This is a genomic window from Nitrospirillum karajorum, from assembly GCF_036348415.1.
GTDB classification, from domain to species: domain Bacteria; phylum Pseudomonadota; class Alphaproteobacteria; order Azospirillales; family Azospirillaceae; genus Nitrospirillum; species Nitrospirillum amazonense_B.
Genome location: NZ_JAZBQB010000001.1, coordinates 908,193 through 1,369,565, shown reverse-complemented (window position 1 = coordinate 1,369,565; position 461,373 = coordinate 908,193). Strand labels below are relative to the sequence as shown.

The 461,373-nt window shown below is 68.5% G+C and carries 360 protein-coding genes, 3 tRNA genes, 5 pseudogenes and 1 riboswitch (2 of these 369 running past the window's edge); of the genes and pseudogenes, 199 read left to right on the top strand and 169 right to left on the bottom strand.

Annotation, left to right across the window (positions count from 1 at the left end):
- The 14 genes from UCD39_RS05990 to UCD39_RS05925 form a co-directional block, all read left to right on the top strand.
- Positions 1-763: the 3' portion of an HlyD family secretion protein gene (locus tag UCD39_RS05990; RefSeq protein WP_330495142.1), read on the top strand. The gene continues 365 nt to the left of window position 1, outside the view; the window shows 763 of its 1,128 coding nt (coding positions 366-1,128); its start codon lies off the left edge, out of view; the stop codon is at positions 761-763.
- Entirely contained in the window at positions 760-2,340 is a 1,581-nt protein-coding gene (locus UCD39_RS05985) for an MFS transporter (RefSeq protein WP_330495141.1), read from the top strand. The genes UCD39_RS05990 and UCD39_RS05985 overlap by 4 nt, the downstream gene beginning before the upstream one ends.
- Before the next feature lie 66 nt (positions 2,341-2,406).
- Positions 2,407-4,908: an ATP-binding protein gene (locus UCD39_RS05980; protein WP_330495140.1), complete on the top strand. Its 2,502-nt coding sequence runs from the start codon at positions 2,407-2,409 to the stop codon at positions 4,906-4,908.
- A gap of 142 nt (positions 4,909-5,050) precedes the next feature.
- Entirely contained in the window at positions 5,051-5,620 is a 570-nt protein-coding gene (locus tag UCD39_RS05975; RefSeq protein WP_330495139.1) for a helix-turn-helix transcriptional regulator, read from the top strand.
- Positions 5,621-5,639: 19 nt separating this feature from the next.
- Complete coding sequence (locus UCD39_RS05970) at positions 5,640-6,620, top strand: alpha/beta hydrolase (protein WP_330495138.1); 981 nt, start codon at positions 5,640-5,642, stop codon at positions 6,618-6,620.
- A gap of 37 nt (positions 6,621-6,657) precedes the next feature.
- Positions 6,658-6,834 carry a hypothetical protein gene (locus UCD39_RS05965; protein WP_330495137.1) on the top strand — a complete coding sequence of 59 codons (177 nt, stop codon included), beginning with the start codon at positions 6,658-6,660 and terminating at the stop codon, positions 6,832-6,834.
- A 101-nt stretch (positions 6,835-6,935) separates the two neighbouring features.
- The gene (locus tag UCD39_RS05960) at positions 6,936-7,757 is read left to right on the top strand and encodes an alpha/beta fold hydrolase (RefSeq protein WP_330495136.1); all 822 of its coding nucleotides are present in this window, start codon (positions 6,936-6,938) and stop codon (positions 7,755-7,757) included.
- A gap of 174 nt (positions 7,758-7,931) precedes the next feature.
- Positions 7,932-8,792 (top strand): alpha/beta fold hydrolase, encoded by an 861-nt coding sequence (locus UCD39_RS05955; RefSeq protein WP_330495135.1) that lies wholly within the window; start codon positions 7,932-7,934, stop codon positions 8,790-8,792.
- 94 nt (positions 8,793-8,886) lie between these two features.
- Positions 8,887-10,623: a ubiquinone-dependent pyruvate dehydrogenase gene (gene poxB, locus UCD39_RS05950; RefSeq protein ID WP_330495134.1), complete on the top strand. Its 1,737-nt coding sequence runs from the start codon at positions 8,887-8,889 to the stop codon at positions 10,621-10,623.
- A gap of 104 nt (positions 10,624-10,727) precedes the next feature.
- Positions 10,728-13,292, top strand: a complete 2,565-nt coding sequence (locus UCD39_RS05945) for an excinuclease ABC subunit UvrA (RefSeq protein ID WP_330495133.1) — start codon at positions 10,728-10,730, stop codon at positions 13,290-13,292.
- 37 nt (positions 13,293-13,329) lie between these two features.
- Positions 13,330-14,178 carry a CPBP family intramembrane glutamic endopeptidase gene (locus UCD39_RS05940; protein WP_330495132.1) on the top strand — a complete coding sequence of 283 codons (849 nt, stop codon included), beginning with the start codon at positions 13,330-13,332 and terminating at the stop codon, positions 14,176-14,178.
- A gap of 80 nt (positions 14,179-14,258) precedes the next feature.
- Entirely contained in the window at positions 14,259-15,161 is a 903-nt protein-coding gene (locus UCD39_RS05935; protein WP_330495131.1) for an alpha/beta fold hydrolase, read from the top strand.
- Positions 15,162-15,634: 473 nt separating this feature from the next.
- Positions 15,635-18,052 carry a TonB-dependent receptor gene (locus UCD39_RS05930; protein ID WP_330495130.1) on the top strand — a complete coding sequence of 806 codons (2,418 nt, stop codon included), beginning with the start codon at positions 15,635-15,637 and terminating at the stop codon, positions 18,050-18,052.
- A gap of 192 nt (positions 18,053-18,244) precedes the next feature.
- Entirely contained in the window at positions 18,245-19,321 is a 1,077-nt protein-coding gene (locus UCD39_RS05925; protein WP_330495129.1) for an alpha/beta hydrolase, read from the top strand.
- Between the two features lie 61 nt (positions 19,322-19,382).
- On the opposite strand, the gene UCD39_RS05920 is transcribed toward UCD39_RS05925, so the two are convergent.
- The 10 genes from UCD39_RS05920 to UCD39_RS05875 form a co-directional block, all read right to left on the bottom strand.
- Positions 19,383-20,012, bottom strand: coding sequence for an isochorismatase family protein (locus tag UCD39_RS05920; RefSeq protein WP_330495128.1), 630 nt, complete (start codon positions 20,010-20,012; stop codon positions 19,383-19,385).
- Entirely contained in the window at positions 20,009-20,635 is a 627-nt protein-coding gene (gene leuD / locus UCD39_RS05915) for a 3-isopropylmalate dehydratase small subunit (RefSeq protein WP_330495127.1), read from the bottom strand. The genes UCD39_RS05920 and leuD (UCD39_RS05915) overlap by 4 nt, the downstream gene beginning before the upstream one ends.
- Positions 20,632-22,068 (bottom strand): 3-isopropylmalate dehydratase large subunit, encoded by a 1,437-nt coding sequence (gene leuC / locus UCD39_RS05910; RefSeq protein ID WP_330495126.1) that lies wholly within the window; start codon positions 22,066-22,068, stop codon positions 20,632-20,634. The genes leuD (UCD39_RS05915) and leuC overlap by 4 nt, the downstream gene beginning before the upstream one ends.
- A gap of 44 nt (positions 22,069-22,112) precedes the next feature.
- Positions 22,113-22,406, bottom strand: a complete 294-nt coding sequence (locus UCD39_RS05905) for a DUF1330 domain-containing protein (RefSeq protein ID WP_145729181.1) — start codon at positions 22,404-22,406, stop codon at positions 22,113-22,115.
- Between the two features lie 31 nt (positions 22,407-22,437).
- A complete protein-coding gene (locus UCD39_RS05900) occupies positions 22,438-24,729 on the bottom strand; it encodes a glycoside hydrolase family 3 C-terminal domain-containing protein (RefSeq protein WP_330495125.1) in 2,292 nt (763 codons plus the stop codon).
- A 38-nt stretch (positions 24,730-24,767) separates the two neighbouring features.
- Entirely contained in the window at positions 24,768-26,225 is a 1,458-nt protein-coding gene (locus tag UCD39_RS05895) for an NAD-dependent succinate-semialdehyde dehydrogenase (protein WP_330495124.1), read from the bottom strand.
- A gap of 174 nt (positions 26,226-26,399) precedes the next feature.
- Positions 26,400-27,509 carry an alcohol dehydrogenase catalytic domain-containing protein gene (locus tag UCD39_RS05890; protein ID WP_330495123.1) on the bottom strand — a complete coding sequence of 370 codons (1,110 nt, stop codon included), beginning with the start codon at positions 27,507-27,509 and terminating at the stop codon, positions 26,400-26,402.
- 38 nt (positions 27,510-27,547) lie between these two features.
- Positions 27,548-28,411 carry an isocitrate lyase/PEP mutase family protein gene (locus UCD39_RS05885; protein WP_330495122.1) on the bottom strand — a complete coding sequence of 288 codons (864 nt, stop codon included), beginning with the start codon at positions 28,409-28,411 and terminating at the stop codon, positions 27,548-27,550.
- A 65-nt stretch (positions 28,412-28,476) separates the two neighbouring features.
- Positions 28,477-30,354: a hydantoinase B/oxoprolinase family protein gene (locus tag UCD39_RS05880; RefSeq protein ID WP_330495121.1), complete on the bottom strand. Its 1,878-nt coding sequence runs from the start codon at positions 30,352-30,354 to the stop codon at positions 28,477-28,479.
- A 16-nt stretch (positions 30,355-30,370) separates the two neighbouring features.
- Positions 30,371-32,407 (bottom strand): hydantoinase/oxoprolinase family protein, encoded by a 2,037-nt coding sequence (locus UCD39_RS05875; RefSeq protein WP_330495120.1) that lies wholly within the window; start codon positions 32,405-32,407, stop codon positions 30,371-30,373.
- A gap of 364 nt (positions 32,408-32,771) precedes the next feature.
- Here UCD39_RS05875 and UCD39_RS05870 point away from each other — a divergent pair, with 364 nt between their 5' ends.
- Genes UCD39_RS05870 through UCD39_RS05855 form a run of 4 tightly spaced genes read left to right on the top strand, consistent with a single transcriptional unit; the run spans position 32,772 to position 37,029 of the window.
- Positions 32,772-34,199, top strand: coding sequence for a 3-isopropylmalate dehydratase large subunit (locus UCD39_RS05870; RefSeq protein ID WP_330495119.1), 1,428 nt, complete (start codon positions 32,772-32,774; stop codon positions 34,197-34,199).
- Positions 34,200-34,203: 4 nt separating this feature from the next.
- The gene (gene leuD, locus UCD39_RS05865; RefSeq protein ID WP_330495118.1) at positions 34,204-34,806 is read left to right on the top strand and encodes a 3-isopropylmalate dehydratase small subunit; all 603 of its coding nucleotides are present in this window, start codon (positions 34,204-34,206) and stop codon (positions 34,804-34,806) included.
- Between the two features lie 18 nt (positions 34,807-34,824).
- Entirely contained in the window at positions 34,825-36,054 is a 1,230-nt protein-coding gene (locus tag UCD39_RS05860; RefSeq protein WP_330495117.1) for a CaiB/BaiF CoA transferase family protein, read from the top strand.
- A 30-nt stretch (positions 36,055-36,084) separates the two neighbouring features.
- Positions 36,085-37,029: a hydroxymethylglutaryl-CoA lyase gene (locus UCD39_RS05855; protein WP_330495116.1), complete on the top strand. Its 945-nt coding sequence runs from the start codon at positions 36,085-36,087 to the stop codon at positions 37,027-37,029.
- A 117-nt stretch (positions 37,030-37,146) separates the two neighbouring features.
- On the opposite strand, the gene UCD39_RS05850 is transcribed toward UCD39_RS05855, so the two are convergent.
- Positions 37,147-37,500 carry a hypothetical protein gene (locus UCD39_RS05850; protein WP_145729162.1) on the bottom strand — a complete coding sequence of 118 codons (354 nt, stop codon included), beginning with the start codon at positions 37,498-37,500 and terminating at the stop codon, positions 37,147-37,149.
- Positions 37,500-38,753 (bottom strand): class I SAM-dependent methyltransferase, encoded by a 1,254-nt coding sequence (locus UCD39_RS05845; protein WP_330495115.1) that lies wholly within the window; start codon positions 38,751-38,753, stop codon positions 37,500-37,502. The genes UCD39_RS05850 and UCD39_RS05845 overlap by 1 nt, the downstream gene beginning before the upstream one ends.
- Before the next feature lie 390 nt (positions 38,754-39,143).
- Here UCD39_RS05845 and UCD39_RS05840 point away from each other — a divergent pair, with 390 nt between their 5' ends.
- The 8 genes and pseudogenes from UCD39_RS05840 (at position 39,144) to UCD39_RS05800 (ending at position 45,112) form a co-directional block, all read left to right on the top strand.
- Positions 39,144-39,815, top strand: a complete 672-nt coding sequence (locus UCD39_RS05840) for a hypothetical protein (RefSeq protein ID WP_211101870.1) — start codon at positions 39,144-39,146, stop codon at positions 39,813-39,815.
- A gap of 11 nt (positions 39,816-39,826) precedes the next feature.
- Positions 39,827-40,725: pseudogene (locus UCD39_RS05835) on the top strand (LysR family transcriptional regulator).
- Positions 40,726-40,735: 10 nt separating this feature from the next.
- Positions 40,736-41,494 carry a GntR family transcriptional regulator gene (locus tag UCD39_RS05825; RefSeq protein ID WP_330495113.1) on the top strand — a complete coding sequence of 253 codons (759 nt, stop codon included), beginning with the start codon at positions 40,736-40,738 and terminating at the stop codon, positions 41,492-41,494.
- A 115-nt stretch (positions 41,495-41,609) separates the two neighbouring features.
- Complete coding sequence (locus UCD39_RS05820) at positions 41,610-42,299, top strand: isochorismatase family protein (RefSeq protein ID WP_330495112.1); 690 nt, start codon at positions 41,610-41,612, stop codon at positions 42,297-42,299.
- Between the two features lie 36 nt (positions 42,300-42,335).
- The gene (locus tag UCD39_RS05815) at positions 42,336-42,809 is read left to right on the top strand and encodes a polysaccharide deacetylase family protein (RefSeq protein ID WP_330495111.1); all 474 of its coding nucleotides are present in this window, start codon (positions 42,336-42,338) and stop codon (positions 42,807-42,809) included.
- Positions 42,810-42,901: 92 nt separating this feature from the next.
- Positions 42,902-43,309, top strand: a complete 408-nt coding sequence (locus tag UCD39_RS05810) for a polysaccharide deacetylase family protein (protein ID WP_330495110.1) — start codon at positions 42,902-42,904, stop codon at positions 43,307-43,309.
- 196 nt (positions 43,310-43,505) lie between these two features.
- Positions 43,506-44,219: a polysaccharide deacetylase family protein gene (locus tag UCD39_RS05805; RefSeq protein WP_330495109.1), complete on the top strand. Its 714-nt coding sequence runs from the start codon at positions 43,506-43,508 to the stop codon at positions 44,217-44,219.
- Positions 44,220-44,317: 98 nt separating this feature from the next.
- Positions 44,318-45,112 (top strand): GntR family transcriptional regulator, encoded by a 795-nt coding sequence (locus tag UCD39_RS05800; RefSeq protein WP_330495108.1) that lies wholly within the window; start codon positions 44,318-44,320, stop codon positions 45,110-45,112.
- Between the two features lie 45 nt (positions 45,113-45,157).
- Here the strand turns inward: UCD39_RS05800 and UCD39_RS05795 are convergent, their stop codons facing one another.
- Together UCD39_RS05795 and UCD39_RS05790 are read right to left on the bottom strand one after the other, a co-directional pair.
- A complete protein-coding gene (locus tag UCD39_RS05795) occupies positions 45,158-46,009 on the bottom strand; it encodes an SDR family NAD(P)-dependent oxidoreductase (RefSeq protein WP_330495107.1) in 852 nt (283 codons plus the stop codon).
- 24 nt (positions 46,010-46,033) lie between these two features.
- Positions 46,034-47,431 (bottom strand): FAD-dependent oxidoreductase, encoded by a 1,398-nt coding sequence (locus UCD39_RS05790; protein WP_330495106.1) that lies wholly within the window; start codon positions 47,429-47,431, stop codon positions 46,034-46,036.
- Between the two features lie 113 nt (positions 47,432-47,544).
- Here UCD39_RS05790 and UCD39_RS05785 point away from each other — a divergent pair, with 113 nt between their 5' ends.
- Complete coding sequence (locus UCD39_RS05785) at positions 47,545-48,921, top strand: MmgE/PrpD family protein (RefSeq protein WP_330495105.1); 1,377 nt, start codon at positions 47,545-47,547, stop codon at positions 48,919-48,921.
- Position 48,922: 1 nt separating this feature from the next.
- On the opposite strand, the gene UCD39_RS05780 is transcribed toward UCD39_RS05785, so the two are convergent.
- The 3 genes from UCD39_RS05780 to UCD39_RS05770 are packed head-to-tail and all read right to left on the bottom strand — an operon-like array spanning position 48,923 to position 51,227.
- Complete coding sequence (locus UCD39_RS05780; RefSeq protein WP_330495104.1) at positions 48,923-49,231, bottom strand: RedY/HapK family protein; 309 nt, start codon at positions 49,229-49,231, stop codon at positions 48,923-48,925.
- Positions 49,232-49,252: 21 nt separating this feature from the next.
- On the bottom strand, positions 49,253-50,491 hold the full coding sequence (locus tag UCD39_RS05775) for an MFS transporter (protein WP_330495103.1): 1,239 nt from the start codon (positions 50,489-50,491) through the stop codon (positions 49,253-49,255).
- Positions 50,484-51,227, bottom strand: a complete 744-nt coding sequence (locus tag UCD39_RS05770; RefSeq protein ID WP_330495102.1) for a VOC family protein — start codon at positions 51,225-51,227, stop codon at positions 50,484-50,486. Before UCD39_RS05770 ends, UCD39_RS05775 begins: the two co-directional genes overlap by 8 nt.
- 428 nt (positions 51,228-51,655) lie before the next feature.
- Between UCD39_RS05770 and UCD39_RS05765 the strand changes: the two genes are divergently transcribed.
- Complete coding sequence (locus UCD39_RS05765) at positions 51,656-53,257, top strand: FAD-binding oxidoreductase (RefSeq protein ID WP_330495101.1); 1,602 nt, start codon at positions 51,656-51,658, stop codon at positions 53,255-53,257.
- 115 nt (positions 53,258-53,372) lie between these two features.
- On the opposite strand, the gene UCD39_RS05760 is transcribed toward UCD39_RS05765, so the two are convergent.
- From UCD39_RS05760 to UCD39_RS05740, 5 genes are all read right to left on the bottom strand, one after another.
- Complete coding sequence (locus tag UCD39_RS05760; RefSeq protein ID WP_145729144.1) at positions 53,373-54,095, bottom strand: DUF3108 domain-containing protein; 723 nt, start codon at positions 54,093-54,095, stop codon at positions 53,373-53,375.
- Between the two features lie 18 nt (positions 54,096-54,113).
- Positions 54,114-54,947 carry an alpha/beta fold hydrolase gene (locus UCD39_RS05755; RefSeq protein WP_330495100.1) on the bottom strand — a complete coding sequence of 278 codons (834 nt, stop codon included), beginning with the start codon at positions 54,945-54,947 and terminating at the stop codon, positions 54,114-54,116.
- Positions 54,948-54,990: 43 nt separating this feature from the next.
- On the bottom strand, positions 54,991-57,261 hold the full coding sequence (locus UCD39_RS05750) for a TonB-dependent receptor (protein WP_330495099.1): 2,271 nt from the start codon (positions 57,259-57,261) through the stop codon (positions 54,991-54,993).
- A 269-nt stretch (positions 57,262-57,530) separates the two neighbouring features.
- Complete coding sequence (locus tag UCD39_RS05745; RefSeq protein WP_330495098.1) at positions 57,531-58,427, bottom strand: zinc-binding dehydrogenase; 897 nt, start codon at positions 58,425-58,427, stop codon at positions 57,531-57,533.
- Complete coding sequence (locus tag UCD39_RS05740) at positions 58,411-60,126, bottom strand: alpha/beta fold hydrolase (RefSeq protein ID WP_330495097.1); 1,716 nt, start codon at positions 60,124-60,126, stop codon at positions 58,411-58,413. The genes UCD39_RS05745 and UCD39_RS05740 overlap by 17 nt, the downstream gene beginning before the upstream one ends.
- A 198-nt stretch (positions 60,127-60,324) precedes the next feature.
- Here UCD39_RS05740 and UCD39_RS05735 point away from each other — a divergent pair, with 198 nt between their 5' ends.
- Positions 60,325-62,466, top strand: coding sequence for a TonB-dependent receptor (locus UCD39_RS05735; RefSeq protein ID WP_330495096.1), 2,142 nt, complete (start codon positions 60,325-60,327; stop codon positions 62,464-62,466).
- Between the two features lie 76 nt (positions 62,467-62,542).
- Here the strand turns inward: UCD39_RS05735 and UCD39_RS05730 are convergent, their stop codons facing one another.
- From UCD39_RS05730 to UCD39_RS05680, 11 genes are all read right to left on the bottom strand, one after another.
- Entirely contained in the window at positions 62,543-64,054 is a 1,512-nt protein-coding gene (locus UCD39_RS05730) for an aldehyde dehydrogenase family protein (protein ID WP_330495095.1), read from the bottom strand.
- A 78-nt stretch (positions 64,055-64,132) separates the two neighbouring features.
- The gene (locus UCD39_RS05725; protein ID WP_330495094.1) at positions 64,133-65,041 is read right to left on the bottom strand and encodes a polysaccharide deacetylase family protein; all 909 of its coding nucleotides are present in this window, start codon (positions 65,039-65,041) and stop codon (positions 64,133-64,135) included.
- A gap of 3 nt (positions 65,042-65,044) precedes the next feature.
- Positions 65,045-65,803, bottom strand: a complete 759-nt coding sequence (locus tag UCD39_RS05720; RefSeq protein ID WP_330495093.1) for a maleate cis-trans isomerase family protein — start codon at positions 65,801-65,803, stop codon at positions 65,045-65,047.
- Between the two features lie 40 nt (positions 65,804-65,843).
- A complete protein-coding gene (locus UCD39_RS05715) occupies positions 65,844-67,037 on the bottom strand; it encodes an FAD-dependent oxidoreductase (protein WP_330495092.1) in 1,194 nt (397 codons plus the stop codon).
- Positions 67,038-67,104: 67 nt separating this feature from the next.
- Positions 67,105-67,548 (bottom strand): c-type cytochrome, encoded by a 444-nt coding sequence (locus UCD39_RS05710; RefSeq protein WP_330495091.1) that lies wholly within the window; start codon positions 67,546-67,548, stop codon positions 67,105-67,107.
- A gap of 179 nt (positions 67,549-67,727) precedes the next feature.
- On the bottom strand, positions 67,728-68,519 hold the full coding sequence (locus UCD39_RS05705) for an IclR family transcriptional regulator domain-containing protein (RefSeq protein WP_330495090.1): 792 nt from the start codon (positions 68,517-68,519) through the stop codon (positions 67,728-67,730).
- 91 nt (positions 68,520-68,610) lie between these two features.
- Positions 68,611-70,224, bottom strand: coding sequence for an FAD-binding oxidoreductase (locus UCD39_RS05700; protein ID WP_330495089.1), 1,614 nt, complete (start codon positions 70,222-70,224; stop codon positions 68,611-68,613).
- Between the two features lie 90 nt (positions 70,225-70,314).
- Positions 70,315-71,565: an MFS transporter gene (locus tag UCD39_RS05695; RefSeq protein ID WP_330495088.1), complete on the bottom strand. Its 1,251-nt coding sequence runs from the start codon at positions 71,563-71,565 to the stop codon at positions 70,315-70,317.
- A 51-nt stretch (positions 71,566-71,616) separates the two neighbouring features.
- Positions 71,617-72,183 carry an MFS transporter gene (locus tag UCD39_RS05690; RefSeq protein WP_330495087.1) on the bottom strand — a complete coding sequence of 189 codons (567 nt, stop codon included), beginning with the start codon at positions 72,181-72,183 and terminating at the stop codon, positions 71,617-71,619.
- Positions 72,153-72,965 (bottom strand): MFS transporter, encoded by an 813-nt coding sequence (locus UCD39_RS05685; RefSeq protein ID WP_330495086.1) that lies wholly within the window; start codon positions 72,963-72,965, stop codon positions 72,153-72,155. The genes UCD39_RS05690 and UCD39_RS05685 overlap by 31 nt, the downstream gene beginning before the upstream one ends.
- A gap of 139 nt (positions 72,966-73,104) precedes the next feature.
- Positions 73,105-74,115, bottom strand: a complete 1,011-nt coding sequence (locus UCD39_RS05680) for a DUF1838 family protein (RefSeq protein WP_330495085.1) — start codon at positions 74,113-74,115, stop codon at positions 73,105-73,107.
- Positions 74,116-74,326: 211 nt separating this feature from the next.
- On the opposite strand from UCD39_RS05680, the gene UCD39_RS05675 reads away from it, so the two are divergent.
- On the top strand, positions 74,327-75,568 hold the full coding sequence (locus UCD39_RS05675) for a class I SAM-dependent methyltransferase (protein ID WP_330495084.1): 1,242 nt from the start codon (positions 74,327-74,329) through the stop codon (positions 75,566-75,568).
- Complete coding sequence (locus UCD39_RS05670; protein WP_145729131.1) at positions 75,568-75,924, top strand: hypothetical protein; 357 nt, start codon at positions 75,568-75,570, stop codon at positions 75,922-75,924. Before UCD39_RS05675 ends, UCD39_RS05670 begins: the two co-directional genes overlap by 1 nt.
- A gap of 59 nt (positions 75,925-75,983) precedes the next feature.
- Here the strand turns inward: UCD39_RS05670 and UCD39_RS05665 are convergent, their stop codons facing one another.
- From UCD39_RS05665 to UCD39_RS05655, 3 genes are all read right to left on the bottom strand, one after another.
- Positions 75,984-77,582 (bottom strand): methyl-accepting chemotaxis protein, encoded by a 1,599-nt coding sequence (locus UCD39_RS05665; RefSeq protein ID WP_330495083.1) that lies wholly within the window; start codon positions 77,580-77,582, stop codon positions 75,984-75,986.
- A 388-nt stretch (positions 77,583-77,970) separates the two neighbouring features.
- Positions 77,971-78,921 (bottom strand): alpha/beta hydrolase family protein, encoded by a 951-nt coding sequence (locus UCD39_RS05660; RefSeq protein ID WP_330495082.1) that lies wholly within the window; start codon positions 78,919-78,921, stop codon positions 77,971-77,973.
- Positions 78,921-80,387 (bottom strand): flavin monoamine oxidase family protein, encoded by a 1,467-nt coding sequence (locus UCD39_RS05655; RefSeq protein WP_330495081.1) that lies wholly within the window; start codon positions 80,385-80,387, stop codon positions 78,921-78,923. Before UCD39_RS05655 ends, UCD39_RS05660 begins: the two co-directional genes overlap by 1 nt.
- Positions 80,388-80,656: 269 nt before the next feature.
- Between UCD39_RS05655 and UCD39_RS05650 the strand changes: the two genes are divergently transcribed.
- Genes UCD39_RS05650 through UCD39_RS05640 form a run of 3 tightly spaced genes read left to right on the top strand, consistent with a single transcriptional unit; the run spans position 80,657 to position 84,353 of the window.
- Positions 80,657-81,760 carry a DUF3089 domain-containing protein gene (locus UCD39_RS05650; RefSeq protein WP_330495080.1) on the top strand — a complete coding sequence of 368 codons (1,104 nt, stop codon included), beginning with the start codon at positions 80,657-80,659 and terminating at the stop codon, positions 81,758-81,760.
- 59 nt (positions 81,761-81,819) lie between these two features.
- Positions 81,820-83,049 (top strand): c-type cytochrome, encoded by a 1,230-nt coding sequence (locus UCD39_RS05645; protein WP_330495079.1) that lies wholly within the window; start codon positions 81,820-81,822, stop codon positions 83,047-83,049.
- A gap of 41 nt (positions 83,050-83,090) precedes the next feature.
- The gene (locus UCD39_RS05640; protein WP_330495078.1) at positions 83,091-84,353 is read left to right on the top strand and encodes a serine hydrolase domain-containing protein; all 1,263 of its coding nucleotides are present in this window, start codon (positions 83,091-83,093) and stop codon (positions 84,351-84,353) included.
- Positions 84,354-84,363: 10 nt separating this feature from the next.
- On the opposite strand, the gene UCD39_RS05635 is transcribed toward UCD39_RS05640, so the two are convergent.
- The 4 genes from UCD39_RS05635 to UCD39_RS05620 all read right to left on the bottom strand — a co-directional run bounded on the left by UCD39_RS05635 (position 84,364) and on the right by UCD39_RS05620 (position 89,573).
- Complete coding sequence (locus UCD39_RS05635) at positions 84,364-85,362, bottom strand: alpha/beta hydrolase (RefSeq protein ID WP_330495077.1); 999 nt, start codon at positions 85,360-85,362, stop codon at positions 84,364-84,366.
- A 36-nt stretch (positions 85,363-85,398) separates the two neighbouring features.
- Complete coding sequence (locus UCD39_RS05630) at positions 85,399-86,922, bottom strand: aldehyde dehydrogenase family protein (protein ID WP_330495076.1); 1,524 nt, start codon at positions 86,920-86,922, stop codon at positions 85,399-85,401.
- 35 nt (positions 86,923-86,957) lie between these two features.
- Positions 86,958-88,103 carry an FAD-dependent monooxygenase gene (locus UCD39_RS05625; RefSeq protein ID WP_330495075.1) on the bottom strand — a complete coding sequence of 382 codons (1,146 nt, stop codon included), beginning with the start codon at positions 88,101-88,103 and terminating at the stop codon, positions 86,958-86,960.
- 153 nt (positions 88,104-88,256) lie between these two features.
- The gene (locus UCD39_RS05620) at positions 88,257-89,573 is read right to left on the bottom strand and encodes an acetyl-CoA hydrolase/transferase family protein (protein WP_330495074.1); all 1,317 of its coding nucleotides are present in this window, start codon (positions 89,571-89,573) and stop codon (positions 88,257-88,259) included.
- A 231-nt stretch (positions 89,574-89,804) separates the two neighbouring features.
- On the opposite strand from UCD39_RS05620, the gene UCD39_RS05615 reads away from it, so the two are divergent.
- On the top strand, positions 89,805-90,650 hold the full coding sequence (locus UCD39_RS05615) for an IclR family transcriptional regulator domain-containing protein (protein WP_330495073.1): 846 nt from the start codon (positions 89,805-89,807) through the stop codon (positions 90,648-90,650).
- Between the two features lie 66 nt (positions 90,651-90,716).
- Here UCD39_RS05615 and UCD39_RS05610 read toward each other — a convergent pair whose 3' ends face one another.
- Entirely contained in the window at positions 90,717-91,589 is an 873-nt protein-coding gene (locus UCD39_RS05610; RefSeq protein ID WP_330495072.1) for an SDR family oxidoreductase, read from the bottom strand.
- Between the two features lie 105 nt (positions 91,590-91,694).
- On the opposite strand from UCD39_RS05610, the gene UCD39_RS05605 reads away from it, so the two are divergent.
- Complete coding sequence (locus UCD39_RS05605) at positions 91,695-92,603, top strand: LysR family transcriptional regulator (protein WP_330495071.1); 909 nt, start codon at positions 91,695-91,697, stop codon at positions 92,601-92,603.
- 119 nt (positions 92,604-92,722) lie between these two features.
- On the opposite strand, the gene UCD39_RS05600 is transcribed toward UCD39_RS05605, so the two are convergent.
- From UCD39_RS05600 to UCD39_RS05565, 8 genes are all read right to left on the bottom strand, one after another.
- Positions 92,723-92,798: transfer RNA gene (locus tag UCD39_RS05600), tRNA-Glu, on the bottom strand.
- A gap of 48 nt (positions 92,799-92,846) precedes the next feature.
- Positions 92,847-92,922: transfer RNA gene (locus UCD39_RS05595), tRNA-Glu, on the bottom strand.
- 131 nt (positions 92,923-93,053) lie between these two features.
- Positions 93,054-94,457, bottom strand: coding sequence for a hypothetical protein (locus UCD39_RS05590; protein ID WP_330495070.1), 1,404 nt, complete (start codon positions 94,455-94,457; stop codon positions 93,054-93,056).
- Between the two features lie 695 nt (positions 94,458-95,152).
- Positions 95,153-97,003, bottom strand: a complete 1,851-nt coding sequence (gene recJ / locus UCD39_RS05585) for a single-stranded-DNA-specific exonuclease RecJ (RefSeq protein WP_330495069.1) — start codon at positions 97,001-97,003, stop codon at positions 95,153-95,155.
- Positions 96,993-97,964 carry a class II fructose-bisphosphatase gene (gene glpX / locus UCD39_RS05580; RefSeq protein WP_145729459.1) on the bottom strand — a complete coding sequence of 324 codons (972 nt, stop codon included), beginning with the start codon at positions 97,962-97,964 and terminating at the stop codon, positions 96,993-96,995. Before glpX ends, recJ begins: the two co-directional genes overlap by 11 nt.
- 125 nt (positions 97,965-98,089) lie before the next feature.
- Positions 98,090-99,385 carry a homoserine dehydrogenase gene (locus UCD39_RS05575; RefSeq protein WP_330495068.1) on the bottom strand — a complete coding sequence of 432 codons (1,296 nt, stop codon included), beginning with the start codon at positions 99,383-99,385 and terminating at the stop codon, positions 98,090-98,092.
- A 32-nt stretch (positions 99,386-99,417) separates the two neighbouring features.
- The gene (locus tag UCD39_RS05570) at positions 99,418-100,635 is read right to left on the bottom strand and encodes an LL-diaminopimelate aminotransferase (RefSeq protein ID WP_330495067.1); all 1,218 of its coding nucleotides are present in this window, start codon (positions 100,633-100,635) and stop codon (positions 99,418-99,420) included.
- A gap of 177 nt (positions 100,636-100,812) precedes the next feature.
- Positions 100,813-101,505: a hypothetical protein gene (locus UCD39_RS05565; protein WP_330495066.1), complete on the bottom strand. Its 693-nt coding sequence runs from the start codon at positions 101,503-101,505 to the stop codon at positions 100,813-100,815.
- A gap of 831 nt (positions 101,506-102,336) precedes the next feature.
- On the opposite strand from UCD39_RS05565, the gene UCD39_RS05560 reads away from it, so the two are divergent.
- Together UCD39_RS05560 and UCD39_RS05555 are read left to right on the top strand one after the other, a co-directional pair.
- Positions 102,337-104,166: a PHA/PHB synthase family protein gene (locus tag UCD39_RS05560; protein ID WP_330495495.1), complete on the top strand. Its 1,830-nt coding sequence runs from the start codon at positions 102,337-102,339 to the stop codon at positions 104,164-104,166.
- A 312-nt stretch (positions 104,167-104,478) separates the two neighbouring features.
- Entirely contained in the window at positions 104,479-105,051 is a 573-nt protein-coding gene (locus UCD39_RS05555) for a hypothetical protein (RefSeq protein WP_330495065.1), read from the top strand.
- A gap of 3 nt (positions 105,052-105,054) precedes the next feature.
- Here the strand turns inward: UCD39_RS05555 and UCD39_RS05550 are convergent, their stop codons facing one another.
- Positions 105,055-105,657, bottom strand: a complete 603-nt coding sequence (locus tag UCD39_RS05550) for a CGNR zinc finger domain-containing protein (protein WP_330495064.1) — start codon at positions 105,655-105,657, stop codon at positions 105,055-105,057.
- Positions 105,658-105,742: 85 nt separating this feature from the next.
- On the opposite strand from UCD39_RS05550, the gene UCD39_RS05545 reads away from it, so the two are divergent.
- The 7 genes from UCD39_RS05545 (at position 105,743) to UCD39_RS05515 (ending at position 114,988) form a co-directional block, all read left to right on the top strand.
- Positions 105,743-106,246, top strand: coding sequence for a lipocalin-like domain-containing protein (locus UCD39_RS05545; protein WP_330495063.1), 504 nt, complete (start codon positions 105,743-105,745; stop codon positions 106,244-106,246).
- 62 nt (positions 106,247-106,308) lie between these two features.
- Positions 106,309-107,337: an MraY family glycosyltransferase gene (locus tag UCD39_RS05540; protein WP_330495062.1), complete on the top strand. Its 1,029-nt coding sequence runs from the start codon at positions 106,309-106,311 to the stop codon at positions 107,335-107,337.
- A 533-nt stretch (positions 107,338-107,870) separates the two neighbouring features.
- Entirely contained in the window at positions 107,871-109,226 is a 1,356-nt protein-coding gene (locus tag UCD39_RS05535) for a type III PLP-dependent enzyme (RefSeq protein WP_330495060.1), read from the top strand.
- Positions 109,227-109,342: 116 nt separating this feature from the next.
- Positions 109,343-110,764, top strand: coding sequence for a homospermidine synthase (locus tag UCD39_RS05530; RefSeq protein ID WP_330495059.1), 1,422 nt, complete (start codon positions 109,343-109,345; stop codon positions 110,762-110,764).
- Between the two features lie 257 nt (positions 110,765-111,021).
- Positions 111,022-112,173, top strand: coding sequence for an ATP phosphoribosyltransferase regulatory subunit (locus UCD39_RS05525; protein WP_330495058.1), 1,152 nt, complete (start codon positions 111,022-111,024; stop codon positions 112,171-112,173).
- A gap of 84 nt (positions 112,174-112,257) precedes the next feature.
- Positions 112,258-113,550, top strand: coding sequence for an adenylosuccinate synthase (locus tag UCD39_RS05520; RefSeq protein WP_330495057.1), 1,293 nt, complete (start codon positions 112,258-112,260; stop codon positions 113,548-113,550).
- A 166-nt stretch (positions 113,551-113,716) separates the two neighbouring features.
- A complete protein-coding gene (locus UCD39_RS05515) occupies positions 113,717-114,988 on the top strand; it encodes a 3-phosphoshikimate 1-carboxyvinyltransferase (protein WP_330495056.1) in 1,272 nt (423 codons plus the stop codon).
- Position 114,989: 1 nt separating this feature from the next.
- On the opposite strand, the gene UCD39_RS05510 is transcribed toward UCD39_RS05515, so the two are convergent.
- Positions 114,990-115,502 (bottom strand): phosphatase domain-containing putative toxin, encoded by a 513-nt coding sequence (locus tag UCD39_RS05510; protein ID WP_442943571.1) that lies wholly within the window; start codon positions 115,500-115,502, stop codon positions 114,990-114,992.
- A 56-nt stretch (positions 115,503-115,558) separates the two neighbouring features.
- On the opposite strand from UCD39_RS05510, the gene UCD39_RS05505 reads away from it, so the two are divergent.
- The 5 genes from UCD39_RS05505 to UCD39_RS05485 all read left to right on the top strand — a co-directional run bounded on the left by UCD39_RS05505 (position 115,559) and on the right by UCD39_RS05485 (position 119,425).
- A complete protein-coding gene (locus UCD39_RS05505; RefSeq protein ID WP_330495054.1) occupies positions 115,559-115,849 on the top strand; it encodes a hypothetical protein in 291 nt (96 codons plus the stop codon).
- 107 nt (positions 115,850-115,956) lie between these two features.
- On the top strand, positions 115,957-116,286 hold the full coding sequence (locus UCD39_RS05500) for a PadR family transcriptional regulator (protein ID WP_330495053.1): 330 nt from the start codon (positions 115,957-115,959) through the stop codon (positions 116,284-116,286).
- A 3-nt stretch (positions 116,287-116,289) separates the two neighbouring features.
- Positions 116,290-117,090 (top strand): hypothetical protein, encoded by an 801-nt coding sequence (locus UCD39_RS05495; RefSeq protein ID WP_330495052.1) that lies wholly within the window; start codon positions 116,290-116,292, stop codon positions 117,088-117,090.
- 84 nt (positions 117,091-117,174) lie between these two features.
- Positions 117,175-117,867: a hypothetical protein gene (locus UCD39_RS05490; protein ID WP_330495051.1), complete on the top strand. Its 693-nt coding sequence runs from the start codon at positions 117,175-117,177 to the stop codon at positions 117,865-117,867.
- A gap of 16 nt (positions 117,868-117,883) precedes the next feature.
- The gene (locus UCD39_RS05485; protein ID WP_330495050.1) at positions 117,884-119,425 is read left to right on the top strand and encodes an alpha/beta hydrolase family protein; all 1,542 of its coding nucleotides are present in this window, start codon (positions 117,884-117,886) and stop codon (positions 119,423-119,425) included.
- A gap of 2 nt (positions 119,426-119,427) precedes the next feature.
- Here UCD39_RS05485 and UCD39_RS05480 read toward each other — a convergent pair whose 3' ends face one another.
- The 6 genes from UCD39_RS05480 to UCD39_RS05455 all read right to left on the bottom strand — a co-directional run bounded on the left by UCD39_RS05480 (position 119,428) and on the right by UCD39_RS05455 (position 132,751).
- Positions 119,428-120,546, bottom strand: a complete 1,119-nt coding sequence (locus UCD39_RS05480; protein WP_330495049.1) for a JmjC domain-containing protein — start codon at positions 120,544-120,546, stop codon at positions 119,428-119,430.
- Between the two features lie 98 nt (positions 120,547-120,644).
- A complete protein-coding gene (locus UCD39_RS05475; protein ID WP_330495048.1) occupies positions 120,645-121,385 on the bottom strand; it encodes a SapC family protein in 741 nt (246 codons plus the stop codon).
- On the bottom strand, positions 121,382-122,983 hold the full coding sequence (locus UCD39_RS05470; RefSeq protein WP_330495047.1) for a tryptophan halogenase family protein: 1,602 nt from the start codon (positions 122,981-122,983) through the stop codon (positions 121,382-121,384). The genes UCD39_RS05475 and UCD39_RS05470 overlap by 4 nt, the downstream gene beginning before the upstream one ends.
- A 65-nt stretch (positions 122,984-123,048) precedes the next feature.
- The gene (locus tag UCD39_RS05465; RefSeq protein ID WP_330495046.1) at positions 123,049-125,919 is read right to left on the bottom strand and encodes a beta-galactosidase; all 2,871 of its coding nucleotides are present in this window, start codon (positions 125,917-125,919) and stop codon (positions 123,049-123,051) included.
- A gap of 109 nt (positions 125,920-126,028) precedes the next feature.
- Positions 126,029-128,761, bottom strand: coding sequence for a TonB-dependent receptor (locus UCD39_RS05460; RefSeq protein ID WP_330495045.1), 2,733 nt, complete (start codon positions 128,759-128,761; stop codon positions 126,029-126,031).
- Between the two features lie 630 nt (positions 128,762-129,391).
- Positions 129,392-132,751 carry a YhdP family protein gene (locus tag UCD39_RS05455; RefSeq protein ID WP_330495044.1) on the bottom strand — a complete coding sequence of 1,120 codons (3,360 nt, stop codon included), beginning with the start codon at positions 132,749-132,751 and terminating at the stop codon, positions 129,392-129,394.
- Positions 132,752-133,028: 277 nt separating this feature from the next.
- On the opposite strand from UCD39_RS05455, the gene UCD39_RS05450 reads away from it, so the two are divergent.
- Both UCD39_RS05450 and bcp read left to right on the top strand, forming a co-directional pair.
- On the top strand, positions 133,029-136,004 hold the full coding sequence (locus tag UCD39_RS05450) for a bifunctional [glutamine synthetase] adenylyltransferase/[glutamine synthetase]-adenylyl-L-tyrosine phosphorylase (protein WP_330495043.1): 2,976 nt from the start codon (positions 133,029-133,031) through the stop codon (positions 136,002-136,004).
- Between the two features lie 83 nt (positions 136,005-136,087).
- Positions 136,088-136,552: a thioredoxin-dependent thiol peroxidase gene (bcp, locus tag UCD39_RS05445; RefSeq protein ID WP_330495042.1), complete on the top strand. Its 465-nt coding sequence runs from the start codon at positions 136,088-136,090 to the stop codon at positions 136,550-136,552.
- A 54-nt stretch (positions 136,553-136,606) separates the two neighbouring features.
- Here the strand turns inward: bcp and UCD39_RS05440 are convergent, their stop codons facing one another.
- The 5 genes from UCD39_RS05440 to parA form a co-directional block, all read right to left on the bottom strand.
- Entirely contained in the window at positions 136,607-137,032 is a 426-nt protein-coding gene (locus UCD39_RS05440) for a VOC family protein (RefSeq protein ID WP_330495041.1), read from the bottom strand.
- Positions 137,033-137,109: 77 nt separating this feature from the next.
- Complete coding sequence (locus UCD39_RS05435; protein WP_330495040.1) at positions 137,110-138,024, bottom strand: helix-turn-helix domain-containing protein; 915 nt, start codon at positions 138,022-138,024, stop codon at positions 137,110-137,112.
- Positions 138,025-138,096: 72 nt separating this feature from the next.
- A complete protein-coding gene (locus tag UCD39_RS05430) occupies positions 138,097-139,389 on the bottom strand; it encodes a phytanoyl-CoA dioxygenase family protein (RefSeq protein ID WP_330495039.1) in 1,293 nt (430 codons plus the stop codon).
- 30 nt (positions 139,390-139,419) lie between these two features.
- Entirely contained in the window at positions 139,420-140,682 is a 1,263-nt protein-coding gene (locus UCD39_RS05425; protein WP_330495038.1) for a phytanoyl-CoA dioxygenase family protein, read from the bottom strand.
- Positions 140,683-140,832: 150 nt separating this feature from the next.
- Positions 140,833-141,501, bottom strand: a complete 669-nt coding sequence (gene parA, locus UCD39_RS05420) for a ParA family partition ATPase (protein ID WP_330495037.1) — start codon at positions 141,499-141,501, stop codon at positions 140,833-140,835.
- A 210-nt stretch (positions 141,502-141,711) separates the two neighbouring features.
- Between parA and UCD39_RS05415 the strand changes: the two genes are divergently transcribed.
- The 4 genes from UCD39_RS05415 to UCD39_RS05400 all read left to right on the top strand — a co-directional run bounded on the left by UCD39_RS05415 (position 141,712) and on the right by UCD39_RS05400 (position 144,753).
- A complete protein-coding gene (locus UCD39_RS05415) occupies positions 141,712-142,674 on the top strand; it encodes an L-threonylcarbamoyladenylate synthase (protein WP_330495494.1) in 963 nt (320 codons plus the stop codon).
- A gap of 107 nt (positions 142,675-142,781) precedes the next feature.
- Entirely contained in the window at positions 142,782-143,321 is a 540-nt protein-coding gene (locus UCD39_RS05410; protein ID WP_330495036.1) for a DinB family protein, read from the top strand.
- Positions 143,318-143,602 carry a hypothetical protein gene (locus tag UCD39_RS05405; protein WP_330495035.1) on the top strand — a complete coding sequence of 95 codons (285 nt, stop codon included), beginning with the start codon at positions 143,318-143,320 and terminating at the stop codon, positions 143,600-143,602. Before UCD39_RS05410 ends, UCD39_RS05405 begins: the two co-directional genes overlap by 4 nt.
- Positions 143,563-144,753, top strand: coding sequence for an FAD-binding oxidoreductase (locus UCD39_RS05400; protein ID WP_330495034.1), 1,191 nt, complete (start codon positions 143,563-143,565; stop codon positions 144,751-144,753). The genes UCD39_RS05405 and UCD39_RS05400 overlap by 40 nt, the downstream gene beginning before the upstream one ends.
- 519 nt (positions 144,754-145,272) lie before the next feature.
- On the opposite strand, the gene UCD39_RS05395 is transcribed toward UCD39_RS05400, so the two are convergent.
- On the bottom strand, positions 145,273-146,370 hold the full coding sequence (locus tag UCD39_RS05395; protein WP_330495033.1) for an IS5 family transposase: 1,098 nt from the start codon (positions 146,368-146,370) through the stop codon (positions 145,273-145,275).
- A gap of 133 nt (positions 146,371-146,503) precedes the next feature.
- Between UCD39_RS05395 and UCD39_RS05390 the strand changes: the two genes are divergently transcribed.
- Positions 146,504-147,640, top strand: coding sequence for a sensor histidine kinase (locus tag UCD39_RS05390; protein ID WP_330495032.1), 1,137 nt, complete (start codon positions 146,504-146,506; stop codon positions 147,638-147,640).
- On the opposite strand, the gene UCD39_RS05385 is transcribed toward UCD39_RS05390, so the two are convergent.
- Positions 147,637-148,554 (bottom strand): transglycosylase SLT domain-containing protein, encoded by a 918-nt coding sequence (locus tag UCD39_RS05385; RefSeq protein WP_330495031.1) that lies wholly within the window; start codon positions 148,552-148,554, stop codon positions 147,637-147,639. The two genes, UCD39_RS05390 and UCD39_RS05385, sit on opposite strands and share 4 nt — an antisense overlap.
- A gap of 303 nt (positions 148,555-148,857) precedes the next feature.
- Between UCD39_RS05385 and UCD39_RS05380 the strand changes: the two genes are divergently transcribed.
- On the top strand, positions 148,858-150,645 hold the full coding sequence (locus tag UCD39_RS05380) for an acyl-CoA dehydrogenase (RefSeq protein ID WP_330495030.1): 1,788 nt from the start codon (positions 148,858-148,860) through the stop codon (positions 150,643-150,645).
- Positions 150,646-150,700: 55 nt separating this feature from the next.
- Here UCD39_RS05380 and UCD39_RS05375 read toward each other — a convergent pair whose 3' ends face one another.
- Genes UCD39_RS05375 through UCD39_RS05365 form a run of 3 tightly spaced genes read right to left on the bottom strand, consistent with a single transcriptional unit; the run spans position 150,701 to position 153,369 of the window.
- Positions 150,701-151,486: an ABC transporter ATP-binding protein gene (locus tag UCD39_RS05375; RefSeq protein WP_442943566.1), complete on the bottom strand. Its 786-nt coding sequence runs from the start codon at positions 151,484-151,486 to the stop codon at positions 150,701-150,703.
- 1 nt (position 151,487) lies between these two features.
- Entirely contained in the window at positions 151,488-152,327 is an 840-nt protein-coding gene (locus UCD39_RS05370; protein ID WP_442943565.1) for an ABC transporter permease, read from the bottom strand.
- A 10-nt stretch (positions 152,328-152,337) separates the two neighbouring features.
- Positions 152,338-153,369 (bottom strand): ABC transporter substrate-binding protein, encoded by a 1,032-nt coding sequence (locus UCD39_RS05365; RefSeq protein WP_330495029.1) that lies wholly within the window; start codon positions 153,367-153,369, stop codon positions 152,338-152,340.
- A gap of 815 nt (positions 153,370-154,184) precedes the next feature.
- Here UCD39_RS05365 and UCD39_RS05360 point away from each other — a divergent pair.
- On the top strand, positions 154,185-154,490 hold the full coding sequence (locus UCD39_RS05360; RefSeq protein ID WP_322484825.1) for a hypothetical protein: 306 nt from the start codon (positions 154,185-154,187) through the stop codon (positions 154,488-154,490).
- Here UCD39_RS05360 and UCD39_RS05355 read toward each other — a convergent pair.
- On the bottom strand, positions 154,472-154,684 hold the full coding sequence (locus tag UCD39_RS05355) for a hypothetical protein (protein ID WP_145728940.1): 213 nt from the start codon (positions 154,682-154,684) through the stop codon (positions 154,472-154,474). The genes UCD39_RS05360 and UCD39_RS05355 overlap by 19 nt on opposite strands.
- Before the next feature lie 107 nt (positions 154,685-154,791).
- Here UCD39_RS05355 and UCD39_RS05350 point away from each other — a divergent pair, with 107 nt between their 5' ends.
- Positions 154,792-155,424, top strand: a complete 633-nt coding sequence (locus UCD39_RS05350; RefSeq protein ID WP_330495028.1) for a peroxiredoxin — start codon at positions 154,792-154,794, stop codon at positions 155,422-155,424.
- A gap of 45 nt (positions 155,425-155,469) precedes the next feature.
- Here UCD39_RS05350 and UCD39_RS05345 read toward each other — a convergent pair whose 3' ends face one another.
- The 11 genes from UCD39_RS05345 to UCD39_RS05295 all read right to left on the bottom strand — a co-directional run bounded on the left by UCD39_RS05345 (position 155,470) and on the right by UCD39_RS05295 (position 172,697).
- Positions 155,470-156,447: a threonine ammonia-lyase gene (locus UCD39_RS05345; RefSeq protein ID WP_330495027.1), complete on the bottom strand. Its 978-nt coding sequence runs from the start codon at positions 156,445-156,447 to the stop codon at positions 155,470-155,472.
- 88 nt (positions 156,448-156,535) lie between these two features.
- A complete protein-coding gene (locus UCD39_RS05340) occupies positions 156,536-157,588 on the bottom strand; it encodes a glycoside hydrolase family 28 protein (protein ID WP_330495026.1) in 1,053 nt (350 codons plus the stop codon).
- Complete coding sequence (locus UCD39_RS05335) at positions 157,585-157,854, bottom strand: hypothetical protein (RefSeq protein ID WP_330495025.1); 270 nt, start codon at positions 157,852-157,854, stop codon at positions 157,585-157,587. The genes UCD39_RS05340 and UCD39_RS05335 overlap by 4 nt, the downstream gene beginning before the upstream one ends.
- 99 nt (positions 157,855-157,953) lie before the next feature.
- Positions 157,954-160,404, bottom strand: a complete 2,451-nt coding sequence (locus UCD39_RS05330) for an ABC transporter permease (protein WP_330495024.1) — start codon at positions 160,402-160,404, stop codon at positions 157,954-157,956.
- A 30-nt stretch (positions 160,405-160,434) separates the two neighbouring features.
- Positions 160,435-162,882: an ABC transporter permease gene (locus UCD39_RS05325; RefSeq protein ID WP_330495023.1), complete on the bottom strand. Its 2,448-nt coding sequence runs from the start codon at positions 162,880-162,882 to the stop codon at positions 160,435-160,437.
- A 29-nt stretch (positions 162,883-162,911) separates the two neighbouring features.
- On the bottom strand, positions 162,912-165,386 hold the full coding sequence (locus UCD39_RS05320) for an ABC transporter permease (protein ID WP_330495022.1): 2,475 nt from the start codon (positions 165,384-165,386) through the stop codon (positions 162,912-162,914).
- A 12-nt stretch (positions 165,387-165,398) separates the two neighbouring features.
- Positions 165,399-167,873, bottom strand: coding sequence for an ABC transporter permease (locus UCD39_RS05315; protein WP_330495021.1), 2,475 nt, complete (start codon positions 167,871-167,873; stop codon positions 165,399-165,401).
- Between the two features lie 12 nt (positions 167,874-167,885).
- On the bottom strand, positions 167,886-170,363 hold the full coding sequence (locus UCD39_RS05310) for an ABC transporter permease (protein WP_330495020.1): 2,478 nt from the start codon (positions 170,361-170,363) through the stop codon (positions 167,886-167,888).
- A 69-nt stretch (positions 170,364-170,432) separates the two neighbouring features.
- A complete protein-coding gene (locus tag UCD39_RS05305; RefSeq protein WP_322484810.1) occupies positions 170,433-171,113 on the bottom strand; it encodes an ABC transporter ATP-binding protein in 681 nt (226 codons plus the stop codon).
- Between the two features lie 52 nt (positions 171,114-171,165).
- Entirely contained in the window at positions 171,166-172,539 is a 1,374-nt protein-coding gene (locus UCD39_RS05300) for an efflux RND transporter periplasmic adaptor subunit (RefSeq protein WP_330495019.1), read from the bottom strand.
- Positions 172,539-172,697, bottom strand: coding sequence for a hypothetical protein (locus UCD39_RS05295; RefSeq protein ID WP_330495018.1), 159 nt, complete (start codon positions 172,695-172,697; stop codon positions 172,539-172,541). The genes UCD39_RS05300 and UCD39_RS05295 overlap by 1 nt, the downstream gene beginning before the upstream one ends.
- Before the next feature lie 337 nt (positions 172,698-173,034).
- On the opposite strand from UCD39_RS05295, the gene UCD39_RS05290 reads away from it, so the two are divergent.
- The 5 genes from UCD39_RS05290 (at position 173,035) to UCD39_RS05270 (ending at position 177,373) form a co-directional block, all read left to right on the top strand.
- Positions 173,035-173,769 carry a 2OG-Fe(II) oxygenase gene (locus UCD39_RS05290; RefSeq protein ID WP_330495017.1) on the top strand — a complete coding sequence of 245 codons (735 nt, stop codon included), beginning with the start codon at positions 173,035-173,037 and terminating at the stop codon, positions 173,767-173,769.
- Positions 173,769-174,494, top strand: coding sequence for a 2OG-Fe(II) oxygenase (locus tag UCD39_RS05285; RefSeq protein WP_246130076.1), 726 nt, complete (start codon positions 173,769-173,771; stop codon positions 174,492-174,494). The genes UCD39_RS05290 and UCD39_RS05285 overlap by 1 nt, the downstream gene beginning before the upstream one ends.
- 463 nt (positions 174,495-174,957) lie before the next feature.
- Positions 174,958-175,869 carry a PDC sensor domain-containing protein gene (locus UCD39_RS05280; RefSeq protein ID WP_330495016.1) on the top strand — a complete coding sequence of 304 codons (912 nt, stop codon included), beginning with the start codon at positions 174,958-174,960 and terminating at the stop codon, positions 175,867-175,869.
- 65 nt (positions 175,870-175,934) lie between these two features.
- Positions 175,935-176,903 carry an ATP-binding protein gene (locus UCD39_RS05275; protein WP_330495015.1) on the top strand — a complete coding sequence of 323 codons (969 nt, stop codon included), beginning with the start codon at positions 175,935-175,937 and terminating at the stop codon, positions 176,901-176,903.
- A gap of 113 nt (positions 176,904-177,016) precedes the next feature.
- Positions 177,017-177,373 carry a hypothetical protein gene (locus UCD39_RS05270; protein WP_145728915.1) on the top strand — a complete coding sequence of 119 codons (357 nt, stop codon included), beginning with the start codon at positions 177,017-177,019 and terminating at the stop codon, positions 177,371-177,373.
- Between the two features lie 97 nt (positions 177,374-177,470).
- Here the strand turns inward: UCD39_RS05270 and UCD39_RS05265 are convergent, their stop codons facing one another.
- On the bottom strand, positions 177,471-178,031 hold the full coding sequence (locus UCD39_RS05265) for a DUF6491 family protein (protein ID WP_330495014.1): 561 nt from the start codon (positions 178,029-178,031) through the stop codon (positions 177,471-177,473).
- 322 nt (positions 178,032-178,353) lie between these two features.
- Between UCD39_RS05265 and fliG the strand changes: the two genes are divergently transcribed.
- Both fliG and UCD39_RS05255 read left to right on the top strand, forming a co-directional pair.
- A complete protein-coding gene (gene fliG / locus UCD39_RS05260; RefSeq protein ID WP_044563751.1) occupies positions 178,354-179,376 on the top strand; it encodes a flagellar motor switch protein FliG in 1,023 nt (340 codons plus the stop codon).
- Between the two features lie 114 nt (positions 179,377-179,490).
- Positions 179,491-180,156, top strand: coding sequence for a DsbA family oxidoreductase (locus tag UCD39_RS05255; protein ID WP_330495013.1), 666 nt, complete (start codon positions 179,491-179,493; stop codon positions 180,154-180,156).
- Positions 180,157-180,219: 63 nt separating this feature from the next.
- On the opposite strand, the gene UCD39_RS05250 is transcribed toward UCD39_RS05255, so the two are convergent.
- The gene (locus UCD39_RS05250; RefSeq protein ID WP_330495012.1) at positions 180,220-180,648 is read right to left on the bottom strand and encodes a hypothetical protein; all 429 of its coding nucleotides are present in this window, start codon (positions 180,646-180,648) and stop codon (positions 180,220-180,222) included.
- Positions 180,649-180,912: 264 nt separating this feature from the next.
- Here UCD39_RS05250 and UCD39_RS05245 point away from each other — a divergent pair, with 264 nt between their 5' ends.
- The 13 genes from UCD39_RS05245 (at position 180,913) to UCD39_RS05185 (ending at position 195,142) form a co-directional block, all read left to right on the top strand.
- Entirely contained in the window at positions 180,913-181,662 is a 750-nt protein-coding gene (locus UCD39_RS05245; protein ID WP_330495011.1) for a fimbrial biogenesis chaperone, read from the top strand.
- A gap of 51 nt (positions 181,663-181,713) precedes the next feature.
- Positions 181,714-184,434: a fimbria/pilus outer membrane usher protein gene (locus UCD39_RS05240; protein ID WP_330495010.1), complete on the top strand. Its 2,721-nt coding sequence runs from the start codon at positions 181,714-181,716 to the stop codon at positions 184,432-184,434.
- Positions 184,431-185,567 (top strand): spore coat protein U domain-containing protein, encoded by a 1,137-nt coding sequence (locus UCD39_RS05235; RefSeq protein ID WP_330495009.1) that lies wholly within the window; start codon positions 184,431-184,433, stop codon positions 185,565-185,567. The genes UCD39_RS05240 and UCD39_RS05235 overlap by 4 nt, the downstream gene beginning before the upstream one ends.
- 121 nt (positions 185,568-185,688) lie before the next feature.
- On the top strand, positions 185,689-186,210 hold the full coding sequence (locus UCD39_RS05230) for a spore coat protein U domain-containing protein (protein WP_330495008.1): 522 nt from the start codon (positions 185,689-185,691) through the stop codon (positions 186,208-186,210).
- Positions 186,211-186,341: 131 nt separating this feature from the next.
- Complete coding sequence (locus UCD39_RS05225; RefSeq protein WP_330495007.1) at positions 186,342-187,295, top strand: peptidylprolyl isomerase; 954 nt, start codon at positions 186,342-186,344, stop codon at positions 187,293-187,295.
- A 181-nt stretch (positions 187,296-187,476) separates the two neighbouring features.
- Complete coding sequence (locus tag UCD39_RS05220; RefSeq protein WP_330495006.1) at positions 187,477-189,105, top strand: sigma 54-interacting transcriptional regulator; 1,629 nt, start codon at positions 187,477-187,479, stop codon at positions 189,103-189,105.
- A gap of 17 nt (positions 189,106-189,122) precedes the next feature.
- Complete coding sequence (locus UCD39_RS05215; protein WP_145728896.1) at positions 189,123-189,446, top strand: hypothetical protein; 324 nt, start codon at positions 189,123-189,125, stop codon at positions 189,444-189,446.
- Positions 189,447-189,556: 110 nt separating this feature from the next.
- Positions 189,557-189,748 (top strand): hypothetical protein, encoded by a 192-nt coding sequence (locus UCD39_RS05210; RefSeq protein WP_330495005.1) that lies wholly within the window; start codon positions 189,557-189,559, stop codon positions 189,746-189,748.
- 86 nt (positions 189,749-189,834) lie between these two features.
- Positions 189,835-191,355: a tetratricopeptide repeat protein gene (locus tag UCD39_RS05205; protein ID WP_330495004.1), complete on the top strand. Its 1,521-nt coding sequence runs from the start codon at positions 189,835-189,837 to the stop codon at positions 191,353-191,355.
- Between the two features lie 25 nt (positions 191,356-191,380).
- Positions 191,381-192,340, top strand: coding sequence for a hypothetical protein (locus UCD39_RS05200; RefSeq protein ID WP_330495003.1), 960 nt, complete (start codon positions 191,381-191,383; stop codon positions 192,338-192,340).
- 129 nt (positions 192,341-192,469) lie between these two features.
- Positions 192,470-193,459 (top strand): tetratricopeptide repeat protein, encoded by a 990-nt coding sequence (locus UCD39_RS05195; RefSeq protein WP_330495002.1) that lies wholly within the window; start codon positions 192,470-192,472, stop codon positions 193,457-193,459.
- On the top strand, positions 193,432-194,025 hold the full coding sequence (locus UCD39_RS05190) for a class I SAM-dependent DNA methyltransferase (RefSeq protein ID WP_330495001.1): 594 nt from the start codon (positions 193,432-193,434) through the stop codon (positions 194,023-194,025). Before UCD39_RS05195 ends, UCD39_RS05190 begins: the two co-directional genes overlap by 28 nt.
- A gap of 13 nt (positions 194,026-194,038) precedes the next feature.
- On the top strand, positions 194,039-195,142 hold the full coding sequence (locus UCD39_RS05185; RefSeq protein ID WP_330495000.1) for a glycosyltransferase: 1,104 nt from the start codon (positions 194,039-194,041) through the stop codon (positions 195,140-195,142).
- A 5-nt stretch (positions 195,143-195,147) separates the two neighbouring features.
- Here the strand turns inward: UCD39_RS05185 and rfbC are convergent, their stop codons facing one another.
- The 3 genes from rfbC to UCD39_RS05170 are packed head-to-tail and all read right to left on the bottom strand — an operon-like array spanning position 195,148 to position 196,773.
- Positions 195,148-195,702 (bottom strand): dTDP-4-dehydrorhamnose 3,5-epimerase, encoded by a 555-nt coding sequence (rfbC, locus tag UCD39_RS05180; protein WP_330494999.1) that lies wholly within the window; start codon positions 195,700-195,702, stop codon positions 195,148-195,150.
- Positions 195,703-195,757: 55 nt separating this feature from the next.
- Positions 195,758-196,555: a tRNA1(Val) (adenine(37)-N6)-methyltransferase gene (locus tag UCD39_RS05175; RefSeq protein ID WP_330494998.1), complete on the bottom strand. Its 798-nt coding sequence runs from the start codon at positions 196,553-196,555 to the stop codon at positions 195,758-195,760.
- The gene (locus tag UCD39_RS05170; protein WP_145728879.1) at positions 196,552-196,773 is read right to left on the bottom strand and encodes a putative signal transducing protein; all 222 of its coding nucleotides are present in this window, start codon (positions 196,771-196,773) and stop codon (positions 196,552-196,554) included. The genes UCD39_RS05175 and UCD39_RS05170 overlap by 4 nt, the downstream gene beginning before the upstream one ends.
- Before the next feature lie 196 nt (positions 196,774-196,969).
- Between UCD39_RS05170 and UCD39_RS05165 the strand changes: the two genes are divergently transcribed.
- Positions 196,970-197,992 carry a polyprenyl synthetase family protein gene (locus tag UCD39_RS05165; protein ID WP_145728876.1) on the top strand — a complete coding sequence of 341 codons (1,023 nt, stop codon included), beginning with the start codon at positions 196,970-196,972 and terminating at the stop codon, positions 197,990-197,992.
- A 144-nt stretch (positions 197,993-198,136) separates the two neighbouring features.
- On the opposite strand, the gene UCD39_RS05160 is transcribed toward UCD39_RS05165, so the two are convergent.
- Positions 198,137-198,213, bottom strand: a tRNA-Pro gene (locus UCD39_RS05160).
- 279 nt (positions 198,214-198,492) lie between these two features.
- Between UCD39_RS05160 and UCD39_RS05155 the strand changes: the two genes are divergently transcribed.
- On the top strand, positions 198,493-198,663 hold the full coding sequence (locus tag UCD39_RS05155; protein WP_330494997.1) for a hypothetical protein: 171 nt from the start codon (positions 198,493-198,495) through the stop codon (positions 198,661-198,663).
- Between the two features lie 282 nt (positions 198,664-198,945).
- Here UCD39_RS05155 and UCD39_RS05150 read toward each other — a convergent pair whose 3' ends face one another.
- Positions 198,946-200,160, bottom strand: coding sequence for a pyridoxal phosphate-dependent aminotransferase (locus tag UCD39_RS05150; RefSeq protein ID WP_330494996.1), 1,215 nt, complete (start codon positions 200,158-200,160; stop codon positions 198,946-198,948).
- Between the two features lie 52 nt (positions 200,161-200,212).
- Here UCD39_RS05150 and UCD39_RS05145 point away from each other — a divergent pair, with 52 nt between their 5' ends.
- Positions 200,213-201,826: a M48 family metalloprotease gene (locus UCD39_RS05145; protein ID WP_246130071.1), complete on the top strand. Its 1,614-nt coding sequence runs from the start codon at positions 200,213-200,215 to the stop codon at positions 201,824-201,826.
- A gap of 48 nt (positions 201,827-201,874) precedes the next feature.
- Here the strand turns inward: UCD39_RS05145 and UCD39_RS05140 are convergent, their stop codons facing one another.
- Together UCD39_RS05140 and UCD39_RS05135 are read right to left on the bottom strand one after the other, a co-directional pair.
- Positions 201,875-203,557 (bottom strand): methyl-accepting chemotaxis protein, encoded by a 1,683-nt coding sequence (locus tag UCD39_RS05140; protein ID WP_330494995.1) that lies wholly within the window; start codon positions 203,555-203,557, stop codon positions 201,875-201,877.
- A 122-nt stretch (positions 203,558-203,679) separates the two neighbouring features.
- Positions 203,680-204,684: a DUF3369 domain-containing protein gene (locus tag UCD39_RS05135; protein ID WP_330494994.1), complete on the bottom strand. Its 1,005-nt coding sequence runs from the start codon at positions 204,682-204,684 to the stop codon at positions 203,680-203,682.
- Positions 204,685-205,006: 322 nt separating this feature from the next.
- On the opposite strand from UCD39_RS05135, the gene UCD39_RS05130 reads away from it, so the two are divergent.
- The 6 genes from UCD39_RS05130 to aat all read left to right on the top strand — a co-directional run bounded on the left by UCD39_RS05130 (position 205,007) and on the right by aat (position 211,866).
- Positions 205,007-205,774, top strand: a complete 768-nt coding sequence (locus tag UCD39_RS05130; RefSeq protein WP_330494993.1) for a DsbA family protein — start codon at positions 205,007-205,009, stop codon at positions 205,772-205,774.
- Positions 205,775-205,971: 197 nt separating this feature from the next.
- A complete protein-coding gene (aroQ, locus tag UCD39_RS05125; RefSeq protein WP_330494992.1) occupies positions 205,972-206,430 on the top strand; it encodes a type II 3-dehydroquinate dehydratase in 459 nt (152 codons plus the stop codon).
- A gap of 103 nt (positions 206,431-206,533) precedes the next feature.
- Positions 206,534-206,989 carry an acetyl-CoA carboxylase biotin carboxyl carrier protein gene (accB, locus tag UCD39_RS05120; protein ID WP_330494991.1) on the top strand — a complete coding sequence of 152 codons (456 nt, stop codon included), beginning with the start codon at positions 206,534-206,536 and terminating at the stop codon, positions 206,987-206,989.
- 10 nt (positions 206,990-206,999) lie between these two features.
- Positions 207,000-208,358, top strand: coding sequence for an acetyl-CoA carboxylase biotin carboxylase subunit (gene accC / locus UCD39_RS05115; protein ID WP_145728858.1), 1,359 nt, complete (start codon positions 207,000-207,002; stop codon positions 208,356-208,358).
- Positions 208,359-208,522: 164 nt separating this feature from the next.
- Positions 208,523-211,201, top strand: a complete 2,679-nt coding sequence (locus tag UCD39_RS05110) for a DUF2339 domain-containing protein (protein ID WP_330494990.1) — start codon at positions 208,523-208,525, stop codon at positions 211,199-211,201.
- Positions 211,198-211,866: a leucyl/phenylalanyl-tRNA--protein transferase gene (aat, locus tag UCD39_RS05105; RefSeq protein WP_442943595.1), complete on the top strand. Its 669-nt coding sequence runs from the start codon at positions 211,198-211,200 to the stop codon at positions 211,864-211,866. Before UCD39_RS05110 ends, aat begins: the two co-directional genes overlap by 4 nt.
- On the opposite strand, the gene UCD39_RS05100 is transcribed toward aat, so the two are convergent.
- The 4 genes from UCD39_RS05100 to UCD39_RS05085 all read right to left on the bottom strand — a co-directional run bounded on the left by UCD39_RS05100 (position 211,785) and on the right by UCD39_RS05085 (position 213,655).
- Positions 211,785-212,498 (bottom strand): DUF2155 domain-containing protein, encoded by a 714-nt coding sequence (locus tag UCD39_RS05100; protein ID WP_330494988.1) that lies wholly within the window; start codon positions 212,496-212,498, stop codon positions 211,785-211,787. The genes aat and UCD39_RS05100 overlap by 82 nt on opposite strands.
- Positions 212,495-213,055: an outer membrane lipid asymmetry maintenance protein MlaD gene (mlaD, locus tag UCD39_RS05095; RefSeq protein WP_330494987.1), complete on the bottom strand. Its 561-nt coding sequence runs from the start codon at positions 213,053-213,055 to the stop codon at positions 212,495-212,497. The genes UCD39_RS05100 and mlaD overlap by 4 nt, the downstream gene beginning before the upstream one ends.
- A gap of 211 nt (positions 213,056-213,266) precedes the next feature.
- Positions 213,267-213,581 (bottom strand): NADH:ubiquinone oxidoreductase subunit NDUFA12, encoded by a 315-nt coding sequence (locus tag UCD39_RS05090; protein WP_330495491.1) that lies wholly within the window; start codon positions 213,579-213,581, stop codon positions 213,267-213,269.
- Positions 213,518-213,655 (bottom strand): hypothetical protein, encoded by a 138-nt coding sequence (locus tag UCD39_RS05085; protein ID WP_330494986.1) that lies wholly within the window; start codon positions 213,653-213,655, stop codon positions 213,518-213,520. The genes UCD39_RS05090 and UCD39_RS05085 overlap by 64 nt, the downstream gene beginning before the upstream one ends.
- 340 nt (positions 213,656-213,995) lie before the next feature.
- Between UCD39_RS05085 and UCD39_RS05080 the strand changes: the two genes are divergently transcribed.
- Positions 213,996-216,203 (top strand): putative bifunctional diguanylate cyclase/phosphodiesterase, encoded by a 2,208-nt coding sequence (locus UCD39_RS05080; protein WP_330494985.1) that lies wholly within the window; start codon positions 213,996-213,998, stop codon positions 216,201-216,203.
- 32 nt (positions 216,204-216,235) lie between these two features.
- On the opposite strand, the gene UCD39_RS05075 is transcribed toward UCD39_RS05080, so the two are convergent.
- Positions 216,236-217,255: a lysylphosphatidylglycerol synthase domain-containing protein gene (locus tag UCD39_RS05075; protein WP_330494984.1), complete on the bottom strand. Its 1,020-nt coding sequence runs from the start codon at positions 217,253-217,255 to the stop codon at positions 216,236-216,238.
- Positions 217,256-217,890: 635 nt separating this feature from the next.
- On the opposite strand from UCD39_RS05075, the gene UCD39_RS05070 reads away from it, so the two are divergent.
- Positions 217,891-221,643, top strand: a complete 3,753-nt coding sequence (locus UCD39_RS05070; RefSeq protein WP_330494983.1) for a vitamin B12-dependent ribonucleotide reductase — start codon at positions 217,891-217,893, stop codon at positions 221,641-221,643.
- 189 nt (positions 221,644-221,832) lie between these two features.
- A complete protein-coding gene (locus UCD39_RS05065; RefSeq protein WP_330494982.1) occupies positions 221,833-222,768 on the top strand; it encodes a toll/interleukin-1 receptor domain-containing protein in 936 nt (311 codons plus the stop codon).
- A gap of 353 nt (positions 222,769-223,121) precedes the next feature.
- Here the strand turns inward: UCD39_RS05065 and UCD39_RS05060 are convergent, their stop codons facing one another.
- From UCD39_RS05060 to UCD39_RS05045, 4 genes are all read right to left on the bottom strand, one after another.
- Entirely contained in the window at positions 223,122-223,349 is a 228-nt protein-coding gene (locus UCD39_RS05060; RefSeq protein ID WP_330494981.1) for a hypothetical protein, read from the bottom strand.
- A gap of 98 nt (positions 223,350-223,447) precedes the next feature.
- Positions 223,448-223,921 carry a hypothetical protein gene (locus UCD39_RS05055; protein ID WP_330494980.1) on the bottom strand — a complete coding sequence of 158 codons (474 nt, stop codon included), beginning with the start codon at positions 223,919-223,921 and terminating at the stop codon, positions 223,448-223,450.
- Between the two features lie 88 nt (positions 223,922-224,009).
- Positions 224,010-224,474: a hypothetical protein gene (locus UCD39_RS05050; protein ID WP_330494979.1), complete on the bottom strand. Its 465-nt coding sequence runs from the start codon at positions 224,472-224,474 to the stop codon at positions 224,010-224,012.
- 154 nt (positions 224,475-224,628) lie between these two features.
- Entirely contained in the window at positions 224,629-225,549 is a 921-nt protein-coding gene (locus UCD39_RS05045) for a LysR family transcriptional regulator (RefSeq protein ID WP_145728832.1), read from the bottom strand.
- A 166-nt stretch (positions 225,550-225,715) separates the two neighbouring features.
- Between UCD39_RS05045 and UCD39_RS05040 the strand changes: the two genes are divergently transcribed.
- The 12 genes from UCD39_RS05040 to UCD39_RS04990 all read left to right on the top strand — a co-directional run bounded on the left by UCD39_RS05040 (position 225,716) and on the right by UCD39_RS04990 (position 237,289).
- Positions 225,716-226,834, top strand: coding sequence for a class 1 fructose-bisphosphatase (locus UCD39_RS05040; RefSeq protein WP_330494978.1), 1,119 nt, complete (start codon positions 225,716-225,718; stop codon positions 226,832-226,834).
- A gap of 42 nt (positions 226,835-226,876) precedes the next feature.
- Positions 226,877-227,752 (top strand): phosphoribulokinase, encoded by an 876-nt coding sequence (locus UCD39_RS05035; RefSeq protein WP_330494977.1) that lies wholly within the window; start codon positions 226,877-226,879, stop codon positions 227,750-227,752.
- 99 nt (positions 227,753-227,851) lie between these two features.
- Complete coding sequence (tkt, locus tag UCD39_RS05030; protein WP_330495490.1) at positions 227,852-229,804, top strand: transketolase; 1,953 nt, start codon at positions 227,852-227,854, stop codon at positions 229,802-229,804.
- 13 nt (positions 229,805-229,817) lie between these two features.
- The gene (fba, locus tag UCD39_RS05025; RefSeq protein WP_330494976.1) at positions 229,818-230,903 is read left to right on the top strand and encodes a class II fructose-bisphosphate aldolase; all 1,086 of its coding nucleotides are present in this window, start codon (positions 229,818-229,820) and stop codon (positions 230,901-230,903) included.
- Between the two features lie 139 nt (positions 230,904-231,042).
- Positions 231,043-232,500, top strand: coding sequence for a form I ribulose bisphosphate carboxylase large subunit (locus tag UCD39_RS05020; protein WP_145729444.1), 1,458 nt, complete (start codon positions 231,043-231,045; stop codon positions 232,498-232,500).
- Positions 232,501-232,570: 70 nt separating this feature from the next.
- Positions 232,571-232,990, top strand: a complete 420-nt coding sequence (locus UCD39_RS05015; protein ID WP_145728823.1) for a ribulose bisphosphate carboxylase small subunit — start codon at positions 232,571-232,573, stop codon at positions 232,988-232,990.
- Between the two features lie 16 nt (positions 232,991-233,006).
- Positions 233,007-233,954 carry a CbbX protein gene (gene cbbX, locus UCD39_RS05010; protein ID WP_330494975.1) on the top strand — a complete coding sequence of 316 codons (948 nt, stop codon included), beginning with the start codon at positions 233,007-233,009 and terminating at the stop codon, positions 233,952-233,954.
- Positions 233,951-234,601, top strand: coding sequence for a ribulose-phosphate 3-epimerase (rpe, locus tag UCD39_RS05005; protein WP_330494974.1), 651 nt, complete (start codon positions 233,951-233,953; stop codon positions 234,599-234,601). Before cbbX ends, rpe begins: the two co-directional genes overlap by 4 nt.
- 285 nt (positions 234,602-234,886) lie before the next feature.
- Positions 234,887-235,417, top strand: coding sequence for a tlde1 domain-containing protein (locus tag UCD39_RS28445; RefSeq protein WP_442943564.1), 531 nt, complete (start codon positions 234,887-234,889; stop codon positions 235,415-235,417).
- 1 nt (position 235,418) lies between these two features.
- Positions 235,419-235,646 carry a hypothetical protein gene (locus UCD39_RS05000; RefSeq protein ID WP_330494973.1) on the top strand — a complete coding sequence of 76 codons (228 nt, stop codon included), beginning with the start codon at positions 235,419-235,421 and terminating at the stop codon, positions 235,644-235,646.
- Between the two features lie 151 nt (positions 235,647-235,797).
- Complete coding sequence (locus tag UCD39_RS04995; RefSeq protein WP_330494972.1) at positions 235,798-236,820, top strand: SPFH domain-containing protein; 1,023 nt, start codon at positions 235,798-235,800, stop codon at positions 236,818-236,820.
- A 10-nt stretch (positions 236,821-236,830) separates the two neighbouring features.
- Positions 236,831-237,289, top strand: coding sequence for an NfeD family protein (locus tag UCD39_RS04990; RefSeq protein WP_330494971.1), 459 nt, complete (start codon positions 236,831-236,833; stop codon positions 237,287-237,289).
- Between the two features lie 26 nt (positions 237,290-237,315).
- Here UCD39_RS04990 and UCD39_RS04985 read toward each other — a convergent pair whose 3' ends face one another.
- Positions 237,316-238,917 (bottom strand): alkaline phosphatase D family protein, encoded by a 1,602-nt coding sequence (locus UCD39_RS04985; protein ID WP_330494970.1) that lies wholly within the window; start codon positions 238,915-238,917, stop codon positions 237,316-237,318.
- Positions 238,918-239,291: 374 nt separating this feature from the next.
- Between UCD39_RS04985 and UCD39_RS04980 the strand changes: the two genes are divergently transcribed.
- The 7 genes from UCD39_RS04980 (at position 239,292) to UCD39_RS04950 (ending at position 246,808) form a co-directional block, all read left to right on the top strand.
- Entirely contained in the window at positions 239,292-240,299 is a 1,008-nt protein-coding gene (locus UCD39_RS04980) for a BMP family lipoprotein (RefSeq protein ID WP_330494969.1), read from the top strand.
- Positions 240,300-240,418: 119 nt separating this feature from the next.
- Entirely contained in the window at positions 240,419-241,975 is a 1,557-nt protein-coding gene (locus tag UCD39_RS04975) for an ABC transporter ATP-binding protein (RefSeq protein ID WP_330494968.1), read from the top strand.
- Positions 241,972-243,096: an ABC transporter permease gene (locus UCD39_RS04970; RefSeq protein ID WP_330494967.1), complete on the top strand. Its 1,125-nt coding sequence runs from the start codon at positions 241,972-241,974 to the stop codon at positions 243,094-243,096. The genes UCD39_RS04975 and UCD39_RS04970 overlap by 4 nt, the downstream gene beginning before the upstream one ends.
- 18 nt (positions 243,097-243,114) lie before the next feature.
- Positions 243,115-243,525 carry an ABC transporter permease subunit gene (locus tag UCD39_RS04965; protein WP_330494966.1) on the top strand — a complete coding sequence of 137 codons (411 nt, stop codon included), beginning with the start codon at positions 243,115-243,117 and terminating at the stop codon, positions 243,523-243,525.
- A 17-nt stretch (positions 243,526-243,542) separates the two neighbouring features.
- Complete coding sequence (locus UCD39_RS04960) at positions 243,543-244,088, top strand: ABC transporter permease (protein WP_330494965.1); 546 nt, start codon at positions 243,543-243,545, stop codon at positions 244,086-244,088.
- A 117-nt stretch (positions 244,089-244,205) separates the two neighbouring features.
- Entirely contained in the window at positions 244,206-246,203 is a 1,998-nt protein-coding gene (locus UCD39_RS04955) for a bifunctional 2',3'-cyclic-nucleotide 2'-phosphodiesterase/3'-nucleotidase (RefSeq protein ID WP_330494964.1), read from the top strand.
- A 26-nt stretch (positions 246,204-246,229) separates the two neighbouring features.
- Positions 246,230-246,808 (top strand): nucleoside 2-deoxyribosyltransferase, encoded by a 579-nt coding sequence (locus tag UCD39_RS04950; RefSeq protein WP_330494963.1) that lies wholly within the window; start codon positions 246,230-246,232, stop codon positions 246,806-246,808.
- A gap of 74 nt (positions 246,809-246,882) precedes the next feature.
- Here the strand turns inward: UCD39_RS04950 and UCD39_RS04945 are convergent, their stop codons facing one another.
- Positions 246,883-247,116, bottom strand: a complete 234-nt coding sequence (locus tag UCD39_RS04945) for a hypothetical protein (RefSeq protein ID WP_145728797.1) — start codon at positions 247,114-247,116, stop codon at positions 246,883-246,885.
- A 312-nt stretch (positions 247,117-247,428) separates the two neighbouring features.
- Positions 247,429-247,695, bottom strand: a complete 267-nt coding sequence (locus UCD39_RS04940) for a hypothetical protein (protein WP_330494962.1) — start codon at positions 247,693-247,695, stop codon at positions 247,429-247,431.
- Positions 247,696-248,102: 407 nt separating this feature from the next.
- On the opposite strand from UCD39_RS04940, the gene UCD39_RS04935 reads away from it, so the two are divergent.
- From UCD39_RS04935 to UCD39_RS04910, 6 genes are all read left to right on the top strand, one after another.
- Entirely contained in the window at positions 248,103-248,561 is a 459-nt protein-coding gene (locus tag UCD39_RS04935; RefSeq protein ID WP_330494961.1) for a Csu type fimbrial protein, read from the top strand.
- A 314-nt stretch (positions 248,562-248,875) separates the two neighbouring features.
- Positions 248,876-249,337 carry a spore coat protein U domain-containing protein gene (locus UCD39_RS04930; protein WP_330494960.1) on the top strand — a complete coding sequence of 154 codons (462 nt, stop codon included), beginning with the start codon at positions 248,876-248,878 and terminating at the stop codon, positions 249,335-249,337.
- A 431-nt stretch (positions 249,338-249,768) separates the two neighbouring features.
- Positions 249,769-251,850 carry a carbon starvation CstA family protein gene (locus UCD39_RS04925; protein ID WP_330494959.1) on the top strand — a complete coding sequence of 694 codons (2,082 nt, stop codon included), beginning with the start codon at positions 249,769-249,771 and terminating at the stop codon, positions 251,848-251,850.
- On the top strand, positions 251,850-252,050 hold the full coding sequence (locus UCD39_RS04920) for a YbdD/YjiX family protein (RefSeq protein ID WP_330494958.1): 201 nt from the start codon (positions 251,850-251,852) through the stop codon (positions 252,048-252,050). The genes UCD39_RS04925 and UCD39_RS04920 overlap by 1 nt, the downstream gene beginning before the upstream one ends.
- 78 nt (positions 252,051-252,128) lie before the next feature.
- The gene (locus tag UCD39_RS04915; RefSeq protein WP_330494957.1) at positions 252,129-252,914 is read left to right on the top strand and encodes an exodeoxyribonuclease III; all 786 of its coding nucleotides are present in this window, start codon (positions 252,129-252,131) and stop codon (positions 252,912-252,914) included.
- 129 nt (positions 252,915-253,043) lie between these two features.
- Complete coding sequence (locus tag UCD39_RS04910) at positions 253,044-253,832, top strand: MerR family transcriptional regulator (RefSeq protein ID WP_330494956.1); 789 nt, start codon at positions 253,044-253,046, stop codon at positions 253,830-253,832.
- Positions 253,833-253,899: 67 nt separating this feature from the next.
- Here UCD39_RS04910 and UCD39_RS04905 read toward each other — a convergent pair whose 3' ends face one another.
- The 4 genes from UCD39_RS04905 to UCD39_RS04890 form a co-directional block, all read right to left on the bottom strand.
- The gene (locus tag UCD39_RS04905; protein ID WP_330494955.1) at positions 253,900-255,450 is read right to left on the bottom strand and encodes an efflux transporter outer membrane subunit; all 1,551 of its coding nucleotides are present in this window, start codon (positions 255,448-255,450) and stop codon (positions 253,900-253,902) included.
- A 246-nt stretch (positions 255,451-255,696) separates the two neighbouring features.
- Positions 255,697-256,962, bottom strand: coding sequence for a Bcr/CflA family multidrug efflux MFS transporter (locus UCD39_RS04900; protein ID WP_330494954.1), 1,266 nt, complete (start codon positions 256,960-256,962; stop codon positions 255,697-255,699).
- Between the two features lie 250 nt (positions 256,963-257,212).
- Positions 257,213-257,338, bottom strand: a complete 126-nt coding sequence (locus UCD39_RS04895; protein WP_276509109.1) for a hypothetical protein — start codon at positions 257,336-257,338, stop codon at positions 257,213-257,215.
- Between the two features lie 229 nt (positions 257,339-257,567).
- Positions 257,568-257,846 (bottom strand): hypothetical protein, encoded by a 279-nt coding sequence (locus UCD39_RS04890; RefSeq protein WP_330494953.1) that lies wholly within the window; start codon positions 257,844-257,846, stop codon positions 257,568-257,570.
- Between the two features lie 410 nt (positions 257,847-258,256).
- Here UCD39_RS04890 and UCD39_RS04885 point away from each other — a divergent pair, with 410 nt between their 5' ends.
- Positions 258,257-258,736, top strand: coding sequence for a YchJ family protein (locus UCD39_RS04885; protein WP_330494952.1), 480 nt, complete (start codon positions 258,257-258,259; stop codon positions 258,734-258,736).
- 75 nt (positions 258,737-258,811) lie between these two features.
- Here UCD39_RS04885 and UCD39_RS04880 read toward each other — a convergent pair whose 3' ends face one another.
- The 3 genes from UCD39_RS04880 to UCD39_RS04870 all read right to left on the bottom strand — a co-directional run bounded on the left by UCD39_RS04880 (position 258,812) and on the right by UCD39_RS04870 (position 262,204).
- A complete protein-coding gene (locus UCD39_RS04880) occupies positions 258,812-259,831 on the bottom strand; it encodes a DUF6624 domain-containing protein (RefSeq protein ID WP_330494951.1) in 1,020 nt (339 codons plus the stop codon).
- 88 nt (positions 259,832-259,919) lie between these two features.
- Complete coding sequence (locus UCD39_RS04875; protein WP_330494950.1) at positions 259,920-260,864, bottom strand: phytanoyl-CoA dioxygenase family protein; 945 nt, start codon at positions 260,862-260,864, stop codon at positions 259,920-259,922.
- Positions 260,865-260,887: 23 nt separating this feature from the next.
- A complete protein-coding gene (locus UCD39_RS04870) occupies positions 260,888-262,204 on the bottom strand; it encodes a metal-dependent hydrolase family protein (RefSeq protein WP_330494949.1) in 1,317 nt (438 codons plus the stop codon).
- 321 nt (positions 262,205-262,525) lie between these two features.
- Between UCD39_RS04870 and UCD39_RS04865 the strand changes: the two genes are divergently transcribed.
- The gene (locus tag UCD39_RS04865) at positions 262,526-263,161 is read left to right on the top strand and encodes a hypothetical protein (RefSeq protein ID WP_330494948.1); all 636 of its coding nucleotides are present in this window, start codon (positions 262,526-262,528) and stop codon (positions 263,159-263,161) included.
- Positions 263,162-263,183: 22 nt separating this feature from the next.
- On the opposite strand, the gene UCD39_RS04860 is transcribed toward UCD39_RS04865, so the two are convergent.
- Positions 263,184-263,717, bottom strand: coding sequence for a hypothetical protein (locus UCD39_RS04860; RefSeq protein WP_330494947.1), 534 nt, complete (start codon positions 263,715-263,717; stop codon positions 263,184-263,186).
- A gap of 102 nt (positions 263,718-263,819) precedes the next feature.
- Positions 263,820-265,277 carry a helix-turn-helix domain-containing protein gene (locus UCD39_RS04855; protein WP_145734742.1) on the bottom strand — a complete coding sequence of 486 codons (1,458 nt, stop codon included), beginning with the start codon at positions 265,275-265,277 and terminating at the stop codon, positions 263,820-263,822.
- Positions 265,278-265,616: 339 nt separating this feature from the next.
- On the opposite strand from UCD39_RS04855, the gene aceA reads away from it, so the two are divergent.
- Together aceA and aceB are read left to right on the top strand one after the other, a co-directional pair.
- Entirely contained in the window at positions 265,617-266,906 is a 1,290-nt protein-coding gene (gene aceA / locus UCD39_RS04850) for an isocitrate lyase (RefSeq protein WP_330494946.1), read from the top strand.
- A gap of 327 nt (positions 266,907-267,233) precedes the next feature.
- Positions 267,234-268,880, top strand: coding sequence for a malate synthase A (gene aceB, locus UCD39_RS04845; RefSeq protein WP_330494945.1), 1,647 nt, complete (start codon positions 267,234-267,236; stop codon positions 268,878-268,880).
- A 105-nt stretch (positions 268,881-268,985) separates the two neighbouring features.
- Here the strand turns inward: aceB and UCD39_RS04840 are convergent, their stop codons facing one another.
- On the bottom strand, positions 268,986-270,281 hold the full coding sequence (locus UCD39_RS04840; RefSeq protein ID WP_330494944.1) for a hypothetical protein: 1,296 nt from the start codon (positions 270,279-270,281) through the stop codon (positions 268,986-268,988).
- 221 nt (positions 270,282-270,502) lie between these two features.
- Between UCD39_RS04840 and UCD39_RS04835 the strand changes: the two genes are divergently transcribed.
- Positions 270,503-271,606: a hypothetical protein gene (locus tag UCD39_RS04835; protein WP_330494943.1), complete on the top strand. Its 1,104-nt coding sequence runs from the start codon at positions 270,503-270,505 to the stop codon at positions 271,604-271,606.
- Between the two features lie 27 nt (positions 271,607-271,633).
- Here UCD39_RS04835 and UCD39_RS04830 read toward each other — a convergent pair whose 3' ends face one another.
- Together UCD39_RS04830 and UCD39_RS04825 are read right to left on the bottom strand one after the other, a co-directional pair.
- Positions 271,634-272,557: a tetratricopeptide repeat protein gene (locus tag UCD39_RS04830; protein ID WP_330494942.1), complete on the bottom strand. Its 924-nt coding sequence runs from the start codon at positions 272,555-272,557 to the stop codon at positions 271,634-271,636.
- 131 nt (positions 272,558-272,688) lie between these two features.
- The gene (locus UCD39_RS04825) at positions 272,689-273,339 is read right to left on the bottom strand and encodes a LysE family translocator (protein ID WP_330494941.1); all 651 of its coding nucleotides are present in this window, start codon (positions 273,337-273,339) and stop codon (positions 272,689-272,691) included.
- 243 nt (positions 273,340-273,582) lie between these two features.
- On the opposite strand from UCD39_RS04825, the gene mbfA reads away from it, so the two are divergent.
- Complete coding sequence (gene mbfA, locus UCD39_RS04820; RefSeq protein WP_330494940.1) at positions 273,583-274,539, top strand: iron exporter MbfA; 957 nt, start codon at positions 273,583-273,585, stop codon at positions 274,537-274,539.
- 26 nt (positions 274,540-274,565) lie between these two features.
- Here the strand turns inward: mbfA and UCD39_RS04815 are convergent, their stop codons facing one another.
- Positions 274,566-278,129, bottom strand: a complete 3,564-nt coding sequence (locus UCD39_RS04815) for an ATP-binding protein (protein ID WP_330494939.1) — start codon at positions 278,127-278,129, stop codon at positions 274,566-274,568.
- Between the two features lie 563 nt (positions 278,130-278,692).
- Between UCD39_RS04815 and UCD39_RS04810 the strand changes: the two genes are divergently transcribed.
- The 4 genes from UCD39_RS04810 (at position 278,693) to UCD39_RS04795 (ending at position 288,071) form a co-directional block, all read left to right on the top strand.
- On the top strand, positions 278,693-281,206 hold the full coding sequence (locus UCD39_RS04810) for a TonB-dependent receptor (RefSeq protein ID WP_330494938.1): 2,514 nt from the start codon (positions 278,693-278,695) through the stop codon (positions 281,204-281,206).
- A 585-nt stretch (positions 281,207-281,791) separates the two neighbouring features.
- Positions 281,792-284,749, top strand: a complete 2,958-nt coding sequence (locus tag UCD39_RS04805; RefSeq protein WP_330494937.1) for a TonB-dependent receptor domain-containing protein — start codon at positions 281,792-281,794, stop codon at positions 284,747-284,749.
- A gap of 197 nt (positions 284,750-284,946) precedes the next feature.
- Entirely contained in the window at positions 284,947-285,489 is a 543-nt protein-coding gene (locus UCD39_RS04800) for a hypothetical protein (RefSeq protein ID WP_330494936.1), read from the top strand.
- Positions 285,490-285,872: 383 nt separating this feature from the next.
- Complete coding sequence (locus UCD39_RS04795) at positions 285,873-288,071, top strand: TonB-dependent receptor (RefSeq protein WP_330494935.1); 2,199 nt, start codon at positions 285,873-285,875, stop codon at positions 288,069-288,071.
- 60 nt (positions 288,072-288,131) lie between these two features.
- On the opposite strand, the gene UCD39_RS04790 is transcribed toward UCD39_RS04795, so the two are convergent.
- The 3 genes from UCD39_RS04790 to UCD39_RS04780 are packed head-to-tail and all read right to left on the bottom strand — an operon-like array spanning position 288,132 to position 292,445.
- Positions 288,132-289,643, bottom strand: coding sequence for a DHA2 family efflux MFS transporter permease subunit (locus tag UCD39_RS04790; RefSeq protein WP_330494934.1), 1,512 nt, complete (start codon positions 289,641-289,643; stop codon positions 288,132-288,134).
- 12 nt (positions 289,644-289,655) lie between these two features.
- On the bottom strand, positions 289,656-290,861 hold the full coding sequence (locus tag UCD39_RS04785) for an HlyD family secretion protein (RefSeq protein WP_330494933.1): 1,206 nt from the start codon (positions 290,859-290,861) through the stop codon (positions 289,656-289,658).
- 30 nt (positions 290,862-290,891) lie between these two features.
- Positions 290,892-292,445: an efflux transporter outer membrane subunit gene (locus UCD39_RS04780; protein WP_330494932.1), complete on the bottom strand. Its 1,554-nt coding sequence runs from the start codon at positions 292,443-292,445 to the stop codon at positions 290,892-290,894.
- A 198-nt stretch (positions 292,446-292,643) separates the two neighbouring features.
- Between UCD39_RS04780 and UCD39_RS04775 the strand changes: the two genes are divergently transcribed.
- A complete protein-coding gene (locus tag UCD39_RS04775) occupies positions 292,644-293,258 on the top strand; it encodes a TetR/AcrR family transcriptional regulator (protein WP_330494931.1) in 615 nt (204 codons plus the stop codon).
- Between the two features lie 11 nt (positions 293,259-293,269).
- Here the strand turns inward: UCD39_RS04775 and UCD39_RS04770 are convergent, their stop codons facing one another.
- Positions 293,270-294,520, bottom strand: coding sequence for an aspartyl/asparaginyl beta-hydroxylase domain-containing protein (locus tag UCD39_RS04770; protein WP_330494930.1), 1,251 nt, complete (start codon positions 294,518-294,520; stop codon positions 293,270-293,272).
- 473 nt (positions 294,521-294,993) lie between these two features.
- Between UCD39_RS04770 and UCD39_RS04765 the strand changes: the two genes are divergently transcribed.
- Both UCD39_RS04765 and UCD39_RS04760 read left to right on the top strand, forming a co-directional pair.
- A complete protein-coding gene (locus tag UCD39_RS04765) occupies positions 294,994-297,906 on the top strand; it encodes a TonB-dependent receptor domain-containing protein (RefSeq protein ID WP_330494929.1) in 2,913 nt (970 codons plus the stop codon).
- 199 nt (positions 297,907-298,105) lie between these two features.
- Positions 298,106-299,119, top strand: a complete 1,014-nt coding sequence (locus tag UCD39_RS04760) for an NADP-dependent oxidoreductase (protein WP_330494928.1) — start codon at positions 298,106-298,108, stop codon at positions 299,117-299,119.
- Between the two features lie 118 nt (positions 299,120-299,237).
- Here UCD39_RS04760 and UCD39_RS04755 read toward each other — a convergent pair whose 3' ends face one another.
- The 3 genes from UCD39_RS04755 to UCD39_RS04745 all read right to left on the bottom strand — a co-directional run bounded on the left by UCD39_RS04755 (position 299,238) and on the right by UCD39_RS04745 (position 301,586).
- Positions 299,238-299,669, bottom strand: a complete 432-nt coding sequence (locus UCD39_RS04755; protein ID WP_330494927.1) for a winged helix DNA-binding protein — start codon at positions 299,667-299,669, stop codon at positions 299,238-299,240.
- Positions 299,659-299,880 (bottom strand): hypothetical protein, encoded by a 222-nt coding sequence (locus tag UCD39_RS04750; protein ID WP_145734723.1) that lies wholly within the window; start codon positions 299,878-299,880, stop codon positions 299,659-299,661. The genes UCD39_RS04755 and UCD39_RS04750 overlap by 11 nt, the downstream gene beginning before the upstream one ends.
- A 758-nt stretch (positions 299,881-300,638) precedes the next feature.
- Positions 300,639-301,586: an HD-GYP domain-containing protein gene (locus UCD39_RS04745; RefSeq protein ID WP_330494926.1), complete on the bottom strand. Its 948-nt coding sequence runs from the start codon at positions 301,584-301,586 to the stop codon at positions 300,639-300,641.
- A 406-nt stretch (positions 301,587-301,992) separates the two neighbouring features.
- On the opposite strand from UCD39_RS04745, the gene UCD39_RS04740 reads away from it, so the two are divergent.
- The 8 genes and pseudogenes from UCD39_RS04740 to UCD39_RS04705 all read left to right on the top strand — a co-directional run bounded on the left by UCD39_RS04740 (position 301,993) and on the right by UCD39_RS04705 (position 310,657).
- Entirely contained in the window at positions 301,993-302,745 is a 753-nt protein-coding gene (locus UCD39_RS04740; protein ID WP_330494925.1) for an MBL fold metallo-hydrolase, read from the top strand.
- A 61-nt stretch (positions 302,746-302,806) separates the two neighbouring features.
- Positions 302,807-304,858: a tetratricopeptide repeat protein gene (locus tag UCD39_RS04735; protein ID WP_330494924.1), complete on the top strand. Its 2,052-nt coding sequence runs from the start codon at positions 302,807-302,809 to the stop codon at positions 304,856-304,858.
- A gap of 346 nt (positions 304,859-305,204) precedes the next feature.
- Positions 305,205-305,810 (top strand): hypothetical protein, encoded by a 606-nt coding sequence (locus tag UCD39_RS04730; RefSeq protein WP_330494923.1) that lies wholly within the window; start codon positions 305,205-305,207, stop codon positions 305,808-305,810.
- A gap of 99 nt (positions 305,811-305,909) precedes the next feature.
- A pseudogene (locus tag UCD39_RS28440) lies at positions 305,910-306,701 on the top strand (tetratricopeptide repeat protein); the annotation flags it as partial.
- 413 nt (positions 306,702-307,114) lie between these two features.
- Positions 307,115-307,570 (top strand): hypothetical protein, encoded by a 456-nt coding sequence (locus tag UCD39_RS04720; RefSeq protein ID WP_330494921.1) that lies wholly within the window; start codon positions 307,115-307,117, stop codon positions 307,568-307,570.
- The gene (locus tag UCD39_RS04715; protein ID WP_330494920.1) at positions 307,516-307,902 is read left to right on the top strand and encodes a glycosyltransferase family 9 protein; all 387 of its coding nucleotides are present in this window, start codon (positions 307,516-307,518) and stop codon (positions 307,900-307,902) included. Before UCD39_RS04720 ends, UCD39_RS04715 begins: the two co-directional genes overlap by 55 nt.
- A gap of 189 nt (positions 307,903-308,091) precedes the next feature.
- Positions 308,092-309,957: a flagellin N-terminal helical domain-containing protein gene (locus UCD39_RS04710; protein WP_330494919.1), complete on the top strand. Its 1,866-nt coding sequence runs from the start codon at positions 308,092-308,094 to the stop codon at positions 309,955-309,957.
- A 247-nt stretch (positions 309,958-310,204) separates the two neighbouring features.
- Positions 310,205-310,657, top strand: coding sequence for a flagellar biosynthesis repressor FlbT (locus UCD39_RS04705; protein ID WP_145734717.1), 453 nt, complete (start codon positions 310,205-310,207; stop codon positions 310,655-310,657).
- A gap of 184 nt (positions 310,658-310,841) precedes the next feature.
- Here UCD39_RS04705 and UCD39_RS04700 read toward each other — a convergent pair whose 3' ends face one another.
- From UCD39_RS04700 to UCD39_RS04665, 8 genes and pseudogenes are all read right to left on the bottom strand, one after another.
- Positions 310,842-311,876 carry a ketoacyl-ACP synthase III gene (locus UCD39_RS04700; RefSeq protein ID WP_330494918.1) on the bottom strand — a complete coding sequence of 345 codons (1,035 nt, stop codon included), beginning with the start codon at positions 311,874-311,876 and terminating at the stop codon, positions 310,842-310,844.
- A 13-nt stretch (positions 311,877-311,889) separates the two neighbouring features.
- Entirely contained in the window at positions 311,890-312,633 is a 744-nt protein-coding gene (locus UCD39_RS04695; RefSeq protein WP_330494917.1) for an SDR family NAD(P)-dependent oxidoreductase, read from the bottom strand.
- Complete coding sequence (locus UCD39_RS04690; protein ID WP_330494916.1) at positions 312,630-313,235, bottom strand: AMP-binding enzyme; 606 nt, start codon at positions 313,233-313,235, stop codon at positions 312,630-312,632. Before UCD39_RS04690 ends, UCD39_RS04695 begins: the two co-directional genes overlap by 4 nt.
- A gap of 29 nt (positions 313,236-313,264) precedes the next feature.
- Positions 313,265-313,621, bottom strand: a pseudogene (locus tag UCD39_RS04685) (AMP-binding protein); the annotation flags it as partial.
- Positions 313,622-314,025: 404 nt separating this feature from the next.
- Positions 314,026-316,227, bottom strand: a complete 2,202-nt coding sequence (locus UCD39_RS04680; RefSeq protein WP_330494915.1) for a prolyl oligopeptidase family serine peptidase — start codon at positions 316,225-316,227, stop codon at positions 314,026-314,028.
- 128 nt (positions 316,228-316,355) lie between these two features.
- Positions 316,356-317,756 carry an ABC transporter ATP-binding protein gene (locus UCD39_RS04675; RefSeq protein WP_330494914.1) on the bottom strand — a complete coding sequence of 467 codons (1,401 nt, stop codon included), beginning with the start codon at positions 317,754-317,756 and terminating at the stop codon, positions 316,356-316,358.
- A gap of 24 nt (positions 317,757-317,780) precedes the next feature.
- Positions 317,781-319,541, bottom strand: a complete 1,761-nt coding sequence (locus UCD39_RS04670; RefSeq protein ID WP_330494913.1) for an ABC transporter permease — start codon at positions 319,539-319,541, stop codon at positions 317,781-317,783.
- Positions 319,542-319,598: 57 nt separating this feature from the next.
- Positions 319,599-319,844 (bottom strand): hypothetical protein, encoded by a 246-nt coding sequence (locus UCD39_RS04665; RefSeq protein ID WP_145734714.1) that lies wholly within the window; start codon positions 319,842-319,844, stop codon positions 319,599-319,601.
- A 713-nt stretch (positions 319,845-320,557) separates the two neighbouring features.
- On the opposite strand from UCD39_RS04665, the gene UCD39_RS04660 reads away from it, so the two are divergent.
- The 3 genes from UCD39_RS04660 to UCD39_RS04650 are packed head-to-tail and all read left to right on the top strand — an operon-like array spanning position 320,558 to position 328,315.
- Positions 320,558-321,979, top strand: a complete 1,422-nt coding sequence (locus tag UCD39_RS04660; protein WP_330494912.1) for an efflux RND transporter periplasmic adaptor subunit — start codon at positions 320,558-320,560, stop codon at positions 321,977-321,979.
- On the top strand, positions 321,976-325,191 hold the full coding sequence (locus tag UCD39_RS04655) for an efflux RND transporter permease subunit (RefSeq protein ID WP_330494911.1): 3,216 nt from the start codon (positions 321,976-321,978) through the stop codon (positions 325,189-325,191). The genes UCD39_RS04660 and UCD39_RS04655 overlap by 4 nt, the downstream gene beginning before the upstream one ends.
- 13 nt (positions 325,192-325,204) lie before the next feature.
- A complete protein-coding gene (locus UCD39_RS04650) occupies positions 325,205-328,315 on the top strand; it encodes an efflux RND transporter permease subunit (RefSeq protein WP_330494910.1) in 3,111 nt (1,036 codons plus the stop codon).
- 86 nt (positions 328,316-328,401) lie between these two features.
- On the opposite strand, the gene UCD39_RS04645 is transcribed toward UCD39_RS04650, so the two are convergent.
- On the bottom strand, positions 328,402-329,415 hold the full coding sequence (locus UCD39_RS04645) for an FkbM family methyltransferase (RefSeq protein ID WP_330494909.1): 1,014 nt from the start codon (positions 329,413-329,415) through the stop codon (positions 328,402-328,404).
- 201 nt (positions 329,416-329,616) lie between these two features.
- Here UCD39_RS04645 and UCD39_RS04640 point away from each other — a divergent pair, with 201 nt between their 5' ends.
- The 4 genes from UCD39_RS04640 (at position 329,617) to UCD39_RS04625 (ending at position 332,825) form a co-directional block, all read left to right on the top strand.
- On the top strand, positions 329,617-330,288 hold the full coding sequence (locus UCD39_RS04640; protein ID WP_145734709.1) for a response regulator transcription factor: 672 nt from the start codon (positions 329,617-329,619) through the stop codon (positions 330,286-330,288).
- A gap of 49 nt (positions 330,289-330,337) precedes the next feature.
- Positions 330,338-331,705, top strand: a complete 1,368-nt coding sequence (locus UCD39_RS04635; protein ID WP_330494908.1) for a sensor histidine kinase — start codon at positions 330,338-330,340, stop codon at positions 331,703-331,705.
- Between the two features lie 81 nt (positions 331,706-331,786).
- Entirely contained in the window at positions 331,787-332,233 is a 447-nt protein-coding gene (locus UCD39_RS04630) for a helix-turn-helix domain-containing protein (RefSeq protein WP_330494907.1), read from the top strand.
- Between the two features lies 1 nt (position 332,234).
- The gene (locus UCD39_RS04625) at positions 332,235-332,825 is read left to right on the top strand and encodes a VapC50 family PIN domain-containing toxin (protein ID WP_330494906.1); all 591 of its coding nucleotides are present in this window, start codon (positions 332,235-332,237) and stop codon (positions 332,823-332,825) included.
- 25 nt (positions 332,826-332,850) lie between these two features.
- On the opposite strand, the gene UCD39_RS04620 is transcribed toward UCD39_RS04625, so the two are convergent.
- From UCD39_RS04620 to UCD39_RS04575, 10 genes are all read right to left on the bottom strand, one after another.
- Positions 332,851-334,065: an acyltransferase family protein gene (locus UCD39_RS04620; RefSeq protein WP_330494905.1), complete on the bottom strand. Its 1,215-nt coding sequence runs from the start codon at positions 334,063-334,065 to the stop codon at positions 332,851-332,853.
- A complete protein-coding gene (locus UCD39_RS04615; protein ID WP_330494904.1) occupies positions 334,058-335,500 on the bottom strand; it encodes an efflux transporter outer membrane subunit in 1,443 nt (480 codons plus the stop codon). The genes UCD39_RS04620 and UCD39_RS04615 overlap by 8 nt, the downstream gene beginning before the upstream one ends.
- A gap of 327 nt (positions 335,501-335,827) precedes the next feature.
- Entirely contained in the window at positions 335,828-336,469 is a 642-nt protein-coding gene (locus UCD39_RS04610) for a TetR/AcrR family transcriptional regulator (protein ID WP_330494903.1), read from the bottom strand.
- Positions 336,470-336,501: 32 nt separating this feature from the next.
- A complete protein-coding gene (locus UCD39_RS04605) occupies positions 336,502-338,043 on the bottom strand; it encodes an efflux transporter outer membrane subunit (RefSeq protein WP_330494902.1) in 1,542 nt (513 codons plus the stop codon).
- 5 nt (positions 338,044-338,048) lie between these two features.
- Entirely contained in the window at positions 338,049-339,656 is a 1,608-nt protein-coding gene (locus tag UCD39_RS04600) for a DHA2 family efflux MFS transporter permease subunit (RefSeq protein WP_442943562.1), read from the bottom strand.
- An 11-nt stretch (positions 339,657-339,667) separates the two neighbouring features.
- Positions 339,668-340,732: an HlyD family secretion protein gene (locus tag UCD39_RS04595; protein WP_330494901.1), complete on the bottom strand. Its 1,065-nt coding sequence runs from the start codon at positions 340,730-340,732 to the stop codon at positions 339,668-339,670.
- Between the two features lie 303 nt (positions 340,733-341,035).
- On the bottom strand, positions 341,036-343,111 hold the full coding sequence (locus tag UCD39_RS04590) for a S46 family peptidase (RefSeq protein ID WP_330494900.1): 2,076 nt from the start codon (positions 343,109-343,111) through the stop codon (positions 341,036-341,038).
- Positions 343,112-343,332: 221 nt separating this feature from the next.
- Positions 343,333-343,806 (bottom strand): RT0821/Lpp0805 family surface protein, encoded by a 474-nt coding sequence (locus UCD39_RS04585; protein WP_330494899.1) that lies wholly within the window; start codon positions 343,804-343,806, stop codon positions 343,333-343,335.
- A gap of 235 nt (positions 343,807-344,041) precedes the next feature.
- Entirely contained in the window at positions 344,042-346,141 is a 2,100-nt protein-coding gene (locus UCD39_RS04580; protein ID WP_330494898.1) for a S46 family peptidase, read from the bottom strand.
- A gap of 130 nt (positions 346,142-346,271) precedes the next feature.
- On the bottom strand, positions 346,272-347,219 hold the full coding sequence (locus UCD39_RS04575; RefSeq protein ID WP_145734700.1) for a replication initiator protein A: 948 nt from the start codon (positions 347,217-347,219) through the stop codon (positions 346,272-346,274).
- A gap of 1,165 nt (positions 347,220-348,384) precedes the next feature.
- On the opposite strand from UCD39_RS04575, the gene repA reads away from it, so the two are divergent.
- Both repA and UCD39_RS04565 read left to right on the top strand, forming a co-directional pair.
- Positions 348,385-349,641 carry a plasmid partitioning protein RepA gene (repA, locus tag UCD39_RS04570; RefSeq protein ID WP_330494897.1) on the top strand — a complete coding sequence of 419 codons (1,257 nt, stop codon included), beginning with the start codon at positions 348,385-348,387 and terminating at the stop codon, positions 349,639-349,641.
- Between the two features lie 166 nt (positions 349,642-349,807).
- A complete protein-coding gene (locus UCD39_RS04565; protein ID WP_330494896.1) occupies positions 349,808-350,635 on the top strand; it encodes a ParB/RepB/Spo0J family partition protein in 828 nt (275 codons plus the stop codon).
- A 161-nt stretch (positions 350,636-350,796) separates the two neighbouring features.
- Here the strand turns inward: UCD39_RS04565 and UCD39_RS04560 are convergent, their stop codons facing one another.
- Both UCD39_RS04560 and UCD39_RS04555 read right to left on the bottom strand, forming a co-directional pair.
- Entirely contained in the window at positions 350,797-351,963 is a 1,167-nt protein-coding gene (locus UCD39_RS04560; protein ID WP_330494895.1) for a hypothetical protein, read from the bottom strand.
- A gap of 153 nt (positions 351,964-352,116) precedes the next feature.
- The gene (locus tag UCD39_RS04555) at positions 352,117-352,383 is read right to left on the bottom strand and encodes a metal-sensing transcriptional repressor (protein WP_145734696.1); all 267 of its coding nucleotides are present in this window, start codon (positions 352,381-352,383) and stop codon (positions 352,117-352,119) included.
- A 61-nt stretch (positions 352,384-352,444) separates the two neighbouring features.
- On the opposite strand from UCD39_RS04555, the gene UCD39_RS04550 reads away from it, so the two are divergent.
- From UCD39_RS04550 to UCD39_RS28435, 3 genes and pseudogenes are all read left to right on the top strand, one after another.
- Positions 352,445-352,621 carry a hypothetical protein gene (locus UCD39_RS04550; protein WP_186455939.1) on the top strand — a complete coding sequence of 59 codons (177 nt, stop codon included), beginning with the start codon at positions 352,445-352,447 and terminating at the stop codon, positions 352,619-352,621.
- A 107-nt stretch (positions 352,622-352,728) separates the two neighbouring features.
- A complete protein-coding gene (gene ada / locus UCD39_RS04545) occupies positions 352,729-353,832 on the top strand; it encodes a bifunctional DNA-binding transcriptional regulator/O6-methylguanine-DNA methyltransferase Ada (protein ID WP_442943561.1) in 1,104 nt (367 codons plus the stop codon).
- Positions 353,829-354,565 (top strand): annotated as a pseudogene (locus UCD39_RS28435) (2OG-Fe(II) oxygenase). Before ada ends, UCD39_RS28435 begins: the two are co-directional and overlap by 4 nt.
- 20 nt (positions 354,566-354,585) lie before the next feature.
- On the opposite strand, the gene UCD39_RS04530 reads toward UCD39_RS28435, so the two are convergent.
- The 3 genes from UCD39_RS04530 to UCD39_RS04520 form a co-directional block, all read right to left on the bottom strand.
- Positions 354,586-355,566, bottom strand: a complete 981-nt coding sequence (locus tag UCD39_RS04530) for a BMP family ABC transporter substrate-binding protein (RefSeq protein WP_330494893.1) — start codon at positions 355,564-355,566, stop codon at positions 354,586-354,588.
- A gap of 25 nt (positions 355,567-355,591) precedes the next feature.
- Positions 355,592-357,721: a methyl-accepting chemotaxis protein gene (locus tag UCD39_RS04525; RefSeq protein WP_330494892.1), complete on the bottom strand. Its 2,130-nt coding sequence runs from the start codon at positions 357,719-357,721 to the stop codon at positions 355,592-355,594.
- Positions 357,722-358,125: 404 nt separating this feature from the next.
- Positions 358,126-358,338: a hypothetical protein gene (locus UCD39_RS04520; RefSeq protein WP_145734691.1), complete on the bottom strand. Its 213-nt coding sequence runs from the start codon at positions 358,336-358,338 to the stop codon at positions 358,126-358,128.
- Positions 358,339-358,633: 295 nt separating this feature from the next.
- On the opposite strand from UCD39_RS04520, the gene UCD39_RS04515 reads away from it, so the two are divergent.
- The 3 genes from UCD39_RS04515 to UCD39_RS04505 all read left to right on the top strand — a co-directional run bounded on the left by UCD39_RS04515 (position 358,634) and on the right by UCD39_RS04505 (position 362,532).
- A complete protein-coding gene (locus UCD39_RS04515) occupies positions 358,634-359,311 on the top strand; it encodes an RT0821/Lpp0805 family surface protein (RefSeq protein ID WP_330494891.1) in 678 nt (225 codons plus the stop codon).
- Positions 359,312-359,468: 157 nt separating this feature from the next.
- Positions 359,469-360,707, top strand: a complete 1,239-nt coding sequence (locus UCD39_RS04510) for a glycosyltransferase (protein WP_330494890.1) — start codon at positions 359,469-359,471, stop codon at positions 360,705-360,707.
- Positions 360,708-360,801: 94 nt separating this feature from the next.
- Positions 360,802-362,532: a DUF885 domain-containing protein gene (locus tag UCD39_RS04505; protein ID WP_330494889.1), complete on the top strand. Its 1,731-nt coding sequence runs from the start codon at positions 360,802-360,804 to the stop codon at positions 362,530-362,532.
- A gap of 33 nt (positions 362,533-362,565) precedes the next feature.
- On the opposite strand, the gene UCD39_RS04500 is transcribed toward UCD39_RS04505, so the two are convergent.
- Positions 362,566-363,684 (bottom strand): aromatic ring-hydroxylating oxygenase subunit alpha, encoded by a 1,119-nt coding sequence (locus UCD39_RS04500; protein ID WP_330494888.1) that lies wholly within the window; start codon positions 363,682-363,684, stop codon positions 362,566-362,568.
- A 102-nt stretch (positions 363,685-363,786) separates the two neighbouring features.
- On the opposite strand from UCD39_RS04500, the gene UCD39_RS04495 reads away from it, so the two are divergent.
- The 12 genes from UCD39_RS04495 (at position 363,787) to UCD39_RS04440 (ending at position 375,153) form a co-directional block, all read left to right on the top strand.
- The gene (locus tag UCD39_RS04495) at positions 363,787-365,253 is read left to right on the top strand and encodes a tetratricopeptide repeat protein (RefSeq protein WP_330494887.1); all 1,467 of its coding nucleotides are present in this window, start codon (positions 363,787-363,789) and stop codon (positions 365,251-365,253) included.
- Between the two features lie 29 nt (positions 365,254-365,282).
- On the top strand, positions 365,283-367,370 hold the full coding sequence (locus tag UCD39_RS04490) for an O-linked N-acetylglucosamine transferase, SPINDLY family protein (protein WP_330494886.1): 2,088 nt from the start codon (positions 365,283-365,285) through the stop codon (positions 367,368-367,370).
- A gap of 151 nt (positions 367,371-367,521) precedes the next feature.
- Positions 367,522-368,517: a KpsF/GutQ family sugar-phosphate isomerase gene (locus UCD39_RS04485; protein WP_330494885.1), complete on the top strand. Its 996-nt coding sequence runs from the start codon at positions 367,522-367,524 to the stop codon at positions 368,515-368,517.
- Between the two features lie 84 nt (positions 368,518-368,601).
- Positions 368,602-369,654: a pseudaminic acid synthase gene (gene pseI, locus UCD39_RS04480; RefSeq protein ID WP_330494884.1), complete on the top strand. Its 1,053-nt coding sequence runs from the start codon at positions 368,602-368,604 to the stop codon at positions 369,652-369,654.
- Positions 369,651-370,415: a cytidylyltransferase domain-containing protein gene (locus tag UCD39_RS04475; protein WP_330494883.1), complete on the top strand. Its 765-nt coding sequence runs from the start codon at positions 369,651-369,653 to the stop codon at positions 370,413-370,415. The genes pseI and UCD39_RS04475 overlap by 4 nt, the downstream gene beginning before the upstream one ends.
- A 41-nt stretch (positions 370,416-370,456) precedes the next feature.
- A complete protein-coding gene (locus UCD39_RS04470) occupies positions 370,457-370,690 on the top strand; it encodes a phosphopantetheine-binding protein (protein WP_330494882.1) in 234 nt (77 codons plus the stop codon).
- A 2-nt stretch (positions 370,691-370,692) separates the two neighbouring features.
- The gene (locus UCD39_RS04465; RefSeq protein WP_330494881.1) at positions 370,693-371,289 is read left to right on the top strand and encodes an alpha/beta fold hydrolase; all 597 of its coding nucleotides are present in this window, start codon (positions 370,693-370,695) and stop codon (positions 371,287-371,289) included.
- Positions 371,290-371,309: 20 nt separating this feature from the next.
- Positions 371,310-371,528 carry a hypothetical protein gene (locus UCD39_RS04460; protein WP_330494880.1) on the top strand — a complete coding sequence of 73 codons (219 nt, stop codon included), beginning with the start codon at positions 371,310-371,312 and terminating at the stop codon, positions 371,526-371,528.
- Positions 371,525-371,815, top strand: a complete 291-nt coding sequence (locus tag UCD39_RS04455; RefSeq protein WP_330494879.1) for an acyl carrier protein — start codon at positions 371,525-371,527, stop codon at positions 371,813-371,815. The genes UCD39_RS04460 and UCD39_RS04455 overlap by 4 nt, the downstream gene beginning before the upstream one ends.
- A gap of 200 nt (positions 371,816-372,015) precedes the next feature.
- On the top strand, positions 372,016-373,545 hold the full coding sequence (locus UCD39_RS04450) for an amidohydrolase (RefSeq protein WP_330494878.1): 1,530 nt from the start codon (positions 372,016-372,018) through the stop codon (positions 373,543-373,545).
- Entirely contained in the window at positions 373,542-374,846 is a 1,305-nt protein-coding gene (locus UCD39_RS04445) for an amidohydrolase family protein (RefSeq protein ID WP_145734679.1), read from the top strand. Before UCD39_RS04450 ends, UCD39_RS04445 begins: the two co-directional genes overlap by 4 nt.
- 73 nt (positions 374,847-374,919) lie before the next feature.
- Entirely contained in the window at positions 374,920-375,153 is a 234-nt protein-coding gene (locus tag UCD39_RS04440) for a hypothetical protein (protein ID WP_330494877.1), read from the top strand.
- A gap of 6 nt (positions 375,154-375,159) precedes the next feature.
- Here the strand turns inward: UCD39_RS04440 and UCD39_RS04435 are convergent, their stop codons facing one another.
- From UCD39_RS04435 to UCD39_RS04425, 3 genes are all read right to left on the bottom strand, one after another.
- The gene (locus tag UCD39_RS04435; protein ID WP_442943594.1) at positions 375,160-375,309 is read right to left on the bottom strand and encodes a type II toxin-antitoxin system RelE/ParE family toxin; all 150 of its coding nucleotides are present in this window, start codon (positions 375,307-375,309) and stop codon (positions 375,160-375,162) included.
- 108 nt (positions 375,310-375,417) lie between these two features.
- On the bottom strand, positions 375,418-375,600 hold the full coding sequence (locus tag UCD39_RS04430) for a hypothetical protein (protein WP_330494875.1): 183 nt from the start codon (positions 375,598-375,600) through the stop codon (positions 375,418-375,420).
- Between the two features lie 27 nt (positions 375,601-375,627).
- Positions 375,628-379,743, bottom strand: coding sequence for an SNF2-related protein (locus tag UCD39_RS04425; RefSeq protein WP_330494874.1), 4,116 nt, complete (start codon positions 379,741-379,743; stop codon positions 375,628-375,630).
- Between the two features lie 370 nt (positions 379,744-380,113).
- On the opposite strand from UCD39_RS04425, the gene UCD39_RS04420 reads away from it, so the two are divergent.
- From UCD39_RS04420 to UCD39_RS04405, 4 genes are all read left to right on the top strand, one after another.
- Positions 380,114-382,783, top strand: a complete 2,670-nt coding sequence (locus UCD39_RS04420; protein WP_330494873.1) for a TonB-dependent receptor — start codon at positions 380,114-380,116, stop codon at positions 382,781-382,783.
- A gap of 40 nt (positions 382,784-382,823) precedes the next feature.
- Positions 382,824-383,336, top strand: coding sequence for an RNA polymerase sigma factor (locus UCD39_RS04415; RefSeq protein ID WP_330494872.1), 513 nt, complete (start codon positions 382,824-382,826; stop codon positions 383,334-383,336).
- A 28-nt stretch (positions 383,337-383,364) separates the two neighbouring features.
- Complete coding sequence (locus UCD39_RS04410; RefSeq protein WP_330494871.1) at positions 383,365-384,291, top strand: FecR family protein; 927 nt, start codon at positions 383,365-383,367, stop codon at positions 384,289-384,291.
- Between the two features lie 107 nt (positions 384,292-384,398).
- A complete protein-coding gene (locus UCD39_RS04405; protein WP_330494870.1) occupies positions 384,399-387,182 on the top strand; it encodes a TonB-dependent receptor in 2,784 nt (927 codons plus the stop codon).
- Here UCD39_RS04405 and pseG read toward each other — a convergent pair.
- Positions 387,165-388,271 carry a UDP-2,4-diacetamido-2,4,6-trideoxy-beta-L-altropyranose hydrolase gene (pseG, locus tag UCD39_RS04400; protein ID WP_330494869.1) on the bottom strand — a complete coding sequence of 369 codons (1,107 nt, stop codon included), beginning with the start codon at positions 388,269-388,271 and terminating at the stop codon, positions 387,165-387,167. The genes UCD39_RS04405 and pseG overlap by 18 nt on opposite strands.
- 75 nt (positions 388,272-388,346) lie before the next feature.
- Here pseG and UCD39_RS04395 point away from each other — a divergent pair, with 75 nt between their 5' ends.
- From UCD39_RS04395 to UCD39_RS04370, 6 genes are all read left to right on the top strand, one after another.
- Positions 388,347-389,429, top strand: coding sequence for a 3-oxoacyl-ACP synthase III family protein (locus tag UCD39_RS04395; protein WP_330494868.1), 1,083 nt, complete (start codon positions 388,347-388,349; stop codon positions 389,427-389,429).
- 3 nt (positions 389,430-389,432) lie between these two features.
- The gene (locus UCD39_RS04390; protein WP_330494867.1) at positions 389,433-390,353 is read left to right on the top strand and encodes a heme-dependent oxidative N-demethylase family protein; all 921 of its coding nucleotides are present in this window, start codon (positions 389,433-389,435) and stop codon (positions 390,351-390,353) included.
- 94 nt (positions 390,354-390,447) lie between these two features.
- Positions 390,448-390,604: riboswitch (FMN riboswitch) on the top strand.
- 180 nt (positions 390,605-390,784) lie between these two features.
- Positions 390,785-391,444 (top strand): 3,4-dihydroxy-2-butanone-4-phosphate synthase, encoded by a 660-nt coding sequence (gene ribB / locus UCD39_RS04385; RefSeq protein WP_442943593.1) that lies wholly within the window; start codon positions 390,785-390,787, stop codon positions 391,442-391,444.
- Between the two features lie 135 nt (positions 391,445-391,579).
- The gene (locus tag UCD39_RS04380; protein WP_330494866.1) at positions 391,580-392,044 is read left to right on the top strand and encodes a nuclear transport factor 2 family protein; all 465 of its coding nucleotides are present in this window, start codon (positions 391,580-391,582) and stop codon (positions 392,042-392,044) included.
- Positions 392,045-392,048: 4 nt separating this feature from the next.
- Complete coding sequence (locus tag UCD39_RS04375) at positions 392,049-392,636, top strand: TetR/AcrR family transcriptional regulator (protein ID WP_330494865.1); 588 nt, start codon at positions 392,049-392,051, stop codon at positions 392,634-392,636.
- 158 nt (positions 392,637-392,794) lie between these two features.
- Positions 392,795-394,477, top strand: coding sequence for a methyl-accepting chemotaxis protein (locus UCD39_RS04370; protein ID WP_330494864.1), 1,683 nt, complete (start codon positions 392,795-392,797; stop codon positions 394,475-394,477).
- 14 nt (positions 394,478-394,491) lie between these two features.
- Here the strand turns inward: UCD39_RS04370 and UCD39_RS04365 are convergent, their stop codons facing one another.
- From UCD39_RS04365 to UCD39_RS04345, 5 genes are all read right to left on the bottom strand, one after another.
- The gene (locus tag UCD39_RS04365) at positions 394,492-395,454 is read right to left on the bottom strand and encodes a rhamnan synthesis F family protein (protein ID WP_330494863.1); all 963 of its coding nucleotides are present in this window, start codon (positions 395,452-395,454) and stop codon (positions 394,492-394,494) included.
- A gap of 91 nt (positions 395,455-395,545) precedes the next feature.
- The gene (locus UCD39_RS04360) at positions 395,546-396,106 is read right to left on the bottom strand and encodes a GNAT family N-acetyltransferase (RefSeq protein ID WP_330494862.1); all 561 of its coding nucleotides are present in this window, start codon (positions 396,104-396,106) and stop codon (positions 395,546-395,548) included.
- Positions 396,103-397,059, bottom strand: a complete 957-nt coding sequence (locus UCD39_RS04355; RefSeq protein ID WP_330494861.1) for an RHO alpha subunit C-terminal catalytic domain-containing protein — start codon at positions 397,057-397,059, stop codon at positions 396,103-396,105. The genes UCD39_RS04360 and UCD39_RS04355 overlap by 4 nt, the downstream gene beginning before the upstream one ends.
- Entirely contained in the window at positions 397,059-397,469 is a 411-nt protein-coding gene (locus tag UCD39_RS04350; RefSeq protein WP_330494860.1) for a Rieske 2Fe-2S domain-containing protein, read from the bottom strand. The genes UCD39_RS04355 and UCD39_RS04350 overlap by 1 nt, the downstream gene beginning before the upstream one ends.
- Positions 397,466-398,254, bottom strand: coding sequence for an SDR family NAD(P)-dependent oxidoreductase (locus UCD39_RS04345; RefSeq protein WP_330494859.1), 789 nt, complete (start codon positions 398,252-398,254; stop codon positions 397,466-397,468). Before UCD39_RS04345 ends, UCD39_RS04350 begins: the two co-directional genes overlap by 4 nt.
- Before the next feature lie 164 nt (positions 398,255-398,418).
- Between UCD39_RS04345 and UCD39_RS04340 the strand changes: the two genes are divergently transcribed.
- From UCD39_RS04340 to UCD39_RS04330, 3 genes are all read left to right on the top strand, one after another.
- Positions 398,419-399,054 carry a PadR family transcriptional regulator gene (locus tag UCD39_RS04340; RefSeq protein WP_330494858.1) on the top strand — a complete coding sequence of 212 codons (636 nt, stop codon included), beginning with the start codon at positions 398,419-398,421 and terminating at the stop codon, positions 399,052-399,054.
- A 19-nt stretch (positions 399,055-399,073) separates the two neighbouring features.
- Positions 399,074-399,280 (top strand): hypothetical protein, encoded by a 207-nt coding sequence (locus UCD39_RS04335; protein WP_330494857.1) that lies wholly within the window; start codon positions 399,074-399,076, stop codon positions 399,278-399,280.
- A 111-nt stretch (positions 399,281-399,391) separates the two neighbouring features.
- Positions 399,392-400,672 (top strand): diguanylate cyclase, encoded by a 1,281-nt coding sequence (locus tag UCD39_RS04330; RefSeq protein WP_330494856.1) that lies wholly within the window; start codon positions 399,392-399,394, stop codon positions 400,670-400,672.
- Here UCD39_RS04330 and UCD39_RS04325 read toward each other — a convergent pair.
- The 3 genes from UCD39_RS04325 to UCD39_RS04315 all read right to left on the bottom strand — a co-directional run bounded on the left by UCD39_RS04325 (position 400,660) and on the right by UCD39_RS04315 (position 403,926).
- Positions 400,660-401,187: a hypothetical protein gene (locus UCD39_RS04325; RefSeq protein ID WP_330494855.1), complete on the bottom strand. Its 528-nt coding sequence runs from the start codon at positions 401,185-401,187 to the stop codon at positions 400,660-400,662. The two genes, UCD39_RS04330 and UCD39_RS04325, sit on opposite strands and share 13 nt — an antisense overlap.
- A 131-nt stretch (positions 401,188-401,318) precedes the next feature.
- Positions 401,319-401,777 carry an ASCH domain-containing protein gene (locus UCD39_RS04320; protein ID WP_330494854.1) on the bottom strand — a complete coding sequence of 153 codons (459 nt, stop codon included), beginning with the start codon at positions 401,775-401,777 and terminating at the stop codon, positions 401,319-401,321.
- Positions 401,770-403,926 carry a GNAT family N-acetyltransferase gene (locus UCD39_RS04315; protein ID WP_330494853.1) on the bottom strand — a complete coding sequence of 719 codons (2,157 nt, stop codon included), beginning with the start codon at positions 403,924-403,926 and terminating at the stop codon, positions 401,770-401,772. Before UCD39_RS04315 ends, UCD39_RS04320 begins: the two co-directional genes overlap by 8 nt.
- Positions 403,927-404,274: 348 nt before the next feature.
- On the opposite strand from UCD39_RS04315, the gene UCD39_RS04310 reads away from it, so the two are divergent.
- On the top strand, positions 404,275-405,228 hold the full coding sequence (locus tag UCD39_RS04310; protein WP_330494852.1) for an IS481 family transposase: 954 nt from the start codon (positions 404,275-404,277) through the stop codon (positions 405,226-405,228).
- 413 nt (positions 405,229-405,641) lie between these two features.
- Here UCD39_RS04310 and UCD39_RS04305 read toward each other — a convergent pair whose 3' ends face one another.
- Positions 405,642-408,302: an ATP-binding protein gene (locus UCD39_RS04305; RefSeq protein WP_330494851.1), complete on the bottom strand. Its 2,661-nt coding sequence runs from the start codon at positions 408,300-408,302 to the stop codon at positions 405,642-405,644.
- A 121-nt stretch (positions 408,303-408,423) separates the two neighbouring features.
- On the opposite strand from UCD39_RS04305, the gene UCD39_RS04300 reads away from it, so the two are divergent.
- The 8 genes from UCD39_RS04300 to UCD39_RS04265 all read left to right on the top strand — a co-directional run bounded on the left by UCD39_RS04300 (position 408,424) and on the right by UCD39_RS04265 (position 422,841).
- Positions 408,424-409,092, top strand: coding sequence for a response regulator transcription factor (locus tag UCD39_RS04300; RefSeq protein ID WP_330494850.1), 669 nt, complete (start codon positions 408,424-408,426; stop codon positions 409,090-409,092).
- Between the two features lie 253 nt (positions 409,093-409,345).
- Positions 409,346-411,856: a methyl-accepting chemotaxis protein gene (locus UCD39_RS04295; protein ID WP_330494849.1), complete on the top strand. Its 2,511-nt coding sequence runs from the start codon at positions 409,346-409,348 to the stop codon at positions 411,854-411,856.
- Positions 411,857-412,072: 216 nt separating this feature from the next.
- The gene (locus UCD39_RS04290) at positions 412,073-412,687 is read left to right on the top strand and encodes a helix-turn-helix domain-containing protein (protein WP_330494848.1); all 615 of its coding nucleotides are present in this window, start codon (positions 412,073-412,075) and stop codon (positions 412,685-412,687) included.
- Between the two features lie 156 nt (positions 412,688-412,843).
- Positions 412,844-414,448 (top strand): prolyl oligopeptidase family protein, encoded by a 1,605-nt coding sequence (locus UCD39_RS04285; RefSeq protein WP_330494847.1) that lies wholly within the window; start codon positions 412,844-412,846, stop codon positions 414,446-414,448.
- On the top strand, positions 414,364-414,978 hold the full coding sequence (locus UCD39_RS04280; RefSeq protein WP_330494846.1) for a prolyl oligopeptidase family serine peptidase: 615 nt from the start codon (positions 414,364-414,366) through the stop codon (positions 414,976-414,978). The genes UCD39_RS04285 and UCD39_RS04280 overlap by 85 nt, the downstream gene beginning before the upstream one ends.
- A gap of 118 nt (positions 414,979-415,096) precedes the next feature.
- Positions 415,097-417,277: a prolyl oligopeptidase family serine peptidase gene (locus UCD39_RS04275; RefSeq protein ID WP_330494845.1), complete on the top strand. Its 2,181-nt coding sequence runs from the start codon at positions 415,097-415,099 to the stop codon at positions 417,275-417,277.
- A 291-nt stretch (positions 417,278-417,568) separates the two neighbouring features.
- A complete protein-coding gene (locus UCD39_RS04270) occupies positions 417,569-421,525 on the top strand; it encodes a PAS domain S-box protein (RefSeq protein ID WP_330494844.1) in 3,957 nt (1,318 codons plus the stop codon).
- Positions 421,526-421,602: 77 nt separating this feature from the next.
- Positions 421,603-422,841: a tetratricopeptide repeat protein gene (locus UCD39_RS04265; protein WP_330494843.1), complete on the top strand. Its 1,239-nt coding sequence runs from the start codon at positions 421,603-421,605 to the stop codon at positions 422,839-422,841.
- Here the strand turns inward: UCD39_RS04265 and UCD39_RS04260 are convergent, their stop codons facing one another.
- The 3 genes and pseudogenes from UCD39_RS04260 to pseB form a co-directional block, all read right to left on the bottom strand.
- The gene (locus tag UCD39_RS04260; protein ID WP_330494842.1) at positions 422,842-423,492 is read right to left on the bottom strand and encodes a DegT/DnrJ/EryC1/StrS family aminotransferase; all 651 of its coding nucleotides are present in this window, start codon (positions 423,490-423,492) and stop codon (positions 422,842-422,844) included.
- A 101-nt stretch (positions 423,493-423,593) separates the two neighbouring features.
- A pseudogene (locus UCD39_RS04255) lies at positions 423,594-424,058 on the bottom strand (aminotransferase class I/II-fold pyridoxal phosphate-dependent enzyme); the annotation flags it as partial.
- Entirely contained in the window at positions 424,058-425,080 is a 1,023-nt protein-coding gene (gene pseB, locus UCD39_RS04250; protein WP_330494841.1) for a UDP-N-acetylglucosamine 4,6-dehydratase (inverting), read from the bottom strand. The gene pseB and the pseudogene UCD39_RS04255, both read right to left, overlap by 1 nt.
- Before the next feature lie 246 nt (positions 425,081-425,326).
- Here pseB and UCD39_RS04245 point away from each other — a divergent pair, with 246 nt between their 5' ends.
- Together UCD39_RS04245 and UCD39_RS04240 are read left to right on the top strand one after the other, a co-directional pair.
- A complete protein-coding gene (locus UCD39_RS04245; RefSeq protein WP_330494840.1) occupies positions 425,327-428,053 on the top strand; it encodes a tetratricopeptide repeat protein in 2,727 nt (908 codons plus the stop codon).
- A gap of 215 nt (positions 428,054-428,268) precedes the next feature.
- Positions 428,269-433,815 (top strand): tetratricopeptide repeat protein, encoded by a 5,547-nt coding sequence (locus tag UCD39_RS04240; protein ID WP_330495485.1) that lies wholly within the window; start codon positions 428,269-428,271, stop codon positions 433,813-433,815.
- 2 nt (positions 433,816-433,817) lie between these two features.
- Here UCD39_RS04240 and UCD39_RS04235 read toward each other — a convergent pair whose 3' ends face one another.
- The 3 genes from UCD39_RS04235 to UCD39_RS04225 form a co-directional block, all read right to left on the bottom strand.
- Complete coding sequence (locus UCD39_RS04235) at positions 433,818-434,963, bottom strand: metallophosphoesterase family protein (RefSeq protein ID WP_330494839.1); 1,146 nt, start codon at positions 434,961-434,963, stop codon at positions 433,818-433,820.
- A gap of 66 nt (positions 434,964-435,029) precedes the next feature.
- A complete protein-coding gene (locus UCD39_RS04230) occupies positions 435,030-437,354 on the bottom strand; it encodes a TonB-dependent receptor (protein WP_330494838.1) in 2,325 nt (774 codons plus the stop codon).
- Between the two features lie 393 nt (positions 437,355-437,747).
- On the bottom strand, positions 437,748-438,944 hold the full coding sequence (locus UCD39_RS04225; protein ID WP_330494837.1) for a glycosyltransferase family protein: 1,197 nt from the start codon (positions 438,942-438,944) through the stop codon (positions 437,748-437,750).
- A gap of 175 nt (positions 438,945-439,119) precedes the next feature.
- Here UCD39_RS04225 and UCD39_RS04220 point away from each other — a divergent pair, with 175 nt between their 5' ends.
- The 5 genes from UCD39_RS04220 (at position 439,120) to UCD39_RS04200 (ending at position 449,425) form a co-directional block, all read left to right on the top strand.
- Positions 439,120-440,937, top strand: coding sequence for an alkaline phosphatase D family protein (locus UCD39_RS04220; protein WP_330494836.1), 1,818 nt, complete (start codon positions 439,120-439,122; stop codon positions 440,935-440,937).
- A 183-nt stretch (positions 440,938-441,120) separates the two neighbouring features.
- Positions 441,121-443,379, top strand: coding sequence for a TonB-dependent receptor family protein (locus UCD39_RS04215; protein ID WP_330494835.1), 2,259 nt, complete (start codon positions 441,121-441,123; stop codon positions 443,377-443,379).
- Positions 443,380-443,528: 149 nt separating this feature from the next.
- On the top strand, positions 443,529-444,113 hold the full coding sequence (locus UCD39_RS04210) for a nucleotidyltransferase family protein (protein ID WP_330494834.1): 585 nt from the start codon (positions 443,529-443,531) through the stop codon (positions 444,111-444,113).
- 125 nt (positions 444,114-444,238) lie between these two features.
- Complete coding sequence (locus tag UCD39_RS04205; RefSeq protein WP_330494833.1) at positions 444,239-445,504, top strand: MFS transporter; 1,266 nt, start codon at positions 444,239-444,241, stop codon at positions 445,502-445,504.
- A 249-nt stretch (positions 445,505-445,753) separates the two neighbouring features.
- Positions 445,754-449,425: a diguanylate cyclase gene (locus UCD39_RS04200; protein WP_330494832.1), complete on the top strand. Its 3,672-nt coding sequence runs from the start codon at positions 445,754-445,756 to the stop codon at positions 449,423-449,425.
- A 39-nt stretch (positions 449,426-449,464) separates the two neighbouring features.
- Here UCD39_RS04200 and UCD39_RS04195 read toward each other — a convergent pair whose 3' ends face one another.
- Positions 449,465-451,417 carry a glycosyltransferase family 2 protein gene (locus UCD39_RS04195; RefSeq protein WP_330494831.1) on the bottom strand — a complete coding sequence of 651 codons (1,953 nt, stop codon included), beginning with the start codon at positions 451,415-451,417 and terminating at the stop codon, positions 449,465-449,467.
- A gap of 283 nt (positions 451,418-451,700) precedes the next feature.
- Between UCD39_RS04195 and UCD39_RS04190 the strand changes: the two genes are divergently transcribed.
- The 3 genes from UCD39_RS04190 (at position 451,701) to UCD39_RS04180 (ending at position 454,602) form a co-directional block, all read left to right on the top strand.
- Entirely contained in the window at positions 451,701-452,684 is a 984-nt protein-coding gene (locus UCD39_RS04190) for a glycosyltransferase family protein (protein WP_330494830.1), read from the top strand.
- A gap of 72 nt (positions 452,685-452,756) precedes the next feature.
- On the top strand, positions 452,757-454,223 hold the full coding sequence (locus UCD39_RS04185; protein ID WP_330494829.1) for a methyltransferase regulatory domain-containing protein: 1,467 nt from the start codon (positions 452,757-452,759) through the stop codon (positions 454,221-454,223).
- A gap of 133 nt (positions 454,224-454,356) precedes the next feature.
- Complete coding sequence (locus UCD39_RS04180) at positions 454,357-454,602, top strand: hypothetical protein (RefSeq protein WP_330494828.1); 246 nt, start codon at positions 454,357-454,359, stop codon at positions 454,600-454,602.
- A gap of 31 nt (positions 454,603-454,633) precedes the next feature.
- Here the strand turns inward: UCD39_RS04180 and adhP are convergent, their stop codons facing one another.
- The 4 genes from adhP to UCD39_RS04160 all read right to left on the bottom strand — a co-directional run bounded on the left by adhP (position 454,634) and on the right by UCD39_RS04160 (position 458,857).
- On the bottom strand, positions 454,634-455,662 hold the full coding sequence (gene adhP, locus UCD39_RS04175; protein WP_442943559.1) for an alcohol dehydrogenase AdhP: 1,029 nt from the start codon (positions 455,660-455,662) through the stop codon (positions 454,634-454,636).
- A 114-nt stretch (positions 455,663-455,776) separates the two neighbouring features.
- Positions 455,777-456,151, bottom strand: a complete 375-nt coding sequence (locus tag UCD39_RS04170; protein ID WP_330494827.1) for a chaperone modulator CbpM — start codon at positions 456,149-456,151, stop codon at positions 455,777-455,779.
- Between the two features lie 4 nt (positions 456,152-456,155).
- Entirely contained in the window at positions 456,156-457,145 is a 990-nt protein-coding gene (locus UCD39_RS04165) for a DnaJ C-terminal domain-containing protein (protein WP_330494826.1), read from the bottom strand.
- 5 nt (positions 457,146-457,150) lie between these two features.
- Entirely contained in the window at positions 457,151-458,857 is a 1,707-nt protein-coding gene (locus UCD39_RS04160; protein ID WP_330494825.1) for a bifunctional aminoglycoside phosphotransferase/ATP-binding protein, read from the bottom strand.
- A 365-nt stretch (positions 458,858-459,222) separates the two neighbouring features.
- On the opposite strand from UCD39_RS04160, the gene UCD39_RS04155 reads away from it, so the two are divergent.
- Positions 459,223-460,137 carry a glycine--tRNA ligase subunit alpha gene (locus tag UCD39_RS04155; RefSeq protein ID WP_330494824.1) on the top strand — a complete coding sequence of 305 codons (915 nt, stop codon included), beginning with the start codon at positions 459,223-459,225 and terminating at the stop codon, positions 460,135-460,137.
- A 3-nt stretch (positions 460,138-460,140) separates the two neighbouring features.
- On the top strand, positions 460,141-461,373 hold the 5' portion of the coding sequence (gene glyS, locus UCD39_RS04150) for a glycine--tRNA ligase subunit beta (RefSeq protein ID WP_330494823.1). Its footprint extends 897 nt past the window's final position; only the first 1,233 of its 2,130 coding nucleotides appear in the window; the start codon lies at positions 460,141-460,143; the stop codon falls past the right edge of the window.

Here is a 461,373-nt window from a genome sequence, read left to right as displayed (position 1 = left end):
GGCCGCTGCCCAGGCGGCGCTAGCCAACCTGGCCAACCAGCGGGACGTGCAGCGCGCTCTGATCCAGCAGGCACAGGCCAGCATCGCCGCCGCCGACGCCGATGTCACCCGCACCCGGCTGGAGGCGGCACGACAGCGCGACCTGCTGCGCACCGGCATCGCCGGAACGGGGCAGAAGGTGGAGCAGGCGGACGCCGATGCGGCCAAAGCCCTGGCCCAATCGCAGTTGGCCACCGCCCAGCTGGCGCAGCAGAAGGCCCAGCTGGCCAGCCTGGACGTGCAGGAACGGCAACTGACGGCCCAGGTGCGGGAAGGGCAGGCGCAGCTGGATCTGGCCCGCAACAACCTGGCCTACACCCGCATCGTGGCCCCCGCCGACGGCATGGTGGGCCAGCGCCAGGTGCGCCCGGGACAGTTCGTCAACGTCGGCACCCAGATCATCGGCGTCATGGCCCTGCCCCGGGTATGGGTGGTGGCCAACTACAAGGAAACCCAGATGACCCATGTGCGGGTGGGTGATCCCGCCACGGTGACGGTGGACGCCTTCCCCGACCTGGTGCTGCACGGCCATGTGGAAAGCTGGTCGCCGGGCACCGGCAGCGTCTTCACCCTGTTGCCGCCTGACAATGCCACGGGCAATTTCACCAAGGTGGTGCAGCGCGTGCCGGTGAAGATCGTGCTGTACCCCGCGCCGGCCCTGGGGACGCTGGTGCGCCCCGGCATGTCGGTCGTGTCCACCATCGACGTGGACGACAGCAAATGACCGCCGCGGCCGTCCCGCCGGTGCCGCAGCCCCGCCCGATGCTGGTCCCATGGCCGAGGCTGGACGGCATGCGGGCCTATATCGGCATCCTGGGCGTGCTGTTGGGGGCGTTGGTGTCCACCCTGGGCGCCCGCGCCACCACCTTCGGCCTGGCCGACCTGCGGGGCGGCCTGCATGCCGGCTTCGACGAGGGGGCGTGGATCACCACCGCCTATGGCGTGGGCCAGATGGTGGTGGGCGTGGCCTGCCCCTATCTGGGCATCGTCTTCGGGGCCCGCCGGGTGCTGTTCGCCGGTATCGGCCTGTTCTTCGTGTCCAGCCTGCTGGCGCCGTTGTCGCCCAACCTGACCGCCTATCTGGCCATGCAATTCCTGTCGGGCGTGGGGGGCGGCACCTTCATCCCGCTGACCATCCGCTTCATCGTCCTGAACCTGCCGGCACGCCTGACCCTTTATGGCCTGGCCGCCTATGCCATGAATTCCGAATTCTCGCAGAACATCGGTGCGGCGCTGGAAGGGTGGTACGCCGAGAACTGGTCCATCGCCTGGCTGAATTGGCAATACTGCCTGGTCCTGCCCGTCATGTTCCTATGCGTCTGGATCGGCGTCCCGCGGGAGCCGGTGAACACCGACCTGCTGAAACAGCACGATTGGCCCGGGGTGGCCTATGCCGCCGTGGGCTTCGGCCTGCTGTATGCCGGCCTGGACCAGGGCAACCGCCTGGACTGGACGCGCAACGGCCTGGTGGTGGGCCTGCTGGTGGCGGGCGGCCTCGTCACCGCCCTGTTCGCGGTGCGGGAGCTGGTGGTCAGCCGGCGCCCCTTCCTGAACCTGCGCCTGATGCTGCGTGGCAACCTGCTGTTGCTCATGCTGCTGCTGGCCGGTTTCCGCTTCATCATCCTGTCCACCGCCTACATCATCCCCCTGTACCTGCAGGTGGTGCAGAACTTCCGTGAGCTGCAGGTGGGCCCCGTGCTGCTGTTCATAGCATTACCCCAGTTCGCCCTGATCCTGCCGCTGGCCTGGATGCTGGCCCGGGTGGACGGTCGCTGGGTGCTGTCCGCCGGCGCCCTGCTGATCGCCATCGCCTGCTGGCAGGCCACGGCGCTGACCAGCCAGTGGGCCACCTGGGACTTCCTGCCCTCGCAAGCCTTGCAAGCGGTGGGGCAGTGCCTGGCGCTGACGGCCCTGGTGGTGCTGGTGGTGCGCAACATCACCCCGGCCGACGCCATTTCCATCGGCGCGCTGATGCAGACCGCCCGCCTGTTCGGCGGGGAGATCGGCGTCGCCTTCATGCAGACCTTCGTGCGCACGCGCGAACAGCTGCATTCCAACCTTCTGGGCCTGCATGTCGACCCGCTGTCCGGGGTCACCGCCGACCGGCTGGCCCGCTATCAGGCGGCCCTGGCCCCGCATATGGACGACCCTGTCGGCGGCGCCGCCCGGCTGCTGGCCGGCCGGGTGGGGCAGCAGGCCTCCGTCCTCGCCTATATCGACGGCTTCGCGGCGGCGGCGGTGGGCGCGCTGGTCTGCATCCTGCTGGCCGCCTGGCTGTGTCCGCCACCGGCCAAGGCTTGAAGCGATGGCGGGTGTGACCATAGAACTCGGGGAATCAGGGGATGATCAAGGCATGCGGGTCGAACGATGAGTGACCAGGGCGTCCGTTACACCTTCGGCAGCTTCACCTTCGACGTGCCGCAGATGACACTGGCCAAGGCGGGGCAGCCGGTGAAGCTGGGCGGCCGCGCCGCCAATCTGCTGGCCGTGCTGGCCGCCGCCGGGGGCGAGCTGGTGACCCGCGACCGACTGCTGGCCGAGGTCTGGCCCGGCCAGGCCATCGACGAAAGCGCCGTGCGCGTCCACCTGTCCGGCCTGCGCAAGGCCCTGGGCGATGACGGCCTGGTGGTGAACGAGGCGGGGCGCGGCTATCGCCTGACCCTGCCCGTGGCCCGTAGCGCGCCGGCGCAGGCGGCCAGCCAGGCCACCGCGGCGGCCCAACCCGCGCGGCCGGCGCTGGAACCGGCGGCCCCCCGCCCGCTGGTGCGCCTGCTGGGCCGGACGGAGATCGTGGCCAGCCTGGCGGCGGAACTGCCGGAGCGCCGCTTCCTGACCCTGGCGGGCCCCGGGGGCATCGGCAAGACATCCGTGGCGCTGGCCACGGCGGCGGCGCTGGCGCAAGACGTCACCGTGCGCTTCGTCGACCTGGCGCCTGTGTCCGACGCGGCGTGGGTGGAGGGCACGCTGGCCACCGCGCTGGGCCTGCCCGCCTCCGGCGTCGACAGCTTCGCCGCCGTGGCCGCCACCCTGGGCGCCAGCCCCAGCCTGCTGCTGCTGGATAATTGCGAGCATCTGGTGGACGCGGTGGCGGAACTGGCGGAGCGATTGCTGCTTGCCGTGCCCGGCCTGCTGATCCTGGCCACCAGCCGGGAACCCCTGCGCGCCGCCGGCGAATGGGTGCACCGCCTGCCGGCCCTGCCCATCCCCGACGACCAGGCCCAGGGCGCGGCGTCCGTCCTGGCCTATCCCGCCGCCGCCCTGTTCTTCGAACGGGCGCGGGCCGTGCGGTCGGACTTCAGCGTCGACGACGGCAACGCCCAGGACCTGGCCGAGATTTGCCGCCGCCTGGACGGCATTCCCCTGGCCATCGAGCTGGCCGCCGCCCGCGTCGACCTGATGGACCTGCCGGAGCTGGCCAGCCGCCTGCACGACCGGCTGAACCTGCTGACACGCGGCCGGCGCACCGCCCTGCCCCGCCACCGCACCCTGCGCGCGGCGCTGGACTGGAGCTATGAGCTGCTGGCGCCGGAGGAAAAGGAGCTGCTGATCAGCCTGTCGGTCTTCCGCGCCGGGTTCGACGCCGCGGACGCGTGTGGCCTGACCGGCGGGCGCGAGATGGCCGTTCTGGATGGCCTGGCCGACCTGGTGGCCAAGTCCCTGGTGGTCAGCAGTCGGGAGGGCGGCGCCACCCGCTACCGCCTGCTGGACACCACCCGCTACTATGGCCATGGACGCCTGGCCGACACGGGGGCGGAGGGCCGCATCCGCGCCGCCCACGCCCGCCACATGATCTCCCTCTTCACCGACGCGCAGGCCGCGTGGGAGGGCAAGGCCCCGCGCGACTGGCTGGCCATCCACAGCCGGCGTATCGACGACATCCGCGGCGCCCTGGACTGGGCGACAGGGGAGGATGGCGACATCGGCCTGGGCTTGGGCCTGATCGTCGCCAGCGCGTCGCTCTGGTTCCACCTGTCGCTGGCCCATGAATTTCTGGGGCGGGCGGAACGCATCCTGGCGGTGCTGGACCAGGAGGCCCCGGCCGGTGCGGTCGACCAGGCCCAGCGGGTGGAATTGCTGGCCGCCTACGGGCATGCCCTGTGGCACACGCGGGGACCGGTGCCGGAGATGGGCCGGGCGTTCCAACAGGCGTTGAGCATCGCCGAGGACATGGGGGACGAGGGGCTGGCCCGCCGCGCGCTGTGGGGCGTGTGGGCCCACCGCATCCTGGAGGGTGGCTACGCCGAAAGCCTGGCGCTGGCGGAGGCGTTCACCGACCGTATCGGCCCCGATGCCGGCCTGGCCGACCGCCAGACCGCCATGCACATGCGCGCTCTGTCCCACCACTTCATGGGCGACCATCCGCCGGCCCTGGAGCTGTTGCAGGCGGTCATCGCCGCCGACGCCGACCCCGTGCGGGTGAACCACGCCAACCACGCCCAGGTGGACGGCAAGGTGGCGGCGCTGAGCCTGCTGATGCGCCTGCAATGGCTGATGGGCGACATCAACGGCGCCATGGATCTGGCCCGCCTGTGCGCCGAGGATGCGGTGGGCACGGACCACGCCCTGTCCATCTGCTATGGCCTGGCCATCGGCTGCATCCCTGTGGCCATCGCGGCGGGCGAGGGCACGGTGGCCGGTGCCTGGATCGACCTGCTGGCCCAGCGCACCACCCGCCATGCCCTGGACCATTGGCATGTCTTCGTCCAGGGCTATGGCGCCGCCCTCGGCCGGCCTGGCACCATCGCTGCGGGCGCCAGCGCCATGCAGCTGGAGATGTTCGCCGTGGCCGGCGCGGCCGAGGCCCGCAGCCGGGTGATGGTCCGCCCCGCCCCCCTGGCCGGGTGGCATGGCGCCGTGCTGACCGTTTAGCGCTTAACGGTTCGGGGCGTTAAACAACGCTTCACATCGCTTAACTCCCGGTGTGGCGGTCATCTGGCCGACACTTCCTTCATCGACGGTTCCCCACCACGGCGCGACGCCCCCGGGGGAACCTCACCGGATGGAGGATGAGATGACCGCCACTGCCACCCTGGACGCCTTCAACACCCTGGCCGGCCTGCCCCGCGCGGGTGCCGTGCCCGCCGGCCACCTGGCCGCCGCCGCCCGCCTGCTGGAGGAGGCCATGCATGCCGTGGAGCATGACGTGGCCCAGGCCCGCGACCGCATCATCCAGGTGCGGGACCTGCTGCTGCACCGGTCCCCGGAAAAGGCGGCGCCGGAAGCGGTGCGCGGCGGCCTGGCGCCCTGGCAAGCCCGCCGCGTGACGGCCCTGATCGAGCGCCGGCTGGACGGCACCTTGTGCAATGAGGACCTGGCGGTCGAGGTCAAGCTCAGCACCAGCCATTTCTGCACCGCCTTCCGTCAGACCTTCGGCATGTCGCCCCACGCTTTCATCATCAGCCGCCGGGTGGAACGCGCCAAGGCGCTGATGCTGGACACCGACGACGCGCTGGCGGAGATCGCCGACGCCTGCGGCTTCGCCGACCAGGCGCATTTCAGCCGCCTGTTCCGCCAGATCACGGGCAGCAGCCCCGCCAGCTGGCGCCGCGCCAACGCCATCGACGTCTCCCTGATCGCCTGACCCCATCGGAACCGTTGCCATGATCCCCGAAGCATCTTTCCCCTCCCCCACAACCCCGGACCACGGGCCGCGGCTGGACCTGGCCGCGTATTGCCTGACCCTGGACCCGGGCGTGCAGAGCTTCCTGGACCGGGTGGTGGAGGCAGGACTGCTGCCCTACCGTCCGGGCATGGAACCGGTGGCGCGACAGGAGATCGCGGCGCGGCTGCAGGAAAGCGCCGCCCCGGTGGCCGACGCCGTGATCCGGGTGCCGGTGACGGACGGGGACGTGGCGCTTCGCATCGCCTGGCCGTCGGGCGCCGATGGCAAACGGGTGCCGGTTGTCTTCTACCTACATGGCGGGCTCTGGACCCTGGGCGGTTGGACGACGCACGGCGGGGCCGCCGTAGCGCTGGCCCAGGCCTGCGACGCCGCCCTGGTGTTCGTGGAGCCCGGTCTGGTGCCGGCCGCCCTGGCCCTGAAACACGCCCGCGCCGCCCTGGACTGGGTGCGCGCCAACGGGCGGGACCTGGGGCTGGACGTCGCCCGCGTCGCGGTGGCGGGCGATGGCAGCGGCGGCGCCATGGCGCTGCTGTTGGCCGCCGGCCTGCCCCCCAGCGACGGCTTCCGCGCCCAGGTGCTGTTCCACCCCCTGGTGGGTCCCGCCGCGCCGGACGCCCCCGCCACCCCTTGGCTGGACCATGGCGACCTGGCGGCGCTGACCCCCCAAGCCTTTCCCGGCCAGCCGGCCTGGGCGGGCCTGTCCCCCCTGGATCTGCCGCCGGATCGCCTGCGCCGCCTGCCCCCCACCCTGATCCTGACCGCGGAGGCCGACCTGGCCCGCGACGGTGGCGAAGCCCTGGCCCGCCGCATGATGGCGGCGGATGTGGAAACCAGCGCCGCGCGCCTGATGGGCTGCATCCACGATTTCTTCTGGCTGGACGGGCTGGCGGACACCGCCCCGTCCCGCGCCGCCTTCGCCATGGCCCGCGCCGCCCTGGCCGACGCCTTCCACCGCTGACCCCCTTTGGCCCAGCCCATATAGAGAGTGCCTCGCCATGCCCTCGACCACCCCCGCCCTGCGCGTTCTGCTGGCCTTGGCCGGCACCTGCTGCACCGGTCCCGGCGGCGGCGCCCTGGTGCTGGCCCAGGTCGATTGGCTGACGCCCCGTCTGCGGGCCTGGGCCGGGAAAAAATGGGGGCCGAAAAGCGGGGCCTGGTGGGGAAGCTGTTGATCAAGACCGCAAAATTCAGCCAGCCGCCGACCTTTCCTTCAATCCCCACCGGTTGAGGCTGGCTAGTGTCCCAGAACCATCCCAGACGATGAGGAAATACCATGACCACGCTGACCCTGCGCGACGGCACGGAACTCTATTACAAGGACTGGGGCCAGGGGCAGCCGGTCCTGTTCAGCCACGGCTGGCCGCTGAGCGCCGACATGTGGGAATACCAGATGCTGCACTTGGCCCGGAACGGGTACCGCGCCGTGGCCTTTGACCGCCGCGGTTTCGGCCGGTCCAGCCAGCCCTGGGACGGCTATGATTACGACACCCTGGCCGACGACATCGCCCAGTTGATTGAGCATCTGGACCTGCGGGACCTGGTGCTGGTGGGCTTTTCCATGGGCGGCGGCGACGTCGTGCGCTATCTCACCCGCCACGGCGCGGATCGGGTGGCCAAGCTGGCGCTGGTCAGCGCTGTGACGCCCTTCTTCCTGAAGACCGACGACAATCCCCAGGGCATGCCGGCCGAGGGCTTCGCCGGCGTGCGCGACGCCATCGCCAACGACCGCCCGCAGTTCGTGGCCGATTTCAGCACCCTGTATTTCGGTACCAACCGGCCGGGGTCCGCCGTGTCGCAAGGCATCCTGGACCAGACGCTGCAAATCGCGGCGCAAGCATCCATCAAGGCCACCATCGACTGCGTCACCGCCTTTTCCGAAACCGACTTCCGGCGCGAAATGGCGGACATCCGCCTGCCCACGCTGATCATCCACGGCGACGACGACCAGACGGCGCCCATCGGCATCACCGCGGAGGCCAGCGCACGCCTGATCCCCGGGGCCCAATTGAAGGTCTATCCCGGCGCGCCGCATGCCACCTGCACCACCCACCGGCACCAGGTCAGCGCCGACCTGGTGGCCTTTATTCGCGGCTAAGGCCGCCGTTCCGTTTCGCGGGCGCCATCGCAGCGTCCAGGGCAACGGCGCCCCCTTGCCCCCCAAATCTTCAAAGCGGCGGCGCCACCAACAAGACCGGACGCCGTCGGACAGGAAAGATCGGGGGGCCACACGAAACGGCCCACACGAAACGGTGAGGAGCATGCGCTGGCCATGACCCAGAAACGCTACACCATCCAGGCGAACGGCATCCGCCAATATGTGGTGGAGGCGGGCGAGGGCCTGCCCGTCATCCTGCTGCACGGCTTTCCCGAGACCAACTACGCCTGGCGCTTCCAGATTCCCGCCCTGGCCGACCGGTACCGCGTCATCGCCCCCGACCTGCGGGGCTACGGCGAGACAGACAAGCCGGCGGCGGGCTATGACAAGCGCACCATGGCCCGCGACATCGTGGAACTGATGCGGGCGCTGGACATCCCCAAGGTCGCCCTGGTGGGCCATGACCGGGGCGCACGCGTCGCCACCCGCTTCGCCAAGGATCACCCGCACCTGGTGGACCGGCTGGTGGTGATGGACAACGTGCCCACCCGCATCGTGGCGCGCGACCTGAACGCCGCCATCGCCAAGTCCTACTGGTTCTTCCTGTTCCATCTGGTGCCGGATTTGCCGGAAGCGTTGATCGCGGGGCGGGAGCACATCTGGCTGCGCCACTTCTTCTCCGACTGGACCTTCGACCCCGGCACCATCACAGGCGAGGCGTTCGACACCTATGTCCGGGCCTACCAGGCGCCCGGCGCCGTGCGCGGCGCCATGGCCGACTATCGCGCCAACGCGGAGGATTTGGCCCAGGACCGGGCCGACGCCGACACCAAGATCGTCTGCCCCGTCCTATCCCTGTGGGGCAATGACTTCCATGCCGTGGGCAAGCTGTTCGACATGGCCAAGGTGTGGGCCGAGATGGCCGACGACCTGGTCACCGTCCCCATCCCCGATTGCGGCCACCTGCCCCAGGAGGAACGGCCGGAAATAGTGAACACGCTGCTGCTGGATTTCCTGGCCCCCTGGAAGGGCTGACGCCCCCCCTCCCCACCACACCTTCCCGTACCCCCGGAGGAACCCGCGCCCCGGGAGCCCGTTGATCCCTGCCCTCATGAGGAGACCGCCGTCCATGTCCATGACCGTAGCCGATCAATTCGCCGCCACGCTGGCCGCCGCCGGCGTCAAACGCATCTATGGGGTCGTGGGCGACAGCCTGAACGGCCTGACGGACGCGCTGCGCCGGCGCGGCGATATCGAGTGGATCGCCGTCCGGCATGAGGAGGTGGCAGCCTTCGCCGCCAGCGCCGACGCGCACCTGACGGGCACCATCGCCGTCTGCGCCGGCAGCTGCGGCCCCGGCAACCTGCACCTGATCAACGGGCTGTTCGACTGCCACCGCTCGCGCGTGCCGGTGCTGGCCATCGCCGCCCACATCCCCTCGCCCGAGATCGGGTCCGGCTATTTCCAGGAAACCCATCCCCAGGATCTGTTCCGCGAATGCAGCCATTACTGCGAGTTGGTGTCCGACCCGTCGCAGATGCCGCGCAGTCTGGAGATCGCGCTACGGACCGCCATCGGGGAGCACGGCGTGTCCGTCATTGTCATCCCCGGCGACGTCGCCTTGAAAGAGGCCGCGACCGACGCGCCGCTGAAGCCCACCGGCCTGGTGCCGAAACCACCCGTGGTGGTGCCGGGGGACGAGCAGTTGGCCGCGCTGGCCGACCTGCTGAACGCCAGCCCCCGCGTCACCCTGCTGTGCGGCTCCGGCTGCGCCGGGGCGCACGAAGCGGTGGTGGCCCTGGCGGAAACGCTGAAGGCGCCCATCGTCCATGCCCTGAAGGGCAAGGAGCATGTGGAGTACGACAACCCCTATGACGTGGGCATGACCGGCCTGATCGGCTTTTCCTCCGGCTATTACGCCATGCTGGATACCGACATGCTGCTGATGCTGGGCACGGATTTCCCCTACCGCCAGTTCTACCCCAAGGGGGCGGACGTGACGGTGGCCCAGGTTGACATCCGGCCGGGCCAACTGGGCCGCCGGGCGCCGCTGGACCTGGGCGTGGTGGGCGATGTCGGCGCCACCCTGCGCGCCCTGCTGCCCCGCCTGACGCCCCGGACGGACGGCGCGCACCTGGACAAGGCGCTGCGCCATTACCGCCGCACGCGCGCCGAGCTGGACGGCCTGGCCGCCCCCGACCGCAGCCAAGACGTGATCCATCCGCAGCAGGTGGCCAAGGCCGTCAGCGACCTGGCGGCGGAGGACGCCATCTTCACCTTCGACGTGGGCCTGCCCACGGTGTGGGCGGCGCGCTATCTGGCCATGAACGGCCGGCGGCGGCTGATCGGCTCGCTGTGGCATGGGTCCATGGCCAACGCCATGCCCATGGCGCTGGGCGCGCAGGCGGCCTTTCCCGGGCGGCAGGTGGTGTCGCTGTCGGGCGACGGCGGCTTCACCATGCTGATGGGCGATTTGCTGACCTTCAAGCAGCGGGGCTTGCCGGCCAAGATCATCGTCTTCAACAACGGCGCCCTGGGCTTCATCGAGGTGGAGCAGAAGTCCACCGGCTTCCTGCCCTTCGGCACCGGCCTGGACAATCCCAACTTCGCCGCCCTGGCGGAGGCCGTGGGCATCAAGGGCATCCGCCTGGAACGGCCCTATGAGGTGGAGCCGGGGCTGCGCGAGGCCTTCGCCCATGACGGCCCCGTGCTGGTGGACGCGGTGGTCGCCCGCACGGAGCTGCCCATCCCGCCCGCCATCAACGCCCAGATGGCCAAGGGCTTCACCCTCTACATGCTGAAGGCGGTGATGAGCGGCCGGGGCGATGAGCTGGTGGACCTGGCCAAGACCAACCTCTGGCATTGAGGCCCGTCGGGCACCCTGGCGACCATCGTAGCATGCCCCCGGGCGCCCGCCTGTGGCACCTTGCCTCCTGACCGGGTCCCCCACCCCGGCGCGAGGAGGCAAGGATGCACGACCGTCATGATCCCGAAGACGCCGCCGACACGGACACGGCCAAAGCCGGCTTCGTCCGCGTACGCGGCGCGCGGGAGCACAATCTGAAGACTGTCGACGTGGACATCCCGCGCGACGCTTTGGTGGTTTTCACCGGCGTCTCCGGCTCCGGCAAATCCTCCCTGGCGTTCAGCACCCTGTATGCCGAGGCGCAGCGCCGTTACCTGGAATCGGTGTCTCCCTACGCCCGGCGGCTGTTCCACCAGATGAGCGTGCCGGACGTTGACGCCATCGAGGGGCTGCCGCCGGCCGTGGCCCTGCAGCAGCAGCGCGGATCGCCCACCGCCCGCTCCTCCGTCGGCAGCGTCACCACCCTGTCCAACCTCCTGCGCATGCTGTACTCCCGCGCCGGCGACTATCCGCCGGGCCAAGCGCTGCTGGAGGCTGAGGCCTTCTCCACCAACACGCCGGAGGGGGCCTGCCCCACCTGCCATGGCCTGGGCCGGGTGCATGAGGTGACGGAGGCGTCCATGGTGCCCGACCCGTCGCTGACCATCCGGGAAAGGGCGGTGGCGGCCTGGCCCACCGCCTGGGGCGGGCAGAACCTGCGCGACATCCTGATCACCCTGGGCATCGACGTCGACACGCCCTGGCGCGACCTGCCGCAGAAGACGCGCGACTGGATCCTGTTCACCGAGGAACAGCCGGAGGTGCCGGTCTATCCCGGCTTCACAGCCGCCGAGGTGCGGGAGGCGATCCGCCGCAAGCTGCCGCCCAACTACATGGGCACCTTCTCCAGCGCCCGCCGCCACGTCCTGCACAGCTTCGCCACCACGCACAGCGCGATGATGAAAAAGCGGGCCGCCAGCTTCATGGTCAGCAGCCCCTGCCCCACCTGCGCCGGCAAGCGGCTGCGCCCGGAATCGCTGTCGGTGACCTTCCAGGGGATGGATATCGCGGCCATGGGCCAACTGCCGCTGAAGCGCATCACGTCCCTGTTCGCCGCCTATGCCGACGACGGGTCGGAGCGGCTGCGGGAATTGCGCCGGACGCGGCCGGAAACGGCCATCGTCATCGCCCGCATCGCCACCGACCTGTGCCGGCGCCTGGCCGTGCTGCTGGATTTGGGCCTGGGCTACCTGACGCTGGAGCGCAGCACGCCCACCCTGTCGCCGGGGGAGTTGCAGCGCCTGCGCCTGGCGACGCAGGTCGTCTCCAACCTGTTCGGCGTGGTCTATGTGATGGATGAGCCGTCGGCGGGCCTGCACCCGGCCGACACCCAGGCGCTGTTGCGCGCGCTGGACGGGCTGAAGGCGGTGGGCAACTCCCTGTTCGTGGTCGAGCATGACCTGGACGTGGTGCGTCATGCCGACTGGATCGTCGATGTCGGCCCCGCCGCGGGTGAGGGCGGCGGCCAAATCCTCTACAGCGGCCCGCCGGAGGGCTTGCGTGCCGTCGCGGCCTCACAGACCGCCCGCCATCTGTTCGCGGCGGACCACCGCCCCCGGCCGGCGCGGCGCGAACCGGCGGGTTGGCTGCGCCTGGCGGGCGTGACGCGCAACAACCTGAAGGCCCTGGACTGCGCTTTTCCCCTGGGCTGCCTGACCACCGTCACCGGCATTTCCGGGTCCGGCAAGTCCAGCCTGGTCAGCCAGGCGCTGGTGGAACTGGTGACCAAGGCCTTGGGCGCGCCTGTGGCGGTGGAGGAGGAGCCCGCCGACGCCGAAACCCTGCTGGAGCAGGAGCCGGCGGCGGAGACCGAGGGCCGGATCGAGGGGGGGCTTTCCGGGATCAAGCGCCTGATCCGCGTGGACCAGAAGCCTATCGGCCGCACGCCCCGGTCCAACCTGGCGACCTATACCGGCCTGCTGGACCATGTGCGGGCACTGTTCGCCGACACGCCGGAGGCCAAGCGGCGGCGCTATGACGCCGGCCGCTTCTCCTTCAATGTGGCCAAGGGGCGCTGCCCCCGCTGCGAGGGCGAGGGCTTCGTCATGGTGGAACTGCTGTTCCTGCCCAGCGTCTACGCCCCTTGCCCCGTCTGCCACGGCAGCCGCTACAACGCCCAGACGCTGGAGATCACCTATCGCGGCAAGACCATCGCCGATGTCCTCGGCCTGACGGTGGCGGCGGCCAGCGACTTCTTCCAGGACGTGCCCGCCGCGCGCCGGTCCCTGACCGTGCTGCAGGAGGTGGGGCTGGACTACCTGCGCCTGGGTCAGCCGGCCACCGAGTTTTCCGGCGGGGAGGCGCAGCGCATCAAGCTGGCGACGGAGTTGCAGCGGGCCCAGCGGGGCGGGGCACTGTATGTGCTGGATGAGCCGACCACCGGCCTGCACCCCAGCGATGTGGATCGGCTGCTGACCCAGTTGGACGCCCTGGTGACCGCCGGCAACACGGTGGTGGTGGTCGATCACGACATGGGGGTGGCGGCGGCCAGCGACTGGGTCATCGACATCGGCCCCGGTGCCGGGGACGAGGGCGGGCGCGTCGTGGCGGCCGGGCCACCGGAAACGGTGGCCGCTTGCCCCGACAGCCGCACGGCGCCCCACTTGCGGGCCTTCCTGCCGCTGGGTTAGGGAAAGCGGCCCCATCCCCTACGCGGACTGGATGCCGATGCCCGCCCTGCCTTGGATTTTTCTGGCGCTGGCCACCGCCGCCGCCTGGACGGACCGCTTCCGCCCCTGGCTGCCCCTGCTGCTGGGTGGGACCATCGCGGCGGCGGTCGCGGACGGCCTGTTGGGCTGGCCAGCGGGCTTGGCCCTGGCTCTGCTGGCTATTCTGGCCTGGGCGGTGCGCGAGAACCGGCCCGCCGCCGTCCGTTGGGTGGGCCACGGGCTGTTCCTGGTCCTGGCCGTGGCCCTGTCCGCCCATCTGTGGCCCGGCTTTCACAACCCGCGCGTCATGGGGCCGGCCCCCCTGACCCCGGACGCCATGCCCTTCACCCTGTACCTGAACCTGGACAAGCCCTTGGTGGGGCTCTGGCTGCTGGCCTTCGTGCCGGCGGTGCGGGCCTTGCGCCCGCCTGGCCGGACACTGGCCGTAACGGCGATCGCCTGGTTGGCCACGTCAGCCGCCTGCCTGGCCGCCGCCCTGATCCTGGGCATCGTCGCCTGGGCGCCGAAATGGCCGGCCGGCGCCAGGCTTTGGCTGCTGGACAACTTGGCGTTCGTGGCGGTGGCGGAGGAAGCACTTTTCCGGGGGTACATCCAAGCGGGCCTGACGCGGTGTCTGCGCCACCGGCGCTGGGGCGAACCCCTGGCCCTGGTGACGGCGTCCGCCCTGTTCGGCCTGGCCCATGTGGGCGGGGGGCTGCCCTGGGTCATCCTGGGGGGCATCGCCGGGATCGGCTATGGCCTGGCCTATCGCCACGGCGGGTTGCCGGCGGCCATCCTGGCCCATGTCGGCCTGAACGCGACGCACTTTTTCCTGTTCACCTATCCCATGCTGCGCCCCGCCGCATAAGCCTTGAGGCAGGGTGCTGGACAATGATGGAATTGATATATAGATATATTTTTTAAATTGCGAGAAATCGGAGACGGGCGATGGCTTTGGTACAGCGCGCATATGTGGATGGCCCCTGCGGGCAAATGCATCTGCGGCAGGCCAAGCCCCAGGATGGCCAGGGCAAACACGTACCGCTGCTGTGCATCCATATGAGCCCCATGTCCAGCCGAACCTTCCAGTCCCTGCTGGCCGACCTGGGGGACGACCGGCACGCCATCGCCTTCGACACGCCCGGCTTCGGCCAATCGGACCCGCCGGACGCGCCCCCCAGCATCGCCGACTATGCCCGTTTCCTGGACGCCGGCCTGACGGCCCTGGGCGTCACCACGCCTGTGGATGTCTTCGGCTATCACACCGGCGCCATGATCGGGGTGGAGATGGCGCTGCTGTCGCCCACGCGGGTGCGGCGCCTGGTGACGGTGTCGGCGCCGGTTTTCACCGATGAGGACAGGCGGCAGTTCGAGGCTTATTACCACGGGCTGAGCGTCACGGCGGACGGCAGCCACGTGCTGGCCCGGTGGAAGAGCTTCCTTTACCACCACCTGCGGCCGGGCGTGACGCTGGAGCATGTGGCGGAAGCATTCCCCGAGGCGCTGATCGCCGGACGCAAGGGGGAATGGGGGCACAGTGCCGCCTTCGCCTATGACTTGGGCGGCCGCATGCCCCTGGTGCGGCAGCCCTTCCTGATCCTGAACACGGGCGACGACCTGGATATCTACACCCGCCGGGCGGAGGGTCTGGCCCCCCACGGCCACATCCTGGAGGTGCCAGGCTGGGGACACGGGTTCCTGGATCAGCACACGGCCGACGCCGCCGGACTGTTGCGCGCCTTTCTCAACACCGGCGACGGCATGCCGGTCCCCCATGATAGCGTAAAGCCCCCGGCATCCGCGCTGGGCCCGCGCTATCCCGAGAGGCCGGGGGCCTTCGCCCCACGGTGATGGTTCGTGGAAAATTTACGAACCGGAATCCCTTCACGGCCACAGACATGAATAACCGGCAAAAATCTTCTGTCGAAGGCCATAAACTCACTTTAATAAAAATAAAACCCAGAAATACAAAGTAAATCTGTGGAGCGGAAGGCTTTTAGCCTTCCCCAGAATCAGCTTCCGCCATCGCGATCGGACCCAGGTCTGCCCACCTAATGGACAGCCGCAGAGCTTCGCTTGAGACGTTCCGCGCCAAACCCAATCATCCAAAAAACCAAAATCAATCAGCCCTTCGATGTGGCCCCGTGATCTTGGACGGGACTGGAGGGCTGCCCGCACCTTCTTGCAAGGGGTGGCAATCACACTGGGGAAGCCGGCACTCGCAATGACGAGGCCAAATCTGGGAGAAGAAGATGTCTGTCTTGAAGATTGAAGGTATTTGGGGGGCTTCTCGGATTCCGCTGCTGGGCGCGATGGGCATGGTCATGGTGGCCACGTCGGTCGTCGCCGCCGAAGCGCCAAGCGACAAGAAGAATAAAGAAGACTCGATGGAGTTGGAGGAAATCGTCGTCACCGCGCGGAAGCGCGAGGAAGACATCCTGAAGACCCCCGTCTCGGTGGCCGCCGTCACCGGCGCCGAAATCGACCAGAAGGGCATCGTCTCCCTGAACAACCTGGCGGACCAGACGCCTGGCCTGAACATCAACAACAACTTCTCCGGCCGGTCCGACCGGTCGTTCCAGCAGATCATCCTGCGCGGCTTCACCCCGGCCACCACCGACACCACGCCGGTCGCCACCTTCATCGATGGCGTGCCGGTGTCGTCGGCCACCGCGGTGATGAGCGTGTCGAACCCCGAGCGCGTCGAACTGCTGCGGGGTCCGCAGTCCGCCTATTTCGGCCGCAATGCCTTCGCCGGCGCCCTGAACGTTGTGAACAAGCTGCCCGGCAACGACTATGGCGGCAGCGTCACCGCCATGGTGGGCACGCACAACAACCGCCGCCTTCAGGCGGAAGTGGACGGCCCCATCGTCGATGACAAGGTGGGGTTCCGCATCGGCGCCGACCATTACTCCAAGGACGGTTCCTACAAGAACGCCGCCAACCCCAGCCAGACCCTGGGCGACCAGTCATCCACCAGCGGCAATGCGCTGCTGACCGTGAAGCCGACGGAAAACCTGTCGATCAAGGCCTTCGGTCTGATCTCACACGACGATGACGGTCCCGCCGCCTTGGGCCTGCTGAGCGCGCGCCAAGTGAAGGATTCCAGCGGTAACGTGGTGGTGCCCAGCCTCAGCAACTGCACGGTCAACGGTAACCCCTTCATCTGCGGCACCACCCCGTCGCTGCCCTCCGGCACGCCCGCCGGCAACACCATCACCGACGCCTATGTGCGCAAGGCCCTGGCGGTGTCCACCAACCGCATCATCAACCCCAGTGAAGGGGCGCAGAAATATGGCCTGGTCCGCGATTACAAGCACGGCCATTTGACGGTCGATTACGAAATCCCCGACACCGGCTTCACCGTCAGTTCGCTGACCGGCTACAACCGCGAGCAATGGAGCTCGGTGTCCGACATCGTCAATTATGACAGCTCCGGCATCGCCAACCCCACCTACACCGCCACCAACGGCCAGCGCAGCACCTACAGTTCCGCCTATCTGGTGGAAAGCGTGACCAAGGACTGGTCGCAGGAACTGCGCCTCAGCTATGACAACGGCGGTGCGTTCCGTGGCGTCGCCGGCTTCAGCTACCTGGACAGCACGTCCCTGCGCACCACCGATTCCCTGGACACCATCATCGCCAACAAGAGCGTCACCCCCTCTGGCAAGTCCGAGACGGAGACGTTGAGCGGCTTCTTCGGCCTGACCTACGACATCACCAGCAAGCTGACGGCCAGCGCCGAAGGCCGCTATCAGGTGGATAAGCTGTATTCCTACATCGCCACCACCGGCGATCTGGCTGTCACCGACAGCACCTTCATCCCGGCTGGGACCTACAAGGCCGGCTCACTGCTGGGTAGCCGTGACTTCAACAACTTCCTGCCGCGCTTCATCATCCAATACCAATGGACCGACGACCTGATGACCTATGCCTCGGTGGCCAAGGGCGTCAATACCGCGGCGCTGAACACGGGCGTGGCCTACTATTCCGGCCAAACGGCGACCGTCGCCAAGGGCCTGGGTATCGATCTGTTCGTGAAGCCGGAAAAGGTCACGACCTACGAACTGGGCATCAAGGGCAAGGCGTTGGAAGGCGCCATGAACTTCACAGCCGCCGGCTATTATTCCCAGTGGCGCGACCAGTTGAACCAAGTCATCCAGACCTTCATTCTCAACGGCGGCGGCTTCGGCAGCGTGTTCGGCACTATCAATGCCGGCAGCACCGACATGAAGGGCTTGGAGTTGCAGGCCAATTATCGCCTGAACCACATGATCACCTTCAACGCCGGCGGCGCCTACACCGACACGGACGTGCAGGAATACAAGGCCCCCCTGGTCACCACCTACAGCGGCATCACCAACTTCAAGGGCAAGGCACTGCCCCTGACCTCAAAATATTCCGCCACGGCGGGCGTCATGGTCAACGGCAGCCTGAAAAGCTGGGGCGACGCCACCTGGTTCAGCCGCGTGGACTACATCTACAAGTCCGGTTTCTGGACCGACGTCGCCAACATCCTGAAGACCGAGGACGCTCACGTTTTCAACGTCCGCACCGGCATCACCAAGGGCCCCGTGTCGGTCGACTTCTTCGTGAACAACCTGTTTGACAACACCAGTTACGTGTCAGCCAACGATGGCATCCTGTTCCAGCCCAACTCGACAAACTACAACTACTCCACTGTCACGGTCGGCCTGCGTGAGCGCCGGACCCTGGGCCTGCAGATGAAATACAAGTTCTGATCTGGACGTAAGGGGCGCACGCGGACCATCCGCGTGCGCCTTTTCTCTTGGCAATTTCTTCACCTATGGTCTTTGTCGGATGATGGAGCGATGATGCGTCGAGTTATTCCGTTTATCACTTCCTCCCTCTTGCTTTCCATTTCCGCTGGCGCAACCGCAGCCGCGCTGCCAGCGTGCGAGGAACGGTCCTTCATGCAGCCGCCGCTGTTCTACCCGTCGGTGGAACCGCAGGCCGACGGGCGTGTCACCTTCCGCCTGTGCGCCAAGGGCGTGCGCGAGGCGCGCGTCTTCGCCGGCGAGGTGAACGGCGTGCCCACCGGCCTGGACGGCACGCCGCCCGGTCTGACCATGGCCCAGGATGAGCAAGGCTACTGGTCGGCGACGACGTCGGCGCCGGTGGCGCCGGGCGTCTACACCTACGCGTTCAAGGTCGATGGCCTGCGGGTCGCCGATCCGCAAGGCGTGCGCTTCGCCGAAGGCTTCGGCGGTCCGCAATCCGTCTTCGAGATCGCGGGCCCCGACGTGGCCAACCAGCTGTACAAGGCCGATGTGGCCCACGGCCTGGTGTCGGTCCTGGATTATCAGTCGTCCAGCCTGGGCCTGCGCCGCCGCGCCCATGTCTACACCCCGCCGGGCTATGAGGCGGGTGGCAAGGAACGTTACCCGGTCCTGTACCTGGTCCACGGCTACAGCGACAGCGACGACGCCTGGACGGCCAAGGGCAACGCCAACCTGATCCTGGATAACCTGATCGCGGCCGGCAAGGTGAAGCCGATGATCGTGGTGATGCCGCAGGGCCATACGCCCATGCGGGAAGGCGTCCAGGGAATGGAGAACACCGACTTCGGCGCGGACCTGCTCAAGGATCTGGTGCCCTATGTCGATGCCCACTTCCGCACGCTGGCTAAGCCAGAGGCGCGCGCCATGGCCGGCCTGTCCATGGGCGGCGCCCACACCATCCAGTTCGGGCTGCCCCATCCGGAGATCTTCGGGTCCATCGGCGTGTTCAGCATCGGCCTGTTCGGGGACGATCAGGTGGCGCGCTACCTGGCGGCCAACGACGCCAAGCTGAAGGCGCGGGCCAAGACCCCCGGCCTGGTCTACTACGCCGTGGGCAAGAGCGACCCCGTCTTCGGCGGCGTCGCGCCCACGCGCAAGGTGTTGGATCAGTACGGGATCAAGTACGTCTACAATGAAAGCGCCGGTGGCCACACCTGGATCAACTGGCGGGCCTACTTGGAAGATTTCATCCCGCGCCTGTTCCGCTGAGACGGGCTGGGGTAACCGCGCCAACGCCGCCTGGGGAGCGCCCCCAGGCGGCGTTTTTTCGTCAGCGCTTCAGCGTGGCAAGGAAAGCGAGGGCGTCGCCCTCCCCCACCACATCGGCGTACTTGGCGTTCATGTCGAACAGATTGGCGTCGTGCGGGGCCTGGTGGCGGTCGCCGCAGGCCTCGGCGATCACCGCCGTGCGGAAGCCGTGGGACATGGCATCGACGCAGGTGGCGCGCACGCAGCCGCTGGTGGTCAACCCGGTCAGCAGGACGCTGTCCACGCCCAAAGCCGTCAGGGTCGAGGCCAGGGAGGTGCCGAAGAAGGCGCTGGGATACTGCTTGCTCACCACCAGCTCGTCTTCCTCCGGCACCAGCCCGGCCGGCCAGCCCCCCATGGGATTGCCCTTCAGGAAGTAGCGCAGCGGGGCCGCCTTCTCATAGAAGCGGCCGCCGTCGATGGCGGTCGGGTGATAGACGACGTTGGTCAGGATGACCGGCACCCCCGCCGCCCGCGCCGCCGCCCGCACCCGCAGGGCGGAGGCCAGGGCATCCTCCACACCCGCGTAAAGATCGCAGGCGGGATCGAAATAGCCCTGGCAGAAGTCGATCATGATCAGCGCGGGGCGTGCCCCGAACCCAACCCGCGTGCCGTAGGCGCGGGCGTAATTTGCGGCCAAATCGTCAGTCATGCGTCGGTCTCCGCGTCAAACAGCCAGGGCTGCAGCCGCCGGTGGCGGCCCTCGAATGTCTCAATGTCGGCGCCGTGGGCGTTCAGCAGGGTCGCCGTCTCATCCCAGCCGTTCAGCAGGGCGCGCTGGCGTTCCGGGTCGATGGTGAACGGCAACGGGGCCTTCCCCGCGACCGTCACCGTCTGCGCCTCCAGATCCACCTCGAACGCCCTGGCCTCAACGGCGTCGGCGCTCAAGGCCGCGACCTGGTCGGGCGGCAGGGTGATGGGCAGGACGCCGTTGCGGTAGCAGTTCGCCTGGAAAATCTCCCCGAAGCTGGGGGCGATGACGCAGCGGATGCCGCGCCCCAGCAGGGCCCACACCGCCTGTTCGCGGCTGGACCCGGACCCGAAATTCGCGCCCGCCACCAGGATGGGCGCCTCCCGCCAGGGCGGCTGGTTGAAGACGAAGTCCGCCACCTCGCCGCCATCGGCATGGAAGCGCCGATCATGGAAGGCATAGGGGCCCAGGCCCAGGCGGGCTGTGATCAGCAGGAAGCGCGCGGGGTAGATGATGTCGGTGTCGACATTCTCTTCAGGTAGTGCTGCGGCCGGCCCGGCCACACGGACAAACGGCTGGATCATCGCGTTTCCTCCACCGGGCCCGTCGCCGGCATCGCCATCATCGCGCGCACGTCCGTCAGCTTGCCGGTCACGGCGGCGGCGGCGGCCATGGCCGGGCTCATCAGGTGGGTACGGCCACCGGGGCCCTGCCGCCCCTCGAAATTGCGGTTGGACGTGCTGGCGCAACGCTCGCCGGCGGCCAGGCGATCATCGTTCATGGCGACGCACATGGAACACCCCGCGTGGCGCCATTCGAAACCCGCCGCCCGGAACACGGCGTCCAGGCCTTCCGCCTCTGCCTGGTGCTTGGTGGCGGTGGAGCCGGGCACGACGATGGCGCGCACGCCGGCCGCCACCCGGCGTCCGCGCGCCACGGCGGCAGCGGCGCGCAAATCCTCGATACGGCCATTGGTGCAGGAGCCGATGAACACCCGCTGGATGGGAATGTCGGTCAAGGGCGTGCCCGGCCGCAGGTCCATATAGGCCAGCGCCTTTTCCGCGTGGCGGCGGGCGCTGTCGTCGCCCAGCGTGGCCGGGTCGGGAATGGACGCGGTGATGGGGGCGGCCTCATCCGGGCTGGTGCCCCAGCTGACGTGCGGCGCCAGGTGGGACACATCCACCGTCACCACCCGGTCGAACACCGCGTCCGGGTCGGAGCGCAGGCCCCGCCAGTAGGCGACGGCCTGGTCCCAGCGGACGCCCTTGGGCGCCAGGGGACGCCCTTTCAGATAGGCGAAGGTCACCTCGTCCGGCGCCACCAGGCCGACGCGGCCACCGGCCTCGATGGTCATGTTGCACAGGGTCATGCGGGCGGCCATGGACATGGCCTCGACCGCCGGGCCGGCATATTCCACCGCATGGCCGCTGGCGCCCAGGGCGCCGATGCGGGCGATGACGGCCAGGGCGATGTCCTTGGCCGTGACCAGCGGATGCGCCTGGCCGACCAGGTCCACCCGCAGGGTTCGCGCCCGCCGCTGCTTCAGGCATTGCGCCGCCATCACCGTGCCGCACTCGCTGGCGCCGATGCCGAAGGCCAGGGCGCCGAAGGCGCCGTGGGTGGTGGTGTGGCTGTCGCCGCACACCAGCGTCATGCCCGGCAAGGTATAGCCTTGCTCCGGCCCGATGACATGGACGATGCCCTGCAGGTCCCCGTCCAGCGGCCGATAGGGCACGTCGAAGCGGTGGGCGTTGTCCTCCAGCTCCGCGACCTGGGCCCGCGCCAGCGGGTCCTCGATCTCCCCGCCCCGCGCGCGGGTGGGCACGGCGTGGTCGGCCACGGCCAGGTGGGTGCCCGGCCGGCGCAGGCGGCGGCCGGCATCCCGCAGCGACGCGAACGCCTGCGGGCTGCTGACCTCATGAACCAGGTGCCGGTCGATATACAGCAGCGTTTCCCCGCCGGGCAGTTCGGCCACGGCGTGGCTGGTCCACAGTTTCTCATACAGCGTCTGGGGCATCGAACCTTTGGTCCTGCTAAAGAGGGGCCTGCTATCGAGGCTTGTCAGGCCGGATCGGCCAAAAGGCGCGTCTCCACCGTTCCCGCCCCCTGCCGCAGCGCCGCTGCCGCGCGATAGGTGTCGGAGTGGACGTAGGCGCGCGCGGCCTCGACCGTGGGGAACCGGATGACCACCACCCGCTCCTCCGGGTCCACGGCGCCCTCCACCACCTCATCCACCTTGGCCCGCACCAGGTATTCGCCGCCATGAGCCTCCGCCAGGCCGGCAATGCCCTTCAGGTACGGCGCGAAGCGGGCGGGATCGGTGATGCGGATGGTGGCGACGATGTGCGCGGGCATGGGGCGGAACCGGTGTCAGGGTTTCAGGGGGTCAGGGCTTCAGGGACAGGGCGGGCAGCGACAGCATGGCGGTCGGCCCGTTGGCGGTGGCGTGCGACGCCAGCACCACGGCGACCGGGCCAGCCTTGACCGTCCAGGCAGCGGCACCGGGATCGAACCGGGCGATAAGCCGGGGGTCGATGGGCAAGGTCACGGTGGCGCTGTGGCCCGGCGCCAGTTCCAGACGCTTGAAGGCCACCAGCCGGCGCACCGGCTTGCCATCGGCGCCCGGAACCAGCGCATAGACCTGGGGCACGTCCACCCCCGGCCGCGAGCCGGTATTGGTGACGGTGAAGCGCACCGAGGGCGCGGCACCGCCCTGGGCGGTGAAGCCGCCATGGCGGAAGCGGCTGTAGGACAGGCCATAGCCGAAGGGGAACAGGGGTTTCTGCGCCGTCCGGGCGTACCAGCGGTAACCGGCGTCGGCGCCCTCGACATAAGCGACGTCGAAGGCCTGGACGCCGCCGGTGATGTCCACGGTGGTGGCGCCCGGGGTGCGCGGCTTGGACGCCTGCGCGGCCGCGGCGGCCTTCACATTCTCCAGCCCGGGAATGCGCGGGCGGGGCGCCTGGGCCTCGGCCGCGGGGAAGGTGAGCGGCAGGCGGCCGCCGGCATCGACCTCGCCGAACAGCACGCGGGCGATGGCCTCGCCCCCCTGGTCGCCGGGATACCAGGCCTCCAGCACGGCACCCACCTTGCCCAGCCAGGGCATCAGCACGGCGCCCCCCGTTTCCAGCACCACGGCGGTGCGCGGGTTGGCCGCCGCCACGGCGGCGATCAGGGCGTCCTGGCCATCCGGCAGGGCCAGGGTTTCCAGGTCGATGGCCTCGGTCCGCCACTGCTCGGCGAAGACCAGCACCGCGTCGGCGCCCTTGGCGGCGGCGGCGGCGCGCGCCGGATCGGCCCCGTCCAGATAGGTCACCTCCGCGCCCGGCAGCCGGGCCTTGAGGGCGGCCAGGGGGGAGGACCCGTGGTAGGTGATCTTGATGAAGCCCAGGTTGGCCGGCCCGTTGGGGATGGGCAGGCGCAGCGGCGTGCCGCTGACGGCCTGGACCTGCGAGGACCCGCCGCCGGACAGCACGCCGATATCGGCGTGGCCGCCGATCACCACCACCCGCTTCAGCGCGGTCGACAGCGGCAGCAGGCCCCCTTCATTGCGCAGCAGGACAGCACCCGCCTCCGCCGCGCGCCGTGCCACCAGGCCATGGGCGGCATAGTCGATGGCCTGCGGCGTGTCGGGCGCCGGCCGGTCGACCAGCCCCCGGTCGAACAGGCGCCCCAGAATGCGGCGGACCATGTCGTCCAGCCGCGCCACCGGGACGGCGCCCTGGTCCACCGCCGCCCGCAGCGGGTCGCCATAATACACCTCGCGATCCAGCTCCTGCCCGGATTCCTGGTCCAGCCCGGCCAAGGCCGCCTTGACGGTGGAATGCACCCCGCCCCAGTCGGACATGACCCAGCCGGGAAAGCCCCAGTCGCGCTTCAGCACCTGGTTCAGCAGCCAGTCGTTCTCGCACGACCAGTCACCGTTCACCTTGTTGTAGGCGCACATGACGGAATCCGGCCGCCCCCGCTCCATGGCGACCTGGAAGGCCAGCAGGTCGCTTTCCCGCAGGGCCGCCTGATCGATGCGGGCGTCCAGGACATAGCGCCCGCTCTCCTGCGCGTTCAGGGCAACATGCTTGAGGGTGGAGATGATGCCGTTGTCCTGCACCCCCCGGATGGCGGCCCCGGCCATCACGCCGGTCAGCCACGGGTCTTCGCCCAGATACTCGAAATTGCGACCGTTCCAGGGGTCGCGGGTCAGGTTGGCGCCGCCGGCCAGCAGGACGTTGAACCCCTTGGCCCGCGCCTCGGCCCCGATCATGGCGCCGCCGTCGTAGGCGATGCCGGGGTCGAAGGTGGCGGCGGTGGCCAGGCTGGATGGCAGGGCCGTGGCCACGTCCCCCGGCCGCATGGTGCCACCATTGGCCACGCCCAGGCTGGCGTCACTTTCATAAAGGTCGGGGATGCCCAGACGGGGCACACCCGGCACATGGCCGGCGCCGATGCGCTTGTCGTCGGGACGGGTCTTCTTGAGGATGGAGCCGAAGTTGCCATGGACCATGGCGATCTTCTCATCCAGCGTCATCTGGCCCAACGCCAGGTCGACGCGCCGGGGCGTGGGCAGGGTCGGGTCCAGCCAGGGCCGCGCCTCCTGGGCCTGGGCGGCCCCCGCCGCCAGCAACGCCCCCAGGCCGGCACCGGCCCGCACCAGCCACGACCACCGGCCGCTCGCCCGCATATCCGTCCCCCGCGTCCGCATCGCCGTTCCGTCCCCGCTCACAGGCCCAGGCAGAGGTATTTGACCTCCAGGTAGTCATCCAGGCCGTGGCGTGAGCCTTCGCGCCCCAGGCCGGACTGCTTGACGCCGCCGAACGGGGCCACCTCGGTCGAGATCAGGCCGGTGTTGACGCCGACCATGCCGGCCTCCAGCGCCTCCGCCACCCGCCACACCCGGCCGATGTCGCGGGTGTAGACATAGCTGGCCAAGCCATAGGCGCTGTCATTGGCCTGGGCCACGGCGTCGGCCTCGTCCTGGAAGCGGACGATGCCGGCCAGGGGGCCGAAGGTTTCCTCCTCCGTCAGGCGCATCCCGGCGGTAACGCCGCACAGGACGGTGGGGGTGAAGTAGGTGCCGCCCAGGGCATGGCGGTCGCCGCCCACCACCAGGCGGGCCCCCTTGGCCACGGCGTCGCCGACATGCTCCGCCACCTTGTCCACGGCGGCGGCGTCGATCAGGGGGCCGACCTCCACGCCCGGTTCCAGGCCGTTGCCCACGCGCAGCTCGGCCACCCGGCGGGCCAGCTTGTCCACGAAGCGGTCATGGATGCCGGCCTGGACGTAAAAGCGGTTGGTGCAGACGCAGGTCTGGCCGCCGTTGCGGAACTTGGACGCGATGGCCCCGTCCACCGCCGCGTCGACATCGGCGTCGTCGAACACCAGGAAGGGCGCGTTGCCGCCCAGTTCCAGGGACAGGCGCTTGATGGTGTCGGCCGACTGGCGCATCAGGGTGCGCCCAACCTCGGTCGAGCCGGTAAAGCTGATCTTGCGCACCACCGGGTCGGCGGTCAGGGCGCCGCCAATGGCGCGGGCGCCGCCGGTGACGACGTTGAACACCCCCGGCGGCACGCCGGCCTCTTCCGCCAGCGCGGCCAGGGCGAGCGCGGAGAACGGCGTCTGCGACGCGGGCTTCAGCACCATGGCGCAACCGGCGGCCAGGGCCGGGCCCAGCTTGCGCGTGATCATGGCCGCCGGGAAGTTCCACGGCGTGATGGCCCCCACCACCCCGATCGGCTGCTTCAGGCAGACGACGCGGCGGTTGGCGGCGTGGGGCGGGATGACCTCGCCGTAGGCGCGCTTCCCCTCCTCCGCGAACCATTCGATGAAGGCGGCGGCGTAGGCGATCTCCCCCCTGGCCTCGGCCAGCGGCTTGCCCTGTTCCCGCGTCAGCAGTTCCGCCAGGGCGTCCTGGTGGGCCAGCATCAGGTCATACAGGCGGCGCAGCACGCGGGCACGATCACCGGCGGTGCGCGCGGCCCAGGCATGGCGCGCGGCGTCCGCCGCCGCCACCGCCCGCGCCGTCTCCGCCGCTCCCATATCCGGCACGGTGCCCAGCACCTGACCGGTGGCGGGATCGGTCACGGACAGGGTGCGCCCGCTGTCAGCATCGCACCATTGGCCCGCAATATAGGCCTGCTGGCGGAGGAAATGGGTGTAGGGGAAGGAAGACGTGGTCATGGCAATGCGGCGTCCGGTGTCGGGGGCGTGCAAGGATCGGGGGCGTGCAGGCGGCAAGTCTTCCCCGGCGTCCGGCGTCGGGTCGACGCCGGAAGGGGCCCCTGGCCGCCACGCGGTCAAGGGCACGGGGGCCAGGGGAAGCCGTGACGACGGCGCGCGCCCGCTGGGGTTGGGTTAGAACGGCGTGATGATCTGGCGGACGGCCTTGCCTTCGACCAGGACGTCCATCAGCTCATTCACCTGGGCCAGGGGGCTGACCGAGGTCAGCAGCCGGTCAACCGGCAGCCGCCCCGCCCGCCACAGGGCGATGTAGCGCGGGATATCGCGGGACGGGATGGACGAGCCCATGTAGCTGCCCATCAGCGTCTTGCCGTCCGCCACCAGCGACACCGCCGGAATGGTCAGCATCTCCGACGGGTTGGGCAGGCCCACGGTGACGACGCGCCCGCCCCGCCGCGCCGTGGCGTAGGCCTGGGCCAGCACAGCCGCCTTGCCCACCGTCTCGATCACCACGTCGGCGGCGGGCAGCGTCCCCGCCGCCTCCGGCGGCACCGCCTGGGCGGCCCCCAGTTCCAGGGCCAGGGCGCGCTTTTCCGGCGAGGGGTCGATGGCCGTCACCGGCTGCGCCCCGGCCGCCAGCGCGCCCAGCAGGGCGGCCAAGCCGACGCCGCCCAGGCCATAGACGCACAGGCTTTCGCCCGGCCGCACGGCGGCGGTGTTCATGACGGCGCCCACGCCGGTCAGGACAGCGCAGCCGAACAGGGCCGCCACCTCCACCGGCACGTCGGCGTCGATCTTCACCGCCGACCGCCGGTCGACCACCGCGTGGGTGGCGAAGGCGGAGACACCCAGGTGGTGGTTGATGGGCTGGCCCAGGAAGGACAGGCGCCGGCCCCCGCGCATCAGCCGCCCCTCACCATTGGCGGCGGCGCCGTGGGGGCACAGATAGCCCTGGCCGGCGGCGCAGGCGGGGCATTGGCCGCAGGACGGCAGGAAAACCAGGACCACCCGGTCACCGGCGGCGAAGCCGGTATCCTCCGGATCGCCGACGGCGACGACCGTGCCGGCCGCCTCATGCCCCAAGGCCATGGGCATGGGGCGGGGCCGGTCACCGTTGATGACCGACAGGTCGGAATGGCAAATCCCGGCCGCGTCGATCCTGACCAGCAGTTCCCCCGGCCGGGGATCGTCCAGCTGCACCGTCCTCAGCGACAGCGGCGCCTGGGCGCCGTAGGGGCGCTGGTTGTCGCCGCAGCGGGTCAATATCGCCGCCGTGATGTCCATGGCTTTCCCTCCCTTCCGCGTCTTGTCGGGGTGGCCGGTCAGACCGGCGGGGCCCACTTGGCCTCGAAGGCCCAGACGTCCTCGAACCCGATCATGGAGCAGAACTCCTTGAAGTTGGCGATGCCTTGGGGATCGCCCTCGCCCTGTTCCTTCAGATCCACCAGCGCCTTTTCCATGGCGGCGACGGCGACCAGGCTGGTCAGGGACGGGTAGATGGCGAAGGCGTAGCCCAGTTCCGCCAGCACCCTGGCGTTGGGCACCGGGGTCAGGCCACCGTTGGCCATGTTGGCCATCACCGGCTTGTCGAAGGTGGCGCAGGCGGTGCGCATCTCCTCCTCACTGGTCAGGGCCTCGGGGAACAGCACGTCGGCGCCGGCCTTGGCATAGGCTTCCAGCCGGCGCAGGGTGCCGTCCAGCCCCTCGCTCTGCCGGGCGTCGGTGCGGGCGATGATCAAGGTGTTCTGCTTGTCCGCGCGGGCATCGCAGGCCACCTTGATCTTCTGCACCATGTCCTCCAGCGGGATCAGGCGCTTATAGGGGGTGTGGCCGCACTTCTTGGGGAATTCCTGGTCTTCCAGCTGGATGGCGGTGACGCCCGCCTGCTCATAGCCGCGCACCGTGTGATGCACGTTCAGCAATCCGCCGTAGCCGGTATCGGCGTCGGCGATCAGCGCCGCCTTGCTGGTCCGGGCGACGGTCGCCATGCGGTCCACCATCTGGGTGTAGCTGGCGATGCCGGCGTCGGGCAGGCCGTAGGCCGACGCGGTCAGCCAATAGCCGGTGCCATAGATGACGTCGAAGCCGACCTTGTCGGCGACGACGGTGGCGATCATGTCCTGGACGCCGGGAACCACGAAGAACTTCCCGGAGGCCAGCTTCTCACGAAGGATGGGATTGGACATTTTTCTCTGCAGTCAAAGGGGTGCAAGGCCCCCGCCGCGCAGGCGTGCGCGGCGGGGTTGAATGATCATTCCGCGGCAACGCTGGCCGGATGCCAGACCGGCTGGCGCGGCGCCGGCAGGCCGGTTTCAGCCAGGCAGTTGGCGCGCAGGGTCTCGATATCGGGGCCGAAGTTGAAGGTGGGGATGGTGGCGCCCCGCGCGGCCCGCATCCGCGCCCGCAGGGTTTCCGTCGCCACCGCGTCCACCACGCCATCGACCAGCACCACGCCATAGCGGCGGGCGCCGTCCACCGTCACCAGGCCCTGGCGCAGTTCCTTGGCCAGCAGGGCCGGGTCACGTTCCAGTGGGTCGCCCCAGCCGCCGCCGCCCCAGGTGATGAAGTGCAGCTGGTCACCAGCCTCGACCCGGTATTCCTCAAGCTTGTTGCCCAGGATGACCTCCGTGCCGTCGGCCTTGACCAGCAGCTTGCGGGCGCGGGCGCCTGGCTCCCCACCGTTGACGCCCCAGGGCGGAACGAACCAGCGGTCGTCATGGATGGCGATGACGCCCGGCTCCAGGAAGCGATAGACCATGTTGATGCCGTTGCCGCCGCGGTGCAAGCCCGCCCCGCCGCTGTCCGGCACCGTCTCGTAGCGCTCGATGCGCAGGGGGAAGTAACGCTCCAGGAATTCGTTGGGCACGTTGGTGAAGCCCGGCCACAGCGAATGACCGTCCGGGCCGTCGCCCATGGGGCGCCCGGGGATGCCGCCGAAGCCGATCTGGAACAGCTGGAACCATTTCCCCTGGCTGTCGGTGCCGGCATAGAACAGGTGCGGGCTGGAGGAGAAGCCGGCCGCGTTCAGGAACTGCGGCGTCTTCTGACCCAGCAGGCCGCCCAGGATGTCGAACAGGCGGCCCAGGGCGTGGGTGCGGCCCGACAGCGCCGCCGGGAAGCGCGGCTTCAGCAGCGACCCCTCCGGAATGCGCACGTCGATCAGGTCGTAATAGCCATCGTTGAACAGGATCTGCGGATCGAAAACCATGATCATGTAGATGCCGAAGAACATCTTCATCATGTTTTCGTTCAGGAAGAAGTTGATGGACGCGGACGACTGCGGGTCCGTGCCATCGAAATCCAGGATCACGCGGCCATTCTCACGCCACATGGTGCACTTGATTTTATAGGGGCCGAAGCCCAGGCCGTCGTCGCAGACATAGTCCTGGAAGCTGACCGGCTCCTCGCTGACCGAGGTTTCGATCAGGTGCTTCATGGCGCGATAATTCCGCTCCAGCAGCATTTCGGTGGCGGAGACGTAGACGTCGTCGCCGAAGCGCTCCGCCATCTCGATCACGCGGCGGGCGGCCACGCGGCAGGAGGCGATCAGGGCGTTCAGGTCCGCCTTGCACCAGGCCGGTGTGCGTACCTGGTGCATGACCAGCTTCACCAGATCCTCGTTATAGACGCCCTTTTTCCAGATCTTCACCGGCGGGATGCGCACGCCTTCCTGGAAGATGCTGGTGGCGTCGATGGGCATGGAGCCGGGGACCATGCCGCCGATGTCGGACTGGTGGCCGAACATGGAGGTGTAGGCCAGCAGGCGGCCGTCCTTGAACACGGGCAGCAGCACCAGCCAGTCGTTGCTGTGGCTGATGGCGCCGCCGACGGAGTAGGGGTCGGACAGGAAGATCATGTCCCCTTCCTCCACCGTGCCGTCGAAACCGTCGAGGAAGGGGCCGATGTAGCTACCGAACTGGCCGACGATCATGCGGCCCTTGTGGTCGGCGATCAGCGGGAAGGCGTCGCCCTGTTCGCGGATGCCGGGCGACATGGCCGTCCGCACCAGGGTGGCGTCCATCTCGATGCGGGCGTTGCGCAGCGCGTTCTCGATCACCTCCAGCGTCACCGGATCGACGGTGACCGGATTGAACGGGGCGGCGTTGGCCTGGATAATGGTTGCGGGCATGGATGCGGTCCCCCTGTCAGGCCGGATTGATGAGGATGTTGCCGACCGCGTCGACCTGGCCGACGCAGCCCAGCTCGATGAGCGTCGTGGAGTCCATCTCGACCACGATGGCGGGGCCGGGAATGATGTCGCCGGCCCGCAGCTTGGCGCGGTCGTAGATCACCGCCGGCCGCATGGCGCCGTCGGCCCACAGCTCATGATCGCGGATCTTGGCGGCCGAGGGGTCGCCGTCGCCCTGCGGCAGGCGATGGGCCTCCAGCTCCAGGACGGGTCCCAGCGCCACGGCGCGCAGGTTCACCAGCTCATGCGGGCTGTCCATGTTGAAGGTGAACAGGCGGTGGTGCTCCTCATCGAAGCGGGCGGCGACGCCGGCCAAGCCGTCACGCGTCAACGTCTCGGCATCGATGGACAGCGGCACCTCGAACGCCTGGCCGTCATAGCGTACGTCCAGTTCGAACTGGGTGGTGATGTCCGCCGCGGCGATGCCCTCGGCCGCCAGCTCGGCGCTGGTCTGGGCCGCCATCTCCGCCAGCAGGGCCAGCACCTCGGCCTCGTCGGTGTCGATCAGGCGGCGGGAGAAGCTGCGCGCCGTCTCGGTGCGCATGCGGGTGGTGGCGTCACCCAGGGCGCACAGCACGCCGGGGCTGACCGGGGATACGGCGGGCCAGCTGCCCATGAGGCGGGCCACGGCGTTGACGTGCAGCGGGCCGGCGCCGCCGAAGCCCATCAGGGCGAAGTGGCGCGGGTCGTACCCCTGCTGCACCGAGATCATGCGCAGGGCGCCGAACATGTTCTCGTTGACGATGTCGATGATGCCGCGCGCCGCTTCCATCAGGCCGATGCCCAGGGCGTCGGCGATGGTCTGCACGGCCCGGCGGGCGCCCTCGCGGTCCAGGGTGAAGGTGCCGCCCAGCAGGGCTTCGGGCAGGTATCCCAGCACGACGTTGGCGTCGGTCACGGTGGGCAGCGTGCCGCCCTTGCCGTAGGCCACCGGGCCCGGCACGGCGCCGGCCGACTGCGGGCCGACGCGCAGCGCCTTGGTCAGTTCCGGCACATAGGCGATGGACCCGCCGCCGGCGCCCACCGTCTTCACGTCCAGCGAGGAGGCGCGCACCGACAGGTGGCCGACCTCGGTCGTGCGCACGCGCCGCGGCTCCAGGTTCTCGATGAGGGCGACGTCGGTGGAGGTGCCGCCCACGTCCAGCGTCAGGATGTTCCTGATGCCGGCGTTCTTGGCCACCCACAGGGCGCCGGTCACGCCGCCGGCGGGGCCCGACATCAGCAGGGAGACGGGATGCTCCTCCGACTTCTCCGATGACATGAGGCCGCCGTCGGAGCGCAGCAGCGAGAGGGAGCCGGCCATGCCGGCGTCGCGCAGCTTGGACCGCAGGTTGCGCACATAGCCGCCGACGATGGGCCGGACGGAGGCGTTGGCCACCGTGGTCAGGGTGCGCTCATATTCCTGCATTTCCGGCAGGACGACGTGGCTGAGCGAGATGGGCACGTCCGGCAGGATTTCCGCCGCCAGGGCGGCCACGCGCCGCTCATGCGCGCCATTGAGATAGGCGTTGATCAGCGACACGGTCAGCGCTTCCACGCCCTGCGCCTTCAGCGTTTCCAGGGCGGCGCGGATGTCGGCGTCATCGACCGGGCTGACCTCGTTGCCCTGGGCATCCATGCGGCCCTGGATCTCGACCGTGTCCTCCAGCGCCGCGAGGGGCGAAGGCTTGGGCCACACGATCCAGCCCGCCAGGCCACCCGGGACGAAGCTGCGGGCGATCTGCATGATCTGGCGATAGCCCTGGGTCACGATCAGGCCGACGCGGGCGCCCTTGCCCTCCAGCACGGCGTTGGTGGCCACGGTGGTGCCGTGCAGGAAGAAATCGACGTCGGCCGGGGAAATGCCGGCCTTGGCGCAAATCGCCTCGACACCGTTCAGGATGCCCACGGAGCTGTCGCGCGGTGTCGACGGCGTCTTGTGCCGCCAGAAATTCCCGCTGCCCTGGTCCAGCAAAAGCAGGTCGGTAAAGGTTCCCCCGACGTCTACACCCAATCGATACGCCATGTCGTCCCCGAACTGTTGTTAGCGCGATGGGGCGCGACCGCGCCGCGCCCCCGCGGGATTGGGCCACCGTATTCCCCGCCGCCGCACCCCCGCGCGGACCAAGCGCCGATCTGTCCACCCTGCGGTTTTCAGACGCTATGGCGATCCCACGGGAACGGCTTTTGCGGTCAACTGGCCCGGCTTCAAGGGCGCCTTGGCCCCGGACGGCGCGGCTGCCCGGCGGTGGCGCCCCACCTTCCCCCAGGATCATCCGCACATTTGCAGGTAGCCCGAAGGAAGGAGTTGATAAAGAGTATATCATTATGCCATTTGATGGAACACCGATTAGCTAGGGACTGGAACACCACCGCGAATGGGATCGACACTGGTTGAGAAGCTATGGTCGCGGCACCGTGTCGCCGACCTGGGCGATGGCACGGATCTGCTGTACGTCGACCGCGTGCTGCTGCATGAGCGCACGGGCTCCATCGCCTTGAAGGAGCTGGCGGAAACCGGACGCGCCGTGCGCCACCCCGGGCGCGCCTTCGTCTGCATGGACCATATCGTCGACACCCGCCCGGGCCGCGGGGACGACACGGTCATGCCCGGCGGCACGGCCTTCATCCGCGAGACGCGCGCCGCCGCCGCCGCCGCCGGCATCCATGTGTTCGACATCGGCCAGGATAACCAAGGCATCGTGCATGTCGTATCGCCCGAGCAGGGCATCGCCCTGCCCGGCCTGACCGTGGTCTGCCCCGACAGCCACACCTGCACCCAGGGCGGCCTGGGCGCGCTGGCCTGGGGCATCGGCTCCAGCGAGGCCGCGCACGCCCTGGCGACCCAGACCCTGGTGGTGCGCCGGCCCCGGCAGATGCGCGTGCGCTTCGAGGGCGCGCTGGGCGCCGGCGTGGGGCCGAAGGACATGATCCTGCACCTGATCGCCACGCACGGCGCCGACGGCGGCGCCGGCCACGCCGTGGAGTTCAGCGGGCCGGCCGTCAGCGCCCTGTCCATCGAGGGCCGCATGACCTTGTGCAACATGGCGGTGGAGTTCGCGGCGTGGACGGGCCTGTGCGCGCCAGACGCCAAGACCCTCGCCTGGATCGACGGCCGCCCGCGCGCCCCCAAGGGGGCCGACTGGGCGGCGGCGGTCGCGGATTGGGCGGAGCTGCGCAGCGACGACGACGCCGTCTTTGACCGCGAGATCGTCATCAACTGCGCCGACATCGCCCCCTATGTCACCTGGGGCACCAGCCCCCAGCATGCCGTTCCCATCGACGGCCGCGTGCCGGCGCTGGAGGAGGCGCGCGATGCCACGGCGGCCGCCGCCTGGCGCCGGGCCCTGGCTTATATGGACCTGACGCCGGGACAATCCCTGGCCGGCCTGCCCATCGACGGCGCCTTCATCGGCAGTTGCACCAACAGCCGCCTGTTCGACCTGCGCGCGGCGGCCGAGGTGCTGCGCGGCCGCACGGTGGCACCCGGCGTGCGCGCCATCTGCGTTCCGGGATCGATGCGGGTGAAGGCGGCGGCGGAGGCGGAAGGCCTGCACACCGTGTTCCTGGACGCCGGGTTCGAATGGCGCGAAAGCGGCTGTTCCATGTGCTTCTTCGCCGGCGGCGAGCATTTCGGCCAATCGCAACGGGTGGTGACCACGACCAACCGCAATTTCGAGAACCGGCAAGGGCCGGGCACACGCTCCCACCTGGCCAGTCCGGCAACCGTCGCCGCCTCCGCCATCGCCGGGCGGCTGGCCGACGCCCGGGTGCAAGCCCTGCTTCCCCCAGCGGCAAAGGTTTAAGGCTATGGAGAAGTTCATCCGCCTGACCGGCGTGGCCGCCCCCCTGTACCGCCCCAACATCGACACCGACGCCATCATCCCGTCGCGCGAGATGAAGCGGGTGTCCAAGGAAGGACTGGGCGAGGGCTTGTTCGCCGACTGGCGCTACAGCGACGTGGCTGCCCGTGTGCCCAACCCCGACTTCATCCTGAACCGTCCGCCCTTCGAGAAGGCGCCCATCCTGATCGGCGGCGCCAACTTCGGCTGCGGCTCCTCGCGCGAGCATGCGGTGTGGGCCCTGAAGGACTATGGCGTCCGCTGCGTCATCGCCCCGTCCTTCGGGGCGATCTTCCAAGGCAACTGCGTGCGCAACGGCATCCTGCCCCTGGTCATGCCGGAGGAACGCGTGGCCGCCCTGGCCAACGCCGCCGATCCCCGCCCCGTGACCGTCGATCTGGAGGCGCTGTCCCTGACCATGCCGTCGGGGGAGGTGCTGACCTTCGCCATTCCGCCGGCCGACCGGCAGATGCTGCTGGAAGGGCTGGACCCCATCGGCGTCACGCTGAAGCGCCTGCCCGCCATCCTGACCTTCGAGGCGGAGCATCTGCGCCGTCATTCCTGGATTTGATCATGCCGAGGTTCTGTCATGCCTAATGAAGCGGCCCCCACCGACGCGACCCCCACCGACGCGGCCGGCCATGCCGGCCTGCCGCTGAGCGGCCTGAAGGTCGTCGAGTTCACCCATATGGTGATGGGCCCCGCGGTCGGCCTGGTGCTGGGCGACCTGGGCGCCGACGTGGTGAAGGTCGAGCCCATGGCCGGCGACAACACGCGCCGCCTGATGGGGTCGGGCGCCGGTTATTTCCCCATGTACAACCGCAACAAGCGCAGCGTCTGCCTGGACCTGAAGTCGCCGGAGGGCCAGGAGGCGGCGCTGCGCCTGATCGCCCAGGCGGACGTGCTGGTGGAAAACTTCCGCCCTGGCGCCATGGAGGCCCTGGGCTTCGGCGAGGCGGCCATGGCCGCCCTGAACCCCGGCCTGGTCTATTGCTCGGCCAAGGGCTTTCTGTCGGGCCCCTATGAACACCGCGCCGCCCTGGATGAGGTGGCGCAGATGATGGGCGGGCTAGCCTACATGACCGGCCCGCCGGGCCGGCCGTTGCGCGCCGGGTCGTCGGTGATTGACGTCATGGGCGGGCTGTTCGGGGTCATCGGCGTGCTGGCGGCCCTGATCCAGCGCGGCAAGCTGGGCCGGGGCCAGACGGTGAAAAGCGCCCTGTTCGAGAACTGCGTCTTCATGGTGGGGCAGCACATGGCGCAGAAGGTGGTCACAGGTGTCGCCCCCCGCCCCATGCCCGTCCGCATCTCCGCCTGGGCCATCTACGACCTATTCACCACCCGCGATGGCGAACAGGTCTTCGTCGGCGTGGTGACGGACGGGCAGTGGCAAGGCTTCTGCAAATCCTTCGGGCTGGAGGACTTGCTGGCGGATGAGACCCTGGCGCGCAACACCGGCCGGGTGCAGGCCCGCGACCGCCTGGTGCCCCGCGTTCAAGCCCTGTTCGCGGACTTCGACAAGGCCGACCTGTTGCAGCGGCTGGAGGCCATCGGCCTGCCATTCGCCCCCATCAACCGGCCGGAAGACCTGTTCGACGACGCGCACCTGAACGCCGCCGGCGGGCTGCTGGACCTGACGCTGCCGGATGACCGGCCCATCCGCCTGCCGGCCCTGCCGGTGGAACTGGACGGCCAGCGCCCCGGGGTGGTGCGGGACCTGGCCAAGCCGGGCGAGCATACGCGTGAGGTGCTGGCCAGCCTGGGCTATGGCGAGGCGGAGGTCGCGGACCTGCTGGCCCGCGGCCTGGCCGCCGGCTGATCCCCGATCGCTGCACGAAGGATACGAACGATGAGCGGTACGGCCATCGAGATTTCAGAGGTGGGCCCGCGCGACGGCCTGCAAAGCATCAGCGCCATCATGCCCACCGAGGCCAAGAAGGCGTGGATCGCGGCGGAGGCCGCCGCCGGCGTGCGGGAGATCGAGGTCGGGTCCTTCGTTCCCGCCAAGATCCTACCGCAACTGGCGGACACGGCGGAGATCGTCGCCTATGCCCGCACCATCCCCGGCCTGACCGTGGCGGTGCTGGTGCCCAACCTGAAGGGCGCGCAAGCCGCCGTGGCGGCCGGGGCGCACAAGATCACCATCCCGCTGTCAGTCAGCGAAACCCACAGCCTGCGCAACGTGCGCCGCACCCACGCGCAGATGCTGGAGGAGACGGCCGCCATCGCCGCCCTGATCCGGGAACAGCCCGAGGAAAGCCGGCCCAAGCTGGAGGGCGGCCTGTCCACCGCCTTCGGCTGCACGCTGGAAGGCATCGTGCCCGAGGCCAAGGTCCTGTCCCTGGCCGACGCGCTGATGGCCGCCGGCTGCGACGAGGTGGGCCTGTCCGACACCACGGGCTATGCCAACCCGGCCCAGGTGCGGCGGCTGATCCGTGGTGTGCGCGGCGTGGTGGGCGATGCCGCCTGCACCGGCGTGCATTTGCACAACACCCGTGGCCTGGGCCTGGCCAACGCCCTGGCGGCGCTGGAGGAAGGAATCACCACCCTCGACAGCTCGCTGGGCGGGATCGGCGGCTGCCCCTTCGCTCCCGGCGCGTCGGGCAACATCGTCACCGAGGATCTGGCCTTCATGCTGGCGGCCATGGGCTATGACACCGGCATCGACCTGGAGCGCCTGCTGGCCGTGCGCCAGGTGGTGCGCGCCGCCCTGCCGGACGTGGAATTGTACGGCTTCACGCCCGACGCCGGCCTGCCCAAGGGCTACGTTCCCGGTTCCGCCTACGGCGCCTGACCCCCGCCCGCAGGGAACCCGGGGGGCGGCCAGGCGCGACCGGGCCGCCCATAAGAAGAAGGGCGCCGATCCCCCCGCGGACCGGCGCCCTTCCCCAGTTCGCCAAGCGGTCCCGCGTCAGCGGGCCAGTTCCTCGGCGATGTCCTCGCTGCTGCCGTCATGATCGGTCAGCGCCTCTTCCTCCTGCTGGACGACGCGCAGGATGCGGGCCAGGAACTCCTGCTGCCACAGCGCGCGCTCGGCCGCCTCGACCTTGCTGGGGGCGAAGTCCTCCACTTCGGACGGCAGGACCAGGCCTTTGGAGGCCAGCAGGCGTTCCAGCGTGTCCAGGCGCAGGCGGGTCACCGACAGTTCGCTGGCCAGCGCCATGGTGATGCACAGCAGGCGCTCATTCTCCCAGCTTTCCAGGAAGCGGGGACGCTTGCCCGTGGGCTTGGCCGACGCGCGGGCCAGGGCTTCTTGGATCGACATCACACCACCTCCTTGCGGGCGCCCACGACATGCCAGGCGGCCTTGCGTCCGTAATCCTCGCCCTTTTCCTGGGCCACGTCGGGGAACAGGGTGGTGTCCACCACCGCCATCACGCCGCCATGCAGGATGGTTTCCGCCGGGAAACCGGCCTCCGCCATCCAGGCGTCGAGGTCCACCTCGTGCATCTTGGTCCAGAAGGGTTCCGCGTTGTAAAAGGCGTCCCAGTCGCGCATCGCCTGCTCGAACAACGGCATGGTAGGGGCGTACTGCGGTTGTTCCACATGCAAAACGAAGCCGCCGGGGGCCAGCAGGCGGAAGGATTCGGCGAAGATCCGCTTCATGGACGCGTAGCTGGTCTCATGCAGGAACATCGTCGACTGCACCCAGTCGAAACCGCCGTCGGCGAACTGCGGCAGGCTTTCCACGTTGGCCTGGACGAAGCGGATGTTGTTCACCCCCAGGCTTTTGGCCCGGGCCAGGCCGTAGCGCAGCATGGGGGCGCCCACGTCCACCGCCACCACCTCCGCGTCCGGGAAGGCCTGGGCGATGGGCACCGCGTTGTGGCCCAGACCGCAGCCGATGTCGAGGATGCGCTTGGGCTTGAAGTCCGGCAGGTTGGCCTTGACCCACTGGACCACCGCCTGGCCGCCGCCGTCGTTGTAGCGGCCCAGCATGCCGCCGGTGGTGGCGAACAGGCCGGAGTCATAGTTGGCGGCGTTGGCCACGTCGCTGGGCCCATATTCGGTGTGATAGCTGCCGGGCATGCAGTGGTGGTCGATGGCGGCGATGTAGCGCGGCAGCGGCATGGCCGGATCCAGGACCAGGCGCCCCTGGTCATCGCCGATCAGCGCCTGGGCGCGCTGCGCCAATTCCTCGCGCTGCCGCAGGGTGGCCCAGCGGCCCGCCTGCTGCCGGATCTCCATGGTGGAGCGGCGCAGCGCCGACCATAGGCGCCAGTACGGATCCTTGGCCAGGGCGCGGCGCACCTCATGCCGATCCTTGAAATCCCGCCCGTGTTCGGACTTGAACGCCGGTTCCACCCGGGTGTCGAACGCCGCCTTGACGCCCGGAAGCACCCGCGCGGCCAAGTGGCGGTTCATCTGCGCCAGGAAATTGAACCGCTCGACCTCGTCATGGGTCAGCTTGGGGAAAATGCCGTGCTTGCCGACCACGCGGTAATCCGGCGGGCCGTCATAGGTCACCTGGGCCGCCACCGGCGTCCCCCCGGAAACCGCTTTTGCAGAACCGTCCATAATCATCGCCTCCACATCGTGGGGATGTCCCGTGGGCGTTTCCGCCCGTCATGACCATCCCGCCATCGCCACCCCAGGGCGGCGCCGTTCCGCCGCCCCTTCTTGCGAGGACGGGGAAGGCATGATGATGCCGCCCAATGAAAGGGTAGATCGGGATACCGGGCCCGTCCCCACATCCAGTTGTCCTTTGCCACAAACCCAAGATGTGCACACCCACAAGCGCCGTTTGTGCGGATTCTACCGCCGGTGATTGGACCGCCGACCGCACCAATTCCGAATATGTCTGGACATAAAGGGGGTCTCGCCCCACCGGCACCGCCGGAGAACCAGCCCCCGCGCAAGGCGGGGGCATCGACGACAGGGTACAGGCACGTCATGGAATTGCTGGGAATGTATTTGGATCAGCACCTGCTGCTGCGGTGGCTGCACATCATCGCCATGGCCTATTGGCTGGGCGGCGAGTGGGGCGTGTTCAACGCCGCGCGCAACATCGCCAATCCCGCGCTGACGCTGGATGAGCGTCGCCGCCACATGGAAACGGCGTACCGCATCGACATCCTGCCGCGCACGGGCATCATCCTGCTGCTGCCGCTGGGCCTGCACATGGGCTACAACCTGGGGACCCAGCCGCTGGGCGGCCCCTGGCTGGTGGGCATGTGGATCTTCGTCGCCTGCTGGGTCGGCCTGGCGCTGACCGCCTTCTTCAAGCGCGGCACGGACCTGGGCATCCTCCTGACCAAGACGGACGAGGCCATCCGCTATGTCGTCATTCCGGCGCTGTTCCTGACGGGCGTCTACAGCCTGATCACCGGCGGGCCGTTCACCGCCCACTGGTATGCGGCCAAGGCGACCATCTTCTCCGGCCTGCTGGTCATCGGCCTGATCCTGCGCTACGTCATGCGCGACTGGGTCATGGCCTTCCGCAAGCTGGCGACGGAGGGATCGACGCCCGAGCTGGAGAACCGGCTGGCCTCGCTCATGGCTTTCTCGCGCAAGCTGGCTTACTTCTACTGGGCTGGCATCATCACCATGGCCTTCCTGGGCACGGTGAAGCCGTTCTGATACGGGTGCCCATGGAACTGCGCGACCTCGAATACTTCCTTGCCGTGGCCGAGTGCGGCAGTTTCACCCTGGCGGCGCACAAGCGGGGACTGAGCCAGCAGGCCCTGTCCAAAAGCCTGGCGCGGCTGGAAGAGCAACTGGGCGTGCCCCTGCTGGAGCGCACGCCCAAGGGCGTCCTGCTGACCCGCATGGGCGAGGCGTTGCGCGTCAGGGCCCAGACGGTGCTGGCGGAGGTGTCCCACTTCCGCCGCGACGTCGATGTCGCCCTGGGGCGCAGCACCAGCCAGCTGGCGCTGGCGCTGAGCCCGGTGCCGTCCGCCGGCGTGGGCCGCAACGCCGTGATCCGCCTGCAGCGACGCTATCCACGCCTGAACCTGCGCATCGACGGCGGGCTGGCGCCGCAGTTCGTCCGCATGCTGCTGGCGGGGGAGATCGACCTGGCGGTGACGACGGGTGGCACCGACGTCGACCCCCAGATCATGGTCACGCCCCTGGGCGATGAGCGCTGGCTGGTCGTCGGCCGGCGGGACAATCCGGTGCTGTCGCGGGCCACGTCCATCACCGACCTGCAGGACGCCGAGTGGATCTTCGGCAAACTGCCCGAGGGGCTGGACGATCCGGTGGACGCGCATTTCCGCGAGGCCGGCGTTCCCCCATCCAGCCACGCATCAGCACCACGTCCCTGCCCTTCGCCATTTCAGTGCTGGAGGCGACGGACATGCTGGCCATCCTTCCCCGGTCCCTGGTGGCCGCCGCCCCCGGCCTGATGGGCCGGGATCTGGCCCAGGGCCGCTGGACGACGCCGCTGGTCGCCATGCGGCGCCGGCGGGCCGTCTCCTCGGTCGCCGCGACCGACCTGATCGCCATCCTGCAGGAGGAGGCCCGGCAGGCAGGCGCGGACATAGAATGAGCAGGATGCGGTGAACACATCTAATCGCCCAGCCAACCGCCCCGTCGCCGGCCAAGCCCCCCGCTACCGGCAGGTGGCGCAGATCCTGCGTGCGGCCATCGGCAACGGCACCTACAAGGTGGGCGAGCTGCTGCCGGGGGAAATCGAGCTTTGCGCCCTGCATGACATTTCGCGCCACACCGCGCGCGACGCCCTGCGCCTGCTGACGCAGGAGGGGCTGGTGGTCCGCCGCCGGCGCGCCGGCACCGTGGTCACCGCCCGCCCCGGCCCGGCGATGTTCGTGCAGCCGCTGGGCGGCTTCCAGGATCTGCTGCAGTACGCCGGCGAGGCGCGGCTGAAGATCATCTATTACGGCGTCGCCCCGGCGGACGGCCTGGCCGCGACCCTGAACCTGGCGCCCGAGGACTGGCGGGAGCTGCGGGGCTATCGCGGCAGCGGCGCCCAGACGGTGGGGCTGGCCCGTATGCTGATCCGCAAGGATTGCGCCCCCACGGCCACCGAGATCGACAACGCCAGCTCGGTCGCCGGCGCCATCGAGGCCCGCTTCGGCGTCGTGGCGGACCGGGTGGACCAGCGCATCAGCGCCATGACCCTGACACCGCTGCTGGCGCAGTTGCTGGGCGCGCCGCCGGGGGACGCCGCGTTGCACACCCAGCGCCAGTACCGCGATGCCCCTGGCAGGCTTTTCCTGGCGACGGAGACGGTGCATCCCGCCGGCCGCTTCGCTTACGTCACCAGCTATACCCGCGAACGGACAGACGTGGGGTAACGGCAGCCGCGACACCCACGAGGGCATGTCGTTTGGGGTTGAGTCAGCGCCGGCAATGCCTTAGAAAGGCATAAAGATATATCAATAAAGAACGGGCAAAGAAGGGGACGGCAGTATGCGCTTTGAACCGACCATGGTGCGCGAGCAGAAGACCGCGCGGGAGATTTTCGAACAGGTCAGGGCCAACCCCGCACGCGCCAAGTTCGGCTTCGGGCAGCGGCTGGCCATCGTGAACGTGGATTTCCAGCAGGCCTACACCCGGCCCGACCTGTTCCCCAAGACCGCCTACGTCACCGACCCCGACCAGATCGCCCATGTGAACCGCATCAGCGCCGCCGCCCGGGCGGCGGGCTTCCCCGTCATCTGGACGCGGGTGGCCTACAAGGCCGATGGCGGGGACGCCGGTGTCTGGGGAACGCGCACCAACACGCCGGACAGCCTGCAGAACATCCGCCGCGACAGCGACCGCCACGCCTTCGACCCACGGGTGGAGATCGATGCGGCGGTGGACCTGGTCTATGACAAGCGCATGCCATCGGCCTTCTTCGAAAGCCCGTTGGCCAGCTATCTGGTGTGGCACAAGATCGACACGGTGGTGGTGACCGGCGGCAGCACCTCGGGCTGCGTGCGCGCCACGGCGGTGGACAGCCTGTCGCACGGCTATCGCACCATCGTTCCGGAAGAGTGCGTGGCCGACAAGCACGAGTCCTATCACTACGCCAACCTGACCGACCTGCTGCTGAAATACGCGGACGTGGTGGCGGTGGCGGAGGTCGACGCCCATCTGGCGACGCTGCGGACCTGACCCCTTCCCATTCCCCTCTTGAGCCGGGAGCCCCCCATGCACGGCGATCCCAATCTTTATGATTTCTGGCCCTACCGCGACCGGCCCAAGATCACCTGGCCCGGCGGCAAGAAGGTGGCGTTCTGGGTCGCGCCCAACATCGAGTTTTATGAGCTGGACCCGCCCGGCAACCCCTCGCGCAAGCCTTGGGGGCGCCCGCATCCGGACGTGGTGCCCTATTCCGCCCGCGACTGGGGCAACCGCGTGGGCCATTGGCGCATGATGGATGTGATGGATGAGTGCGGTGTGCGCGGCAGCGTCAGCCTGTCGGTCGCCATGCTGGACCACCATCCGGAGATCATCCGCGCCTGTGTCGACCGGGACTGGGAGTTCTTCAGCCACGGCATCTACAACACACGCTATTCCTACGGCATGACCGAGGCGCAGGAGCGCGCGGTGATCGAGGACAGCATCCGGTCGGTGCAGGACGCGACCGGCCAGCGCATCCGGGGTATCTGGCCCCGGCCCTGACGCATACCGAGCGGACGCTGGACCTGCTGGCCGAGTACGATTTCTGGTACAGCTGCGACCTGTTCCAGGACGACCAGCCGCAGCCCCTGAAGGTGAAGGGCGGCAAGCGCCTGATTTCCATGCCCTACAGCCTGGAGGTCAACGACGTCATCACCTATGGCGTCTATCATCAAAGCCCGCGCGCCTATGCCGACACCCTGATGCGCCATTTCGACCAGTTGCTGGAGGAAGGGGCGGAGACGGGAACCGTCATGTGCATTCCGCTGCACGCCTATCTGGTGGCGCACCCCCACCGCATCGGCCCCTTCCGCGAGGCCCTGCGCTACATCACCGGCCACCGCGACGATGTCTGGGTCACCACAGCCAAGGACATCGCGCAGTTCTATCTGTCGTCCCATTACGACCAGACGCTGGCGGACATAGAGGCGCGCGGCTGCGCCCGCCCCGGCACAGGCTTCAACCCCGCGCCATCGGGCCAGGCCCAGGGGGACCGTTCATGAGCACCCTGCCGGAAAGCTACCTGACCTACCCGCATCGCCATGCCGGGCCGGACCATACCCATTACCCGGCCGCCCCCCTGCCCGAACGGCCGGCCATCCGGCTGCCGGGCGACCGGACGCTGGGCCTGTGGGTGGTGGTCCCGCTGGAATTCTTCCCCTCAACCCATCGGGTCAGCCGTTCAAGGCGCCGGGGGCCATGCAGACCCCCTATCCCGACCTGCGGCACTACACGACGCGCGACTACGGCAACCGTGTCGGCGCCTACCGCCTGCTGACCCTGTTCGGCAAACTGGGGCTGCGGGCCACGTTCGCCATCCAGGGCGCGGTGGCGGAGCGCTACCCCGCCCTGGTCCGCGACGTGGTGGCGGATGGCCACGCCGTCTGCGCCCATGGCTGGGACACGGACAGCCTGCACCATTCCGCCCTACCGGCGGACCTGGAGCGGTCATATATCGACCGCACCTTGGACGCGCTGTCGGCCGTCACCGGGCGACGTCCGGACGGTTGGATCAGCCCGGCGCGGGCGGAGGGATTTCAGACCCCGGCTCGCCTGGCCGCCGCCGGCATCCGCTGGTTCGCGGACTGGGCCCACGACGACCTGCCCACCGCCTTCCATACCGAGGCGGGCGACCTGACGGCCCTGCCCCTGTCCAACGAGCTGGACGACTGGCAGATCCTGATCGCCCATGCGCGGCCGGAACAGGAATGGGTGACCCAAGTATCGGACGCCGCCGACTGGCTGCTGGCGGAGGCGGCGGCCCAGTCCAGCCCACGCCTGCTGACCCTGACCGTCCGTCCCTATGTCAGCGGCCTGCCCTATCGTGTCAAAGCGCTGCGGGAAAGCCTGGCCAACGTGCTGAATCGCCCGGAATGTGGTAGTGTCAGTCCCGATGACCTAACCGCTGGTTGAAGGCCGCGACAAACGGCGCCCCTTGCATCGGGCGCTGTTTGCCTTAAAGCTCCTTGGCCAAAAACAACCTCGCCACCAAACCGCAGCCGACGGGATACATGGACCATTCGCCAGCCGACACAGGACTGACCCCGGACCAGTTGGACCACACGGCGCCCACGCCGCTGTACCACCAGATTTTCCTCGTCCTGCGGGAGAAGATCCGCAATGGGGAGTTCCCGGCGAACTCGGTCATGCCGGGGGAGCAGGAGCTGTCCAAGCTGTTCAACGTGTCCCGTATCACCGTGAAGCGCTCGCTGAACGAATTGGCGGCGCACGACCTGGTCAGCCGCCATCGCGGGCGGGGCACGGTGGTGACGGCATCGGCGACGCTGCCCCAGGTTCATGGCAGCTTCGACAATTTGATCGAAAGCCTGAAGACCATGGGCCTCGAAACCGAGGTCGAGGTGCTGGACATCACCGAACTGGGATCGCCGCCCGCCATCGCCGCCCTGCTGGATGTGGAGGCCGGGACGCCGGTGCAGCGGGTGGTGCGCCTGCGCAAGCTGGCGGGCGAGCCCTTTTCCTACATCGTGCAGTTCATGCCGCTGGACATCGCGGCCGGCATCAGCCGCACGGACATGGAGACGGTCCCCACCCTGGTGTCGCTGGAGCGCATCGGCTTCGCCCCGCATGAGGCGGAACAGTGGATCACCGCCGTCGCCGCCGAGCCGCCGGTCGCCGCCGCGCTGGAGATGGCGCCCGGCGCCCCCGTCCTGCGGGTGGAACGAGTGGTCCGGGACAAGAGCGGACGGGGCGTGCAGATCATCCACGCCAACTACCGGCCCGATCGCTTCAAGTACCACATGCGCTCTGGCCGCAAGGCGATCGGTGGCTGGAAATCCGAAGGGTGACGGACGGCGCCGGCCGGCTTCGATCGACCGGCGCCCCGGAACCGCTCAGTGCGGTTCCTCGCCCCCCGACACGTTCATGCTTTCCGCCGTGATGTAGACCGCCTCGTCAGAGCAGAGGAAGGCGACGGCGTTGGCCGTGTCCTGCGGCAGACCCGGCCGCCCCATGGGGATGCGGCCCTTCATGGCGTCCAGATATTGCTCCAGCGTCAGGCCCAACTGCTTGGAGAAATACTCGTTCTGCCAGGCGCCCAACCCCGTGGTGACGTGGTTGGGGCAGACGTTGTTGACGGTGATGCCGTGGCGCCCCAGCTCAATGGCGGCGGAGCGCACCAGCCCGACCAGGCCATGCTTGGACGAGCAATAGGCCGCCGCGAAGGGAAAGCCGGACTTGGCCGCCTGGCTGGCGATGTTGACGACGCGGCCGCCCCGCCCGGCCGGCACCATGATCTCCGCCGCCGCCTTCAGCCCGTTGAAGCAGCCCGTCAGGTTGACGTCGATGACCGCCTGCCATTCCGCGGCCTCGGTCTCCAGCAAGGGCTTCATCAGATAGCCGATGCCGGCGTTGTTGATCCAGAAATCCAGGCCCCCCAGGCGATCGACAGCGAACGCCGCCAGGGCGCGCATCTGCGCCATGTCCCGCACATCGCAGGTGAAGGTCTCGACACGGGCGCCGGTATCGGCGGCGATGGCGGCGGCCACCGCCTGAAGTTCGGAGGTGGCGCCGATCATCCCGTCCGGTGTGGCGGCATCCGTGGCGCGGCCAATGTCCGACAGGACGACCGCGGCACCGTCGGACGCCAGCCTGCGGGCGATGGCCTCACCCAAGCCCTGGCGGCGTCCCGCGCCCGTGACCACCGCCACCTTGCCGGCGAAGCGGCCCTTTGCCTGCTGCTGCATGATTCCCCCTTAGTTCCAGTTCGTTCAAGATGCCGTGACCAGGCGGGCGGCCGCCTCGCCCGCCACCCGGCCCAGCGTCACCGCCATGCACAGGCCGGCGCCCGGCAGATAGCCGGACGGGCCGGGGCCGCCGATGCTGCGGGCGGCGCCACCGCCGGCGAACAGGTTGGGCAGGGGCCCGCCTGCGGCCCGCCGCACCCGCGCGTCGGTATCCACCACCAGCCCCCCCTGGGTGTGGAACAGGGCGCCGGTGACGCGGACGGCGTAATAGGGGGCTGACAGCGCGGGGCCGGTGAAGCGCCGGCCGAACGGATCGGCCTCGCCGCTTTCGACATGGGCCGCGACCTGGCCCAGCGTGGCCGCCAGACCAGCCGGGTCGATGCCGGCCTGCGCCGCCAGCGCCTCCGCCGTGGCCGCCTGGCGAGCCCCGCCCGCCTCGCGCAGCGCCACGTATTGCGGCAGGCTGGCGCAGCTGTCGTGGATGCGCTGGTCATAGATCACCCAGGCCAGGCCGTCCGGCTGGGCGATGACGCGGGCGCCGGCGCCCGACACGTCCTCCAGTTCATGCGCGAAGCGGGCACCGTGGCGATTGACCTGGATGCCGCCCTCGATCAGAAAGCGCGGGTTGACGTCGATGGCGGCGGGTGAGGCCAGCAGCCCCAGGCCCTGATAGGCGTCCATATCGGCGACGGCGGCGCCTAGCGCCTGCCCCCAGGCGATGCCCTCGCCCCGGTTGCCCTCCCACCCGAAATAGGGCGCGTCCGCCATGGCGGGGATGTGCCGCCGCACCATCTCCGCGTTGCCGCCGAAGCCGCAGGTGGCCAGGATCAGGGCCTGGCAGCCGATATCCTCCACACTGCCGTCTGGGCGACGCAGCCGCACGCCGGTGACCCGGTCGCCCTCGGCGTGCAGGTCGGTGACATGCGCATCGGTCAGGATGTCGACACCGGCGGCCTCGCACGCCAGCAGCAGGCGCTGCATCAGGTCCTGGCCCGTCCGGCCCGGGGTGACATGCATGCGCATGACGCTGTGGCCGAAGGCCGGCTTCCAGCCCGTCTCCAGCAGCAGCGGCACCCCGTGGCGGTCCGACAGCCAGTCCAGCGTGGGGCCGGAGCGCGCGCCCACCAGGCGGGCCAGCACCGGATCGGCGGCGCCACCCGTCTTGGCCATGACGTCGGCGAAGAAACGGTCGGCGCCGTCATCCACGCCATGCCGCCGCTGTTCCGCCGAGCCGGAGGCGCAGAGCGCGCCCAGCGACATCGACGTGCTGCCCTGGGGCATGGGGTCCCGTTCCAACACCACGACATCCACGCCGGCATCGCGCGCCGCCAGGGCCGCCACCAGGCCGCACGCGCCGCCGCCAACGACCAACAGGGGGACAACGGCATCAAACGGCGTGTCACGACCCGGAATTATCGACATGCTCACCCCTGCCCCCGTAGGCCCCGCCCATAGAATATTGATATTGGTATATTGGCATATTATTATGCCCTTTAGAAGACCTTAAGCGTCTTTCCCAAACCAGGGGGCATGCCATGACGAACGCCGCCGAGCTGTTGATCGACCACGCCCTGGCGCTGGAGTGGGAGGAGCTTCCCGACAGCACCCGTACGGCCGCCGCCACCTTCCTGCACGACAGCGTGGTGGTGGGCATCGCCGGGCGCCGCGCCGCCTATGCCAATGAGGTGATGACGGCGGTGCGGTCCTGGGGACTGCCCAACGGGAAGGAGGGCGCCCGCGTTCTGGGCCGGCCGGGGTTGCGCCTGCCGCCGTCCAGCGCCGCCTTCCTGAACGCCTTCCAGATTCATGCGCAGGAGTTCGACTGCGTGCATGAACCGGCGGTGGTCCACCCCCTGGCGACCATCCTGTCCGCCCTGCTGGCGGAGGCTGATCGCAGCGGCCCCTATGACGGCCAACGGCTGCTGACCGCCCTGGTCGCGGGCGTGGACGTCGCCGCCGGGCTGGGTGTCGCCGCCACCTCACCCGTCAAGTTCTTCCGCCCGGCCACCGCCGGCATCTTCGGTTGCGTGGCGGCACTGGCCCGCCTGCGGAAGATGCCGCGCGGCGCGGCCTTGGACGCCCTGGGCCTGGCCCTCGCCTATGCCTCGGGCACGATGCAGGCGCATGTGGAGGGCAAGGCCACCCTGCCGCTGCAGATCGCGGGTGCCGCCCGGTCGGCGGTGCAGGCCATCGACCTGGCCCTGGCCGGCCTGCCGGGCCCCAGCGCCTCGATCGACGGGCCCTATGGCTACCTGGCCCTGTTCGAAAGCAGCCACGACATCCAGCGCCTGGTGGATGGCCTGGCCGGCCCGCACCGTATCGAGCAGGTGAGCTGGAAGCCTTTCCCCACCGGCCGCGCCGCGCACGGCGCCATCGTGGCCACGCAGCGGCTGATGCACCAGCACGGCCTGCACGCCCTGAATCTGGAAACGCTGACCTACCGGGCGCCGCCCCTGATCGCGCGGCTGGTGGGGCGCCCCCTGGTCCCCGACATGACGCCGGCCTACGCCCGGCTGTGCTTCCCCTATCTGGGGGCGGTGGTCCTGACGCGGGGAACGGTCGACCTGTCCGACTTCACGGCGGAGCGGCTGAACGATCCGACCATCGCCCAATTGGCCAGCCGCATCAGCGTGGAGAGCGACGGCAATCCTGACCCGGCCGCCTTCGTGCCGGCGCGGGCGGAGGCGCTGCTGACCGACGGCGGCGCGCTGTCCCAGGAGGTGACGGTGCAGTTCGGCGCCCCCGCCTGGCCGCTGACGCGGGAGGAACACCTGGAAAAGGCCCGGCGCTGCCTGGCCTTCGCCGGCCTGGAAGGCGCCCACCAGAAGCTGGCCGACGCCTGCCTGGCCATGGCCGGGGCGGCGGACGCCACCGCCGGCCTCTGGGCCGCCCAGGAGGCCGGCGGCAGCTGACTCAGCCCAGCTTGTCCGTGGTCAGGAAGAGGACATCGGCCATCGCCTGGAACTGGGCCGCGATCTCCTGCATGCGGGCGGTGGCGATATCCTGGCCGAACGCCGCCATGTCGCTGACATCCAGCACCTCGACATACTGGTAGGGCGGCTGGCCGCCGCCGAACAGGCCGGTGACGCGGAACACCTCGAAGCTGTCGATGGTCGCCAGGCCGTTGACGGTGGGGATGTCCTGCGCCTTGGCCCAGGCCTCGTAGTCGGCGACGCTGACCCCCGGCTTCAGGTTGAACAGGGCGATGATGCGGCTGGACATGGAACGAACCCTTTCTGACGGTTAGGCGGCCTGGACGACCGGGAAGGAGGTGGGGTAGCGGCCCGTCAGCAACAGCAGCAGGGAACCGCCCACGAACATGGCCGCCGCGATGGCCAGGATGGGCGTGTAGCTGCCGTGCGCGGCGAAGACATAGCCGTAAATCGGGGCCGACGCCGCGGCGCCACCGGCGAAGACGGCGTACAGCATGCCGTAGATGCGGCCGTAATAGGCCATGCCGAAATGCCGGCCGGCCAGATAGGAGATGAAGTCGGTCTCGGCCCCCGCCGCCCCGCCCAGCAGGATGGCGGCCAGCCCGATCAGCCAGATCGAGGTGGTGTCGCTCATGAAGATGGCGCAGGCGATGGCCGGCATGGACAGCAGGGGTACGGCCGCCGCCGGCGCCCACACCCGGTCGACCAGCAGCCCGGTGCCCAGGCGGCCGACGATGATGGCCAGGCCGACGCCGCCGGCGATCAGGGCGCCCACCTCGCTGCTGAGGCCCTTGAGCCGTATCATGTTCTGCAGGTTGGTATGAAAACCGCCATAGGCGATCGACACCATCAGGAAGGCCACCATCATGATCCAGAAGCGGGGCAGGCGGATCGCCTGGGCCAGGGTCAGGCCGGTCTTGACGGGGGGCGGCGCGTCGGCGCCGGGGGAGACCGCGGCGGCGGCGGGCTCACGCATGAAGGCCCAGGCGACCGGCAAGGCCAAGGCCAGGGGGAACAGGGCCAGCAGGGCGTAGGTCCAGCGCCAGCCCCAGCTCTTGATCAGGAACACGGTGGTGACCGGCAGGATGAAGGCGGCCAGGCCGGTGCCGGTGAGCATGATGCCCAGCGCCAGGCCCCGGTTTCGGCTGAACCACAAATTGATGGCGCGCGACCAGGTGACGGGGGTGGAGCCCACGCCGACGACGCCGATCAACAGGTAACAGGCGTAGAACCAGGTCAGCGACCGGGTCAGGCTGAGGGCGGCGAAGGTCAGCGCGAAGGCGAACAAGGACCACAGGGCGACGATGCGCGCGCCATAGCGGTCGGCCAACGCGCCGACGATGGGCGCGAAGACGCAGCCGGTCAGGCCGTAACACATGATGCCGTTCATGATGTCGCCCGCGTTCCAGCCGAACTCGCGCATCAGGGGCTGCATCAGCGAACCGATGGTGTTGTACGGCAGCGGCGACGCGCCGCACATGGTCCCCAGGGTGGCGGCCAGAAGCACCGTCCATCCCTGCCGGAACTCGCCCGTCCGCGTCTCACGCATTGCCGACTTCTCCCATTTCGATCAATTCGTAAATCTCGCCGTCCGGGCCCGCGACACAGGCGGACAGGCGACCGGCGTACAAGGGGCCGGGGTGAACCGCGGCGGGGGCCAGCAGGGGGGCGGCCACCCGATCCAGCCGGTCCACGCCCAGACTGATGATGGCGTTGCCCGGCGGCAGTCCACCGGCGGGCCGGGGCCGGGCCGTCGCGTCCGGGGGATACTGGTCGATCTCCGCCACCGGCAGGCGCCCCACCTTGGTCATCGTCAGGGTGCTGCGATGGTCGGCGGGCAGGCCGAAGGCGTTGTTGATCACGCCGTAAGGGATGGCGAAGGTGCCGCCCTCCTCCAGCCCCAGCGCCTGGCGCTGGAAGGCCAGGGTGGCGGCCCGGTCGGACGCGGCCTGCACGGCGATGAAGATGACATCCACCGGTGCCGCCGCCAGCGGGAGGTCCAGGTCGGACATATCCTCCAGCACCTGGTTCAGGTACAGGATTTCGCCGCCGCGCCCGACGACCTGCATGGGAATGAAATTGTTGAAGCCCGCCACCTTCTTGGGCGGGCCGATGACGGTGAAACCGCTGTCCGCCAGCCGGGCGTGCAGGGCGAAGACGTCCGCCACCGTGATTTCGAAGGCGGCCCAGCCGAAACTCCGGGCCGGGCGGTAGCCCGGAACCGGCGCCCCCTCGACCAGGCGCAGGAAGCAGCCGTTGCCGCTGACGGGCGCCAACAGGGCCATGCGGGCGCGACCGGCGGCGGGGGCGCCCCAGTAGGCCGCCAGGTCGGGGGGACGGGCCCCGCCTCCACCACCGTCAGGCCCAGCGTGTCGCGGTAATCCGCCAGCGAGGCGTCGAAATCGGCGGTGACCACCGTACCGGCCTTGATGCGGCCATGACGGTCGAACGCCGGTGCGGCATCGGCCTGCGGCCTCATGGATGGCATGCCGGGGCTCCAGCCAGTGGACATCCCCGACTTTCCGGCTTGGGTCCCCACCCCGCCGGCCTTACCCTGTTCGCCATGCCCGTCCCCATTCTGACATTACCGCCGTTATTTGGATCGCCGTGATTTGGCCGCCACGGCCCGGCGGGTCTTGAGTCATATGGTATATAGATATATAATTAGATCAATAACAATCATACCTGAACTGGAACAACGGGACGGCCTTCGATGACCCCAGACACCGCCCAGTCGGCTGCGGCTGCCGACACCCCGCTCTGGCGCGACCTCACCGCCATCGTCGGGGGCGCGCATGTGCGCCAGGATATACCCAGCCGGACGCTGCATTCCCAGGACATCTACGCCCGCGCCACGGAGACCGCCGCGCTGGTGGTGGCGCCGGCGGACACCGCCCAACTGGCGGCGGTCGTGGCGGCCGCGCGGTTCCATGGCCATGACTGCGCCCCCCGGGGCGGCGGCATGAGCTACACCAAGGGCTACCTGCCAACCACACCACGCACCGTGACCCTGGACCTGTCGCGCATGGACAAGGTGCTGGCGGTCCGCGCCGACGACATGGTGGTGACGGTGCAGGCGGGCTGTACCTGGAAGACCCTGTACGAGACTTTGGCCCCCCTGGGCCTGCGCACGCCCTTCTGGGGACCGCTGTCGGGCCTGGTGTCCACGGTGGGCGGCGGCATCTCGCAGGGCAACGCCTTCTTCGGCGCAGGCCATTACGGCACCGGCGCCGAAAGCGTCGTGGCCATGACCCTGGTCCTGGCCGATGGCCGGGTGATGCGGACGGGGGCGCGGGGCACCGATGGTGATAGCCCGTTCTATCGCCACTACGGCCCCGATCTGGCGGGCCTGTTCACCGGTGACTGCGGCGCCTTCGCCATCAAGGCGGAAATCACCCTGCGGCTGATCCCCCTGCCCAAGCACGAGGCCTATGCCTCGTTCTCGTTCAAGGACAGCGGCGGCATGTTCGGGGCCATGGCCGACATCACCCGCGCCGGCATCGCGTGCGAGCTGTGCGGCTTCGACCCGCGCCTGACCCGCATCCGCCTGAAGCGGGCCTCACTGTCCGCCGACCTGGGCGCGCTGAAAAGCGTGGTGGGCAAGCAATCCTCGCTGCTGGGCGGCTTGAAGGAGGCGGCCAAGATCGCCCTGGCCGGCCGCACCTTCATCGACGCTGGCGACTTCGCGCTGCATCTGGTGTTCGAGGGGCGCTCCGCTGCCGGCGTGGCCGACGACCTGGCGGAGGCCCGCGCCATCGTCGCCCGCCACCACGGGCAGGAGGTGGAGAACACCATCCCCAAGGTCATGCGCGCCCAGCCCTTCGTCGCCCTCAATTCGATGGTGGGGCCCAATGGCGAACGCTGGGTGCCCATCCACTGCCTGGTGTCCCTATCGCAGGCGCACCGCGTCTTCCAGGCGATGGAGGCAGAGTTCGCCGCCATGGAGCCGGAGTTCCAGGAGCATGGGGTGGAGAATGCCTATCTGTTCTCCGCCATGTCGACCAACGCCCTGCTGATCGAGCCCACGATCTACTGGCCGGACGCGCTAATGGAACTGCATCATAGCGCGGTCGAGCCCGGGCACTTGGCCAAGCTGCCCGTCAACCCGCCCAACGCGGCGGCGGCGGCGGTGGTGGAAAAGGTGCGCCAGCGGCTGCTGGACCTGTTCCTGCGCGAAGGGCTGGCCCATTTCCAAGTGGGGCGGACCTATCCCTATCTGCCGTCGCGGGACGGCGCGAGCGTCGACCTGCTGCGCGGGATCAAGGCGATCCTGGACCCCGGCAACGCCATGAACCCTGGCGTCCTCGGCCTCTGACCGTCAAAAGCACAGGGCCCGCAAGCCGGACGCACCGGTCTGCGAGCCCTTTTTCATAGGCATGCGGCCCAGGTCAACGCGCCCAGGTCAGCGCGCCCAGATCAGCGCGCCCAGATCAGCGATCCAGTTCCGCCAGTTCGTACCAGGTGAGCATGTAGCCCCCCACCCCGCCCTGGACGAACAGCGAGTCCTCGTCCCGCGTGACCCAGACATCGTAGGGCGGGTGGGCGCCGTCCTTGCTGGCCATGCTGGCGTTCTCGTCGGTGAAGCGGAAATGGCGGCAGTCGAAGGTGCCGGCGGCAACCGTCACCGTCTCATCGCCGACATACTCCAGGAACAGGTTGGTTTCCGCGACCAGGGGCGGGGTGGCGCCGCGATGGTCGGGTGACGGCAGGAAGGCGCGCAAGGGCCGCTTGTGTGGGCCCCGCGCCACATCCATGCACCGCGTCATGTAGGCGTCGCCGATGATGGGGTGCGTGCCGAAGCCGTCATAGTGCCCATTCACCGGCATGACCTGCGATATGCGGCCAATGGTGGGGCCATAGCTGACGCATTCGATCTGTTCGGGCGTCATGCGGAACCAGCCGCTGCCCATGAAGCGATCCCCCACCGTCAGCCGGACGTGGCAGTCCATGGGGCGGTCGTTCTCATCCAGGGAATAGATCACGTCGCGCAGCACCGTGGGCGCCGGCTCCTCGATCTCGCACAGGGCGCGGATGGTGACCTTGCCATCGGTGTGGCGGGTGATGGTGAAGCTTTCCCGTCCCCGTTCCTCCCCCACCCGGCCGGGCTTGCGGGAGGTGTAACGGATGCGGCCGCGCAGGGTGCGGTGCTGCATGAAGGCGTCTCCTGACTGTCAGCCGACGAAGGCGAAAACCGCGTCGCGCAAGGCGGGCCCGAATTCCGGGTCACGGAAGCCGGGAAGGGTGCGGAACTGGGCGTCCACCTGGGCCGCCGCCTGACGGGTGGTCTCCAGCAAGGGATCCTCCACCGAGGACAGGGCCAGGATGGGCTGGCTAACCAGGCCGATGCGCCGCAGGGGTTCATAGGCGAAGGCGGCGCGGTAGGCGCGGAAATAGGTTTCACCCGCTTTCAGCACCTCCACCACCCAGTCGCGCAAGGCCTCGGGCGTGCCCAGGCCGTTGTCGCGCCGGTGCGCCCGGTCCCGCTTGAACCAGGGGAAGAACAGGTACTGGTCGCGGCAGAACATGAAGCAGCGCATCAGATAGGCGCCGTCCAGGTCCGGCGCGAAGGGCAAGGCGTAGTTCTCAAGATAATCGTCGCGCTGTTCCGGCGTGAAGACGGCGACGCCGTCCACGACCACCTTGCGGACAAGGTCCGGTGCGGCGATCGCCACCTCCAGCGCCACGTCGGCGCCGGTGTGGGACCCGTAGACGACGATATCGCGCAGGCACAGCGCGCGGATGGCCTCAATCAGGCCCACCGCCAGGTCGGTGATGGTCGGCACCTCCAGCGGCAGTGGACTGCTGTCACCGTTGCCGGGCGTGTCGAAGGCGAAGACGCGGTAGCACGCGGCGAGGAGGCGCATCAGCGCCTCCAACTGCTTGGCGCTGCCGGGGGAGGCATGGTGCATCACCAGCACCGGCCCGTCCTCGCCCGCGGTCCGGCAATGAACCTGGCCGAAGCTGGTGTCGATGAACCGGCGCTTGATGATCGGGGTGGTGGTCATGGGCGTGAGTGATCCTTTGATGCCGGTTGGCCTCAGCCGTTTCTCAGAAACGGCGGGTCAGGGTGGCGGTGACACGGCGGGGATCGCCGTAGTAATAGCCGTTGAAGACCGAGGTCAGGTACGTCTTGTCGCCACAGTTCTTGCAGTCCAGCTTGAACCGCCATAGGTCGTCGTCGGTGGTGAAGGCCAGCGACAGGTTCACCAGCGTGTAGTTGTCGGCGTAGCTGTTCAGCGCCGTGGGCGTCAGGGTGGAGGGGGCCGAATTGGCCGCCGTGGTCCAGAAACCGCCGGTGTAGTCCACCTCCGCGGTCAGGGCGAAGCTGGCGTTCCATGAGGGCACGGGCACGGTGTAGGTGCCGCCCACCGCGACGCTCTTCTTGGGGAAGCGCGACAGCTGGTCCGACAGGTCGATGGCGTTGATGTAGGCGCCGGTGCTGCTGACGAAGGAGCGGGCGCGCGGGTTCACGTAAGTGTACTCGCCCTGCTGGATGCCCACCGTCCCGAAGATATCCAGGGCATGGAGGGGCTTGGCCCGCACTTCCAGTTCCAGGCCCTTCACCTCGATGTTGCCGGCGTTGTCCTGGGTGGACAGGGTGGTGCCGGCGATGGGCCCCGGGGTGGTGTAGGAGAGCTGCAGATTGTCGGTGTCGGCCAGGAAGCCGGTCAGGTTCACCTGCAGCTTGTGATCCAGGAAGGTGCTTTTGATCCCCGCCTCATAGGACCAGGTGGTCTCCGGCTTCATCGCGGTGACCTGCTGCGGCAGGTAGGCGGTGCGGGAGTTCCAGCCGCCACCCTTGTAGCCGTTGGTCACGCTGGCGAACAGCAGGACGTCCGGCATGGGCTTGTAGTTCAGGCCGAATTTGGGGGTGATGACGTTGGTTTCCAGGTCGATGGGAATGCCATAGCGCTTGAGGTCGGCCGTGGTGGCCCCGCCGTATGAGGTCGCGGGCAGTTGCAGCGCTTTGACCTCATGGGTCACGCGGGCGCCGGCGATGGCCGTCACCGTGTCCGTCAGGTCCAGGTCGGCCTGGGCGTAGGCGGCGTAGGAGTCGGTCTGGTTGCGGATGTCGCGCACGCTGGAATAGCCGGGCTTGCCGCCGCAGGTCATGTTGCCGTCGCCGTACAGGCCGGCGCTGCACGAGACGGAGGTGCCGAACACCTGGCCAGCGACGGTGCGGTTGTCCTCGTTGAAGTAATAGAGGCCGGCGACATAGCGCAGGCGGTCGTCGAAGAAGGAACCGACGGCCTTCAGCTCCTGCGAGACCATGTCGTAACGGCCATCGTTGGTCAGGTAATAGGGCGTCGGGTTGACGGTGCGCGATGCCGGCAGGGAGAAGTCCATCATGAACTTCTGGTTGATGGTGCGGTAGCCGGTGATGGCGTTCAGCGTCACCGAGGGCAGGCGCCATTCCAGGTTCGCGGTCACCGCCGTCGACTGGGCGGAGGAACCCAAGCCGCGGTTGGCCAGGGCGTCGGCCAACACGTTGCCGGTGCCGCCGGCCGTGGTGGCGGCCAAGCGGGTTTCCGTTGGATCATCGTAGTAGGACCGCAGGTAGCTGCCCGACCCGCCGGTATGCTCGATGCTGAGGTCGACGGTGATGTCGTCGTTGGGCAGAAGGCGCACCGCGCCCCGGCCACCATAGCTTTTCAGGCCGTTCAGGTTTTCGTTGTTGGCCTGGTTTTTCAGCCAGCCATCGTCCTGGCTGTAATAGCCGGTGACCTTGGTCAGGATCTTGGGCGACACCGGGACGTTGATATCACCCCGGAAGGTGCGCTGGGCGTAGGAACCATAGGTCGCCTCCGCATAGCCGCCGAAATCCTCCGACGGTTTGCGCAGACGCACGCTGATGGCGCCGCCCGTGGAATTGCGGCCGAAGGTGGTGCCCTGCGGGCCGCGCAGCACCTCCATCTGCTCGACATCGAACAGGCCGTAGTTGTTCGCGTTCTGGCGCGGCACCACCACGTCATCGACATAGGTGGAGACGGCGGGGTCGATGGTGGCGATCTGCTCGGTCGAGCCCAGGCCGCGAATGTAATAGGTGTTGGCGCCCGGAATGCCGGTATTGCTGCTGCCGAACAGGTTCGGCACCAGGCGCACCAGGTCCAGGGTGGAGCTGACCTGCCGGCTGGCCATGTCGTCGGCGGTGAACGCGGACACGGCCTGGGGCACGGATTGCAGGGTCTCGGCCCGGCGGCGGGCGGTGACGACCACCTCCTGCAAGGTATCCTCATCGGCGGCCCAAACCGGCGCCACGGTTCCGAGCAAGGCGATCACAGCGGCGGACGCGCCCAGCGCCCATTCCCTTATCAGCATGCCCAAAGCCTCCTGTTATGTCGGGTCCGGTTTATCCGGCCCATTTGTGAGTCTATTGATATATGTTTAGATCTTTTTGCAAAGCTCTTTTTTGCCTTGAGAACGATGCGGGCAACTATGGTCACGGGGGCGTGGCGCCGGCGCCACGCCCCGCCATCCTCACGGCGCGTCGGGGGCGACGCGGACCAGGGATTTCCCCCGGTTCAGGCCGCGCATCAGCGCCTCGAACTGGGCCGGCGCGCGCGCCAATCCGTCCACCACATCCTCGATCACGCGCAGGCGCCCGTCCTCGACCCAAGGAACGGCCAGGTCCAGCCATTCCCCCCACCGGGGTAGAAGTCATAAACCACCAGGCCCAGGACATGGGCCCGCTTGGCGATGACGGGGATTAGGGGCACCTGCGGCGCCGGGCCGCCGTGGTAGTGTTCCACCAGGCCGCACAGCACCAGCCGGGCGCCGACCTGGATATGGGACAGGGCGGTCGCCAACTGCGTGGCGCCCACGTTCTCGAAATGCACGGTGGAGCCCGCCCCCAGGGCGTCGGCATAGGCGGTGACCCAATCGGGGGCGTGATAATCGATGCAGGCGTCGAAACCATAGACGTCACGGACCAGGGCGCACTTTTCCGGCCCGCCAGCCACGCCGACGGTGCGGGCGCCCAGCAGGCGCGCGATCTGCCCCGCCGTTCCGCCCACCGGCCCGGCGGCGGCGTTGACGCTGAAGACATCGCCGGCCCGCACCTGCGCCAGCTGGGTCACGCCCGCCCAGGCCGTCAGCCCCGGCATACCCAACACCCCCAGATGGGCCGACGGCCGGGTGACCTTGACCAGGCGCCGCGCCTGGGTGGCCGGCAACAGGCCATGGTCCGCCCAGCCCACCTCCCCCGCCACCAGATCACCAGGCTTGAAGTCGGGATGGACGGACCGCAAGACCTCCGCCACGCACTCACCGGGCAGCGACTCCCCAGGCAAGGGGGCCGGCAGGCCCACGTGCCGCCCGCGCAGACGGGAGCCGATATAAGGATCGAAGGACAAGTACAGCACGCGCACCAGCAGTTCCGCCCCCGGTTCGGGATCCGGCAGGGCGCGCTCCCGGATCTCGAAGTCGGCGGCAATGGGCAAGGCCCCCACCGGACGGCGCAAGACCACCTCAAGACGTCGCATCATTGACCCTTTCAAAATAGTCCAGGTACAGGCCGGCCCGAGCCTCTGGCGACGCCGGACGGGGACCGACCGTGCCCCGGGGCAGGACCGCCGCCGCCCCGGTGGACCAGCCCTGGCGGGGGTCGCCGGGATCGGCGCAGAGCAGCACCGGATGGCCGACCTGGGGGAGTAAAGGGCGAACGTCGCGGCTAACCGCCACGTGGACAGCGTCACCGTAACGGGCGGGTTGCGCCATCACGTCCAGGAGCAACGACCGCAGCCGATCGACCGACATGTCGGGGGTGCGCCCCCGGATCGCCGAGGCCGCCCCGTCATACCAGGGGAACTGCGCCTCCCGGTCGCGCAGCAGGTGCCAGACCTCCTGCCAGTGGGCCCCCGATGCGGACAGGACCAGGGGTGGGCAATAGCGGCGCGCCATATCGGCCCGCAGCGTGTCGTCGGGCAGCATCACGCCGTCCAGGACGGCGGCGCCGACACAGCCGGGATGGGCCGCCATGACGGCCAGGGCGATGGGGGTCGCCATGCCCTCCGCCACCAGGTCGACCGGCCCGATGGCCAGGGCCCGCAAAAGCTCGGCCAACGTCTCGGCATAGGCGGCCAGGCTGGCCACAGGCAGGGCATCGGATTGTCCGCACCCCGGCAGGTCGGGGGCCAGCACCAAGCGACGCTTCCCCAACGCCCGCAGCAAGGGCGTGTCCGCCGCCGCCCCGCCAGGCGGGTCATGCAGGACCAGCACCGGCCGCGCGTCGCCGGGCTGCCCGAAACGGTACAGTCGGACCTGACCATGGGGCAGGTCGACGTAAAGGCGCCCCGCCGGCGGGTCCGCCGCCCCTGCAGCCGGGGGCGGCTGGTAGGGCTGGGCGCCCGCCCCGGCCGTCAGATGATCGCCAATCGCCGCCAGCCACGCTGCGCGGTCGGCGGGCAGGCGCTCTATCCGGCAGTGCGGCGGCAAAAGGTCCAGGCAGGGGAACAGGACATCATCGGCGCGAGCGGCATAGACCACCGGCGCCGTCACCCGCGCGACATTGTCCAGCGGGTTGTGCCGCATGGCGGCGCGATAGGCGTCGGCGTAACGGGGCCCGGCCCTGAAATAGTCCAGGCAATAGGCCTGCATCTCCTCCATCGACGGCATGTCGATGGGCATGCGGGTCGATGGATCGGCCGCGAACCAGGGGAACCATCGCACCGTGTCCTTGACGCGGGTCCACTCCCGCGCCAGCCAGGCGCCCTCGGCATCCATATCGAACGGCCTCATGTACCGGCCAATGAAACCCGCATCCGGTTCGCCCGTCGGGATGGAAAGGCCGTCCAGCACGGCGACGCCCACGCGCGCCGGCCAACGCACCGCGAAGTCCAGCAGGATTTTGGAACTGGTGTGACAGGCGTAAAAGGCGGCGCGCCCGATGCCCAGGGCCGCCAGCGTCCGCTCCAGCGCCAGGGCGAAGTCGGCGATGATAGGCTCCCGCCCCGCCATCCCGGGCGCCAAAGTCAAGGGGTCGGACCCGCCATAGCCGGGCGTGTCCAGGGCGAAGACGGTGAACCGGTCGGACAAGGTCCCCAGCAACGGCAGGTGCAGCAGCGAGGAGCGCGGGGAATCGTGCAGCAGCACGACCGGTGGGCCCTCGCCCGCGCGGCGGTAATGCACCGTGCCCATCGCCGTCTGGACGTACCCCTTCGCGATCCGCGCGCGCCCGTCGCCCATCCCCTGCCGCCACCCGCTGTCCCACATTGAGCCGATATGATATGTAGATATATCAATCGGTCAATTATTGTTTCACATGGACGGTGGCCGGATACGGGCGTGAATGGTCGGCCTGCGGATAATTCCCATGACGGCCATTCCCCTTGGGGTAAGAGGGTGCTGCTGTCTAAAAAGCCGATAAAAAACAGGAGGCAGGGCATGACTGGGGATTATAGGCGCCATCCATCCCGCTTGGCGATCGTGGCGATGCTGACCGTGAACGCGCCGGCCTGGGCCGCCGACGCGCCCGCCAGCGACGACCAGCTGGAGGACATCACCATCACCGCGCAGCGGGTGGGCCAGCGATTGCAGGACGTGCCGGTGGCGGTGACCGCCCTGACCGGCGCCGCCCTGGACCGCATGGGCATCACCACCGCCAGCGACCTGGGCCGTATCGCGCCCAACGTGAACTTCACCAGCGGCAGCGGCGGCTCCACGCAATTGCGGCCCTATATCCGTGGCGGCGGCGTCAGCGACGGCGGCAACGTCACGTCCGAATCCGCCGTGGGCATCTATGTGGACGACGTCTACCGCGCGCGCCTGTCGGGTGCCGTCATGGACTTCCTGGAACTGGACCGGGTGGAGGTGCTGCGCGGGCCCCAGGGTGTGCTGTACGGCCGCAACTCCTCCGCCGGTGCGGTCAAGCTGGTCACCCGCGCGCCCGACCCCACCCCGTCCGGCTTTGTCGAGGGCGGCTTCGGCACCTGGAACGAGCGCCGGCTGAAGGGCTATGCCACCGACGCCATCAGCGATAACGGGGATTGGAGCGCGTCGCTGAATGGCCTGGCGCGGGGCCGCGACGGCGGCCGGCAGTACGACGCGACCCTGAAGAAGGATGTGGGCGCCGAGGAGTTCCAGGGCCTGCAGGCCGACGTCGCCTATGCCGGCGCCAGCCCGTTCCACGGCCGTTTCACCGCCTTTTACACCAACCTGGATTCCGACGGGCAGTACGCGGTTCCGACCAACCCCTACGCCAACGGCGTGGAAAGCCAGATCAGCACGCTGTCGGGGTCCTACAACACCACGCTGTCCCCCTACCCCTCGTACACCCATACCCGCCAGTACGGCACGACGGTCAATGTCGGTGCCGATTATGACGGCGGCACCGTCACCTCCATCACCGGTTATTCCCACCTGACCAACAACTGGGCGCAGGACTTTTCCGGCGGGGTGCCGGCCTCCGCCCTGGGCCTGACGACGGGCGGCTATCTCGCCCTCTACATCCGGGACAGCACCTCCACCCAGCATCAGGTCAGCCAGGAATTGCAGGCGGCGGGCAAGGCGTTCGGCGGCTTCCTCGACTATGTCGGCGGCATCTACTACTTCACGGAATCGACCCGCCAGGACATCCTGCAATCCATCTTCCTGACGCCCTCGCCCCAGGGCTACGCCGTCGACACCGACAGTTACGCCGCCTTCGGCCAGGTGACGGCCAACCTGACCGACCGCCTGGCCGTGATCGCCGGCGGCCGCTACACCATGGACCAGAAGCATCTGTCCGCCTACTACGGCACGGCCGGCATCCAGCGCGACGATACCTTCGTGCGCTTCACGCCCAAGACGGGCCTGACCTACAAGTTGACCCCGGACACGCTGGCCTACTTCACCTATAGCGAGGGCTTCAAGGCCGGCGGCTACAACGGGTTGGCCGGCAGCATCGCCCAGATCAACGCCCCCTTCCGGCCCGAGGTGACGGAGGCCAAGGAGGCGGGGCTGAAGACCGAGCTGTTCGACAACCGGGTCAAGGCCAACGTGGCCCTGTTCCAGAACGACGTCCACGACATCCAGCAGCTGTTCAACCTGGCCGACGGCACCTTCCTGGTGGACAACTTCGACGCCCGCATCCGGGGGCTGGAGGCGGAGGTGTCGTGGCGGGTGGTGTCCGGCCTGACCCTGTGGGGCAACGCCTCGTTCAACGATGGCACGTACACCCGGGGCGGCAGCGGCGCCACGGTCAACGTGCAGGGCAAGAAGGTGGTGAACCTGCCCGACACCCAGTTCAACGTCGGCGCCGACTATACGGTCAGCCTGGGCCGGGGCACCGTCAGCCTGGGCGCCGACGCCCTGTTCCGCAGCGACGTCTATTCGACCATCGACAACGGCGCCATCGGCCATGTGCCGGGGCAGAGCTTCCTGAACGCCTATGTCGGCTATGAATCCGGGGCGTGGACCTACCGGGTGTCCGGCAAGAATCTGCTGAACCAGAGCGGCTATGTCACGGGCTTCGGCTTCTCCGTCATCCAGCCGCGTTTCAACCTGGACCCCCGGACAGTGCTGGGAACGGTCCGTTACACCTTCTGATCCGGTTGGTTGATAAGGATGCGGCGTGGGCTTATGACCCACGCCGCAAACTCCAGATACGATGGAAGGGACGGGCTCAGACCACGGCGCAGACCGTCTTCCATTCCAGATAATTGTCCATCGCGGCCAGCCCGCTATCGCGGCCATAGCCCGACTGCTTCACGCCGCCGATGGGCAGGCTGGCATCGTACATGGAATGGGTATTGATCCACACGGTGCCGGCCTGAAGCCGCCGCGACAGGCGGTGGGCGTGGGACAGCGACTGGGTCCACACGCTGGCGGCCAGGCCATAGACGCTGTCGTTGGCGGCGGCCACGACGGCATCGACGTCGGTGTAGCGCTGCACCACCAGCACCGGCCCGAACACCTCTTCCCGCACGATGTCCATGGCGGGGTCGACCTTGGCGATGACGGTCGGCTCGATGAAGGTGCCGGCGGGGCCCAGGCGCTCGCCGCCCGCCACCACCGCCGCGCCGGCGGCGCGCGCCCCGCCGATCAGGCCGGCCACCCGCTCCGCCTGGCGGGCCGACACCAGGGGACCCATCTGCGTCTCCGGGTTCAGGCCATGGCCCAGGCGCAGGGCGCCCGCCTGCGCCACCAGCCCTTCCAGCACGCGGTCGTAGATGTCGGCGTGGACATAGGCGCGGGACCCCGCGACGCACACCTGGCCACCGTTGAAGAAGATGGCGTTGGCGACCCCCGGGATCGCCAGGTCGAGGTCGGCATCGGGCAGGACGATGACGGGCGACTTGCCGCCCAGCTCCAGGGTCACCCGCTTCAGGTTGCCCTTGGAGGCGTCCAGGATGGCGCGGCCGGTGGCGGTGGACCCGGTGAAGGCCACTTTGTCCACGTCCCCATGGGCCGCCAGCGCGGCGCCGGCGGTGGCCCCCCGGCCGGTGACGATGTTCAGCACACCGTCGGGCAGGCCCGCCTCCATCATCAACTGACCCAGGCGCAGGGCGGTCAGCGACGTGTCCTCCGCCGGTTTCAGCACCACGGTGCAGCCGGCGGCCAGGGCCGGGGCCAGCTTCATCGCCGTCAGCACCAGGGGGGAGTTCCAGGGCACGATGGCCGCCACCACCCCCACCGGCTCCCGCAGGGTCCAGGCCTGGACCAGCTTGCCCGCCGGCTGGTAGGTCACTGACGGGCTGATGGTCCGCCCCTCGATGCTTAGGGCCTGACCGGCGTAATACCGGAATTGGGCCACAGCACCGGGGATTTCGGCCCAGCGGCCGACATACAACGGCTTGCCTTGGTCCAGCGTCTCCAGCTCCGCCAGCTCATCGATATGGGCCTCCAGCACATCGGCCACCCGCCAGAGGATGGCGGCGCGCTGCGCCGGCACCAGACCCGCCCAGGCGGGGAAGGCGGCGCGGGCGGCGACGACCGCGGCATCCACATCCGCCGGGCCGGCGTCCGGAACATGGGCCAGCACCTGCCCCGTGGCCGGGTCCGTCGACGGGATGGACTGGCCGCCCGCCGCCTGCACCCAGCGCCCGCCGATGAGCATGGCACCCACCGCGGGCGTCGACAGCACCGCGCGCGCGGCCTCGGTCGCCGGCGCCACCGCCGGAAGCAACTCCACCATTTCTGCCTCCTTGTTCTTCACTGCCGGGTTCTTGCCCGCTGGGTTCTTCACTGCTGGGTGCTGGTGCGTCGGGCGCGATCAGCCCGGCATGTGGCCGGCGCTGTTTTCCAGGTACCAGCGGGCCAATTCCTCCCGCGTGGGCCACCAGACGCCGTCCAGCCCCTTGGCGAACTGCAGGAACTCCCTCAGCGCGCGGATGCGATAGGCGCGGCCCGAGACGTGGGGATGCAGCCCGACATTCATCAACCGGGCGGTCTTCGCCCCCTCGGCATGCAGGGTCGACAGTTCCTCGATCAGGACGTCGCGGAAGGCGTCCGTGCTGAGGCCCCGGCGGGTCAGCAGGGTGAAGTCGTTGATCTCATTGGAATAGGGCACCGAGACCAGGGGGCCCGCGGCGGTGTCCAGCCGGTAGGGCTGGTCATCATTCATGATGTCGCAATAGAACAGGAAGCCCTGTTCCGCCAGGATGCTGGCGGTGTTGAGCGTGCCGCGCAGCGACGACGACAGCCACCCCAGCGGGCGCCGCCCCACATACCGCTCATAGGTGTCGATGGTGCGCAGGATCACGTCCCGTTCCTTCGCCGGGTCCTTGGCGAAGTTGGTCAGCAGTTCCCCCTGCTCGTAATTGTGCGCCAGCAGTTCCCAGCCGCGCTCCAGGCAGGCGTCGGTCATGGCCCGGCGCCGCTCGAACGTCACGGCGTTGGTGGTGCAGCTGGCCTTGACGCCCATCTCGTCGAACAGGTCATAGAGGCGCCAGATGCCCACCCGCTGCCCATATTCACGCCAGGTGAAGTTGGGGAAGTCGGGCGTGTCGCCGGGCAGCACGTCGGGCAGGATAGCGGGGCCGCCGGCGTAATAGGGGCGGTCCGTGTCCTTGGTCAGGTCCCAGGTTTCCAGGTTGAACGTCAGGATCAGGGCGACGCGCTTGCCCTCGGGCAGGCGCAGGGGCCCGCGTGCCGGCATGGGCACATAATCGTACCGGAGCATGGATCAGAACTCCTCCAGCAGGCGACCGAAGCCGTAGACCTTGTCCTGGATGCCGTTGGCGCGCAGGGCGTGCCAGTAGGTGGCGGTGTTGATGGCGATGACGGGCTTGCCCAGCCACATCTCCGCCGCCGCGGCCAGACGGACCATGGACAGGTTGGTTCCGACCTGCAGGATGGCGTCGACGTCGTCGCCGTCCAGCTGGTGCAGCGCCTGGCGCAGGGTGGGGGTGTCCACCTTGGCGATGGACGTCCAGGACGGGCAGCGCAGGGGGATGTCGCGCACGGTCTCATAGCCGTAGTCGGACAGGAAGTTGCGCACCTGGGCGTTGGCCACCGGGTAGTAAGGCGACACGAAGGCGACGCGCTTCACCCCGCCATAGGCGGCGATGGCCGCGGCCAGGGATTCCGACCCGGTGGACAGATCGACCCCAGCGACCTCGTGGATTTGGCGGCGGAACTTGGCCGCCCCCTCCGCCCCGCCATAGAAGGTGATGGCCGACATGCCCATGACCAGGTAATGCGGATTGCAGGTCATGACCGAGCGCACCGCCTCCACCGTGTTGTCGGCGATCTGCTGCGTGCCGGCCAGGAAGGTCTCATCGCTGATGGCCTGGGCGTCCGGCACGACGATGCGGCTGTAATGGTTGGTGACGCCCGCCGGCCGCATGTCGTCATAATCGGGCTGCACACTGGTGTTGGTGCTGGGGCCCAGCACACCGAAAAGGCGGCGCCAGCCGCGGCTGTCCTTGGCGTCAGTCTGCATGATCGGGAATCCTTTTCAGCACGTCGCGCGGGGGCGACGGTCAAGCGATGGCTTCGGCGTCGCGCAGGCTCTGGAACATGGCCTGGCGCAACAGGAACTGGCGGCGCAGCTCCGGATCGGCCCGGGTGCGCAGCAACTCTTCGCGGCGGCGGTCCTGGCCGGCGGCCAGGCCCTGCTTCATCATTTCCATGGTCTGGATGGTCTGGGCCTGGATGAAGCTGCGCGCGGCCCCCCGGCGCTGCCGGTCGAACTGATCCAGCGAGGCCTCGTCCTCGGTGCCATTGATAATGCGCACCAGGCGCTGGCACAGGTTGAAGGCGTCATGGATGCCGCTGTTCATGCCGAAGCCGCCCAGCGGGTTGTTCAGGTGCGCGCTGTCGCCCACCAGCATGGCGCGGCCCTGGCGGAAGCGCTCGGCCACGCGCTGGTGCATGCGGTAGATGGTGCGGTGCTGGGTGGGCACGCCGGTCTTGCCGATCAGGTGCTTGAACACCCGGTCACGGTTGGCGTCGGACACCAGCTCGCTGTCCGAGGAGTCGGGGTCGGCCGGCAGCAGGATGCGCCAGACGGACGGCACGCGCAGCAGCACCAGCCATTCCGCAGGATCGGCGACGTAGTTCACGTACGCCAGGTTGGGCAGGTAATCCTCCAGCGGCTCCGTCGTCGACAGGCAGAGGAATTTCTCGGGATAGGTGAAACCCTCGAACCCCACGCCCAGCCACTTGCGCACGGTCGAGCCGGCGCCGTCCGCGCCGATCAGCCAGTCCGCGCGCACCCGCTCGATGGCGAAGGGGGTTTCCACCACCAGATCCACGCCGGTTTCATCCTGCGCCACACTCACCAGCCGGTGGCCGAAACGCACGCTGGCCTTGGGGTGCTGGTCCAGGCGTTCGGCCAGCGCGCGCGCCAGGTGGTACTGTTCGCATTGCAGGCGGAAGGGATAGCGGGTGATGTCCTGCAACTCGCCCAGGTCGAAGTCGATGACGTCGCCCGTACCCCGGTCCCGGTAATGGTAGACGGGCGCCTTCAGCCCCCGTTCCAACAGGAAGGGCGTGATGCCCAGGGTGTCCAGCATCTCCAGCGTCGGGGGATGGAAGGTGGAGGCACGCAAATCCAGGGCGCAATCGGCACCCGCCTCCAGCACCAGGACGTCGATGCCCTGCTGCGCCAGGAAATAGGCCGCCACCGTGCCCACCGGGCCGGCGCCGGCGATCACCACCTGCGTTCTGATCATCAGGATCAACCTTTGAAACCGGGGCCGTCGAGCGCGGCCGCCATGGGGAAACCGGGTAGGGGGATGGTCAGCGGGTCGCTTCCCGCAGCCAGGCGATCAGGGCGTCGCGGTCAGCCTTGTCGGGCAGGCCCATGAAGGCCATGGTCGTGCCGCTGACCAGGCCGCTGGGCCGCGTCAGCCAGGCGTCCAGCGCCTTTTCGTCCCAGACGATGCCGCTGTCGCGCAGCGCCTTGGAGTAGTTGAAGCCCGGCTCCTGCCCCGCCTTGCGGCCGAACAGGCCGTGCAGGTTGGGGCCCACCTTGTGGGGCTTGCCGGCCGCGAACTCATGGCAGGTGCGGCAGCGGATGGAGAGCTTCTCGCCCTTTTCGGTCGCACCCTTGTCAGCCGCCGCCTGGGCCAGCGCGCCGCCGGCGGGCAGGAGCATGCCCAGGGCCAGGGCGGCGGGGATTGCCAGCCGGGCGGCGACATGACGGACGGTGCGACCACCAGCGGGATTCCCAGCGGAATTCAAGGATGCCTCCACAGTCAGCGCTCTTCTTATCGGGCGGGGAAACGAGCGCGCGGGGGGTGTGGGCGCCGTCGTCAGCCCCGGTGTTGATGGCCCAAGTGTGGCCGCTAAGGACACGGCCGGTCGACACGCCAGCCCGGGTTTGACCACCCTGCGGATAAATTCGGGCCCGTGACTGCCGGTCAGGCGCCGGCGGCGCGTTTGCGGCCGGCCGCCGGGTGCAACTCCGCACCAATGGCCTGGGCGGTGGCCTTCAGATCTGCCAGGTAGCGGTCCAACGCGGCCCCCACGTCCATCGACGCCGCGAAAAAGATCAGGGTCATGGCCGCCTTGAACTGGTCCCCCAGGAAGATCGGCACCGCGATGGAGGAGGTCTTGCCCGGCGTCAGGTTGTGGTGGTTGAGGTCCTGGACCGCGTACCCCTGCCGCCGGATGCGCGCCACATCCACCAGGGTGGCGGCGGCGCGCAGATAGGCCGGGGCCACGGCACCCGCCGCCTCCATCCACGCCAGCAGCGCCTGCCGCTCCTCATCCGGCGCATGGGCCAGGGACAGCTTGCCCGACGCGCTTTCCAGCAGCGGCACGGTGAAGCCGGGGTAGTAGTGGTCGAAGGTCAAGGGCGTCTTCGCATGGGTGCTGTCGCGCAGCACCATCGCCGCGCCGACGCGCATGGCGATGGAAACCGGCCAGCCCACGCGCCGCGTCAGGGCCAGGATGTGGGGCCGCGCCACCTCCACCAACCGGTCGTCCTGCTGGAAGCCATAGGCCAGGCTTTGGACCAGGGCGGTGGGCCGGTATTGCTTGCGGTCGGGCTCCTGCTCCACCAACCCTTCGAAAATCAGGGTCTGCACCAGGCGGCAAGTGGTGGGATAGGGCAGGCCCGCGGCGCGGGCGATGTCCATCATGGTCAGGGAGCCGTGGCGGTTGATGGCCTTCAGCACCGCGATGGCGCGGCTGATGGCGCGGATGGGCACGCCCCTGTCGGTGCCCCCCTCCGCGCGCCCCTCTGCGCCTGCGCGATCCTCCCGCCCGTCCGCCTTCCCGTATGGCCGCCCCGCCGCCATGTCAGAGCCCCAGGGCGCCGGGGTTGACCAAGCCCGCCGGATCGGCCCAGCGCTTGACGGAGCGCAGCAGCTCGTCGGCGGCCGGGTCGCGGTCGGCCGCCAGGGGATAGAGGCGGCCGACCTGAAGATGCGCGGCGCCGTGGCGGTGGAACAGGTCGACGATGTCGGCCTTCAGCGCCTCCACCAGGGCCGTGCCTTCCGGGTTGGCGGGATAGCGCGCCAGGCTGGCGGCGGCGGACGGTTCCAGCATGCGGTCGTGGAAGGCGGCGCGCGCCTCCTCCCAATAAATGGCGATCTCATACAGGAAGGCGTTGGTGGACACGGTGCTGAACATGGCGGCCACCAGCACCTTGTGCCGCGTCATCGCCTCGGCCCGCGCGGCGTACAACCCCTCCAGCGCGATGCGGAAATCGCCAACCCTGCTGAACGGCAGGATGCCGTGGACGGGCACCCACCGTTCCCCCTTGGGACCCAGGATGTGGTTCAGCGGGGGGAAGGGATAGGCCCGGACCACCGTGGGCATGGAGTTCTCTATCTCCCGCCCGAAGGGTGCCACGGCGGCGCGCACCCGGCGCAGCAGGGAGCGTTCCTCATCCCGGTCGGCGGCGTCCACGGTGTAGTGGGCGGAATAGTTCACGTCCTTGAGGAAGCCACGGCCGGCGAAGGCGATCTTGGCCATCTGCCACAGCGCCTCCACCGGCCCCCGGCCCGCCTTGCCCACGGCCAGCAGCATCTTGAGGTCGGACTTCAAGTCGCCCATGCCCAGGCGCTGGTTCTGCAGGAAAGGGTCCAGCCCGAAGCCCTCGGACGCGACGCCCTCGCGCGCCACCGCCGCCATGCCGGCCAGCAGGCCCTGGAAATCCTGGAAGCCGAAGGACAGGCCGGTGGCGATGGGCCGGCGCTTGACCAGGCGGAAGGCCGCTGCGGTCTTGATGCCCAAGGCCCCGGCGTCGCCGCCGAACAAGCCCGTCAGGTCAGGACCGAAGTGGCGGAAGAAGGGGGCCGCCGCGCCGTGCCCCCAGCTGCCGGTGCGCACCAGGCGCCCATCGGCCAGCGCCACCTCCAATCCCACCAGGCTGTCGACGGCGGTGCCGTAAAGCCCGGTGCCGTAGGTGACGGCGTTCTGGGAAATCGAACCGCCGACGGTGGCGCGGATGCCGGAGAACGGGCCCCAGAACGGGGTGCGCAGGCCGTGCGGCGCCAGCGCGGCGTCCAGCGCCGCCCAAGTCACACCCGCCTCGGCCACGACATACATGTCGTGCGGGTTTATCTCGATGACTTGGTCCAGCGCGCCGGTATCCACCAGCACGGCACCCGCCGTGGGCGCCAGGTAGCCGCCGGAATAGGACATGCCGCCGCCACGCGGCACGACGGCCACGCCGGCGGTGGTCAGCATGCCCAAGGCTTGGGCCAGTGCGGGGCGGCTGGCGGGGCGCACCACTGCCCGCAGGGATGCCCCGGCGGCATAAACGTCCTGGCCATGGAAGGCCAGGGTTTCCCCATCGGTCAGGACGGCGTCCTCCCCCAGCAGCCGGCGCAGGTCGCGGATCAGGGAGTCGTCAGCCGGACCGGGGGCAGCGGAAACATCAATCGGGGTCTGCAGGGACTGGGTCATGGCGCGGGTGCCGTCCTTCAAGGCGGGGCCGAAATCTGAGGCCCCAACAATGCCAGCGCCGGCCCGCCCCGCCTTGCGCCGACGACCCGACTATCCGGCCTGTGGACAAACGGCCGCCGGGGCGACCTTGGGCACGGGGCCCAGCGTGCCCAGAGCCGCGGCGCCGACCAGGAAACCGGCCGCGCAGGCGCCCAAGCCGGCGCCATATCCACCGGTCATGTCATAGAGGCGCCCGATGCCCATGGGCCCCAGGCCGGCCCCCAAGGCGAAGAATCCCAATTGCCAGCCATAGATCTCGCCATAACTGCGCAGGCCGAAATAGCGGCTGACCAGGAAGGCGACCAGATCGACCTCGGCCCCGGCGGCGAAACCGATCAGCAGGACCGCCGGCAGCACCAGCGCGGCATTGGCCCCCGGCATGGTGGCGCCCGACAGCGCCAGCAGCGCGCAGCCCAGGGCGGCGGCGGCCATGACGGCGGCCGCGACCGCCGGCGGGTGCAGGCGGTCGACCAGGCCGCCCACGCCCAGGCGGCCGACGATGATGGCCATGCCCAGCAGGCTGGCGTACCAGACGGCCGTGGCGCGCTCGACACCGGCGCCGGACAGCATGGGCACCAGGTGCACGATCAGGCTGGCGACGGCGAAGGAGGCGAACAGCAGGCCGACACCCAAGCCCCAGAACTGCCGGGTGCGACGCGCCTCCGGCAGGGTCAGGCTGGGGCGTTCCGGCATCGCCGGGGCCGACGCTGCGACAGCGCTGGTGCCCGTAGCCTCACGGAAGAACAGGCCCACGACGGCCAGCCCCAGCCCCGCCACCAGCGCCGCCTGCCCCAGATAGGCGACGCGCCAGCCGTGGGTGGTCACCAGCCACTGGGTGAAGGGCGGCGCCAGGATGCCGCAGACGCCGGTGCCCGTCAGCGTCAGGCCCAGCGCCAGGCCCCGGGAGCGGTCGAAGCTGGCGTTGACCGCCCGCGTCCACACAATGGGCAGCGTGCCCGCCCCCAGCACCATGGCGCACCCGAACGCCAGGTAGAAGCTGGTGAGCGAGGGGCCGATATGGCTGAGCCCGACGAGGCCCAGCGCCAGCAGGAACAGCGACACCATGCCCACGCGGCGGCCACCCAGGCGGTCGACCAGGCGGCCGATGACGGGCCCCAGCAGGATGGTGGTGGTGGTGGTCAGCAGGGTGGCGCCGGAAATGGCGGTGCGGGACCAGCCGAATTCCTGGGACAGGGGCCCGATGAAAATGCCCAGGGTGTAGAAGGTCAGGCCGGTGATGCCCAGCCCGACGCCGGTGGCCGCCGCCAAGACCAGCCGCCACCCCTTGCGGAATTCCTCCATCGCCCCCGTTCCCCTGACTGAAATCACCCGATAGTCCCCCGGCCGCTTGCTTCAGGCCCGGCCGAACCGCCAGTACAGCAAAGCTGAGGACACGTTCAACAGGGCGGGAACCACGCCGAAGGCCAGCATGACCCCGGTGAGGGCCACGTCGGTCTGCGGCTGGCCAGCCACGGCCCGCGCGGCGTCGAAGCCGAAGCCCGACAGCACTAGGCCGACCAGCAGCGTGCCGCCCAGCGCGAATCCCACCTTGTCCACCGCGATCCAGGCGGCGGAATAAAGCCCGGCATGGGCCTGATCGTCGCCCGCGATGTCGCTCATCATGGAAAAGCCCAACAGGGTCCAGCCGGAATTGAAGATGGCGGCGACGAAGGAGAAGGCGTAGGCCACCACCGTCCCGGCGCCGGCGCTCATGGACCAGCCCAGGTAGGCCACGCCATAGCCGGCGGCGGCAAGGATATAGACCGGCTTCTTGCCGATGCGGCGGGCAAGGGCGACCCAGGCCGGCTGGGCCGCGACGATGCCGGCGCAGGCGATGATCACCAGACCGCCGATCAGCTGGAAAGCGTCCGTCCGCGCCATGTTGTAGGTCAGGAAATACAGCATCGAGGCGTAGGCCATGCCGGACCCGGCCAGTTGCAACAGGTTGGCCAGCAGCAGGACGGAAAAACGGGGGCGGCCAGCGTCGCCACCACCTCCCGCGCGGTCAGGTGACGGTGGGCAGGCAGGGGGTTGGTAGCCACCGGCGCCTGGCGCCGGGCGCGGCCGGACCCGAAATAGGCCAGCACCAGCGCAAGGGGGCAGACCACCGCCAGGAACCGGGACATGCCCTCATACGCCGGCTGGCCCCCGCCCAGGCTTTGCACCAGGTAGGGGGCCAAGGCGCCGCCGACCAGCACGCCGATGGCGGTGAAGACTAGACGCCAGGCCATCAGCACCGTCCGCTGGTGCGGGTCGCTGGACAGCTCGCCGGCGATGGCGAGATAGGGAACGGAGAAGCAGGCGAACACGGCCATGTACAGGCTGAAGGCGCCCGCCACATAGGCGACACGGGCCGTCACCGGCAGGTCCGGCACATGGAACAGCAGGATCAGGGCCACCGGCGCGCCCAGCGCCCCGACCAGCAGCCAGCCCCGGCGCGCGAAGCGATGCTTCCACCGATCCGACAGGATGCCGACCAGCAGGTCGCAGCCCACGCCCCAGACCAGCTTGGGCACGAAGATGGCGGCACCCGCCAGCGCCGGCTCGATGCCCAGGACATTGGTCATGAAGAACATCAGCAGCAGCGACGGCACGTCGCGGAAGACCTGGCCGGCGATCTGCCCCACGCCATAGCCCGCCTGGGCCAAGAGGCCCAGGCGCCCGGGTGCTGCGGGCCCCTGTTCGGAAAGCGCGATGCTCATGACGGCGATGTTCCTTAACCGTGAGTGTTGGGGCGTTCGGTGTTCGGGCTGCCGGAAAGGCGAAGGGACGGCCCGCCGCCTGGCAAGGCCGTCCCCCGCAATGGCCACCAGGACCCCGCCAGCGGGCGGCTGGCGTGGGTCAGCGGCCCGGAAGGATACGCGGCGGCGGCGGGGCGGGCGGGGCCCAGCCCGCCGGCACGGGCGCCGGCGTCTGCTGATGGGCGTAGTTCTCCAGGCTGGACAGCGACGGGCCGTAGTCGCTGTCGGGGGCGCTCAACCACTTCGCGTCCATGGCGCGGGCCTTGGCGACCACATCGGCCGGCAATTGGTCGATGCTGGGCGCCGTGCCGAAGGTGCAGAAATAGCTGATGCAGCCGGCGGCCTGGCCCATCAGCATCCAGGGCAGCCAAGGCGTGATGCGCGACCAGGAACCGACAGCCGGCACATGGGTCATGGCCGGGTCTTCCAGATCCCGGCGCTTGACCACGTAATGGAACATCTCCGACACCCGGTTGAAGGCGCCCGAGGATTCACGCGGCCATTTGTCGGGCTGCAGGGCGGACGGGTAGAATAGGTGGATGTCGGTCGACAGATGCACCGTGCCGTCCGGCCCGTCGGTCCAGTTCATGAGGAACGGCCGCTTCGGCGGCTTTTCCTTGTTCAGGCCGCCATAGGACGGCGGTTCCGGCAGGAATTCGCTGATGGTGAAGTTGAAGGGATCGTTGGCGATGGGAACGACCCGCACATCCTCATTGGTGTAGGGGTTGTGCCAGGTGTCCATGAGCTGGCCGGTCTGGAGGTCGCGGTAGAAACCGATCTCCCGCAGCATGCGGCGCCAGCTACCGTCCGGCAGCTGCTGCGAGCGGACGACGCTGAAGCCGTCGACCTGGAACAGCGACCGCACCGCCTCATTGTCGCGCACGCCATAGACGGTGCCGCGGAACCAGCCGACCTTCTGCTTGGTCGGGTCGAGGTCCATGTCCAGGCGGGCATAGGCGTCGCGGTTCCACTTGGGATCCTTGAAATCGACGCGGGTGAGAAAGGCCGGGGCCGTCGCCCGCGCGGGGGCCGCCAGCCCCAGCACGCCGGCCGCCGCCGCCATCGTCGCCAAACCCAGGCTTTCGCGCCTGCTCAGTTCCGGACCACTCATGACTCCGGTATCTCCCCTGTTCCTGCCTGCTTTCGCCGGCCGGGACGCCCGCCCCGGCCTTGGATTACAGCGTGGCCCGGAATGGTTCGGCGTTGGAAGGTTCAGCCCAGGCTTCAACCATCAGGTGGACAAGGCCGGGGGGCCGCTTGGCCTAGCCCGGCGATCGCCCTTTCAATTCCCCCCGACGCACATCAGCGATGGGGGAGCGGCCATGCTCAACACCTTCCAGCAACTCACGCATCCGGTCTTGCCGACGCCCACGCACGACGAAGCGGCGCGGCAGGAATTCACCAAGAGCTTCAAGAACTTCATCCAGCAGAAGCTGCTGCCCGGCCTAACGCCGGTCTACCGCAACCGCGTGGTCCCGGCGTTTGAGCGCGCCCATGGCCGGCCTCCGGCCGACCGGCGTGACATCCGCAGCGCCATGGTGCGTGAGCTGTACTTCCAGCACTACGCCGCCGCCAACCGCATCGCCCAAGAGCTGCTGTGGGAATCCACCAACGTGACGGTGGACCGGCAGTTGCCGGAATTGAACGCCAAGGCCGCCGAGCTGTCCGCCAAGACCGCCGCCACGCTGGACATCCCCGCCGGCTTCGTGCCGCCGCGCTACGTCACGGCGGTGGACATCCACTGCATGCCGGGCGGCTACACCACGGAGGTGGCCAAGGACGACATTTCCGTGGGCGCCCTGTACGACCGGGGCGTCTATCTCTACGCCATGGGCTATATGGGCCCGCTGAACGATGACATGGGCCGCTCGGTCTGCAACTACCTGAAGCGCCGCATCCCAGACTTCAAGCCCAAGCGCATCCTGGACATGGGCTGCACCGTGGGCCACGCCACCCTGCCCTACAAGGAGCTGTTCCCCGACGCGGAGGTGTGGGGCATCGATGTCGGCGCGCCGGTCGTGCGCTATGCCCATGCCCGTGCCGCCGGCCTGGGGCTGGAGGTCAACTTCGCCCAGATGAACGCCGAGGAGACGCGCTTCCCCGACGGGCATTTCGACCTGGTGGTCAGCCACATCCTGTTGCACGAAACCAGCGCCAAGGCCATGCCGCGCATCTTCCAGGAATGCCATCGCCTGCTGGCGCCGGGCGGCTACATGATCCATGCCGACCTGCCGCCCTTCGACCTGATGGACCCCTTCACCCAGTTCATCCTGGACAACGAGACCTGGTACAACAATGAGCCGTTCTGGGGCGCGATGCGCGAGATGAACCAGTACGATCTGGCGGAGCGCGCGGGCTTTGACCGCGCCGAGGTGAAGTTCGACACCGCCCCCATGGCCGTCATGGAATTCGCCGCCCAGGCCGCCGCCGGCTATAGCGAGGAAGCCGCCACGGCCGTGGCCGACCGTGAATTCGCCGCCGGCGAATACGCCCCCGGCGGCGGGTGGGAGGTGCTGATCGCCCACAAGTCCGCCACCGCCGCCCTCAACAAGGATGCCGCCTGATGACCACGCCCCGCCCCCATGTCGTGAAGGACGCCAAGGGCAAGCGCCCGACCTTCTACGACGCGCCTGGCCTGGATCAAGCCATGTCCATGATCCTGGTGATGGCCAACGAAATCTCCGTGTTGCATGACCGGCTGGACAGCGCCGAGCGGGTCGCCAAGGCCCAGGGAATTGACCTGGCCGCCGGCATCGAGGCGCTGGTGCTGGACCAGCCGGCACTGGAGGCGCGCGAGGCCTGGCGGCAGGACTTCCTGGACCGGCTGTTCTACCTGCAACGGAAGGAAGCGGCGGAGGCGGCACAGGCCGACACCACCGAACGCTTCAACCGCACCATCGAGGAAATCGCCACACCCTGACGGCATGGGGTCCCCGCACGCGGAGGGCGGGGACCCTGCCTTTCAGGGATGGATGCGCCTTAGCCGGCGCGCACGGTGGCCAGGAAATCCTGCACCTGGGTGCGCAGGCGCTGGGAGTCGGTGGCGAGTTGGCTGGCCGACGCGAGCACCTGCTCCGCCGCGGCGCCGGTCATGCCCGCCGCCTCCGACACGCTGGTGATGGTCGCGCTGACCTCCTGCGTGCCCCGCGCCGCCTCCTGGACGTTGCGGGCGATTTCCTGGGTGGCGGCACCCTGTTCCTCGACCGCCGAGGAGATGGTGGTGGCGATGCCCTGCATCTGGTTGATGATGCCGGCGATTTCGCCGATGGCCGTGACGGTGCGGCGGGTTTCCTCCTGCACGGCGGCGATCTGCTGGCTGATGGCGTCCGTGGCGCGGGCGGTCTGGCCCGCCAGGCTCTTGACTTCACCGGCCACGACGGCGAAGCCCTTGCCGGCCTCACCGGCCCGCGCCGCCTCGATGGTGGCGTTCAGGGCCAGAAGGTTGGTCTGGGCGGCAATGTCGTTGATGAGCTGCGCGGCTTCGCCGATACGCTCCGCCGCGGAGGCCAGGCCCTGCACCAGATCGCCGCTGCGGGCGGCGCCATCGGTGGCGACATTGGAAATGCGGCTGGATTCGGCGACTTGCCGCGCGATCTCGTTGATGGAGGAGGACAGTTCCTCCGACGCGGCCGCCACGGTCTGCACATTGGCGGAGGCCTGCTCCGCCGCCACGGCCACGGTGGAGGCCTGCAGGGTCGATTCCCCGGCCGTCGCCGACATGCTCTGCGCGGTGCGTTGCAATTCCGCCGCGGTTTCGGAAACAGCGCGAACCACGTCCATCACCCTGGCCTCGAAGGCATCGGCCATGCCGTGCAGCGCCTGGCGCTGTTCCTCCGCCGCCCTGGCCTTCTGCGCCTCCTGCTCGGCGCGCAGGTGTTCGACCTCCAGCGCGTTGCTCTTGAAGACCTGGACGCTGCGCGCCATGGCCCCGATCTCATCCTTCCGGGCCTGGCCGGGCACCTCGGCCGCCAGGTCGTTGGCCGCCAGCCGGTCCATGACGCGGCGCAAGGCGCCGATGGGGGTCGTCAGGCCGGCGCGGCTGATCCAGAAGGCCAAACCCAGCGTGAAAAGGATGGAAAGGGCGGCGATGGACACCTGAACGCGTATCGCGCGCCGGGTGCCGGCTTTCAGGGCATCGGCGGACTCGGCGGCGAACTTCAGCAGGTCATTGTTGAAAACCGCGAAGTCGGTGATCGCCTTTTCCAGGGGCGGGCCGCATTCGGCCTTGAGCCGGGCCGCGGCGTCCATGTTTTCCTCCGCCGTCACCGCCTTTTTCGCGACGGCGATCGCGGGCTCACACCCAGCGAAACCAAGCTGTACTGCCTTGTCGACCGGGCCCAGCCGCTGCTCCCATTCCGGCAGGTTCTGGTGCACGCCGGCGATCAGGGCGCCGTATTGCTTCCTGGCGTCATCAACCTGGGCCAGCAGCCTGGCATTGCCCTCATCGGTCGTTTCGGTGGCCAGCTGGAAAGCGGCGGCGATAAAGACATTAACGAAACGGTTCGCCCGCACCGACATGGTGGCCGAGCGGTCTATGCGTGTGATCAGGTCGGCGTAAGAATCATCGACTTCCGTCATTCGCACGCTACTGGTAATCAGAAAAGCAATTAAGGCCAATGAAAATATTGTGACAATTATGTTTATTTTATATGCAACACGAATATTATCAAGAACCATCTCAATCCCCGACTTTTCTTGGATTATTTAGACGCAGCCGTACGGGAACCGCGCGTTCCTGCCAGCATGCGTTTGAGGGAAGAGGACAGGCTTGAAGGCGGCCAAAGCCGTGACAGCGGTGTCCCCAAGCGGGGACCATACGGCAGTATGGGCGTTTTCAACAATTAAAATTGCGTACTCAAACGCACAGGTTAGTCATAATTATTTTGAATGGCCCCATCAACAATATTCATCACTGAAGAGTTTACGTTGTATTTGACCAAATTGCGCCGCATGAACGGCGTTACCTTCACTCATAGATTGATGGGCATGAGGATGGCGGGCGGCGTGGCCACCGCCCCACCCCGTCACTTATGAGAAAGACGCACCGGTCCGTTGTCGGAAAGGCGGCCCCGCAGCACCTGCAGCGCGCCGGCGTCACCCCCGGCATAGGCCCGCATGAACAGGATGGACAGGGAAACGGCAGCCGCCAGCGCCGCCTCCTGCCGCGGCCCCGGCAATTCCGGCCGGCAGATGCCCCCCCGAAATAATGGTCCGCGCCATCCAGCACAGCGGCGTAGCGGTCCCCACCGACTGCGGCCTCCTCATAGGCGGCCAGATGGCCGCGCCAATCAGTCATGCCGGGCGGGGTGTCGCGGTCACCGGTCTGGATGAGGGCCGGCACCGCCAGCGCGGCATAATCGCCGGCCCGCACCAGGCCGCCCCCCACGCCTGGCGGCGAAAACGCCACGGCGACGCGGGCGCGCGGGTCGCGCAGGGGCAGGGGAACCCCTTCCGGCACGGCCGGCGTGGCGCCGCCCAGGACCAGGGCGATCAAGGCGCCGTAGGAATGACCGGCCGCGATGTAGGTCCCGCCCAGATGGTCCGCCACGGCGCGGACATCCTCGATGCGCGCCGGCCAGCTGGCCAGGCCGGGGAAAGAGGCCTGGTCCGGATGGTCCGTGGAATCCACATGCAGGGGGGCGTACACGCTGTAGCCGGCCCGCCCCCACGCCTCGATGACCGACTGGTATTTCCACGGCGCCGACAGGGCCCCATGGGAAAACAGGATACGGCCGCGCTCGTCCGCGACGGTCCAGGTGCGGACGTCCACGGCGCGGCCCCCGGCGGTGCGCAGCGTCAACCGTCCGCCCTCCGCCCGGGCGGGACGCAGGCGCCCCGCCACCGCGACACCCGCGCCGGCGGCCAGGAAGGTCCGCCGGCCCAGCCTGAACGACGCTTTCCCGTCCCGCGCCGCCATCACGCCTTCTCCAGGATTTCCATGGCGGCGGCCTCACCCGTCTCCATGGCGGATTCCATGCCGTGTTCCAGGCGGCGCAGATGTTCGCCCGCGAAGTGGATGCGGCCCACCGGCTTGCCCATGTCGGTGGCGAAGCGCTTGACCTGGCCCGGGCCGAAGACATGCTTGTTGCCCCGGACATAGGGATTGCGGCCCCAGCTGTAGCCCAGGATGTAGTCCAGCGCCCCCACCATGGACGGCCGCACCCGGGCCAGTTCCGCGATGACGAGGTCGGACTGCTGCTCCACCTCCCGGTCGTCCCAGCGCGTGGCGCCGTCGCCGTTGACCCAGACGATCAGCGTGTCGGTCGCCCCCGTCTCCGGGCTTTTCAGCGCGAAGGCGCGCTCGAAGGGCAGGTCGGTCCACAGCGACGGCGGCAGGCCGTCCTGTTCCCAGTACGGCTTGGTGATGCGGAAATGGAACTGGGTGGTGGCGGAGTACAGGGCGCCGGCGATGGCGTCGGCCTGGGCGTCGGGCAGGCCCGGCGTGAAGCGGATGTTGCGCACCGCCGAATAAGGGGCCGCCACCACCAGGTACTTGCCGGTCAGCACGTCGCCGTTCGCCAGTTGCACCCGCACCTTGCCATCGCCCTGGTCCACGGCGACAGCCGGGCTGAGCAGGCGCACCGGGGTCTTCAGCGCCGCCGCCATGGCCTTGGGCAGCACGTCGGAGCCGCCGACGATGTAGCTGCGCTCCATATTATTGACGCCGTACTGCGGCTTGTTGGGGTCGGTGAACCCTTCCGCCCGGGCGCGGGCGAGGTCGCGGAAGATGCTGAGGGCGGAGATGCTTTCCAGGCTGGGACCGTTGACGTCGATGTCGGCCAGGCGGATCGCCGCCTCGGAAACGCCCTTGGCCCGCATGAACTCGGCTGCCGAGATGTCGTGGACCAGGTTGGCGGGATCCAGCCAGGCGGCGGTGTCCTTGAAGGGCAGCCAGCGCTGGAACAGGCCCGTCTGCAGGATGTAGGGCAGGATGCTCCGCTCCGCCCCGCGGGTCATGTTCACCGGGGCGTTGGCCCAATCCTGCGGCCGGAGGGAGACGCCGTTGACGTGCAGCAGGAAGTCGGTCGGGATGCCGCCCTTATTGGTCAGGCCGACGTTCAGCCGCGAACAGGCGTCGCGCACACGGCCGTAGAGCGCACCGACCTCACTGGCGCCCAGTTCCGCCTGATAGCCGTCCTTGCGCCCGGTGCGCAGACGGCCACCGACACGGTCCGACGCCTCCACCACCTGCACCGACAGTCCCTGGCCTTCCAGGATGGACGCGGCGTTCAGGCCCGCCAGGCCGGCGCCGATGATGACGACATCGACACTCTGCGGCCCCTTGGCCCAGGCAGGGGCAGTCCCCAGCAGCGGGGCGGTCGCGAGCAAGCCGCCGACGACGGCACGGCGAGTGGGGAGAAAGGAACGGACATCCTGGGACATGGAAGCGGTCTTTCCGGCCTTGAAGGGAGAGGACGGCCGACGGGATGGATGGCGAAAGCGTACCAACCGCGACGGCAAGCATGCAGCGTCCGCCGCCCGGCGGCGAAACCAAAGCCCCCGCCATCCCCCTGTCCGCGTGGCGGATAGTTTCGGTTCCGCAGGGGCGGGCGCCGCCGTCTATCCACCCAGCGGTCAGACCATTACGGTCCCGCGCGCCCACGCCGATCGGGATGTTAACCGTTATGAGTCATCGCTGTGGAAGGTCCGCCATGAAGATCGCACCCGCCTGCCTGCTGGCCCTGGCCCTGGTTTGCCAGCCAGGCCCGACCCAGGCCGCCGACACGCCGGGAGCCCCCGCAGCCGTAATGCCCTTCGCCGACCAGGCGCCGCCGCCGGCACCGGATTACGGCCGGCCCGAAAGCTGGGCGGCGCGGCCGGGCGCGCCCGGCGCGTCGACGGCCGTGCCCCCGGGCGCCAGCCCGGTGGCGGCGTCCGCCGCGGGCGTGGACGTGTTCTACGTCCACCCGACCACCTACCGCAGCCGCGACCACTGGAACCAGGACATCGCCGACGCCACGGTCAACGCCTGGACCGACGCCAGCGTCATCGCGCGCCAGGCCAGCGTCTTCAACGGCTGCTGCCGGATTTTCGCGCCCCGCTACCGCCAGGGCTCGTCGTTGGCGTTCAGCACCATGGCCGGCGACGGCGCCAAGGCGTTCGACTTGGCCTACAGCGATGTCGAGCGGGCTTTCGACCATTACATGGCGTACGACAATGGCGGCCGGTCCTTCATCCTGGCGGGTCACAGCCAGGGTGCGGTGCACCTGACGCGCCTGCTGGAACGGCGCATCGACGGCACGCCGCTGGCCCGGCAGCTGGTTGCCGCCTACACCATCGGCACCAACCTGTCGGAAGGGGACTTCCCCCGCACCTACAAGACGCTGGCGCTGTGCGACACGCCAGCCCAAACCCACTGCGTCATCGGCTGGAATTCGGTTTTGCCCGAGGCCGACATCGCGCTGTTCGCCAAGGCGGGGGAGGCGCGCTACGTCCAGCGCCACGGCGACAACCCGGGCAAGACGCTGGTCTGCGTCAACCCGCTGACCTTCGACCGCGCACGGCCCGCCGCCGGGGTGGAGCGGTCGCTGGGCGCCGTACCTGGGGACCCAGGCGAAGGGCCGCCGCAACCGTTGCGCCCCCACGCCGTCAGCGCCCGCTGCGACCGGGGCTACCTGGTGGTGGAGCCGGCCGCCGACCTGGGGCTGAAGCCCCTGCCCGGCGGACTGATGCACTATCACGACTACGGCCTGTTCTACGCCGACATCCGCGCCAACATCGCACAGCGCATTCAAGCCTTCCAAGCCGGGAACTGAACCCGGTCCCACCGCCGCACAGGGGCGGCGACAACAGGCATGACCGTCTGGGAGCCATGATGACCAACGAACAGGACCGCGCGCGTCGCCCGGTCGAGATCCTGCTGGATTACGCCTTGCCCGCGCTGGTGATGGCGCAGGACGTGCTGACGACGCTGATGCCGCGCATGGACAAGATGTCGCCCCTGCGTGAGGAGTTGCGCGGCTGGCATTATCTGGTCGGCACGCTGCTGTTCGCGCTGGCAGTCACCCGGCTGTGGCGCTGGAAGCGGGGCCTGCCGCCCCTGCCCACGCCCGGCCTGCCGCCGCGCGCCCGCGCCTGGGCCATGGGCCTGGTGCTGGCGACCTATATCTGCCTCAGCCTGACGCCCCTGCTGGGTGTGTTCGTGGTGTGGAGCCATGGCACGGGCCTGCATTTCGGCCCCCTGCCGGCCCTGCCCGCCCCCATCGGCGAGAACCGCGACCTGTGGCTGTTCACCGGCTATTTCCATTCGGCGTCCGGGACCAGTCTGCTGGTTCTGAAGATGGCCGTCCTGTTGTCGGCGGTCTACTTCCTGTTCCGCCATGGCAAGGGGCTGTTCGCCGCCTTTCCGCGCGGCTTCGGCCTGTACGCCCTGCTCAGCATGGGGTCCGCGCTGTTCGCGCTCAGCACCTTCAAGTCCTATGACCGGGGCCCTGTCGTGGTGGCGGAGTATCTGGCCGTCGCCGCCATCCTGTGGGGCCTGGGCGCGCTGGTGCGTCGCCGCCGCGCCGGCCGGCCGCCGGCCGAGGGCTACAAGGGGCGGATACCGGCCGCCATCGCGGCGGCGCTGCTGGTCGGCGTGGGGCTGTACGGCCCACACGCCCTGTTCCGCGTCTCCCCCTTCGCCAGCGGCCACGTGGTGCAGGCGGAGAAGGGCGCCACCTCCCGGTCGGAGGCGCCGGTGGTGGTCACCCTGCCACCGGAGACCGATTTCGAACGTCAGGTGCGGGCGGAGACGTTCAAATGGTGCGTGTTCTGCCACACCATGAACAAGGGCGGGGCCCATGGCACCGGCCCCAACCTCTACGCCGTCTTCGGCCAACGCATGGCGGCGGCGCCCAACTTCCCCTACGGCGCCAGCCTGGCAGCCCGGGGCCGCAACGGCGAGGTGTGGACGGATGAGGCCCTGGCCGCCTTCCTGTCCGATCCCGACACGTTCGCCCCCGGCACCGCCATGGTCGTGTCCTCCGGCAACATCACCGATCCGGAACGGCTGAAGGCGCTGATCACCATCCTGAAGCGTGAAACGGGATCGGCGGCACCATGATGAGCCCGCATCACACCCCGGCCCACCCCGGGACGACCCGCATGCGGCGCCTCCCCTCCCTGCTGGCGCTGTACTCCTTGCTTCTCGCCCTGCCCGCCAATGCCCACGCCGCCGAGGCGACCGACGCGGCGGAGGCGGTGTACCGCCAGCGCCTGTCGGCGTTGATGGCGGGGGCGGCGCCGGAATCGATCTACCAGCCGCTGGAAGCGGTACCGGGGGCCGCATCGCCCGTCGCCCTGCCGCGCGCCCAAACAGCCACACGCGCCAGCGCCATCGCGGGCATCCGCGCCGACGCGCTGGCCGCCGCCGAGGCCTATGCCGCCGAGAGCAAGGCCAGCGCCTTCCTGGTCTGGCACCAGGGGCGACTGGCGGCGGAGCGCTATTTCGACGGGGTCACGGCGCAAACGCCGCTGCCCTCGAAGTCACTGTCCAAACCCTTGGCGGCGGTGGCGGTGGGCCGGGCCATCTTCCTGGGGTATATCCGCTCGCTGGACCAGCCGGTGGCCGATTTCATCCCGGAATGGCGGGGAACGGCCAAGGCCGCCATCCTGGTGCGCCATCTGCTGGACATGCGCTCCGGCCTGCTGGACCAGGGCGTGAGCGCCGACCCCGACAGCCCCTGGAACCGGGCCTATCTCAGCCCCGACCATGGCCGCTACATCATCGACGCCTATCCCCTGACCGACGTGCCCGGCAGCCGCTTCGCCTATTCCAACGCCACGGCGGACTTGGTGGCCGTGGTGCTGGAACGCGCCACGGGGCGGCGCTACGCCGAGTTCCTGGGGCATGAGGTCCTGGCCCCCATCGGATCGCCGGGGGGCGCCATCTGGGTCAGCCAGCCGGACGGGCTGGCCCATTCCGGTTGCTGCATCCTGCTGCCGGCGGAAAGCTGGCTGCGGCTGGCCCGCCTGCTGCTGAACGATGGCGTGGTGGACGGGCGGCGCATCCTGCCCCCCTTCTACATCCGGGAGATGGTGACGCCTACGGCGCAGAACCCGCGCTATGGCCTGGGGGTGTGGGTGGCCGGACCTTACGTGGAACGGCGCGGCTTCGGCGCGCCCGGGACCCCCGGCCCCAGCGTTCGCCATGGCGAGCCTTACCTGGACCGCGACCTTTACCTGTTCGACGGCAACGGCAACCAGACGGTCCACGTTTCCCCCGCCGCCGGCCTGATCGTGCTGCGGCTGGGACCGACGCCGCCCAAGGCCCTGGACTGGGATAACGCCCGCCTGCCCAACCTGCTGCTGCGCGGCCTGGTCAACCCGCCGGCGCTGTCGCCTCAGCCGGTCCCCGCAGGCGGGTGAAAGCCGGCGATCAGCCCGGCCCGGCCGTGCCCGTGGCGCCCAGGGCCTCCAGCCACCACAGGAATTCCTGCAGGAAGTGGTCCGAAGTGCTGCCCCGCGGCGTCATGCCGAAGCCGTGGCCGCCGCGCAGGTACAGGTGCACCTCCGGCCGGTAGCCGGCGGCGACCAGCGCGTCGTAGAAGCGGCGCACCCCCTGGCCCACGAACACGTCGTCCTGGGCCATGGCCAGGAAGAAGGGCGGCAGGCGGCCGGGTGCCGGCTTGGGCGGCGGGGCCAGCCAGGGCTCCGTCGGCGTCCCCGGCTCTGGCGGCAGGTTGGCGGGGGGCAGGGTGTAGTCGCCCGTCGTGAAGGCGCCGCCGTAGATGGGCGCCACGTAATCCGGCCGGTCGGCGGCGACAGGGGCGAGGCCCATCATCGACACCACATGCGCCCCGGCGGAAAAGCCGATGGCCGCCACCCGGTGCGGGTCGATGCCATAGGCGGCTGCGCGCTCGCGGATGCGCTTCAGCGCCTGGATGCCATCGGCCACGCCGGGAACGCCCTGAACCTCCACCGGCACGCCCTGGAACCGGCGCTGGATGTCGTCCTCCGGCCCGTCCTGCTGTACCAGGCGGTATTTCAGAACGAAGGCGGCCACACCCCGCTCGGCCAACCAGGTGGCCACGGCCACGCCCTCATTGCGGATGGCCAGGAAGCGGAAGCCACCGCCGGGGGCGATGATGACGGCGGCACCGGTGGCCCGCGCCGGATCGGGCAGGTAGGCCTGATAGGTCGGGTCGGTGACGTTGGTCACGCGTTCCCCATCGGCGCTGGTCGCCTCCACCACGGGGTGGGCCGCCCTGCCCGGCCAACCGGCGTCCAGGGGCGCCTCCCCCGGCCACACCCGCTCCGGCGCCAATATCCTCAGGACGGGGCCGCCGGCATCGGCCGCCGCGGCACCGGGAAGCGGCGAGGCCCAAAGCCACGCCAGGAAGGTCGCCGCGCACAGGATCATCGCCAACCGCCTCATACCTTACCCCCCTTTTGATCCTTGCGGCCCGGAGCGTCACAGCCGGGCGGTGACCGCCTTGGTTTCCAGGTACGCGTCCAACCCTTCCCGCCCGAACTCCCGCCCCCAGCCGGATTGGCGGAAGCCGCCGAACGGGATGTTGGTGCCGATGGCGCCGTGGCAGTTGATCGAGACCTGGCCCGAGCGGATGCGCGACGCCAGGCGGTGGGCCGTGGACAGGTCGCGGGTCCAGACGCTGCCCGACAGGCCATAGTCGCTGTCGTTGGCCAGGGCGGCGATCTCATCGAGATCGGCGGTTTCCAGCCGATGCACCGCCATGACGGGGCCGAAAATCTCATCACGGAAGATGTCCATGTCCGGCTGGACATTGGTGAAAATCGTGGGCGGCACGAAATGGCCCGGACGGTCGGGTCGCACGCCACCCGTCACCAGCCGCGCCCCCTGGGTGAGGCCACGATCCACGTAGCCCATGACGCGGGCGGCGTGCCCAGCGCTAATCAGGGGGCCGAACTGCACCGCCGGGTCGAGGCCGTGGCCCAAGGTCAGGGTCCGGCTGAAGGCCGCCATGCCCTCCACCAGGCGATCATGGATGGCGGCATGGGCGAAGATGCGCGTCCCGGCCATGCAGTTCTGGCCTTGCAGGAAGAAGGTTGCCATCGCCACCCCCGGCACCGCCAGATCCAGGTCGGCATCCGGCATGACGACCACCGGCGACTTGCCGCCCAATTCCAGCGACACTTTCTTCAGGTTGCCGGCGGCGGCGTGGACGATCTTGCGCCCCACCTCGGTGGAGCCGGTGAAGCTGACCTTGTCCACCTTGGGGTGGGCGGCCAATGCCGCGCCGACCACCTCGCCCAGGCCGTTGATGACGTTGACCACGCCGGGCGGGAAGCCGGCCTGGACCACCAGGCGGGCCAGCAGCAGGGCCGACAGCGGCGTCTCCTCCGCCGGCTTGACGATGACCGTGCAACCCGCCGCCAGGGCCGGCGCCAGCTTCAGGACCAGGGTGGACAGCGGGACGTTCCAGGGCACGATGAGGGCGACGACGCCCACCGGCTCGCGCACGGTGTAGGTCAGCGCCTCGGCCACCGCGGCCACATGGGCCGGCGGCGTGGTGGTCACCCCCTCGATCCTCAGCGCCCAGCCGGCATAGTAGTCGACCATCTCCACGCTGTTGCTGACCGTCAGGCCGGCGATGAAGGCCGGCATGCCGTTGTCCAGGATCTCCAGCTCCGTGAACAGCCGGGCGTGCTCCTCCACCAGCCGTGCCAGGCGGGTCAGCAAGCGCGCGCGTTCGGGACCCAAGGTGCGACCCCACGGGGCTTGGCCCTGACCGCCCTGGAAGGCCCGGCCGGCGGCGGCCACGGCATCCTCCACATCCGTCCCCCCGCCGATATCGGCCTCGGCCAGCACCAGGCCGGTCGCGGGGTCACGGGTGGTGATCGTCTCCCGGCCGGCGCGCCAGGCCCCGTCGATGAACAGGCCGTGCCGCTCGGCCAGGAAGGCGCGCGTGCTTTCCAGCACGGGATGACCGTCAAACGGCAGGATGGGGGCGGACATGGAACCTCCGAGGGCACGCGGCAGCGGGGATGGGGTCAGACCGGCACGGTGGCGCAGTCATAGTCGAACAGGCCCAGCGTATCCTCGTTGCGCATGGCCCGCAGCCCGAACAGGTCGGTGTCGTCGGCCTGCATACGGTCCGCGTTGGCGTTCGATTCCAACTGGATAAAGGTCGCGCGCTCGTGCCGGGCGGCCTCATAGCGCCGCAATCCTTCCTCCGCCGTGGCGCTATCGGCCAGGGCGCGGGCCAGGACCACCGCATCCTCGATGGCGCAGGCAGCACCCTGGCCCAGGAAGGGCGTCATGCCGTGAGCGGCGTCGCCCAGCAGGGCGACACGGCCCTGAACCCAGGTGGGCAGCGGCTGGCGGGCGTTGATCGCCCACTTGTAGAACTCCCCCTCACGGATGGCCGCGATCATGGTCTGCACTTCCGGCGCCCAGCCGGCGAAGGCTTCCTGAAGGTCGGACCGGCGGGCCGGAATGGTCCAGCCATCCTGCGTCCACCCCGCTTGCCGGGCGAAGAAAACCAGGTTCAGGATCTTGGATTGCCGCATGGGGTATCTCAACACCATGCGCTGCGGACCGATGTGGATGCCGGGCCAGGATGTCAGGTCGGCCAGCGCCTCGTCCACGGGCACCAGGGCGCGCCAGGCGACATGGCCGGTGAAGTGCGGCGCCTTTTCCTCGAACGCGCGCCGCACCACCGACTTGACACCATCCGCGCCGATGAGAATGTCGCCCTCGACGGTCCGGCCGTCCTGCAGGATGGCCGTGGTGCCCTCGACGGCGGTCACACCGGCACTGGTCAGCAGCCGGCCACCCCGCTGCTGCGCCGTCGCGACCAGGATGGCATGCAGATCGGCGCGGTGGATGTAGACGTAGGGCGCACCCTGCCGCGCGCGCATGTCGCCACGCTCGACCACCCGCAACACCCGGCCATCGGCCCAGTGTTGAATACGCTGGCGCGTCGGTTCGACGCCTGCCTGGGCGATGGCCTCCGCGATGCCCAGGTGGATGTAGCCCCGCATGGCGTTCGGCGCCAGGGTGACGCCGGCGCCGACCTCGGCGAAGGCGGGTGCCGATTCCAGCACGGTTACGGAAAAACCCCGGTCCAACAAGGCGATCGCCGCCGTCACGCCACCGATGCCACCGCCAACGATCGTCACACGCGCCTTGCTCATGGGCCTGCCTTCAGTCTGGTCGCCGGCATCCCCCGCCGGGTCGGAAGGGATTAGGCGGCGACCAAGGGCAAGCGGCCATCACGGTGGGGTGGCCTGTCCGCACGGCGGACATGAGCACAGGCGTCCACACGGTGGAGGGAGGGCTGCGGGCGGTTAGGAGCGGGCGCCGGCGTAAGCCTCCCGTTCCAGGGCTTCACGGAAATCGGGATGCGCGATGCCGATCAGGGCCTTCGCGCGCTCCGCCAACGACAGGCCGCGCAGGTTCACGACGCCGTATTCCGTCGCGACATACTGCACGTCGTTGCGCGGCGTCGTCACCGGCCCGCTGAGGCGGGAAACGATGCGCGACGCGGTGCCGCCCGCCGCCGTGGAGTGACAGGCGATGATGGACTTTCCGCCCCGGGAGGCGGAAGCGCCGCGCACGAAATCCAGTTGCCCACCGGCCCCGCTGTATTGGCGCCCGCCGACACATTCCGAATTGCAGGCGCCCTGCAGGTCGATCTCCAGCGTCGCGTTCACCGACACCATGCCGTCGTTGCGGGCGATGATCGTGGGGTTGTTGACGTAATCGACGGGATGGGCCTCACAGGCCGGATTATCGTCCAGGAAGTCGTACAGCGCGCGGTCGCCGGCGGCGAAGGTGAACACGGCGCGCCCTGTGTGGATGGTCTTGCGGCTGTTGTCCACGACCCCCAGGCGCATGAGGTGCGCCAGCCGGGGCGTCATCAATTCCGTGTGGATGCCCAGGTGGCGCCGATCCTCCAGCGCGGCGCACACGGCATCCGGCAGGGCGCCGATGCCCATCTGCAGGCAGGCGCCATCCTCCACCAGGTCCGCGATCAGCCGGCCGATCGCCCGGTCGTTCTCCCGGATCGCCGCCGGCGGCACCTCCAGCAAGGGCACCGGATTTTCCACGATGGCGGTCACCCGATCCAAGGGGATGCGGCAATCGCCCCGGGTACGCGGCATCGCCGGGTTCACCTCCAGAATGACCTGGCGCGCCGTCCGGGACACCGCCAGGGCGTAGTCGGTATTGGTGCCCAGGCTGAAACAGCCGTCCTCATCCATGGGCGACACCGTCGTCAGCAGCACATCGGCATCGACCTGGCGGCTGAGGACCGCCGGCGCCTGGCTGAAGGCGGTGGGCACGAAATCCACCGGGGGCAGGCCCAGTTGGGCCGCCTCCAGGTCCAATTTGCGCTCCAGCGCGCCGTGGAAAAGGCTGACCGGCCGGATGCGCGGCCTGAGATCCGTCCGCAACACCGGCGCCGCATTGGCGAAAGCCAACAGGTAATAGACGGAGAGGCCGTCCACCTCCCCGCGCTCCGCCCGCGCAGCCAGCGCCCGCAGCAGCGCCGGCGGGCCGGCGACGCCCAGCCCCATCACGACGCGGGACCCCGATGGGATCATGCGGACGGCCGCCTCCGCCGTCACGCGCTTCGCCACATAAGTGTCGGCATGTCCAGTCATCGCGCACTTCCCTCCCCTGGATTGTTCTTGTCCCCGCCGCCGACCCCGGAAACCTCCGGCCGGCGTCCGGCGGAAATTCCGTCGCACGACGCAACGTAGAGCGGGCCGCGGGCTGTCGCAACGGAATTGGCATAATGGTCTATTTATAGGCTAACTCACCCACCCCAACCGTGTTATATGTACGGATATATAATTTGCCGGCGCATAATTGGCAGAATGGGGAGTTTGGGAATGGAAAAGGTTAAGCCCGTACGGGCAATGCTGCGCGTGCTTGATGTCTTGCAGGTCCTGAACAGCCGCAACGGGGTGAGCGTCACCGATGTTGCCAACGCGATCGACCTGCCCAGAACCACCGCCTACCGCGTCCTGGAAACTTTGTGTTCCGCGGGATACGCGGTTCGTGACACCACGGACGACCGCTATCGCCTGACGGTGCTGGTCCGCTGTCTGTCCGAGGGCTTCGATGACGAGTCATGGGTGGCGGAGGTGGCGCAACCCATCGTCACCCAACTGGGCCAGACCCTGATCTGGCCGGTGTCGTTCAGCACGAACCAGGGCAATTCGATGCTGGTGCGCCACACCACCGACAGGAACAGCCCGCTGGCGCTGGAACGGTACAACGCCGGCGTGCGCCTGCCCCTGCTGAACAGCGCGACGGGGCGCACCTACCTGGCGTTCAGCCCATCGGCGCAGCGGGCCGCCCTGCTCGACATCGCCCTCGGCTCCGATGGCGAGATGGAGGGGGCGGGCCGGCAACGCGACCTGATCGACAAGGTGCTGTCGCATATCCGCAAGGCCGGCTACGCCATCAACATCCGCCAGTACCGCGGCGAATCGACAGCGGCGGTGCCGGTCTTCAGCGACGGCGAACTGCTCGGCTGCGTCGGCATGCGCTTCATGGAAAAGGCCGTGCCGGAAGCTATGTTCCGGGCCAAGTACCTGCCCGCCCTGCAACTCGCCGCCGCCGAAATCGGCGCCAGCTATAGTGAGTGGCGGGACGGCAGCCAGCAGTCGCTGGACGACGACAAGCCGACCCGGCGCTGGGACTGGACGCTGGAGCGTCGCGTCTCGCACTGAAGGGGCGCATCATCGTCCACCGCAAGAAAACGCCGCCGTTCGTGCCGTCGAACGGCGGCGTCTTTCTCATTTGGACGCCTCCGCGATTCCCTTGGCGACATCGCGGTAGGTGTGCAACGGGCGGCCCAGGATGCGGGTCAGGCGCTCGACATCGCCGGCTTCGGGGATCATGCCGTCACTGACATAGCGCTCGGCCATCAGGCGCATCTCGTAGGCCATCCACTTGGGCATGAAGCCGGCCATGGTCTGCTCGAACCCGCTGGGATCGTCGCCGGCATAGGCGACCGGCCGTCCCAGGACGTCCGACCAGATCGCGGCCACATCGGCGCCGGTCAGCGTGTCGGGACCGACCAGGTTGATGGTCTCCAGCGGCAGCCTGCCCGGCGCCTGATCACGCCGGATCAGCTCGATGGCCGCGACCTCGGCGATGTCGCGGGCGTCGACCATGGCGACCCCCTTGCCGCCGATCGGCATGGGATAGACGCCGTGATTAAGGACGACGTCCTTGATCATCCACTCATTGTCGATGAAGTAGCTGGGCCGCAGGATGGTGGCGCTGAAGCCCATCTGCTCGATCATGCGCTCAGCACCCAGCTTCACCGCGAAATGCGGCACGTTCACGAAGCGGTCGGCATGGATCACCGACAGGTAGACCAGCCGCTCGACCCCCGCCTCCCGGGCGATGTTGAGGGTGATGATCGCCTGGGTGAACTCGTCGCCGGTGACGGCGTTCAGCAGGAACAGCGTGCGCACACCAGTGAATGCGGCGCGCAGTGAGTCGATGTCCAGCAGATCGCCCTGCGCCACCTCAACACCGGCCGGAAACTTGGCTTTCGACGGGTCACGGGTCAGGACGCGCACGGCGGCGCCGCGCGTGACAAGCTGGTCGACGACATGGTGGCCGACACGGCCGGTGGCGCCAATAACAAGGATGGTCATGAGGATCACTCCAGTGTGTGGGTCAGAAGACACCTCCTAAATTAACGATCCAAATTCATGCCGATAGACGCTATGTTTGGACCAGCCGTCTCAGTGGTGGAACACATGGATCTGCTCGCCCTCGCCGACTTCAACCTGGTGGCCCGCCATGGCGGGTTCGGTAAGGCCGCCCGGGCAGCCGGACGGCCCAAGGCCACCCTGTCCCGACGGGTGGCGGAGCTGGAGGCCAGCCTGGATCTGCGCCTGTTCGAGCGCGGAGCCCGGGCCCTCAAGCTGACGGAAGAGGGCCGGGCCCTGTTCGAGCGGACCGGCCAGCTGCTGACGGAACTGGATGAGACGGCGGCGGCGATCGCCTCTGGTGGCCACAGTCCCCGTGGTCGCTTGCGCATCAGCGCGCCCCTGCTGTTTGCCCAAACGGCCATGGGAAAGCTGGCGGCGGGGTTCGCCCTCCGGCATCCGGACGTGCGGCTGGAGGTTACGGCGGAAGACCGCCCCGTCGACATGATCGAGGAGGCTTATGACCTGGCCATCCGCGTCAACCCGGAACCGGACGCGAGCCTGGTGGGACGTGTTTTCCTGCATGACCGGCTGGTCGTGGTGGCCAGCCCCGGCCTGCGTCGGCCGCCACCGGGGGCGCCCGTCCCCGCCGTCGTGCGTGGCGCCGTCACCCCGGGCGACATGTGGACCATCAAGACGCCGTCGGGCGGCGCCGACCTGCCAGTCACAGCTGTACCAGTCACACCCGTTCTGGGCTTGTCCTCGCTGGTCATGGTCCGGGATGCCGTGCGCCTGGGCGTCGGCATCGCGCGCCTGCCCTTGTCGCTGGTCAGCCCCGATCTGGCAACCGCACGCCTGGTGCATTGGGGCGACGTGGACGGGCCGGAAACCGCCCTTTGGGCGCTATACCCGTCCCGCCGGCTGCTCAGCGCCCGTGTGTCGGCATTCCTGGACTATCTCAAAGAGGCATTCCCCCAGGGAACGTCCGAAGAACTTGCGTCCTATGTCGGCGGATGAGGGGCGGACAGAGCGCGCGCCACGAGCGGGTGCGGCAGCCCATCCACGGGCTTTTCCGCCCCTGATCAGACCCTCAACCGTGGGGCTCAGCGTTTTAGGGTACAGACTTGATCGCCAGATGGCGTCCCCTACGGGATTCGAACCCGTGTCGCCGCCGTGAAAGGGCGGTGTCCTAGGCCTCTAGACGAAGGGGACATGAGGCGGATGGAGAGTGGTCCATCCTATGTACGGCCATCCGGAGGATGGCGTCCCCTACGGGATTCGAACCCGTGTCGCCGCCGTGAAAGGGCGGTGTCCTAGGCCTCTAGACGAAGGGGACGGCGGGGTGGATACATAATGATCCGTCCCCGATATGGCAAGCGGATAAAAAGACCCGCCCACCGGTTTTCGCGCATAGGGGGTCTGCCTGGTCGCGCGGCCGATGGGCGGGAAAGCGGTTGCCGCCTCCCTCTAGCGGAAGCGCTCGATCGCGCGTTCCGCCTTCAGGATCAAGTCCAGCATCGGCTCGGTCTTGGGCATGGAGCGCAAGACCTTTTCCAGCGCCTGCAACTGGGCGGACACGGCCTTGTTCTTGCCGCGCGCCCGCAGGTATTCGAAGCGGAAGGTGATGGCGGTATGGAAGGTCGCCTCCAGATCCGCCTCCTTGGCGCGGATGGAGCGGTCGAACCCCTCCTTCTCCGCGACCTTGCGGCAAGCGGTGAACAGGGTGGCGGCCGCCTGGGCCACCGACACCTCGTCATCCGTGGGGCTGTGATCCATATCCGGCACCAGCCGGACCTCCAGCTTCTCGCGCACCTGCTTTTGTGGCAGGACCACGCCGGCGTCGCGCACCGCCACGCTGGCGAACTGGTCGGCGGCCTGTGTCACCTTCTGTCGGGCCTCAACCATCATGGTCTCCCACCCGGCGTTGCCGAATTCCTTCACCTCGTCCGCCATGCCCTGCACCATGGCGCCGGCATCGGAGATGAGCCGGGCGCAGGTCATGAGCCACACCCGCCGGGTCATGCCCCGGTCACCCGCCGCCGTGCGGCCGATCTCCGCCAGGGTGCGCGTCAGGTCACTGAACAGACGGGCCGGGATCATCTGCAGGCCGGCGCTGTCGGCACCGGCGCGCAACAGGTCGGCCGACAACAGCCGCACCAGGCGCAGCGACTGCCACGGCTGGGCCAACAGGCGCAGCAGCCCATGGAAATAATAGTCCACCACCTCGCGGTCGGCCGCGTGCAGGTGCATGTAGCCGTTCTTGGCGATGACCGTGCCCTGGGGGTTGAAGTCATGCACCCGGCCATCCGCCGTGCGCGGGCATGCCGCGCGGATCTGGTCGAACCAGGGGGTCAGCAGCGGATCCAGGCCCAGGATGCGCGCAATCTCCGCCGCGTCCTCGAACGCGCGCTCGCTGCCCAGCAACACCGCCACTTCCCGCTTGCGCACGGACGACTGCCCGGCCTCCGCCAACAGGGTTTCGGTGGCCTCCGCCGCGATGCTGCGCCCGAATTGGATGACGGCGTCGATCTCGTCCTGCCGCTCGGACGCGACGGCATTGCGATACTCCGCCGTGGCCGCCGCCAGGCGCGGCCGGTAGGCAGACCCCATGAGCAGGCGCCACCAGGGCGCCAGGCTGGACCGAGCCACAACCGCCCGCCGGTTGGCGGTGCTCATGGGATCGGCGTCGATCAGATAGGGCTCAAGGCAAACGCACAGCGCCCGCTGGAACGTGGGCACCCGCACGGGCCGCAGGCTGCGCAGCATCGGGCGCAGGCATGTCAGGATTTGTTCGTCGGAGGCGGCACCGGTTTCGGTCGCGCGGGCCTTTTCGACCGCCGTGGCGACACGGACCAGGGAGCCCTCGTCCAAGGTACGGAAATGGGATTCAAGACGGCTGAGAGTCGATTCTGGCGCCGCGGCATCAGCAGGGGTTTCCGGTCCGGCCGCCGCCGCCCGTTTCGTTCCAGGCTGTCCCGACATCAATACCCCCTCATCCCCCCGGCACCCTTCGCGGCTGCCCAGGCGGAGGCTTGGAACCTTCTTGCGTTGTAATGACCAGCCCTTTGACTTTATGGCGCCACCCACTTGAACTGCCCCGAACGGATTAAGGCTCGTGGAGAGTAACGGTTAAGTGCGCCTGCCCTCTGGGCGCAAGGATCGTCCAATGCAGGGCCGCTGTCAATCTGGCCTGATCCGCAATTTGAAAATGATAATTGGATGACGAGCGCGTTACGGCCAGACACAGACCAATATAAGCCTACATGGCTACTGCCGGATGGCTCTAATAAATTGATTAATATTGTGCCCGATACCCCAATGTAAACCGGCAGCCAGCCCCGGCCACGCCGCTTGGTGAAAGACGATCCGGGCGGAACCGTTCAGGACGCGCAAAAAAGCCGCCGTTAAAGCGACGGCGGCAGATATTTGCGCTTGAAGGGTCGATGGTCCGGGCGCCGACATACATCAGCACCGATAAGGATTGGCGGGGTTCTGCCGTTACCGCGCGCCACAAGACCCATAACGGACGATTTATTACTTTCGGGTAGAACCGGCGCCCCGCCGTATCAGGCGCCGCCCGGCACAGCGGCGTCATCAATGGTCAGTTGCACCCCCTCCGCCCCGTTCCAGCGGTCGGCGCGCAGGGTTCCGGCCAGATGCAGGGGCCGGCCGCCATGATTCAGGAGCGCGGGGCCCAGATCCTCATCCATGGCACGGAAAGCAATGGCCTTCAGCCGGGCACCGTCGGGCGAGGACAGCACACACCGCACATGGCTGCCACCCACCACGTCGGCCCGCACGATGCGGGCGTCGGCCACCGCCAGGCGCGGTTCGGAATTGCCGGTGCCGAAAGGCCCCAGGCGGGTGATGTGGTCCAGTAGGTCGGTGGACGCACCCCGCACCGAAACCACCCCATCCAGGTGCAGGGTGGGCACCAGCGGACCCTGCCCCGCCGTCTGCTGCGCGATCCGTTCGGCCAGGAAGGTGCGCAGGTCGGCCAGCTTGGCCTCCGCCACGGTGAAGCCCGCCGCCATGGCATGGCCGCCGCCGGCCATCAGCAGGCCGGCCTGGCGCGCGGCGATGACGGCAGCCCCAAGGTCGACACCCCGCACGGAGCGGCCGGAAGCCTTGCCGATGCCGCCGTCCAGCGCCACCACGCAGGCCGGCACGCCATAGCGCTCCTTGAGGCGGGAGGCGACGATGCCGATGACGCCCGGATGCCAGCCCGCCCCCGCGATCACCAATGCCCCGGCACCGGCAAGCGGATTGGTGGCGGCCTGCGCCTCCACCATCGCCATGGCCTCTTCCAGCACCAAGGCCTCGATGGCCCGGCGCTCGGCATTCAGGGCATGCAGCTGGGCCGCCAGGTCGCGCGCCTCCACCGGGTCTTCGGTGGATAGGAGGCGGGTGCCCAGGTCGGCCCGGCCCACCCGGCCCCCGGCGTTGACGCGGGGCCCCAGGATGTAGCCGGCATGGTAGCCGTCCATGCGTTCATTGATGCCAGCCACGTCGGCCAGCGCCGAGAGACCGGGATTGTTGCGCCGGCCCATGACCTTCAGGCCCTGGGCCACCAAGGCCCGGTTCAGGCCCACCAGCGGCACCACGTCGCACACCGTACCCAGGGCCACCAGGTCCAGCCAGCCCATAAGGTCCGGCTCCGCCCGGTTGACGTACCAGCCGGCCTGACGCAGGACGCGATTGACCGCCACCACCAGCAGGAAGCTGACGCCCACCGCCGCCAGGGTACCCAGTCGATCGGTCATGGCCTCGTCCAGCCGGTTGGGGTTCACCACCGCATGGGCCTTGGGCAGGGCCGGCTCCGCCTTATGGTGATCGACGACGATGACCTCCAGCCCCGCCTGGGCGGCGGCAGCCAGCGGCTCGAACGAGGTGACGCCGCAATCGACGGTGATGACCAGGTCCACCCCCGTCTCGCGGAGGCGCAGCAGGGCCGGCGCGTTGGGGCCATAGCCCTCGGCGATGCGATCGGGAATGTAGGCCTGGATATCGGCGCCCACGGCCCGGAAAAAGCGCACCAGCAAGGCGGAGGAGGTGGCGCCGTCCACGTCGTAATCGCCGAACACGGCCAGACGCCGCCCCCGGCGCACCGCGTCGGCCAGATGCTCCGCCGCCGCCTGCATGTCCAGCAGGGCGTGGGGATCGGGCAGGAAACGCTTCAGGGTGGGGGCCAGGAAATCCTCAGCCTCTTCCAGGCTGACGCCGCGCGCCGCCAGGACGCGCCCCACCAGTTCCGGCAGGCCGCCGCGCTGGGCGTGGGCCAAGGCCAGCCGTTCATCATGCGGGCGGGCCAACCAGCGCCGGCCGGTCGCGGAACGCGACACCCCCAGGAGGGGGCGAGGCTCGCCGGCGGGGATGTCCCCCGCCGGCGAGCCCACAAACGTGATATTATTCTGCATCCGGAACGAATTTGGTCTTGGTGCGGAGGTTGTGGTGCGCCTCAACATAGCGCACCGTGCCGCTCTTCGACCGCATAATCACCGAATGGGTGTAGGCCCCGCCGGGGAAGCGACGGACACCACGCAGCATGGTGCCGGTGGTCACGCCGGTGGCGGCGAACATGACGTTGCCGCTGGCCAGGTCCGTCAGGCCATACTTGCGGTCCAGGTCGGTGACGCCCCAGCGCTTGGCGCGGGCGCGCTCATCGTCGTTGCGGAACAGCAGGCGGCCCTGCATCTGGCCACCGATGCAGCGCAGGGCGGCGGCGGCCAGCACGCCTTCCGGCGCGCCGCCGGAACCGACATACAGGTCAATGCCGCTGTCGGGCTGCGCGGTGGAGATGACGCCGGACACATCGCCGTCGCCGATCAGCATGATGCGGGCGCCGGCGGCGCGCACACGGGCGATCAGCTCGCGGTGACGGGGGCGGTCCAGGATGCAGACCACCAGTTCCTCCACCGTGGCATGCTTGGCCAGGGCCAGGTTCTTCAGGTTGGTCTCGATCTTCTCATCGATGTCGACCACGCCCTCGGGCAGGCCGGCGCCCACGGCGATCTTGTCCATGTAGACGTCGGGGGCGTTCAGGAAGCCGCCCGATTCCGCCATGGCGATGACCGCCAGGGCGTTGGGGCCGCCGGTGGCGGTGATGGTGGTACCTTCCAGCGGGTCCAGCGCGATGTCGATCTTGGGGCCGTGGCCGCTGCCCACCTTCTCACCGATGTACAGCATCGGCGCCTCGTCGCGCTCACCCTCGCCGATCACCACGGTGCCATCGATCGCCAGGCTGTTCAGGGCCTTGCGCATGGCATCCACGGCAGCCTGGTCGGCGGCCTTTTCGTCGCCGCGGCCCATCAGCAGCGAGGCGGACAAGGCCGCGGCCTCGGTCACGCGCACCGCTTCCAGGGCCAGGTTGCGGTCCATCACCAGGCTGATGTCGCCCTTCGGATCGACGGGCGCCTCGGTAGCCTTGCTCATAGTCATCTTCCCCTGAGTTTGTTTGCCGTCGCACCCCTTATTATAAGGACGGGGTCCGTGACGGTGGTGTGTCAATAATCCTCGATACGGATCATGCGCGGGGTTTCCTGAACCGCGTCCAGGCCGCCAATGACGGCCAGGGCGCGCAACATCGCCACCTCTTCCGTATCGTGGGTGGTCAGCACCACCGGAACAGCCTCACCCGGCGCCCGCCCCCGCTGCAGGAACGACTCCATGGAGACGTTCTGGTCGCGCAGGGCCGCGGCGACATCGGCGATGACACCCGGACGGTCGACCACCATGAGGCGCACATAATACCGTCCGCGCCGCGCCGACAAGGGGGCAGGCGTCAGGGGTGCCAACTGGCTGGCGGGTACGGCGAAGGTTGAGGTGCGCCGGCCGATGGCGATATCCACCAGGTCGGCGACCACGGCGGAAGCGGTGGGCCCGGCACCGGCACCGCGCCCGACCAGCGCCACCTTGTCGGCGAAATCGCTGTCCGCGACCACGGCGTTGAACACGCCATCAGTGGCGGCGATGAGGGAACCGACCGGCACCATGCAGGGGTTCACCCGCTGCTCGATGCCCGTGTCCGTGCGCCGGGCGATGCCCAGCAACTTGATGCGGTAGCCCAGCTGCCCGGCATAGTCGATGTCCAGGGCGGAGATGTGGCGGATGCCCTCCACCTGCACATTGGCGAAGTCCACCCGCGTGCCGAAGGCGACGGAGGTGAGGATGGCCAGCTTGTGCGCCGCGTCCACGCCGTCGATGTCGAAGCTGGGGTCGGCCTCGGCATAGCCCTTGGCCTGGGCCTCGGCCAGCACGTCGCCGAAGTCGCGGCCCGTGGTCCGCATCTCGGTCAGGATGTAGTTGCAGGTGCCGTTCAGGATGCCGTGCACCTCGCGCACCTGGTTGGCGGCGAGGCCCTCGCGCAGGCCCTTGATGACGGGGATGCCGCCGGCCACCGCCGCCTCGAACGCCAGGGTCAGGCCCTGGGACTCGGCCTGGGTGGCCAGCGCCGTGCCATGGTGGGCCAGCAGCGCCTTGTTGGCGGTGACGACATGCTTGCCGTGGGCCAGCGCCGCCTCGACCGTGCGGGCGGCGATACCGTCCGACCCGCCGATCAGCTCCACCACCACGTCGACCTGGTCGTCCGCCGCCAGGTCGACGGCGTTGTCGTACCAACGCACGGACGACAGGTCGACGCCCCGGTCGCGGCCGCGGTCGCGGGCGCTGACGGCCGTGACCACCAGCGGCCGGCCGCAACGCCGGGCCAGGAGGTCGGCCTGGGTGGCCAGCACCGTCAGGACCCCGGCGCCGACGGTGCCAAGACCGGCGATGCCCACGCGCAACGGTGCCGTACCCATGCTTTCCCCCTTATCGACCGCAACCATCAGACTCAGATCACTTTTTTGGAGGCGGCTTCGCCACCGTTGCCGGTCCGGTGCAGGAAGCCCCGGATGTTGCGGCAGGCCTGGCGGATGCGCTGGACGTTTTCCACCAGGCCGAAACGGACATGCTCGTCGCCGTATTCGCCGAAGCCGATGCCGGGAGAGACGGCCACCTGCGCCTCCTGCAGCAACAGCTTGGAAAACTCCAGCGAGCCCATGGCGCGGAAGGGCTCGGGAATGCGGGCCCAAACGAACATGGTGGCGTTGGGGGCCGGTACGTCCCAACCGGCGGCGGCCAGCCCCTCGATCAGAGCGTCGCGCCGCGCCTTGTACATCTGGCGGATTTCCTCCACGCAGTCCTGCGGCCCGTTCAGCGCGGCGGTGGCCGCGACCTGGATGGGGGTGAAGGCGCCATAATCGACGTAGGACTTGAACTTGGCGAGCGCGCCGATGAGCTTCTTGGAGCCCACGCCGAAGCCCACGCGCCAGCCCGGCATGTTGTAGGTCTTGCTCAGGCTGTTGAATTCCACCGTGATGTCGCGCGCCTCGGGGATCTGCAGCACCGACGGCGGCGGGTTGCCGTCGAAATAGATCTCGGCGTAGGCGATGTCCGACAGGATGTAGATGCCGTGCTTCAGGCACAGCTCGACGATGGGCTTGTAGAAGTCCAGGGTCACCGTCTGGGCCGTGGGGTTGGCCGGGAAGCTGACGATGACGGCGATGGGCTTGGGCACCGAATGGCGGATGGCGCGTTCCAGCGTCTCCACGAAATTGTCCACGCCGTCCACCACCGGGATGTGGCGCAGCGCGGCGCCGGCCAGCATGAAGCCGAAGGGATGGATGGGGTAGGAGGGGTTGGGCACCAGGATGACGTCACCCGGGCTGGTGATGGCCTGGGCCAGGTTGGCCAAGCCTTCCTTGGAGCCGATGGTGACGCAGGCCTCCGTCTCCGGATCGATATCGACGTCGAATCGGCGCTTGTAATAGGCGGAGATCGCCTTGCGCAGGCCGGGGATGCCGCGGGACATGGAATAGCGGTGCGTCTTGGGATTGCGCACCGCCTCCACCAGCTTTTCCACGATGTGGGGCGGGGTCGGCTGGTCGGGGTTGCCCATGCCGAGATCGATGATGTCCTCACCGGCCGCGCGAGCTCGCGCCTTCATCGCGTTCACTTCGGCGAACACATAGGGCGGCAGGCGCTTAATGCGGTGGAACTCTTCGTTCATGGGAGGATCTGTATCGATTCGGGGTGGAGGGAAGGCGAGGATCGCCGAGGGGTTTGTATCGCCCCGGCCGGGGCCGGGCGACAGCAATTTCCACAGGGCGGGCATCCCGTTTCAAGACATTTGCTTACAAGAACACCCGCGCCGGCCTAATTTTCCGCCCCGATCCGGTGCGCCGGATCAGTTCTGGGGGGTCTGGCTGGTGCCGTTGGCGGCGGGGGCACCAGCCTGGCTAGCGGCGGCCGGGGGGGCGGCGAACGGCACGGCGGGGACGGAATCGGGCACGCGGCCGGGGACGGCCGGCGGCGCGCTGGGCACCACCGGCATCTTGCTCTGGCTGGGTGCGGCCGCGCCCGAGGACGAGCCGCCGAACAGCGCGTTGGACGAGGAGGTGGCGCGCTGCACAGACTGCTGGTCCGGGGAGTTCTGGTACTTGGTCAAATCCATGGCGATGGAACCCGCCGCCGTACGGTCGGCCAACAGGGCGTCCATGTCCTTCTGGCGGGTGGCCGGATCGGGCACGTCCTTGGGACGTTCGGGCACGGAAGCGAGGTTGGGCCATACGTCGGGCGGCGGCCCGACGCGCCGCACCGGCCGCTCGCCCATCAGCAACGCCTTGGAACTGGCGTCGTTGGCCAAGGGCTCCGGATCCTCCGGCCCATCATGGAACAGGGCTTGGGGCACCAGTTTGCCGGCACACCCCCCCAAGCTCAACACCACCCCCGCCAGGACCAGCGCCCGCAGGCCCCGCCCGGCCATGGCGCGGGTGCGACAGGCCGCCGCCGTCGCGCTGGAGTCGACGGTGGGGCGATTGGAGCGACCATCCTGGGTGCCTACACCCGCGGGCCGTGCGTTAGCGTCGGTGAAAATCATGGCCGGATCGTGTATGAAATCCCCACGGGCCGCAAGCGCCGTCACCAGCCGTAACCCAGCCTTCTTACGGCGACGGAACGGCCGGGCGGGATGCAGGCGCCCAGCCTGCCGAACGGGCGGTTCCCCGCGGAACAGATTGCGCGGCGCCGGCTTCCGTCCTGGAATAGGTTCTCTGGTAATCGAGGCGAAGGAACAAGAAAGCATGGCCGATACCCCGCCCAAGCGTACCCGGTCCCCGCGTGTTTCCAAGACTGCCCCTCAGACGACCGCCGCTGAAACGCCCCCCTCCCCCCGCCCCAACCGGCTAAGGCCGCCAAGGCGACCCCAAAGGCGAGCACCGTGAAAGCGGCCCCGGCCAAGCCCGCTGCCCCCCGGCCCGCCTCCAAGACCGCTCCTAAGACCGACGCGGCCAAGACCAAGGTGGTTCGCGCGGTCCCCATCGCCCCGCCGGTGCCGGGTGCGCCGCATCTGAAGGCCCACAAGAACGACTCCCGGGAACCGCTGGCCCCGGTACCGGTGGCCGGAGCGACGGCGGAGAAGGCGAAAGCCGCGCCCACAGTGGTGAAGAAGCCGGCCAAGGCCACGGCCGCCCCTGCCGTGGCCGCCAAGGCGCCCCGCCGCAAGGCCGCCCCGCCGCCCCCCACCGTGGTGATGCCCAGCGTGATGACGCCCAACGTAGTGATGCCGGCGGTAGCGGCGCCGGAAGCGCCCAAGCCACCGCCTTTCACCCCCGCCGTGAAGACGGAGGCCGCCCCCAAACCCGCGACGAAGGACTCTGCCGCCAAAGATGGGGCCAAGGATGGAGAGGTCCGCCTGCCCGACCCGGTGGAAATGACCCTGGCCATGAACCGGATCGCGGAACAGGCGCAGCGCCTGGTGGCCGATTTCGTGGCCCGCCAGGCGCAGACGCCGGCTGACGGCACCGCCACGGCCGACCCCATGTCGATCGCGGCCCCCTTTGGCGCGGCCTCCTTCAACAGCCTGCCAGCCAACCTGTCCAGCCTGGACCCCTTCAACCTAGGCGGCGCCTTCATGGAGATGACCGCCCGGCTGATGGCCGACCCCAACCGCCTGTTCGAGGCGCAACTGGGCCTGTGGCAGGACTACATGGCGCTGTGGCAGCGCACCGCCCAGCGCCTGCTGGGGGAGGAGGCGGAGCCGGTGATCAGCCCGGCCAAGGAGGACAAGCGCTTCCGGGACAAGTCCTGGGATGAAAGCGCCGTCTTCGACTTCATCAAGCAGTCCTACCTGCTGACCGCCAAGTACGTGCAGACCGCCGTGCGCGGGGTGGAAGGGCTGGAGGGCAAGACCGCCAAGAAGCTGGACTTCTTCACCCGCCAGTTCGTGGACGCCCTGTCGCCCACCAACTTCCCCCTGACCAATCCCGAGGTGTTGCGCGTCACGCTGGAGACGGGCGGCGACAACCTGCTGAAGGGCCTGGAAAACCTGCTGGGCGACCTGGAACGTGGCCGGGGCCAGCTGGCCATCTCCATGACCGACTACTCCGCGTTCGAGGTGGGGCGCAACATCGCCGTCACCCCGGGCAAGGTGGTGTTCCAGAACGACCTGATGCAGCTGATCCAGTACGCGCCGCTGACTGAGACGGTGCACAAGACGCCGCTGCTGATCATCCCGCCCTGGATCAACAAGTTCTATATCCTGGACCTGAAGCCGGCCAATTCGCTGATCCGCTGGCTGACGGAGCAGGGCCACACCGTCTTCGTCATCTCCTGGGTCAATCCCAACGAGAAGCTGGCCGCCAAGGATTTCGAGGACTACATGGCCGACGGGCCGCTGGCCGCCCTGGACGCCATCAAGGACGCCACCGGCGAGGAGGGCGTGAACGCCATCGGCTATTGCATCGGCGGCACCCTGCTGGCGGGCACCCTGGCCTATATGGCGGCCAAGAAGGACACGCGCATCAAGAGCGCCATGTACCTGGTGACCCTGACCGACTTCACCGACGTGGGCGAACTGTCGGTGTTCATCGACGAGGAACAACTGGGCGCGCTGGAGTCCCGCATGAAAAGCCGGGGCTACCTGGACGGCCAGTCCATGGCCACCACCTTCAACATGCTGCGCTCGAACGACCTGATCTGGTCCTTCGTGGTCAACAACTACCTGCTGGGCAAGGACCCCTTCCCCTTCGACCTGCTGTACTGGAATTCCGACAGCACCCGCATGCCGCCGGCCATGCACAGCTTCTACCTGCGCAACATGTACCAGAAGAACCTGCTGGTCCGGCCGGGCGGCATCACCCTGAAGGGCGTGCCCATCGACCTGCGCACCATCAAGACGCCCACCTTCATGCTGTCCACGCGCGAGGACCACATCGCGCCGTGGAAAAGCACCTACGCCGCCACCCAGCTCTATGGCGGACCGGTGAAGTTCGTGCTGGCGGCCTCGGGCCATATCGCCGGCGTGGTCAACCCGCCGGCGGCCAACAAGTACAGCCACTTCCTGAACGACGCGCTGCCGGCCTCGCCCGACGACTGGCTGGCGGGCACCACCCAGGTGCCGGGTAGCTGGTGGCCCGTCTACGCCGACTGGCTGAAGCCATACGCCGGCCCGCAGGTGCCGGCCCGCACACCGGGCGATGGCAAGCTGAAGCCCATCGAGGACGCGCCCGGCAGCTACGTGAAGGTGCGGGTGGTGGAGTGAACTGGGCGATGCCGACACGGGGACTGAAAATCCCCGTGTCGGTGGCCACTGGACAACATCATTTATCCGGGACGATATTGACTGAGTTCTTTACGACCTTAGATGATAAAGACCATGCCAAAACCCGCTACAGCCCTCTACGCGCAGGCCCCTCTTAGACTGGGAGACATGGGCTTTTTGCAGGCGCTAGACCGAGCGGCACCCTCCTATTCCAAGAACCCAGAAGCTGCTCGTCGACAAGCTCTCGATTTCCTGCAACGGGCCGGGATTGTGGATAAGGACGGAAAGCTTTCAGAGCCCTACAAATCGTAAGTGCATAAGCTTAGCTACGGATTTGTGCTGGGCTATCACGGCTGCTCCCAGGCAGTGGCTAAGGCCCTATTGGCGGGCGCGCCTTTCAAACAATCCGAGAATGACTACGATTGGCTGGGTCACGGTATCTACTTTTGGGAAGCTAATCCCAAGCGCGGCCTCGCATTCGCCAAAGAAGCGCTGAAACGGAAGAAGTCCAAGAAGCATCCTGCCGTTGTCGGAGCGGTCATCGACTTGGGGCACTGCTTGGACTTAACCACTGAAGCCGGCGTGGACGTCTTGAAGACCGCCTACAGAACGTTGAGCATAGGCCTGGATGTGCTGGGCTCACCCCTCCCAACCAACAGCGTCCGTTTTAGGCGACTGGATTGCGCCGTCATTGAAGCCGCCCACATCCTCGCCGCCCAAGGCGATGATTTCCCTCCCTTCGACACCGTGAAAGGCGTGTTCGTTGAAGGCGAACAAGCCTATCCAGGCTCAGGCTTCAGCGACAAAACCCATATCCAAATTGCCGTCCGGAATCCGAAAATGATCAAGGGCGTGTTCCGGGTCGATCAAGAACTCTTGACCTAACGCTCACACTCCCTCGCGCTTGCGTCGGCGGAACTCCGCCACCTTGGCCTTGGTGCCGCAGCCTTTCATGGAGCACCAGCGGCGGTCGCCGGCGCGGGACGTGTCGACGAAGAACAGGGTGCAGGCGGGTGACTGGCATTGCCGGATGGGCGCCCCGCTGCCGAACAGATGCACCGCGTCGCGCGCCACCGTGGCGATGAAGGCCGTCATCGGGCCGGAGAGGCGCACACTCCCGGACTGGGACAGAGCGGGTATCGCCGCCGGCAGGGCGGCCACCTGGTTCACCACATCCAACGCCGAATCGAGGCTGCCACCGGGCGGGCCGCTGCCGCCATGCCGATGGACGGCCAGATCGTAAATAGCCTCGCGCAGGCGCCGCGCCAGCGCCAAATCCCCCTCATCCGCCGGCGGTGCCGTATCGGTCAGGCCGGCCGCCGCCATCCAGCGCCGCACGTCCTCCGGCGTCGCCAGCAGTTCGCGCGGCGCGGGCTTCAGCCGCGCCTGCAAGGTGGCCGGCAGATCGATGGCCGGGCAGCCACCCCGGAAACGGAAGCCGTCGCGTTCCTCCGCCAACGGGAAGACATGGGAATGGTCGTCGTGTCGCATGTAACCGTATTGACAGGTTTCATGGATCAGGGCAACCATCACCTCTCTGAAACCGGATAAACTGGTTACATAAGAGGAAGCGACCATGCGTTTCGACAAGAGACTGTCCGCCCTGGCTGTGCTGGCGGCCCTGGGCACGTCCCCCGCCGCCCGGGCCGCCGACCTGACCACGCTGGAGGGCACCTGGGTGATGGACGCGGCGTATGAGATCCATGCCGACGGCAGCCGCACGACCAACTATGGCGAACACCCGCTGGGCCTGCTGACCGTCGATTCGGCCGGGCGCTACAACATGCAGATTTTCCGGGTGGGCCGGCCCGCCTTCGCCAGCGGAGTGAAGGCCCAGGGCACGGCGGAGGAGTACCGGCAGGCCGTCCTGGGCTCCAGCACCCACTTCGGCACCGTCCAGATCGACCGGGCGCATCACCAGCTGGTGTTCGACGTGCAGGCGGCCAGCTTCCCCAATTGGGAGGGTAAGCGCCAGGTGCGGGACTACACCTATGAGGGCGGGCTGCTGAGCTATGGCGTGCCGGCCAGCGCCTCGGGCGACGGCACCGTGGCCTATTCGGTGTGGCGCAAGGCGCCGTGACGCACCGTCTTAAGCAAGGGCTGCCTTGTGAAGCCACCCCGAGTTGCTTACAACAGGGCCCCATGTCCATCCTGACCCCCTTCCTTTGCCTGTTCCTGCCCTTCCTGCTGGCGCTTGGCCTGACGGGGGGTGCCACCTGGTGGCTGAAGCGCCGCCAGGTCATGGACCGGCCCAATGAACGCTCCAGCCACAGCCTGCCCACGCCACGCGGCGGCGGACTGGGTGTCGTGCCGGCGCTGCTGGGCGCCTGGGCGGTGACCGGCCTGATGGCGGGGGATATGGACACGCTGTGGCCCACCATCGCCGCCGCCCTGGCCCTGGCCGTCATTTCCTGGGCCGACGATTTGGGCGGCGTCCCGCCCGGCTGGCGCCTGCTGGCCCAGGTTCTGGCGGTGGCCGTCGGCCTGTCCGCCCTGCCGTCGGAGTCCCTGGTGTTCCAGGGCTGGCTGCCGCACTGGCTGGACCGGCTGGTGGCTGGTCTGGCCTGGGTGTGGTTCGTCAACCTGTTCAATTTCATGGACGGCATCGACGGCATCAGCGCGGTGGAGACGCTTTGCCTGGGCCTGGGCCTGGCAGCCGCCTATTTCGCCGCCGGCCTGATGGGCTTCATGAGTTCCTACGCCCTGGCCCTGGCCGGCGTGGCCCTGGGCTTCATCGCCTGGAATTGGCACCCCGCCCGCGTCTTCCTGGGCGATGTCGGCAGCGTGCCCCTGGGCTTTCTGTCCGGCTGGCTGCTGCTGCGCGCGGCCGGGGACGGGCTGTGGCTGCCCGCCCTGATCCTGCCACTCTATTACCTGAGCGACGCCACCCTAACCCTGGCCAAGCGCCTATGGCGGCGGGAGCCGGTGTGGCAGGCCCATCGCCAGCATTTCTACCAGCAGGCGGTGCGCCGGCTGGGCCGGCACGACCTGGTGGCCCTGGCCATCCTGGCGGCCAACGCCGCCCTGGCCGCCAGCGCCATCCTGTCCTATGGCGACCCCCGCTGGGTGGCCCTGGCCCCCATCGCCGTGATCAGCCTGCTGGCCTGGATGGCCCACACCAAGACAGGCCCGGAATCGAAGACCCCGGTGGAGAGCGGCGGCGTTCCCTGACAAGGGACCGTCTTAACAAGTTCCGAATCCAGCCCTGAGGTGAGCGGGGGGCCGGCCTTCAAAAATTTAAGTTTGCTTAGGCGCGTAAATCGCCTAAATACAAATTTCGCGACGCACCCGCACGTGCCCCTGGCCCCTGGGTTCCGGTCATCGCCCGATGATCCCGTACCCTTGGATGGTTAAGCAACGACGTTAGGCGTCCTTTTTGAGCAGATCCGGCCGATGTGACTGGGCCGGGCCTTGAGAGGGAACCAACATCATGCTTTCCACCATAAAACGGGCGGTGAAGCGGTAAGCCCCTTCTGGTCCTGATGCGTCAGTTGACGCTTTGAGGTCTCAAGGTCGACAGATCGACCCGATGGCCCGGCAATCACGGCGCTAGACCAGATCATTCCCCTTCCCACCGACCGCTGCTGTTGAAACGGCCCGGGCCCTTGGCCTCGCCGTGATCCCTTACGGTCCCTGGATCAGCCGAATGATGCCGGCCCCCGTACGCCCGAGAGCGACGGGACGCGCCGGATAGGGGTTTAGCCATGGCCTATCGTTTCCGTTCCGCCGTTTCCCCCCTGCGCCGCGTGCGCGCCCAGTCCCTGCCCTCCGCCCTGCAGGCGGCGGCGCCCACCGTGGACAGCCTGGTCGCCAGCCTGGCCCCGGCGGAGCCCATGCACTGCCTGCGTCCACACCAGGTGGCCGCCAACGCCCGCGCCTTCATCGCCGCCTTCCACGGCGCCGTGGCCCAGGCCCTGGGCGACGGTGATCGCGGCACCGTCATGTACGCGGTGAAGTGCAACCCCGACCCGACCATGCTGCGCGCCCTGACCGAGGGTGGCCTGCGCCACTTCGACTGCGCTTCCCCCGCCGAGATCCGCCTGGCCCGCCAGATGTATCCGTCGGCGGCGGTGCACTACATGCACCCGGTGAAGAACCGGGCTGCCATCCGAGCCGCCTATTTCGAGCAGTCTGTGCGCGACTTCTCCCTCAATTCGGCCGATGAACTGGCCAAGATCGTCGAGGTGGTGGCCGAGGGCGTGCCCGGCGCCGACGGCGTGGACGCCCGCCTGGACCCGGTGGCGGCGGATTTGGGCCTGGTGATTCGCCTGGCCATGCCCAAGGGCCAGGCCGCCTATGACCTGTCGGCCAAGTTCGGCGCCGATTTCGATGACGCGGTGGCGCTGCTGCGCGCGGCGCGGCCGCTGGCCATGCGGGTGGGTGTCTGCTTCCATGTCGGCTCCCAGTGCATGGACCCGCAGGCCTATACCCGCGCGCTGGCCATCGCCGACGCCGTGGTGAAAGCCGCCGGCGTCGCCATCGACGTGGTGGATGTGGGCGGCGGCTTCCCCGCCCGCTACCCGGACATGGACCCGCCCCCTCTGGCCGACTACATGGCGGCCATCCGCGACGGCCTGGTGGCCATGGACCTGGCGCCCACCGTGCAGGTGTGGTGCGAGCCGGGCCGCGCCCTGGTCGCCACCGGCGCCTCGGTCGTCGTGCAGGTGGAACGCCGCCGCGGATCGGAGCTTTTCATCAATGACGGCGCCTATGGCAGCCTGGCCGACGCCGGCGCCCTGGGCATGCGCTTCCCCGTGCGCCTGATTCGCCAGAGCGGGGCCGAGACGCTGCAGGAGTTCAGCTTCTGGGGCCCCACCTGCGACAGCGCCGATTACATGCGCGGTCCCTTCCTGTTGCCCGCGGACATCCGCGAGGGCGACTGGATCGAGATCGGACAGTTGGGCGCCTACGGCGCCGCCTTGCGCACGGCCTTCAACGGCTTTGACCAGGCCCGCCTGGTGGAGGTCCGCGATGCCCCGCTGGTGGCGACCGCAGGCCTGGTTTCCGCCCCGGTTCGGCGGAATTCGCGATACGGCATATTGCGCCGCCGCATCGCTTGAGGCAAACACGGCGCTCTTAATTCAACAGAGGGGCCGGTGCCCGTGAAGGAACACCGGCGAATTCGCGACAGCAACAGACGGTCGGTCAACCGTTGGTAAAGCCCGGAGAGTTAACTATGTCCCATTCCGTGAAACATGCCGCCATCCCCGGGCGACTTTATATCATCGGTTTCGGCAGTATAGGCCAAGGCGTGCTTCCCCTGGTGCTGCGGCACCTGGACATCACCGCCGACCGCATCACCATCATCACCGCCGACGCGCGCGGCCGGGACGAGGCGGCGCACTATCAGGTGGATTTCCAGATCCGCCCCCTGACCCGCGACAACCACCGCGACATCCTGGTGCCGCTGCTGCGCAAGGGCGACTTCGTCCTGAACCTGTCGGTCGACGTCTCCTCCCTGGCGCTGGTGGAACTGTGCCAGGAGGCCGGCGCCTTCTACCTCGACACCTGCATCGAACCCTGGGTGGGCGGCTACACCGACCCCAGCCTGTCGCCGTCGCTGCGCAGCAACTACGCCCTGCGCGAGGCGGCGCTGGAGCTGAAGACCCGCTATCCCGGCGGCCCCACCGCCGTGCTGACCCATGGCGCCAACCCCGGGCTGGTGTCGCACTTCATGAAGCAGGCGCTGCTGAACATCGCCCAGGACAATGGCCTGGACGTGGCCGTGCCCACCACGCGCGACGGCTGGGCCCGCCTGGCCCAGCGTCTGAACATCAAGACCGTGCACGTGGCCGAGCGCGACACCCAGGTGGCCGACCGCCCGCGCGAGCGGGGCGAGTTCGTCAACACCTGGTCAATCGATGGCTTCGTCAGCGAGGGCTGCCAGCCGGCGGAACTGGGCTGGGGCACGCATGAGCGCCACTTCCCCGTGGACGGCCAGCACCATGACTTCGGCAGCCAGGCGGCCATCTTCCTGAACCGCCCCGGCATCAGCACCAAGGTGCGCACCTGGACGCCCATGGAGGGGCCCTTCCACGGTTTCCTGGTGACTCATAACGAGGCCATTTCCATCGCCGACTATTTCACGGCGCGGAACGAGGACGGCAGCGTCGCCTATCGCCCGACCTGCCATTACGCCTATCACCCCTGCGACGACGCCATCACCTCCATCCACGAGTTCGTGGGCAAGGGCTATGTGCAGCAGGAGCGGCAGCGCCTGCTGATGACCGAGATCGTCGACGGCATCGACGAGCTGGGCGTGCTGCTGTGCGGCCATGAGAAGGGCGCCTACTGGTACGGCTCGCAATTGACCGTGGCCGAGGCGCGGGAGCTGGTGCCCTACAACAACGCCACCAGCCTGCAGGTCTGCGCCACCGTCCTGGGCGGCATGGTCTGGGCCCTGGAGAACCCCACGCAGGGCCCCGTCGAGGCCGACGAGGTTTCGTTCGAGCGGGTCATGGAAATCGCCACGCCCTACCTGGGGCCCGTGGTCGGCGTCTACACCGACTGGTCCCCCCTGGACGGCCGCGAAACCCTGTTCCCCGAGGACCTGGACCGCGACGACGCCTGGCAGTTCAAGAACGTGCGGGTCATCTGACCCGCGCCTTCCCAGGCGCGATCGAGCGTAGCGACTAGGACGCGACCGCGTCTGCCACAGCATTCCGGGGAGCGTCAGCGGACCGGAATGCGAGGAAGCCAAGGGGCCGTACGGCCCCGCTGGCGCCTGAAGCAAACATCACACATGCCCCCTCCCCGGCGGGCGCGGGGCTTAAACAATTGCGTGCGCGCCGGCCAGCGATTAAAGACCCGTAACGGGCACTGTCGCCCTTTCGACGCCCGGGACCCTTCTGCATTATGACTGACAGCGCCGACGAGGCCATTGCGGCCAAGGCCCTGCTGCCGGCCGGCTTGCGCGATCTTTTGCCGCCCGCCGCCCAGCACGAGGCCCGCATCGTGGAACAGCTGATGGCGGATTTCGGCCGCCATGGGTATGACCGGGTCAAGCCGCCGCTGATCGAGTTCGAGGAGGGCCTGCTGGCCGGCCCGGGCGCCAAGCTGGCGCACCAGACCTTCCGCCTGATGGACCCGGTTTCCCAGCGCATGATGGGCCTGCGCGCCGACATGACGCTGCAGGTCGCCCGCATCGCCCAGACCCGCCTGGCCAACGCCCCGCGCCCGCTGCGGCTGTCCTATGCCGGCCAGGTGCTGCGCGTGAAGGGGTCGCAACTACGCCATGAGCGCCAGTTCGGCCAGGTGGGCGTGGAACTGATCGGCAGCCTGCGCGCCGAGGCCGATGCCGAGATCGTGCTGCTGGCCATGGAGGCCCTGACCAACCTGGGGGCCGAAGGCCTGACCGTGGACCTGACGGTGCCCACCCTGGTGCCGGCGCTGTTCCGCTCCCTGAACCTGGATGACGCCACGCAGCGCGCCGCGCGCGAGGCCCTGGACCACCGCGACGCCGCCGGCCTGGCGGCCATCGGCGGGGCCGCCGCCGAGCTGCTGGGCCGCGTCATGGCCTGCTGCGGCAACGCCCCCGCCGCCGTGGAGGCCCTGGCCGCCGTCGAGCTGCCGGCGGAAGCGGAGCCGGAACGCCAGCGCCTGGCCACGGTGGTGAACCTGATCGTCAGCGCCGCCCCGCATGTGCAGATCACCATCGACCCGGTGGAACAGCGCGGGTTCGAGTACCAGACCGGGGTCAGCTTCACCGTCTTCGCCCGCGGCGTGCGCGGTGAGATCGGGCGCGGCGGCCGCTATCGCACCCTGGCGGGCGAACCCGCCACCGGCTTCACCCTGTTCACCGACACGGTCATCGAATCCGTGCCCGGCCCGGCGCCGGCCCGGCGCCTGCTGCTGCCCCATGGCACCCCGGCGACCCAGGCCCAGCGCCTGCGCGAGAAGGGCTGGGACACGGTGGCGGCGTTGGAGCCGTTGGCGGATGACGCGGCGGAAGCCAAGCGCCTGGGCTGCAGCCACCTGTTGCGGGACGGCTGGACCGTCGAGGTCTGAGCGTCCACCTGTTTGAACATCCTGCGGGGTGCGTGGCACGCCCCCCGCGTCTGCTATTGAGCGCCGTTTAGAGGGAGAACCATCATGGCCAATGTCGCGGTCGTCGGCTCGCAATGGGGTGACGAAGGCAAGGGCAAGATCGTCGACTGGCTGTCCAGCCGCGCCGACGTCATCGTCCGTTTCCAGGGCGGCCACAACGCCGGCCACACGCTGGTCATCAACGGCGTCACCTACAAGCTGTCGCTGCTGCCCTCCGGCGTCGTGCGTCCGGGCAAGCTGTCGGTCATCGGCAACGGCGTGGTGGTCGACCCCTGGGCCCTGCTGCGCGAGATCGAGAACATCGCCGCCCAGGGCGTGCAGATCACCCCGGAAAGCCTGATCGTGGCCGAGAACGCCACCCTGATCCTGCCGCTGCACAGCGCGGTGGACAAGGCCCGTGAGGAGGCGCGCGGCGCCGGCAAGATCGGCACCACCGGCCGCGGCATCGGCCCGGCCTATGAGGACAAGGTGGCCCGCCGCGCCATCCGCCTGTGCGACCTGGCCGACGAGGCGGTGTTGGAGCACAAGGTCGACCAGCTGCTGTTCCACCACAACGCCTTGCTGCGCGGCCTGAACGCGCCGGAGATCGACCGCGCCGAGCTGCTGGCCCAGCTGCGTGAGATCGCCCCGCGCATCCTGCCCTACAGCGCCGTCGTCTGGCAGCGCCTGGAAGAGGCCCGCGCCCAGGGCAAGCGCATCCTGTTCGAGGGCGCCCAGGGCGCCATGCTGGACGTGGACCACGGCACCTATCCCTTCGTGACCTCCTCCAACACCGTGTCGGGCAACGCCGCCGCCGGCAGCGGCATGGGCCCCGGCGCCGTCGGGCATGTGCTGGGCATCACCAAGGCCTACACCACCCGCGTCGGCTCCGGCCCCTTCCCCACCGAGCTGTTCGACGACATCGGCGAACTGATCGGCGCCAAGGGCAAGGAATTCGGCGTGGTCACCGGCCGCAAGCGCCGCTGCGGCTGGTTCGACGCCGTGCTGGTGCGCCAGGCGGTGAAGGTGGGCGGCATCGACGGCATCGCCCTGACCAAGCTGGACGTGCTGGACGGCATCGAGGAGCTGAAGGTCTGCACCGGCTATCGCTACAAGGGTGAGGTCATCCACCACTTGCCGGCCGCCCAGACCGCCCAGGCCGAGGTGGAGCCCATCTACGAGACGTTCGAAGGCTGGACCCAGAGCACCTATGGCGCCCGGTCCTGGGCCGACCTGCCGGCCACGGCCATCAAGTACATCCGCCGCATCGAGGAACTGATCGAGGCGCCGGTGACCCTGCTGTCCACCAGCCCCGAGCGCGACGACACCATCCTGATGCGGGATCCTTTTCAAGGGTAATCTCCCTCAAGCGCCGGGCGGCCGCATCCGCGGCCTTGGCTTCCTCGCTGCGCGCCCCTTTTCCCGCGTGGAGGGGTGCTCGCTCCGGCGCCCGCAGTCGCGGGCTACCGCCGGCGTGAAAGTCACGCCGGCGGCTTTTGCACCAATGATAACGGGGACGTAGGTGATGGGTAACGGCAACGGCGCGACTTTGATCATTCCACCGCAAGGGCCGCTTCGGGGCCGGGTGGCGCCGCCGGGGTCCAAGTCCATCACCAACCGCGCCCTGCTGCTGGCGGGTCTGGCGGCCGGCACCAGCCGGCTGACCGGCGCCCTGAAAAGCGACGACACCCGCTATATGGCCCAGGCCCTGCGCGACATGGGCGTCGCGGTGGATGAGCCGGACGACACCACCTTCGTCGTCCAGGGCACCGGCCGGCTGAACGCGCCGGTCCAGCCCCTGTTCCTGGGCAACGCCGGCACCGCCACCCGCTTCCTGACGGCGGCGGTGGCCGCCGCCGTGGACGGCACGGTGGTGGTGGATGGCGACGCGCACATGCGCAAGCGGCCCATCGCCCCGCTGGTGGCGGCCCTGAAGACCCTGGGCGTCGACATCGACGCCCCCTCCGGCTGCCCGCCCGTCACCGTGCGCGGCCGTGCCGGCGGGTTCGCCGGTGGCCGGGTGGAGATCGACGGCGGCTTGTCCAGCCAGTACGTCTCCGCCCTGCTGATGATGGGGGCCTTGGGCTCCCAGCCGACCGACGTGGTGCTGACCGGCGCCGACATCGGCGCCAAGGGCTATGTCGACCTGACCACCGCCGCCATGGCGGCCTTCGGCGCGGCGGTCAGCCACCCCAGCGACACGGTCTGGACCGTGGCCGCCACCGGCTATCAGGCCACCGATCTCGCGGTGGAGCCCGACGCCTCGGCCGCGACCTACCTGTGGGCGGCGGAGGCCCTGACCGGCGGCGCCATCGACCTGGGCACCCCGGCCGACGCCTTCACCCAGCCGGACGCCCGCGCCTGGGACTTCATCCGCCTGTTCCCCCACCTGCCGCCCATCATCGATGGGTCGCAGATGCAGGACGCCATCCCCACCCTGGCGGTGCTGGCGGCCTTCAACACCACGCCGGTGCGCTTCACCGGCATCGCCAACCTGCGGGTGAAGGAATGCGATCGCGTGGCCGCCCTGGCCACAGAGCTGTCGCGCATTCGCCCCGGTTTGGGCGTGGAGGAGGGGGACGACCTACTGGTGGCCAGCGATGCCGGCCTGGCCGGCCAGAGCCTGCCCACCCGTATCGAGACCTACGCCGACCACCGCATCGCCATGAGCTTCGCCCTGGCCGGCCTGAAGATCCGCGACATCACCATCCTGGACCCCGCTTGCGTCGCCAAGACCTATCCCGGCTACTGGCGGGCGCTGGCCAGCCTGGGCGTGGATCTGCTGGACGAAGCCTGAGTCAGACCAAAAGCGGCAGCGCCTCGGCAAAGGATCGTACCCAGGCGCGCTGCTCATCCGTGTCGGGCACGGGCACACCGCGCGCCTGGGCGATGCGGGCGAACGCCGCCGTGACATCCAGTCCGGCGCAAGCCAGGACACTGGCCGCCAGCAGGGATGACCGGCCGATACCGGCCCGGCAATGCACGGCCACGGAGCGCCCGGAGGCCAGGTCCCGGGAGAGACGCCGCGCCAGCATGGCCACCTGGCGGCGCGAGTCAGGCACACCCCGGTCGGGCATGGGAAATGTGGTGAAGGCCATCCCCTGGGCCTGGCACAGCCCCTCCTCAGTCATGAGCGCCAGTTCCCGGACCTCCGCCAACTCCAGCAGGCTGATCACTTCATCGACGCCCTCGGCGTGCCAGCCGGCGATTTCATCTTCCAGCCAATCGCCCGCCCGGGGCCGCGCCATGATGGCGAGCCGCCCCGTCCAAGGAAGGACACTGAGATCTATCCAATAGAGCGCCGGTTGCATTTAATTCCCCCCGCCGGACGATAGCGACCGACGCTGCACGATTCCCCAGGACCATCATGGGACCCGACGTTGAAGATGAGTTGGCTTGGACCAAGCGCGGAGCCGCCGCCGTGCGGCATATGAGGATCTTCACGGCAGTTATGACAGCCGTGACCAGCCTGTTCTTGATGTTGAGTTTAGCGAGTGCGACGGGGCTGGGCGGAGGAAGCGGTGGCCATGTCCTGGAGTGGCTGGGCCTGCCCCCCGCCGATGGGCAGTCTATCGCCCTGCTTGCAATGATGACCTTCGGTGGAATGATACTCCACGGCGTTTCGATCGGGCTCCTGAAATTCTTCCGTTTGGGATAAGCGCTGACCTCAGAGACGCGACCTGATCCGCCACAGCCAACCCTGTTGACCACCCAGATCGGTCGAATATACATTGTAGAAGAAATAGCGCCGCAGGGTAGGGCACGATGGGCAGGAACACGCTGGGCACGCTGGAACAGGCGGTGATGATGGTCATCCTGGCCCTGGGCGACGGCGCCTATGGCGTGGCCATCCGCGACGAACTCAGCCGTCGTACCCGGCGCGAGCATACGCTGGGCGCCGTCTACACCACGCTGGACCGGCTGACGGCCAAGGAATTGCTGGAGTCCACCCTGGGGGAGCCGACGCCGACGCGCGGCGGCCGGGCCAAACGCTTTTTCAAGCTGACCAGCGAGGGGCGTCAGGCGCTGGACCACGCCGTCAATACCCGTCACGAGTTGGAGTATGGGCTGGATCTGGCGGGCAAGGGGGCCTGAACCATGGCGACACCGTCCCAAGACAGCGACGCCGTCGTCGCCCCGGCCGCCCTGCCCCTGTTCCCCCGGCTCTGCCTGATGCTGGTGGCCACCCCCGACGAGGTGGAGGACCGCATGGGCGATCTGGAGGAGTCCTACGTCAATGCCCTGGTGGTGCTGGGGCCGGATGCCGCCCTCAGCCGGTATCGCCGCGACATCGCCTCCAGCATCCTGGCCATCACCAGCCGACGGCTGGAGAACCTGGTGCTGCTGCGCTTCCTGGACCGGGGCCGGCTGTTGCTGTCGCTGGCCACGATGACCCTGGCCTTCACCGCCTGCTTTGCCGTGATGTCTGTGTTGGTGCCCGACCCGTGGTGGATGCGGGCCGGCCTGCCCAGCTATCCCGGCCAGTTCCAGCGTTTCAACCAGTCCGACTATCCCGTCTGCCAGGCCTGGACCGACTATGAGGGGCGGAGCCGCGTGGCGCGTGACCTGCACCGCCCCGGCGTCCATGTCACCAGGGTCACCACCCGGGGCGCGGTGCGCCAAGGTGCTGAACAGGATCTGGCCGTGCTGCTGCCCCAGACGGCCAAGGTGACCGCCATCTACTGCGGCATCAGCCGGCCGGGCACCGGGAAAGCAGCGGTCGAAGAGTGTTCCCGCGGTGGCTGCGGCGCCGGTGTCTCGGCGTTTGTCGAGGACAGCGCCTATGTCAAAGGCCGCGTCCTGACCTTGGCCATGTACACCCGTACCGCCGGCCCCGAGGACGGCGTCACTGGCCATTTCTGGATCGCCTGGCGCGACGACGGCACCAGCGCCCCTTGAAGCCCCCCTGCCCGCTTCGCCCCACCTCACGGTGGCGCGCTTATTTCTTCTACATTGTGTATTAAACTCGAGGAGACAGAAGCCATGCACGCGAATGTGTCGCTGGAGGCCCAGATGCCGTTCCCCGTCGCGCTCATGAGCCGACTGCTGGTCTCCCTGATTTCGGCCCTGCTCTCGGTCAGCCTGGTCTATGGCCTGATGAAGGCCTCGATACCGGAGCCGTGGTGGCGGCAGGCCGGGTTACAGACCGACCCCGGATATTTCCGGGGCGCCAACATCGTGGACTATCCGTTCTGCCAGGCCTGGAACGATTACCAGGGCGGGGACCGCATGGCGCGGGACCTGGGCGCACCCGGCGTGCGGGTGACGGCGGCGCAGACGCGGACGGCCATCCGCCCGGGAGGGGAAGAGAACCTGCTGGTGGAATTGCCCGGGACCGCCCAAATCGTCGCCGTCTACTGCGGCATCTCGCAGGACAGAGCGCCCATGGGCGAATGCGCCCGCTATGTCTGCGGCGACGGGGTCGCCACCTTCATCGCCGACAGCCTGTACACGGGCAGCGAGGTCAGCGGCACCCTGCAGAACGGCAACCGCATCCTGACCCTGACCCTCATGAACAAGCGGGCCGAAACGCGGCGGCGGACCACGGTCCGCTTCTGGGTGGCGTGGAAGGATGATGCCCCGCCCCCGCAAGCGATACCGGCGTCCCCCGGGATCAAGCCTAGCGCGGATAAGCCCCTGGCAGGTCCAGCCCAGCCCCCCCGCAACCCGATCTGATCTGGAGAACGCCGCTATGAAGCGAATAATTGCCCGCGCCTGCCTGGCGCTGTTGCTGACGGCCGCACCGGTCCTGGACGCCCGGTCCCAGAGCGCGGTGACGACGGACGCGAGGACGATGAACGCGACGTTGAAAGATGTCGGCGCCTGGACCATCTGGGGCACGCGCGTCACCTTTGTGCAGGACGGTGCGGTGCCCGGCGGCACCACCGTGACCGCCGCCGCGCGGGAGGACAGGACGGGGGAACCCTGGGCCAGCGCCGCCAGCATGGCCGTCCCTTTGCCGCTGAAGGCGGGCGACCGGGTCAGCGCCACCTTCTGGGCCCGCGCCGCCCAGGCGGAGACGGTGCCGGTCATGATCAACGGTGGCGCGCCGTCCTACGCCGTCCTGGCCAGCCGGACGGTCGACCTGACGCCGGACTGGCGCCGCATCACTCTCAGCGGCGCGGCGCCGGCCGACCTTGCCGCCGGCACGCAGTTCCTGACCCTGCATCTGGGCAGGGCGCCGGCCGACATCCAGCTGGGCCCCGTGCTGTTCCAGCCCGGCGTACCCTATGACGCCGACATCCAGGCGGCTTTCGCCGGCTTCCGTCCCGCGCAGCGGGTGCAGGATGTCCCCATCCCCACCGATCCTGGCGTGGTGCTGGCCGGCCGGTTGCGCCTGCCGGGCCGGCATGGCGATGGCCCGTTCCCGGTCGTGGTCCTGCTGAGCGGCAGCGGCCCCGGTAAACGCGGCGTCTTCCCCTTGATCGAGGACAGGCTGCTGGCAGAGGGTATCGCCACCCTGGATTACGACAAACGCGGGGTCGGCGAGTCGACCGGAACGTTCGTCGACACCCTGGGGCTGATGGAGCGGGACGCGGCAGCGGCCGTGGCCTACCTGCGCGGCCGGCCGGATATCGACGGCGGTCGGGTGGCCTTTCTGGGCCTGAGCCAGGGCGCCTATGTCGGGCCCGCCGTCGCCGCCCGCGACCCGGCCATCGCCGCCGTGGTCATGCTGGCCGGGCCGGCGGGCGAGCGGGGCACGCTGTTCACCGACGACATGCGGGAGAAGCTGGCCAAGGCTGGCATCGTCGGTGACGCCAACGACCGGATCGTCGCTGCCCTTGAGGCCCTATACGGCGCACGTATCGCCGGAGCGACGCCATCGGTGGTGGGCGGAGCCCGCCAGGCGTTGACCGACGCCTTTGTCGCGGGCGGCTGGAGCCCGGCGCAGGCGGACGCCGTGGTGGCGGAACTGGACACCCCGGCGGTCCTGTCCCTGTACCAGGCCGCCCCCAACGAGGCGCTGGCCCGGCTCCGCGCCCCCGTCCTGGCCCTGTACGCCGGACGGGACACCGTGGTCCCGACCCACCGGGCGATGCCGGAGGCCCAAAGGGCCCTGCGCGCCAACCCGGATGCGACCGTGCTGGAGATACCGGGCGTGAACCACGGCTTTCAGCATGTCGACACCCACACGCCGGGCCCACTGGAACCGGCGGTGTCCGCGCCCGAGGTGCTGGACCTGGTGCAACGCTGGCTGGGCGACCGCCTGCGCGCGGGCCCTAAGATGAACTGACCTCAGTCCTCCAACAGCCAGACCTGGCCGGCGCGGGCCAGGCCGGCGACCGCGTCAGCGACCACAGCTCCTTCCATGTCAGCCAAGTCCTGCTTCAGCGCCGCCAGGCGGGCGCCATCCGTGGCCAGCAACTGGGCCAGCACCCGCCGCTGGTCCGCCGGCAGCTTGGACGGAGCCGGTCCCGGCGCGCGCGCGGCGGGGTGGATTTCCGTGGCGTCGGACAGCACCCGGTCCAGGCCCAGGTTCATGGGCTGGAACGCCTCGCGCTCCGCATCCAGCTGGGTGAACAGCGCCGGCAGGTCGGGCTGGTCCAGGGCGCCACGCAGCAGGTCGGCCTGCGCCGCCATCTGCCGGCGCGTCGCGGCCTCCTCGGCGATGGCCATGACCTCTTCCCGCAGGGCATCGTTGTTGCCTTCCAGCCGCCCGGCCAGGGCCCGCAGCAGGTCCTTGGCGCGCAAGCCGCCCAGGTTGATGGTCAGGTGGGCGGAATGGCCGCCCTCCGCCACCGTGGCCCAGTGGATGTCGCCGCGCGGGATGTACAGCACGTCACCGGGGCGCAGCGTGTCCTCCCACTCCACCGGCCCAGCCTCCGCCAGGGTGGCGTAGCTGCGGCTGACCAGCGGGTGGGTGGCGCGGAAGCCGTGGCAGCGCCAGTGCTTCTCGCCCGAGATCTGCAGGATGATGACGTCGTGGTTGTCCCAATGCGGCCCCAGCGCGCCCTCCCGCTGGAAGCTGACATAGGCGTTGGCACCGCCGCGCACGCGATAGCGCCGTTCCACCGCCGCGATCAGCGCGGCGATGCGCGGGGAGACATGGTGCAGGTGGTTCAACGCCAGGCTGAGGCCCTGGTTGATCTGGTCCTGCAGGGCGGCGGGCTTGAGGAACAACTGCCCCGCCTTGTTGCGGCCCACCACCGTCTCATAGGGCAGATCCTTGCCGGAGCGGACCAGGCGCAGGCGACCATTGTGCAGGCCCGCCAGGGTGACCTGGGCGTTGATCAGCGACCAGGGCAGCAGCCGGGCGAAGGTGTCCGCCTGGCCGGTGCGCAGGTGCAGGCGCCGCTTTTCCCGGAAGGCCCGGTCCAGTTCCGCCGGATCATGAGGGCGGACCAAAGCCGCCACGCCACCAAGCATATGCCCCCCAATTCCGGGCCATCCCGCCCCTACTCGTGGCGCGGAGGATAGCATCCGGCGCGGCGAGCCCGCCACTTTTACCCGCCTTACGGGCGGGAAACGTGATCCCGCAGGCGAATATGGAGATCCGGGCGCCCCCCGTCCCCCTGGTCGGCGCCGCGCAACTGAAGCAGCCGTTCCATCTGGTTCACCGACGCCGCGATCAGCGTGGCCGCCGCCAAGTGGCCCTTGCGGAACAAGTCCACCACCACCGTGTCCGGCAGGTCCGCCAGGGCGGACGGCGACAGGGTGTAAAGCCCACCCACCTCATGCTCGGCCCCGTTGGGCAAGCGCAGCACCACCTCCAGCGCCCTGATCAGATCCAATTGGACGAAGCCATCGACCATGTCATGGGCGGCGTTAAGGTCGGCCACCAGCCGCTGCAGCCGGGCGCGCATCGCCTCGACCACCGCCGTTGGCCTCCCGTCCGTCCCGAACAGGGACTGCCCGGGGGCGGCGAAGCGATCGGCGGCCTCGTCGATCAGCAGACCCAGGGCGCTGCTGGCATCCAGGCGGAATCCTTCCGCCATGACCGCTTCGGGCAGGTAGGTGCACCGCCACCCTCCCTCCCGCCAATAGAGGTTCCGTGGCTGGTCCAGGCTGAGCAGCGCCACCAAAGTGAAGCGGCCGGTCTCGCCATCCTTGGCGAAGCACAACGGGAAGTCCGCGGCCGCGAGGGGGATTTCGGACAAGCCGACCCAGGCGTACCGCAGGGCGCGCGCATCCGCCGTCGGGCGCATTTGGAGGGCCCGATGCCGGGTGGGGTCGAGAGGGCGATACCGTGTCATAGGCGCTGCAGTCCGTGTTGGCGTATGGCCCGGATAAGGCTTCTGTGCGGCGGCAAACGGGTCATCGCGTCGGAACGCTGGGCCGCCGCCCGCGCGAACAGCCGCGCGGCCGCCTTGCGCTCCGGCCCCAGCGTCGGATGCCCCGCATACTGGGTGGGGAAACCCATGCCATGCAGCACATACTGATAGCTGGGCCAGGAAAACACCTCGCGATGGCGGGTGAAATCCGCCGCGCACGGCGGATGATGGCGCCACAACTCCAGGCGTTCGCCAAGACCATCAGGGAACGAGGCTGGATCAAGGTTGTCTTGCCAGAAGGGCTCCGGCCGGTGGGTCAGGACGTAGTGCAGTTTCAGAAACTCGATAACCCGCGCCCAATGATGATGGAAATCGGCGTTGAACTGCCGGGCGATGTGGTCCATGGCCCGCCGGGTGGCCGGCAGCCGGTCCGCGATCGTGTCCATCGACAGTTCGATCAGCATCAGCGCCGACGCCTCCAGCGGCTCGATGAACCCGGCGGAAAGTCCCACGGCGACACAGTTGTTGATCCAGAAGGTCTCACGGTGGCCGGCATTGATGTTGATGCTGCGCACGGAGAGCGCATCCGCGCCGGGGCCGGCATAGGCGCGCAAGGTCGCCTCCGCCTGATCGGCAGAGGTGTGGGCGCTGGAATAGACGTAGCCGATTCCGCGCCGGCTCCACAGGCCGATGTCCCAAATCCAGCCGGCGGTCTGGGCCGTCGACACGGTATGGCAGGCGATGGGGGCATCCTCGACGGGATAGGGGATTTGCAGGGCCAGCGCCTTGTCGGCGAACAAATACTGGCGGCAGCTTTTCAGCGGAACACCGTAGACGCGGTCGATCAGCACCCCTTTGAAGCCGGTGCAATCCACGAACAGGTCGCCCTCGATCACCGTCCCATCCGCCAGGCGCAGCGCCTGGATGTCCCCCTCCGCTGTCTGGTCGGCGGCCACGACGTCACCCACGACATGCCGCACGCCCAAGCGGCCGACGGCATGGTCGCGCAGCAACGTCGCGAACTTGCCCGCGTCCAGGTGATAGGCGTAATTGGCCAGCCCGGCGTATTCGGGATGGGTGATGGCCTTGGGCGCCAAGCCCGCGTCGCACAGCGCGCCTTGGAAATCGACGCTGTGGGCGAAGTCCTCACCCGCCGGCCCCGCCGCGGCCCGTTCCTGCCAATGGGGCGACAGGTTCACCTCGCCCGCCCCCACCGGGGGATTCAGCGGATGGTAATAGGCGTCATCGCCCCCCCACGTCCAACCGACGAACCGGGCGCCCTGCTTGAACACGGCGTCGGCGCTGCGGATGAAATCCGTCTCCGACAGGCGGATCTTCGCCAGGGTGTTGCGCATGGTGGGCCAGGTGCCCTCACCGACGCCGATCGACGGCTCCGTCGGCGACTCCACCAGCACCACCGCGACCCTGTCGTGCCCAGGCTCCCCTTCGGGATCGGCATTGCGGGCGGCGATACGCGCGGCGGCGATCCATCCGGCGCTGCCGCCCCCGACGACGACGACGCGGCGGATCGCATGGTTCTCGCTTTTCCCGGATGGGGCCTGGGCCATGGCCTCCCTCATTCTTGGCCATCCTCTTTTTGGGTCGGGCGGTGGCGGGCGCGGATAGGCCCGCCACCACTCCCGGGTCACCGCCGGCTGGACGGCGTCCCCATGCTGGATTTGTAGCTGCCGTAATTGACCAGGGAAACCTCACCCAGGCCGCCCGGCCCCTCTTCCGTCTTCCAGACGGCGATGTCGATGGTGTTGTCGCCCTGGGGCAGCAGCACGCCGTTGGGGATGGGGAAGCTGTGCTGCGGCCCGATATCGGAAACGTACTGGCCCATCTGCCAGCCGTTCACGAACAGCAGCGCCCGGTAGTGCCGCCCCGGCGGATCGCGGAACTCCACGCCCAGCGAGGTGTCCTGGTCCTTGGGCAGGGACAGCGCCACATGGGTGCGATACCAGGTGACGCCCGGCGCCTGCTCGCTGGCCGGCAGGGTGACGGGCTTGCCCTGTGGCAGGGCGCCAGGCTTCAGATGCCAGCCCTCACGCTCGCCGAACAGGCCGCCCTCATTATAGGGGCCGCGCACCGGGTCCATCGCCGCCTCGCCCCCGGCGTGGCCCTGGATACGCCAGGAAATGGCATGGTCGGAGGCGCCCAAGGCCGAGGCGTAGGCGATGCCCCGGCCGGTCCGGTTCTCGTTGCGGCTCTGATAGTCCTCCTCATGCCCCATGTTGACGGTCAGGACGGAGACGACGTTGTCGCCCTTTTCGATCCAGCCTTGGGGGAAGGGGAAGGTGCCGTCGTCCCCGCGCTGCACGCTGCCCAGGAAGTGGCCGTTCAGCCAGGCGGAGAAGGCGCCACCGGTGGCCCCGCTCAACACCCGCAGGCGCACACCGCGCGGCACGTCGGCACCGGCGCCGGAGAAATGGCCCCGGTACCAGGTGTTGCCGGTGTGGAAGCCGTAATCATCGGCCAGCAGCACGGGGTGGGACAGCGGGTTGGTGATGCTGTTGGACGTCGTCAGGTCCGCGACACGCCAGGCATGGTCATCGAAGCCAGGCGCGATTTCCGGGGCGCCATCGCGCGCCTGCCAGTCCTTGAGCGCCGGCAGGGCCACGGGCGCCGGCGTCGGCAGGGTCACCGCCAAGGCGCCATCTTCCGCGCCGGACGGCGTGACCGGGATGGACGCCCCGTTCCAGGTGACGGCGGTGGCGCCGGGGCCGAAGACGATGGCGTCCTTATCGGTGTCGGAATCACCGACCAGCGCCAGGGTCTTGCCGGTGACCGTGGCCGTACGCAGCAGATGCGAGCCCACCATCAGCACCGGGCCGGCGGCCGTCTCAGTCCGCCAAATCCGTTCCGTTGCCTGACGATCCGCCAGCAGGACGACCAGCGGCCGCTCCCCGCCGGTGACCACCACCTCCGCCAAGCCGTCATGGGTGTAGTCCAAGGACAGTTGACCGTCCTTGATCTCGCTGTGGACCGCGCCGCGCACGACCCGGGCCTGGGCGTTGGCGGGAACGCGGAAACTGGCCTCGCCCGCGGTTCCCCGGTCCCCGTACAGGACCAGGAAGTCCCGCCCGCCGATGGTGGCGGCGGTCATGACCTCCGACGTGGCATAGCGCAGGTGCTGGGCGCCGAAGGGATATCCCACGACGATCATCTTCGCCTGGCGCCCATTGATGGCCAGGGTGGTTCCCGCCTTCTGCGGAAGGGTGATGGCTTGCCCATCCACGGTCACGGAGAAACGCGCCGACGACTGGGCGGTGGAGGTCGAGTCCGCATGCCGGATCAGATGGAATTGCGTCCCCGTCTCGGGATTGACGCGGGCGATGTCGATCAGGCCGCGGTCGTCCAGCCAGGCCGACGGCATGGGGTCCGTCCGCAACAGGGGTGCCGTCGTCGTCACGAAATAGCCGATGCGCTTGTCTTCGTAATACTTCCCCTCGAACTGGCGGGCCTCGGTGATGGCCGCGCCATAGTCGTAGGACGTGTAGTTCTGGGGAATGGCCTGCCAACCCCAGGAGGTGCCGCCGTACAGCATGTAGAAGTTCTGGCCGGTGGCGCCCGCCGCGATATTGGATTTGTAGAAGACGTTGGCGAAGCTGTCGTTGATCAGCTCCGCGCATTTGGCGTAGCCGGGGCCACCCCAGGGATCGAACGCCCCGCCCTGGAACTCGGCGGTGAACAGGGGCTCCCCTTCCTTGCGGCTGCGCGCCATGTCGGGCGCGGGCTTCCAGACTGAGGGGTTGGAGCAGTCGAAGCCCTGCGGATAGAAATCCCAGCCGCTGACCTCCATGGCGCCCTTGCCCTCGACATAGGCGCCGTCATGGTTGCCCAGCAGGGGTACCTGGATGCCATCGGCCCGGGCCTTCTGCTTCAGATGCTCCATATAGGTCCGGTTGTCCTCGCCATTCAGGTAATATTCGTTTTCGACCTGATAGCCGATGACCGTGCCGCCGCCGTCGACCAGCTGATGGCGGGCGATGATGCGGTCGACCTGGGTCAGCCATTCATCGGCATAGCGCAGGTATTCAGGATCGGCGCTGCGATTGTTCAGCTTCTTCGTCGTCAGCCACAGGGGCAGGCCGCCGCTGTCCACCTCGGCATTGATGTAGGGGCTGGGGCGGGCGATGACGTACATGCCGGCATCGCGGGCCGCGTCGAGCATGCGGTCGATGTCGCGGATGCCGGTGAAGTCGTAAACGCCCTCACGCGGGGAGTGATAGCCCCAGGAGAAGTAGATCGACACCGTGTTGAAGCCGGCCGCCTTCATCTTTTGCAGGACATCGGACCACAGGGCCGGGCTGGGCAGGCGGAACGGATGGAATTCGCCCGACCAGAGATAGACGCGCTTTCCATCGATGAGGAAGCTGTGGGAATCGAACGTCACCTCATGCGACGGCGCGGGCGCCGCCGTCGCCTGGGGCCCAGCGGCCCACGCCCCCACCAGCGCCAGGGCGGCGACCCGATTGAACCATCCCCGTCGTTCGGCCTTCAAACGGCGTTTCACAGCAATCTCCTCCGATCATTATGACTGATTGGCGATCCCGACGACCACGGAAGCGCCGAAGGGTGGCGGCGGGATGACCGCCACCACCCAGGCAAGGCTTGAAAAATCCTCAGAATTTGTAGCGGACGCCGATATCGTAGCGTGCGCCATAGTCGTACCAACCGCGCAGCTGGTTGGAGTAGCGGGCGGTCGTCACGTATTTCTCATCGGTGATGTTCGTCCCCTCGAACAGGATCTGCACACCGTCCATGATCTCGTACGAGATGCTGGTGTCCACCTGGCCATAAGGCATCACGAACAACGGCTCGCCACCATATCCTTGGGAAATCGATGACAGGAAGCCGCCGCGGTGGTTGTAGGCGATGCGGGCGGACAGTCCGTATTTCTCATAGAACAGCGTGGCGTTCTGGGAATTGCTGAGGCCGACGATGGCGAACCGCACATTGGGCGACATGTTGCCGAACGTGCGGTCGGTGGTCACGAAGGTGGCATTGAGCTGAACGCCGAAACCATCGAAGGGATGTGGCATCCAGTCGAAGGTGTGGACCAGGTTCACCTCCGCCCCCTGCACGTTCACCTTGCCCAGGTTGTGCGGGCGCGCGGCGGCGAAGCTGGCCGTGTGGGGGCCGGTGATGAAGCCGCCCACCGGCAGGTTGCCGGAATTGGCGATGGTGACGGTCTCGGTCTCGATGGTCGTGACGATGTAGTCCTTGATGTCCTTGTTGAACAAGGCGCCGGACAGCATGGTCGTCTGGGTCGGATACCATTCCACCGAGATGTCGAAGTTGGTGGACTTGTAGGGCTTCAGGTCCGGATTGCCGCCGCTCAGTTCCATGTCCGCCGGGCGGAGCACATCATAGGACGTGACCGGACGCAGATCCCCCAGGTTGGGCCGGGTCAGGGTCTGCGACCCGGCCAGGCGCACCACCGTATCCGACGTGGGCTTGAGCGTCAGGTTGAAGTCTGGAAGGAAGGAATAATAGCGATGGCTGGCCGAGACGGGCACGTACTGGCCGTTGTTCTGATAGACAGCGTTGTAGATGGTGGGATCGTTGGTGACCGGCAGCAGATCGACCAGAGCCCGTGACTGGGACCCGGCGCTCATGTCCGTGACCACGTAGCGGGCCCCCAGGTTCAGCAGCCAGTCGACACCATAGAGCTTGCCCTTGAAATCGGTCTCGGCGTAGGCCGCGTAGACCTTTTCCTGAACGAAGTCGGCGGGATTGGCCACGGAATTGAAGCCGTTGCCCTGCGACTGCGATTGCAGGTTGGCGGCCGAGGTTCCGGGGGCCAGGTTCTGGGCGGCATCGAGCGCCGAAAGTGCCGCCGGGCTGCTGAGATAGGCCAAATAGGCGTTGGGATCGTATGCCAGGAACGACGTCGGCAGGTTGCCGCCCAGGCCCTTGACGGTGAAGGTGGACAACAGCGACGACGGCGTCAGGGTGGGATAGCCGCAGTAGAGGCAATTGACGTTCAACGTGCCGGCACTGAACGTGGTGCGCTTGCGGTCGGTGTACCCGAAGCCCCCGCGCAGGGCATGGAACAAACCGTAGTCAGGGGTCCAGTCGAGGTCGAGCTTGGTTTCGGTGACCCGGTCGACCACGTCATTGCCGGAACGCTGCGCCAGGTGGGTGTAGGCGCCATTGGTATTGGTGGTCGCGCCCGGCGTGAAGCCGAAAACCGAGGGTAATTCGCCCACCGGCCCCTCGGTGAAGCTGTAGGTCGTGGGCACGCCGGTCACGGTGAAGAAGCTCTTACCCGCGCCATCGTTGTGCGCCCGCGACGCCGTCGCATCCAGAACCACATGCAGCGTGTCGGTGGCCTGCCAATCGGCGTTGAGGCCGCCTTCATAGGTGGACGTGTCGCGCAGGCTCGACTGATTGATCATGTCGGCATGACCAGAGGTGGTCAGCGACGTGACGGTGCGATTGGAATTGATGGTGGCGGCGGTGTACTGGGACGGTTCGAACCACAAGCCCAGGGACTTGTTGTCGGCGTCGTCCTTGAAATGGTCATACAGGCCGTCGACCGTGATGGTCAGGTCGCTGTTGGGCTTGAACTGGCCGACCAAGGTGGCGCCCAGCCGCTCACGATGGTCCAGGGAATTGTTGACGTTGATGTTTCGCGGCGCATAGACGTCCTGATACAGCGGGGCGGACGAAGGTCCGACGGCGACGTTGGGCAGATAGCCGTCGCTGGTCACGCTGTTGATGGACGGGCTGCGCTTTTGATAGGACACCGAGGCCAGCACGCCCAGTTTGTCCTGGGCGAAGGTGTCGCTGAGCAGGGCGAACGCCTGCGGCTGCTTGTCATCCCCCGCCGTCTCGAAATTCTCTTTGAGCGCGACGACCCCGTGGGGCCCCGGCAGGTCGAAGGGCCGGGCCGTATGCAGGTTGATGGTGGCGCCAATGGCGCCCTCCTGGACACGGGCGACGGAGGTTTTGTAGGTGTCGGCCCCGCTGATCAATTCAGCCGGCAGCAGGTCGAAGGAGAAATCCCGCCCATAACTGTCATTGGCCAAGGTGCGGCCATTGAACAGTACGGTATTGAACTGCGGACCCAGTCCACGAACCGTGACTTTCTGGCCTTCGCCGCTGCTGCGGTCGATGGAAATGCCGGGCACGCGCTGCAGGGACTCGGCCACGTTGGCGTCGGGGAACTTGCCCAAATCCTCCTGGGCGATGGAATCCATGATCAGGTCGGCATCCCGCTTGCGCTCCGCGGCACTGGCGATGCTCTTGCGAATGCCGGAAACCACGATCTCCTGCATGTCGCTGTTGGTGTCGGCAGCGCTGACGCCCTGGGGATCGTCCGCCGCCTGCGCGCCGGCGCCCACCGCCATGCTGAACGCCGTGCCCAGAGCCAGGACACAAACTGATTTTAAAAGGCCCTCTTTGCGCTCCCAGCGCCGAGTCTTATTCACAGCCACTTCTTACCCTCCCTATTTATTTTCAGATTCTTGAATAGAAGGCAGCACGAATTCATGTCGTTTATGGGCATACCCACGAACGAGATTGTTTTCGTCGTTGTCTAAGGCAACTACGAATCAGCCATCATCAAGCATACGAAAAGCTTATTCAGCTTTTCATTTCCGGAAATCGAAAACCTGATCGAGAAGAATATTTGCACACAAGGCTATCAACCCGTTTGATAGCCGCCGACCATTGGAATGGGTCCGACATGACGCCGGATACCATCAGGCCATTTAATGCCATTTCTCGACATGGCATTACCCTCCCCGCTTGTCGCCGTTTTTGAATCATGCGGCTTATTCGTAATCTTACTTATATGATTAATGAGCCCACGACGCAATACCCTTAGGGGCATTATCGCGATCATAGACACTAATGCGTTGAAACTTCGCCACTATCGTGCGATTCAGCCCACCGGGAAACCGTTCCAGCGGTGAAGCATTCAGGGTCGGAAAGCACTCCCGTAGAGCATTGAAATCCTGGCTCGCAGGCCAGGGCCGTCACTTCGGCCCTTCGCCACCGGAGGAAGCCCCACCGGCCTTGCCCGAACCTTTGCGGGGCGCGGGCTTGGCCTCCGGCTTGCCGTCCTCATCAGTGGGGGAAAGGAAGAACAGGTTGCGCAGGAAGCCAGGCGCCAGCACGGCCAGCGGATTCACCGACACATCCAGGTCATCCAGCGGGCCCTTCACCCGATAGGTCGCCGACAGCAGCCCCTGCCCTTCCCCACCCGTCAGCAGGTCGCCCACGATGGGGATGGCCCCCAGCAGCTTGTTCAGGGTGCTGAAGGGCACGATGGTGCCCTGGAGGTCGGCCATGCTCTTGCTGAGGTTGATCTCACCTTCCATGGTCAGGCCGATGGCGGCGCCCGAGGTGCGCACGTCGTGGAAGGTGACGCCGGTCTCGGTCCAATGGAACCCGCCCTCCAGCTTGCTGAAGGTGATGGGGGCGCCGCTCATGAAGTCGGAAAAGCCCTGGAAACTGGCGGCGGAAAGCAGGCGCGCCATCACCGGCGCCTCCACCACCTGGTAATCGGTGACGTCCAGGGTGCCGTCCACCACCTCGTGCGGGTCGCCGGGCAGGCTGTGGCCCTTGACCACCAGCTTGCCCCCCCGCAGATGGTCCAGCACGTCCAGCTGTTGCAAGGCGGCGCCGGCGTCGTCGGAGGTGATGGTGAGGGCCATGGCGTTGCCATCGGGTACATAGCGCAGGGACAGGTGACCGGCGTTGTCCTTGCCGACGCGGCTGTCCAGCGCGACGGAACGCCAACTGCGGCCCCGCCGGGCGAACTGGCCCTTGCTGGCGCCAATCTCACGCCCGCCGTTGGCCGTCACCACCTTATCGAAGTTGAAGTCGATATCCAGCGGCGGGCGGGCATCCAGCGCCTTCAGCTCCGCCTCGGTCGGCGCCCGGGGCGAACCGCCGGCATTGCCCCCGCCGCCGCCATTGCCCCCGCCACTGGCGGAGCGGCGGAACGGCCGAGCGTCCAGCGAGGGACCGGCCGCCTTGATCCTCATGCCGCCGGCATCATCCATGTCCACCGTCATCGCGGCGTCGGTGCGCCCCTGGCGATAGCGGTCGACCGCGATGTGGCGGATGGAAAAATCGTGCTTCAGGTCCAGGCTGCCCGACGCCTCCATCCCGTCCGACTTCAGCTGGAAGCGGGTGATATGCAGGGGGCGCCCCTGGTCGAACCCCACCTCGACATGGGCCGACGCCGGCGTGCCCGGCACCTTGCGCCAATCCATCAGCGCGACGGCCAGCGCGGACCGGGTCAGGTCCAGGTCGGCCAGGATGGATTCGGCGTGCTGGGCGTCACGGGTGTAGACCATGCTGACCCCCATGGGCCCGCGTACCCAATCAGGAAAGTCCAGATGGAACAACTGGCGGTCGCGGTCGGTGGCCGTGGCCTGCAGGGCGACACGGGTGCCGATGGGCGCCTCTTCCGGGAAGTTCTCGCGCCACAGGATACGCGCCGGCATGCCGTTCAGCCTGGCGGTGCCGTTGGTGTCCATGCCCTTGTTGTCCAGCACCAGGGTCAGGTCGCCCTCGGACGCCTTGATGTCGGCCACGATGTTATCGGCCGCCACGCTCTTCAGGTGCGCCTGCACGCCCAGTTTCACCTGGTCCATCTTGAGCGTGGCGACCAAGGGGAAGTCGAAGCGCAGGGTCATGTCGGCGGTGCCGGCCACGGCGGACGGCACCAGGCCCACCTTCTTGGCATAGCCCAGCGGCGGGGTGTCGATCACGGTGAGGGCGGAGGAGATGGGGCCGCTGACGGGCAGGGTCATTTCCATCTTCTGCGCCGTCTTGTCCAGGCCGGTGATGTCCAGGCGCGACGTGCCTAGGGCGAGGTCCAGCAGCCGGCCCTGAGTCAGCTCGATGCCCAGGTGGCCACCGTCGAAGGTGGCGGTGCCGCCGACATCCTTCACCTTGGGCAAACCGTCCATATAGTTCACGGTCGCGCCGGAAAAGGCGAAGGTCGCGGCCATACGGGTGGGAACCAGGTCCGACAGGCCGGCCGGCGCGCTGCCCTCCAGCGTGAAGGCGACCTTGTCGAAGGCGCCATCCGACAGGTTCTGCAGAATCCAGGCGCGCGGCTTGGGCAGGGCATCCAGGGGCCACAGGGCGTCCAGCGCGTTCAGCGGCACGGCCTTGACCTCGGCGTTCAGCCCCACCCGGTAACTGCCGTCATCGCGCTTCGCGGCCTTGCCCGTCAACGCGATGGTGGACCCTGGGATCGCGCCATTGGGGGCCGTCCCACTGGTGGCCGGCAGGGTCAGGTTCAGATGGTTGAGGGTCAGCCCCTCCGGCTCCAGCCGTGCCTGCAGGTCCAGGTTCGCCACCGCCAGCGGCGCCTTCAACCGGCCAGGCAGGGTGACGGTGCCCGCCGTGCCGCTGAGCGCCACGTCGAAGATGCGGGGGGAGAAGTCGGCGGCGAGTTCCAGGGTGATCGTGCCGGCCAAGGGCATGTCGATGCCGCCCACCGCCGCCAGCACGCCGTCCGACGCGCGGGTGACATGGGCCAGGTCCGCCGGACTGACGCCGGAGAAATGGCCGACGGCGCTGATGGTGCCATCGGCCAGGCGATAGCCCAGGTCAGCCGCCAGTTGGGTCATGTGCCCGCCCAAATCGACCATGAGCTGGGCGTTGCCGGTGATGCCCTGGCGGTCACGCGTGAGCACGACATCGGCCCGGGGAGCGGACCAGACCAGGCCCAGTTGCCGGTTGTCCACCGACAGCCGCGCCTCCGACACCACCAGCTTGGTCAAGGCGCCGAGGGGTTCCAAGGGGTCGGGCGGCCGCTTCAGGGCCGCGATCAGGTCGGCCATGAAGTCGTTGCCGTCGTCGGTGTCGTCATCCGACAACAGCGCCAGACGGAAGCGACCGTCAACCTCGCGGATGGCGTTCAGGCGGGGGCGGACCAGCACGATGCGGGTGGGCGCCAGGCGCCCGTGCAGCAGGGCCGGCACCGACAGCGCAATGCGGAATTCCGGCAATGTCGCCACCGTGGCGCCGCCCGTGCCGGTCAGCACCACGTCATCGGCCATGATTTCCACCGTGGCGCCCTTGGCCGCCTTGGCCAAGGCCACCTTGTGGACCGAGATATGGACGGTGCCGCCCTCGTTCACCGCCTGCTCAAGATAGGGCGCGAACCACGAGATGGGCATGGGCCCACGGCTGAGGCGCCAGGACAACAGGCCAGCGGTCAGCAGCACCACCAGCAGCAGGCCGGCCACCAGTTCCAGGATCACCAGGGCCGTGTGTCCCACCACGCCGCGCCGCTTGCGCGGCGGCCGGGGTGCCTTAGGCAGCGGATCGGGCACCTCCGGCGGGCGCCGGCCGGGCACGCGCAGCCCCACGGGCTCCGTCCCGACTGGCGTCCCAGTCGGGGCGCCAGCCGGCGCCTCGGCGGGGGGAAGGGGCGGCGTGGGACGAGGCAAAGGTTCAGACTTCCAGCATGGCTTGACCCGGTCGGCGGCCCGCGGGCACTCTGCCCCCGTTGACCCTTCCAACCGCGAACGGCGAACAGCGAACGGACCCCGCCCGCCACCACCGTCCCGCCCAGCAACATAGGGCGCGATGGACGGGTTACACGGGGGCAAGGTCCGATTCCTGGCATAGCCCGGCCAGACATCCATGTTCAATGCGAAATCCCTACCCCAGGCGGCAGATACCGAACTTCTGGCCCGCGGGCTGGAGTCCTGGCACCGGCGGGCGGAGGACTCCGGCGATCCGGAGCTGACGGAATTCGCCAGCACCTACGCGGTGGACGAGGCGGGCGGGGCCCTGCTGCGGGCAGTCCTGGGCAACAGCCCCTTCCTGGGCCAGGCCCTGCTGAAGGAACAGGCGTTCTTCCGGCAGGTGGCCACACAGGGCTTCGACGCCACCTTCATGGAGATGCTGGAGGGGCTTTGGGGGGATGTGGGGGGCGCCACCACCACTGACCACCTGATGAAGGCGTTGCGCGTGGCCAAGCGCCGCGCCGCCCTGCTGATCGCCGCCGCCGACATATCGTGCGCGTGGACGCTGGAGCAAGTGACGGGCGCGTTAAGCCAACTGGCGGAAACGGCGTTGCGGCTGACGGCGCGCCACCTGCTGCGCCAACTGGCGGCCAAGGGGGAAATCCGCCTGCCCGACGCGGAGAACGACCCCGAGGCCGGCAGCGGCCTGATCGTCCTGGCCATGGGCAAGTTCGGGGCGCTGGAGCTGAACTATTCCAGCGATATCGACCTGATCGTCCTCTATGACGACGGCGTGGTCCAGGCCCGCGACCCGGATGAGATGACCCGCACCTTCGTGCGGCTGGCGCGCGAGCTGGTGCGCATCATGGAGGAGCGGACGGTGGACGGGTATGTCTTCCGCACCGACCTGCGTCTGCGCCCCGACCCCGGCGCCACACCGCTGGCCGTTTCCGTCTCCGCCGCCGAGGCGTATTACGGCAGCCTGGGCCAAAACTGGGAACGGGCGGCCATGATCAAGGCGCGGCCCGTGGCGGGCGACCGCAAGGCCGGCCAGGATTTCATGGGCCTGATCCGCCACTTCGTCTGGCGCCGCAGCCTGGACTTCGCCGCCATCCAGGACATCCATTCCATCAAGCGCCAGATCGGCGCCCACAAGGGCCATCGCGACAAGGCGGTGAACGGCCACGACATCAAGCTGGGGCGCGGCGGCATTCGCGAGATCGAGTTTTTCGCCCAGACCCAGCAGCTGATCTATGGCGGGCGCGACGCCCATCTGCGCATCCCCGCCACCATGATGGCGCTGGACGCGCTGGTCGCGGCCGGACGGGTCAGCGAAGCGGCGGCGGAGGATTTGAAGGCGGCCTACCGCTTCCTGCGCCGGGTGGAGCATCGGGTGCAGATGGTGGACGACCAGCAGACCCACAAGCTGCCGGTGGATGACGCCGGCGTGGCCGCCATCGCCACCTTCCTGGGCTATACCGACGCCGACAGCTTCCGCACCGAGCTGCTGGCCACCCTGGGCCGGGTGGAGGACCGCTACGCCGCCCTGTTCGAGGAGGCGCCGCCCCTGTCCGGCCCCGGCAACCTGGTCTTCACCGGGACGGAGGACGACCCCGACACCATCACCACCCTGCGGTCCCTGGGCTTTCAGAACCCGTCGGCCGTGGCCGCGCAAATCCGCGCATGGCACCACGGTCGCTATCGCGCCACCCGCAGCACCCGCGCCCGGGAGCTGCTAACGGAGCTGGTGCCCAGCCTGCTGGCGGCCCTGGGCGGCACGGCGCAGCCGGACCAAGCCTTCCTGAAGTTCGATGAGTTCCTGAACCGCCTGCCCGCCGGGGTGCAGCTGTTCAGCCTGTTCTACGCCAACCCCAAGCTGCTGGAGCTGGTGGCCCTGATCATGGGCACAGCGCCCCGCCTGGCCGACAGCCTGTCGCGACGCCCATCGCAATTGGACGCCGTGCTGACGCCCGGCTTCTTCGACCATCTGCCGGACGCCCAAGAATTGCGCGAGGGGCTGTCCCGCCTGCTGGCCGACGCCCACCACTTCGAGGAGGTGCTGGACCTGACGCGGCGCTGGACCAGTGACCAGCGCCTGCGCGCCGGCATCCAGATCCTGCGCCACCTGACCGATGGCGACCAGTGCGGCCCCTTCCTGACCGAGGTGGCGGAAACCGCGCTGGCGGTCCTGCATGGACGGGTGGAGGCAGAGTATAGGCCCCGCCATGGTTGTTTCGTGTCCGGAACGGATGAGGGGGCCGGCATGGCCATCCTGGGCATGGGCCGCCTGGGCGCCGGTTCGCTGTCCCTGGGGTCGGATCTGGACCTGATCACGGTCTATCAGGTGCCGGAGGGGGCGGACCTATCCAATGGGCCCAAGCCGCTGTCGCCCAGCGAGTATTACATCCGCCTGACCCAGCGCCTGATCAACGCCATCACCGCCCCCACGGCGGAGGGCGCGTTGTATGAGGTGGACATGCGGCTGCGCCCGTCCGGCAACAAGGGGCCCCTGGCCGTCAGCCTGGACGCCTTCATCCGATACCAGCGGGAAAGCGCCTGGACCTGGGAACACATGGCGCTGACCCGCGCCCGGGTGCTGACCGGCCCGCCGGCCCTGCGGGCACAACTGACCGAGGCCATCCGCGCCGTGCTGGTGCAACGGCGCGATCCGGACAAGCTGCTGGCCGATGTGGCCGACATGCGCGCCCGCATGGACCGGGAGCACCACACCAAGGACCCCTGGTCGGTGAAGCATGTGCGTGGCGGCATGGTCGACATCCAGTTCCTGGTGCAGTACCTGACCCTGCGCCACGCCGCCGACCATCCCGGCATCCTGGACCCCAACACCACCGGCGCCCTGGCCCGCCTGCGCGACGCCGGGCTGCTGGACGCGGCGGACGCCGACGCCATGATCGACATCCACCGCCTGTGGCGCCGGGTGCAGGCCTTCCTGCGCCTGACGGTGGCGGGCGAGGTCAAGGTGGCGGAGGCGCCCCCCGCCCTGCGCCTGGCCCTGGCGGAAGCCGTGGGCGACGGCCTTGACTTCGACGCGGCGGAGGCAAAGATCCGGGCCGCGGCGGCCCAGGCCCACGCCCTGTTCCGGAAGGTGGTGGAGGAACCCGCCGCCCGCCTGCCGGCGCCGGCCCCTTGATCCAACCGACAGGCTGGAGCGTACCTGGTCCTGTCGCAAACCTTGGCCCGAACCCAGGCCCGAACCCAGGAAGGAAAAGCACCATGGCCGTTGAGGTCGGAACCCCCGCCCCGGACTTCACCATGCCCACCGATGGTGGCGGCAGCATCACCCTGTCGTCCCTGAAAGGCCGTCCGGTGGTGCTGTACTTCTACCCCAAGGATGATACTAGCGGCTGCACGGCCGAGGCCTGCGGCTTCGGTGAATCCCTGCCGCACTTCGAGAAGGTGGACGCCACCATCATTGGCGTGTCCAAGGACAGCGTGGCCAGCCACGACAAATTCAAGAAGAAGTACAACCTGCCCTTCACCCTGGCGTCCGACGCCGACAGCGACGTGTGCGAACGCTATGGCGTGTGGGTGGAAAAGAACATGTACGGCCGGACGTACTTCGGCATCGAACGCGCCACCTTCCTGATCGACAAGGACGGCCAGGTGGCCAAGGTGTGGCGCAAGGTCAAGGTGCCCGGCCATGTCGACGCCGTGCTGGCGGCGGTGCAGGCGCTTTAAACAGGGGTAAGACGGCGGGTCGGAAGCCCGCCGCTGATGATTGGCGCCCCCTCCTCAAAGCGGCGCCCAGGGATCGTAGGTACCGAAGCTCCAGCTGTTTCCCTCCGGATCGCGGGCGTGGTAGCCGCGGCCGGGGTAGCCTTCATTGTCGTGCGGCGGGGTCACGATCTCGGCCCCGGCGGCGCGGGCGCGGTCGTGATGGGCGTCCAAATCGTCAACGACGATGTAGACGCAGGCTGTGACGCCCCCCGCCTCCGCCGCCGTTTTCCAGCGATAGGCGTCGGTGGACGGCCCCGGCCGGGCTGATCCCAGCATGACCATGCCGTCGCCCAGCGTCAGCTGCGCGTGATGGATGAGGCTGGGGTCCTGGTCGTCGGCATAAACGGCATGGCGCCGGAAGCCGAAGGCGGCGCACAGGAAGTCGATGGCGGCCGGCGCGTCCTGATAGCGCAGGCAGGGGATCAAGGAAGGGGTGGGCATGGGGCTCGGTCTCCTGTCAGGCGGCGAGGATGCCGCTGCCCCGACCCTAGGGCCGGACGGCGCGGCCTGGATTGGATCTAATTTACCTTCTCGATCCTGGCCTCCCCCATTCCGGCCTCCACCAGGCCGCCGCCGTCCGGCAGGGACTGGGCCAGGTATTGCCCTGGCGTCAACCCGGCGAACTCCCGAAACTCCCGGATCATGTGCGACTGGTCGCAATAGCCGGCGTCGATGGCGATGCCGGCCCAGCCGCCGCTGGCCTCATCCGGCGGGGCCGCCCCCAGCCGCTTGGTTAGCGCCTCGAAACGCAGCAGGCGCCGGTAGGTGCGCGGCCCCACGCCCAGCGCGTCCTTCACGCGGGCGGCGAGGTGCTTGGCGCTCCACCCGATCTCGTGCGCGATGTCGGCGATGTCCAGGTCGGGCCGGTCGCGCAGCAGGGTCAGCGCGTGCATCTGCGCCCGCGGCAGGCCCGGCAGGGCGGCGAAGCGGCGGCTCAGCGCCTCATCCAGGATGGCCATGCGTCCGGCCCCGTCCGGCGCCTCCGCCAACGCCTGGCCCAGCCGCGTCCCCGCCGGACCCAGCACGGCATCCAGGGGCACCACGCGGTCCACCACCTCCGTCAACGGGCAGCCCAGCAGGCGCCGCAGGCTGGAGAGCGGCAGGAAGATATGCATCCCCGCCTGGGTGCCGCCCGACCGGGACAGCGCCGGCGCCAGGTGGGCGCCGGCCACGAAGCCCTCCCCGGCACGCACGGTGATCGGTCGCCCGTCGCCGCCGACGATGCCGATCGGTTCCGCCAGATTGACGATCAGGACGGCCTGGGCGTGGGGCAGTTCCCGGCGGGTGGTGAAGCTGGTGCGTTCGCGGTAATCGGCATAACCGTCCAGCAGGCCGGACAGGGCCGGCGGCGGCGCCAGATTGGCCACATGCCAAGCGTCCCGCAGGCCGTCATGGCGGCGGACGGACACAAGACGGGAGGATGGGACGGTCATGGGCGGCCCCTGACGGCGCGGCTGACCGTGAGATTGGCACAGATCGGACCGGCTGGGGAGGCCCGCGCGCGCCTACTTCAACGGATAGTCGAACACGGCATAGTGCCCGCCATGGTCGAACCGCCGGTTGGGCATGTCGGGGCGGTGGTTCACGCCGGTGTAGTGACCGATCAGCGACCGCCGTTCCACCCCCGGGCGGTTCGGCGCCGAGCCCCGGTGCATCAACCGGCCATGCCAGATCAGCACGTCGCCCTTCTCCCCCAGGAAGCGGCGCGTCTCCACCCCCTGGGCCGCGATCTCCGCCTCGATGGCGGGCGTGACGTAGCGCTGCGTCAAGTGCGGCCAGGAGGCGCTGCCGGTGGTGCCGGTGACACGGTCGCGTTCCGCCGCGGTCATGAACTGCCGCACCCTCTCCCCCTGCAGCAGGGGCCAGCGGTGGGAACCCGGGACGTATTCGAACGGCCCGGAATCCGGGTCGATACGGTCCAGGGCGATCCACACGGCGGCGTACCAGCCGTTGACGAAGGGCGGGCTGAGATATTCGTCCTGGTGCCAGTTGCGCTCCGTCGAGGCCCAGCCGGTGAGGTTGAGATGCAGCATCATCTCCTCCCCGATCAGGCTGTTCATGATGGTCATCAGCGGCGGATGCAGGCAGATGCGCCGCAACTCCTCCACCTGCATGTAGGGAGTGGGGGTGATCCAGCCCAGCGCCCGGTCCACCTGCTCGCGCCGCTTGATGTAGGGATCCAGCAGGTCGTCGCCGAGGAAGCCCTTGAGCAGGACGACACCCTCGCGCCGCCACTGCCGCTGTTCGGGGGTCAGCGCGGCCTCATCCACCACCGGCTGGTCCAGGGGCGGCAGGCCCTCGGGGTCGGGATGGTCACTCAGCATGGAAAAGCGGATGCCGCCGCTGGCGTCCGGCGGCGTGCCGTAGCACAGGGCGCCCAGGGGCGGCCGGTCACCCAGCGTGCGGGCCAAGGCCAGCAGCGCGGGCGCCAGCGCCTGGGCATCCGGCACCTCCTCCGCCTCGGCCACGAACAGCCAGTAGACGGGGCCGCAGCCATTGGGGAAGGGTGGGACGGTGACGCGGTCACAGCGCAGATCGCCGTCGAACAGACCATCCGGGGTGCGCGACACCAGCGGCCCCTGGCGCGCCTGGCCGGTCGCCTCATCGACCAGCAGGGCGTGCAGCTTCCGGTCTGGCCGGCCAGACCGGATGTCGCCCGGCACCTCCACAACCTCCAGGTTGGCCACCCGCGTCACCACCCGCTCCACGATCAGCAGCGGCGGCAGCGACGGCGCCGGTGGCGGGGCGACGGGTGCGGCGGCCGGCCGGCGGCCGAGGAGGCGGGACAGGAAGGTCATGGGAAAAGCCGGCTCATCAGAGGAAGAGGGTCACAGCAGGGGCGTGTGGAACACGGCGTAGTGTCCGCCGCCCTCGAACCGGCGCTCCGGCATGTCGGGACGGTGGTTCACGCCGGTATAGTGCGCGATCAGGGACCGCCGCTCCAGACCCTGCTGCCGCGCGGGGGAGCCGCGATGCATCAGGCGGCCGTGCCAGATCAGCACATCGCCCTTTTCCGCCAGGAAGGCCCGCTTTTCGACACCGCGCCGGGCGATTTCCGCCTCCACGATGGGCGCGACATAGGATTGGGTGATGCTGGGCCAGGCGTCATAGCCGCTGTCGGTGACCGCGCTGAGGCGCCGTTCGTCGCCGGTCATGAACTGGCGCACCTTGTCGCCGCGCAGCAACGGCCAGCGGTGCGAACCGGGGATGTATTCGAAGGGACCGGCGTCTGGGTGGATGCGGTCCAACGCGATCCACACGGCGGCGTACCAGCTGTTGACGAAGGGTGGGCTCAGATACTCGTCCTGATGCCAATCACGCTCGGTCGAGATCCAGCCGGTGAGGTTGAGGTGCAGCAGCATCTCCTCCCCCACCAGGCTGTTCAGCACGCCCATAAGGGGCGGATGCAGGCAGATGCGCCGCAATTCCTCCACCTGCATATAGGGGGTGGGGGACCGCCAGCCGCCCGCCCGGCCCAACTGTTCGCGGCGGGCTATATAGGGGTCCAGCAGCTCATCGGACAGGAAGCCCTTGAGGATGGCCACCCCCTCCTCCCGCCACTGCCGCTGTTCGGGGGTCAGCGCGCCGTCATCCACCACCGGCTGGTCCAGGGGCGGCAGGGTGGCCGGCGGCGGCTCATCACTGATCATGGCGAAGCTGAGCCTGGCCCGGTCCAGGGCGGGGCCTTCACAGCCCACCGCCAGCGGCGGCCGCGCCCCCAGGCCCGCCGCCAGCGCCCGCAAGGCCGGAAGCAGCGGCGCGGGATCGGCACCGTCCAGCGGCGCCACCACGAACAGCCAGAAGGCGGGGCCCATTCCTTCGGGGAAGGCGGCGAAGGCGACGCGGTCGATGCCGGGGGTCGCCTGGACCACGTCGCCCACGCGCACCTGGGTGCCCGCCGCATCCATCACCAGGGCCTGCAGCGGCGCCCCATCCCGCGTGGCCCGCAGGTCACCGGGGATGGTGATGGCATTCAGCCCATGGACAAAGGCGTTGAACGGCTCGGCGATCACCACGTCAGGCAGGATCGGCGACGCCGCCGTCCCGGTCACCGGCGCACGGCGCGAAAACAGGCGCGACAGAATTTGCATTGGTTCCCAACCCCACCCCAGCGCCGCCACGCCCCCCGAGACGGCGACATCGGGTATACACCGCCCCGCGCGCCGGCCGCAATGCAGGCACCCCAGGGGCAGGCACCCCAGGGGCAGGCACCCCAGGGGTAGGCACCCGGAAGGGGTGCGTCAGGCGCTGGCGCTGCGGGTGCCGGCCGTCAGGGTGCCGCCCAGGCGGGCCAGGATCTCCCCGGCCAGGGCCGCGATCTCTTCCGATCCCTTGGCGCGGCGGTCAGTTTCCTGCAACGACAGGCCGTCCATCATGGCACCAGCAAAGCCCACGCGGTTGCCGATCACCGCCTCCGCCATGGGCACGCCCAGGCCCGCCACCGCCTCCGTCAACCGGTCGGCCAGCTTGGCGCGGGGCGGCACGCGGTTCAGCGTCACCAGCACCGGCCGCTTTTCCGTCTTCGCCATGTCCAGCGTCGGGCGGGTGGCCCACAGGTCCATGGGGCTGGGCTGCACCGGCACCACCACCAGGTCGGCCACGCGCACGGCGATGCGCGCCTCCGTCTCGGCATGCGGGGGGCTGTCCACCACCACCACGTCATGTTCCCGCGCCAGGCGCTCCACCTCTTTCTGGGTGCGCCAGCCGTTGATCTGCATGTGGGTCAGGCCGGGATCGTCCAGCGCCTGCGCGCGCAGGCCGAACCAGGCGGTCAGGCTGCCCTGGGGGTCGATGTCCACCACCGCCACCCGCATCCCGGCCAGAGACCAGGCCACCGCCAGCTGGATGGCCAGCGTGGTCTTGCCCGCCCCGCCCTTCTGCTGCGCGATGGTGACGACGTGACCCGCCATGATGGTTCCCCCTTCAAGGAATGACCGTGGTCGGCAGTGTGGACCCCGCCGCGATGGCGGGCAAGGGTGCAGCGCACAATCGGCGATGCCTCAAAAGGGTGGGGGCGGCCCTGCGACCGGCGGCCTTGGACCGGGCGGGCCGGTGGGCTAGATAGGGGGAGACATCCTTCACCTGGTGCCGGCCCCGTGACCCAACACCCTGCCCCCGACATGTCCCCGCCCACGCCTGAGGCGCTGGCCCGCGCGTCCCAGGCGCTGGCCGCCGGCAAGCTGGTGGCCTTCCCGACGGAGACGGTCTATGGCCTGGGGGGCGACGCCGGCAACGACCAGGCAGTGGCCGACATCTTCGCCGCCAAGGGCCGCCCCAGCTTCAACCCCCTGATCGTCCATCTGCCCGATGTCGCGGCGGTGGAACGCTATGCCGTGATGGATGAGCGGGCGCACCAGATGGCCGACCTGTATTGGCCGGGTCCCTTGACCCTGGTGCTGCCCCGCAAGAAAGACGCCGCCCTGTCGCTGCTGGTCAGCGCCGGGCTGGACACGGTGGCGGTGCGGGTGCCGCGCCACCCCACCGCCCGCGCCCTGCTGCAGGCCAGCGGTCGCCCCATCGCGGCGCCCAGCGCCAACCGGTCCGGCCATGTCAGTCCCACCGCCCCCATTCATGTGCGGGAGGAGTTTCCCGAGAGCGGCGGGGGCCGGCTGGCGATGATCCTGGCGGATGGTCGCTGCCCGGTGGGGGTGGAGTCCACCGTGCTGGACCTGTCGGGCGAGCATCCCGTGCTGCTGCGTCCCGGCTCCATCACGCCGGAGGAGATCGAGGCCGTCCTGGGCCCCGTTCAGCGCGCCGCCACTCCCGGAACCGGGATCAAGGCGCCGGGCATGCTGGAAAGCCACTACGCCCCCGGCCTGCCCGTGCGCCTGAACGCACTGAACGCCGCGAAGAATGAAGCGCTGCTGGGCTTCGGCCCCGATCGCTTCGTCCTGGGCGGGGCGGAGCGGCTGAACCTGTCCCCCACCGGCGACCTGAACGAGGCCGCCGCCAACCTGTTCGCCATGCTGCGCCGGCTGGACAAGCCCGGCCTCAGCGGCATCGCGGTCATGACCATCCCGGATGTGGGCCTGGGCCTGGCCATCAATGATCGCCTGCGCCGCGCGGCGGCACCGCGCCCCTGACATCGGCCCTCATGACCGGAACCGGTGGACGGGCGGCGCGTTAGCACTTGATCCCACGGGCCGGGACCGGACACTCTGGCGCCCCGCCCCGGAGTTGAGGCCGCCTTATGACAGAGCCCCGGTATATCGCCCTGATGGCCCGCTACAATGCCTGGATGAACGCCAAGGTGATCGAGGCGGCGGGCAAGCTGCCGGCGGAGGCCCTGGCCGCCGACCGGGGGGCGTTCTTCCGCTCCATCCTGGGCACGCTGAACCATTTGATGGTGGCGGACCTTCTCTGGCTGCGGCGCTTCCGCACCCACCCCGCCGGCTATACCACCCTGGACCCGGTGATGGACTTGGCCCTGCCGTCGCGGCTGGACGAGGCGCTGTACCAGGATCTGGCCAGCCTGGCGGCCGACCGCCGGGTGATCGACACGGCGATCACGCAGTGGGCGGCCAGCGTGCGCGCCTGTGACATGAACCACGTCCTGGCCTATACCAACAGTGCGGGCGTTGCCTGCGCCCGCCGCTTCGGCGACCTGACCGTGCAATTCTTCAACCACCAAACCCATCATCGCGGCCAGGTGACCACCCTGCTGACCCAGGCCGGCCAGGACGTGGGCGTCACGGATCTGGCGGCCCTGATTCCGGATGAAGCCCCATGAGCACCCCCGCCCCCCAGACCGTCCAAGCCTGCCTGGCCGCGCTGGCCGACCTGCTGGGGCCCGCTGGCGTCATCACCGGGGCGGAGGCGCAGGCCCCCTACCTGACCGAGGCGCGCGGCAACGCCGTCAGCACGCCGCTGGCGGTGGTGCGCCCGGGTACGGTGGAGGAGGTGGCGGCCGTGGTGCGCCTGACGGCGGCGGCCGGCATCGCCCTGGTGCCCCAGGGGGCAACACCGGCCTGGTGGGCGGGGCGCTGGCGGCGGCGGGCACCGTGCTGCTGAACCTGGGCCGCCTGAACCGCATCCGCGAGGTGGACGCGCTGGACCATACCATGACGGTGGAGGCGGGCGTCATTCTGGCCACGGCGCAGCAGGCGGCGAACGACGTCGACCTGATGTTCCCCCTGAGCCTGGGTGCCGAGGGCAGTTGCACGATTGGCGGCAACCTGTCGACCAACGCCGGCGGCATCCTGACCCTGCGCTACGGCAACGCCCGCGCCCAGGTGCTGGGGCTGGAGGTGGTGCTGCCGGACGGCCAGATCTGGAACGGCCTGCGCCGCCTGCGCAAGGACAACACCGGCTATGACCTGAAGCACCTGTTCCTGGGGGCGGAGGGCACGCTGGGCATCATCACCGCCGCTACCCTGTCGCTGGTGCCCCGACCGCGGCAGATGGAAACGGCCCTGGTGGCCGTGCCGGACGTGACCGCCGCCCTGCGCCTGCTGAAGCGGCTGCGCCAGGCCAGCGGCGACGCCGTGTCGGCCTTCGAGATCATGCCGCGCTTCGCCATCGATGGCGCCGCCCGCTACCTGGGCGAACACAACGACCCGCTGTCGGAGCCGTCACCCTGGTACATCCTGACGGAATTGACGGCGGGTACGCCCGGCGACGCCCTGCGCGAAACGGTGGAAGGCGCCCTGGCAGAGGCCCTGGAGGCGGGGGAGGCAACGGACGCCACCCTGGCCGCCAGCGGCGACCAGCGCCAGAAGCTGTGGCGCCTGCGCGAGGGCCTGCCGGAGATCGGACGCAAGGTGGGCGGCGCCCTGCACCATGATGTGGCCGTGCCCGTCAGCCGCGTGCCCCAGTTCATCGAGCGGGCGAACCGCGCGGTGGCCGACCTTTGCCCCGGCGCCCGCCCCTACCCTTTCGGCCATCTGGGCGACGGCAACATCCACTATAATATCGCCCGGCCCGACAGCGACGACCCGACCGAGCGCGCCGCCTTCCTGGCACTGGGGCCCCGTATCATGCGGGCCGTCCATGACGTGGTGCTGGACCTGGACGGATCGATCAGCGCCGAGCACGGCATCGGCAGCAAGAAGCGCGACGAATTGGCCCGCGCCCGCTCCCCTCTGGAAATCACCCTGATGACGGAGTTGAAGCGCCTGCTGGACCCGCGTGACCTGATGAATCCGGGGAAAATCTTACCCTAATTGGCAGGTTTCGCTGCCCCGGCCAGCGCCAGGGCATAGGCCCGCACTGACCTTTGGCATCAATTGACGGCGACTCGGCCGCCATGAGACGCTTCCACCTGAGATAGTGGAGCCGGTGACGCCGCCGCATTGCCCGGTGGCCCACCCCAGCGAAGGGAGGGAGCCCATGCCTGGCAAGACCTCGACCCCCACCGGCACCGCGCCCTCCCCCTGGCCCTTTACCGGCGCCTAGTGCGCGGAACGCCAGGGATCCCATCCCAGGCCGACGCGCTGGCGGATGCTGATGGCGTCCTGCATGTGCGCCCCCAGATGGCCGGCGGCGCCTGTGCCGGGCAGATGATGGCCGGCCGGTGCGATGACCCGGCGCTGGTTCATTTCTAACAGGGTGCGGAAGAATGGAGCGTTAAGGCCCCTTTCCCCATGAGCCAAGCCGATTGAAGGCTTGATCGAGGGGCTACGGGCCGCTTTTGCGGCCATCTTCCCCGGCTTCCGCCGTTTGCAGGCGGAATCCGGGCATGGTCAGGCCGCCACCATCAGCTTGGGCAGTCTGACGAGGTTGTAGGCGGCGGCGGTCAACATGAAGGCCCAGCCGACGCGATCGGTTCCCTTGTGGCGCGTCTTGCGCAAGGTGCCGGTGGTCTTGATCCAGCCGAAGACCTCCTCAATACGCTTGCGGATACGCAAGGACACGCCATAGCCGGGGTGGCGGGTGGTGCGTCCATCAATGGCGGACGTGCGCCGCGCCCCGGTCTTGGTCAGGTGATCATTCCGGGCGATATGCGGCGTCACCTTGCGGGCACGGAGTTCCCGGACGAACTCACGCGCATCAAAGGCCTTGTCGGCGCCCAAGGTGATCCGCCGCGTCGGCTTCAGCCCGTCGACCAATGCCAACGCCGCCTCGCGTTCGGCGGTGCCGGTCGCTTGGGTCAGCGTCGCACCAACCACCAGGCCGTTGCGGTTCTCCATCAGCACATGCCCCATGTAGGCTAGGCGCGATGGCTGGCCATTGCTCTTGCGGTACAGTTTGGCTTCAGGGTCGGTGGTGGACGCGTGGGTCTGGTTGGAGCGCTTCTCCCCGTGGAAGTCGCGCTCCCCGTTGCGACCGGGGCCCGGCGGGTCGCCACCGCCATCCTTGGGCCGGAAGCTCTTGATCGACGCCCAGGCCTCGATCAGCGTGCCATCCACCGAGAAGTGGTCGTCCGACAGCAAGTTCCGGCCTCGCGCCTGGGCCACCACCGCCCCCAGGAACTTCGCCGCGACGTCGCCTCCAAGAAGCCGCTCACGGTTCTTGGTGAACACCGTCACGTCCCACACCGGGGCGTCCATCGCCAACCCGACAAACCAGCGGAACAGCAGATTGTAGTCCATCTGCTCCATCAGTTGTCGCTCCGACCGGACCGAATAGAAGGCCTGGAGCAGCAGCGCCCGCAGCAGTTTCTCCGGCGGGATCGAAGGACGACCCACCTTCGCGTACATCGCCTCAAAGTCCGGCGACAAAACCTCCAGCGCCTCGTCACAGATCGCCCGGATCGCCCGAAGCGGATGCCTTGGCGGAACACGCGCTTCGCAACTCACGTACGAAAACAAGCCTTCCGTCCGAATGTCTCCGCCACGCATCCCATCCTCCTCAGCGTCATGAGGAAGCGAATCACGACAGGAACTCAGACGGAAGGGTTTTTCCGCATCCTGCTAAGGCGATATACCGTCGAATGTAGTGCGGTTGGCCGAGGCGGCGCTATGATCCGCCGCCATGACGCCCTTGCTCACCACCCTCCTGGCCTTGCGGCAACGCCCCGCCCCCCTGCGCTATGCCGGGGCGGCACTGATGGTGATCCTGTCGTTCGGGCTGCGCATGGCGCTGGACGAGCTGCTGGACGGCTATCCCGTCCTGCAGTTCTTTCCCGCCCTGGTGCTGGGCACCCTATGCTTCGGCGTGGGGCCTGGCCTGGTGTCCGTGGCCCTGAGCACGGTGCTGGCCCTGCCTTTCATCGCCCCGGCGAACGATGGCCTGAGCACGGTGCTGGCCCTGCCCTTCATCGCCCCGGCGGACGATGACCTGACATGGGCGCAGCAGTTGGCCACCCTGCCGGACCGGCTGGCGGCCCTGCCGCCTAAGGCATGGGCGGGTCCCGGCCTATTCGTCATCATCGGCCTGGTGGTGGTCGCCATCATCGCCGCACTGCACCGCGCCCTGGACACCCTGGCGGCGGGGGAGCAGCAGCAGGCCATGCTGTTGCGCGAGATCTACCACCGCATCCGCAATGACCTGCAATCGGTCTCCAGCCTGCTGATGGTGGCGGAAAGCCGCGCGGGCGGGGCGGAGGCCGCGGAACTGGCCAAGGCCGGGGAACGCGTGCGCGTGCTGGGGCTGGTGTATTCCAGCCTGCAGCGACTGCAGCGCGAACCCTTCGTGCCGGCCCGCAGCCTGCTGGAGCAGTTGGTGGAGAACCTGGCCGCGGCCCATGCCACCGGCCGGCCCATCACCTTCACCGTGGAGGTGGAGGACGTGCAGTTGCCGCAACGCGCCGCAGTCACCCTGGGCCTGGCCGCCAATGAGCTGCTGACCAATGCGTTGAAGTACGCCTTCCCCGATGGCCGTGCCGGCACCGTCGCCGTGCGCCTGGCGACGGAGGGGGAGCAATGGGTGCTGCGCGTGGCAGATGACGGCGTGGGGCTGGGCACCCCGTCCAACGACAAGGACCCGGCAACAAGCGCCGGGTCGGCAGAAGATTCCGGCACCGGGGTGCGGCCGCCCGCCGGCCTGGGGCGCCTGCTGCTGCAACAATTGGCGCGGCAATGCGGCGGCCAGTCGGGTCAGTCCAGCGATGGTGGCGTGAAGGCGTGGATGGCCATACCGTCGACGCCAGAAACCTATGGTTCGGTTTAGGCGCTGGCCATGTAGGCCGCGGCCATGTTGGGGGCGCGGTTGATCGTCATGCGCTGTTCCTGCTGGCTGTAGCCGTCCTTGTTGTCCTGGTCGTCATCCTCGGTGGGGGCGGCCAAGGCGTTCAGCATCATGATGGTGTAGGTGGACAGCGGCATCTTGGATGAGCTGGCGCCCCGCGCCATGTCCCACGGCTGCGACGTGCTGTCGGCCGCCTGCACGGTGCCCAGGGTGGTGGACCCGGCATATTTGTCCGCGCTGGTGCCGCCCGTGCCGTCGAACTTCTTGGCGAAGCGGTCATAGACCTGGCCCAGGGACAGGGCCTTGCCGTTGTTGTCATAGAAGACGGCGTCGTTGGCGTCCGCCGCGTCCGGCACGACGGTATCCGCCGCCTGGTTGGGGTTTTTCTTCAGCGCGTTCAGGAACTTGGCAGCGCCGCCGGCACCCAGGAAATGGGCCAGGTAAAGCTCGGTCCCGCCGATGGTGCCGCCCACCTGCTGCTGCAGGGTGGTCTTGTTGTCCTGCGCCAGCTGGGCCGCCATCATGGCCGAGGTGGTGGCGTCCTTGCGCAGGTCGAGAATCTTTTGCCGGGTGGCCGGGTCGGAGACGTAGGCGCTGCCGTCGCTGCGGGTCTTGATGGCGCTGGCGTACTGGCCCAGGCCAACCTCCGCGCCATGCTGCTGCACCATGTTCAGCCATGTGGAGTCGGTGAACTGATACAGGCCGGTGGCGCTGCTGGTGCTGGCCTTGGCGTTGGTATCGTAGCCGCTTTCCACTGACGCCTGCTTCAGCAGATAGGAAAAATCTACCCCGGCCTTGGTGCTGGCCTGCTGCACCGCCGCCACGATCCTGGCGGGGGCGGAGGACGCCAAACCCTGTGCTGCAGTCAACTGCGTGGTGGACAGTGCGCTGTTCACGACCGGACCTCACTTACCTGGAAAACGACCGGCCGACGGGGCCGATCCGATGTTGGCCCAAAAGGAAAGCAAGGGCCGTGCCAGACACCGGGAACGGGATGAAATTTCACCGGCCCTTGCCCGGTCGCCGCCGTCCCGGCAGGATGACACCCGCGTCGACGGGACGCGGCCCTTCCGCACCGATGAGGGGCCCGCCCGCCCAATAACAGTGAGCACCCCGCCGGCCGTGCCGGGCCCGCCCCCCTTGTCCTGAAGCGAGGGGGCGCCGGGCCGCCGCCGGCACCCGGGAGGACCCGAGAGACCATGACCTATCAAGCGCCCCTGAAGGAAATCCGTTTCGTCCTGAATTCCGTCGTCGGCCTGGACCGCGTCGCGGCCTTCCCCGCCTTCGAGGCCGCGACCCCCGACCTGGTGGACGCCGTGCTGGAGGAAGGCGCCAAGCTGGCCGACAACGTGCTGGCCCCCCTGAACGCGCCCGGCGACCGCCAGGGCTCGCACCTCACCGACACCGGCGTGCGCACCCCCGAAGGTTTCAAAGACGCCTACCGCCAGTTCGTGGAGGGCGGCTGGAACAGCGTGCCCTTCGACCCCAACCATGGCGGCCAGGGCCTGCCCTGGACCCTGTTTATCGCGCTGCTGGAAACCTGGACCAGCGCCAACATGTCCTTCGCCCTGGGGCCGCTGCTGACCCAGGGGGCGGTGGAGCTGCTGACCGCCCACGGTTCGGATGAGCAGAAGACGCTGTACCTGGAAAAGCTGATCTCCGGCGAATGGGCCGGAACCATGAACCTGACGGAGCCGCAGGCCGGGTCCGACGTGGGGGCGGTGCGCACCCGCGCGGTGCGGCATGAGGACGGCACCTACCGCATCACCGGCCAGAAAATCTTCATCACCTATGGCGACCATGACTGGACGGACAACATCGTCCACCTGGTGCTGGCCCGCACGCCGGAGGCGCCGGCGGGCACCAAGGGCATCTCGCTGTTCATCGTGCCCAAGTTCCTGCTGAACGCCGACGGCACGCCGGGTGAGCGCAACGACGCCCGCTGCGTCAGCCTGGAACACAAGCTGGGCATACACGCCAGCCCCACGGCCGTCATGAGCTATGGCGACAACGGCGCCTGCGTCGGCTACCTGGTGGGCGAGGAGAACCGCGGCATCGAGTACATGTTCACCATGATGAACAACGCGCGCCTGGGGGTGGGCCTGCAGGGCGTCGCCATCGGCGACCGCGCCTACCAGCAGGCGCTGGCCTATGCCAAGACCCGGGTGCAGAGCCGCGACGTCGCCGGCGGGCCGCAGCCGGTGACCATCATCCACCACCCGGATGTGCGGCGCATGCTGCTGACCATGCGGTCGAAGGTGGAGGCCGCGCGGGCCATCGTCTATTTCACCGCCTCGTTCCTCGACGGGCGGCACCATCACCCCGACGCGGCCGCCGCCCACCAGGCCGGCCTGCTGAACGACCTGATGACGCCGGTGGCCAAGGCGTGGAGCACCGACATCGGGGTCGAGGTCGCCAGCCTGGGCGTGCAGGTGCACGGCGGCATGGGCTTCATCGAGGAGACGGGCGCCGCCCAGTATTACCGCGACGCCCGCATCGCCCCGATTTACGAGGGCACCAACGGCATCCAGGCCAACGATCTGGTGTTCCGCAAGCTGGGCCGGGACGGCGGCGCCACCGCCCGCGCGCTGTTCGCCCAGATGGCCGAAACGGCGGAGGCGGCATCCGCCCAGCCGGGCGACGACCTGGCCGTCATCGCCCAGGGCCTGAAGCGCGGAATCGCGGCGCTGGAGGACGCGACCTCCTTCCTGGTGGACCATGTGAAGGCCGACGCCCGCGCGGCGGCGGCCGGGGCCGTGCCCTACCTGACCCTGCTCGGCAACGTCACCGGCGCCTTCCTGCTGGCCCGCGGCGCCATCGCCGCCAACCAGGCGCTGGCCCAGGGCCAGGACACCGCCTTCCATGAGAGCAAGCTGGTCACCGCCCGCTTCTTCGTGGAACAGGTGGTGGGCCCGTCGCTGGGCCTGGCCGAGCTGATCCGCACCGGTCACCGCACCCTGATGGCCCTGTCGGAAGACCAGTTCTGAGCTGAACCGAGCGTTTGCTAGGGAAAGGCCGGGGTCATCGCCCCGGCCTTTTCCTTCAAATCCCCCCGCCGTCCATCAGGTCCGACAGGCGGTCGCGGATGCGGGTGACGAGCGCGCGGGCGGCGCTGTCGTCGCGAGCGCGGGGGCGGGGTGTGGCGATGCGATCCTCCGACCGCACGGTGGCAGGCGATCCGGCCAGCAGGATGACGCGGTCGGCCAGGTAGACGGCCTCGTCGATGTCGTGGGTGACGAACAGGATGGTCTTGGACGTGCGCCGCCACAGGTCCAGCAGTTCGTCCTGCAGGGACTGGCGGGTGATGGCGTCCAGTGCGCCGAAGGGTTCGTCCATCATCAGCAGGTCGGGATCGACCGCCAGGGCGCGGGCGATGGCCACGCGCTGGCGCTGCCCGCCCGACAGTTGGTGCGGCCAGCGTCCGGCCTTGTCGGCCAGGCCCACCAGGGCCAGCGCCTCCTCCGCCCGCCGGCGGCGTTCGCCGCGGGACAGGCCCAGCCCTTCCAGGCCGAAGGCGACGTTGGCGCGCACGGTACGCCAGGGCAGCAGACGCGCGTCCTGGAACACCAGGCCGTAGGGGCGGCGGCCCCTGAGGTCGCCGCTTTGGGCGTGAACCATCGTACCGCTGTTGGGCGGAACCAGGCCGGCCACCACGCGCAGCAGGGTGGACTTGCCCACCCCCGACGCGCCGACGATGGCGATGAACTCCCCCGGTGCCACCGACAGGTTGAAGTCGCGCAGCACCACGGTGCGTCCGTCAGGCGACGCGGGGTTCGGAAAGGCCAGGCTGAGATCGCGGATCTCGATCATGGGGGTCCTCTCCGCCATCTTAAGCCTTCCACCGCATCAGACGGTCGCGCACCGCGACGAAGCCCATGTCGACCAGGCCGTAGAACAGGGCCATGGTGGCCATGTAGACGATGACGATATCGGTGGCCAGCAGGGAACTGGCCTGCATCATGCGCTGGCCCAGGCCGGGCACGCCGAACAGTTCCGCCGCCACCACCGACATCCAGGCCTGGCCCAGGCCGGTGCGCAGGCCGGCCAGGATGGTGCCGGAGGCCGCCGGCAGCACGATCTTGACCAGCTTGGCCAGGGCGGAGCGATGGCCGAAGGCGTCGGCCAGCTCCAGCAGGTCGCGGTCCACCGCCTGCACGGCGCCCAATGCCGCGAAGTAATTGATCCAGAAGACACCCAGCACGATGATGAAGGTGGCCGCCGTGGGGGTGACGCCGAACCAGATGATGGCGAAGGGCACCCACGCCAGGCCGGGGATGGGCCGCAGCAGACGCACCACCCAACTGGTGAAATCCTCCAGCCGCCGCGACATGCCGGTCAGCACGCCGGCGGCGATGCCGGTGACCGAGCCGATGAGCAGGCCCCAGAAATAATGCACTAGGCTGTGGACGATGGCGTCGGTCCACTGGCCGCTGCGCACCTCCGCCACGAAGGCCTGGGGAATGGCGCTGGGCGGCGGCAGCAGGACGGGGCGCACCAGGCCCAGGCGGGGCACCGCCTCCCACACCGCCAGGAAGGCGATCACGCCCAGCAGCGCCCATAGGCCGCGATGCCGCCGGGACGGCTTGGCCAGGAAGGCGGACGGCGGAATGCGCTTGCCCGGAGCGGGCGGTTCCGCCCCGGGGCCGTTCTGCGATGCGGGAGGGGTCAAACGACGACGCTCACTTATGGAGTTTTTCGTAGTAGCTGGCGTCGAACAGCGTATCCAGCGGTTCCGCCTTCTTCAAGACGCCGGTCTTCACCTGGAAGTCCTGCAAGGTCTTGGTCTTGTCCACGATGCGGCGGGGGTCGACCACGAACTGCGAGGCGGGGGACGTCAGAGCCCGCTGCATGGTCTTAACGTCCACGATGCCACGGCCCAGCACCTTTTCCACGTCGGCCGCCGCGCGCGCCGGATCCTGGGCGATCAGGGTGACGGCCCTGTCCACCAGTTCCACCAGCTTCTGCACCTGGTCCGGATGCTCCTTGGCCAGGGCGGCGGTGACGCCCAGCACGGTGCCCGGCTGGTCCTTGATCATGTCCTTGCCATAGGCCAGCACCTTCACCGCCGGCTGACGGTCCTGGATGATGGTCAGGGCCGGCTCACGCACGGTGGCCGCGTCCACGGCACCGGCCAACAGCGCCTGCTGGGTGGCGTCGATGCCCATGGCCACGATCTGCACCTTGGCCGGGTCGACGTGCTCATCCTCCTGCAGCCAATACTTCAGCACCGTGTCGGGGATGGAGCCCACGGGCTGGGTCGCGATCTTCACCGGCCGGCCCAGCTTGGCGGCCAGGCGCGAAATAGCCTCCGCCTTGGTGCCGCCCTTGGCCGCCTCGGCCGACAGCTCCGGCCCGCCGGCCACCACCAGCTCCTCCACCGCGGTGGAGGCGACGACCTTGACCGCGATGCCTTGGGAGCCAGCCACCATCAGGGGACCGATGCCGCCCATGTAGGCCTCCAGCGTGCCGGACGCCAGGCCCAGGATCATGTTGGGGCCGCTGTCGAACTGCGTCAGCTTCAGCTCAAACCCCGCCTGCTTGTCCCAGCCCTCCTGGCTGATGATGTAGGCGGGGGCCGCCCCCAGCACGGGAATGTAGCCGATGTGGATGACAGGCTGACCGCCCTGGGCCTCAGCCGCGTGGGTCGGGGCCGCCAGCAGCGCGCCGATCAGCGGCAGGGCCGTCAGCAGGGACGAATAGGCACGACGCATGGGCGCTCCCTTTCCAATTCCAATGTCGCCGACATGTTAAAGGCGGGTGGCGATACCCCGGCCGGCATAGGATCAACGGCGACGCGCGCCTGTCAATGCCCACGCATGCGTGCGGGATGCGCGCAAATTTAACATGGCAATATGTTGAATTGTCGCGCTCCGAATGGGAACCCTTCCGGGTGATGGGGATCACGGATACGGCCATCTGGGTGGACGCACCCTTCATGCCGCGTCGGATGCCAGCGGAAAATCCCCAATCCCCGCCACTATTGCCCGCCCCTTAATTCAACATTAAAAATTCGTCATTGTAATCCTTATTGACATGCAAATCGGCGGATGACAGCCTTGGCGTCAAGGAAGGGGCGCCCCCAGCGTCCTTTCCGGCCAGCGCCGGGCCCCACGACCCGCCAGGAACAACCGCCCGTTCGTTCCCTTATCGGTGTGGGGCCCGGCCAACCGGCCCGCGGCCATTTGACGGAGCAGCTTGCGCCGCGTCACCAACCGCTAAAGCGCCACGAAGCCCCTTCGTGGTTCTCCGGAACGTGAAGGACCAGGCAATGACCAGCACTTTCCCACACGCGTATCCGTCCCGAGTTTCCACGCCCGTCATTCCCTTACCCGGGGCCGCATTGACGGCCCTGGGTGGACGCTGTCGCCTCATGCGCATGGATTGCCGCTGTTGATGCCCCGCCGGACGCGCCATACGCGTCCCGCCGGACCCAGCCGCACCGTTCCGGGCCCCGGGGCCCCGAGCCACAAAACCATCGTGTTGTTTTCACACCCCCGTAATGGCGGGGGTGTAGAGGGAGCTCACCATGAGCCAGCGACTTCAAAACCAGGACATCGTCCGGGCGCCCGCGCCCGCCGCGGTCATCATCGAGACCGCCCGCCACACGGCGGGGCTGGCCGTGCAGGACGGCCGGGACGTGCAGTTCTTCGCCTCGAACACCCTGTTCCAGGCCCTGGACGGGCAGCGGTTCCGCAGCGTGCGGGCCGTGGAGCGGGCGGTGAGCAGCCTGGAGGCGGCACTGGCCGACCAGCGCCGCACCCGCGACAGCCGCGGCCAAATCTGGCGCAGCTGGGAAGGCCCCACCAGCCCGGGTCAGCCCGAAGCGGCCTGATCGCCGGCGGGGGCCCCGGCCCTTTCCTCGAAATACGTGTCACCGAACTCGGCGATCATCGCCTGGGCGTCCGTCACCAGCGCGCGCACCAGGCGGCGGTCGGGGTGCGTGCACAGCGTCTCGTTCATCGCCTTGCCCAGCAGGGCCTGGGCCTGGGCCAGCAGCTTCACCGCCAACCGATCCTCGAGTTCCATGCCATCCACCCTCTCAGCCTATCCGGCGCGGGAGCGCCGGGCCTTTTCGATAGCGCATCATCGCCGGCGCTGCCAACCCCGCCGGCATCACCCCCGGAGGATACGCCATGACCCTGCGACTGGGCGACATCGCCCCCGACTTCCAGGCCGACACGTCGGAAGGCCCCATCCGTTTCCATGACTGGATCGGCGACGGCTGGGCCGTGCTGTTCTCCCACCCGCGCGACTTCACGCCGGTCTGCACCACCGAACTGGGGGCAGTCGCCCGGTTGAAGCCGGAATTCGACAAGCGCGGCGTGAAGCCCATCGGCCTGTCGGTGGACCCGGTGGGCAGCCACCGCGACTGGGCCCGGGACATCGAGGAGACGCAGGGTGCCGCCCTGAACTTCCCCCTGATCGCCGATCCGGACCGCGCGGTGGCGGCGCTCTACGACATGATCCATCCCAACCATGACGAGACGCATACCGTCCGCACCGTCTTCGTCATCGACCCGAAGAAGAAGGTGCGCCTGCTGCTGACCTATCCCCAGACCACGGGCCGCAACTTCCACGAAATCCTGCGGGTGATCGACAGCCTGCAACTGACCGACCGGCACAGCGTGGCCACCCCGGCCGACTGGCAGGCGGGCGACGACGTCATCATCGCCCTGTCGGTGTCGGATGAGGCCGCCAAGGCCAAGTTTCCGGACGGGTGGACAGCGCCCAAGCCCTATCTGCGTATCGTTTCGCAGCCGAAATAGGCTGGATTGGCGGCCGGCCGCATCCCGTGCGGCCGGCCTTCACCCTTAGGCCGCTTCCTTCAGCACGTCGGCATAGAAGGCCGGATCGACGTTGCCGCCCGACAGCACGACGGCGATGGTCCGCCCGGCGGCGTCCACCTTGCCGGACAGCAGGGCCGCCAGCGCCGCCGCTCCGCCCGGCTCCACCACCAGCTTCAGGTTCGCCGCCGCGAACCGCATGGCGGCGCGCACCTCCGCCTCCGTCACCACCAGGCCGGGGCCCAGCAGGACCTGGGCCAAGGGGAAGGTGATGGTGCCCGGAATGGGGGACAGCAAGGCGTCGCAAGAGGACTTGCCCCCCGGCGCGTTGGCCAGCCGTTCCCCGGCCGCCAGCGACCGCGCCATGTCGTCGAAGCCTTCCGGCTCCGCCGTGTGCACGCGGGCGCCGGGGAAGGTTTGCTTGAGGCCCAGGGCCGTGCCGGTGGCCAAGCCGCCGCCGCTGCAATTCACCAGGCAGGCGTCCACCGTCAGGCCCAGGGCCGCCGCCTGGCGCCCGATCTCCAGCCCCACCGTGCCCTGACCAGCGATGATGTGGACATCGTCATAGGAGGGGACCAGCACCGCCCCGGTGCGGGCGCTTAGTTCCCGCCCTATGACCTCTCGATCCTCGGTGTAGCGATCATAGAAGACGATCTCGGCCCCCAGGGCGCGCGTGCCGGCCACCTTGATGGCGGGGGCGTCGGCCGGCATGACGATGGTGGCCTTGGTGCCCACCAGCCGCGCGGCCTCCGCCACGCCTTGGGCATGGTTGCCGGACGACCAGGCGACGACGCCCCGCGCCCTTTCCTCGGCCGTCAGGCGGCCCAGGCGGTTATAGGCGCCGCGGAACTTGAAGGAGCCGGTGCGCTGCAGCACCTCGGGCTTCAGCAGAACCCGGGCCCCCACCGCCGCGTCCAGGGCCGCGTTGGTGAGCAGCGGCGTCATCACCGCCTTGCCCGCCAGCAGGTCCGCCGCCGCCTCGACATCCGCGCCTGTCACCGCCATGCCCATGACCCATCCCCTTCCGTGTGTGCGAGGCTAGCAGGCTGGCACCGCGCGCCACCCAGGGGCAAGGGCCGCCCCGGCATGGCGCTCATTCCGGAAAAGGCGCCCAGCGTTCCGCACAATCGGACGGAGGGCCCGCCGCCGGTGTCAGAGTACGGCCGGGCGGCATTGGGGACACCCCGCCCGGCCCGGCGGACAGATCCGCATTCTCGACCTGCCAGGTCGCCCCCTGCCCAAACCGCACCCCGTCAAACTGGACCGTGAGGGGATGGTCACCGTCATGGCCCCGCAGGATCAGCGTGCCGTCCGCCCCCGTCACGTCGTGCAGGCTGATCGCCTCATAGACGGGGATCGACAGGCCCCAGGCGCTGGCATCGTAACGGGTGTCGAAATCAATCGGCTTCTGGTTGTCGCGCAGGCACACATCCTCATAGCGCACCCGGGTGACCAGGCCGCCCCGGCTGACATCGCTCTTGATGCGGAGGCCCGAGGTGGTCCCGTCGAGCGTTACATCGCGGACCAGGATGTCGCTGACCCCCGCATTGGTCTCGCTGCCGATCGACAGGCCGTGGCCCCAATAGAAATGGTCGTCCAGGATCGAGACATGGCGGGTGGCGCCTCTGCCCGCCTTGATCGCGATATTGTCATCGCCGGCCCGGATATAGCTGTGGGCGATGGTGATGTCCTGCGACGCGCTGGGATCAATGCCGTCGGTGTTGCGCGCGTCGGCGGGCGTGTCGATCTTCACGCCCCAGAAGGTCGCGCCCTCGACCTCATCGAGCATGACGTGGAAATTGGCCGCGTTGCGCAAGGTGATGCGATAGAAGGTCAGGTCACGGGCGTGATCCGCCTCGATCAGCCGGGGATTATTCTGCTTGCCGCCCTCACGATCCGCCCGGCTGGCGATCTGCCACCACGTTTCACTATGGCCGACCATGGTCGCGCCCCCCAACCCGTCAATCTCACCATCCCCGACGATGCCGCCGCCGGTGGTTCCCTTGAAGGTGATGAAGGGTATGCAGCCATTCCCCTTCCCCGCGATGGCGCCACAAAGGCGCCGCCCGGTGTCATAGGCGCGCGGGTCCGGAACGGCGCTGAGAATGGCGCCGCGATCGATCCATAGCGTGACGCCAGACTTCATGGTGAGCGGTCCGCTGAGGAAACGCCCCCCATGCCATCGGCAACCAGGTGGACCGCGCCGCCGGAGGAACAATGGTTGATCGCCGATTGCAGGCGCTGGGTCTCCTCCGGCCAGCGGCCTTCCGTCGAAGCCGGGGATGGGGACAGGGTCGCGCAAACCTGTGCCGGCAGGCTGGGCTCACTGACCGCCCGGCGGTCTTGCGCCTGGGCCGGTGCCGCCAGGAGGACGGCGCCAAGCAGTATCACCGAGATGAGGGCCGGGAGCATGCGACGTCACTGTCCTTGATCGGGATTCAAGGCGATAGAGTGACGGGTCCCCGAAGAGGTCAAACGGCACGGTGTCGCACTGGTACAAGTACCGGGGGATCACTCATAACGTAACGCCCGCACCGGCTTGGCCACCGCCACCCGCGCGGCGTGGCCCGCCACCGTGACCCAGGCGATCAGCAAGGCCCCAAGGCTGGCCAGCGCGAAGACCAGCGGGTCCATCTGGATGCGATAGACAAAGCCCCCTAGCCAGCGGCCCATCAGGACCCAGGCGACAGGCCAGGCGACCAGGTTGGCCACCAGCACCGGCTTGCTGAATTGCCAGACCAGCAGGCGCACGATGTCGGTCACGCCGGCGCCCAGCACCTTGCGCAAGCCGATCTCCTTGGTGCGCCGTTCCGCCATGAACGCCGCCAAACCGAACAGGCCCAGGCAGGCGATCAAGATGGCGAGGCCGGAGAACAGGGCCAGAAGATCCCCCTGCCGCGCCTCATCCGCGTAGACTTGGCGGATGTGGTCATCCAGAAATTCACGCGTCAGCGGCAGATCCGGGAACAGCCGGCGCCAGGTGTCGTCGATGGCGGCCAGGGTGGCGCCGTCGGCCGTGGGCGACAGGCGCACCAGCAGGACGGAGCGGTCGTCATGCATGGCGAGGTAAATCGTGGGCTCGAAGCCGGAATGGGCGCTGCCGAACTGCACGTCGTCCACCACGCCAATGATGGTCAGCGCCGTGCCGCCGCCATACATCACCGTCCGGCCCACCGCCTGTTCCGCCGTGGCCAGGCCCAGGCGACGCACCGCCGTGCCCGACAGCACGACGGGAATGGTGACGCCGCCGCCACCCGCCCGCAGGGCGGCATGGCTGGTGATGTCGCCCGGCCGCGCCGGGTCGAACAGGCGTCCCGCCCGCAAGGGCACGCCCAGGGCCTGCAGATAGTCCGCGTCCACCGGTTCGGTACGGATCAGCAGGTCGGGCGCGCCGGCCGGCGCCTCCGGCAGGCGATAGTTGTTGGTCCATTCGCTGCGGTCGCTGGGCACATTGGCGGCGGCGCCGACGGCGGCGACGCCAGGGATGCGCCGCAGCGCGTCACGCAAGGCATCGATGCCGGCCAGCCCCGCCGGTCGGTCCAGTCCGCGCAGCACCACCGCCCCCTCCGCCCGGAAGCCAAGGTTCTGCGTACTGGCATAGCGGGTCTGCTGACCGATGACGACGGTGGCGATCCCCAATACGACGGCCACGGTGAACTGCAGCATGACCAGGGCGGCGCGCAGCCGGCCGCCGCCGCTCGCCCGGCTGGCCCGCAGCAGGTCGGTGGGCCGGGGCCGCGAGAGGTCGTAAGCGGGATAGAGGCCCCCCACCAGACCGACCACCAGCACCAGCGGCGAAATGGCCGCGAACAGCCAGGCACCAGACACGAAACCCGCATCCAGTTGCAGGTTCAGAAGGCGCAGGAAACGCGGCATGGCCAGTTCCACCAGCACCAGCCCCAACAGGCCGGCCACCACGGCCAACAGCATCGATTCCAGCAGGAACTGCGCCACGAGCTGACCGCGCCGGCCGCCCAAGGTCTTGCGGATGGCAACCTCGCGCGCCCGCAATGAGGAGCGGGCGGTCGACAGGTTCACGAAATTGACGACGGCGATGGCCAGCACCAGGCCGGCGATGCCCACGAACCCGGCCAATGTGGTGGGGGAAATGCCCCTGCCCTCCATCGGCTCGATGTGCATGGCCGTCAGCGGTTGCAGTTCCAGGGTTTCCACCAGGCCGGGGGCCACGGCCTCCATGCCTTCGCGGTGGGCCGCCAGCAGGGCCGGGAAGCGCGGCGCCAGGGTCGCCGGGTCAACGCCCGGCCGCAGCATCACGAAAGTCTGAAGGAACTCATCCCGCCACCGGGTATCCTTGGCGGCGAACAAGGGGTCCCAGCCGTCCTGGAACTTGGTGGCGATGTTGGTCCAAATCTGGATGGGCGTGTCGCGGCTGAACAGGGTGTTGGACGGCAGATCCCGCACCACGCCCGTCACCACCAACCCGGCGCCGGACGTCAGGGTCAGGGTCTGGCCCAAAACCTCCGTCGTGCCGAAATAGCGGCGGGCCTGACCCTCCGTCAGGACCGCGGTGCCCGGTCCGGCCAAGGCCGTGGCCGGGTCGCCCGCCAGGAAGGGGAAGTCGAACAGGCGGAAGAAGGGCGCATCCACCAGCGTGATGCGGTCCTCCACCGGCATGCCCTTGTCGCGCAACACCACGGCATGGTGCGCCACCCGCACCATGGCCTCCACCTCCGGCAGGTCCGCCGCGAGGACGGGGCCCAGGGGCTTGGCCGTCACCGTCATGCGGCTGGGCTCATGGCCGGGCAGGTATTGGGCGGGGAGTACGCGGAAAACGCGGGCGGCATTGCTGTAAAAGCCGTCGAAGTGCATCTCATGCCAAACGAAGAGGCCGATCATGGCCGCCGTCGCGATGCCCAAGGACAGGCCCGCGATGTTGAGGACGGTGTAGAGTCGTTGGCGCACCAGCACGCGCACCGCGAGCCGCAGGTGGTTCATCAGCATCGGCGCCCCCTTTCCCCCCTGTCCGAATGGTCACTCGTAGCGCAAGGCATCGACCGGCTTGGCCGCCGCCACCCGCGCGGCATGGCCCGCCACCGTGACCCAGGCGATCAGCAGGGCGGCGAGGCCGGCCAGCGCGAAGACCAGCGGGTCCATCTGGATGCGATAGACGAAGCCGCCCAGCCAGCGCGACGCCAGCACCCAGGCCACCGGCCAGGCGATCAGCGCCGCCACCATCACCGGCCGGCTGAATTGCCAGACCAGCAGGCGGACGATCTGCGGGATGGTGGCGCCCAGCACCTTGCGCAAGCCGATCTCCTTGGTCCGCCGTTCGGCCGTAAAGGCCGCCAGGCCGAACAGGCCCAGACAGGCGATCAGGATGGCCAGGCCGGAAAACGTCGCCAGCAGCAAGGATTGCTGGTGTTCGCCGGCGTAGGCGGCGCGGATGTTGTCGTCCATGAACTCCCGCTTGAGCGGCAGGTCGGGGAACACACGGCGCCAGGTGTCATCGATGGCGGACAGGGTAGCGGCACCGCCGCCCGCGGCCAGCCGCACCGCCATGGCCTCAACCTGGGCGGGATAGATGACGTAGACAGTGGGCTCCAGCACCTCGCGGGCGGTGCTGAACTGCACATCGTCAACCACGCCGATGATGGTGAAACCGGTGCGTTCCCCCATCATCAAGGTTTTGCCCAAGGCCTGTTCCGGTGTGCCCATCCCCAGGCGGGAGACGGTCAGCGCCGACAGGACGATGCTGCCGCCCAGGGGGGCGGCCGGGTCCTCCGGCGGCTGGCCCCGGTCGATGACGGTGTCGACGGGATGGGCGGGATCGAACAGGCGGCCGGCCAGCAGGTGGACGCCCATAGTTTCCATATAGCCCATGCCCACGCCCTCGGTCCGCAGGCGCATGGCCCCGTCCTTCGGCGTATCGGGCAGGTGGAAGGTGGAGAACCAGTCGGATCCATCGGACGGTGGCGCCATGGTGGCACCGGCCTGCACGACGCCGGGAATGCGCAACAGGGCCTGGCGCAAGGCGTCCTGGTGCGCATGGCCCTGCGGATTGTCCAACCCGCGCAGCAGCAGCACGTTTTCCGGCAGGAAGCCCAGGCGCTGGCTGCTGGCGAAGGACGTCTGCTGAACCATGATGACGGTGGAGATCACCAGCACGATGGCGGCGGCGAACTGGATGACCACCAGCGCGGCGCGCAGGCGGCCACCGCCAGGGCTGCCCTTGCCCCCCCTCAGCAGGTCGCCCGGCCGCGGGCGGGACAGCACGAGGGCCGGATGGAGCCCAGCCAGCAATCCCACCACCGCCGCCAAGGGAATCAGGGCGGCCGCCATCCACCAACCGGACAGGAAGTGATGATCTATGTGCAGACCCAGAACGCGCAGGAACCGGGGCATGACCAATTCCAGCAGGACCAGCGCCACAATTCCGGATAGGAACGACAGCAGCAGCGATTCCGCCAGGAACTGCGCCACCAACGCTCCGCGCCGGCCGCCCATGGTCTTGCGGATCGCCACCTCCCGCGCCCGCAGGGAGGAACGGGCGGTCGACAGGTTCACGAAGTTCACCATGGCGATACCCAGCACCAGGAGGGCGATGCCCACGAACGTCATCAGCACCGGCATGGGCACGCCGTCGTCGCTGATGTTCTCCACATGAATGCGGGTCAGGGGCTGCAAGGCCTGGGTGATGTCGGGCTTGCCGGTCGTCGGGTTCAGGTAGTCCTTCATGCGCGCCAGCAGGAAATCCGGCAGCCGTGCGGTCACGGCCGCCGGATCCACCCCTGGCTTCAGCAGGACATAGGTACGGAGAAAGCTGTGGGTCCACTCCTCATCAGCGGTGGCGAACACGGCATCCCAGCCATCGTTGAACCGGGTGGCGATGTTGGTCACCATCTCCAGACGGAAGACCGTGTTGGAGGGCGGGTCGCGGATGACCCCGGTGACCGTCAGATCGGCGCCCGAGGTCAGCGTGAGCACCCGACCCACGGCGTCGATGGTGCCGAAATACTTGCGCGCCGCCGTCTCGGTCAGCACCACCGTGCCGGGGGTGCGGATGGCCGTGGCGGGGTCACCCGCCAGGAAGGGCCAATCGAAAAGCCGGAAATAGTCCGCATCGGCCACCGTGACCCGCGCCCCGAAGACGCCGCCGTCCCGCCGCACCGCCACGGTGTGGCCGCTGACCCGCACCACGGCCTCCATCTCCGGGAAATCGCGGGCGAGGGCCGGCCCCAGGGGCTTTGCCTGCGCCGCCACCGTGGTCGGCACGCCGCTGGGGGTGCGATAGGTGCGCACCATGCGGTAAATGCGATCGGCATGGGCGAAGAAGCCGTCATAGTGCATCTCGTGCCAGACGAAGAGGCTGATCATGGCGGCCGTGGCGATGCCCAAGGCCAAGCCCGCGATGTTGAGGGCGGTGTAGAGCCGCTGGCGCACCAGCACGCGCACCGCGACCCGCAGATAGTTCATCAGCATCGGCGCCCCCTCCCCCTCTGTCCGGATGGTCACTCGTACCGCAGCGCGTCGACCGGCTTGGCCGCCGCCACCCGCGCGGCGTGGCCGGCCACCGTGACCCAGGCGATGAGCAGGGCGGCGAGGCCGGCCAGCACGAAGACCAGCGGGTTGAGCGCGATGCGATAGGCGTAGCCCTGCAGCCAGTGGCTGAGCCCCAGCCAGGCCAGGGGCCACGCGATCAGGTTGGCCACCATGACCGGCTTGCTGAACTGCCAGACCAGCAGGCGCATGATGTCGGGCACGCCGGCGCCCAGTACCTTGCGCAAGCCGATCTCCTTCGTCCGCCGCTGGGCGGTGAAGGCCGCTAGGCCGAAGAGCCCCAAGCAGGCGATCAGGATGGCCAGGCCGGTGAAGCCCGCCAGCAGCGTGCCCTGGCGCAGTTCGTCGGCGTAGGCGTCCCGCACATGGTCGTCCAGGAATTCGCGGTTCACGGGAATGGTGGGGAAGCTGTCCCGCCACAGCCGGTCGATGGCGGCCAGCGTCGCGGCGCCGGCGGCGGGCGTCAGGCGCACGGCCATGACGTCCAGCCCGCTTTCGCCCAGCAGGAAGGCCGTGGGCTGCAGGGCCACGCGGGCGTCGTTGAACTGCACATCATCCACCACACCGACGATGGTCAGGGGATAGTCGCCCTCGTAGATGACCTGGCGACCCACGGCCTCCTCCGCCGTGTGGAAGCCCAGGCGCTGGACCGCCCGCCAGGACAGCACGGCGGTGCGGCCGGGCGGATCGGAGGAGCGGACGGTCCCGCCACCCTCGCCCGTCGTCGATCCCGGCGGGCGCAGCGTGTCGGCCGTGGCGGCACGGTCGAACAGGCGGCCGGCCAGCAGGCGCACGCCCATGGCCTGCAGATAATCGTGGCCGACATATTCGCTGCGGAAGACGATGGTGCCGTCGTCCACCGTGCCCGCCACATGGTAGTTGGACGTACTTTCGGAACCGTCGCTGGGGGCGTGGAAGGCGGCGCCCGCCTGCCCCACCCCCGGAATGCGCAGCAGCGCCTGGCGGAAGCTTTCGATATGGGCGCGCGCCTCGGGCAGGTGCAGTCCGCGCACCAACAGCACGCCATCGGCGTTAAAGCCCAGTTGCTGGCTGCTGACATAGCGGGTCTGCTGGAAGATGACGATGGTGGCGATGGACAGCAGGATGGCCGCGCTGAACTGCGCCACCACCAGCAGGGCGCGCACGCCGGCACCGCCAGCCGCCACCGGCCCGCCCCGCAGCAGCACGGACGCCGACGGCCGCGACAGGACCAAGGCGGGGTACAGGCCGGCCACGCCGCCCACCGCCACGACGCCCAGCAGTTCGGCCAGCAGCAGCCACGGGCTGTAAAGATAGGCGCGGTCAAAGCGGATGCCCAGCGCGGCGACGGAGGCGGGCATGGCCATCTCCAGCAGGACATAGGCCAGCACCGCCGCCACCAGGGTCAGCAGCACCGATTCCACCATGAACTGGCCGACCAGCATGCCGCGCGGGGCGCCCAGCGCCTTGCGCACCGCCACCTCGCGCACCCGCAAGGAAGAACGCGCGGTCGACAGGTTGACGAAGTTGACGATGGCGATGCCCAGCACCACGGCCGCCACGGCCACCAGACCATGCAGCACCCCCAGCAGGTTCGCGGGAACGCCGGTCGGATCGGTGTGGATGTGGGTGAGGCCGGTCAAAACCAGGGCCTTGGACGGCTTATTGGTGCCGGTCGAGAGATAGTCGGGGTCGTGCGCCGTCAGGAAGGCGGGGAAACCCGCCGTCAGCGCCGCCGGGTCCGTGCCCGGCTTCACCAGGATGTAGGTCTGGAGGAAGTTGCTGTTCCACACCGTGTCCATGCGGGCGAACCAGCCGTCGACATTCTCGCCCAGCCGGGTCTGGATGTTGGTCAGCATGGCGTTGCGGTGCAGATGGGTGTTGGTCGGCAGGTCGCGGATGACGCCACTGACCGTCAGGCTGATGCCATTGGTCAGGGTCAGGCTGCGCCCCAGCACGTCCACGCCGTTGAAATACTTGCGCGCCAGGCTTTCCGGCAGGACGACCGTGCCGGGTTCGGCCAGCGCCGTGGCCGGATCGCCCGCGATGAAGGGCAGGTCGAACAGGCGGAAGAAATCGGGATCGACCACCTGCATCAGTTGCCGGAAGGGGCTGCCATCGCGGCTGACCACCACAGCCTCGTCATTCACGCGGACGCTGGTTTCGATCTCGGGAAAGTCCTGCTTCAGCAGGGGGGCCAGGGGCTTCGGCGTGGACGAATAGGTGACGGGCTCCCGGCCGGGCATGAACTCCGTCTTGTCCACGCGGTAGATGCGGTCGGCCTTGCTGAAAAAGCCGTCGTAATGCGTTTCATGCCAGACGTAGAGGCCCAGCATGCTGGCAGCGGCGATGCCGATGGCCAGGCCCGCCACGTTCAGCACGGTGTACATCCGGTCGCGCACCAGGATGCGCACCGCCACCCGCAGGAAATTGCCCAACATCTTCATAACCGGAACTCCTTACTCGTACCGCAAGGCGACGACGGGCTTGGACGCCGCTACCCGTGCGGCGTGGCCCGCCACCGTGATCCAGGCGATGAGTAGGGCGGCGAGGCCGGCCAGCGCGAAGACCAGCGGGTTCAGCGCGATGCGGTAGGCGTAGCCCTGCAGCCAATGGCTGAGCCCCAGCCAGGCCAGGGGCCAGGCGATCAGGTTGGCCACCATGACCGGCTTGCTGAATTGCCAGACCAGCAGGCGCATGATGTCGGGCACGCCGGCGCCCAGCACCTTGCGCAGCCCGATCTCCTTCGTCCGCCGTTGGGCGGTGAAGGCCGCGAGGCCGAACAAACCCAGGCAGGCGATCAGGATGGCCAGGCCGGTGAAGCCCGCCAGCAGCGTGCCCTGGCGCAGTTCGGCGGCGTAGGCGTCCCGCACATGGTCGTCCAGGAATTCGCGGTTCATAGGAATGGTGGGGAAGCTGTCCCGCCACAGCCGGTCGATGGCGGCCAGCGTCGCGGCGCCGGCGGCGGGCGTCAGGCGCACGGCCATGACGTCCAGCCCGCTTTCATTCAGCAGGAAGGCCGTGGGCTGCAGGGCCACGCGGGCGCTGTTGAACTGCATATCATCCACCACGCCAATGATGGTCAGGGGATAGTCGACATCGTAGACAACCTGGCGGCCCACAGCCTCCTCGGCCGTGTGGAAGCCCAGGCGCTGGACCGCCCGCCAGGACAGCACAACCGTGCGGCCCGGAGGGTCGGAGGAGCGGGCGGTCACGCCGCCCTCGCCCGTCATCGATCCCGGCGGCCGCAGCGCGTCCGCCGTGGCGGCACGGTCGAACAGGCGGCCGGCCAGCAGGCGCGCGCCCATGGCCTGCAGATAGTCGTGGCCGATATATTCGCTGCGGAAAACGATGGTGCCGTCGTCCACCGTGCCCGGCACATGGTAATTGTTGGTGCTATACGGCCCGTCGCTGGGGGCGTGGAAGGCGGCGCCCGCCTGCCCCACCCCCGGAATGCGCAGCAACGCCTGGCGGAAGCTTTCGATATGGGGGCGTGCCTCGGGCAGGTGCAGTCCGCGCACCAACAGCACGCCATCGGCGTTAAAGCCCAGTTGCTGGCTGCTGACATACCGGGTCTGCTGGAAGATGACGATGGTGGCGATGGCCAGCAGGATGGCCGCGCTGAACTGCGCCACCACCAGCAGGGCGCGCACGCCCGCACCGCCGGCCGCCACCGGCCCGCCCCGCAGCAGCACGGACGCCGTGGGACGTGACAGGACCAGGGCGGGGTACAGGCCGGCCACGACGCCCACCGCCACGACGCCCAGCAGTTCGGCCAGCAGCAGCCAAGGGTTGTGGAGATAGGCGCGGTCGAAGCGGATGCCCAACGCGGCGACGGAGGCGGGCATGGCCACCTCCAGCAGGACATAGGCCAGCACCGCCGCCACCAGGGTCAGCAGCACCGATTCCACCATGAACTGGCCGACCAGCATGCCGCGCGGCGCGCCCAGCGCCTTGCGCACCGCCACCTCGCGCACCCGCAAGGAAGAACGCGCGGTCGACAGGTTGACGAAGTTCACGACGGCGATGCCCAGCACCACGGCGGCCACGGCCACCAAGCCATGCAGCACGCCCAGAAGGCTGAAGGGAACGCCCGTCGGATCGGTGTGGATGTGGGTGAGGCCGGTCAGCACCAGGGCCTCGGAAGGCTTATTGATGCCGACCAATAGATAGTCGGGGTCGTGCGCCGACAGGAAGGCGGGAAAGCGCGCCGTCAATGCCGCCGGGTCCGTGCCCGGCTTCACCAGGATATAGGTCTGGACGAAGGCTCTGTTCCACGCCGTATCCATGCGGGCGGACCAGCCATCGACAGCCTCGCCCAGCCGGGTCTGGATGTTGGTCAGCATGGCGTCGCGGCGCAGATGGGTGTTGGTCGGCAGGTCGCGGATGACGCCACTGACCGCCAGGCTGATGCCATTGGTCAGGGTCAGGCTGCGCCCCAGCACGTCCACGCCGTTGAAATACTTGCGCGACAGGCTTTCCGGCAGGACGACCGTGCCGGGTTCGGCCAGCGCCGTGGCCGGATCGCCCGCGATGAAGGGCAGGTCGAACAGGCGGAAGAAATCGGGATCGACCACCTGCATCAGTTGCCGGAAGGGGCTGCCATCGCGGCTGACCACCACCGCCTCGTCATGCACGCGGACGCTGGTTTCGATCTCTGGGAAATCCTGCGGCAGCAGGGGGGCCAGGGGCTTCGGCGTGGACGAATAGGTGACGGGCTCCCGGCCGGGCATGAACTCCGTCTTGTCCACGCGGTAGATGCGGTCGGCCTTGCTGAAAAAGCCGTCGTAATGCGTCTCATGCCAGACATAGAGGCCCAGCATGCTGGCTGCAGCGATGCCGATGGCCAGGCCCGCCACGTTCAGCACGGTGTACATCCGGTCGCGCACCAGGATGCGCACCGCCACCCGCAGGAAATTGCCCAGCATCTTCATGGCGAGGACTCCTTATTCATAACGCAGGGCGACGACGGGCTTGGTCGCCGCCACGCGGGCGGCGTGCAGCCCCACCGTGGCCCAGGCGACCAGCAGAGCCGACAGGCCAGACGCCACGAACAGCAGGGGATTGAGGGAAACACGGTCGGCGAAGCCCTCCAGCCAATGCCGCATGGCGATCCAGGCGACAGGCCAGGCAATCAGGTTGGCCACCAGCACGGGCTTGGAGAACTGCCAGACCAGCAGGCGCACGATGTCGGCCACGCCGGCGCCCAGCACCTTGCGCAGCCCGATCTCCTTGGTCCGCCGCTCGGCGGTGAAGGAGGCGAGGCCGAACAGGCCCAACGCCGCGATGACGATGGCGAGCCCAGAGAAGGCGGCGAACAGCTGGCCGGTCTTGATCTCGCGCTCATAGACGCTTTGCAGCTGGGCATCCAGGAACAGCCGGGGCACCGGCCTGTCCGGTATCATCTGGTGCCAGGTGCGGTCGATCAGGTCCAGGGCGCCGGGCATCTCGCCCGCCTTCACCCGGATCAGCAGCTGGCCGTAGCTTTGCGGCGCCACCAGGAACATCTGCGGCGCCACGGCGGTATGGACGCTGGCCTGGTGGAAGTCCTCCACCACGCCCACCACGGTCATTTCTATGCCGGCACTGCCCAGATTGCTTGGCAATGTCAGCGGCTGGCCCACCGCCGCCTCGGGCGAGGCGAAGCCCAGGCGCTTAACCGCGGCCCGGTTCAGGACCAGGCCGCCGTGCCGCGTCTTTTCTGGATGTGCGGGGTCGGCCGGGGTCAGCGTGTCGGCGGCGGCCGATCGCCGGTCGAAAACGCGGCCGGCCAGCAGCGGCACCCCCAGGGCGGCGAAATAGTCGGCATCCACCGCGTCCTGGCGCAGCACCGCCGCGTCATCCATCATCGCACCGGGGCGGTGCGCGCCCATATTGTTTTCCGTGCCGCTGCCGGGGTAGGACTGGGCCAGGGATGCCGCGACGATGCGCGGGTCCTGGCGTAGGGCGTCGCGCAGCGTCTCCGCCTTTCGCAGATCCGGGCCGTACAGGTCGGTCAGGACCACCACGTTTTCCTTGTTGAAGCCCAGGGCCCGGCCCTGCGCGTAGGCCAGCTGGCGATAAACCACACCCGTCGCCACCATCAGACCGATGGAAATGGCGAACTGCACCACCACCAGGACCACGCGCAGGCGGCCGCCGGCGCCGGTGCCGCCGCTGTTGCCCTTCAACACCGGTCCCGGCTGGAAGGCGGACAGGAAGACGGCCGGGTACACCCCGCCGGCACCGCCCACCACCAGCACCAGGGCTGCCAGGCAGCCGATGACGCGCGCGTCCCGCAGATAATTGAAGGCCAGCGACGGCTTGCCCAGGAAGGCGGTGAAGGACGGCAGCAGCACCTCCACCAGCGCCACGGCCAGGATCAGGGCCAACGTGGTCAGCAGGATGGATTCGCCCAGGAACTGGGCCATGATCTGGCCACGGCTGGCGCCCACCACCTTGCGCAAGGCCACCTCGCGCGCCCGCAATGAAGCGCGCGCCGTCGCCAGGTTCATGAAGTTGATGCAGGCGATGACCAGCACCAGCACGGCGACGGCCGTGAAGATGGCGATTTCCACCGGGCTGATTCCGTCCACCATGGTGCCGCGCACGGGGTGCAGGTGGGAGTCGCTCAACGGCACCAGGAAGAACTTGAACACGTCGCCCACGCGAAACTCGCCCGTGCTGCTGCGGATGGGCGGTATGGCGGCGCCGAAGGCGGGCAGCCCGGCCTGGATGGCATCGGGGCCGGCCCCCGGCTTCAGCTTCAGGAAGGTCATGGCCATCAGGCCGCCCCAGTGCTGGCGCAGATAGTCGGGGATCTGGTTGGCCTGGCTGTCCATGGGGATCAGCAGGGCGAAGGCGAACTGGGTATTCGCCGGCAGGTCGCGCACCACACCGGTCACGCGCAGCAGGTGGCCATCCACCGACAGCGTCCGGCCCACCGGGTCGGCATCGCCGAAATACTTGGAGGCGGTCTTGGCCGTCAGCACCACTGAATTGGGATCGTCCAGGGCCGTGGCCCGGTCGCCGGCCAGGAAGGGCCAATCGAACAGGTGGAAAAAGCTGGCGTCGGCCACGGCCGCCTGCTCGCTGAACAGGGCGCCGTCCTGGTCCGCGGCGGCCCGCTTCACCGTGGAGGTCTGGGCCGCGACGCGGGTCATGTCCGCCACCTGGGGGAAGGCCTGCCGCAGCGCCGGTCCCACCGGCATGGGCAAGGCCGCCCCATCCTCCGGCGCGCGGCCGGGCAGCGTCGCCGTGACCAGAACCTGCTGGATGCGGTCGGCGTCGGTGACGTCGCGGTCGTAGGTCAGTTCGTTGTGGACGAACAGGCCGATCAGGATGGCCGCCGTCAGGCCCAGCGCCAGCCCCGCCACCGTGATGGCGGAATAGAGCCTGTGCTTGACCAGCATGCGCAGCGCCACGGTCAGGTAGTTGGCGAACATGGGGCGACGTTCCCCCTTTCCGGCGAAGGGCGGCAGCAGAGAGCAGACGGGACAGACGGGTGCGAAACGTCAGGCGGCGCGAAGGTTTTCCGCCACCACCTGGCCGTCGAACAGGTTGATGATGCGCCGGGCGTATTGGGCGTGCGGCATGGAGTGGGTGACCATGACGATGGTCGTGCCCTCGCCATTCAGCTCGGTCAGCATGTTCATGACCTCCTCACCGTTGGCGCTGTCCAGGTTACCCGTGGGCTCGTCCGCCAGCAGCATGCGGGGGCGGGAGACGACGGCGCGGGCGATGGCCACGCGCTGCTGCTGCCCACCGGACAATTGCTGCGGCAGGTGGCTGGAGCGGTGGGCGATGTTCACCTTGGCCAGCGCCTCCTTCACCCGTTCCTTCCGCTCCCGCGAGGGAATGTCGTGGTAGAGCAGCGCCAGCTCCACATTCTCGAACACCGTCAGCTCATCGATCAGGTTGAAGCTCTGGAAGATGAAGCCGATGTTCTTCTTGCGGATGTCGGCCAGCTTACGCTCGCCATAGCCCGCCACGTCCTCATCCCCGAACCAGTATTGGCCGCTGCTGGGGTTGTCCAGCATGCCCACGATGTTCAGCAGCGAGGACTTGCCACAGCCCGAGGGGCCCATGATGGCCACGAACTCACCCTGCTTGATGTGGATGTTCACCTGGTTCAGGGCCGTGGTCTCCACCTCTTCCGTGCGGTAGACCTTGGTCAGGTCGACTAGCTTCAGCATTCTTGCCACCCCGTCTTATCACACCAAATCCGGTCATCATTTCGGTATCGGATCAATTTAACTCGATACGGTCCATATGGGCGAGATCGCCGTAGGACGAGACGATCACCCTGTCCCCCGCCGACAGCCCGTCGCGCACCTCGATCATCTGGGCGTTGCGCCGGCCCAGGTGCACGCGCCGCTTCTCGGCATAGGCCCCGTCGGGCCGCACCACGAAGATCCAGTCGCCGCCCGTGTCCTGGTAGAAGCCGCCGTTGGGAATCAGCAGGGCGGTGGCCGCCGCCCCCAGCTTCAGGCGCATCTGCAGGGTCTGGCCGCTGCGGATATCCTGCGGCGCGGCGCCCAGGAATTCCAGGTCCACCTGGAACTGGCCGTCGCGGACCTGCGGGTAAATCTTGGCGACCTTCAGTTTGTACTCCCCGGCACCGATGGCGGCCTCCGCCGTCTGGCCCAACTCCAGGCGCGACAGGTAGAATTCATCCATCTGCGCCTGGACCTTGAAGCCGTCATCGCGGTCGATGCGGCCCAGGCGTTCGCCCTTCTGCTTGGTCTGACCGATCTCGACATCCAGCACGGTGATCTGACCGTCCACCGGCGCCCGCACCACCAGGCTGTCCAGGTTCTTGCGCGCCATGGCCAGGTTCTCCTCCAGCCGGCGGGTGCTGTCCTGCATCTCGGTGTATTGGCTGGCGCGCATCTTGTCGGTGGTGCGCATGGTTTCCAGCGTCAGGTCGCGCCGGCGCTCATACCATTTGATCTGGTCGCGGATGATGTCGATGTCGCGTTGCGAGGATGCGCCCGTCTTGATCAGCGCCGTCTTGCGCTCCAGGTCCTTGGACAGCCAGGACACATTGTAGTCGCACTCCGCCAGTTCCCGCTGGTTGCTGATGCGGCTGGTTTCCAGCTGCAGCTCGGTGTCGTGCAGGCGGTTGATCTGTTCCATCACCTGCGCCTCGCGCGAGATGATGTCCAGTTGCAGCTGGGTGTTGGACAGCTCCACCAACGGCTGGCCGGCCTTCACCTTCTGGCCCACCTCCACCAGCTTCTTTTCCACCCGGCCGCCCTCGATGCTGTCGAGATAGACGCTGTTCAACGGCTCCACCGCGCCGCGCACGGGGATGAAATCCTCGAACGTGCCTTGGGCCACGGTGGCGACCGTCAGGCGGGATTCCGCCACGCGCACCGTCTGGCCGCCCTGGGTCTGCGTCAGCACGGCGGCCCCGCCGGCCAGGGCCAACAGCGCCACGCCGGCGGCCCAGGCGCGCTTGTCCGTCCGGGCCCGATGCACCCAGCCCTTCCAGCCCGTTGGCCGTTCCACCCGGCGGTCCATGCCCGCCCCCATGCCCCCACTCACGCCCGCCCCCAGGGGGGCCTTCACGATATGGGGGCCGGCGCCCTCCATGCTGGGGGACCCTGGCGTGCCCATCACAGCCCCCCCAGGCAGCGGATGGCCACCACCAGCAGGGCGCTGACCAGCCACAGGTCTGGATTGACCGACAGCAGCGCATCCTCGACCCGCTCGATCAAAGGCCGGGCATCGGCGGCTTGCGGCATGCCCATCAGGACGTCGTTGCGGACCATCATCAACCCCACTTCCTTGATCAGTCGTCCAGGCCACCCCGGAGGCGGCCCGTCGGCATTCCATTCCCGATTGGACGCCACACCATCCATTGGCAAGGGGTGTGCCAGAGGACGGATTCTTTATAAATCAATTGGTTGATAACAATTATCACCCGTCCGATTGCGGACAGTGTCCGTTAGCGGACACCTGGGTCGCCTGAAACCGGACTCCACCGCCCGGGGGCGGCAACGGCCGTTGACCTGGATCAACGCCGCAAAGGCGCAAGGGGTGGAAAAGGGGGCATCGCGGCAAGGTCCGTCCTGACCGGCCTTCCCGCCTCCGCCTCGTCAAGGTGCCCGAATGCCCGCCCTCTCCTCCCCCGCCGCGCCCAAGGCCCCGGTGCCGCCGTCGGCTATTTCCCCCACCAACCGGACGGACGGCGTCCTGAACCTGGACGGCCTGCGGGCCCTGCGCCCGGCCGAGGTGCCCTTCCCCCATCTGGTGATGACGGGTTTCATCGCGCCCGCCGTCGCCGTCACCGCCCGCCACGACTTTCCCGACAGCCCCCATGGCGGCCTGGTCCCGGCGCCGTCGCGCGCGGTGCTGGAGCGGGGCGGACTGGACGGCTTCACCCGGCTGCTGGCCGCGCTGACGGCGCCGGAGACGACCCAGGCTTTCGCCGAAACCTTCAACCTGGACCTGGACCCCAACGCCTTGATGGTGACGGTGCGCAGCCGCTGCGTGCCCAAGGATGGCCGCATCCACACCGACAGCGTGACCAAGCGTCTGACGGCGCTGCTGTACCTGAACGAGGAATGGACCGCACCCGGCGGCCGCCTGCGTCTGCTGCGCAGCGCCGACGACATGGAGGACATGCTGGCCGAGGTGCTGCCGCTGGATGGCACGCTGGTGGCCTTCCGCCGCACCGACAATTCCTTCCACGGGCATAAGCCGCATGACGGTGTGCGCCGGTACATCATGCTGAACTGGATGGTGGACGCCGGCACCGCGCGGCGTGAGACCCTGCGCCACGGCGTCACCGCCGGGCTGAAGCGCCTGGCCCTGGGCGGCGGCCTCTCAAAGGGGGAAATGTGATGAGCTTGACCGCGACCGTCCGCGCCGCCAACACGTCCGCCTTCGACCCGCAGGCCCTGGACGACACCACCGGCCGCCATGTGCGCGCCTGCCTGACAGCGGCGGACCGGGACGACCATCCCTACCGCCACTGGTATCTGAACAGCGTTTTCCCCGCCACCGTGGCGGAAGCCTTGGCCGAGTTGCCGTTCGCGGCCCCGGAGATCGAGGACACCCAGGGCCGGCGCGAAACCCACAACTCCACCCGCACCTTCCTGTCGGCCGACAACCAGCTGCTGTATCCGGTCTGCGGCGCGGTGGCGGCGGCCTTTCAATCGCCGGACACCATCGCCACCCTGGCGCGGCAGTTCGGGCTGGACCTGTCCGGATCGTCCCTGCGCATCGAATATTGCCTGGACCGGGAGGGGTTCTGGCTGGAGCCGCATACCGACATCGGCGCCAAGCTGTTCACCATGCTGGTCTACCTCAGCACCGGGCCGGACGCGGAAACCCTGGGCACCGACATCATGGACGGGCCCGAGGGCGGGCACGTCGGCCGGGCGTCGGGGCGGTTCAACACCGGCTTGGTCTTCATCCCCGGCAGCGACACCTGGCACGGCTTCGCCCGCCGACCGTTCCGGGGGGTTCGCCGCACCATCATCATCAACTACGTGAAGCCGGAATGGCGGGCGCGGCATGAGCTGGCCTTCCCCAACGACCCGGTATCGCCGAGCCCGGCCGCCTAAGAAGACGCGCCTGCCTAAAGGAATACCCCGGCCCGCCAATGGCACGATTGTAGATTGCGCAAGCCGCAACCTATAGTCGGATCGGGTGAGGGCTGGGCTCAAGGGCGGTCGTGACGGTCAATTCCGACATCGGTACGGCGCGATTGCCAGGCGCGGATGCGCACACTGCCGCCGCCCCCGCCCGGGGGACCTCCACCATGGCGGCCCTGCGGTTGCAGATGGTCGCCGCGGTGATCATTCCCCTGGGCGTGCTGGCCGCCGCCGCCAGCCAAAGCCGGAAAGACATTACGGCCCAGGCCGGAGACCGGGTGGAGCGCATCGCCAGCCTGGTGGACGAGCGCGCGCAACGGACCGTGGAAAGCGACCGCCTGGTGCTGGATCGCATGCGCGACCTGCTGGTGCCAACGCGGCCGGCCGGCGGCGCTGTTCCCCCGCCCCGAATGCGCGGGAACTGGGCCGCGCCTTGGCCGGCATGGTGGCGGACACCCCGTCCATCCGGGCGCTGTGGCTGTGGGACGCGGATGGCCGGACCCTGGCCGCCAGTCGCCCACCCACCGCCGACGGCACCGACATCACCGGCACCACCCTTCACAGCCAGTTGAGCGCCGGCCAGGCGGAGATATTGGTGCCTCCCGGGCAGGAGCCAGTGAAGGGGACCGCCGCACCGTCCGGCGTGGGCGCCTTCAGCCAGCGGGCATTCACCCTGGTTCGGCGCCTGAGCCGCGCGGACGGCAGCTTGGCGGGCATCGCCGCCGTGTCCATGTCGCCGGTCCACTTCGACGATTTCTTCCGGCGGGCGACGCGCGACGATCCGACCACCACGGTGGCGCTGCTGAATCGGGACGGCCGGGTCATGGCTGGCGGGCCGGTCCCCGCCGGGGACGCGCGCGCCGACACGAGTTGCCCCGGGGCAGCCGCCGTCTGGCGGATATCGCCCCTGGATGGACGGGAACGCCTGACGGCCTGCCGCATGGTCGCCAACGCGTCGCTGGTGGTCATGGTGGGGGTGGAGCGGTCCCAGGTCGAAGCGGCGTGGCATCAACGCCTGGGCTGGCTGACACTGCTGACCCTGCCGGTCATGGGCATCTTCTGCGGCACGACGCTGCTGGCCATGCGGCGGGCGCGGCGGGAAAGGCGGGCGGCCAAGGCGTTGCGGGGGGCCGAGGCGCGGCGCGAACAGGCGGAGAGCGCGCTGCTTCGCACCCAGCGCCTGCAGGCCCTGGACCAGATCACCGGCGGCATCATCCACGACTTCGCCAACCTGCTGATGACCGTGCGGTCCGGCGCGGAAATACTGTGCCACCGGCCCCACACCGAACCGCAACGCGAGGTGCTGGACGCCATGCTGCAGGCGATCACCTGGGGGAACGCCTGACCCGCAACCTGCGCACCTTCAGCCGCCGGCCCCATGCGAACCTGGATTCGGTGAGGCTGTCGGACATGGCGGACGACATCGCGGAATTGTTGCGCCCGGCGCTGCGCGGCGACATCCAATTGGCGACCGACCTGCCACCCCGCCTATGGCCCCTGCGGCTGGACAGGATGGAATTCGATCTGGCGCTGCTCAACCTGGCGGTCAACGCCCGCGACGCGATGCCCAGGGGTGGAACGCTGCGCCTGGCGGCCGCCAACGTCCACATCGCCCCTGCCACCCGCGAGAGCGAGCGTACAGGTGGCCTGATGGGCGATTTCGTCCGCCTGACCATCAGCGATACCGGCGACGGCATCCCCGCCGACATCCTGGATCGGGTTTTCGACCCCTTTTTCACCACCAAGCAGGACGGGCGATCGACCGGCCTGGGCTTGGCACAGGTGCAGAGCATGGTCGGCCAGGCGGGCGGCGCCGCCCTGGCCGACAGCCTGAGCGCCCGCGTTCCCGGCGCCGCAGCCGGAGGCACCACCATCACGCTCTACCTGCCCCGGTCGGACGAGGATGAGGACGGCCAGGATGCCGCAGCCGGTCGATCCCCTACCGACGAGGTTCCGGACATCGACGGCAACGGACGCCAGGTCCTGCTGGTCGAGGACAATCCGGCGGTGTGCAAGGTGATGCAGCACATGGTGGAGGGGCTGGGGTTCGCCGTGCAAGCCACAGCCACGGCGGACGCGGCGCAGGTGCTGCTGACCGAGCGGCCCGACATCTCCCTGGTGCTGTGCGACATCGTGCTGCCGGGGGGGCGTGACGGCCTGGAACTGGCGCAGGGGGTGCGGCATATGCACCCCGGCCTGCCCATCCTGTTGGTCAGTGGCTATGGCGACAAGGTGGCGGAGGCGGAGAGCCTGGGCTTCGTCATCGTGCCCAAACCCTTGGACAGCACCCACCTGCGCCAGGCCCTGGCCCGCTGCTTGGCGCCCACCCAACCGGCGCCGGGAACGGGGGCGGGAACGGGGCGCGGCATACCCCGTTAAGAAGAGGGATGCCATTCCCCATCGCGCCGGGTTTCACGAAACGCTTGTCGCTGCTATATCTTGGTCGCAGACCAGCCGTCGGCGGCTGACGCCGGCGCGAATGGAGGACGGGTGTGACCAGACACGAGGAACGGGTTTTCCGCTCCGCCAAGCCGAAAACGGACCTGGCGACCTTGCGCAGCCAGTTGCAGCGCCTGAAGGGCGATCTCGAACAATACCTGGCGCGTAACAGCAGCAGCGCCATGATCGCCCCCTTGAAGGAGCGCATCCGCGAATTGGAAGGCACCATCGCCGCCGCCGAGGAACGCAGCGCCCGTCCCCGGGCGTCGGGCTGGACAGGCGCCATCGATGGCGCCGCCGCCCAGCGGGCCGAGGCGCCGCCGCGCAGCCATGGCGGCCCCGCGGGGGGAGATCGGTTCCCGCCCCGCCGCCGACCGGCCTCTGGCCCGGCCGGCGATAGCGAGGAGTAGGCGAAAACGCCTGAGCGGAAGCACCAGGGGAACGGGCGTCCGGCCCTGCCCCTTGGTGTGGTCTCCAGGGCTTTGTCCGGCGGTGATTGCTGGACCGTCAGGTGCTTGTCGCCTTGGGCGGCGTTTCGTCTTTTTGCGCCCCGGGCTGTGCCTCCCCGTCCTTGTTTTGGGAGTCTTTGTCGGGGGAGCCTGACTTCTTCGGCTCAGGCGGCACGGCGATGATCTCCCGCACCGGCACCCGCAAGTGCAGCGGCTCGCCGATGATCTCGATATCCATGGGGGAGCAGACCCAATCGGACCCGCCCGGTTTGGTCACGATGGCCAGTTGCAGGCGCGTGGACAGGTCGGGCTGAGGCATGAACAGCTTCAGGTCATAGCGCTTGTTGATGCCCACCCGGATGCGCACGGTGTAGGGATCGATGCTGTTCCAGCCGTCGATATCCCGGGTGAAAAAGCAGGGCGGCTGTTCCGCCTTGGGGGTGGCGCCAGGGGCCGCATCGGCCGAGGCGACAGCGCCGGCCCCCGCGCTGGCCGCGCCCGTTTGACCACCCGCTGGGCCACCGCCTGGACCGGTCGACTGGCATCCCGCCAGCAGCACCGCCAGCGCCGCGGCGCCCCACCGGGCTCTTGCCCCTATCCGACCATACCGCTCTGTCATCGCCATGCTCCCGAATCGCCGGAGAAACGGCCCTGGAACGCCCCCCGGAACGTGAAGGTTCCACAGCCATCATAGGGGGATGGGCGCACGGGGCCACTATACCTGGGATTATACGGACCAGGGCCGCCTGGGCTTCTTGCGACAAAATTTCTATCCTGCCGCCAGGGGCAGGTGTACTTTGCCTGGTGGTTCAGGGCCCCGCTCGTGGTTCGGGCCCTTAGTTGTGGTTCGGAAACGTGTTTCAGGGGCGGGGGCGTGACGACGGCCCGCCCCTGCGGGACAATCCGGCGGCGGTGTGACGCCGGACAGGAGATGACGATACATGGCGATCCGGGTACGTGAAGATTACCGGGGTCTGACGGGGCCGGAGAAGGCCGCGGTGCTGATGCTGGCGCTGGGCGAGGAACATGCCAGCCGCCTGTTCGCCCTGATGGCCGAGGACGAGATCAAGGAACTGTCGCAGACCATGGCCAATTTGGGCTCGGTCAGTTCCAACATCGTGGAGCGCCTGTTCGTCGAGTTCGCGGAGCAGATCAGTTCGACCGGCTCCCTGGTCGGTACCTTCGACAGCACCGAACGCCTGCTGATGAAGGTGCTGCCCAAGGAAAAGGTCGACACCATCATGGAGGAGATCCGCGGTCCCGCGGGTCGCACCATGTGGGACAAGCTGGCCAACGTGAACGAGCAGGTGCTGGCCAACTACCTGAAGAACGAATATCCGCAGACCGTCGCCGTCATCCTGACCAAGATCAAGGCCGACCATGCCGGCCGCGTGCTGCAGCTGTTGCCCGAAAGCTTCGCCATGGAAGTCATCATGCGCATGCTGCGCATGGAATCGGTGCAGAAGGAAGTGGTGGACGATATCGAGCGCACGCTGCGCACCGAGTTCATGTCCAACCTGGCGCGCACCAACCGCCGCGACGCGCATGAGATGATGGCGGAAATCTTCAACAGCCTGGACCGCAGCACGGAAAGCCGCTTCATCGCAGCACTGGAAGAACGCAACCGCGACAGCGCGGAGCGTATCCGCGCCCTGATGTTCACCTTCGAGGATTTGGGCAAGCTGGACCCGTCGGGCGTGCAGTCGCTGCTGCGCTCCGTCGACAAGTCCAAGCTGGCGACGGCGCTGAAGGGCGCCTCGGAAACGCTGAAGGACCTGTTCTTCACCAACATGTCGGAACGCGCCGCCAAGATCATGCGCGAGGACATGGCCGCCATGGGCCCGGTGCGCCTGCGCGACGTGGACGAGGCGCAGATGTACATGGTGCAGTTGGCCAAGGACATGGCCGCCCGCGGCGAGATCGTCATCGCCTCCGGCAAGGGCGACGACGAGCTGGTGTATTAAGCCCCCCGCATCGTCGTCCGCTGCGCCCATGGCGCCACTGTGACCATCGCCACGGCGCGAGGTTCACACCCTAGGCAAGGTGCGGACGTCCTTCCTGCACACCGGAAATCCCCCATGACCAAGCGCCTGTCCCTCGACTTCGTCTCCGACGTTTCCTGCCCCTGGTGCGTCATCGGGCTGAAGAGCCTGCAAGCGGCGCTGGCGCGGCTGGAGGGTGAGGTGGAGGCCGACATCCATTTCCAGCCCTTCGAACTGAATCCGCAGATGGGGCCGGAAGGCGAAGATGTGGATGAGCATATCGCCCGGAAATACGGCGCCGGCGCGGAGCAGATGGCCCAAACGCGGGAGATGATCCGCACCCGCGCCGCCGCCGTCGGCTTCACCATGTCGGCCACCGGCGCCCAGGGCGGCAAGCGCCGCATCTATAACACCTTCGACGCCCACCGTTTGCTGCATTGGGCGGAAGCCCACGGGTCAGAACGCCAACTGGCCCTGAAGCTGGCCCTGTTCGAGGCGTACTTCACCCGGGGCGAGGCACCATCCGATACCGATGTCCTGCTGGCGGCCGTGGCCCAGGCCGGCCTGGACGCGGCGGAGGCCCGGGCGATCCTGGCCGGCGACCGCTACGCCGCCGAGGTCCGCGAGGCGGAACAGCTGTGGCTGTCGCGCGGCATCCAGTCGGTGCCCGCCGTGATTGTCAACGGCCGCTACCTCATCTCCGGTGGTCAACCGCCGGAGGCGTATGAGACCGCGCTGCGCAAGATCGCGGAAGCCGCCTGACGCGACCTGCATCCAACCCGCCGCCTTCGGCCGTCCTTATTCGCTCGCCGCCTTCGGCGGCCCTTATTCGCTCGCCGCCTTCGGCGGCTGGGCAAACTGGATCAGGTAGTTGGCGTAGTCGGCGACCTTCAGCTTGAAATCCAGGCTTTCGTTGCCGGCCATGGCGCGGGCCACGATCAGGTGGTTGCCCACGGTGGTGGGCGTCAGCTTGTAGATGCCGGCGGCCCCCTTCAGGCGGGGATAATAGTTGGAATCGACGGGCTTTTCCTTGGCGGATAGACGCTGCAGCGCCTCCTCCTCCGTCCAGTCGCCGACCTCCACCTTCTTCACCAGGGTCCAGTCCTTTTCCGCCGCCCAGCCGGCAGCCAGGGCAGCGGCCAACGCGTCGGCGCCGCCGTCGACCACACCCACCTTGAAGATGTTCTTGGGCAGGCCGACGTCGGAGGCCCATTTCGACAGGTTGGCGCTGCGGGCGACGAACAGGGTGGCCATGACAAAACCGGTCTGTTGTTGAAAATCGGTTCCCAGGTCTACCCCACCACGGGCCACCTGACCAGATTTAGCCGTCGCCAAGGGATTTCGACCCGGCGCGGCATGGAAGCGGATGCAACGCCGCCCGCATCTGGGTATGGTGGGGCCGCGGACGTCGGTGGGGTGGCGTTTCCAAGAAAAGCTGTAAACCATTATTTAAGATTTGCCGCCCCATTCACAGGCGTCGCGCTGAAACGCGTCTTATTAAGAGTCGGGCGGTTATCCATGTCGGCATCTCACCGGTTTCGTTTACCCCGGCCCGCGCGGGTCCTTGGGCTGGCCCTGGCGGGCGCGCTGCTGCTGTCAACCGGCGCTCTGGCCTCGTTCCGCCTGATCCCCATCGAAATGGACATGGAGCCCAGCGGCCGAGGCGCCACCCAGATCTTCCGGGTGGAGAATGACGGCAAGGACCCGGTGGCCATCGACGTCAAGATCATGTCGCGCGGCATGGACCAGGATGGCCAGGACATCCTGGCCGATGCCGAGGACAGCTTCGCCATCGTGCCGGAACAGATCATCCTGCAGCCGGGCGAAAACCAGTCCATCCGCGTGCAGTGGTCGGGCGATCCCAAGCCGGCCAAGGAACTGCCCTTCCGCCTGGTGGCCGAGCAGTTGCCGATCGACCTGGGCAACGCGCCGGTGCAGGGCGGGCAGGTGAAGCTGCTGGTGAGGTACGTCGCCTCGCTCTACGTCGTGCCGGAAGGGGCGAAACCCAAGCTGACCGTCGTGTCCGCCGGCCCCAAGCCCGCCACGGCCCCCGCCACCGGCACGGTGATGGAGGTGGTGGTGCGCAACGACGGTGGCTCGCGCCAGGTGATGCGCGACCTGGAACTGACCGCCCAGGTCAACGGCAAGAGCGTCACCCTGCGCAAGGAGCAGCTGACCGGCATGGTCGGCGAAAACGTCCTTGCCGGCGTCACCCGCCGTTTCCACATCCCCTGGCCGGCGGATCTGCCCAGGGCCCCGCCACGGTGACCCTGTCGGTGCCCTGATAAGAGGACGGCGGTGCGCCTGTCGCGACCGAAAATGCCCGGCCGCCGGACGCGCGGTCCGTTTTGTGTTGCCCGCCCCGGCCCCCATCCCGGCCGCCTGCGCCAGGGCGCGCTTGCCTGCGTCCTGGTTTCGGCCCTGCTGGCCCCGCTGCTGACCTCCCGCCCGGCGTGGGCCCAGACGGCGCCACCCGCCAACCAGAACACGGAGGCGTTGTTCGAGAAGACGTTCGGTAAAAAAAAGAAGGCGGAAAAGCCCACCAGCCTGGACCTGCCGGTGAAGGTGGAGGGGCGGGAGGTCGGCCAGGTGCCGGTCAAGATGGCACCGGACCCCGCCGAAACGCAGGTGGATCTGAACCGACTGTCCCTGCTGCTGCGCGACTTCGTGCAGGCCAAGGCCCTGGGCGACCTGGTGGCCCAGGCCGGCCCGGACGGCTATGTCAAGCTGGGGGCACTGTACCAAGGCGGGCCGGCCGGCGGCGCGCGCGGCGGTCCATTGGCCGCCACCATTTCCATCACCGTGGACCCCAAGGAGCTGACGCTGTCGGTCAAGGTGCCGGCGCAACTGCGCGCGGTGCGCAACCTGACCGTGGTGAACCGCGCCAATGCCGCCAGCGGTTACCAGGTGCTGGAGCCGGCAGACGTGGCGGCCTACGTCAACCTGCGCACCGCCCAGGTCTTCCTGGCGCAGCCCGCCACCGACAGCGGCAATTACCGCCAGCCGCTGAACCTGGGCCTGGATGGCGGCGGCAACATCGACGGCTGGTCCTTCGAATGGCAGGGCCAATACCAGGAGCAGTACAGCCACCATTTCATGCGCGGGCCCGCGCGGCTGGTCCGCGACTTCCCGGACGACGCGGTGCGCCTTCAGGCCGGCGACCTGGACTACTCCATCACCGGCATCCAGACCAACCGCCCCCTGACCGGACTGTCCATCGCCCGCAATTACACCCTGCAGCCCTACCGCGCCATCCAGCCCACGGGCAGCCGCGACTTCATCCTGGATACGCCGTCGCAGGTGGAGGTGCTGGTGAACGGCCGCCCCACGCGCGTGTTCCGCGAGGACGCGGGCCCCGTCAACCTGTCCGACTTCCCCGGCACGTCCGGCACCAACGACGTGCAGGTGCGCATCACCGACGCCTATGGCCAGACGCGGACCATCGATTTCCCCTTCTTCTTCGATTCCGAACTGCTGGCCGAGGGCGTGTCGGAGTTCAACTACACGGTCGGCGTGCCCTACACCACCGCCAGCGACCGCCTGACCTATGACCGCAGCCGGCCGACCTTTTCCGGCTATCATCGCCAGGGCATCACCGACAACCTGACCGTGGGCGCCAGCCTTCAGGCGGACAAGAGCCAGCAGGTCATCGGCACCGAGGTGCTGTTCGTCACCGGCCTCGGCACCATCGGCATCAACCCGGGCGCCAGCCTGGGCGCCTCCCGCGGGGCGTCGGTGGATCTGACCTACCGTGACTACACGAACGACGAACAGTTCTTCCAGCAGCGCACCCTCACGGCGCAGGGCAGCTGGCGCTCCGGCGGGTATGCCAGCCTGGGCACCCTGGATCCCCGCAACACCGTGTCCTATGACCTGGCCGCGCGGTACGGCCAGCCGCTGGACGAGGATTTGACCGCGACCGTGAGCGGCCGATACCAGTTGGTGCGCGATGACAGTCAGATCGACGGCTATTCCGTGGACCTGGGGTTCCGCCGCCGCTTCGGCCGGCACGCGACGCTGGAGCTGACGCTGAGCCGGGCCCGCAACACCGTGACGCGCGAAGCGGACAACAGCGCCTATCTGGCCTTCCGCTACACCTTCGGTGACGGTGTGCAGTCCGCCGGCCTCACCATGGACACGCTGAGCCGCCAGCGCGAGGTGGACTGGCGCTACCAGGACCCATGGCCCACCAATTCCTGGAACCTGGGCGTGGACGCGACCAACACCACCGGCACCTACCAGGCCAGCGGTTCCATCGGGTACACCATGGACCGGTTCGAAGCCTCCATCCGCCATGACTACAGCCAGCGCCTGTCCACGCTGGACGGCCCGCTGCAGAATGACGAGCGCACGACCCTGAACTTCGCCACCGGCCTGGTGTTCGCCGATGGCCATGTCGGCGTCACCCGGCCGGTGACCAACAGCTTCGCCCTGGTGGTCCCTCACCCCCGCATCGCGGATGAGGAGATCGGCGTCGATCCGGTCACCGGCCATTACCTGTCGTCCAGCGACTGGCTGGGCCCGCCGGTGGTGCCCAACATCTCCGCCTATCTGGTGCGGCCGCTGCTGCTGGACGTGCCGGACGCGCCCATGGGCTATGATATCGGCAACGACCGGCCCGCCATCGTGCCGGGCAACCATACCGGCACCCTGGTGCCCATCGGCACCGACGCCACCGTGTCGCTGGACGGCGTGCTGCTGGACCCGGCGGGCAAGCCCGTGCCGCTGGCGGCCGGCCTGCTGCGGCGCACGGACGGCAAGGCGGTCAAGGCCACCAACGCCAAGGACCCCAAGGCGGGGCTGGAGGTGCCGTTCTTCACCAACCGCAAGGGCCGGTTCCGCGTTGAGGCGGTGCGCCCCGGCGAATGGCTGATGCAGCTGAACGGCGTGCCGCACAAGCCCATCCCCGTGACCGTACCGGCGGCGGCCGAAGGCCTGTTCCCGCTGGGCACGCTGACGCTGGAGCCGCTGCCCGGCCAGACCATCAATCTGTCGCCCGCCAAGCCGGCGTCCACGACGACCGGGGATGGCCCATCATGAACGGAAGCGAATACCAGGGTGAGGATGGACGCCAGCCCACGGCGGAACGCTTCTTGCTTGCCAATAACGCACCGCCTGACGGCCCCCGCCGCCGGGCCCATTCTCCTGACCGGGTGCCGCCCGGCCGGGACGCCACCATCCTGGATGCCATGCAACAGCCAACCCGCCTTCGCCCTGCCACCGCCCGGCCTTCAGGCGCCCGGTCCCGGGGCGTCCCGCTGTGGGCCCTGCTGGCGCTGGCCCTGGTGATGGCGTTGACCACGGTGCCGGCCCGGGCTGCCCAAACCTGCTACGCCGTATTGAGCGGCCTGTCGCAGGTGACACCCGTCACCAGCTACGACCCTTTCGCGGCGCTGCAGCCCCCCACCTACAACACGGTGACGGTGCAATACATCGCGGGCAGCAACTGCCTGTTCGGGATCGGCATCGACAGCGGGCTGTGGAGCAGCACGCGGCGCATGCTGGGCTTCAGCGGCAACTGGCTGAGCTATGATTTGTACAAGGATGGCGCCCTGACCCAGCGGGTGGGCGACTACGGCACGGGCAACACCAGCAACCTGATCACCGGGACGGTCAACAACGGACGCGGCACCCAGACGGTGACCACCGGATTCTATGCCTCCGTCCCGGCCGGGCAGTTGGTGGGGGCATCCTATTATTTCGACCAGGTGACGGTGACGCTGTACCAGCTGAACAGCGCCGGCACCATCGTGGCCATCATGGACAGCGCCATCGTCCAGGTGCGGGCCACCGTGCGCACCTCCGTCTCTGCCACCGTCAATGTCGGGGGCGTGCGCAGCAACCTGGCGGCGTCGACCGCCAACGTCGACTTCGGGGAGTTGACCACCGGGGCCAGCCGCAGCTTCGACCTGGAGGTGTCGGGCAACACCGGGTACAGCGTCACCATCCAGTCGCAGAACGGCGGCCAGCTGGTGAACAGCGCCGCCAACACCCGCATCCCCTACAGCATGACGGTGGACGGCCGGGGCGTGGCCGCTGGTGGTACCACGCTGAACTATTACAGTTATTCCAGCCTGGACCGGCACACCTTCATCATCGTCATCGGTGACGTCACCAAGGTCATCGCCGGGACCTATACGGATTATCTCCTGATGACGGTGACGGCGAACTGACATACCATCTGGATCAGGCGGCTGGATCATCCATTTGATCCAACGCAGGGCGCCGCAGAAGGCGGTTGCCCATCCTGATCGACAGATGGCGTCCATTCCGGGGCGCCCATGGAGACAAAAAATGTCCCAGCGTCTGCCCGCCCCGCCCCGCGACCATACCCCCGCCCATGGGGCCCCCGCGCATCGGATTTGCCTGGCCCTGACCATCGCTGCCACCCTGGTCCTGGGCTGTTCCGCCTGGGCGGGCAACAGCAGCGGCACCATCCAGCTCAGCGCCACCGTCCCCACCGTCTGCACCGTCGCCGTCACGTCCAGCAACGCCACGCTGGATCTGGTTAACGGCCAGAACGCCGTCACCGTGGGATCGGTGACGGAGCAGTGCAACGCCGGCAACGGCTATACCGTGTCGGTCGCCTCGGCCAACAGCGGCACGCTGAAGAGCAGCGCCACCGGGTCCACGGCCGTGGCCTACAACCTTTCCTACGACAATACGGCCGCCGCCAAGAACGGCACGCTGACCACGGACCGCGCCGGCTCCACGCAAAGCCGGCAGGGCACCTTGGCTGTCAGCCTGCCCGGCAACAGCCAGGCCGCCGCCGGCGTCTACCAGGATACGGTCACGGTTTCGATCGCCGCCAAGTAGGAAACCGTCCGAAGGCCCCCAACCTCAAAGCCACCTGAAATCGCTTGCCCATGCTGCACCTCGCAGCCAATCCTGCGCCGGGATGGCGGCCCCATCATGGGAACGGCCGCCGTAAGAATGAAGGGGAAGCGATGCGTCGTCCAATGGTAGCCGCCCGCCTGGCGGCGGCCCTGGTTTGCCTGTCCGTCACCGCCTATGCCGCCGACGCGGCCAAGCCGGCCGCGCCAAAGCCAACCGCCAAGGCGGGCCCGGTCGCCGCCGATGTCCTGGCCGCCGCGGGTCCCATGGACTGGCGGTCGCCCAACCCGGAAAACCTGCTGTACATGGACCTGGCCCAGGGCCGGGTGATCATCGAGCTGGCACCCGCCTTCGCCCCGGCGCATGTCGACAACATCCGCAAGCTGGTGCGCGAGGGCTGGTTCGACGGCCTGGCCGTGGACCGGGTGCAGGACAACTACGTCACCCAATGGGGCGACGCCGACGGCACCCGCACGCCGAAGACGGCGCAGACCAAGCTGGCCCCCGAATTCGTGGTGCGGGGCGACGCCGTGGCGAAGCTGCCCTTCACCCCCCTGCCCGACCATGACACGTACGCGCCCGAGGCGGGCTACAGCGACGGCTTCCCCGCCGCCCGCGACGCCAAGGGGCGCGAGGCCTGGCTGGTCCATTGCTACGGCATGGTGGGCGTGGGCCGCGACATGGCGCTGGACAGTGGCAGCGGGGCGGAACTCTATGCCGTCATCGGCCAGGCGCCGCGCCATCTGGACCGCAACATCACCGTGGTTGGCCGGGTGCTGCGGGGTATGGACATCCTGAGCAGCCTGCCGCGCGGCACCGCCGCCCTGGGCTTCTATGACAAGCCGGAACAGCGCATTCCCATCACCAAGGTGAGGCTGGCCGCCGACCTGCCCCCCGACCAGCGCGACAACCTGGTGGTGTTGCGCACCGACACCCCCACCTGGGCCGCCTATGTCGAGGCACGCCGCAACCGGAGGGAGGACTTCTTCCCCGTACCGGCGGGGCACGTGGACGTTTGTAATATTCCCATACCCGTCCGTACGGCTGAGGCCAAGCCTATCCAATAGGGCTGACCGGAGCGGGGAGCGGGCGGCACCCTAACCTTAAGAACAGCTCCGCGGCATTGCATCCTGCAATGTCCTGCGTTGACAGCGCTGGGCGATTGCTTGAAAACCTGCAAGCTGCAATGCCCGACGCATTCCCCTAAAGGATAGGCGCGGGCGATGTCCCCCTGAAAGCATCCGCCCCATGGAAACCCGCCCGCGCCGCGTCCTGATCGTCGAACCCACGCCGTCGATGGCCGCTGCCTACAGCCAAGCATTGCGCAAGGACGGCCACGCCCTGCAGGTGGTGGACACCGCCCCGGCCGCCCGCCGGGCGCTGGCGGAGGCGCCGGCCGACGTGGTGCTCTTGAACCTTCAGTTGCCAGGCGGCAACGGCCTGGATTTGCTGAAGGAATTGAAGGCCGACACCCGGGCGCCGCAGGTGGTGGCGCTGACGTCCCAGGGCTCGGTGCAAATGGCGGTGGACGTCATGCGCGCCGGTGCCGTGGACGTGCTGCTGCTGCCGGCGGGCACGGATCGCCTGCGCCAGGCCATGGCCACCGCCTTGACCGAACGGGAAAAGGTGTTGGAGGCGGCGCCGCCCACCGCCCCGGTGGAGGACCCGCTGGGCTATCTGGGCTTCGTCGGCATCTCGCCGGCCATGCGCGGCGTCTACCGCATGATCGAGGCGGCGGCCCCGTCCAAGGCCACGGTGTTCATCACCGGGGAAAGCGGCACGGGCAAGGAGGTCTGCGCCGAGGCCATCCACCGCCGCAGCCCGCGCGCCACCAAGCCCTTCATCCCGGTGAACTGCGCGGCCATCCCGAAGGATTTGATGGAAAGCGAGATCTTCGGCCACGTGAAGGGCGCCTTCACCGGGGCGACGGCGGATCACGCCGGCGCCGCCCTGCAAGCCGACGGCGGCACGCTGTTCCTGGACGAAATCGGCGAAATGGATTTGGCCCTGCAGGCCAAGCTGCTGCGCTTCCTGCAGACCGGCATGGTCAAGAAGGTGGGCAGCGAAAAGGCCGAGGCGGTGGACGTGCGCATCGTCTGCGCCACCAACCGCGACCCCTTCGCCGAGGTGCAGGCCGGCCGCTTCCGCGAGGATCTGTTCTATCGCCTGCAGGTGATTTCCATCGAGCTGCCGCCCCTGCGCGACCGCGGCGACGACATCCTGCTGATCGCGCGGGAGTTCCTGGCCAAGTACACGCAGGAGGAACGCAAGTCTTTCACCGGCTTCAGTGACGAGGCGGAGGACATCATGCGTACCTACACCTGGCCGGGCAACGTGCGCCAGTTGCTGAACGTGGTGCGCAACGTGGTGGTGCTGAACGACGGTGCCGTCATCCAGCCGTTCATGCTGCCCCCGCCGCTGAACAAGCCGACCATGATCGTGCCCCCCATGCTGAACGATCCGCGCTGGGCGGCCATGGCCGGGCCCATGCCCTTCCCCTTCTCGCCGCCGCCGCCCGCCAACTTGGCCGGTCCGGCCCCCGGTGGGGCCTCTCTGGGGGGCGTGGCGCCGACCGGATTCGGCATGCCGCCCGCGCCACCCGCCGCACCGGCGCCGGGCGGCGTTTCCATGGGGGCCGCGCGTCTGCCGGGCGTCAACAGCTGGGCCGCCCCCATTTCCCTTGAGGATGGGACGGCCGCCCTCGACCCCGACCCCGCCCCGGAGCGACGCATCCGGCCGCTGTGGATGGTGGAGGAGGAAACCATCGAGGAAGCCATCCGCCTCTGCCAGGGCAACATCACGCGCGCCGCCGCGCTGCTGGAAATCAATCCCTGCACCATTTATCGCCGCCGCCAGAAGAAGCGCGCCACGGCCTGACGTCCAAGGAAACGGTCATGATCACGGAAATCCGGCACATCATCTTCTCCAATGACGAGCTAAAGCTCGTCTTCCAAACCGTGCCGCCGGAGGAATTCGACGCCAGCCGCCGCATCCTGAGCATCCAGGTGGTCGAAGGCCCCCCCCCGACGGTGAAGCTGACCAGCGAGCTGCCCACCGGCGGCGGGCGCGAGGTGATGCAGCTGGAGTCCTACCTGCTGGCGCGGCTGATCGTGGCCTATTGCCAGAAAAAGCGCATCCCCCTGCCCAAGGACGCGCTGAAAACCCTGCACGCCCAGGGCGACCAGCTGTGCTTCAGCATCATGAGTTCGCTGAGCTAACGACGTCAGCACGGATGGACGCCGACTCTATGCCTTGAGCGGCCGGCCGATCGGAGCGATACTGCGACTGTCGGCCGCCCCTCGCGGGCGCAGCCCCCGGAGTAGCGCAGATGCAGATCGACAGCCAAGCCGCCGCGGCCACCGCCGCCAATGTGTTGCAGGCCAGCCTGCAATTCCAGGTGCAGGCCCTGAAGCAGACCACGGACGCGCAGTCCGCCGTGGCGACCGAACTGCTGACCGGGCAGAGCGCCGGCCCCGCCCCCACCGATGGGCGCGGCCAGTTGATCGATATGACGGCCTGACGCCCTGGCCCCTGGGCATCCCCTTGGGCTCGCCCGTTTCCCCCACTCCGGCCCCCACCCGCCACTGACCCATGGCCCAGGAAGGAATGTCCCTGGCCCAGGCGCTGTCCGCCGCTGTCGCCCATCACGGCGCCGGTCGTCTGGATGAGGCGGAAGCGCTGTACGCCGCTATTCTGGCCCAGGTGCCGGACCAGGTGGACGCCCTGCACCTGCGGGGCGTCCTGATCCTGCAACGTGCCCAAGGGGCCACCAGCGGCTTGGAGGCCGGGGTGGACCTGATCCGCCGCGCCCACGGGCAGCCGGGCGCCGTCACCGTTCCCGACATCGGCGCCAATCTGGTGCGCGGCCTCGCCGCCCTGGCGGCCAGCCACCAACGGGCCGGCCAGCCGCAGTGCGCGCTGGAGGTCCTGTTGGAGGCCGACGCCTTGGGCCTGCCCTTGGAGGCGTCCACCCGCTTGGCATTGGCCGAGGGGCTGGCCAGCGCGGGCGCGGTGGTGGAGGCGGAGGGCCATTACCGCAGCCTGTTGGCGGACGATCCCGGCAGCATGCCGGCCCGCGCTGGCTTGGCCAGGCTGCTGGTCCGCCGCGGCAAGCCCGGGGCCGCGCTGGGGGTATTGGACAGTCTGCCGCCGCTGGACGCCGCCAACGGGGCCGCCCACCGCCTGCGGGCGGAACTGCTGATCCCCGACGCGCCGCAGCGGGCGGCGGCCCTGCTGACGGCCCTCGAGGCCGCCGGCGGCGCGGATGCCGACATCCATCACACCTGGGGGCGATTGAAACAGCGGTCGGGCGATATCGCCGGCGCCCGCGCCCGGTATGCGCGCGCCCTGGTGCTGGACCCCCGTCATGCCGCCGCGCGGCTGGACCATGCCGCCGCCTGCCTGCGCCTGGGCGCCTGGCGGGATGGCTTCGCCGACCTGGCTTGGCGCTGGATGCGGCCGGGAACCACCCGCCGCCACGGCGCCATCCCACTGTGGGAACGGGCCGACCAGGATATCGCCGGGTGCCGCCTGCTGGTGTGGGACGAGGTGGAGGCGGAGGCCCTGCCCCATCTGGCCCGCCTGCTGCCGCGCCTGCGCGACCGGGGTGTGGATGTGGTGGTGGAAGTTCCGCCGGGTTGGGCGCCGCTGTTGCCCACGGGACCGGACCAGCCCCTGGCCGGCATCACTGTGGCGATCCGGGGGCGGGACACCGTCCACGCGGATTTCCAGGTGCCGTTGCAGGACGTTCCCGACCGCCTGGCGCTGTGGGAACCCAACGGCTTCTGGACCGGGCCCTATCTCCATGCCCCCACACCGCCGACCGCCCTGGTGGCAGCCCTGCCGCCAAGCCGAACGGTGGCGGTCGCCGCCGGCGCGGCCCAACCGACCCTGCCGCAGGGGGTGGTGGCGATCCCCATATGCCCCCCGCCGCCGGATGCGCCGGACGGATGGGCCCAAGTCGCCGCCACCCTCGCGGCGGCGGACGCGGTGGCCCTACCTGTCGGCATCCTGGCCCACCTGGCGGGGGCCCTGGGCCGGCCGGGGGTGGTGCTGGTCCCCCCGACGCCGACTGGCGATGGCCGGCAGCCGGCGAGGCCACCCCCTGGTACCCGTCGCTACGCCTGATCCATGGTACCGATTGGGGCGCCGATTGGCCGCAGACGCCGGTGATGGCATGAGCGATATCCTCTATGTCACCGGCGCCGACCAGCGGTTCTTCGCGACCACGCTGATGCTGCTGGAGAGCTTCGCCCAGCGCCTGCCGGGTGAGCGGCTGATGGTCTGCGACTACGGCTTGGCCCCGGGCCAGCAAGCCTATCTGGCGGAGCGGGGACAGTTGCTGCCCCGGCCGCCTGGCGTGCCGGAAAGCCTGCATCCCTATGCCAAGAAGGCGGCCATCCTGGACTATGTCGGCGCCCTGCCGTGGCGCGGCCTGTGCTGGATCGATGCCGACATGCTGGTCACGGGCTTGGATACCGGCATCATGGCGCAGCTGTTCCAACGGCTGGACGAAACCGGCGCCGCCATCGCCCTGACCACGGATATCAACGGCATCGCCCTGCGTGACGTGGCGGCCATGGATGAGGGCGGCGTCGCCCTGGCCCCCTTTCGCGCCCTGATGGCCGACAGCGGCGCCGACCCGGACGCCCCCTATGTCAGCGTGGGCTTCTGGCTGTGCCGCTCGCGGGCCCTGCTGGCCGACTGGGACCGCCGCAGCCGGGGGCTGACACCCCACCCGTTGTTCGAGCAGAACGTCATGGCCCTTCTGGTCCACGGGCCTCGGTGGGGCAAAGCCGGCGAAGCGTTGCTGCTGGATCCGATGGAGTGGCAACCGCAAAATCACCTGCTGCCCCTGATCCACGCGGACGGCGACGGCCACGCCGTGCGCGGGCGGACCGTAAGGCTGGTGCATTGCACGGCCAGCCGCCATTGGTTCATGGATGTCTATGACGGCCATGTGCGGGTGGGCAAAGGGACCCTGGCCGGCTATTTCCGTATCCTGCGGAATCCGGCGCTGCGCGCGTTGCAAAAGGACCTTTTGCACGACCACGTCGTGCGCCACGGTGACGCGCTCAGTCGCCACGGGCTGCTGACGATCGCAGATCCCTGAATCGCCCGGTGAATCGGCGGCCAGTGGGCATATCTTGCCTCTGTTCACGGGCGCCGCCGCCCCCTATCCTCTCCCCATGAAATGAAGCGAGCCGGGGCCCGTGTCGTTGGTTCCGCCGGCGGAGGAAGCATGACCGACCACACCGACAGCACGCCCGTCCCCAGCACGCCGGCCACGCCGGAAGACGCGGCCGTCCTGATCCTGCAGGCCGACGGCCTGGCGGCATTGGAAGGCGGCGACGCGGCCCAGGCTGTCTCGCTGCTGAGCCAGGCGGTGGCCCTGCGCCCCGACGACGCCGCGCTACGCGCCGACCTGGGCCTGGCGTTCGAACGGCAGCAGGACAACGAGTCCGCCAAGGCGGCCTATGGCATGGCGGTGGCCCTGGACCCGGACAACCCCATCCATCGCTTCAACCTGGGCGCGGCCTGCCAGCGCCTGGGCCAGGGGCACGAGGCCGCCACCCATTACCTGGACGCGCTGGAACGCGAGCCCATGCTGGCGGAGGCCTATTTCAACCTGGCCACGCTGTTCCAGGAGGCCGGCCACCTGGACATCGCGGAGCAACACTACCGCAACGCGCTGGAGGCCCGGCCGTCCTATGTCGAGGCCGCCGCCAACCTGGGCCTGGTCCTGCGCCGCCTGGGCCGTCTGGACGAGGCGCTGGACTATCTGCGGGCCACCGCCGAGGCCCAGCCGGACCTGGCGCAAACCCATTCCAACCTGGGCTTGGTGTTGAACGAGGCCGGGCAGTACCAGGAGGCGCTGGCCGTGTTCGACCACCTGGCCGCGCTGCGCCCGTTCGAGGTGGCGCCCCACGTCGGCCGCGCCGGCGCGCTGCGGGGCCTGGGCCACTTGGCCGAGGCGGCCACCGCCATCCGTCAGGCGCTGAATCGGCCGGAAACCACCATCTCCGCCGAGTTGGAGGCCGCCCAGATCGCCGCCGCCCTGCAGGCTTCCGGCAACGGCGCCGCCGCCCGATCGCTGGTGGACGCCTGGCGGACGGCCGGCGTCACCCCCATCCTGCGCCATACGGAGGCGGCGCTGGGCCTAGCCCCCCACCGCCCCGGGCGGATTCCGCCTATCTGGAACAGATGTACGACGCCCAGGCCGCCATGCTGACGGAACAGGCCGTCGCCGCCGCCACGGCCGCCCTCTCGCCCGCCCTGGCCGCCACCTTGGCACGGCATCTCGGCCCCGCGGCCGGCACCCTGCAGGTGCTGGAGATCGATTGCGGCGTGGGTGCCTTGGCTCCCCTGCTGAAGCCCTACGCCGCCGATCTGGTGGGGGTGCATCCGTCCGCGACCGCCATACAGGCGGCGGCGCGGAGTGGCCTGTACGACCAGTTGGTTCACGGTGACCATGCCGTGGTGCTGGAGCGCTCAGCCGCCAACGCCAACCTGATCGTCTCGACCGACATCGCCAACCATGTCGGCGACCTGGGGCCACTGGCCTCGGCCGCCGCCGACGCGCTGCTGCCCGGCGGCACGCTGGTCCTGGTTCTGGACGCGGCTGAGCCATGGGCCCCCGCCGTGGCGTTGAAGGAAAACGGCCGCTTCCTGCATCGCCGCGACCATGTGGAGGGCGCCCTGCGCCAGGCGGGCCTGGCTGTGCTGGAGGGCACGACGCTGCCACCCGCCATCCCCGGCGGGACCGAGCGCCTGCTGGTCGTCGCCCGCAAGGGCTGAGACCGGCACCCCCATGGCATCCCCGCCGCTCCGCACCCCGCCCCGCCCGGCGCGGGTGCTGGCCTTGCCCCGTTATGACCGGCTGGGGGCCAGCAGCCGGCTGCGCTTCTTCGACCCGCTGCCCCATCTGGCGGCGGCGGGCCTGGAGGTCACCTGCGCCCCGTTCTTCGACGACGCTTATCTGCACCGCCTGTACGCCGGGCAGCCGGTGGACGGCCGCGCCCTGCTGGGACGCTATCGGCAGCGGTTGACGGCCCTCGGCCGCGCCGGACGTGGCGATCTGCTGTGGATAGAGAAGGAGGCCCTGCCCTGGCTGCCGGATGCCGCGGAACGCCTGATGTTCCGGGGGCGCCCGTATGTTCTGGACTTCGACGACGCCTGGCACCTGCGCTATGCCGGCCATCGCAGGGCGCCGGTGCGCGCGCTTCTGGGCCGAAAGCTGGAGCGGCTGGTGGCGGGGGCGGCCCTGACCGTGGTCGCCAACGAGGCCCTGGCCGGCTGGGCGGAGGCCGCCGGCGCCTGCCGCCTGTTGCGCCTGCCCACGCCGGTGGACCTGTCCCGCTACCAAGCCGCCGCGCGGTCGGAGCCGACCGCCGGCGGGTTCCGCGTGGGCTGGATCGGCACCCCGTCCTCCGCGCGCTATCTGGCCGCGTTGGCCGGGCCCCTGGCGGCGCTTGCGGCCAGCGGCCCGCTGACGCTGGTGACCATCGCCAGCGCCCCTGTCAACCTGCCCGGTGTGCCGGAGGAGTTCATCGCCTGGGGCGAGGCGGGCGAGGCCGCCGCCCTGGCCGGAGTCGACGCAGGGATCATGCCCCTGCCCCACACGCCGTTCGCGCAGGGCAAGTCAGGTTTCAAACTGTTGCAGTACATGGCGGCCGGCAAGGCCGTGGTGGCCAGCCCGGTGGGGGAGAACCGGCGCATCGTGGCCGACGGCGTCACCGGCCTGTGGGCCGACAGCCCGGAAGGCTGGGTCCAGGCCCTGGAAGCGCTGCGCTCCAACCTGGATTTGCGCCACCGCCTCGCCACGGCCGGCCGCGACCTGGTGGCACGGGAGTATGACCTGGCGGTCCTGGGCCCCCGGCTGGGGGCGGCCCTGGCGCACGTGGCCAGGGCCTGAAGGCCTCAGCCCGGGAAGGGCGCGCCGATCTCCGCCAAGGTCGGCTGCTTGCCGTCCTTGTCCGACAGCACGGCGCCGGCGAACTCGGGCCACTGGATGCCCAGCGCCGGGTCGTTCCACAGCAGGCCGCGGTCATGGGCCGGGCTGTAGGGCGCCGTCACCTTGTAGGCGATCTCGGTGTCCGGGACGAGGGTGCAGAACCCGTGGGCGAAGCCCACCGGCACCCAGAGCTGCCAGCCCTCTTCCGCATCCAGCTCCACGGCGACGTGGCGGCCGTATGTGGCGGAGCCCTGGCGCAGGTCCACCGCCACGTCCAGGATACGCCCGCGGATGACGCGCACCAGCTTGCCCTGGGCCGCCGGCGCCAACTGGAAGTGCAGGCCGCGCACCGTGCCCTGAATGCGCGACAGCGACTGGTTGTCCTGGACGAAGGGCCCGGTGATACCGGCGGCGGCGTGCTTTTCCTCATTCCAGGTTTCGACGAACCAGCCGCGGTCGTCGCCGAAGCGGCGGGGCTTCACCATCACCAGGCCATCGATGTCCAGGCGCTTCACTTCCATGCTGGGGTCCTATCGTCTTCGGTTGTACCGCGCGCCCGGGATACGCTGGACACTGTCAGAAGTCCAGGCCCTCGCCGCCCCTGAGGACGGCGTCTGCCGCCGGCGTATAGCCCCCTCTCTCGCCGTGCAGCACCAGGCCGGGCAGCAGGCGGGCGGGGGTCCGGGCACCCAGGCGGGCGCGGATGATGACGCGCCGCGCCTCCGCACCGGCGCGGGGCCACAGGGGGTAAAGCACCACGGCGCCGAAACGGCCCGCCAGGCGCGCCAGGATGTCGTCCACGCGGTCGGCACGGTGGATCATGGTGAGGGTGCCGCGGGGGGCCAGGAGGCGGGCGGCCGCCGCGATCCAGGTGGCCAGATCCGCCGTCCCCTCGCCATGTGATACCGCCTTGCCGGCGCGGGGGGATCGGGTGTGCCGCCCGCCCGGGTAAAAGGGCGGGTTGGTCATCACATGATCGAAGCGTCCCGCCAGGAGGTCGGGATCGGAACCGGGCGGAAGATGGCCGGGCGCCTGGGCCGCATCGCCCAGGGAAATGCGGACGCGGCCGGCGACGCCGTTGAGATCCGCGTTGCGCCGGGCCAAATCCACCGCCGCGGGCTGAACCTCCAGCCCGGCGATCCGCACGCCGGGCAGCCGGGCGGCCAGGCAAAAGGTCGCGGCCCCGGCGCCGCAGCCCAGATCCAGCACGTGATCCTCTCCACCGGCGGGGGTCGCCGCCGCCAGCAGCACCGGATCGATGGCCGCGCGGTATCCTTGCGCCGGCTGCAACAGGCGCACCCGCCCATCCAGCAGCCTGTCCTCCGTGAGGTCGCCCTCCACCGGCGGGGCCAGGAGGACGGCCGCGCCGGTCACGGCGCCTCCTCCAGCTGCGCCCGGGCCACGGCCAGGGCGACCGTCGCGGCGGTGACGGCGCCGTCCGCCACCATCAGCCGCCGGGGAATGGCCAGGATGCTGCCCTCCGCCGCCGCCGTGTATTCGTCCAGCAGCACCGCCTCGATACCCGCGTCGGCCAGCACGGCGCGGGCCCAGGACAGTTCCACGGGGTCATTGCTGCTGAGGATGGGCTGCATGAAGGCTTCCTTGGAGAGGGACCGCCGGGCTTGATCGACGGGGGCGCCTTAATATGGGGGACGGCGATGCGGTCTGCCAGCTTGACCACGGGGGTTGCGCCGGTATGCTCACTGTCCTATCCAGGGCCGTCAACTGGGTCTCGCGCGATAGCGACGTTGGCCCCCATGTTGGCTCCCATTGGCAGGAGTTCGTTTCGTGGCCGTCGTCACCCCCCTCGATCCCAAGCGCCGGAAGCCCGGCACCGATGCCCTGGAGGCGCTGGTGGAACTGGTGGCGACCGACTTGGCCGCGGTCAATGACATCATCATCCGCCGCATGCATTCGGATGTGGAGATGATCCCGCAATTGGCGGGCTACATCGTGGCCAGCGGCGGCAAGCGCCTGCGCCCGGTGCTGACCCTGGCCGCCGCCCGCCTGTGCGGCTATCAGGGGGAACGCCACCAGCCCCTGGCCGCCTGCGTCGAGTTCATCCACACCGCCACCCTGCTGCACGACGACGTGGTCGACGAAAGCGACCTGCGCCGGGGCCAGCCCTCGGCCAACGCCGTCTTCGGCAACAAGGCCAGCGTGCTGGTGGGGGACTTCCTGTTCTCCCGCGCCTTCCAGGTGATGACCGAGGATGGGTCGCTGGATGTGCTGCGCATTCTGTCCAGCGCCTCCGCCGTCATTTCCGAGGGCGAGGTGCTGCAGCTGATCACCGCCAACGACACCACCACCAGCGAGGAAGCCTATCTGGAGGTCATCCGCGCCAAGACGGCGGAACTGTTCGCCGCCGCCTGCCGCATCGGCGCCGTGGTGGCCGGCCGCCCCGCGGCGGAGGAGGAGGCGCTGCGCAGCTATGGCCTGAACCTGGGCATCGCCTTCCAGGTGGTGGACGACGTGCTGGACTATTCCGCCGTGCAGGCCCGCCTGGGCAAGACCATCGGCGACGACTTCCGCGAGGGCAAGATCACCCTGCCCGTGGTCCTGGCCTTCCGCCGGGGCGATGACGAGGAACGCGCCTTCTGGCGCCGCACGCTGGAGGAGGTCGACCAGCGGGAAGGCGACCTGGAGCATGCGCTGGCCCTCATGCAGCGCCACAACACCCTGCGCGACAGCGTGGAGCGCGCCCGGCACTATGGCGCCGTGGCCCGCGACGCCCTGGGCCTGTTCCCCGCCAGCCCCATCAAGCGCGCCCTGCTGGACGTCATCGACTTCGTCGTCGACCGGGATTTCTGAACCGGGCGCCAGCCCGTTTCCGCTAAAGGCGCGCCCTCACCGGCGCGCCTTTTTTGTTGCGCCAGACCGCGCTCGTCTGCGCCCCGCGCTGAAAAGCAAAACGGCCGGCTTCGGGAGAAGCCGGCCGCTTATGCGTCCCTGAGATGGTCGGAGAGAGAGGATTCGAACCTCCGGCCCCTGCCTCCCGAAAGCAGTGCTCTACCAGGCTGAGCTACTCTCCGTCTCGGGGTGGGCGGGTATATATCGACATCCGCCGGCCATCGCAAGCCTTCTCTTTCATTCAATCGCCCGTCATCGCCGCATGGGTGTCCCGCAGGCGGCGACAGGGCCGACTGTTGCCAATTCGCCACAGGGGGTCGGGAGTCTGCGCCTGCCCCGGTAAGTGCCGCTTCTTGCCATGGTTCCGCCACGGTTGGCCTCGACCTTCAAGTCACGCCCATCAGTCGTTCGGCCTAGCAGAGGAGCCGCCCGAGGGCCGATCGTTTTATGGAGGTGGTATTATGACGACCGTTCGCAGCGTTCTCACCGGCCTGTTCCTGGGCCTGCCCTTCCTGGTCGCCCCTGCCATCCTGGTCGCGGCGCCCCGTCCCGATGTCGCCGCCGTGGCGCAGGCCGCCCCCCGGGGCCGACGCCCGCCGCGACGCTGGCGGCCTCAAAGTCGGGCCGGCTGACGGTCATTCCCGCCAACGCCGTGACCACCCCGGGTACGAGCCGCGATGGTTTGGCGGTCCCCTGCAAGGCGACGGGCACCAGCGTCATCAGGGCCCATGCCGGCCACACCATGCCGCACCGGCTGATCGCCCTGAACTGAGTTTATTCAGGAATCGGGAAAGGCGCCGGCAACCAACGACCGGCGCCCCCAAAGGGACAGTCCTCAAAAGGGTTGATATGCGAAGGGCCGGCGGTGGCGACACCGGCCGGCCCTTCCCCTTTTTCAGGCTTGGCTTGACCGCCTATCCGCGCCAGGCCTTGAGGCGGCGTGCCGCTTCCACCATCTCCGCCTCAGCCCCGGCGAAGCTGATGCGGACGGTGTGGTGACCGCGCAGGGGGTCGAAGTCCACGCCCGGCGTCAGGGCCACGCCCGTCTCGTTCAGCAGGCGGGTGCAGAAGGCCTGGGCGTCGTCGGTGCGGTCGGAAATGTCCGCATACAGGAAAAAGGCGCCATCGGCGGGGGCCAGGCGGCCGAATCCGGCGTCGGGCAGCAGGTCCAGCAGGATGTCGCGGTTACGGCGATAGCGGGCGACGTGGCCCTCCAGCTCATCCACGCAGCCGAAGGCCGCCACGGCCGCGTGCTGCGACAGGGTGGGCGGGGAGATATAGAGGTTCTGCGCCAGGCATTCCACCGACCGCACCAGCCGTTCGGGCACGACAGCCCACCCCAGGCGCCACCCGGTCATGGAGAAATATTTGGAGAAGCTGTTGAGGGTGATGGCGCCCTGCCCCCCATCGACCGCCAAGGCCGTGGCGGCCGGAACCGTGCCGTATTCGATGCCGTGGTAGATCTCGTCCGATATCAGCCAGACGCTGTGACGGCGGCACCAGGCGCCCAGCGCCGCCATGGCGGCCGCGTCCAGCATGGTGCCGGTGGGGTTGGACGGGCTGGCCACGATCAGGCCCCGGAAAGGGCCGCCCCCCTGCGCCAGCAGTTCATCCAACAGGGCCGGGGTGGGCTGGAAGCGCGTCTCGGGCCCCGTGGGCAATTCCACCGGCACCAGGCCCGCCGTCTTCAGGATGTTGCGGTAGGCCGGATATCCCGGGGCCGCCAAGGCCACGCGGTCACCCGGGTCGAAGGCCGCGAGGAAGGCCAGGAGGAAGGCGCCGGACGAACCGGTAGTGACCACCACCCGCTCCGGCGAGACCACCAGCCCATGGCGATCTTGATACCAACGTGCTATGCCCTCTCTCAAGGCTGGCAGGCCCAGGGCATCGGTGTAGGCTAGGCGATCAGCGGCCAGGGCGTGGGCTGCCGCAGCGATCACCCCCTTCGGTGCCGGGGTGGACGGCTGGCCTATTTCCAGGTGCAGGACGTCGCCGCCGGCGGCCTGGCGGGCATTGGCGGCGCGCAGTACCTCCATCACCATGAAGGGTGAAATGGTACTGGTGCGTACAGCGACAGCCGGTTGCCCCGCCGCGCGTGGAAATTCGTCCTTGGAGTCTGTAGGGGTCATACCTTACCGCTCGCCTGTTCGGGTATCGACGGCACCGCCGATGGAATCGACTATGTTCTTGCGACCACGCCGCCTAGCCCGCCTGATCCTGGTCAGCCTGTTGTCTTCGGCCTTGGCCGTGGAACCGGTGATGGCCCAGGACCGCGGCATCAGCCTGGTGCGTGACGCCGAAATCGAGCACACGCTGCGCGTCTTCGCCACCCCCATCTTCCGCGCGGCGGGTATCGTCCCCGACGCCGTCACCCTGGTCCTGGTCAACGATGACGAACTGAACGCCTTCGTCGCCGGCGGCCAGAACATGTTCATCAACACCGGCCTGATCATGGCCGCCGACACGCCGGAACAACTGATCGGCGTCATGGCGCACGAAACCGGCCACATGGCCGGCGGCCACCAGGTCCGGTCCCGTGACGCCATCGAGAACGCGGTCATCCTGTCGACCCTGGCGACGCTGCTGAGCGTCGCGGCCGCCATCGGCGGCACCCGCCGTGGCGACGGCGGCGGTGCCGCCATGGGCGGTATCGCCGGCGCCCAGGAACTGGGCGCCCGGTCCTTCTTCGCCTTCAGCCGCGCGCAGGAAGCGTCGGCCGACGAGGCCGGCCTGTCCTACCTGGAGGCCAACGGCTATTCGTCGAAGGGCATGCTGGAGTTCATGGAGAAGCTGCACAAGCAGGACTCCGGCCTGCCACAGACCAAGCAGGTGGAGTTCCTGATGACCCACCCGCTGACCAAGAACCGTATCGAGTACATCGAGAACTTCGTCGACCATATCTCGAAGTTCACCAACGCCAGGATGCCCTCGGCCTATTACGACATGCACCAGCGCATGCGAGCCAAGCTGTACGGCTTCATCCATCCCGACCTGGCCCTGCGCAAGTATCCGGAAAGCGACACCAGCGTCGCGGCCCGCTACGCCCGGTCCATCGCCTATTACCAGGTGGGTGACATCAACAAGGGCCTGAAGATCGTCGATGGCCTGATCGAGCAGGAACCCAAGAACCCCTACTTCTATGAGTTGAAGGGCCAGATCCTGTTCGAGAACGGCCGTGCCAAGGAGGCGGTCGATCCCTACCGGAATGCGGTGAAATACGCCCCGGACAGCGCCCAGCTGCGCATGGCCCTGGGCCACGCCCTACTGGAGGCCGGCGACGACAAGCTGGTGCACGAGGCCATCGACGTCCTGCGCTCTTCCGCACGGGATGAGCCGCTGGTGGAACTGACCTGGCTGCTGCTGGCCAGCGCCTACGCCCGCGCCGACATGGCGCCGCAACTGGCCTATGCCCGGGCGGAAGAGGCGTTGGCGCGGGGCGACATCCGCGCCGCCCGCTATCACGCCGACCGGGCGGAGCAGATGCTGCCCGCCGGGTCGCCGGATTGGGTGCGGGCCCAGGACATTCGTGTGCTGGTGGAAAGCCGCCTGCCGCACAACATGCGCCCGCAACTGGCGCCCAGCAGCGGCCTGGCCTCGCCCGACACACCCATCATCTCCACCGGCCGCATGCCGGAGGACGCCCTGTCCACCGGGGGGACGGCCGCCATCGGTCCCACCTTCCCCGGTATCACCGACCTGCCGACCCCCACTACCATCGGCGCCGGTTCCTCGGGCCTGGGGACACTGGGCGGGGGCGGCATGGGCGGACAACGCGGCGGTCCGGGCGGACGCTGATCCGCCCGGGGCTTCCCCGAGGGACCCGCCCGGCGCCGGACGAAGCCGTCAGCCCAGCCGGACCATCTTCACGAAGCCGGCCGACTCGCTGTCCAGGATGGCGGATTGGGCGGACAGCCTCTCGGCCAGGCCGGAGACGCCCTGGGCGGCGTCGCCCACCGCCTGTGACGCGCCCGTCAGGTCGCCCAGGCTGCCGGCCACGTCGCCGATGCCCACCGCCGCCTGCTGCACATTGCGCGCGATCTCCTGCGTCGCGGCGGTCTGCTCCTCCACCGCCGAGGCGATGGTGACCGTCAACTCGTTGACGTCGGCGATGGTGGCACCGATGCGGCGGATGGCCGTCACCGTCTGGGTGCTGCGGCCCTGGATGGTGGTGATCTGCGCCGCGATTTCCTCGGTAGCCTTGGCGGTCTGGTTGGCCAGGCCCTTGACCTCATTGGCGACGACGGCGAAGCCCTTGCCCGCCTCGCCGGCGCGGGCGGCCTCGATAGTGGCGTTCAGGGCCAGCAAATTGGTCTGGGCGGCGATGGCCTGGATCAAACCCAGCACCTCACCGATGCGGCGCGCGTCACCATCCAGGCCCTCGACCACCGTGTCCGTCTCGCGCACCACGGCCAGCGCCTCGCCGGCGATGGTGGCGGAACGGACAACCTGGGCGCTGATCTCGCCGATGGAGGCCGACAGCTCCTCGCTGGCCGCCGCCACGGTGTTGACGTTGCTGGACGCGTCGGCCGCCGCGCCGGATGCCGCCCGCGCGCGGGTAAGTGCCTGGTCCGCCGCCTGGGTCAGCGTGGCGGCCAAGCGCTCCAGATCGGTGGCGGCCTGGGTGACGGTGCCCACCACGCCCCCCACGCGGGCCTGGAACGTATCGGCCACGCCGGCCAGGGCCTGGCGTTGGCGCGCCGCCGCCGCCGCCTCCGTCCGCGCCTGCTCCGCCCGCAGCGCCGCGGCGTTGCGCATGTGCTCCCGGAACAGGGCCACCGCGCGCGCGATGCGGCCGATCTCGCTCCGGTCCGTCGTATAGTGGATGTCGACGTTCAGGTCGTCGGCCGCCAGCCGGTCCATGGTACCGCACAGATCGGCCAGGGGGCGCGTGATGCTGCGGGCGATCAGCACGGTGAACACGCCCGCCACCAGCAGCACCAGCACGGTGCAGGCGCCGGTCCACAGCGCCTCGCGCCACAGGGTGGCATCGATGTCGTCGATATAGACACCGGCCTGCACCGCCCATTTCCACGGTTCGTAGGGCGCGGCGTAGACCAGCTTGGGCGCCGGCACCTCGGCGCCGGCCGTGCCGCGCGGCGCCTCATAGGTCGCCAGGCCCCCGCCTCGCTGGGCCGCGGCGATGATATCCGCCACGATACGGGTGCCCTTGGGGTCCTTGAACTCCATGCGATTCACGCCTTCGTTCTTGGGATTGGCGTGGACCAGCGTGACGCCATCGAACTGATAGACGCCGTAGTAATCGCCCTCGCCCCAGCGCATGGCGCGGATGGCCTTCTTCACCGTCTCCTGCGCCTGATCCAGCGGCATCCTGCCAGCCTTGACCTCCTCATCATAGGTGTGGATCAGCTTGAGCACGCTGCCGACCATGTCGTGCAGCTTCTGCTCGCGCTCGGCATAGATCGACTTGCGCAGACTCCAAACCTGCGCCCCCGAAATGGCGAGCATCGACACCACCATGATGGCCATGATGATGCCGATACGCAGAATTAGCGAAAAATTGCGCATGTCCGTGGATCCCCCGCTCGGGCGTTCAACCTGTGCGGACATGTAGCATGGTTAATTTTCTGGGCAAGCCGCAGCAGGCGCGCGCCACCCTGGGTGGTGCGCGCCGCATGGGGAAGCGGCCGTCAGGCCGGGTCGCGCGCCTGTTCCAGGGCCCAGGCGGTGACCAGGGCGTCGGCGATGCGCATCATCAGCAGCAGGGCCAGGCGCCGCTCGATCTCATCCAGCGGCCGGACCAGATGCAGGTGCAGCATGGCCACCGCGCCAGCGTGCGGATTGCCGCCCTCCCCCGCCGGGCCGGTCAGCGGCCAGGCCAGGGTCATGGCGTCGTTGGCGAAGTCGTGACGCAGGTCGCCCGGGCTGCGCAGGGCGTTGGCCAAGGCGCCGGTGTCGGCCACGGTGGCCAGGGGATGTCCGGCCGCGTCCTGATAGCGTCCGCGTCCCGCCAGGATGCGGGCTGATAGGCGGTCGGCACCGTACATCACACAGAAAAGCCCATCGGCCGGCTGCTCCAGCACCTCCGCGATCTGATCCAGGGCCGCCCCCGCGGCCGAGGACGGGCCTGACAGCGCCATCTGGCACAGTCCCAGCCCAGCCACCCGTTCCAGCCCGATGCAAGATCGTTCCAGCGTCCGGATGTGGTGGTAGGCGCGCAGCGCCGTGATGGTGGCCGTCACCAGCTTGCGGGCGGTCAGCTCGGTCTTGGCCTTGTAGTCGTTTACGTCATAGCCGGCGATCACGGCGTCCTCCGGCGCCTGGCCGGGCTGGCCGGTGCGCAGGATGATCCGCACCGCCCGGTTGCCCAGCTCATCCCGGATGCGGGGCACAAGCTTCAGGCCGGCGTCGTCGCTTTCCATCACCACGTCCAGCAGGATCATGGCGATGTCATGCTCCCCCTGCAGGATGTGCAGCGCTTCGGCGGCGGAATAGGCGGAGACGAAGGCCAGGCCGCGGCCCTGGAAGGCGAACTTGCGCATGACCAGGCGGGTCATGGCGTGGACCTCGGGATCGTCATCGACGATCAGCACCTGCCAGGGCGGCATGCCCGGAATCAGTTCCGACTCCTCGCCGGCATCCTCATCCTCGTCGTCCTGGAAGAGGAAATCGTCGTCGTCATCCGCCATGGTCATGGCCAACCCCACCTTCATGCCTGGGCATGGAAACGCATCCCCGCCGGCGTCATCCCCCACCGGCGTCATCACCGGCGTCATCCTATGCAAACCCCAGACCCAGCCCAGCTCATGACCGCACAGCGCCGCCAACCTGGCAAGCGCGACGATGGATGGCCCACCGGCAAGGCGGACGCAAGGCCGGCGGCGCATGACGCCGCACCCGCGCCCTTGCGGGATTGCGCCCTGCCGCCGCCTGGTCCATGCTGCGCGCCGTCACCGCCACCCCGGGCACGAGGCACCTTGGCTTTGGGGAATAGGCCGCAAACCGGAGTTTGTCCCGATGTCGCGTACCATTAACGCCACCCTTTGCGCCACCGTGGCGCTCGCCGGCCTGGCGATCGTCAGCCCGGTCTTCGCCGCCGACAAGCCGGTGGCGGACAAGGGGCCCTACGACAAGGCCCAGGTGGAACAGATCGTCCACGACTATATCCTGGCCCATCCCGAGGTGATCACGGAGGCGGTGCAGGCGCTGCAGGACAAGGCCGAGGCGGAGGAGGCCAAGGCCGCCGCCGACGCGCTGGTGAAGCACAAGGATGAGCTGTTCGCCTCCAAGGCGTCCCCTGTGGGCGGCAACCTGAAGGGCGACGTCACGATGGTGGAGTTCTTCGACTATCAGTGCGGCTACTGCAAGCACACCCAGCCGGAGATGGACAGCGCCATCAAGAAGGACGGCAAGATCCGCATCGTCTACAAGGAATTCCCCATCCTGGGCCCGGCGTCGGTCATCGCCACCAAGGCGGCATTGGCGGCCAACATGCAGGGCAAGTACGAGTCCGTGCACGCGGCGCTGATGGCGGCCACGGGCAAGCTGGACCGGGACCGCATCCTGTCCATCGCCAAGGAGGCGGGCGCAGACACCGAGCGCCTGGTCAAGGATATGGATTCCCCGGCCGTGCAGAAGGAAATCGACGCCAATCTGGCGCTGGCCGACGCCCTCAACATCCACGGCACGCCGGGATTCGTCATTGGCAACACCCTGGTGCCGGGCGCCATCGGCGCCGACGCCTTCAAGGACCTGTTCGCCAAGGCCCGCAGCGCCAAGAGCTGACCGCAAGGCCAGCGCAGTAGGCGCCGGGCCGGTTTGAGACGCCGGGGACGCATGGGCGGACCCCGGCGCCCGCGCGCGTGGATTCTTGCCCCGGGCGCCACCCGTGTTATAAAGCGGCCTTCGACGGACGCTGGCCGGGGACGCATACCCCCAGACGTCCGGGTTCAGAGACGTACGTACACAAAGGCGACACACCCTTGGCCATCGCGCCCTCCGTCCTGGTTTTGAACGGTCCGAACCTCAACATGCTGGGGATTCGCGAGCCGCACATCTATGGCGCGGAGACGCTGGAGGATATCGAGAACGCCTGCCAGGAAACGGCCGCGCGCCTGGGCCTGGAGATCGACTTCCGCCAGTCCAACCATGAGGGCGAGCTGGTCACCTGGATACAGGACGCGCGCGGCGAACACGACGCCATCATCCTGAACGCCGGCGCGTACACACATACATCCATCGCCATCCACGACGCGCTCAGCACCGTGGGCCTGCCGGTGGTCGAGGTGCACTTGAGCAACATCTTCCGGCGCGAGCCGTTCCGGCATCACTCCTACGTGTCGCCGGTGGCACGCGGCGTCATCTGCGGCTTCGGCTCGCAGGGTTACCTGCTGGCGCTACAGGCGGCAGCCCGCCTGATCGACAGCCCACCCCCCGCGTAAACGAGAAACCGTAACGCCGGCACCGGCGCCCCCCCTCACAGGCAACCGGCCTAACCAACACCATCGGCGGCCTAACCGCAGCCCAGTACCCAGGATCATGACAATGGCGACCTTCGAACTCGACAGCGAATTCGTGCGCAAGTTGGCCGAGCTTCTCGGCGAAACCGGTCTCACCGAGATCGAGTACGCGGAAGGCGAAAAGCGCATCCGCCTGTCCCGCGCCGCCCCGGCCGCCGCGATGGCGCCCGTCGCCGTGGCCGCCGCCCCGGTGGCGGCCGCCGCCCCCGTCGCCGCCCCCGTGGCGGCCGTGCCGCCGGCGCAGCATCCGGGCGCGGTGAAGTCACCCATGGTCGGCACCGCCTATCTGGCGCCGGAGCCGGGTGCCTCCACCTTCGTGAAGGTGGGCGACGCGGTCAAGGTGGGCCAGACCCTGCTGATCATCGAGGCCATGAAGGTCATGAACCCCATCAAGGCGACCAAGGCCGGCACCGTGACCCAGATTCAGGTCGGCGACGCCCAGCCCGTCGAATACGGCGAAGTCCTGCTGATCATCGAGTGAGGATTTGACCATGGGCGGCCTATTCGAGAAGGTCCTGATCGCCAATCGCGGCGAGATCGCGCTTCGCATCCACCGCGCCTGTCGCGAGATGGGCATCCACACCGTGGCGGTGCATTCCACCGCCGACGCCGACGCCATGCATGTCCGCCTGGCGGATGAGAGCGTGTGCATCGGCCCGCCCTCGGCCAAGGAAAGCTACCTGAACATCCCGGCCATCCTGTCGGCGGCGGCGATCACCGGGGCGGACGCCATCCACCCCGGCATCGGCTTCATGGCGGAAAACGCCCAGTTCGCCCAGATGGTGGAGGAACACGGCTTCGCCTGGATCGGCCCGTCGCCGGAACACATCCGCATCATGGGCGACAAGGTCACGGCCAAGCGCACCGTGATGGACCTGGGCCTGCCGGTCGTTCCCGGCTCCGACGGCCCGGTGGAAACGGTCGAGGCCGCCCTGGTCAACGCCGCCCGCATCGGCTACCCCGTGCTGATCAAGGCCGCCGCCGGCGGTGGCGGCAAGGGCATGAAGGTGGCCTGGAGCGAGGGTGAGCTGGCCGAGGCGTACCAGTTGGCCCGGGGCGAGGCGCGCGCCGCCTTCGGCAACGACCAGGTCTACATGGAAAAGTACCTGGCCAAGCCGCGCCACATCGAAATCCAGCTGCTGGGCGACCACCACGGCACCGTGGTGCATTTCGGTGAGCGCGACTGCTCCATCCAGCGCCGCCACCAGAAGGTGGTGGAAGAAGCGCCGTCGCCGGCGCTGAACGCGGAAGAGCGGGCCTTCATCGGCAACCTGGCGGCCAAGACGGCGGCGGCCTTCGGCTATCGCGGCGTCGGCACGATGGAGTTCCTGTACGAGAACGGGCAGTTCTACTTCATCGAGATGAACACCCGCCTGCAGATCGAGCACACCATCACCGAGATGGTCACGGGCATCGACCTTGTGCGGGAACAGATCCGCGTGGCCACCGGCGCGCCGCTGGGCTATGGCCAGAACGACATCAAGTTCAACGGCCATTCCATCGAATGCCGCGTGAACGCCGAGAACCCGGTGACCTTCACCCCCAGCCCCGGCAAGATCGACGGCTATCACGCCCCGGGCGGCCTGGGTGTTCGGGTGGATAGCGCGCTGTACGACGGTTATCGCGTGCCCCCCCACTACGACAGCATGATCGCCAAGCTGATCGTCCACGGGAACAGCCGTAACGAGTGCCTGATGCGCCTGCGCCGCGCCATCGAGGAATTCGTCATCGGCGGTATCGACACCACCCTGCCGCTGCACCAGCGCATCATCGCCCAGCCGGACTTCATCAACGGCGACTATGACATCCGCTGGCTGGAGGAATGGATGAAGAACCAGCCCGCCGGCTGATCCTTCCTAATCCACAGACACGTGACCCAGGCCCGGGATCGACGGATGGTCGGCCCCGGGCCTGTCGTTTTTCCAGCCCCGCGACCGGGCCTGAGCGATAGCCACTGCACGGCTGCGGGAAATGCACTACCTTTCCTGTCGCTCCGCGTGATCCTGGGACCGGCATGGCCTTTCTTGTCTTCATCGCCCTGATGGTGGCCCTGTGGGCCCTGATCCATGCCGACAAAGCGAACCGCCGCGTGGCGAACCTGAACGCCCGGCTGGACGTATTGACCCGGCGGTTGGCCGACCTGCAGGGCAGCACCCCCCAGCCCCAGAGCGTCGGGGCGCCGGTGGCGACGGCCCCGCCAACGCTCTCCGAGCCCCTCCCCGCGCCGGTGCCGCCGCCTATGGCGGATACGCCCTCCCCCCGTCCCATCCCCAAGCCCGTCCCCACCCCGTCGCCCTCCCTTGGGCCGCCCTCCCTTCCGCCACCGTCCCTGGAGCAGGCGCTGGGCACGCGCTGGCTGGTCTGGCTGGGCGCCATCGCCGTGGCCCTGGCGGGCGTGTTCCTGGCCAAGTATGCCGTGGACCTGGGCCTGCTGGGCCCTGCCGTGCGCCTGACCCTGGGCGGCCTGTTCGGCGCCGGGCTGGTGGTGGCGGGCGACATCCTGCGCCGGCGCGCCGCCAGCGCCGGTGACACGGCTGGAAGGGGCGGGACCCCGTCGTTCCAGGCCGCCTCCATTCCTGCCGCCTTGACGGCGGCCGGCTTGGCCACCGCCTTCGCCTGCGTCTATGCCGCCCACGCCCTGCATGGCCTGATCGGGCCTGGCACCACATTCGCCGGCCTGGCCGTTCTGACCGGGGCGGCGTTCCTGCTCGCCTTGCGCCACGGGGGTGGCGAGGGCCTGTCCGCCGGCGCGTTCATCGCCCTGCTGGGCTTGGGCGGCGGCCTGGCCGTGCCGGCCCTGGTTCCCAGCGACCACCCCTCGGCCTGGGCCTTGTTCGGCTACCTGGCGCTGCTGAACACCGCCACCCTGGCGGTGGGGTGGCGGCTGCCGGCCCCCTGGCTGGGGTTGCCGGTGCTGGCGGGGGCCGCCCTGTGGGTCGTGACCGCCACGGCCCATGGATCGGACGCCATCCCCATCGCCGTGTTCCTGGCGGCCCTGTCGGGCGCGGGGATGGGTTTCGCGCTGACAGGCCTGCGCCACCGCCGGTCGGATGTCACCGACGCCTGGATCGCCATAGCCTTGGGCGGCGTGCCCCTGCTGCTGGATTGGCTGTTGCTGGTGGGAAGCGACTATGCCGTCGCCGGCGTGGCCGCGCTGGCCATCCTGACCCTGCTGGCGGTGACGGCCGCGCGGTGGCCCTCCCCGCACACCCGCGTGATGACGGCGTTGGCGCCCATCGCCGCCGCCATCGCCACCCTGGCCCTGTCGCAGGGCTTTACCGTGCGCGGTGCCGACCTGCCGTATGGCGCGCAGCTGGCGGTGGCCCTGGGCTTTGGCCTGGGGCTGGCGGCGGCCGGCCTGCGCGCGCTGGCCATCCCCCCCGCCATCACCGGCACCCGGCCGCGGGCCTGGGCCTGGAGCGCGGCCCTACCGATAACGGCCCTGGCCTGGGCCGGCTGGGCCTTCGACCCCTCCAACACAGTGCCCGACGTCGCCTGGGCATTGGTCGGCATCGTGCTGGCGGGCGGCGCGGCCTGGGCCGCGCGGTGGACGGCGCGAGCCGAGGGCGCGGCGGACGCGTTCGTCATCGCCTCGCTGGCGCTGATCAGCCTGGCGTTGGCCGCCCTGTTGCGCACCTCCTGGCTAACGGCGGCGCTGTCGCTGCTGATCCCGGCGGTGGCGCTGATTGAAAGCCGCACGGCGATGGCGGGGCTGGTCGCCGCGCTGCGACGGGCGGCGGCGCTGCTGGCCATCGTGGTGGCGGGCCGCCTGATGCTGAATCCTTGGGTGCTGGAGTATCCGCTGAGCGGCACCTCCCCCCTCAACTGGCTGGTGTGGGGCTGCGGCGTCCCGGCCCTGGCCTGCGCGGGTGGCGCCTGGCTGCTGCGCCGGCGCCGCGACGACCGTCCGGCGCGGGGTCTGGCCATCGCCGCCCTGGTTCTGGGCCTGCTGTTCGCCTGCCTGGAAATCCAGGTGATGCAGGGTGGCCGCCTGGACAGCGACCCGTTCGCCCTGCTGCCCACCAGCCTGCGCACGGCGTTGTTCCTGGTGACGGCCCTGGTCCTGGCCGGCCGGCCAGGCAACCCCGGCCCCGCCCACCCCGTGGCGCGGTGGGGTGCGCGTATCCTGGTGCGCCTGGCGACGGCCCAGGTGGTGGTGGTGCAGTTGGGTATCCTGAACCCCCTGTGGGCGGACGAACCGGTGGGGTCCTGGCCGGTGGTCAACCTGCTGCTGCTGATCTATGCCCTGCCGGCCCTGCTGTTCGGCCTGGTGGCCTGGGGCCAGACGCCCGGGCCGGGTCGGCGCGTCCTGGTGACCCTGGTGCTGGTCCTGGCCTTCGCCTGCGTCTCGCTGGAGGTGCGCCAGGCCTTCCATGGCAGCATCCTGACCCTGTGGGCCCACGGCGGCGGGCGGCCGGATGCCGAATGGTACAGCTATTCCGCCGCCTGGTTGGGCTTCGCGCTGGTGTTGCTGGCGGCGGGGGTGAAAACCCGCCGGGCGGATGTGCGCTACGCCTCGCTGGCGGTGCTGCTGGTGACGGTGTTGAAGGTCTTCCTGTCCGACATGGCGGACCTGACCGGCCTGCTGCGCATCCTCTCCTTCCTGGGCCTGGGCCTGTGCCTCATGGGCATCGGTTACGTCTACCAGCGGGTGGTGTTCATAGCCGCCCGTCCGCCGGAGGGGACCGCCTGATGCGCCTGACACCGGAACTGCTGGTCCGCGCCTATACCCTGGGGGTCTTCCCCATGGCGGAATCGGCGGAGGATGACGAGATCTTCTGGTTCGACCCGCCGGAGCGGGGAATCCTGCCGTTGGACGGGTTCCATGCCCCGCGCCGCCTTATGCGCACCGTGCGCCAGGGGCGTTTCCAGGTCAGTGTCGACACCGATTTCGCCGGGGTGATGCGCGCCTGCGGCGAATCCACCACCGACCGGCCGGAGACCTGGATCAACGCCCAAATCCTGGAGGCCTATGTCGCGCTGCACCGCGAAGGCCACGCCCATTCCGTGGAATGCCGGCGCGAGGGCCGACTGGTGGGCGGCCTGTATGGTGTTTCCATCGGCGGCGCGTTCTTCGGCGAAAGCATGTTCTCGCGCGAGACGGACGCCAGCAAGGTGGCGCTGGTCCATCTGGTGGCCCGCTTGCGCGCCGGCGGCTATCGCCTGCTGGACACCCAGTTCGTCACCACCCACCTGGCGCAATTCGGTGCGGTGGAAATTCCCCGCGTCCAATATCGGGCGCTGCTGGCCGGGGCCTTATCCCAGCCTGCGCGGTTTCACTGTGATTTGCCGGAGGGCAGCTTGGACGACGGCGCCTTGGTCGCCGGGTTCCTGCAATCCACCACCCAGACGTCGTAGACCGGGTCCTCCATCGCCGACAGGGCGGGGCTGGACGCGAACATCCAGCCGGTGAAGACCTTGGCCGCCGGGTCGTCGGGCTTCGCCTCCACGATATCCAGGAAGGCGGCCGATTCCGGTTCCTCGATGGGGGTGGTCTTGCGGCAGGCGCGGGCCGCCACCGTCAGCTGGCCGAAGCGGCCGGTCTGACCCACCGGAATCTCGACGGTGGAGACGCGCCCGGTGACCTTGTCCAGGCCCCCCAGGACGGCGACCTTCATATCCTCGAACGTGCGCGGCACGGCCGGCTGTGGCGGCAGCGGGGGCAACGGCGTGACGGGCGAGGCCCCTTCGGCAGCGGCACCGACACCGGCGGCGGCGCCCTGGGCGCCCTCCGCCGGCTGCTGGTCCTGTGGCTGCCCGGCCGCGTTGGGACCGCTCACCGGCTGGCTGGTGGGCGGTTGCTCCTCCGGCGCCTGGTCGACGGTCTTCTTCACCTCGGATGGCGAAGCGCCCAGTGCAGCCCCGGCAGGCGACGCGGTCGGAACCGGCGGTGCGGCTGCGGGGATGGTCGGGGTGTTCTGCGCCCAGGCGCCGGCGGTGGCGGCCACCGCCAGGCAGGAAGCCGTCAGCAGCAGACGCCGCAGGCTCATTTGCCGCCGCCGTTCAGCAGACCCTTGGACGGGTCGGCTTTCGGTTGCTGAGCCGGGGGCTGCTGGGCGGCGGGCTGCTGGCCCTGGCCGGCGTCGCCGCCCTTGTTGGCATTGCTGCCGCCGGCGCTGAAGATGAAGCGGCCGAGAAGATCTTCCAGGTTCACCGCGGACTGGGTGTACTGGATACGGCCGCCGGGCTTCAGCATCTCTTCCTCGCCACCGGGCTGCAGGTTCAGATACTTGCCCCCCAACAGGCTTTCGGAGGCGATGCCGGCGCTGGTGTCCTCCGGCAGCTTCACCTGGCTGTCGATCTGCATCTCGATGACGGCCTGGTAGGTCTTGGGGTCCAGATAGGCCTTGGTGACCGACCCGACCTTCACGCCGCTGATGCGGACGTCGTTGCCGGCCGTGAGGCCACCGGTGCTGGCGAACCGGGCCTGCAGCGCATAGCCGGAAACGGCGCGCACGTTGGCCGTGGTGTAGGCGAAATAGAGGAAGAACGCCGCCACCACCAGGACGACGGCCCCCAGCACGGTCTCGATCACATTGCTGCGCATTGGCTTCCTCTGGAAAACCCTAGAAATAGGACAAGCCTGGCTTGGCGCAAGGCCCCGGGGTCGATTCGACGGCACCCATGCCCCAACGCCCGCCGCAGGAGGACGACACACCCCCTGCCCAGCCCGTCGTTAGCCTGTCACGCGGGCCGCGCGGCCGTACCGTCGCGCTGATGGCGGCCGGCCACGCACCGCACACCCCGTTGGGGACCGCTTATGCGGGGGTCCAGGGCTCGTAATCGCCGGTGGCGGCGGCGCGGCGGCCGCCCTCGAAGGTGTGCCCCGGCGGACGGTAGGCGGTGGTGGTGCCGGTGGCGTTCGGCTCATGCGCCTTCACCCACGGCTTGTGGTAGGCGCTGTTTTCCGGCAGCGGCTGTTCCATGGAGTAGTGCAGCCAGCCGTGCCATTCCGGCGGGACGGCCGACGCCTCGGGCTCACCCGCGAACAGCACCCAGCGGCGCACCTTCATGCCCGGCCGCGCCTTCTTTTCCCGGAAATAACGGTTGCCGAACCGATCAGTGCCAACCAGTTCCCCCGCCGCGAAATCAGCAGGCGGATCGACAGTTGGGACAGCCAGGTCAGGATGGAGATGCGTTGGGTCATGAGCCGAAACCAGGAAAGTGTGCCAGGGACGGTATGGATGGGGGCCAAGCGCCTGGCAGCGGGCCCCCGAAACGAACCGGCCGGACTATGGCAGTTTCAGTCCCGCGCGTCCATACGCAGAGGCGGGCCGCCGACGCCGGCCGTGGCATGGCTGCCTCCGAACCCGCTTGGATGGCCACTTGGGCGGCCGCTCGGGGGGCGGCGCGGCGGCCTATGGGGTCAACTATGCGGAAGGATAGCGGCCAAGGGCGGTAACCCTTTTGAAAGACTTGGACGTCTTGATGGCGGCAAGTGCCCCAACGGGCCAACGGCAACGCAACTGGATGGCATGGAATAAGGAATGGACGTGGTGGAAGGCATGGGCATGACCGCGCGGCACGGGACGGCGGCGCCGTCGCTGTCGCGACCCCCAGCGATGCCGCAGCCCCCCTCAGCGGAAGCCGCCCTGCGCGAGGCGGCCCAACGCTACCGTTTCCTGCTGGATCATGTACCCGCCGGCGTCATGGTCCGCGCCGCCGACACGCGGCTGCGCTACGCCAACGCCGCCGCCTGCCGCATGCTGGGCCTCAGCGAGGATGCCATCCTGGGCAGCTATGAGCCCGATCCGCGCTGGAGCTTCGTGCGGGAGGATGGCAGCCCGGTGCCTGCCGACGAACTGCCGGGCAGCCTGGCGCTGCAGGGCCGCATGGATGCCAACAACATACTGCTGGGCCTGAAGCGGCGCGGGGAGTCGTCCACCACCTGGCTGATGTGCAACGCCTATCCCGTGCTGGACGACAACGGCCAGCCGGTGGAGGCGGTCATCAGCTTCACCGACGTGACCGACCTGAAGAAGGTCCAGCAGTCGCTGGAAAAGTCGGAGGAACGGTTGCGGCTGGTGCTGCGGGGGTCGCAGGACGCGCCCTGGGATTGGGACCTGACCAGCAACCTGCTGTATTATTCCCCCCGCTGGTGGGAGATGATCGGTTACGAGGTGGGTGAGCTGTGCCGGGACCCCAGCCCTTGGCAGAACCTGACCCACCCCGACGATTGGGAACCCGCCCGGGCGATTTTCCACGCCGCGCTCAAAAGCGGGCAGGAAAGCTATGAGATGGAATTCCGCCTGCGCCACAAGGACGGCCACTACGTCCCGGTGCTGTCGCGCGGCTTCATCCTGCGCAATGCCGATGGCCAGGCCGTGCGCGTCTCCGGCACCAACACCAACCTGACGGAGCGCCGCCAAGCGGAGCAGCGCATCCACCACCTGGCCTATTATGACTCCCTTACCGAGGTGCCCAACCGCAGCCTGCTGCTGGAACACCTCCGCCGCTCCCTGCTGTCGGGAAGACGCCGGGCGTCCCGGGGCGCGCTGCTGTTCGTCGACTTGGACCATTTCAAGGTGGTGAACGACACCTTGGGCCACGACCAGGGCGACGAACTGCTGCGCCAGGTGGCCGCCCGGCTGCGCGCCTGCGCGCGGGACACCGACATGGTGGCGCGCCTGGGCGGGGACGAGTTCGTCGTGATGCTGGAAGGGCTGGGCCGCACGGCCGACGACGCCGCCCTGGCGGCCAAGGCGGTGGGCGGCAAAATCTTGGCCGCCTTCGATACCCCCTTCGTGCTGGGCGCGGACAGCCACCGGGCCACCCCCAGCGTGGGCGTGGCCTTGTTCGGCGCCGAAACCAAAAGCGCGGACTGCCTCATCAAGCAGGCGGACCTGGCCATGGGCGCGGCCAAGGCCGGCGGCGGCAACGCGCTGCGCTTTTTCGATGCCGGCATGCAACTGGCCGTGGATGGCCGCCTGGCCCTGGAAAAGGACCTGCGCGAGGGGTTGGAACGCGGCCAGATGGCCATCCACCTTCAGCCCCAGGTGGACCAGGCCGGCACCGTCGTGGGCGCGGAGGTGCTGCTGCGCTGGGAGCATCCGGAGCGCGGCCTGGTCTCCCCGGCGGACTTCGTCCCCCTGGCCGAGTCCACGGGCCTGATCCTGCCGCTGGGCAAATGGGTGTTGAAGGAGGCGTGCGCGACCCTGCGCCGCTGGGCCCACGACCCGGTCCTGTCGCGGCTGTCGCTGTCGGTCAATGTCAGCGCCCGCCAGTTCCACGAGTCGGATTTCGACAGCCAGGTCCTGGAGATCCTGGCCGCCACCGGCGCCAATCCCTGCCGGCTGAAGCTGGAACTGACGGAAAGCCTGCTGGCCCACGACATCGGGGACATCATCGCCAAGATGGCGCGCCTGAAGGAGCGCGGCGTGCGGCTGTCACTGGACGATTTCGGCACCGGCTATTCGTCGCTGGGCTATCTTCAGCGCCTGCCGCTGAACGAACTGAAGATCGATCGCATGTTCGTCCGCGACGTGCTGTCCAACCCCAACGACGCCAACATCGCCCGCATCATCCTGTCGCTGGCCCACAATCTGGGCCTGTCGGTGATCGCCGAAGGGGTCGAGACGGCGGGGCAGCACGATTTCCTGCAAGCCAACGGCTGCCGCTTCTACCAGGGCTACCTGTTCGGCCGCCCTGTCCCGGTCGCGGCGTTCGAGGACGGCTTGCGGCGCCGGTCGGCCTGACCACTGGCCGCCTGTTGGCCGCCCGCGGGGCGCTATCGCCCGCGCCGGGCCCGCCAGCGGCGCCAGGCGGCCACGGGGCCATGGTCGGCGCGGATTTCCCAGACCAGCAGCAGCAGGCCGGCCAGGACCAGCGGCAGCACGTAATAGAGGAAGCGGTAGGCCAGCAGGGCGCCGATGGCGCCACCGGCGGGGCCGTGGTCCCGCAGGCCCAGCAGCAGGATGGTCTCGAACACGCCCAGGCCGCCCGGCACATGGCTGACGATGGCGATGGCCAGGCCGGCGCAGAATAGGGCCGTGAACTCCATGAAGCCCACGCTGGACTCGGCCGGCAGCAGGGTCCACAGCGCCGCCGCCGACAGCAGGATTTCCAGCGACGCGATGACGATCTGCGACAGCATCACGCCGGAGGACGGCAGGGCGACGGACCACCGCCACAGCCGCATGGGCTTGTGCGTCACGGCCGCCGCCACCGTCATGGCGCCCAGCCCCGCCAGCACCAGGCCGGCCACACCCTGCAGCAGCCAGGCGGGCACGTTCAGCATGCCAGCCCCCACCTCGGGCCCGATGGCCACGCCCAGCGCGCCGGTGAAGGTGATGCCCAGCGTGAAGGTCGTGGTGGAAAACACGACGATCTTGGCGATGTCCGCCGCCGACAGGCCCGCCACCGAGTAGACGCGATAGCGCACCGACCCGCCGCTGATGACGGCGAAGCCCACATTGTTGGAGATGGCGTAGCCGGCGAAGCTGCCCAGGCCCACGGTGCGGTACGGCAGCTTGATGCCCAGGTATTTCAGGGCGGAGACGTCATAGAGCGTCATCACCATATAGGCGCCGGCCACCAGGCCCGCCGCCTGCGCCACCCGCGCCCAAGGCAGAAGCTGGACATAGGCCCAGACCTCCGCCGGGCGGAAGTCCCGCGCCACATGGCGCACGGCCAGCACGACCAGCCCCAGCAGCACCAGGGCGGTGACCAGGGTGGTTAGGCGCTTGATCCAATTGGGCCGGTGTGTCGCGGGCCGGGCGGGGTCCCCATCCGCCGCCCTGTCCCCCATCGCCGTTTCACCGCCCCCCCTGTCGCCTGCCCCCGTCCCACCCACCGGCGGGCGCGCCGCCGGGTCGATGACCACCGGATGATGATAAGTCGGGCGATTGGGGCGCTGGTCTGGGCTGCGCTCAGGGGACATTCGGGACGGGGATTCTCGGGCCTGAAGAAAAATAGGCGCCGGAATACCGCCGGCGCGGGCGAGGGGGCACCCTGCCATCTTCCTCCCGGGTTGAAAACCCAAAAGCGCAGAGAGGGCCGGGCACCGACGGCCCGGACGCCGCCCCTGGCCCGGTGGTCGCCCGGCCGCATTTTTCAGCCGACGAAAAGGGGCCCGCCGAAATGGTGAGAGGCCCGGGTTTGCTGGAGAATCGCCTCCTACCCGAAGAGTCAACCACAACCCGTATGCACCTGCCCGTTTGGCACCACAAAATGTCGTTGATGGTCGAAACATGGTGGCATACGCTTCCCCGACATACAGCATCTTGGGGTGCTGTCGCGGCGCGGAGCACCAGGGACCAACCCAGGTTTTGGGGTGGTTTTGCCTGTTTCCACGGCCATCCTCCGGGCAACGATTCCGGACGAGGCCCGCCCCCGCGACACCCACCCCGTCATCGCGGCATTTCATTCAGGGGTCGGGGCACCATGCGCATCGAGAGACGGTTCACGGTCGACGGTCGGGACGCTTACGAGGGGATCGCCTTCCGCACGGCGACCAGCGAGATCCGCAACCCCGACGGCTCGGTGGTTTTCCAGGCCAAAGACATCCAGGTGCCGGCGGACTGGAGCCAGGTGGCCTGTGACATCCTGGCCCAGAAGTATTTCCGCCGCGCCGGCGTGCCCGCCCGCCTTAAGACGGTGGAGGAGAACGACGTTCCGTCCTTCCTGTGGCGCCATGTGGCCGACCAGGACGCGCTGGCCGCCCTGCCGGAAAAGGAACGGGTGGGGGGCGAGACCTCCGCCCGCCAGGTGTTCGACCGCCTGGCCGGCACCTGGGCCTATTGGGGCTGGAAGGGCGGCTACTTCGACAGCGAGGCCGACGCCAGCGCCTATTTCGATGAGATGCGCCACATGCTGGCCCGCCAAATGGCGGCGCCCAACAGCCCGCAATGGTTCAACACCGGCCTGCACTGGGCCTATGGCATCGACGGCCCCGCCCAGGGCCATCACTACGTCGACTTCAAGACCGGCGAGCTGGTGGCCAGCAAGTCGGCCTATGAGCACCCGCAGCCCCATGCCTGCTTCATCCAGTCCGTCGCCGACGACCTGGTGAACGAGGGCGGCATCATGGACCTGTGGGTGCGCGAGGCCCGCCTGTTCAAGTACGGCTCCGGCACCGGTTCCAACTTCTCCCGCCTGCGCGGCGATGGCGAGCGGCTGGCCGGCGGCGGCAAGTCCTCCGGCCTGATGAGCTTCCTGAAGATCGGCGACCGCGCCGCCGGGGCCATCAAGTCGGGCGGCACCACCCGCCGTGCCGCCAAGATGGTGACGGTGGACCTGGACCACCCGGACATCGAGGCCTACATCGACTGGAAGGTGGTGGAAGAGCAGAAGGTCTGCGCCCTGGTGGCCGGGTCCAAGCTGGCCAACAAGCACCTGAACGCCATCATGGCGGCAGCGACGGAGGGCATGGGCCCGGATGCCGATCGTCTGGACCCGACCAAGAACAAGGCGCTGAAGCGGGCCATCATCGAGGCCCGCAAGTCCATGATCCCGGAAAACTACATCCAGCGGGTCATCCAGTTCGCCGGCCAGGGCTACACGGAGATGGAGTTCCAGACCTATGACACGGACTGGGATTCCAGCGCCTACCTGACCGTTTCCGGCCAGAACTCCAACAACTCCGTCCGCGTGCCCGACGCCTTCATCCGCGCGGTGCAGGAGGATGCCGACTGGAACCTGATCCGCCGCACCGACGGCAAGGTGGCCAAGACGCTGAAGGCCCGCGACCTGTGGGACAAGATCGGCCACGCCGCCTGGCAGTCGGCCGACCCCGGCGTGCAGTACGACACCACCATCAACGACTGGCACACCTGCCCCGAGTCCGGCCGTATCAACGCGTCCAACCCCTGCTCGGAATACATGTTCCTGGACGACACGGCCTGCAACCTGGCGTCCCTGAACCTCATGGAGTTCCGCCGGGCCGACGGCTCGTTCGACACCGACGCCTTCAGCCACGCCTGCCGGCTGTGGACGGTGGCGCTGGAAATCTCCGTGCTCATGGCGCAGTTCCCCTCCAAGGAGATCGCGCGCCTGTCGTACGAGTACCGCACCCTGGGCCTGGGCTTCGCCAACCTCGGCGGCCTGCTGATGGCGGCGGGCATCCCCTATGACAGCGCCGAGGGCCGGGCCATCTGCGGCGCCATCAGCGCCGTCATGACCGGCGTCGCCTACGCCACCTCCGGCGAGATGGCGGGGGAACTGGGGCCCTTCCCCGGCTACGCCCCCAACGCCACCGCCATGCTGCGGGTCATCCGCAACCACCGCCGCGCCGCCTATGGCGCCGGGGAAGGTTACGAGGGCCTGTCGGTCACCCCGGTGCCGCTGGATGCCGAGGATTGCCCCGACCAGCGGCTGATCGTGGCCGCCCGCCGCGCCTGGGATGAGGCGTTGGAACTGGGCCAGAAGCACGGCTACCGCAACGCCCAGGCCACCGTGGTCGCCCCCACCGGCACCATCGGCCTGGTCATGGACTGCGACACCACCGGCATCGAGCCGGACTTCGCCCTGGTGAAGTTCAAGAAGCTGGCCGGCGGCGGCTATTTCAAGATCATCAACCGCGTGGTGCCGGAGGCGCTGTCGCGCCTGGGCTATTCCGCCACGGACGTGGCCCGCATCGAGCGTTACGCCGTGGGCCACGGCACCCTGAAGGGCGCGCCGGGCGTGAACCATGAGACGCTGGCGGCCAAGGGCTTCGGGCCCGAGCAGTTGGAAAAGCTGGAAGCCGGCCTGGCCAACGCCTTCGACATCAAGTTCGCCTTCAACAAGTGGACGCTGGGCGCCGACTTCCTGACCGGGGCCCTGGGCGTGCCAGCGCACAAGCTGGAGGAGTTCGGCTTCGACCTCCTGTCCCACCTGGGCTTCACCAAGGCGGAGATCGAGGCGGCCAACGTCCACTGCTGCGGCGCCATGACCCTGGAGGGCGCGCCCGGCCTGAAGGCCGAGCATCTGCCCGTGTTCGATTGCGCCAGCCCGTGTGGGAAGATCGGCACGCGCTACCTGTCGGCCGAAAGCCACATCCGCATGATGGCGGCCTCGCAGCCCTTCATCTCCGGCGCCATCTCCAAGACCATCAACATGCCCAACCACGCCACGGTGGAGGCGTGCAAGGACGCCTACATGCTGTCGTGGAGCCTGGGCCTGAAGGCCAATGCGCTCTACCGCGACGGCAGCAAGCTGTCCCAGCCGCTGAACGCCCAGGTGCTGGAGGAGGATGAGGAGGAAGACGTCGCCGAAACCACGCTGGAGCGCGTGCTGGAGGCCCCGGCCGCCGCGCGCGTCGAGGTGGTGACCGAGCGCATCGTGGAAAAGGTGGTGGAGAAGGTGGTGCGCGCCCAGCGCGAGCGCCTGCCCCACCGCCGCAAGGGCTACACCCAGAAGGCCATGGTGGGCGGCCACAAGGTCTATTTGCGCACCGGCGAGTATGAGGACGGCAAGCTGGGCGAAATCTTCATCGACATGCACAAGGAGGGCGCCGCCTTCCGCTCGCTGATGAACAACTTCGCCATCGCCATCAGCCTGGGCCTGCAGTACGGCGTGCCGCTGGAGGAGTATGTGGAGGCCTTCACCTTCACCCGCTTCGAGCCCGCCGGCATGGTGCAGGGCAACGACGCCATCAAGATGGCGACGTCCATCCTGGACTATGTGTTCCGTGAGCTGGCCATCAGCTATCTGTCGCGCACGGACCTCGCCCACGCCACGCCGGAGGACATCCTGCCCGACACCATGGGCGGCGGCGTGAAGCAGAGCGACCTGCCGCCGCACGCGGCCGAGGTGGCGGAGGAAACGCTGAACGCCGTGGCGCGCATCACCTCCACCGGCTATGTCCGCAACAACCTGCCCAACCTGCGGGTCCTGCCCGGCGGCCAGGCCGGCCGCGCCGTCGCCGCCTTCCAGACGGCCACCGCGACCGCCAGCGTGGAAACCCACGTCGCCACCGGCACCCACGGCGCCCCCCAGGCCTACTCCACCCTGACCCGCGCGGAAAAGGTGGTGACCAGCACCAGCTACGGCGGCGCCGTTTCCGGCGGCAGCGACGCCCGCTGGGAAAAGGTCAAGGAAGCCCGCGCCAAAGGCTACGAAGGCGACCCCTGCCCCGAATGCCAGAACATGACCCTGGTGCGGAATGGGACGTGCCTGAAGTGCGACACCTGCGGCAGCACGACGGGGTGCAGCTAAGGGGGGTGCCTAGCCTTCGGTCGGCTTTACGAACGAAGGCTTGAACTGACGCAACCATCAAGTGAATCAAACGCCCATTCAAACGGCTCGCCCTTCGGGACGAGCCGGCTGGCGGTTTGATAGCTACGGCGGCTTTGAAAAGATCGCCGTCAGGGTTTCAGCTTCATCCCAGCGAATTTCGGGGGAAAAATGAAGGCTTTTATCAGCTGGAGTGGTGAGCGCAGTCATGCGCTCGGCCAGGCATTGTATGATTGGTTGCCCATGGTTCTCCAGTCCATAGAACCATGGCTATCCCAATCCGACATTGATGCAGGTGAACGGTGGGCAAATCAGGTTGGGAAAGAACTAGAGGCTTGTAATTTTGGAATAATTTGCATAACGCGTGAAAATATCTCGTCCCCTTGGATTTTGTTTGAGGCTGGAGCGTTGGCAAAATCCATGCAGGAAGGCCGGGTTGTCCCTCTATTACTCGACATTGAGTTCAAAGATATCACCGGCCCACTTGCGCAGTTTCAAGCTAAGAAGGTGGAAAAATCTGGCATATTTGATGTAGTGACTTCTATTAATAAATTTTCAGATGGAAAGCTATCGGATACCCACCTGAACCGTCAGTTTGAAGCGCTATGGCCGACTTTCGAGAAATCTGTTGAGCAGTTCCCCAAAAACCCTCCACATGCTCAGAAAACTAGACCGCAGCATGAGATACTGGAGGAACTCGTTTCCAGCATCCGTGGCCTAGATATGCGTTTCCGCGAGAGCCAAGAGGAAACGCCGCGAGTTCGCCGCCGCAGGACTCGCTTTCATCCGATGGTGTTGCGCGACCTACTACATTCTAGCGATTTTGGCCCAAGTGACCCCATCCAATTCCTGCTTCTTGCTAGCTTTATAAAGGAGGAATTTCCTTGGATGCATGAGCTTGGCGTTGAAGCATACAGAGAGGCAATTCATACCTCGAACAAAGATACTGCACGGCGTCGTTTCTTTGCAGCCATAAAAATGTTGCACAACATGCCATTTGTGGAAAATTACAGCGAGAAAGAAACATACATGTTCATGCGGGAATTTGAGCGCCTTATTTCAGATCTCAATTTCGACGGTCTTCTCGCACAGGTTTCAAAAAAATAATTTCAATATAGATCTGGAGAAACTGTAGGAAAGACATCTGATATATTTGAATATGGATAATATCTCCCTCCTGCCCTACTCCTGATGGAAGAGGAAGACGACGAAGCCCGCGCCGCGACATGATCCGCGTAGGCATCGACACCAACGTTTTCCTAAGTTCGTTCGCCACGCCTGGGCGAACATCCACCCTGCAGCTGAATAGGCGGCGGGCTGCGCCGCCACCCCGGCATTGGAACGCACCTACGCGGAACTGGCCGCCAAACTTGCGGCGTCACAGTTCGCCCTGGGGTTTGGCACCGAAGCGAGCCGTCAAACCGAGATTCCGCCGCTTCAGAAAAGCCATCAGCGCTTTCTCACAACCCGCCACCCAGCACCGAGCCGTCCTTGCGGCGGGACAGCTGCACCTGGCCGTCCACGCATTTCACGTAGGTCGTCTTGCCAGGCGTCAGGCCGTCGCAGATGATCACCAGGGCGCGCGGCAGGGCGCCGAACTCCTTGGAGCCACGCACGCCGGCGTTATAGGTGTCGAGGTAGGTCTTCAGCGCCGCCTTGCGGACGGGCTGGCCGTTCTGGTCGATCATGGGCGGTACGGGCTCCCCAAAAGCATGCTGGATCATCGCCCGAAGGACGCCCGCGCCGCCAGCGCCATTTCAGACCGGCCACCTTCCGCCGCCCGCCCTCAGGGCAGAGGCAGGCAATCCGGGTTCAGCTTGTTGGCTGTCTTGCCGGTGTAAAGCTGGCCGCCCTTGAAGGAGACGGCGCCGGTGAAGTTGCCGCTTTTCCACAGGGGCTGGCAGCTGGTGGTGCTGAGGATGAACAGCTTGCGGGCGCCGCCGGCGGAGGTGGTCACCAGTAGGTGCTGGCCGTCGCTGTACAGCGTGCCCTCGATGGGGGCCACGGCGGCGTCGGCGGTGCAGGTGGTGCCGTCCTGGCCGGTGATGGTCAGGGGGCCTTTCCAGGACGTGCCCGCCCCGTCGGCGGCGGGGCCCAGGTCCAGGGTCAGGACATCGGCGCGGACCTTGCCGGACGCCGGTTCCACCGGCTGGTAGGGGCAGACGACCGGCAGATGGCGCTGGGGGGCGGCCTGGGCCACGGCGGGCGGAATCAGCGCCGCCGCGGCGGCGAGGGCCAAACCTTTGGAGAAGATCGTCATGGGCGAAGCAATCCTTGGATGAGCCTGTCCTTGGTAAAGATCATTTTCCGCGCCGCGCGAAAACACTCCCCCCTGTTGCGGTAACCCTTTAGGAGGTAGCGGCTGAGGGAATGCAAAGCGACCCCAGCTTATGCGTCCTGGTGCCCAGGCGCAGAGCCTGAGGCGTCAGGCTCACCTCCCCCGAGAATGGGGAGCTTTTCCATAAGATCCGGCAATTGTTGATGTCCAAGAAGTGAACCCTCCGCTCGCTGCCCGAGTAGGTGGAGACAATGACGCGCTGGCCATCCGTCAATAATGGCCGCTCCACCAAACTGATATCGGGGTCCACCGTGCAGGATGTCCCGTCAGCGTGGGTGAACACCACCGGCCCTTGCCAGGCTTGCGGTTTGAGGGGGTCATCCCCTTCCCCCAAATCCATGGTGGCTGATCCCACCAGGATTTTGCCCACGCCAGGCTCCAGCGCCTGGTACGCACAGGCCTGGGCCAGCGCCGTGGGCGCCGCCATCACGATCGGGACGATGACGGCGAGGGTCAGGGTGGGAAGCGCTTTCATGGTACTCAATGGCCGGCATGAGGGAGGGCGGGCGCATGGATCGCCGCGTTCCCGTCCGGTTCCCCCGTGTATGGGTTTCCTGGGATAGGGACCCCATGCACAGGGAAGTGGAGCGGCCTTTTGCCCCCGCAACTGCCCTGAATGGTTATTTCCCTCACGCGATGGGCCGCACGTTGGGCAGGAATTCCCGCCCCCGGTCCACCAGGAAGGCCTTGACCGCCGCCGCCGCCGGGGCCAGGCGCTTGTCCGACCGCTTGGCCACGAACCACTGGCGCACGATGGGCAAACCCTCCACATCCAGTGGCGCCAGGCGGCCGCTTTCCAGTTCGGCGGCGATGGTGTGGGCGGAGATGAAGGAGAGGCCCAGGCCGGCCATCACCGCCTGCTTCACCGTCTCATTGCTGCCCACCTCCATGCTGATGGGCGGGTGCAGGTCGGCCTGGGCGAAGAACCATTCCATCAGCATGCGGGTGCCGGACCCGACCTCGCGCACCAGGAAGGTTTCGTGCGCGAATTCCTCCAGCCTCAGTTGGCGGCGGCCCACCAGCGGGTGGTGGGGTGGGGCGATCATGATGTGGGGATGGTCGCCGAGGGCGTGCATATCGACGGCGAGGTCGCGGGGCGGGCGGCCCATGATGGCGATGTCGATGCTGTCCGCCTTCAGCGCCGCGATGATCTCCTCCCGGTTGCCCACCATGAGCGACAATTCGATCTGGGGGTATTCGCCGTGGAAGGCGCCCAGAGCGTAGGGCGCGAAATACTTGGCGGTGCTGACCACCCCCACCGCCACCCGGCCGCCGGACAGGTTGCGCAGCGCCTCCATGGTGGCGGCGCAATTGTTCAGTTCCGCCTCGATGCGGATGACCGTCTCGATCACCTCCCGCCCCGCGTCGGTGGGCTTGAAGCGTTCCCCTAGCCGGTCCAGCAGGGGCACGCCCAGCAAGTCCTCCAGCGCCTGCACCTGCATGGTGACGGCCGGCGGCGTGACGTGCAGGCGCTTGGCCGCCGCCGTCACCGACCCCGTTTGCGCCACCGCCGCGAGGGCGCGCAGCTGTTTCAGCGTCACATTGCGCATGTCCGCCTTCCGCTTTCAGAAATTCTGAACGAAAAGCTAAGTTTATTCGAATTTTCTTACGGCGCAATCGTCCGCACACTCCCTCTCAAGAACGACGCCGGCCAACAACAAGACGGGCCGGGAACGACGCGGGGACGGGAACCCCGCCCAGAAGCGGGAGGACATCATGGCGAACACCACGACATTGGCGCGGCATCTGGTTGCCTGGAGCGGAAGCACCCAAAACGGTGGGGCCCACCTGCGGGCGGATATCGTGCGCACCATCCTGGCCCTGGCCGACGCCGGCCTGGCCATCGCCGACCTGGTGGCCATGGGCCCCCTGGCGGGCGAGATGGCCGCCGTGCGCGGCGAAAGCAACGGCGACACCCAGAAGGAACTGGATATCCGCGCCCATGACATCGTGGTCGACCGCCTGGCCGGCGCGCCGGTGGCGGTGGTGGGGTCGGAGGAGAGCGACGCCCCCGTGCTGCTGGACCCGGCGGGTACGCTGGTGGTGGCCATCGACCCCCTGGATGGGTCCAGCAACATCGAGACCAACGTGTCGGTCGGCACCATCTTCTCCATCCTGGGGGTGGAGGACGCGGCCGACCCCGCCGCCTCGCTGCTGCAGCCGGGGCACCGGCAACTGGCGGCCGGCTTCCTGGTCTACGGGCCGCAGACCGCCCTGGTGCTGACCCTGGGCGAGGGCACCGAGATCTTCTTCCTGGACAAGCGGCCGGTCGAGCCGCTGCCGGCGGTCCATGGCGGCGCCGGCTGGGCATCCCCGGCGCCGCGCACGCCCAAGGCGGAATTCGTGCGCATGACCAGCCCGGTGACGGTGATGGCGGAGACCAAGGAGTTCGCCATCAACGCCTCGAACCAGCGGCATTGGGCGCCCAGCATCCGCGCCTATGTCGACGACTGCCTGGCGGGATCGGACGGGCCACGGGCCAAGAACTACAACATGCGGTGGATCGCCTCGCTGGTGGCCGACGCCTTCCGCATCCTGCGCCGGGGCGGCGTCTATCTCTACCCCACCGATGAGCGCCCGGGCTATCGCAGTGGCCGCCTGCGCCTGGTGTACGAGGCCAACCCCATCGCCCTGGTCATCGAGCAGGCGGGCGGGGCCGCCACCGACGGGCAGAACCGCATCCTGGACCTGACGCCCCGCCACCTGCATGAGCGCACGGCCCTGGTCTTCGGGTCGCAAACGGAGGTGCGGCGGGTGGCCGAGCACCATACCGCCCCGGCCATCCTGGCCGACCGCGCGCCCCTGTTCGGCCAACGCGGCCTGCTGCGCGCCTGACCGGCCTGCCCCTTCAGCCGCTAGACCGGGAGGTCCCCCGCCATGTCCATCCGCCATCCCATCATTTCCGTCACCGGGTCGTCGGGCGCCGGCACCACCAGCGTCCGCCAGATTTTCGAGCAGGTCTTCCGCCGCGAAGGGGTGAACGCCGCCTGCATCGACGGTGACGCCTACCACCGCTATGACCGGGCGCAGATGAAGCAGGCCATCGCCCAGGCCGACAAGGACGGCGACCATCATTTCAGCCATTTTGGCCCGCAGGCCAACCTACTGGGCGAATTACAGGAGCTGTTCCGCCGCTATGGCGACGACGGCACGGGCCGCACCCGCCACTATGTCCACGACGCGGCGGAGGCGGAACAATACGGCTGCCCCGCCGGCACCTTCACCCCGTGGGAGGACCTGCCGGGCCCCAGCGACCTGCTGTTCTATGAGGGCCTGCATGGCGCCGTGGTGGCCGACGGCTATGACATCGCCGGCCATGCGGACCTGAAGATCGGCGTGGTGCCGGTAATCAACCTGGAATGGATCCAGAAGATCCACCGTGACCGCACCCTGCGCGGCTACAGCACGGAGGATGTGATGACCACCATCCTGCGGCGCATGCCGGACTATGTCCGCTACATCTGCCCACAGTTCACCCAGACGGACATCAACTTCCAGCGGGTGCCCACGGTCGACACCTCCAACCCCTTCATCGCGCGGTGGATACCGACCCCGGACGAATCCATCGTCGTCATCCGCTTCCGCAACCCGCGCGGCATCGACTTCGCCTACCTGCTGTCCATGATCGCCGGCAGCTTCATGTCGCGGGCCAATTCCATCGTCATCCCGGGCGGCAAGCTCGACCTCGCCATGCAGCTGATCCTGACGCCGCTGATCCTGCAACTGGTCGACCGCAAGCGCCGCGCCGGTTGAGGAGGCCGAGAAATGACGCCCACCCTATCGCTGCGCCAGATCGAAACCACCGAACCCGAGGCCGCGCCCGCCCCTGACGGAACGCCCAGCTTGGCCGACATGGCCAACGCCGTCCGCATGCTGGCGGTCGCGGGGGTGGAGGCGGCGAAGTCCGGCCATCCCGGCATGCCCATGGGCATGGCCGACGTCGCCACCGTGCTATTCACCCGCGTGCTGCGCCTGGACCCGGCGCGGCCCGACTGGCCCGACCGCGACCGCTTCGTGCTGTCGGCCGGCCACGGCAGCATGCTGCAATACGCCCTGCACCACCTGCTGGGCTATGCCGACATGGGGCTGGAGGAGCTGAAGCGCTTCCGCCAGTTGGGCTCCCGCGCGGCGGGCCACCCGGAATACGGCCATGCCCAGGGGATCGAGACCACCACCGGGCCGCTGGGCCAGGGCCTCACCACCGCCGTGGGCATGGCCCTGGCGGAGCGGCACCTGAACGCCCGCTTCGGCGACGCCCTGGTTGACCACCGCACCTATGTCATCGCCGGCGACGGCTGCCTGATGGAGGGCATCAGCCAGGAGGCCATCGACCTGGCCGGCCAGCTGCGGCTGTCCCGCCTGATCGTGCTGTGGGACGACAACGGCATCACCATCGACGGCACCACCGGCCTGTCCACCCGCACCGACCAGTTGGTCCGCTTCGCTGCCTCCGGCTGGGCGGTGGAGCGGGTGGACGCCTACGACCATGAGGCCATCGAGGCCGCCTTGGTCCGCGCCCAGGCCAGCGATCGCCCCACCCTGATCGCCTGCCGCAGCGTCATCGGCTATGGCGCCCCCACCAAGGCGGGCACCTGCGGCGTGCACGGCGCCCCCCTGGGAGCTGAGGAGGCGCAAGGCGCGGCCCGGGCCCTGGGCTGGGACAGCCCGCCCTTCACCGTGCCGGACGACATCCTGGCCGCCTGGCGCGCCGTGGCCCAGGCGGGCGGCCAAGCGCGGGAAGCGTGGGAGCGGCGGCTGGCCGCCCATCCGTCCCGCCTGGATTTCCAACGGGTCATGGCCACCGACCCCGGGCTGGAGCTGGCCGACGCCCTGGCCGCCTATCGGCAGGAGTTGGCGCAGAACCGGCCGACGATGGCGACGCGCAAGGCCTCGCAACTGGTGCTGGGGGTGGTGAACGCCGCCACCGATCTGACGGTGGGCGGCTCCGCCGACCTGACCCATTCCAACCTGACGCAGACCAAGGGAATGGCGCCGATGGAGGCGGATGCCTACGCCGGCCGCTACATCCACTACGGCATACGCGAGCATGCCATGGCCGCCGTCATGAACGGCCTGGCCCTGCATGGTGGCGTCATCCCCTACGGCGGCACCTTCCTGGTGTTCTCCGACTATGCCCGGGGCGCCATCCGCCTGTCGGCCCTGATGGGCGTGCGCGTCATCCATGTGCTGACCCATGACAGCATCGGCCTGGGGGAGGACGGCCCGACCCACCAGCCGGTGGAGCACCTGGCCATGCTGCGCGCCACGCCCAACCTGCAGGTCTTCCGCCCCGCCGACGCGGTGGAGACGGCGGAGTGCTGGGAACTGGCGCTGGCCAGTCCCGGTACGCCCTCGGCGCTGTGCCTGTCGCGCCAGGATCTGCCCACCCTGCGCCGCGACGCCTCCTGGAACCGCAGCGCCACCGGCGCCTACATCCTGCGGGAGACACCGGGGCCGCGTGACGCCACCCTGCTGGCCACCGGGTCGGAGGTGGCCCTGGCGGTGGAGGCGGCGGAACGCCTGGCCAAGGAGGGCATCGCCACCGCCGTGGTGTCCATGCCCTGCTGGGAACTGTTCGAGCGGCAGCCACCCGCCAACCGCGCCCTGGTGCTGGGCTCCGCCCCCCGCATCGGGGTGGAGGCGGCGGTGCGCTTCGGCTGGGACCGCTGGCTGGGCGACCAGGGCGCCTTCATCGGGATGGGGGGCTTCGGCGCCTCCGCCCCGGCCGCCGATCTCTACCGCCACTTCGGCATCACCGTCGACGCCATCATGGCCGCCGTCCGCGCCCGCGTCGCCCACGCTTAAGGAGCGCTACACAATGGCTCGTATAACCCTTCGTCAGCTACTGGACCACGCTGCGGAGCGCGACTACGGCGTTCCCGCCTTCAACATCAACAACATGGAACAGGGCCTGGCGGTCATGGAGGCCGCCGCCCAAGTGGACGCGCCCGTCATCCTGCAGGCCAGCCGGGGCGCCCGGTCCTATGCCGGCGATCTCATGCTGGCCCGTATGATCGACGCGCTGGAGGCCCTTTATCCCACCATCCCACTGTGCCTGCATCAGGACCACGGCAACAGCGAGGCCACCTGCCTGACGGCCCTGCAGCACGGCTTCACCTCCGTCATGATGGACGGGTCGCTGATGGCCGACGCCAAAACCCCCGCTTCTTACGACTACAATGTCGACATCACCCGCCGCGTGGCGGAGGCGGCGCACTGGGTGGGCGCCTCGGTCGAGGGCGAGTTGGGCGTGCTGGGCAGCCTGGAGACGGGCCAGGGCGAGGCGGAGGACGGCCACGGGGCCGAGGGCGTGCTGTCGCTGGAGCAGCTGTGCACCGACCCCGACCAGGCGTTGGACTTCGTCGCCGCCACCCGCGTGGACGCGCTGGCCATCGCCATGGGCACCTCCCACGGCGCCTATAAATTCTCGCGCCAGCCGGACGGCGACATCCTGGCCATGAACGTGGTGGAGGCCATCCACGAACGGCTGCCCAATACCCACCTGGTCATGCACGGCAGTTCGTCCGTGCCGCAAGAATTGCAGGATCTGTTCAACGCCTATGGCGGCCAGATGCCCCGCACCTGGGGCGTGCCGGTGGAGGAGATCGTGCGCGGCATCCGCTTCGGGGTGCGCAAGATCAACATCGACACCGACTGCCGCCTGGCCATGGCGGTGCAGTTCCGCAAGACCGCCACGCAGAACCCGGCGGAATTCGACCCGCGCAAGTTCCTGAAGCCGGCCATGGACGCCATGAAGGCGCTGTGCCGCGACCGGTTCGAGCAGTTCGGCGCCGCCGGCAACGCCAGCCGCATCACCCCCCTGCCCATGGCCGCCATGGCCAAGCGCTACGCCACAGGCGCCCTGGACCCACAGTTGGGCCGGACGCCGGTGGCCGCCGAGTAACCACCACCCCCGCCCCGCCGCGCACCTGAACCCTGGCCCCGACCGGGGCCGCCGGAGATTTCCGGGGAGCGTCAGCGGATTGGAAATCCAGGATAGCCAAGGGGCGGATGCCCCGCCGGCGCTTGAGGAGGACAGGAACATGAACGCCATCGACAATAGGGACCGCCGCGACCGCTATGCCGCCGGCGTCATGAAGTACCGCGACATGGGCTACTGGCAGCCGGATTACGAGCCCAAGGACACCGACGTCATCGCCGTGTTCCGCATCACCCCGCAAGACGGGGTGGACCCCATCGAGGCCGCCGCCGCCGTGGCGGGCGAATCCTCCACCGCCACCTGGACCGTGGTGTGGACCGACCGCCTGACCGCCTGCGACAAGTACCGCGCCAAGGCCCACCGGGTGGACCCCGTGCCCGGCTCCCCCGACAGCTGGTTCGCCTACATCGCCTATGACATTGATCTTTTCGAACCCGGATCGATTGCCAACCTGACGGCGTCCATCATCGGCAATGTCTTCGGCTTCAAGCCGCTGAAGGCCCTGCGGCTGGAGGACATGCGCCTGCCGGTGGCCTATGTGAAGACCTTCGACGGGCCGCCCACCGGCATCGTTGTGGAGCGGGAACGGTTGGACAAGTTCGGCCGCCCTCTGCTGGGCGCCACGGTGAAGCCCAAGCTGGGCCTGTCGGGCCGCAACTATGGCCGCGTGGTCTATGAGGCGCTGAAGGGCGGCCTGGACTTCACCAAGGATGACGAGAACATCAATTCCCAACCCTTCATGCACTGGCGCGACCGCTTCCTCTATTGCATGGAGGCGGTGAACCGCGCCCAGGCGGCGACGGGCGAGATCAAGGGCACCTATCTCAACGTGACCGCCGCCACCATGGAGGACATGTACGAGCGGGCGGAGTTCGCCAAGTCCATCGGGTCGACCATCGTCATGATCGACCTGGTCATCGGCTACACCGCCATCCAGTCCATGTCGAAATGGGCGCGGCGCAACGACATGATCCTGCATCTGCACCGCGCCGGCCATTCCACCTACACCCGGCAAAAGAGCCACGGCGTGTCCTTCCGCGTCATCGCCAAATGGATGCGGCTGGCGGGTGTGGACCACATCCACGCCGGCACCGTGGTGGGCAAGCTGGAGGGCGATCCCGCCACCACCAAGGGCTATTACGACATCTGCCGCGAGGACTTCCTGCCCCAGCGGCTGGAGAACGGCATCTTCTTCGACCAGTCGTTCGCTTCGCTGCGCAAGACCATGCCGGTGGCGTCGGGCGGCATCCATGCCGGTCAGATGCACCAGTTGCTGGATTTGTTCGGCGACGACGTGGTGCTGCAGTTCGGCGGCGGCACCATCGGCCACCCCATGGGCATCCAGGCGGGCGCCACCGCCAACCGGGTGGCGCTGGAGGCCATGGTGCTGGCCCGCAACGAGGGCCGCGACATCCTGGCCGAGGGGCCGGACATCCTGGCCGCCGCCAGCCGCCACTGCACGCCCCTGCGCCAGGCCTTGGACGTCTGGAAGGACGTTACCTTCAACTACACCTCGACCGACTCACCGGACTTCGTGCCCACCGCCAGCGTTGCCGGCTGACGCCCTCAAGCGGCGGGCGGCCGCATGAGTGCCGTCGGCGCCCTTCCCATCAGAGAGTGAGGAAATCATCATGCGCGTCACCCAAGGAACCTTCTCCTTCCTGCCCGACCTGACGGATGAGCAGATCACGGCCCAGGTGCAGTACTGCATCGACAACGGCTGGGCGGTGAACATCGAATTCACGGACGACCCTCACCCCCGCAACACCTACTGGGACATGTGGGGCATGCCCATGTTCGACATCCGCGACGCCGCTGGGGTGATGGGGGAACTGGCCTCCTGTCGCAAGGTCTATGGCGACCGCTACATCCGCATCTCCGGCTTCGACGCCAGCCACGGGTGGGAGAGCGTGCGCCTGTCCTTCATCGCCAACCGGCCGGCCAACGAGCCCGGCTTCGGCCTGGAACGCCAGGAACATGACGGGCGGCGCGTGCGCTACAGCACCCGCGCCTATGCCGCCCAATTGCCGGAAGGGGAGCGGTATTCGTGATGGCCGCCCCCTCCCGTTGAAAGCCGTCCCGCCGGAGGCCGCCGCGGCCCCGGCGGCCCCCGGTGCCGTGGATTTGCGCGCCGACTTCGAAGCCTCCGGCCTGCCGGAAATCTTCGATCAGCTGGACCGGGAGATGGTGGGTCTGGCGCCCATCAAGGGGCGGCTGCGCGAGATCGCCGCCCTACTGCTGGTGGACAGGGCGCGCCAGCGCTTTGGCCTGGCGGTGGGCGCCCCCACCCTGCACATGAGCTTCACCGGCAACCCAGGCACGGGCAAGACCACCTTGGCGCTGAAGATGGCCGCCATCCTGCACCGGCTGGGCTATGTCCGGCGCGGGCACCTGGTGACCGTCACCCGCGATGATCTGGTGGGCCAGTACATCGGCCACACCGCGCCCAAGACGAAGGAGGTGCTGAAACGCGCCGCCGGCGGCGTGCTGTTCATCGACGAGGCCTATTACCTCTACCGGCCGGAGAACGAGCGCGACTATGGCCAGGAGGCCATCGAGATCCTGCTGCAGGTCATGGAGAACCAGCGTGACGACCTGGTGGTCATCCTGGCCGGCTATGCCGACCGCATGGACCGCTTCTTCCAGGCCAACCCCGGCTTCCGCTCCCGCGTGGCCCACCATATCGACTTCCCCGACTATGGCGAGGCAGAGCTGCTGGAAATCGGGGAGCGGCAACTGGAGAGCATGAACTATCGCTTCAGCCCCCGGGCCAAGGCGGTGTTCGCCCAATACATCGCGCTCCGCCGGGGCCAGCCGCATTTCGCCAACGGCCGATCCATCCGCAACGCCCTGGACCGCGCCCGCCTGCGCCAGGCCAGCCGCCTGTTTCAGCGGGAGGACGGCCCCCTGTCCGTGGACGACCTGACGCTGATCGAGGCGGAAGACATCCTGGCCAGCCGGGTGTTCGCGGGCCGCCCGGACGGCCAGATGGAAGAGAAGGAAACGGCGCCATGACCCAGCCGCTGATCGCCCCCAGCATCCTGTCCGCCGACTTCGCCAGCCTGGGCGCCGAGGTGCGGGCCATCACCGCGGCGGGGGCCGACTACATCCATGTCGATGTCATGGACGGCCATTTCGTGCCCAACATCACCATCGGCCCCGCCGTGGTGAAGGCGCTGCGCCCCCATACCGACCGCCCTTTCGACGTGCATCTGATGATCAGCCCGGTTGATCCCTATCTGGAAGCCTTCGCCCAGGCCGGGGCCGACATCATCACCGTGCAGGCGGAGGCCACCACCCACCTGGACCGCACGCTGGAGCGCATCCGCGCCCTGGGCAAAAAGGCCGGGGTGGCGCTGAACCCCTCCACGCCGGAAAGCGCCGTCGCCTATGTCCTGGACCGGCTGGACCTGGTGCTGGTCATGACGGTCAACCCCGGCTTCGGCGGCCAGTCCTTCATCCCCGCCATGATCCCCAAGATCCAGGCCCTGCGCGCCCTGATCGGCCGCCGGCCCATCCAGATCGAGGTTGACGGCGGCGTGAACCCTGAGACGGCGCGCCTGTGCGCGCAGGCGGGGGCGGAGGTGCTGGTCGCCGGCTCCGCCGTGTTCCAGGGCGGAGCCGGCCACTATCAGGCCAACATCGCGGCATTGCGCGGATAGGTGGCAATATTCCACCCCCTCTAGTCGGGCAAGCGGGCACGGTTGGGAGAGGGGGCATGAGCAGGTCGCCCTGATCCGGCAACTAGGCCGGGACTGGATGGCGGGCGACGGCCCAACCAGCCTCTGATCACCCGCCTGCCGCAACTGGACTGCGTGCTGGGCGACGCCACCTACGCCGCCGCCAAGGCGCCCTGGATGGCGTTGGCGCGGGAGTGACGCACCTTCATTTTTCGATGGAATCGAACCCGCCCGAACCTTGCCGAGAAAGAACACCAAAATACGTTGATGAACACCGACCACCACAATGGGAGCGGGATAACCATCATGCCCGACCGTTATTCGTCAGAGCGAAGCGATCCCGTTATCCCCCTGTGTGGAAAGTCCGCCATATCCCTCAGTTTCAATGGACGGGTTTTGTCCATGAACGGAAGCCCGAAGGGGGGGTACACCTATTTTGGCGTATCCGGCAGACCAAATGACAATGGTGAGTTCGATTATTCAATCCCCCGACAGAGGATGAGACGAGAGGGACCCATCCCAGAGGGTCAGTATTGGATTGAGCCCTCTCAGATGTGGACCAATCACTGGTACAACCTCGCACCATCAGCTGCCTGGGGATTTCACCGGATTACGATCCACATTTACCCTGGAACTGAAACGTATGGTCGCGGTGGCTTTTTCATCCATGGCGGGACCCATCCCGGCAGCGCTGGATGCATAAACCTCCACGCGGACATGGAGCGATTTCTTGTTGATCTACAGGAGGTCGTGAAAGACGGGCCGGAATGTTATGTGCCTCTGTCAATAAGGTATTGATATGTATCGAAAAATTGTCGGAATAGCCCTACTTTTGGGCATCGTCGGCGTTGCCGCCTTCAACGCCCTGAACCTATGGGAGGCTTACGGCAACGGCCCCCCTTATTACGGCGGCACGACCAACATGGATAAATGGGAAAGCCCCTGGCCCATTCTGGCACCCGTTGATGGGGTGACGGTCGTTGTTGCGGCCATCTACATAATGGGAGCCAGAAGACGTAGGGTTTGAGAAATCACCCGTATCGCGTGCTCAGACCCGTCTTGGAATTACGCATCCGGGTCCAGATGCGCGAATTAGGAGCGGATGACTGTTGTTTCTGGCATGATGGTGGGGAATAGGCTGGCGCCTTCGGGCGGGCCACGAAGTGGGGAGAGACGCCTTGTCGCCATTCGGCGTGTTCGCCTTGGCCGTCCTGGCCTTCGCCATCGTTCTTGTCTACAGCGGCGTCAAGACAGTGCCACAGGGCATGGAATACACGGTGGAGCGGTTCGGGCGGTACACCCGCACCCTGAAGCCCGGCTTGGCCATCATCGTCCCGTTCTTCGACCGCATTGGCGCCCGGCAGACCATGCAGGAAGTGGTGCTGGACGTGCCGTCGCAGGAGATCATCACCAAGGACAACGCCATGGTGACGGTAGACGGCGTGCTGTTCTTCCAGGTGCTGGACGCCGCCAAGGCCAGCTATGAAGTGCGCAACCTGGACAGCGCCGTGCTGAACCTGACCATGACCAACCTGCGCACGGTCATGGGCTCCATGGATTTGGACGAGCTGCTGTCGCAGCGCGATGCCATCAACGCCCGCCTGCTGACCGTGGTCGACGCCGCCACCCACCCCTGGGGCGTGAAGATCACCCGCGTGGAAATCCGGGACATCCAGCCGCCGCGCGACCTGGTGGACAGCATGGCCCGCCAGATGAAGGCGGAACGGGAACGCCGCGCCCTGATCCTGGAGGCGGAAGGCCTGCGCCAATCCGCCATCCTGCGGGCGGAGGGCGAAAAGCAGTCCGCCATCCTGCAGGCCGAAGGCAAGAGGGAGGCCGCCTTCCGCGAGGCGGAGGCCCGCGTGCGCCTGGCGGAGGCGGAGGCCACCGCCACCCGCGTGGTGTCGGAGGCCATCGCCGGCGGCAGCGTGCAGGCCGTGAACTACTTCATCGCCCAGCGCTATGTCGACGCGCTGAAGGGCTTCGCCGCCAGCCCCAACCAGAAAATCCTGTTCATGCCCATGGAATCGACCGGCATCCTGGGCGCCCTGGGCGGCATCGCCGAACTGGCCAAGGACAGCTTCGCCGGCACGCCCGCCAACCAGGCCCGCCCCAGCGCCCCACCCCGCCGGACCGATCCGCCGCCCGCTCCACCCTCGGCACCGCCGACCGGCGGCCCGTGGGCAACGCCGGAGAGCTGAGGAGAAGGCCATGCCCGACTTCACCGCATGGACGGCCCACGCCTGGCACTGGTGGGCGGCGGGCGTCGCCCTGGCGCTGGTGGAAATGATCACCCCCGGCGTCGGCCTGCTGTGGCTGGGTGTGGCGGCCGTGCTGGTGGGGTGCGTGCTGTTCCTGGTCCCCACCCTGCCCCTGGTGGCCCAGGTGGTGCTGTTCGCCGTCCTCGCGGCCGCCTTGCTGGTCATCACCCGGCGCTGGCTGGGCCGAGGCGGCCCCGCTACACAGGCCTCGCCTGAGCGGCTGAATGAGCGCGGCGCCCTCTACCTGGGCCGTCTCGTCACCCTGGAAACCGCCATCGTCAACGGCCAGGGCCGCGCCCGCCTGGACGACGGCGCCTGGATCGTCCACGGCCCCGACGACCTGCCGGCGGGCGCAACCGTGCGGGTGGTGGGGCTGGATGGCACGGCGCTGAGGGTGGAGGCGGCGTAAGGCTGCATCCGCTTTAGTCTCAAGAGCTAAGCCGACTTCGCGCCCGGCTTGCCCGGTTCGACCACGAAGCTGGCGCGGGTGCTGATGGCGCCGCCGGGGGTGCTGACGCGGTCCATGACGCGGAAGTTGGCCGTCAGCTTGTCATGGCCGATGTCGCACATCAGATAGCCGCGCTGGTCGTTCATGAAGCGGATGTGCGGGTTGCCGCGCTGGATCTCTTCCTGGCGGGGGCGCTTGTCGGCGCCGTCGCCGCCGGAGCTGATGGAGGTGCCGACGAATTCGGTGGCGACGATGGGCGCCTTGTCGCCGCGGTAGTCGGCCTTGAGGTCGCCGACGAAATTCTGGTGCTCATCCCCCGTCAGGACCACCACGTTGTTCAGGCGGCGGTCGGCGATGTGGCGCAGCAGGCGCTGGCGCGGCTCGTGATAGCCTTCCCAACTGTCCATGTTGTAGATGGGGCCGTGCCAGGGCTCGCGGTTCATGGTCATCATCATCACCTGCTGGCCGATGATGTTCCAGCGCGCGCGGCCACGGTCCAGCCCCTCGAACAGCCAGCGCTCCTGCTCCTCCCCCATCACCTGGGCGTCGTCGTCGTCCTGGCCCTCGCAGGCGGGCTTGAAGCCGTCGCCGCAGGGCTGGTCGGTGCGGAACTGCCGCGTGTCCAGCAGGTGCAGGTCGATCAGGTTGCCGAAGGCCAGGCGGCGGTAAATCTGCATGTCCGGGCCCTTGGGCCAGGAGGCGCGGCGCAGGGGCATGTGCTCGTAATACGCCTGGGCGGCCGCCGCGCGGCGCAGCAGGAAAAATTCGGGCGGCGCGATGCCGGCGCCGTCGGTGGCGCCGGTCCAGTTGTTGTCGACCTCATGGTCGTCCCAGGTCACCATCCACGGGCAGGCGGCGCGGGCCAGTTGCAGGTCCAGGTCCATGGTGTACTGGGCGTAGCGGCGGCGGTACTCATCCAGCGAATAGGGTTCGTCGCCCAGGTGCTGCCGGGGGGTGGGGATGGCCAGGCCGCCGTAGCGGCTGCTCTCATGCGTCCGCACCCGGTTTTCGTAGATATAGTCGCCATAGTGGAAGACGAAGTCCGGCCGTTCCTCCGCCAAATGGCGGAAGGCGGTGTAATAGCCATCCTCGTAATTCTGGCAGCCGACCATGCCCAGGCGCACGCGGTCCACCTTGGCGCCCAGGGCCGGGGCGGTGCGGGCGCGGGCCACCATGCTGCGCTCCGCCCCCACGGTGAAGCGGTAGTAGTAATCGCGGCCCGGTTCCAGGCCCCCGACCTCGACATGGACGGCATGGCCCAGTTCCGGCCGCGCCACCTCGGTCCCGCTCTGCACGATGGTGCGCATGCGGTCGTCCGTCGCCACCTGCCAGTCCACCTCCACCGGCCGCTTGGGCATGCCGTAGCCGAACGCCAGCGGATCGGGCGCCAGCCGGGTCCACAGCACGAAGCCGTCGGGCAGCGGGTCGCCGGAGGCCACGCCCAGCGAGAACGGATCGTTGCTGAACGCCGCCTGCGCCAGGGCCGAGCCCATGGACGACGGCAGCAGGAAGGCCGTGGCCGCGGTCGCCCCGAAGGTTTTCAGCAAGGCGCGGCGGGTGGCCTCGGGAACAGGGCTGAACCGGGTCATGGGCGGGATCTCGACGGCTGGCGGGGCGAAGGGACGCCAAGGGACATGGCGCAAACGGGCGGCAGAGTGCCTGCCGGCAGGGGCCTGTCAACCCGGAAAACCCCACCCAGCCAGCCCGTCATGAAAGTGTCGCAAGCGGGCGCAACCCTGGCGTCAGCGGCCGGCGCAACCGCAGATGGCGCCCACGGCCACGCCGCCCTATCTTGACCATTTGGTCAGGATCAGCCAGGGTGCAGTCCCGTGCCGTGCCCCCGTGCGCCCCCGGCTTGCCGGAAGCTTGGGAAATGGACTAGGTTTCAGGTCGAGCAAGCGGTGCGGCCTTCCCGTTCGCCGCCCGTCAATCGAGTATGCCCCAAGGGAGGCAGGGACCCTTCATGAGTAGAGCGATCCGCGCGGCGTTGGCGGCGGCCGCCCTGTTGAGCTGCGCCTTGTCCGCCCCCAAAGCGGATGCCGCCTTCTTTCCCGGCGTGGTCTTCGATTATGGCGGCAAGTACGACAAGTCCTTCAACGAAGGCGTCCTGACGGGAATCGAGCGCTTCCGCCGTGAGACGGGCGTCCCCTACAAGGCGCTGGAGATCAGCAACGACGTCCAGCGCGAGCAGTACCTGCGCCGCCTGGCGGAGCATGGCGCCGACATCATCCTGGCCGTGGGCTTCAGCCAGGCGCCTGCGGTGGCCAAGGTCGCCAAGGAATTCCCGGAGATCAAGTTCACCCTGATTGACGGCGTGGTGAAGCTGCCTAACGTCCAGTCCATCCTGTTTTCCGAGCAGGAGGGGTCGTACCTGGTGGGCATGCTGGCGGCGTTGAGCAGCAAGACCCACACGGTGGGCTTCGTCGGCGGCATGGACATCCCCCTGATCCGCCGATTCGCCTGCGGGTATGAGCAGGGGGTGAAGGCCGTAGCCCCGGACGACCACATCATCACCAACATGGTGGGCACCACGCCCGCCGCCTGGTCGGACCCCACGCGCGGCGGCGAATTGGCCAAGAGCCAGTTCGACCGGGGCGTGGACGTGGTGTTCGCCGCCGCCGGGCAAAGCGGCATCGGCGTGCTGCAGGCGGCCAAGGATGCCGGCAAGCTGTCCATCGGCGTCGACAGCAACCAGAACCACCTGTTCCCGGGCTCCGTCCTGACCTCCATGGTCAAGCGGGTGGACGTGGCCGCCTACAACGCCATCAAGGCGGCGCAGGACGGCACCTGGCAACCCGGCGTGCGCACGCTGGGCCTGAAGGAGGACGGCGTGGGCTGGGCGCTGGATGAGAACAATGCCAAGCTGGTGACGCCGGAGATGAAGGCGGAACTGGACGCGGCCTCGGCGGAAATCCAGGCTGGAACCCGCAAGGTCGCCAATTACGACGAAACCAACGGCTGCAAGTACTGACGCCGCCCCCGCCACGCCTCGGGGCCCGCCCGTGCGCCCCCCAGACCCAGAGACCAGCCGCCCCGTGTCGCAGACCGTTCCCCCCGACTTCCCCGCAGCCGCAGCCGGGCCCCTGGGCCGTGGAACTGGTGGGCATCGACAAGCGCTTCGGCCCCGTCCACGCCAACAAGGCCGTGAGCCTGCGCATCCGCGCCGGGTCCATCCATGGCCTGGTGGGGGAGAACGGCGCCGGCAAGTCCACCCTGATGAGCATCCTCTACGGCTTCTACCAGGCCGACGAGGGGCAGATCCTGGTCAACGGCGCCGAGGCGCGCATCCGCGAGCCCAAGGACGCCATCAACCTGGGCATCGGCATGGTCCACCAGCACTTCATGCTGGTGGAGGAATTCACCGTGCTGGAAAACCTGATGCTGGGGGCCGAGGGCGGCCGCCTGCTGAAGGACGGCATCCGCAAGGCCCGGGCGGAGGTGGAGCGGCTGGAGAAAGCCTATCGCCTGGACGTGCCGCTGGACACCAAGGTCGCCGACCTGAACGTGGGCGTGCAGCAGCGGGTGGAAATCCTGAAGGCGCTTTATCGCGGCGCCCAGGTGCTGATCCTGGATGAGCCGACGGCCGTGCTGTCGCCGCCGGAGGTGCAGGACCTTTTCCGCATCCTGGACGCCTTGCGCGCCCAGGGCCGCACCATCCTGATGATCACCCACAAGCTGAAGGAGATCATGGCCATCACCGACGCCGTGTCGGTGTTGCGCCAGGGGGCGGTGGTGGCCAACTTCGACACCCGGGACACCAGCGAGGCCGCGCTGGCCGAAGCCATGGTGGGCCGCCGCGCCAACCCCGTCGTCCGCCGGCCGGGGGCGCCCGCGGGCGCGCCGCTGCTGACGGTGGAGGATCTGAGCGTGATCGACGAGCGCGGGGTGGAGCGCCTGAAGGGCGCCACCTTCCGCGTGCGGGCCGGGGAGATCGTGGGCGTGGCCGGCGTGGCCGGCAATGGCCAGTCGGAATTGCTGGAGGCACTGTCGGGCATGACGCCGTTCCAGCGCGGCCGCTTCCACATCAATGGCCGTGACGTGACGCCGGATGCCCCCATGGACCCGGCCCAGGCCCGGCGCCAGGGCATCGCCCATGTGCCGGAGGATCGCCTGCGCCGCGCGGTGGTGAAGCCCTTCCCCGCCTTCCAGAACGCCCTGTTGGGCTATCAGGACGACCCGGCCATGGCCGACGGCCCGCGCCTGAACTGGAAGCGGGTGGCCGCCGCCACCGCCCGCCTGATGGAGGATTGGGACGTCCGCCCCCGCCAGCCGTCCCTGCGCACCTCGCTCTTTTCTGGCGGCAACCAGCAGAAGCTGGTGCTAGGCCGGGAGATGGAGCGCGACCCCAACGTGCTGCTGGTGGGGCAGCCCACCCGGGGCGTGGACATCGGCGCCATCGAGTTCATCCATCGCCGCCTGCTGACCATGCGCGACGCCGGCAAGGCCATCCTGCTGGTCTCCGCCGAGCTGGAGGAGATCATGGCCCTGTCCGACCGCATCCTGGTGATGTGCGACGGCGCCATCACCGGCGAGCTGGCGGCCGAGGATGCGACCGAGGGACTGATCGGCCGCCTGATGGCCGGCATCACCGACGATATGGAAACAGAGACGGGCCCGCGCGCCGACGCGGCCGGAGGGGCGGCATGAGCGCGTCAACCAATTCCGACGGCCTGCCGCGTTGGGCCACGCTGGCCCTGCTGCCGGCCATCAACCTGGGCGCCGCCCTGGTGGTGTCGTCCCTGGTCATCCTGGCCATCGGCCAGGACCCCGTTTCCGCCCTGGCCTTCATGGTCAAGGGGGCGGTGGGCAGCGGCACGGGCCTCAGCTACACCCTCTATTACGCCACCAGCCTGATCTTCACCGGCCTGGCCGTGGCCATCGCCAACCATGCCGGCCTGTTCAATATCGGCGGCGAGGGCCAGGCCTATGTCGGCGGCCTGGGCACCGGCCTGGTGTGCCTGGCGCTCAGCGGCTGGCCCTGGTACGCCGTGCTGCCGGTGGCGGTGCTGGCGGGCGCCCTGTTCGGCGCGGTGTGGGGCCTGGTCCCAGGCTATCTGCAGGCCTATCGCGGCAGCCACATCGTCATCACCACCATCATGTTCAACTTCCTGGCCAGCGCCCTGATGGTCTATCTGCTGGGCGGGCCGCTGATCGAGCATGGCCAGATGGCGCCGGAAAGCCGGGAGTTCGCCGAGAGCACCTTCCTGCCGGCGGTGAAGGAGATCGCGGCCGCCCTGGGGTACCGCACCCCCACCCTGCCGCTGAACCTGTCGCTGATCCTGGCGCTGCTCTGCGCTGGCGGGGTCTGGTTCCTGATCTGGCACACCCGCTGGGGTTTTCAGATGCGCACGGTGGGCGCCAACGAGGCGGCGGCCCGCTACGCCGGCATGAACGCCCGCACCACCATCGTCGTCGCCATGGCCATTTCCGGCGCCCTGGCCGGCCTGGTCGGCATCAACGAGCTGCAAGGGGTGCAGCACCGCGTCACCCTGAACTTCCAGGCCGGCATGGGCTTCACCGGCATCGCCGTGGCCCTGATGGGCCGGGGGCACCCGGTGGGCATCGTCCTGTCGTCGCTGCTGTTCGGCGCCCTGTACCAGGGCGGGGCGGAACTGTCGTTCGAATACAATGAGATCAGCCCGCGCCTGGTGGTGGTGATCCAGGGCGTGGTCATCCTGTTCTCCGGCGCCTTGGAGCACATGTTCCGCCCGGCGCTGCTGCGCCTGTTGAAGCCCAAGGCCCCGGCCGCCGCCGGCCAGCGCGCTTAAAGATCCGGGGAAGAGATCATGGACGATACCACCCTGTGGATCGTGTCGCTGCTGGCCAGCACCGTGCGCCTGGCGACACCGCTGGTGCTGGCGGCACTGGCCGGCTTTTATTCCGAGCGCGCCGGCGTGGTCGACATCGGCCTGGAAGGCAAGATGCTGACCGGCGCCTTCGCGGCCGCCGCCACCGCCACCGCCACCGGGTCGCCTTGGGCGGGCCTGGCGGCCGCCATCGCGGCATCGCTGGTGCTGGCCCTGGTGCACGGCTTCGCCTGCATCACCCACCGCGGCGACCAGGTCGTGGCCGGCGTCGCCATCAACACCATCGCCGCCGGCCTGACGGCCGTGCTGGCCAACGCCTGGTTCGACCTGGGCGGCCGCACCCCGTCGCTGGACGGCACGCAGCGCTTCCTGGGCCTGCATTTCCCCTGACCGACGCCCTGCGCGGCGTGCCCCTGCTGGGCCGCCTCTATGGCGAGGTCGTGGGCGGACAGAACCTGCTGGTCTACCTGGCGGTCCTGGCCGTGCCCCTCACCTCATGGGTCGCCTACCAGACCCGCTTCGGCCTGCGCCTGCGGGCGGTGGGGGAAAACCCGGCCGCCGTGGACACGGCCGGCATTTCCGTGCCCTGGCTGCGCTATCGCGCCGTGCTGATCACCGGCGCCTTGTGCGGTGTCGCCGGCGCCTATCTCTCCATCGCGCAGGGCGCCGGCTTTCAGGAGAACATGACCGCCGGCAAGGGATACCTGGCGCTGGCCGCCCTGATCCTGGGCAAATGGCGGCCCTATCCCACCCTGGCGGGCTGCCTGCTGTTCGCCGCCACCGACGCCTTGCAGGCGCGTCTGCAGGGCGTGGCCCTGCCGGTGGTCGGCGCGGTGCCGGTGCAGATCATCGAGGTGCTGCCCTACATCTTGACCGTGCTGCTGCTGGCCGGCTTCGTCGGCAAGTCCATCCCGCCCAAGGCGGCCGGCCAAGCCTATGTCAAAGATCGCTGAGCGACCTACATCAAGGCGGGCGCCAATCGTCTTGATGTAACAGCGCACCTGTAAAGCCAGGGCGGGGCCGGACGCCGGCCCCGCCATTTCCCCGACGCCGATGAAGGACGCCCCGCCATGCCCGCCCGCCGCCGCCTGGCCGCCCTGCTGTTGACCGGTAGCATGCTGATCGGGACCGTGACCGCGACGGCGCAGGAGGTGCGGCCCGACCAGATCGACGTGCAGATCCTGTCGACGACCGACCTGCACATGAACCTCATGGATTACGATTACTACGCCGACAGGCCGGATCCCGGCGTCGGCCTGGTGCGCGTGGCCAGTCTGATCCGCAAGGCGCGGGCGGAAAAACCCAACACCCTGCTGGTGGATGCCGGCGACCTGATCCAGGGTACGCCCATGGGCGATTATGTGGCCCGCGTCCAGGGCCTGGGACCGGGCAAGTTCCAGCCCATCATCGCCGCCATGAACGCCCTGGGCTATGACGCCGCCGTCATGGGCAACCATGAATTCAACTTCGGCCTGGATTACGCCGTCGCGGCGGAGAAGGAGGCCAAGTACCCCGTGCTGGCCGGCAACGTGAACCGGGTGGAGGATGGCCAGCCGCTGTTCCCCGCCGGAATCATCCTGGACCGGCAGTTCACCGACGGCGCCGGCGCCAAGCACACGGTGCGGGTGGGCGTGGTCGGCGTGCTGACGCCCCAGATCGTGCTGTGGGACAAGGACAAGCTGGAGGGCAAGGTCACCACCGCCGACATCGTGGAGGTGGCGGCCAAGACCGCCCGCGACCTGAAGGCCCAGGGGGCCGACGTGGTGGTGGTGGTGACGCACAGCGGCCTGTCGGGCGCGCCCTACCAGAAGATGGCGGAGAACGCCGGCGTCGCGGTGGCCGCCATCCCCGAGGTGGACGCCGTCGTCACCGGCCATTCCCACCGCGTCTTCCCTGGGGCCGACTATGCCAACCTGCCGGACGCCGACATCCCGCATGGACTGATCCATGGCAAGCCGGTGGTCATGGCCGGATTCTTCGGCGACCATCTGGGCGTGATCGACCTGATCCTGTCCGCCGACCCCAAGGCCCATGACGGCAAGGGCGGCTGGATCGTGGCCGGCGGCCATGCCGAAACCCGCGCTGTGCTGACGCGGGTGAACGGCAAGGCCACCCCGCTGGTGGAACCGGATGCGCAGGTGGCGGCCCTGGCCCAGGCCGCGCACCAGGCCACGCTGGACTATGTGCGCCAGCCGGTGGGCAAGAGCACCGGCCGCATCGAAACCTATTTCGCCTTCATCGCCGACCAGCCGGCCCTGGACATCGTGTCCGACGCCCAGCGCGCCTATGTGGCCAAGGCCCTGGCGGGGAGCCCCTACGCCGGGCTGCCCATCCTGTCGGCCGCGGCCCCGTTCAAGGCCGGCGGCAAGCCGGGGCCCGACTATTTCACCGACGTGGCCGCCGGGCAGATCAGCCTGCGCAACGTGGCCGACCTCTACCTCTATCCCAACATCGTCGCGGCGGTGAAGGTGACGGGCGCCCAGGTGCGGGATTGGCTGGAGATGGCGGCGCGGGTGTTCAACCGCATCGACTCGGCCAAGAAGGAAGCCCAGATGCTGGTGAACCGCGCGGTTCCCAGCTTCGACTTCGATGTCATCGATGGCGTCACCTGGCGGGTCGATCTGACCCAGGCGCCCCGCTTCGGGGGCGATGGCAAGCCCTTGCCGGGCGACAACCACCGCATCGTCGACCTGCGCTATGAGGGCCGGCCGGTGAAGGACGATGAGGAATTCATCGTCGTCACCAACAACTACCGCGCCAATGGCGGCGGCAACTTCCCCGGCCTGGATGGCAAGAACATCGTCTATTCCGGGACGGAGACCATCCAGGAGATCATCGCCGACTATCTGCGCGGCGTCGGCACGCTGATGCCCAAGACCAACCACAGCTGGGGTTTCGCCCCCATCGCGGCGCCGGTGACGGTGCTGTACGACACCAACGCCAAAGCCGCCCCCCTGCTGACCAACTACCCCAACCTCAGCGACGCCGGCCCAGGCGAGGCGGGGCTGGAGCTGTTCCGCGTCGACCTGTCGCCGACGGCGCTGGCCGGCCAGGCCCTGGGCAAGTGAGGATCGGTCGGATGGGGGACGGGGGCATGCGGGTCAGGAAGAAAGTGTGGCGGGCCTACCTGGCGGGGCCGGAGGTGTTCCTGCCCGACCCGGGTGCCGCGGCCGAGGCGCTGCGCGCCGTATGCGCGCGACATGGCATCGTCGGCGTCTTTCCCCTGGATGGCGCGGTCGCCCCCGCCCCTGGGGAGCTGCCGGCGGCGCACGCCGCCCGCATCCGCGCCGCCAACCTGGCGCTGATCCGGGAAACGGATCTGGTGCTGGCCAACGCCAGCCCCTTCCGGGGACCCTCCGCCGACGATGGCACCGCCTATGAGATGGGCTATGCCACGGCACTGGGGCGGCCGGTGTTCGCCTATACCGAAACGGCAGACAGCCTGCTGGAGCGCACGCGGGCCCACGGTCCCGTCATACGCGGCGATGACGACGCGTGGCGCGACCCGGCGGGACAGATGGTGGAGGATTTCGGCCTGGGCGCCAATCTGATGCTGGTGGACCCGGCGATCACCGCCTGGGGCGAGGCCGGCACCCATGGCCTGTACCAGGGCGCGGAGGCCGCCGTGGCGGCGGCGGCGGCCTGGATCACCGCGCAGCCCCCCAAGCCCTGAAATACGACGGCTGAAAACACGACAGCCGGGCCGTTGCCGGCCCGGCTGTCGTCGTTTCTACCGTTTCATGCGCATCAGGCGGCGTTCTGCGACACACCCATGCGGCGGAACCTATCGCTGTCCAAAACCACCTCAAGCGCGAGGCTCAGGCGATCACTGGCGCGACCATCGACCAGGAATTCGACATGGGGCGGATGGCCCGCCCGCTGGTGGATGGCGTGGACCAGCAGGCGACGCTTGGGCAGCTTCACCTCTTCCATCCATTCACCGGGTTTGGGCGGTTCGCCCCCGCGCCTTGACAACACCATAGCTTCCCTACTCCTTAACAGCCTCGGCGGTACACGCGCACGCGGCACCCCCGCGGGGTCGGCTCTTGAAACCCGGGCCGTTCGCCGGACCGGCCGCCCGGGGGTGGAACCCTTGGGCTGTCACGGTCAGCATAATCCAAATCAAATGCTAAGAGATATAGCTTAGGGGTACGTGGCGCCCTTGTCATCCGCCATCTTCCCCCCTTTCGCCATCCGGGGCCGCCAAAAGGGGCAGACCGGTGCGGAAAGTGGGTTGGGCATGGCCGCCGCCATAGGGAAATATCTCATATTTCCCAAATAGTTGCTCTATTCCTACCCTCCGCTCAACCAGCCGTCCCGCCAGGCGTCGGCATCCGCGACATCACCTAAAGAGCCAAGTGGGTCGGCTGCCTCGAAGGGATTAGCCAAAAGACTATGTCCCTCACGCCGAGCGGCACACCCCATGGCATAGGCGATGAGCAGATAGCCCATCAGTTCGCTGCCCAAACCGCCCGAACCGGAACCGGCCGGACCGGAACCGCCTGCCCCCGCCTGAGGGGAAGAGAGCGGCGCGGTGAGAACATCGGCGGTGATGGTCATGGGTGTTCTCCTCCCTGGCGCCTGTCGAGACGGGCAGTGCCATTGAGATACCGAAGCCCGCAGTTAGCGTCCTTGAGATGAATCAATCAGCGACCAACTGGTTCACCCAACGAAGTCCATAAAGCTGCGTAATGAGGAAACCAGGTTGGGGTTCGAGGTTGTTTGCATTATGCAATGCGTTGGTCACCAAACTATTCAAAAGGCGCGATGCGTATCGCAGCGCAAAAGGTTAAATTCCGCATCGCATTGTAGGACAGCATCGCGACACCCACGCGATGCATCATGTTAGTTAATTGAAATTAATACATTCATGGCGACTCGGTGAAAATTGGCATGCCTCGTGCTTATAACGGGACATGAACCAAACGGGCAAAGCCCACCCCGAACCGATAAATAGGACTACCGCCATGATCCGCCGCATCGCCGCCGCTTCCGCCCTCGTCGCCGCCCTGATCTCCGCCCCGGCCCTGGCCGATACCTCGGGCAGCATCCGGCTCAGCGGCACGGTCGCGCAGACCTGCACCGTGGCGGTGACCGATGCCGGCGCCACCCTGAACATCCTGTCCGGCTCCAGCAACGTGGCGGTCGGCAGCGTGGTCGAGAACTGCAACGACGGCGCCGGCTATACCATCACTGTCGCCTCGGCCAACAACGGCACCCTGAAGTCCAGCGCCACCGGCGCCCAGGCCATCAGCTACACCACGACCTACGACGGCACCAGCGGCTCGGGCTCCAGCTTCGCCGTCACCCGCTCCGGCGCCCAGTTCAACAAGACCGCCGCCGTGTCCGTGACCGTCCCGGCCAACGCCCAGGCCATCGCCGGCAGCTACGCCGACACCCTGACCATCACCATCGCCGGCAAGTAAGCCGACCCCTTCTTCGCCGTGCCAGAGGGCGCCCCCGACCGGGGCGCCCTTTCGCGCGTCCGGGCCGACCCTGGCGAACGGCAAATCCTAATGCATTGATTCGCTTGCGTTCCTGGCCTTCCGCCCGCTGCGGAACGCAAGGGTTGGGCTGCCGCGCCCGACAGGCTCGGTCAGCATAAATCCGATATATTAACCTTATCAATACATTAACAAATTGGCCCAGCACGGCCCCGCTTCTGGCACCCCGTTTGCTGTTACCCCTCCCATCAAGCAAACGGGCAACAAGCCCTGCCGAACCGATAGGAACCACCGTCATGATCCGCTTCGCCGCCGCCGCCCTGATCGCCGCCGCTTCCCTGGCCGCCGCCCCCGCCTTCGCCGCCGCCAGCGCCTCGGGCACCATCCAGCTGAACAGCACCGTCGCCCAGACCTGCACCGTGGCCGTCACCGACGCCGGCGCCCAGCTGAACATCCTCTCCGGCTCCAACGCCGTCACCGTCGGCAGCGTGGTCGAGACCTGCAACGACGGCGCCGGCTACCAGATCAGCGTCACCTCCGCCAACGGCGGCACCCTGAAGTCCAACGCCACCGGCGCCCAGCCCATCAGCTACACCCCCATCTACGACGGCCAGTCCAGCGGCAGCAGCGTCAACGTCGTCCGCTCCTCCGCCCAGTTCAACAAGACCGCCACCGTCGCCGTCACCGTCCCCGCCAACGCACAGGCCATCGCCGGCAGCTACACCGACACCCTGACCATCACCATCCAGGGAAAGTGACGCTTCTTCCCCCAAAGCAAAACGGCCCCGCCTGGTCACCCAGGCGGGGCCGTTGCCATTTCGCCACCGCAGCAAAGGGTGCCGGCGCACGGCGCAATAAAAAACCCCGGCAGCCTCAAAGGCGCCGGGGTCGAGTTTAAAAGGGAGGAAAACGCAACCAAGTTGCCCTTCTGTTATCGCTCTTAACTATGAACAAATCCTTTACCGCAGCGCACAAAAATGGACCTCCCACCGAGGGTCGCCCCGCGAGGGCCGCCCCTGTCCAAGCGGCGAACGATCCTGTAATATCAAGGCCGTTAGCCCTGGCGTGGCACTGCAAAGCCCCGTCTGGACCCCCGTCGCGGTACGCCGGACAGGGGTTCACGGCTTAAGAGAATTCGGGGTACCCCCTTCGCCTGGGCTGGGGTGTGGGATACTTGGGAGGAAACGGAATGAACGGAACCGCCGGACGGCTCGTCTGGCTGATCGTGGCGCTTGTCGGCGCCGGATCGCTGGGCGTGGTCGCGCTGTCGCGCGGCGAAAGCATCAATGCGCTGTGGGTGGTTGTGGCGGCGCTGTGCACCTACACCATCGCCTATCGCTTCTACAGCCTGTACATCGCCAATGTCGCCCTGAAGCTGGACGGCGGGCGCGCCACCCCGGCCATCCGCCATAACGATGGCCTGGATTATGTGCCCACGGACAAATGGGTGCTGTTCGGCCACCACTTCGCCGCCATCGCCGGCGCCGGCCCCCTGGTGGGTCCCGTCCTGGCCGCGCAGATGGGCTATCTGCCCGGTACCCTTTGGATCCTGGTCGGCGTCGTCTTCGCCGGCGCGGTGCAGGACTTCATCGTCCTGTTCGCCTCCACCCGCCGCGACGGCCGGTCCCTGGGCGACATGATCAAGTCCGAAATGGGCACGGTGCCGGGCGTCATCGCCCTGTTCGGCGTGCTGCTGATCATGATCATCCTGCTGGCCGTGCTGGCGCTGATCGTGGTCAAGGCCCTGGCCGGCAGCCCCTGGGGCACCTTCACCGTCTTCGCCACCATGCCCATCGCCGTGCTGATGGGCGTCTATGGCCGCTTCATCCGACCCGGCCGCGTGGGCGAAATGTCGGCCATCGGCCTGGTCCTGCTGCTGCTGGGCATCATGGGCGGCCAGTGGGTGGCAGAGGATCCCGCCTGGGCCGCGGCCTTCACCTTCAAGGGTGAGACGCTGGCCCTGATGTTGATTGGCTACGGTTTCATCGCCTCGGTCCTGCCGGTGTGGCTGCTTCTGGCGCCGCGCGACTATCTGTCGACCTTCCTGAAGATCGGCACCATCATCGCGCTGGCGGTGGGCATCCTGATCGTCATGCCCGAGCTTCATATGCCGGCGGTCAGCCGCTTCGTCGACGGCAGCGGCCCGGTCTTCTCCGGCCAGTTGTTCCCCTTCCTGTTCATCACCATCGCCTGCGGCTCGGTCTCGGGCTTCCACGCCCTGATCTCGTCGGGCACCACGCCCAAGATGCTGGAGACGGAAACCCAGGCTCGCATGGTCGGCTATGGCGCCATGCTGGCCGAAAGCTTCGTCGCCATCATGGCTCTGATTTCGGCCTGCGTGCTGCACCCCGGCGTCTATTTCGCCATGAACACCCCCGCCGGCGTCATCGGCACCACGGTGGACCAGGCGGCGCAGGTCGTGGGCAACTGGGGCTTCGCCATCACGCCCGATGAGCTGGCCCAGGTGGCCAAGAATGTGGGCGAGTCGACCATCCTCAGCCGCGCGGGTGGCGCCCCCACCCTGGCCGTGGGCATGTCCACCATCCTGTCCAGCCTGGTGGGCGGCCAGTCCATGACCGCCTTCTGGTACCACTTCGCCATCCTGTTCGAAGCGCTGTTCATCCTGACCACGGTCGACGCCGGCACCCGCGTCGCCCGCTTCATGATCCAGGATCTGTTGGGCACGGCGGTGCCGGCCCTGCGGGTCACCCAGAGCTGGGGCGCCAACCTGCTGGCCACGGCCATCGCCGTTTCCGGCTGGGGCTATTTCCTGTACCAGGGCGTGGTCGACCCGCTGGGTGGCATCAACACGCTGTGGCCCTTGTTCGGCATCTCCAACCAGATGCTGGCGGCCATCGCCCTGATGCTGGGTACGGTCATCCTGTTCAAGATGAAGCGGGAGAAGTTCGCCTGGATCACCATCCTGCCCACCACCTGGCTGGCCATCTGCACGCTGACCGCCGGCTGGCAGAAGCTGTTCGATGACAATCCGGCCGTGGGCTTCCTGGCACACGCCAGGAAGTTCTCGACCGCCCTGGCCGACGGCAAGGTCCTGGCCCCGGCCAAGACGACGGAGGCCATGGCCCGGGTCATCACCAACGACTATGTCGACGCGACCCTGTGCGGCGTGTTCATGGCCGTGGTCGTTTCCATGCTGGTGTTCGGCCTGCTGAACATCCGCAAGGCCCTGGCCAACCCGCGCGCCACGACGCACGAGGTCGGAGCCGTCTCCCTCGGGGGTGGTGCCGCCGTCGCGGCCGGGGACGACTGATGGCGGCGCAGGCGCAAGCCCTTCCCTTCGCCAAGCTGGTGGCCCGCATGGCCAACCTGATGGTGGGGTTGCCGGACTACGACAGCTATGTCGAGCACCGGCGCCTCAACCATCCGGACCAGCCCATCATGTCGCGGGAGGCGTTCTTCCGCGAACGACAGGAGGCGCGGTACAGCGGCAAGGTCGGCCGCTGTTGCTGAACCCATCCAATTTGTTTACCGAGAGGGGGGCCCACGCGGCCCCCCTCTTCTTTGCCCGCGACCAACGAAAGCCCCAGCATGCGCATCATCTCCGCCAACCTGAACGGCATCCGCTCCGCCACCACCAAGGGCTTCTTCGAGTGGATGGCGGCCCAGGACGCCGACGTCGTCTGCGTGCAGGAGCTGAAGGCCCAGGCCGAGGACATGACGCCCCTGATGCTGGCACCCAGCGACGCCGCCGGCGCCCCCTATCATGGGTTTTTCCAATACGCGGAAAAGAAAGGTTACAGCGGCGTCGGCCTCTACAGCCGCAAGGCGCCGGACCAGGTGATCGCGGGCCTGGGGATCGAGGACATCGACGCCGAGGGCCGCTATGTCGAGGCGGTGTTCGGCAACCTGTCCGTCGTCTCGGTCTACCTGCCGTCGGGGTCAAGCGGGGAGCATAGGCAGGCCGCCAAGTTCGCCTTCATGGACCGCTTCCTGCCCCACATGGCCGCCCTGGCCCAGGCCGGTCGCCAGGTCATCATCTGCGGCGATTGGAATATCGCCCATAAGGAAATCGACCTGAAAAACTGGAAGGGCAACCTGAAGAACTCGGGCTTCCTGCCGGAGGAGCGCGCCTGGCTGTCCCGCCTGTTCGATGAACAGGGCTGGGTCGACGTCTATCGCCGCCTGTACCCCGAGGTGGGCGAGGAAGGTTACACGTGGTGGTCCAATCGGGGCCAGGCCTGGGCCAAGAACGTCGGGTGGCGCATCGACTACCAGATCGCCACGCCGGGCGTGGCCGCCACCGCCCAACGGGCCGCCATCTACAAGGACCAGCGCTTCAGCGACCATGCGCCGCTGACCGTGGATTATCTTTGAATCTTTCCTGAACGCATCCGCGCCTTCGAAGGGGCGAAAAAACCTCTTGAGCCGGACCCTGGGTCATACCCGCACCGTCCCTTATCGACGATGATCGGGGGCAAGATGGTGCGGACAAGGGTGGACAGTATGGCCAGGAAGCGGATGGCGGAACCGGTGCTGACGGCGGCGGAAGCGGCCGCGCGCACCGGGCTGACCGTCCGGGCGCTGCGGGTCTATGAGGCCAGGGGCCTGCTGGATCCGCCGCGCACGGATAAGGGCTGGCGGCTGTATGGGCCCCGGGAGTTCCAACGTCTGGGCATCATCCAGGCGCTGAAATCCCTGGGCCTGTCGCTGGCCGAAATCGCCCGGGTCCTGGCCGGCGACACCCCGTCGCTGCGGCGCGTGCTGGAGGTGCAGGCCGCCCTCTGGCGTGGGCGGCTGGCGGCGGCCCAGGCCGGGCTGGACCTGGTGAAACAGGCCCTGGCCCGCACGGATACGTCCCGCCCCGACGTCCCCCCGATCTCCGTCGATGATCTGTGCACTTTGATCCGGAGATTGAACATGAACACGATGCCTGAAACCCTGCGTACCGTCCTGGCCGAGGACTATACGGCCGAGGAACGCGCCACCCTGATGACACCCCGGGGCAGTGAGGCGGCCGTAGCCGAGGGTACACGCGCCTGGACCCAGCTGATCGCCGACATCCAGGCCTTGCGGCAGGCCGGCATTCCGGCCACCGATCCGCAAGCCCAGGAGGCCGCCCGGCGCTGGCAGGGCCTGGTGGCCGCCTTCACCCAGGGGGACGGGGCGGTGGCGCAACGCACCGCCGGCCTATGGCAAAAGGCCCTGGACCGCGACCCGCAAGGCCACGGCCTACCCTTCGACCAGGGCCTGTGGGACTATGTCGGCGCCGCCACGAAAGCGGCCCAGGCGTAGGCGCAAAAGAAAACCCGCCCTGGCCAGCGCCGGGGCGGGTTCTCCTTGAACTCAAGCCGGGTGGCGATCAGCGCGCGGCCTTGGCCTGGGACAGGAAGCTGCTGCCGTCATCCTGCCAGCCGCCACCCAGCGCCTTGAACAGGCTGACGCTGGCCTGCACCCGCGACAGCTTCACCTGGGCCAGGGTGTCCTGGGTGGACAGCAGGGTGCGCTGGGTGTCCAACAGGGTCTGCAGATCGGTCAGGCCGCCCTTGTAGCGGTCCTCCGCCAGTTCAAAGGCGCGCTGGCTCTGGGCCACGGCGTCCTTCTGCAGGCTGTACTGGTCCTGGTAGCGGTCGATGGAGTAGACGGCGCTTTCCACGTCGGACAAAGCGGACAGGGCGGCCTTGCGGTAATCCTCCGCCAGTTCGCGGTGCCGGCCTTCCGCCTGGCGCACCTGGCCCTCCAGCCGGCCGCCGGAGAACAGGCTCTGGGCCAGGTTGCCGCCCAGGCTGAACAGCAGGGTGGGGGCGTTCACCAGATGGGCCAGGGTCGCCGCCTCGACGCCGGTGCTGGCGTTCAGGGTGACGGACGGCAGCATCTGCGTCCGCGCCACCGTGATGTCGGCGCCGGCGGCGGCCAATTGCGCCTCGGCATAGCGGATGTCGGGGCGGCGGGTCAGCAGTTCGGCCGGGACGCCGGTGCCCAGGGCCGGGGGCTGCACATCGGCCAGGCCCCGGGCCTGGACGGTGAAGCCCTCCGGCGCCCGGCCCAGCAGGATGGCCAGGGCGTTCACCTGCGTGCGTTCCTGCTGTTCCAGGGCCGGCACGGCGGCGCGCTGGGTGGCCACGATGGACTTCTGCTGCACCAGGTCCAGCTGGCTGTCGGCGCCGGCGGCCACGCGAGCCTCGATCAAGGACAGCACATGCTCGGCATTTTCCAGGTTGCCACGCGCCACCGCCAGGCGGTCCCGCAGGGCCAGGATCTGGAAATAGGTCGACGCCACATTGCTGCTGAGCGACAGGGCAACCGTTTCGTTATCGAAACGGCTGGCGTCCAGGCTGAATTGCGCGGAATCGCGGCTGGCGCGGTTCTTGCCCCAGAAGTCGATCTCATAGCTGGCGGAAAGCGACGCCTGGTGCACATTGCTGGCATAGTCGCTGGCCGGCACGGAGGCCAGGCCGCGGGCGGCCGATCCCTTCATGTTGCGGCTGCCGGAGCGGGTGCTGCCCAGCCCAAGCTGGACGCTGGGCCACAAGGGGGCGCCGGCGATTTCCGCCTGGGCTTCGGCCTGGGCGATACGGGCGGCAGCGGCCCCCAGGTCGGGGTTGTCGGCCCGCGCCTGGGCCAACAACTGGGTCAGTTCGGGGGAGTTGAAACCCGACCACCAATCGGTGCTGGGCCAGGCGGCGGCGGCGGTGGTCACGGCCGCCGTCTTGGTCGTGCCATCCGCGACGCCGCCCTGGGTGGAGGTGGCGTCCCACTTGGACGGCATCACGAGGGTCTTGGCCGGGTCGGCTGGGGTTTCCCCGTCCAGCGCACAGGCCGCCAGCATCAGCGGCAGGAAGGCGACAGCCAGCCGGCGGAGCCGGAGAGGGGCGGCCGAGGACGGGGCGACGGGGGTGCGCGGCGTGGACATCTTGGAAACCTTCGATCCGGCAAAACGGTTTCGTCCCCCCGCACGGACGACAGCGCAAAGGCTGGGTGCAGGGGCTGGCGATAGGGAACGCATGTCAAGAAAGACCGGGTGCGCGGACGGGTTGGGTCGGGTTGCCCCCCGCCACGGCCCGCCACATCCGGTCCAATGCAATCGTGCAGTGGTTTAAGGCAAAGGCCGCCCGCGTCTCAGTGACGCGGCGCACATGTCACCGGGCGGCCGCCACCCTTAGCGGATCAGAAGGCGGTTGAAGACCAAACCCAGGATACCCAGCGCACCGATGATGGCGGCCATGGGCCAGGGCGTGCCATCGGCCGACCAGCCCACCAGCGTGCCCACCACCGCGCCGGTGACGAACTGGCTGGAGCCCATCAGCGCCGACGCCGTGCCCGCCATATGGGGGTAGGAGGCCAGGGCGCCGGCCGTGGCGTTGGCGCCGATCAGCCCGGTGAAGGCCATGAACAGGAACAGGCCGGCAACGATACCCCAGAGGCCCCCGGCGCCGGTCCAACCCGCGATGGCGAGCCCGATGCCGAACACGGCGATACAGGCGGAACCGAGGGCCAGCAGCCGGTCCGTGCCCAGGCGCAGCACCAGGCGGCTGTTGATCATGTTGACGATGATCATGCCGACGATGTTCAGGCCGAACAGCAGGCCGTACAGGCCGGCCGGCACCTTGAAATAATTGATGTACACGAAGGGCGTGCCGGCGATGTAAGCGAACATGCCGCCGTAGATCATGCTGGAGGTCAGTGCGTAGCCAAGGAAGCGGCCGCTGACCAACAGCTGCCCATAGTTGCGCAGCTGAGTCAGCCAGTGCGACTGCGCCCGCGTCGCCGGATTCAGGGTTTCCGGCTGCGATATCAGGCCGACCATGGCCACCAGGCCGAAGCCCGCCTGCACCCAGAAGATGGCCCGCCAATCCAGATAGGCCAGGACCTGGCCACCCAACAGCGGCGCCGCCATGGGCGCGATGCCCATGACCAGCATCATCATGGAGAACACGCTGGCGGCACGGTCGCGGTCGAACACGTCGCGGACCATGGCGCGGGCCAGGACGGGCGCGGCGCAGGCGCCCGCCGCCTGCACCGCGCGGCACAGGCTGAGGGTCGTGATGTTCTGGGCGGCGGCACAGCCGGCGCTGCCCACCAGATAGAGCAGGATGCCCACCAGGATGGGGCCGCGGCGACCGAAGCGGTCGCCCAGGGGACCCCAGAACAGCTGACAGAGGCCGAAGGCCAGGAAGAAGGCGGTGAGCGAGGATTCCACGCCCGCCTGGGTGATGCCCAGGTCATGGGCGATCTGCGGCATGGCCGGCAGGTACATGTCGACCGACATGGACCCGAAGGACATCAGCATGGCCAGCATGGCGACGAACCCCACGCCGCGCTGGGTTAGCAACCCGGTGCCCCGGCGTGTGCCCGTATCCACTTCCGAAACCGCAGACGTCCCGCCGGCCAGCGCCGTGCCCCGGACCACCTGTTCCACCGCCACGTAAACCCCCTGAGGCGGACCCGCCGCCCCCAAACACGCCGCCCCGGAAATCGCGGCCCAGTGAGCGATAATGATGGCGACAGCCCGCCCGCCAACCAATCCGGCCTTTGTGCGGATCAGCCCCGCGTGCGACGATGGGCCGTTCATCGCCGGTAAAAACAAAACCGGAGGCGCGGTTTCCCCGCACCTCCGGCCTTGGTGACCTGCGCCGGGCCCCTGGGTATTACCCAGGGACCTGACAGACGGGGTCTTAGTAATGGTACCAGTAGTGATGGTGGTAATAGGGACGCTCTTCGATCACGCAGCCGGACAGTCCGGCCAGCACCATCCCAGCCAGCACCAGCCGGGTCACGATGGAACGGGTTCGATCAGACATGATTTTTCTCCGGACTATCGGGCCGCGACCTGGAACGGGTTTGCGGCATGGGATAACTGTGGCGGCCAATTGCGACGACAAGACGGCGGCGGCGGGGCATGATCGGGCCCACGGGCGCGGCAGCCTGACGCAGCGGATGGGGAGGAAGGCGCGACGGGGCCCCGGATGGAAAAACGCCCGGCCCATCGCTGGACCGGGCGCCTTGGCAACCCCGCGCGACCGGATGGCCTTAATGGTGGACCCATCCGCCATGGCCACCCCAGTAATGACCGCCACCCCAATGGCCGCCCCCCCAATAATGGCCACGCCAATAGCCACCGCCGTGCCAATAGCCATGGCCCCAGCCGTAATAGGGGTAATAGCCGCCGACGCCGACGTAATAGGGATAGCCCCCATAATAATCGTAGTAGGGGTAGCTGGAATAAACGTAGGAGCCTGAATAGACAGGCGCGCTGTAGTAGCCGTCGGCCACGCAGCCGGACAGGCCGAGCAGCGCGGCACCGGCCACCAAACCCCTCAGAACGCGTTTGGCTGGTACGGACCAGGCATGTTTCGGCTGGGTCGCGGTAGCCGCGCCCGCCGTGGAAGCGATGTTGCCAGGCAAGGACATGGTTCGTGCACTCCCTGAAGGGATGGCGCCGCGGGCAAGGATGGGGTCGGCCTGATCAGGGGCGATGGTCGGCCCCGGCATCCGCCCTGGGCACGCATCCTGCTATGGTTAGGACATGAGCGCGGAGGCCGCCCCGCGCAAGTCCCCCGCGGCGCAGAGCTGGAGCGTCACCGTTGCGCGCAGGGTTTCGGCGCCCGGCCGCATCATCGCGGGCAAGCCCCGGCGCCTGCGCACTGGCGCCCGGCGGCGGTTTGCGGTATCTGCCTTGCGCAATCATTCCTTCTATCAGCCCTTGAGACGTCACGACGATGAGCCAGTGCCATTGCGGCAGCGCCCGCGCCTATGAAGATTGCTGCGGCCCCTATCATGCGGGCACCGCCCTGCCGCCCACGGCCGAAGCGCTGATGCGCTCGCGCTACTCCGCCTTCATCGTCCACAACATCGACTATCTGCAGAGCACGCTGCTGCCGGAGACGGCGGAGGACTTCAACCGCGAAGAGACCGAGCAGTGGGCCCGCGACAGCCAGTGGCAGGGCCTGGACGTGCGCTGGACCGAAGCTGGCGGCCCGGAGGACGATACCGGCAAGGTGGAGTTCGTGGCCCGCTTCAACTTCGAGGGCAAGGACTACCTGCACCACGAGACCAGCCGGTTCGAGAAGCGCGACGGCCGGTGGTATTATGTCGACGGCGCCATGGGCCCGCGCCCGCGCACGGCGGACAAGGTCGGCCGCAACGACCCCTGCCCCTGCGGCAGCGGCAAGAAATACAAGAAGTGCCACGGCGCCTGAGGTGCCGCGACACCAGCGTTTGATGCAGGAAAGCCCCACCGGGTCCGCCCCGGCGGGGCTTTCCTTTTCGCGGCGTCAATCCTCGGCGCTTTTACCGCCCCGGCAAAAGCGATCCGATTGCTGCTGGTACAGCGCCATGGGCTCCAGGCCCAAGGCGGCCCGCCGCTCCGCCAGGCCATCGGGATCGGCGACCTTGCTCATGACCCAGGTCTTGCTGGCGGGATCGCAGACCCCTTGGGTGCCGTATGCCTGCTCCTTGCCCGTGCTCACGGCCTGGCGGTCGAAAAGATAGGCGTACTGGACAGCAGGGCTTTTGCCGGCATCCACCGCCGCCTTGACCGCCACCAGCACCGCAGCTTGAAGGTCGGGATCGGCGCGGCCCGAATGCTGCGCCACCAGCCATGCCCCGGTGGCCGCGCGGCGCCCCCAGTCGCGCTCACTCGGCCAGCCGATGGTCTCCATCAGCCGCCGCAGCCGCCGGCGGTCGTACGCGTCGGCCGCACGCATGCGCGGGGCTAAGGCCTGCCAGCAGGCCTGCACCTCGGCCCCGGCCAGGGCATTGCAGTTGGGGAAGGCACGGACCATCTGGTCCATGTCCCAGATCAGCGTCAATTCCCCCTCCACACAGGCGGGCGTGGTGATGGGGCAGGCGTCCATGTTCAGGGCGGTTTGCGCCCGGTTCAGCAGGGCATCCACCTGCGCCTTGCTGGGCATGTCGCCCCGGGCCCGCAGGCCCTCGACAATCCCCACGGCCTCCTGGCTGACGAAGGTGTCGTCGCGGGCGACCCGGGCACGGATGGTGTCCGCCTTGGCGCGGTAGTCGGCCTCCAGTGTCGCCCGCTGCGCCTCACAGGCCTGGTCGTCGCAGGCCGCGTGGCCCACCGTGAAGACGGCGGTGTTGGCAAAGGCGGCGATGCCCAGGGCGCAGACGGGTTCGGCCGCGTCGCACGCATGCTCGTCCAGGGTCGATTGGGCCCGCGCCATATAGGCCGCGGCCTGGGGCGCCGCCTGGGCCAACGGCCCCGTGGTCGGCGGTTGGATGAAAATCGCACCGGCCGGCCCCGCCGCCGCCATCATCGCCACGGCCAGGACCACACCGCCCCATCCACACCGCATCGCCACCACCCCAACAATGGTTTCCGCTCTCGCTTATACCATTCCCGCCTGTGCAACCCGGCGCGTTCTAACGCCGCTTCATCACCCGCCGGTTCACGTCCGGGTCGAAATGGCTGTCGCGCGCCAGCCAGGGCTGGCGCGGGGTATGGGGGGAGGAGTGGACGTTATACTGAGCCGTCAGGATCAGGCGGCGGCCGGCCCGGGGCAGTTGGCCCTTATGAACGCCGAAGGTGTCGGCCAGGAAGCGGGTGCCGGCCGGCCCTGTCACGGTCGCCACCTTGTCCAGGCCGAACACGCGGTGCACCCCCTCATCCGACAGGGCCTTGCCCACCGCCAGGCGGGGGTCGCGGTGGCTGCCGCGCACGAAGACATGGGGGCCATCCTCCTCCCCCACGTCCGTCAGGTAAAAGAACAGCTTGAAGCCCTTCAGCGAGTCCCAGTCGCGGTGATAGCGCTGGGTGCCCTTGGCCATGGGGCGGTCGCCGTAAGACCACCAGCAGCCGATATTGTCCAGCACCGGCTTGCAGCCCAGGTACAGCTCCGCCACGTCCAGGATGGTGGAGTCGTTCAGCAGCGACAGCACATGGGGGGCCGCCAGGATGTCCTGCACGGCGTAGTAGCCCATGTTGGTTTCATCGCTGGCGGGATGGTTCCAGGAGAAGGTGCCGAGGTGGGGCCGGAAGGGATCGCTGCACGGCACACCCTGGAAATAGGCGCGGATCTCGGCCGCCACCTCGCCGTCCAGCGCCGGCAGGGGCACCAGTCCCTGCCAGGCCAGATCGCGCGCCCAAGACCGGGCCTGGTTGGTGGGCCGGGGCCAGGGCGACTTGGGCTGGAAAAACGCCACGATGGCGGCGGCGACATCGCGCGCCCGGGGCGTCCAGATCATGGGCAGCAGGTCATAAATGGCCAGCCGCCGGTCTATCTGCGCCCGTTCCAGGAAGGTGTGCCAGGACGGGATGCGGGTGCGCCACCGCTCCGCCAGGCTGATATCGCCCTCGTTCCCCCTCACATCCGCCCTCCCCTCGTCTCCGGTCACGGCAGCGCGACCGGGTGGCCATCGGCCTTGTAGACCACGCCCCCCTTCATGACAAACCGCACCTGTTCCATCAATTCAAGATGGCTGAGCGGGTCGCCGGCGACGGCGATCAGGTCGGCGTAGCGGCCGGGCTGCACCGTGCCGATGCGATCGGCGGCGCCGATCAGGTCGGCGGCGTTGCGAGTGGCGAACGACAGGGCATCGGCCGGTGTCACGCCGGCCTCGGCCAGCAGGGCGAATTCCCGGGCATGGTCGCCCTCGCCGATGTCGGTGCCATAGGCGATCTTCACCCCCGCCTTGTAGGCCAGGGGCAGGTTGCGCTTGGGTATGGCGTCGTTGGCCAGTTCCTTTTCCGCCGTGCCCGGGGGCAGCAGTTCGGGATGCTCCTGCGCCGCCTTCATGTACACGTCGTACACGGTCAGCGTCGGCACCAGATAGGTGCCGTGGGCCTTCATGGCCTTCACCGCGTCGGCATCCGCGAAAGAGCCATGCTCGATGGAATCGACGCCGGCGTTCACGGTGTTGATGATGGCCTGGGCGGGATAGGTGTGGGCCGCCACCTTCATGCCCAGCGCATGGGCCGTATCGATGGCGGCCTTGATTTCGTCATTGGTCATGAGCTGGGCGCGGGGATCGTCGCCGGTGCTGGCGATGCCGCCGGAGGGCATGATCTTGATGAGGTTGGCGCCGCGCTTGTGGTGTTCGCGCACCCGCAGGCGGGCCATGTCCGGCGTGTCGACGATGCCGTTCTGCCAATCGGGATGGTGCAGGCGGGAATCAAAGCCGTTGGAGGGGTCGCCGTGGCCGCCGGTGGGGCCCAGGGGTTCCAGCGACACCCACAGGCGCGGGCCGGGCACCTTGCCGGCGTCGATGGCGTTGCGCAGCGACACCGTGTCATCCCCGCCGCCCACGTCGCGCGCGCTGGTGAAGCCTTGCAGCAGCATGGCGCGGGCGAAGACGGCGCCGTCCAGCACCGCGTCCACCGCGCTGTGGGTCACCATGTCCTCCACCGCGTTGGCCTGGCTGGGTAGTTTGGACGCGATGTGGACATGGCAGTCGATCAGGCCCGGCAGCACCGTCTGGTCCTTCAGATCGATGACCGTGGCGCCGGGGTGGGCGACATAGCCGGCCTCCACCGCCGCCACCTTGCCGTCATGCACCAGGATGGTGACCTGGCGGCGGGGGGCGAAGGTCACGCCGTCAATCAGCGCGCCGGCATAGACCACGGTGTCATGGGCGGGCGCTTCCGCCACGACCGCCCCCCGGATGCCGCCGCCACCAGCGCCGTGGACGCCATCATCGCCGCCAGCCACAGCCGCCGGCGCTTCCCCATCAAGCCCCTCATCTTTCGCCCTTTCTGCCCATCGTCCATCTTGTTCTGGGGTCCGCCGGATACGTTCCCGCGGACCGATGACGAAACGGTATCCGCCCCAGCCCCGGTCCGGCAACGGCCATTGCCAAAGCAGCGGCGTTGATGTGTCTTACCCTGCGTTCCAGAGGGGAAAGGGGGCCCCGCCGGCACCCCTGTCTCATCGGACGACGGCCCCTCTGCCGCGACTCAAGGAAACCCGGTTCCCGTCAAAGATCCCGATCCACGCCCATAAGCCCATCCCTGGAAAATGTGAGCAGGCCCCATGGAAATTCACGCGCCGGAGAGCCCCATCCAATCCCTGAAGGACTTCGTCATCCATATCGGCGTGGTCACCGTCGGCATCTTGATCGCCCTGGGACTCGAGCAAGCGGTGGAAGCCTACCATCGCCATGAACTGGTCCGTCAGGCGGTGGCCAGCTTCCATGCCGAGTTGGCGGAGAACCGCAAGTCGGTGCAGGACGTGATGACCGAAATCGCCGAGCATAACGCCCGGGCCGAACAGGGCCTGGCCTTGTTGGAGGCGTGGCAGCAGGGCAAAGGCACGCCGGGCGCGGAGTTGAAATACCCCGGCATCCGCCTTGACCTGCTGTCCAGCGCCAGCTGGGACGCCGCCATCGCCACCCACGCGCTGGGGGATCTGCCGTATGACGAAGCGCGCCGCTATGCCGAGGCCTATGCCGGTTTTCGACTGTTCATGGAGCAGGAGAAGGCGCAGCTGGCGGAATGGCAGGATTTGCGCCTGTTCGGTGCCGACCCAGCCGTGATGGCGCCGGCGCAGCGACAGCTATTGATAGAGCGCCTGCACCATTACCAGAACTACGTCGTTGTTCTTACCCTCACCGGCAAGGGGGCACTGGCGTCGGCAGACCGGGCGCTGCAACCGCCGGCGGGCCATTGAACCACCGTGATCGTCCCTCCCGTCAGGACTGCCGCTTCAGCACCAGCTTGAACATGGTGGTCCAGCCGTCCTTGGTCCGGGTTTCGCTCCATGCCTCATAGGCGTCGGGCTCGCCCCCCTCCCCGGCCTGGGGGGGCCGCTGGGGGGTCCAGCGCACGCGGTAGGTCAGGGTCTCGCCGTCCGTCACATACTGGGTGGCGGGGAAGACCAAGGCGCCGCCCTCTGGCGTCACGGTGCCGTGACTGACGCCGCCCTGGTTCTCGATGTACAGGTATTCCACCCGTTTGGACGACGGGTCCCAGTAGTAGGTGGTTTCGCCCACATGGTCCGGCTGGCCAGGGGCACGCACGGTGTGGGTATCCCGCAGGGCCTTGCCTTCGTACAGCCAGGCGAAGCAGTGGGTGTCGGTGCGCTGCTGGCTGCCGGGGAATTCACCCGTCCAGCAATGGCCGGCCAGGAAGGCCATGGGCTTCAACCCCGGCACCGGGTCGGCGAACACGGCCAGGGACACACCCAAGATGGCGCCCAGGGCCATTCCCATCACCAACCTGCGCATCGCCAAAGTCCCCGTCCCCACAACCAGGCCGCACCCTGCCCGCCCGCCGCACCGGACCACAAGGGTGCAAGGGGATGGGGTGCGGAGGTTCGCGGTCTGGTGTCAGCCCGTGGGCGGGCCGATATAGCTGGACAGGCCGCGAATGTTCTCATCCACCACCAGGCGGTGGTTCAGGGGCGGGAAGGCCCGCTGGGTGCAGTCCAGGCGCGGGCAGAGGCGGCAGTTGGTGCCCACCGGCGTCGCCCGGCCCCCGGCATCGGCGGCGCCCGCCAGATCCATGCCGTCGGCGTAGATCAACTGATGGGCCTGGGCCGCCTCGCAACCCAGGCTGAGGGCGAACTGCCGGGGGACGCTTTTCCAGCCACCCGCCTTGCTGAGGGTGCGGGCGATGGCGAAATAGCTGGTGCCATCCGGCATCCGCATCAGCTGGGTCAGGATCTGCCCCGGGTTGCGGAATGCCTGATGCACCGTCCAGCGCGGGCAGCCGCCGCCGAAGCGCGCCATGTGGAAGCCCGGCACCGCGCTGAACCGCTTGGAGATGTTGCCCGCCGGATCGACCCGCACCAGGAAGAAGGGCACGCCCTTGGCACCCGGCCGCTGCAACGTCGTCAGCCGGTGGCAGACCTGTTCGAAGCTGGCGACGAAGCGGTGCATCAGCACCTCGATGTCATAGCGCGCGGCCTTCGCCGCCTCCAGGAAGCGGCCATAGGGCATCATGACGGCGGCGGCGAAATAGCCGGCAAGGACCATGCGCGCCAGTTGCCGCGATTCCTCCGCCGCCATGCCGGCCTTTTCCACCGTGGCGTTCAGCAGGTCGCGATGGCGCATCAGGGCCACCTGCACCGCCAGTTGGAAGGTGCGGCCCGCCGGCGACAGCATTTCCGAGATCAGCACCCGCCGGGAATGGCGGTCGTAGCGGCGCACCGTCTCGCCCATCACCTCCACCGGCATCAGCTTCACCGTCAGGCCATGCGCCTTCTGCACGAAGCGGGCGAGGGACCCGTACAGGTCCCCCGACTCCAGGTCGCCATCGAACCACAGCGTCTCCGCCGCCAGCTCCAGCTCCGGGAAGTGGTTGTTCTGGTTCTGGAAAAACTCCCCGACCTCATCCTGGGCGAAATGCTGGCCGGCGGCCTGGGGCTGCTGGCGGTCACGGTCGTCCACCTTTTCCGCCAGCGCCTGCACGTCCTCCCGTGCTTCCAGATAGGCGCGATACAGGGTGACGACGGCCTGGCCCAGGGTGGGGGCCACAGCCGCCAGTTCCTTCATGTCCTGGTTCTTGATGTCGTTGTGGTCGAACAGCGGGTCGGAGAACACCTCGCGCAGCCCCGCGACCAGCCGCACCTCATCATCCTCGGCGAAGGTGGCCAGATCCACGTCGAAGGTCTGCCCGATCTTCAGCAGCAGCGCCACGGTCAGCGGTCGCTGGTTGCCCTCGATCAGGTTGAGGTAGGAGGGGGAGATGGCCAGCATTTCCGCCATCTGCGCCTGGGTCAGCCGAAGCTCGCGGCGCAGGCGGCGCACCTTGTGCCCCAGCATCGCCTTCTTTTCCGCCGCCATGGCCCCCCCTTTCCGTTCCCGCCCCCCGCGCTTCCAGGTCTCCCACCCGGTTCCCCACTCTTCCGCGGTGCGCCGGAAGGGGCAAGTCGATTTACAAACTTTACAAGTTTTCACCTACCTACATTACAAGAGATTACAACGTTACCACTTTTCAATCAAAGACTTATTGATCCGGTTTACCAAATCGCCAAGTCTAATGCAGTGCAGTGAACGCGACGGACGCACCGCGAAACAGGCGACCACCGACGTTCACGACATCATCGGCGGGATGGCCGGACAGATCGGGCGGGATAGCCGCCCGCCGGCATCCGAAGTCTTCTAGAAAGGAATTAGGCGATCATGGCTCCGCTGGATCACGGCTCCACCCCCACCGACCTGAAGGCGCTGCATGCCCGCCGTTTCGACGGCGTGAAGCGCGACTACACCGCGGAGGACGTGAAGCGTCTGTCCGGTACGGTGAAGATCGAATACACCCTGGCCGAGCTGGGCGCCCGCCGCCTGTGGGAACTGCTGCACACCCGCCCCTATGTCCACAGCCTGGGCGCCTTCACCGGCAATCAAGCGGTGCAGATGGCCAAGGCCGGGCTGGAGGCCATCTACCTGTCCGGCTGGCAGGTCGCGGCCGACGCCAACCTGGCGGGTCAGATGTACCCGGACCAGAGCCTGTACCCGGCCAACTCCGTCCCCAGCGTCGTGAAGCGCATCAACAACGCCCTGCTGCGCGCCGACCAGATCCACCATGCCGAAGGCAAGGACAGCATCAACTGGATGGTGCCCATCGTCGCCGACGCCGAGGCCGGCTTCGGCGGTCCGCTGAACGCCCATGAGCTGATGAAGTCCATGATCGAGGCCGGCGCCGCCGCCGTCCATTTCGAGGACCAGCTGGCGTCGGAAAAGAAGTGCGGTCATCTGGGCGGCAAGGTGCTGATCCCCATCCAGCAGTTCATCCGCATCCTGAACGCCGCCCGCCTGGGCGCCGATGTCAGCGGCACCAGCACCCTGGTGGTGGCCCGCACCGACGCGGAGAGCGCGCAGCTGATCACGTCCGACGTGGATGAGCGCGACCATCCCTTCATCGACCGCAACGACCGTACGCCGGAAGGCTTCTTCCGCATCCGCAAGGGCATGGGCGTCGACTACTGCATCGCCCGCGGCCTGGCCTACGCCCCCTATGCCGACCTGCTGTGGTGGGAAACGTCCAAGCCCAACCTGGACGACGCCCGCCGCTTCGCCGAAGCCGTGCACAAGCAGTTCCCGGGCAAGTTGCTGGCCTACAACTGCTCGCCCAGCTTCAACTGGCGCGCCAACCTGGACGAGGCGACCATCGCCCGCTTCCAGCAGGAACTGGGCGCCATGGGCTACAAGTTCCAGTTCATCACCCTGGCAGGCTTCCACTCGCTGAACTACGCCACCTTCGAGCTGGCGCGCGGCTACAAGGAGCGCGGCATGGCCGCCTTCTCCGAGTTGCAGCAGAAGGAATTCGCCGCCGTGGAGCACGGTTTCACCGCCGTGAAGCACCAGCGCGAGGTGGGCACCGGCTACTTCGACGCCGTGTCCCTGGCGATTTCCGGCGGCACCAGCAGCACCACCGCCATGAAGGACTCGACCGAGACCGACCAGTTCCACTGATCGTCTCCGTCCCCGGAACGGGGTGGCTTCCAGGGAAGGCCGACGCACCGTTCGCCTGGTAGCACCCTTCGGGCGGTGGCGGGAATAAACGACGCTGGAGCGTCCCGCCGCCGCCCGGTTTTCCCTCCGGTTCCTGTCTCAAGTCCAAACGCGTCCCCATGATCGGCAGGAATGGCCCATTCCATTCCCTGCCCTGGCAAGGGTGCGGCGACGGGGTTTAAACGACGCTGGAGCGTCCCGCCGCCGCACCCCTGCCCCCTACAACACCGCCTCACGGGCCCGAGCCCCCACTGCGGCCGGGCCCCCTGATCTGAAGGGAGAGGTATCATGCCTGACGCTTTGTTCGCCCCCTCGGCCCCCCGCCTGTCGCCGGATGCCCCGGTAGGGCGTATCGAGATCCGCGCCGCGTCCAAGCCCGGCTATGATGTCCTTCTCACCCCCGCCGCCCTGGCTTTCGTCGCCGACCTGGAACGCCGCTTCGGCTGGCGCCGTCGCTACCTGCTGGAAAAGCGGGTGGAGCGCCAGGCCCGCCTGGATGCCGGCGAAAAGCCGGCCTTCAATCCCGCCTGCGGCTATGCCCGGCATGAGGAATGGACGGTCGAACCGCAACCGGCCGCCCTGCGCGACCGCCGGGTGGAGATCACCGGCCCCGTCGAGCGCAAGATGATCATCAACGCGCTGAATTCCGGCGCGCAGGTGTTCATGGCCGATTTCGAGGACAGCAACGCCCCGACCTGGACCAACGTCATGGACGGCCAGGTCAACCTGCGCGACGCCATCCGCCGCACCATCACCCACATCGATCCCATCTCGGGCAAGCATTACGCCCTGAACGATAAGGTCGCCGTGCTGATGGTCCGCCCGCGCGGTTGGCACCTGGAGGAGAAGCATGTGCTGATCGACGGCCGGCCCGTGTCCGCCGCCCTGTTCGACTTCGGCCTGTATTTTTTCCACAACGCCCACGAGCTGCTGACCCGGGGCAGCGGCCCCTATTTCTACCTGCCCAAGATCGAGGGCCGGGCCGAGGCGCGGCTGTGGAACGACATCTTCCTGCATGCCCAGGATTGCCTGGGCCTGCCCGCCGGCACCATCAAGGCCACGGTGCTGATCGAGAGCATCCTGGCGGCCTTCGAGATGGACGAGATCCTGTATGAGCTGCGCTGCCATTCCGCCGGCCTGAACTGCGGCCGCTGGGATTACATCTTCAGCTTCATCAAGAAGTTCCGTAACGACCCGAACGCCGTGTTGCCCGACCGCGCGGCCATCACCATGGACAAGGCCTTCCTGAACGCCTATTCGCGCCTGGCGGTGAAGACCTGCCACCGCCGCGGCGCCCCGGCCATCGGCGGCATGGCGGCCTACATCCCGGTGAAGGATGACCCGGTGGCCAACGACCGCGCCTTCGCCCAAGTGCGGGCGGACAAGGAACGTGAGGCCCGCAACGGCCATGACGGCACCTGGGTGGCCCATCCGGCGCTGGTGCCCGTGGCACGGGAGGTGTTCGACGACCTGATGCGCACCCCCAACCAGATCCACGCCACCTGCCACGACGTGCGGGTGACGGCGGAGGATCTGCTGGCCATTCCCCAGGGCCCGCGCACCGAGGCCGGCCTGCGCCAGAACGTGGCGGTGGGCATCGGCTATATCGAGGCGTGGCTGCGCGGCCAGGGCTGCGTGCCCCTGTTTAACCTGATGGAGGACGCGGCCACCGCCGAAATCAGCCGCGCCCAGGTGTGGCAGTGGCTGCGCCATGGCGCCCGGCTGGATGACGGCCGCGTCGTCGACCATGCCCTGGTGGAGCGCATCATCGAGGAGGAACTGGCCGCCTGGATCGGCCGGGTGGGGGAGGTCGCGCTGGCCCACAGCCGGCATGAGGAGGCGGCGCGCCTGTTCTCCGAACTCGTGTTCCAGCACCGTTTCGCCGAATTCCTGACCCTGCCAGCCTATGACCGGCTGATGGAGACAGGTTCCTGAGTTCCCGGGGAGAGGGAGGAACGCCCAGGCGAAAAGGGCGAAGACCGCAGGGAAAGGCCGGCGCCCGGATGGACGCCGGCCTTCCTTATTGGGTCGCCTTCAATCCTAAGATGCTGACTTCACCGGCTGGGGCGGGTTCTGCAGGATCAACTGGCCATAGGCCGTGGTGTGCTGGAACAGCACCTGCTCGGTCCAGGATACCTGCGTCTTGTCCGTGGGCGATGGCGACACCGCTGCGGCCTGGGCCGGGGTCAGGTACTCGATCACCTCCCCGCCCCCCTCGGCCACCTTGTAGCTGGAGACGAATTCGTCGAAGGCGGCGGACTGGCCCTCGGGATTCAGCGCCTGGTTGTTGATGGGGGTGTAGGGGCCGGCCACGGCCTCACCCTTCTTGGCATGGGCGCGGGCGTCGGAGATGAGGTGGGTGATGAGGTCGGTGGTCAGCGCGCCATAATAGGTGCCGTAATAGCCGGGAATGGCGTCCAGCATGGCGGAGCCCCAGGCGTGGGGCACCACATCCACGTTGTTATACATGTCATGGTTCCAGATTTGCCAGGGCTGGCTGCCCGTCTGGTCGCTGCCCGCCCAGGCGGTACCATTGACCAGTGCCGCGAAGGGGGCGTTGCCGGGGGTGGCGCCGGCGGTGGCGTAGATCATGGCATCGCCCGCCGCCCACGAACTGCCCCGCAGCAGGCCGGCGGTGGGATCGAAGCAGGCCATGGCCAGCGTCGGCGACAGGGCGCCCGCCAGCGAATGGCCGGTGAAGGTCAGCGTGGTGCCGGACGGCGGGGTCAACCCCTTGAGGAAAGTCACCAAGGTCTGCTTGGTGATCTGGGTGTCGACGATGCCGAGCAGGTTGGTGATGCCGGTGTAGGTCGCTGTCGAGATGCAGGGGACCTGGTCGCTGGGCTGGGTGTCGTTGGTGCCGCCGTTCCACACCTGCAGGGCCCCATCCCATGCCACCACGGTGGCCACAGCGAAATCCTCCTTCAGCCAATCGTAGAAGGATTTGAAGTTGGTGGCGGCGATGGCCACGACATAGCGGGCCAGCGTGGGGCTGTAGGCCACGAACAGGGCGTTGGCGGCGTTGAAGCGGGCGGTGGGGGTCGGTGCGTCCCAGCGCACGCTGCCGAAGACCGGGTCGATGCAAAGGGCCTGGGGGCCCCACACCACGGTCCAGTCGTCAGCCCCCAGCTGCGACCCGGCGGCCTTGATCGCCTTGTCGACGCCGTCTGTCAAGATGGCCGTCAGCTGCGCCGCCGCCGCCGTGGCGCCCGCCTGCAGGGCGGCGTTTTTCGGCAGGGACTTATCCAAGTCCACCGGCACGTCCTGGCCGCTGGCGTCATTGGCGATATTGTTGAAGAAGAAGGTGGTTTGCCACGCATCATAGGTCGTCGCCATCCGGTTCACTCCCCGCTGATTGCAAGACGCTTTCGACAGCGCCCAGTTTAAGGCGCGACTACAATTAATACGTATGTATTTTTTGTTCAATGCGCGCATGAGGCGCATATCGCCTGGCCAGACCACCTGCGACAAAGACGACAGTACCAGCCCCGCCCATACCCCCGGTCAGGGGTGGCTGATATCATGGGTGCCTTTGGTCAACGGTGTGGTCAGCGGACGTGCAGGGCAAGCGGCAGGTACCAGGAGCGGTGGCGGGATGGCGGACATCCGTCCGGGCCATCGGCCTTGCGGGCGCGCTGCTGGCCGCCGCCGGGGTATGGCATCAGCCTGCCCGGGCCCAGTCGGCGGCGCCGCCGGCGGCCCCCCGGGAAACCGACGCCCCCATGGAAACCGACGTCAACGGCGTCCGGGTGGACACGGCGCTGGTACAGCCGTTCCAGAAATCCGACCCGCATCATGGACTGAGCCGGCGCCGGGCCGCCGTTGCCGCGGCGGCCAATGGCGATGCCGCCTGCCGCGGGATCGGCGATTTCTACTGGGAGATCGGCGACGGCACCGGTGCCCTCGCCAGCGGCAGCCGGGGCACCCGCTACAGCGCCAACAAGCCCTTGCAGGTGGCGTCGGCCAGCAAGCTGATCTTCGCCGCCTATGTGGTGGAACGGGTCGACGGCCGGCTGACGCCGGCGCAATTGGACGCGCTGGAGATGCGGTCAGGATACGACAACTTCAACCCGTTGGCCTGTTTCGGCGCGCGCACCGTCGCGGCCTGTCTGGACCGGCGCGACAACGGGCTGGTGAATGCGGACCATCAGGGACGGTTCAGCTACAACGGCGGCCATGATCAGCATCTGGCCGCGACCCTGGGCCTGGGCGATCTTGACCGCTATGGCCTGGCGGCGGAGATGCGCCGCGTGCTGGGCCCCGAACTGGCCCTGGATTACGCCGCGCCGCGGGTGGGCGGCGGCCTGAAGGCCAGCCCCTCCGCCTATGCCGCCTTCCTGCGCAAGGTGGTGGCCGGCCGCCTGCGCATCCGCGATCTGTTGGGCAGCCATCCCGTCTGCACCGGGGGGCCGAACTGCCCCGCCGTGCAGGCGCCCGAGTTGCCCCAGCCCTGGCATTACAGCCTGAACCATTGGGTGGAGGATGGTCCCGGCGGCGACGGCGCCTTCAGCAGCCCGGGGATGATGGGCTTTTATCCCTGGATCAGCGCCGACCGCCGCACCTATGGCTTGGTCGCCCGCGAGGTGGTCGCGCCCCGGGCCTATCTGGCCAGCATGGCCTGCGGACGGGCCCTGCGCCGCGCCTGGTCATCGGCGGATTGACCCCTTTCAGACGGAGGGAACCGCCGCCTACTTCGCGCCGGGGCCGCCCTTCCCTGCCGGCTTACCCCAATCGGTGGCATCAAAATAGACGCGCACCCGCCGCTTCTGGGCGTTTTCCAGGGTGAACTGGTCCAGTTGGCGGCCATTCTCCACCACGCGGTGCTGCTCCACCTGCTTCCAGCCGGGATAGAGGATGCCCAGCACGGCGTATTCGCGCTTGGCACCCGCCGCGTCGTCAGCGATGCCGGGCAGCACGATGGGATCGCTGGCCAAGTCGCCCTGCCCCTTGCTGGACGGCAGGTTCAGCTTGGCCTCGATGCTGTTCAGGAACTCCTGGTGGCTGGACATGCAGGGCGCGCAGCCGGCCCGGCGGGCGACATTGTACCAATACTGCGCCTCGCCCGCCCCGCCGCCGGGGATGCTGCCATTATTATAAAGCTGGCCGTAGATGAGGGCCGCCATGGGCAACCCCGCCTGGGCGGCGGGCTTCACCACCTCCGCCGCCTTCTGCGGATCGCGGCCGGTGCCCCGGCCGTAATAATAATAGACCGCCAGCGCCTCGCGCGCCTTCAGGCTACCCCGCGCCATAGCCTGGTCAAACAGGGCCAGGGCCTGCGCCAGGGCCTGGGAGTTCGGACCCTTGCCGTCCTTGTCCTCCATCTGTGCGTCAGCCTGGCCCACCAGGCGCTGGGCATCCGGCGGGTCGACCGGCGGTGTGATGTGGCCGTCGAGCGGCAGCTCGTACACCGGCCCGCGACCGGCGGCCTGCCCCTGGGCACCGGGCATGATGGTGTCCGGCGCCGGGGTCGCCGGCTGCTGCGCCGTCGGAACCGGGGCGACCGGCTTGGAGGGCGCGGGCTCGTCGTCCCCCTGAAAGAAGGCGCAGCCGGACAGCAGGGACGCGGCCAAGCCGGCGGCGATGACGGGAGCGGAAAGACGACGCAAAGGCATGGCACCCCAGGAACAGCCGGCGGGACGGGATCGGCAGCGGAAGGCCACCCGTCACCACTGTAGGCCATGGGCGCGCATCTGCAAACGACCTCAGCTTACACGGCGGGTGGCCCCGAATGCAGGCGCGCGGGTCAGCGCATCAGCGCCAGGATGCCGCCGGCCCCGATCAGCAGGCCGCCGGTCAGACGGTTCAGCTGGCGCGCCGCCTTGGGCGTCTGCAGACGCCCAGCCAGGGCCTGCCCACCGATGGCGTAGGTCAGGATCCAGCCGAACTCGATCACCACCATCAACACGGTCAGCAGCACCAGCTGGGCCGTCAGCGGCAGAGCGGCATCAATGAATTGCGGAAAGAAGGCGGCCATGAAGATCAGCGCCTTGGGGTTGGAGCCGCAGACCAGCAGGCCGCGCAGCAACAGCCGGTGGGCGCGGGCGTCGGCGGGACGCACCGCCTCCCCCTCCCGCTCGGCGCCGGCTTCGGCCCGCAGCGTGTCCTCCGGCTTGGCCCGCCACGCCTGAACGCCGAGGTACAGCAGATAGGCCACACCCAGCACCTTAACCACCATGAAGGCGGTGGAGGACGCCTGGAGCAGCGCCGCCATGCCAATGGCGGACAGGCCCGCCATGGCGCCCAAGGCCAGGCACATGCCGGCACCCGCCCAGGCCGCGGCGCGCACCCCGTGACGCAGCCCCACCCCCATGGCGAACAGCATGTTCGGGCCCGGGGTGGCCGAGAGGAAGAAGCAGGTGACGGTGAAGGCCGAAAGGGTCTGCCAGCTCAACATTGCCCGCGCATCCTCGCTGATAAGGGTTTGGGGCTGGATTGTACCCCGAAAGCCGTCCGTTGATGAGGGGGGCCCCACGCAGGGAGCCCATGCCACGGGGCCATGGCGGCGCCGAGAAGCAAGCGCAACTCATTATTATTACTTGGAAATTTCGGCAGCCCACCCCACGCGGCGGGTTGACGGGCGCGTGAACATGGCTAGTCTCGGGACCATCCTTCCCGCCGTCCGCGCCCGAGGCCCGCCATGAAAGATTTCTCCGACCTCACCGAACAGGAGGTGCTGGCGTTGGCCGTCTCGCTGGAGGAGGAGGACGCCCGCATCTATGACGAATTCGCCACCGGCCTGCGGGAGAATTTCCCGGAAAGCGCCAAGGTCTTCAACGCCATGGCGGCGGAGGAGAACGGCCACCGGCACCGCCTGATCGAGCTGTACCGCAAGCGCTTTGGCGAGCATATCCCGTTGATCCGGCGCCAGGACGTGCGCGGGTTCGTGCAGCGCAAGCCGGTGTGGCTGACCCGCCCCCTGTCGCTGGAGACGGTGCGCCAGCAGGCCGAACTGATGGAGGCGGAGACCAAGCGTTTCTATACCCGGGCCGCCCGCCGCTCGACCGACGCCGCCATCCGTCAGTTGCTGGGCGACCTGGCGGATGAGGAGCGGCGCCACGAGGCGCGGGCGGAGCAGCTGGAATCGCGGCTGGTCACGCCGGAAGTGCGGGAGGAGGAGCACGCGTCGGAACGGCGCCTGTTCGTGTTGCAGGTGGTGCAACCCGGGCTGGCCGGGTTGATGGATGGTTCCGTATCCACCCTCGCCCCCCTGTTCGCCGCCGCCTTCGCCACCCATGACACCTGGCAGACCTTCCTGGTGGGCATCGCATCCGCCGTGGGGGCGGGCATCAGCATGGGCTTTGCCGAGGCCCTGTCCGACGATGGCAGCCTGACCGGCCGGGGCAGCCCCTGGCTGCGCGGTCTGGTCTGCGGCTTGATGACCACCGTGGGCGGCCTGGGGCACGCCCTGCCCTATCTTGTTCCCCATTTCTGGACGGCCACGGCCATCGCCGCCGCGGTGGTGGCGGCGGAGCTGGGCGTCATCGCCTGGATCCGCAACCGTTACATGGACACGAGCTTCCTGGCCGCCGCCTTTCAGGTGATCGTCGGGGGCCTGCTGGTGTTCGCCACCGGCATCCTCATCGGCAGCGCTTAGGTCAATTCCCCAAACGTGAGAAAAGCCTAAGCTGCCGCAATGGGCACGGGATAATCCCGGGCCAGGGCGGCCCAGGAGGCCGGGGCTAGGCCGACGATGGCGGCCATGAGCTGGCGCGCCTGCTCCGCATCGCCGTCGACGCAGGCTTGTTCCAGCGATTCCGCCAGGCGCTGCAGGCGGCGCAAGCCCAGATTGCCGACCGTGGAGATCAGGCTGTGCGCCTCGCGCCGCGCCTCGGCCATGTTGCCGGCGGCGACCAGGCTGGCGGTACGGGCGATCCGGGCCTGACCGAAGCTCACGAACTCGCGCACCATGTCTACGGTGCCCTCGCGGCCCGCCAAGTCCACCAGCTTGGCCAAAGGCTCGCCATCAAACAACGGCTGGTCGCCCATGGGATAGCCGTCGCCGGGAGGGGAAGACGGCGGGGACGCCCCCGCCGGGCCGCTGTCGGCTGGCTGGGCCGCCGCCTGACCGCCCCCGGTCCATCGCGCCACCAGATCCAGGAAACGGTTTTGATCGAAAGGCTTGGAGACATAGTCGTCCATGCCGGCGGCCAGGTATTCCTCGCGCATGCCCACCATGGCGTTGGCCGTCATGGCGATGACTGGAACACGGCGACCGGGCGGTTCGCCCGCGCGGATGCGGCGTGTGGCCTCCAGCCCATCCAGGCCCGCCATCTGGATGTCCATCAGCACCAGATCGACCGGCGGATCGCCCAGCGCGATGGCGGCCCCGGCGGCGCCATCGCTCGCCAGCAGGACGGTGTACCCTTCGGTCCGCAGCATCATTTCCGTGATACGGGCGTTGATGCTGTTGTCCTCCACCACCAGCACGCGGCGGCCGGCGCCCCGCTTGGGGACAGCGGGGGAGCCGGAGTCGGGGGCCGGGTCCGCCGCCTGGACGGGCAAGCGGGGCAGGGTCAGGTCGATGACGAAGGCGCTGCCCTGGCCGGGCGCGCTGTGCAGGGTGATCGTGCCACCCATGAGGGTGACCAGTTCACGGCAAATGGACAGGCCCAGGCCGCTGCCGCCATAGCGCTGGGCGATACCGTCGTCGCCCTGGACGAAACGGTTGAACAGCCGCGCCTGCTGGTCGGCGGTCATGCCGATACCGGTGTCGCGCACGGTCAGCACCACATGGGCGTCCTGACCGTGGGCATCCACCACCTCGGCCATCACTTGGACCTCACCCCGGTCGGTGAACTTGACGGCATTGCCCAGCAGGTTCAGCAGCACCTGCCGCAGGCGACGCGCATCCCCCCGGAAGGGGGCGGCCGCCTCGGGCGCGATGCGGGTGGTGAGCGCCAGGCCCTTGGCCCGCGCCTGGCCTTCCATCAGGCGGGCCGCCTCCGTCACCACGGCAGCGAGCTGGAACTCCGTCTCCACCAATTCCACGCGGCCGGCCTCCAGTTTCGACAAATCCAGGAGATCATCCACCAGTAGCAGAAGTGTTTGCGCACTGTCACGAATGATGGCGGCCAGGTCGCGCTGCAAGGGCGCCAACGGCTCCGCCGCCAGCAACTGGATGGCCCCGATGATGCCGTTCAACGGCGTGCGGATCTCATGGCTCGTGGCGGTGAGGAAGACGGATTTGGCGACATTGGCATCCTCCGCCACGCGGCGGGCCTGTTCCAATTCCGCCGCCGCCACCGTGAGGGTATCCCGGGCGGCGCGCAACTCCTCCTCCTGCCGCACGCGGCGGGTGATGTCCCGAGCCGCGGAGATCAACAAGGGCGCGCCGTCATCACCCCGAGTGTGGGAGATCAGGGCCTCGAGCCATATCCACCGGCCGTCCTTGTGGCGCAGGCGGAATCGGGCGGAAACGCCATCGGCCGCATTCCCCGCCAGCTCGCCGCCCGCGCCCCCGGCCATGCGATCCGGCTGCTGGGCCGCCGCCGACAGCGCCTCCAGAGTGGCGTCGACGGCATCGTCGTCCGGATGGCGGAGGTCCGATAGGGGCAGGCGCGTGAATTCGGCCACGCTGTAGCCCAGGATACGCTCCACCGACGGGGAAACGTACAGGCGCGTGCCATCGGGACGGGTCAGCAGGATGATGTCGCTGGCGCGATCGGCCAGCAGGCGGAATCGGGCCTCGCTCTCCTCCCGCGCGACACGCGCCTCCACCAGGGCGGTGATGTCCCGGCCGACGCCACGCCAGCCACGGAGGGTACCGTCCACGTCGTACAGGGGGCGGCCCGACAGAACGATGTGATAGCGCCGGCCGCTGGGGTGGTCGACGATGTAGCGCAGGTCGCGAAACTCGCGGCCGTCGGCGCCACTGGCCAGGGCGGCGGCCGTCTCCGGCGTAGGGGTCAGCCCCGCGACCGGCGTTTCACCCACCATGCGCTGCGGGTCCAGTCCGATGGCCCGCACCCCGGGAGAGACGTAGGTGAGACGCCGGGCGGGGTCCGCCTCCCAATACCAATCGGTGGAAACATCGATCAGGTCGCGGAAGCGCACCTCGCGCTCCGCCAGGTCGGCGGCGCCTTGTTCCAGATTGTGGGCCATGGTGTTGATGGCGCGGGCCAGCACGGCGAACTCCGCATCGGCCGGCCGCACGGGCGCGCGGACGCCGCGTTCGCCCCGGCCGATGCGGTCAACCACCCGCGTCAGCGTGCCGAGCCTGCTCATGACCGACGTTTCGACGCCGACGATGCCGAACAGCAGGGTGATGGCGGCCACCGCCGCCAGGCCCATCATGCTGCGCCAGAAATCCTCATCCGCCTCGCCCACCGCCTCGTCCCGGGGCAGGCTGACGAGGACGCGGGCGTTGAGTCCCTGCAGGGCGCCGAAGCCGATGATGCGGGGCACCCCATCCAGCCCGGCGGACAGCAGCGTGCCCGAGGGCTGGGCGAACAACTGGGACACCAGGCCCGCCTCCAAGGTCTCCCCCGGCAGGTCCGCGCCTGTCTTGTCATCCAGGACGGTCGAGCCATCCACCGGAAGGGGCGCGGGCCCACGGGCCGGCGCGGGAAAGCGCACCAGAATCTCGCCCCGGGCATCGACGATGGCGAACACGCCATTGGGCATGTCCGCCGCCATGGCGGCCAGGCGGCCGGCCCAGTTCAGCCGCATGCTGGCCCGCGCGACGGCCGTGACGTGGCCGTCCGGTCCCAGGATGGGACGCGCCATGGCCAGGATGGGCGCACGAGAGGTGCGCCCTATCATATAGTCGCTGAGGGTGGTGCGGCCGGTGCGCACCGCCTCTTGGAAATAGGGCCGGTCCCCGACGGTCAGCAGGGCCGCCGGGGCATTGGTGGACGCGCAGATGGTGGTGCCGTCCGGCCGGGAGAGAAAAACGTTGGCGATCCAGGGCTCGGCCGCCTTCAGCCGCGCCAGATCGTCGGCGCAGTCGCCCGCGGACACATCCAGTTCCTGCAGGGCCACGGTTTCCACCAGATGGCCCAGCTGTTCCACCAGGACGCGATGCTCTTCCTCGGCCACCTGGGTCAGAATGCGGAGATGGGCGCGGGCGGCGGTGACGGCGGCGTGGCGGCGGGATTGCCCCTCGACCACCATCAGCGCCGCCATGGCACCGATGACGGCCACCAGAAGCAACAGCAGCCTGCTGCGCAATCCCGGTAGACGCATCACCCTTCACCGTCCGCGCGTCGCATGCGCCGTGCCCCCGACTGCACCCTGGCCAGCCTCCGAAGGAAACGGGCCCTGTGATCATATTAGGGCCGGCCGCCCGAGGCGCCAAGGGCAGGTGGTTCGGAAAGGCCAACGATTGGGTGGTAGGAATGCGACGCGGTGGGAACGCTGCCCCGGAGACGTCCTGATTCGTCCAATTTCCTGATCAACGGGTCAAGATTTCATCATTCTGCAACACTTAACCCGCCACAGCGACACAGCGCGGGTGCGCCATATATTAAATAATTGAATTACATAAGAAATATCTTCGTTTCTGCGGAAAAAAGCTGCGCTGCACTTTGTCGCGGATGGCCTTCGATATGTGCTTTGACGGTCACACCAGGGGGCAAATCAGCGCGTTTTGGCACGCCACGGACAAGAAGGCCGGGCCTCTGTAATGGTGTTGTAATACGAAGGAGTGAATAAAGCGCCCGACACGGCCACACCCTGGCTGAACGAGCGGGTGCGGACGGGTGCATGGCTGACCGAACGACGAACGATCCAAATTCTGGGGGCAATCGATGAAGAAGCTTACTCGCGGGATGGCGCCGGCGCGCCGTTATACTTCTTTCCTGAAGCTGGGTACCGGCCTGGTCGCGCTGGCCACCGCCGCCGCCTGGACCGCCCCGGCTCTGGCGCAGTCCACCGCCTCTGAAATGGATGAGGTCGTCATCACCGGCGCGCGCAAGCAGCCCAACATCGGTGGCCTGATTCAAGCCGAGACCGCGCCCAAGTCCAAGTCGACCGTGACCCAGGAATACCTGGCCACGCAGACCGCCGGCCAGAGCGTGCTGGCCAGCCTGAACCTGCTGCCGGGCGTCAACTTCACCAACAACGACGCCTATGGCTCCTCCGGCGGCAACATCCGCATCCGCGGCTTCGACGGCAACCGCGTCTCGCTGACCTTCGACGGCATCCCGCTGAACGACACCGGCAACTACGCCATCTATTCCAACCAGGTCATCGATGAAGAGCTGGTGAACCGCGCCACGGTCAACATCGGCACCACCGACGTCGACAGCCCCACCGCCTCGGCCACCGGCGGCACCATCAACGTCCAGACCCGCAAGCCGCTGGATGAGCTGGGCGTCGAAGGCAAGCTGAGCTTCGGCAGCAACGACTACAAGCGCATCTTCACCGTCCTGGACACCGGCGACTTCGGCCCCGGCAACCGCACCTCTGCCTTCCTGGCCGCGTCCTACCAGGACTACAACAAGTTCAAGGGCTACGGCGAGCTGCAGAAGAAGCAGTTCAACACCCGCATCTACGAAGATCTGGGTGGTGGCGACTTCATCTCCGTCGCGGCGCACTACAACGAGAACCGCAACAACTCGTACATGACGACCAGTCGCGCGAACATCGCCGCGAACTACTTCACCGACTACAACAACACCTGGGTGCCGCAGACGGCCGTCGCCGGTGTCGCTGATCAGACGACGAACGGCAAGGCCAGCACTTCGATCAATGGGATTGACAACAATTATTATAAGGTTCGCGTGAACCCTTCGAATACGGGTAATATCCGAGGCCAATCGCGCTTCCACCTAAGCGACGATGTTATGTTGACCGTCGACCCGTACTTCCAGTACACACTGGCAAACGGCGGTGGCACCAATTATCTGAGCGAAACGGATGCCCGTTTAATTGGCGCTGCGGGCAAAGCCAAGTCGCTGTCTCCTGATGGCGGTACCACGCCGGCTGACAGCGACACCTTGGATAACATCCTTTTTTATGCCCCAAGCAACACCAACACCTTCCGCAGCGGCGTCACGTCCTCGGTGATTTGGGACATCGATGACAACAACCGCCTGCGCATCGGCTACACCCTAGACTACGGCCGGCACCGCCAGACTGGTGACTATTCCTATATTGGCAACGACGGCACGCCCACCGATGTTTTCGGAGGAAAATATTCAGGGCAGGTTTTGGCTGCTGACGGTACCGCGCTGGAGAATCGCAACCGATACTCCATCGCTGAATTGAACCAAGCTTCGCTGGAATACGTGTTCAAGGCGTTCGACCAGAAGCTGACCGTGGTGCCTGCCCTGCGCCTGCCCTACTTCCATCGTGAACTGAACCAGTACTGCTACACCTACACTAGCACCTCTGCCAATGTGGCATCGCTGAGCAGCAACCAGTACTGCACCAGTAACCCGAACATCTCCGCGACAAACTTGTACACCCAAGGCCCTGGCAAAGGTGGCCCTTGGCACGGCACGAAAGATTTCAGTGACGCACTGCCCAGCCTCGGCGTCGTGTACCAGGTCACCCCGGAACACCAGGTCTACTTCCAGTTCTCCGAAGGCTTCTCCGCGCCGCGCACCGACAACCTGTACGGTGTGAAGACCGACCAGCCAGGCATCGTCGATCCAGAAAAGACCTATAACTTCGAGCTGGGTGAGCGCTTCCAGACCAACTGGCTGATGACCTCGGTCAGCGGCTGGTACACCCGTTACATCAACCGCATCGTGTCCGCCCTGGACCCGAACGACGCCAACAACACCATCGACCGCAGCTTGGGCCGCGTCGATCTGTATGGCGCGTCGGCCGAAGCCGGCGCCACTATCACCGACCAGATCAACGTCTACTTCTCGGGTAGCTACACGCACTCCGAGGTCAAGAACAACCTGGCTGGACCGAACAATTACACCTTCAAGACCGCCGGCAAGCAGCTGGTGGACACGCCCGAATGGATGGCCGCCGGCCGCGTCGAGTACAAGCCGCTGGACATCCTGTCGGCCTCCATCGAAGGCAAGTACACCGGCACCCGCGCCGCCACCGACGTGAACGACGAATGGACCACCCCGTTCTTCGTCGCCAACTTCGAGGCGCGCCTGGACCTGCCGGATGCCGGCGGCTTCAAGGGCACCTACCTGCAGTTCAACGTGAACAACCTGTTTGACCGCCGCTACCTGAACACGATCTCGTCCTCCACGACGATCGCTACGGTGGTGGCTGGCAAGTCCCCCAGCCTGCCTTTCTACCTGGTGGGCGCCCCGCGCACGTTCATGGGCACCATCCACACGTCGTTCTAATAAACAGGGTTCTAATAAACCGGGTTCTGATAAACCGGGTTCTGATAAGCCGGGTTCTGATAAGCCGGCGGCCTTCGGGCCGCCGGCCCCAGGTGGGGGCGGTCTTCGGGCCGCCCTTTTTTGTGCCTACAGCCGCGAACGAATGGCCATGCCGGGCCTTGTGGGCGCGTCCGGACGCCCTCTCTTTGTGCAACTCGGTTCGCTGCCCACTGATTCGGCAAACGGGCCGCTGGGCGCCGACGGGGTCGGCGCAGGAGTGCATTTTTCCGCTGTTACGGTTTGATTTTACATTTGCAACAGATGTGTGTCGGGCAACTCATTCTGCTCGGCGGTTATTTTTGTCCAATTTCAACATTTTTGGCGCAAGTTTATCGCTTAAGTGTAACCAAAAAGCTACAGACATGCACGGAATCGGGCAATCGTCCCCTTGGATCGTTGACGCATTGCTAACGTGATCGGAAAACTTCCCCCAAGCCAAACAGAACGCTGGGCAGAGGCGAACTGGGGAGCTGCCGCCTGAGGCCGGACAACACGCCCGGGCGGCGCCGAACGGGGAACAACCAATCCGAAGTGGAGATGGACTACATGAAGGGATTTGAGAGCAGGATCCGTCAGTCGCTGCTGACGGGCGCCGCCATTGGCGTTTGCGCCCTCACGATGTCGACGACGGCGTTCGCCGCGGCGGACGATCTGCAGGAAATCGTCATCACCGGTTCGCGTATTAAGACGGATTCGTCTGCCGGCATCAGCCCGGTGACCGCTGTTAGCAATGAAGAAATCAAGATGCAGGGTGCCACCCGCATCGAAGATGTGCTGAACAACCTGCCGCAGGTGTTCGCCGACCAGGGCAGCGCCATCTCGAACGGCTCCAGCGGCACCGCCACCGTCAACCTGCGTAACTTGGGCGCGAGCCGCACGCTGGTCCTGGTCAACGGCCACCGCATGCCGGCTGGTTCTCCGCTGGAAGTCGCCGCTGACCTTAACGAGATCCCCTCCTCGCTGGTGAAGCGCGTCGACGTGCTGACCGGCGGTGCCTCGGCCGTGTATGGCGCCGACGCCGTGGCCGGTGTCGTCAACTTCGTCATGGACGACAATTTCGAGGGTGCGAAGGCGGAAGTTAACTATAGCTTCTACCAGCACAACAATGACGACACCGCGTCGCAGAACCGCCTGAAGGCGCGTAACTTCACGCAGCCGGACAGCGACGTCACCGACGGCTTCACCCGCACCTACTCGGGTGTGCTGGGTGTGAACACTGCCGACGGCAAGGGCAACATCACCGCCTATTTCGACTACCGCAAGACCCAGCCGGTGCTGCAGGCCAACCGCGATTACAGCGCCTGCGCTATTGCCTTCAACTCGAAGGGCGCGCCGATTTGCGGCGGCTCCGGCACGACCGCTCCAGCGGTGCTGGGCTCGCTGTTCGACACCACGGGCAACCAGGACTACGTCCAGAACATTCCTAACCAGATCGTTCAGGCCGGCGGCGGCATCCGTAATTACAACTCGTCCACGGATGCGTTCAACTACGCTCCTTACAACTACTATCAGCGCCCCGACCAGCGTTACTCTGCGGGTTTCTTCGGTCACTACGACTTCAACCCGCATGTGCAGGTCTACACCGAATTCATGTTCCACGACGACCACACGGTCGCCCAGATCGCGCCCTCGGGTCTGTTCGGCCAAGTGTTCAACATTTCGTGCAGCAACCCCATGCTGTCGGCCGCCCAGGTCAACACCCTCTGCACCTCGCAGGGCCTGACCTCGACCGACAACGCCACCCTGTCCATCCTGCGCCGCAACGTGGAAGGTGGCGGTCGTTACGACGACCTGCGGCACACCTCCTACCGCATGCTGGCCGGCGTGAAGGGCGATCTGTGGGACGGCTGGAGCTACGATGTGTCCGCCCAGCGCAGCACGGTTCTGCTGTCCGAATCCTACCACAACGACTTCTCGTTGAGCCACGCGGCCGATGCGCTGAACGTCGTGACCGACAGCACCGGCGCCCAGGTCTGCGCCAGCGCCACCGCTCGCAACAACGGCTGCGTGCCTTACAACATCTTCGGTACCGGCCCGGTTACGGCCAACGCGCTGAAGTACCTGCAGCTCCCGGGCTTCGAAACCGGCTCCACCAACCAGGACGTCCTGAATGCGTCCTTCAGTGGTGACCTGGGCCGTTATGGCTTCCAAAGCCCGCTGGCCAAGCACGGTGTCGGCGTCGCCTTCGGTGGCGAATACCGCCGTGAAGAGCTGAAGCTGAACGTCGACCAGGAATTCGACAGCGGTGATCTGGCGGGCCAGGGTGGCCCGACGCATTCGGTCAGCGGCGGCTACGATGTCCGTGAAGCCTTCATGGAAGTGAAGATCCCGCTGATCCAGGACAAGCCGTTCTTCTACGACATGAACCTGGAAGGCGGTTACCGCTACTCCGACTACAGCTCCGTCGGCACCACCGACACCTACAAGGTGGGCGGCGACTGGGCCCCGACCGCGGATGTCCGCTTCCGCACCAGCTTCAACCACGCAGTCCGCGCGCCGAACGTCGTTGAACTGTACAAGAACCCCGGCGTCGCCTTGGGCGCCAGCGACGATCCTTGCTCGGGTTCCGACCCGGAGGCTACGCTGGCCCAGTGCATTCGCACCGGTGTGACGGCGGCCCAGTACGGCCACATCACCAACAACTACGCTGGCCAGTACAACACGCTGGAATCGGGAAACACCAATCTGAAGCCGGAGTCCGCCGACACCCTGACCGTTGGTGCGGTGATCACCCCGACCTTCCTGCCCGACCTGACGGTGCAGGTTGACTACTTCCACATCAAGATCGACGACCTGATCGGTTCGTACGGCGGCGACACCACCATGTCGAACTGCCTGACCTCGGGCGACCCGACCTACTGCAGCCTGATCCACCGCGGTGTCGCCGGCACCCTGTGGCTGGGCACCAGCGGTTACATCGTGAACCAGGTACAGAACCTGGGCAGCAATGAGACCTCTGGCATCGACTTCAACGTGAACTACCGCCTTGACCTGGCTGATATCGGCCTGGATAAGGTTGGCGCGTTGAACTTCAACATGGTGGGCACCTACCTGCAGGACTTCGTCGTGAAGACCCTGCCGAACGACCCGACCACCTATGACTGCGCCGGCCTGTACGGCAACAGCTGCGGCACCCCCATGCCGACGTGGCGCCACAAGGCCCGCGTGACCTGGGAAACCCCGTGGAACGCCACCCTGTCGGCAGATTGGCGCCACCTGTCCGGTGTCGTGTATGAGCGGACCACCAGCGATCCCTCTCTGTCCGGGTCGTACAACCCGTTCAATGCCAAGATCCCGAGCTACGATTACTTCGACTTCTCGGCTTCTTACCAGGTGAGCGATTGGCTGACCTTGAGTGGCGGCGTGAACAACGTCTTCGACAAGGATCCGCCGCTGCTGACCACGGCCGTGGGTGGCAGCTCGTTCCTGAACGGCAACACCTATGCTCAGGTGTACGACGCTCTGGGCCGGTACTTCTTCTTCCAAGCCTCCGCCAAGTTCTAATCGAACCCAGGCGTAGCGTTCAGTACAGAGACGGCGGGTCCCTCGGGGCCCGCCGTTTTCTTTTACACTCAAGCGCTTGCGGCAAAGGTGACCGACAGCCGCCCCTATTCCGCCCGGTGTAAAGCCATGGCACACTGACGCCACGGATCACGCACCCGCGCCCTGACCCTTGGGCCCTACCCCTGGAATTCCGGATCATGCCGTTCAAGAACATGCCGCTCATGAAGGCCGCCGCCGCGCTGTCGCTGGCCGTGGCCGTGGCGCCCGCCGCCCCCCGGATGGCCATGGCCGCCGACACGCTGGCCACCTGCCGGGCCATCGGCGACGCCACCCAGCGCCTGGCCTGTTACGACGCCCTGGCGGCCGCCGCGCCGGCGACACCGGTCGCCTCCGCCGCCCCAGCGAACGCCTCGGCGAACGTCCCAGTGGCCGCCCCACCCGTTCCAGAAGATCCGGTGGCCCGCTTCGGCAAGGAGAAATTGCCCCGGACGGAAGAGAAGCGGGCCCAGGAGGATGCGGAGCAAGAGGAGGAGATGCATTCCACCGTGGCTAAGTCCGTCGCCCTGCCCTATCGCATCTTCGCCGTGACGCTGGAAAACGGTCAGACCTGGGTCAGCAAGGAGGCCCTGACCTTCGATCCCAAGCCGGGTGACGAGGTGCGGGTGATGCACGGCCTGCTGGGCAGCTACTCCATGGTGGTGGGCCGCAGCCGGGTGGTGAAGGCCACGCGTATCAACTGACGCGGCGGCGTCACGACAGAATCAGACCAGCGAGGGCGGCCCCGGCCATGGGGACCGCCCTTTTTCATAGCGCGCCCAGCCCAACTCGGACGGAACGCCGCACCAGCGGCGACACGTCCTCTGTTCTCCGATGGCGGACAGCCACCGACCGGCATACCACCCGCGCAGAGGGCGACGCCCCTGATATGCGCGAGACGGCGCCCGGGCTTACCCACAATGTCAAAACCTGACCGTATGGTCAGAAAACCATTGCCGCAACCCCTGGCTGCGCCGATGCTGTCAGCGGCCGGTCACGCCGTACAGGCGGAGCGGTTCCCATAAAAAAGGGCGGAATCCATCGGGCCTGCTTTCGTCAAATCCAATCACGAAAGACGGGGACAACAATGTCGAACAGGGCAGTTCATTCAAAGGGCACTTCTGGAACAAAGACCGGCCGAAAGCTGAAATGCCTGCTGGCGGGCGGCGCGGCACTGGTCATGGCCGCCGGCGCCCAGGCGCAGACCGCGACGAACGCGGACGATACGACCTTTCAGGAAATCGTGGTCACGGCGCGCAAGCGAACGGAAAGCCTCATCGAGACGCCGGCCGCCATTTCCGCCTTCACCGCCGAGGATTTGCAGCAACGGAACATGGAAAACCTGGCGGACGTCGGCAAATACGTCCCCAACTTGGAAATCAACCGCTTCGGCGTCGGCAACCCGGCCCATGCCGCTATTTTCATCCGCGGCATCGGCCTGCAGGACCATATCATCACCACCGACCCGGGCGTGGGCGTCTATGTCGACGGTGTTTATCTGGGCCGGCAGATGGGGGCCAACCTCACCCTCCCCAATATCGAGCGGGTGGAGGTGCTGCGCGGCCCCCAAGGCACACTCTACGGCAAGAACACCATCGGCGGCGCCGTCAACGTCATCACCGCGCAGCCGGGCGATGAACAGGTGACGAAGGCGGATCTGAAGGTGGGGAGCCGCGCCCGGGTGGCGGCCGACGTCTACACCAACACCAGGATCACCGACAAGCTGGCGGTCTCCTTCACCGCCGCCGTGAACCGCCGCGACGGCATCGGCCGGGCCCTGAAGGTGAACGCGCCAGAGGATGTGGGTGAGATCAACGAGGTGTCGGGCCGTGCCGCCGCGAAGCTGCAGGCGTCGGAGACCTTCTCCCTGCTGCTGACGCTGGATGCCATGAACGGCATCTATGGCAAGACGCCCACCACCATGGAGGTGAACAACCCCAACGCCTTCTTCACGGGCACGCTGGGCCTGAGCGAACGCCTGCTGCCCGCCAACCCGGACGACAGCAATTCCAACCACCCGGAACTGTTCAAGCAGACCATCCGCAACCGGGGCGCCTCACTGACCGCCAACTGGGAGCTGAACGACAACCTGACGGCCAAGGTGCTGGGCGGCTTCCGTTATACCCATTACACGGGCGGTCTGGATGACGACCAGACCTACCTTGATCTGGAATCGTACCCGGAACGCGGCTTCGCCCGGCAATATTCGGTGGAGCCGCAGTTGAACGGCGAATACGGCAAGCTGGACTTCGTGGTCGGCGCCTACGCCAGCGACGAACAGGGCAACACCAATTCCGGCCCCACCGTCTACATCAGCCCCAGCGGCTATTTCGACATCAAGCAGACGACCAGCAGTTACGCGGTGTACGCCCATGCCGGCTATATGATCCTGGACGACTTGAAACTGTCGGCCGGGGCCCGCTATTCCGACGACCACAAGAACGCCAGCGCCCAGTTCGACAGCTGGACCGACCCGTCGCGGGTTTACCGCAGCCAGTCATGGAGCGCCACCACCTGGGACGTGTCGGCGACCTACGACATCCGTAAATCCTTAAGCGCCTACGCCACCATTTCGCGCGGCTACCAAAGCGGCGGGTTCCCGCCCCGACCGTTCAACGGGCCCAGCTACTTCACCGCCTTCAACCCCACCTTCGCCACCAATTATGAGACGGGCATCAAGGGCGTCTTCTTCGACCTGCTGCAAATGAACGTCTCGGGCTTCTACACCGAATATACCGACCTGCCCCTGGAGGTGTCGCAACCGTCGGCCAGCGGCTTCAACACCCGCATCGAAAGCGCCGGCCAGTCGGAGGCCAAGGGCGTCGAGGTGGAGGGGACCCTGAAGCTGAGCAAGGCTTTCGATATCCAGACCTCCGTCGGCTTCATCGATGCCCGCATCACAGCGGTACCGGGAGACGCCACCGCCATCAAGGTGGGCTTCATCCCGGCCTTGACGCCGCAATGGACCCTGTCGGTGGCGCCGCAATACCACCTGTTCCTGGACAGCGGCACCATCGACGCCCGCATCGACTACTCCTACCGCGGCAAGGAATACGGGCAGGCGGCCAATGACGCCTATAATCTGATCAAGTCCCGCAGCCTGGTTGGCTTCAACATCGCCTATACGCCGGCCCACGGAAGCTGGACGGCCGCCGTGTATGGCGAGAACATCTTCAACAAGCGCTATGACGTGGGCCGGTTGGACGACGCCTTCGCCGGCTTCACCGAAATCATCCGCAACAATGACCGCAGCGAGTTCGGTGTGAAGGCATCCTATACTTTCTGACCCCCAGCCGCTCAATGCTGTGGGCCCCGCCTGGCGTCACGCCGGGCGGGGCCGTTCCGGTCAGTGCACGCCGGTGGTGTCCGCCACCCGCGTCGGCTTGGGCGCCAGCCAGATCACCAGGGCCGACAGGGCGAAGGCGACGGCCACCCCCAGGAAAATCTGGTTCGTCGCCAGCATGACCCCCTGGCCCTGGACCAGGCTGTCCAACTGGTGGATGGACAGGCCATCGCCAATCAGGCCGGGCCGCAGCAGGTCCACGAGTTCGGCCCGGTTGCGGGTGGCGCCATCCTCCCACAGCGTATTGACGAGGGAGGTGGCGAAGGCACCGGACAGGGTCCGCAGGAAGTTCATGAGGCCGGCGGCGGACGCGGTCTCCTCCACATTCACGCTGGCCAGCGCCAGCCCGGTCAGGGGCACGAAGAAGAAGGGCATGCCCAGCCCCTGCATCAGCAGCGGCAGGGAAATCTGCCCATAGGTCATGTCGGGGGTCGAGCCGCTGCGATAGAGGGTGACGCCCGCCAGCCACATGAGCCCGAAGAAGACCAGGGGCCGGGGATCGACCTTGGCCGACATATTGGCCACCATCGGCGCCGCCATGACCGCCAGCACCCCGGTGGCCGCCGTGGCATAGCCCGCCCAGGTGGCGGTGTAGCCCATATTGCTCTGCAGCCACAGCGGCGTCAGGACGGTGGCCCCGAAAAAGGCGCCGAAGCCCAGGCTGATGGTCAGCACCGCCATGGCGAAGCCGCGATGGCGGAAGACCTTCAGGTCCACCACCGGATGCGCCTCCGTCAGTTCCCAGATGAGGAAGGCGGCCAGGCCAATGACGGCGACGATGGCCAAAGCCACGATGGTGGAAGAGGAGAACCAGTCCAGGTCCTTGCCCTCGTCCAGCATGATCTGCAAGGCGCCCACCCAGACGATCAGCAGGATCAGGCCCACGAGGTCGAAGCGGGGACGGACCGTCGCCGTCTCGAAACTTTTCAGCAAGCCCCAGCAGGCAACCGCGCAGATGAGGGCGATGGGCACGTTGATGTAGAAGATGAAGGGCCAGCCCCAGTTATCGCACAGGGTGCCGCCCAGGATGGGCCCCAGGATGGGCGCCACCAGGGTGGTCATGGCCCAGATGCCCATGGCGGCGGGCGCTTTCTCCTTGGGAAAAACGCGCAGCAGCAGGGTCTGCGACAGGGGCATCAGCGGCCCGCCGGCCAAGCCCTGCAACACCCGGAACAGAACCAGCATGCCCAGCGACTGGGCGAAGCCGCAGAGGGCGGAGCAGATGCCGAAGCCCAGCATGGCGGTGACGAAGGTGCGCACGGTGCCGAAGCGCCCCGCCAGCCAGCCGGTCAGCGGCACGGTCACCGCCTCCGCCACGGAATAGGAGGTGATGACGAAGGTGCCCTGGCTGGAGGACACGGCCAAACCGCCGGCGATATTGGGCACCGACACGTTGGCGATGGTGGTGTCCAGCACCACCAGGAAGTTGGCGGCGGCCAACAACAGCGCCGCCACCGCCAGCTGCCCGCCGGCCAGGGTCTTGGGCGCGTCGGCCCCGGGAACAGCGCTGCTCATGGCAATGCCCCCTCAGTGCGTCTTGGGGACCGCCGCCGACGGGGTGTCGGTGGCGCCGGCCGTATCGATGGTCACGTTCATGGACAGGCCGACGCGCAGGGGATGCACGGCCAGTTCATTGGGATCCAGCGTGATGCGCACCGGCACGCGCTGGACCACCTTGATCCAGTTGCCGGTGGCGTTCTGCGCCGGGATAACGGCGAAGGCGGAGCCGGTGCCGCCGGCCAGGCCGGCCACCTGGCCATGGAAGGTGACATCGCCGCCGTAGAGGTCGGCCGTCAGCTCCACCGGCTGGCCGGGGCGCACATGGGCCAGCTGCACCTCCTTGAAATTGGCGTCGACATACGCCTGCCCGACAGGCACCACGCTCATCAGCACGCTGTCGGCCTTGATACGCTGACCCACCTGCACCTGGCGGCGGGCGACGACGCCGTCGAAGGGCGCCCGCACCACGGTGCGGCCCAGGTCCACCTGGGCCTGGTCCACCTTGGCGCGGGCGGCCATGACCTCGGGATTGGTGGCCACGTCGCTGTCGGCGATCAGCACCGTGTTGACCTTTTGCGAGCCCTGGGCGGCGGCGCGGTTGGCCGCGGCCTGCGCCCGGGTGGCCTTGGCCACGGCCAGGTTGGCCGTGGCGGTGGCGAAGGCGTTCTGAGCGCTGGTCAGCTCATCACCCGACACCGCGCCGGAGGCGGCCAGCGCCTTGCGCCGTTCCAGGTCAATCCGGGCCTTGTCGAAATCGGCCTGGGCGGAGGTCAGTTGCGCCTCGGCCCGGACGCTGTCGGCGTCGCGCGCCGCCACCTGGGCCGCCAACGCGCCCTCGTTGGCGAAATACCCCCGGACCCGGCGTTCCGCCTGGCCCAGCTGCGCCTGTGCCTGGGCCAGGGCGATGCGGGTGTCGGTGTCGTCGATGACCACCAGCACGTCGCCCTTCTTCACCGCCTGGGTATCCACCACCGGCACGGCCCGGACGGTGCCGTCGACGGACGACGTGACCTCGGCCGCGTCGGCGTTGACATAGGCGTTGTCGGTGGAGACATAGCGACCGCCCATCACCAGGCGGTAACCGCCATACCCCAGTCCCGCCAGCAGGACAACGGCACCCAAGCCGGCGAACAGCCGGGTTCGCGTCGACGGGCCTTTCGGCGCCGGCGCCAGGACATGGACGGAGGAGGGTTCGGTCGCCCCGGCGACGGGGGAGCGGGAGGGTGTGGACATGGAAACGATCCTTGGGAACGGGCGGGCAGGTCAGCGGGCGGCGATGGTTGGGGCAGCCGGGGTTGGGGCAGCCGGGGTTGGGGCAGCCGGGGTTTGGACAGCAGTGGTTTGGACAGCCGGGGTGGCGGACTGGTAGCCGCCGCCCAGCGCGCGGACGAGGGACACGTCCAGCGTGAAGGCGCGGGCCTGCAAATCCGCCAGGGCGCGCCGGTCGGTGATCAGCGTGTCCTCCGCCGTCAGCACATCGAGGTAGGTGGACAGCTTGCCTTCGTACCGGGCGGTGGCGATGCGGTACGCGTCGGCCGCGGCGGTCAACGCGTCGCGGGCATGGCTCAGGCGTTCCTCCAGCGCGCGGGTGCTGGCGGCGGCATCGGCCACGTCCTGCAGCGCCTTGGCGACGGTGTTGTCATAGTCGGCGACGGCGGCGTCATAATCCGCCCGCGCGCCCCGGTACTGGGCGGCCAGCGAGCCACCATCGAACAGGGGAAGGCTGATGGCGGGGCCGACGCTGCCGATGGTGGCGCCGGACTTGGTCAAGGCGTTCAGGCCCAGGGTCTGGAACCCGAAATACGCGGACAGGTTCACGTTAGGATAGAAGGATGCCTTGGCCACGTCGATCCGCTTGGCCTCCGCCTCCACCTTGAGCCGGGCGGCGACCACGTCGGGGCGGCGGCCCAGAAGGTCGGCGGCCAGCGTCGCCGGCAGGCCGAATGCCTTGAGACGGGCCTGGGCGGGTGGCTGGATGGCCAGGCCCCGGTCGGGCCCCGCCCCGATCAGCGCGGCCAGCCGGTTGCGGGTCAGGGCGATGGCCTCATCCTCCGCCGCCAAGTCCCCCCGGGCGGCGGCCTCGCGCGCCTCGGCCTGACGCACGGCACCCAGGGTTTCCAAGCCGTTGTCCCGGCGCTGGCGGGTCAGGTTGGCGCTGCGCGCCCGCACGTCCACCGCCTCCGCGGCGGCGTCACGGTCGGCCACCTGCTGCGCCAGGTCGGCGTAGGCCGCGGCGATGCTGGCCGACAGGGTCAGGCGGGCCTGCGCCAGTTCCGCCCGCGCCTCCTCCGCCTCGGACGTGGCGGCGGCCAGGCTGGCCCGGTTCTTCCCCCAGAAGTCGAAATCGTAGCTGAGGTCCAGGGTGCCGCGCGGCACCTCATGATAGCCCTTGGGCACAAAGGCGGGCGGGAACAGGTAGCGGTAGCTTTGCTTGTCTTCCGTCACCTGGGCGTTGGCCGTGAGGTGCGGCAGCAGGGCTGAGTCGGCCTGGTCGGCCAGCGCCTCGGCCTTGCGCAGCCGTGCCGCCGCCGCCGCCAAGTCCGGCGCCCCGGCCAAACCCTCATCGATCAGGGCATTCAGTTGGGGATCGCCATAGGCCGTCCACCACCGGTCCTGCGGCCACTGGGCGGTGGCTTCGGACGCGGGGGTGGCGAAACTGGCCTGGGTGGCGAAGCTGGCGGCATCGCGCGGCGCCGGCGCGGGCCCGACATCGGGCACCCAGGCGCAGGCGGCCGGCACCAGCAGGGCGGTGGACACCAACAGCCGGGCGCCCAGCCGCCGCAGCGGACGGAAGGAAGAAAAGGCAGGGGCGGACATGGACAACCTTATCGGCATAAATGAACCGTACGGTACGGTTTATACTTGCACCCAGAGCCCGTCAAGCCATAAATGTACCGTACGGTTTAGTTATAGACGATTGCGTCTTGCCGCCCACGCATCGCCCAGGCATGGTCGCCGCCAATGACCGGAGCCACGGGCCGCAAGAACCGGCAGAGCCTTGAGGAAACGCGCATTATGAAGGTGAAGACCGAAGCCCGCCGCCGGGCCATCCTGGATGCGGCCAGCGCCCTGTTTCAGGAGGTGGGCTTCGCCGCCGCCTCCATGTCGGGCTTGGCGGCGCGCGTGGGGGGGTCGAAGGCTACGCTGTACAGTTACTTCCCCTCAAAGGAGGAACTGTTCGTCGCGGTCATGGCCCACGCCGCCGGCGAGATGAAGCAAGGCTCGTTCGGAGCGCTGAATCCCGACCGCGACCCCCGAGACGTGCTGGGCCGATTCGGTCGCATCTATTTGCGCTTCATCCTGTCACCCTGGGCGATATCCACCCGCCGCATCGCGGTGGCGGAGGCGGCACGGTCCAACGTGGGACGCTTGCTGTACGAGAACGGCCCCAAGGTGGGTTGGTCGCAGTTCGCCACCTACCTGACCGCCCTGATGGAACGGGGACGGTTGCGCCCCACCGATGCCAGCCTGGCTGCGGCCCATTTCCGCGGCCTGCTGGAGGCCGAGCATGTGGAGCCGTTCCTGCTGGGCGCCAAGGAGGCGCCGGAGGACGCGGCCATCGACGCGGCGGCCGACGCGGCCGTGGACGTGTTCCTGCGGGCCTACGCCCCCGAGGCGGGGACCCGCTAGGAGTTACCGCCCTACAGGCTGGAGAACCCGCCCGCCGACTGGACGGATGGCGTCAGCGGCGCGGCGCCGAAGCCCCCGGCGGACGCCGGCTGTTGAGTCTGGAAGTCGTCCATCGCCGCCATGACATGGGCGATGAAGTCACGCTCCGCCGCGGAAAGGCGCGGGCTCCAGATATCGAAGATCATGACCACGCGCACCTGATCGCTATCGTTCCAGGCTTCATGCTCAATGGTGTCGTCGAAAGCCCAGCCCACGCCCACCTTCCATTCGCGGGTCTGGTTGCCCACGCGGAAGCCGCAGCCGGGCGGAACCACCAGCGGCAGGTGCACCACCAGCCGGGTGTTGGCCACGCCCGTGTGCGGCGGGATGCGGGTGCGGGGCTTCAGCACCGAGAACATGGCCGCCGGGGAGCGGCGGATCATGCGCGGTTGCGGCATCTGCTCCAGCACCGCCATGGTCTTGGGACAGCGGTCGGCGTTGCCCGGCACCGGCAGGCCATGCTGCAGCAGGTGAAAGGCGCTCCACCGGGGTGAGCGGTTCAATTCCGCCCATTGGTCCAGCGGCAGGCCGTCGCGGTAGTCAATATAGGGCACGAAGGCGTCGGCCAGCGCCTCTTCCGCCAGCACCGCCGCCAACTCCGCCTGGATGTCGGCGGTCCCGGCCTCCAGCGTGGGTAGCCAGGGGCATTCCTCGCGGTCGTAGAACTCGATCGCGGGCAGGTCGGGATAATGATAGTGCGTCGGCTGCTGGGTATAGACCTTGCGCCGTCCCAATACCTGGTCAACGAAGAAGGCCATGCGGCGGGCGTCGACGCTGCCGCCCCGCGCGGCCCCCTGGTCCACCACCGGCCGCAGGAAATCGGCCATGTCCTGGACATGGGCGGCGTGGGCCTTGCGCGCCTGGTCCAAGGCCCGCTGAGTTGGCGGGTCCAGGTTCTGTTGCGCCTCACCCATGGCGACCGCCACGCCATAGGCCTCACCCGCCGCGCGCTTGCGGCCCAGCGCCTGCAACAACGACGCCCGCATCAGCAGGGCCATGAACTGGCGGGGTTCCAGCGTCAGCACGTGCTCCACCGCCGCCAGCGCATCGCCATGCCTGCCCATGGCGCGGCGGGCCGCCGCCAGGTTCAGCCACAGCGACAGTTCCCGGGGGTGTTGGCGCAGCGCCTCCTCCAGGATGGCGTGCGCCTCCGCGTAATTGCCTGATTTCATGGCCGCCATGGCGGCCGCATTCGACCGCTGGGCTTGGGCATCAGGCTGCATCGTTACTCCCCGTTATCAGCGTGCTTTCCCGCGCCATGGCAGCACAACTCCGGTCACATTGCTAGGGATCTGAATACTAACCATTTGGAAACGCACTCAAATGCACCATGTTTGTGCAATTACCCAACGAAGGCGCGCGATACTGCATTTAATAATGGGCACGATGTACAAATATATCTGTAACGAGTTACGAAGCAGTTACCAAAATCATGGTGCGTTATTAATATTAAGTGTCACTGAAACGTGACATTGGCTCGTCATATGCGGCGATATTATCGCCTTTAGTTGACGCTCGTTTTTCACTCCTCAAAAACTCTGCTCCAAGCGATCCGACGGGTCCGTGTCCTTATTCGGCGCGGCATTACCGGCGTGACCGTCAAGACGCTGTTTCAGGCAGTTCGGTGGAGATGAGACAAGTGAAGAAAATTACGAACCGGGGACGGTTGCTCACGTCAACCACGCTGAGGGGGACCATGCTGGTCGGCTCCATGGCCATGGCGGTGATGGCGATGGCGGCGGGATCCGCCGCCGCCGCGGATGACGATTTGCAGGAGATCGTGGTCACGGGCTCGCGCATCAAGCAGGCGGCGAACCTGACCAGCGACAGCCCGCTGACGACGGTCACCGACACGGAAATGAAGCTGCAGGGCACGACCAACATCGAGACCCTGCTGAACCGCCTGCCCGGCGTCACCGCCGACCAGACGCAGGGTGTGTCCAACGGCGCCAGCGGCACGGCCACCATCAACCTGCGCAACCTGGGCGCCTCACGCACCCTGGTGCTGATCGACGGCCGGCGCATGGTGGGCGGCGACCCCAGCTATCCCTACGCCGACGTCAACTTCATCCCGGCCGCGCTGGTGGACAGCGTGGACGTGGTGACGGGCGGTGCCTCGGCGGTCTATGGCTCCGACGCCGTGGCCGGCGTCGTGAACTTCAAGATGAAGCGCGATTTCGAGGGCGTTAAGGTCGATTACCAGCTGTCGGCCGCGCAGCACGACAACAACAACAAGGAAGCGCAGACAGCGCTGAAGAACTTCGGCGTGAGCGTGCCGGGCAGCCAGTTCGACGGCTTCGTGCGCGACAGTTCCTTCATCATCGGCGCCAACGCGCCCAACAACCGCGGCAACGTCACGGCCTATGCCACCTACCGCTGGACGGAGCCGGTGAAGCAGTCCAGCCGCGACTGGTCCGCCTGCTCCCTTTCCGTCTCGGGCGACGACAACGACAGCCATGTCTGCCAGGGTTCCAGCAACAACACGTATGGCCGCTTCCGCACCAACGGGTCGGGCACCGGCCTGTCGCTGAACCCGGACGGGTCGTCCACCTTCGTGCCCTACACCAACGCCTTGTCCTACAACTACGGGCCTTACAACTACCTGCAGCGTCAGGATGAGCGGTACACGGGCGGCGCCTTTGCCCACTATGAGATCAGCCCCGCGTTCGACGTCTACACCGACTTCATGTTCATGACCGACCACACCCGGGCCCAGATCGCCCCGTCGGCCATCTTCAATTCGGCGCTGTACAACATCAACTGCGACAATCCGCTGATGTCGGCGTCGGAAGCGACGGCGCTGTGCGGCAGCAACGCCGGCACCAGCGCCAACTGGTCGGGCACCATCGGCCTGCGCTTCAGCGGGTCGGGCATGGAGCGCTACGACGACATCCGCCACACCGATTACCGCTATGTCATCGGCACCAAGGGCGACCTGGGCGGCGGCTGGAGCTACGACGTTTCCGCCCAGCATTCCGAGGTGATCTACACCGAGCATTACGAGAACGACGTTTCCATCTCCAAGGTCCAGAAGGCCCTGAACGTCGTGAACGTGAACGGGGTCGCCACCTGCCAGTCGGTCGTCGACGGCACCGATCTGAACTGCGTGCCGCTGAACATCTTCTCGCTGAACGGCATCAGCAGCGACGCCTGGAACTACATCAAGACCACCTCCTTCAAGGAGGGTAACGTCACCCAGGACGTGGTCAGCGGCTCCGTCACCGGCGACTTCGGCCAATTCGGCGCGCAGAGCCCGCTGGCCAAGAACCCCGTCGCCATCGCCTTCGGCACCGAATACCGCAAGGAAGGCCTGAACCTGAAGGTGGACGAGGAGAACTCCTCGGGCGACCTGGCCGGTTCCGGCGGCGCCACCCAGAACTCCAGCGGTTCCTATGATGTGAAGGAACTTTACGGCGAACTGCGCGTGCCGCTGATCGAGGGCCGCGAATGGGCCAAGTCCCTGGTCCTGGATGCCGGCTACCGCTGGTCGGACTACAGCTCGTCCGGCACCGTGGACAGCTGGAAGACCAGCCTGACCTATGCCCCGGTGTCCGATGTCAGCTTCCGCGGCGGCTTCAACCGCGCCGTCCGCGCGCCCAGCATCCTGGAACTCTATTCCACCCAGACCGTCGGCCTGACCTCCGCCTCCGACCCCTGCGCGGGCTCCAGCCCGTCGGCCTCGCTGGCCCAGTGCGCCCGTACCGGCGTCACCGCCGCCCAGTACGGCACCATCGCGGAATGCACCTCCTCACAGTGCAACGTGCTGAGCGGCGGCAATACCGCGCTGAAGCCCGAAACGGCCGACACCTGGACCATCGGCACGGTGATCACGCCGACCTTCATGCGCAACTTCTCGGCCACCATCGATTATTTCGACATCCGCGTGACCGACCTGATCAGCACCCTGTCGGTGTCGTCCATCCTGAACCAATGCCTGAACACTGGCGATAGCTACTACTGCGGCCTGGTGCACCGCGCCAGCAACGGCAGCCTGGCGCTGACCGGCGGCTACATCATCGATACCGAGCTGAACACCGGTTACCTGAACGAGCAGGGCGTGGACATCGGCCTGAACTATCTGCTGGACCTGGAAGACCTGAACGTGAAGGACCGCGGTTCCGTGCTGTTCAACTTCAACGGCACGTGGATGGCCAACTATCTGGTGCAGCAGCAGCCGGGTGAAAGCGCCTTCAACTGCAAGGGCCTGTTCGGCGTGACCTGCGGCCAGCCCACCCCCATGTGGCGCCACACCATGCGCGTCACCTGGCAGACGCCGTGGAACTTCGACCTGTCGGGCAACTGGCGGTACATCGGTGGCGTGAAGCTGGACCAGAACACCAGCAACGCCCTGCTGTCCGGCGACTACGACAAGGCCGACGGCCGTATCAATTCCTACAGCTACTTCGACATCGCCATGTCGGCCACCCTGTATGACCACTACACGGTCCGCTTTGGCGTGAACAACCTGTTCGACAAGGACCCGCCCATCCTGGACAGCAACGTCTACGGCATCTCGGGCACGTCGAACTACGGCAACGGCAACACCTTCCCCGGCATTTACGACACCTTGGGCCGGACCTTCTTCCTGGGCGTCACCGCCGACTTCTGATCGGCGGCATCTGCGAGCGAAAGCGTTGGAGCGGCGGGTCCCGGACCCGCCGTTTTCCTTTGTTGGCAATATGTTGTGCAAAATAAAATTGTATCGATGGTTTTCGATATACCGGTTCCGCCCGCTTGGCGGTAGGCTGCGTCCCGCGTCAGCCAAGGCCGGGGCACGCCGGCCCTTCGATACCGGGAGAAATCCGCCCATGAGCACGCCCACCAATCACCAGATCCGCCTGGCGGCCCGCCCCGTCGGCCTGCCCAAGGACGGCGACTGGCAGCGCACGGAAGAACCGGCGCGCCCGCCGGCCGAGGGCGAGGTGCTGGTGCAGACCCTGTACCTGTCGCTGGACCCGGCCATGCGCGGCTGGATGAACGAGGGCAAGTCCTACATCCCGCCCGTGGGCCTGGGCGAGGTCATGCGTGCCGGCGGCATCGGCCGCGTGGTGGCCAGCGCCGCCCCCGGCCTGGCCGTCGGGGACCATGTCAGCGGCGCCCTGGGCGTGCAGGAGTACGCGACCCTGCCGGCCAAGGCCCTGACCAAGGTGGATCCCACCCTGGCCCCCCTGCCCGTCCACCTGAGTGCCCTGGGCATGCCGGGCATGACCGCCTATTTCGGCCTGCTGGACGTGGGCCAGCCCAAGCCGGGCGACACGGTGGTGGTGTCCGCCGCCACGGGCGCCGTGGGCGCGGTGGTGGGGCAGATCGCCAAGATCAAGGGATGCCGCACCGTCGCCATCGCCGGTGGCCCGGAGAAGTGCCGCTACGCCGTGGAGACGTTGGGCTACGACGCCGCCATCGACTATAAGGCCGGCGACATCCGCCAGGAATTGCGCACCCACTGCCCCAGCGGCGTGGACGTCTATTTCGACAATGTCGGCGGCGACATCCTGGAGGCGGTGCTGGCGCAGCTGGCGCGCAAGGCCCGCATCGTCGTGTGCGGCGCCATCTCGCAATACAACAACACCACGGCGGTGAAGGGGCCGGCGAACTATCTGTCGCTGCTGGTCAACCGCGCCCGCATGGAGGGCATGGTGGTGTTCGATTACGCCGATCGCTATCCGCTGGCGGTGTCCGACATCGGCACCTGGATCAAGGAAGGCCGGCTGGTCAGTCGCGAGGATATCGCGACGGGAGGCGTGGACGCCTTCCCCGCCACCCTGCTGAAGCTTTTCAGCGGGGAGAACTTCGGCAAGCTGGTGTTGAAGGTCGCTGACTGACCCATGGCGTGGACGGGCAAGACCCTTCCACACCACTGGCCGCGCGGCCAACCGATGCAGCCAACCGATAAGGAACGCGCCCCGGCGACCAAGCGCCGCCGGGGACCGCGGCTCAGGCTCAGGCCGTGGCGGACGCCCAGGAGGTGCTGGCCGGCGAACGGCTGGCGGACGGGGCGTCGTCGCCATCATCGATGATGGGAACGGCCTGGAGGACGATGCTGTTCAGCGTCCGGCACAAAGACCGTCCGCGTTCGGTCAGGTGCAGGGTGCGGACACGGTTGTCATGGTGCAGGGTGCGCGCCTCCACCAGATCCGAGGCGCGGTTGCCGAACCCCGTGGAGAGGCGGGCCACGATGCGGGAGACGGTGTGCGGCTGCGCCCGCAGCAGCAGGCCCAGTTCCCGCAGGCTGATGCCCTCGTTCTCACAAATGTAGAGGAAGCCGCAGGCCTCCTGCAGCGAGAACTGTTCATCCACCGCCCGCATGGCTTCCAAGGTCGCCAGGGGCGCGCTGCGCTGCCGGTGGCGGCCGTCGTTCTGATCAGCTGTCATAGTGATGCATGTTCCCCGTGTTGGACGCCAGGCGCAGGGACGGCCGCACCTGGGACGCCGCGCGCTGCTTCACCTGCGAAAACGTGAGGTTGGCCTGAGGATACGTGGTCATGATCGGCTCAAAGAGACGACGGATGTTCGCCTGGTGATCACCGGCCGCCACGAAGTCCTCGGCTTCCACTTCAATGACGATGACGCTTTTGATCTTCATGTCTGCAAACCCACTTGTTTGGTCGGCCCCCGTAGCCCTGGGTCGCGCGTCCTGGACAGGAGGCGCCCACAGGCTTGGGGGCGGAACCGCCCGACACCGCCATTCCACACCCGCCGGCTGGTTCCGCGCGCTGTCGGCGGGAAGGGAACCGCCGACAGTTGCGAAATCAACTTAGGCCATTGCAGAAATGGCACTCACTATCGCTCGGGCCCAACACACCGATGCAATCCCGCAACCAATCCCAGCGTCCCGTCCAAATCTGCCCGGACAGGGGCGCTTCCCCTTGGCACTTCAGCCAACTCTTCCTCGGGGCGACAGGAATTAAGTGCGCTTTTGTCGTTATACGGACGACCCGCGGAAAGCTGTCGCTTGCAGGGACGATTAATATGCCGGTTTTGTCGTTTCCCGGCGGAACGGTGGCCGGCGCGGTTGGACGCCGATGGGACCGGCCGGGGCGTCATTGGGGCCAGCGGCCACTCCGCCACCAGGCGGGCCGCATGCGGACGATGATCCGGCGGGCCTGGAATTGCGCGGATTTCAGCCCGCACGGGGGCCTGTCCGTCGTCGAACTTCATCCATCTGCCACAGCGGGCGCGCCGGGCTGCGTGAAACCGCTTGCATCAGCCGTTTCAGACAATTGGTCGCAGGCGGCCCCGGTGCCGGCGAGCCGTGGACGCCAACGGGCAGATCAGCCATGCAGGAAAGCGGGGGCGGGGGCGGGAAAGCGGAGCGGAAGCCCCAGGGAATGAGACCACCCTTCAGCGGCGGGGCAACGGGATCACCTGGGCGGCTGACGCTTCGTCGCGATCCTGTGCCAAGGCCGCCCCCACCCTGGCCCCCTCGTCACGGTCGCGTTCCCGGATGGCGATGAAGTCCTGGATATGGTCCATGAACAACCGCACCAGGCTGGGATCGAAATGAACACCGGCCTCGGCCGCGATATAGGCGAGGGAGCGTGACAGGGGCCAAGGCGCCTTGTAGGGACGGGCCGACATCAGGGCGTCGAACACGTCCACCAGGGCCACGATGCGACCGGACAAGGGGATGGCCGTTTCCTTCAGCGCCCGGGGATATCCCTGGCCGTTCCAGCGCTCGTGATGGCACAGCGCCACCTCCGCCGCCAGGTCGAGCAGCGGCAGGCCGCTGCCCATCAAGATGCCGGCCCCGATGGTGGTGTGGGTCTTCATCACATCCCATTCCGCCGCCTCCAGCGGGCCGGGCTTCAACAGGATGGCGTCGGGGATGCCGATCTTGCCCACGTCGTGAAGGGGCGCCGCCAGCGCCAACTGAGCCGCGAAGTCCGCCTCGCACCCTGCTAGCAGCGCCAGGTGGCGGGCCATCTGGCCCACCCTGTCGGTATGCGCGGCCGTTTCATTGTCACGCAAGGCACTGGCCGCGCGCAGGCGATGGATCATTTGGGACTGGGCCTTGTCCAGCAAGGCAAGGGCGTCGGCGGGAAAGCCCTGCGGATGCTGGGTTTCCGGACGCTGGCTATCCAAACGCTGGCCATCCAAACGCTGGCTGTCCGGCATCCCCTCCCCGTCGCCCGTCGAACAGGGCGGGACGGCACGGCGGGCACGGATAACGGCACGACGGCGCACCAGGCCGCGCAGGGCTGCGGCGATGGCCAGCGTTATGGTCAAAAGCGCGGGCCAGGACCCGATAATCCGGATGGCGTCGCCGCCCAAGGCGACCCCGGCGCGCATTGTGCCAATATCCATAAACCCCACTCCCCCGTGCCCTTGGGTCGAAGTTTGGGCGGAAGTGCTTAAGGATTCGCTACCGGCGGCACAGTCATAGGCCAGATGGCCGACGACAAAAAGGGCTAACCCCAACGCCGTAATCGGCTGCTGGGTTAAATTTCACGGCGGGGACAACGGCGTTTTGAACGCCACGGGGGCCGGCCATGATTAGGGCAGGACGCAACCTCTTTTTCCGCCGCCCCGCGACATCATAGGACGGCACCCGCGGCAATATAGGTAAACAGTGCCCAGTCTCTCTTGCATTTCTCAATCTTCTCATCGCTTTAGCCATGCCCATGGCCCGCCCGCGCCGCCGGGTGCCCGGGTGCGCGCGTTGCCTGGACCTGGACCAGACGCCGGCCGTCGGGGTATGACGGACATCATCCACGCCACAGTCGAGGCCAGTCATGCCGGACCAGACCGTTCCCCCGCGTCGACCGCACCGGGGCCGTCAGCGCCAGGCATGCCGCCGCTGAAGGTCGCCATCCTGCCGGTGACGCCCTTCCAGCAGAACTGCTCCATTCTATGGTGCACCGCCACCAAGCGGGCCGCGGTGGTCGACCCCGGCGACGGCGTCACCCAGATCGAGGAATTCCTGGTGCGCCAGGGACTGACGCTGGAACGCATCCTGGTGACACATGGCCATGTCGACCATGCCGCCGCCGTCGCCGACCTGGCGGCCAAGACCGGCGTGCCGGTCGATGGACCGCAGCAAGAGGACAAGTTCTGGATCGACCGCCTGCCGGAGGACGGGGCCAAGTATGGCATGCTGCATGCCAAGCCTTTCACGCCCACCCGATGGCTGGGCGACGGAGACACCGTGGCCGTGGGCGACGTGGTCCTGGATGTGCTGCATTGTCCTGGCCATACCCCCGGACACGTCGTCTTCATCCATCAGCCGTCGCGCCTGGCCATCGTGGGCGACGTCATCTTCCAGGGTTCCATCGGCCGCACCGACTTTCCCCGGGGCGACCATGCGGCCCTGATCCGCTCAATCCGGGAGAAGCTGTTCCCCCTGGGCGACGACATCACCTTCCTGCCCGGGCATGGCGAGCCGTCGACCTTCGGACAGGAACGGCGCACCAATCCCTTCGTCTCCGACCGCGCCGTGGCCCGGGGCTGATCCGACACCATCGCCCCCTGGACGCCCGTTAAAGCCCCCAGTCCCTTAAAGAAAGCCGCCCATGGCCACCGTCGCCGAAGCCCTGAACGAGGCCTTGCGCCACCACCGCGAAGGTGCCCTGGGCCACGCCGAGGTGATCTACCGCCGCATCCTGGAGGTGGCCCCGGCGGAGGGGGACGCCCTGAACCTGCTGGCGCTGCTCTGCCTGCAGACGGACCGGGGGGACGAGGCGCTGGACTTGGCCAGCCAGGCCACACGGATCAATCCCGGCGCCCCCACCTTTCACGCCACCCAGGCCGATGCCGCCGCCACACTGGGACGCCCGGCGCTGGAGGCGGAATGCCTGGGCCGGGCCCTGGCCTTGGCGCCAGCGGCCGCCCAGGCCGCCGGCTGGCAACGGCGACGCGGCCGCGCCCTGGCCGCCACGGGGGACATGCCGGCGGCGCTGTCGGCCCTGCGGGCGGCGGTGGCCCTGGCGCCCCAGGATGTGGACACCCTGGACGACCTGGCGGTGATGCTGGTCAAGGCCGGCCTGCCGGACGAGGCGGAGGCGGCGTTCACCGAGGTCCTGCGCCGGCGGCCCGACCATGCCGGAGCGGCCCGCAACCTGGTGAGCGTGTGGCTGAACCAGACTGTCCGCCATCTCGACGGCGACCAGCCGGCGGCAGCCGCCGATCTGGCCCGCCGCGCGGTGGAACAGGCCCCCGGCCGGCGCGACGGCTGGGCCCGGCTGGGCGTGGCGCTGATGGCGATGAACCAGATGGAACCGGCCGCTGATGCCCTGCGCCGGGCCCTGTCCCTTTCCGGCCCGGTGGAGGAGACGGTCGAGATCCTGATCAACCTCGGCTTCCTGGAAACCCGCCTGGGCCGTTTCAGCGAAGCGGCGACGATGTTGGATCAGGCCGAGGCCCTGGAGCCCGGCCGGGCGGAGACCTTGAACCATCGGGGGGTGCTGCTTCATGCCCAGGGCCGGTTGGCCGACGCGGCGGAGACGTTGACCCGTGCCGCCGCCGCCGCCGCGGGTGACCACCGGCCGCTGACCAATCTGGCCACGGTGCTGAAGGACCAAGGCGACGATGCCGGCGCGGAAGCACGCTACGCCCAGGCGTTGACCTTGGCGCCGGATGACGCCGCGGTGCGCTGGCAGCGATCGCTGGCCCGCCTGATGGCAGGAGACTTCGTCACCGGCTGGCAGGACTACGAGTGGCGTCACCACACCGGCCACATGCCACCGCTGGAGCCCGCCCTGGCCGCCATCCCGGAGTGGCAGGGCCCCGCCGCGACGACGGGGCCCATCCGCCTTTTGCTGCATGCGGAACAGGGTCATGGCGACACGCTGCAATTCGTCCGATACGCGCCCCTGCTTCAAGCGGCGGCGCAACGCCTGGGTCTGGTCCAGGTCGGCCTGAACGTGCAGCCGGCGCTGGCGCGGCTGATGGCGATCAGCCTGCCCGGCGTGACGGTGCTGCCGCCCGGTGCGGCGATCCACGCCACCGACTGGGACGCCCGCGTCTCGCTCATGAGCCTGCCGTATCGCCTGGGCACCACGCTGGAGAGCATCCCCGCTTCCTGCCCCTATCTGGCGCCACCGCCGCCGGCCGCGTGGCGCGACCGGCTGGCGCAGGCGGTCCCCAGCGGCATGCGGGCCGTTGGCCTGGTTTGGTCCGGCGATCCCCGGCCGGACGATCCGGTGTCGGCCCTGATCGACCGGCGGCGCAGCCTGCCGCTGGCGGCTTTGGCCCCCCTCGCCGCCGTCCCCGATGTCCGCTTCGTCAGCTTACAGAAAGGCCAGGCGGCGACCCAGGCCGGTGGCGCCCCCTTCCCCCTGCTGGACTGGACGGCGGCATTGGGCGACTTCGCCGACACCGCCGCCCTGCTGTCCTGCCTGGACCTGGTGATCACGGTGGACACGGCAGTGGCCCACCTGGCGGGGGCGCTGGGGCGGCCCGTATGGGTGCTGTCCCGCATCGACGGCTGCTGGCGCTGGCTGCGCAACCGGACCGACAGCCCCTGGTATCCGACCCTGCGCCTATACCGCCAAAGGGTTTGGGGTGATTGGGGCCCCACGATCCAGCAAGTCGCCGAAGATTTGGCCCTTAGGTCAAGTCACTGAATTATATATAATTTTCCCATATATCCAGATCGAGGGCCAGGCGTCACCGCAATCACGGGCGCCCGCGTGCGGGGCATGGCCTTACACTAACGGTAGAGTTGCGGAAAAAATTTGTGCACCGGCGTCAATTTTGTTAAAGTTGTTGTTGAAAAATTTATTGTGGCGTGAATCCGCCACCCCCGGCCCCCTCGCCATCGGCCCTTTCCCAGGAATTCATTTCCGGTAAGGCCCTCGGCACCAAGGGTGGAACAAGGGGATTGAACCGATGTCTTCCTGGCCTGCCCATGTCCCCTTTATCGGGGGATGGTGAATATTTCCTTTGTCTCCTAACCAAGGACCCGAGTCCATGGCACTGGATGGCGTGTTGAGCACCGGCTCTGCTTATGTCCAGGTCCCCAACGGGGCCGTGGGAACCCTGGGTCATGCCGCCAACGACGCCACGGCTGAGCCGGGCGGGACCAAGGCGGGCACCGACACGGCGGCCGGAACCGCCTCGGGCGGGGAGACGGCCCCGCGCCTTTCGGCCCCCGCCTACATCAGCCCCGTCGTGTCTTATGACAGCCAGGCGGCCATCGCCATCACCCAGTTCCGCGACAGTGTCACGGGTGCCGTGGACTATCAAATTCCCTCCCGCCATGTGGTGGAACAGTACCGCCTGCGGGCCACGGGGGCGGCGCGGTACCAGGGCGGGAATCCGCTTGTGGCCGACGTCGCGGCGCCGTCCAACGACCAGTCGGGAACCGGGGCCACGGACACGACGGCCGCGTCAGCCGGTGCCAGCGCCGGTTCGTCAAGCGGCGGAACGGCGACGTCCAGAGGTTCCACGGGCGGAGGCTCCATAGGGGGCGGTTCCCTAGGGGGCGCTTCTACAGGCGGCTCCGGCAGTGCCCTGATCAGCGCCACCGTTGCCGCCGTCACCTTGGGCGCGGCCGCCGTGAATGTGATGGCCTGAGCGCATCCCTCCTCCGCAGGTTTCTTCATACCCCTCCTCCTGAGCCTTCTCGGGCCCTTTCCGCGCGATTTGTTTTGAAACGCCGGGGCCGGACCGGCCATGCTGCGCCCACAACCGCATGCGCAGCGCCGGGACGGCACGATCACCATGGCTACCGTTGAAGACACGCTGACGCTGGCGCTGAGCCATCATGATGCCGGCCGCCTGGCGGAAGCGGAGGCGCTGTACGGCAGGGTCGTGGCGATGGCGCCTGACCATGTGCAGGCGTTGTTCCTGTGGGGGGCGGCGGCCCACCTGCGTGGCGACCCTGGCGCGGCCCTGCCCCGCCTGGAACGGGCGCGTTACCTGGCGCCAACGGCGACGGTCATCACCGCCCTCCTCGCCGCCGTGCACCGGACCCTGGGCGGACGGGCCACCGCCGAAACCTTGTATCGCGAGGTGCTGGCGGCGGAGCCCAGGCATGGCGAGGCCGCGGCCGCCCTCGCGGAAATGCTGGAGGAGGAGGCCAAAGCCCTTCAGGCGCGCGGGGACATGGCCGCGGCACTGTCGCATGATGAGCAGGCCGTGACCGTATTGCGGACCGCCGGCCTGTCGCCCAAGCCGACGCTGTGGAACAGCCTGGGCGCCGGTTTGCTGGCGGCCGGGCGGCGGGAGGAGGCGATCTCCGCCTTCGAGTCCGCTGTCGCGGCCGACCCACGCTATGGCGAGGCCCTATCCAACCTGGGCGGTGCGCTGAAGGCGGCGAAGCGGCTCGACGAAGCGGCCGCCCGCTATCGCCAGGCGCTGGCGCTGTTCCCCAAGGTGCCGGAATTGCACACCAACCTGGGGACGGTCCTGGCGGAGTTGAACCAGCCGGTCGAGGCCCTGGCCGCCTATCAAGAGGCCGTAAGGCTGAACCCCGCGTTCGTGGGCGGATGGCTGAACGTCGGCATGGGCCGGCATGCCGTGGATGACCTGCACGGTGCGGCCGACGCCTATCACCGGGCGTTGGCCCTGGATCCCTCTTTCATCGCGCCTGGACCGCCCTGGGCGCCGTCCTCTATGAGTTGGGACGGTTCGAGGAAGCGGCGGCGGCGGCGGAAAGGGCGCTGGCGATCCATCCCAGCGGGGTCGAGGCAAACTGGAACCTGGCGCTGGTGTCGCTGCTGCTGGGACGCTTCGCCCAAGGCTGGCCGCTCTACGAATGGCGCCGCCACAGCCGCACCAACCCCCTGCGCACCTTCGACCGCCCTGCCTGGGACGGCACGCCCTTCCCTGGCCGCACGCTGCTGGTGCATGTCGAACAGGGCCTGGGTGATGTGCTGATGGTCGCGCGGTATCTGCCGGCGGTGGCGGCGATGGGGGGACGGGTGCTGCTGGAGACGCCGCCGGAGCTGGTCGGCCTGATGCAGGATCTGGTCGAGCCCGGCCGGTTGGAGCTGGCACCCACTGACCAGCCGCTGCCCCCCTTCGATCTGCAATGTCCGATCATGAGCCTGCCCGGTCTGTTCCAAGCGGGCATCACCCCTATTCCCAGCAAAGTACCCTACCTTCACGCCGACGACTCGCTGCGGGTGCGGTGGCGTGATCGGCTGGCACAGGCCACAGCAAGGTCCTTCCCCCTGCGGGGGGCCTTGAAGGTGGCGCTGGTATGGGCCGGCAATCCCAACTTCACCGGCGACCGCTGGCGTTCCCCCGCCTGCCGGCGTTCGCGCCGGTGCTTCAGGTGCCGGGCGCCCATTTCTTCAGTCTGCAGATGGGGGATGGGCGGCGCGACCTGACCACCACGCCCCTTCCCGACGCCTTCACCGACCTGGCCCCGGATATCCGGGATTTCGCCGATACCGCGGCCATCCTGATGGAGGTCGATCTGTTGATCAGTTCCTGCACGGCGCCGGTGCACCTGGCGGGCGCCCTGGGCCGTCCCGTCTGGGTGGTTCTGCCCCGGTCGCCCGACTGGCGCTGGGGCCTGGGGCGGACCGATAGTGACTGGTATCCCAGCGCGCGGCTGTATCGGCAGGAAACGCGCGATGATTGGGGCCCGGTCATGCGGCAGGTCGCCACCGATCTAGCGACCTGGGTTAATCCACCTTCCCAGCTTGATCCATGTTAATGTTCCTTCAACGATTGATACTGTATTAGACGCTGACGGCAGAGGCTGGCGCGACGATAGCCCCCAGGGGCGTGGACAGAATGTCTAAAATTTTATCAATCGTGCCTTGACTCCGTCGCAGAAACAGGTCATCACTTACCGTGCCCGAAAAATTCGGGCGACACACACCCTCTCCAAAGGAGATTTCTTATGTCTGACGCCGTTCAGCTTTCGTCCAGCATGCGGTCCAATCTGCTGCTGCTGCAGCAGACCACCACGTCCACGAGCAAGCTCGAAACCCAGCTGGCGACCGGTAAGAAGGTCAATTCCGCCCTCGACGGTCCCACCGCTTTCTTCGCCGCGCAGAGCCTGAGCCAGCGCGCGAACGATCTGTCCACCCTGAAGGATGGTATGACGCAGGCCGTCAACACCATTAAGGCGGGCAGCCAGGGCATCACCTCCATCCAGTCGCTGGTCACCCAGGCCCAGGGCCTGCTGACGACCGCGTACTCCAACCTCGGTACGGACGCCAGCTCCATCGCGACTCGCAAGTCGCTAGCCGACCAGTTCAACGGCATCAAGGACCAAATCGACAAGCTGGCTGGCGACAGCGGCTACTCGGGCAAGAACTTGGTCGCCGGTAATGGCCAGTCCTTCGCCGCCACCTCGACCTCGGTCGCCACGGCCAATTCCATCACGGCGATTTCCAACACCCGCGTCACCAACATCACCTCGGCCGACACCTATTCGGTGCGCGTCTCCGGCACCGGTGCGATTTCCGGCGATGCCGGCGACATCGCCAATGCCGAGACGGCCCGCGGCGTGTTCGGCCTGAAGGTTTCCGGCAAGCTGAGCAGCACCTCCGGCAACTTCTCCGACATTTCGATCCAGACGCGCGGCGCGGTCGGCCAGACCCGCAGCGTGGTGGTGACGGAAGGCTCCGAGTCGCGGACCATCAACTTCTTCGACAACACCCAGGCGGTCTCGAACACGCTGTCCACCGCCGGCGTGTCCGGCACGAAGCAGACGTCGACGATCACCATCACCGGCAATGTCGATAAGGGCGACACCTTCACCGCCACGGTCAACGGCACCTCCTTCACCTACACCGCGTCGGCTGGTGACGTGACGGCGGCTGACGCTGCCACACGTGAGAAGAACATCGCCGTTGGCTTGTACAACAAGATCAATGCGGCTACGGCCGCTGGCGGTTCGCTGTCCACCTTCACGGCCTCGAATCCCGGTGGCACCTCCAACAGCTTCACGCTGACGGCTCCCGGCAGCACGGGCACCGCCAATACCTTCACCCTGGGCACCTCGGCATCGAACGCCCTGACGAAGAACGTTTCCATCTCCTTCTCGTCGGGCACCGTGGTCTCCTTCACCATCGACCGCGCGTCGCTGGAAGCCCTGGGCACGAATGGTAACGGCACCTCCACCATCGAAAAGAATGTGGATGTCGCTGTGACCGCCACTGACCTGAACGGTGTCTCCGTGACCCGTTCCGGCGCCAACCAGCGGGGTGACTCCAAGCTGGCGGATGGTGAAAACGCCTTCTCGTTCAGCACGGGCACCGTCCGACTGAACGTGGCCGCGAGCAACGTCATCCTGGCGGCGAGTGCCGCTGGTGCGGCGAACGTCACCACCGCGCAGACCACGGCGGCGGGTACGTCGAACGACCTGAGCGTCCAGTTCAACGCGGACAACAGCAGCAGCATCACCGTTGCGGCGACCAACATCACCACCTCGGGCCAAGGCCTGGCCATCGACTACGCCCAGAACAATTTCCTGGACCGGTCGGATATCGACAAGGCCTCGGCGCAGCTGACCAACGCCACCAACGTCCTGCGCGCCGCCTCTCAGACGCTCAGCACCAACCTGAACATCGTCCAGACCCGCTCCGACTTCACGAGCGCGTTCAACAACGTGTTGCAGGATGGCTCTGACAACCTGACGCAGGTGGACCAGAACGAAGCCGGTGCCCAGTTGCTGGCCCTGCAGACCAAGCAGTCCCTGGGTGTCACCACCCTGTCCTTGGCCAACCAGGCTCAGCAGTCCATCCTCAAGCTGTTCTAATAGACCAGCGACGGTTTGGAAGTACGGAAGGTGGCGGACGGCGGCGTCCGCCACCTTCTTTTTTTGTCGCGGGGTTCCGGCGCCAGCGGTTTTTTGATGACCGGACGGGGTTGGCTGCCGTAATTCCTAAGGGCCCCGCCTGCAGGGGACGCCCCTATCCGTTTAAGGTTTGCCCGCCCGGCCATCAGGCCGGATTTCCAAGCCGGGCCCCGGGGTCTGTGACCGCGTTCTAAGGAAGGATTGCCCCGTGCCGCTAAAACTGGTGCTACGCCCGGGAGAAAAGCTGATCGTCAACGGCGCCGTCATCGGCATCGGCGATCACCCCGTCTCGCTGTTCTTCTATAACAAGGTGAATTTCCTGCGGGGCCGGGAAATCCTGAAGGAGGAGAACTGCGACACCATCGAAAAGCGGCTCTACTTCGTCATTCAGCTGATCTACATCTTCCCCGAAGACGCGGCGACCAACATGGTTCACTTCGCCGCGATTCTGGAAGAGGCGCGCGCCCAGCATCCGGACAAGGAGGCCTTGTTCGATGAGGTGCAGACCCTGGTGCGGGAGGGCAACAATTACCGTGCCCTGAAATTGTGCCGTAAGCTGTTCGACATCAAGGAAACCATGGACGCGCCCCCGGCGCCCAAACCGACGGTGGAGGTGGTGCGCCGCCGCCGCAAAGTGGCCGCCCCGTCCATCGACGAATAATACCAGCGTCACGAGATAGTGACTCGTGCCGCTGAAGGCCCCCGACGGGGGCCGCCGGAGCGAGCACCGCAGGGCGCAGCGAGGACAAGCCTAAGCGGACGGATGTCCGCCGCCCGGCGCTTGAGGGCGCATTTGAGAATGACGCGCGTATAAGGCCGGCCGCCCGGCCCAAGCGGGGCCGCCCTCAGGGGGGCAGCACCAGGGTTTCGCATACGGCCAGCGGCCCGAGGGTGGCCGCCGCCGTGGCCCAGGACCAGCCGACCCCGAACCCCGATAGCAGGACCCGGGCCGGCCCCGCCTTGAGCATGCCGGCCATCGCGTCGGTCAGGGCCAGGGGCACGGAGGCGGAACTGGTGTTGCCGTGGCGGGCCAGCGCCAGCACCAGCTTATCCTCTGTGGCGCCGATCTTTTGCCCCAGGCGGCGTATCATCATCTCATTGGCCTGGTGCAGGACGAAGCGGTCGACGTCCGCCGGCGACCAGCCCGCTGCGGCCAGCGTGGCGGCGATGGCGGCCGGCACTTCGCGCAGGGTGAAGGCGAAGACCTGCGTGCCGTCCATGAACAGCCGGGCGAGCTGGTCCGGCGCGCGCATGGCCCCACCCGCCGCCATGAGGTAGGGGGCACCGGCGCCGTCCGTCCCCAGATCAATGGTCATGGCGGCGGCGGCGGGGTCGATTTCCAGCGCCGTGGCGGCGGCGGCATCGCCGAACAGCGGGGCGACAGCCCGGTCATCCGGGTCCAGGAGACGGGTGGTGGTGTCCCCGACAAGCAGCAGGGCACGCGCCGGACGGCAATCCGCCCGTGGCAGCAGGGTGGCCAGGGCCGAGCCCGCGGCCCACAAGCCATACACATAGCCGGAGCAGCCCAGCGACAGGTCGAAGGCCGCGGCTGTCTTGGGCAGGCCCAGCCGCCGCTGCACCAGGCAGGCGGTGGCCGGCAGCACCTGGTCATGGGTCTGGCTGACGAAGACCAGCAGGTCGACACTGTCAGCCGGCCAGCCCAGCCCCCGCAGCAGCGCCTGCGCGGCGGGCACGGCGAGGTCGGAGGTGCACTGGTCCGGTGCCACTCGATGGCGGGCATGGATGCCGGTGGCCGTGGCCAGGCGCCGCGCCGCGTCTTCGCCGAAGCGGACGGCCAGGTCCGTGGTGTCTTCCACCCGGGCCGGCAGTGCCGAGACGATGCCCCGCACCGCCACGCCGTTCAACCGGGCCAAGGCCATTAATATCCTCCCCTCAGCAACTGATGCCGCCGTCGACCACCAGGGTCTGCCCGGTAATATAGGCGGCGGCCGGCCCCAGCAGGAAGCGCACGACCGGCACGACGTCATCGGCCGTGCCGAGGCGACCCAACGGCGTGCGCCGGATGATCTGGTCGCGCTGGCCAGCGCTGAGCGTCGACGACATTTCCGTCTCCAGATAGCCCGGCGCCACCGAGTTGACGGTGATGCCACGCCGCCCCACCTCACGCGCCAAGGCCCGGGTCATGCCGTCCATCCCCGCCTTGGTGGCGGCATAGGCGGCAAGGCCGGTATAGCCGCGCTGCCCGATGATGGAGGAGATGTTGACGATGCGTCCGCCCGCCGGGCTGGCGTCGGCGGGCCGGCGCAGCAGGTGGCGCAGGGCCGCGCGCGCCGCCTGGATGGCGCCGTTGAGATTGGTCTGGATCAGGGTGTCGATTTCCACCTGCGGCAGGGTGGCCAGGATGCCTTCGCGCGCGATGCCGGCGTTGTTGACCAGGCCGTAGAGGCCGCCGGCCCAGGCCGCCGCGGCGTCGACGAAGGCCGTCACCTGGGCCGCGTCCCCCACCTGCGCCACCTGGAAGAGGAAGCGGTCGCCGTGCTGGCCCGCCAGTTCCTCCACCTCCGCCGTGGTGATGCGGGCGCAGGTGGAGACGCGCCAGCCGTCCGCCAACAGGGCGCGCACCAAGGCCAGACCCAGCCCCCGGCTGCCGCCGGTGACGATGATGTGATCACTCATGCCTGCACCCGCTTTTTCTTGCCAGAAGGGGATAGTTCCAGATCCGTAACGAATTCCAGCCGTCGGGGCCGCGCGGCTGGCGACAGGCCGGCCAAGGCCGCCACCACCAGGGGCCGAAGGACGGTGGGGTCCTGACCTGGGGCCGCCACCAACTGCGCCGTCAGCAGATGCCCGGTGATGGGACTGGCCTGCACCCGGATGGCGGCGTCGGCGATGCCGGGCACCGCCTGGATCAGCGCCTCCACCGCGTCCGGCATGACCTTCACCCCGCCGACATTGACCACGCCGTCCTCACGCCCCCGGAAAAGCACCCGGTCGCCCACCACCTCGACCCGGTCGCCGGTGGCGTACCAGCCGTCGGCGTCCGTCAGCAGGCGCTCATCGGCCAGGGCGACGGCCAGCCGGGGCCCCCTGACATGCAGCACGCCGTCACGGATGGCAAGGTCGGTCCCTTCCACGCCCGTCTCCAGCCAGGCGGCGGGGAAGCCGGCGCGACCATCAGACACGGCGAACAAGGAGCCCGCCTCGGTGCTGGCATAGATATGACGCAGCGTGGCGTCGGGGAAGGACGCCGCCAAGCGGTCCAGCAGGGCCTGATCCACCGCCTCCCCCCCAGGGTCAGCGCCTTCAACGGTGGTGTCTTTCCCGTCAGCAGAAAGGCCCGCCAGAAACTGGGCGTGGCACTGATGTGGGTGACGGAGTGCCGCATCGCGCGCTCGGCCTGCGCCGGTACGTCATGGGCCGCGCCGTCGACCAGGGTACCGCCGCCCCGCAGCACGGTCAGCAGCACCTGCAGGCCGGCGTAGCCGCCTGGATCGAAGGTGGCCAACCACGTGCAGCCCTGCCCGCGCCCCGGCTGGATACGCGCCGTCAGGCGCCCGAAATCATGGCGCAGGCGCTTGGGGGCGCCCGTGGTGCCGGATGTTTCCAGCACCAGGGAAAAGCCCGACGTCACCGCCCCCGCGCCATTGTTGAGGCGCGTCACCATACCGTCCGCGTGAACCAAGGCGTCCACCCCCGGCGGCACATCGGCACCGCGCAGCAGGAACAGCGGGACGTTCGACAAGCACGCGGCAATCAGGGCCGTGGCCACGGCCAGCGGTGTGGCCGCCACCGCCGCCACCGGCCCCACGGCGCCCCAGCGCGCCCATAAGTCCCGGGCACGGCCAATCAGGTCCGCCTGGCCATACACCTGCCCATCCTGGACCAGCCGACAAGCGGGGTCCAGCCAGTCCACCCCAGCCCCCAACGGGGAAAGGAATGGCGGAATGGCGGGCAAGGACGTCATGGCACCAGGCGGACCCATGGGGGCGGAACAGCGTGAGGAAAAACAGCCCCCTACTATGGGCCACCCGTCCCGCCCGCGACAGCCTTAAAGCATCCGCACAGCCGTCACTTGGCCGCCGGCGGCAGGGTCATGGCCAACTGGTCGAACAGAAAACCGTAGATGTCGGTCGACAAGGCCACCCGCTCCGCCAGGGAACTGCCATGCCCATGCCCGGCATTGGCGGTTGTGCGCAGCAGGATGGGCAGGCCGGCGGGGTCGGCCGCCTGCAGCCGCGCCACCATCTTGCGCGAATGCATAGGGTTAACCCGCCCGTCATTCTCCCCCGTGGTCAGCAGCACGGCCGGATAGCGGGTGCCGTCCGTGACGTGGTGATAGGGGGAATAGGCGTAGATGGCGCGGAACTGCGCCGGATCGGTCACCGTGCCGTATTCGGTGATGTTGAAGGCGCCGTTGGGGTCCAGTTCGGTGCGGACCATGTCGTAGAGGCCCACGTTGCCCACCACGGCGCGGGCCAGTTCCGGATGCTGGGTCAGGGTGGCGCCCATCAGCAACCCCCCGTTGCTGCCGCCGATCAGGGCCAGATGGTCGGCATCGGTGTAGCCCCGCTGGACCAACAGGCGGGCCACGGCGGCGAAATCGTCGAAGACGTGCTGCTTGTTGGTCAGGCGGCCGGCATCGTGCCAGGCCTCGCCAAATTCCGCCCCGCCGCGCAGGTTGGCGACGGCGTAGATGCCACCGGCGTCCAGCCACAGCCGCTGTTCCGCCGCCAGCTGCCCCGGCGTCAGGCTGATGCCGAAGCCGCCGTACCCCGTCAGCAGCGCCGGCGCCTTTCCACCCTTGCGGGCGCCCTTGGGGATGATGAGGGTGACCGGCACTTGGGTCCCGTCCGCCGAGATGGCGGCATCGCGCACCACCTCGGCATCGCCGAAGTCCAGCCCGCCGGAGGCGGTGAGCTTGGTCTCGTCCATGCTCTGCCGCCGCTCGTCATAAACGGCGTACAGCGGCGCCCTGAGATAGGTGGTGACGTCATACAGCACGCGCCCGCCGGCCAGGGGCACCAGTTCATGGTTGGCGGACACCGGCGGCAGGGGCAAGGGGCCCAGGGGCTGGCCCGTGGCTGGTGCCACCATGGCGACGCTGATCGGCCCGCCCTCGATGCGGCGCAAATAGAGGCGGTTGTCCGTCACCGCTAGGGAGTGCGACCCCCGGTCGGACAGCAGCGCCGCCTTGCCCTCCGGCACCAAGAGCTTGGCATGGGCCAAGTCAGTGTCGCCCGGCGCCAGGCGCAACAGGCGCCCCGCCGGGGCGTTCAGCCGGGAAATCAGGTACAGCGCGCCATCCGGGCCGGGCGTCACCGCCACCACCTTGTCCGCGAACCGGGTGACCGGCACCGGCGCGCCGGTGGGACCGGCGGATGCCGGCAGCAGGAAATGCTCGAACTCGCCGCCATCGCCGTTGGCGACGGAGATGACCAGCGGGCCGGTGCCCTCGCGGTTGTCCAGCTCCACCTCCGCAATGCGGGGGAAGTCATGGCCCAGCACATAACTGTCGTTGCGCGGGTCCCCGCCCAGCGGGTGCCAGTAGACCTGCATGAAGAAATGGCGGTCGGCCTCCGGGCGCTCCTCGCCTGGGTAACGGGTGTACCAGAAGCCCTTGCCATCGGCGGACCAGGCCAGGTCGCCGCCGCCGGTGGGGTATTGCACGCGGGCAATGACGTCACCCACCTCCGCGCCGGTGGCGGCGTCGAAGACATGGACACTGCCGTTCTCGCTACCGCCAGTGGACAGGCTGGCCGCCACCAGCCGGCCGTCAGGCGAGGGCACGAACCAATCGACCGCGGTCAAGCCGCGCGGGTCGATCTTGTTGGGGTCGATCACCACGCGGACGGGCAGGTCCCGCGACGGCGCCGTGGCCATCGAGTCGTCGATCATGACGATTTGCGGCTGTTGCAGGCGGGGATCGGTCAGGCGGGCGAAGAGATGGCCGCCGGCGGCGCGTACGCCGGAATAGCGAGTCGGGGTGGCCGCGATCAGGGATGTCAGCCGCGCCTTGATGGCGGCATGCTGGGGCACGGCGTCCAAGTAGACGCGGCTGTAGGCGTTCTGGTCGGCGGACCAACGCTTCACGACGGGATCGGACCAGTCCTCCAGCCAACGATAAGGGTCGGTCACCACCTGCCCGAAATAAGTGTCCGTCACCGGCTTGGCCGGCGTGGACGGCAGCCCCACCGCCCCGGCGGCGTTCCCCCACAATCCCGCCCCAATGAGGGCGAGCGCGAACAGGCGGCGGGAAGTGGGGCGGACCATGGGCATCTTCCGGAAAAGCGAACGGGCCGCGCAGTGCATCACCGGCGGCCCGTTCTGCCAAGTCCCTTCCGTCGCGCGCCGCTGAAATCAGCATCCTGGCCGATGCAGCGGTGCCCCGCGGTCCCCCATCAGGCCTCTTCTTCCGCGTCCAGGTGGAACTGCTCCGTATCGCCGTCGTAGGCGAAGACCTCGGCATACCGGGCCCAGCTGATCATGGCCTTCAGCGTCTCATCCGCCGCCGTCTCGGACATGTAATCCTCCAGCTCCGTCTCGAAACGGGCGCGGGGGGCGCGGTGGTTGGGACGTTCCTGCAGGACGCGCCGGATGTGGCCGGCCAGGGGAATGCGTTGCAGCAGATGGTCGGCGAACAGCCGCTTACGCACGTCCAGCTCGGTCTGGGCGAACTGCCGCGCCGGCGCCGACAGGCGGATGTCACCCTCCACCACCTCGGCAAAGCCCAGCATCTGCAGGGTTTCCGCCACCTTCAACAGGTCGTCCGTGGACATCTGCAGGGCGGAGGAGATGACCGGCAGGTCGGCCACGCCGTTATGCGGCGCGCCGTCCACCAGTTCCATCAGGCCGGCCAGCACGTTGGTCGACACGTGCGGCAACTGCAGGCTGAGGCCCGCGGCCAGCGTCTCGGCGGGGCCGGGGGCCGCCTTGGGGCGACGGGTCATCAGGCCGTAGATGTGGTCCACCATCTGGCGGAAGGCGGGATCGGTGCGGACGCGTGGATGGGGCAGCGTCACCTCGATCTCCGCCGCCACGCGGCCCGGATTGGACGACATCACCAGGATGCGGTCGCACATCTGCACCGCTTCCTCGATGTTGTGGGTCACCAGCAGCACAGCACCGATGGCCAGGTGCCCGTCCGCCCACAGGTCCAGGAAGTCGGTGCGGACGGTTTCGGCCGTCAGCACGTCCAGGGCCGAGAACGGCTCATCCAGCAGCAGGATGCCGGGGTCCAGCACCAGGGCGCGGGCGAAGCCCACGCGCTGGCGCATGCCGCCCGACAGCTCGCGCGGGTAGGCGTTCTCAAACCCGTCCAGGCCGATGAGGTCGATGGCGGCCAGCGCCCGGCGGCGCATTTCCGCCGGCGGGACGCCGCGCGCCTCCAGCCCCACCTGCACATTCTCCAGCACGGTCAGCCAGGGAAACAGGGCGAAAGATTGGAAGACCATGGCCACGTCATTGGCCGGGCCCGAAACCGGCTTGCCCGCCACCGACACCTGGCCGGAGGTGGAGGACAAGAGGCCGGCGATGATGCGGAGCAGCGTGGATTTGCCGGAGCCGGACCGGCCCAGCAGGGCAACGATCTCGCGCCGGTCCACCGTCATGTCCACCTTGTCCAGAACCAGCGGGCTGTCCGGATCGGCGTCATAGCGCTTGCTGACGCCACGCACGGTGAGGATGGGGGCGTTGCTGGACGGCGCGCGCGGGGCCACGCCGGCGGTGGCGAGGTCGGCCGGCGCGTTCACGCCCAGGGGGGTGCCCATCGCGGTCCGCAGGGACTTCGGGGTCAGGTTCATGATTTCGGTCTCCTTCCCGTGTCCTCAGGACACACGCAGGCGGCGTTCGGCGTACCCGTAGAGCGGGCGCCAGACCAAGCGGTTGAACAGCACGACGAAGCAGACCATGACGACGTTGCCCAGCACCAGGCGGGGGAAATCGGCGTCGGTCGTCATCTGAGCGATGTAGGCGCCCAGGCCGCGGGCCTGCACATGGGTGTCACCCCAGGACACGGCCTCCGCCACGATGCTGGCGTTCCAGGCGCCGCCGCTGGCGGTGATGGCGCCCGTGACCAGGTGGGGGAAGACACCGGGCAGCAAGGCGTCGCGCCACTTGCGCCAGCCGCGCAGGCGCAGGTTGGCGATGACGTCGCGCAGGTCCACGGGGTAGGCCTGGGCCCCGGCCACGACATTGAACAGGATGTACCACTGCGTGCCCAGGATCATCAGCGGCGACAGCCAGATGTCCGGGTTCAAGGTCCAATGCACGATGACGGCGACCGCCACGGGGAAGAACAGGTTCGACGGGAAGGCGGCCAGGAACTGGGCCAGGGGCTGCACGATGGCCGCCAGGCGCGGCCGCATGCCGACCATCACGCCGACCGGCACCCAGAAGATGGCGGCCAGGACGATCAGCACGATCACGCGGACCATGGTGGCGAGCCCCAGCAGCACGACGTGGCCGACATCGCCCCAGGTGACGCCGGTGGCCATGAAGCGGATGCCGTCCACGGCGACGTAGATCGCCATGGCGGCCAGCGCCCCCTGCCACACGTAATCGCCGATCTTGATGGCGCGGGGGCTGAGCCGCGGCGCCGCCAGCTTGAGCTTGGGCAGGGACGGGAAACGCCAGCGCAGGGTGGCGCGCGCGGCCCCGCCGGCCGGCCGGCCCAGCGCGCGGAACAGGGCGGACCGCTCCACCATGGTCAGCACCCAGGAGGTCGGGCGCTGTTCCGCCTGGACGGTGTCGGCGCGGAACCGATCCGCCCAGGCCACCAGCGGCCGGAACAGCAGCTGGTCATAGAGGATGATGACGCCCAGCATGGTCAGGATGACCCAGCCGATGGCGCCCAGGTCGCGCTGTTCAATGGCCAGCGCCAGATAGGCGCCGACCCCCGGCAGAGTGATGGTGGTGCTGCCCACGGTCACCGCCTCGGCCGCCACCACGAAGAACCAGCCGCCGGACATGCTCATCATCATGTTCCAGACCAGGCCGGGAATGGCGAAGGGCACCTCCAGCCGCCAGAAGCGCTGCCAGGTGGAGAAGTGATAGCCCGTGCACACCTCTTCCAGGTCGGACGGCACCGTCCGCAGCGACTGGTAGAAGCTGAACGTCATGTTCCAGGCCTGGCTGGTGAAGATGGCGAAGATGGACGCCAGCTCCGCCCCCACCACCTGGCCGGGGAACAGGCCCAAGAAAAAGGTGACCGTGAAGGACAGGTAGGTCAGCACCGGCACGGACTGCAGGATGTCCAGCGCCGGGATGAGGATCTGCCCGGCCCGCTGGCTCTTCACCGCCAGCGGCGCGTAGACCAGGGTGAACAGCAGGGAGGCGCCCAGCGCCGCCATCATGCGCAGCGTGGTGCGCAGGGCGTAATAGGGCAGGGTCCAGGGATCAAGCGTGATGGGGGTGCGTTCCAGCTGCGACAGCGGCTGCGCCACCTCGTGCCCGCCGAAGACCATGAGGGCCAGCAGGCCCAGGACCAGGGGCAGGGCCACCATGTCCCAGCGGGACGGCGCCAGGCGGGCCAGCGGGCTGGGAGATCCCAGCCCGTCACGGCCGCCGTGGAGGACGTGCATGGTCATCAGCCATTCCCCCCTTCGCCGGTGGTGTCGGAAAAGGCTACGGGAATCGAACGCCGGTCAGAAGGCGTGCCGCGTTCGGCCCTCCGACGGTGCGTCGTTGGCGGCAACGTCATTGGCGGCCACCGGGCGGCGCATCAGCATCCAGCCCATGACGGGGCGGCCGACGGCATCCTGCCGCCATACCAGCGTGAGGCCATGGCCAGAGTGCGCCGCGCGCTGGGCCTGCGCGGCCCGGGGCCCCGCCGCCATGACGGCGGCCACGGAATCGGTCCCGGCGGAAAAACGGGTCTTGTTGAGGGCCATTGCTGCCTCCGTCACGCGGCCGGTGCCCGGCGGGGACGAGGTGAAGGATGGGGGCGGCGGCGCCCCCGTCTCAGCAAGGGGTCCGACGCGCCCACCCACACCCCTGTCCCGGCTGGCGGTCTGAAGCGCCCAGTCGCGCCGGATGGGTCCGGCCAAACGGGTCCGCGCCGCTCTCACTAGGTCGAGGGTTCATTCTCAGGGTGGCTATCTGTGGGGTTGACGGCGTGCCGCCCGTCATCCGGAACCAGAAGTTCCAAACAGCGAAGGACAACCGACGGCCCGCCAATAAACCGGCAGGGGGACCTGCGTCAACCCCAAACAAAAGCGCAATTTGCCGCAATGCAAAAACATTTGCCCCGGCAGGACGCCAACGGCCCCGCTTTGGCGCCATGCGCCGATTGGCGCGGGGGACGAAGGACGGCGGATGCCATAAAACGGTCATGCCCGGGCAGGGACGGCCCGGTGGGGCAACCACCTGGCGGATCAGCGAAAGCGGACCGGTGCCGACGGGCGCAAGCGGTGCTGACGCCCGTGGCTTTTCAGGGTAAGAGGAAGCGCGAAACACCAGGCGGGGCAGTCGGGTACGGGCCATTCCCTATCTCACCGGCCATAGCCATCCACACAATAGACGATAATAGACGGGACAACAGGATCTCAGGCTGGCCGGCGTATAAACCCCGGTTCTAGAGATCATCGGGAAGGTTGGGATTTCGATGCGACGCAGTGTTTGGGTGTCTGCCCTGGTCGTGGTGCTGCTGGGGGGTGGCGCGTGGTGGGTGATGCACAAGAAGCCGGGCAGCCAGGATGCGCGGGGGGCCATGGGTGGCCCGCCCCCGGGCGGCCCCATGGGCGGACCGCCGGGTGGTCCTGGCGGACGTCGCGGCGGCTTTTCCATTCCCACGGTGGCGGTGACGCCGGTGGTCCTGGCCGACATGCCGGTCTACCTGGACGGCCTGGGCACGGTGCAGGCGCTGAACACGGTCACGGTCAGAACCCGCATCGGCGGCCAGCTGACCAAGGTCGCCTTCACCGAAGGACAGACGGTGAAGACCGGCGACGTCCTGGCCGTGGTCGATCCGCGCCTGTACCAGGCGGCATACGATCAAGCCGTGGCCAAGGTGGCGCAGGACCAGGCGCAGTTGGCCAACGCCCGCCTGGACCTGGAGCGCTATCGCGCCCTGGCGGCGGAGAAGTACGGCACGCAGCAGACCTATGACACCCAGAAGGCCACCGTCGCCCAGTATGAGGCGAATCTGAAGTACGACCAGGCGGCCGTGGAAACCGCCCGTACCAACCTGGACTGGACCGTCACCAAGGCCCCCATCGACGGCCGCACCGGCCTGCGCCTGGTCGACGTGGGCAACATCGTCAGTTCCAGCGACAGCACCGGGCTGGTGATCATCACCCAGATGCAGCCGATCGCCGGCACCTTCACCCTGCCGCAGCAGCAGCTGGACGTCATCAACAGCCACCTGGCCAAGGGCGAGACCCTGAGCGTTCTGGCCGTCAATTCCGATGGCCGCCAACTGGACAAGGGCACGCTGACCACCCTGGACAACCAGGTGGACACCACCACCGGCACCATCAAGCTGAAGGCCACCTTCCCCAACAAGGACAACCGCCTGTGGCCCGGCGGTTTCGTCAACATGCGCCTGCTGCTGGAAGTGAAGCCCAAGCTGGCGGTGGTGCCGGCGTCCGCCATCCAGCACGGCCCCAACGGCACCTTCGTCTACATCGTCAACGACGACAACACCGTCACCCCGCGCCTGGTCACCGTCACCTTGAACGAAGGCGACAAGTCCGCCCTGTCTGACGGCGTGAAGGTGGGCGAGCGCGTGGTGGTGAACGGCCAGGACCGACTGCAGGACGGCGCCAAGATCAACATCGCCAGCGCGGCCCCGTCCGCCTCGGGCGGCGCCGATGGCGTCCCCCCGGCGGCCGGTGAGCATCGCCGCGGCCAGGGCGGCAACGGCCAAGCCGGGCCCGAGGGCGAACATCACCGCCGCCGCAACCAGGGCGGCCAGCCGGGCACCGATCCGGCGCAGGGTGCGCCTAACGCCAATCAACCGGCGGCTGGCCAGCCGGCGGGTGGCCAACCCGCACCAGGAAACAGCCAGGGCGGTCAGCCGCGATGAACGTTTCCGCCCCCTTCATCGCCCGGCCGATCGCCACCACGTTGCTGGCGATCGGCATTGTGCTGGTGGGCGTCCTGGGCTATCAGGCCCTGCCGGTGTCATCGCTGCCGGAAGTGGACTTCCCCGTCATCCAGGTCACCACCCAGTTGCCGGGCGCCAGTGCCGACACCACGGCCACGCTGATCACCGCCTCGCTGGAACGCCAGTTGGGCCAGATTCCCGGGCTGGACGTCATGACGTCGATCTCCAGCTTCGGCGTGTCCAACATCACGTTGCAGTTCGGCCTGGGCCATAACATCGACGACGCGGCGCAGGACGTGCAGGCGGCCATCAACGCCGCGGGCAGCACCCTGCCCAAGACGCTGCCCTACCCGCCCACCTACGCCAAGGTGAACCCGGCCGATCCGCCCATCCTGTCGCTGGCGCTGACGTCGGAAACCCTGCCCATCGCCACCCTGTCCGACACGGCCGACAGCCTGCTGGCGCAGAAGCTCAGCCAGGTGTCGGGTGTAGGCCGCGTGACGGTGCAGGGCAACCAGCGGCCGGCCGTACGCATCCAGATCCAGCCGGAACGGCTGGCCGCGTACAGCCTGAGCATGGAGGATATCCGCACCGCCCTGGGCAAGGCCAACGTCAACCAGGCCAAGGGCAGCTTCGATGGCGCCGCCCAGGCCTACACCATCACCGCCAACGACCAGATCGAAAAGGCGGAGGCGTACGCCGACGTCATCGTCACCTACAAGAACGGCGCCCCCGTCCACCTGAAGGACGTGGGCGTGGTGACCCGGGGCCTGGAAAACGCCCGCGTAGGCGCCTGGTTCAACGGTAAGCAGGGCGTGCTGCTGGACATCCAGCGCCAGCCCGGCGCCAACATCGTGGAGACGGCCGACCGGCTGAAGTACAAGCTGAAGGAGCTTCAGGCCGCCCTGCCCGCCGGCATCAAGCTGACCATCGTCGCCGACCGCACGGAAACCATCCGCGCCAGCGTCCGCGACGTGCAGCAGACCCTGGTGCTGACCACCGTGCTGGTCGTGCTGGTCATCCTGGCCTTCCTGCGGTCCGGCCGCGCCACCATCATCCCGGCCGTGGCCCTGCCCCTGTCCCTGATCGTCACCTTCGGCGTCATGGCGCTGTGCGGCTTCAGCCTGGACAACCTCTCCCTCATGGCCTTGACCATCGGCACCGGCTTCGTCGTCGACGACGCCATTGTCATGATCGAGAACGTCATCCGCTACATCGAGGCGGGGGAGGCCCCCCTGCCCGCCGCCTACAAGGGCGCCAAGCAGATCGGCTTCACCGTCATCTCGCTGACGGTGTCGCTGGTCGCGGTGTTCATCCCCCTGCTGTTCATGAGCGGCATCATCGGGCGCCTGTTCCGCGAATTCTCGCTGACCCTGACCATCGCCGTCGTCGCGTCCGCCGTCGTGTCGCTGACCGTCACGCCCATGATGTGCGGCCGCCTGCTGCGCAGCCATGCCGCGGAGCAGGCCGCCCACCAGCGCCGCTCGCGCTGGGCGCGCTATTCGCCCCTGGAATGGACGGAGGCCGGCTTCAACTGGATGCTGAAGCTCTACGGACGCACCCTGGCCGTCGTCATGCGCTTCCAGTTCCTGACGCTGCTGGTGGCCATTGGCACCCTGGTGCTGACCGTCGTGCTGTACATGTGGATGCCCAAGGGCTTCCTGCCCAGTCAGGACACCGGCATCCTGGCCATCACGGTGGACGGCGACCAGGACAGTTCCTTCGCGTCCATGCGCCGCCTGCAGCAGCAGGTGGCCGACATCGTGGCGAAAGACCCCGACGTGGTGTCGGTGACCAGCTTCGCCGGCGCCAGCACCGTGAACCCCACGCCCAACACCGCCCACCTGTCCGTGGGCCTGAAGCCGCGGGACGAGCGCTCGGACAACGCCGACGCCATCGCCGTGCGCCTCAGCCACAAGCTGTCGGGCGTGCAGGGCGAGGTCTACGTCCAGTCGGTGCAGGACATCCAGATCGGCGCCCGCGCCAGCCGCACCCAATACCAGTACACCTTGGCCGACGCCGACGGCGTGGAACTGGCGGAATGGGCACCCAAGCTGGTGGCCAAGCTGCGCAGCCTGCCGCAGTTCCGCGACGTGGCCAGCGACCAGCAGACCAACGGCCGCCAGGTGATGCTGACCATCGACCGGGATCTGGCCGCCCGCCTGGGCGTCAGCATCCAGAGCATCGACGACGTGCTGTACGACGCCTTCGGCCAGCGCCAGATCTCCACCATCTATGCCCAGATGAACCAGTACCGCGTGGTGCTGGAGGTGCCGGACAAGCTGCAAACCAATCCCGAGGCGCTGGGCCGGCTGTACGTGCCCAGCACCGGCGGCCCCGTGTCGGTGAACGCCGTGGCGCAGAGCACCCAGGTCACCACCAACACCCAGGTGCCCTTGAGCTCGCTGGTGCGGATCGAAACCACCAGCGCACCCCTGACGGTGAACCACCAGGCGCAGTTCCCGGCCCTGACCGTCACCTTCAACCTGGCCGAGGGCCAGTCGCTGGGCGACGCGGTGGATGCCGTGACCAAGGCGGAGCGGGACATCGGCATGCCGGACACGGTGACCGGGTCCTTCGCCGGCGAGGCGGCGGAGTTCCAGACGTCCATCGCCAGCGAGCCGTGGCTGATCGCCGCCGCCGTGGTCACCATCTACATCGTGCTGGGCGTGCTGTATGAAAGCGTCATCCACCCGGTGACCATCCTGTCGACCCTGCCGTCGGCCGGCATCGGCGCCCTGCTGGCCCTGTGGCTGACCGGCAACGACCTGTCGCTGGTGGCCCTGATCGGCATCGTGCTGCTGATGGGCATCGTCAAGAAGAACGCGATCATGATGATCGACTTCGCCATCGAGGCGGAGCGGGTGGAGGGCAAGTCCCCCCACGACTCGATCGTCGAGGCCTGCCTGCTGCGCTTCCGGCCCATCATGATGACCACCATGGCGGCGCTGCTGGGCGCCCTTCCCCTGGCGCTGGAGCATGGCACGGGGTCGGAGCTGCGGCGCCCCCTGGGCATCACCATCGTCGGCGGCCTGATCCTGTCGCAGTTGCTGACCCTGTACACAACCCCGGTGATCTATCTGTACATGGAGCGGCTGCGCGCCTGGGTGGCCCGCCGCACCGGCGGCGACCGGACGGAGGACGTGCCGCCCCCCAACGCCCCGCCGTCCCTGACGGGCCTGGCGGAGTGAGGGCGGCCATCCCATGAGCATTTCCGAACCCTTCATCCGCCGGCCCATCGGCACGGCCCTGCTGGCCCTGGGCCTGGCGCTGGTGGGGGCGGTGGCCTACGCCTTTCTGCCCGTGGCGTCGCTGCCCAACACCGACCTGCCCATCATCTTCGTCCAGGCCCGGGAATCGGGGGCCGACCCCGTGACCATGGCCGCCACGGTGACCGCCCCGCTGGAGCGGCACCTGGGCGAGATCGCCGGTGTGAACGAGATGACGTCGTCCACGTCGCTGGGCGTCAGCACCATCATCCTGCAGTTCGACGTCAACCGTCCGGTCTCGGACGCCGCCCGGGACGTGCAGGCCGCCATCAGCGCGGCGGCGACGGACCTGCCCTCCGGCCTCACCAGCCAGCCCATCTTCCGCAAGGCCAACCCCAACGGCCGGCCGATCATGACGCTGGCGCTGACGTCCAAGACCCTGACCAACCAGGCCATCTTCGACGCCGCCGACGGCATCCTGGCCCAGCGGCTGTCCCAGATCGAAGGCGTGGCCCAGGCTTCGGCCGCCGGTGGCGAGAAATCCGCCATCCGCGTGCAGGTGGACGTGAACGCCCTGGCCGCGCGCAAGATCAGCCTGGCCGACATCAGCACCGCCATCACCAACGCCAATGTCAGCCAGCCCGTGGGCACCATGGATGGCGAAGACACGCTGATGACGGTGACCACCAACGACACCATGCTGAAGGCGCAGGATTACCGCGACCTGGTGGTACGCACCGCCAGCGGCACCGTCTTCCGCCTGGGCGATGTGGCCACGGTGCTGAACAGCTCGGAAAACATCCGCCAGGCGGGATGGTTCGGCACCCAGCCGGCCGTCCTGGTGTCGGTCCTGAAGCAGCCGGGCGCCAACGTCATCAAGACGGTGGACCTGATCAAGGCCAACCTGGGCCAGATTCAGAAATGGCTGCCGCCCGGCATCGAGATCAACGTCGTCAACGACCAGACAGCCACCATCCGCGCCAGCGTGGACGACGTGCAGGTCACCATGCTGATTTCCATCGGCCTGGTCATTCTGGTGGTGGGCCTGTTCCTGCGCCGCCTGGCGCCCACCCTGGCCGCCGCCACCGCCGTGCCCCTGTCGCTGGCCGGCACCTTCGCCGTCATGTGGCTGCTGGACTACAGCATGGACAACCTGTCGCTGATGGCCCTGACCATCAGCGTGGGCTTCGTGGTCGACGACGCCATCGTCATGATCGAGAACGCCGTCCGCCATCGCGAGATGGGCAAGCCGCCCTTGCAGGCGGCCCTGGACGGCGCGCGCGAGATCGGCTTCACCATCGTGTCCATGACCCTGTCGCTGGTGGCCGTGTTCGTGCCCATCATCTTCATGGGCGGGCTGGCGGGCCGGCTGTTCCACGAATTCGCCATGACCCTGACCGCGGCCATCCTGGTTTCGGGCATCGTGTCGGTGACCCTGACGCCCATGATGTGCGCCCGCTTCATCGACCATGCCCGGGAACGCAAGGCCAATTGGGCCGACCGCTGGGTTGGCCGGCCGCTGGACGCCGCAACCAACCTGTATATGAAGGGGTTGGGCTGGGTGATGCGCCACCGGATCATCATGCTGTTCGTGGCCATCGGCACCATCTTCGGCACCATCTACCTCTACGGCGTGGTGCCCAAGGGCGGCTTCCCGCAGCAGGACACCGGCCTGCTGCGCGGCAGCGTCCGCGCCTCCGCCGACACCTCGTTCCAGACCATGCAGCGCCGCATGCAGGAGGTGGTGAAGATCATCGCCGACGATCCGGCGGTGGCGGCCATCGGCGGCACCACCGGCGGCGGTGGCGGCGGGCCGGGCAGCAGCAGCGCCAACACCGGCAGCATGACCATCTCGCTGAAACCCCGCAATGAGCGGGACGCCACCGCCGATCAGGTCATCGCTCGCCTGCGGCCCAAGTTCGCCAAGCTGGAAGCCTTGCAGGTGTTCCTGCAGGCCGAGCAGGATCTGCGGTTCGGCGGCCGCAGCAGCGACTCGCAGTTCCAGGTATCATTGCTGAGCGACAACCTGGACGACCTCTATGAATGGGTGCCCAAGCTGGTGGCCCGGCTGAAGGAACTGCCGGACTACTTCCAGGACGTCAGTTCCGACCAGGACAAGGCCGGCCTGGACGCCAAGGTGGTGATCGACCGCGACCTGGCCTCGCGCATGAACCTGACGCCGTCTGACGTGGACGCGGCCCTGGGTAACGCCTTCAGCCAAAAGCAGGTCAGCACCCTGTACGGCGCCCGTAACCAATACCACGTCGTGCTGGAGGCGACGCCCAACGAGCAGACGGGGCCGGACGACCTGGTGCGCATCTACGTGAAGTCGGTGGCGGGCATGGTGCCGCTGTCGACCTTCGCCAAGGTCAAGGTGCAGGAATCACCCCTGTCGGTGAACCACGAGGGGCAGTACCCCTCTTCCACCCTCAGCTTCAACCTGGCCGACGGCGTGGCCCAGGTGGACGCGCTGGCCCGGGCACAGCAGGCGGTGACGGAACTGGCCATGCCCGCCTCCATGCGGGTGGAGGTGGGCGGCATCGCCCGCATCTTCCAGCAGCAGAACCAGGGCCAGCCCCTGCTGGTGCTGGCGGCACTGGTGACCATCTACATCGTGCTGGGCATGCTGTATGAAAGCTGGGCCCAGCCCCTCACCATCCTGTCCACCCTGCCCTCCGCCGGCATCGGCGCCATCCTGGCGCTGATGGTCACGGGCTATGAGCTTTCGATGATCTCTTTCATCGGCATCATCCTGCTGATGGGCATCGTGAAGAAGAACGCCATCATGCTGGTGGACTTCGCCCTGGCTGCGGAGCGCATCCAGGGCCTGTCGGCCCAGGAAGCCATCGTGGAGGCGTGCCGCGAACGTTTCCGACCCATCACCATGACCACCCTGACCGCCTTGCTGGGGGCCGTGCCGCTGGCCATCGGTGGCGGCACGGGCGCCGAAATGCGCCAACCGCTGGGCGTGGCCATCGTGGGTGGCTTGCTGGTGTCGCAGTTCATCACCCTGTACACCACCCCGGTGATCTACCTGGCCCTGCGGCCCAGGAAAGCGAAGATGTCCCGCCTGCACGCCGCGATGGCGGGGGTGAAGCGAAGCTGAGCTTTTGTTCCGAAGGCACGCGACCAAATGATAAGGGCCCACCGAGTCGCTTCGGCGGGCCCTTATCCTATGACGGGTGGATCAAATCAGGAGGCAACCAGGGACCAGTCGTCCGGTTCCCACAGGGCGCCACTGTCGCTCTCGGCCTCCCCCTGGAACAGCAGGGCGTCGGCCGTGTCGCCACAGGCGTGGTAGCCGTGGAGCGCTAAGGTCGCGGCCAAATCCGTACCCCAGCCCTGGGCGCCGCAACGGTCGACCAGGATCAGCCGGGGCCGCAGTGCCCGCGGGGCGGCGTGCAGGAAGGAGATCACCGCCAGGTCGGCGCCGGCCTTCATGCCCAAGCGCAGCACGTCCAGCCGCCCGAGGCCGGCCGCCCGCACCAGATCCAGCAGCGGCCGGGCCCGCACCAGGGCAGGCGGCGGCGCGTCCCAGCCCGACGCCGCCGCCGCGGGCTTGCGCTTTCCCGCCGCCAGGACCAACCCATCACAGGCCGGGCCCACCGCGTCCTCCACCAGTGTGACGCTGGCCACCAGCGCGTTCAGGGACAGGTTGACCGCCAGCCGATCGCGGGTGGCGGCGTTGGGCTCCACCGCCAGCACCCGGCCGCGCGGTCCCAAATGGCGCGCTGCGGCCAAGGTGTGCAGGCCCGTGCCGGCGCCGACATCGACAAAGACACCGTCCACCGGAAGGGCCGCGGCCATCCGGGCACGGGCCTGGTCAGCCATCTGCCGGGGCAGCGCCAAGACACGGCGGTCGTCGGCATGGTCACGGACATGCAGGCGCCGGCGCATCCCGTCCACCGTCACATCGATGATGGAGCCATAGAGCCAGGGCACCATCGTGCGCACCACCGGTCCCAGCAGCCCCCCGGCGACCCGCCCCCAACCGTCGGCCGGCAAGGCGGCGCTGAGCGCCAGCAGCAGAGCCGGCAGGCCAACGGGACGGTGGTGGCCAAAGCCGTGATCCGCCTGTGCGGGCTGGGTGCGATGGTCCGTCACCGATGGTCCGGCAATGGCCCCGGACGTCACGCCGCAAGCGGGCAAGGCCGCCCATGGAGCAGCGGAGGATTCGGGCAGCAGGGCGGCGGTGAGGACGGTCATGATGGTCGGCACCCAGGTTGATCAGCGCGTGGCAACGATGGCACAGTCAAGCTGACGCCGTGCTGACGGGATGTCGGCGCCCTCAACCCCGCCCTGCCCGGGAAAATCCCCCCGGGAACGACAGGCGGCGGCCGCTGGCGCGTATAGGTACATCTGCCGCCCGTGGTGGGTGCGCCGAGGACTTGGGCTGGGACTTGGCCGATGCGGCTTTTGTTGGTTGAGGACGAACGGGACCTGCGGACGCTGACCGCCGAGCATCTGTCGCGAATCGGCTTCACCGTCGACGCCTGTGGTAGCTTGGCCGAGGCCGAGGACCATATCTCCACCGCCGATTACGATGCCCTGGTGCTGGACCGCCGCCTGCCGGATGGCGACGGGATAAGCCTGGTGCGACGACTGCGCGGCGGCCGGCGCAAGGTTCCCATCCTGATGCTGACGGCGCGTTCCACCCTGGACGACCGCATCGAAGGGCTGGACGCCGGGGCCGACGATTACCTGGTGAAGCCCTTTGACATGGGGGAACTGGGGGCCCGGCTGCGGGCCTTGCTGCGGCGGCCGGGCGGCGTGATCGGGGTGGTGCTGGAATGCGGCAACCTCTCCTTCGACAGCGCGGCCCGCTGCGCGGCCGTGGCGGAGTCGCCCCTGGCCCTGACCGCCCGCGAACTGGCCCTGCTGGAGGTGCTGCTGCGCAAGGTGGACCAGGTGGTGACCAAGGCCCATATCGACAGCGCCCTGTACGGCTTCGGCAACGAGGCGACCGACAACGCCGTTGAGGCGCTGGTGTCCCGCCTGCGCCGCAAGCTGGTCGCGGCGGAGGCCACGGCCGCCATTATCACCATGCGGGGACTGGGCTATATGATGAGCGCATCGTGAGCCCGCCCCCTTCCCCCTTCCCTTCTCCACTGCCCCGGACCCCTTCCTGATGCTCGCCACCCTGGCGCAGATTTGGCGGCACCGGTCCCTGCAAGGCCGCCTGGCCTGGCGGCTGGGCCTGCTGTTCCTGGCCTCGGTCGCCGTGGCGATCCTGCCCCTGGTGGTGCGGCTGGAGGAGGCGGGCGGCGTCGTGCAGCGCAAGGTGCTGCGCGGCCAGGCCAACGAGCTGATGACCGCCTTCAACCATGGCGGCCTGACCCTGGATCGCCTGCCGCCGGATCTGGCCAATCGCTACGCCCTGGAGGAGGACGGTGTCATTTACGCCGTGTGGGACCAGCATGGACGGCTGCTGACCCAATCGCTGCCCCGCGCCGCCAGCACCCTGCGCGAGGCGCTGAACCAGACGGACGCGGAGTATTTCTTCCGCCCGCCGGGGGAGCCGGAGCGTTATGGCCTGGGCACGCCCATCAAGCTGGGCGACCGGACCGTGACCCTGGCGGTGGCGCAGTCGCCCACCGCCGATCAGAAGATCATCAACGGCCTGCTGGACGAATTCGTCCGCGACATCCTGCTGTTCGGCATTCCGGTGGCCCTGATCGCCGCCGCCATCGGCGTCTGGACCATCCGCAGCAGTCTGACCCCCATCCAGGAGGTGTCGGAGGAGGCGGCGGCCATCGGCCTGGACCGGCTGGACCACCGCCTGGACGGCAAGAACCTGCCCAGCGAGGTCTTGCCCCTGGTGGACGCGTTCAACACGGCCCTGGCCCGGCTGGAGGGCAGCTTCCGCCACCACCGCCGCTTCATCGCCGACGCCGCCCACCAACTGCGCACCCCTCTGGCCGTGGTGCAGGCGCGCCTGGAAAGCGGGGAGGCCGACATGGCCGCCGTGCGCGCGGACGTGCGCCGCCTGTCGCGCCTGGTGGCGCAGTTGCTATCGCTGTCGCGCCTGTCCGGCACCCCCCTGCCCCGCACCGACCGCGTCATGGCGGGAGAGCTGACGGCGGGCGAGCTGGTGACCCTGGCGCCCTTCATCCGGTCCCTGGGCAAATCCATCGAGCTGGAGGTGGTGGAGGACTTCCCCCTGGTGTGCAACACCGGTGCCGTGGCGGAGGCCCTGCGCAACCTGGTGGAAAACGCCGTCGCCTATGGCCCGGCCGGCGGCATGGTGGAGGTGCGGGTGGGCCCCGGCCCCATCCTGTCCGTCGCTGACCGGGGGCCGGGCTTGCAGGGCGAGGACCCCCTGACCCTGGCGGAGCCCTTCGTCCGCGGCGCCGCCGGCGCCGGCATCACCGGCTCAGGGCTGGGCCTGGCCATCGCCATGGAAATCATGCGCCAGCACGGTGGCCGCCTGGCCGCCCGCGACCGCCACGGCGGCGGAGCTTTGTTCAGCCTGTGCTTCGAGGACAAGGCGGCGTAAGGTTTCGTATATTGCGTTTAGCGATCAGCTGACTCATACCTACATTATCATGGATGATGTACTGGCGAGGCGGAGGATACGATGACGGCGCTGTTGGAGCGGAACGACACCATCGTCCCATCTGACGAAGACACGAAGCTGGCGACGGAGTCGAGCCGCATCCTGTCCAGGCATGTGGATCGGGAACTGCGGGTCCAACTGGACGATGGCCAGGCCCTGCCCTTGCCACGGGCCTTGCGTGAGTTGATCACGCATCTACTGGTGGAAATCTCACAAGGCAACGCCGTCACCGTGATCCCGGTGCATGCGGAGATGACGACCCAGGAGGCGGCGGATTTCCTGAACGTGAGTCGGCCCCATCTCGTCAAGCTACTGGAAACGGGCCATCTTCCCCACCACAAGGTCGGCACTCACCGACGCGTCCGTTTCGCGGATCTGAAAGCCTTCAAACAAAGACAAGCGGAGGCCCGGTCCAAGGCCCTGGATGAGCTGGTCGCACAAGCTCAAGAGCTTGATATGGGCTACTGACGTGTCGCGGTTCACCGTCGTGTTCGATGCTTGCGTCCTGTATCCGGCGCCTCTTCGCGATTTCCTGATGGAATTGGCGGCAACGGAACTTTTTCGGGCGAAATGGACGGACGCCATCCACGAGGAATGGACACGGAATGTCCTGAAGAATCGCCCAGATCTGACACCAGAGCAATTGCGGTGGACTCGGCAGCGCATGGAAGCGAGCGTCGCGGATTGCCTGGTGTCAGGGTATGAACATCTAATTCCCGTTCTCAATCTTCCCGATCCTGACGACCGGCACGTGCTGGCTGCGGCCATCCATGCACGGGCGGACGCAATCATCACGTTTAACCTGAGGGATTTCCCGATAGAGGATTTGGCGAAGTTCAATGTGGAGCCCATCCACCCCGACGATTTCATTCACTACCAGTTCGACCTGAAAGCGGCGGCGGTCGTGATTGCGGCGGGAAATTGCTGCCGACGTTTAAAGAAGCCGCCAAAGTCAGGATCTGAATATCTGGACACCCTGGAAAAGCAGGGCCTTCCCAGGACCGTTACCGCTCTGCGCCCCTTCGCCGCCGTGCTATCGCAATTGCCGACATCATCTTGATCGACCACAAGCCTATTGTTGCCCCTCACACCCTCAGGAAGATCCGGCGGCGGTACAGCACCTCCAGGATGGCCCACCACAGGGCGACAAACAGGAGGGCGTAGGCCAGGGAGGCCGCCTTTTCCGGCAGCAAGGGATAGAACACCGCCTCGTAAATCACGTCCTGCAGCGGGGCGATGCGGTGGTCCCAGGGCAGGGTGATGACGCCGCCGATGATGATGGCCATCAGTTCGGACCCGACATAGGCCAGGATGGGGTTCACGCCGAACACCAAGGCGGGACGGGTCCAGCGGCGCCAGCCCCGCACCTCCACCCCCCACAGCAAAGCCCCCAGGCACAGGCAGGCCATGCCGGCGGTGAGGGCGACGAAGGAACTGGTCCACAGGCTCTTGTTGATGGGAAAGGCCAGATCCCAGATTTCCCCCAGCAGGACACCCGCCACCCCGGCGATGATGAGCCCCCGGATGCGCGTCGGCAGCGGCAGGGGCTGGCCCAGCCAACGGCCCGCCTGGACGCCCAACAGCGCGGTGGCCACGGCCGGCAGGGTGGATAGGGCGCCTTCGGGATCCCAGGTGTGGGCAGCGGCCCACAGATGGTTGCCCAGGGGGCCCCAATCGAACAAGGCGCGGTCCACGGCCGCCGCCACGGTGGCGCCTGGATGGGCCAGCGCCGCCAGGCCGGTGGCGCCGGTGCCCGGCACTGGCACGCCGGTCATCACCGCCCAATAGCCCAGCAGCAGCGCGACGACCAGCGCCCCCTGGCCCCGCGCGCCGAGCCGCAGCGACAGCAAGCCGGCCGCGACATGGCAGAGGGCGATGCGCTGCAAGACACCCGGTATCCGCCAGGACAGCAGTTGCGCCAGCGTGCGGTCGGCCAGCGTGCCGTGGCCCGATACGGTGTAGCCGGGGAACCAGGCGATGAACAGGCCGAGGCCGAACAGGATCAGGCCGCGCCGCAGGATCTGGCGCACCAGGGCGGCATCCCCCTGGCCCTGCGCCCGCCGCCGGGCCAGGGACAAGTGGGTGGTGATGCCCACCATGAACAGGAAGAAGGGAAAGACCAGGTCGGTGGGCGTCCAGCCATGCCATCTGGCATGGCGCAACGGCCAATAGATGTCGGACCAGGTCCCGGGATCGTTGACCAGCAGCATCAGGGCCACGGTCAGCCCGCGGAAGACGTCCAGGGACAGGAGGCGCTCGGGCTGGGCGACGGCCGGGAAGGCCGCCCGGGCCTCAGCCACCGGCCTTGTCCGGGGCGGTTTCGGCCTGGGCTTCCGTCTGTTCCACCGACCAGCCGCCGCCCAGCACCCGATACAGGGTGACGATGGAGGTCAGGTAGTTCAGGCGGCTCTGCACCAAGGTGTCCTGGGCGCTGAACAGCGTGCGCTGGGCCGTCAGCACGCTGACCATGTCGGCGGTGCCCCGCTGGAATTGGCCGGTGGTGCCGCGCAACGCCTCATCGGCGGAGGCGGTGGCCTTTTCCTGGGCGGCGCGGATGTCGCGGGTGTAGCGCACCCCGGCCAGCGCATCCTCGACATCGGCGAAGGCGGTGACGACGGCCTTCTGATAATCGGCCGCCAATTCCTCGACCCGGGCGCGCTGAACGTCGGACTGCGCTTGCAGATTGCCGGCGTCGAACACCGTCTGGCTCAGCGAGGTGCCCAGGGACCACAGTTTGCTGGCCGGGTTGAACAGGTCACCGAGGGATTCGTTCTGATAGCCATAGGTGCCGGTCAGGCTGAGGCTGGGATATTGCTGCGCGATGACGTTGCGCAAGGTGGCGTTGGCGGCGATCAGCTGCGCCTCGGCCGAGGCGACGTCGGGGCGGCGGGTCAGCAGGGTGGAGGGCAGATTGGGCGCCACCTCCGGCTCCGCCAGGCCATTGAGGGTGGTGCCCTCGATCTTCAACTGTTCTGGCAGCACGCCGACCAGGATGGCCAGGGCGTCGATCTGCTGCGCCAGGCTTTGTTCGTATTGCGGGATGGCGGCGCGCTCCGCCTCCACCACGTTGACCTGGTTGGCGACGTCCACGGCGGTGGCGGTGCCGGCGCGGGCACGGGCCTGGATGCCGCGCAGCACATCCTCCGCATCCTTCAGAGACTGCCGGGCCAGGGTCAGGCGGTCCTTGTAAGCCAATGCCTGGAAATAATCCGTGGCCACCGTGGCGATGGCCGTCATCAGCACGGTCTGCTTGTCGTAGCGGCTGTAGTTCAGGCTGGCCTTGGCCAATTCGAAGGCGGAGCGGTTCTTGCCCCAGAAATCCAGTTCGTAACTGGCCGACAGCTTGGCGGAATAATTGCTGCTGATGTTGTTGCGGGAGATGAAGTTGCCGTTGCTGACCGTGGTGGTGCCGCCGCCCGTCTGGCTGCGGGTGCGGCCGGCGCTGGCCGACACCGTGGGGAACAGGGCGGAACGCTGTTCGTCCACCGTGCCCTCGGCCTGACGGATGCGGGCCATGGCGGCGCGCACGTCGAAATTGTTGGACGCCACGCGGGCGATGAGGCTGTCCAGCTCCGGCGAATTGAACCGCTTCCACCAGTCGGCGGCGATTTCGCTGCGCAGGGCCGCGTCCTTGGCCGCATCACCCGTCACCGTCTCGCGGTAAGCCGTGGGTTGCGGCGTTTCGGGCCGTTCATAGTCAGGCCCCACCGTGCAGGCCGTCAGCGCGCCCGCCATCGCGCAGGCCAACAGGGCCGGCCTGGCCGCGGATGAAAGCAGGACGGACGGGAGCATGAGGCGAAACGACCGGGGGCGCAGCATCGCGGGACGTTATCCAGGAAGGGAGGCCAGACGGAAACGCGGAATGGGACGGGAACCCGGCGCCCTTCTTTTCATACCGGAAGCCCCCTGTCACGGACGAACTGGGCCCGTGCCCGATTGGCGGGCAGCGAATGGCGGAAGTGGCCCCCCACCCGCACCCGGCCGCCCGTTGGTACGGCCCGACAGGCGTCAACCTGTCGGGAAAAATGACGCGGGACCCGTCCCTCGCACCTGGCGACAACCCTACCTCTTGCTTATGCCGGCGATAATCGTGTCCAGCATCACGTCCAGGTCGGCGTGCATGTCCAGCGTCCCATCCAGCAGGGTCCAGCGCATCACCAGGCCATGCTTCAAACCCGACAGGATCCAGCCCACCCTCTCCACATCCGTTTCGGGCGACACCTCGCCCGCCGCGATGCCTTCGCGTATCAGGGTGCAATAGATGCGGTGGGGCCGTTGCAGGCGTTCCACCAGCAGACGGCGCATGTCCGGGCTGTCGGCCAGCACCCCGCGCATGAATATCAGAGACGACAGGGCGGGGATGCTCTCCGTCAGGCGCAGCCAGGTGTGCATGACCTCGCGCAGGCGGGTCATGGGGCTGCCGCTGCCTTTCAGCGCCTCTTGAACCGGGGGGGCGATGCGCTGGGACAGGTTATCCAGCAGCGCATCCCACATCGCGTGCTTGGTGGGGAAATGCCGGAACAGCGAGCCTTGGGCCATGCCGATGCGGCGGGCGATGGCCGTGGTCGTGGTGCCGGCGGGCCCCACCTCATGCAGCAGTTCCAGAGCGGCTTCGATGATCTCCGCCCGGCGGGTATCCCCAGCCTTGCGCTGGCGCCCGGCGGGGCGTTCCTCACCAGGGGCTTCCCCGTCCGTCACTATCACCTTGCCACCCTGCTTCATCGCCCGCGCCCGCCTCACGCCGGCGGGTTGCCGGCGCCCCCATGGGAACCGGCCGGGACGGTGTCGGCGGCGGCGGCTTCACCCGCCCCCGTCTCGCCCGTCCCCGTCTCGCCCGCCTGCCAACCGCCGCCGAGCGCCTTGTAAAGGGCGATGGTCTGCTGCACCAGGGCATAGTCGCTTTGCGCCACTGCATCCTTGGACGTGGCCAGGGTGCGGTCCGCGTCCAGCACGCTCAGGAAATCGGCCAAGCCGGCGCGGTATTGCGACCGGGCGCGATCCTGCGCCCGCTGCGCCGCGTCCAGGGCGCGGTGCAGGGTTTCGTTCCGCTGACGCTCGTTGGTATAGGCGACCAGCGCGTCCTCCACCTCCTGAAAGGCGGTCAGCACCGTCTTGCGGTAGGTCAGGCGGGCCTGCTCCGCCTGGGCTTCGGCATCCTTGACGCCGGCCTTCAGACGCCCGCCGTCGAAGAGGGTGCCGCTGACGGTGGGACCGACGCTCCAGCCGAAGCTGTCGCCCTGCAACAGCTTGCCCAGGTCCGGGTTCAGGAAGCCGCCGATGAGGCCTAGCGACACCTTGGGGAAGCGCGCCGCCTCCTTCACGCCGATCTCGGCGTTGGTGGCGGCCATGGTGCGCTCCGCCGCGCGGATGTCGGGGCGCGCGCGCACCACCTCGGACGGCAGGCTGGCCGGCAGTGCCGGCGGCAACGGCACCTCCGGCCCTGCCGTGGTCAGCAAGCCATCAACGTCGGCCGGGGTGCGGCCCGTGAGGGTGGCGATGGCGTGGGCCCGCTGCGCCGCCTGCGTTGCCAGCGTCGGCAGCACCGCCTTCTGCTGTTCCAGCTGGCCGTCGGCCTCCGCCAGCTGCAGTTCCGTCGCCAGGCCCACCTTGTACTTGGCCGCGGTCAGGTCGCGGGTTTCCTGGGACAGGCGCACATTCTCATTGGCGATGGCCGTGCGCGCCTGAAGGGAGCGCAGGGCGGCGTAATCGGTACCCAGTTCCGCCAGCATGGACATGACCATGGAGCGGCGGTTCTCGATGCCGGCCTCGACGTTGGCGTCGGCCGCCTCGATGCTGCGCCGTGTGCCGCCGAACAGGTCCAGCTCCCACGAGGCGTCGAAGCCGGCCAGGAAGATGTTGTTGGTGCCGCCCAACTGCCCAAACGTGCCCGGCGGCAGACGGTTGCGCATGGCCGCCGTCTCGCCCTTCACGCTGGGATACTGCGCCGCCGCGGCCTGCTGGCGCTGGGCGCGCGCGGACAGGATGCGCTGTTCCGCCACCTTCAGGTCCAGGTTGCCAGCGACCACGTCGGCGACCAGCTTGTCCAGGGTGGGATCGTGGAATTCCGTCCACCAATGGGCCAGAACCGTGGGGTCGGCGCTGGCCTGAATCTTCATCGCCGACTGGGTGGTCGTGGCGCTCCACGTCGCGGGCGCATCGGCCTTGGGCGGCTGATAATCGGGCCCCAGGGTGCAGGCGGCGGTCAGCGCCAAGGCGGCCGTGGCAGCCAGCAGCAGGGCCCGGCGGGGGAAAGCGGCGAAGGGAGTGGTAGCGGACATCGGGGTCACTCCGCGGCGGCGGCCTTGGGCGCCGCCTTGGTGGATTTCATGAAAAAGGCCAGGGGCACGACGCAGAGGGCCACGACGCCGGAGATGCGGAAGACATCGACGTAGCCCAGGATGGCCGACTGGCGCAGCAGGGTGCGGTACATGCCGCCCAGCGCGGAGGATTGCAGTTGCGACGGGGTCAACCCCTGGCTGACCAGGCCATCCATCCACGCCTGCTTGGTCATCTGATAGCCCACGCTGAGGTCGGTCAGATGTTCCGCCAGATAGGCTTGGTGCACCTGCGACCGCTGGGTCAGGTAGGCCGTGACCAGGGCGATGCCGATGCTGCCGCCCAGGTTGCGGGCCATGGAATAGAGGGCGGCCGCGTCGCCGTTCATTTCCCGCGGCACGCTGGCGAACGCCACCGTGCTGATGGGGATCATAAGCAGCGCCGTGCCGAAGGTCTGGGCCATGCGCATGCTCATCAGCGTCAGGAAGTCCACCTGCGGCGTGATGGTCGCCGTGTAGAACATGGCGATACCCAACAGGAAAAAGCCGGTGGCCACGATGAAACGGGCCTGGAACTTCTTCAGCAGCACCCGGGTGATGATGGGGATCATGATCAGGATCATGAAGCCGCCAGGCGACAGGATCATGCCGGCCCAGGTGGCGGTGTAGCCCAGCTGCGATTGCGCCAATTGCGGGATCAGGACGGCGCTGCCGTACAGCGTGGCGGCCATGATGCTGATGAACAAGGTGCCGATGGCGAAGTCCTTGTTCTTCCAGACCCGCAGGTTGACGATGGGATCCGGCCGGTCCAGCAGCCAGACGACGGCGCCCACCAGGCCCAGCACGGCGCCCACGCCAAAGGCCTGGATGAAGCCGCTGGAGAACCAATCCTCCTGCTCGCCCCGGTCCAGCACGATCTGCAGGCAGGCGAAGCCGGCGGCGATCAGCGACAGGCCGATCACGTCGATGTTGCGCCGGCCCTTGGCGGCGCCGGCCTTGGCCCAGGGCGGATCCTCCACCACCGCCGAGATGGCGAAGGTGGCAAGGACGCCCACCGGCACGTTGATCAGAAACACCCAGCGCCAGCTGAAATTGTCCGTGATCCAGCCACCCAGCGTCGGCCCCATGATGGGGGCGGCGATGATGGCGACGGCGGTGACGCCAAAGGCGGTGGCGCGTTTCGACGGCTCGAACGTGTCCAGCAGGATGGACTGTTGGTTCGGCTGCAGGCCGCCGCCGAAGAAGCCCTGGAACAGGCGGAAGACGATCAGTTCGGGCAGCGAGGTCGACAAGCCGCAGAGCAGCGACGACACCGTGAACATGACGATGGACAGCAGGAAGTAGTTCTTGCGCCCCATCATGCGGCCCAGCCAGCCCGAAACGGGCAGCACGATGCCGTTGGCCACCAGGTAGGAGGTCAGCGTCCAGGTGCTTTCATCCGTGCCCACCGACAAGCTGCCGGCGATGTGCGGCAGGGCCACGTTGATGATGGTGGTGTCCAGCACCTCCATGAAGGTGGCGACGGTCACCACCATGGCGACGAGATAGGGGTTGTGCCGCGGGCGCCAGGTCGACGCCCCGTGATCAGCCTCAGGAGGGGGAAGTCCTTCGCTCACCGCCCGGCCCCTCAGTTCAGGTGGACGGTGGGTTCAGCCGACAGCCCCAGCGGCAGCGGACGGTCAGCCGGCAAGCCGCCGGTCACCTTGATCTTGACCGGCAGGCGCTGGACGATCTTCACGAAGTTGCCGGTGGCGTTTTCGGTGGGGAAGGCGGTGAAGCGGGAGCCCGTACCCATCTGGAAGCTGTCGATGGCGCCCGTCAGCTTCAGGTCGGGGAAGGCGTCCAGCTCGATATCCACGGACTGGCCCACCCGCATGCGCTTCAGCTGGTTTTCCTTGAAGTTGGCCACCACCCAGACTTCCGGCGTCACCAGGGTCAGGGCCGACTGCGACACCTGCAGGTAGTTGCCCTTCTCCACCGCGCGCTTGGTCACCCAGCCATCCTGGGGCGCCACGACGGTGGTGTAGGACAGGTTCAGTTCAGCCTGGGCCAGTTCCGCCTCCGCCGCGGCCACCTGGGCCTCCAGCTGCTTCACCTGGCTGGCGGCGACCTCGATGTTGCGCGGGGCCTGTTCGGCCGCGCGCAGCTTGGCATCAGCGTCGGCCAGCTGGGCCTGGGCGGTGCGGAAAGCCGCCTGGGCGGCGTCGATCTGCGACTTGGTGGTGGCGCGGACGTCGATTTCCGTCTGGCGCGCCAGGTCGGACTTCGCCCGGACCAGCGTGGCCTCGGCCTGGGAGCGGGCGGCGCGGGCCTGGTCCAACTGCGCGGGATAGGTGACCTGGGCGATCTCCAGGTTGGTCTGGGCCTGCGCCAGTTGCGCCTGCGCCAGCTTCAGCTGGGCGGCGTCACGGTCGCGGGTGTTCTGATAGTCGCGCGGGTCGATGCGGAACAGCAGGTCACCCGCCTTGACCTTCTGGTTATCCTGGACCGCCAGTTCGACGACCAGGCCGGAGACCTTGGGCGCGACCGTCACCACCCGGCCCTCGGTAAAGGCGTCATCCGTCGATTCCTTGCCGCGCCCGCCAAGCCAGAGGACCACGCCGCCGACCACGATGACGGCCAGCACACCAAGGCCGATGACACGGGGCAGGACGGAACGCTTGGGCGGAAGGGCGGAGGGCGTGCTGGTCATGATGGTCCTTTGGTCCCTGATCGTTGAGGCCGGATCGGGCTATCCCCGACCAGGCTTTTCCAAGGGGCGAGCGGCTTGGGCCGGCGGGGCCGGTCAAGGAATTGCGGATGCATGGAAGGTGCCGCGGGAGTGCTGCGGCGTGGAAATCTTTTGCAAGCAAGTTATTGCTTATCACGCTAAACAGCGCCTAATGAGGATGGCGCAGATCTGGGATGCGGCAAGCGGCAAATGCGCCCCTTTGGCGCCCCACCGTGCAGATCACCGCACCGTTACGTCATATACCGTGGCGTGCGATGGCCGCCGTCACAGACCCAGCTCACGGCTCAGGCGGGTGGTGCCGTAGATGTTGGCCAGCGCCTCCTTCACCGCCCCCACCGAAACCCAGACGGCGCGGTTGGTCGCCTCGTCGAAGCCGAAATCGCCGCCCAGCGACTGGCTGTTGCCGTCGAAGATGATCCCCACCAGTTGCCCGTCGGTATTGATGACAGGGGAGCCGGAATTGCCGCGCACGATGTCGTTGGTGCTGACCATGTTCAGCTTGCGCAAGGGATCAACCGCGCTGCGGGCGCGCAGCCAGGAAGAGGGCAGCGCCAACGGCTTCGCCCCCGTGGCCCGGCCGTAGGCCTCGCCCATGGTGGTGTAGTAGCGCACCGGCCGGCCGTTCTCCTCATAGCCTTTGACGGTGCCGTAGGAGACGCGGGGTGAGAAGGTGGCGTCTGGGTAGGCGTCGGTTCCCTTGGCGGCGAAGAGGACCTGGGCGATGGCGCCCGCGTTGCGCCGCTCCACCGCCTCGACATTCACCTCGACATCCCGGCGGATGGCCAGCGCCTGCTTGTCCACCTCCTGGGCGAAGCGGATCAGGGGGTCGTGGCTGTTCTTGATGGCCTCGATGCCCCCGGCCAGCAGGCGCTTGCGCTCGGCGGGGTCGGCCAGGCGGGTCCGGTCCACGAGGTCGCTGGCCATCCGGTCAGCCGTCTGCGCGCCCAACACGTCGCGCACCAGCGGATCGTCGGGACCCAGCACCCGGCGCAATTGCACCAGCCAGGCGCGCAGCAGCACCTTTTCCAGGTCGGCGGAGATGGGGGTGTTGGCCAGCAGGCGCTGGCGGGTGAAGGGGAAGCCGGCCTCAGTGAACTCCTGGAAGCGCTTGATGTCGGGCAGCTGGCGCTGTTCCGCCGCGCGGACCAACAGGCGGGCGTAGGCGAACAGGTCGGATTGGGGCCCCCGCCCCTCCTCCACCACCTCCATGCGGTCGGCGACGGCGCGATAATGGGCCACGGCCTGGGCGATGGCGGCCCAGGGGTCACCGAAGCGCTGCTGGACCTGGGGATCGGCCGCCACCTTGGCCCGCAGCTCATTCTCCGCGCGCCGGCGGCCGTCGATCAGGCCGGGATTGACCAGGGCGCGGAACTGGCCCAGGCGCGCCTTGTAGGCGTTTTCCACCGCGAACAGCTTGGCGAAGGCCACGCGGGCATGCTCCGCCCCTTCGGCCGAGAACTGCAGCAGCAGGCCGCGCAGCTCCGCCAGATAGACCAGGGATTCCGGCAGCACGACATCGCGGTCGTATTCCAGTTCCGCCACCGTATCCAGGCGCTCCGTCGTGCCAGGATTGCCGGAGGTGAAGACCAGCTCGCCCTCCCGCGCCTCCCGGGGGGCATAGGCGAAATAGGTGGCCTGGGTGTTCAACGGTGCCCCGGTGGCGTCGTAGACGCGCAGGAAGGCGACATCCAGGTCGTAGCGGGGAAATTCGAAATTGTCCGGGTCGCCGCCAAAGAAGGCGATATCCTCTTCCGGCGCGAACACCAGGCGCACGTCCTGGTAGCGGCGGTACTTGTACACGTCATAGACGCCACCCCGGTACAGTTCCACCACGTCGCAACGGATGGCCTCATCCCCACCGGCGCAGTCGCGCTGCAGCTTGGCCAGCGCCTCCCGCAGGGCGCGGCCGTAATCCGTGCCCTCGCGGCCCGCCACCGCCTCACGCACCTGCGGGGTAACGTCGGTAATGCCCACCAGCTGGTTGGCCTCCACATCCGGGCATTTCACCTCGTCCTCCTGCCGGGCGGCGTAAAAGCCCTCCTGGACCAGGTCGCGGGCGGGGGAGGACAATTGCTGCAGACAATCGCGGGCGCAGTGGTGGTTGGTCTGCACCAGCCCGGCGGGGGAAACGAAGGCGGCGGAACATCCCCGGGGAAGGCGCAGCGACGCCATGCGCAGGTGGTCCAGCCATTGCGGGCTGGGTTCGAAGCCGTAGGTTTCCTGTATTTTGGCGGCGGGGAAGTGGTTGAAGGTCCACATGCCTTCGTCGGCGCGGGCCGCGACGGACGCCATGAACAGGCCACCGCCCAGCGCGGCCGCCAGAAGCCCCAACCGCATCATCCCCGTCCCTCGCATGCCGTTCCCAGTTCTTGCGCCCCGACCTCCCGATCCGGGTGGAACAAGCGTCAGCATACCGCCAATGCGCCCCGGCACGGGACGGGATTTTGTAACGGAAACGCAAACAGTCCGGGGACGATTATGCAAAAGCCCCAGGCGTGGGCCTGGGGCTAGCGTCGTCGCCTCAGTCAGCGGCGGGCCAGGACAGCGGCCCGCGCCGAGGGTCAGTTCATGATGCGCCAGGAACCATCCGGCTGCCGGCAGGCCGTGCCCACCTGCTGCGTCGGCTGCCCCGCCACCGTGATGGTGGAGGTGTATTCGCGGCAATTGGACTGGTCATAGGCCGGCTTAGCCGCCACCGTCTGGACAGGCGGGGCGACCACCGCCGGTGGCGGGGGAGGCGCCTGGACCACGACCGGCGCCGTGTAGACCGGCGGCGGCTCCACATAAACGGGCGGCGGGGCGTAATAGGGGGCGTAGACCGCCGGGTAGGGGGCCCAGTAGGGATTGCGCCAGCGCCAGTAGGGGTCATGCCAATAAGGGCCGTAATAGCCCGCGGGCCGCCAATAGGGGCCGACGCCGATGCCCACGCTGACGAAGGTGCGGGCCCCGGCCGGGGCGCTGCCACCGGCCAGCGCCAGCAAGGCCACCACCAGCGACATCATCACCAGGAACGGTGCCTTGAACACGCGCTGCATGATCATCCTCTTTCAGGTGGCGAGCCCGATGCATCAGGCTTCCGCCAAAGCCGCCCTTGATCCTTTCAGGAAGAAGGCCCCGGGGCGCTCGGGGCCAGTCCTCACTCTATAATACGGGACTCTGACCTCTTCCTGACGCCCCCACAGGTGCGGCATTTGGTTTACCCACCACGAGCGCCGCGCATAGGAAAAGGCCCGCGAAATGCATTCCGCGGGCCTTTCTGTCAGGGTTCACTCAGTGCCCGGCCAATTCCTTGGCCAGGCGGTTGGCGTGGTAGACCTTGGCCAAGGCCTCCTTCAAGGCACCGACCGTGACCCAGACGGCGCGGTTGACCGAGCCGTCATAGCCATAGTCGCCGCCCAGCGACTGGATGTTGCCGTCGAAGATCAGGCCCACGACTTCCGCGTCCTTGTTGATGACGGGGGAGCCGGAGTTGCCGCCGATGATGTCGTTGGTGCTGACGGCGTCGAACTTCTGTGACGGGTTGATAGCGTCCTTGGCCTTCAGCCAGCTTTCCGGCAGGGCGAAGGGGAAGGCGCCGGTGGCGCGCCCAAAGGTGCCGCCCATGGTGGTGAAGGGGGCGACATGCTGGCCGTTCTGCTCATACCCCTTCACCGCGCCGTAGGAGACGCGGGGGCTGAAGGTGGCATCGGGGTAGATGGACGTGCCGTGGACCTTGAACATGGCCTGGGCGATGTAGCCGGCGTTCTTCTGCTGCACGGCGGCCACGTTGGCCTCCACATCCCGGCGGGCCGCCAGGGCGTCGGCATCGACCAGCTTGGCGAACTTGATCATGGGGTCGGTGGAGGCGTCCAGGGCGGCCTGGCCCCCCTCCAGCAGGCGCTTGCGCTCCGCCGGGTCACCCAGGGTGGAACCCTTGACCAGATCATCGGCGATCTGCTCGGCCGAGCGGCTGCCGAAGACCTTCTTCACCAGCGGATCGTCCGGGCCCAGCTGACGCTGCATGTAGACCAGCTGCATGCGCATCAGCACCCGCTCCAGCTCCGGATAGACCGGGCTGTTGGACAGCAGGCGCTGGCGGATGAAGGGGAAGTTGGCGTCGGTGTATTCGCGCAGGCGCTTGCCGTCGGGCAGGGTCCGTTCACTGGCGGCGCGCACCAGGTTGCGGGCGAAGGTGAACATGTCGGACTGGGTGAAGCTGCGCCCCCCTTCCAGCACGTCGTAGCGCGTGGCCACGATGGCGAAATGCTCCACCGACTTGGCGATGGCGGCCCAGGGGTCGCCATACTGCTGCTTCAGCGCGGGGTCGGCGTCGATGATGGCCTTCAGCTCCGCCTCATCCTTGCGCTTGGCGGCGATCAGCGCCGGATCGACCAGGGTCTGCAGGCCGCCGTACAGCGCCTTGTAGCTGTTCTCCAGCGTGAACAGCTTGGTGCGGGCGATGCGGCCGTTCTCTTCCCCCTGCGAGGTGAACTGCAGCAGGATGCCGCGCAGTTCGGCCAGGTACAGCAAGCGGTCGGGCAAGGCGTGGTCGCGGTCGTACTCCAACTCGGCCACGGTGTCCAGGCGCTCCGTCCGGCCGGGATTGCCGGAGGTGAAGACCAGGTCGCCCTCGTTCGCGTCATGGGACGCGTAGGGGAAATAGTTGGCCTTGGTGTTCAGCGGCTTCCCGTCCTTGTCGTAGACGCGGACGTAGGAGACGTCCAGGTCGTACCGCGGGAATTCGAAATTGTCGGGATCGCCACCAAAGAAGGCGATGTCCTCTTCCGGCGCGAACACCAGGCGGACATCCTGATAGCGGTGGTACTTATACAGATTGTACGCACCGCCATGGTACAGCTCGACCACGTCGCAGCGCGTGTCGTCGGCGCCGCCGGTGCATTCCTTCTGAATGGCGGCCTGCACCTCCTTCAGCGCGGCGGAGAAGGCGTCGCCTTCCTTGCCAGCGGTGGCGGCGTTCACCCGCTGGGTCACGTCGGTGATCTGAACCAGCTGGTTGACCTCCATGTCCGGGCACTTGGCCTCATCCTTCAGCTCGGCCGCGGTGAAGCCGTCCTTGATGTGGTTGTGCTCGGCGGTGGACACCTGCTGGATGCATGCGCGGGCGCAGTGGTGGTTGGTCTGGACCAGGCCGCTGGCCGACACGAACGCGCCGGAGCAGCCGCGCGCCAGGCGGACAGAGGCCAGCTGCACCCGTTCCAGCCATTTGGGGTCGGGGCTGAAACCATAGGCTTGCTTCACCTTGGCGCTGGGGAAGTTGTTGAAGGTCCACATGCCTTCATCGGCGCCCGCGACCGTGGGCGCCAGCAGGAGGCCGGCCAAAGCCGCCGCCGCCAGCGCGCTCAAGGGCGCGCCCTTCAGGAAATCACGCATTAGAGAAATTCCTCACGACAGGTCTGTCCCAGGCCCCGCAGCCAGGATTGAGGGACTTGCACCATGTCTGTCGTGAGATTGCAAGATTGGTAACGGTCGCGGCCGGGCGGCCGCGATCAAGACCGCTGTGTCAGGCCGCCAGGCCGTCCATGTCGCCGATCATCATGTCGGGCAGCGCGTCCGGGAATTCCGGGGCCTGATCGAAGGGCGCCATGGCGGACAGACTGTCGGTGCGGAAGAAGTACACCATGTGGCTTTTCAGCGGTGTGCGGCCGGGCGGCGGCGGGGCATTGCGGTCCCGGCCCCAGCGGCGCGGGTCCACCACCGTCAAACCATATTCCGGCAGGGCCTGGCGCTTCTTGGCCAAGGCCACCAGGCGGGCCTTGAACACCTTCAGGTCGCTTTCGGCCCCCACGCGCAGGCGCAGCTTCTCGATATTCATCTTGAAGGCGCCCTGGTTGCCGCAATGGGCGCGCGCGATCTCGTACAGCCGCTTCTCCGTGGGCGACAGCTTGAAATAGTCGGGATGGTAGGTGAGGATCTTCCGGTCCTTCACCACCGCGCGGTACAGCCAATCGCACAGCTGCACCGTCAGCGACTTCATGGTCTTGCCGCCGTCCTTATCCCGCCGGTAGTTGATGCGATAGTCCAGCACCCACGAGAAGGCGCCCGTCTCCCCTTCGCCGCCCGTCTCCAGATTGGTCAGCACCTGGGTCGACTGCAGGCGCTTGAGCGCGTCTTCCAACCGTTGATAGGCGGTGTTGGTGGCGTGAATGCCCACCACACGGAAGAAGTCATGGCCGGTGAAGGTCAGGCGGGGGCTGACGGGCTCGCCCCGGTTCAGTTTGTCCTGGATCAGGGACACGAGGTAGATCAGCACCTCCTTGTCCCAGATGTTGGCGACGCCGTGCTTGGTGCCGGTGACCTCGATGCGCACAGTCCCGTCGTCATAGACCGGCAACTCGGTGACCGTCTCCTTGCTGAGGGCGAAGAAGTTGAAGACCATGACCAGACGGTCGTTCTTCACCTTCCCGATCAGGGGGCTGTCCAGCGCCAGGGCCAGTTGGGCCCCAGCCATGGGGGCTTCCACCATGGACGGGGCGGAAATCCTGTCCGCAGTCCCTGTCGTCGTCCCCGCCATTGTCGCCACCCTTCACACGCAAAGCAGGCCCCATCCACCATGGATCGGGCGTTCGGACTCCGGATGATGAACGTGGCCGTTCGTCGTCGCCAACGGCAAAAGCGCGCTTGGTTGCCGATCCCTTGAGATTTTGACGTGCCCACCCCCAAAATCTGGTGTTGATACCGAGTCGATGGAGGCATCGGTATCCGTACCCGCGAGTTTGGGTAACCGAACCCTTGACTCGACTCGCCCAGGGACTCGGGCAACTCATCACGGCGGGGGTAAATCGCGCGGACTCGGGGTCCGGGTGAGTCGGATCGCGGTATCAGAGTCCGAAACCGGCCCGCCGGAGTCCCCAAACTCAAGGGAACCGCAACCAAGTTTGAGGGAACGGCAACCAAGATCAAGGCTACGGCAACCGACTCCGGCCGACTCGCCCCAATTTCCCTCAAGGGTTCAGATACCGATTTTCCCAGCACCAGGGTTCAGCAACCTTCCGCCAAGGGTTCGGTGACCCAAAACCCGAGGGTTTGGAATCCGCGGCCCCAGGGTTCGGATACCGGGAGTCGTGGGAACGGTTACCAAAATCCTCCTTAAGCCTCTGGAAAATAAACGCTTTTAGAAGCCGTAACAGTTAAACCCTATATCTGTTTAACCCTGAATCCTTTTAAGGAAACTATCCACAGGCCAGGCCTTCCGCGGCATGGACAGCGGCCCGGGGATTAGGCTTGGCGGGTCCCAGAGCAGGCTTTCGCCTTCAGCTCGTCCGCCGATCGAAGCGCGCTCGTCAACGGTATTTCAGCAAAAACCCAGGAAATCCGCCATTTCTGGCGATACACCCGCCGCACCGGAAATTGGTATCCGTTCCCTTGAAGATCGGGGGCCGCCAAGTAGAAGATCGCCCGGATTTCCAGTCACGATCGCCCGGCTTTCAAGGTTACAGTTACCGAAGACAGCAACTCAGACTGTTGTTCAAATCCCATCAGCGAATTTTCCCGCCTAATGGGCAAAAAATCGATGATGCGTCAGTTATCCGCATATTTGCCTCAAGATCGCGGTTGGCGTCCGGATCGTGGTTGGGCATTATCCGCCCATCTCTGGCAGCCCCTCGGATACACCAATGACCACCGATGTCAGCGCGCCCGCCGATACCAGCGTTCCGGCCGGCGACGATCCCCTGCAAATCTTCCTCGACCACTCGGAAGGCTGCGACGCCATCCAGCGCAAGATCATCGAAGTGCAGGCCTATCCCGGCCATGCCAAGAGCCTGCGCCTGTTCCCCACCTCCGAAGCCGCCCGGCTGATCCGCATCTCCGAAAGCCATCTGCGCGCCCTACTGAAGAACGAGCAATTCCCCCAGGGCACGGTCATCGGCGGCAACAACCGCCGGGGCTTCACCTTGGCCGAGGTGAACCAGATTCGCCGCCAGCTGTTCCAGCAGACCGGCGACGTGCGCTATCGCGTGGGCCGTGATCGGGAGGCGGGGGAGAAGCTGTCGGTCATCACCGTGGCCAACTTCAAGGGCGGTGCGGCAAAGACCACCCACTCCGTCCACCTGGCACAGTATCTGGCCCTGCAAGGCTACCGGGTGTTGATGATCGACCTCGACAGCCAGGCCAGCGCCACCTCCCTGTTCGGCTTCGTGCCGGATGAGCAGTTCGACCGGCTGGATACGCTGTACCGGCTGTTCACCCTGGACGACAGCCAGCGGATCAACGATCTGCGGCCGCTGATCCAGAAGACCTATTGGGACGGGCTGGACGTCATTCCGGCCAATCTGGGTCTTTATTCCACGGAGTTCGAGGTGCCGGTGCGGCAGATGCGCCAGCGGGAATTGCGGTTCTGGCGTATCCTGGCCGACGCCCTGCCGACCATCGACCAGGATTACGACATCATTGTTTGCGACTGCCCGCCGTCGCTCAGCTATCTGTCGATTAACGCCGTTATGGCGGCGAACTTCCTGCTGATCCCCATTCCCCCCAGCATGTTGGATTTCAGCTCCGCCGGCCGGTTCTTCCGCATGGTCTATGAGACGTTATCCACCCTGGCGCAGGCCGAGGGCGGACGGGTGAAGACCTTCGACGCCGTGCGGCTGCTGGTCTCCAAATACCAGACGGCCGATACCAACCAGAGCCAACTGGTGAAGTGGATGGGCAGCATCTTCGCCGACACGCTGCTGGAAAACCGCATGGCCCTGACCACGGGGTTGGATAGCGCGGGCAACCTGAAGCAGAGCTATTACGAACTGGAAGCCAGCGACGTGAACCGCCGTACCTACGAGCGGGGGCTGGAATATCTGAACAACGTGAACGCCGAGATCGAACGCGTGATCTGGGATATCTGGAAGCGCACGCCGGCGCGGGAGGGAACGCGATGAGCCGTAAGGACAGAATGGCCGAACTGGACAACGCCATCGGCGACCTGACCGCCACCCGGGCGGCGCGGCCGGCTTCCCCCGATCGGCCATTCCGATCGTCAACCAGATCGAGAGCGTCTTCCAGGACAGCGCCAAGGAGCTGGAGACGCTGCGCGACAGTGGCCGCGTGTTGCTGGAACTGGACCCGGCCGATATCCACAGCACCCAATATCAGGACCGGCACGTCGCCGCCTTCGCCGACGCCGCCTTTGCCATGCTGGTGCAAGACATCCTGCGCCATGGCCAACTGGCACCCGTGCTGGTGCGGCCGGCGGCGGATGGGCAGGGGTACGAACTCATCGCCGGGCATCGCCGGACGGCGGCCTGCCGACAGCTTGGCCGCAAGGTGGTGGCCCGGTTGATGCAGGCAGACGACCGCGACCTGCTGATCAAGATGGTGCAGGAGAATGAGGCTCGCGCCGACATCTCCGCTTATGAGCGGGCGGTGCAGCTGAAGACCGTGTTGGACACGGGTCTCATGAGCCGGGCGGAGCTGATGGAGCGGCTGGATTTCAGCAAGGGCCACCTATCCAACCTGCTGAAATTCGCGGAGTTGCCGCCTACGGTCATCGCGGCCTTGGATGATCCCCGGCCGCTGAAGATCAGCGATGGTGCCAAGCTGGCGCGCCTTATGGCGGAGAGCGAGGAGGCTGCGGCCCGGGTTGAGCAGGTGGCAGCCGATCTGAGCGGCAAGGGCGTTGATGATAACCTGAGTTTCAGCGCACGCCTGCGGGCGTTGATGGCGGCGGCCCAGGGCGAGCCAGCGGCGGAGCCGGAACTGGCGGGGGAGCGGGTGATCCGATCCCGTACCGGACAGGTTCTGGTGCGTCTGTCCTTGCATGAGGGGCGGCCGATCCTACGCTTGGCTGCCGGCCTTCCCCCCCAGGCGCTGGACGCCCTTTTTTCGCAGTTGCCGGATGCCTTGCGCCGCTGTGGCCTGGATGTCCCCGACTGAGTTGCCCCCCCAGCCGGCACCATGGTTTTTCCGAAAAAACTTTGCACGACCCCGCCCTGGTGGCGGGGTTTTTCTTTTCCGGTCTCGGTCTCGGCCAGGGGCCTCTCAAGGAAACGGTTACCGAGGTTTTTTCAGAAAAACCAACAAGCGCCCCGCGCTGGTCATTCCACAATATAGGCGCGATAGGCGTCCCGACCGGAAATCTCCATCAGCAGGTGATCGCGATGCAGGGCGTCCAACAGGCTGCGCGCGGCGGTACCACTCATGCCCAAGGCTTGGGCCAGGCGGCCTGACGTCACCACGGGTTGGGACAGCAGAAAGGCGGCCACCTGGGGCCCGCGAGAAGTGGAGCGCCGGGGGCGCAAGGCTTCCGCCAGTCCACCCTCCGCCACGCGCAGCCGACGCAGTAGGGCTTCGCCTCGGGCCAGGCAGCGTCCCGCCGCCATAAGATAAGCACTGAGCCAGCCGTTGCGGCGGTCAGGCCGGTAGTCCATCGCGTGACCGAGGAAACCAATGGAGGACATCAGCACGGGCCCCCCCGAGTAGGCGGGATGGGTGGGGCCATCATAGGTATCCGAACCCTCGACCACGTCCTGTCCACCACGACGGCCCTGTACCAGGCCCTGCCGCGCCGGCCACCAGGCCGCCAGCAAACGCCCGAGGGCGGCGCCGGCGCTCCGGTCTGCCCCCACTTCATGCCAATGGGCCAGGAAGGCGGCGGCACCGACAAGGGCGGGGGCAGCGCGGAAACGGGCTAGCGCGTCCGGCGCCAAGGCCGCCTGCAGCACGGCCCACCGCTGCTCCGTGCCGACATCCTCCTCAGCGTCACTCCATAGGGAGAAGCCAGGGGACCGGCTGTGTCGAATACGGTCCAGTGCCGCCAGGCGACGGGGGGTGTACAGATGGCGGGGATGGCGGGCGGTGATGCGCCGAACCAAGTCATAGAGGGGAAGGGCTTGGGCGAGATCTGGATCGGGCGCCCGATCAAGACTGTCCCACGCCAACAGTCGCAGGTCGGCGGTATCGACCAGGATGCCGTTCAACCGGGCGGAGGCGGCCGCCTCTTCAATCGCCATGCGGTTGATCCAGCCCGCGGCAACGGCGGGGCTACTGGCGGCCAGCCCGCAGTCCAACCGGACAAGCGCTGCGGAGGCCGCTTCCAACGCCAACCCCTCCGCCATCGCGTAAGGGGTGCACAGGTCGTCCTCGTCCCGCCTCTGGAGCCCGGGCTTTGAGGAAGCGGGGTCGGGAACCTCCGGCCCCGCCGGCGGTTCGGCTGGGGAGGGGGCGTACGGGTTACCCGGCACATCCCACCAGTCGTCACTCATCTTATCCTCCCGCCAAAACGTCCGGAAACATTGGACACGTACGGGGCGGAAAGCAAGTTATTCTGGGTTTAGCTTATCTCATCCGAAACCGGTGTGCCGATACCGTCCAATCGGGTGGCCCCTCTTACGCCCAGGCCATCTCCCAGGGGCATCTCAGAGGTATTTGGTGATCTCCGCCATTTCGGATAGCCGGGCCCGGGTATCGCTGGGTAGGGGGCCGGTCGCCTCTTCCAGGTGGTGTTCGATGTGATGCAACACCAAGGCGACCTTGGCCTTGTCGATGGCGCGGGCGACGGCCTGAAGCTGCTGGGCGATGGTCAGGGCGTCCCGCCCTTCCTCCACCATCTGCACGATTTTGCCGAAATGGCCCTGGGCGCGCTTGAGGCGGTTCAGCAGGTCGGGGGTGGTGGTATGGGTCATACCTTGACTCCTATCCCCCCTGGGGGGTTAAGTCAAATTCCTGAAGGGGAGTTGTCGAGCGATGTGCTGTCGCGCCGCCGTTGAGAAGACCTATCGTCAGATGCGGGCGTCGGGTGCGCCCGACCAGCATGCGTATGAGGCGGCCCTGGTGCTCTACCGGTATAACCATCCGGAAGACGCCGCCCCGGTCGCGGAAGCCGCCGTGGCGCTGTGGACCGGGCACAGCCGGATGCAGTGACTGGCGCGGCGGCGCTTCCCGGAATTTGACCGCAAGACCCGGGATGCCGGGCAGGGGCGTCCGGGGGCATATCGGGGCAGAGACGACACCATCCCAGGATGACGACCATGCCCCGCCTGACCGTATCCCCCATGCGCGCCCTTGCCCATCCGTCCCCTGCCCAGGCCGCCGAGGCCGATCCCCGCTGGCAGGCCGTTCTGGCCCGCGATGCCAGCCAGGATGGGCGCTTCGTCTATTCGGTGAAAACCACCGGCGTCTACTGCCGCCCCTCCTGTCCCTCCCGCTTGGCCAAGCCGCAAAACGTCGCCTTTCATGACAGCGCCGCGTCGGCGGAGCAGGCGGGCTTTCGTCCCTGCAAGCGCTGCAGGCCGGACCAGCAAGGCGTGGCCCAGCGCCAGGCCCACCTCGTGGCACAGGCCTGCCGCACCATCGAGGCGGCGGAAGACGCCCCGGGCCTGGATGCCCTGGCGGCGCAGGCTGGGCTCAGCCCCTATCACTTCCACCGCGTGTTCAAAGCCATCACGGGCGTGACGCCCAAGGCTTATGCCGTCGCGCATCGCGCCCGCCGGGTGCGGGAGGAACTGGCCCGGCCCGGCACCACCGTCACCACCGCGCTCTATGACGCCGGCTTCAATGCCAGCAGCCGCTTCTATGAGGCGGCGGATGGGCTGCTGGGCATGCGGCCAGGCGATTACCGCGCCGGCGGCGCCAATGCCGACATTCGCTTCGCCGTGGCGCAGTGCAGCTTGGGGGCCGTGCTGGTGGCGTGCAGCGGCCGTGGCATTTGCGCCATCGCCTTGGGTGACGATCCGGAGGCGCTGGTGCGCGATCTCCAGGATCGGTTTCCCAAGGCGCGGCTGACCGGCGATGATCCCGCCTTCGATGCCCTGGTCGCCCAGGTGGTCGGTCTGGTCGAGGCGCCGGGCCTGGGGGTAGACCTCCCGCTGGATGTGCGTGGCACCGCCTTTCAACAGCGGGTGTGGCAGGCCCTGCGGGCCATCCCGGCGGGGCAGACCGTGAGCTATGCCCAAGTGGCGGCCGGCATCGGCGCCCCCAAGGCGGTGAGGGCTGTCGCGCAAGCCTGCGCCAACAACGTCATTGCTATCGCCATCCCGTGCCATCGCGTGGTGCGCACCGATGGCGCCCTATCAGGCTACCGCTGGGGCGTGGACCGCAAGCGAGTCCTGTTGGCGCGGGAGCGTGGGGAATGATCACATCAGGCGCGGACACTGATATCGTTGATGGCGTTGCCAGCATTGAGACTTACGATTGGACATCCATTCATAAGGCTTTAGACACGTACGGAAACGCTGTACTCCCGACGTTGTTGAACGCGGACACCTCTAAGAGCGTGGCCGCGCTGTACGCGGCAGAGCAGGGATTTCGCAGCCGTGTCGTCATGGCACGCCATGGCTTCGGCATGGGGGAGTACAAGTATTGGGCCTATCCCCTGCCGCCGGCGGTACAGGCCCTGCGCACGGCGCTTTACCCCCGTCTGGCGCCCGTGGCCAACCAGTGGGCCCGGCGGCTGGAGGAGGTGGTGCGCTATCCAGACAGCCACGCCGACTTTCTGGCGATGTGTCATGAAGCGGGGCAGGCCCGGCCCACCCCGCTGCTGCTGCGCTACGGGCCGGGCGATTACAACTGCCTGCACCAGGACCTGTATGGGGAGCATGTTTTCCCCTCCAGGTCGCCGTCCTGCTGTCGGAACCGGAACGCGACTTCACGGGTGGGGAGCTCGTGATCACCGAACAGCGCCCGCGCCAGCAATCGCGGGCGGAAGTGGTGCCCTTGCGCCAAGGTGACGGCGTCGTCTTCGCGGTTCACCACCGTCCGGTATCGGGCAGCCGGGGCAGCTATCGCGTGACGTTGCGCCATGGTGTCAGCCGCGTCCGCTCCGGTCAGCGCCACACGCTGGGTATCATCTTCCACGATGCCCTGTAGGGCGCCCAGGTTAGGGCGTCCTAACTGGGGCTGGCGACCTTTACCTGGCCGCTGATGATGGCCTGTCGGGCGCGGGCCACCGCCGCGACGATGGCCGGCGTCCAGACGGCGCGGTTGTCAGCGTCCACCACGACGTCCACCCCGCCCTCCTTCAACCCCAGGCGGGTGATGCCGGGCTTGAAGGTCTGCTGGCGCCCCGCGTCGAAGGCCCGGTCTATGGCGACATCCAAGCGCTTGACCATCGAGGTCAGCATGCGGCCAGGGTAGAGATAGTTCTGGTTGCTATCCACGCCCACGCCCAGCGCACCTTGGGAGTTGCCGATGTCCAGGGCGCCGAGGCCGGATACGCCGGCGGCCGGGAACAGCACGTCGGCGCCATGCCGCATCATGTCCCGCGCGATCTCCGACGCCGCGAAGGGATCGGAGAAGCCCTTGGGGTCGGCGGCCACCAGGCCGGTCAGCACCCTGGCGTCGGCGCGGGTGTCCTTGACGCCCTGGGCGTAGCCCTTCTCGAAGCGCTCGATCACCGCCGCCGGCATGCCGCCGATGAATCCCACCGTGCCGCTTTTGCTGGCCAGCGCGGCCGCCACGCCGACCAGGTACGAGCCCTCGTTCTCGGCGAACAGGACGGAGGCGACGTTGTTTCCCGGGACCACACCGTCAAACAGGGTGAAACGGACGTCCGCATGCTGGGGGGCGAAGGCGGCCAGCGCGGTTTGGAATCGGAAACCGATGAGCGCCACGTCGGTGCATCCGGCGGAAACCGCCGACTGCAAGGCGCCCGGATAGGCGTCCTCGCCAGCCGGTTCGAACTCCGCCACGGCCACGCCCGTCTTTTGCGCGAAGGCTTGGCTGCCGTCGTAGGCCATTTCGTTGAAGCTCTTATCGAACTTGCCGGCCTCCGTATAAACGACGCAGGGCTTGAAGGGCGCGGCGCTGGCAATGCAAGCATTGCTGGCGATAAAAGCGCCCGCGAAGGCGATCAAGGCCAATCGGGGCATGGCATTCTTCCTCACTTGGCCCTCCTCACGCGGCGGCTTGGGTGGCACGAACCTGGTCGAGGAAGCGGCGCACCGCGTCGTTCAGGCGGGCCGCTTGGTCGGCCAATCCCTGGGCACCCTCGCGCACCTGGTTGGCTGCCTCCCCGGTGGACAACGCGGCGGTGTGGACCTGTCCGATGGTGCTGTTGACCTCCTCCACCCCCAATGCCGCCTCGCTGATCGAGCGGCTGATTTCGGCGGTGGCGGCGTTCTGCTGCTCCACGGCCGCGGCGATGGTGCTGGACACCTGGCTCAACTGCACGATGGTGCCGCCGATCTGGCGGATGGAATCGACGACCGCGTCCACGGCGCCCCGCACGGCCGCGACCTCGCCGGCGATGTCGCCCGTGGCCTTGGATGTCTGGCCCGCCAGGCTTTTGACCTCGCTGGCCACCACGGCGAAGCCCTTGCCGGCGGCGGCGGCGCGGGCCGCCTCGATGGTGGCGTTCAGCGCCAGCAGGTTGGTCTGGCCGGCGATGTCGTCGATCAGTCGGGTGACGCTGCCGATGCGCTCGGCGGCGCCGGTCAGCCGCTCCACCATGCCGGCGGCGCCGTCGGCCTCCTCATTGGCGCGCTGGGAAATGCTGATGGCCTGCTGCAACTGCCCGCTGATTTCCCGCACCGAGAGGGATAGCTGCTCGGTCGCGCCCGCCACGGTCTGGGTGTTGCGCGATGCGGCCTGGCTGGACTGGGCCACAGTGTTGGCCTGCGCGGCGGTCGCGTCGGCCGAATGGCCCATGCTCTGCGACAGGGCCGTCATCTGCGCCGCCGCGTCCACCAGCGCGGCGATGATGCCGCCCACCGACTGCTCGAAGCCATCGGCCATGGCCGCCATGGCGGCCTGGCGTTTTTCCGCCGCTTCCCGACGCTCAGCCGCCAACTGGGCCTCATGCTGGCGCACCTGCACCGCGTTGGCGCGGAAGACGGTGACGGTGCGCGCCATCTCCGCGATCTCATCGCTGCCCCGGGTGTCGATCTCCACGTCCAGGTCGCCACCCGCCAGCTTCAACATGCCGCGTGACAGGTTGGCGACGCGCCCGGCGATGCTGCGGCCGACATAGAAGACGGCCACGCCCACGGCAATGGCGATGCCGGCCAGGCCGGACGCCACCAGGAGGCGCCGGGCGAAGGCCACCACATCCTCCAACGCCCGCGCCTGGGTCCGCACCTCCATCTGGGTCTCGGCGCCCAGTTCAGCGCCCAGCTTCTGCACCCGGGCGGCGATGGCGGCGCTCTGATGCAACAGCCGGGCGCTTTGGTCCTGCGCGTCGGCCAGGCGCCCCTTCATCACGGCCAGACCGCCGGCGGTGACATCGCCGAAGCCCGGCGCCGCCGGTGCCGCGTCCCCCAACGCGACACGGGTCAGGGTGTCCAGGCTGCTACCGATGGCGGCCCGCGTCTCGGCCGGCAATGTGGCCTGCGTGGCGCGCAGGTGGGCCAGGGCGTCCGCCAGCGCGGCCTTGGCCGCCGCCGGGTCCTCCCCCGCGGCGGCGGAGGCTGCCATCAGGGTCGCGACGGCCCGCAGATCCGCCAGGGTGGACAGGAGGGCGGGGGTGGGCGCGCGGCCCAGAGCGTGCATCACCGCCGCCTGGCCATGCGCATCGGCCTCGGCCGCGGCTTGCTCCTGCGTGGCCACGGCCTGGCGCAGGCGCCAGCGGGCGTCCTCCGCGCCATTCAATACCTGCAGCAGGGCGGAGAAGCGGCCGCCCAGTACCCTCAACTCTTCCAATTGCGCGGTTTGGCCCAGTTGGGCGTTGGCCTGGCGCAGGGCGTCGTTGAACGCCTTTTCCGCCTGGGTCAGCGCCTTGCGCGTGGCCTGCGCTTCCTCATGGGTGGTGGCGATGGAGGCATCCATCGACGTGCCGGCCAGCCCCTCGGCCGCGCGGGTCAGGGCATCCAGCGTGTCCAGCCGGGGCAGTGTGACGCCGACGATGCCGTTCAGCGTGCTGTCGACGCGGGCGTAGGTCAGCCAGCTTTGGCCGATGATGACGGTCATGGCCAGGATGATGGCGCCGAAGGCCAGTCCCAGGCGTGCCGCAAGCCCCAGCCGCCGTCCGCGCCGTTCGGTGCCGTCTATGGTTGATATCAGTGTGGACCCTATCGTTGTAGCGGCCATCGCTCCGTCCCCCTTCGATGCGGTTGGCAGAGGCCTGGGCGCGTGATTCCCCCATCCGGGCGGGCTTCGACCCGTCCCGTCCCCATACCCGCAACCGTCGCCCGCAGCCCCCATCAGGCCGAACGACCGTTTCCGCAGTCATAGGGATTGTTGATGATCACTGTGTGACAGCGCGGGGGGTGACCAAAGAAAAAACTGACCAAACGGTCAAATTCACCCGTGTGTCCGAACCTGACGCCCAGGCAGGCGGCAGTCAGAGGAATTTTTAGGCAGGTGAGGAGGGTCGGGGGCGGGCTGGAACCCGCGGATCGCCTCGGGAGGGCGATGTATATTGGATAAAGGGAAAAGGGGGCCGGCCATTGGATCGGACGGGCCGCGACTCGGGGGGGCCCGGTCGCGATGGATCAGTGGAAACGGCCGCTGCGGGTACCCTGCAGCACCATGTCCAGGCCGGCGCGCAGGACGACCATCTGGTCGAAGGACAGCCCGGTCAGGGCCAGCAGGGCGGGCAACAGGGTGCGAGCCCGGGTGCCGATGGTGTTCATCACCGCCGCGCGGATGGCGGCGCGGTCGGCCGGAGCCGAGCGGTTGGGGCAAGCGAGGCAAAGCGTCGTCATCGTCGTCTCCTTTCCTGGCGTCGGGTCCTAGCGGCGGGGCTGCGGGGGCTCGGGGGCCGGGTTTATCTGGTTGGTGTCTGAACTATATTTCTGGGACGATTCTGGCGGTAGTTGGGCTTATCGGTATTCCGCGTTCCACAATTGGAACAACATTGGGCGGGTGCGTCGCCCTTGATCCTGCCAGCCACCGGCCATAAATCGGTCGCAATGGCTGGCTTCTATCAAGTCGGCCTACCCGTTGGCTGTGATGGTCCCGATCCGGGCCATGCTGATTTTGATGAACAGGAATTCCGGTATGCGCCGCTTGTCGTTCCGCACCCTTTCCATTCTGGCCATCACCACCATCGTGGCCGTCTCCACCACCATCGCGCCGGCCATGGCCCAGGATCGTTGGAGCCAGGATCGGGGGGACGACCACCGCTGGGATGATCACCACCGGGGTGACGACCGCCGGTGGGAGGAACACCGGGGCTGGGACGACCGCCGGGGGCCGGGCCCCTGGGCACCGCATTACGGCCACTTCCGGGAGCGTGACGTCTTCATCTATGGCCGGGGACCAGTCCTCGTTCCGGAATACCGCCGCCACCTGTATCGGGACGTGGTGGTGCTGCGGCCCTACGGTGTCTATTACACCGGCTATGGTCATTATTATCGGGATGAGGAGGCCTACCGCTGGCTGGGCCTGACCGCCATCACCCTTACCTTGCTGGACAGCCTGGCGGAGCAGCAGGAACGCGCCCTTGAGGATGCCCAGGTCCGCGCCACCATGGCGCCGGTGGGCCAGCCCGTCGTCTGGAACGACGGCAACGCCAGCGGCAGCGTCATCGCGCTGCGCGACGGCCATACGACCGACGGGCAATATTGCCGAGAGTTCCAGCAGAACGTGACCATCGGGGGTCAGACGCAGCAGGCCTATGGCACCGCTTGCCAGCAGCCGGACGGCGCCTGGCGTGTGGTCGCGGACAACGACTGATCGGCCGGGGGCGGAAAGATGCCGTCTGGTGTTCAGATCGGAGGACTGCCCTGATCGGATAGTCCGTTTGGACCCCTATGTTACAAGCCTGCGACAGGTTAGCACCATCCCCGGCGTATAACGGAACAGTTGCCATTCTGTGGGTGATGGGTGGGGCGTGCCGAAACAGTTGGCCATCCGTGGCGGCGGCCTGTTCAGCCTGGCGGCGCCGCGCGGCGCACCCGTGTCCGTCGCCCGCGGAACTATTCAATCCGTAGGGGAGAAGTGCGTCGGCATGTCCTCCATCGCCTTGTCAGATAGTCCCGCCACCCGTGGCGGGATCCGACGCCTGTCCCCGCCCGCTTCGGGGGCGGTGACCAGCATTGCCCATGTCATCATTCCCCACGGCTTCGGCGGGGCGGAAAAGCATGTGATGGAACTGGCGGAGTTCCAGGCCGATGACCATCAGGTGGTGGTCATCCTGGGGCCGGGTGAGGATGGCGGGGCTGGTGCCCGCCATCTGGCGCAGTCGCTGGACCCACGTGTATCCGTCGTGTGGTTGCCATCCCGCATGCGCACCGCCGCGCTGTTCTGGAAGCTGCTGGCCCTATGCCCTGACATCGTGCACGCCCACCTCAACACCGCCGCCCGGCGGGTGTTGCGCTGCCGGCCGGGCTGTCCGCGCGTCGTCACCCTGCACAACGGCTTTCGCGCGGGACTGCATGACCGGTTCGACGGCATCATCCGCATCGCCGATTACCAGGCGCGCATGATGCCGGCGGCGGCGCAGGATCGGTCCGTCACCGTCCATAACTGGGTGCTGCCGCAAACCGGGATGCTGACACGGGCGGAGGCCCGCACGGCCCTTGGCTTGCCCGCGGACGCACCCGTTATTGGCGGCATGGGCCGCCTCGAATTGGGCAAGGGGTTCGATGTGCTGGTGGCGGCCTACGCCCGGCTGCGGGCCCGCCGGCCCGACGCCCGCCTCGCGCTGTTCGGCCAGGGGACGGAAATGGAGGCCCTTCGCCATCAGGTGGCGCAATTGGCCCTGGGCGACCATGTGGTCTTCGCGGGCTTCCGTCCTGACGTGCGGCGCTATCTCTCCGCCCTGGACCTTGGCGTCGTCTCCTCCCGCCATGAACCCTTTGGCCTCACCCTGCTGGAATACGCCGATGCCGGCGTAACCCTGGTGGCCACGCGCACGGGCGGACCACTGGAAATCCTGGGCGCCGACTATCCCTTCCTCTGCCCGCCGGAGGATGCGCCGGCGATGGCGGAAACGCTGCTGGCCGCGCTTGACGGGCGTATCCGCGCCCCCCGTGTGGACCTCACCCGCTTCCGTCCCGAGGTCCAGATGGCCAAGGTGGGCGCGCTTTATGCGCAATTGGCGGGCGCCCAGGCGCCGGTCGCCGTCTGATCACCATTCTGTTCATCCCCGCGCATCATCCATCGTCGCCCTTGCCCGACGCCGGCCGATTCCGTCTTCTGAAGGAAAGCGGATGGGGCGGCATATGGGCAGGACGGTAGCTATTCTCCTGGTGACGATGGTCGCGCTGGCGCCGGTGGCGGGCTGGACCCGGCCGAGCGGCTTCGGGTCCCTGGTCGCGGAGTACGACGCCCTGTTGCAGGGCCGGAAGGAGGAGGGGCGCTGCCTGCCCGACGTCAGCCCGGCGGCCGCGGCGGAACGGCGGCGCCAGATGATGGCCTTCGTCCAGCGCCTGGACACGGTCGATGCCCGGCGCCTGACGCCCCCGGATCGCCTGACCTATCGCTTCATGCGCTGGGATGCGGAGGACCGCCTGGGCGGCATGGCGTTCGACCTCGACCGCATGCCCTTCAACAGCGACAGCGGCTTTCACGTCACCCTGACCTATGCCGCCAACCGCACCCGGGTGCAGGACACGGCGGAGGCCAAGTCCTGGCTGGCCTGCCTGGAGGCGGTGCCGGACTATTACGCCGCCAATATCGCCAATGCCCGACGCGGCATCGCCACCGGGTTCGTGCAGCCGCGCCTGATCGTGGACGCGGTGTTGGAAACCGCGCGCCGGCAGGCGGAAACGCCGCTGGAAGAGGATGGCCTGCTGTCGCCCCTGGCGGCTTTGCCGTCGCCCATTTCGGCGTCCATTCCGGCCGATCAGGTGGCATCCTGGCGGGCGCGGGCGCGCCAGATCCTGGCCGAAAAGGTACGCCCGGCGCAGCGTGCCTTCGTCGCCTTCCTGGAACAGGAATACCGGCCGGCGGCGCCGGAAAGCCTGGCGGCCCGGGACCTTCCGGATGGCGAGGCCTATTACACCTGGGCCGTGCGCCACCACACCACCACCCGGCTGACACCCGATGCCGTGCACGAGATCGGCCTGAGGGAGGTGGCGCGCATCCGGGCGGAGATGGAGGCGCTGATCCGCCGTACCGGCTTCACCGGCGACTTCAAGGACTTCCAGGCGTTCCTGCGCGGCGATCCGCGCTTCTACGTCACCACCCGCCAGGGCCTGCTGGAAAAGGCGTCGGAGATCGCCAAGCGTATCGACGATCGCCTCCCTGCCCATTTCGGCCGCCTGCCGCGTCTGACCTACGGTGTACGCGAGGTGCCGCGCGACATCGAGGACACGTACACCACCGGCCGCTATTTCCCCGGCGATGCCGCCAGGGGCATCGCCGGCGGCTTCATGGTCAACACCAGCAAGCTGGATCAGCGCCCGCTTTACGAGCTGCCGGCGCTGGCCCTGCACGAGGCGGTGCCCGGACACCATCTGCAAACCTCCTTGGCGGCCGAATTGGACGACCTGCCCGCCTTCCGCCGCCGTGCCTACATCAACGCCTATGGCGAGGGCTGGGGGCTCTATGCCGAGCAGTTGGGGAAGGAGATGGGCATCTACCGCGATGATTATGAGCGGTTCGGTGGTCTGTCCTTCGATATGTGGCGGGCCTGTCGTCTGGTTGCGGACACGGGCATCCACTGGAAGCACTGGACCCTGGACCAAGCCCGCGCCTGCTTCACCGATAACACCGCCCTGGCGCCCCATAACATCGAGACGGAACTTCGCCGTTACGTCGGCTGGCCGGGCCAGGCCCTGGCCTACAAGATCGGCGAGTTGACGCTGCTGGACCTGCGCCGCCGGGCGGAGGATACGCTGGGCGACCGCTTCGATGAGCGCGCCTTCCACGATGCGGTGCTGCTGTCCGGCTCCCTGCCGCTCGACCTGTTGACGGAGCAGGTGGACGCCTGGATATCCAGCCGCCGGTAGGGGCCCCGCTCTCCCAGGTCTACCGGCCCTCTCCTACCGGCCCATCTCCCCCAGCCAGGCGGTATGGAAGGCGTGGATGCGCCCCTCGTTATGACCCAGCAGGGCTGGCTGGTCGGCCTGCTGGCTGCCCGCCCAGGCGGCTTCGGCCACGGACTGATCCTCCGCCAGCAGGCGGCGGTTGAAGTCCGCCAGATGCGCTTCCACACCCTGGCGGGCGGCGGCGCTGGCCCCCGGCTGCGCCTTGGCCAGCGACAGGCGATAGCGCAGATGGCAGCGGCCGGGCAGCACCGCGCCATCCGTCGCATACACCGGCTCGTACGTCTGTACGCTGGCCATCAGGCCGGCGGTCAGGCCGATGGCCAGGTTGGGAAAGATGATGGCGTGGTCGTAATCGGCGAACTCGGCCAGCGGCGTCAGCTTGAGCCGCTTGGCCACCCCGTCCCACCAGCGGCGGGTCTCGGCGGTCAGGCCGATGCTGCCGGTGCTGTGGGGGCCATGCTGGGCGCAGACCCAGGTGCCGGCCGTGACCGTGCGGAAGGTTTCCGGATGCACGGCGTCGACGTGATAGACCTCCAGCACATTCTCCATCCCGACTTTCCAATCGGCCCGCCAGTCCAGCGGCGCCTGGTCGAAGGGGCGCGCGAACCCGTTGGACACGGAATCCAGCCAGGCGCCCAGCGGGCCCAGCCAGTCGTCCAGGGACGGGCCGCCGGGAACCAAGCGGACGAAGACGAAGCGCCCGCGCGACGCCACCTCATACCGCGTCAGGGCCAACGCCACCTTGTCCGCCTTGTCCAACTGGAAGCACGGGTCGTTGCCCGGGATGCCCGCCGGCACCCCGTCGCGGTTGTATGTCCAGCCATGATAGGGGCAGCGCAGGGGGCCGTGGCCGCACTCCCCGCGATGCAGGCGGGCATGACGGTGGGAACAGATGTCGCGGAAGGCGCGGATATCCTCGTCGAACCGCTGCACCACCACTGGCACGCCGGCGATGGTTCGCACCAGATAGCCATCGGGCGCCTCCAGCTCGTCGCTGAAGCCGACGAAGTGCCAGAGGCGGGCGAACAGCCTCGCCGTCTCCACCGTCGCCGTGGCGGCGCCGTAGTCCGCCGGTGCCAACGCGGCCCGCATCGCCGCCAACCTGTCCGTCATTCCCGCGTCCATCCTCATTGCCTGGCCCCATTTGGCCAGGCCCTTCATCAGCCCGGCCTTGTCCCGCCGGCCCGGAACCCTCATTCTGCCGCCATGGCCAGTGTGACCGAAGCCCTCTCCGCTGCCTATGAGCATCACGTCGCCGGCCGGCTGGACGCGGCGGTGACCCTCTATGGCCGCATCCTCGACGCGGAGCCGCGCAACCACGCGGCCCTGCACCTGCTGGGCTTGGCCCGCGTGCAACTGGGCGACCTGGACGGCGCCACCGAAAGCATGACGCTGGCGGCGGCGGTTGCCCCGGACAATCCCAGTTATCGCAGCAACCTGGGCACGGCCCTGAAGGCCCAAGGCCGCTTCGATCTGGCAGAAGAAGCCTATCGCCAGGCGCTTGCCATTGATCCTGGTCATGTGGACGCCATGGCCAACCTGGGCGGCCTGCTGCATGCCACCGGCCGCCTGGCCGCCGCCATCGCCTGTCTGGACCGGGCCATGCCTCTGGCGCCGGATCACGCCGCCACCCTCATCAACCTGGGGGTCGCCCTGACCGACCGGGGGCAGTTGCCCCGTGCGCTGACCCTTCTGCGCCGGGCGGTGGAGCTCACCACGCCCCCGCCGGGCCAGCCCCTGGACCAACAGGGGGCGGAGGCGCGGTGGGATCTGGCCGTCGCCCTGCTGATGGCCGGCGATTACGCCGCCGGCTGGCCCCAGTTCGAGGCGCGGCGCCATCGGCCGGGGCACGTTCTCGCCCGCCCGCCGGGGGTGGAATGGGATGGCGCCGACCCTGCCGGCCGGACCATCCTGGTCCACAGCGAACAGGGTCGGGGGGACAGCCTGCAGTTCGCCCGCTTCATCGCCCCGCTGGCGGCCAAGGGTGCCCAGGTGATCCTGGCTTGCCAGCCGGAACTGGCGCGCCTGCTGGCGACCGCGCCCGGCGTGGCGCAGATCGTGTCCACGGCGGGTCCCCTGCCGACGTACGACGCTTATTGCCCGCTGCTCAGCCTGCCGGCGCGGCTGGGCCTGGCCACCGCCGCCGACCTGGCCATGGACCGGCCCTATCTCACGCCGGATCTCGCCCAGGTGGCGGCCTTCGGCAGCCGGCTGAACGCGGTCGCGGCCGGCCGGCGCCGGGTGGGTCTGTGCTGGGCGGGGGCGCCGGGCAATCCCGTCGACACCCGGCGCAGCCTGGACCCGGCGCTGCTGGCGCCGCTGGCGCGCTTCGCCGGCCAGGCGGCCTTCATCAGTCTGCAGAAAAGCGGGCCCAGCGCCCCTGCCGGCCTGGGGCTGATCGATTGGACGGCGGATCTGGAGGATTACGCCGACACCGCGGCCCTGATGGCGAACCTGGATCTGGTGGTCGCCGTCGACACCTCCGTCACCCATCTGGCGGGGGCGCTGGGCCGGCCGGTCTGGCTGCTGAACCGCTATGACGGGTGCTGGCGCTGGCAAAAGGGCCGGCTGGACAGTTCCTGGTACCCCAGCCTGCTGCAGTTGCGGCAGGAGGAGATGGCCGACTGGCGGGCGCCGCTGTCGCGCCTCACCGCCCGGCTGGGCGCCTGGCTGGCCCCATGACCGGCGCAGGCGCCGCGTCTGGGGACGCGATGGGTGACCTCCTGGCCCAAGCCGTGGCCCGGCACCAGGCTGGCGCCCTGGATGAGGCGGCGGACCTCTATGCCCAGGTGCTGGCGTTGGCGCCGCACCAGCCGGACGCCTTGCACCTGCTGGGGGTGTTGCGCGGCCAGCAGGGGGATCCGGTGGCGGGCGAAGGGTTGGTGGCCCGTGCCGCCGCCCTGCGGCCGGACGCGGAAATCCTGACCAACCTGGGCCGCCTGCGCGCCGCGGTGGGCCGCATGCCGGCGGCGGAGGCGGCGTTCCGCGCCGCCCTGGCCCGCGATGGCGCGCACGCCGACGCCGCTTTCGCCCTGGGCACCTTGCTCCTGACCCTGGATCGGCCGGCGGAGGCGCTGGCGCCCCTGGAACAGGCGGCGGCGCTGGACCCGGCCCATGGCCCCGCCCGCGCCAACCTGGGTGTGGCGCTGCATCGCCTAGGCCGTTTGGCCGAGGCGGAATCCGTCCTGCGCGGGGCGCTGGCCGCCGACCCGGCACAGGCCAACGCCCGCTTCAACCTGGCCTCCGTCCTGGAGGATCGCGGCGATCTGGACGCGGCGGAGGCGGAATACCGCACCCTGACGGCCCAGCGGCCCGACATGGCCGACGCCTGGCTGAACCTAGGGACGCTGCTGCAACGCCGGCACCGGGACCTGGCGGCGTTGCCCTGCCTGCAGGCGGCATTGCGGCATGGCACCAGCCGGCGGGCGGGGGCCCTGGCCCATTTGGTCCACCTCAACGCCCGTCTGTGCCGGTGGGACGATGTCGCGGCCCTGACCCCGGATCTGCTGGCGGCCATCGAGGCTGGCGACGACAGCGCTCCGCCGTTCGGTCTGTTGTGCCTGGATGTGGACGAGGCCTGGCACCAGCGCGCGGCCCGCCTGCACGCCGCCGCCGTGGCCCGTGCCGCCGCCCCGCCCCTGCCGCCGGCCAGCCTGGGAGCGGCCGGAAAGCCGTTGCGCATTGGCTATCTGTCCGCCGACTGGCACCAGCATCCCACGGCCTATCTCATGGCCGGCGTGTTGGAGCGGCACGACCGCGCGGCGGTCACCGTCACCGCCTTCTCCTACGGTCCCGACGACGGCAGCGCCTTGCGCGCCCGGCTCATGGCCGGGGCGGACCGCTTCATCGACCTGCGGGGGATGGACGACCGGGCGGCGGCCCAGGCCATCCGCGCCGCCGGAGTGGACATCCTGGTGGACCTCAAAGGCTATACCGAGGGCGGACGCCCCGGCATCGTCGCGCTGCGGCCGGCGGCGGTGCAGGTGCAATACCTCGGTTATCCCGGCACCTTGGGCCGGGGCGCCGGCGCCGACTATGTCCTGGCCGATGCCGTCGTGCTGCCCCCGGATCGCGCGGTGTATTGGGATGAGGCGGTGGTGCGCCTGCCCGGCTGCTACCAAGCCAACGACGCCGGGCGCCCCATCGGGCCGCCCAGCGCCCGCGCCGACTGGGGCCTGCCGGCGGACGCCTTCGTCTTCGCCTGCTTCAACGCCGCCCAGAAATTGGCGCCGGATGTCGTCGCCTGCTGGGCACGCCTGTTGGCCGCCGTGCCGGAATCCGTTCTTTGGCTGCTGGATCCGAAGGCGGCTCTGCCCGCATTGCAATCAATGCTATCAGAGCAGGGCGTTGATCCGGCCCGCTTGGTGGTGGCGCCGGCCCTACCTAAGGCGCGTATGGCCGATCACCTCGCCCGCCACGCCTGTGCCGACCTGTTCCTGGATACCCATCCGTTCAACGCCCACACCACGGCGGCGGACGCGCTCTATGCCGGGCTGCCGGTCCTGACCCGCGCCGGCGGTCCCTTCGCGTCGCGGGTCGCGGCCAGTCTGCTGTTGGCCCTGGACCTGCCCGACCTGGTGACGTACGACCTCGCGGCGTACGAGGCCACGGCATTGGATTTGGCCATGAATCCCGAGCGTCTCAAGAACGTACGCGCCCGATTGGGCGGTGCGCGGGGGCGGCCGGGCGGCCCCTTCGACACCGACGCCTTCTGCCGCCGGCTGGAACGGGCGTACGCCCGCATGGCGCACCGTGCCCGGGCCCGATTGGCGCCGGCGGGCTTTGACGTGGACGTGTAGGGGCGGCCGCAACCCCACCATACGCGCCGCACACGGCTGTCGGTGTGATCTGGCGCGTGGTGGGCACCTGCCCTTTGCGCTACACCGGTGCGCAAATTTCCCGGGCCCCATCGCGGCCCGCCTCGACCTCAAGGTAATGGATACCGTCCGCATGACCATCGACCGCGCCGCCGCCCTTGCCGCCGCTTCCGATCTGTTGCGCATCGAGGCCAACGCCGTTCTGCACCAGGTGGAGGCGCTGGACAGCGACTTCCTGGACGTTGTCGCCCACATCTGCGGCGAACATGGCAATACCCTGGTGGCCGGCATCGGCAAATCCGGCTTGGTGGCCCGGCAGTTCGCCAGCAAGCTGGCCAGCATCGGTGCCCGCGCCTTCTATTACAGCGCCATCGACAGCCTGCACGGCGAACTGGGCCTGCTGCGCGAGGGCGACCTGCTGATCCTGCTGTCCAACAGCGGCCAGACCCAGGAACTGGTGGACGTGGCCAAGGCGGCGCAGCCGCGCGGTGTGAAGGTGGCGGCCATGGTGGGGCGCGTGCCGTCCACCCTGTCACGCATGGCCGACTGGACGCTGAAGGTCCATGTGGAGTCCGAGGCGACGGACACCAAGCTGCCGACGGCCAGCACCACCGCCATGCTGGCCTTCGCCGACGCCCTGGTGGTGGCGGTGGCGACGGAGAAGGGCTTCACCGCCAAGGATTTCGGCCGCAACCATCCGGGCGGCACCCTGGGCGTGGTGCTGGGCGCCTATGTCGATGACCTGATGGCGAAGGCGCCGGACCATGTGGCCCTGGTGGGGCCCGACCGCCCGATCCTGGAAACCCTGCTGGAAATGACCCGTCACCCCTCCGGCGCCGCCCTGGTGGTGGACGCGGACGACCGGCTGCTGGGCCTCATCACCGACGGCGACATCCGCCGCGGCCTGGCCCGCGTGGGAAAGGACCTGCTGGACCGCGACACCCGCGCCCTGATGACGCCAAAGCCCCGCACCTGCCGCACCGGCACCACCGCCATGGCCGCCCTGGCCCAGATGGAAAGCCCATCGCAGGTCTACGTCCTGCCGGTGGTGGACGCGGAAAACAAGGTGCTGGGCCTCCTGCGCATGCACGACCTGGCCGGCCTGGACATGGCGCGCACGGCGGGGTGAGGCGCAGGCCGCTTTCTCCACGGGGCCGCAAGGTGCTATCAAGGGGCTACAGCTTTGTAAGCTTTTCGCCTTTGAGGGTCCGCCATGTCCGATCCCGCCCGTCTCACCTTCCGCGCCGGCCAGGCGCCTTACCTGATCGCCGAGATGTCCGGCAATCACAAAGGGGAGATTGAGCGCGCACTCCGCCTGATCGACGCCGCCAAGGAGGCGGGGGCGGACGCGGTGAAGCTGCAGACCTACACCGCCGACACCATCACCCTGAAGTCCGACCGGCCGGAATTCCAGATCCATGGCGGCCCCTGGGATGGTCGCAGCCTGCACGAGCTGTATGAAGAGGCGCACACCCCCTGGGCTTGGCACCCCCAGCTGTTCGCCCATGCCGCCACCGTCGGCATCACCCTCTTCAGCTCCCCCTTCGATCCCACGGCGGTGGACCTTCTGGACCGCTTGGGCGCACCGGCCTTCAAGATCGCGTCGTACGAGATCGTGGACCTGCCGCTGATCCGCTATGCCGCGTCCAAGGGCAAGCCGCTGATCATCTCCACCGGCATGGCCACGCTGGGCGAGATCGACGACGCGGTGTCGGCGGCGCGGGCGGCGGCGCCGGCGGGCGCGCCCGATCCCGTGCTGCTTCACTGCACCAGCGGCTATCCCACCCCGCCGGAGGAATGCGACCTGCGCACCATTCCCCACCTGGCCCAGGCCTTCGGCGTGCCCACCGGCCTGTCCGACCACACCCATGGCATCGCCGTGCCGGTGGCGGCGGTGGCGCTGGGCGCCGTGGTCATTGAAAAGCATCTGACCCTGTCGCGGGCCGAGGGCGGCGTCGACGCCTCCTTCTCCCTGGAACCGGCGGAGTTCAAGGCCATGGCCGACGCTTGCCGTGTCGCCCATGCGGCGCTGGGCCAGGTCGGCTATGCGGTGAAGCCGTCGGAGGCTGGTGGCCGGTCCTTCCGCCGCTCCCTCTACGTCTCGGCCCCGGTCAAGGCGGGGGAGACGTTCACGCCCGCCAACGTCCGCTCCGTCCGGCCGGGCCTGGGCCTGCCGCCCAAGCATCTGGACCAGGTGCTGGGCGCCCGCGCCGCCCGTGATTTGGAGGCCGGCCTTCCCCTCGACTGGGGCATGGTGCAGCCGTGACGGTCCCGGCCCAGAAGCCCCGCGTCGTCTGCATCACCCAGGCGCGCATGGGATCGACCCGCCTGCCGGGCAAGGTGCTGCTGACCGTGGCGGGCAAGCCCCTGTTGGCCCATCAGATCGACCGCCTGCGCCGCGCCACCCGGGTGGACGAGGTGGTGGTGGCCACCAGCGACCGGGCGGCGGACGACCCCATTGCCGAATTGTGCCGCGGCCTGGGCGTGGCCTGCTTCCGTGGCAGCGAGCAGGACGTCCTGGATCGTTTTTGCCGGGCCGCCATTGCCCATCGGGCGGACGTGGTGGTGCGGGTGACGGGCGACTGCCCCCTGATCGACCCCGGCCTGATCGACCGGCTGCTGGCCCTGTTCCTGGCGGCCGACCCGCCCCTGGACCATGCCGCCGTCGATATCGGCCATTATCCGCGCGGCCTGGATGCCGAAGCCATGTCAATGACGGCCTTGCAGGCGGCGTGGCAAGAGGCAAGGGAACCCTTTGAGCGCGAGCATGTGACGCCCTTCATCTACCGCCGGCCCGACCGCTTCCGCCTGGGCGCCCTGCCGCCCGAAGGACCGGCGCCGGTGGAGATGGGGATGCAACGCTGGTGCGTGGACACGGTGGAGGATTTCCAGCTGGTCCGCCGTTTGCTTGAAGAGTTACTGCCGGCGAATCCGCACTTCACCTGGACCGACTGTCTGGATGTGCTGCGCCGGCATCCCGATTGGGTGCTGCTGAACCGCGATGTGGTGCAGAAGCCCCTGGTCTGACCAAAAGACTGACCCGACCCAAAAGAAAGAGGACGATCCCCATGAACCGGAACGAATTCCTGGCCGCGCTGGACGAGATGCTGGAGCTGGACCCCGGCACCCTGACGGGGGGCGAGGAGCTGGACGGCATCGACAGCTGGGACAGCCTGGCGGTCATCAGCTTCATCGCCCTGGTGGATGAGAAGTTCAACACCGTGGTCGCGGGCGAGGATCTGGCCAAGGCCAAGACCGTGGACGACCTTCTGGCCCTGGTGTCGGATCACGTCACGGCCTGAGGATGGCGGTGGAGATCGAGCCTGAACGGCTGCTGGCCGGCCGCCGGGTGCTGCGCTTCGCCGGCGGCCCCGGCGGCGCCATTGACCGAGGTCCCAAGGACGACGGCGCCGCCCCCCTGCTGCTGATCCATGGGTTCGGCGGTGACGCCCTGTCCTGGCAGTTCAATGTCCAGGCCCTGGTGAAGGGGGCGCTTGGGTCGCCGGGGCGCCGCGTGCTGGCCGTGGACTTGCCGGGCCATGGCGCCTCCACCCTCGACATCCCATCCGGCCTGGGTGGGGTGGCCGATTGGGTGGTGCGGCTGATGGATGCGCTGGGCGTGGAACGGGCCGACATCGTCGGCCATTCCATGGGCGGCCGGGTCAGCCTGCTGCTGGCCGAGCGGCATCCCGATCGCGTGCGGCGCATGAGCCTGATCGCCTGCGCCGGCCTGGGCAGCCGGGTGGACGCGGGCTTTCTGCAGGCGCTGTGTACCCTGGAAACCCTGGACCAGGCGCGCGGCCTCATCGACCGGCTGTTCGGGGGGCGCCGCCCAACCGCGAAGCGCTGGCGCGCGCCTTCCTGGCCCGTCTGGCCAACCCGGCGGCGCGGGCCCCGCTGATCCGCCTGCTGGACCGGCTGGTGGCCGACATCGCCGCCGCGCCGCCCCAGTTCGACTGGACCCAGCCGCTGCCGCCCCTGCAACTGATCTGGGGTGAGGCCGATGACATTGTTCCCCCGCCGGACGCGGGCGCCCTGCCTCCCCATGTTCCCCTGCATCGCTTGCCGGGCGTTGGCCACATGCCCCAGGCCCAGGCGGCCACCCAGGTCAACACCCTGCTGACGGAGTTTCACCAATGAGCACCCATGGCCCCACGGCGATCGGACTGGACAGCGGCGCCATGCTGGCGCTGATTCATACCGAGGTCCTGAAGATCCTGGCGGACAAGGGCGAGTCCTGGGCCGGCACCTTCGGGCCGGAAACGCGCTTCCTGGACGGCGGCCTGCCTTTCGACAGCCTGGATCTCGCCACCCTGCTGGTGGCGTTGGAGCAGCTGACCGGCACCGACCCTTTCCGTGCCGGCTTCCGCCAGTTCACCACCGCGGGCGAACTGACCACCCTGTATCTGGAGGCGGCGGCCGGATGATGCCGGCGGGCACTGCGCGATAGGCAGGCGCCCGGCCCTCTGTTAACCTTGCTCAACAAGGTTGATGCACCGTCCTTTTTTGAGACGGCCCGCCTTAACCTCTTGGGGCGTTAGAACAATCAATAGGGGCGCAGGGGCCGTTCCCATTCCTGGGCGCGGCGCTTTTCGGGCACCCGGCAGAACAGGAAGACGACACTTCCATGAAACGACACCATCGCGTGGTCCCGCTGGTGGCCGCGCTGGCGCTGCTTGGCGCCTGCGCCACCAACGCGCACCAGGACACCGCCGCCACGTCCGGCGGGGACAAGGCCAAGGACAAGCCGGTCTATGCCGGCCTGGACCCGGTCGAGGACAGTAACCCCTTCCCCAGCACCTACCATCCGCTGCCGTCGGTGACGACGGCCCTGGTGGGCGCCACGATCTTCACCGGCACCGGCGCCCGCATCGACGGCGGCACCGTGGTGCTGGTGGACGGGAAGATCGCGGCGGTGGGCAAGGATATCGCCGTGCCGGCCGGCGCCAAGGTCATCGACGCCCAGGGCAAGTACGTGACCCCCGGCATCATCGATGCCCACAGCCACCTGGGCGTCTATGCCTCGCCCAGCGTCTGGGCCAACTCCGACGGCAACGAGATGACGGACCCCAACACCGCGCAGGTGTGGGCGGAGCATTCGGTGTGGCCGCAGGACCCCGGCTTCATCCGCGCCCTGGAAGGCGGCATCACCACGCTGGAGATCCTGCCCGGCTCCGCCAACCTGTTCGGCGGCCGCGCCGTCATCCTGAAGAACGTTCCCGGCCGCACCGTACAGGACAAGAAATTCCCCGGCGCGCCCTATGGCCTGAAGATGGCCTGCGGTGAGAACCCGAAGCGCGTCTACGGCAGCAAGGGCCGCAGCCCGGCCACCCGCATGGGCAACGTCTTCGGCTATCGCAAGGCCTGGATCGACGCCCAGGAATACCGCCGCAAGTGGGACGACTATCGCCGCAAGCTGGCCGACTACAAGGCCGGCAAGGGCGACAAGGCCCCCGACGCGCCCAAGCGCGACCTGCAGATGGACACGCTGGCCGGCGTGCTGGACGGCAGCATCCTGGTGCAGAACCACTGCTACCGCGCCGATGAGATGGCGCAGATGATCGACATCTCGCACGAGTTCGGCTTCCACATCGCCATGTTCCACCACGGGTCGGAGGCTTACAAGATCGCCGATGTCCTGAAGAAGGAGGACATCTGCGTCGCCACCTGGGGCGAATGGTGGGGCTTCAAGATGGAGGCCTACGACGGCATCGAGGAGAACGCGGCCCTGCTGCAAAAGGCCGGCGTCTGCACCGTCATTCATTCCGACGACGACATCCTGACCCAGCACCTGGTGCAGGAGGCCACCATCGCGCTTGCCGCCGGCCGGCGCTTGGGGCTTGAGATCGACGAGGCAGAGGCCATCAAGTGGGTGACCGCCAACGCCGCCAAGTCCATCGGCGTGCTGGACAAGACCGGCACGCTGGAGCCGGGCAAGATGGGCGACGTGGTGCTGTGGAGCGCCGACCCCTTCAGCGTCTATGCCACGGCCGACCAGGTCTTCATCGATGGCGCCCTGGTCTATGACCGCCACGATCCGGCGGTGCAGCCCAAGTCCGACTTCGAACTGGGCCAAACCGGCCCGGCCCATCCCGGGCCCCAGGGCGTCGGCCCCGGCCGCCCCATCTTGACCACCAGCACGGAGCAGCCGCGATGAGCGCCCGTCACATCCTGATGGCGGCGGCCTCCACGCTCAGCCTGCTGGCCGGCGCCGCGCGCGCCGAAACCGTGGCCATCACCAACGCCCGCATCGAAACCATGGGCCCGGCGGGGGAGATTCCGTCCGGTACCATCCTCATCCGCGATGGCCGCATCCAGGCGGTGGGCGCCTCGGTCGCCATCCCGGCGGACGCCCGCCGCGTGGACGCCAAGGGCCACATCGTGACGCCCGGCCTGGTGGCCAGCGACACCAGCCTGGGCGCCGGCGAGGTGGAGGGCGAGGCCTCCAGCAACGACTTCGCCGGGGCGACGGCCGACATGTCGGCCTCCTTCGACGTGTCGCTGGGCATCAACCCGGCCTCCATGCTGGTGCCCGTGGCCCGCGTCGGCGGCGTCACCCGGGCGCTGGTCACGCCCGAACTGTCCGGCCGGGGCGACAAGAAGGGTGAGCGGCTGTTCGCCGGCCAGGCGGCGGTGGTCGACATGTCCGGCGGCACCGACAGCATCACCAAGCGCCGGGCCGTGCTGGTGGTGGATGTCGGTTCCGACGCCACGGAGCACCTGGGCGGCAGCCACGGCGGTGTGCTGCAGCTGCTGGAGTCCAGCCTGGAGGAGGCGGCCAGCTACGCCGCGAACAAGGGCGGGTACGAACATGGGGCGCACCGCCCCTATCGCCAGAGCAAGGAGGATTTGGAGGCGCTGCTGCCCGTCATTCAGGGCAAGACGCCCCTGCTGGTGGGCGTGCATCGCGTGGCCGACATCCGCCGCACCCTGGAACTGGGCAAGCGGCTGAAGCTGAAGCTCATCCTCGATGGGGTGGAGGAGGGCTGGATGATGGCGCCGGAGATCGCCGCCTCCGGCGTGCCGGTGGTGGTCGACCCCCTGGCCAACCTGCCGCGCGAGTTCGAAAGCCTGAACGCCCGGCTGGAAAACGCCGCCATCCTGCAGGCCGCCGGCGCCACCGTGGTGATCAAGGGGCCCTATGTCGGGCATTACGCCCGCCAGGTGCGCTACAACGCCGGCAACGCGGTGGCCCACGGCATGCCGTGGCCGGCGGCGCTGGCCGCCATCACCGCCACCCCGGCCAAGGTCTTCGGCTTCAACGACCGGGCGGGCTCCATCGAGCCGGGCCGCGATGCCGACCTGGTGGTGTGGTCGGGCGATCCCCTGGAAATCCTGTCGGTGGCGGAGCATGTCTTCGTCCGCGGGGTGGAGGCGCCGCTGACCAGCCGGGCGCAGGATCTGGCACGCCGCTACCTGACGCCGGACGGCACCCTGCCGCCGGCCTATCGCAACTGAGCCTTATCGTCTAAAGGGGGCGGGGCGCCTGGCCGGGCGCCCCGCCCCTTGCTTTTTGGACCGGACTCTTGTCATGCCCGATTGGTATTACGACCTCAGCGACGCCATCAGGGGCTGGATCCAGGGCGTTTCCGTGTGGGTGATCATCGGCGTCCTGGTGACGGCCTACCTGCTGCTGACGGCCCGCAGCGCGCACAAGCAGGGCGAGTTCGGCCAATTCCTCCGCAGCCTGGGCCTGACCGCCGCCCTATTGGCCGTGCTGGGCGGCTTCATCGCCGGATGGATCTGGGTGGACCGGCACTGGTAACCGGGATCAGCCCCGATCCTGCGCGCCGTGCCAGACGCGCAGGATGACGACTTCATCGTCCATGATTTCGTAGACGATCACGTAGGGTGGAAAAACCAGCAACTCCCGCGTTCCCGGCACGCTGCCTGGACGGCCACGATTTGGGAAAGTGAGCAGGCTGTTCGCCGTTGGTCAGCAGCGCCCGCAAAATACGTTCAGCGGCGCCTACATAAGCAACGTGCCGATCGACATCGCCCAGAGCGTCAATGGACCAGCGGATACGTTTCAAGTCTGTCGAGGCGGTAAGGGCGGTGGGACCTTTTTCCCCGCCAGCAACCGCTCAAGCCACGCCACCACAACATCGTGGTCCACGACATCGCCAGCGGCAACCGACGCGCGCGCCTCCTCAATGGCGCGACGCTTGGCGTCCTCGTCCACAATGTCGAAGATGGAAGCGGGCTGGGCCATGGCGCCAGCCTACCACAGGCCCGCCGCTCAGCCCACACCCCGGATCAGTTCCAGCAGATCCTCGTCCGACAGATGGCCGGCGGCGTCGGCGCCCTGCAGCAGGGCGTCGGCCAGATCGCGCTTGCGGCCGTGCAGGGCCACGATGCCTTCCTCGATGCTGCCCTTCAGGATCAGGCGGTAGATGGTGACGGGCCGGCGCTGGCCGATGCGGTGGGCGCGGTCCGACGCCTGGTCCTCCACGGCGGGGTTCCACCACGGGTCCAGGTGGATGACGTAATCGGCCGCTGTCAGGTTCAGGCCCACGCCCCCCGCCTTCAGGCTGATGAGGAACAGGTCGCCCTCGCCCGCCTGGAAGGCGGCCACCCGGCGCTGGCGTTCCTTGTCCGACAGGCTGCCGTCCAGCAGCTGATAGGTGACGCCGGCGCGGTCCAGGGCGGTGCGCACCCGCGCCAGGTGGCCGACGAACTGGCTGAACACCAGCGCGCGGTGGCCCCCCTCGCGCAGTTCCTCCACCAGTTCCAGGAAGGCGTCCAGCTTGGCCGAGGGCAGGTCCGCGTCGGCCGCCACCAAATCGGGGTGGCAGCAGGCCTGCCGCAGGCGGGTGATCTCCGCCAGGATGTGGATGCGGGACCGTTCGCCCGACATCTCCTCCAGCTTTTCCAGGGCCCGGCGGCGCAGGGCCTCGTAAAAGGCGATCTCCTCGGCCCCGCGCTCGATCAGCAGCGTCTGCTCCGTGCGCGGTGGCAGTTCGGACAGCACCGACGCCTTGGTCCGGCGCAACAGGAACGGCTGCACCACGGCGCGCAGGGCGGCGCGGGCGCCTGGGTTGCGCGCCGCCTGGATGGGGGTGCCGAAGCGCTGGGCGAAGGCCTTGCGGCTACCCAGCAGGCCGGGGTTGGTGAACTGGAACAGGCTCCACAGTTCATCCAGGTCGTTTTCCACCGGCGTGCCCGTCAGGGCCAGGCGGAAGCGGGCGGTCAGGGCGCGGGCGGCCTGGGCGCGGCGCGTGTCCGGGTTCTTGATGGCCTGGGCCTCGTCCAGTACGGCCACGGCCCAGGGAATAGCGGCCAGCTTCGCCTCCTCGCGGACCAGCAGGCCGTAGGTGGTGACCAGCACGTCGCCGGGACCCAGGGTCTTCAGCACCTCTTCCCGTCCGCCCGTCTCGGCCAGGCGGTGGACGGTCAGACCGGGGGCGAAGCGCCCCAGTTCGTCTTGCCAGTTGCCGGCGACGGAGGTGGGTGCCACCACCAGCAGGGGACCGTCGCCCGCCTTGGATGCCATCAAGGCGATGGCCTGTACCGTCTTGCCCAGGCCCATGTCGTCGGCCAGCAGGGCGCCGGCGCCCCAGCGCGCCAAACGGCTCAGCCAGAAATAGCCCTGCGCCTGGTACTCGCGCAGTTCAGCGGTCAGGCCGTTGGGCAGGCGCGGCTGCCAGGCGGCCGCGTCATCCAGGGTTTGGATGAAGGTGCGCCAGGCGGTGTCGACCTTGGCCGACGCCGCCTGCTCCACCAGGTCGCGCAGGGCGGCCCCCGCCGCGCGCGGCACCTTCAACCCGCTGCCGCCCAGGCGCAGCAGACGGTCCAGCTGTTGGCGGAAATGGCGGTCCAGGGCCACGAATTGGCCATCATCCAGGCGCACGAAACGTCCCGGCGCCTCCTCCAGCCGGGTCAACAGGTCCTTCAGGTCCAGCACCAGCCCCTCGTCCACGGTCAGCGACCCGGCCACGGCGAACCAGCTCTCGGTGCTCTTGACCGTGGTGCTGAAATGGCTGGCGCTGGCCTCCGCGTCGCGCAGGGTCAGCTTCTGCCCCTCCGGCCATTCCAGGGCCGGCGGCTGGGGCAAGGCCTTCAGCTCGCTCAGGAACTCCAGCGCCGCGCTCAGGCCTTCCAGTTCCCACTCCCACCCCTCACCACCCAGGCTGGGACAAGCATCGGCCAGGGCCTGGGCCAACCGCTCCTCCGCGGCCAGGTCGCGCAGGGCGCGGCGGCCCAGGCCCGTCACGCGGCGACTACCTTGCCCCGGCACGAAGTGCGGGCCATCGGGGCCCAGCGGCCGCACGATCAATGATATCTTCAGCCCCGGATCCAGCAGGCGCAGCCGCACCACCGGCGCCGGGTCGCCCTCCTCCGTCCGGCCCTCGTCCAGCTCCGTCGCGTCCACCCGGATCGGCAGGTCGGGCAATTGCCGCCGCGCGATGGCGGACAGGCGGTCGCGGGCCGCCGCCGGCACGGTGATGCCCTCGCTGCCCAGCACGCGGGCCGCTGCCACGGCCTTCTCATCAATCACCACCACGCGCCAGCGCGTGGCGCTTTCCACCTCGATGACGGCATCGGCCTCCGTGGCCGGGTGCGACAACGCCAGGCGATAACCACCCCGGGCCTTGGCCAGCACCAGCTCCGCCTTCGCGGCCACCAGTTCCACCGGCGGGCCCGGCTCACGCCGGTAAAACACACGGGGATGCCCCACCAGGGCTGGCAGCGCGTCACGCGGGGGCAGGTAGTACTCATAGCGGGACCGGCCGTGGCCCCAGCCGTCGTAATCCCGGGCGATGGTGGCGATGACCCGCCGGTCGAAATCGTCCAGATAGGGCAGCTGCGCATCGCCCTGGTACAGGCGCTTCAGTTGGACGGGGCGCCCGACGCTCCAGCCCTGGGTGGGGCTTTTGGTCGGGCCCCGCTGCTGCACCTGCTCCACCGGCTCCACCGCGCCGCTGCCGGGGTCGACCAGCCAGGCCAGGCGCTTGCCCGTGGTCTTCCTCTCCGCCGTCGCCGGCGGCTCCAGCAGCACCTCCAGGTTTTCCAGCGCCCGCTCCCAGGCCTCCTTGACCGGCACCAGGGACAGGAAGCGCAGCCGCGCCTGCCGGTCCGGGCGGGCGAGATGGGCCTGATAGGGGGCGGGGTCGTCGGCCATGCGCTCCAACGCCTCCGCCACAAGGTCGGCGGCCAGGGGCATGGTGGGGACCAGGCGGTGGAAGTGCAGCGCCCAGATGTCGCCAAGGGCGCGGCCGGCGGCCGGATCGATGATCGCCGCGGCCACGGCCATCAGGCCCAGGCTGACAGGCGAGGGGGTGGCCATGCGCTCCACCGCGCCCAGCGCCCATTTCAGGCCCGTCACCGCCGCCTCCGCGTTATTGCGCACCAGGTCGTACAGCGCCTCCAGCGCCAATTGGCCCAACGGCGCGCCGCCGCCGGGTACGCCCTTGCCCTGCAGCAGCGTCGCCATGGCGGCGTGGTTCTGGGCCCCGCCGGCGGCCAGCAGGGCGCATAGATGCAGCAGGCCCATATAGCCGGGCAGGCCGCCCTTGCGTGTCCGCGTGGCCCGCCGGCGCAGGGTCAGGGCCTCCGTGAACAGGGTGACCGCCTTGGGCGCATCCCCGGACAGCAGGGCGTGCGCGGCGGCGAAGGCGACCGGGGCGTCGGCGGGGATGTCCGCAGCCGGGTCCAGGGGGCTTGCCACCAACTCCGCCAACGCGTCCAGCCTGCCGCTCAGCAGGGTGAAATCGGCGATCTGGGCGAAGCAGGCGCCGCGCAGGGTGGGGTCGCGTCGGCAATGATCGACCAGGTGGGGGTAATCGGCGGACATTTCGCCGGTCGCTACCCAGTGGTTGGCCTTCAGCACCATCAGCACGCGCTGGATGGCCGGCGTCCGGGTGGCCAGCCAGGCCACCCCCACAGGCACGGTGGTGAAGGCGGCGTTGAACGGGTCCAGATCCTCGATCGGCCGCCGGGTCAGGCCGGCCACCCGCGCGAATTCCGCTTCATCGTTCATCAGGACAGCCAGGCGCAGCGCCCGGGACACGTCGTTCTCCACCTGGCGGACGTCCCAATAGGCTTGGGATTCCGCCGGCATGCGGGCGCGGATGGCCGCTGCCAGGGCCCGACCCTCCATCTCCTCCAGCGCCGCGACCGCTACGGCCTGCGCCAGGGCCGGCGGGCAGGCCAGTGTTTCGTCCAGCAGCCCCCGGCGGTGCAGGTCATGCCGCGCCGTCGAGAACGCCTCCCAGGTGCAGGCCGGCCGCACCACCCGGGCCTGGTTCAGGCATTCCAGCAGGCGCTTCTTGCCGGTCGATGGGCCGGCCAGGGCCTCAAGCCGCAGAACGGCGCGTTCCAGCGGGGGCAGGGCGTCGAGGTCGGGGAGGGTCACGCTGGGATGGTCCGCTGTTGCGAGCAGGGGGTTGACCATAGCGGCATCGGGACGACGCGGGTAGCGCTCAGGCCGGCAGCATCACCAGCGTATCGGCGCCGCGTCCGCGCCGCGAAATTTTTTTCAATTCCCCCTGTCCCCTTTTTGATCACGGCGCCCTCTTACCTAACGAGGGCGGTGGGATGCGCGGTGACGCAAAGTCGTTTAACAAATAAATAATAAATATCGCCGATAATTCGTAACAAATAACCGGCACAAAGGAAGATTTCCTCAGTCAATCTAACCGTGATTGGGGAAAATCATGCGCTATAATACCAAGAAAATTACCAAATGCCTCGGCGGATTACTGGCGTCCTGCGCCTTTGCCGTCATGGGATCTGCCTGTGCGGCCGATGATGCCGGCGGTGATCTGGATGAGATCGTCGTCACGGGCTATAAGCAGAGCATCGCCCGCGCGCTGGACTTGAAGCGCGACGCCATTGGCAGCCGGGAAAGCATCCTGGCCGACGACGTGGCCGCGTTCCCCGACCTCAACGTGGCCGAGGCGTTGCAGCGTGTGCCGGGCATCACCATCACCCGCGATGGCGGCGAGGGGCGGCAGGTTTCCATGCGCGGGCTGGGGCCCGACTTCACCCTGGTGAAGATCAACGGCATGGAAGCGCTGGGCACCACCCAGAGCATCGACGCCCGCGGTGGCACCAACCGCTCCCGCTCCTTCGACTTCAACCTGTTCGCCGCGGAACTGTTCAATCGGGTGGACGTGCTGAAATCCTCCTCCGCCCAGGATGAGGAGGGCGGTATCGCCGGCACCGTGGACCTGCGGACGCCCAAGCCTTTCGACTACAACAAGTTCACCTTCTCCACCGCTGCCAAGATGGCCTACGGCGAGAACTCGGGCGAGGTCGATCCCCGCGCGGCGCTGCTGATTTCCGACACCTTCGGCGATGGCAAGTACGGCGCCCTGTTCTCCGCCGCTTTCAGCCGGCGCAGCGTGGTGGAACAGGGCTACAGCACCGTACGCTGGGCCAGTGGCGGCTGGAACCTGAACAACGTCTCGTCCAGCGTGGACCCCGCCATCAAGGCGCGCTTGAACTCCACCGCGGCCAACGCCCTCTATTACCCGCGCTATTTCCGCTACGACGAATATGTGCAGGATCAGAAGCGCCTGGGCCTGACCGCCGCCTTCCAGGCGCGGCCGGCGGACTGGATCGACATGGATCTGGACCTGCTGTACGGCAAGCTGAAGACGGACCGCGAGGAATACAATTTCGACGCCTTCTCCTTCGCCACCTCTAATACAAATGGCGCCGGCACCGGCCTGCCGCAAACCATCGTCGACAGCCTGGCGGTGGACGGCAACAACAACATCGTCGCGGGCAGCTTCCGCAACGTCGACATCCGGTCCGACAACCAGTTGTACCAGGACACCACGGATTTCTACGCCGCCAGCCTCAAGACGCACCTGCGCCCCACGGATGCCCTGAAGGTGGATCTGTTCGGCGGCTATCAGGAGGCCGACTTCCATGATCGCCAGACCGGCACCTATTTCTGGTCGCCCAACACCAGCTTCAGCTTCGACCTGCGTGACAACGACCGTGTCGCCAAGCAAACCTATGGCGTGGGCCTGACCAACCCCGCCGACTGGCAGTTCTACCAGGCCCGTCTGCGCCGGCAGATGGTCGGGAACACCTTCGGCACCGGCCAGGTGGACGCGACCTACAGCCTGGGCGACGTGGACCTGAAGAGCGGCCTGGACTGGCGCCGTTTCAACTATGACAGCACCAGCAACTCCTATGACAGCATCACCAACCTGCTGGGCCGCAACCTGCGCGGCGTGTCCCTGACCGACAGCGCCCTGTCCGGCATCGTCACCACGGTGCCCTATAATTTCGGCACGGGGCTCGGCACCTCCGGCCTTCCCAGCCGCTGGATCGTGGCGGACCTGAACAAGGTTTCCAGCGCCCTGGGCCTGGACAAGGTGGCCGTTCCGGTCGGCACCGGCTTCCCCCAGGGGGTGCAGGAAACCACCAGGGCCGGCTATGTCCAGGCGGACTGGCGCAGCCAGTTGTTCGGCCTGCCCTTCACCGGCAATCTGGGTGTGCGCGTCGTGCGGACCGACACCGACTCCTATGACCGCGACCCATCCTTCCCGCCGGTGTCCTTCCATCGCGACTACACCGATGTGCTGCCCGCCATGAATCTGGTGCTGGAAACCAGCGCCGACACCCGCGTGCGTCTGGACGCCAACCGCAACGTCACGCGGCCGTCGCTGTCCTCGCTGGTCCCTGCCATCTCCAGCGTCAACACCTCGGGCAAGACCGTCACCTTCGGCAATCCCAACCTGGACCCGTATCGCGCCACCTCGGTCGACCTGTCGGCGGAATGGTACTTCGGCAAGCAGGGCATCGTGGCCGCCCAGCCCTTCTACAAGAAGATCGACAGCTTCATCGTCGATGGCGTCACCACCATGAAGTACAGCCAGTCAGGCCTCCCGGCGTCGCTGGTCCCGGCCGGTGACGGCGATGTCAGCTACACCTTCTACCAGCCGGTCAATGGCCAGGGCGCCAACGTCTATGGCGTGGAGCTGATGTACCAGCAGGGGCTGGACTTCCTGCCGGCGCCCTTCAACAACCTGGGATATCTGCTGAACTACACGTACGCCCACTCGCGCGCGGAGTACAAGCTGGCGTCGGGCGGCACCGGCATGTACGACCTGACGGGCCTGTCCCGCAATTCGGCCAACGCCACGCTGTATTACGAGACCGAGAAGTACGGCGGCCGCGCCTCGGTGAACTACCGGGACGGCTACCTGGCCTCCGTGCCCGGCGGCAATGGCAACGACGTGGCCGGCTATCACGGCTCCCTCAACCTGGATGTCAGCTTTTTTTACAACGTCACCGACAAGCTGAAGGTGACGCTGGAAGGGGTGAACCTGACCAACCAGGCTGAGAACGAGTACGTGGATTCCAAGGGTGACCGCGTCTATAGCTACACGCGCAGCGGGGCGCAGTACCTGCTGGGCGTGCGCTACAGCTACTGATCCGGCGGGCGCGCCGGAGTTGCCCATCGTGGCGGCGGAAATGGGGCCGACCCGTATGCTGAGTTTGGGGTATCCCGATATCGTGGCCGACCTGCTGGCGGGCAACCGCCGGCTGCTGGCCTTCATTCGCAACCGGATCCGCAATCCGGCCGAGGCGGACGATATTTACCAGGAAACCATGCTTCGCATGCTGGAACGGGTACGGGAGGGCGATGTCCGCCAGCCCGTCCCCTATGCCCTGCGCGTCGCTCACAGCGTCATCCTGGACCGGGTCGACTCCCCCGTCCAGGAACCGCTGGCGGACGACCTGCCGTGCGCGTCGCCGGCCCCGGACCAGGTGGTGTCGGGTCGCCAGCGGTTGGCGGCCCTGACAGCGGCCCTGCGCGCCCTGCCGCCCCAGCGTCGGGAGGTGGTGGTGCGCCGGCGCCTCAAGGGGCAAAGCCGGCAGGAGATCGCCCGCGCCATGGGCATCAGTGAGGAAACGGTGAAGAAGCATTTGACCCGGGCCCTGGCCCAACTGGCCGCCGTGATGGGCGAGGACGGCGCGGCATGACCAGCGGTTCCCCCCTCTGTCCCCCGGCGTGGCCCCTCCCAGTGAGGCCATGCTGGAGGCGGCGGCCGACTGGGTGTTGGCCGATGAACCCTGGACGCCGGCGCGGCAGGCGGCCTTCCTGGCCTGGCTGGCCGCCGATCCGGCCCACGCCCGGGCGACGGAACAGGTCCGCGCCTTGTGGCAGGATCCGGCCTTGGCCCAGGCACTGGCGGAGGTGGCGCCCGCCGCGGCCAACGATGACGTCCCACGGCCGTTTCTCGCCAGCCGGCGCCGGGCGCTGGCTGCGGGCGTCGCCGGGGTGGCCGCCTTGGCCGGTGCCGGCGCCTGGTTCCGCCAGTCGGCCAGGGACAGCGAATACGCGACCGCCATCGGACAACGGCGGGAGGTGGCGCTGGCCGATGGCGGCGCCCTGGTCCTGGATGCCGCCAGCCGGGTGACGGTGGGGACGGCGGGCCGGCGCCTGGATCTGCTCGCCGGCCAGGTGGCGGTGCGGGTGGCAGCGGCGGGCCAGCCCTTGCGCGCCCAGGCCCGGTCCTTGGCGGTGGAGGTGGCCGAGGGCGCTTTCATCCTGGATCGGTCGGCTGGCCAGGTCGACCTGACGGTCACGGCGGGCCGGGCGTCGGCCCGCGTCGACGACCGGCACCATGACCTGGCCGCGGGCGACCGGCTGGTGGTGGCCGCCGGTGGCGGCGTGGTCCGCGACCGGGTGGACCCGGGCGACGCCGATGCCTTCCGCCAGGGTTGGCTGGTGGTGCGCGACCAGCGGCTGGATGTGGTGGTGGCGCATCTGGCCCGCTATTCGCCCCGGTCGTTGGCGCTGGCGCGGCCCGACCTGGGCAAGCTGGCGGTCAGCGGCCGCTTCCGCCTGGATCAGCCGGCGGACAGCTTGCGGCTGATCGCGGGGCTCTACGGCTTGCGCTTGGGCGAAAGCGGCGACGGTTTGCGGCTGGGCTGACCTTTCGTCATCGGGCGGCAATGCCACGCCATTGTCATGCGCGGTCCCTATAGTGGGCCGCCCTCCGCCCCTGGCCCCGACGGGCGCCGGGCCCCGTCGCACCCCCCATGGCATTTCGTCACCCCTCCCTCACCGCCTGGGCCGTCCTTTTCCTGGTGCCGCTGGCCCCGGCCGGCGCCGCGCGGGCGGTCGCGCCCGACCGTGCCGTCTGGGATCTCCCGGCCGGTTCCGTGGAAACATCCCTGCGCCGCCTGGCCGAGCGGGCCGGCCTGCCCTTGGCGGTGCGACCGGATGACGTGGCCGGGCGCACGGCGGCGGCGATCACCGGCGCGGTCACGCTGGAAGAGGCGCTGCGCCGTCTGTGCGGGCCGCTGGCCCTGGACTGCCGCGTGGCCAGCGGCGGCATCCTGGTCAGCCGCGCCGCCCCGGCCGCTGCTGCTGCTGCCGTCTCGCCGCCGCCCTCGGTCCTGCCGGTGGAGCCGCTGGATGCGCCGGAGGTGATCGTCACGGGGCGGCGCGGGGTTCTGCCGCTGTCGCGGCTGGACCTCAGCTATTCCATCAGCGTCCAGTCCAACGCCACCCTGCGGGGCGTGTCCCTGTCCGACGGCGGCGCCGCCCTGCTGACGGCCATACCCGGGGTTTGGGCCGACACCTCGGCCGGCGTCGCCGCCAACACCATGCGGGTCCGGGGCATGCCCCTGGATGGGTACAACGGTGTCGCGGTGTTGGAGGATGGGCTGCCGGTGCAGCAGGACAGCAGCCTGCCCTGGGCCGACGTGGACCAGTATTTCCGGTTGGATGAGACGGTGGATCGTGTGGAGTATGTGCGTGGCGGCCCGTCCTCCGTCTTCGCCAGCAACGCCGTGGGCGGCACCTTGAACCTCATCACCCGCGCGCCGGCCCAACCGGCGCAGGTGGCGGCCCTCACCGTGTCGGACCGGGGCTTGCGCCGGTTCGACGGGTATGTCGGCGGCCCGCTGGGGAATGACGGGGCGGGGGACGCTGCGGCGGACGGCGGCTGGTCCGCGGCCCTGGGTGGCTACTGGTCGCGCAACGCGGGCGTGCGCGACCATGTCAGCGACCTGGATGGCGGGCAGGTCCGTCTCAGCCTGGCGCATGCCCTGCCCACCGGCACCCTGCGGTTCAACGTCCGGCGGCAGGACGACGCCACGTTCAACACCTCCTCCATGCCGCTGCTGTCCACGGCGGACGGTGTCACCGGCGTGCCCGGGTTCGATCCGCTGTACGGCAGCTGGTTCGGGCCCGACCTGCGGACCCTCACCCTGAAGGATGGCAACGGCAGCCGGCAGGTGCCGTTCGGCCATAACAACGTCAACCGGCTGACGGCCGGCACCATGCTGTGGGACCAGGATGTGGATGAGGACATCCGCTTGGCGGTGAAGGCGCGGCTGCGCCGATCCGACACTTGGCGCTATTCCATCGCCTCCAGCGGCGCGGCCCTGACGGCCGGCGACATGCTGGCCACGCTGTGGCCGCAGGTGGCCGCCGCCTACCCCGGGGCCGACAGGACCACCCTCAGGTATGCCAAGCCCCGGGCCGGTGACGGCCCCATGGCGCTGGACAGCCTGGTGGCGCGGGTGGCCCCGACCGAGGCCGACATCGGCATCAGCGAGGCCATCCTGGACGTGTCGCTCAGCGGCCGCCGGCTGCTATGGGGCCAAGCGCATGACCTGACCGCCGGGCTTTATGCCGCCGGCGATCGGATGGATTACCGCCGGCACATCGCCAGCGCGCTGGTCCAGGCGCGGAGCCAGGGGCGCCTGCTGGATGTGGTCGCGGTGGACGCCGCCGGGCGGGTTCTGGGCCAGGTCACGGATGGCGGCGTGCTGAACGAGAACGCCACCTATGAGCATACGGCCGGGGATACAGGGGCCCTGGCCCTGTACCTGGCCGACGAATGGCAACTGGCCCCGGACTGGCGCCTGGACGTGGGCGTTCGCCAGGAGCGGCAGGCCTTTTCCGGCGTGGTGGAAGGGGTGCAGACCGTGGATGTGGGCGATGCCGCGGCGCTGGCCGACAACGCGGTGGCCCAGGGCACGGGACAGTATCAGGGATTCGGCCGGCGGTATGACGCCACCGCCGCCTCCGCCGGCCTGTCGTGGCGGGCGGCGGAGGATACCGGCCTGTTCCTGCGGGGAACCCGCACCTTCCGCGACCCCGGGATCGGCAGTTTCCGCAACACCCTGGCGCCCGACGGCCTGGTCGTGCAGCGGGTCAGCCAGGCCGAACTGGGCGTCAGCCATGAGACGGTGGCGACGGCGGCCTACGCCACCCTGTTCTGGAATGACTTCGACAACATTTCCTTCGGTGATCAGTATACGGACGCCTTCGGCGCCCTGGTGCGCCGAAGGCTGAACGCCCAGGCCCGCACCGTGGGGGTCGAGTTGGAGGGGAGCTGGCGGCCGCTGGAACCGCTGTCCATCTCCGCCACCGCGACCTTGCAGGACCCCCGCTTCGCCCATTACGTCTTCCATGACACCCTGGACGATGGCGGCCAGGCCATCCGCAGTTTCGATGGCAACCTGCCCCGGCGCATCCCCCGGGTGATGACCAGCCTGCGGCCCCAGCTGACCCTGGCCGACGGCGCCGTGTCGCTTGAGGCGGACTGGCGCTTCCTGGGCCGCCGCTATGGCGATGACGCCAACACCCTGGCGCTGCCGGCCGTCCACCTGCTGGGCGCCACGCTGACCCTGCGTCCCCGTGACGGTGTCGAGGTGATCGTGCGCGGCAGCAATCTGACCAACGCCCTGGCCATCATGCAGGGCGATGCCAACGCGGGCGAGATCGTGGCCAGCCGCAACGGCGGCCTGGTCACCGCCCGGGCCTTGCCCGGCCGGGCGGTCGAGGTGACGCTACGCCTGTCCCGCTGACGCCTGCGCCATATCCAGCAAGGCCTGGGCGATCCGCACGGCGCCCCTTCCATCGACACTTTGCCCATCGGCAATGCGGTGGCTCAGGGCCGCACGGGTGTCGGTATCGTCCCACAGCGCCAGGGTGGCTGCGGTGATGCGATCGGCCGCCTCCGCCTTGTCCATGCCGCGCGCGTCGATGACTCGGGCCTTGGCCGAAGCCGCCACGGCGCCGGCGCTGCTGGCCTGATTGTCCGCCACCACCACCAGCAGGGTGGGCACCGCCAGGCAGGCCAGTTCCCCCAGCGTGCCGCCGGCGGCGGATAGGGCCAGGCCGGCGTCGCGCATCAAGTCCGCCATGCGCGGCGTTTCCACATGCACCACTGTGTTGGGGAAACGCTCCCCGGCCGTGCGGATGCAATCGGTGTTGGGGTTGCTGCCCCCCACCACCACGTCCAGGCCCACGCCCTCGGGCAGGGCCGGGGCCAGGCGCTTCAGACACGGCAGGGTCAGCCCCGCCGGGTCGGTGCCGCCGAAGGTCAGCAGCAGGCGGCTGCGCTGCTCCAAGGGCGGCAGGGCCTGGCCGCGCGCCCGGCGGAACTCCGCCCGCAGCGGGGCGTAGGCAGGGCCCAGCGCCAGCACGGCATCCGGGTTCGCGGCGCGATAGGCCGCCTGGTCCACCGCGGCCCCCGGGTTCACGATCAGGCCGGCGTGCAGGGGACGGGTACCCGGCCCGTCATCGAAGGCCATGACCGGCACGCGCTGGGTCGCCATGAGGGCCGCCAACCTGGCCCGATAGGCGTCGGTGAAATGATAGCCGTCCAGAATGAGGGCGCGGGCGCCCCGGTGAGCCATCTCCCCCGCCAGGCCGGCGAGATCCTCGGGCCCGCTCGCCGGCCCCGGCAGCAGGACCACGGCGAAACCGGCGGCATCCAGCCGCCGCGCCAGGGCCTGCGGCAGGTCCACGGCGGCGAACAGGGGCGTCGCCCCCCGCTCAGCCAGGGCCTCCGCCACCGACAGGCAGCGCATGACATGGCCGGTGCCCATGGACGCGGTGGCGTCGGCGCGGATCAGGACGGTGGGGCCGGCGGGTGGGGAAGGCGCGATCAACAGAGGGCCTTTGGCATCGGGGCGGGAATGGCCATACTATAGCAGCTCAGGACACTTCTCTCAGGGCGGGTTGCGGTGAAGGCCATCGTCGAAGGCGTGCGGATCAAGGGCTTCCGGGCCGTGGTGCCGAAAGAACGGCATTCCTATCTGGAAGACCACACCCTGTTCACCGAGGAAGAGGCGCGCAAGCTGCACGCCACCATTGGCGTGGCGGAACGGCGCCTGCTGCCCCGGCCCTACATGGCATCCGACATGTGCGTGGCGGCGGCCGAGGGCCTGTTGCGGCAACTGGACTGGGACCCGGCCTCCGTCGACCTGCTGATCTTCGTCAGCCAGGACGCGGACTACGTCCTGCCCGTCACCGCCGCTGTCATCCAGCGCCGCTTGGGCCTGCCCACCACCGCCGCGGCCTTCGACGTGCCGCTGGGCTGTTCCGGTTTCGCCTACGGCACCTGGATGGCGTCGCGGTTGCTGGGCGGCAGCACGGCCCGGCGCGCCTTGGTGCTGGCCGGCGACAACTCCGCCCGCTGGCTGCGGCCCGATGACCGCGCCACCCTGCCCCTGTTCGGCGACGCCGGCAGCGCCACGGCGCTGGAGGTGGATGCAGACGCGCCGCCCATCCATGCCATCCTGGGCACGGACGGCAGCGGGGCCAAGCACATCTTCGTGAAGGCCGGCGGCAAGCGCGACTGCCTGATCCCCGGCGAGGAGCCCTGGTCGGAGGAGGAGCACAAGCGCCTCTACCGCGACGCCCGCCTGCACCTGAACGGGGCGGAGGTCTTCACCTTCACCCTGCGCGCCGTACCGCCGCTGCTGCGCGAGGCGATGGAGCATGCCGGCGTGACCCTGGACGACATCGACATGATTGTCCCGCATCAGGCCAACCGCATGATGCTGGACCATATCCGCAAAAAGATCGGGGCGTCGCCGGAACGCTTTCTCATCGATATGGAAAAGTTCGGCAACACCAGCTCCGCCTCGGTGCCCCTGGCCATCTGCCACCGGCTGGGGCCCATGCTGGCGGAAGGTCCGAAAAAGCTGCTCATGGCCGGCTTCGGCGTCGGCTGGTCCTGGGGCACCCTGGTGGCGGAGGTCGGCCCCATCGCCGAGCCGACGCTGGCCGAACTGCCTGAGGATTTCGCGCCCCTGGAAGTGTAAGGCGTGGCCGCCTGGACCCTGCCGCCGGAACAACCGTGCTGGCCGTTCGACGGCGGTGACTGGCGCATGGCCATGGGCCTCATGGCCCTGAACCCCGCCCGTTGGCTGATGGTGGATGACAGCTGTCCCGCCCTGCTGGCGGAGCGGCGGGCGTTGCTGGCCCAGCGGCACGGGGCGGTGACCGGCTTCCTGCCGGGCAGCCACGATGCCCAGGCAGAAGTGCTGGCATTGATGGCGGACCATCTGCCCCGGCATTTCCCCGGCGCCTATGTCCGCGAGGGCCGCCGCCTCACCTGCCGCCTGACGGGGGAGGTGTGGGACCTGGATGCGGCCGGCCCCAATCCATTGGAGGTCGCCGGCCGGCTGGTGGCGGAGGATCTATGCCTGCTGCTGCCCGATGCCGCCGGGCTGCCGGTCCTGGCCGCCGCCGTGCTGTGCTTCCCCAACCGCTGGCGGCTGCGGGAGAAGCTGGGGCGCCCCATGGCCGGCATCCACGCGCCCGTGGCCCTGTATGGTGAGAAGCTGGGCCGGCCGGTGGACCGCTTCCTGGAAACCCTGGCGCCGGACCGGCCGGTATGGCGTATGAACTGGGGCCTCAACGACGACCCCGCCCTGTTCCAGCCGGAAGAGGTGGCGCACACCGCCGCCGATGCCGCCCTCACGCCGGAGAACGCGGGGCACCGTCTGTTCCTGCGCATCGAGCGCCAGACCCTGCGTCGCCTGCCCGCCACCGGCGCCATCCTGTTCACCATCCGCACCTATCAGCGCGCCTTGGGCGACCTGACCGGCGAAGAGGCGGCCCAACTCGCCCATGTGCTGCGCACGGTGCCGAAGCCGGTGGCCCGCTATAAGGGCCTGCCGCGCACCGCCGGTCCCGCCCTTGGCTTCCTGGACCGCAGGGTGTACGCGCCCAGCACATCATGAGGCTTATGAGGAAATTCAAACCATCCCCCGGTTGACAGGGCGGGCGCATGGTTGTCCTATCAACCTGTCATCCGGCGCCGCCGGATGGCGATACGCTTGTTCTCAGGGCAGGGTGAAAACCCCGACCGGCGGTATCCCCTCCTGATGGAGGGGGAGCCCGCGAGCGCCCGGGGGCGGTAACGCCCACGGGGTCAGCAGACCCGGTGAAACGCCGGGGCCGACGGTTACAGTCCGGATGGAAGAGGATGAGCCGGCCCGCGGCGCGCGGGCGCGACCCCCCTTTGGGCTTTGCCGGGCCCGGGAAGGGGCGCGCGCACGCGCATGGTGGCCTGCCCCGGGGGGACACGCCGTCCGCCCACGATCTCTTTTTGCCCTGATTCAGGCTCGCCCGATTGTCGAACGGAGTGAGGCCCTTGAGTCAGATTTCCCAAATACCCGCCCATGACGATGATCTGCTGTCCCGTTTCGGCGATGCCGAAACCCGGGTGGCCCGCGCCGTGGCCGCCATCCAGGCGGGCCAGGGCGTCATCGTCGTCGACGATGCCGACCGTGAGAACGAAGGCGACGTCATCTACGCCGCCGACAGCCTGACGGTGGCACAGATGGCCCTGCTGATCCGCGACTGCAGCGGCATCGTCTGCCTGGTGTTGACTGACGAACGCGCCCGCGCGCTGGACCTGCCGCCCATGGTGGGGGCAAACTCCTCGCGCTACGGCACCGCCTTCACCGTCAGCATCGAGGCAAAGACCGGCGTCACCACCGGCGTTTCGGCCGCCGACCGCGTCACCACCATCCGCACGGCCATCGCCGCCGGCGCCAAGCCCGATGACCTGGCCCGTCCCGGCCACGTCTTTCCCCTGCGCGCCCATCCGGGTGGGCTGGCGGCCCGCCGGGGCCATACCGAGGCCACCATCGACCTGATGCGCCGCGCCGGCCGCGCGCCTGCCGGCGTGCTGTGCGAGGTGATGTTGCCGAACGGCGACATGGCCCGCCTGCCGGACCTGGTGGTCTATGCCGAAACCCACGGCATGCCCCTGGTCAGCATCGAGGATCTGGTCGCGGTGGCGGTTCCCCAGCGCGCCGTCGCCTGAGGATCGGCGCCTGCCAAAAGAGGACGGGACGAAAAAGACCTCTTGCCACGGGACCGACGGCGTTGTACCAATTGGTCAACGACGTACCGATCGGTACAACGTTGTTCGTCCAAACCCTGATCATTGGAGGTTCCCATGTCCCGTCCGCCTTTACCCCCCTACACACTTGATACTGCCATCCAGAAGGTCCGCGCCGCCGAGGATGGCTGGAACAGTCGCGACCCCGGCAAGGTGGCTCAGGCCTATACGGTCGATAGCCGCTGGCGCAACCGGGCGGAGTTCGTCACCGGCCGCCCGGCGATCGAGGCGTTTCTGGCCCGCAAGTGGGCCAAGGAACTGGACTACCGCCTGATCAAGGAAATCTGGGCATACACGGAAAACCGCATCGCCGTACGCTTCGCGTACGAATACCGTGACGACAGCGGCAACTGGTTCCGCGCCTATGGCAACGAGAATTGGGAGTTTGACGCCGACGGGCTGATGCGGGCGCGCCACGCCAGCATCAACGAGCATCCGATCAAGGAGTCGGAGCGCAAGTTCCATTGGCCGCTGGGCCGCCGCCCCGATGACCATCCCGGTCTCAGCGATCTGGGGCTGTGACAGCATGGCGCGTACGCTTGCCGACCGCCAGGACGTGATTCCCGTCCTGGCGGAAGTCTTCCGCGATCATGGCTTCGAGGGTGCCAGCCTTTCCGCCATTACGGCCCGCACCGGCCTTGGCAAGGGCAGCCTTTACAACTTCTTCCCTGGCGGTAAGGCCGAGATGGCGGAGGCGGTGCTGGCCCACATCGACGACTGGTTCCGCACCCACGTCTTCGACCCGCTGGAGACGGAGGGCGGCGGCTTGGCGGCGGTGGAGGCCATGTTCCAGGCCACGGACGCCTATTTCCGGTCAGGCCAGCGGGTGTGCGTCGTGGGCGTCTTCGCCCTGGGCGACGCCCGGGACCTGTTCGCCGAGCAGGTGCATGGCTATTTCGCCGCCTGGGTCCAGGCCCTGGCGGGCGCCCTGGTGCGGGCGGGCGGCGACCCTAACCAGGCGCAGGCCGATGCGGAGGAGGTGGTGGCCGGCATCCAAGGCGCCCTGGTGCTGTCACGGGCATTGAACGACAACGGCGTCTTCACCCGCACCCTGGCGCGGCTGCGCCGGGTGGTGTCCAGCCCTCAGCCCGCTGTGACCGATCAACTGGATTAGCCGTTCGGGGGAACGAGGGCCGCCGGGCTAATCCGATGTGACATAGCGTCACTATCTATCGGAGGGGATACCACATTTGTACAAAACCAAGGTCGTGTGGCTTCGAATGTAACTTATTGACGTAATCCTTGGGTACAAATCACCCCGTGGAGCGCGTCATGACCTTCCTGAGCAATCTTCGCATCTTGGGGAAGCTGGCGGTCGCCTTTTCCCTCGTGCTGGTCGTTTCCTTCGCGGTCAGCGGCCTGACATACGCCCGCGTGTCCTTCATCCAGGACAGCAGCCGGTGGACGACCCACAGTTACAAGGTGCTGGACGCTGTCGATGCGGCGCTTGCCGCCCTGGTCGACCAGGAAACCGGCCTGCGTGGGTATCTGGTGTCGGCCGATGAGGCGGTGCTGGCCCCCTACAAGACCGGGGCCGACGCCTACGGTCGGGCGATGACCGAAGCGCGCACCCTGACGGCGGATAACCCGGCCCAGCAGCGGCGCCTGGATGAGATCGACCGTCTGGCCGGGGCCTGGCGCCACCAGTACGCTGAAAAGCTCGTGGCGCTGATGAAGACGGATCAGCGGGATCAGGCGCGTACGGTGGAATCGGTGAACGGCGGGAAGGCGCAGATGGACGCCATCCGCGCCAAGGTGGCCGAGATCACCACGGCCGAGCGGGGCCTGTTGGACCAGCGGCACGATGAGCAGCAGTCCGCGTTCCACACCACCTATTGGACCACCATCCTGGGCGGCATCGCCGCGGTGGTGGTCGCCATCCTGGCGGCGCTGATGCTGTCGGGCGCCATCGCGGCCCCCATCGCCGCCTTGACCGACCGCATGCGCCGCCTGGCGGAGGGCGACCGGGGCATCACGATCGACGGTCTGGGACGCCGGGACGAGGTCGGCGCCATGGCCCGCGCCTTGGAGGTGTTCAAGCAGAACGCCATCGAGGCCGATCGGCTGGCGGCCGAACAGCGGCAGGCGGAAGAGGCCAAGTTGCGCCGCGCCCAGGCGGTGGACCGTCTGGTCCAGGGTTTCGACGGCGCTGTCGCCGGCATCCTCGAGGCGGTCAGCGGCGCCGCCACCCAGTTGGATTCGACGGCGCAGAGCATGGCCGACGTGGCGGAGCGGACCAAGGCCCAGGCCACCGCCACGGCGGCGGCGGCGGAACAGACCTCGGCCAATGTGCAGACCGTCGCCTCGGCGGCGGAGGAGATGACCAGCTCCATTCAGGAGATCAGCCGCCAGGCGGCCCGGTCCAGCACCGTGGCGTCAGAGGCGGCGCAGGCGGCGGCCCAGTCTGACGCCCTGGTCCAGGGGCTGGCGGACGCGGCGCAGCGTATCGGCACGGTGGTGGAGCTGATCCAGGCCATCGCCGGCCAAACCAACCTGCTGGCCCTGAACGCCACCATCGAGGCGGCGCGCGCGGGTGACGCCGGCAAGGGCTTTGCTGTCGTGGCCAGCGAGGTCAAGGGCCTGGCCAACCAGACCCCCCGTGCCACCGAGGATATCGCCCGCCAGATTCAGGAGATGCAGGCGGCCACCGGCGGCGTCGTGGCCGCCATCCAGGGCATCAGCGGCACCATCGAGGAGGTCAACGGCATCTCGGCCACCATTTCGGCGGCGGTGGAGGAACAGAACGCCACCACGCTGGAAATCGCCCGCAACGTCACCCAGGCGGCGCAGGGCACGGAGGAGGTGTCGTCCAACATCGCCCGGGTGACCGGGGCCGCGGGCGAGACCGGCACCGCCGCCTCCCAGGTGTTGGCGGCCGCCCGCTCCCTGGGCAGCCAGTCGAACGCCCTGCGGTCCGAGGTGGTGCGTTTCCTGGCGGAAATACGAGCGGCCTAATTAGGACACCGCCGTCATCCCGCCGCCCGCACCCGTCGGGCGGCGGCGAAGACCGGCACCCCCAGGACGCGGATGTAACACCACCACCAGCGCAGGTCGCGGCTGTACTTGCTGCGCCTGTACGTGCCGGGCAGGGACGCCAGGCGCGTACGTTCCTGACGCCAGGGCAGGTCATGGATGGGCGGGTGGGCGGTGCCGCACAGGCGCGCCACATGCGCCTCGATCAGGGCCACGGGATAGAACTGGGCCATGCGGTCCAGACGCTCGCGCAGGCGGGCGACACGCTGCTGGTTCTGGCTGAACACCGCCGCCTTCACCAGGGGCATGCGGTGAACCTCCAGGCAGTCGTCGAAATAGACGTCGGAATAGAGTTCCTTGGCGACGAAGGGCTGGGGAAGATAGCGGCCGGGCCGAAAGCCCAGGGCCATGAGCCGCTGGCTGAGGCCGAATTCGTAGGCGCGGCAGACGGCCGTCTTGTCGGGCTGCCGCGTCACCTCTTGCCAGAAGCGGGTGAACTCCGCATGGCGGGTCACGGCCGGGCGGAAAACCAGGAAATTGCTGGTGAGATAGCGGATGTCGCCATCCACCAGCCCATCGGTCAGGCCCCAGAAATCGCACTCCCGCTCCGCCATGGCCTCGAACACCGGGGCGAAGGGGAAGACAGGGCCATAGCAGCTGTCGTTGGCGACGATGACCTCGTCATAGAGGGCGAGGTCGCCGCCCAGCGCCTCGAAGCCCAGCTTCCAACTGCCGAAATCATAGGCGCCATGGCGACCGGCATGAATCAGTTCCGCCAAGGTGCCCAGCCGTTCCGCCTGGCCCTCCATCAAGGCGCCGTCGGACACGAACAGGATGCGCTCCGCCACCTCGCGCAGGCCGCGCAGGTAGTAGAGGACATGGTCGTCGATTTGCCCATCGCGGTCGAAATGGGCGAACAACACCACCCGACGGGTGGATTGGGGGAGGGGATCGGTCATGGTCATCGTGGGGGCCTTTGCCCTGGAACGGAGCTGCCTTCTGTTCCTTGCACGACAATTAACCATACGGGCTGGCGCCGCCAATCCGCCTTTAGGCGGGGAGCCAAAGGCCCCCATCCCAATCGGCATATTCCCGGAATTTCAGGCGTTTCACCGCCCAGTCGGCCGCCGACATCTCAAACAGGTGGACGTCGTATGCCTGACCTTCCTTCACCGCATGGTCCTTCAGAACGCCGACATGACGATAGCCCAGCATGGTCTGGCCGCGCAGGACGCGGTCGTTGTCGGCCATGACCTGGTTCACCACCTTGCGCAAGCCCAGGGCGTAGAAGACGTGGTTCAGGGCGTGGGTGAAGTTCAGCGGCGCCGACCCCGTGCGCCCCCGCCGGTCCGCCATGTAGGCCCCCAGGGTGGCGATGCCCCAGGCCGGATGGGTGACGGTGATGGAGGCGTAGCCCACCGGCACCCCGTCCACCATCATGATGCGGTGATGGTAATCGTCGCGGGCGGCGCACCGGGCCAGCCAGGCGCGCTGTTTGTCCATGTCGTCCTCCACCTGGGTGAACAGGTGGCGGGCGATATCGGGGCGCAGCCGCCAGTCCAGCAGCAAGCGGGCGTCGTCCTCCGTCGGGATGCGATAACTCAGGGTCATGCGTCCCCCTCCTCATAGGGTGCGTCCGCCGGCCGGGGCGGGGCGTCCAGGCCCAAGGTCCGGGCCCAGGCGTGATGGAAATCGGCGATGCGCCGTTCGCGCCGGCCCAGGACGCCGGCGACCTCTGCCGCCCCCCGCGCCTGCTGCACCCGTTCGCACAGCGGCTGATCCTCCAGGATCACGGTGCGGGCGGACTGCGCCAGCAGGGTGGCCAGCGACCGGCGAAAGGCCGCCACGGCCGGCTTTTCCGGCGCCGTCACCGGCAGGAACAGGCGCCAGTCCAGGCGGCTGCGGTCCGGGGCCAGGGGCGTCACCGTGTGGGTGATGACCATGGCCCCGTAAAAGCTGGCGACATACAGGTTGGGAAAGACGAAGCAGTGGTCATAGCGCGCATGGTCCACCACCCGGCGCAGGCCGGCCTTGCCGTCGATGCGCCGCCACCACGCTTCGGTCTCCTCGCTCAGCCGCCAGCTGGACGTGCTGTGCCGGCCATAGCGCCGCGTTTCCAGATGCGTTTGCCAATCGGCATGCACGGCGGGATGGATGGTGGTGGGATGGACGGTGGAGCCGTGGAAGTCGTCCATGGTGTTTTCCACCAGCGCCTTCCAGTTGGCGGCGAATTCCACATGGTCGTCGGCGATGGGCTGGTCGCACTGGCCCGACAGCCGGGCCAGGTGCCCCGCCACCGGCGCCAGATGTTCCGCCAGGCTGGGGCCATTCCCTTCCAGACGCACGAACACGAAGGCGCCGCAGCTGTCCGTCTCCAGCGCCCGGCCCTGGTCGTCGGTCGCCTTGAGGGAACTGTCCAGGATCACGGGCGTGCGCAGCACCGGCCGGGTCAAGGGCGCCTCGAACCGGGTACCGACGTACAGCCATTGGCGCCGCAGCGCCGCCAATTCCTGGGCATGGCAGTGCGGGTCATCGAACCAGCGGGCGGGCAGCATCTCCCCCATCACACCCCTCCCGCGAAGATGGCGGCGGCATCCACGTTCACCCACACAGCACCCCCGCTGACGGCCAGGCCCACGGGCGTCAGCGCCAGCCGCCGGCGGGCCTCCGCGTCCAGTTGGAAATCGCTGTCGTCGAAGGGGATGCCGATGGGCACGCCATCCGCGTCATACACCCAGCCATGATAGGGACAGCGCAGCAGGCCGCGTCCGCAGGGCTGGTCATGGATCAGGGCGAAGCGATGGGAGCAGACGTTGCGGAAGGCCTTCAGGGCCCCCTGGAAGTTCTGCACCACCACGGGAATGGCGGCGCCCTCGGCATCCGTTGCCCAGCCCGTCAGATAGTCGCCGTGGCTGGCGAGCGCCGCCGCGTCGCCCAGCTTGACCCAGGGAGTGGTCACCCAGGGGGTGGTCACGCTGTGCGCCCCCCGTCAACGGTCAGGGCGGTGCCGGTGATCCAGCGGCCGGTGTCGGCCAGCAGATAGGCGATGGCGTGCGCCACGTCGTCGACATGGCCGAAGCCCAGAGGCTGCAGGCGCTGCAGATGGTCGATCTGCTCCTGGCTCAGCTTTTCGAAGCCGCGCTCGATCAGGTCGGTCATGACGATGCTGGGCACCACGCAGTTCACGCGGATGCCGTCGGGCAGCAGTTCGGCCGACAGGCCCTTGGTCGCGGCGATGATGCCGCCCTTGGCCGCCGCATAGACGATGTTGGCCGGCGACGCGGCGGTGGCGGCGGTGGAGGAGATGAAGACCATGGCCGCGCGCTCCGCCTTCACGCCCTTTTGCCGCAGCCCCTTGGCCAATGCCAGGCAGGAGCCCAGGTTGACCCGCATCACCTGGTCGAAGAACTCCTGGGTGAAGATGCGGATGGGGCGCAGCGTCTGGATGCCGGCGCAATGCGCCACGCCGTCGAAGGGGCCCGACAGGGCCGCCTGTTCCTTCATCCACGCCGGAATGGCATCCAGTTCCCCCATGTCGAAGGGCGCCACGCGATGCCCCCCGCCCGGCCCATTTGAAACAGGGGACAGCCGCGACAGGGTGTCGCCCAGCCGCCCCTCATCCCGGCCGTTCAGCGTGACGCGGGCGCCCAGGCGCGACAGCAGCACGGCGGTGGCCTGGCCAATGCCGGCCGACGCCCCGGTCACCAGCATGGACCGGCCGACCAGGCTCATGGGGTTGTGCAGGGTGTCGGGCGACATGGCGGGGCTTCCTTCTTTTGCGCCCCGACTATCCGGGGTGCCGCCCCGGGCCGTCAATGATCTGCGATAAATCCGCGCCGCCGCCCTTGACTCAAGAAAGGGTCGAGATATATCTTATCTCACGATATATCGAATAACACACTAGATAGGATCGAGACATCATCATGCGCTTTTTCAAACATCATGAGGATCGGCATTGCGACGGCGGCCGCCGCCATGCCCGCGGCCGCGACGGCGACGGTTTCTGGGGCGCCTGGGGCGCTCACTGGAGTGGCCATGGCGACCGCTGGGGCCGGGGGGAGCGCGAGGGCTTCGGTGGCCGGGGGGGCCGTGGCGGCGCGGCGCGGGTTTTCGAAAATGGCGACCTGCGCTTCCTGTTCCTGGACCTGATCCGGGAAAAGCCCCGCTATGGCTATGAGATCATCAAGGCCATCGAGGAAAAGGTCGGCGGCGGCTACAGCCCCAGCCCCGGCGTCGTCTACCCGACGCTGACCCTGCTGGAGGAAATGGGCCATACCGAGGTGGCGGTGGGGGAGGGCGGCAAGAAGCTGTACACCCTGACGCCGGCCGGCGCCGCCTTCCTGGAGGAAAACCGCCCCACCCTGGCCGCCATCAAGGAACGGCTGGACAAGGTCAGCGCCCAGCGCGGCTGGATGCCGCCCGCGTCCGTCGTCCGGGCCATGGAAAACCTGAAAATGGCCCTGCGTCTCCGCCTGCGCGGCGAAAGCCTGACGGAGGAACAGGCGCGCGCCATCGCCCAGGCCCTGGACCAGGCGGCCCAGGCCATTGAGCGGGCCTGACTGAACGGGGAGGATCGCCATGACCATCCAGTCCACAGGCCGTCGGCCCGATGGATCGCCGGCCAATGGCCCGGTGGCGGCCGGTGATGCCCATGGCGACCTGACCGCCGCCGACATCCGGGGCCGCCTGGTGGCGCTGTCCCGGTCCCAGGCGCTGGGCCGCCGGGCCGCCTCCCAGCGGGGCGGCCACGGCGACCCGGCGCCCGGAACGCCAGAGCGGGACTAGCCATCAGGCCAGTCCCAGCGCCCTTGTCACGCGACACCGTCCGGTTGATGATCCGGCGGCGGCCGCGCCCCGGTTTGGGCCGTCCGTTCCACCCAGGACCGCCCCGGTGACATGACGCGTGCCGACCACCGCCTTCCGACGCGCCGCCTGACGGTGGCCTATGTCGCCGCCCTGGCCCTGATCGCCCTGCTGTCGGGGGCGGTGCATCTGTTGCTGGACCATGTCATCGCCCAGCAGCGCGACAGCGGCACCATCATCAACGTCGCGGGCCGCCAGCGCATGCTGTCGCAACGCATCGGCCTGCTGGCGCGGGACTTTTACGAGGATCATGACGAACAGGCGCGGATACCCCTGCTGCAGGCCGCCGCCGCCATGGAGCGGGCCCACCGCGCCCTGTTGGCCGGCAACGGCGACCTGGGCATCACCCATGGCCTATCCGATGCCGCCCGCGCCCTTTACTTCTCGCCGCCGACCGACCTGGACCGGCGCACCCGTGACCTGATCCTCTCCGTGCGCATCCTGGCGCGGGGGGACGAGCCGCCGGATACCAGCGCGGAATTGCGCGCCCGGTCCTTCGCCGACATCCGCACCCAGACGCGGGACGTCATCATCCCCCTGCTGGATGAGGCGGTGCGCCAGTTCGAGGGGGAGGCGGCGCAGCGCATCGACGGGCTGCGCCGGGCGCAGCAGGGGGTGCTGGCCATCCTGCTGACCACCCTGCTGGCGGAGGCCCTGTTCATCTTCCGGCCGCTGGTCGGGGGGCTGAAGCTGTCCGCCGCGCGGCTGTACGACATGGCGACCCGCGACGCCTTGACCGGCCTGCCCAACCGCCGCCACTTCCTGGAGGTGGCGGGGCGCGAGGTGCGGCGGCGGCAGGGGGCGGGCCAGCCGGCGGCCCTGCTGCTCATCGACATCGACCATTTCAGGGCCCTCAACGAGTCCCTGGGGCCTGAGGCCGGGGACCGCGCCCTGGACCAGTTCGGCCGGCTGTTGCAGGGCTGGCTGCGGCAGGGCGAGGTGGCCGGCCGCATCGGCGGACGGGCCTTCGCCGTGATGCTGCCGGATGCCGACCTGATGGACGCGACCGCCCGCGCCGAGGGCCTACGCCGCGCGGTGGGTGCCGCCCCCATCAACGGCCAGGCCACCCTGGCCTGGACGGTCAGTATCGGCATCGCCCGGATCTCCGCGCCGCCGGCCCCTGGGGCGCCGGACGCGGAGGTTCCTGGGGTCGGCACGGGCGAGGGTGGCGGCGGCGGCGGCGGTGGCGGCGCGGATCTGGCGGACGCCCTGCGCCGCGCCGGCCAGGCCCTCGACGCCGCCAAGGCGGCGGGCGGCGACCGCGTGCAGGTCGATACCGACGGGGCGCGCTCGCCCCCGCTTCAGGCGTCGTAGCGCCCGGGCAGGGGCATGCGCTCCAGCGCCAGGGGGCGCACCGGCAGCGACAGGCCGTGCGCGCCCAGCGCGCAGGCCATGGCCCGCGACGCCACCAGCACGCCGTCGCTGGTGCCGGGCCGCATCAGATGTTCCACCAGCGCGTACAGCCGGGCCGGGGCGCTGGGCTCGGCCGAGGGCTGGGCCAGCGCCAGCAGGCGCAGCAACTGGCGTTCATCCGGGGTCAGGTCGGGGCACCCCGGACACCCCACGCGCGGCCGCTCCCGCGCCGACCGGCCATACAGCAGCAGAAAGGCGCGAAAGGTCGCCATCACATCATCCGCGTCCTCGCCGCAGGCCTGCAGGAAGGCATGGCGGATCAGGGGACAGCCGGGCCGGGCTGGGCTGGACCCGGCATAGGGCTGGGCCATGTGGCGCAGGCTCCACACCAACAGCCGCTCCCCGGCGCTCAACCCCTCCAGCGGGGTGGGCGGGGGCCGATGGTCGCGGGGGCTGATCATAAGATCGTCGGGCATCTCGAACCTGCTGCTGTGATCCTCGGCAGGCACGATAATGAGAATCACTCTTAACATCAAGTGTGCGCTGGGGGCGCACACGAGAGGGTTGGACTCGCAAACTACCGACGGGAAGGTTGTGCAGGAGCTGCTCAGGCGCAAGCGGCTAATGGCGTGGGAAGGGCGGCATTAAAGAGCTTGAGTTCAGGCCCTCCCGTAGCAAGCCGCTTGAAAAATTGCGGGGGGTGAAAGCTGTTGAGGTGCTGCCTGATCTCGGCCAGGGCGAAAGGCAAATCCAGATTCTCGATGGACGAGAACACGATTGCGTATGCGGTGTCCGCACCTTCGTAATATGCGTCAAACTCTGCCTTGGTGATTCCGCTTTCCAGTCCGTAATCGCGCCAAATTGCAGGTGGGGGTGCGGCGACGACGGTGCGGACGATGCCTAGTGCTTCAACAGACCCACGTGGAAGCGTACTGTAAATCCAGACGCGGCAGCCACCGGCCAACTTCAGCGGACGCCGCCGAAGCTCCACGGTTTTCACCCCACGCACCATGCTGTCGACATGACGGGGATGGACCGAAATAAGGATGTCCTCGGCCTCAGCCATCAATACGCCCTTCCTTGACCACCTGCGCCAGCTTATCGAATGAGATGGTTCTTGCACTAATAAGATTGGAGCCATCGGCGCATCCTAGCTGGCGCAGCCGCTTGAGTGGCACAGGGGATTTGAAAAGGAAAATGTTATCGAAGGACGTCTCCGTCACCTCTTCACCTACGCTCCGCTGCTGCAGGGTACGATCATCAAGAACACCCCGCTGTTTTACCTTGCCAAGTGCTTCCACTTTGCTGACCACCCTGCTGTCGGTGATGCGAGCGAGGGCGATCACACATCCTCGTCCATTACCATCCAGAGATTCGTAGAACAGCATCGGCGTTCCTGGCGTCATTCGCCGGAGCGTGTTTGGTGCGCTGATGTAGACCCGCTCCCTCCGCAAGATTGCTTCTGGGGGATCCAGCATCGAAAGCTGGGGACTGGACCCAAGTAGTTCACGAGCATACTGCTCCTGAATTGGAACGATAACACCTCCTCGCCCCTGGAACAAGAAGAGAACGGGCGACAATACCCGCTCAATCTCCGCCAAGGACATTTCGATATCCCGTTGTCCTGTGTTCACGAGCATATATGGATTAGCAGTTGCAAAGGTTGGCGGCTGCGCAGGCAATGAAAGAGCAGCAACCGAGACAAGGGATTGGCGAGCCGATGCCCAATTCGCTGCCGATACCACTAGGCCGACCGCAAGACGTTGCAGCTTGGATGTACCGTCGGACGCCCCCTCAGGAGGCAGGAAGCCCATCGACAAGGCAGCTTGGCGCGTCATTATCTGGCCCGATGGGATATGCAATCGAACAAGGGTCGGGGCAACGCCGCTCAATTCGCGCGGAATCGTATCAAGCAGGTGGTCGATGATCGTTTCCGCCGCGTGGTGTCCCTCATCGACGCACAAGTACACGTCAGCCGCACGTTTCAGACCTCCATGCACTTCCCACTTGGCGAAACCCAGAGGGGCGCTTCCGCTCGTGACTAGCAACCATTGGGCCCGGCCTCCCTGACAGGCCAGTGCTTCATGGATGAACGCCGTTTCGGCGTGCATTCTCGTCAAGAATATGCGGGCGTTAGCGAGGTCGGTTTCGTCGCAGCGGTTCGTTCGTAGGGTGCCGCTAGATAGGTTGGTAGTGGATGCCCTCGGAACGCGTACTCCTACATCGACGATCCGAGCAAATTCCTCCAAGCCAATGACGTCGATCCGGTGGGTTTTGTGGAGATAGTCGCTTGCGCGCAGAATGGCATTTTCGCTGGTGATGAAGCCAGCCGCGCCGTGGTGGATGGCGGTGGCGATGTGAACCAGATCGGACATGTCCCGTTCCGTGAGGGTTCCATGGGCTGCGCGGTCGGGGAAGATCACGGGAGCAAGTTTGTTGACCAGGGAGTGGACGATCTTCTCAGGGGGTCTGCTCAGGAAATCCAACTGGCTGGCAAACGCCAGAATAGGATCATTGCTGGTATCCGCCGACGTTCGGAGCAGTTCGGCCGTGAACTCGGCAGCGACCATGAGGCGGATGCTGTTGCTAAAACCTGCTCGGATGACTTTGGCCGCTGACGAGGAGCGGCGACGTTTGCGAATGGTGTCGAACAAGACATTCAGGTCGATCAGATAGATGGGACGCTGGAAAAGACGTTCGGCTAAACGTAGACCTTCTTGGTGCACCGGGCCGCGCATGAGGCCAAAAAGCGAGGGTGTGTCCAGGTCCAGCACCCGGACATTGATCCGCCGCTTTCGTGCGTTTCCGCCAGCTCTGGTCCTGACGACACGGAAGCCCATGTGTGCCCAGACATCGTTAGCCGCCAGATCGTCGGCCACGCTGGCTTTGATACTTAGCCATTGCTTGGCGGTCAGCCGCTCCTTCAGGTGGCTGATCAGCCGCCTCGCAATTCCGTTCCCACGACAGCCTGCCTCAACGAAAAGCTGGAATACTTTGGCATGGGGATAAATGCCCCCGAACATTAGATGGCCAGCATAGATTTCCTTGCCGCTGGCGCCCACGGTTGCCACCAGCAGCTTTCCGGATACGGCCAGGTCGTCATAGGCCTTCTCAGGAAGGAACCCCAGTTCTTCCTTCGCGCTGTCCGCCCCAGCCTTCACGAATGAAAGTAATGGAACGACATCTTCGGGCTTTTCTTTAATTTGTATGGGCATGGCCGCCTTCGATGGTTTTGACCATCTTAGCGGCGCAACTCAGGGCAGGAAAGGGCGGCGCAACTACAATCTCATGAACTGCGACCAAAATAGCAGCATTTGGGCGCCAAATGTATGTCGCCCTAGAAATGCGTCTCGGCAGCGCCTAAACAGCAACATATGATACAGAGATTCTCCCGTGCCCATTGTTGGGAACCGCTACAAAGCGGCGGACTGACCAAGCAGAGGCGCAAAGCGGACAGAAACGATTTTCTCAAGCTCTAGGTGTGAGTTGCCAATAGGTTGTCCACTCGATCCTGCCGGAGGAAGCTGAGGTTGCGAAGCTTCAGCAATCCTCGGGAGGATCGAGTGAACGTGCACAAGAATGCCCGATTGACGCCAAGGGGTCGAGCCGAGTTGGTTCGGCGAGTGCTCGCCGGCGACGGCGTTCAGGCCGTGGCGACAGCCTTCGGCACGACGGCGAAGACCGTCAGGAAATGGGTTGAACGGTACCAGGCCATGGGCCTGCCCGGCCTGGAGGACCGGTCCTCCAGGCCGCACCGACTGCGCAAGCCCACACCGCCGGCCGTGGTGGAACAGATCATCGCTTCGCGCCGGCAGCGCTTGGTCGGGAAGCAAATCGCCCAGGAAGCTGGGGTCTCCTGCTCAACGGTCAGCCGTGTCCTCCGGGCTGCGAAACTCAGCCGCGCCAAAGACCTTCAACCGCAGGAACCGGTCATCCGCTATGAGCGCAAGGCACCAGGCGAACTGATCCATCTGGACATCAAGAAGCTGGGCCGCTTCGAGAAAGTCGGCCATCGCATCACCGGCGACCGTACTGGCCAGAGCAACAGCCGAGGCGTCGGCTGGGAGTTCGTCCACGTCTGCATCGATGACGCCTCACGCTTGGCGTTCAGCCAGATCATGAAAGACGAGACAACCCAAAGCTCCGTCCCGTTCCTCAAGGCCGCGGTCGCCTACTACGCCAGCCTGGGCATAAAGGTCACCCGCGTCATGACCGATAACGGTTCCTGCTACAGGGCCTTCGCCTTCCGCGACGCCTGTGCCGAGTTGGGCCTGAAACACATCAGGACAAAACCCTACACCCCGAAAACCAACGGCAAGGCCGAGCGCTTCATTCAAACCGCCCTGCGGGAGTGGGCCTACGCAAAGGCGTATCCCTCCTCAGACGGGCGCGCCGCCGAATTGCCCGCCTGGCTGCACCGATACAACTGGCATCGACCACACAGCAGCCTAAAATCATTGCCGCCCATCAGCCGCATCGGCCTCGATCGGGACAACCTGATGACACTCCACATCTAGCGTCAGGGCAGCCGGCTTTCGCATCAAATGGCTAAGGCTTCGTTCAGGAAATGCAGCAAGTTTACCTGAGCTTTGGCGGCCCGTCTCGCGCCCCCCCCCGCTTTTTGGGTCAGCCCACACGTCAGCATGGGTTGCCGCAAAAAGGGGATCTTCAGGCGTCAGAGGTCAAAAGGCTTCCCGCTCCTCCGCAATGCTTAGCAGCCGGGAGAGTGGCCGGCGCACGGACCACCGCCGTCACCAGTTCGCGTTCGTCTGCCAAAGGCTAAACTATTTGATGATCGTGAAATAGGGTTCTGCCTACATCAAGCCGCCTTGTTGTTATTGGACGATCATCAAATCCGCAGTTGGCGCCCTATGCGCCGCCCGCCGCCAGAACTTTGCTGCCCCACCTCCCCACCCCACCCCACCGCCCATCAGGCGAACAGCTTGTCGATGTCGTCCTGCGCCGTTTCCGGCTTCCCTTCCTCCGATAGCGCCGCGATGGCCGCGTCGCCGCGGACGACGGCGTCCAGCTTCTCCTCGATTTCCGCCAGGCGGGCCACGGCCTTGCGCACCCGTTGGGAGGTCAGGTCCTGGAAGCTGCAGGCCTCGAAGATGGCCATGACGGCGCCCTGCACCGCCTCCGCGTCGCTGGGGCTGGCGATGCGGTCGACCTGTTGCAGGATGGTTTCGGCCGCCGCCAGGATGCGGTCGGCGGCCACTTCGGTGATGTCCACCACCGCCTCCAACTCCAACCCCGCGCCGACGCCCCGGCGTGAGGTGGCCAGCTCGCCGATCTCCTGGCGGATGCGGCGCAGCTGTTCCTCCACCCGGATCTTCTCGATGGCGCGCGACAGCTCGTCCATGATGGGGCGGAAGGCCGGCGCCCAGCGGCGGGCCTCGGCCAGGCGTTCCTGCTGCCCCGCCTCCTCCACCGCCGCCGCCGCGTCGGCCAGCTTGCGGGCGCCGACATAGCGGGCCGCCCCCTTCAGCGCGTGCGCGCCCAGGCGGATGGCTTTGGCATCGCCCCGGTCGACGGCGGCCACCAGGTCGGCGATCAGGTTGTCGGCGCTGGACCGGAACGATTCCAGCATGCCGTCGATGACCTCGAATTCCGACCCCACCATGTCGATGAGGCCGGACAGGTCCAGCACATGCGCCTCCACATCGAACACGGTGCCGGGGCCCAGGTCGCCTGTCCGCGCCTCGGTCGGGCCGCGCAGGTCGGCCAGGGTCGGCAGCAGGCGCAACAGGGCGGCCTCCAGCGCCTCCACCGACAGGGGCTTGGTCAGATGGTCGTCCATGCCGGCCGCCTGGCACCGCTCCTCCACGCCGCGCACGGCATCGGCCGTCAGCGCGATGATGGGCAGGCGCGGCAGTCCCCCCCGCTGTTCCTGGTCGCGGATGGCCGTGGCCAGTTCCCACCCGTCCAGGCCCGGCATGTGGCCATCGGTCAGCAGCAGCCCGTGCCGGCCGCGATCCAGCAGGCGCAGGGCGGCCAGGCCGTCCTCCGCGAACTCGTGCGCGACGCCCAGCCGGTCCAGCACATGCGCCAGCACGTCGCGGTTGGTGGCGTTGTCCTCCGCGCAGAGGACCACCGCGCGGCGGTCCGCCGCCTGGTCCAGGGTGGGGCCGGACCAGCGGCCGGCGCGGGTGGTCTGGGTCCGCGCCTGCGCGTCGGCCGGCGCGTCCCGCTCGGGCAGCGGCAGGGACAGGGAGAATTGCGAGCCGCGCCCCACGACGCTGCGCGCCTCGATGGCGCCGCCCATGAGGTCGACCAGCCCCTTGCAGATCGACAGGCCCAGCCCGGTGCCGCCGAACCGGCGGGCGGTGGAGGATTCCGCCTGGCGAAAGGGCTGGAACAGCAGGGGCAGGGTTTCGGGCGGGATGCCGATGCCGGTGTCCGCCACCTCGAACAGCAGGGCGCCCGCCGCCTCGCCCTGGCGGACCTGGAAGCGCACCGTGCCCTGCTCGGTGAATTTGATGGCGTTGCCCAGCAGGTTGACCAGGATCTGGCGGATGCGCATGTCGTCGCCGTACCGCCAGGGCGCCAGGTCCGCCTGCACGGTGACGCGGAACTTGATGCCCTTCTCCTCCGCCTTGGGACGCAGCAGGGAGACGACGCCGTCGATCAGCCGATCGAGATTGAACAGGCGGGGGTCCACCTCCAGGCGCCCGGCCTCGATCTTGGAAACGTCCAGGATGTCGTTGATGACGGCGACCAGGCCGTCAGCGCTGTCACGGATAGTGGCGGCCATCTTGGCCTGCTCCGCCGACAGGCTGGTGTCCGAGAGCAATTCGGCCAGCGTGCGCACGGCGTTCATCGGCGTGCGGATTTCATGGCTGACCGTGGCCAGGAAGGAGGATTTCATGCGGGTGGCCCGCTCCGCCTCCTCCTGCGCGGTGCGCAGCTCGGTCACGTCCTGCAGCCAGACGATGGTGCTGGGCCGGCCCTCGAACTTCACGGCCCCCCGCCAGGCGGCCAGCCAGCGGTTGGCCTCCCCCACCGGCACCGGGAAGGTGTGGCCCGGCCCATAATGGTCCAGCACCGCCTCCGCCTGGTCGATCAGGGTGGTCATGGTGCGCTGGTCCAGGTCGCCCGCGTCCGAGCCCAGCAGGTCGAGCAGGGCGTTGTTCCAATAGCTGACCCGGCCGGGCCCGTCGCACAGGGCCGCCCCCACCGGGGCGTTGTCCAGCACCTCCAGCAAGGCTTGCTGCGACGCCTCCAGCGCCTGCTTGCGCTGGTGGGTCTGGGTGATGTCGTAGTACCAGACCAGGGTCGCCGGGCGGTTCTCGAACCGGATGGCCCGGATGGTGACCGACGCCCAGGCCTCCAGCCCGTCGGCCCTCAGGACGCGGACCTCGTGCCCCGAGACATGGCCCCGCTCCGCCAGCAGGCGGCGCGCCTGGCGATAGTCGCTGTCGTGGGCGAAGAAGGCGCGGGCGGCGGCGTGGGCGAACGCGTCCTCCTGAAGCCCGCCCAGGATGTCCAGCAAGGGGCTGTTCCAGAACAGGATCTGATCCTGGTCATCCAGGATGGCGGCACCGATGGGGGAGGCTTCCAGCACCTCGATCAGGTCGTTCTCATAAGCCACTGCCGTCCCCTCTCTCTGGCCCCCAGTCGGGATTCGGTCTCGCGCGCCGGTGCTTGTCATGGTTTCATAACCCGGATCGGTTACGAATTTGCGGAACGACACAGCCTGGCACGGCATCCCCATGATATTGACCGGCGTACGCATCCTTGTCGCGGATGATGAACCCTTCACCCGCTCCGTCGTCGAAACGACGCTCCGCAAGATGGGGGCCGCGGTGACGGCCTGCGGTGACGGGCGCCAGGCCCTGGACATCATCGCCGCCACGCCCCACTTCGACATCGTGCTGCTAGACTTCATGATGCCGTGGGCGCACGGGCTTTATGTGCTGAAGCAGATCCGGATGGGCGTCACGCAATTGCCGGCCGGCGTTCCCGTCGGCATCTTCACCAGCAGCAATGAAGAAACCACCGTGTCGCTCAGCATCGCGCTCGACTGCGACGCCTTCCTGGTCAAGCCCGTCGACCGCGTCTCCCTGATGGAACGGCTGGGGCGGCTGTTGTCCCGGCGCGGCCGCGCGCCGCAACCGCCTGAGCGTTACGAACGGGTGGACGTCGGCCCGCCCAACGAGATCATGGCCCCCGCCGCCGGCGCCCTGGCCCTGACCCCCCGCCTGGTGGAAAGCGGCTATCACCTGGACGAACTGCGGCCGGGCATGGTCCTGCGCGCGGCCCTGACCACCGTGCAGGGGCAAGAGGTGGTTCCGGCCGGCGTCACGCTGACGGAAGATCTGCTGACCCTGCTGGGCGATCTGGGCCGGGTCGTGCAGCTGCATCCGGCCCAGATCGCCTGAGGCGGGCCGCAGATCCCAGACCAGATCCCAGGCCAGATCCCCGGGGCCAGAGGCCCGGCCCAGAATCCCGGGCGGCGTGTCCCACCCATCGTTGTCGTCATGCGTGTCATCGCACTTCTTAGGGTGTCAGTCCTTGGCGTTCAGGGAGTTTACCCTATACGTTAGGATCAACGCCTGGCCGGGGCCCCGCCAATGCGACTTCATGGGGGCCTCATGGTGAAAGGCCTGGCGGTGCCTGGGGAGGGCGACGGCGATGCGCGACACGGGGCCCGTGACCAATCGCGAGGTGGAGCTGCGCGACGGTGAGCTGCTGGTATCCCGCACGGATCCATCGGGGCGCATCACCTATGCCAACCGCGCCTTCATCCGGGTCAGTGGCTTCAGCCATGAGGAACTGATCGGCGCCCCCCACAATCTGGTGCGCCATCCCGACATGCCCAGGGCGGCCTTCGCCGATTTGTGGGCCACCATCCGGGCCGGGCGCCCCTGGGATGGCCTGGTCAAGAACCGCACCAAGACCGGCGATCATTACTGGGTGCGCGCCAACGTCACGCCCATCGTGCAGGACAGCACGGTCGCCGGCTTCATCTCCATCCGCAGCAAGCCCACCCGGGATGAGGTGCGCGCGGCCGAGGCGCTGTATGCCGGGCTGCGCGCCGGCCGGGGCGCCCTGAAGGAGGGCGTCGTCGTGGCCGCCGGTCCGGGCGCGCGCCTGGCGTCCCTGGCGGGCGGTGTGCGGGGCCGTATCGTGCTGACCATGGGGGCGATGATCGCCTGCACCCTGGGGGCGGGGGGCCTGCGCTTCCTGGGATCGGGCGGGGCGGCCACCGGCGGTTCGTGGCTGGGCGCCAACGTCGCCATGACCCTGCTGTCGCTGGCCATCGCCGTGCTGGGGGGCGCCTGGGTCCTGCGCACGCTGCGCCAGGCCCTGGATCGCCTGGAAGCGCACTTCGCCGCCCTGGCGGCGGGACGCTTCGACCAGGCCATGCCGCCCGACCCGGCGGCGGAGTTCCAGACCGTGACCGCCAGCCTGCGCGCCTTGCGGGCGCGGCTGGCGTTCAGCGCCGATGAAAAGGCGGAATTGATGGAGCGCACGCGGGAGGAGGCGCGCCAGGCCCTCCTGGAAACCTGCCGCGCCATCGAGGCCGACCTGACCGCGACCTGGATGGGGGTGGAACGGGGCAGCCACCGGGCCGTGGACGGGGTCGCCCACCTGAAGCAGGCCGTGGCCGTGGTGCGCGAAAACACGGTGGCCGTGTCGGCCGCCGCGCAACAGGCCAGCGGCAACGCCGGCAACGTCGCCGCCGCGACGGAGGAATTGAGCGCCGCCGGGGAGGAGATCGCCCGTCAGGCCGCCCGCTCCAGCGACGTGGCCCGTCGCGCCGTGGACAGTGCCGAATTGGCCGCCGGCGCCATCGACCGGATGGAGGAGGCGACGCGCCAGATCGGCGCGGTCACCACCCTGATCGCCGACATCGCCGGGCAGACCAACCTGCTGGCCCTGAACGCCACCATCGAGGCGGCACGGGCGGGGGAGGCCGGCAAGGGCTTCGCCGTCGTGGCGCACGAGGTGAAGTCGCTCTCCGGCCAGACGCAAAAGGCGACCGATGAGATCGGGGGGCAGGTGGCGGGCCTGCGCGCGGCGGTGGCGGCCAGCGTGGACGCCATCCAGGCCGTCATCGCCGTGATCGGCGAGATCAATGAAACCTCCGCCGCCACGGCGGCGGCGGTCGAACAGCAATCCGCCGCCAATGCCGAGATCGGCCGCAGCGCCTCCGACTCCGCCGGTGCCGCCCATCAGGTGTCCCAAAGCGTGGGCAGCATCCGGGACCAGTCGGACGATATCGCCACCATTGCCGCCGATCTGGACCTGCGTGTGGGCGAGACGCAGACGGCGATGGTGGATCTGAAACGCCGCATGACCATCGCGTTGCGCCAATCGCTGGCCGGGGATCGCCGCGCCGCCGACCGGGTGCCCTGCGACTTGCCGGCCACGGTGCGGGTGGACGGGCGGGCCTATTCCGGCCAGTTGCGCGATCTGTCGGTGCGGGGTGCCCTGGTGGCGGTCGACGGGTTGCCGGCCCTGGCCGACCAGCAGGAGGTGGCGCTGACGGCCGACGGCATGGGCACCGTCGCCGCTGTCGTGGCCGGAACCAGCGAACTGGGCCTGCACCTGTGCTTCATCCATGTCGACGCCGCCGCCACCGACCGGTTGAGGTCGGTGATGGACCGCGCCATGGAACGGCATCGCGGCTTCATCGACCTGGCGCTGTCCGCCGCCGGCCGCATGGCACAGGCGCTGGAAGGCGCCCTGCAGGCCGGTGACCTCGCCGAGGGCGCGCTGTTCTCCCCCGACCTGGACCCCATACCGGGGACCGACCCGCAGCAGTACATGGCGCCCTACACCGCCGTGACCGATCGCCTGTTCCCCGACATTCAGGAAACGGTGGCGGCGGGTGATCCCCGCATCCAATTCTGCGCTGCCGTCGTCCCCTCCGGCTATCTGCCCACCCACATGAAACGGGTGTCGCAGCCGCAGCGGCCGGGGGACTATGTGTGGAACATGGCCAACAGCCGCAACCGCCGCCTGTTCAACGACCGCGCCGGCCTGGCCGCCGGCCGCAACACCGCCGACTTCCTGGTGCAGTCGTATTCCCGCGACATGGGCGGCGGCGTCATCGTGACCCTGAAGGAGGTGGACGCCCCCATCCGGGTGCGCGGCCGCGTCTGGGGCAATGTCCGCGTGGCGTTCAAGGACGCCTGAGGCGCCATCAAATATTTGAGCGTTGAATAATTTTGAGCCGTCCCATCGGGGGCGGCGCGGCTATGCTGCCGGGGCTGGGGTTGCCGGCTTTACCGCGGCGCGTCCGCCCTTTACAGGAAGGAACAACTGTTCAGCCGGCATCGCCGTCCTGGGGCGAAACCCAGGGGCTGTGGCCGGACCCGGCCAGGGGGGCCCGGGACCAGAGGGGGCTTTGCCATGCAGATCGCCAGCACCGCCGACCGGCGGCGTCAGATGCCGATGGGCGACCGTATCCGCGCCCGGCGCAAGGCGCTGGGCCTGACGTTGCAACAGCTGGCCCAACTGTCCGGCCTGTCCGCCCCCTTCATCAGCCAGGCGGAACGCGACTTGAGCGTGCCGTCGCTGGTGTCGCTGCTGGCGCTGGCCGACGCGCTGACCGTGGACCTCAGCTATTTCATGGAGGTGCCGGACGGCGGCACCATCGTGCAGCGCGCGGCCAAGCCCCGGCGCATCGAGGCCGACGGTCCGGTGGACTACATCGACCTGGCCAGCGACCTGGCCGACCGCAAGCTGGACATCGTCCTGATGCGGGTCCCGCCGGGACACGCCTTCCCCACCGGCCAGCGCAAGGGGGAGGATTTCCTCTATGTCATCGAGGGGGACGTGACCGGCGTGGTGGGCAATACCAAGGCCAGGCTGGGCCCCGGCGACAGCCTGCATTTCGACGCCCTGCACCCGCATGGCGCCCGCAACACCTCCGACCGCGACGCGGTGTTGTTGTACGTCGGCACGCCTTCCGTCTTTCGCAAGGCGCCGGATGGCGTCATCGATGCCGGTGACGCGGACGCCTAAGCCCGCGCGGATTTGCCCCGATCAAGTTCCCCCAATCAGGATATTGCATCCGTCCCCGTCCTGACCCACTACTATCCCATCCCCTACCAAGGGGCATAGACAGTGGGGCGGCGGCCGGTCCGTGGCAGCGGACGACCGCCATCACGGATGGGGTTCATGAAAAACACGATCAGCGCACTTCTGCTGTCGCCCGGCTTGCTGCTGGGGGCGACCGCCGCCTTCGCCGATTCCACACCGACCACAAGCGCCCCCGGGAACGGCATCCCGGAAGACAGCCGCGCCTGGATGGAGGATATGAACAACGCCGACGCCCTGGCCTGGGCCAAGGCGGAGACGGATCGTTCCACCGCCGTGTTGCAGGCCGATCCGCGCTACCCGACCCTGCTGGCCGAGGCGACCGCCATCGCTGAAAGCAAGGACCGGGTGCCCGTCGTCAGCTTCCGGGGTGAGGCCGTCTACAATTTCTGGCAGGACGGCGACCATGTGCAGGGGCTGTGGCGTACCACCACGCTGGACAGCTTCCGCAAGGAAAAGCCCGACTGGCAGACCGTGCTGGACGTGGACGCGCTGGCCAAGGCCGAAGGCGTGAAGTGGGTGTTCAAGGGCACGGACTGCGACGAGGAAACCCGCCGCCATTGCGTCGTCCACCTGTCGAATGGCGGCGAGGACGCGGTCACCCTGCGCGAATTCGACATGAAGACGCGGGCCTTCGTGCCCGGCGGCTTCAGCCTGCCGCGCGGCAAGCAGACGGTGGCCTGGTCCGACACGGAAACCCTGCTGGTGGCCCGCGAGTGGGGCCCCGGTACCATGAGCAACGCCGGCTACCCCCTGGTCATCAAGTCGCTGAAGCGCGGCCAGCCGCTGGAGCAGGCGAAAGAGGTGTTCCACGGCCAGCCGACCGATATGTCGGTCGGGGCGACGACCCTGCGCGACGCCCAGGGCCACCAGGCCACCCTGATCATCCGCAACCTCAGCTTTTTCGAGGCGGAAACCTACCTGCTGGCGGGCGGCCAGCCCAAGCGTCTGGCCCTGCCGCTGAAGGTGCAGGTCCAGGGCCTGCACGACGGCCAGCTGATCGTCGAGGTCAAGCAGGATTGGGACGCCGGCGGCACCGCCGTCAGCCAGGGCTCCGTGGTGGCGGTGGATTTGGCGGCGGCCGCGGCCGATCCGGACCATCTGCACCCGTTGGTGGTCTATGCCCCCACCGCGCGCGAGGGCCTGACCGGCGTGGACTTCACCAAGCACCATCTGCTGCTCAGCCTGACCGAGAATGTGAAGGGCCGGCTCTACGTGGCCGACCGCAATGCCGACGGCACCTGGCGCCGCGCCCTGCTGCAACTGCCCGACAACGCCGACGTCACCATCACCGGTGCCGACCGTGACCATGACCGCGCGTTCGTCACCGTCGCCAGCTTCCTGGAGCCGCTGACCCTGTCGCTGGTGGACACCAACACGGGCAAGGTGGAAAAGCTGAAATCCTCCCCGGCGCGCTTCGACGCGTCCAAGGCGGTGGTGGAACAGCGCGAGGCGGTGTCCAGCGACGGTACCCGCATTCCCTACTTCGTGGTGCGGCCGCGTGACGTGCCTTTCGACGGCTCCACCCCCACCCTGCTGTACGCCTATGGCGGGTTCGAGGTGCCGATGCTGCCCCACTACCTGGGCACCGCCGGTAAGCTGTGGCTGGAACGGGGGGCGCTTACGTCCTGGCCAATATCCGTGGCGGTGGGGAGTTCGGCCCCGCCTGGCATGAGGCCGGCCTGAAGACCAAGCGCCAGACCATCTACGACGATTTCGTGGCCGTGGCCCGTGACCTGATCGCCACCAAGCTGACCAGCACCCGTCGGCTGGGCATCGAGGGCGGGTCCAACGGCGGCCTCCTGATGGGGGTGCAGTTCACCCAGCATCCGGAACTGTGGCGCGCCGTCGTCATCCAGGTGCCGCTGCTGGACATGCTGCGCTTTCCCGTCATCGGCGCCGGCGCCTCGTGGATCGGTGAGTACGGCGATCCCGCCATCCCGGAAGAGCGGGCGTTCCTGGCCCACATCTCGCCCTACCATAACCTCAAGGCAGGCGTGACCTATCCGGAACCCTTGTTCGTCACCTCGGCCAAGGATGATCGCGTGAATCCCGGCCATGCCCGCAAAATGGCGGCCAAGATGAAGGAGATGGGCCTGCCCTTCCTCTATTACGAGAACACCGAGGGTGGCCACGCCGCCAGCGCCAACCTGAAGGAAACCGCCCGCCGGCAGGCGCTGGAATTCACCTATCTTTTACGGAAACTCAAGGATTAGGGATCAACCATGGGACGGGGTCGGATGTTTCCGGCCCCGTTTCACCGTTCCCTCGACGCCGGCGTCCGCGCCGTAGGCCGGGGGACGGGTTCCGATCCGCCGAGGCTGTCGCGTCCCCATGCCGTCCCATCCCCGTTTCCCTGTCCTGGCGCGCGTCCTTCCCACCCTGGCCTTGGCGCTGTCCCTGGCGGCGTGCGCGACCCAGCCCCCCGTGGACACGGCCCCGCCGCTGTCGGGCCTGTCGTCCACCTATACCGATCCCTACGCCTGGCTGGAGAACGCCAACGCGCCGGACGCGCTGGCCTGGGTGGCGCAACAGAATGCACGCACCCTGGCGGAGCTGACGCGGGACGCCCCGCTGGCCGATTTCACGACCACCGCCACCCTGTTGGCGCAGGAAGCCTCGGACGAGGGGGGCAGCGGCGCCCTGCCGTCTGGCGGGGCGGTGGACGGCAAGGACCCGGCCGTCACCACCATCGACGGCGTGCGTCACGTGTACGCCGGTTCCAACTGCTTCGGCACGCTCGATCCAGACGCGCCCCCGCCGGCCCCGGGCGCCGAACCGGTGGTGGTGGGGCGGACCTGCCTGGTGTCGCTGTCGCGCACTGGCGAGGACGCGGTGGAGGTGCGGGAATACGACCCGGCGGCCAAGGCCTATGTGCCCGGTGGCTTCCATCTGCCGTACGCCAAGCAGACGGTGGTGTGGCTGGACCACGACACCCTGCTGGTGGCCCGGGGCTGGGATTCCAGCGGCACGGCGATGACCCGCGCCGGCTACCCCTATGTGGTCAAGGTTCTGCAGCGCGGCCAGCGGCTGGAAGAGGCGCATGAGATCTTCCGGGGCTTGGTCACCGACACCTCCGTCAGTCCGGCCGTCTTCCGCGACCGCCAGGGCCACCGCGCCATCGTGCTGGTGCGCCGGCCCACCTATTTCACGACGGAGCATTATCTGGTGGAGGGCCGCCGCACCCTGCGCCTGGGCTTGCCGCCACTGGCGGAACTGGCGGTCCTGGCCAACGGTCAGCTGGTGGTGAAGCTGGGACAGGACTGGCAGGCGGCCACCGGCCGCACCTTTCCCGGTGGCTCCTACGTCTCGGTGGATCTGGACGCCGCCCGGCATGAGCCGGCCAAGCTGCGGGCGGCCCCCGTCTACCTGCCCGGCCCGCACGAGGCCGTGACCAACCTGGTGAAGGCCAAGTCGCACCTTGTGGTCACCAGTGACGAGAACGTGCGCGGCCGGCTGACCGTGCTGACCCGCGCGGACGGTGGCTGGAAGGCGCAGCGCCTCGACCTGCCGGACATGTCGGCCATCAGCATCAAGTCCAGCAGCGAGGACAAGGACAAGCTCACCGTGTCCGTGGCTGGGTTTCTGACGCCGCAGGCATTGTGGAGCGTGGACCTGGATAGCGCCGCCGCGACGCTGGTCAAGGCCGGCACGCCCGGCTTCGACGCCAGCCCTTATACCGTCGATCAGTGGCAGGCCATCTCCACCGATGGCACCGCCATCCCCTACTTCATCGTCCACCGCAAGGACATGGCCCTCAACAGTGACAACCCCACCCTGCTGACGGCCTACGGTGGTTTCAACTTGTCGCGTCTGCCCGCTTATTCCGCCACCATAGGCAAGCTGTGGCTGGACCGGGGCGGCGTTTACGTCGTTGCCAACATCCGGGGCGGCGGGGAATTCGGGCCCGCCTGGCATGAGGCCGCGCTGAAGACACACCGCCAAAAGTCCTTCGACGATTTCACCGCCGTGGCGCGCGACCTCATCAGCCGGCAGGTGACGCAGCCCGCCCGGCTGGGCATCAGCGGCGGGTCCAATGGCGGGCTGCTCATGGGCGTCGCCCTGACCCAGCACCCGGATCTGTGGGGTGCTGTCGCCATCAAGGTGCCCCTGCTGGACATGCTGCGGTATGAGGCCATCGCCGCCGGCGCGTCCTGGGTGGCCGAATATGGCAGCGTGTCCGTGCCGGAGGAGCGCGCCTTCCTGGCCAGCATTTCCCCCTATCAGCGGCTGGACCCCACCCGCACCTATCCGGAAACGCTGATCATGACGGCGACCCACGATGACCGTGTGGGACCCGGTCACGCCCGCAAGTTCGCCGCGCGCATGGAGGCGCTGGGCAAGCCGGTGCTGTTCTATGAAAGCGACGAGGGCGGGCACGGAACCCGGGGCCTGGACGATGCCGCCCGTGCCCGCGGGCCGGCCTTGGAACTGGCCTACTTCACTTCCCGCCTGATGGGGCGGCGGACGGACCACGCGGCCGGCGGCCAGGTGGTGGCGGGCGCCGCGGACTAATATCAGCGGCACGAGGCGGTGACTCGTGCCGCTGTAGCCCGCGACTGCGGGCGCCGGAAATTTCCGGGGAGCCGAAGGCGGACTGGAAATCGAGGACAAGCCAAGGCCACGGATGTGGCCACCCGGCGCTTGAGGGGAGGCATTTGAACGGTCACGTTCAAATGCCGCGCGTATAAGTCATCGCGGCGCCTCCCCGTCCGCGTTGTGGACGCCGGTGGCGGCGGATGCGACAAAGGGGGGCGGTGATGATCGGCCGGAACGGGACGTTCCGGCTTGAGGGGGGAAAGTCGGATGGCCTTGGGCTTGCGGCGGCGCCTGTTGCTGCTGCTGATCGGCACGACCGTGCCCTTCTTCCTGTTGTTGCTGGGCGAAAGCCGGGCCCGGCGGGACGAGGCCATCGCCGCCGCCCAGGCCCAGGCGGCGGACTTGGCCGGCATGGCGGCGGACGATCAGGAGCGCCTGTTGGATCAGGTCCGGCGTCTCAGCCGGGGCTTCGCCCAGCATTCGGCCCAGTTGCCGCCGGAGCAGTGCGTGGACGACGCCCGCATCCTGAAGGCGTCCCAGCCCTGGGTTTCCAACATCCATGTCGTGCGGCCCGACGGCTCGGTCGTCTGCTCCTCCGCCGACCAGCCCTGGTCCAACTACAGCGACCGCGATTATGTGCGCCAGGCCTTCGACACCGGCCGGCCCAGCACCAGCGACTATGTGTTCGGCCGGCCCAGCAACCGGGTGATCATGGGAACCGCCCAGCCGGTGTTCGCGGACACCCCGGCGGCCACTGGCGCCAACGACCATCCGGGCGCCGAGCCGGCCAAGCCCGTGCTGGTGGTGATGGCGGGCCTCAGCATGGACTGGATCGAAAAGACCGGCGCCCGCTTCGCCCATGAGGATTCCCTGTTCCTGGTGCTGGACCGCACCGGCACGGTGCTGGCCCGCCTGCCGGAGCGGGGGGACCTGGTGGGACGCAATTTCAAGGACCATCCCTTCGTCCAGGCGGTGTTGACGGGAACCGCCGACCGGGGTGAGTTCGTCACGCTGGACGGGGTCGATCGGCTGGTGGGCATGGCCACGCTGCCCGGCAGCGGCGCCCATGTCGTGGTGGCGGTGGACCGCGCCGCCGTCCTCGCCCCTATCCTGGAGGACCAGCGGCGCACCCTGGCGTTCGGCGGCGTGGCCGCGCTCTGCGCCCTGTTGCTGGGCTGGGTGGGGGTGGAGGCGACGGTGCTGCGGGGCGTCGTGTCCCTGCGCCATGCCGTTTCCCGCTTGGCGGCCGGTGACCGTGGCGCGCGGGCCGATGTCGCCCCTGGCGCGGCGGAGTTCGTCCAACTGGCCCGCGCCTTCAACGACATGGCGGTGGCGCTGGACCGACACGAGCGCGACATCGCCCAGCGCGAGGCGCAGTTCCGCGACCTGACCGAGGTTTCCAGCGACTGGTTCTGGGAAACGGATCCCCAGGGCCGCTTCATCCAGATGTCGCGAGGGGTGGCCAGCCTGGGCGTGCCGGCGGCGCATTTCCTGGGACGCACCCGCCGCGATTTCGCCATCGACCCCGACAGCGCGGACTTCCGGGCCTATGAGGAATGCCTGGCCGCGCGCCGTCCCTTCCGCAACCTGGCCTACAGCCTTCATGGCGAGGATGGGGTCCCCCGGCATGTGGTGGTCAGCGGCAAGCCCGTCTTCGACGAGGCCGGCACCTTCCTGGGCTATCGCGGATCGGGGCGCGACCGCACCAGCCAGGTGGCGGCGGAGGAGCGGTTGCGCCTGCTTCAGTCCGTCGCCGTTCATGCCACGGACGGCATCATGATCACCGAGGCGGGCAGCTTGGAGGAGCCGGGCCCCCGCATCATCTTCGTGAACGAGGCCTTTACCGCCGTGACGGGCTACCCGCGTGAGGAGGCGGTGGGACGTTCCCCGCGCTTCCTGCAAGGGCCGCTCACCGACAAGGCCGCGCTGGAGCGGATCGGCCAAGCGCTGAAGGCCGGGGAACCGGTGCGCCAGCGCCTGCAGAACTACACGCGCGACGGGCAGGCCTTCTGGGCGGACCTGGCGATCTTCCCCGCCCGGGTGGACACGCGGATCACCCACTATGTCGCCTTGTTGCGCGACGTGTCGGACCAGGTGGCGGCGACGCTGCAGCTGAACGCCCAGGTGACGGAACTGGAGGCCGCGCGCGCCACCCTTCAGGCCCAGCGGACCCTGCTGGACAGCGTGCTCAACGCCTCCCTGGATGTCGTCTTGGCCTATGAGACCGTGCGGGACCAGGATGGCTCCGTCAGCGACTTTCGTTTCGCCCTGGTCAACGTCGCGGGAGAAAGAATGGCGGGCCGCGCCGCCGCCGACCTGGTGGGCCAGGGCCTGAAGGAACTGTTCCCGGAACTGGCCCGTGATGGTCTTTTCATGCGCCAGGTCGAGGTGGTGGACACGGGCATCCCCGCCACCTTCGAATACCACCGCGATCTGGACGATCGCTGGTTCCGGGTCACCGCCGTGCCCTGGGGACGCGGCCTGGTGGTGACGCTGTCGGACGTGACGCGGGAGAAGAAGCGCGAGGGCGAACTGGCCGCCCTGGCCGAGGATCTGGCGGGCGCCAAGCAGGCGGCGGAGGCGGCGAGCCGCGCTAAATCGGATTTCCTTGCCAACATGAGCCACGAGATCCGCACCCCCATGAACGGCATCATGGGCATGACCCAGATCCTGCTGGGCACCCCCCTGGTCGCGGAACAACGGGCCTATGCCGAAGCCATCCACGACAGCGCCCAGGGCCTGCTGAACATCATCAACAACATCCTGGACATCTCCAAGCTGGAGGCCGGCAAGGTCGAGCTGGAGACGGTGGACTTTGTCCTGGGAGAGGTGGTGGACGGCGTGATGGCTCTGGTGTCACCCCAGGCTCGGGAGAAGGGCCTGGAACTGACGGCCACCCTGGCGCCCGAGGCGGCCGGCGCCTACAACGGCGATCCCACCCGCCTGCGGCAAGTGCTGCTGAACCTGATGGGCAACGCCGTCAAGTTCACGGCCGAGGGCCGCGTCAGCCTGACGGTGTCGCTGGTTCCGGCGGAGGCGGTCGCGGGGAAGGCGATGCTGGATGCGCGCCGCCCTCTTCGGTTCACCGTCGCCGATACCGGCGTGGGCATGGACGCGGACCAGCAATGCCGCCTGTTCCAGAAGTTCACCCAGGCCGACACCTCCATCAACCGCCGCTTCGGTGGCACGGGCCTGGGCTTGGCGATTTCCTGGGAACTGGTGCGGCTGATGGGCGGGACCATCGCCCTGGATAGCGCGCCGGGTGCTGGCTCCACCTTCATCGTGGATGTTCCGCTCAGGTCCGCCGGCGCGCACGAGGACCGTACCGCCGCCGGGGCCGCCGCCGGTGGTCGGGGTGACGCGGCGTCCCCCGTGGAGCAACGGGCCGGTCGCCAGGCGTCGCCGCGGGGACGGGGCCGGCACCTGCTGCTGGTCGACGACAACATGGTCAACCGCTCCGTCGCGCGCATCATGCTGGAACGTGAGGGCTATACCGTCGATATGGCGGAGGATGGGCAGGCGGCGGTGGCCGCGTGCCGTGCCACCGCCTACGATCTGGTGCTGATGGACGTGCAGATGCCGGTGATGGACGGGGTGACCGCCACCCGGGCGCTGCGCCGCGATTTGGGCCTGCGCCGCCTGCCCATCCTGGCCATGACCGCCAACGCCATGGTGGGCATGCGCGAGGATTATCTGGCCGCCGGCATGGACGACTATGTCTCCAAGCCCTTTGACCAGCAGCAGTTCCTGGATACGGTCGCCCGCTGGGTGGCCAGCGGCGCCGATCATGGCGAAACCACCCCGGGCGACATGGCCGCCCCGGCCGCGCGACCGACCGCCATGGACGACGACGCCAGTCTCTGCCGCCTGGATCCAGCCCCCCTGGCGGCGCTGCAGGCCCTGGTGCCGCCGGCGGATTTCGCCATCCTGGTGCGTAACTTCGTGGAACATGGCGAGGCCCGCGTCCGCCGCGTCGGTGTCCTGGCGCAGGCTGGCGACCTGGCCTCCCTGCGGGCGGAGGCGCAAGATCTGGTCGCCACCAGCGGCAACGCCGGTCTTACCGGGCTCCAGGCCCTGGGCCGCCAGTTGATCGACGCCTGCGCCGCCGGTGACACCCTGCGCGCCCGCACGGTGGCCGCCCGTGCGGCGCGCGTCGGCCCGGCCGCCTGGGCCGCGCTGGGCCGACGCTTCGCCGGCAGGGCGATGGAGACAGCGGACAGCTAGGTGTTGATAGGCCATGGATTGGGGACCGGGCGCCCTGATAGAGTGCGCCGACGGTTCGGCGTCGACCAAGGCAGGAGATGAGCGTGACGGCAGGGGCACAGGCGGCAATCGCGCTGGACGAGGCGGCGATCGGCCGCTGGCGGGACCGCATACGCCAGACCACCTTCGCCAACTATCATTTCGAGATGGGCATCGCCCTGCTGATGGGCGGCGACGCCCAGGCGGCCCACGGCGCCCTGCAGCGCGCGATGGAGATCCAGCCCGATCTGGCCATCGTCTACCCCCTGCTGGTGCTGGCCGAGGAAAGGCTGGGCCATGCCGACGCGGCGCGCCAGCGTCAGGCTGACCTGCAGGCCCGCGCGCCGGCCCTTTGGCTGGATGGCTGCGCCGCCCTGGCCGCGCGGCTGCTGAAGGATGGCAAGGCGGAGGGGGTGGACTGGGCCCGCCGCGTGGCGGACCAGGCGCCCGCCAGCGACATCCGCGTGCCGGCCCTGGCGGGCCTAGCCGCCCAGGTCCAGGGCCGCGCCGGCGACGCGCTGGCCGCCTGGGCCCACGCCCTGACCGTGGAAACGGATATCCCGGCGGCCTCCGCCGAGGATGTGGCGACCGCCCTGGCCGATGTGTCCAACACACTGTTCGCCTATTGGGATGACGGCCAGGTGCAGCGCACGGAACTGGCGCTGGCGGCGGCGCAGGTCGCCAGCCGGCTGGTGCCCACCCGCCCGGACCTGCGCTTCCAGGTCATCCGCTGCCTGGTCCGGCTGGTGCGCCCGCAGGAGGCGCTGCCGGAGATTGAGCGCTACCTCGCCGATTCAGGTTCCGGCGGTGAAGACAAGAACCTGCTGCACCAATGGGGCATGCGCGACCTGTGCGCCGGCGACCTGACGGCGGCGGAGGAGCATTTCGCGCGGTGCGCCGCGATCGATACCGGCTGGGCCGTGCCGGAAAGCTATCGCGCCGTGGTGGCGCTGCGCCGGGGGGATGCCGCGCAGGCCATGACCCATGCCCAGGCGGGGTGCCAGCGGGAGCCGCGCAACTATTTCGCCAACCAATGCCGGGGCCTGGTGGAGTTCGAGACGGGGGCCTTGGCCCAGGCCCTGGCCAGCCTGCGACAGGCCAGCGCGCAGGCGCCCAACCAGCCCCTGACCAAGCTGCTGCTGGCCATGGTCCTGGATGGCGCCGGGCAATCCCAGGAGGCGGTCGCCACTTACCGTGAGGCCGACCAGGAAGGCGGCCCGCTCATGCACCGCCAGTTGGCACTCTATCCGGCCGGTTATCAGGAACGACTGGCCCGGTTGGCCGCCCGGGCGGGCTGATCACACCCCGGCCAGCCGGGCCAGCGCCGCCGCCACCCGGTCAACGTCACCGTCTGTCATGGCGGGAAACAGCGGCAGGGACAGGCAGGCGCCGTACCAGCCGTCGCCGCCCGGCAGGTCCAGGCGGCCGTAGCGCGCCCGGTAGTAGGGCTGGTGGTGGACCGGGATGTAATGCACCTGGCTGCCCACACCGGCCGCCCGCAACTGCGCCATGACGGCGGCGCGGTCCTTGCCCAGCGCCGCGAAGTCCAGCAACGCCACATACAGGTGCCAGGCGGGCGTCCCGCCGCTGCGCCCGGCCGGCCGGATGAGGGGGGCCAGCGACGCCAGCCGTTCGTCATACCGGGCCACCATCTCTGCCCGGCGGGCCACGAACCGGTCCAGCTTGCCCAATTGGCTCAGGCCCAGGGCGGCCTGGATGTCGGTCAGGCGGTAATTGTACCCCGGCGATGGCATCTCGTAATACCAGGGGTTGGCGGCGCCATCGGCGGCGAAGGCCGCCTCGCGGTCCTGGAAGGCTGCCGGGTCGCGCACCATGCCGTGGCTGACGTCGCGGCGCAGGGCGCGCGCCAGGGCGTCGTCGTTGGTGGTGACCATGCCGCCTTCGCCGGCGGCGATGGTCTTGACGGGATGGAAGGAAAAGCAGGCCATGGCGGACCGGTCGCAGGCGCCGATGGCGATGCTGTCCCCCCGCGCCCGGCGCGCCGGCTGCCCACGGCGTGGCAGGCGTCCTCGATGAGGGCCAAGCCGCGCGTTTCGGCCAGGTCGGCCAGGGCGTCCATGTCCGCCGCCTGGCCGGCCAGGTGGACCGGCGCCAGGGCCCGCACCCGCCAGCCGGCGGCCTCCGCCCGCGCCAGTGCCGCCTCCGCCTGCGCCCGGCCCATCAGGCCGGTCAGGGGATCAACGTCGGCGAACGCCACCTCCGCCCCGCAATAGCGGGCGGCGTTGGCCGTGGCCAGGAAGGTGACGCTGGGCACCACCACCGCGTCCCCCGGCCCCAGGTCCAGCGCCATGCACGCCAGGTGCAGGGCGGCGGTGCCGTTGGCGCAGGCGATGGCGTGCCGGGCGCCCACCGCGTCGGCGAAAGCCTGTTCGAAGCGGGTGACGGTGGGCCCCTGGGTCAGCCAGTCGCCCCGCAGCACGGCGGTGACGGCGGCGATGTCGTCCTCATCGATGCTTTGCCGGCCATAGGGCAGGAAGGGCGGGGACGTGGCCATCACGGCCTCTGCAACAGCACGGCCAGGCGTTCGGGCGTCAGCCAGTCGGTATTGCTGTCGCTGCGGTAGCTGAAGCCGTCGGCCACGGGCTTGGCGCCCAGCTTGACGTAGGCCTGCCGCGTCCACCAGTTGAACGCCGGCTCGATGACGTAGCGGTCCTCCATCTCGAAGGTCTGGCGGCTGTCATCCTCGGTGATCATGACCTCATGCAGCTTTTCGCCGGGGCGGATGCCGATCACCTTGTGCGGCAGATCCGGCGCCATGCTGCGGGCCAGATCGCTGACCCGCATGCTGGGGATCTTGGGCACGTAGATCTCGCCGCCCTGCATCATGCCGAAGCAGGAGGCCACGAACTCCACCCCATGCTGCAGGGTGATCCAGAAGCGCGTCATGCGGTCGTCGGTGATGGGCAGTTCCGCCGCGCCCTCGGCGATCAGGCGGCGGAACAGGGGGATGACGCTGCCGCGCGACCCCACCACGTTGCCATAGCGCACGACGGCGAACCGGGTGCCCACCGACCCCGACAGGTTGTTGGACGCCACGAAAATCTTGTCCGACGCCAGCTTGCTGGCGCCGTACAGGTTGATGGGGCTGGCCGCCTTGTCGGTGGACAGGGCGATGACCTTGCGCACGCCGGCGGCGAGTGCGGCATGCACCACGTTTTCCGCGCCATAGACGTTGGTGCGGATGCATTCGATGGGGTTGTACTCCGCCGTGGGAACATGCTTCAGGGCGGCGGCGTGGATGCAGTAGTCGACCTCGCGCATCGCCATTTCCAGGCGCGACCGGTCCCGCACGTCGCCGATGAAAAAGCGCAGCACGCCCTCATGCGCAGTGCCCAGCTGCTGCTGCATCTCGTACTGTTTGAATTCATCGCGGGAGAAGATGATGATGCGGCGCGGCTTGGCGTGTTCCAGCAGATAGCGCACGAACTGGCGGCCGAAGGACCCCGTTCCGCCGGTGATCAGGATGGACGCGCCGTTGAAATCGGCCATGGCGGATTTGAGGAATTTCGACGTCATGTCTGCTCCCGCCGCCGACGGGACCGTCCCCCCGGCCAGAAAGTCGCGGAGATCGCCGCAAAGGACGGTCGCCGGATGAATTGCGGGAGTATAGCGCCAACACCGCTGCAAGTATCAACAATCTGTGTGGTTTATGTAGTCACCCCACAACTGCTATCCTGAAGGGGTGGTTACACGGGGATGATCCCCACGGCCGGCGGGCGGCGGGCGGTTCAATCTCCAAACAATGTCCCTGACAGGTGAAGAATGGTCCACGGCGGGGCCGGGAACGGTGCGAAGGGTGGCGGCGACACCGCCGGCCTGTTGGCCCAGGCCATCGACCGGCACCGCGCGGGCGACCCGGCGGGGGCGGAGGCGCTGTACCGTCGCATCCTGGCCATCGACCCGGCGCACCCCGACGCGCTCAACCTCGGCGGTGTGGCCTGTCATCAGCAGGGGCGGTCGGCGGAGGGGCGCGCCCTGGTGGAACGCGCGCTGGCCGTACGACCGGACGACCAGGGGACATTGGAAAACCTGGGTCTGCTGGTGCTGGAGCAGGGGGACGCGGCGGCGGCTGTGGCCTTGCTGACCCGCACCCTGCGCCTGCATCCCCGATCCCTCTCTGCCTGGCGGTCGCTGGCCCTGGCCCATCGCGCGTTGAATGATTATCCGGCGGCCCAGGCGGCGTACGGCAGCCTGCTGGACATCGCCCCCACGGACGTCTGGGCGCTGTCCAGTTTCAGCGACCTGTTGCGCCAGCTTTACGATGGCGACGGCGCACTGATCATGGCGCGCCGGGCGCTGGCGCAGGACCCGACCAGCCAACAGGCCCTGATCGCCCTGGCCAACGCGCTTCAGGTCCAGGGTGACCTGACGGGGGCGGACGCGGCGTTCACGCGCGCGCTGGAACTGTATCCCGAAGATCCGGTCGCCCACCATAACCGTGCCCCCGTGCGGCTGGCCCTGGGCCGGCTGCGGGATGGCTGGGACGATTACGCCTATCGTTTCGTTGTCGGAAATACCAAGCCTTGGCGCTACCCTGACCGGCCCCGCTGGGCGGGTGACGCGCTACGTGGCCGGCGCCTCATGATCTGGCGCGAACAGGGGCTGGGGGATGAATTCATGTTCTCCCCCTTCTACGTTCCGGCCATTCGCGCCGCCCTGGCATCCGGCGGTAGTGTCGTCATCCTGACCGAACCCCGGCTGGTGGGCCTGATGGGCCGCTATCTGCGGCGGGACCTGCCTGATTTGGCCGACCGGGTGGAGCTGCGACCCGAACCCCAGGCCGGCGACGATTTCGACGTGCATCTGCCCGCCGGCAGCCTGCCGGCCCTGTTCGGCGACAGCCTGCGCGCGTTCGCCGGACGTGCCGGCGGCTGGCTCACCGCCGAAGCCGCGGCCGTGGCGCGGTGGCGCCAACGGCTGGCGGCCTTGGGGGCGGGCCTGAAGATCGGCATGTCCTGGACCTCCGGGGTCAAGGCGCCGCACCGGGATCCCAATTATCTGGGGCTGACCCGCTGGGCACCCTTGCTGTCCCTGCCCGGCATCGTCTGGGTGGATCTGCAATACAGCGACGTCTCGGCCGAGCGGCAGGCCGCCGCGGCGGAGGGCGTGCCTCTGCCGCACCGCTTCGCCGACCTGGACCAGCGCAACGATATCGAGGGCGTGGCCGCCCTGGTTTCCGCCCTGGATCTGGTCATCACCGCGCCCACCTCCGTCGGGGAACTGGCCGGCGCCCTGGGCGTGCCCATCTGGCGCCTGGAGCTTGAGGGCGATTGGTCCATGCTGGGGACGGGTGTGCGGCCCTGGTATCCGTCCATGCGCATCTTTCCGGCCAAGACCGTGGCCCAGGCCCTCGACAGGGTACGGGTCGCCCTGACGGCACTAGCTAATTTCGATATCGAAATGAAATCGATGGCGGCGGCGACGCTAGCCTCTCCACCGCCGGTGCTGCCCACACTGGTCCAGGCCTACGACCTGTTCTCCGCGGGGCGCCCCGCTGAGGCGGTGGCGGCACTCGATACCTTGCTCCAGTGGGGCACGCTGGCGCCGCCGGCCCGGGCCCAGGCCCTGCATCTGCTGGGCCTGGCCCGTTTCCAGGCGGGCGACGCCGCCGGGGCGGTGCCGGCGATCGAGCAGGCCTTGACCCTGTTGCCGCCCAGCCAGTCAGCCATGCCTTTGAACAATCTGGGCAACATCCTGCGCCAGCTGGGCCGCCCGGCGGAGGCGGAAGACGCCTACCGTCGCGCCCTGGCGGCGGACCCCGCCCTGGCGCCGGCCGCGTCCAACCTGGGGGCGCTGCTGCGCGACCGCGACGATTTTGCGGGGGCGGAGGCCGCCTTGCTCCACGCCTTGCGCATGGCCCCGGACAATGCGGAGGCGCTGGTCAACCTGGCGGGAACCATGACCGCCCTGGGCGCGCCGTGGCAGGCGGAATCCCTGGCGCGGCGGGCGCTGACGCTGGCGCCGGACATGGCGCACGCGCAGGGCAACCTGGGCACGGCGCTGGTGGCCCAGGGCCGCCTGGCCGATGGCGCACGCTGCCTGGCCGCCGCCGCGGCGCGGGATCCTGGGGAGGCCCTGATCGCCTTCAACCTGGGCCTGGCCCGCCTGGCGCAAGGCGACCTCACCGCCGGCTGGTCCGGCTATGCCCGCCGTGCGCTGGGGGGCAGGCGGGGACCCCGCTGCCGGCCCCACCCTGGCGCGGCCAGCCCCTGGACGGTCGCACCCTGCTGGTGCGGCGCGAGCAGGGATTGGGGGATGAGCTGCTGTTCGCCAGCCTCTATCCGGAACTCATCGGCCAGGTGGGGCGCCTGGTCATCGATTGCGAGCCGCGCCTGGCCGCGTTGTTCGCCCGGGCCTTTCCCGACGCCGTCATCGCCCCAGGGGGCCAGGATGCGCCGCCGGTGGATGCCGCGCTGTCGGCGGGCGATCTGCCGGCCCTGCTGCGGCCCGCCCTGTCGCGGTTCGTCGAGGGGCGCCCCGCTTACTTGACCGCCGACCCTGCCTTGGCGAGCGCCTGGGCTGGGCGCCTTGCCGCGCTGGGCTCTGGGCTGAAGGTGGGCCTATGTTGGCGCAGTGGCCTGCGCACCGCCGAACGCGGACGCCTGCTGTATCCGCAGCTGGATGAATGGGCCCCCCTGCTGCGGCTGCCAGGCATCCAGTTCATCAGCCTCCAGTACAATTCGGCGGCGGCGGAGCCGGAGATCATGGCGGCGGAGGCGCGCCTGGGCATACACATCCACCGTTGGCCCGATCTCGACCAGCGTGACGACCTGGACGCGGTCGCCGCTCTCATGTCCGGGCTGGACCTGGTGGTGGCGGCCGGCACCGCCGTGTCGGAACTGGCGGGCGCTTTGGGGGTGCCCTGCTGGCGCCTGGGTCCCACCTTTGAATGGACGCGGCTGGGCACGGGCGCGCGGCCCTGGTTTTCCAGCCAGCAGTCCTTTTTCCCGCCGGAGGGCGAGGTCATCGGCGTCACGCTGCCGGGCCTCGCCTCGCGGCTGGCCAGTCTGGCCGCCGCCGTTCCAGCCAGTATCCCAGCCAGGGTCGATGTGCTGCCGGCCTCTCCCGACGCGCTGTATGCGGAAGGCATGGCGGCCCGCGACGCTGGTGATACGGATAGGGCCGTTGACCGGCTGGGCCGGGCGGCGGATGCGGGGCATGCGGCCGCGCTGGCCGCCCTGGCCGGCCTGCTGCGGCGGGAGCAGCGGTGGGCGGCGGCGGCCGACCGCTATCGCCAGGTGCTGGCCCTGGGGCCGGACAACCCGGACGCCTTGTCCGGCCTGGGGCTGGCCCTGGTCGGTATGGGCCAGGTGGCGGACGGTTTGCGCTGCCATGACCGGGCCCTGCAGTTGGCGCCGGGGCGTGCCGCCCTGCATGCCAACCGGGGCCTGGCGTTGGACGCGCTGGGCGATTTGAAAGCGGCGGCGGAGGCGCAGCGCCGCGCCACCGAGGCCGACCCCGCCTGGATCGGCGGCTGGGTCAACCTGGGTCTGGCCCTGACCAAGCTGAACGAGGCCGCCGACGCGCGGGAGGCGTTCGTCCGGGCGCTGGCCATGGAGCCGACCTCGGTTCCCGCCCTGCTGGGGTTGGCCAGCCTGTGTCAGTTGATGGGCGATCCGGGGGCCGGCCTTGTCCATCTGCGCGCGGCCCTGGCGGTGCAGCCGGACAGCCCCGACGTCCACCTCACCCTCGGCCGGCTGCTTTACGACATGCATCGCATGACGGAGGCCCGCGAGCATTACCGACGCGCCCTGGAACTGCGGCCGGGCTGGCCGGCGGCTAGGGTCAACATGGCCTATGCCGCGCTGGAGCATGGCGAGCTGGCGGCGGGGTGGCGCGATTATCCCGCCCGTTTCGCCGTGCCGGACAGCCCGGCCCGGGCGGACCTGACCCTGCCGGCCTGGACCGGGGGCGACGTGCGGGGCCGCACCCTGCTGGTGTGGGCGGAGCAGGGTCTGGGCGATGAGATCATGTTCGCCGGCTGCCTGCCCGATCTGCTACGATGGCTGGGCGCGCGAGGCTGCCGCCGGCTGGTGGTGGAGATGGATGCCAGGCTTGCCGGCCTGCTGGCCCGCGCGTTGGCTCCTCAGGTGCCGGCGGGCATGGCCCTGGACGTGCGGGGGCGCACCAACACGCCGCGCGATGCCGACATGCATGTGCCCCTGGGTGGCTTGCCGGCCCTGCTGCGCGTGGCGCTTGGGGACTTTCCGACGACCACCGACCCTTGGCTGCAGCCCGACCCTGAACGGGCGGCGGCGTGGCGGGACCGGCTGGCCGCCTTGGGGCCCGGCCTGAAGGTGGGCCTGTGCTGGCGCAGCGGCCTGCGCAGCCTGGGGCGGCAGAACCTGTACCTGACCCTGATGCAGATGGTGCCGCTGCTGACCGTGCCGCACACCCATTTCGTCGTGCTGCAATATGACGCCCACGCGGGCGATGCCGCGGCGGAGATGGCGGAGGTGACGGCCGCGGCCGGCGTGACCCTGCATTTGTGGGAGGACCTGGACCTCAGGAACGACCAGGAGGGCGTCGCGGCCCTGATGGCCGGGCTGGACCTGGTGGTGTCCGCCGGCACGGCGGTGGGGGAGCTGTCCGCCGCCCTGGGCGTGCCCACCTGGCGCTTCCAGCATATGGCCGGCTGGGCGGCGCTGGGTACCGGCACGCGGCCCTGGCTACCGGCGCAACGCCTGTGGCTGTCGGGCTGGGGCCTGCCCGAGCAGGTGGTGCCCGCCATGCGCCAAAGCCTGCTGCGCCTGGCCCGGGAGGCGGCGGCCCCGCCCGACGGGGCGACGGTCGAGTCCGGCATGACCGCGCACCGCGCGGGCGACCTGGCGGCGGCGGCGGCGGCCTACCGCGCCGTGCTGGCGCGGGCGCCGCAGGATGTCGACGCCCTGCACCTGCTGGGTGTGGTCCTGATGCAGGATGGCCAGGTGGAGGAGGCGGCACATCTGCTGCGGCAGGCGGTGGCCTTGGACCCCGGCTTCGCCCAGGCGCACAACAGCCTGGGCGGGGCCCTGCGCACGCTGGGCGATCTGGCGGGCGCGCAGGCGGCCTTCGCCACCGCCACCGAGTGCGCCCCTGATTACGCCGAAGCCTGGGGCAATCTGGCCGGCACCCATAACGACCGGGGCGCCTGGGCCCCGGCGCTGGCGGCGGCGGAGCGGGCGCTGGCCCTGCGCCCCGGCTATGCCAAGGTGCTGGTGGAGCAGGCGCGCGCCCTGGCCGGCCTGGGGCGGACGGGGCAGGCCCTGCACGCCGCGCGGGCCGCCGTGGCGGCGGAGCGGACACCCCACACCCTGACCAACCTGGGCCTGGCCCTGGGGGCGGAGGAGATGTGGGGCGCCGCCCGCCTGGAGCATGAGCGGGCCCTGGCCCTGGACCCCGGCTATGTCGAGGCCGCCAACAACCTGGCCCTGACCTGGCTGGGCCAGCGCGGCCCCACGCCCGAGGTGGCCCGGCGCACGCAGTCGCTGGCGCGCGACGGCTTTCGGCGGGCGCTGACCCTGCGGCCGGACTTCCCCCCGGCGCGGTACAACCTGGCCGTCCTGGATCTGGCGGAAGGGCGGCTGAACCCGGGGTGGGACGGGTATCAGGCACGCTTCGCCGCTGGCCAAGCCCTGCCCCACCGGCGTTTCCCCCAGCCCCGTTGGCAGGGGGAGGCGCTGGGCCGCCGCCGCCTGCTGGTCTGGCGCGAGCAGGGGCTGGGGGACGAACTGATGTTCGCCAGCCTGTACCGCGACCTGATCGCCGCGCATCCCGAGGCGGAATTCGTCCTGGAATGCGACGTGCGGCTGGTGGGCTACTTCACCCGGGCCTTCGCCACGGCGACCCGCGTGACGGTGGTGGCGGATTTCATCACCGCCCAGGCTGCCGGCGCCGACCTGCACATCCCCGCCGGCGGGCTGCCCCGGCTGCTGCGCGGACGGCTGGGTGACTTCGGTGGTCAACCCTACCTGACGGCGGATCCGGCGCGCCTGGACCATTGGCGGCGGCGGCTGGACGCGCTGGGCCCCGGCCTGCGGGTGGGCCTGTGCTGGCAAAGCATGGTGCGCGATCTGGACCGCGACAGCGCCTACACCCGTCTGGCCGATTGGGCGCCCCTGCTGCGCCTGCCGGGGGTGATACCCGTCATGCTGCAATATGGCGAGGTCGAGGATGAAGTGCGCGCGGTGGAGGTGGCCCTGGGCGTTACCCTGCACCGCTGGCCGGACACCGACCTGCGCCAGGATCTGGAGGCAGCGGGCGCCCTGACCGCCTGCCTGGACGTGGTGGTCACGGCCCCGACCTCCGTCGGTGAGCTGGCGGGCGCCTTGGGCGTGCCGGTGTGGCGGGTGGGCACGCGCCTCGACTGGTCCATGCTGGGCACCGCCGTGCGGCCCTGGTTCGCCACCATGGCGGTGGTGCCGGCACCGCACGACGGCCGCGCCGCCGATGTGGTGGCGCCGGTGGTGGCGGGGCTGGACCGGCTGCGTCAAACGTCACCGACCTCTGCCCCAACGCCGCCGCCGGAGCCGGAGGAGGACCCGCTGCTGGCCGATGCGGCGGCGCGCCATCAGGCGGGCGACGCCGTTGGCGCCCTGCCGCTGTATCGCGCGGTGCTCGACCGCCAGCCGGACCAGCCGGTGGCGCTGCACCTCATGGGGCTGGCCTTGGCGCAAATGGGCCGGGCGGAGGCGGGCCTGCCCTTCCTGCGTCGGGCGGTAGCGCTGATGCCCGATTATGCCGCCGCGCACTCCAACCTGGGCAACGTGCTGCAATCACTGGGACGGCCGGCGGAGGCGGAGGCCCACTACCGTCAGGCGCTGGCGGCGACGCCGAACCGCCCGGACCTGCTGACCAACCTGGGCAATGCCCTGCTGGCCCAAGGGCGGGCGGCAGAGGCGGCGGCCTGCCAGGAACGGGCGCTGGCCCTGGCGCCGCACCTGGCGGCGGCGGCGTCCAACCTGGGCACCGCGCTGCTGGCGCTGGACCGGCCGGCGGCGGCCGTCGACGCCTTTCGCCGGGCGCTGGGCGGCGCCTTGACGCCGCGCCAGGTACCGGACACGCGGGACCCGGTCATCATCGACGCCCTCTGCGGCCTGGGCGAGGCGCTGCGCCGGGATGGGGACCTCTACGCCGGCCTGCCTTGGCTGGACCGGGCCGTGGCGCTGGCGCCCGACCAGGCGACGGTGTGGAACAACCGGGGCCGCTGCCTGAACGACGCCGGCCAGTACGCCGCCGCGGGCGACAGCTACGCCCGCGCGGTGGCGCTGGACCCAGCCCTGGCCACGGCGCGCCTCAACCGCGGCTTGGTCGACCTGCAACTGGGCGTGCTGCCCCGCGGCTGGCAGGGATACGCCCATCGTTTCGCGGCGGAGGGCAAGGGTCATGCGCCCCGCTTCGACCGGCCGGCCTGGCGCGGCGAAAGCCTGGCGGGCCGCAGCCTGAGGGTCTGGCATGAACAGGGCCTGGGGGACGAACTGCTGTTCGCCAGCCTCTATCCCGCCCTGGCCGCGCTGGCGGCGGATCAGGGGGCCAAGGCCGTTTCCGTGGAATGCGATCCGCGCCTGGCCGGGCTGCTGGGCCGCAGCTTCCCCACCCTGCGCTTCCTGCCGCTGCCACGCCGGACGGGGGCGGGCGCCCTGGAGGCGGCGGAGGCCGACCTGACGGTGGCGGCTGGCGATCTGGCCGCCCATCTGGCGCCGACGCTGACGGGTTTCGCCGGCCGCGACGGTGGCTTCCTGCGGCCGGACCCGGAAAAGGTGGCCCATTGGCGGGACCGGCTGGCGGCGCTGGCGCCAGGGCGCCCCCTGGTGCTGGGCGTGGCTTGGCGGTCGGGGCAGTTGGGTTCCGAACGATCCCGGGTCTACTCCACCCTGCCGCAATGGCTGCCGCTTCTGTCCCTGCCGGGGGTGGTGGCGGTCAGCCTGCACTACCAGCCGGCGGAGGAGGAGATCGCGGCCCTGGCGCGCGACCACGGCATCACGCTGCATCGCTTCCCGGACGCCGATTTGCGCGACGACCTGGAAACGGCGGCGGCGCTGACCGCCGCCTGTGACCTGGTGATCAGCGCCGCCACCTCGGTGGGGGAAATGGCCGGGGCCGTGGGTACCCCCTGCTGGCGCTTCGCGTCGCGCGACTGGACCACGTTGGGCACGGGGGCGCGGCCCTGGTTCCCGTCGCACCGCCTGTTCGCGCTGGAGGATCACGACCTGCAGCCGGCGGCGGCGCTGGCCGCCATGGCCATTGAACTGCGCCGCCTGGCCGCCGCCTGACATCAGCGCTGGGCGGGGATGTCCCACTCCTGCAGGGTGCGGCTGGGCGCGTCGCCCTCGTCGAAGCCGTGGATGGCGATATGGGTGCGCCCGCTGCGATAGGCCCAGACCTCCGCCCAGGCGAAAAGGCGGTCCACCTCCTGCGTGCCGCCGGCCTTCACCGCCGCCAGGGGGGAGCCGCCGGACCCGATGATGACCTGCCAGGACTGGCCGCCCTGGGCCTTGGTCGGCTGCCAGGCGTGGAAGATGTGCTCGTGGCCGCAGAAGTAGGTCGCGTGGTGGCGTTCGACCGTTTGCCAGAAGGCGTCGCGCAGCGCCGCGTCGCCCGCGTCCAGGCCGGTTTCCTTCTCCACCTTCGCCGCCTTGCCGTTCTTGGCCACGGGGAAGTCGTAGCCGTAGGCCATCTTGTGCCCGAAGACATAGACATGGGTGGCGCCGCGCGCCTGCGCCGCCGTCAGGTCGGCCTCCAACCAGGCGACGGGTGCGGTGCCGTCGGCGCCGCTGGGGTCGGTGTTGATGACGGCGATATGCACGGGGCCGGCGTCGAAGCTGTAGGTCAGCTGCCGCTGGTCGCTGGTGATGCGGTCGGTGCCGGGGGCGGGGGTGTTGTCCACCGACCAGTGCGTGGCCGGCACGCCGGTCAGCCGCTGCCACAGCGCGGTGTCCAGCAGCAGGTCGCCCATGTTGGCGCGCCAGGAATCCTCATTGGCGGGATTGGCCAGCTTCAGGGTCTTGCCGTCCGGCTGCTTGACCTTGCTTTCCGTCTCATGGTTGCCGGCCACGGGCAGGACATAGGTGCCGGCCTCCATCAGGGGCGCCATCATGCCGCGCCAATAGGCGTACTGGCGGTCCAGCAGCGACCGATCGGGGCTGTAGCCCATGACCATGTCGCCCAGGAAGATCAGCGCCTGGGCGTGCGCCGCCTCCACCTCCCGGTTGATGCGGGCCAGTTGCCGCGTCGCCTGCAGGAACGGCGCGTCATGGATGGTCAGGCGGGGGTCGTCCGGATCCTGCCGGCTGTCGCCCACGGTGGCGAAGTGGAACACCACCGGATCGCCGGGGGGCGGGCCGTCGGCAGGCGCCGCGTGTGCCATGGACAGGGGAAGGCAGATACCGGCGAGCGCCAGCAGGCGGGCGGGGCGGATCATGGCGGGATACCCTGTGTTGGAGGGCGGGGGAGGGCTGCCGTGCCTTTCCCCCGCCCGGCGGTAGGATCAGTACTTGACCTGGATGGTGCCCTGGATCTGGCGGCCGGCCTGGAAGGTGTAGAGGCCGCCGCCATAGGTGGTGATGGCCCGGTCGTTGGCCAGGTTGAAGGCCGCCAGCTTCAGCCGCACCATGCCGAAATCATAGGAGACCGAGGCGTCGGTGGTGGTGTAGGCGGGAATCTCCCATGCCTGGCCCGGCGCCAGGAAGGTGCCATCGGCGGTGGTGGTGGCGGTGCCGCCGTTGTAGGACACGACCTGGCGGCCCACCTGCTTGCGGCTCAGGGACATCTGCCAGGGACCCTGGTTGAACAGCACGCCGATGGCGTCCGTCCATTTCGGCACCTTGGCCAGGCCGTGGTTCGCCGTCAGGTCCTTGGCGGCGTTGATCGAGCCGTTGGCGAAGAAGGTCACGCCGTTGTCGAAGCTGTAGGCCGCCTGGCCTTCCACGCCGCTGTACCGGGCGTTGCCAGCGTTGACGTAGAACTGGCCGGTGGGATCGGCCACCGACAGGTTGGTGACGTCGATGCGGTAGATGTCCGCGTCGATGGTCACGTTGTTGCTGCTCCAAACCGCGCCCAACTGGTAGTTGGTGGTTTCCTGGGGCTTCAGGGCGTTCAGGTCCAGATTGTTGACGTACAGCGTGGACAGGGACGGGATCAGGAAGCCGGTGGCGTATTGGGCGTAGACCGCCACGTCCGGCGTGATCTTGTAGTTGGCCGTCAGGAACTTCAGCGTCTTATCATAGACGTTGTCGCCGTGCAGCGGGCCGCGCGTGAAATTGGTGACGCCGCTGTTCTCCATGGCGGCATCCACGGTGCGGTCGAAGTTCACGTACTTCACGCCCGGGGTGATGGTCAGCCGGTCGATGGGACGCAGCTCGAAATCGGCGAACACCTGGTACTGCAGCCAGGAACTGTCCTCCAGCGTCTTCACGTTCGAGACGTTGGCCACCACCGGCTTGGTCAGGCTGGAATATTTCAGGTCGTCGATGCCCTGGGTCAGGTCCTGCAACAGGTTGTGGCGATCGGTGCTGGAGGTTTCGACCAGGCCGCCCACCTTCAGGGTGCCGAAGGTCCAGTCCTTGTTGCCGCGCAGGATGTCGCCGAACACGCGATAGCGGTTGCCCTTGCTGTACCCGCCGATATCGGTCTTGGGCAGGGTCTTGTTGCCGGGGGTGGAGGTGTTGGCGGCGCCCACCAGGCCGGTGACGTCGTTCACCGATTCCGTCTGGTTGGAATAGAAGTTGGTGTAGGCGTCATTGTCGATGCTGTAGCCGTCGCCCAGGTCGCCCTTCAGGTTGATGTAGTCGAAGTCGCTGGATTTACGCTGCTGATTGTACTTGTAGTAATGCTCGTCCTTGGGGTTGTCGTTCAGGGCGAAATCCTTGCCATAGGCCACGACCTGGGCCCAGGTCTCGCCCGGCCCGGCGTCGGACTGGTAGAAGTGCGTGCGGTTGTGGGTGGCGAACAGCGTCGCCTGCCACTTCTCGCTGATGGGCACCTGGATCTTGATCAACTGGTTCTGGGCGTCGCCGCCGGAAAAGCTCAGCTCGCCATCCGACTGCCGTTCGTCGAAATTCAGCAGGACCTTGGTGCCGCCCAGCGCGTCCAGCTTGCCGGTCTGGATGGTGGACACGAAGTTCTGGGTGTTGAACGAGCCGAAGGTGATCTTCTGCGACAGGCCGAACTCATCGTCCACGGTGGGCGAGAAATAATGGATGGCGCCGCCGAAATTGGCCTGGCCCAGGTCGCCCGCCGCCCCCGGGCCGCGATCCACCACGGCTGACCCGATGGTGGACGCCGGGAAGTACGAGGCCGGGTGATGGGTCGGGTCGTTGGTGTCGCCGAAGGCCATGCCGTCGTAGGTGATGTTGTACTGGCCGTCGGCGAAGCCGCGCAGGGTGGTCTTGTTGGTTTCACCCACGCCGCCGCCGTTGGACGCGATGCCGCCGATGCTGGGCGCGATCAGGACGGTGGTGGTGATGTCCCCCGTCTCCGGTGTCGACTGCTCGATATACCGGCGGCTGATGATGGATTTCGGCTGGCTCTGGTCCAGCGACGCCTTCACCGGCGCCTCGGCCGCCGCGCGGTTGCGTTCCGCCTCGATCAGGATGGTATCCACCTCCACGCCTTCCGAACCGGTGCCGGCGGTGGCCCGGCTGGCGCCTGCGTCGGGGGCCGCGTCGGCATTGGCGTCGGCCGGTGCCGCCCAGGCGCTGGCCGTCCAGACCATACCCACGGCGCTGCCCGCCAGCAGGGCACGGCGCAGGACGGTGCGGCCCAAGAAGTCATGACGATGGAAACAGCGGCTGCTTTTGCTTTTGTTGAACATTTTTCGGCTCCCCCAGGAAAAACGTTGCGCTTCACTAGGTTTGGCGCCTTGGGGGTGCACGTTAAATTTTGATTGATAAGTTGTTTCGTAATTATTACGCAGAAGCAAATAATCGAGAATGAATCAATATTAACGGCTTCGTTAGAATTTAAATACCCCGCTGATGGGCAAGCGTCTCCAGGCTGCGCCACACGGAATCACTTGGGTCTTATTGGTGGGGGTCATCCGTCTGGCGGCTTGCTCACGACCGGATTGAGTCTATGAACCAATGGATATTGAGAATGAGTGTCACGAAACAAGGTCCCCGCCTGCGCCATTATGACGCGGCGCTTCGGCGGCGGCCGAAGTTTGTCCCGCTGTCCGTGCCGGACGTGGTCCCGCTGTCCGTGCCGGTCAGCGCGTCAGGATGTTGACGGCGGCGAACAGGTCGATGATGTGGCGAGCGCGGACATCCCAGGTGTGGTGTGTGGCGGTCTGGTGGAAGCCGGCACGGGCGATGGCGGCCAAGCCGACCGGATCGGCCAGGGCGGCCTCGATGCGGGCCGGCACGGCATCCAGCGCCGTCCAGCGGTAGAACAGCATGTCGCGACCGTCGGCATAATACCGGTCGTAATAGCGGCTGGTGTCCGAGAGAACGGCGGCGCCATTGATCTGGGCCGCGAACACCCGCTCATGGCCGCCCGCGACGAAGTTGTTGTTGCTGTTCAGGACCAGCCGGGTGCGCCGCAGCAGGCCCAGCGTCTGCTCGAAGCTGCCTTCCCCCCGCCAGTCGAAGGCGGGGAAAGGCCGATCCTCCCACCCCTTGCCATAGACCACCAGGGGTACGCCGGCCCGGTTCAGGGTCACCAGCAGCTGATGGCGGCGGTAAGCCTCGACATACTGATAAACTTCCTCCGACTTCTGGATCAGCTGGGTGCGGCTGGCCGGGGCCAAACTGGTGTCGCGGGCGGCCAGCACCTGGTCGATGGCGTCCTCCAGGGCCAGGGTGTCCTGGCTCAGCGCCAGGTCCGCCGCATCGTCGAACAGGGTGGTGACGAAGTTGCGCTCGGCATTGCGCCAGGCGCGCTCGGGGGTGCCGCGATAGGTGCCGGTGAACAGCAGCGGGATGTCGCGATCAGCCTCCCATCGCTCGAACAGGCGCGCTTCCTCCGGCATGGCCGGCGGAATGCTGGTGTTGGCCCCCGGCGGCATCAACGACAGGGCCGCGAAATGGTCTGACGGGAAGCACTCGCGCGTCAGCTTCACATGCGTCTCGTCCAGGAAGCTGACGACGAAGCGCCGATCCATCTTCGTTTCCAGCCGATCCCACAGGCGCACCGGATGATCGACGTGCAGGGTGATGAACAGGGCGTCCGCCGCGTCATAGAGCGAGCGGCTGCCAGCGCGCAGGTCCGCGCCCATGCTGTTCATGGCGTAAAAGAACTGCACCGGCCGGGCCAGTGCGGCATTCAGCCGCGTCACGTTGTCCGACGCCGCCAGGTCGACGACGATGGCCTCGTGCCCCATGGCGGCGAAGGCTGCCGCCAACTGGTCGATATGCAGCCGAAGCGAGCCATACTGCGACTGGCCCTTGAACAGAACGATACGCATGACCTCTCCCCCGGGGCATCCGGGCCCCGGCGCCTAAGGTGCCTCAGCGTGGCTCCTGACGCCAGCATTGGCCACGCCGGGCGGGGTCGTCACGAATCGTTAACCAATATGTCGTCGTTCTTTCAAGCGGATGGCGTAACCGACGGTCCTCCTTGACCATTGCTGGATGACCTCGATGACCGTGCTGAGCCGCCGCCGGGCCCTGTCGCTTCTGCTGCTGGGGGCCGCCGCCCCGTTGGCGCTCAGCGCGCGGCCCGTGTGGGCGGCGCCGGGGGCGGCCTTCCGCCATGGCGTCGCCAGCGGCGATCCCTTGGCCGACCGGGTCGTGCTGTGGACGCGGGTCACGCCCGATGCTCCGGGTGCCACCCCCAGCGTGCGCCTGGCGTGGGAGGTCGCGTCCGACGCCGCCTTCCAGCGGCCGGTGCGGCGCGGCACGGTGGAGGCCACATCCGCCCGTGACTTCACCGCCAAGGTTGACGTGGATGGGCTGAAGCCCGGCCAGGATTACTGGTACCGCTTCACCTGCGGTGCGGCGACATCGCCCGTGGGGCGCACCCGCACCCTGCCCCAGGGGCGCGTCGACAGCGTGGTGATGGCCGCCGTCACCTGCGCCCTCTACCCCAACGGCTATTTCAACGCCTATGACCACATCGCCAAGCTGGATCGCCTGGACGCGGTGGTGGAGCTGGGCGACTACATCTACGAATATGGCGCCAAGGACGATGACTACGGCATGGAGAACGGCCGCCGCCTGGGCCGTATTCCAGAGCCGCCGCACGACATCGTCACCCTCACCGATTACCGTCTGCGCTATGCCCAGTACCGGCGCGACCCCGATCTGCAGGCCGCCCATGCCCGCGCCCCCTGGATCTGTGTCTGGGACGACCACGAGGTGTGCAACGACACCTGGGCCGGCGGGGCGGAGAACCATCACCCCGACCAAGGCGCCTTCCTGACGCGCGAGGCGGCGGCGGTGCGCGCCTATTACGAGTGGATGCCCATCCGCGAGCCGCGCGTCGGCCAAGCGGCGGAGGAGATCCAGCGCGCCTTCCAGTTCGGCGACCTGGCCACCCTGGTCATGGTGGAGACGCGGCTGCAAGCCCGTTCCCGACAACTGGAATGGAGCGTGCCAGGCGACCTGCCGATGGCGGTTTACGAGGTCGCGGGCGACAAGAGCCGACGCAAGGTGACGGATGCCAGCGTGACGGCCAAGGTCATGGCGGCGGTGAAGGCCGGCGGCTCGGCGCCGGCGCCTTATGTCCTGGGCCCGGATGAGGACGCCATCCGCACCTTCTGCGCCGATCCCGAACGCCAGATGATGGGCGTGCGGCAGGAAGAATGGCTGGCCGCCACCCTGAAGGCGTCGGTCGCGGCCGGCACCCCGTGGCAGGTCCTGGGCAACGAAGTGGTGATGGCCCGCACCATCGCGCCCAAACTGGAAAAGGCCATGGGCGCCGATGGCGTCGCCAGTTGGCTGGGCGGCATGCCCGAGGCGGCGCGGGCCAAGCTGGCGCCCATCGTTCATATGGCCAGCTTCGACATCCCCTACGACCTGGATGGCTGGGACGGTTATCCGGCGGCCCGCGAGCGGGTCTACGACGCCATCAAGGCGGCGGTGGTGGACGGCCGCGCCGGCAACACCGTGGTGCTGTCGGGCGACAGCCACGCCTTCTGGGTGAACGAGTTGCGCGACGCCGCCGGCACCACCCGGGTGGCGGCGGAATTCGGCGCCAGTTCCATCACCAGCCCCTCGCCGGGCGAGGAACTCGGCCTGCCGCAGCTCGGTGACATCCTGAAGGCGCAGAATCCCGAGGTGCTGCTGAACGACCATACCACCAAGGGCTACGTCCTGCTGACCCTGACGCGTGAGGCGGCGGTGGCGGATCTGGTCGCGATCACCATCGATGCCAAGCCCTACCAGGCCCGCACGCTGGGCCGCTGGCGGGTGCCGGCCACGACGGCGCCGGGCGTGGAGCGGCCACAACCAGTCTGACGCGAAACGGGGTGCCGAAATGTCACACCGTTGCCAGTAAACAGATCGGTCACGGCACTGTCGCAAAATATTCATACCGTGTTGCTATGCAGCACGCACGTCAAGTCAGCCGCCAAAAGGCGGATACCGCTTCCGTATATTATCAAATTGGGAAGCATTTAAATAATCGAAGGGGGAAATTCGATGTTGAAGAATCGGTTGTTGGCGGGTGTGTCCCTGCTGATCCTCAGTGTTTCTTCCACCGCGTTCGCGCAGACGGCGCCGGACGCCGCCGCGGATGCCGATACCATCCAGGAAATCGTGGTGTTCGGCCGCGGCGAAACCCGTCAGGTGCAGGCCATCACGCCCACGGACATGCAGATCGCCGTCCCCGGCGCCAGCCCCATCAAGGTGATCGCCAAGCTGCCGGGCGTGAACTACCAGGCCGCCGATCCCTACGGCGCCTATGAATGGGCGGTGCGCATCTCCGTGCGCGGCTTCAACCAGAACCAGCTGGGCTTCACGCTGGATGACGTGCCGCTGGGCGACATGAGCTACGGCAACGACAACGGCCTGCACATCAGCCGCGCCATTTCCTCCGAAAACCTGGGCGTGACCCAGATGGCCCAGGGCACCGGCGCCCTGGACACGGCGTCCACCTCCAACCTGGGCGGCACGCTGAAGTTCGTCTCCAAGGACCCGGACACCGAGGCCGGCGGCCTGGCCAGCGTCGCCTACGGCAGCAACGCCACCGTGCGCGCCTTCGGCCGCATTGAGACCGGCGAGGTCGATGGCGGTGGCCGCGGCTATCTCAGCTACGACTACCAGCATGGCAACAAGTGGAAGGGCCACGGCGAGCAGTGGCAGCAGCAGGCCAACGCCAAGTTCGTGCAGCCGGTGGGCGAAGGCACGCTGACCACGTGGGTCAACTATTCCGACCGGCACGAGAACGACTACCAGGACCTGTCCTTGGCCCTGATCGGCAAGTTCGGCTACAAGCTGGATAACATCTCGGACAACTACACCCTGGCCAAGTCCATCGCCAGCGCCTACCAGGCGGGCACCGCCATCCCCGCGCCCTACAGCACCCCCGATGACGTCTATTACGACGGCGCCGGCAACCGCCAGGATGTGGTGGGCGCCACGAAGCTGGAATACCCCATCACCGACAACCTGTCCCTGAAGGCCATGGTGTACGGCCACCATGACAAGGGCATGGGCACCTGGGATACGCCCTACGTCGCCACCCCGGCGGCCTTTGGCGGCTCCCCCATCTCCATGCGCACGACGGAATATGACGTGGCGCGCATCGGCACGGTGGACAGCCTGAGCTACACCCTGGGCGACCACGTCATCGAGGGTGGCTTCTGGTTCGAGAACAACGATTTCGACCAGGCCCGCCGCTTTTATGGCCTGGGCATCAACAGCCCCGGCCGCACGGCGGACGAGTTCCAGGACAACCCCTTCTATACCCAGTGGCACTACGCCTTTAACACCAAGACCTACGTGTTCCACCTGCAGGATACCTGGCAGGTCCTGGACAAGCTGAAGGTCAACTACGGCTTCAAGTCGGTGAAGGTGGAAAACCAGAGCACCACCCTGGTCGGCGATACCATCAACGGTACCATCGACACCTCCAAGGGCTTCCTGCCGCAGATCGGCTTCAACTATCAGCTGACCGACAGCTCGGAAGTCTTCGGCGACTACGCCCAGAACGTGCGCGCCTTCGTCTCCGCCCACACCGGCGACAGCCCCTTTGCCACCACGCAGACGGGCTTCAACATCATCAAGGGCAACCTGAAGCCCGAGACGTCCGACGCCTTTGAACTGGGTTACCGCGCCCATATCGACAAGACGTTCGAAGCGGTGGCCGCCGCCTATTACGTCAGCTTCCACGACCGCCTGCTGGTGTCCACCGTGGGCAGCGGCATCCAGGGCAACGCCTCCGCGCTGACCAACGTCGGTGGCGTGACGACCAAGGGCGCCGAGGTCGCGGGCACATGGCACTTCGTCAAGAACTGGTCGCTGTACGGCTCCTACTCCTACAACCAGTCCACCTACGATGATAACGTCGGCACCTACCAGACCCGCGGCAAGACGGTGGTCGACAGCCCGCGCAACCTGGTCAAGACTGAACTTTCCTACGACGACGGCATGATCTTCGGCGCGCTGTCGGGCAATTACATGAGCGAGCGGTTCTACACCTACCTCAACGATGGCCGTGTGCCGGGCTACATGACCTTTGACCTCAGCTTCGGCTATCGCTTCCAGGGTGGTGGCTGGCAGCGGGACCTGGAAATCCAGGGCAACGTCACCAACCTGTTCGACCGGCACTACGTCTCGTCCATCGGCACCAACGGCTACGTTTTCAGTGACTCTGCTAAGGGCGCGGAAGGCACCTTCCAGACTCTGCAGGCCGGGGCGCCCACCGCCCTGTTCGTCTCCGTGCGCAAGAAGTTCTAAGTCGGGTTTGGTTGCATAACTGCGACATTTTGGGATGTGACCTTTTGGGACCTATTGGTCCCTGACAAAAGACCGATACCACTAAAGAGCCTCGCCGGGAGACTGGCGAGGCTCAAATCTTTTGTGGAAACGGCACCGGGGCGTCCCTCATGCAACAACTGACTTACGGTGACCGCCTGAAGGGCATCATCCTGGGCGATGCCCACCGGATGCGCCTGCTGGACCACGTGCGCGCGCTTGGTCTGCCCGATTGCTGGATTGGCGCCGGCTTCGTGCGGAACGCCGTTTGGGACCATCTGCATCGCGTGCGCGCGGTCCAACCTTTGGAAGCTGACCTGCCTGAAAGCGATGTCGATGTGCTCTGGTTCGATCCAGACCGCACCTCTCTGGCGATTGATCGGGAACTGACCGATCGCTTGCTGGCGCAGGAGCCGGACGCGCCCTGGTCGGTGAAAAACCAGGCCCGCATGCACAGTCGCAACAGCGATGCGCCCTATGCCTCCACCGCCGACGCGCTGCGCCATTGGCCGGAGACGGCCACCGCCGTGGCGGTGCGCCTGACGGGCACGGGCGGGTTGGAGATTCTGGCGCCCTTCGGGCTGGCCGATCTGTTCGGCCGCATCATCCGCCCCACCCCCGCGTTTCGCGGGGTCAAACTGGGCATCGTGCGTCAGCGGATACGGGACAAGCGGTGGCTGGAGCGTTGGCCCCTGCTGCAGGTGGATGAGGACTGACCACCCCCGTTTATCGTCAAGCCCCAGGCGGGCGGGCCTGGTTTTCGCAACTAACCGTTTCCTAATTAACCTGTGCCCGGTACAGAAGACGGCCGTCCTTGTTCCCAGCGCAGGTCGCCCTTCTCATGTCCGTGCCGTCCCCCACGCCGCCCGCGCCCACCGTTGGCGCTGCCGGCCAAACCCTTTCCGCCGGACTGACGGCCTTGTTCGCCGTCACGTGCGGTGTCGTGGTCGCCAACATCTACTATGTCCAGCCGCTGCTGGCCGACATCGCCGCCAGTTTCCAGGTGGGCATGGGGTCGGCGGGCATGCTGGTGACCGTGACCCAGGTGGGGTATGCCCTGGGCCTGCTGCTGGTGGTGCCGCTGGGCGACACCCATGACCGCAAGCGCCTGATCCTGTCCCTGTTGGCCCTGTGCGTCGCCCTGCTGCTGGCGGCGGCGGCCAGCCCGACCTTCCTGACCTTCGCCGTGGCGTCGCTGGGCCTGGGCGTGCTGTCCTGCGCCGCCCAGGTGGCGGTGCCCTTCGCCGCCTCGCTGGCACCCGATCACAGCCGGGGGCGCACGGTGGGCACGGTGATGAGCGGCCTGATCCTCGGCATCCTGCTGGCGCGCACCATCGCCGGCGCCATTGCCCATTATGCTGGCTGGCGCGCGGTCTATGTCACCGCCGCCGTGGCGATGGTGGTGCTGGGCCTGCTGCTGGCCCGGGCCCTGCCGGCCGACCCGGCGCGGCCCCGCATTCCCTATGGCCGCCTCATGGCTTCCGTGCTGCACCTCGCCCGCACCGACGCGGTGCTGCGCTGGCGCTCCCTCATGGGGGCCTTGGGCTTCGCCGGGTTCAGCGTGCTGTGGACGGGCCTGACCTTCGTGCTCAGCGACGCGCCCTATCATTTCGACCAGGCCACCATCGGCCTGTTCGGTTTGGCCGGGCTGGCCGGGGCGCTGGCGGCCAGCCGGGCGGGGCGCCTGGCGGACGGGGGCCACGCCCACCGGGCGACGGGCCTGTTCGCCGCCGCTTGTCTGGGCGCCTGGCTGCTCATGGCGCTGTTGGCGCCCATCGTTCCATGGGCGTCCTTATCCCCTCTGGGCTCCGGCCTCGTCGGGCCGCTGGTCGCGCTGACGGCCGGCATCCTGCTGTTGGATGTTGGCGTCCAAGGTCTGCAGATCACCAACCAGAGTATCATCTATGCCGGCAACCATGGTGCGCGGGGACGGGTCACCACCGTCTACCTGACCACCTACTTCGTGGGCGGCGCCTGCGGTTCCGCCGTGGCCAGCCTGGCCTGGGACCATGGCGGGTGGCTGGCGGTGTCCGGCACCGGGGGCGCCATCGCCCTGGCCCTGCTGGGGTGCTGGCTGCTGGCCCATGCCCGCCGCCAGGATGGCTGATCCAAGCGGCCCACCGCCGCCGCATGCTCCAGCCAGACGATGCCCCATGCTTGCGGGCGCCTAACCTTTTGCACTGCTGTTCCCCCCTGCGATTCCCAGTCTTCGTCACGCTCAAGCGCGATAATTTCCGGAAATCACGGGCGAGGTCGCGTGCTGGCGAGGATTTGGTAAGAGTTCAGCGTCAACATGCTCGCCGGATCGCCCGTCGTGGCGAATTCTTGAGACTGGGAAGGGGCATTGGGCCCGGCCATGGTGGGACGGCGTTTCTTGCGGGCGGGCGGCGCGGTAAGCGCCCTGACGCGGTGGCTGGGCATGGCGCTCATGATCGCCTGCGCGGTCGTGCCCGCGTCCGCCGGCCCCGTGCCCCAGCCCGCTGACCAAGCCGACCCGCAGGTGCCGGACACGCGGGTGCCGGAAACGCGGGTGCCGGACACGCGGGTGCTCGACGCGCGGGCCGGCGAGGGGCCTATGGGCGATGCCCCCGACCGCTGGGCGCGCCTGTCCGGCCCCGAATTCGACCATTTCATCAGTTCCCTGCACCTGCCCAATGACGTGGTGACCAGCGTGGCCCAGACCCGCAAGGGGCTCATCTGGCTGGGCACGCCTGGGGGACTGGTGCGGTTTGACGGCTATCGCGCGCAGATTTACCGGGCGGCGGCCGATGTCCGCGCCACTTTTACACGGGATGCGGGCGCGCCGCCCCCGGCCGGAGTCCTGCCCGATGCCTATGTGCGCAACCTGTTGGTTCTTGAAACCGGTGAGCTGCTGGTAGGCACCAACGCCGGGGGCCTGGTGCGTTTCGACCCGGACGTCAACGGCTTCCGCCCTGTGCCCATCGCGCGCCACGACGCGGCCGCTCGCATCATGGCCATGGCGCCCGCCCGGGATGGCGGCGCCTGGATCGTCTCGGACCAGGGATTGGACCATTACGATCCGCCATCGGCCACGGTGACGCCGATCGTCGATGCCGGCCCCGGCGGCATCAGCGCCCGCCTGTTCACGGTGCTGGAGGATAGCCGCGGCGCCCTGTGGATAGGGGGGCATCCCGGGCTGTTTCGGCGCGCCGCCGGCGAGGCGGGCTTCAGCCGCGTGATGGCGCCCGCCGGCAGCCCCGACCTGGCGCGCGCGTTGGCGGATGACGTCCGTGCCCTGTACGAGGATGGTCGGGGCCGTATCTGGGTGGGCACCGCCGACAGCGGCGCCTTCACCTGGGACCCCGACCATGCCCGTCCTGAGGAGGTCGCCGGACTGACGGAAGGGGACGGCCTGGCGGCCCGGCACATGATCCGCGCCTTCATTGAACCCGAAGGGCCGGGTGGTCCGCTCTGGCTGGCCACCGACGGTGCCGGAATCGTGACGCGGGCTACCGATGGCCAAGTTGGCCGCCTGACCCATTCCGAGATGGTGGCGACCTCGCTGGCCGCCGATGTCGTCCACGCCTTCCTGCGCGACCGCAGCGGCAATGTCTGGGTGGGAACGGAGCGCGGCGCCGATCGGGTGGAGGCGGGACGGCGCCTGATCGCCACGGTTCAGACGGCGGCCCCCGGCGGCACGGGCTTGGCCGACCCCGATGTGCATGCCTTGGCCGTGGATGGGGCCGGACGGGTCTGGCTGGGGCTGGGCCATGGGCGGGTGGACGTCGTGGACGCCAACGGCGTCCTGCGGCGCGTCCTGGGGCCCTCGGTGGATGAGGGTATCGATGTCTGCACCGTCGTGGTGATGCCCGACGGCGGTATCCTGGCGGGTGGCCGGGGCGTCACCCACGTCAATCCCGACACCCTGGCGGCCACCCCATCCTGGATACCGGCCCTGGATGATACTGTCGTTCTGTCCCTTGCCATTGTCCCCGCTGCCACTGTCCCCGCCGCCGGGGGGACCAGCGTGCTGGCGGGCGGCTATGACGGGCTGTTCATCCAACGGCCGGACGGCGCCCTGACCCATCTGGTCCATGATCCGGCGGACCCGGAAAGTCTGCCGGGCGATCAGGTTAACAAGATTCTGGTCATGCCGCCCGATGCCGGCGCGCCCGCTGGCGCCGTCTGGCTGGCGACATCCGGCGGCCTGGCCGTGGCCGACCTCCGCGACTTGCCGCGCTTGCGCTTCCATACCCTGCGGACCGCATCGCGGCCGGGGACGGTGGGGGTCCTGATGCACGACGTGGTCAACGACATCGTCCTGGACGGCGTTGGCAACCTCTGGGCCGGCACATACGGCGGTGGCTTGGCGATCCTGCCGCCCGCCCTGATGCGCGATGCCCTGGCCGGGCGGCCGGGCGTCGTCCCCCAGATATTGGATGAGGCGCAGGGACTGCCCAGCAACGCCATATCCGCCCTTGCCCTGGATGCGGAGGGCCACATCTGGGCCAGCGCCGCCGCCAGCCTGGTGAGGTTCAACGGCCCCGGCTTCCCGCCTCGAGTCCTAAGCGCCCGGGATGGCGTCATCGTTCGCTCCTTCAACATCAAGGCCGCCGCCCGATCCCCCGATGGACGTGTGCTGTTCGGCGGGCTGGGGGGACTGACCGTCGTGCGGCCGGAACTGCTGACCCCTTCGGTGCCGGTGGGGGTGTTGGCCGTCACCTCGCTGGATGTCAACCACGTGGTGCTGCCGCCCGGCCGCCTGCCCACGCCGGGCGGCACGCTGACGCTGAAGCCGGGGGTCAAGACGATACGCCTGGCCCTGTCGCTGCTGGATTTCCGCGCGCCGCGCGACACCCGTTACGCCTATCGCCTGGATGGCTTCGACGAGGACTGGGTGGAGGCCACCGGCGCCCAGCCGCAGGCCGTTTATACCAACCTGTCGCACGGCGACTATACCTTCCGCGTGCGCGCCTGGACCGACCTGCCCGGCTTGGTCCTGTCGGATCGGCAAGAGGCGGTGGTGGGCTTCGACCCGGACGCCGAGCCGGTTGCCCCGCCGACGGCGGGCGCCACGGCCGCGCTGACCATCCCGCCCCTGGCGGAACTGGCCTTCCACCTCACGGTCCTACCCCATTGGTATGAGCAGCCTTGGTTCCGGCTGTTGATGCTGTTCGGCCTGCTGGCCCTGGTGGCCTGCGTTCTGGCGGTGCGCACCGAGGCGCAGATGCGTCGCGAGCGGGCCCTTGGGCGCATCGTCGCCACCCGCACCCGGGATCTGCGGGCCGCCAACGCCAAGCTGGAACAACTGGCCAGCACCGACCCCCTGACCGGCATCCTGAACCGCCGCCGCTTCTTCGAGCTGGCACGCCTGGAATGGGATCGGTCGCGCCGCTATGGCCACATCTTCTCTGTCATCCTGTTCGACCTGGACCACTTCAAGCGCATCAACGACACCTATGGCCACTTCATGGGGGATGAGGTGCTGCGCGCGGCGGTGAAGGAGGCGGGGCAAGCCTGCCGGACCGTGGACCTGCTGGCCCGCTTCGGCGGGGAGGAGGTCATGATGCTGTTGCCGGAGACGGACCTTGCCGGCGCCCGCGCGGTCGCGGAACGCGTGCGTATCGGCCTGGCGGCGCTGGCGGTGACTTATGATGGACAGACGGCCCAGGTGACCGCCAGCCTGGGCGTCGCCCAGTGGCGCGGTCCCGATGAAACGCTGGAGGATTTGTTGGCCCGGGCGGACGGCGCCCTCTACCAGGCCAAGAAGGGCGGCCGCAACCGGACGGTGCTGGCCTGTGACGCGCTGGACCGCGCGGCCCGCCAGGGATGGGCCATCGTCCCCACCGGCGATGGTCCGGCGGGTGACATGGGTGTGGCCGATACGGGGATGTCTGATACCGGGGCGGGCGGCGGCGTGGCGCCGGCGCCCAGCCCTCTGGAACCGCTGGCCCGGCTGGCCGGCCTGGGCGATGCCGGCCTGGTCGATCCGTACGAGCGCGAGACCCATCACCGGCCGGTATCTGGCGAAGAGACGCCGACCGAGCCCAAGGTGGCGTCCAACTGATCCGACGCCAGCGGCGGCCGACACCAGAGGGTCGAAGCCCTACCGCGTCACCGGCCCGTGAACCAGCCCCGGCAGCGCCAGCCAGTCCTCCGGCCCATCCAGGGACAGCCCGGGGTTCCAGGACCGATCATGGCCGATGGCGGCACCCCAGCGCTCCAGGAAGGCCAGGCGCTCCTGCTCCACCCGTTCCCGGCGATCGGAGGCGTAAGGCTCCAGCGCCGTCAGGACGGCGTGGGGCGTCCATAAGGTGGCATACCCCGCCTGTTCCAGCCGCAGGCAGATGTCCACGTCGTTGAAGGCGATGGGGAAGGTGTCGGCGTCGAAACCGCCGACGGCCTCGAAACAACTGCGGCGGATGGCCATGCAGGCGCTGGCGACGGCGCTCACCCGGTGGGCGCACAGGCCGATGCCCAGGTCGCCCACGGTGTCGCCCGGCCGGCCGGCGAAGCGCGACCCGGCAAGGCGGGCCGCGCCCGGGCCATTGCCCAGGCCCAGCACGATGCCGCCGTGCATGATGGTGCCGTTGGTCGACAGCACTTTGGGCCCTACGGCCCCGATGTCGGGGCGGATGGCCTGCGACACCAGCTCGCGCAGCCAATCCGGGTTCTGCGGCTCCATATCATCGTTCAGGAACACCAGCACCTCGCCAGCGGCGGCGACGGCGGCGCGGTTCATCATGTCGGCGAAATTGAACGGGCCGCGGTGCTGGATGACCCGGGCCCCCGGCCGGTCGCGCAGCCCATCCAGATAGGCCAGGGCCTCGGGGTCGCGGCTCTCATGGTCCATCACCACCAGCTCGAAGGCGGGATAGCGGGTCTCGCCCAGGATGGCCTCGACACAGGGGCGCAGCAGCTCCACCCGGTCGCGGGTCGGCATCAGCAGGCTGACCACCGGCAGGCGCTCGGGCAGCGGCCAGATCACCCGGCGCGCGGTGTGGATCTCGCCCTTGGCGTCCTTCTCCGTTACGGGTTCGGCCACCGCACCCGGATGATAGGTCGCCAGGAAGGCTTGCAGGGCCGGCAGGCTGCCCAGGGGCAGGGGGCGGCGGCGGCGCAGCAGGACGCGCGGCATGTGGCGGATATGCCCCCGACCCGCCAGGTGGGCGGCCTCCAGCAACAGGCGGTAACGGTCCAACTGGCCCGCCGGCTGGCCCACGGCCATGGCGCGGCGGGCCAGCGCCGTGCGCATCAGCAACAGTTGGCCAGGGTAGACGCCGCTGGACCCGTACAGCAGGTCCGGATCGAACGCGGGCTTCAGCACCGGGCGCAAGGGATGACCCAACCGGTCGGTCCATTCCTCGTCGGTGTACAGGATCTGCGTGTCCGGGTTCTGCGCCATGGCCAGCACGCACAGCGCCAGGGCGTGGCGCGGCAGCAGGTCGCCCGGGGCCAGCAGGGCCACCGTATCGCCTTCCACCTGGCTGAGGGCGGGTAGGCCGGCCCCCCGGCGTTTCACCCGTGGGTCGCGGAAGTCCACGGTGGTATCGGCGGGCAGCCACAGTTCCCAGGTGTCATGGATCTGGCGGGTCAGGCTGTCCACCGTCCGGCGCACGGCGGTGGCCCAGGCGGCGGGCTTCAGGCCGCTCGCCTCGGCCCCCGTCATGATCAGGCTGATACGGGGCGGGGCGGGCAGGCGGGCCAGGGCGACGGAGATTTCACCCGCCTCGGTGCGGCGCGGCCCGTCACGACGCAAGGTCCAGGCGCGGTAAAAGGATCGCGGGGCCAGCGATTGCCAGAGGCGGCTGGCCACGTCGCCGAACTGCCCATGCGCGACCATGCGGCTCACCGCGCGGGCCAGGGCCATGCCGGTGGGGCCGCGCAAGGGGCGGGTGGGCGGGGGCGGTGCCGCGTCGATGGCGGTGCCCGGCACATGCTGGCTGCCGGGATGGGCGCCGAGGGGCGCGCCCTCCAAGTCGCTGGCGGCCTGGCTGTGCGTGGCCGAGGCGTCTTGCGCTGACCCCGCATCGGGGTGGTCCGGGTTCTTCTGATCCACGTGCCGGTCGCCCCGCCTCTTGGATAACGGCTTTCGGGTCTGGCGACGCCCCTTGCGCCGCCAAGCCCACAAACAACAAAGCGCCAACCCCTGTGCCAGGTTTCCCTGCACACCGATCGGCGCTCCCCCAACTGGCCGGTCCCCGGATTTTCCCCGGGCCCGCCCCGTGTCGTTATGAGGCAATTCATGGGGGACAGGGCGGGCCCGGGTCAAGCGGCAAAGCGGGACGCCGCTGCGCGACGGGTGTCGCCAAGGCCGGGGCCGACTGGTATCCAAGGCGGTCATGGACGCCCCACCGCCTTCTTCCGCCCAGTCGCCCCCGGGAACCCCGTTCCCCGGCCGCATCGCCGCCCTCATCGTCGCCTACCGGCCCGACGATGGCCTGGGCGCCTGCGTGGCCGCCGCCGCCGGCGTGGCGGACAGCGTGCATCTGTTCCAGCAGGAACGGGGGCGGGACGCCGCCGCCGACGCGCGGGTCGACCGGGCCGTGGCGTCGTCGGGGGCCAGCCTGGCCACCGACGACGCCAACATCGGCCTGGCGGCGGCGCAGAACCGCCTGCTGGCCCAGGCCCTGGCCGCAGGGGCGGACTGGCTGCTGCTTCTGGACCAGGACAGCGTGGCGCGGCCCGGACTGCGCGCCGCCTTCGCCGCGGCCCTGACCGCCGCTCCGCCGGATACCGGCCTTCTGGCGGCCCGCAATGTGGAACCGGGCGTCGTGGGCTCCGGGGCAGGGCAAGAGGCCAGCGCCCCAGAGTCGCCCTGGGTGGTCAGCGCCGATGGCCAGCGCTGGACGGTGGTGCCGAAGCTGGAAGGGCCGCTGCTGCCCGACCTGCTGCTGGCCCCGGCCTCGGGCAGCCTGGTCAGCGCCGCCGCGATCCGCACCTGCGGCCCCTTGCGCGACGACTTTTTCATCGATTGGGTGGATGTGGAATACGCGCTGCGCCTGCGCCGCGCCGGCTTCCGCCTGGTGGCCGTCCGGGATGCCCTGGTGGACCATCGGCTGGGCGCCGTCACCCAGGTGCCGGTGGCCGGGCGGTCCCTGGCCGTGACCCACCACGGCGCCCGGCGCCGTTGGTTCCAGGCGCGCAACGCGCTATGGACCTGGCGTCTGCATGGGCGCGCCGTGCCGGCGCTCAGGGTATGGACCTTGCGCATCCTGGCCAGCACGGCCCTCAAGATCGCGGTGCTGGAACGGGGGCGGGGTCCCAAGCTGGCCGCCTTCGCCAGCGGGCTGTGGCGCGGCCTGACGCGACGCCCCGCGGCCTGACACCCGAGGACGGGCTTGTCGCCGCATGAGCCGCGCACTATCAGTGATGTTTCCGCCCGCGAAGACACGAGCATGACCGCCGACTGGACCCGGGGCTACGCCTCCGACATCGACTATACCCGGGGCTGGTACCGGGAGCTGTCACCCCTGTGGCTGGACACGGCGCTGGCGCTGGCGGGTGTCGCGCCGCCGCAGCCCACGGAGCACGGCCCCGTCTGGCTGGAACTGGGCTGCGGCCATGGGTTGTCGGCCCTGGCGCTGGCGGCGGCCCGCCCGGACATGACGGTCATCGCCGTCGATTTCAACCCCACCCACATCCATGGCGCCCAGCGCCTGGCCCAGGCCGCCGGCCTGGCCAACATCCGCCTGGTCGAGGCCGACTTCGCCGAACTGGCGGAGGACACCACGGGCCTGCTGCCGCCCCTGGATTATGTGGCCCTGCACGGCGTCTATACCTGGGTGGGGGATGAGAGCCGGCGGCACATCGCCCGCCTCATCGCCCGCCGGCTGAGGCCGGGCGGTGCCGCCTATCTCAGCTATAACTGCCTGCCTGGCTGGGCGGCGGCCATGCCGGTGCAGTTCCTGCTCAACGCCTACGGCCAGGCGCTGCCCGGTCCCAAGGCCGCCGCCGGCGACCAGGCGCGCGACCTGCTGCTGCACCTGTTGAACCAGGGGGCCGGCTATTTCACCGGCAACGCGGCGGCCAGTGCCCGCACCGACCGCCTGCGCGGCGCCACGGCGCCCTATCTGGTGCATGAATACATGCACAGCGGCTGGCGGCCGGCCTACCACGCCCAGGTGGCCGACGACCTGGCGGCGGCCAAGCTCAGCTACGCCGGCAGCGCCGCCTGGGTGGAGAACTTCCCCGACCTGATGATGACCCGGGCGCAGCAGGACATGGCGGCGTCCGCCCCCACCCGCGCCCTGGCCGAAACGGTGAAGGACTACGTCACCAACCAGCCGCTGCGCCGCGACATCTTCGTGCGCGGGCCCCTGGCGCTGGACGCCCGCCAGCGTGTGGCCCGGCTGGGCGCCCTGCGCTTGGTGGCCCTGGGCGAACCCGGCGCCGCCCTGCCCGATTTCACCCTGCCGCTGGGCAGCCCCGATCCCGAGGTGTCGCGGCTGTTCCACCCGGTGCTGGCGGTGCTGGCCGGCGGGCCCGCCACCCTGGCCGACCTGGTGGAGCATCTGGCGCGCACGGTGCCGGATTGGGGTCCCGACAGCGCCGGCTGCCTGCTGCGGGCGGTCGCCATCCTGGTGGCGGGTGACGTGCTGTCCCCCTGCCTGGCCGACGGGCAAATCCAGGCGGCCCTGCCGGGCGTGCGCCGCCTGAACCAGGCCCTTTTGGCCGACAGCCTGCCCGGCGGCGCCGCGCCGGACCATGAGGTCCGCCTGCCGGAACGCCTGGCCTCCGCCGTCACCGGCGGCGGCGTCATGGCCTCGGTGGAGGAAATGGGCGCCTTGGCCGCCCATTGGGCGGGCGAGGTGGTCATGCCCCCCGACGCCTTGTCCCGCCTGGCGCGGCTGGGCGTGCTGTGACGGCAACGACATGTCGCTTTGACGCCCGGCCGGTGGCGGCTTAATCTCCGGCGCCTGATTGATCATCCCAAGACGCCCCCTCCATGACCCACGCCCCGTTCCCCCAGCCCGTCACCGTCCTGCGGAGCCATTGATGCTGGCGAAGCTGGTGATCCTGGTTGGTTTGGTCGTCCTGGTGTGGAAGGCGTATCAGTGGGGCGCCCTGGCCCAGCGGCGCAAGATGGCCGGCGGGGCGCCCGCCGCGCGTGCGCCTGGTGCCGCCACCCCCCGGGCGCCGGAACCCGCCGCCGAGGATTTGCACGCCTGCGCCATCTGCGGCGCCTACGTCGCGCGCGGCTCCACCCCCTGCGGCAAGCCCGAGTGCCCGCAGCGGCGCTGAGCGATGTCGCCAGCGCCGCCGGGTACTTTGCTTACAGCGTCACCACCACGCGGCCGTTGACCGTGCCGGCGCGCAGGCGGTTGAAGATGGTGTTGATGGCGTCCAGGGGCTGCACCTCCACCTCCGCCTTCACCTTGCCCTCGCCGGCGAAGGCCAGGGCCTCGGCCAGGTCGGCGCGGGTGCCGACGATGCTGCCGCGCACGGTGATGCGGTTCAGCACGACGTCGAAGATGGGCAGGCCGAATTCACCCGGCGGCAGGCCGATCAGGGCCACGGTGCCGTGGCGGCGGCTCATGCCCACGGCCTGGGTGAAGGCGGGGCGGGAGACGGCGGTGACCAGCACGCCGTGGGCGCCGCCGATGTCGCTGTGCAGGCGCTTGGCCGGGTCTTCCTTGCGCGCGTTCACCGTCAGGTCGGCGCCCAGCTTCCGCGCCAGTTCCAGCTTGTCGTCGGCCACGTCGATGGCGGCGACGTGCAGGCCCATGGCCTTGGCGTACTGCACGGCCACATGGCCCAGCCCGCCGATGCCGGAGATGGCGACCCACTGGCCGGGCCGCGCCTCCGTCTCCTTCAGGCCCTTATAGACGGTGACGCCGGCGCACAGGATGGGGGCGATCTCCTCGAAGCCCACGCTGTCGGGCAGCACGCCGACGAAATTGGGATCGGCCAGGACATAGTCGGCATAGCCGCCGTTGACGGAATAGCCGGTGTTCTGCTGGGCGGTGCACAGCGTTTCCCAGCCCGTCAGGCAATGTTCGCAGTGGCCGCAGGCGGTGTACAGCCAGGGCACGCCCACCCGGTCGCCTTCCTTCACGTTGGTCACGCCGGCGCCCACAGCGGCGACGTAGCCCACCCCCTCATGGCCGGGGATGAAGGGCGGCTGCGGCTTCACCGGCCAGTCGCCGTCGGCGGCGTGCAGGTCGGTGTGGCAGACGCCGCTGGCCTGGATCCGCACCAGGATCTGGCCGGGGCCGACCTCGGGCACCGCCACCTCGCGCAGTTCCAGGGGCTGGCCCAGGGTGTGGACGACGGCGGCCTTCATGGTCCGGGGCAAAGACATCGGGGTGGTCCTTCCTGTCGTGGTTCTGTCGGGATGGTCGGGGGCGGTTGTCCAGAGGGGCCGTCCAGTCGCCGACAGAAGACACCCCTGCGCGCGCCGGGGCCTTGAGGTGGGTCAAGGCTTGGGGCGGTTCTCGTCGGTCTCCGGTTCCGCCGTCGCCGACAGCACCACCTGGCGCACCTCCGGCGGCAGGCGGTCCAGCACGCCGGCCACGCCGCGCAGGGCGGCGCGCAGGCTGTAGACCTGGTCTATCAGGGACAGGACCAGGGGCAGCGTGTCCTCCGCCACCCCCATGTCGTGGCGCAGGTCGCGGATCAGGCCGACGCGGGCCACGTCCACGGGGTGGAAGCGCCAGTCGCCGGCATGTTCCGGCGCGCGGTCGCCATCGGGCCGCACCCAGCCCTGGGCCACCCACCAGTGGATTTCCTGTACCGCGATATCGGGATACCGCGCGTTCACGGACTCCAGCGTCAACAGCGTCGTGCTCATGGCTTCAAGCTCCCTCACGGTCCAGGTCGGCCAGACCCGCGCGGGGGTCGGCGTCGTGCCGGGGCGTCCAGCCCTCCAGGAAGGCCGCCAGCTCCGGCTCCTCCCCGGGGGGTAGAACCACTTTCAGCTCCACCACCTGATGGCCCTGGCGGATGCCCCGGCCCTTCAGGCGCAGGCGGGTGCCGCTGCTGGAGCGCGGCGGGATGGCCAGCATGACGCTGCCGTGGATGGTGGGCACCTTGACCTTGGCGCCCAGCAGCGCCTCCTTCAGGGTGACGGGCAGCTCGATGACGATGTCGTCGCCGTCGCGGCGGTACAGCGGGTGGGGCGACACCGTGACCTCCACGAAGGCGTCGCCGGCGGGCCCGCCGTTCAGGCCCGGCCCGCCCTTGCCCGCCAGGCGCAGGGACTGACCGTCCTTCAGCCCGGCGGGGATGGCCACGTCCAGCACCTGGCCGTCGGGCAGGGTCAGGCGGCGGGTGGCGCCCTTGGCGGCGGTCAGGAAATCCACCGTCAGGGAATAGTGCGCGTCCGCCCCCTTCAGCGGAAAGCCGCCGCCGGGTTGACCACCCATGCCTTGCCCGCCCATACCTTGTCCAAACGCGCGGCGCAGCAGACTTTCCAGATCCTCATGGTCGAAGCCGCCCAGGTCCTCGGGGCCGGCCTGATAGCGCCCGTGGCCGCTGGCGAAGGGATCACCGGCATGCTGGCGGTAGAAGCCGCCGCCCCTATTTCCGCCCCTGTTGCCGCCGGCGGGGCCGCGCGGCGCGGTCTCGGCGCCAGTGTCGTCGATCTCCCCGCGGTCGAACCGGGCGCGCTTCTCCGGGTCGGACAGCAGGGCGTAGGCGGCGGCGATCTCCTTGAACTTGGCCTCCGCCTCCGGCTTGCCGGGGTTCAGGTCCGGATGGTGTTTCTTGGCCAGCGCGCGGTAAGCGGTGCGGATGGCCTTTTCGTCGGCGTCGCGGGCGACGCCCAGCAGGGCATAGGGATCCACCGGAGCTACCTCATTCCAGGGAATGGACCAGAGCCGAAAATGGGATCGACGGACCGGGCGGCACGGCCAGTGAGTGCGCGACCAATGGGCGGCCGGCCGGTCTTGCCCTCCGCCGCCGGGCGCAACGCCAGCTCTTCCGCCTGGCGCAGCACCGCCGCGGGGGGCATGCCGGCATCCAGGATAGCCCAGCGCACGTCGCCGGCGCCCCGGCGCATCTGGCTTAATAAGACGGGTAGGTCGGCGTCGGACGCATCCCGGACGGGGTCCTGTTCCCGGCGGCGCAGCCGCTCCGCCAGGATGTTCTCCGGCGCCTGCAGCCACAGGCCGGTGAAGCGCACGCGCGCCTCCGCCGCCACCTTGGCCGCCAGCTCCCGCTCCTCCGGCCGGGCGAACACCGCGTCCAGGATCACGCTGCGTCCGGCGGCCAGGCAGGCGGCGGCCTGGGTGCGCAGGCGGTCATAGACGGTCGCGCCCACGGCGGGGGTGTAGGCCTCATCCGGCAGGGGCTGGTCCGGGGCCAGGCCGAACAGCTGCTTGCGGATCACGTCGGTCCGCAGCACCCGCGCGCCGGGCGCGACACCCAGCAGGGGCGCCAGGTCGCGGGCCAGGGTGGACTTGCCCGTGCCACTGAAGCCGCCCACCGCCACCAGGCGCGGCCGGTCGCGGCGCAGGAACTCCAGCGCCAGTTGCAGATAGCGGTCGGCCTCCACCGCGCCCGCCGTCTTCTGGGTCGGCGTGGTCTGCCGCCGGGCGGCGGCGGCCGTGACCTGCGCCCGCACGGCGGCGCGCACCGACAGGAACAGGGGCAGGGCGGGCAGGCCGCCCAGCGGCCGCCCCTCCGGGCTGGCCACATCCTCGCCCGTCAGGTCCAGATAACGGTTCATCACCAGGCTGGCCAGGTCCGTCCGCTCGCGGAAGCACAGGTCCATCAGCAGGAAGGCCAAGTCATACAGCACGTCGGTGCGTGCCAGGCTGGGGTCGAACTCGATGGCGTCGAACGGCGTCGGCGCGCCGTCCACCAGGCAGACGTTGCCCAGGTGCAGGTCGCCGTGGCAGTCGCGCACCCGCCCGGCGTCGCGTCGCGCGTCCAGCAGGAAACCCTGCGCCGCCAGGGCGGCCTGCGCCTTGGCGTTCCAGGCGCGGATTTCGCCGGCGGTGAAGGCATCGCCCGGCTTCAGGTTGGCGCGGGTGATGGCGATGGCCTCCCCCAGGCCCTGGGCGCCGCCGCCGTCCGTTCGCGCGGGCTGGGCCCGGTGCAGGCGGGCCACGCGGTCGGCCAGGTCCAGCATCAGGGATGGCGTCAGGCGCCCCTGGGTCGCCATGCGGTCCAGCAGGGCGTCCTGGTCGAAACGGCGCATGACCAGCAGCCAATCCACCACCTGGCCCCCGGGCAGCGGCGGCTCATCCTCCCCCGCCGCCCATTCCGGCCCCAGGATCAGGCCGTCCGGGGTGCGCAGCACCGGGCGCAGGCCCAGATACAGGTTGGGGGCGAAGCGCCGGTTGACCGCCAGTTCCGCCAGGCAGAAGTGCCGCCGCCGCTCCACCGTGGAATAATCCAGATAGGAATAGCGCACGGCGCGCTTCAGCTTGTAGGCCCGGTCGCCCGCCAGGAAGACGTGGGAGATGTGGGTGTCGATGCGCTCCACCCGCCCCCGGGCGCCGAAGGATTCCGGATAGGTCAGGAAGACAAGCGTCTCGGTCTGGTCGTCCATGAAAGGCAGACTCCCTGGGAAGAAAGGGGGGCGGGGACCTGGGGGTGACGGGGCGCCAGCAGGCTCCTCTTGGAAAAACGATACGTCGGCCCAGGGTTCCGCCGCGTTGAGCGGGATCAACCGGGCCCCTTCCTTTGCAAAACGAATCTGGACCCTTGCAAAAGGTCGCCGGTGCCCCGCGAAACATGCCTGCCACACCCGCGTCAAAAGGGGGCGCGCATGCGGCAAACGCGTCGGTCGCCGCCTTGATTTGGGGTTCACCCGCCTTGTAAGGTGCGCCGCAACGCAACAAGGGGCTGGGGAGGACGGGTTTTCGGGCCCGAAAGGTTCCTTTTCCGCCCTTCCAGTGTGAAGACGGTCAGGCGATGGCGGCCTCAGGCGCGGCGAAGCTCAGTTTCCAGGGACTTATCCTGACGCTCCACCAGTTCTGGTCGGAGCAGGGGGCCCTGATCCTCCAGCCCTATGACATGGAGATGGGGGCCGGTACCTTCCACCCCTCCACCACCTTGCGCGCCCTGGGCGCCACGCCGTGGAAGGCCGCCTTCGTGCAGCCGTCGCGCCGGCCCAAGGATGGCCGCTATGGCGAGAACCCCAACCGCCTGCACCAGCATCACCAGTACCAGGTGATCCTGAAGCCCTCGCCGGCCAACGTGCAGGAGATTTACCTGGAAAGCCTGCGCCGCGTGGGCATCGACCCGGCCCAGCACGACATCCGCTTCGTCGAGGACGACTGGGAAAGCCCCACGCTGGGCGCCTGGGGCCTGGGCTGGGAAGTATGGTGCGACGGCATGGAGGTGACGCAGTTCACCTACTTCCAGCAGGTGGGCGGCATCGAGTGCGAGGTCGTGGCGGCCGAGCTGACCTACGGCCTGGAACGCCTGGCCATGTACATCCAGAACGTCGAGAACGTGTACGACCTGGATTTCAACGGCCAGGGCGTGAAGTACGGCGACGTCTATCACCGCAATGAGCGGGAGCAGAGCGCCTATAACTTCGAGGCTGCCGACACCGCCATGCTGCTGCGCCATTTCGAGGACGCGGAGCATGAGTGCGCCGAGCTGCTGAAGCGCGGCCTGGCCTGGCCGGCCTATGAGCAGTGCATCAAGGCCTCGCACAACTTCAACCTGCTGGACGCGCGCGGCGTGATTTCGGTGGTGGAGCGGCAGAGCTATATCCTGCGCGTCCGCGACCTGGCCAAGGCCTGCTGCGAAGCCTGGGTGGCCGGCGATAAGAAAGTGGACTGGACCCTGCCTGGGCCCGTTTCCGGTAAGGGGGCCTGAGCCATGGCCGAGCTGCTGATCGAGCTGTTTTCCGAGGAAATCCCCGCCCGCATGCAGGTGCGCGCGGCCGAGGATTTCAAGCGCCTGGTGACCACCAAGCTGGTTGATGCCGGCCTGGCCTTCACCGACGCCATCGCCCATTCCACCCCGCGCCGCCTGACCCTGGCCGTGACCGGCTTGGCCGTCCGCCAGGCCGACGTGCGGGATGAGCGCAAGGGCCCGCGCGTCGGTTCCCCCGACGCGGCCGTGCAGGGCTTCCTGCGCGGCGCCGGCCTCACCAGCCTGGACCAGTGCGAACAGCGCGACACGGGCAAGGGCGTGTTCTGGTTCGCCGTGGTGGAAAAGCCGGGCGGGGCCACCATCGACGCCCTGCCGGGCATCATCGACGCCGCCATCCGCGAACTGCCCTGGCCCAAGTCCATGCGCTGGGGCAACAACACCTTCCGCTGGGTGCGGCCGCTGCAGTCCATCCTGGCGCTGTTCGACGGCACCGTGGTGCCGGGCTACCTCACCCTGAAGACGGCCGAACCGGCGCCCGAGGTGTCGGAAGGCAACGTCTGCCTGGGCGGCGAGCCCACCGCCGTGACCTTGCCCTATGGCAACACCACGCGCGGCCATCGCTTCCTGGCGCCCGACGCGCTGACCATCGCCGACTTCGCTGATTACCAGCAGAAGCTGGCCGGCGCCTTCGTCGTGCTGGACCGTGAGGCGCGCAAGGCCCGCATCCTGGAACAGGCCAACGCCCTGGCTGCCGCCGAGGGCCTGAGCTTGCGCGACGATCCCGGCCTGCTGGAAGAGGTGGCGGGTCTGGTGGAATGGCCCGTGGGCCTGATCGGCACCATCGACCAGGCCTTCATGGACGTGCCGGCGGAGGTGCTGACCACCTCCATGCGCACGCACCAGCGCTATTTCGCCCTGGAGACCAATGACGGCAAGCTGGCGCCGCGCTTCATCCTGATGGCCAACCGCACCACCGAGGACGGCGGCAAGGCCGTGGTGGCGGGTAACGAGCGCGTGCTGCGCGCCCGCCTGTCGGACGCCAAGTTCTTCTGGGACATGGACCGCAAGGTGCCGCTGGAAGACCAGGCCAAGAAGCTGGCCGACATCACCTTCCATGCCAAGCTGGGCACGACGGCGGCCAAGGTGCAGCGGGTGGAAGGCCTGGCGGCGGTCATCGCCCGGGCCATCCACGCCGACGTGGATGCCACCCGCCGTGCCGCCCGGTTGGCCAAGGCC

What these genes read in the sequence shown, in the direction of transcription:
- UCD39_RS04745 (WP_330494926.1), bottom strand. Translation starts at nt 301,586, where the DNA reads ATGCGCGCCGGGGTCGCCTTGGGCGGCGACGCCATCCGGATTATCGGG.
- UCD39_RS05925 (WP_330495129.1), top strand. Translation starts at nt 18,245, where the DNA reads ATGCAGCCGCCGCTGTTCTACCCGTCGGTGGAACCGCAGGCCGACGGG.
- UCD39_RS05540 (WP_330495062.1), top strand. Translation starts at nt 106,309, where the DNA reads ATGTCCATCCTGACCCCCTTCCTTTGCCTGTTCCTGCCCTTCCTGCTG.
- UCD39_RS04760 (WP_330494928.1), top strand. Translation starts at nt 298,106, where the DNA reads ATGAGCACGCCCACCAATCACCAGATCCGCCTGGCGGCCCGCCCCGTC.
- recJ (WP_330495069.1), bottom strand. Translation starts at nt 97,003, where the DNA reads ATGCAGAATAATATCACGTTTGTGGGCTCGCCGGCGGGGGACATCCCC.
- UCD39_RS04490 (WP_330494886.1), top strand. Translation starts at nt 365,283, where the DNA reads ATGGGTGACCTCCTGGCCCAAGCCGTGGCCCGGCACCAGGCTGGCGCC.
- leuD (WP_330495118.1), top strand. Translation starts at nt 34,204, where the DNA reads ATGGAGAAGTTCATCCGCCTGACCGGCGTGGCCGCCCCCCTGTACCGC.
- UCD39_RS05855 (WP_330495116.1), top strand. Translation starts at nt 36,085, where the DNA reads ATGAGCGGTACGGCCATCGAGATTTCAGAGGTGGGCCCGCGCGACGGC.
- UCD39_RS04450 (WP_330494878.1), top strand. Translation starts at nt 372,016, where the DNA reads ATGAAACGACACCATCGCGTGGTCCCGCTGGTGGCCGCGCTGGCGCTG.
- UCD39_RS04980 (WP_330494969.1), top strand. Translation starts at nt 239,292, where the DNA reads ATGAGTAGAGCGATCCGCGCGGCGTTGGCGGCGGCCGCCCTGTTGAGC.
- UCD39_RS05755 (WP_330495100.1), bottom strand. Translation starts at nt 54,947, where the DNA reads ATGACCACCACCCCGATCATCAAGCGCCGGTTCATCGACACCAGCTTC.
- UCD39_RS05325 (WP_330495023.1), bottom strand. Translation starts at nt 162,882, where the DNA reads ATGCTGATGAACTATCTGCGGGTCGCGGTGCGCGTGCTGGTGCGCCAG.
- UCD39_RS05425 (WP_330495038.1), bottom strand. Translation starts at nt 140,682, where the DNA reads ATGCAAATTCTGTCGCGCCTGTTTTCGCGCCGTGCGCCGGTGACCGGG.
- UCD39_RS04375 (WP_330494865.1), top strand. Translation starts at nt 392,049, where the DNA reads ATGGCGCGTACGCTTGCCGACCGCCAGGACGTGATTCCCGTCCTGGCG.
- UCD39_RS05440 (WP_330495041.1), bottom strand. Translation starts at nt 137,032, where the DNA reads ATGCCCACCCCTTCCTTGATCCCCTGCCTGCGCTATCAGGACGCGCCG.
- UCD39_RS05565 (WP_330495066.1), bottom strand. Translation starts at nt 101,505, where the DNA reads ATGATTTTCACCGACGCTAACGCACGGCCCGCGGGTGTAGGCACCCAG.
- UCD39_RS05575 (WP_330495068.1), bottom strand. Translation starts at nt 99,385, where the DNA reads ATGGGTACGGCACCGTTGCGCGTGGGCATCGCCGGTCTTGGCACCGTC.
- UCD39_RS04300 (WP_330494850.1), top strand. Translation starts at nt 408,424, where the DNA reads ATGATATTGACCGGCGTACGCATCCTTGTCGCGGATGATGAACCCTTC.
- UCD39_RS05505 (WP_330495054.1), top strand. Translation starts at nt 115,559, where the DNA reads ATGGGACCCGACGTTGAAGATGAGTTGGCTTGGACCAAGCGCGGAGCC.
- UCD39_RS05360 (WP_322484825.1), top strand. Translation starts at nt 154,185, where the DNA reads ATGAGCCAGCGACTTCAAAACCAGGACATCGTCCGGGCGCCCGCGCCC.
- UCD39_RS05000 (WP_330494973.1), top strand. Translation starts at nt 235,419, where the DNA reads ATGTATCGAAAAATTGTCGGAATAGCCCTACTTTTGGGCATCGTCGGC.
- UCD39_RS05355 (WP_145728940.1), bottom strand. Translation starts at nt 154,684, where the DNA reads ATGGAACTCGAGGATCGGTTGGCGGTGAAGCTGCTGGCCCAGGCCCAG.
- UCD39_RS05330 (WP_330495024.1), bottom strand. Translation starts at nt 160,404, where the DNA reads ATGCTGATGAACCACCTGCGGCTCGCGGTGCGCGTGCTGGTGCGCCAA.
- leuD (WP_330495127.1), bottom strand. Translation starts at nt 20,635, where the DNA reads ATGATCCAGCCGTTTGTCCGTGTGGCCGGGCCGGCCGCAGCACTACCT.
- UCD39_RS04330 (WP_330494856.1), top strand. Translation starts at nt 399,392, where the DNA reads ATGACGCGTGCCGACCACCGCCTTCCGACGCGCCGCCTGACGGTGGCC.
- UCD39_RS05100 (WP_330494988.1), bottom strand. Translation starts at nt 212,498, where the DNA reads ATGAGCCTGCGGCGTCTGCTGCTGACGGCTTCCTGCCTGGCGGTGGCC.
- UCD39_RS04240 (WP_330495485.1), top strand. Translation starts at nt 428,269, where the DNA reads ATGGCGGCGGAGGCGCGCCTGGGCATACACATCCACCGTTGGCCCGAT.
- UCD39_RS04320 (WP_330494854.1), bottom strand. Translation starts at nt 401,777, where the DNA reads ATGGCTGAGGCCGAGGACATCCTTATTTCGGTCCATCCCCGTCATGTC.
- UCD39_RS04700 (WP_330494918.1), bottom strand. Translation starts at nt 311,876, where the DNA reads ATGGCCTTGGCCCGGTTGAACGGCGTGGCGGTGCGGGGCATCGTCTCG.
- UCD39_RS05815 (WP_330495111.1), top strand. Translation starts at nt 42,336, where the DNA reads ATGCACGGCGATCCCAATCTTTATGATTTCTGGCCCTACCGCGACCGG.
- UCD39_RS04730 (WP_330494923.1), top strand. Translation starts at nt 305,205, where the DNA reads ATGGCACTGGATGGCGTGTTGAGCACCGGCTCTGCTTATGTCCAGGTC.
- UCD39_RS04815 (WP_330494939.1), bottom strand. Translation starts at nt 278,129, where the DNA reads ATGCGTCTACCGGGATTGCGCAGCAGGCTGCTGTTGCTTCTGGTGGCC.
- UCD39_RS05670 (WP_145729131.1), top strand. Translation starts at nt 75,568, where the DNA reads ATGACCACGCCCCGCCCCCATGTCGTGAAGGACGCCAAGGGCAAGCGC.
- UCD39_RS05470 (WP_330495047.1), bottom strand. Translation starts at nt 122,983, where the DNA reads ATGAGGGAGGCCATGGCCCAGGCCCCATCCGGGAAAAGCGAGAACCAT.
- UCD39_RS05320 (WP_330495022.1), bottom strand. Translation starts at nt 165,386, where the DNA reads ATGAAGATGTTGGGCAATTTCCTGCGGGTGGCGGTGCGCATCCTGGTG.
- UCD39_RS04945 (WP_145728797.1), bottom strand. Translation starts at nt 247,116, where the DNA reads ATGGTGTTGTCAAGGCGCGGGGGCGAACCGCCCAAACCCGGTGAATGG.
- UCD39_RS05130 (WP_330494993.1), top strand. Translation starts at nt 205,007, where the DNA reads ATGTCGCGTACCATTAACGCCACCCTTTGCGCCACCGTGGCGCTCGCC.
- UCD39_RS05230 (WP_330495008.1), top strand. Translation starts at nt 185,689, where the DNA reads ATGTCCCAGCGTCTGCCCGCCCCGCCCCGCGACCATACCCCCGCCCAT.
- UCD39_RS05405 (WP_330495035.1), top strand. Translation starts at nt 143,318, where the DNA reads ATGAGCACCCCCGCCCCCCAGACCGTCCAAGCCTGCCTGGCCGCGCTG.
- UCD39_RS04270 (WP_330494844.1), top strand. Translation starts at nt 417,569, where the DNA reads ATGGCCTTGGGCTTGCGGCGGCGCCTGTTGCTGCTGCTGATCGGCACG.
- UCD39_RS05040 (WP_330494978.1), top strand. Translation starts at nt 225,716, where the DNA reads ATGGCGAACACCACGACATTGGCGCGGCATCTGGTTGCCTGGAGCGGA.
- UCD39_RS05675 (WP_330495084.1), top strand. Translation starts at nt 74,327, where the DNA reads ATGCTCAACACCTTCCAGCAACTCACGCATCCGGTCTTGCCGACGCCC.
- UCD39_RS04555 (WP_145734696.1), bottom strand. Translation starts at nt 352,383, where the DNA reads ATGACCCATACCACCACCCCCGACCTGCTGAACCGCCTCAAGCGCGCC.
- UCD39_RS04190 (WP_330494830.1), top strand. Translation starts at nt 451,701, where the DNA reads ATGGACGCCCCACCGCCTTCTTCCGCCCAGTCGCCCCCGGGAACCCCG.
- UCD39_RS05450 (WP_330495043.1), top strand. Translation starts at nt 133,029, where the DNA reads ATGTTCAATGCGAAATCCCTACCCCAGGCGGCAGATACCGAACTTCTG.
- UCD39_RS04795 (WP_330494935.1), top strand. Translation starts at nt 285,873, where the DNA reads ATGTCGAACAGGGCAGTTCATTCAAAGGGCACTTCTGGAACAAAGACC.
- UCD39_RS04160 (WP_330494825.1), bottom strand. Translation starts at nt 458,857, where the DNA reads ATGGACGACCAGACCGAGACGCTTGTCTTCCTGACCTATCCGGAATCC.
- UCD39_RS05545 (WP_330495063.1), top strand. Translation starts at nt 105,743, where the DNA reads ATGCGTTTCGACAAGAGACTGTCCGCCCTGGCTGTGCTGGCGGCCCTG.
- UCD39_RS05805 (WP_330495109.1), top strand. Translation starts at nt 43,506, where the DNA reads ATGCAGACCCCCTATCCCGACCTGCGGCACTACACGACGCGCGACTAC.
- UCD39_RS04790 (WP_330494934.1), bottom strand. Translation starts at nt 289,643, where the DNA reads ATGAGCAGCGCTGTTCCCGGGGCCGACGCGCCCAAGACCCTGGCCGGC.
- UCD39_RS04825 (WP_330494941.1), bottom strand. Translation starts at nt 273,339, where the DNA reads ATGTTGAGCTGGCAGACCCTTTCGGCCTTCACCGTCACCTGCTTCTTC.
- UCD39_RS04860 (WP_330494947.1), bottom strand. Translation starts at nt 263,717, where the DNA reads ATGCGCAGGTTGGTGATGGGAATGGCCCTGGGCGCCATCTTGGGTGTG.
- UCD39_RS05290 (WP_330495017.1), top strand. Translation starts at nt 173,035, where the DNA reads ATGCCCGCCCTCTCCTCCCCCGCCGCGCCCAAGGCCCCGGTGCCGCCG.
- UCD39_RS05715 (WP_330495092.1), bottom strand. Translation starts at nt 67,037, where the DNA reads ATGATCAGAACGCAGGTGGTGATCGCCGGCGCCGGCCCGGTGGGCACG.
- UCD39_RS05085 (WP_330494986.1), bottom strand. Translation starts at nt 213,655, where the DNA reads ATGACCCAACGCATCTCCATCCTGACCTGGCTGTCCCAACTGTCGATC.
- UCD39_RS04930 (WP_330494960.1), top strand. Translation starts at nt 248,876, where the DNA reads ATGATCCGCTTCGCCGCCGCCGCCCTGATCGCCGCCGCTTCCCTGGCC.
- UCD39_RS04245 (WP_330494840.1), top strand. Translation starts at nt 425,327, where the DNA reads ATGGTCCACGGCGGGGCCGGGAACGGTGCGAAGGGTGGCGGCGACACC.
- UCD39_RS05560 (WP_330495495.1), top strand. Translation starts at nt 102,337, where the DNA reads ATGACCCTGGCCATGAACCGGATCGCGGAACAGGCGCAGCGCCTGGTG.
- UCD39_RS04275 (WP_330494845.1), top strand. Translation starts at nt 415,097, where the DNA reads ATGCCGTCCCATCCCCGTTTCCCTGTCCTGGCGCGCGTCCTTCCCACC.
- UCD39_RS05305 (WP_322484810.1), bottom strand. Translation starts at nt 171,113, where the DNA reads ATGCTGAAGCTAGTCGACCTGACCAAGGTCTACCGCACGGAAGAGGTG.
- UCD39_RS05520 (WP_330495057.1), top strand. Translation starts at nt 112,258, where the DNA reads ATGGCCAATGTCGCGGTCGTCGGCTCGCAATGGGGTGACGAAGGCAAG.
- UCD39_RS04405 (WP_330494870.1), top strand. Translation starts at nt 384,399, where the DNA reads ATGGCATTTCGTCACCCCTCCCTCACCGCCTGGGCCGTCCTTTTCCTG.
- UCD39_RS04990 (WP_330494971.1), top strand. Translation starts at nt 236,831, where the DNA reads ATGCCCGACTTCACCGCATGGACGGCCCACGCCTGGCACTGGTGGGCG.
- UCD39_RS05905 (WP_145729181.1), bottom strand. Translation starts at nt 22,406, where the DNA reads ATGCCCGCGCACATCGTCGCCACCATCCGCATCACCGATCCCGCCCGC.
- UCD39_RS05300 (WP_330495019.1), bottom strand. Translation starts at nt 172,539, where the DNA reads ATGGGCACGCCAGGGTCCCCCAGCATGGAGGGCGCCGGCCCCCATATC.
- UCD39_RS05110 (WP_330494990.1), top strand. Translation starts at nt 208,523, where the DNA reads ATGGCCTTTCTTGTCTTCATCGCCCTGATGGTGGCCCTGTGGGCCCTG.
- UCD39_RS04590 (WP_330494900.1), bottom strand. Translation starts at nt 343,111, where the DNA reads ATGATGCGGTTGGGGCTTCTGGCGGCCGCGCTGGGCGGTGGCCTGTTC.
- UCD39_RS04295 (WP_330494849.1), top strand. Translation starts at nt 409,346, where the DNA reads ATGCGCGACACGGGGCCCGTGACCAATCGCGAGGTGGAGCTGCGCGAC.
- mbfA (WP_330494940.1), top strand. Translation starts at nt 273,583, where the DNA reads ATGAAAGATTTCTCCGACCTCACCGAACAGGAGGTGCTGGCGTTGGCC.
- UCD39_RS04430 (WP_330494875.1), bottom strand. Translation starts at nt 375,600, where the DNA reads ATGGCCCAGCCCGCTTCCATCTTCGACATTGTGGACGAGGACGCCAAG.
- UCD39_RS05570 (WP_330495067.1), bottom strand. Translation starts at nt 100,635, where the DNA reads ATGAACGAAGAGTTCCACCGCATTAAGCGCCTGCCGCCCTATGTGTTC.
- UCD39_RS04380 (WP_330494866.1), top strand. Translation starts at nt 391,580, where the DNA reads ATGTCCCGTCCGCCTTTACCCCCCTACACACTTGATACTGCCATCCAG.
- UCD39_RS05335 (WP_330495025.1), bottom strand. Translation starts at nt 157,854, where the DNA reads ATGCTCCCGGCCCTCATCTCGGTGATACTGCTTGGCGCCGTCCTCCTG.
- UCD39_RS04785 (WP_330494933.1), bottom strand. Translation starts at nt 290,861, where the DNA reads ATGTCCACACCCTCCCGCTCCCCCGTCGCCGGGGCGACCGAACCCTCC.
- aceB (WP_330494945.1), top strand. Translation starts at nt 267,234, where the DNA reads ATGCCTGACGCTTTGTTCGCCCCCTCGGCCCCCCGCCTGTCGCCGGAT.
- UCD39_RS04580 (WP_330494898.1), bottom strand. Translation starts at nt 346,141, where the DNA reads ATGCGTGATTTCCTGAAGGGCGCGCCCTTGAGCGCGCTGGCGGCGGCG.
- UCD39_RS04805 (WP_330494937.1), top strand. Translation starts at nt 281,792, where the DNA reads ATGAAGGGATTTGAGAGCAGGATCCGTCAGTCGCTGCTGACGGGCGCC.
- pseI (WP_330494884.1), top strand. Translation starts at nt 368,602, where the DNA reads ATGTCCGATCCCGCCCGTCTCACCTTCCGCGCCGGCCAGGCGCCTTAC.
- UCD39_RS05935 (WP_330495131.1), top strand. Translation starts at nt 14,259, where the DNA reads ATGGCTTTGGTACAGCGCGCATATGTGGATGGCCCCTGCGGGCAAATG.
- UCD39_RS05940 (WP_330495132.1), top strand. Translation starts at nt 13,330, where the DNA reads ATGCCCGCCCTGCCTTGGATTTTTCTGGCGCTGGCCACCGCCGCCGCC.
- UCD39_RS05615 (WP_330495073.1), top strand. Translation starts at nt 89,805, where the DNA reads ATGGAAAAGGTTAAGCCCGTACGGGCAATGCTGCGCGTGCTTGATGTC.
- UCD39_RS05490 (WP_330495051.1), top strand. Translation starts at nt 117,175, where the DNA reads ATGCACGCGAATGTGTCGCTGGAGGCCCAGATGCCGTTCCCCGTCGCG.
- UCD39_RS05980 (WP_330495140.1), top strand. Translation starts at nt 2,407, where the DNA reads ATGAGTGACCAGGGCGTCCGTTACACCTTCGGCAGCTTCACCTTCGAC.
- UCD39_RS04415 (WP_330494872.1), top strand. Translation starts at nt 382,824, where the DNA reads ATGGGGCCGACCCGTATGCTGAGTTTGGGGTATCCCGATATCGTGGCC.
- UCD39_RS04180 (WP_330494828.1), top strand. Translation starts at nt 454,357, where the DNA reads ATGCTGGCGAAGCTGGTGATCCTGGTTGGTTTGGTCGTCCTGGTGTGG.
- UCD39_RS04470 (WP_330494882.1), top strand. Translation starts at nt 370,457, where the DNA reads ATGAACCGGAACGAATTCCTGGCCGCGCTGGACGAGATGCTGGAGCTG.
- fliG (WP_044563751.1), top strand. Translation starts at nt 178,354, where the DNA reads ATGGCGATCCGGGTACGTGAAGATTACCGGGGTCTGACGGGGCCGGAG.
- UCD39_RS05220 (WP_330495006.1), top strand. Translation starts at nt 187,477, where the DNA reads ATGGAAACCCGCCCGCGCCGCGTCCTGATCGTCGAACCCACGCCGTCG.
- UCD39_RS04170 (WP_330494827.1), bottom strand. Translation starts at nt 456,151, where the DNA reads ATGAGCACGACGCTGTTGACGCTGGAGTCCGTGAACGCGCGGTATCCC.
- UCD39_RS05770 (WP_330495102.1), bottom strand. Translation starts at nt 51,227, where the DNA reads ATGGCCCTGTTGGCGCCCGTCAGCGGCAACGGCTGCTTCCTGCGCCTG.
- UCD39_RS05785 (WP_330495105.1), top strand. Translation starts at nt 47,545, where the DNA reads ATGACGAACGCCGCCGAGCTGTTGATCGACCACGCCCTGGCGCTGGAG.
- UCD39_RS05460 (WP_330495045.1), bottom strand. Translation starts at nt 128,761, where the DNA reads ATGGCGGTGGGCGCCGGCGCGCAGGCGGCGGACGATCCCCAGGGCGTC.
- UCD39_RS04595 (WP_330494901.1), bottom strand. Translation starts at nt 340,732, where the DNA reads ATGACCAGCACGCCCTCCGCCCTTCCGCCCAAGCGTTCCGTCCTGCCC.
- UCD39_RS05530 (WP_330495059.1), top strand. Translation starts at nt 109,343, where the DNA reads ATGTCCCATTCCGTGAAACATGCCGCCATCCCCGGGCGACTTTATATC.
- UCD39_RS05515 (WP_330495056.1), top strand. Translation starts at nt 113,717, where the DNA reads ATGGGTAACGGCAACGGCGCGACTTTGATCATTCCACCGCAAGGGCCG.
- UCD39_RS05050 (WP_330494979.1), bottom strand. Translation starts at nt 224,474, where the DNA reads ATGAAAGCGCTTCCCACCCTGACCCTCGCCGTCATCGTCCCGATCGTG.
- UCD39_RS05760 (WP_145729144.1), bottom strand. Translation starts at nt 54,095, where the DNA reads ATGCAGCACCGCACCCTGCGCGGCCGCATCCGTTACACCTCCCGCAAG.
- UCD39_RS05145 (WP_246130071.1), top strand. Translation starts at nt 200,213, where the DNA reads ATGTTCTTGCGACCACGCCGCCTAGCCCGCCTGATCCTGGTCAGCCTG.
- UCD39_RS05720 (WP_330495093.1), bottom strand. Translation starts at nt 65,803, where the DNA reads ATGCAGACTGACGCCAAGGACAGCCGCGGCTGGCGCCGCCTTTTCGGT.
- UCD39_RS05015 (WP_145728823.1), top strand. Translation starts at nt 232,571, where the DNA reads ATGCGCGTCACCCAAGGAACCTTCTCCTTCCTGCCCGACCTGACGGAT.
- UCD39_RS04650 (WP_330494910.1), top strand. Translation starts at nt 325,205, where the DNA reads ATGAGCATTTCCGAACCCTTCATCCGCCGGCCCATCGGCACGGCCCTG.
- UCD39_RS05775 (WP_330495103.1), bottom strand. Translation starts at nt 50,491, where the DNA reads ATGCGTGAGACGCGGACGGGCGAGTTCCGGCAGGGATGGACGGTGCTT.
- UCD39_RS05550 (WP_330495064.1), bottom strand. Translation starts at nt 105,657, where the DNA reads ATGCGACACGACGACCATTCCCATGTCTTCCCGTTGGCGGAGGAACGC.
- UCD39_RS04230 (WP_330494838.1), bottom strand. Translation starts at nt 437,354, where the DNA reads ATGTTCAACAAAAGCAAAAGCAGCCGCTGTTTCCATCGTCATGACTTC.
- UCD39_RS05735 (WP_330495096.1), top strand. Translation starts at nt 60,325, where the DNA reads ATGACTGGGGATTATAGGCGCCATCCATCCCGCTTGGCGATCGTGGCG.
- UCD39_RS04420 (WP_330494873.1), top strand. Translation starts at nt 380,114, where the DNA reads ATGGGATCTGCCTGTGCGGCCGATGATGCCGGCGGTGATCTGGATGAG.
- UCD39_RS05975 (WP_330495139.1), top strand. Translation starts at nt 5,051, where the DNA reads ATGACCGCCACTGCCACCCTGGACGCCTTCAACACCCTGGCCGGCCTG.
- UCD39_RS04260 (WP_330494842.1), bottom strand. Translation starts at nt 423,492, where the DNA reads ATGGCCTGCTTTTCCTTCCATCCCGTCAAGACCATCGCCGCCGGCGAA.
- UCD39_RS04635 (WP_330494908.1), top strand. Translation starts at nt 330,338, where the DNA reads ATGCTCGCCACCCTGGCGCAGATTTGGCGGCACCGGTCCCTGCAAGGC.
- UCD39_RS04665 (WP_145734714.1), bottom strand. Translation starts at nt 319,844, where the DNA reads ATGGCCCTCAACAAGACCCGTTTTTCCGCCGGGACCGATTCCGTGGCC.
- UCD39_RS05020 (WP_145729444.1), top strand. Translation starts at nt 231,043, where the DNA reads ATGAACGCCATCGACAATAGGGACCGCCGCGACCGCTATGCCGCCGGC.
- UCD39_RS05170 (WP_145728879.1), bottom strand. Translation starts at nt 196,773, where the DNA reads ATGCAGCCCATCCTCAGCAGCAATGACCCCGTGGAACTGTCCTGGGCC.
- UCD39_RS04560 (WP_330494895.1), bottom strand. Translation starts at nt 351,963, where the DNA reads ATGAGTGACGACTGGTGGGATGTGCCGGGTAACCCGTACGCCCCCTCC.
- UCD39_RS05765 (WP_330495101.1), top strand. Translation starts at nt 51,656, where the DNA reads ATGACCCCAGACACCGCCCAGTCGGCTGCGGCTGCCGACACCCCGCTC.
- UCD39_RS05210 (WP_330495005.1), top strand. Translation starts at nt 189,557, where the DNA reads ATGCAGATCGACAGCCAAGCCGCCGCGGCCACCGCCGCCAATGTGTTG.
- UCD39_RS04885 (WP_330494952.1), top strand. Translation starts at nt 258,257, where the DNA reads ATGAGCCAGTGCCATTGCGGCAGCGCCCGCGCCTATGAAGATTGCTGC.
- UCD39_RS04755 (WP_330494927.1), bottom strand. Translation starts at nt 299,669, where the DNA reads ATGACAGCTGATCAGAACGACGGCCGCCACCGGCAGCGCAGCGCGCCC.
- UCD39_RS05265 (WP_330495014.1), bottom strand. Translation starts at nt 178,031, where the DNA reads ATGACAGAGCGGTATGGTCGGATAGGGGCAAGAGCCCGGTGGGGCGCC.
- UCD39_RS05790 (WP_330495106.1), bottom strand. Translation starts at nt 47,431, where the DNA reads ATGTCGATAATTCCGGGTCGTGACACGCCGTTTGATGCCGTTGTCCCC.
- UCD39_RS05955 (WP_330495135.1), top strand. Translation starts at nt 7,932, where the DNA reads ATGACCCAGAAACGCTACACCATCCAGGCGAACGGCATCCGCCAATAT.
- UCD39_RS04920 (WP_330494958.1), top strand. Translation starts at nt 251,850, where the DNA reads ATGGCGGCGCAGGCGCAAGCCCTTCCCTTCGCCAAGCTGGTGGCCCGC.
- UCD39_RS05535 (WP_330495060.1), top strand. Translation starts at nt 107,871, where the DNA reads ATGGCCTATCGTTTCCGTTCCGCCGTTTCCCCCCTGCGCCGCGTGCGC.
- UCD39_RS04335 (WP_330494857.1), top strand. Translation starts at nt 399,074, where the DNA reads ATGACCATCCAGTCCACAGGCCGTCGGCCCGATGGATCGCCGGCCAAT.
- UCD39_RS05075 (WP_330494984.1), bottom strand. Translation starts at nt 217,255, where the DNA reads ATGGGGGACAGGGCGGCGGATGGGGACCCCGCCCGGCCCGCGACACAC.
- UCD39_RS04740 (WP_330494925.1), top strand. Translation starts at nt 301,993, where the DNA reads ATGACGGACATCATCCACGCCACAGTCGAGGCCAGTCATGCCGGACCA.
- UCD39_RS05045 (WP_145728832.1), bottom strand. Translation starts at nt 225,549, where the DNA reads ATGCGCAATGTGACGCTGAAACAGCTGCGCGCCCTCGCGGCGGTGGCG.
- UCD39_RS05140 (WP_330494995.1), bottom strand. Translation starts at nt 203,557, where the DNA reads ATGCGCAATTTTTCGCTAATTCTGCGTATCGGCATCATCATGGCCATC.
- UCD39_RS05650 (WP_330495080.1), top strand. Translation starts at nt 80,657, where the DNA reads ATGAAGATCGCACCCGCCTGCCTGCTGGCCCTGGCCCTGGTTTGCCAG.
- UCD39_RS05060 (WP_330494981.1), bottom strand. Translation starts at nt 223,349, where the DNA reads ATGATCGACCAGAACGGCCAGCCCGTCCGCAAGGCGGCGCTGAAGACC.
- UCD39_RS04530 (WP_330494893.1), bottom strand. Translation starts at nt 355,566, where the DNA reads ATGCCCCGATTGGCCTTGATCGCCTTCGCGGGCGCTTTTATCGCCAGC.
- ada (WP_442943561.1), top strand. Translation starts at nt 352,729, where the DNA reads ATGCCCCGCCTGACCGTATCCCCCATGCGCGCCCTTGCCCATCCGTCC.
- UCD39_RS04935 (WP_330494961.1), top strand. Translation starts at nt 248,103, where the DNA reads ATGATCCGCCGCATCGCCGCCGCTTCCGCCCTCGTCGCCGCCCTGATC.
- UCD39_RS05035 (WP_330494977.1), top strand. Translation starts at nt 226,877, where the DNA reads ATGTCCATCCGCCATCCCATCATTTCCGTCACCGGGTCGTCGGGCGCC.
- accC (WP_145728858.1), top strand. Translation starts at nt 207,000, where the DNA reads ATGGGCGGCCTATTCGAGAAGGTCCTGATCGCCAATCGCGGCGAGATC.
- UCD39_RS04365 (WP_330494863.1), bottom strand. Translation starts at nt 395,454, where the DNA reads ATGACCGATCCCCTCCCCCAATCCACCCGTCGGGTGGTGTTGTTCGCC.
- UCD39_RS05970 (WP_330495138.1), top strand. Translation starts at nt 5,640, where the DNA reads ATGATCCCCGAAGCATCTTTCCCCTCCCCCACAACCCCGGACCACGGG.
- UCD39_RS04645 (WP_330494909.1), bottom strand. Translation starts at nt 329,415, where the DNA reads ATGACCGTCCTCACCGCCGCCCTGCTGCCCGAATCCTCCGCTGCTCCA.
- UCD39_RS05700 (WP_330495089.1), bottom strand. Translation starts at nt 70,224, where the DNA reads ATGACCCAGTCCCTGCAGACCCCGATTGATGTTTCCGCTGCCCCCGGT.
- fba (WP_330494976.1), top strand. Translation starts at nt 229,818, where the DNA reads ATGGCTCGTATAACCCTTCGTCAGCTACTGGACCACGCTGCGGAGCGC.
- UCD39_RS04965 (WP_330494966.1), top strand. Translation starts at nt 243,115, where the DNA reads ATGGACGATACCACCCTGTGGATCGTGTCGCTGCTGGCCAGCACCGTG.
- UCD39_RS05235 (WP_330495009.1), top strand. Translation starts at nt 184,431, where the DNA reads ATGAACGGAAGCGAATACCAGGGTGAGGATGGACGCCAGCCCACGGCG.
- UCD39_RS05885 (WP_330495122.1), bottom strand. Translation starts at nt 28,411, where the DNA reads ATGTCCAATCCCATCCTTCGTGAGAAGCTGGCCTCCGGGAAGTTCTTC.
- UCD39_RS05205 (WP_330495004.1), top strand. Translation starts at nt 189,835, where the DNA reads ATGTCCCTGGCCCAGGCGCTGTCCGCCGCTGTCGCCCATCACGGCGCC.
- UCD39_RS05840 (WP_211101870.1), top strand. Translation starts at nt 39,144, where the DNA reads ATGTATTTGGATCAGCACCTGCTGCTGCGGTGGCTGCACATCATCGCC.
- UCD39_RS05625 (WP_330495075.1), bottom strand. Translation starts at nt 88,103, where the DNA reads ATGAGCAAGGCGCGTGTGACGATCGTTGGCGGTGGCATCGGTGGCGTG.
- UCD39_RS04285 (WP_330494847.1), top strand. Translation starts at nt 412,844, where the DNA reads ATGAAAAACACGATCAGCGCACTTCTGCTGTCGCCCGGCTTGCTGCTG.
- UCD39_RS04585 (WP_330494899.1), bottom strand. Translation starts at nt 343,806, where the DNA reads ATGCAGCGCGTGTTCAAGGCACCGTTCCTGGTGATGATGTCGCTGGTG.
- UCD39_RS04575 (WP_145734700.1), bottom strand. Translation starts at nt 347,219, where the DNA reads ATGGCTGGGGCCCAACTGGCCCTGGCGCTGGACAGCCCCCTGATCGGG.
- UCD39_RS05365 (WP_330495029.1), bottom strand. Translation starts at nt 153,369, where the DNA reads ATGCGTCGTGCCTATTCGTCCCTGCTGACGGCCCTGCCGCTGATCGGC.
- UCD39_RS05150 (WP_330494996.1), bottom strand. Translation starts at nt 200,160, where the DNA reads ATGACCCCTACAGACTCCAAGGACGAATTTCCACGCGCGGCGGGGCAA.
- UCD39_RS05820 (WP_330495112.1), top strand. Translation starts at nt 41,610, where the DNA reads ATGCGCTTTGAACCGACCATGGTGCGCGAGCAGAAGACCGCGCGGGAG.
- UCD39_RS05645 (WP_330495079.1), top strand. Translation starts at nt 81,820, where the DNA reads ATGACCAACGAACAGGACCGCGCGCGTCGCCCGGTCGAGATCCTGCTG.
- UCD39_RS05930 (WP_330495130.1), top strand. Translation starts at nt 15,635, where the DNA reads ATGGTGGCCACGTCGGTCGTCGCCGCCGAAGCGCCAAGCGACAAGAAG.
- parA (WP_330495037.1), bottom strand. Translation starts at nt 141,501, where the DNA reads ATGGCGGGTCACGTCGTCACCATCGCGCAGCAGAAGGGCGGGGCGGGC.
- UCD39_RS05685 (WP_330495086.1), bottom strand. Translation starts at nt 72,965, where the DNA reads ATGAGCATCGCGCTTTCCGAACAGGGGCCCGCAGCACCCGGGCGCCTG.
- UCD39_RS05435 (WP_330495040.1), bottom strand. Translation starts at nt 138,024, where the DNA reads ATGACCGTCCCATCCTCCCGTCTTGTGTCCGTCCGCCGCCATGACGGC.
- UCD39_RS04775 (WP_330494931.1), top strand. Translation starts at nt 292,644, where the DNA reads ATGAAGGTGAAGACCGAAGCCCGCCGCCGGGCCATCCTGGATGCGGCC.
- UCD39_RS04370 (WP_330494864.1), top strand. Translation starts at nt 392,795, where the DNA reads ATGACCTTCCTGAGCAATCTTCGCATCTTGGGGAAGCTGGCGGTCGCC.
- UCD39_RS05800 (WP_330495108.1), top strand. Translation starts at nt 44,318, where the DNA reads ATGGACCATTCGCCAGCCGACACAGGACTGACCCCGGACCAGTTGGAC.
- UCD39_RS05215 (WP_145728896.1), top strand. Translation starts at nt 189,123, where the DNA reads ATGATCACGGAAATCCGGCACATCATCTTCTCCAATGACGAGCTAAAG.
- UCD39_RS04830 (WP_330494942.1), bottom strand. Translation starts at nt 272,557, where the DNA reads ATGCCTTTGCGTCGTCTTTCCGCTCCCGTCATCGCCGCCGGCTTGGCC.
- UCD39_RS05860 (WP_330495117.1), top strand. Translation starts at nt 34,825, where the DNA reads ATGCCTAATGAAGCGGCCCCCACCGACGCGACCCCCACCGACGCGGCC.
- UCD39_RS04895 (WP_276509109.1), bottom strand. Translation starts at nt 257,338, where the DNA reads ATGTCTGATCGAACCCGTTCCATCGTGACCCGGCTGGTGCTGGCTGGG.
- UCD39_RS05745 (WP_330495098.1), bottom strand. Translation starts at nt 58,427, where the DNA reads ATGATGCGACGTCTTGAGGTGGTCTTGCGCCGTCCGGTGGGGGCCTTG.
- UCD39_RS05845 (WP_330495115.1), bottom strand. Translation starts at nt 38,753, where the DNA reads ATGGACGGTTCTGCAAAAGCGGTTTCCGGGGGGACGCCGGTGGCGGCC.
- UCD39_RS04970 (WP_330494967.1), top strand. Translation starts at nt 241,972, where the DNA reads ATGAGCGCGTCAACCAATTCCGACGGCCTGCCGCGTTGGGCCACGCTG.
- UCD39_RS05345 (WP_330495027.1), bottom strand. Translation starts at nt 156,447, where the DNA reads ATGGCGGTGACAGGCGCGGATGTCGAGGCGGCGGCGGACCTGCTGGCG.
- UCD39_RS04325 (WP_330494855.1), bottom strand. Translation starts at nt 401,187, where the DNA reads ATGCCCGACGATCTTATGATCAGCCCCCGCGACCATCGGCCCCCGCCC.
- UCD39_RS05255 (WP_330495013.1), top strand. Translation starts at nt 179,491, where the DNA reads ATGACCAAGCGCCTGTCCCTCGACTTCGTCTCCGACGTTTCCTGCCCC.
- rpe (WP_330494974.1), top strand. Translation starts at nt 233,951, where the DNA reads ATGACCCAGCCGCTGATCGCCCCCAGCATCCTGTCCGCCGACTTCGCC.
- UCD39_RS05340 (WP_330495026.1), bottom strand. Translation starts at nt 157,588, where the DNA reads ATGAAGTCTGGCGTCACGCTATGGATCGATCGCGGCGCCATTCTCAGC.
- UCD39_RS04660 (WP_330494912.1), top strand. Translation starts at nt 320,558, where the DNA reads ATGCGACGCAGTGTTTGGGTGTCTGCCCTGGTCGTGGTGCTGCTGGGG.
- UCD39_RS05195 (WP_330495002.1), top strand. Translation starts at nt 192,470, where the DNA reads ATGACCGACCACACCGACAGCACGCCCGTCCCCAGCACGCCGGCCACG.
- repA (WP_330494897.1), top strand. Translation starts at nt 348,385, where the DNA reads ATGACCACCGATGTCAGCGCGCCCGCCGATACCAGCGTTCCGGCCGGC.
- UCD39_RS05850 (WP_145729162.1), bottom strand. Translation starts at nt 37,500, where the DNA reads ATGTCGATCCAAGAAGCCCTGGCCCGCGCGTCGGCCAAGCCCACGGGC.
- mlaD (WP_330494987.1), bottom strand. Translation starts at nt 213,055, where the DNA reads ATGCGCAGCAATGTGATCGAGACCGTGCTGGGGGCCGTCGTCCTGGTG.
- UCD39_RS05960 (WP_330495136.1), top strand. Translation starts at nt 6,936, where the DNA reads ATGACCACGCTGACCCTGCGCGACGGCACGGAACTCTATTACAAGGAC.
- UCD39_RS04185 (WP_330494829.1), top strand. Translation starts at nt 452,757, where the DNA reads ATGACCGCCGACTGGACCCGGGGCTACGCCTCCGACATCGACTATACC.
- UCD39_RS05250 (WP_330495012.1), bottom strand. Translation starts at nt 180,648, where the DNA reads ATGGCCACCCTGTTCGTCGCCCGCAGCGCCAACCTGTCGAAATGGGCC.
- UCD39_RS04225 (WP_330494837.1), bottom strand. Translation starts at nt 438,944, where the DNA reads ATGCGTATCGTTCTGTTCAAGGGCCAGTCGCAGTATGGCTCGCTTCGG.
- UCD39_RS04525 (WP_330494892.1), bottom strand. Translation starts at nt 357,721, where the DNA reads ATGGCCGCTACAACGATAGGGTCCACACTGATATCAACCATAGACGGC.
- UCD39_RS04630 (WP_330494907.1), top strand. Translation starts at nt 331,787, where the DNA reads ATGACGGCGCTGTTGGAGCGGAACGACACCATCGTCCCATCTGACGAA.
- UCD39_RS04605 (WP_330494902.1), bottom strand. Translation starts at nt 338,043, where the DNA reads ATGTCCGCTACCACTCCCTTCGCCGCTTTCCCCCGCCGGGCCCTGCTG.
- UCD39_RS04680 (WP_330494915.1), bottom strand. Translation starts at nt 316,227, where the DNA reads ATGGTCCGCCCCACTTCCCGCCGCCTGTTCGCGCTCGCCCTCATTGGG.
- UCD39_RS05065 (WP_330494982.1), top strand. Translation starts at nt 221,833, where the DNA reads ATGAAGGCTTTTATCAGCTGGAGTGGTGAGCGCAGTCATGCGCTCGGC.
- UCD39_RS05285 (WP_246130076.1), top strand. Translation starts at nt 173,769, where the DNA reads ATGAGCTTGACCGCGACCGTCCGCGCCGCCAACACGTCCGCCTTCGAC.
- UCD39_RS04710 (WP_330494919.1), top strand. Translation starts at nt 308,092, where the DNA reads ATGTCTGACGCCGTTCAGCTTTCGTCCAGCATGCGGTCCAATCTGCTG.
- UCD39_RS04445 (WP_145734679.1), top strand. Translation starts at nt 373,542, where the DNA reads ATGAGCGCCCGTCACATCCTGATGGCGGCGGCCTCCACGCTCAGCCTG.
- UCD39_RS05275 (WP_330495015.1), top strand. Translation starts at nt 175,935, where the DNA reads ATGGCGGACGACATCGCGGAATTGTTGCGCCCGGCGCTGCGCGGCGAC.
- UCD39_RS05315 (WP_330495021.1), bottom strand. Translation starts at nt 167,873, where the DNA reads ATGAAGATGCTGGGCAATTTCCTGCGGGTGGCGGTGCGCATCCTGGTG.
- UCD39_RS04955 (WP_330494964.1), top strand. Translation starts at nt 244,206, where the DNA reads ATGCCCGCCCGCCGCCGCCTGGCCGCCCTGCTGTTGACCGGTAGCATG.
- UCD39_RS04465 (WP_330494881.1), top strand. Translation starts at nt 370,693, where the DNA reads ATGGCGGTGGAGATCGAGCCTGAACGGCTGCTGGCCGGCCGCCGGGTG.
- UCD39_RS05880 (WP_330495121.1), bottom strand. Translation starts at nt 30,354, where the DNA reads ATGCCCGCAACCATTATCCAGGCCAACGCCGCCCCGTTCAATCCGGTC.
- UCD39_RS05620 (WP_330495074.1), bottom strand. Translation starts at nt 89,573, where the DNA reads ATGACTGGACATGCCGACACTTATGTGGCGAAGCGCGTGACGGCGGAG.
- UCD39_RS04780 (WP_330494932.1), bottom strand. Translation starts at nt 292,445, where the DNA reads ATGTCCGCCCCTGCCTTTTCTTCCTTCCGTCCGCTGCGGCGGCTGGGC.
- UCD39_RS04940 (WP_330494962.1), bottom strand. Translation starts at nt 247,695, where the DNA reads ATGACCATCACCGCCGATGTTCTCACCGCGCCGCTCTCTTCCCCTCAG.
- UCD39_RS05920 (WP_330495128.1), bottom strand. Translation starts at nt 20,012, where the DNA reads ATGACTGACGATTTGGCCGCAAATTACGCCCGCGCCTACGGCACGCGG.
- UCD39_RS05695 (WP_330495088.1), bottom strand. Translation starts at nt 71,565, where the DNA reads ATGGAGGAATTCCGCAAGGGGTGGCGGCTGGTCTTGGCGGCGGCCACC.
- UCD39_RS28445 (WP_442943564.1), top strand. Translation starts at nt 234,887, where the DNA reads ATGAACACCGACCACCACAATGGGAGCGGGATAACCATCATGCCCGAC.
- UCD39_RS04925 (WP_330494959.1), top strand. Translation starts at nt 249,769, where the DNA reads ATGAACGGAACCGCCGGACGGCTCGTCTGGCTGATCGTGGCGCTTGTC.
- UCD39_RS04670 (WP_330494913.1), bottom strand. Translation starts at nt 319,541, where the DNA reads ATGACCATGCACGTCCTCCACGGCGGCCGTGACGGGCTGGGATCTCCC.
- UCD39_RS05380 (WP_330495030.1), top strand. Translation starts at nt 148,858, where the DNA reads ATGACCTATCAAGCGCCCCTGAAGGAAATCCGTTTCGTCCTGAATTCC.
- UCD39_RS05245 (WP_330495011.1), top strand. Translation starts at nt 180,913, where the DNA reads ATGTCGGCATCTCACCGGTTTCGTTTACCCCGGCCCGCGCGGGTCCTT.
- UCD39_RS05780 (WP_330495104.1), bottom strand. Translation starts at nt 49,231, where the DNA reads ATGTCCAGCCGCATCATCGCCCTGTTCAACCTGAAGCCGGGGGTCAGC.
- UCD39_RS05610 (WP_330495072.1), bottom strand. Translation starts at nt 91,589, where the DNA reads ATGACCATCCTTGTTATTGGCGCCACCGGCCGTGTCGGCCACCATGTC.
- UCD39_RS05135 (WP_330494994.1), bottom strand. Translation starts at nt 204,684, where the DNA reads ATGACCATGGCGGATGACGACGACGATTTCCTCTTCCAGGACGACGAG.
- UCD39_RS05080 (WP_330494985.1), top strand. Translation starts at nt 213,996, where the DNA reads ATGGACGTGGTGGAAGGCATGGGCATGACCGCGCGGCACGGGACGGCG.
- UCD39_RS04355 (WP_330494861.1), bottom strand. Translation starts at nt 397,059, where the DNA reads ATGGGGGAGATGCTGCCCGCCCGCTGGTTCGATGACCCGCACTGCCAT.
- UCD39_RS05655 (WP_330495081.1), bottom strand. Translation starts at nt 80,387, where the DNA reads ATGTCCCAGGATGTCCGTTCCTTTCTCCCCACTCGCCGTGCCGTCGTC.
- UCD39_RS04440 (WP_330494877.1), top strand. Translation starts at nt 374,920, where the DNA reads ATGCCCGATTGGTATTACGACCTCAGCGACGCCATCAGGGGCTGGATC.
- UCD39_RS05690 (WP_330495087.1), bottom strand. Translation starts at nt 72,183, where the DNA reads ATGGCCTACGCCTCGATGCTGTATTTCCTGACCTACAACATGGCGCGG.
- UCD39_RS05965 (WP_330495137.1), top strand. Translation starts at nt 6,658, where the DNA reads ATGCCCTCGACCACCCCCGCCCTGCGCGTTCTGCTGGCCTTGGCCGGC.
- UCD39_RS04915 (WP_330494957.1), top strand. Translation starts at nt 252,129, where the DNA reads ATGCGCATCATCTCCGCCAACCTGAACGGCATCCGCTCCGCCACCACC.
- UCD39_RS05410 (WP_330495036.1), top strand. Translation starts at nt 142,782, where the DNA reads ATGACAGAGCCCCGGTATATCGCCCTGATGGCCCGCTACAATGCCTGG.
- UCD39_RS04770 (WP_330494930.1), bottom strand. Translation starts at nt 294,520, where the DNA reads ATGCAGCCTGATGCCCAAGCCCAGCGGTCGAATGCGGCCGCCATGGCG.
- UCD39_RS04550 (WP_186455939.1), top strand. Translation starts at nt 352,445, where the DNA reads ATGTGCTGTCGCGCCGCCGTTGAGAAGACCTATCGTCAGATGCGGGCG.
- UCD39_RS04455 (WP_330494879.1), top strand. Translation starts at nt 371,525, where the DNA reads ATGAGCACCCATGGCCCCACGGCGATCGGACTGGACAGCGGCGCCATG.
- UCD39_RS05630 (WP_330495076.1), bottom strand. Translation starts at nt 86,922, where the DNA reads ATGTCCGCCCCCATCCTGCCGTTTGACGGTCATCCCGTGCTGGAAAGC.
- UCD39_RS05070 (WP_330494983.1), top strand. Translation starts at nt 217,891, where the DNA reads ATGCGCATCGAGAGACGGTTCACGGTCGACGGTCGGGACGCTTACGAG.
- UCD39_RS04340 (WP_330494858.1), top strand. Translation starts at nt 398,419, where the DNA reads ATGCGCTTTTTCAAACATCATGAGGATCGGCATTGCGACGGCGGCCGC.
- glpX (WP_145729459.1), bottom strand. Translation starts at nt 97,964, where the DNA reads ATGGACCGCAACCTGGCCCTGGAAGCGGTGCGCGTGACCGAGGCCGCG.
- UCD39_RS05225 (WP_330495007.1), top strand. Translation starts at nt 186,342, where the DNA reads ATGCGTCGTCCAATGGTAGCCGCCCGCCTGGCGGCGGCCCTGGTTTGC.
- UCD39_RS05895 (WP_330495124.1), bottom strand. Translation starts at nt 26,225, where the DNA reads ATGACCACGTCTTCCTTCCCCTACACCCATTTCCTCCGCCAGCAGGCC.
- UCD39_RS05660 (WP_330495082.1), bottom strand. Translation starts at nt 78,921, where the DNA reads ATGGCGGCGCGGGACGGGAAAGCGTCGTTCAGGCTGGGCCGGCGGACC.
- UCD39_RS04235 (WP_330494839.1), bottom strand. Translation starts at nt 434,963, where the DNA reads ATGATCCGCCCCGCCCGCCTGCTGGCGCTCGCCGGTATCTGCCTTCCC.
- UCD39_RS04840 (WP_330494944.1), bottom strand. Translation starts at nt 270,281, where the DNA reads ATGGCGACGACCTATGATGCGTGGCAAACCACCTTCTTCTTCAACAAT.
- UCD39_RS05665 (WP_330495083.1), bottom strand. Translation starts at nt 77,582, where the DNA reads ATGACGGAAGTCGATGATTCTTACGCCGACCTGATCACACGCATAGAC.
- UCD39_RS05945 (WP_330495133.1), top strand. Translation starts at nt 10,728, where the DNA reads ATGCACGACCGTCATGATCCCGAAGACGCCGCCGACACGGACACGGCC.
- UCD39_RS04800 (WP_330494936.1), top strand. Translation starts at nt 284,947, where the DNA reads ATGCCGTTCAAGAACATGCCGCTCATGAAGGCCGCCGCCGCGCTGTCG.
- UCD39_RS05390 (WP_330495032.1), top strand. Translation starts at nt 146,504, where the DNA reads ATGACGCCCTTGCTCACCACCCTCCTGGCCTTGCGGCAACGCCCCGCC.
- UCD39_RS04210 (WP_330494834.1), top strand. Translation starts at nt 443,529, where the DNA reads ATGCAACAACTGACTTACGGTGACCGCCTGAAGGGCATCATCCTGGGC.
- UCD39_RS05310 (WP_330495020.1), bottom strand. Translation starts at nt 170,363, where the DNA reads ATGTTCGCCAACTACCTGACCGTGGCGCTGCGCATGCTGGTCAAGCAC.
- UCD39_RS05525 (WP_330495058.1), top strand. Translation starts at nt 111,022, where the DNA reads ATGACTGACAGCGCCGACGAGGCCATTGCGGCCAAGGCCCTGCTGCCG.
- tkt (WP_330495490.1), top strand. Translation starts at nt 227,852, where the DNA reads ATGGCCAACGCCGTCCGCATGCTGGCGGTCGCGGGGGTGGAGGCGGCG.
- UCD39_RS04315 (WP_330494853.1), bottom strand. Translation starts at nt 403,926, where the DNA reads ATGCCCATACAAATTAAAGAAAAGCCCGAAGATGTCGTTCCATTACTT.
- UCD39_RS04215 (WP_330494835.1), top strand. Translation starts at nt 441,121, where the DNA reads ATGTTGAAGAATCGGTTGTTGGCGGGTGTGTCCCTGCTGATCCTCAGT.
- UCD39_RS05985 (WP_330495141.1), top strand. Translation starts at nt 760, where the DNA reads ATGACCGCCGCGGCCGTCCCGCCGGTGCCGCAGCCCCGCCCGATGCTG.
- UCD39_RS05740 (WP_330495097.1), bottom strand. Translation starts at nt 60,126, where the DNA reads ATGGGCGACGGGCGCGCGCGGATCGCGAAGGGGTACGTCCAGACGGCG.
- UCD39_RS05730 (WP_330495095.1), bottom strand. Translation starts at nt 64,054, where the DNA reads ATGGTGGAGTTGCTTCCGGCGGTGGCGCCGGCGACCGAGGCCGCGCGC.
- UCD39_RS04675 (WP_330494914.1), bottom strand. Translation starts at nt 317,756, where the DNA reads ATGAACCTGACCCCGAAGTCCCTGCGGACCGCGATGGGCACCCCCCTG.
- UCD39_RS04615 (WP_330494904.1), bottom strand. Translation starts at nt 335,500, where the DNA reads ATGGCGGGCGCGCTGACGGCCTGCACGGTGGGGCCTGACTATGAACGG.
- UCD39_RS04515 (WP_330494891.1), top strand. Translation starts at nt 358,634, where the DNA reads ATGCGCCGCTTGTCGTTCCGCACCCTTTCCATTCTGGCCATCACCACC.
- UCD39_RS05055 (WP_330494980.1), bottom strand. Translation starts at nt 223,921, where the DNA reads ATGACGATCTTCTCCAAAGGTTTGGCCCTCGCCGCCGCGGCGGCGCTG.
- UCD39_RS05635 (WP_330495077.1), bottom strand. Translation starts at nt 85,362, where the DNA reads ATGAGGCGGTTGGCGATGATCCTGTGCGCGGCGACCTTCCTGGCGTGG.
- UCD39_RS04720 (WP_330494921.1), top strand. Translation starts at nt 307,115, where the DNA reads ATGGTCGCGCGGTATCTGCCGGCGGTGGCGGCGATGGGGGGACGGGTG.
- adhP (WP_442943559.1), bottom strand. Translation starts at nt 455,662, where the DNA reads ATGTCTTTGCCCCGGACCATGAAGGCCGCCGTCGTCCACACCCTGGGC.
- UCD39_RS04985 (WP_330494970.1), bottom strand. Translation starts at nt 238,917, where the DNA reads ATGACCCGGTTCAGCCCTGTTCCCGAGGCCACCCGCCGCGCCTTGCTG.
- UCD39_RS04200 (WP_330494832.1), top strand. Translation starts at nt 445,754, where the DNA reads ATGGTGGGACGGCGTTTCTTGCGGGCGGGCGGCGCGGTAAGCGCCCTG.
- UCD39_RS05395 (WP_330495033.1), bottom strand. Translation starts at nt 146,370, where the DNA reads ATGCGTGGCGGAGACATTCGGACGGAAGGCTTGTTTTCGTACGTGAGT.
- UCD39_RS05500 (WP_330495053.1), top strand. Translation starts at nt 115,957, where the DNA reads ATGGGCAGGAACACGCTGGGCACGCTGGAACAGGCGGTGATGATGGTC.
- pseB (WP_330494841.1), bottom strand. Translation starts at nt 425,080, where the DNA reads ATGACGTCGAAATTCCTCAAATCCGCCATGGCCGATTTCAACGGCGCG.
- UCD39_RS04765 (WP_330494929.1), top strand. Translation starts at nt 294,994, where the DNA reads ATGCTGGTCGGCTCCATGGCCATGGCGGTGATGGCGATGGCGGCGGGA.
- UCD39_RS04735 (WP_330494924.1), top strand. Translation starts at nt 302,807, where the DNA reads ATGGCCACCGTCGCCGAAGCCCTGAACGAGGCCTTGCGCCACCACCGC.
- UCD39_RS04485 (WP_330494885.1), top strand. Translation starts at nt 367,522, where the DNA reads ATGACCATCGACCGCGCCGCCGCCCTTGCCGCCGCTTCCGATCTGTTG.
- UCD39_RS04360 (WP_330494862.1), bottom strand. Translation starts at nt 396,106, where the DNA reads ATGACCCTGAGTTATCGCATCCCGACGGAGGACGACGCCCGCTTGCTG.
- UCD39_RS05295 (WP_330495018.1), bottom strand. Translation starts at nt 172,697, where the DNA reads ATGATGGTCCGCAACGACGTCCTGATGGGCATGCCGCAAGCCGCCGAT.
- UCD39_RS05795 (WP_330495107.1), bottom strand. Translation starts at nt 46,009, where the DNA reads ATGCAGCAGCAGGCAAAGGGCCGCTTCGCCGGCAAGGTGGCGGTGGTC.
- UCD39_RS05495 (WP_330495052.1), top strand. Translation starts at nt 116,290, where the DNA reads ATGGCGACACCGTCCCAAGACAGCGACGCCGTCGTCGCCCCGGCCGCC.
- UCD39_RS05430 (WP_330495039.1), bottom strand. Translation starts at nt 139,389, where the DNA reads ATGACCTTCCTGTCCCGCCTCCTCGGCCGCCGGCCGGCCGCCGCACCC.
- UCD39_RS04655 (WP_330494911.1), top strand. Translation starts at nt 321,976, where the DNA reads ATGAACGTTTCCGCCCCCTTCATCGCCCGGCCGATCGCCACCACGTTG.
- UCD39_RS05350 (WP_330495028.1), top strand. Translation starts at nt 154,792, where the DNA reads ATGACCCTGCGACTGGGCGACATCGCCCCCGACTTCCAGGCCGACACG.
- UCD39_RS05375 (WP_442943566.1), bottom strand. Translation starts at nt 151,486, where the DNA reads ATGGCGGAGAGGACCCCCATGATCGAGATCCGCGATCTCAGCCTGGCC.
- accB (WP_330494991.1), top strand. Translation starts at nt 206,534, where the DNA reads ATGGCGACCTTCGAACTCGACAGCGAATTCGTGCGCAAGTTGGCCGAG.
- leuC (WP_330495126.1), bottom strand. Translation starts at nt 22,068, where the DNA reads ATGCCCCAGACGCTGTATGAGAAACTGTGGACCAGCCACGCCGTGGCC.
- UCD39_RS04505 (WP_330494889.1), top strand. Translation starts at nt 360,802, where the DNA reads ATGGGCAGGACGGTAGCTATTCTCCTGGTGACGATGGTCGCGCTGGCG.
- UCD39_RS04905 (WP_330494955.1), bottom strand. Translation starts at nt 255,450, where the DNA reads ATGTCCACGCCGCGCACCCCCGTCGCCCCGTCCTCGGCCGCCCCTCTC.
- UCD39_RS05640 (WP_330495078.1), top strand. Translation starts at nt 83,091, where the DNA reads ATGCGGCGCCTCCCCTCCCTGCTGGCGCTGTACTCCTTGCTTCTCGCC.
- UCD39_RS04855 (WP_145734742.1), bottom strand. Translation starts at nt 265,277, where the DNA reads ATGGCGGCGGAAAAGAAGGCGATGCTGGGGCACAAGGTGCGCCGCCTG.
- UCD39_RS05485 (WP_330495050.1), top strand. Translation starts at nt 117,884, where the DNA reads ATGAAGCGAATAATTGCCCGCGCCTGCCTGGCGCTGTTGCTGACGGCC.
- UCD39_RS04155 (WP_330494824.1), top strand. Translation starts at nt 459,223, where the DNA reads ATGGCGGCCTCAGGCGCGGCGAAGCTCAGTTTCCAGGGACTTATCCTG.
- aceA (WP_330494946.1), top strand. Translation starts at nt 265,617, where the DNA reads ATGGCTCCGCTGGATCACGGCTCCACCCCCACCGACCTGAAGGCGCTG.
- UCD39_RS04500 (WP_330494888.1), bottom strand. Translation starts at nt 363,684, where the DNA reads ATGACGGACAGGTTGGCGGCGATGCGGGCCGCGTTGGCACCGGCGGAC.
- UCD39_RS05900 (WP_330495125.1), bottom strand. Translation starts at nt 24,729, where the DNA reads ATGCGGGCGAGCGGCCGGTGGTCGTGGCTGGTGCGGGCCGGTGCCGGC.
- UCD39_RS04910 (WP_330494956.1), top strand. Translation starts at nt 253,044, where the DNA reads ATGGCCAGGAAGCGGATGGCGGAACCGGTGCTGACGGCGGCGGAAGCG.
- UCD39_RS04950 (WP_330494963.1), top strand. Translation starts at nt 246,230, where the DNA reads ATGCGGGTCAGGAAGAAAGTGTGGCGGGCCTACCTGGCGGGGCCGGAG.
- UCD39_RS04865 (WP_330494948.1), top strand. Translation starts at nt 262,526, where the DNA reads ATGGAAATTCACGCGCCGGAGAGCCCCATCCAATCCCTGAAGGACTTC.
- bcp (WP_330495042.1), top strand. Translation starts at nt 136,088, where the DNA reads ATGGCCGTTGAGGTCGGAACCCCCGCCCCGGACTTCACCATGCCCACC.
- UCD39_RS05190 (WP_330495001.1), top strand. Translation starts at nt 193,432, where the DNA reads ATGTACGACGCCCAGGCCGCCATGCTGACGGAACAGGCCGTCGCCGCC.
- UCD39_RS05725 (WP_330495094.1), bottom strand. Translation starts at nt 65,041, where the DNA reads ATGCTCCGGTACGATTATGTGCCCATGCCGGCACGCGGGCCCCTGCGC.
- UCD39_RS05155 (WP_330494997.1), top strand. Translation starts at nt 198,493, where the DNA reads ATGACGACCGTTCGCAGCGTTCTCACCGGCCTGTTCCTGGGCCTGCCC.
- UCD39_RS05185 (WP_330495000.1), top strand. Translation starts at nt 194,039, where the DNA reads ATGGCATCCCCGCCGCTCCGCACCCCGCCCCGCCCGGCGCGGGTGCTG.
- UCD39_RS04520 (WP_145734691.1), bottom strand. Translation starts at nt 358,338, where the DNA reads ATGACGACGCTTTGCCTCGCTTGCCCCAACCGCTCGGCTCCGGCCGAC.
- UCD39_RS04750 (WP_145734723.1), bottom strand. Translation starts at nt 299,880, where the DNA reads ATGAAGATCAAAAGCGTCATCGTCATTGAAGTGGAAGCCGAGGACTTC.
- rfbC (WP_330494999.1), bottom strand. Translation starts at nt 195,702, where the DNA reads ATGGAAGTGAAGCGCCTGGACATCGATGGCCTGGTGATGGTGAAGCCC.
- UCD39_RS05415 (WP_330495494.1), top strand. Translation starts at nt 141,712, where the DNA reads ATGTCCCCGCCCACGCCTGAGGCGCTGGCCCGCGCGTCCCAGGCGCTG.
- UCD39_RS05475 (WP_330495048.1), bottom strand. Translation starts at nt 121,385, where the DNA reads ATGACACGGTATCGCCCTCTCGACCCCACCCGGCATCGGGCCCTCCAA.
- UCD39_RS04345 (WP_330494859.1), bottom strand. Translation starts at nt 398,254, where the DNA reads ATGTCGCCCGACACCCTGCACAACCCCATGAGCCTGGTCGGCCGGTCC.
- UCD39_RS05890 (WP_330495123.1), bottom strand. Translation starts at nt 27,509, where the DNA reads ATGGACATCACGGCGGCGATATTGACCCGCTGCGGCGACAACCAGCGC.
- UCD39_RS04265 (WP_330494843.1), top strand. Translation starts at nt 421,603, where the DNA reads ATGAGCGTGACGGCAGGGGCACAGGCGGCAATCGCGCTGGACGAGGCG.
- UCD39_RS04205 (WP_330494833.1), top strand. Translation starts at nt 444,239, where the DNA reads ATGTCCGTGCCGTCCCCCACGCCGCCCGCGCCCACCGTTGGCGCTGCC.
- UCD39_RS04290 (WP_330494848.1), top strand. Translation starts at nt 412,073, where the DNA reads ATGCAGATCGCCAGCACCGCCGACCGGCGGCGTCAGATGCCGATGGGC.
- UCD39_RS05240 (WP_330495010.1), top strand. Translation starts at nt 181,714, where the DNA reads ATGCCCGGCCGCCGGACGCGCGGTCCGTTTTGTGTTGCCCGCCCCGGC.
- UCD39_RS05605 (WP_330495071.1), top strand. Translation starts at nt 91,695, where the DNA reads ATGGATCTGCTCGCCCTCGCCGACTTCAACCTGGTGGCCCGCCATGGC.
- UCD39_RS05870 (WP_330495119.1), top strand. Translation starts at nt 32,772, where the DNA reads ATGGGATCGACACTGGTTGAGAAGCTATGGTCGCGGCACCGTGTCGCC.
- poxB (WP_330495134.1), top strand. Translation starts at nt 8,887, where the DNA reads ATGTCCATGACCGTAGCCGATCAATTCGCCGCCACGCTGGCCGCCGCC.
- UCD39_RS05510 (WP_442943571.1), bottom strand. Translation starts at nt 115,502, where the DNA reads ATGCAACCGGCGCTCTATTGGATAGATCTCAGTGTCCTTCCTTGGACG.
- UCD39_RS05750 (WP_330495099.1), bottom strand. Translation starts at nt 57,261, where the DNA reads ATGCTGATAAGGGAATGGGCGCTGGGCGCGTCCGCCGCTGTGATCGCC.
- UCD39_RS04640 (WP_145734709.1), top strand. Translation starts at nt 329,617, where the DNA reads ATGCGGCTTTTGTTGGTTGAGGACGAACGGGACCTGCGGACGCTGACC.
- UCD39_RS04695 (WP_330494917.1), bottom strand. Translation starts at nt 312,633, where the DNA reads ATGAGTGATCACATCATCGTCACCGGCGGCAGCCGGGGGCTGGGTCTG.
- UCD39_RS04220 (WP_330494836.1), top strand. Translation starts at nt 439,120, where the DNA reads ATGACCGTGCTGAGCCGCCGCCGGGCCCTGTCGCTTCTGCTGCTGGGG.
- UCD39_RS05680 (WP_330495085.1), bottom strand. Translation starts at nt 74,115, where the DNA reads ATGAGTGGTCCGGAACTGAGCAGGCGCGAAAGCCTGGGTTTGGCGACG.
- UCD39_RS04810 (WP_330494938.1), top strand. Translation starts at nt 278,693, where the DNA reads ATGAAGAAGCTTACTCGCGGGATGGCGCCGGCGCGCCGTTATACTTCT.